This is a genomic window from Micromonospora sp. C31 (assembly GCF_018070575.1).
Classification (GTDB): Bacteria; Actinomycetota; Actinomycetes; order Mycobacteriales; family Micromonosporaceae; genus Micromonospora.
Genome location: NZ_JAGPXN010000001.1, coordinates 342,958 through 798,008, shown reverse-complemented (window position 1 = coordinate 798,008; position 455,051 = coordinate 342,958). Strand labels below are relative to the sequence as shown.

At 73.0% G+C, this 455,051-nt stretch carries 428 protein-coding genes, 6 tRNA genes, 10 pseudogenes and 1 riboswitch (2 of these 445 only partly in view); of the genes and pseudogenes, 286 read left to right on the top strand and 158 right to left on the bottom strand.

Annotated elements, in window-relative coordinates; all coding sequences use genetic code 11:
• The 6 genes from pstA to KBX06_RS03710 all read right to left on the bottom strand — a co-directional run.
• A protein-coding gene (gene pstA, locus KBX06_RS03735; RefSeq protein ID WP_210832703.1) for a phosphate ABC transporter permease PstA crosses the window boundary here: on the bottom strand, positions 1-150 show its 5' end (the start). It extends 939 nt beyond the left edge of the window; 150 of the gene's 1,089 nt are visible here — the first part of the coding sequence; its start codon is at positions 148-150; the stop codon falls past the left edge of the window.
• Positions 147-1,238: a phosphate ABC transporter permease subunit PstC gene (gene pstC, locus KBX06_RS03730; protein ID WP_210832702.1), complete on the bottom strand. Its 1,092-nt coding sequence runs from the start codon at positions 1,236-1,238 to the stop codon at positions 147-149. The genes pstA and pstC overlap by 4 nt, the downstream gene beginning before the upstream one ends.
• Positions 1,239-1,290: 52 nt before the next feature.
• Positions 1,291-2,394, bottom strand: a complete 1,104-nt coding sequence (gene pstS / locus KBX06_RS03725; RefSeq protein WP_210832701.1) for a phosphate ABC transporter substrate-binding protein PstS — start codon at positions 2,392-2,394, stop codon at positions 1,291-1,293.
• A gap of 402 nt (positions 2,395-2,796) precedes the next feature.
• Positions 2,797-3,723, bottom strand: coding sequence for a mycothiol synthase (gene mshD / locus KBX06_RS03720; RefSeq protein WP_210832700.1), 927 nt, complete (start codon positions 3,721-3,723; stop codon positions 2,797-2,799).
• A 103-nt stretch (positions 3,724-3,826) separates the two neighbouring features.
• Positions 3,827-4,780: a polysaccharide deacetylase family protein gene (locus KBX06_RS03715; protein ID WP_374225569.1), complete on the bottom strand. Its 954-nt coding sequence runs from the start codon at positions 4,778-4,780 to the stop codon at positions 3,827-3,829.
• Positions 4,781-4,886: 106 nt separating this feature from the next.
• A complete protein-coding gene (locus tag KBX06_RS03710) occupies positions 4,887-5,606 on the bottom strand; it encodes a response regulator transcription factor (RefSeq protein WP_210832699.1) in 720 nt (239 codons plus the stop codon).
• Positions 5,607-5,851: 245 nt separating this feature from the next.
• Between KBX06_RS03710 and KBX06_RS03705 the strand changes: the two genes are divergently transcribed.
• The 6 genes from KBX06_RS03705 to KBX06_RS03685 all read left to right on the top strand — a co-directional run bounded on the left by KBX06_RS03705 (position 5,852) and on the right by KBX06_RS03685 (position 10,387).
• The gene (locus KBX06_RS03705) at positions 5,852-6,904 is read left to right on the top strand and encodes a hypothetical protein (RefSeq protein ID WP_210832698.1); all 1,053 of its coding nucleotides are present in this window, start codon (positions 5,852-5,854) and stop codon (positions 6,902-6,904) included.
• A gap of 82 nt (positions 6,905-6,986) precedes the next feature.
• Positions 6,987-7,775: a DUF2993 domain-containing protein gene (locus KBX06_RS03700; RefSeq protein ID WP_210832697.1), complete on the top strand. Its 789-nt coding sequence runs from the start codon at positions 6,987-6,989 to the stop codon at positions 7,773-7,775.
• A gap of 196 nt (positions 7,776-7,971) precedes the next feature.
• Positions 7,972-8,049, top strand: a complete 78-nt coding sequence (locus KBX06_RS28645) for an Ms5788A family Cys-rich leader peptide (protein ID WP_325050676.1) — start codon at positions 7,972-7,974, stop codon at positions 8,047-8,049.
• Positions 8,050-8,255: 206 nt separating this feature from the next.
• Positions 8,256-9,104: a sulfurtransferase gene (locus KBX06_RS03695; protein ID WP_210832696.1), complete on the top strand. Its 849-nt coding sequence runs from the start codon at positions 8,256-8,258 to the stop codon at positions 9,102-9,104.
• Positions 9,105-9,107: 3 nt separating this feature from the next.
• Positions 9,108-9,431: a DUF1416 domain-containing protein gene (locus KBX06_RS03690; protein ID WP_210832695.1), complete on the top strand. Its 324-nt coding sequence runs from the start codon at positions 9,108-9,110 to the stop codon at positions 9,429-9,431.
• 98 nt (positions 9,432-9,529) lie between these two features.
• Positions 9,530-10,387, top strand: coding sequence for a hypothetical protein (locus KBX06_RS03685; RefSeq protein ID WP_374225561.1), 858 nt, complete (start codon positions 9,530-9,532; stop codon positions 10,385-10,387).
• Between the two features lie 9 nt (positions 10,388-10,396).
• Here the strand turns inward: KBX06_RS03685 and KBX06_RS03680 are convergent, their stop codons facing one another.
• The 3 genes from KBX06_RS03680 to KBX06_RS03670 are packed head-to-tail and all read right to left on the bottom strand — an operon-like array spanning position 10,397 to position 13,263.
• Positions 10,397-12,454, bottom strand: a complete 2,058-nt coding sequence (locus tag KBX06_RS03680) for a glycogen debranching N-terminal domain-containing protein (RefSeq protein ID WP_210832693.1) — start codon at positions 12,452-12,454, stop codon at positions 10,397-10,399.
• Complete coding sequence (locus KBX06_RS03675) at positions 12,451-12,834, bottom strand: SCP2 sterol-binding domain-containing protein (RefSeq protein ID WP_210832692.1); 384 nt, start codon at positions 12,832-12,834, stop codon at positions 12,451-12,453. Before KBX06_RS03675 ends, KBX06_RS03680 begins: the two co-directional genes overlap by 4 nt.
• A 54-nt stretch (positions 12,835-12,888) precedes the next feature.
• Positions 12,889-13,263: a DsrE family protein gene (locus KBX06_RS03670; protein WP_210832691.1), complete on the bottom strand. Its 375-nt coding sequence runs from the start codon at positions 13,261-13,263 to the stop codon at positions 12,889-12,891.
• Between the two features lie 12 nt (positions 13,264-13,275).
• Between KBX06_RS03670 and mtfM the strand changes: the two genes are divergently transcribed.
• Positions 13,276-13,380, top strand: a complete 105-nt coding sequence (gene mtfM, locus KBX06_RS28310) for a small membrane protein MtfM (RefSeq protein WP_266320062.1) — start codon at positions 13,276-13,278, stop codon at positions 13,378-13,380.
• A gap of 117 nt (positions 13,381-13,497) precedes the next feature.
• On the top strand, positions 13,498-14,091 hold the full coding sequence (locus KBX06_RS03665; protein WP_210832690.1) for an FABP family protein: 594 nt from the start codon (positions 13,498-13,500) through the stop codon (positions 14,089-14,091).
• Positions 14,092-14,106: 15 nt separating this feature from the next.
• Here KBX06_RS03665 and KBX06_RS03660 read toward each other — a convergent pair whose 3' ends face one another.
• On the bottom strand, positions 14,107-14,955 hold the full coding sequence (locus KBX06_RS03660; protein ID WP_210832689.1) for an aminotransferase class IV: 849 nt from the start codon (positions 14,953-14,955) through the stop codon (positions 14,107-14,109).
• Positions 14,956-15,024: 69 nt separating this feature from the next.
• Between KBX06_RS03660 and KBX06_RS03655 the strand changes: the two genes are divergently transcribed.
• From KBX06_RS03655 to KBX06_RS03640, 4 genes are all read left to right on the top strand, one after another.
• Positions 15,025-15,453, top strand: coding sequence for a Fur family transcriptional regulator (locus KBX06_RS03655; protein WP_210832688.1), 429 nt, complete (start codon positions 15,025-15,027; stop codon positions 15,451-15,453).
• Positions 15,450-16,562, top strand: coding sequence for a folate-binding protein YgfZ (locus KBX06_RS03650; RefSeq protein WP_210832687.1), 1,113 nt, complete (start codon positions 15,450-15,452; stop codon positions 16,560-16,562). Before KBX06_RS03655 ends, KBX06_RS03650 begins: the two co-directional genes overlap by 4 nt.
• Positions 16,563-16,662: 100 nt before the next feature.
• On the top strand, positions 16,663-17,505 hold the full coding sequence (locus KBX06_RS03645; protein ID WP_210832686.1) for a 3-keto-5-aminohexanoate cleavage protein: 843 nt from the start codon (positions 16,663-16,665) through the stop codon (positions 17,503-17,505).
• 96 nt (positions 17,506-17,601) lie between these two features.
• On the top strand, positions 17,602-18,561 hold the full coding sequence (locus KBX06_RS03640) for an asparaginase (protein WP_210832685.1): 960 nt from the start codon (positions 17,602-17,604) through the stop codon (positions 18,559-18,561).
• A gap of 52 nt (positions 18,562-18,613) precedes the next feature.
• Here the strand turns inward: KBX06_RS03640 and KBX06_RS03635 are convergent, their stop codons facing one another.
• Positions 18,614-19,411: an alpha/beta fold hydrolase gene (locus KBX06_RS03635; protein WP_210832684.1), complete on the bottom strand. Its 798-nt coding sequence runs from the start codon at positions 19,409-19,411 to the stop codon at positions 18,614-18,616.
• Between the two features lie 112 nt (positions 19,412-19,523).
• Here KBX06_RS03635 and KBX06_RS03630 point away from each other — a divergent pair, with 112 nt between their 5' ends.
• The 5 genes and pseudogenes from KBX06_RS03630 to KBX06_RS03610 all read left to right on the top strand — a co-directional run.
• Entirely contained in the window at positions 19,524-20,147 is a 624-nt protein-coding gene (locus KBX06_RS03630; RefSeq protein ID WP_210832683.1) for a helix-turn-helix transcriptional regulator, read from the top strand.
• The gene (locus KBX06_RS03625; protein WP_247684998.1) at positions 20,147-20,992 is read left to right on the top strand and encodes a hypothetical protein; all 846 of its coding nucleotides are present in this window, start codon (positions 20,147-20,149) and stop codon (positions 20,990-20,992) included. Before KBX06_RS03630 ends, KBX06_RS03625 begins: the two co-directional genes overlap by 1 nt.
• Positions 20,993-21,062: 70 nt before the next feature.
• A complete protein-coding gene (locus KBX06_RS03620) occupies positions 21,063-21,377 on the top strand; it encodes a DUF2516 family protein (RefSeq protein ID WP_210832681.1) in 315 nt (104 codons plus the stop codon).
• Positions 21,374-22,261, top strand: a complete 888-nt coding sequence (locus KBX06_RS03615) for an alpha/beta fold hydrolase (RefSeq protein ID WP_210832680.1) — start codon at positions 21,374-21,376, stop codon at positions 22,259-22,261. Before KBX06_RS03620 ends, KBX06_RS03615 begins: the two co-directional genes overlap by 4 nt.
• A gap of 65 nt (positions 22,262-22,326) precedes the next feature.
• A pseudogene (locus KBX06_RS03610) lies at positions 22,327-22,638 on the top strand (alanyl-tRNA editing protein); the annotation flags it as partial.
• A gap of 12 nt (positions 22,639-22,650) precedes the next feature.
• Here the strand turns inward: KBX06_RS03610 and KBX06_RS03605 are convergent.
• Positions 22,651-23,277: an ABATE domain-containing protein gene (locus KBX06_RS03605; RefSeq protein ID WP_210832679.1), complete on the bottom strand. Its 627-nt coding sequence runs from the start codon at positions 23,275-23,277 to the stop codon at positions 22,651-22,653.
• A gap of 67 nt (positions 23,278-23,344) precedes the next feature.
• Between KBX06_RS03605 and KBX06_RS03600 the strand changes: the two genes are divergently transcribed.
• Positions 23,345-23,794, top strand: a complete 450-nt coding sequence (locus KBX06_RS03600) for a VOC family protein (protein WP_210832678.1) — start codon at positions 23,345-23,347, stop codon at positions 23,792-23,794.
• Positions 23,795-23,811: 17 nt separating this feature from the next.
• Here the strand turns inward: KBX06_RS03600 and KBX06_RS03595 are convergent, their stop codons facing one another.
• Entirely contained in the window at positions 23,812-24,516 is a 705-nt protein-coding gene (locus KBX06_RS03595) for a DNA polymerase beta superfamily protein (protein ID WP_210832956.1), read from the bottom strand.
• 76 nt (positions 24,517-24,592) lie between these two features.
• Between KBX06_RS03595 and KBX06_RS03590 the strand changes: the two genes are divergently transcribed.
• Positions 24,593-25,507 carry an SDR family oxidoreductase gene (locus KBX06_RS03590; protein WP_210832677.1) on the top strand — a complete coding sequence of 305 codons (915 nt, stop codon included), beginning with the start codon at positions 24,593-24,595 and terminating at the stop codon, positions 25,505-25,507.
• Here KBX06_RS03590 and KBX06_RS03585 read toward each other — a convergent pair.
• Positions 25,498-26,484: a YafY family protein gene (locus KBX06_RS03585; RefSeq protein ID WP_210832676.1), complete on the bottom strand. Its 987-nt coding sequence runs from the start codon at positions 26,482-26,484 to the stop codon at positions 25,498-25,500. The two genes, KBX06_RS03590 and KBX06_RS03585, sit on opposite strands and share 10 nt — an antisense overlap.
• Before the next feature lie 246 nt (positions 26,485-26,730).
• Between KBX06_RS03585 and KBX06_RS03580 the strand changes: the two genes are divergently transcribed.
• Both KBX06_RS03580 and KBX06_RS28210 read left to right on the top strand, forming a co-directional pair.
• On the top strand, positions 26,731-27,522 hold the full coding sequence (locus tag KBX06_RS03580; RefSeq protein ID WP_210832675.1) for an EI24 domain-containing protein: 792 nt from the start codon (positions 26,731-26,733) through the stop codon (positions 27,520-27,522).
• Position 27,523: 1 nt separating this feature from the next.
• Positions 27,524-27,658 carry a hypothetical protein gene (locus KBX06_RS28210; protein ID WP_256442267.1) on the top strand — a complete coding sequence of 45 codons (135 nt, stop codon included), beginning with the start codon at positions 27,524-27,526 and terminating at the stop codon, positions 27,656-27,658.
• On the opposite strand, the gene KBX06_RS03575 is transcribed toward KBX06_RS28210, so the two are convergent.
• The 8 genes from KBX06_RS03575 to KBX06_RS03540 all read right to left on the bottom strand — a co-directional run bounded on the left by KBX06_RS03575 (position 27,610) and on the right by KBX06_RS03540 (position 35,703).
• The gene (locus KBX06_RS03575; protein ID WP_210832674.1) at positions 27,610-28,506 is read right to left on the bottom strand and encodes a GNAT family N-acetyltransferase; all 897 of its coding nucleotides are present in this window, start codon (positions 28,504-28,506) and stop codon (positions 27,610-27,612) included. The genes KBX06_RS28210 and KBX06_RS03575 overlap by 49 nt on opposite strands.
• Before the next feature lies 1 nt (position 28,507).
• Positions 28,508-28,915, bottom strand: a complete 408-nt coding sequence (locus tag KBX06_RS03570) for a RidA family protein (RefSeq protein WP_307854409.1) — start codon at positions 28,913-28,915, stop codon at positions 28,508-28,510.
• Between the two features lie 122 nt (positions 28,916-29,037).
• Positions 29,038-30,042, bottom strand: a complete 1,005-nt coding sequence (locus KBX06_RS03565) for a LacI family DNA-binding transcriptional regulator (protein WP_210832673.1) — start codon at positions 30,040-30,042, stop codon at positions 29,038-29,040.
• 19 nt (positions 30,043-30,061) lie between these two features.
• Positions 30,062-31,432, bottom strand: a complete 1,371-nt coding sequence (locus KBX06_RS03560; protein WP_210832672.1) for a GH1 family beta-glucosidase — start codon at positions 31,430-31,432, stop codon at positions 30,062-30,064.
• The gene (locus tag KBX06_RS03555; RefSeq protein ID WP_210832671.1) at positions 31,429-32,262 is read right to left on the bottom strand and encodes a carbohydrate ABC transporter permease; all 834 of its coding nucleotides are present in this window, start codon (positions 32,260-32,262) and stop codon (positions 31,429-31,431) included. The genes KBX06_RS03560 and KBX06_RS03555 overlap by 4 nt, the downstream gene beginning before the upstream one ends.
• On the bottom strand, positions 32,259-33,266 hold the full coding sequence (locus KBX06_RS03550; RefSeq protein ID WP_210832670.1) for a carbohydrate ABC transporter permease: 1,008 nt from the start codon (positions 33,264-33,266) through the stop codon (positions 32,259-32,261). Before KBX06_RS03550 ends, KBX06_RS03555 begins: the two co-directional genes overlap by 4 nt.
• A 73-nt stretch (positions 33,267-33,339) precedes the next feature.
• Positions 33,340-34,641 (bottom strand): ABC transporter substrate-binding protein, encoded by a 1,302-nt coding sequence (locus KBX06_RS03545; RefSeq protein ID WP_210832669.1) that lies wholly within the window; start codon positions 34,639-34,641, stop codon positions 33,340-33,342.
• Between the two features lie 300 nt (positions 34,642-34,941).
• The gene (locus tag KBX06_RS03540) at positions 34,942-35,703 is read right to left on the bottom strand and encodes a maleylpyruvate isomerase family mycothiol-dependent enzyme (RefSeq protein ID WP_210832668.1); all 762 of its coding nucleotides are present in this window, start codon (positions 35,701-35,703) and stop codon (positions 34,942-34,944) included.
• A 70-nt stretch (positions 35,704-35,773) separates the two neighbouring features.
• Between KBX06_RS03540 and KBX06_RS03535 the strand changes: the two genes are divergently transcribed.
• Entirely contained in the window at positions 35,774-36,865 is a 1,092-nt protein-coding gene (locus tag KBX06_RS03535; protein WP_210832667.1) for a UDP-N-acetylmuramate dehydrogenase, read from the top strand.
• Positions 36,866-36,908: 43 nt separating this feature from the next.
• On the opposite strand, the gene KBX06_RS03530 is transcribed toward KBX06_RS03535, so the two are convergent.
• Together KBX06_RS03530 and KBX06_RS03525 are read right to left on the bottom strand one after the other, a co-directional pair.
• Complete coding sequence (locus tag KBX06_RS03530; RefSeq protein ID WP_210832666.1) at positions 36,909-37,712, bottom strand: class I SAM-dependent methyltransferase; 804 nt, start codon at positions 37,710-37,712, stop codon at positions 36,909-36,911.
• 23 nt (positions 37,713-37,735) lie between these two features.
• Entirely contained in the window at positions 37,736-38,497 is a 762-nt protein-coding gene (locus KBX06_RS03525) for an SDR family NAD(P)-dependent oxidoreductase (RefSeq protein WP_210832665.1), read from the bottom strand.
• A 181-nt stretch (positions 38,498-38,678) separates the two neighbouring features.
• On the opposite strand from KBX06_RS03525, the gene mshA reads away from it, so the two are divergent.
• The 3 genes and pseudogenes from mshA to KBX06_RS03510 all read left to right on the top strand — a co-directional run bounded on the left by mshA (position 38,679) and on the right by KBX06_RS03510 (position 41,869).
• Positions 38,679-40,043, top strand: a complete 1,365-nt coding sequence (gene mshA, locus KBX06_RS03520) for a D-inositol-3-phosphate glycosyltransferase (protein ID WP_210832664.1) — start codon at positions 38,679-38,681, stop codon at positions 40,041-40,043.
• 138 nt (positions 40,044-40,181) lie between these two features.
• Positions 40,182-40,727, top strand: a pseudogene (locus KBX06_RS03515) (YbjN domain-containing protein); the annotation flags it as partial.
• A gap of 230 nt (positions 40,728-40,957) precedes the next feature.
• Positions 40,958-41,869, top strand: a complete 912-nt coding sequence (locus KBX06_RS03510) for a hypothetical protein (protein ID WP_210832663.1) — start codon at positions 40,958-40,960, stop codon at positions 41,867-41,869.
• Positions 41,870-42,301: 432 nt separating this feature from the next.
• Here KBX06_RS03510 and KBX06_RS03505 read toward each other — a convergent pair whose 3' ends face one another.
• Complete coding sequence (locus KBX06_RS03505) at positions 42,302-43,681, bottom strand: MFS transporter (protein ID WP_210832662.1); 1,380 nt, start codon at positions 43,679-43,681, stop codon at positions 42,302-42,304.
• Between the two features lie 131 nt (positions 43,682-43,812).
• Complete coding sequence (locus KBX06_RS03500) at positions 43,813-45,144, bottom strand: MFS transporter (protein ID WP_210832661.1); 1,332 nt, start codon at positions 45,142-45,144, stop codon at positions 43,813-43,815.
• Between the two features lie 150 nt (positions 45,145-45,294).
• Here KBX06_RS03500 and KBX06_RS03495 point away from each other — a divergent pair, with 150 nt between their 5' ends.
• On the top strand, positions 45,295-46,062 hold the full coding sequence (locus KBX06_RS03495) for a phosphoglyceromutase (protein ID WP_210832660.1): 768 nt from the start codon (positions 45,295-45,297) through the stop codon (positions 46,060-46,062).
• A gap of 71 nt (positions 46,063-46,133) precedes the next feature.
• Here the strand turns inward: KBX06_RS03495 and phoU are convergent, their stop codons facing one another.
• Positions 46,134-46,787: a phosphate signaling complex protein PhoU gene (gene phoU / locus KBX06_RS03490; RefSeq protein ID WP_210832659.1), complete on the bottom strand. Its 654-nt coding sequence runs from the start codon at positions 46,785-46,787 to the stop codon at positions 46,134-46,136.
• Between the two features lie 287 nt (positions 46,788-47,074).
• Between phoU and KBX06_RS03485 the strand changes: the two genes are divergently transcribed.
• Positions 47,075-48,274, top strand: a complete 1,200-nt coding sequence (locus tag KBX06_RS03485) for an ATP-binding protein (protein ID WP_374225568.1) — start codon at positions 47,075-47,077, stop codon at positions 48,272-48,274.
• 23 nt (positions 48,275-48,297) lie between these two features.
• Positions 48,298-48,981 carry a response regulator transcription factor gene (locus tag KBX06_RS03480; RefSeq protein ID WP_088998216.1) on the top strand — a complete coding sequence of 228 codons (684 nt, stop codon included), beginning with the start codon at positions 48,298-48,300 and terminating at the stop codon, positions 48,979-48,981.
• 56 nt (positions 48,982-49,037) lie between these two features.
• On the opposite strand, the gene KBX06_RS03475 is transcribed toward KBX06_RS03480, so the two are convergent.
• Entirely contained in the window at positions 49,038-49,847 is an 810-nt protein-coding gene (locus tag KBX06_RS03475) for a hypothetical protein (protein WP_210832657.1), read from the bottom strand.
• Between the two features lie 159 nt (positions 49,848-50,006).
• Here KBX06_RS03475 and KBX06_RS03470 point away from each other — a divergent pair, with 159 nt between their 5' ends.
• The gene (locus KBX06_RS03470) at positions 50,007-51,551 is read left to right on the top strand and encodes an NAD(P)-binding domain-containing protein (protein WP_210832656.1); all 1,545 of its coding nucleotides are present in this window, start codon (positions 50,007-50,009) and stop codon (positions 51,549-51,551) included.
• Here KBX06_RS03470 and KBX06_RS03465 read toward each other — a convergent pair.
• The 3 genes from KBX06_RS03465 to KBX06_RS03455 all read right to left on the bottom strand — a co-directional run bounded on the left by KBX06_RS03465 (position 51,535) and on the right by KBX06_RS03455 (position 54,662).
• Positions 51,535-52,173 carry a nitroreductase family protein gene (locus KBX06_RS03465; protein WP_374225567.1) on the bottom strand — a complete coding sequence of 213 codons (639 nt, stop codon included), beginning with the start codon at positions 52,171-52,173 and terminating at the stop codon, positions 51,535-51,537. The genes KBX06_RS03470 and KBX06_RS03465 overlap by 17 nt on opposite strands.
• Before the next feature lie 126 nt (positions 52,174-52,299).
• Positions 52,300-53,451, bottom strand: a complete 1,152-nt coding sequence (locus tag KBX06_RS03460) for a glutamate--cysteine ligase (RefSeq protein ID WP_210832655.1) — start codon at positions 53,449-53,451, stop codon at positions 52,300-52,302.
• A gap of 47 nt (positions 53,452-53,498) precedes the next feature.
• A complete protein-coding gene (locus KBX06_RS03455) occupies positions 53,499-54,662 on the bottom strand; it encodes a M20 family metallopeptidase (protein ID WP_210832654.1) in 1,164 nt (387 codons plus the stop codon).
• Positions 54,663-54,940: 278 nt separating this feature from the next.
• Here KBX06_RS03455 and KBX06_RS03450 point away from each other — a divergent pair, with 278 nt between their 5' ends.
• The gene (locus KBX06_RS03450) at positions 54,941-55,894 is read left to right on the top strand and encodes a Ppx/GppA phosphatase family protein (RefSeq protein WP_210832653.1); all 954 of its coding nucleotides are present in this window, start codon (positions 54,941-54,943) and stop codon (positions 55,892-55,894) included.
• A gap of 61 nt (positions 55,895-55,955) precedes the next feature.
• On the top strand, positions 55,956-56,762 hold the full coding sequence (locus tag KBX06_RS03445) for a sugar phosphate isomerase/epimerase (protein ID WP_210832652.1): 807 nt from the start codon (positions 55,956-55,958) through the stop codon (positions 56,760-56,762).
• 48 nt (positions 56,763-56,810) lie between these two features.
• On the opposite strand, the gene KBX06_RS03440 is transcribed toward KBX06_RS03445, so the two are convergent.
• From KBX06_RS03440 to KBX06_RS03430, 3 genes are read right to left on the bottom strand one after another with little or no spacing between them, the layout of a single operon-like run.
• On the bottom strand, positions 56,811-57,383 hold the full coding sequence (locus KBX06_RS03440) for a CGNR zinc finger domain-containing protein (RefSeq protein WP_210832651.1): 573 nt from the start codon (positions 57,381-57,383) through the stop codon (positions 56,811-56,813).
• 19 nt (positions 57,384-57,402) lie between these two features.
• Positions 57,403-58,569, bottom strand: a complete 1,167-nt coding sequence (locus tag KBX06_RS03435; protein WP_210832650.1) for a glutathionylspermidine synthase family protein — start codon at positions 58,567-58,569, stop codon at positions 57,403-57,405.
• 1 nt (position 58,570) lies between these two features.
• Complete coding sequence (locus KBX06_RS03430; RefSeq protein ID WP_247684996.1) at positions 58,571-58,840, bottom strand: hypothetical protein; 270 nt, start codon at positions 58,838-58,840, stop codon at positions 58,571-58,573.
• A 130-nt stretch (positions 58,841-58,970) separates the two neighbouring features.
• Between KBX06_RS03430 and KBX06_RS03425 the strand changes: the two genes are divergently transcribed.
• The 9 genes and pseudogenes from KBX06_RS03425 (at position 58,971) to KBX06_RS03390 (ending at position 65,948) form a co-directional block, all read left to right on the top strand.
• A complete protein-coding gene (locus KBX06_RS03425) occupies positions 58,971-59,891 on the top strand; it encodes a proline dehydrogenase family protein (protein ID WP_210832649.1) in 921 nt (306 codons plus the stop codon).
• A gap of 82 nt (positions 59,892-59,973) precedes the next feature.
• Positions 59,974-60,771: an alpha/beta fold hydrolase gene (locus tag KBX06_RS03420; RefSeq protein ID WP_210832648.1), complete on the top strand. Its 798-nt coding sequence runs from the start codon at positions 59,974-59,976 to the stop codon at positions 60,769-60,771.
• Positions 60,764-61,336, top strand: a complete 573-nt coding sequence (locus KBX06_RS28405; protein WP_210832647.1) for a TetR/AcrR family transcriptional regulator — start codon at positions 60,764-60,766, stop codon at positions 61,334-61,336. The genes KBX06_RS03420 and KBX06_RS28405 overlap by 8 nt, the downstream gene beginning before the upstream one ends.
• A 19-nt stretch (positions 61,337-61,355) precedes the next feature.
• Positions 61,356-62,792, top strand: a complete 1,437-nt coding sequence (locus KBX06_RS03410; RefSeq protein ID WP_307854407.1) for a hypothetical protein — start codon at positions 61,356-61,358, stop codon at positions 62,790-62,792.
• Positions 62,793-62,843: 51 nt separating this feature from the next.
• Positions 62,844-63,041 (top strand): annotated as a pseudogene (locus KBX06_RS28400) (hypothetical protein); the annotation flags it as partial.
• Between the two features lie 129 nt (positions 63,042-63,170).
• A complete protein-coding gene (locus tag KBX06_RS03405; RefSeq protein ID WP_145773774.1) occupies positions 63,171-63,380 on the top strand; it encodes a helix-turn-helix domain-containing protein in 210 nt (69 codons plus the stop codon).
• A gap of 217 nt (positions 63,381-63,597) precedes the next feature.
• Positions 63,598-63,699, top strand: a complete 102-nt coding sequence (locus KBX06_RS03400) for a 30S ribosomal protein bS22 (protein WP_007465623.1) — start codon at positions 63,598-63,600, stop codon at positions 63,697-63,699.
• Between the two features lie 120 nt (positions 63,700-63,819).
• Complete coding sequence (locus tag KBX06_RS03395; protein ID WP_210832646.1) at positions 63,820-64,893, top strand: NAD-dependent epimerase/dehydratase family protein; 1,074 nt, start codon at positions 63,820-63,822, stop codon at positions 64,891-64,893.
• 197 nt (positions 64,894-65,090) lie between these two features.
• Positions 65,091-65,948, top strand: coding sequence for a lysophospholipid acyltransferase family protein (locus KBX06_RS03390; RefSeq protein ID WP_210832951.1), 858 nt, complete (start codon positions 65,091-65,093; stop codon positions 65,946-65,948).
• A 140-nt stretch (positions 65,949-66,088) separates the two neighbouring features.
• Here the strand turns inward: KBX06_RS03390 and KBX06_RS03385 are convergent, their stop codons facing one another.
• From KBX06_RS03385 to KBX06_RS03375, 3 genes are all read right to left on the bottom strand, one after another.
• The gene (locus KBX06_RS03385) at positions 66,089-67,000 is read right to left on the bottom strand and encodes an HAD family phosphatase (protein ID WP_210832645.1); all 912 of its coding nucleotides are present in this window, start codon (positions 66,998-67,000) and stop codon (positions 66,089-66,091) included.
• A gap of 92 nt (positions 67,001-67,092) precedes the next feature.
• Positions 67,093-67,962, bottom strand: a complete 870-nt coding sequence (locus tag KBX06_RS03380; protein ID WP_210832644.1) for a DUF5667 domain-containing protein — start codon at positions 67,960-67,962, stop codon at positions 67,093-67,095.
• 285 nt (positions 67,963-68,247) lie between these two features.
• Entirely contained in the window at positions 68,248-69,204 is a 957-nt protein-coding gene (locus KBX06_RS03375; RefSeq protein WP_210832643.1) for an ECF subfamily RNA polymerase sigma factor, BldN family, read from the bottom strand.
• Between the two features lie 561 nt (positions 69,205-69,765).
• Here KBX06_RS03375 and KBX06_RS03370 point away from each other — a divergent pair.
• From KBX06_RS03370 to KBX06_RS03360, 3 genes are all read left to right on the top strand, one after another.
• Complete coding sequence (locus KBX06_RS03370) at positions 69,766-71,505, top strand: AMP-binding protein (RefSeq protein WP_210832642.1); 1,740 nt, start codon at positions 69,766-69,768, stop codon at positions 71,503-71,505.
• Complete coding sequence (locus KBX06_RS03365; RefSeq protein WP_210832641.1) at positions 71,498-71,749, top strand: glutaredoxin family protein; 252 nt, start codon at positions 71,498-71,500, stop codon at positions 71,747-71,749. The genes KBX06_RS03370 and KBX06_RS03365 overlap by 8 nt, the downstream gene beginning before the upstream one ends.
• A gap of 125 nt (positions 71,750-71,874) precedes the next feature.
• Positions 71,875-72,525: an HAD family hydrolase gene (locus KBX06_RS03360; RefSeq protein WP_088998229.1), complete on the top strand. Its 651-nt coding sequence runs from the start codon at positions 71,875-71,877 to the stop codon at positions 72,523-72,525.
• Positions 72,526-72,536: 11 nt separating this feature from the next.
• On the opposite strand, the gene KBX06_RS03355 is transcribed toward KBX06_RS03360, so the two are convergent.
• Positions 72,537-73,190 (bottom strand): response regulator transcription factor, encoded by a 654-nt coding sequence (locus KBX06_RS03355; protein WP_210832640.1) that lies wholly within the window; start codon positions 73,188-73,190, stop codon positions 72,537-72,539.
• A gap of 24 nt (positions 73,191-73,214) precedes the next feature.
• On the bottom strand, positions 73,215-74,516 hold the full coding sequence (locus tag KBX06_RS03350) for a sensor histidine kinase (RefSeq protein ID WP_210832639.1): 1,302 nt from the start codon (positions 74,514-74,516) through the stop codon (positions 73,215-73,217).
• Positions 74,517-74,917: 401 nt separating this feature from the next.
• On the opposite strand from KBX06_RS03350, the gene KBX06_RS03345 reads away from it, so the two are divergent.
• From KBX06_RS03345 to KBX06_RS03320, 6 genes are all read left to right on the top strand, one after another.
• Positions 74,918-75,688, top strand: a complete 771-nt coding sequence (locus KBX06_RS03345; protein ID WP_210832638.1) for a redox-sensing transcriptional repressor Rex — start codon at positions 74,918-74,920, stop codon at positions 75,686-75,688.
• Positions 75,685-77,133 carry a glutamyl-tRNA reductase gene (locus KBX06_RS03340; protein WP_210832637.1) on the top strand — a complete coding sequence of 483 codons (1,449 nt, stop codon included), beginning with the start codon at positions 75,685-75,687 and terminating at the stop codon, positions 77,131-77,133. Before KBX06_RS03345 ends, KBX06_RS03340 begins: the two co-directional genes overlap by 4 nt.
• Positions 77,130-78,098, top strand: coding sequence for a hydroxymethylbilane synthase (gene hemC, locus KBX06_RS03335; protein WP_210832636.1), 969 nt, complete (start codon positions 77,130-77,132; stop codon positions 78,096-78,098). Before KBX06_RS03340 ends, hemC begins: the two co-directional genes overlap by 4 nt.
• A complete protein-coding gene (locus KBX06_RS03330; RefSeq protein WP_210832635.1) occupies positions 78,095-79,675 on the top strand; it encodes a uroporphyrinogen-III synthase in 1,581 nt (526 codons plus the stop codon). The genes hemC and KBX06_RS03330 overlap by 4 nt, the downstream gene beginning before the upstream one ends.
• A 19-nt stretch (positions 79,676-79,694) precedes the next feature.
• On the top strand, positions 79,695-80,678 hold the full coding sequence (gene hemB / locus KBX06_RS03325; protein WP_210832634.1) for a porphobilinogen synthase: 984 nt from the start codon (positions 79,695-79,697) through the stop codon (positions 80,676-80,678).
• Between the two features lie 544 nt (positions 80,679-81,222).
• Entirely contained in the window at positions 81,223-81,990 is a 768-nt protein-coding gene (locus tag KBX06_RS03320; protein WP_210832633.1) for a helix-turn-helix transcriptional regulator, read from the top strand.
• A gap of 67 nt (positions 81,991-82,057) precedes the next feature.
• Here the strand turns inward: KBX06_RS03320 and KBX06_RS03315 are convergent, their stop codons facing one another.
• From KBX06_RS03315 to KBX06_RS03305, 3 genes are all read right to left on the bottom strand, one after another.
• Positions 82,058-85,363 carry a lamin tail domain-containing protein gene (locus KBX06_RS03315; protein ID WP_210832632.1) on the bottom strand — a complete coding sequence of 1,102 codons (3,306 nt, stop codon included), beginning with the start codon at positions 85,361-85,363 and terminating at the stop codon, positions 82,058-82,060.
• A 97-nt stretch (positions 85,364-85,460) separates the two neighbouring features.
• Positions 85,461-86,477, bottom strand: a complete 1,017-nt coding sequence (locus tag KBX06_RS03310) for a GNAT family N-acetyltransferase (RefSeq protein WP_210832950.1) — start codon at positions 86,475-86,477, stop codon at positions 85,461-85,463.
• A gap of 72 nt (positions 86,478-86,549) precedes the next feature.
• Positions 86,550-87,743, bottom strand: a complete 1,194-nt coding sequence (locus tag KBX06_RS03305; RefSeq protein ID WP_210832631.1) for a lytic murein transglycosylase — start codon at positions 87,741-87,743, stop codon at positions 86,550-86,552.
• 57 nt (positions 87,744-87,800) lie between these two features.
• Between KBX06_RS03305 and KBX06_RS03300 the strand changes: the two genes are divergently transcribed.
• Both KBX06_RS03300 and KBX06_RS03295 read left to right on the top strand, forming a co-directional pair.
• Positions 87,801-88,019, top strand: a complete 219-nt coding sequence (locus KBX06_RS03300) for a zinc ribbon domain-containing protein (RefSeq protein WP_210832630.1) — start codon at positions 87,801-87,803, stop codon at positions 88,017-88,019.
• Between the two features lie 189 nt (positions 88,020-88,208).
• Positions 88,209-91,043 carry an adenylate/guanylate cyclase domain-containing protein gene (locus tag KBX06_RS03295; protein WP_210832629.1) on the top strand — a complete coding sequence of 945 codons (2,835 nt, stop codon included), beginning with the start codon at positions 88,209-88,211 and terminating at the stop codon, positions 91,041-91,043.
• 85 nt (positions 91,044-91,128) lie between these two features.
• On the opposite strand, the gene KBX06_RS03290 is transcribed toward KBX06_RS03295, so the two are convergent.
• From KBX06_RS03290 to KBX06_RS03275, 4 genes and pseudogenes are all read right to left on the bottom strand, one after another.
• The gene (locus KBX06_RS03290) at positions 91,129-91,665 is read right to left on the bottom strand and encodes a phospholipase (protein WP_210832628.1); all 537 of its coding nucleotides are present in this window, start codon (positions 91,663-91,665) and stop codon (positions 91,129-91,131) included.
• Positions 91,666-91,845: 180 nt separating this feature from the next.
• Entirely contained in the window at positions 91,846-93,510 is a 1,665-nt protein-coding gene (locus KBX06_RS03285) for a glycoside hydrolase family 10 protein (protein WP_210832627.1), read from the bottom strand.
• 277 nt (positions 93,511-93,787) lie between these two features.
• A complete protein-coding gene (locus tag KBX06_RS03280; protein WP_307854420.1) occupies positions 93,788-94,636 on the bottom strand; it encodes a glycoside hydrolase family 43 protein in 849 nt (282 codons plus the stop codon).
• 23 nt (positions 94,637-94,659) lie between these two features.
• Positions 94,660-95,244, bottom strand: a pseudogene (locus KBX06_RS03275) (alpha-L-arabinofuranosidase); the annotation flags it as partial.
• A gap of 133 nt (positions 95,245-95,377) precedes the next feature.
• Between KBX06_RS03275 and KBX06_RS03270 the strand changes: the two are divergent.
• Complete coding sequence (locus KBX06_RS03270) at positions 95,378-96,385, top strand: LacI family DNA-binding transcriptional regulator (protein ID WP_210832948.1); 1,008 nt, start codon at positions 95,378-95,380, stop codon at positions 96,383-96,385.
• Positions 96,386-96,399: 14 nt separating this feature from the next.
• On the opposite strand, the gene KBX06_RS03265 is transcribed toward KBX06_RS03270, so the two are convergent.
• From KBX06_RS03265 to KBX06_RS03255, 3 genes and pseudogenes are all read right to left on the bottom strand, one after another.
• Complete coding sequence (locus KBX06_RS03265) at positions 96,400-97,125, bottom strand: methyltransferase domain-containing protein (protein ID WP_210832626.1); 726 nt, start codon at positions 97,123-97,125, stop codon at positions 96,400-96,402.
• A 148-nt stretch (positions 97,126-97,273) separates the two neighbouring features.
• Positions 97,274-97,519, bottom strand: a pseudogene (locus tag KBX06_RS03260) (hypothetical protein); the annotation flags it as partial.
• A 38-nt stretch (positions 97,520-97,557) separates the two neighbouring features.
• Positions 97,558-99,195 (bottom strand): ABC-F family ATP-binding cassette domain-containing protein, encoded by a 1,638-nt coding sequence (locus tag KBX06_RS03255; RefSeq protein ID WP_210832624.1) that lies wholly within the window; start codon positions 99,193-99,195, stop codon positions 97,558-97,560.
• 163 nt (positions 99,196-99,358) lie between these two features.
• Here KBX06_RS03255 and KBX06_RS03250 point away from each other — a divergent pair, with 163 nt between their 5' ends.
• The 5 genes from KBX06_RS03250 to KBX06_RS03230 all read left to right on the top strand — a co-directional run bounded on the left by KBX06_RS03250 (position 99,359) and on the right by KBX06_RS03230 (position 102,659).
• Positions 99,359-100,129: an ROK family protein gene (locus tag KBX06_RS03250; RefSeq protein ID WP_210832623.1), complete on the top strand. Its 771-nt coding sequence runs from the start codon at positions 99,359-99,361 to the stop codon at positions 100,127-100,129.
• 376 nt (positions 100,130-100,505) lie between these two features.
• The gene (locus KBX06_RS03245; RefSeq protein ID WP_210832622.1) at positions 100,506-100,874 is read left to right on the top strand and encodes a M48 family metallopeptidase; all 369 of its coding nucleotides are present in this window, start codon (positions 100,506-100,508) and stop codon (positions 100,872-100,874) included.
• 216 nt (positions 100,875-101,090) lie between these two features.
• On the top strand, positions 101,091-101,345 hold the full coding sequence (locus KBX06_RS03240; protein ID WP_007465523.1) for a Smr/MutS family protein: 255 nt from the start codon (positions 101,091-101,093) through the stop codon (positions 101,343-101,345).
• Between the two features lie 385 nt (positions 101,346-101,730).
• The gene (locus tag KBX06_RS03235; protein ID WP_210832621.1) at positions 101,731-102,333 is read left to right on the top strand and encodes a hypothetical protein; all 603 of its coding nucleotides are present in this window, start codon (positions 101,731-101,733) and stop codon (positions 102,331-102,333) included.
• Complete coding sequence (locus KBX06_RS03230) at positions 102,330-102,659, top strand: transcriptional regulator (protein ID WP_307854405.1); 330 nt, start codon at positions 102,330-102,332, stop codon at positions 102,657-102,659. The genes KBX06_RS03235 and KBX06_RS03230 overlap by 4 nt, the downstream gene beginning before the upstream one ends.
• Positions 102,660-102,703: 44 nt before the next feature.
• Here KBX06_RS03230 and KBX06_RS03225 read toward each other — a convergent pair whose 3' ends face one another.
• The 9 genes from KBX06_RS03225 to KBX06_RS03185 form a co-directional block, all read right to left on the bottom strand.
• The gene (locus KBX06_RS03225; RefSeq protein WP_210832620.1) at positions 102,704-103,009 is read right to left on the bottom strand and encodes a hypothetical protein; all 306 of its coding nucleotides are present in this window, start codon (positions 103,007-103,009) and stop codon (positions 102,704-102,706) included.
• 97 nt (positions 103,010-103,106) lie between these two features.
• On the bottom strand, positions 103,107-104,321 hold the full coding sequence (locus KBX06_RS03220; RefSeq protein WP_210832619.1) for an ABC transporter permease: 1,215 nt from the start codon (positions 104,319-104,321) through the stop codon (positions 103,107-103,109).
• Entirely contained in the window at positions 104,318-104,983 is a 666-nt protein-coding gene (locus tag KBX06_RS03215; RefSeq protein ID WP_210832618.1) for an ABC transporter ATP-binding protein, read from the bottom strand. The genes KBX06_RS03220 and KBX06_RS03215 overlap by 4 nt, the downstream gene beginning before the upstream one ends.
• Positions 104,980-106,332 (bottom strand): efflux RND transporter periplasmic adaptor subunit, encoded by a 1,353-nt coding sequence (locus KBX06_RS03210; protein WP_210832617.1) that lies wholly within the window; start codon positions 106,330-106,332, stop codon positions 104,980-104,982. The genes KBX06_RS03215 and KBX06_RS03210 overlap by 4 nt, the downstream gene beginning before the upstream one ends.
• Positions 106,329-107,210 (bottom strand): hypothetical protein, encoded by an 882-nt coding sequence (locus KBX06_RS03205; protein WP_210832616.1) that lies wholly within the window; start codon positions 107,208-107,210, stop codon positions 106,329-106,331. The genes KBX06_RS03210 and KBX06_RS03205 overlap by 4 nt, the downstream gene beginning before the upstream one ends.
• 83 nt (positions 107,211-107,293) lie before the next feature.
• The gene (locus KBX06_RS03200) at positions 107,294-107,692 is read right to left on the bottom strand and encodes a hypothetical protein (protein WP_210832615.1); all 399 of its coding nucleotides are present in this window, start codon (positions 107,690-107,692) and stop codon (positions 107,294-107,296) included.
• A 17-nt stretch (positions 107,693-107,709) separates the two neighbouring features.
• Positions 107,710-108,117, bottom strand: a complete 408-nt coding sequence (locus KBX06_RS03195) for a peptidase inhibitor family I36 protein (RefSeq protein WP_210832614.1) — start codon at positions 108,115-108,117, stop codon at positions 107,710-107,712.
• 123 nt (positions 108,118-108,240) lie between these two features.
• Entirely contained in the window at positions 108,241-109,068 is an 828-nt protein-coding gene (locus KBX06_RS03190; RefSeq protein WP_210832613.1) for a hypothetical protein, read from the bottom strand.
• A gap of 507 nt (positions 109,069-109,575) precedes the next feature.
• Complete coding sequence (locus KBX06_RS03185) at positions 109,576-111,951, bottom strand: M28 family peptidase (protein ID WP_210832612.1); 2,376 nt, start codon at positions 111,949-111,951, stop codon at positions 109,576-109,578.
• Positions 111,952-112,259: 308 nt separating this feature from the next.
• Here KBX06_RS03185 and KBX06_RS03180 point away from each other — a divergent pair, with 308 nt between their 5' ends.
• From KBX06_RS03180 to KBX06_RS03150, 7 genes are all read left to right on the top strand, one after another.
• On the top strand, positions 112,260-113,438 hold the full coding sequence (locus KBX06_RS03180) for a PP2C family protein-serine/threonine phosphatase (protein WP_247684993.1): 1,179 nt from the start codon (positions 112,260-112,262) through the stop codon (positions 113,436-113,438).
• A complete protein-coding gene (locus tag KBX06_RS03175) occupies positions 113,435-115,183 on the top strand; it encodes an ATP-binding protein (protein ID WP_210832610.1) in 1,749 nt (582 codons plus the stop codon). Before KBX06_RS03180 ends, KBX06_RS03175 begins: the two co-directional genes overlap by 4 nt.
• Complete coding sequence (locus KBX06_RS03170; protein WP_088998277.1) at positions 115,180-115,632, top strand: response regulator; 453 nt, start codon at positions 115,180-115,182, stop codon at positions 115,630-115,632. Before KBX06_RS03175 ends, KBX06_RS03170 begins: the two co-directional genes overlap by 4 nt.
• Positions 115,625-116,437, top strand: a complete 813-nt coding sequence (locus tag KBX06_RS03165) for an inositol monophosphatase family protein (RefSeq protein ID WP_210832609.1) — start codon at positions 115,625-115,627, stop codon at positions 116,435-116,437. The genes KBX06_RS03170 and KBX06_RS03165 overlap by 8 nt, the downstream gene beginning before the upstream one ends.
• A 192-nt stretch (positions 116,438-116,629) precedes the next feature.
• Positions 116,630-117,673 (top strand): hypothetical protein, encoded by a 1,044-nt coding sequence (locus KBX06_RS03160; protein WP_210832946.1) that lies wholly within the window; start codon positions 116,630-116,632, stop codon positions 117,671-117,673.
• Positions 117,674-117,709: 36 nt separating this feature from the next.
• Positions 117,710-119,260 carry a fused MFS/spermidine synthase gene (locus KBX06_RS03155; protein WP_210832608.1) on the top strand — a complete coding sequence of 517 codons (1,551 nt, stop codon included), beginning with the start codon at positions 117,710-117,712 and terminating at the stop codon, positions 119,258-119,260.
• A 70-nt stretch (positions 119,261-119,330) separates the two neighbouring features.
• Complete coding sequence (locus tag KBX06_RS03150; RefSeq protein ID WP_210832607.1) at positions 119,331-121,010, top strand: serine/threonine-protein kinase; 1,680 nt, start codon at positions 119,331-119,333, stop codon at positions 121,008-121,010.
• 11 nt (positions 121,011-121,021) lie between these two features.
• Here KBX06_RS03150 and KBX06_RS03145 read toward each other — a convergent pair whose 3' ends face one another.
• Complete coding sequence (locus KBX06_RS03145) at positions 121,022-121,693, bottom strand: TrkA family potassium uptake protein (RefSeq protein WP_247684992.1); 672 nt, start codon at positions 121,691-121,693, stop codon at positions 121,022-121,024.
• A complete protein-coding gene (locus tag KBX06_RS03140) occupies positions 121,683-123,017 on the bottom strand; it encodes a TrkH family potassium uptake protein (protein ID WP_210832606.1) in 1,335 nt (444 codons plus the stop codon). The genes KBX06_RS03145 and KBX06_RS03140 overlap by 11 nt, the downstream gene beginning before the upstream one ends.
• Before the next feature lie 141 nt (positions 123,018-123,158).
• On the opposite strand from KBX06_RS03140, the gene KBX06_RS03135 reads away from it, so the two are divergent.
• Positions 123,159-124,283 carry a glycerophosphodiester phosphodiesterase gene (locus KBX06_RS03135; RefSeq protein ID WP_210832605.1) on the top strand — a complete coding sequence of 375 codons (1,125 nt, stop codon included), beginning with the start codon at positions 123,159-123,161 and terminating at the stop codon, positions 124,281-124,283.
• A gap of 456 nt (positions 124,284-124,739) precedes the next feature.
• Here KBX06_RS03135 and KBX06_RS03130 read toward each other — a convergent pair whose 3' ends face one another.
• Positions 124,740-124,970 carry a GntR family transcriptional regulator gene (locus KBX06_RS03130; RefSeq protein WP_210832604.1) on the bottom strand — a complete coding sequence of 77 codons (231 nt, stop codon included), beginning with the start codon at positions 124,968-124,970 and terminating at the stop codon, positions 124,740-124,742.
• Positions 124,971-125,042: 72 nt separating this feature from the next.
• Here KBX06_RS03130 and KBX06_RS03125 point away from each other — a divergent pair, with 72 nt between their 5' ends.
• From KBX06_RS03125 to KBX06_RS03100, 6 genes are all read left to right on the top strand, one after another.
• Positions 125,043-125,441, top strand: a complete 399-nt coding sequence (locus tag KBX06_RS03125) for a DivIVA domain-containing protein (RefSeq protein WP_307854404.1) — start codon at positions 125,043-125,045, stop codon at positions 125,439-125,441.
• Between the two features lie 426 nt (positions 125,442-125,867).
• Positions 125,868-127,067 (top strand): substrate-binding domain-containing protein, encoded by a 1,200-nt coding sequence (locus tag KBX06_RS03120; RefSeq protein ID WP_210832602.1) that lies wholly within the window; start codon positions 125,868-125,870, stop codon positions 127,065-127,067.
• Positions 127,068-127,073: 6 nt separating this feature from the next.
• Entirely contained in the window at positions 127,074-127,817 is a 744-nt protein-coding gene (locus tag KBX06_RS03115; protein WP_210832601.1) for an ABC transporter ATP-binding protein, read from the top strand.
• On the top strand, positions 127,817-128,581 hold the full coding sequence (locus tag KBX06_RS03110) for an ABC transporter ATP-binding protein (RefSeq protein ID WP_210832600.1): 765 nt from the start codon (positions 127,817-127,819) through the stop codon (positions 128,579-128,581). The genes KBX06_RS03115 and KBX06_RS03110 overlap by 1 nt, the downstream gene beginning before the upstream one ends.
• Positions 128,581-129,471: a branched-chain amino acid ABC transporter permease gene (locus KBX06_RS03105; protein WP_210832599.1), complete on the top strand. Its 891-nt coding sequence runs from the start codon at positions 128,581-128,583 to the stop codon at positions 129,469-129,471. Before KBX06_RS03110 ends, KBX06_RS03105 begins: the two co-directional genes overlap by 1 nt.
• Positions 129,468-130,595: a branched-chain amino acid ABC transporter permease gene (locus tag KBX06_RS03100; RefSeq protein WP_210832598.1), complete on the top strand. Its 1,128-nt coding sequence runs from the start codon at positions 129,468-129,470 to the stop codon at positions 130,593-130,595. The genes KBX06_RS03105 and KBX06_RS03100 overlap by 4 nt, the downstream gene beginning before the upstream one ends.
• A 184-nt stretch (positions 130,596-130,779) precedes the next feature.
• Here the strand turns inward: KBX06_RS03100 and KBX06_RS03095 are convergent, their stop codons facing one another.
• The gene (locus tag KBX06_RS03095; protein WP_210832597.1) at positions 130,780-131,256 is read right to left on the bottom strand and encodes a hypothetical protein; all 477 of its coding nucleotides are present in this window, start codon (positions 131,254-131,256) and stop codon (positions 130,780-130,782) included.
• A 111-nt stretch (positions 131,257-131,367) separates the two neighbouring features.
• Between KBX06_RS03095 and KBX06_RS03090 the strand changes: the two genes are divergently transcribed.
• A complete protein-coding gene (locus tag KBX06_RS03090) occupies positions 131,368-132,531 on the top strand; it encodes a serine hydrolase domain-containing protein (protein ID WP_210832596.1) in 1,164 nt (387 codons plus the stop codon).
• 76 nt (positions 132,532-132,607) lie between these two features.
• On the opposite strand, the gene KBX06_RS03085 is transcribed toward KBX06_RS03090, so the two are convergent.
• A complete protein-coding gene (locus KBX06_RS03085) occupies positions 132,608-133,453 on the bottom strand; it encodes a hypothetical protein (protein WP_210832944.1) in 846 nt (281 codons plus the stop codon).
• A gap of 148 nt (positions 133,454-133,601) precedes the next feature.
• On the opposite strand from KBX06_RS03085, the gene KBX06_RS03080 reads away from it, so the two are divergent.
• Positions 133,602-135,737, top strand: coding sequence for a RecQ family ATP-dependent DNA helicase (locus KBX06_RS03080; protein ID WP_210832595.1), 2,136 nt, complete (start codon positions 133,602-133,604; stop codon positions 135,735-135,737).
• A gap of 216 nt (positions 135,738-135,953) precedes the next feature.
• Entirely contained in the window at positions 135,954-136,853 is a 900-nt protein-coding gene (locus tag KBX06_RS03075) for a hypothetical protein (RefSeq protein ID WP_307854403.1), read from the top strand.
• Positions 136,854-136,887: 34 nt separating this feature from the next.
• Here KBX06_RS03075 and KBX06_RS03070 read toward each other — a convergent pair whose 3' ends face one another.
• The 4 genes from KBX06_RS03070 to KBX06_RS03055 form a co-directional block, all read right to left on the bottom strand.
• Positions 136,888-137,304 (bottom strand): helix-turn-helix domain-containing protein, encoded by a 417-nt coding sequence (locus KBX06_RS03070; RefSeq protein ID WP_210832593.1) that lies wholly within the window; start codon positions 137,302-137,304, stop codon positions 136,888-136,890.
• Positions 137,305-137,470: 166 nt separating this feature from the next.
• Complete coding sequence (locus tag KBX06_RS03065; RefSeq protein ID WP_210832592.1) at positions 137,471-138,313, bottom strand: DUF4328 domain-containing protein; 843 nt, start codon at positions 138,311-138,313, stop codon at positions 137,471-137,473.
• Between the two features lie 92 nt (positions 138,314-138,405).
• A complete protein-coding gene (locus KBX06_RS03060; RefSeq protein ID WP_210832591.1) occupies positions 138,406-139,611 on the bottom strand; it encodes an SAM-dependent methyltransferase in 1,206 nt (401 codons plus the stop codon).
• Between the two features lie 214 nt (positions 139,612-139,825).
• Positions 139,826-141,496, bottom strand: coding sequence for a DEAD/DEAH box helicase (locus tag KBX06_RS03055; RefSeq protein WP_210832590.1), 1,671 nt, complete (start codon positions 141,494-141,496; stop codon positions 139,826-139,828).
• Positions 141,497-141,812: 316 nt separating this feature from the next.
• Here KBX06_RS03055 and KBX06_RS03050 point away from each other — a divergent pair, with 316 nt between their 5' ends.
• Complete coding sequence (locus tag KBX06_RS03050) at positions 141,813-142,466, top strand: ferritin-like fold-containing protein (RefSeq protein ID WP_210832589.1); 654 nt, start codon at positions 141,813-141,815, stop codon at positions 142,464-142,466.
• Between the two features lie 60 nt (positions 142,467-142,526).
• On the opposite strand, the gene KBX06_RS03045 is transcribed toward KBX06_RS03050, so the two are convergent.
• Both KBX06_RS03045 and KBX06_RS03040 read right to left on the bottom strand, forming a co-directional pair.
• On the bottom strand, positions 142,527-142,754 hold the full coding sequence (locus tag KBX06_RS03045) for a DUF3107 domain-containing protein (RefSeq protein WP_088960194.1): 228 nt from the start codon (positions 142,752-142,754) through the stop codon (positions 142,527-142,529).
• 65 nt (positions 142,755-142,819) lie between these two features.
• Positions 142,820-143,458 carry a TetR/AcrR family transcriptional regulator gene (locus KBX06_RS03040; RefSeq protein WP_088998297.1) on the bottom strand — a complete coding sequence of 213 codons (639 nt, stop codon included), beginning with the start codon at positions 143,456-143,458 and terminating at the stop codon, positions 142,820-142,822.
• A gap of 145 nt (positions 143,459-143,603) precedes the next feature.
• Here KBX06_RS03040 and KBX06_RS03035 point away from each other — a divergent pair, with 145 nt between their 5' ends.
• The 6 genes from KBX06_RS03035 to KBX06_RS03010 all read left to right on the top strand — a co-directional run bounded on the left by KBX06_RS03035 (position 143,604) and on the right by KBX06_RS03010 (position 151,790).
• On the top strand, positions 143,604-146,666 hold the full coding sequence (locus KBX06_RS03035; RefSeq protein WP_210832588.1) for a hypothetical protein: 3,063 nt from the start codon (positions 143,604-143,606) through the stop codon (positions 146,664-146,666).
• A gap of 34 nt (positions 146,667-146,700) precedes the next feature.
• Positions 146,701-147,675, top strand: coding sequence for an alpha/beta fold hydrolase (locus KBX06_RS03030; RefSeq protein ID WP_210832587.1), 975 nt, complete (start codon positions 146,701-146,703; stop codon positions 147,673-147,675).
• 110 nt (positions 147,676-147,785) lie between these two features.
• The gene (locus KBX06_RS03025; RefSeq protein WP_247685160.1) at positions 147,786-148,628 is read left to right on the top strand and encodes a DUF3152 domain-containing protein; all 843 of its coding nucleotides are present in this window, start codon (positions 147,786-147,788) and stop codon (positions 148,626-148,628) included.
• 136 nt (positions 148,629-148,764) lie between these two features.
• Positions 148,765-149,577: a DUF3152 domain-containing protein gene (locus KBX06_RS03020; protein ID WP_210832585.1), complete on the top strand. Its 813-nt coding sequence runs from the start codon at positions 148,765-148,767 to the stop codon at positions 149,575-149,577.
• A gap of 110 nt (positions 149,578-149,687) precedes the next feature.
• Positions 149,688-150,869, top strand: coding sequence for an adenylyltransferase/sulfurtransferase MoeZ (gene moeZ / locus KBX06_RS03015; RefSeq protein ID WP_210832584.1), 1,182 nt, complete (start codon positions 149,688-149,690; stop codon positions 150,867-150,869).
• Between the two features lie 99 nt (positions 150,870-150,968).
• The gene (locus tag KBX06_RS03010; protein ID WP_210832583.1) at positions 150,969-151,790 is read left to right on the top strand and encodes a prenyltransferase/squalene oxidase repeat-containing protein; all 822 of its coding nucleotides are present in this window, start codon (positions 150,969-150,971) and stop codon (positions 151,788-151,790) included.
• A 103-nt stretch (positions 151,791-151,893) separates the two neighbouring features.
• Here the strand turns inward: KBX06_RS03010 and KBX06_RS03005 are convergent, their stop codons facing one another.
• Together KBX06_RS03005 and proB are read right to left on the bottom strand one after the other, a co-directional pair.
• Positions 151,894-153,138, bottom strand: a complete 1,245-nt coding sequence (locus KBX06_RS03005; protein ID WP_210832582.1) for a glutamate-5-semialdehyde dehydrogenase — start codon at positions 153,136-153,138, stop codon at positions 151,894-151,896.
• 71 nt (positions 153,139-153,209) lie between these two features.
• Positions 153,210-154,367, bottom strand: coding sequence for a glutamate 5-kinase (gene proB, locus KBX06_RS03000; protein WP_210832581.1), 1,158 nt, complete (start codon positions 154,365-154,367; stop codon positions 153,210-153,212).
• Between the two features lie 13 nt (positions 154,368-154,380).
• On the opposite strand from proB, the gene KBX06_RS02995 reads away from it, so the two are divergent.
• From KBX06_RS02995 to KBX06_RS02975, 5 genes are all read left to right on the top strand, one after another.
• Positions 154,381-154,692 (top strand): MGMT family protein, encoded by a 312-nt coding sequence (locus KBX06_RS02995; RefSeq protein ID WP_210832580.1) that lies wholly within the window; start codon positions 154,381-154,383, stop codon positions 154,690-154,692.
• Between the two features lie 32 nt (positions 154,693-154,724).
• Positions 154,725-156,134: an MFS transporter gene (locus tag KBX06_RS02990; RefSeq protein WP_210832579.1), complete on the top strand. Its 1,410-nt coding sequence runs from the start codon at positions 154,725-154,727 to the stop codon at positions 156,132-156,134.
• 27 nt (positions 156,135-156,161) lie between these two features.
• On the top strand, positions 156,162-157,784 hold the full coding sequence (locus KBX06_RS02985; protein ID WP_210832578.1) for an aminotransferase class V-fold PLP-dependent enzyme: 1,623 nt from the start codon (positions 156,162-156,164) through the stop codon (positions 157,782-157,784).
• Between the two features lie 219 nt (positions 157,785-158,003).
• Positions 158,004-158,591, top strand: a complete 588-nt coding sequence (locus KBX06_RS02980) for an NADH-quinone oxidoreductase subunit B (protein ID WP_210832577.1) — start codon at positions 158,004-158,006, stop codon at positions 158,589-158,591.
• Positions 158,592-158,650: 59 nt separating this feature from the next.
• On the top strand, positions 158,651-159,967 hold the full coding sequence (locus KBX06_RS02975; RefSeq protein ID WP_210832576.1) for a DUF2252 domain-containing protein: 1,317 nt from the start codon (positions 158,651-158,653) through the stop codon (positions 159,965-159,967).
• Positions 159,968-159,973: 6 nt separating this feature from the next.
• Here KBX06_RS02975 and KBX06_RS02970 read toward each other — a convergent pair whose 3' ends face one another.
• The gene (locus KBX06_RS02970) at positions 159,974-161,020 is read right to left on the bottom strand and encodes a glucose 1-dehydrogenase (RefSeq protein WP_210832575.1); all 1,047 of its coding nucleotides are present in this window, start codon (positions 161,018-161,020) and stop codon (positions 159,974-159,976) included.
• A gap of 78 nt (positions 161,021-161,098) precedes the next feature.
• On the opposite strand from KBX06_RS02970, the gene KBX06_RS02965 reads away from it, so the two are divergent.
• On the top strand, positions 161,099-161,914 hold the full coding sequence (locus KBX06_RS02965) for an NADH-quinone oxidoreductase subunit C (protein ID WP_210832574.1): 816 nt from the start codon (positions 161,099-161,101) through the stop codon (positions 161,912-161,914).
• Positions 161,914-162,876 carry a complex I subunit 1 family protein gene (locus KBX06_RS02960; RefSeq protein WP_210832573.1) on the top strand — a complete coding sequence of 321 codons (963 nt, stop codon included), beginning with the start codon at positions 161,914-161,916 and terminating at the stop codon, positions 162,874-162,876. Before KBX06_RS02965 ends, KBX06_RS02960 begins: the two co-directional genes overlap by 1 nt.
• A 117-nt stretch (positions 162,877-162,993) precedes the next feature.
• Here the strand turns inward: KBX06_RS02960 and KBX06_RS02955 are convergent, their stop codons facing one another.
• Positions 162,994-164,013: a glutathione S-transferase family protein gene (locus KBX06_RS02955; protein WP_210832943.1), complete on the bottom strand. Its 1,020-nt coding sequence runs from the start codon at positions 164,011-164,013 to the stop codon at positions 162,994-162,996.
• 250 nt (positions 164,014-164,263) lie between these two features.
• Between KBX06_RS02955 and KBX06_RS02950 the strand changes: the two genes are divergently transcribed.
• Complete coding sequence (locus tag KBX06_RS02950; RefSeq protein WP_210832572.1) at positions 164,264-164,695, top strand: ester cyclase; 432 nt, start codon at positions 164,264-164,266, stop codon at positions 164,693-164,695.
• Here KBX06_RS02950 and KBX06_RS02945 read toward each other — a convergent pair.
• Positions 164,676-165,248 carry a Uma2 family endonuclease gene (locus KBX06_RS02945; RefSeq protein ID WP_210832571.1) on the bottom strand — a complete coding sequence of 191 codons (573 nt, stop codon included), beginning with the start codon at positions 165,246-165,248 and terminating at the stop codon, positions 164,676-164,678. The genes KBX06_RS02950 and KBX06_RS02945 overlap by 20 nt on opposite strands.
• A 93-nt stretch (positions 165,249-165,341) precedes the next feature.
• Here KBX06_RS02945 and KBX06_RS02940 point away from each other — a divergent pair, with 93 nt between their 5' ends.
• The 8 genes and pseudogenes from KBX06_RS02940 to KBX06_RS02905 all read left to right on the top strand — a co-directional run bounded on the left by KBX06_RS02940 (position 165,342) and on the right by KBX06_RS02905 (position 174,619).
• Positions 165,342-165,968 carry an NADH-quinone oxidoreductase subunit I gene (locus tag KBX06_RS02940; RefSeq protein ID WP_210832570.1) on the top strand — a complete coding sequence of 209 codons (627 nt, stop codon included), beginning with the start codon at positions 165,342-165,344 and terminating at the stop codon, positions 165,966-165,968.
• The gene (locus tag KBX06_RS02935; protein WP_247684989.1) at positions 165,965-166,576 is read left to right on the top strand and encodes an NADH-quinone oxidoreductase subunit J; all 612 of its coding nucleotides are present in this window, start codon (positions 165,965-165,967) and stop codon (positions 166,574-166,576) included. Before KBX06_RS02940 ends, KBX06_RS02935 begins: the two co-directional genes overlap by 4 nt.
• Positions 166,573-166,914, top strand: a pseudogene (gene nuoK, locus KBX06_RS27575) (NADH-quinone oxidoreductase subunit NuoK); the annotation flags it as partial. The gene KBX06_RS02935 and the pseudogene nuoK, both read left to right, overlap by 4 nt.
• A 116-nt stretch (positions 166,915-167,030) precedes the next feature.
• Complete coding sequence (locus tag KBX06_RS02925) at positions 167,031-168,992, top strand: NADH-quinone oxidoreductase subunit L (RefSeq protein WP_210832569.1); 1,962 nt, start codon at positions 167,031-167,033, stop codon at positions 168,990-168,992.
• Between the two features lie 52 nt (positions 168,993-169,044).
• On the top strand, positions 169,045-170,550 hold the full coding sequence (locus KBX06_RS02920) for a NuoM family protein (protein ID WP_210832568.1): 1,506 nt from the start codon (positions 169,045-169,047) through the stop codon (positions 170,548-170,550).
• A 150-nt stretch (positions 170,551-170,700) separates the two neighbouring features.
• Positions 170,701-172,173, top strand: a complete 1,473-nt coding sequence (locus tag KBX06_RS02915) for an NADH-quinone oxidoreductase subunit N (protein WP_210832567.1) — start codon at positions 170,701-170,703, stop codon at positions 172,171-172,173.
• 169 nt (positions 172,174-172,342) lie between these two features.
• Positions 172,343-173,218, top strand: a complete 876-nt coding sequence (gene htpX / locus KBX06_RS02910; RefSeq protein ID WP_210832566.1) for a zinc metalloprotease HtpX — start codon at positions 172,343-172,345, stop codon at positions 173,216-173,218.
• A 141-nt stretch (positions 173,219-173,359) separates the two neighbouring features.
• Positions 173,360-174,619, top strand: coding sequence for an MFS transporter (locus KBX06_RS02905; protein ID WP_210832565.1), 1,260 nt, complete (start codon positions 173,360-173,362; stop codon positions 174,617-174,619).
• A gap of 208 nt (positions 174,620-174,827) precedes the next feature.
• Here the strand turns inward: KBX06_RS02905 and KBX06_RS02900 are convergent, their stop codons facing one another.
• The gene (locus KBX06_RS02900) at positions 174,828-175,322 is read right to left on the bottom strand and encodes a YajQ family cyclic di-GMP-binding protein (RefSeq protein WP_210832564.1); all 495 of its coding nucleotides are present in this window, start codon (positions 175,320-175,322) and stop codon (positions 174,828-174,830) included.
• 148 nt (positions 175,323-175,470) lie between these two features.
• Here KBX06_RS02900 and KBX06_RS02895 point away from each other — a divergent pair.
• Positions 175,471-175,554 (top strand) — tRNA-Tyr (locus KBX06_RS02895).
• A gap of 376 nt (positions 175,555-175,930) precedes the next feature.
• Here KBX06_RS02895 and KBX06_RS02890 read toward each other — a convergent pair.
• Positions 175,931-176,659: a hypothetical protein gene (locus KBX06_RS02890; RefSeq protein WP_210832563.1), complete on the bottom strand. Its 729-nt coding sequence runs from the start codon at positions 176,657-176,659 to the stop codon at positions 175,931-175,933.
• A gap of 624 nt (positions 176,660-177,283) precedes the next feature.
• Here KBX06_RS02890 and KBX06_RS02885 point away from each other — a divergent pair.
• The 59 genes from KBX06_RS02885 to KBX06_RS02595 all read left to right on the top strand — a co-directional run bounded on the left by KBX06_RS02885 (position 177,284) and on the right by KBX06_RS02595 (position 223,561).
• Positions 177,284-177,793 (top strand): GNAT family N-acetyltransferase, encoded by a 510-nt coding sequence (locus KBX06_RS02885; protein WP_210832562.1) that lies wholly within the window; start codon positions 177,284-177,286, stop codon positions 177,791-177,793.
• 106 nt (positions 177,794-177,899) lie between these two features.
• Entirely contained in the window at positions 177,900-178,580 is a 681-nt protein-coding gene (locus KBX06_RS02880) for a DUF6518 family protein (protein ID WP_256442266.1), read from the top strand.
• Positions 178,581-178,856: 276 nt separating this feature from the next.
• Complete coding sequence (locus tag KBX06_RS02875; RefSeq protein WP_210832560.1) at positions 178,857-179,078, top strand: hypothetical protein; 222 nt, start codon at positions 178,857-178,859, stop codon at positions 179,076-179,078.
• Positions 179,079-180,037: 959 nt separating this feature from the next.
• On the top strand, positions 180,038-182,566 hold the full coding sequence (locus tag KBX06_RS02870; RefSeq protein ID WP_210832559.1) for a bifunctional diguanylate cyclase/phosphodiesterase: 2,529 nt from the start codon (positions 180,038-180,040) through the stop codon (positions 182,564-182,566).
• A gap of 96 nt (positions 182,567-182,662) precedes the next feature.
• Positions 182,663-182,735, top strand: a tRNA-Thr gene (locus KBX06_RS02865).
• Positions 182,736-182,760: 25 nt separating this feature from the next.
• Positions 182,761-182,833 (top strand) — tRNA-Met (locus KBX06_RS02860).
• A gap of 132 nt (positions 182,834-182,965) precedes the next feature.
• Complete coding sequence (gene rpmG, locus KBX06_RS02855) at positions 182,966-183,133, top strand: 50S ribosomal protein L33 (protein WP_013288652.1); 168 nt, start codon at positions 182,966-182,968, stop codon at positions 183,131-183,133.
• A gap of 125 nt (positions 183,134-183,258) precedes the next feature.
• Complete coding sequence (locus KBX06_RS02850) at positions 183,259-183,705, top strand: MaoC family dehydratase N-terminal domain-containing protein (RefSeq protein WP_210832558.1); 447 nt, start codon at positions 183,259-183,261, stop codon at positions 183,703-183,705.
• Between the two features lies 1 nt (position 183,706).
• The gene (locus KBX06_RS02845; RefSeq protein ID WP_210832557.1) at positions 183,707-184,099 is read left to right on the top strand and encodes a MaoC family dehydratase; all 393 of its coding nucleotides are present in this window, start codon (positions 183,707-183,709) and stop codon (positions 184,097-184,099) included.
• 128 nt (positions 184,100-184,227) lie between these two features.
• Positions 184,228-184,300 (top strand) — tRNA-Trp (locus KBX06_RS02840).
• A 214-nt stretch (positions 184,301-184,514) separates the two neighbouring features.
• On the top strand, positions 184,515-184,907 hold the full coding sequence (gene secE / locus KBX06_RS02835) for a preprotein translocase subunit SecE (RefSeq protein WP_210832556.1): 393 nt from the start codon (positions 184,515-184,517) through the stop codon (positions 184,905-184,907).
• A gap of 38 nt (positions 184,908-184,945) precedes the next feature.
• Entirely contained in the window at positions 184,946-185,668 is a 723-nt protein-coding gene (nusG, locus tag KBX06_RS02830; RefSeq protein WP_210832555.1) for a transcription termination/antitermination protein NusG, read from the top strand.
• A gap of 184 nt (positions 185,669-185,852) precedes the next feature.
• Positions 185,853-186,284 carry a 50S ribosomal protein L11 gene (rplK, locus tag KBX06_RS02825; protein WP_210832554.1) on the top strand — a complete coding sequence of 144 codons (432 nt, stop codon included), beginning with the start codon at positions 185,853-185,855 and terminating at the stop codon, positions 186,282-186,284.
• Between the two features lie 80 nt (positions 186,285-186,364).
• On the top strand, positions 186,365-187,081 hold the full coding sequence (rplA, locus tag KBX06_RS02820; protein WP_210832553.1) for a 50S ribosomal protein L1: 717 nt from the start codon (positions 186,365-186,367) through the stop codon (positions 187,079-187,081).
• Between the two features lie 209 nt (positions 187,082-187,290).
• Complete coding sequence (locus KBX06_RS27570; RefSeq protein ID WP_247684988.1) at positions 187,291-187,494, top strand: hypothetical protein; 204 nt, start codon at positions 187,291-187,293, stop codon at positions 187,492-187,494.
• Positions 187,495-187,800: 306 nt separating this feature from the next.
• Entirely contained in the window at positions 187,801-188,346 is a 546-nt protein-coding gene (gene rplJ / locus KBX06_RS02810) for a 50S ribosomal protein L10 (RefSeq protein ID WP_210832552.1), read from the top strand.
• 54 nt (positions 188,347-188,400) lie between these two features.
• Positions 188,401-188,790, top strand: coding sequence for a 50S ribosomal protein L7/L12 (gene rplL / locus KBX06_RS02805; protein ID WP_210832551.1), 390 nt, complete (start codon positions 188,401-188,403; stop codon positions 188,788-188,790).
• 567 nt (positions 188,791-189,357) lie between these two features.
• Positions 189,358-192,789, top strand: coding sequence for a DNA-directed RNA polymerase subunit beta (locus tag KBX06_RS02800; RefSeq protein WP_210832550.1), 3,432 nt, complete (start codon positions 189,358-189,360; stop codon positions 192,787-192,789).
• 80 nt (positions 192,790-192,869) lie between these two features.
• Positions 192,870-196,757, top strand: coding sequence for a DNA-directed RNA polymerase subunit beta' (locus tag KBX06_RS02795; protein ID WP_210832549.1), 3,888 nt, complete (start codon positions 192,870-192,872; stop codon positions 196,755-196,757).
• A 110-nt stretch (positions 196,758-196,867) separates the two neighbouring features.
• A complete protein-coding gene (locus KBX06_RS02790) occupies positions 196,868-197,239 on the top strand; it encodes a hypothetical protein (RefSeq protein WP_210832548.1) in 372 nt (123 codons plus the stop codon).
• Positions 197,240-197,778: 539 nt separating this feature from the next.
• Positions 197,779-198,126 (top strand): hypothetical protein, encoded by a 348-nt coding sequence (locus KBX06_RS02785; RefSeq protein ID WP_210832547.1) that lies wholly within the window; start codon positions 197,779-197,781, stop codon positions 198,124-198,126.
• Between the two features lie 491 nt (positions 198,127-198,617).
• Complete coding sequence (gene rpsL, locus KBX06_RS02780; protein WP_014440718.1) at positions 198,618-198,992, top strand: 30S ribosomal protein S12; 375 nt, start codon at positions 198,618-198,620, stop codon at positions 198,990-198,992.
• Between the two features lies 1 nt (position 198,993).
• A complete protein-coding gene (rpsG, locus tag KBX06_RS02775) occupies positions 198,994-199,464 on the top strand; it encodes a 30S ribosomal protein S7 (RefSeq protein WP_077938296.1) in 471 nt (156 codons plus the stop codon).
• Between the two features lie 75 nt (positions 199,465-199,539).
• Positions 199,540-201,636, top strand: coding sequence for an elongation factor G (fusA, locus tag KBX06_RS02770; protein ID WP_210832546.1), 2,097 nt, complete (start codon positions 199,540-199,542; stop codon positions 201,634-201,636).
• Between the two features lie 218 nt (positions 201,637-201,854).
• Positions 201,855-203,048 (top strand): elongation factor Tu, encoded by a 1,194-nt coding sequence (tuf, locus tag KBX06_RS02765; RefSeq protein ID WP_210832545.1) that lies wholly within the window; start codon positions 201,855-201,857, stop codon positions 203,046-203,048.
• A gap of 350 nt (positions 203,049-203,398) precedes the next feature.
• The gene (rpsJ, locus tag KBX06_RS02760; protein ID WP_007073037.1) at positions 203,399-203,707 is read left to right on the top strand and encodes a 30S ribosomal protein S10; all 309 of its coding nucleotides are present in this window, start codon (positions 203,399-203,401) and stop codon (positions 203,705-203,707) included.
• An 11-nt stretch (positions 203,708-203,718) separates the two neighbouring features.
• Positions 203,719-204,384 carry a 50S ribosomal protein L3 gene (gene rplC, locus KBX06_RS02755; protein WP_101412801.1) on the top strand — a complete coding sequence of 222 codons (666 nt, stop codon included), beginning with the start codon at positions 203,719-203,721 and terminating at the stop codon, positions 204,382-204,384.
• Positions 204,381-205,031, top strand: coding sequence for a 50S ribosomal protein L4 (rplD, locus tag KBX06_RS02750; protein ID WP_210832544.1), 651 nt, complete (start codon positions 204,381-204,383; stop codon positions 205,029-205,031). Before rplC ends, rplD begins: the two co-directional genes overlap by 4 nt.
• Positions 205,028-205,330 carry a 50S ribosomal protein L23 gene (rplW, locus tag KBX06_RS02745; protein ID WP_210832543.1) on the top strand — a complete coding sequence of 101 codons (303 nt, stop codon included), beginning with the start codon at positions 205,028-205,030 and terminating at the stop codon, positions 205,328-205,330. The genes rplD and rplW overlap by 4 nt, the downstream gene beginning before the upstream one ends.
• A gap of 12 nt (positions 205,331-205,342) precedes the next feature.
• Complete coding sequence (gene rplB, locus KBX06_RS02740; protein WP_210832542.1) at positions 205,343-206,182, top strand: 50S ribosomal protein L2; 840 nt, start codon at positions 205,343-205,345, stop codon at positions 206,180-206,182.
• A gap of 12 nt (positions 206,183-206,194) precedes the next feature.
• Positions 206,195-206,476, top strand: coding sequence for a 30S ribosomal protein S19 (rpsS, locus tag KBX06_RS02735; RefSeq protein WP_013735950.1), 282 nt, complete (start codon positions 206,195-206,197; stop codon positions 206,474-206,476).
• Positions 206,477-206,516: 40 nt separating this feature from the next.
• Positions 206,517-206,975, top strand: a complete 459-nt coding sequence (gene rplV / locus KBX06_RS02730; RefSeq protein ID WP_210832541.1) for a 50S ribosomal protein L22 — start codon at positions 206,517-206,519, stop codon at positions 206,973-206,975.
• Positions 206,975-207,832, top strand: a complete 858-nt coding sequence (gene rpsC, locus KBX06_RS02725; protein ID WP_088998355.1) for a 30S ribosomal protein S3 — start codon at positions 206,975-206,977, stop codon at positions 207,830-207,832. Before rplV ends, rpsC begins: the two co-directional genes overlap by 1 nt.
• A 3-nt stretch (positions 207,833-207,835) precedes the next feature.
• Positions 207,836-208,261, top strand: coding sequence for a 50S ribosomal protein L16 (gene rplP, locus KBX06_RS02720; protein ID WP_007465292.1), 426 nt, complete (start codon positions 207,836-207,838; stop codon positions 208,259-208,261).
• Entirely contained in the window at positions 208,261-208,497 is a 237-nt protein-coding gene (rpmC, locus tag KBX06_RS02715; RefSeq protein ID WP_007073028.1) for a 50S ribosomal protein L29, read from the top strand. Before rplP ends, rpmC begins: the two co-directional genes overlap by 1 nt.
• Positions 208,494-208,772, top strand: a complete 279-nt coding sequence (gene rpsQ / locus KBX06_RS02710) for a 30S ribosomal protein S17 (RefSeq protein WP_210832540.1) — start codon at positions 208,494-208,496, stop codon at positions 208,770-208,772. Before rpmC ends, rpsQ begins: the two co-directional genes overlap by 4 nt.
• A 97-nt stretch (positions 208,773-208,869) precedes the next feature.
• Positions 208,870-209,238, top strand: coding sequence for a 50S ribosomal protein L14 (gene rplN, locus KBX06_RS02705; protein WP_007465279.1), 369 nt, complete (start codon positions 208,870-208,872; stop codon positions 209,236-209,238).
• Complete coding sequence (rplX, locus tag KBX06_RS02700; RefSeq protein ID WP_172896341.1) at positions 209,235-209,555, top strand: 50S ribosomal protein L24; 321 nt, start codon at positions 209,235-209,237, stop codon at positions 209,553-209,555. The genes rplN and rplX overlap by 4 nt, the downstream gene beginning before the upstream one ends.
• Positions 209,555-210,124 carry a 50S ribosomal protein L5 gene (gene rplE, locus KBX06_RS02695; RefSeq protein ID WP_043965524.1) on the top strand — a complete coding sequence of 190 codons (570 nt, stop codon included), beginning with the start codon at positions 209,555-209,557 and terminating at the stop codon, positions 210,122-210,124. Before rplX ends, rplE begins: the two co-directional genes overlap by 1 nt.
• Before the next feature lies 1 nt (position 210,125).
• Positions 210,126-210,311, top strand: a complete 186-nt coding sequence (locus KBX06_RS02690) for a type Z 30S ribosomal protein S14 (protein WP_088998358.1) — start codon at positions 210,126-210,128, stop codon at positions 210,309-210,311.
• Between the two features lie 118 nt (positions 210,312-210,429).
• Positions 210,430-210,837 carry a 30S ribosomal protein S8 gene (gene rpsH, locus KBX06_RS02685; protein WP_018784557.1) on the top strand — a complete coding sequence of 136 codons (408 nt, stop codon included), beginning with the start codon at positions 210,430-210,432 and terminating at the stop codon, positions 210,835-210,837.
• A gap of 16 nt (positions 210,838-210,853) precedes the next feature.
• Positions 210,854-211,396, top strand: coding sequence for a 50S ribosomal protein L6 (rplF, locus tag KBX06_RS02680; protein WP_210832539.1), 543 nt, complete (start codon positions 210,854-210,856; stop codon positions 211,394-211,396).
• 8 nt (positions 211,397-211,404) lie between these two features.
• Positions 211,405-211,782: a 50S ribosomal protein L18 gene (gene rplR / locus KBX06_RS02675; RefSeq protein WP_247685147.1), complete on the top strand. Its 378-nt coding sequence runs from the start codon at positions 211,405-211,407 to the stop codon at positions 211,780-211,782.
• A 33-nt stretch (positions 211,783-211,815) separates the two neighbouring features.
• Positions 211,816-212,430 (top strand): 30S ribosomal protein S5, encoded by a 615-nt coding sequence (rpsE, locus tag KBX06_RS02670; protein ID WP_132230907.1) that lies wholly within the window; start codon positions 211,816-211,818, stop codon positions 212,428-212,430.
• Positions 212,430-212,612, top strand: coding sequence for a 50S ribosomal protein L30 (gene rpmD, locus KBX06_RS02665; protein ID WP_074314584.1), 183 nt, complete (start codon positions 212,430-212,432; stop codon positions 212,610-212,612). Before rpsE ends, rpmD begins: the two co-directional genes overlap by 1 nt.
• The gene (gene rplO, locus KBX06_RS02660) at positions 212,612-213,055 is read left to right on the top strand and encodes a 50S ribosomal protein L15 (RefSeq protein WP_210832537.1); all 444 of its coding nucleotides are present in this window, start codon (positions 212,612-212,614) and stop codon (positions 213,053-213,055) included. Before rpmD ends, rplO begins: the two co-directional genes overlap by 1 nt.
• A gap of 232 nt (positions 213,056-213,287) precedes the next feature.
• Entirely contained in the window at positions 213,288-214,616 is a 1,329-nt protein-coding gene (gene secY, locus KBX06_RS02655) for a preprotein translocase subunit SecY (RefSeq protein WP_210832536.1), read from the top strand.
• Entirely contained in the window at positions 214,617-215,270 is a 654-nt protein-coding gene (locus KBX06_RS02650; RefSeq protein ID WP_210832535.1) for an adenylate kinase, read from the top strand.
• A 95-nt stretch (positions 215,271-215,365) separates the two neighbouring features.
• Positions 215,366-216,217 carry a type I methionyl aminopeptidase gene (gene map / locus KBX06_RS02645; RefSeq protein WP_210832534.1) on the top strand — a complete coding sequence of 284 codons (852 nt, stop codon included), beginning with the start codon at positions 215,366-215,368 and terminating at the stop codon, positions 216,215-216,217.
• Between the two features lie 158 nt (positions 216,218-216,375).
• A complete protein-coding gene (locus KBX06_RS02640) occupies positions 216,376-217,071 on the top strand; it encodes a DUF1707 domain-containing protein (protein ID WP_247684987.1) in 696 nt (231 codons plus the stop codon).
• A gap of 540 nt (positions 217,072-217,611) precedes the next feature.
• The gene (gene infA, locus KBX06_RS02635; RefSeq protein WP_007073013.1) at positions 217,612-217,833 is read left to right on the top strand and encodes a translation initiation factor IF-1; all 222 of its coding nucleotides are present in this window, start codon (positions 217,612-217,614) and stop codon (positions 217,831-217,833) included.
• A gap of 93 nt (positions 217,834-217,926) precedes the next feature.
• The gene (rpmJ, locus tag KBX06_RS02630; RefSeq protein WP_012184307.1) at positions 217,927-218,040 is read left to right on the top strand and encodes a 50S ribosomal protein L36; all 114 of its coding nucleotides are present in this window, start codon (positions 217,927-217,929) and stop codon (positions 218,038-218,040) included.
• A 260-nt stretch (positions 218,041-218,300) separates the two neighbouring features.
• Entirely contained in the window at positions 218,301-218,681 is a 381-nt protein-coding gene (rpsM, locus tag KBX06_RS02625) for a 30S ribosomal protein S13 (protein ID WP_088998365.1), read from the top strand.
• A 17-nt stretch (positions 218,682-218,698) separates the two neighbouring features.
• Positions 218,699-219,106: a 30S ribosomal protein S11 gene (gene rpsK, locus KBX06_RS02620; RefSeq protein ID WP_014440747.1), complete on the top strand. Its 408-nt coding sequence runs from the start codon at positions 218,699-218,701 to the stop codon at positions 219,104-219,106.
• Between the two features lie 13 nt (positions 219,107-219,119).
• A complete protein-coding gene (rpsD, locus tag KBX06_RS02615) occupies positions 219,120-219,746 on the top strand; it encodes a 30S ribosomal protein S4 (protein WP_088998366.1) in 627 nt (208 codons plus the stop codon).
• Positions 219,747-219,844: 98 nt separating this feature from the next.
• Positions 219,845-220,867, top strand: a complete 1,023-nt coding sequence (locus KBX06_RS02610) for a DNA-directed RNA polymerase subunit alpha (RefSeq protein WP_013735931.1) — start codon at positions 219,845-219,847, stop codon at positions 220,865-220,867.
• A 34-nt stretch (positions 220,868-220,901) separates the two neighbouring features.
• A complete protein-coding gene (gene rplQ / locus KBX06_RS02605; protein ID WP_210832533.1) occupies positions 220,902-221,480 on the top strand; it encodes a 50S ribosomal protein L17 in 579 nt (192 codons plus the stop codon).
• A gap of 71 nt (positions 221,481-221,551) precedes the next feature.
• A complete protein-coding gene (gene truA, locus KBX06_RS02600) occupies positions 221,552-222,382 on the top strand; it encodes a tRNA pseudouridine(38-40) synthase TruA (protein ID WP_210832532.1) in 831 nt (276 codons plus the stop codon).
• A 126-nt stretch (positions 222,383-222,508) separates the two neighbouring features.
• Positions 222,509-223,561, top strand: coding sequence for a P1 family peptidase (locus KBX06_RS02595; RefSeq protein WP_210832531.1), 1,053 nt, complete (start codon positions 222,509-222,511; stop codon positions 223,559-223,561).
• A gap of 72 nt (positions 223,562-223,633) precedes the next feature.
• Here the strand turns inward: KBX06_RS02595 and KBX06_RS02590 are convergent, their stop codons facing one another.
• Positions 223,634-224,740: a hypothetical protein gene (locus tag KBX06_RS02590; RefSeq protein ID WP_210832530.1), complete on the bottom strand. Its 1,107-nt coding sequence runs from the start codon at positions 224,738-224,740 to the stop codon at positions 223,634-223,636.
• Positions 224,741-224,948: 208 nt separating this feature from the next.
• Here KBX06_RS02590 and KBX06_RS02585 point away from each other — a divergent pair, with 208 nt between their 5' ends.
• From KBX06_RS02585 to thiC, 10 genes are all read left to right on the top strand, one after another.
• Positions 224,949-225,554 (top strand): class I SAM-dependent methyltransferase, encoded by a 606-nt coding sequence (locus KBX06_RS02585; RefSeq protein ID WP_210832529.1) that lies wholly within the window; start codon positions 224,949-224,951, stop codon positions 225,552-225,554.
• Between the two features lie 41 nt (positions 225,555-225,595).
• The gene (locus tag KBX06_RS02580) at positions 225,596-227,275 is read left to right on the top strand and encodes an ABC-F family ATP-binding cassette domain-containing protein (protein WP_210832528.1); all 1,680 of its coding nucleotides are present in this window, start codon (positions 225,596-225,598) and stop codon (positions 227,273-227,275) included.
• A 99-nt stretch (positions 227,276-227,374) separates the two neighbouring features.
• Positions 227,375-228,319 (top strand): aldo/keto reductase, encoded by a 945-nt coding sequence (locus KBX06_RS02575; protein WP_210832941.1) that lies wholly within the window; start codon positions 227,375-227,377, stop codon positions 228,317-228,319.
• 101 nt (positions 228,320-228,420) lie between these two features.
• A riboswitch (TPP riboswitch) is annotated at positions 228,421-228,529 on the top strand.
• On the top strand, positions 228,524-229,150 hold the full coding sequence (gene thiE / locus KBX06_RS02570; protein WP_210832527.1) for a thiamine phosphate synthase: 627 nt from the start codon (positions 228,524-228,526) through the stop codon (positions 229,148-229,150). Its footprint overlaps the riboswitch before it by 6 nt.
• A complete protein-coding gene (gene thiO, locus KBX06_RS02565; protein WP_210832526.1) occupies positions 229,144-230,253 on the top strand; it encodes a glycine oxidase ThiO in 1,110 nt (369 codons plus the stop codon). Before thiE ends, thiO begins: the two co-directional genes overlap by 7 nt.
• Complete coding sequence (gene thiS, locus KBX06_RS02560) at positions 230,244-230,444, top strand: sulfur carrier protein ThiS (protein WP_088998376.1); 201 nt, start codon at positions 230,244-230,246, stop codon at positions 230,442-230,444. Before thiO ends, thiS begins: the two co-directional genes overlap by 10 nt.
• 4 nt (positions 230,445-230,448) lie before the next feature.
• The gene (locus KBX06_RS02555; RefSeq protein WP_210832525.1) at positions 230,449-231,219 is read left to right on the top strand and encodes a thiazole synthase; all 771 of its coding nucleotides are present in this window, start codon (positions 230,449-230,451) and stop codon (positions 231,217-231,219) included.
• A complete protein-coding gene (locus KBX06_RS02550; RefSeq protein ID WP_210832524.1) occupies positions 231,216-231,890 on the top strand; it encodes a thiamine phosphate synthase in 675 nt (224 codons plus the stop codon). Before KBX06_RS02555 ends, KBX06_RS02550 begins: the two co-directional genes overlap by 4 nt.
• Positions 231,887-232,675: a bifunctional hydroxymethylpyrimidine kinase/phosphomethylpyrimidine kinase gene (gene thiD / locus KBX06_RS02545; RefSeq protein WP_210832523.1), complete on the top strand. Its 789-nt coding sequence runs from the start codon at positions 231,887-231,889 to the stop codon at positions 232,673-232,675. Before KBX06_RS02550 ends, thiD begins: the two co-directional genes overlap by 4 nt.
• A 17-nt stretch (positions 232,676-232,692) precedes the next feature.
• Positions 232,693-234,285, top strand: coding sequence for a phosphomethylpyrimidine synthase ThiC (gene thiC, locus KBX06_RS02540; protein WP_210832522.1), 1,593 nt, complete (start codon positions 232,693-232,695; stop codon positions 234,283-234,285).
• A gap of 55 nt (positions 234,286-234,340) precedes the next feature.
• Here the strand turns inward: thiC and KBX06_RS02535 are convergent, their stop codons facing one another.
• The 4 genes from KBX06_RS02535 to KBX06_RS02520 form a co-directional block, all read right to left on the bottom strand.
• Positions 234,341-236,446, bottom strand: a complete 2,106-nt coding sequence (locus tag KBX06_RS02535) for a hypothetical protein (protein ID WP_210832521.1) — start codon at positions 236,444-236,446, stop codon at positions 234,341-234,343.
• Between the two features lie 75 nt (positions 236,447-236,521).
• Positions 236,522-236,824, bottom strand: a complete 303-nt coding sequence (locus KBX06_RS02530; RefSeq protein ID WP_210832520.1) for a cupin — start codon at positions 236,822-236,824, stop codon at positions 236,522-236,524.
• Positions 236,821-237,771: an LLM class F420-dependent oxidoreductase gene (locus KBX06_RS02525; protein WP_210832940.1), complete on the bottom strand. Its 951-nt coding sequence runs from the start codon at positions 237,769-237,771 to the stop codon at positions 236,821-236,823. The genes KBX06_RS02530 and KBX06_RS02525 overlap by 4 nt, the downstream gene beginning before the upstream one ends.
• Before the next feature lie 2 nt (positions 237,772-237,773).
• On the bottom strand, positions 237,774-238,559 hold the full coding sequence (locus KBX06_RS02520; protein WP_210832519.1) for an ABC transporter ATP-binding protein: 786 nt from the start codon (positions 238,557-238,559) through the stop codon (positions 237,774-237,776).
• Positions 238,560-238,822: 263 nt separating this feature from the next.
• Here KBX06_RS02520 and KBX06_RS02515 point away from each other — a divergent pair, with 263 nt between their 5' ends.
• Positions 238,823-239,854: an ABC transporter substrate-binding protein gene (locus tag KBX06_RS02515; protein WP_210832518.1), complete on the top strand. Its 1,032-nt coding sequence runs from the start codon at positions 238,823-238,825 to the stop codon at positions 239,852-239,854.
• Between the two features lie 97 nt (positions 239,855-239,951).
• Entirely contained in the window at positions 239,952-240,809 is an 858-nt protein-coding gene (locus tag KBX06_RS02510; protein ID WP_210832517.1) for an ABC transporter permease, read from the top strand.
• Between the two features lie 57 nt (positions 240,810-240,866).
• Here the strand turns inward: KBX06_RS02510 and KBX06_RS02505 are convergent, their stop codons facing one another.
• The gene (locus KBX06_RS02505) at positions 240,867-242,048 is read right to left on the bottom strand and encodes an ABC transporter substrate-binding protein (protein ID WP_210832516.1); all 1,182 of its coding nucleotides are present in this window, start codon (positions 242,046-242,048) and stop codon (positions 240,867-240,869) included.
• 445 nt (positions 242,049-242,493) lie between these two features.
• Between KBX06_RS02505 and KBX06_RS02500 the strand changes: the two genes are divergently transcribed.
• From KBX06_RS02500 to KBX06_RS02485, 4 genes are all read left to right on the top strand, one after another.
• Entirely contained in the window at positions 242,494-245,649 is a 3,156-nt protein-coding gene (locus KBX06_RS02500) for a sensor histidine kinase (RefSeq protein WP_210832515.1), read from the top strand.
• Positions 245,646-246,053, top strand: a complete 408-nt coding sequence (locus KBX06_RS02495) for a roadblock/LC7 domain-containing protein (protein ID WP_067359650.1) — start codon at positions 245,646-245,648, stop codon at positions 246,051-246,053. Before KBX06_RS02500 ends, KBX06_RS02495 begins: the two co-directional genes overlap by 4 nt.
• Positions 246,054-246,141: 88 nt before the next feature.
• On the top strand, positions 246,142-246,507 hold the full coding sequence (locus KBX06_RS02490) for a DUF742 domain-containing protein (protein WP_091627805.1): 366 nt from the start codon (positions 246,142-246,144) through the stop codon (positions 246,505-246,507).
• Positions 246,488-247,111 carry an ATP/GTP-binding protein gene (locus tag KBX06_RS02485; protein WP_088998389.1) on the top strand — a complete coding sequence of 208 codons (624 nt, stop codon included), beginning with the start codon at positions 246,488-246,490 and terminating at the stop codon, positions 247,109-247,111. The genes KBX06_RS02490 and KBX06_RS02485 overlap by 20 nt, the downstream gene beginning before the upstream one ends.
• Positions 247,112-247,139: 28 nt before the next feature.
• On the opposite strand, the gene KBX06_RS02480 is transcribed toward KBX06_RS02485, so the two are convergent.
• From KBX06_RS02480 to KBX06_RS28635, 6 genes and pseudogenes are all read right to left on the bottom strand, one after another.
• Entirely contained in the window at positions 247,140-248,228 is a 1,089-nt protein-coding gene (locus KBX06_RS02480) for a uroporphyrinogen-III synthase (RefSeq protein ID WP_210832514.1), read from the bottom strand.
• Complete coding sequence (nirD, locus tag KBX06_RS02475; RefSeq protein WP_374225553.1) at positions 248,229-248,597, bottom strand: nitrite reductase small subunit NirD; 369 nt, start codon at positions 248,595-248,597, stop codon at positions 248,229-248,231.
• A gap of 34 nt (positions 248,598-248,631) precedes the next feature.
• On the bottom strand, positions 248,632-251,157 hold the full coding sequence (gene nirB / locus KBX06_RS02470) for a nitrite reductase large subunit NirB (RefSeq protein WP_210832513.1): 2,526 nt from the start codon (positions 251,155-251,157) through the stop codon (positions 248,632-248,634).
• Entirely contained in the window at positions 251,154-252,593 is a 1,440-nt protein-coding gene (locus KBX06_RS02465) for an FAD-dependent oxidoreductase (RefSeq protein ID WP_210832512.1), read from the bottom strand. Before KBX06_RS02465 ends, nirB begins: the two co-directional genes overlap by 4 nt.
• 76 nt (positions 252,594-252,669) lie before the next feature.
• A pseudogene (locus tag KBX06_RS28640) lies at positions 252,670-253,260 on the bottom strand (molybdopterin oxidoreductase family protein); the annotation flags it as partial.
• Between the two features lie 98 nt (positions 253,261-253,358).
• Positions 253,359-254,760 (bottom strand): annotated as a pseudogene (locus tag KBX06_RS28635) (molybdopterin oxidoreductase family protein); the annotation flags it as partial.
• A gap of 574 nt (positions 254,761-255,334) precedes the next feature.
• Between KBX06_RS28635 and KBX06_RS02455 the strand changes: the two are divergent.
• From KBX06_RS02455 to glmM, 6 genes are all read left to right on the top strand, one after another.
• Positions 255,335-255,592, top strand: coding sequence for a DUF6364 family protein (locus KBX06_RS02455; protein ID WP_210832510.1), 258 nt, complete (start codon positions 255,335-255,337; stop codon positions 255,590-255,592).
• The gene (locus KBX06_RS02450; protein ID WP_210832509.1) at positions 255,570-255,875 is read left to right on the top strand and encodes a hypothetical protein; all 306 of its coding nucleotides are present in this window, start codon (positions 255,570-255,572) and stop codon (positions 255,873-255,875) included. The genes KBX06_RS02455 and KBX06_RS02450 overlap by 23 nt, the downstream gene beginning before the upstream one ends.
• Positions 255,876-255,999: 124 nt before the next feature.
• Positions 256,000-257,385, top strand: coding sequence for a nitrate/nitrite transporter (locus tag KBX06_RS02445; RefSeq protein ID WP_210832508.1), 1,386 nt, complete (start codon positions 256,000-256,002; stop codon positions 257,383-257,385).
• Positions 257,386-257,576: 191 nt separating this feature from the next.
• Complete coding sequence (rplM, locus tag KBX06_RS02440) at positions 257,577-258,020, top strand: 50S ribosomal protein L13 (protein ID WP_088998398.1); 444 nt, start codon at positions 257,577-257,579, stop codon at positions 258,018-258,020.
• A 20-nt stretch (positions 258,021-258,040) separates the two neighbouring features.
• Positions 258,041-258,508, top strand: coding sequence for a 30S ribosomal protein S9 (gene rpsI, locus KBX06_RS02435; protein WP_121399850.1), 468 nt, complete (start codon positions 258,041-258,043; stop codon positions 258,506-258,508).
• A gap of 110 nt (positions 258,509-258,618) precedes the next feature.
• Positions 258,619-259,977, top strand: coding sequence for a phosphoglucosamine mutase (gene glmM / locus KBX06_RS02430; RefSeq protein ID WP_210832507.1), 1,359 nt, complete (start codon positions 258,619-258,621; stop codon positions 259,975-259,977).
• A gap of 61 nt (positions 259,978-260,038) precedes the next feature.
• On the opposite strand, the gene KBX06_RS02425 is transcribed toward glmM, so the two are convergent.
• Complete coding sequence (locus KBX06_RS02425; protein WP_210832506.1) at positions 260,039-261,232, bottom strand: pyridoxal phosphate-dependent aminotransferase; 1,194 nt, start codon at positions 261,230-261,232, stop codon at positions 260,039-260,041.
• A 194-nt stretch (positions 261,233-261,426) separates the two neighbouring features.
• On the opposite strand from KBX06_RS02425, the gene glmS reads away from it, so the two are divergent.
• Positions 261,427-263,340, top strand: a complete 1,914-nt coding sequence (gene glmS, locus KBX06_RS02420; protein ID WP_210832505.1) for a glutamine--fructose-6-phosphate transaminase (isomerizing) — start codon at positions 261,427-261,429, stop codon at positions 263,338-263,340.
• Positions 263,341-263,403: 63 nt separating this feature from the next.
• Here the strand turns inward: glmS and KBX06_RS02415 are convergent, their stop codons facing one another.
• Both KBX06_RS02415 and KBX06_RS02410 read right to left on the bottom strand, forming a co-directional pair.
• Positions 263,404-265,158: an alpha/beta hydrolase gene (locus KBX06_RS02415; RefSeq protein WP_210832504.1), complete on the bottom strand. Its 1,755-nt coding sequence runs from the start codon at positions 265,156-265,158 to the stop codon at positions 263,404-263,406.
• Positions 265,155-265,451, bottom strand: a complete 297-nt coding sequence (locus KBX06_RS02410) for a type VII secretion target (RefSeq protein WP_210832503.1) — start codon at positions 265,449-265,451, stop codon at positions 265,155-265,157. The genes KBX06_RS02415 and KBX06_RS02410 overlap by 4 nt, the downstream gene beginning before the upstream one ends.
• A 176-nt stretch (positions 265,452-265,627) precedes the next feature.
• Between KBX06_RS02410 and KBX06_RS02405 the strand changes: the two genes are divergently transcribed.
• From KBX06_RS02405 to ung, 6 genes are all read left to right on the top strand, one after another.
• Positions 265,628-265,996, top strand: a complete 369-nt coding sequence (locus KBX06_RS02405) for a holo-ACP synthase (RefSeq protein WP_210832502.1) — start codon at positions 265,628-265,630, stop codon at positions 265,994-265,996.
• A gap of 52 nt (positions 265,997-266,048) precedes the next feature.
• Entirely contained in the window at positions 266,049-267,518 is a 1,470-nt protein-coding gene (locus tag KBX06_RS02400) for an NAD(P)H-hydrate dehydratase (RefSeq protein WP_210832501.1), read from the top strand.
• A 134-nt stretch (positions 267,519-267,652) separates the two neighbouring features.
• Positions 267,653-268,771, top strand: a complete 1,119-nt coding sequence (alr, locus tag KBX06_RS02395; RefSeq protein WP_210832500.1) for an alanine racemase — start codon at positions 267,653-267,655, stop codon at positions 268,769-268,771.
• Complete coding sequence (locus KBX06_RS02390; RefSeq protein ID WP_210832499.1) at positions 268,768-269,859, top strand: alpha/beta fold hydrolase; 1,092 nt, start codon at positions 268,768-268,770, stop codon at positions 269,857-269,859. Before alr ends, KBX06_RS02390 begins: the two co-directional genes overlap by 4 nt.
• Positions 269,856-270,338 (top strand): tRNA (adenosine(37)-N6)-threonylcarbamoyltransferase complex ATPase subunit type 1 TsaE, encoded by a 483-nt coding sequence (tsaE, locus tag KBX06_RS02385; protein WP_210832498.1) that lies wholly within the window; start codon positions 269,856-269,858, stop codon positions 270,336-270,338. The genes KBX06_RS02390 and tsaE overlap by 4 nt, the downstream gene beginning before the upstream one ends.
• Positions 270,339-270,398: 60 nt before the next feature.
• Positions 270,399-271,100, top strand: a complete 702-nt coding sequence (gene ung, locus KBX06_RS02380; RefSeq protein ID WP_210832497.1) for a uracil-DNA glycosylase — start codon at positions 270,399-270,401, stop codon at positions 271,098-271,100.
• Here ung and KBX06_RS02375 read toward each other — a convergent pair.
• Positions 271,089-271,856 (bottom strand): helix-turn-helix domain-containing protein, encoded by a 768-nt coding sequence (locus KBX06_RS02375; RefSeq protein ID WP_210832496.1) that lies wholly within the window; start codon positions 271,854-271,856, stop codon positions 271,089-271,091. The genes ung and KBX06_RS02375 overlap by 12 nt on opposite strands.
• A 221-nt stretch (positions 271,857-272,077) precedes the next feature.
• Here KBX06_RS02375 and tsaB point away from each other — a divergent pair, with 221 nt between their 5' ends.
• The 6 genes from tsaB (at position 272,078) to KBX06_RS02345 (ending at position 278,172) form a co-directional block, all read left to right on the top strand.
• Entirely contained in the window at positions 272,078-272,755 is a 678-nt protein-coding gene (tsaB, locus tag KBX06_RS02370) for a tRNA (adenosine(37)-N6)-threonylcarbamoyltransferase complex dimerization subunit type 1 TsaB (RefSeq protein ID WP_210832495.1), read from the top strand.
• A 55-nt stretch (positions 272,756-272,810) separates the two neighbouring features.
• The gene (gene rimI / locus KBX06_RS02365) at positions 272,811-273,269 is read left to right on the top strand and encodes a ribosomal protein S18-alanine N-acetyltransferase (RefSeq protein WP_210832494.1); all 459 of its coding nucleotides are present in this window, start codon (positions 272,811-272,813) and stop codon (positions 273,267-273,269) included.
• Entirely contained in the window at positions 273,266-274,312 is a 1,047-nt protein-coding gene (tsaD, locus tag KBX06_RS02360; protein ID WP_210832493.1) for a tRNA (adenosine(37)-N6)-threonylcarbamoyltransferase complex transferase subunit TsaD, read from the top strand. The genes rimI and tsaD overlap by 4 nt, the downstream gene beginning before the upstream one ends.
• A gap of 18 nt (positions 274,313-274,330) precedes the next feature.
• A complete protein-coding gene (locus tag KBX06_RS02355) occupies positions 274,331-274,585 on the top strand; it encodes a hypothetical protein (RefSeq protein WP_210832938.1) in 255 nt (84 codons plus the stop codon).
• Positions 274,586-274,690: 105 nt separating this feature from the next.
• Entirely contained in the window at positions 274,691-276,391 is a 1,701-nt protein-coding gene (locus KBX06_RS02350) for an ABC transporter ATP-binding protein (protein ID WP_210832492.1), read from the top strand.
• Positions 276,391-278,172 carry an ABC transporter ATP-binding protein gene (locus tag KBX06_RS02345; protein WP_210832491.1) on the top strand — a complete coding sequence of 594 codons (1,782 nt, stop codon included), beginning with the start codon at positions 276,391-276,393 and terminating at the stop codon, positions 278,170-278,172. Before KBX06_RS02350 ends, KBX06_RS02345 begins: the two co-directional genes overlap by 1 nt.
• Before the next feature lie 372 nt (positions 278,173-278,544).
• Here the strand turns inward: KBX06_RS02345 and KBX06_RS02340 are convergent, their stop codons facing one another.
• The 7 genes from KBX06_RS02340 to KBX06_RS02310 all read right to left on the bottom strand — a co-directional run bounded on the left by KBX06_RS02340 (position 278,545) and on the right by KBX06_RS02310 (position 285,712).
• A complete protein-coding gene (locus KBX06_RS02340; protein ID WP_210832490.1) occupies positions 278,545-279,222 on the bottom strand; it encodes a DUF4142 domain-containing protein in 678 nt (225 codons plus the stop codon).
• Positions 279,223-279,238: 16 nt separating this feature from the next.
• A complete protein-coding gene (locus tag KBX06_RS02335; RefSeq protein ID WP_210832489.1) occupies positions 279,239-280,420 on the bottom strand; it encodes an ROK family protein in 1,182 nt (393 codons plus the stop codon).
• Between the two features lie 28 nt (positions 280,421-280,448).
• The gene (locus KBX06_RS02330) at positions 280,449-281,705 is read right to left on the bottom strand and encodes a sugar ABC transporter permease (RefSeq protein ID WP_210832488.1); all 1,257 of its coding nucleotides are present in this window, start codon (positions 281,703-281,705) and stop codon (positions 280,449-280,451) included.
• Positions 281,702-282,526, bottom strand: coding sequence for an ATP-binding cassette domain-containing protein (locus KBX06_RS02325; RefSeq protein WP_210832487.1), 825 nt, complete (start codon positions 282,524-282,526; stop codon positions 281,702-281,704). Before KBX06_RS02325 ends, KBX06_RS02330 begins: the two co-directional genes overlap by 4 nt.
• Positions 282,527-282,631: 105 nt before the next feature.
• Positions 282,632-283,729, bottom strand: a complete 1,098-nt coding sequence (locus tag KBX06_RS02320) for a sugar ABC transporter substrate-binding protein (protein ID WP_210832486.1) — start codon at positions 283,727-283,729, stop codon at positions 282,632-282,634.
• Between the two features lie 194 nt (positions 283,730-283,923).
• The gene (gene ybaK, locus KBX06_RS02315) at positions 283,924-284,403 is read right to left on the bottom strand and encodes a Cys-tRNA(Pro) deacylase (RefSeq protein WP_210832485.1); all 480 of its coding nucleotides are present in this window, start codon (positions 284,401-284,403) and stop codon (positions 283,924-283,926) included.
• An 85-nt stretch (positions 284,404-284,488) separates the two neighbouring features.
• Positions 284,489-285,712, bottom strand: coding sequence for a methyltransferase domain-containing protein (locus tag KBX06_RS02310; RefSeq protein WP_210832484.1), 1,224 nt, complete (start codon positions 285,710-285,712; stop codon positions 284,489-284,491).
• A gap of 249 nt (positions 285,713-285,961) precedes the next feature.
• Between KBX06_RS02310 and groES the strand changes: the two genes are divergently transcribed.
• The 3 genes from groES (at position 285,962) to KBX06_RS02295 (ending at position 289,751) form a co-directional block, all read left to right on the top strand.
• A complete protein-coding gene (gene groES, locus KBX06_RS02305; protein ID WP_018222648.1) occupies positions 285,962-286,276 on the top strand; it encodes a co-chaperone GroES in 315 nt (104 codons plus the stop codon).
• 70 nt (positions 286,277-286,346) lie between these two features.
• The gene (groL, locus tag KBX06_RS02300; protein ID WP_210832483.1) at positions 286,347-287,993 is read left to right on the top strand and encodes a chaperonin GroEL; all 1,647 of its coding nucleotides are present in this window, start codon (positions 286,347-286,349) and stop codon (positions 287,991-287,993) included.
• Between the two features lie 111 nt (positions 287,994-288,104).
• The gene (locus tag KBX06_RS02295; RefSeq protein WP_210832482.1) at positions 288,105-289,751 is read left to right on the top strand and encodes a molybdopterin-dependent oxidoreductase; all 1,647 of its coding nucleotides are present in this window, start codon (positions 288,105-288,107) and stop codon (positions 289,749-289,751) included.
• 193 nt (positions 289,752-289,944) lie between these two features.
• On the opposite strand, the gene KBX06_RS02290 is transcribed toward KBX06_RS02295, so the two are convergent.
• Positions 289,945-290,328 (bottom strand): WhiB family transcriptional regulator, encoded by a 384-nt coding sequence (locus KBX06_RS02290; RefSeq protein WP_210832481.1) that lies wholly within the window; start codon positions 290,326-290,328, stop codon positions 289,945-289,947.
• 254 nt (positions 290,329-290,582) lie between these two features.
• On the opposite strand from KBX06_RS02290, the gene KBX06_RS02285 reads away from it, so the two are divergent.
• Positions 290,583-291,407: a response regulator transcription factor gene (locus KBX06_RS02285; protein ID WP_210832480.1), complete on the top strand. Its 825-nt coding sequence runs from the start codon at positions 290,583-290,585 to the stop codon at positions 291,405-291,407.
• Between the two features lie 104 nt (positions 291,408-291,511).
• Positions 291,512-291,769 (top strand): hypothetical protein, encoded by a 258-nt coding sequence (locus tag KBX06_RS02280; protein WP_210832479.1) that lies wholly within the window; start codon positions 291,512-291,514, stop codon positions 291,767-291,769.
• Positions 291,770-291,845: 76 nt separating this feature from the next.
• On the opposite strand, the gene KBX06_RS02275 is transcribed toward KBX06_RS02280, so the two are convergent.
• Positions 291,846-292,979, bottom strand: a complete 1,134-nt coding sequence (locus KBX06_RS02275; protein WP_210832478.1) for a hypothetical protein — start codon at positions 292,977-292,979, stop codon at positions 291,846-291,848.
• Between the two features lie 195 nt (positions 292,980-293,174).
• On the bottom strand, positions 293,175-293,579 hold the full coding sequence (locus KBX06_RS02270; RefSeq protein ID WP_210832477.1) for a DUF5319 domain-containing protein: 405 nt from the start codon (positions 293,577-293,579) through the stop codon (positions 293,175-293,177).
• Positions 293,580-293,765: 186 nt separating this feature from the next.
• Here KBX06_RS02270 and guaB point away from each other — a divergent pair, with 186 nt between their 5' ends.
• The 4 genes from guaB to KBX06_RS02250 all read left to right on the top strand — a co-directional run bounded on the left by guaB (position 293,766) and on the right by KBX06_RS02250 (position 299,582).
• Positions 293,766-295,328, top strand: a complete 1,563-nt coding sequence (gene guaB / locus KBX06_RS02265; RefSeq protein WP_210832476.1) for an IMP dehydrogenase — start codon at positions 293,766-293,768, stop codon at positions 295,326-295,328.
• Positions 295,329-295,356: 28 nt separating this feature from the next.
• Positions 295,357-296,475, top strand: a complete 1,119-nt coding sequence (locus tag KBX06_RS02260; protein WP_210832475.1) for a GuaB3 family IMP dehydrogenase-related protein — start codon at positions 295,357-295,359, stop codon at positions 296,473-296,475.
• Between the two features lie 49 nt (positions 296,476-296,524).
• Complete coding sequence (locus tag KBX06_RS02255; RefSeq protein ID WP_210832474.1) at positions 296,525-297,931, top strand: M1 family metallopeptidase; 1,407 nt, start codon at positions 296,525-296,527, stop codon at positions 297,929-297,931.
• Positions 297,932-298,118: 187 nt separating this feature from the next.
• Positions 298,119-299,582, top strand: coding sequence for a M1 family metallopeptidase (locus tag KBX06_RS02250; protein ID WP_210832473.1), 1,464 nt, complete (start codon positions 298,119-298,121; stop codon positions 299,580-299,582).
• Between the two features lie 48 nt (positions 299,583-299,630).
• Here the strand turns inward: KBX06_RS02250 and KBX06_RS02245 are convergent, their stop codons facing one another.
• Positions 299,631-300,749 carry an LCP family protein gene (locus KBX06_RS02245; protein ID WP_210832472.1) on the bottom strand — a complete coding sequence of 373 codons (1,119 nt, stop codon included), beginning with the start codon at positions 300,747-300,749 and terminating at the stop codon, positions 299,631-299,633.
• A 134-nt stretch (positions 300,750-300,883) separates the two neighbouring features.
• On the opposite strand from KBX06_RS02245, the gene KBX06_RS02240 reads away from it, so the two are divergent.
• Positions 300,884-302,581 carry an FAD-dependent oxidoreductase gene (locus KBX06_RS02240; protein ID WP_210832471.1) on the top strand — a complete coding sequence of 566 codons (1,698 nt, stop codon included), beginning with the start codon at positions 300,884-300,886 and terminating at the stop codon, positions 302,579-302,581.
• 18 nt (positions 302,582-302,599) lie between these two features.
• On the opposite strand, the gene KBX06_RS02235 is transcribed toward KBX06_RS02240, so the two are convergent.
• Together KBX06_RS02235 and KBX06_RS02230 are read right to left on the bottom strand one after the other, a co-directional pair.
• Positions 302,600-303,565 (bottom strand): Brp/Blh family beta-carotene 15,15'-dioxygenase, encoded by a 966-nt coding sequence (locus tag KBX06_RS02235; RefSeq protein ID WP_210832470.1) that lies wholly within the window; start codon positions 303,563-303,565, stop codon positions 302,600-302,602.
• A gap of 118 nt (positions 303,566-303,683) precedes the next feature.
• Positions 303,684-304,382 carry a bacteriorhodopsin gene (locus KBX06_RS02230; RefSeq protein WP_210832469.1) on the bottom strand — a complete coding sequence of 233 codons (699 nt, stop codon included), beginning with the start codon at positions 304,380-304,382 and terminating at the stop codon, positions 303,684-303,686.
• Between the two features lie 203 nt (positions 304,383-304,585).
• On the opposite strand from KBX06_RS02230, the gene KBX06_RS02225 reads away from it, so the two are divergent.
• Both KBX06_RS02225 and guaA read left to right on the top strand, forming a co-directional pair.
• A complete protein-coding gene (locus tag KBX06_RS02225) occupies positions 304,586-305,410 on the top strand; it encodes a bacteriorhodopsin (protein ID WP_210832468.1) in 825 nt (274 codons plus the stop codon).
• 46 nt (positions 305,411-305,456) lie between these two features.
• A complete protein-coding gene (guaA, locus tag KBX06_RS02220) occupies positions 305,457-307,010 on the top strand; it encodes a glutamine-hydrolyzing GMP synthase (protein ID WP_210832467.1) in 1,554 nt (517 codons plus the stop codon).
• Positions 307,011-307,017: 7 nt separating this feature from the next.
• Here the strand turns inward: guaA and KBX06_RS02215 are convergent, their stop codons facing one another.
• Positions 307,018-307,314: a PspC domain-containing protein gene (locus tag KBX06_RS02215; protein WP_210832466.1), complete on the bottom strand. Its 297-nt coding sequence runs from the start codon at positions 307,312-307,314 to the stop codon at positions 307,018-307,020.
• Between the two features lie 144 nt (positions 307,315-307,458).
• Here KBX06_RS02215 and KBX06_RS02210 point away from each other — a divergent pair, with 144 nt between their 5' ends.
• The 3 genes from KBX06_RS02210 to KBX06_RS02200 all read left to right on the top strand — a co-directional run bounded on the left by KBX06_RS02210 (position 307,459) and on the right by KBX06_RS02200 (position 310,745).
• Positions 307,459-308,406, top strand: coding sequence for an NUDIX hydrolase (locus KBX06_RS02210; RefSeq protein ID WP_210832465.1), 948 nt, complete (start codon positions 307,459-307,461; stop codon positions 308,404-308,406).
• Between the two features lie 129 nt (positions 308,407-308,535).
• Entirely contained in the window at positions 308,536-309,462 is a 927-nt protein-coding gene (locus KBX06_RS02205) for an NUDIX hydrolase (protein ID WP_210832464.1), read from the top strand.
• Between the two features lie 362 nt (positions 309,463-309,824).
• Complete coding sequence (locus KBX06_RS02200) at positions 309,825-310,745, top strand: phosphatidylcholine/phosphatidylserine synthase (RefSeq protein ID WP_210832463.1); 921 nt, start codon at positions 309,825-309,827, stop codon at positions 310,743-310,745.
• Between the two features lie 66 nt (positions 310,746-310,811).
• Here the strand turns inward: KBX06_RS02200 and KBX06_RS02195 are convergent, their stop codons facing one another.
• The 3 genes and pseudogenes from KBX06_RS02195 to KBX06_RS02185 form a co-directional block, all read right to left on the bottom strand.
• Positions 310,812-312,065, bottom strand: coding sequence for a phosphatidylserine decarboxylase (locus KBX06_RS02195; RefSeq protein WP_210832462.1), 1,254 nt, complete (start codon positions 312,063-312,065; stop codon positions 310,812-310,814).
• Between the two features lie 701 nt (positions 312,066-312,766).
• Positions 312,767-312,950: pseudogene (locus KBX06_RS28395) on the bottom strand (hypothetical protein); the annotation flags it as partial.
• Complete coding sequence (locus KBX06_RS02185) at positions 312,947-314,581, bottom strand: PspC domain-containing protein (protein WP_247684985.1); 1,635 nt, start codon at positions 314,579-314,581, stop codon at positions 312,947-312,949. The pseudogene KBX06_RS28395 and the gene KBX06_RS02185, both read right to left, overlap by 4 nt.
• A gap of 171 nt (positions 314,582-314,752) precedes the next feature.
• Here KBX06_RS02185 and KBX06_RS02180 point away from each other — a divergent pair, with 171 nt between their 5' ends.
• From KBX06_RS02180 to KBX06_RS02145, 8 genes are all read left to right on the top strand, one after another.
• Complete coding sequence (locus tag KBX06_RS02180; RefSeq protein ID WP_210832461.1) at positions 314,753-316,018, top strand: ATP-binding protein; 1,266 nt, start codon at positions 314,753-314,755, stop codon at positions 316,016-316,018.
• The gene (locus tag KBX06_RS02175; RefSeq protein ID WP_210832460.1) at positions 316,018-316,704 is read left to right on the top strand and encodes a response regulator transcription factor; all 687 of its coding nucleotides are present in this window, start codon (positions 316,018-316,020) and stop codon (positions 316,702-316,704) included. The genes KBX06_RS02180 and KBX06_RS02175 overlap by 1 nt, the downstream gene beginning before the upstream one ends.
• 190 nt (positions 316,705-316,894) lie before the next feature.
• Positions 316,895-318,055 carry a Cys-Gln thioester bond-forming surface protein gene (locus KBX06_RS02170; RefSeq protein WP_210832459.1) on the top strand — a complete coding sequence of 387 codons (1,161 nt, stop codon included), beginning with the start codon at positions 316,895-316,897 and terminating at the stop codon, positions 318,053-318,055.
• A gap of 703 nt (positions 318,056-318,758) precedes the next feature.
• Positions 318,759-320,402, top strand: a complete 1,644-nt coding sequence (locus KBX06_RS02165; RefSeq protein ID WP_210832458.1) for an ABC transporter substrate-binding protein — start codon at positions 318,759-318,761, stop codon at positions 320,400-320,402.
• Between the two features lie 147 nt (positions 320,403-320,549).
• A complete protein-coding gene (locus KBX06_RS02160) occupies positions 320,550-321,476 on the top strand; it encodes an ABC transporter permease (RefSeq protein ID WP_210832457.1) in 927 nt (308 codons plus the stop codon).
• 72 nt (positions 321,477-321,548) lie between these two features.
• The gene (locus KBX06_RS02155; RefSeq protein WP_210832456.1) at positions 321,549-322,526 is read left to right on the top strand and encodes an ABC transporter permease; all 978 of its coding nucleotides are present in this window, start codon (positions 321,549-321,551) and stop codon (positions 322,524-322,526) included.
• 26 nt (positions 322,527-322,552) lie between these two features.
• Positions 322,553-323,575 carry an ABC transporter ATP-binding protein gene (locus KBX06_RS02150; protein ID WP_210832936.1) on the top strand — a complete coding sequence of 341 codons (1,023 nt, stop codon included), beginning with the start codon at positions 322,553-322,555 and terminating at the stop codon, positions 323,573-323,575.
• Positions 323,568-324,581: an ABC transporter ATP-binding protein gene (locus KBX06_RS02145; protein WP_210832455.1), complete on the top strand. Its 1,014-nt coding sequence runs from the start codon at positions 323,568-323,570 to the stop codon at positions 324,579-324,581. The genes KBX06_RS02150 and KBX06_RS02145 overlap by 8 nt, the downstream gene beginning before the upstream one ends.
• Positions 324,582-324,878: 297 nt before the next feature.
• On the opposite strand, the gene KBX06_RS02140 is transcribed toward KBX06_RS02145, so the two are convergent.
• Both KBX06_RS02140 and KBX06_RS02135 read right to left on the bottom strand, forming a co-directional pair.
• Complete coding sequence (locus tag KBX06_RS02140; protein ID WP_210832454.1) at positions 324,879-325,271, bottom strand: chorismate mutase; 393 nt, start codon at positions 325,269-325,271, stop codon at positions 324,879-324,881.
• Between the two features lie 268 nt (positions 325,272-325,539).
• Complete coding sequence (locus tag KBX06_RS02135) at positions 325,540-327,390, bottom strand: bifunctional UDP-sugar hydrolase/5'-nucleotidase (RefSeq protein WP_210832453.1); 1,851 nt, start codon at positions 327,388-327,390, stop codon at positions 325,540-325,542.
• Between the two features lie 264 nt (positions 327,391-327,654).
• Here KBX06_RS02135 and pcrA point away from each other — a divergent pair, with 264 nt between their 5' ends.
• Positions 327,655-330,060 carry a DNA helicase PcrA gene (pcrA, locus tag KBX06_RS02130; protein WP_210832452.1) on the top strand — a complete coding sequence of 802 codons (2,406 nt, stop codon included), beginning with the start codon at positions 327,655-327,657 and terminating at the stop codon, positions 330,058-330,060.
• A 53-nt stretch (positions 330,061-330,113) separates the two neighbouring features.
• Here the strand turns inward: pcrA and KBX06_RS02125 are convergent, their stop codons facing one another.
• Both KBX06_RS02125 and KBX06_RS02120 read right to left on the bottom strand, forming a co-directional pair.
• Positions 330,114-330,902: a M23 family metallopeptidase gene (locus tag KBX06_RS02125; RefSeq protein ID WP_307854392.1), complete on the bottom strand. Its 789-nt coding sequence runs from the start codon at positions 330,900-330,902 to the stop codon at positions 330,114-330,116.
• Positions 330,903-331,175: 273 nt separating this feature from the next.
• Positions 331,176-331,892: a M23 family metallopeptidase gene (locus tag KBX06_RS02120; RefSeq protein WP_210832451.1), complete on the bottom strand. Its 717-nt coding sequence runs from the start codon at positions 331,890-331,892 to the stop codon at positions 331,176-331,178.
• Between the two features lie 449 nt (positions 331,893-332,341).
• Here KBX06_RS02120 and KBX06_RS02115 point away from each other — a divergent pair, with 449 nt between their 5' ends.
• From KBX06_RS02115 to KBX06_RS02100, 4 genes are all read left to right on the top strand, one after another.
• Positions 332,342-332,746, top strand: a complete 405-nt coding sequence (locus KBX06_RS02115) for a cobalamin B12-binding domain-containing protein (RefSeq protein ID WP_210832450.1) — start codon at positions 332,342-332,344, stop codon at positions 332,744-332,746.
• A gap of 483 nt (positions 332,747-333,229) precedes the next feature.
• Complete coding sequence (gene sucC / locus KBX06_RS02110; protein WP_210832449.1) at positions 333,230-334,408, top strand: ADP-forming succinate--CoA ligase subunit beta; 1,179 nt, start codon at positions 333,230-333,232, stop codon at positions 334,406-334,408.
• Positions 334,409-334,410: 2 nt separating this feature from the next.
• Positions 334,411-335,298, top strand: a complete 888-nt coding sequence (gene sucD, locus KBX06_RS02105; RefSeq protein WP_210832448.1) for a succinate--CoA ligase subunit alpha — start codon at positions 334,411-334,413, stop codon at positions 335,296-335,298.
• 203 nt (positions 335,299-335,501) lie between these two features.
• Positions 335,502-336,776, top strand: coding sequence for a DUF6350 family protein (locus KBX06_RS02100; RefSeq protein ID WP_210832447.1), 1,275 nt, complete (start codon positions 335,502-335,504; stop codon positions 336,774-336,776).
• A gap of 147 nt (positions 336,777-336,923) precedes the next feature.
• Here the strand turns inward: KBX06_RS02100 and KBX06_RS02095 are convergent, their stop codons facing one another.
• Together KBX06_RS02095 and KBX06_RS02090 are read right to left on the bottom strand one after the other, a co-directional pair.
• Positions 336,924-337,508: a DUF4190 domain-containing protein gene (locus KBX06_RS02095; protein WP_210832446.1), complete on the bottom strand. Its 585-nt coding sequence runs from the start codon at positions 337,506-337,508 to the stop codon at positions 336,924-336,926.
• Positions 337,509-337,528: 20 nt separating this feature from the next.
• A complete protein-coding gene (locus KBX06_RS02090; protein WP_210832445.1) occupies positions 337,529-337,828 on the bottom strand; it encodes a CD225/dispanin family protein in 300 nt (99 codons plus the stop codon).
• Between the two features lie 181 nt (positions 337,829-338,009).
• On the opposite strand from KBX06_RS02090, the gene purN reads away from it, so the two are divergent.
• Both purN and purH read left to right on the top strand, forming a co-directional pair.
• Positions 338,010-338,630 carry a phosphoribosylglycinamide formyltransferase gene (gene purN, locus KBX06_RS02085; protein WP_210832444.1) on the top strand — a complete coding sequence of 207 codons (621 nt, stop codon included), beginning with the start codon at positions 338,010-338,012 and terminating at the stop codon, positions 338,628-338,630.
• Positions 338,627-340,198, top strand: a complete 1,572-nt coding sequence (gene purH / locus KBX06_RS02080; RefSeq protein ID WP_210832443.1) for a bifunctional phosphoribosylaminoimidazolecarboxamide formyltransferase/IMP cyclohydrolase — start codon at positions 338,627-338,629, stop codon at positions 340,196-340,198. The genes purN and purH overlap by 4 nt, the downstream gene beginning before the upstream one ends.
• 142 nt (positions 340,199-340,340) lie before the next feature.
• Here purH and KBX06_RS02075 read toward each other — a convergent pair whose 3' ends face one another.
• The 5 genes from KBX06_RS02075 to KBX06_RS02055 form a co-directional block, all read right to left on the bottom strand.
• Positions 340,341-341,369 carry an ABC transporter ATP-binding protein gene (locus KBX06_RS02075; RefSeq protein ID WP_210832442.1) on the bottom strand — a complete coding sequence of 343 codons (1,029 nt, stop codon included), beginning with the start codon at positions 341,367-341,369 and terminating at the stop codon, positions 340,341-340,343.
• Positions 341,353-342,390: an ABC transporter ATP-binding protein gene (locus tag KBX06_RS02070; RefSeq protein WP_210832441.1), complete on the bottom strand. Its 1,038-nt coding sequence runs from the start codon at positions 342,388-342,390 to the stop codon at positions 341,353-341,355. The genes KBX06_RS02075 and KBX06_RS02070 overlap by 17 nt, the downstream gene beginning before the upstream one ends.
• A gap of 62 nt (positions 342,391-342,452) precedes the next feature.
• Positions 342,453-343,409: an ABC transporter permease gene (locus KBX06_RS02065; RefSeq protein WP_210832440.1), complete on the bottom strand. Its 957-nt coding sequence runs from the start codon at positions 343,407-343,409 to the stop codon at positions 342,453-342,455.
• A complete protein-coding gene (locus tag KBX06_RS02060) occupies positions 343,402-344,340 on the bottom strand; it encodes an ABC transporter permease (RefSeq protein ID WP_210832439.1) in 939 nt (312 codons plus the stop codon). Before KBX06_RS02060 ends, KBX06_RS02065 begins: the two co-directional genes overlap by 8 nt.
• A gap of 85 nt (positions 344,341-344,425) precedes the next feature.
• Positions 344,426-346,030: an ABC transporter substrate-binding protein gene (locus KBX06_RS02055; protein ID WP_210832438.1), complete on the bottom strand. Its 1,605-nt coding sequence runs from the start codon at positions 346,028-346,030 to the stop codon at positions 344,426-344,428.
• A 431-nt stretch (positions 346,031-346,461) separates the two neighbouring features.
• On the opposite strand from KBX06_RS02055, the gene KBX06_RS02050 reads away from it, so the two are divergent.
• The 4 genes from KBX06_RS02050 (at position 346,462) to KBX06_RS02035 (ending at position 350,129) form a co-directional block, all read left to right on the top strand.
• Complete coding sequence (locus KBX06_RS02050; RefSeq protein WP_210832437.1) at positions 346,462-347,322, top strand: bifunctional methylenetetrahydrofolate dehydrogenase/methenyltetrahydrofolate cyclohydrolase; 861 nt, start codon at positions 346,462-346,464, stop codon at positions 347,320-347,322.
• A gap of 177 nt (positions 347,323-347,499) precedes the next feature.
• Positions 347,500-348,450, top strand: coding sequence for a malate dehydrogenase (locus tag KBX06_RS02045; protein WP_210832436.1), 951 nt, complete (start codon positions 347,500-347,502; stop codon positions 348,448-348,450).
• Between the two features lie 48 nt (positions 348,451-348,498).
• Complete coding sequence (locus KBX06_RS02040) at positions 348,499-348,729, top strand: hypothetical protein (protein ID WP_210832435.1); 231 nt, start codon at positions 348,499-348,501, stop codon at positions 348,727-348,729.
• 182 nt (positions 348,730-348,911) lie between these two features.
• Positions 348,912-350,129, top strand: coding sequence for an NADP-dependent isocitrate dehydrogenase (locus tag KBX06_RS02035; protein ID WP_101412708.1), 1,218 nt, complete (start codon positions 348,912-348,914; stop codon positions 350,127-350,129).
• Between the two features lie 564 nt (positions 350,130-350,693).
• Here KBX06_RS02035 and galT read toward each other — a convergent pair.
• The 4 genes from galT to KBX06_RS02015 all read right to left on the bottom strand — a co-directional run bounded on the left by galT (position 350,694) and on the right by KBX06_RS02015 (position 354,881).
• Complete coding sequence (gene galT, locus KBX06_RS02030; RefSeq protein ID WP_210832434.1) at positions 350,694-351,770, bottom strand: galactose-1-phosphate uridylyltransferase; 1,077 nt, start codon at positions 351,768-351,770, stop codon at positions 350,694-350,696.
• Positions 351,767-352,591 (bottom strand): DeoR/GlpR family DNA-binding transcription regulator, encoded by an 825-nt coding sequence (locus tag KBX06_RS02025; RefSeq protein WP_210832433.1) that lies wholly within the window; start codon positions 352,589-352,591, stop codon positions 351,767-351,769. Before KBX06_RS02025 ends, galT begins: the two co-directional genes overlap by 4 nt.
• Positions 352,592-352,696: 105 nt before the next feature.
• Positions 352,697-354,226, bottom strand: coding sequence for an adenylyl-sulfate kinase (cysC, locus tag KBX06_RS02020; RefSeq protein WP_210832432.1), 1,530 nt, complete (start codon positions 354,224-354,226; stop codon positions 352,697-352,699).
• Between the two features lie 100 nt (positions 354,227-354,326).
• The gene (locus tag KBX06_RS02015) at positions 354,327-354,881 is read right to left on the bottom strand and encodes a DM13 domain-containing protein (protein WP_210832431.1); all 555 of its coding nucleotides are present in this window, start codon (positions 354,879-354,881) and stop codon (positions 354,327-354,329) included.
• Positions 354,882-355,100: 219 nt separating this feature from the next.
• On the opposite strand from KBX06_RS02015, the gene KBX06_RS02010 reads away from it, so the two are divergent.
• The 5 genes from KBX06_RS02010 (at position 355,101) to KBX06_RS01990 (ending at position 359,299) form a co-directional block, all read left to right on the top strand.
• Positions 355,101-356,015, top strand: coding sequence for an ABC transporter ATP-binding protein (locus tag KBX06_RS02010; RefSeq protein WP_210832430.1), 915 nt, complete (start codon positions 355,101-355,103; stop codon positions 356,013-356,015).
• Positions 356,008-356,886 carry an ABC transporter permease gene (locus KBX06_RS02005; protein ID WP_210832429.1) on the top strand — a complete coding sequence of 293 codons (879 nt, stop codon included), beginning with the start codon at positions 356,008-356,010 and terminating at the stop codon, positions 356,884-356,886. Before KBX06_RS02010 ends, KBX06_RS02005 begins: the two co-directional genes overlap by 8 nt.
• On the top strand, positions 356,883-357,842 hold the full coding sequence (locus tag KBX06_RS02000; RefSeq protein ID WP_210832428.1) for an ABC transporter ATP-binding protein: 960 nt from the start codon (positions 356,883-356,885) through the stop codon (positions 357,840-357,842). The genes KBX06_RS02005 and KBX06_RS02000 overlap by 4 nt, the downstream gene beginning before the upstream one ends.
• Positions 357,843-357,846: 4 nt before the next feature.
• Positions 357,847-358,557 (top strand): ABC transporter permease, encoded by a 711-nt coding sequence (locus KBX06_RS01995; RefSeq protein ID WP_210832427.1) that lies wholly within the window; start codon positions 357,847-357,849, stop codon positions 358,555-358,557.
• Positions 358,558-358,648: 91 nt separating this feature from the next.
• A complete protein-coding gene (locus tag KBX06_RS01990) occupies positions 358,649-359,299 on the top strand; it encodes a hypothetical protein (protein WP_307854388.1) in 651 nt (216 codons plus the stop codon).
• 38 nt (positions 359,300-359,337) lie between these two features.
• On the opposite strand, the gene valS is transcribed toward KBX06_RS01990, so the two are convergent.
• From valS to KBX06_RS01965, 5 genes are all read right to left on the bottom strand, one after another.
• A complete protein-coding gene (gene valS / locus KBX06_RS01985) occupies positions 359,338-361,950 on the bottom strand; it encodes a valine--tRNA ligase (protein WP_210832426.1) in 2,613 nt (870 codons plus the stop codon).
• A gap of 76 nt (positions 361,951-362,026) precedes the next feature.
• Positions 362,027-363,898: an ABC transporter ATP-binding protein gene (locus tag KBX06_RS01980; RefSeq protein WP_210832425.1), complete on the bottom strand. Its 1,872-nt coding sequence runs from the start codon at positions 363,896-363,898 to the stop codon at positions 362,027-362,029.
• Entirely contained in the window at positions 363,895-365,712 is a 1,818-nt protein-coding gene (locus KBX06_RS01975; protein WP_210832424.1) for an ABC transporter ATP-binding protein, read from the bottom strand. Before KBX06_RS01975 ends, KBX06_RS01980 begins: the two co-directional genes overlap by 4 nt.
• A 48-nt stretch (positions 365,713-365,760) precedes the next feature.
• Positions 365,761-366,261, bottom strand: coding sequence for a methylated-DNA--[protein]-cysteine S-methyltransferase (locus tag KBX06_RS01970; RefSeq protein WP_210832423.1), 501 nt, complete (start codon positions 366,259-366,261; stop codon positions 365,761-365,763).
• Complete coding sequence (locus KBX06_RS01965) at positions 366,258-367,799, bottom strand: AlkA N-terminal domain-containing protein (protein WP_210832422.1); 1,542 nt, start codon at positions 367,797-367,799, stop codon at positions 366,258-366,260. The genes KBX06_RS01970 and KBX06_RS01965 overlap by 4 nt, the downstream gene beginning before the upstream one ends.
• A 178-nt stretch (positions 367,800-367,977) precedes the next feature.
• Between KBX06_RS01965 and KBX06_RS27560 the strand changes: the two genes are divergently transcribed.
• Positions 367,978-368,460: a hypothetical protein gene (locus tag KBX06_RS27560; RefSeq protein ID WP_247684982.1), complete on the top strand. Its 483-nt coding sequence runs from the start codon at positions 367,978-367,980 to the stop codon at positions 368,458-368,460.
• 155 nt (positions 368,461-368,615) lie between these two features.
• Here the strand turns inward: KBX06_RS27560 and KBX06_RS01960 are convergent.
• Positions 368,616-369,503, bottom strand: a pseudogene (locus KBX06_RS01960) (EamA family transporter); the annotation flags it as partial.
• Here KBX06_RS01960 and KBX06_RS01955 point away from each other — a divergent pair.
• From KBX06_RS01955 to ychF, 3 genes are all read left to right on the top strand, one after another.
• The gene (locus tag KBX06_RS01955; protein WP_307854387.1) at positions 369,475-369,978 is read left to right on the top strand and encodes a MarR family transcriptional regulator; all 504 of its coding nucleotides are present in this window, start codon (positions 369,475-369,477) and stop codon (positions 369,976-369,978) included. The pseudogene KBX06_RS01960 and the gene KBX06_RS01955 overlap by 29 nt on opposite strands.
• Positions 369,979-370,095: 117 nt before the next feature.
• Positions 370,096-370,863, top strand: coding sequence for a peptidase E (locus KBX06_RS01950; protein WP_210832419.1), 768 nt, complete (start codon positions 370,096-370,098; stop codon positions 370,861-370,863).
• A gap of 139 nt (positions 370,864-371,002) precedes the next feature.
• Positions 371,003-372,088, top strand: coding sequence for a redox-regulated ATPase YchF (gene ychF, locus KBX06_RS01945; protein WP_210832418.1), 1,086 nt, complete (start codon positions 371,003-371,005; stop codon positions 372,086-372,088).
• A gap of 670 nt (positions 372,089-372,758) precedes the next feature.
• On the opposite strand, the gene KBX06_RS01940 is transcribed toward ychF, so the two are convergent.
• The 3 genes from KBX06_RS01940 to KBX06_RS01930 form a co-directional block, all read right to left on the bottom strand.
• A complete protein-coding gene (locus KBX06_RS01940) occupies positions 372,759-373,079 on the bottom strand; it encodes a hypothetical protein (protein WP_210832417.1) in 321 nt (106 codons plus the stop codon).
• Between the two features lie 704 nt (positions 373,080-373,783).
• Positions 373,784-374,179: a hypothetical protein gene (locus KBX06_RS01935; protein WP_210832416.1), complete on the bottom strand. Its 396-nt coding sequence runs from the start codon at positions 374,177-374,179 to the stop codon at positions 373,784-373,786.
• 41 nt (positions 374,180-374,220) lie between these two features.
• Positions 374,221-374,556 carry a YnfA family protein gene (locus tag KBX06_RS01930; RefSeq protein ID WP_210832415.1) on the bottom strand — a complete coding sequence of 112 codons (336 nt, stop codon included), beginning with the start codon at positions 374,554-374,556 and terminating at the stop codon, positions 374,221-374,223.
• Positions 374,557-374,670: 114 nt separating this feature from the next.
• Here KBX06_RS01930 and KBX06_RS01925 point away from each other — a divergent pair, with 114 nt between their 5' ends.
• Both KBX06_RS01925 and KBX06_RS01920 read left to right on the top strand, forming a co-directional pair.
• The gene (locus KBX06_RS01925) at positions 374,671-375,132 is read left to right on the top strand and encodes a hypothetical protein (protein WP_210832414.1); all 462 of its coding nucleotides are present in this window, start codon (positions 374,671-374,673) and stop codon (positions 375,130-375,132) included.
• A complete protein-coding gene (locus KBX06_RS01920) occupies positions 375,119-375,682 on the top strand; it encodes a DUF3995 domain-containing protein (protein ID WP_210832413.1) in 564 nt (187 codons plus the stop codon). Before KBX06_RS01925 ends, KBX06_RS01920 begins: the two co-directional genes overlap by 14 nt.
• Positions 375,683-375,700: 18 nt before the next feature.
• On the opposite strand, the gene KBX06_RS01915 is transcribed toward KBX06_RS01920, so the two are convergent.
• Positions 375,701-375,910, bottom strand: coding sequence for a hypothetical protein (locus tag KBX06_RS01915; protein WP_210832412.1), 210 nt, complete (start codon positions 375,908-375,910; stop codon positions 375,701-375,703).
• Between the two features lie 108 nt (positions 375,911-376,018).
• Here KBX06_RS01915 and KBX06_RS01910 point away from each other — a divergent pair, with 108 nt between their 5' ends.
• Complete coding sequence (locus KBX06_RS01910) at positions 376,019-376,723, top strand: suppressor of fused domain protein (RefSeq protein ID WP_210832411.1); 705 nt, start codon at positions 376,019-376,021, stop codon at positions 376,721-376,723.
• Positions 376,724-376,778: 55 nt separating this feature from the next.
• On the opposite strand, the gene KBX06_RS01905 is transcribed toward KBX06_RS01910, so the two are convergent.
• Entirely contained in the window at positions 376,779-377,192 is a 414-nt protein-coding gene (locus tag KBX06_RS01905; RefSeq protein WP_210832410.1) for a GntR family transcriptional regulator, read from the bottom strand.
• A gap of 188 nt (positions 377,193-377,380) precedes the next feature.
• Between KBX06_RS01905 and KBX06_RS01900 the strand changes: the two genes are divergently transcribed.
• The 5 genes from KBX06_RS01900 to KBX06_RS01880 all read left to right on the top strand — a co-directional run bounded on the left by KBX06_RS01900 (position 377,381) and on the right by KBX06_RS01880 (position 380,235).
• Positions 377,381-377,644: a hypothetical protein gene (locus KBX06_RS01900; protein WP_210832409.1), complete on the top strand. Its 264-nt coding sequence runs from the start codon at positions 377,381-377,383 to the stop codon at positions 377,642-377,644.
• A gap of 78 nt (positions 377,645-377,722) precedes the next feature.
• The gene (locus KBX06_RS01895; protein WP_210832408.1) at positions 377,723-378,058 is read left to right on the top strand and encodes a YciI family protein; all 336 of its coding nucleotides are present in this window, start codon (positions 377,723-377,725) and stop codon (positions 378,056-378,058) included.
• Entirely contained in the window at positions 378,051-379,289 is a 1,239-nt protein-coding gene (locus tag KBX06_RS01890; protein WP_210832407.1) for an RNA polymerase sigma factor, read from the top strand. The genes KBX06_RS01895 and KBX06_RS01890 overlap by 8 nt, the downstream gene beginning before the upstream one ends.
• 94 nt (positions 379,290-379,383) lie before the next feature.
• On the top strand, positions 379,384-379,725 hold the full coding sequence (locus tag KBX06_RS01885) for a helix-turn-helix transcriptional regulator (RefSeq protein WP_210832406.1): 342 nt from the start codon (positions 379,384-379,386) through the stop codon (positions 379,723-379,725).
• A 3-nt stretch (positions 379,726-379,728) separates the two neighbouring features.
• Positions 379,729-380,235, top strand: coding sequence for an SRPBCC family protein (locus KBX06_RS01880; RefSeq protein ID WP_210832405.1), 507 nt, complete (start codon positions 379,729-379,731; stop codon positions 380,233-380,235).
• A 43-nt stretch (positions 380,236-380,278) separates the two neighbouring features.
• Here the strand turns inward: KBX06_RS01880 and KBX06_RS01875 are convergent, their stop codons facing one another.
• Complete coding sequence (locus KBX06_RS01875; RefSeq protein ID WP_121399755.1) at positions 380,279-380,641, bottom strand: PH domain-containing protein; 363 nt, start codon at positions 380,639-380,641, stop codon at positions 380,279-380,281.
• A 181-nt stretch (positions 380,642-380,822) separates the two neighbouring features.
• Positions 380,823-381,128, bottom strand: a complete 306-nt coding sequence (locus KBX06_RS01870) for a 4a-hydroxytetrahydrobiopterin dehydratase (RefSeq protein ID WP_210832404.1) — start codon at positions 381,126-381,128, stop codon at positions 380,823-380,825.
• A 183-nt stretch (positions 381,129-381,311) separates the two neighbouring features.
• Here KBX06_RS01870 and KBX06_RS01865 point away from each other — a divergent pair, with 183 nt between their 5' ends.
• On the top strand, positions 381,312-381,749 hold the full coding sequence (locus KBX06_RS01865; RefSeq protein ID WP_210832403.1) for a (deoxy)nucleoside triphosphate pyrophosphohydrolase: 438 nt from the start codon (positions 381,312-381,314) through the stop codon (positions 381,747-381,749).
• Between the two features lie 77 nt (positions 381,750-381,826).
• Here KBX06_RS01865 and KBX06_RS01860 read toward each other — a convergent pair whose 3' ends face one another.
• From KBX06_RS01860 to KBX06_RS01845, 4 genes are all read right to left on the bottom strand, one after another.
• A complete protein-coding gene (locus KBX06_RS01860; protein ID WP_210832402.1) occupies positions 381,827-382,924 on the bottom strand; it encodes a succinate dehydrogenase/fumarate reductase iron-sulfur subunit in 1,098 nt (365 codons plus the stop codon).
• Positions 382,925-382,928: 4 nt separating this feature from the next.
• Complete coding sequence (locus tag KBX06_RS01855; RefSeq protein ID WP_210832401.1) at positions 382,929-384,857, bottom strand: fumarate reductase/succinate dehydrogenase flavoprotein subunit; 1,929 nt, start codon at positions 384,855-384,857, stop codon at positions 382,929-382,931.
• Positions 384,858-384,869: 12 nt separating this feature from the next.
• Entirely contained in the window at positions 384,870-385,676 is an 807-nt protein-coding gene (locus KBX06_RS01850; protein ID WP_210832400.1) for a hypothetical protein, read from the bottom strand.
• Positions 385,677-385,985: 309 nt separating this feature from the next.
• Positions 385,986-386,534: a Uma2 family endonuclease gene (locus tag KBX06_RS01845; protein WP_210832399.1), complete on the bottom strand. Its 549-nt coding sequence runs from the start codon at positions 386,532-386,534 to the stop codon at positions 385,986-385,988.
• A gap of 272 nt (positions 386,535-386,806) precedes the next feature.
• On the opposite strand from KBX06_RS01845, the gene KBX06_RS01840 reads away from it, so the two are divergent.
• The 5 genes from KBX06_RS01840 to KBX06_RS01820 all read left to right on the top strand — a co-directional run bounded on the left by KBX06_RS01840 (position 386,807) and on the right by KBX06_RS01820 (position 392,842).
• Positions 386,807-387,862, top strand: a complete 1,056-nt coding sequence (locus tag KBX06_RS01840) for an ABC transporter ATP-binding protein (protein WP_307854417.1) — start codon at positions 386,807-386,809, stop codon at positions 387,860-387,862.
• Between the two features lie 56 nt (positions 387,863-387,918).
• Entirely contained in the window at positions 387,919-388,992 is a 1,074-nt protein-coding gene (locus KBX06_RS01835; RefSeq protein WP_247684981.1) for an ABC transporter ATP-binding protein, read from the top strand.
• On the top strand, positions 388,989-389,990 hold the full coding sequence (locus tag KBX06_RS01830; RefSeq protein ID WP_210832397.1) for an ABC transporter permease: 1,002 nt from the start codon (positions 388,989-388,991) through the stop codon (positions 389,988-389,990). Before KBX06_RS01835 ends, KBX06_RS01830 begins: the two co-directional genes overlap by 4 nt.
• A 12-nt stretch (positions 389,991-390,002) precedes the next feature.
• Positions 390,003-390,989, top strand: coding sequence for an ABC transporter permease (locus KBX06_RS01825; protein WP_210832396.1), 987 nt, complete (start codon positions 390,003-390,005; stop codon positions 390,987-390,989).
• A 107-nt stretch (positions 390,990-391,096) separates the two neighbouring features.
• The gene (locus KBX06_RS01820) at positions 391,097-392,842 is read left to right on the top strand and encodes an ABC transporter substrate-binding protein (protein ID WP_210832395.1); all 1,746 of its coding nucleotides are present in this window, start codon (positions 391,097-391,099) and stop codon (positions 392,840-392,842) included.
• Positions 392,843-392,985: 143 nt separating this feature from the next.
• On the opposite strand, the gene KBX06_RS01815 is transcribed toward KBX06_RS01820, so the two are convergent.
• On the bottom strand, positions 392,986-395,130 hold the full coding sequence (locus KBX06_RS01815; protein WP_210832394.1) for a prolyl oligopeptidase family serine peptidase: 2,145 nt from the start codon (positions 395,128-395,130) through the stop codon (positions 392,986-392,988).
• A gap of 87 nt (positions 395,131-395,217) precedes the next feature.
• Here KBX06_RS01815 and mshB point away from each other — a divergent pair, with 87 nt between their 5' ends.
• The 3 genes from mshB to KBX06_RS01800 all read left to right on the top strand — a co-directional run bounded on the left by mshB (position 395,218) and on the right by KBX06_RS01800 (position 397,141).
• On the top strand, positions 395,218-396,144 hold the full coding sequence (gene mshB / locus KBX06_RS01810) for an N-acetyl-1-D-myo-inositol-2-amino-2-deoxy-alpha-D-glucopyranoside deacetylase (RefSeq protein WP_210832393.1): 927 nt from the start codon (positions 395,218-395,220) through the stop codon (positions 396,142-396,144).
• A gap of 17 nt (positions 396,145-396,161) precedes the next feature.
• Entirely contained in the window at positions 396,162-396,599 is a 438-nt protein-coding gene (locus tag KBX06_RS01805) for a hypothetical protein (RefSeq protein WP_210832392.1), read from the top strand.
• Positions 396,600-396,676: 77 nt separating this feature from the next.
• Positions 396,677-397,141, top strand: coding sequence for a hypothetical protein (locus KBX06_RS01800; protein ID WP_210832391.1), 465 nt, complete (start codon positions 396,677-396,679; stop codon positions 397,139-397,141).
• Between the two features lie 24 nt (positions 397,142-397,165).
• Here KBX06_RS01800 and KBX06_RS01795 read toward each other — a convergent pair whose 3' ends face one another.
• Positions 397,166-398,128, bottom strand: coding sequence for a GNAT family N-acetyltransferase (locus tag KBX06_RS01795; RefSeq protein WP_210832390.1), 963 nt, complete (start codon positions 398,126-398,128; stop codon positions 397,166-397,168).
• A gap of 79 nt (positions 398,129-398,207) precedes the next feature.
• On the opposite strand from KBX06_RS01795, the gene fdxA reads away from it, so the two are divergent.
• From fdxA to KBX06_RS01770, 5 genes are all read left to right on the top strand, one after another.
• Positions 398,208-398,534, top strand: coding sequence for a ferredoxin (fdxA, locus tag KBX06_RS01790; protein WP_091422126.1), 327 nt, complete (start codon positions 398,208-398,210; stop codon positions 398,532-398,534).
• On the top strand, positions 398,531-399,640 hold the full coding sequence (dapC, locus tag KBX06_RS01785; protein WP_305798272.1) for a succinyldiaminopimelate transaminase: 1,110 nt from the start codon (positions 398,531-398,533) through the stop codon (positions 399,638-399,640). The genes fdxA and dapC overlap by 4 nt, the downstream gene beginning before the upstream one ends.
• Before the next feature lie 17 nt (positions 399,641-399,657).
• A complete protein-coding gene (locus tag KBX06_RS01780) occupies positions 399,658-400,683 on the top strand; it encodes a prephenate dehydrogenase/arogenate dehydrogenase family protein (RefSeq protein WP_210832389.1) in 1,026 nt (341 codons plus the stop codon).
• An 87-nt stretch (positions 400,684-400,770) separates the two neighbouring features.
• Positions 400,771-401,412 (top strand): SIMPL domain-containing protein, encoded by a 642-nt coding sequence (locus tag KBX06_RS01775; protein WP_210832388.1) that lies wholly within the window; start codon positions 400,771-400,773, stop codon positions 401,410-401,412.
• Positions 401,412-402,068: a nucleoside/nucleotide kinase family protein gene (locus tag KBX06_RS01770; protein ID WP_210832387.1), complete on the top strand. Its 657-nt coding sequence runs from the start codon at positions 401,412-401,414 to the stop codon at positions 402,066-402,068. Before KBX06_RS01775 ends, KBX06_RS01770 begins: the two co-directional genes overlap by 1 nt.
• A gap of 75 nt (positions 402,069-402,143) precedes the next feature.
• Here the strand turns inward: KBX06_RS01770 and KBX06_RS01765 are convergent, their stop codons facing one another.
• Both KBX06_RS01765 and KBX06_RS01760 read right to left on the bottom strand, forming a co-directional pair.
• Positions 402,144-404,849, bottom strand: coding sequence for a hypothetical protein (locus tag KBX06_RS01765; RefSeq protein ID WP_210832386.1), 2,706 nt, complete (start codon positions 404,847-404,849; stop codon positions 402,144-402,146).
• A gap of 101 nt (positions 404,850-404,950) precedes the next feature.
• Positions 404,951-405,508 carry a sugar O-acetyltransferase gene (locus tag KBX06_RS01760; RefSeq protein ID WP_307854384.1) on the bottom strand — a complete coding sequence of 186 codons (558 nt, stop codon included), beginning with the start codon at positions 405,506-405,508 and terminating at the stop codon, positions 404,951-404,953.
• Positions 405,509-405,606: 98 nt separating this feature from the next.
• Here KBX06_RS01760 and KBX06_RS01755 point away from each other — a divergent pair, with 98 nt between their 5' ends.
• Positions 405,607-408,978, top strand: coding sequence for a S8 family serine peptidase (locus KBX06_RS01755; protein WP_210832385.1), 3,372 nt, complete (start codon positions 405,607-405,609; stop codon positions 408,976-408,978).
• Positions 408,979-409,030: 52 nt separating this feature from the next.
• Here the strand turns inward: KBX06_RS01755 and dapD are convergent, their stop codons facing one another.
• Entirely contained in the window at positions 409,031-409,987 is a 957-nt protein-coding gene (gene dapD / locus KBX06_RS01750) for a 2,3,4,5-tetrahydropyridine-2,6-dicarboxylate N-succinyltransferase (protein WP_210832384.1), read from the bottom strand.
• 118 nt (positions 409,988-410,105) lie between these two features.
• On the opposite strand from dapD, the gene dapE reads away from it, so the two are divergent.
• Entirely contained in the window at positions 410,106-411,179 is a 1,074-nt protein-coding gene (gene dapE, locus KBX06_RS01745; protein WP_210832383.1) for a succinyl-diaminopimelate desuccinylase, read from the top strand.
• A 148-nt stretch (positions 411,180-411,327) separates the two neighbouring features.
• Here the strand turns inward: dapE and KBX06_RS01740 are convergent, their stop codons facing one another.
• Positions 411,328-411,489, bottom strand: coding sequence for a hypothetical protein (locus KBX06_RS01740; protein ID WP_210832382.1), 162 nt, complete (start codon positions 411,487-411,489; stop codon positions 411,328-411,330).
• Between the two features lie 188 nt (positions 411,490-411,677).
• Between KBX06_RS01740 and KBX06_RS01735 the strand changes: the two genes are divergently transcribed.
• The 10 genes from KBX06_RS01735 to nudC all read left to right on the top strand — a co-directional run bounded on the left by KBX06_RS01735 (position 411,678) and on the right by nudC (position 426,486).
• Positions 411,678-412,538: a TIGR00730 family Rossman fold protein gene (locus KBX06_RS01735; RefSeq protein WP_210832381.1), complete on the top strand. Its 861-nt coding sequence runs from the start codon at positions 411,678-411,680 to the stop codon at positions 412,536-412,538.
• Between the two features lies 1 nt (position 412,539).
• Positions 412,540-413,085: a TIGR00730 family Rossman fold protein gene (locus tag KBX06_RS01730; protein ID WP_210832380.1), complete on the top strand. Its 546-nt coding sequence runs from the start codon at positions 412,540-412,542 to the stop codon at positions 413,083-413,085.
• A 211-nt stretch (positions 413,086-413,296) separates the two neighbouring features.
• The gene (locus KBX06_RS01725; protein ID WP_247684980.1) at positions 413,297-416,899 is read left to right on the top strand and encodes an ATP-dependent DNA helicase; all 3,603 of its coding nucleotides are present in this window, start codon (positions 413,297-413,299) and stop codon (positions 416,897-416,899) included.
• Positions 416,896-420,324 (top strand): ATP-dependent DNA helicase, encoded by a 3,429-nt coding sequence (locus tag KBX06_RS01720; protein ID WP_210832379.1) that lies wholly within the window; start codon positions 416,896-416,898, stop codon positions 420,322-420,324. Before KBX06_RS01725 ends, KBX06_RS01720 begins: the two co-directional genes overlap by 4 nt.
• A gap of 205 nt (positions 420,325-420,529) precedes the next feature.
• Positions 420,530-420,733: a cold-shock protein gene (locus KBX06_RS01715; RefSeq protein ID WP_007464836.1), complete on the top strand. Its 204-nt coding sequence runs from the start codon at positions 420,530-420,532 to the stop codon at positions 420,731-420,733.
• Between the two features lie 224 nt (positions 420,734-420,957).
• Entirely contained in the window at positions 420,958-422,289 is a 1,332-nt protein-coding gene (locus KBX06_RS01710) for a DEAD/DEAH box helicase (protein ID WP_210832378.1), read from the top strand.
• Positions 422,290-422,466: 177 nt separating this feature from the next.
• Complete coding sequence (locus KBX06_RS01705) at positions 422,467-422,655, top strand: hypothetical protein (protein ID WP_210832930.1); 189 nt, start codon at positions 422,467-422,469, stop codon at positions 422,653-422,655.
• Between the two features lie 124 nt (positions 422,656-422,779).
• A complete protein-coding gene (locus KBX06_RS01700) occupies positions 422,780-424,090 on the top strand; it encodes a pitrilysin family protein (RefSeq protein ID WP_210832377.1) in 1,311 nt (436 codons plus the stop codon).
• A 114-nt stretch (positions 424,091-424,204) separates the two neighbouring features.
• Positions 424,205-425,551, top strand: a complete 1,347-nt coding sequence (locus tag KBX06_RS01695) for a pitrilysin family protein (protein WP_210832376.1) — start codon at positions 424,205-424,207, stop codon at positions 425,549-425,551.
• Positions 425,548-426,486, top strand: a complete 939-nt coding sequence (gene nudC, locus KBX06_RS01690) for an NAD(+) diphosphatase (protein ID WP_210832375.1) — start codon at positions 425,548-425,550, stop codon at positions 426,484-426,486. Before KBX06_RS01695 ends, nudC begins: the two co-directional genes overlap by 4 nt.
• 189 nt (positions 426,487-426,675) lie before the next feature.
• Here the strand turns inward: nudC and KBX06_RS01685 are convergent, their stop codons facing one another.
• From KBX06_RS01685 to KBX06_RS01675, 3 genes are all read right to left on the bottom strand, one after another.
• Entirely contained in the window at positions 426,676-426,951 is a 276-nt protein-coding gene (locus KBX06_RS01685; RefSeq protein ID WP_210832374.1) for a hypothetical protein, read from the bottom strand.
• A 213-nt stretch (positions 426,952-427,164) separates the two neighbouring features.
• Complete coding sequence (locus tag KBX06_RS01680) at positions 427,165-427,401, bottom strand: DUF397 domain-containing protein (protein WP_210832373.1); 237 nt, start codon at positions 427,399-427,401, stop codon at positions 427,165-427,167.
• Between the two features lie 72 nt (positions 427,402-427,473).
• Positions 427,474-428,454, bottom strand: coding sequence for a helix-turn-helix transcriptional regulator (locus KBX06_RS01675; RefSeq protein WP_210832372.1), 981 nt, complete (start codon positions 428,452-428,454; stop codon positions 427,474-427,476).
• A gap of 227 nt (positions 428,455-428,681) precedes the next feature.
• Between KBX06_RS01675 and KBX06_RS01670 the strand changes: the two genes are divergently transcribed.
• Complete coding sequence (locus KBX06_RS01670) at positions 428,682-429,992, top strand: MFS transporter (RefSeq protein WP_210832371.1); 1,311 nt, start codon at positions 428,682-428,684, stop codon at positions 429,990-429,992.
• A gap of 93 nt (positions 429,993-430,085) precedes the next feature.
• Here the strand turns inward: KBX06_RS01670 and KBX06_RS01665 are convergent, their stop codons facing one another.
• Positions 430,086-430,328: a mycoredoxin gene (locus KBX06_RS01665; protein WP_210832370.1), complete on the bottom strand. Its 243-nt coding sequence runs from the start codon at positions 430,326-430,328 to the stop codon at positions 430,086-430,088.
• Between the two features lie 92 nt (positions 430,329-430,420).
• Here KBX06_RS01665 and KBX06_RS01660 point away from each other — a divergent pair, with 92 nt between their 5' ends.
• From KBX06_RS01660 to KBX06_RS01650, 3 genes are all read left to right on the top strand, one after another.
• Positions 430,421-432,583, top strand: coding sequence for an ATP-dependent DNA helicase UvrD2 (locus KBX06_RS01660; RefSeq protein WP_210832369.1), 2,163 nt, complete (start codon positions 430,421-430,423; stop codon positions 432,581-432,583).
• Between the two features lie 127 nt (positions 432,584-432,710).
• The gene (locus KBX06_RS01655) at positions 432,711-432,968 is read left to right on the top strand and encodes a hypothetical protein (RefSeq protein ID WP_210832368.1); all 258 of its coding nucleotides are present in this window, start codon (positions 432,711-432,713) and stop codon (positions 432,966-432,968) included.
• 129 nt (positions 432,969-433,097) lie between these two features.
• Positions 433,098-433,463, top strand: coding sequence for a WhiB family transcriptional regulator (locus KBX06_RS01650; protein ID WP_210832367.1), 366 nt, complete (start codon positions 433,098-433,100; stop codon positions 433,461-433,463).
• A 364-nt stretch (positions 433,464-433,827) separates the two neighbouring features.
• Here the strand turns inward: KBX06_RS01650 and KBX06_RS01645 are convergent, their stop codons facing one another.
• From KBX06_RS01645 to KBX06_RS01635, 3 genes are all read right to left on the bottom strand, one after another.
• Positions 433,828-435,195: an AarF/ABC1/UbiB kinase family protein gene (locus KBX06_RS01645; RefSeq protein ID WP_210832366.1), complete on the bottom strand. Its 1,368-nt coding sequence runs from the start codon at positions 435,193-435,195 to the stop codon at positions 433,828-433,830.
• A 79-nt stretch (positions 435,196-435,274) separates the two neighbouring features.
• The gene (locus KBX06_RS01640) at positions 435,275-436,327 is read right to left on the bottom strand and encodes a TOMM precursor leader peptide-binding protein (RefSeq protein WP_210832365.1); all 1,053 of its coding nucleotides are present in this window, start codon (positions 436,325-436,327) and stop codon (positions 435,275-435,277) included.
• A 378-nt stretch (positions 436,328-436,705) separates the two neighbouring features.
• Positions 436,706-436,873, bottom strand: coding sequence for a DUF5679 domain-containing protein (locus KBX06_RS01635; RefSeq protein WP_012014940.1), 168 nt, complete (start codon positions 436,871-436,873; stop codon positions 436,706-436,708).
• A gap of 538 nt (positions 436,874-437,411) precedes the next feature.
• Here KBX06_RS01635 and KBX06_RS01630 point away from each other — a divergent pair.
• Positions 437,412-437,942, top strand: coding sequence for a M48 family metallopeptidase (locus tag KBX06_RS01630; RefSeq protein ID WP_210832364.1), 531 nt, complete (start codon positions 437,412-437,414; stop codon positions 437,940-437,942).
• A 328-nt stretch (positions 437,943-438,270) separates the two neighbouring features.
• Complete coding sequence (locus tag KBX06_RS01625; RefSeq protein ID WP_210832363.1) at positions 438,271-438,885, top strand: hypothetical protein; 615 nt, start codon at positions 438,271-438,273, stop codon at positions 438,883-438,885.
• Between the two features lie 264 nt (positions 438,886-439,149).
• On the opposite strand, the gene KBX06_RS01620 is transcribed toward KBX06_RS01625, so the two are convergent.
• Positions 439,150-440,454 carry a zinc-dependent metalloprotease gene (locus tag KBX06_RS01620; protein ID WP_210832362.1) on the bottom strand — a complete coding sequence of 435 codons (1,305 nt, stop codon included), beginning with the start codon at positions 440,452-440,454 and terminating at the stop codon, positions 439,150-439,152.
• Between the two features lie 113 nt (positions 440,455-440,567).
• On the opposite strand from KBX06_RS01620, the gene KBX06_RS01615 reads away from it, so the two are divergent.
• The 7 genes from KBX06_RS01615 to KBX06_RS01585 all read left to right on the top strand — a co-directional run bounded on the left by KBX06_RS01615 (position 440,568) and on the right by KBX06_RS01585 (position 447,676).
• Complete coding sequence (locus tag KBX06_RS01615; RefSeq protein ID WP_210832361.1) at positions 440,568-441,581, top strand: PDZ domain-containing protein; 1,014 nt, start codon at positions 440,568-440,570, stop codon at positions 441,579-441,581.
• A 190-nt stretch (positions 441,582-441,771) separates the two neighbouring features.
• Positions 441,772-444,822, top strand: a complete 3,051-nt coding sequence (locus KBX06_RS01610) for a UPF0182 family protein (RefSeq protein ID WP_210832360.1) — start codon at positions 441,772-441,774, stop codon at positions 444,820-444,822.
• A gap of 164 nt (positions 444,823-444,986) precedes the next feature.
• Positions 444,987-445,496 (top strand): SigE family RNA polymerase sigma factor, encoded by a 510-nt coding sequence (locus KBX06_RS01605; protein WP_210832359.1) that lies wholly within the window; start codon positions 444,987-444,989, stop codon positions 445,494-445,496.
• Positions 445,486-446,421 carry a hypothetical protein gene (locus KBX06_RS01600; protein ID WP_210832358.1) on the top strand — a complete coding sequence of 312 codons (936 nt, stop codon included), beginning with the start codon at positions 445,486-445,488 and terminating at the stop codon, positions 446,419-446,421. Before KBX06_RS01605 ends, KBX06_RS01600 begins: the two co-directional genes overlap by 11 nt.
• 92 nt (positions 446,422-446,513) lie before the next feature.
• Positions 446,514-446,590, top strand: a tRNA-Met gene (locus KBX06_RS01595).
• A gap of 461 nt (positions 446,591-447,051) precedes the next feature.
• Positions 447,052-447,128 (top strand) — tRNA-Met (locus KBX06_RS01590).
• Positions 447,129-447,427: 299 nt separating this feature from the next.
• Positions 447,428-447,676, top strand: coding sequence for a hypothetical protein (locus KBX06_RS01585; RefSeq protein WP_210832357.1), 249 nt, complete (start codon positions 447,428-447,430; stop codon positions 447,674-447,676).
• 94 nt (positions 447,677-447,770) lie between these two features.
• Here the strand turns inward: KBX06_RS01585 and KBX06_RS01580 are convergent, their stop codons facing one another.
• A complete protein-coding gene (locus KBX06_RS01580; protein ID WP_210832356.1) occupies positions 447,771-449,102 on the bottom strand; it encodes an extracellular solute-binding protein in 1,332 nt (443 codons plus the stop codon).
• A gap of 164 nt (positions 449,103-449,266) precedes the next feature.
• On the opposite strand from KBX06_RS01580, the gene KBX06_RS01575 reads away from it, so the two are divergent.
• Entirely contained in the window at positions 449,267-450,100 is an 834-nt protein-coding gene (locus KBX06_RS01575) for a phosphoribosylaminoimidazolesuccinocarboxamide synthase (protein ID WP_210832355.1), read from the top strand.
• Between the two features lie 168 nt (positions 450,101-450,268).
• On the opposite strand, the gene glpK is transcribed toward KBX06_RS01575, so the two are convergent.
• On the bottom strand, positions 450,269-451,753 hold the full coding sequence (gene glpK, locus KBX06_RS01570; protein WP_210832354.1) for a glycerol kinase GlpK: 1,485 nt from the start codon (positions 451,751-451,753) through the stop codon (positions 450,269-450,271).
• A gap of 93 nt (positions 451,754-451,846) precedes the next feature.
• Between glpK and KBX06_RS01565 the strand changes: the two genes are divergently transcribed.
• Positions 451,847-452,785, top strand: coding sequence for a ribose-phosphate pyrophosphokinase (locus KBX06_RS01565; RefSeq protein ID WP_210832353.1), 939 nt, complete (start codon positions 451,847-451,849; stop codon positions 452,783-452,785).
• Positions 452,786-452,814: 29 nt separating this feature from the next.
• Here the strand turns inward: KBX06_RS01565 and KBX06_RS01560 are convergent, their stop codons facing one another.
• Positions 452,815-453,282, bottom strand: a complete 468-nt coding sequence (locus KBX06_RS01560) for an ATP-binding protein (protein WP_210832352.1) — start codon at positions 453,280-453,282, stop codon at positions 452,815-452,817.
• A gap of 120 nt (positions 453,283-453,402) precedes the next feature.
• Here KBX06_RS01560 and macS point away from each other — a divergent pair, with 120 nt between their 5' ends.
• Positions 453,403-454,593: a MacS family sensor histidine kinase gene (gene macS, locus KBX06_RS01555; protein ID WP_210832351.1), complete on the top strand. Its 1,191-nt coding sequence runs from the start codon at positions 453,403-453,405 to the stop codon at positions 454,591-454,593.
• A gap of 14 nt (positions 454,594-454,607) precedes the next feature.
• On the top strand, positions 454,608-455,051 hold the 5' portion of the coding sequence (locus KBX06_RS01550; RefSeq protein ID WP_210832929.1) for a response regulator transcription factor. Its footprint extends 216 nt past the window's final position; the window shows 444 of its 660 coding nt (coding positions 1-444); its start codon is at positions 454,608-454,610; the stop codon falls past the right edge of the window.

Genomic DNA, 455,051 nt, shown 5'->3' with positions numbered 1-455,051 from the left:
ACCGGTGCCCGTGCCGTACACGAACGCGGCGGCGAGCAGCAGGGCGGCTGCCGCGATGGCCGCCGCGGCGTACTTCGGCAGGCGCCGGGCCCGCAGCGTGGGCTGCTGGGCCGGCGGGCGGGTGCGGTGGGAGGTGGCGGTGGTGGTCATGCGGCCGACTCCGTGAACTCCCGGCGGCGGTGGATGATCGCCCGCGCCGTGATGTTGACGATCAGCGTGATGGCGAAGAGCACGAGACCCGAGGCGATCAGCGCGCCCCGCCCCGTGTCGTTCGCCTCGCCGAACGTGTTGGCGATGTTGGCGGCGATGGTGTTGCCGCCGCTCTCGATGAGGTTGAACGAGATGTTGAAGGTGATGCCGAGGGTCATCGCCAGGGCGATGGTCTCGCCGAGCGCCCGGCCCAGGCCGAGCATCACCGCAGCGACGATGCCGGGACGGCCGTACGGCAGCACCGCGGTGCGGATCATCTCCCAGCGGGTGGCGCCGAGGGCGAGGGCGGCCTCCTCGTTGGCGGTCGGGGTCTGCGTGAACACCTCGCGGGAGAGCGAGGTGATGATCGGCAGCACCATGATCGCCAGGACCAGCGCGCCCAGCATGATGGACTTCCCGAACGGGCCGTCGCCGCCGAAGATCGGGATCCAGCCGAAGTACGTGTTCAGCCAGGCGGAGAAGTCCCGTACCGGGTTGATGAAGACGTCGCGGCCCCAGAGGCCGAAGACCACGCTCGGCACCGCGGCCAGCAGGTCGATCAGGAAGCCCAGCGCGGTGCCCAGCCGGCGCGGCGCGTAGTGGGACAGGTAGAGCGCGATGCCCAGGGCCACCGGCACCGCGATGAGCAGGGCCAGCGCGGAGCTGAGCACGGTGCCGAAGGCGAGCGCCCCGATGCCGAACTTCGGCTCCGCGTCGTTCGGGAACCAGCCCTCGAAGGTCCAGAAGTTCTCGGTGTTGGCCCGCAGCGCCGGCACCGCCTTGGCGACCAGGAAGACCGCGATCGCCGCGATGATGACCAGGACGGCGGTGCCCGCGGCCAGGGTGAGGGCGCGGAAGGCCCGTTCGGCGCCGAACGCCCGGGCGCGGGGCAGTCCGCCGCCGCCGCCCAACCCGGCTCCGCCCGGCGTACGGGTGCTGACTGGTGCCTCGGCCGGACGCACCGAGGCACCGGCGGGCCGGTCGTGACCTTCGGTCACGCGCGTCCCGCCGGTGCCGGCGTGGGCCGAGCGGTGAGGGGTTTCACCCATCTGCTCGCTCGCTTCGAGTTGAGGTGGTGGTGACGGTGTCGGTGTGGACGGCTCAGGCGAGGTTCTTGACCGCGGTCTCGACCTTGGCGCGGACCGACTCGGGCAGCGGGGCGTAGCCCAGCTCGGTCAGGTCGGCCTGGCCCTCAGTGCTCGCGGCGTGGCCGAGGAAGCCCTTGACCAGCGGGAGCTTGTCGGCGGCGAGGCCCTTGGAGCAGACGATCTCGTAGGTCACCAGGACGATCGGGTAGGCCCCGGCCTCCTTGGTGTTGTAGTCGATCTTCATCTTCAGGTCGTCGCCCTGGCCGACCACCTCGGCGCCGGCGATGGTCTTGCCGGCCGACTCGGCGGTCAGCTCGGCGAACTCGCCCGCGCCGTTGCCGACCTTGGCGGTCTTCAGGCCACCGTTCTCGGCGTACGACCACTCGACGTAGCCGATGGTGCCGTCCTGGCTCTTGATCGCGCTGGCCACGCCGTCGGACTTCGACGCGCCGGTGCCGCCCGGGGCCTTCCACTCCTTGGCCTTGCCGAAGGTCCAGTCGGCCGCGGCGGTCTTGGTGAGGAAGTCGGTGAAGTTGTCGGTGGTGCCGGACGAGTCCGAGCGGTGCACCGCGTTGATGGCGGTCGACGGCAGCTTGGCGTCGGGGTTGTCGGCCTTGATCGCCGGGTCGTCCCACTTGGTCACCTTGCCGGCGAAGATCTTCGCCAGGGTGGCCGGCTTTAGCTGGAGGTTGTCCACGCCGCTGACGTTGTAGGCGATGGCGACCGGGCCGATCACCATCGGCAGGTTGACGGCCGCGCCGCCGACGCACTTGGCGTCGGCCTTCGGCTGCTCCTCCTCCTTGAGGGCGGAGTCCGAGCCGGCGAAGTCGGCGGTGCCGGCGATGAAGGCCTGGATGCCGGCGCCCGAACCGGACGACTCATAGTTGATCTTGGCGCCGGAGCACTTCTGCTGGTACGCCTTGATCCACTCGTCCATCGCATTCTTCTGTGCCGACGAACCCTGGGCGTTCAGCGTGCCGGTGGCGCAGTCGGCGGCGGCCGACCCGGAGGCGGAGGCGCTGCTCGCGGGCTCGTTGTTGTCCGAGCCGCATGCGCTGAGAGCGAGCGTCGCGGTAAGAGCGAGGCAGGCGAGAGTGCCGTGCCGCTGGAGCTTCACCTGAGGGGTTTCCCTTCACGTCTGACTTCGCACCCGGATTTGGGGCCCGGGGTGCCGGCGCTGACCGGCTGATCCAAAAGTTAGGAGCGCCAGGTAGCCGGTTCGCCGGTCGGAAGTGAACGAGGGGTGAACAGGTGCGGCAGGGCAGGTGACCGCTCGCTGAGGGTGGGTTGTCCGTTTAGTGAACGCGGATGCCGCTGTCGGAAGTATGCGGATTTTCCCGGTGGGGCGTCGTCTCGCGGACACCACGCCGTCACCCGACGGTGACCGGGCCGGGCCGGGTGTGCCGGGGCCCGGGCGGGGCGTGCCGGGGCCCGGGCCGAGCGGGGCGGGCAGCGGGGCGGGCTGCCCGGGGTCGACGCGCCGGGGCCCGGGCCGCCGCGACCCGGGCCCCGGCCGACGTCAGGCCGACTGGTAGGTGACGTGCGCCGACCAGCGCGCGAAGCCGAGCCGCTCGTAGAGCGCCACCGCTGCGGTGTTCGACTCGTCGACGTAGAGCATGACCCGGTCCAGGTCCCGCCGGTCGCGCAGGTACGCCAGGCCGGCCGCGGTCAGCGCCCGGCCCAGCCCGCCGCGGTGGGCCGACGGGTCCACGCCGAGGACGTAGACCTCGCCGATGCGGGCCGAGCCGGGTCGCTCGTGGACCTTCGTCCAGTGGAAGCCGAGCAGCCGGCCGGTGGACCCGTCGACGGCGAGCAGGAAGCCCTCCGGGTCGAACCACGGCTCGTCGAGGCGTACCCGCAGGTCGGCGGGGGACCAGCGCCCCTGTTCCGGGTGCTCGGCGAAGGCCCGCGCGTTGAGGGCCAGCCACTCCTCGTCGTCGGCGCCGGGCCGGAACGCGCGCAGCGTCACCCCGTCCGGCAGCGGATGGTCGGGGACGGGAGCGGTCAGGGGTCGGCGCAGTTGCCAGAGCACCCTGGCCCGGCGCAGGCCCAGGTCGACGGCGAGGGCGGCGGCCGAGGGGTGGTCGCCGTGCGCCCAGACCCGCAGCGGGCCGTCGGCCGCCGCCAGGACGCCCCGGGCCAGCGCCCGCCCCGTCCCGCGCCGCCGGTACGCCGGGTGCACCACCAGTTCCACCCTGATCCCGGTGGTCGGGTCGGTGTCGTCCAGGTGCGCGTACCCGGCCAGGGTGCCGTCGTCCGCCCGGGCGGTCAGGTGCACCGCGGGCGCGTCGGGGTCGCGGAGCCGGAGCAGGACGTGCTCGTCGAGCGGGTCCGCCCCGTCCGCGTCGCCGGCGGCCCGGGCCAGCGTCGTCACGTCGGCGATCTCCGTGGGGCTGAGGCGGTCGGCCCGGGTCACCCGGCCGCTGCTCGCTTCGGGGTTGCTCATGACGTCACCGTAGTCGGGTGGGCCCCCGGTGCCGCCGGGCTCGATCGGCCGCCGGGCGGTGTGTCGGCGGGCGTTCCCCGCCCGACCGCCGGTGGGGGCTGACTCATGTCACCCCGTCGGGCAGCGCCTCCACCTCGAACCTGCTGGTCAGGTCCGGCAGGATGCGGTGCAACGCGTCCACCGTGCCCTGTCGGTCGCCGCCGGCGTCGTGCAGCAGCACGACCGAGCCGGGTACCACGCCCGCGACGACCGTCGCCGCGATCCGGCCGGCACCCGGCCTCTCCCAGTCCGACGGGTCCACCGTCCAGTGCAGCGGCGTCATGCCGAGTTCCTGGGCCACCGACACCACCTGCCCCGTCCAGGCGCCGCCGGGCTGCCGGTAGTACGTGATCGGCGCGTCGGGCACCGCCGCCCGGATCGCGTCGCTGGTGCGCAGCAGGTCCGTACGGATGGCGGCGGGCGACCGCCGGCCGAGGGTGACGTCGTGGTTCCAGCTGTGGTTGCACAGGGTGTGCCCGTCGGACGCGATGGCCCGGACCAGGTCCGGGTGGCGTTGCGCGTTCTCGCCCACCACGCAGAACGTGGCCCGCACCTGGTACGCGCGGAGCAGGGCGAGCACCTGCGGCGTGAACTGCGGATCCGGTCCGTCGTCGAAGGTCAGCGCGACCAGCGAGGTGCCGCTGGTCGTCTGCGTGCCGAACGGCCCGTCGGCCGGGCCCGGCTGCGGCGCGCCGTCGGGGCCGGCCCCGCCGTCCTGCCCGGCCTCCGTCGGGGCGGTGCCCGGGTCGCTGGCCGGGGCGGTGCCCGGGTCACCCGTCGGCGTACGGCGGGGGGCGTCGTCCGCCGGGGGCTGGTCGGCGTAGTGCGGGCCGGTGGCGCTGGTGGTCACGTTGGACCGGGACGTCGGCGGTTCGGGGACCAGGCTGCGCCCGAGGGCGTACGCGGAGCCGAGTAGCGCGGCGACCGTCAGCGCGACGAGACCGATGGTGCGCGCGGCCGAGGGGTCCCGGATCAGTGGGCGCGTCCGTGCCGATCCGCTGCCGCTCCCGTGGTCGATGCGCACCCCGTCGCCCCCCTGCAATCGCAAACCCGGCAGTCAGAATAGATCCGACGAGCTGCGCAGAAGGGGCATATCCGGCACAGTCCCCGAAGGAGCCGGGAAGTCAGACCGGCAGGGGAGCGTGCTCGCTCTCCGGCAGGGACCGGGAGGGCGGTACGACGAACTTGTAGCCCACCTGCCGCACCGTGCCGATCATCGACTCGTACTCGGAGCCGAGCTTGGCCCGCAGCCGCCGGACGTGCACGTCGACCGTGCGGGTGCCGCCGAAGTAGTCGTAGCCCCACACCTCGCGCAGGAGTTGGTCGCGGGTGAACACCCGGCCCGGGTGCTGGGCAAGGAACTTCAGCAGCTCGAACTCCTTGTAGGTGAGGTCGAGCGGCCGGCCCTTGAGCTTCGCGGCATAGGTGTCCGGGTCGATCGTCAACTCGCCGGCGCGGATCGAGCCGCCCGCGCCGGAGGTGGCGTTGTCCAGCCGCCCTACGGCGAGCCGCAGCCGGGCCTCCACCTCGGCCGGGCCGGCGGCGGCGAGAATGACGTCGTCGACGCCCCAGTCGGCGTTGAGCGCGATCAGGCCGGCCTCGGTGACGACCGCGACCAGCGGCACCCCGAGGCCGGTGGCGTGCAGCATCCGGCAGGTCGCCCGGGCCTCGCTCAGCTCGGAGCGGGCGTCGACCAGCACCGCGTCCGGGCTGGGGCCGGCGACCAGGGTGCGGACGTCGCGGGGCGCGGTGCGGACCGAGTGCGGCAGCAGGTCGAGCGCCGGCAGCACTGCGGACGGTTCGCCTGCGCGCGCGGTAACCAGCAGCAGGATCTCCACGATCACCTCCGTCCCGGCGGCCGTCGGCCGCGCGCGACCAGCGCACTCCGCGGCGGGGTGTGGCGCTGATGAACTTGCGTGGGTCCCGGCGTCGCTGACGGGCGGGTAACGGCTTGAGCGTAACCGATCGCCCCGGCCGGGCCTCCGCGTCCTTTCCCGTTTGCCCGGCTTGCCCATGATCGTGCCCCAGGTTTTAACGTTGCCGAAACCGTGGTCCCCGCCCCGGCCGGCGGGTCTGGCACGATCGGGGCGTGTTTCCCTCCAGCTCGCCCGAGACCGGCCGCGACCAGTGGCCCGACGGCCCCCGCCCCGGCCCCTCCCGTGGCCAGCCGCCAGCGCCGCGCACCGGGCCGGCCCCCGACGACGACGGCGAGCGCCGGGAGCGCAGCGGACCACGCCGCGCGCGGCGGGCCGGCGAGCCGGCCCGCCGGGCCGACGACGAGCCGGACGACGAGCCGGACGAGGAGCCGACCGAGCCGGTCGAGGTGCGCCGCCCGCTCGCCCTGACCGTCGCCGGGTTCGCCGCCCTGCTCGGGGTGGGTCTGGTGCTCGGGGCGCAGACCTCCGGCCCGGGGCACCGGCTGCCCTTCGCGTTCGTCATCTTCGGCGTACAACTGCTCTTCGTGCTGGCCTGGACGATGGCCATGCGGCCGCCCGCGTTGCTGCTGGTGGCCGCGGTCAGCGTCGGCGCCGCGGTGGCGGCCGACACCGCGGCCGTGCAGACCGACGTCGCCGGTCTGGCGCCGCTGGGCTACGTCGCGGCGGGCGGCTTCGTCCTCGGGGTGCTCGGCCAGCTCGTCCGGCGGGTCGACCGGGTGCGGGTGACCGACTCGCTCGGCAGCACGCTGCTGATCGTGGTCGGCGTCGTCGCCTTCGCCACCCTGATCGTGCTCAGCCGGATCCCGGCGGGCACCCAGGCCATCACGGTGTGCCTCACCGCCAGCGCGGTCGCGCTCGTCGTCGCCCGGTTGACCGACGCGGTGGCGCCGTGGCCGCGGCTGGCCCCCCAGGTGCCCCGGGGCGCGGCCGGCGTGGTCGTCGGCGCGATGGTCGGCACCCTGGTCAGCGCCGTACTCGGCAGCTATCTCGTGACGCCCTTCACCCCGACCCGGGCCGCCATCATCGGGCTGGTGGCGGCGGTCGCCGCCGTGCTGGCCGACCTGGCCGTCGGCTACGCGGAGGCGGGCCGACTGATGGCGGGGGAGCCGCCGACCATGTGGGTGGCCCGGCACATGCAGGGGCCGCTCGGCGGGTTCGCCCTCGCCGCGCCGGCCGCGTACGCCATGTGCAAGCTCGTTCTCTGACGCGGCGGTTGAGGTTTTCCCGGTTCGGGTACCACCGGTGGGCCGCTCCGCGGCACCCTCGGCACTGACGACAGGAGGCGGCGTGGCGCACGACGACCCGTACGAGGAGCGGCCCCGGCGACGCGGGCGCAAGGTGCTGATCACCCTCGTCGTGCTGCTGCTGATCCTGGGTGGCCTGCTCGTGGTGGCCGACCGGGTCGCCGTCGGGGTGGCCGAGCGGGCCATCGCCGACCAGGTCCGCCAGGAGATCGCCAAGCAGGGCGCGCAGTCCGCACCACCGGAGGTCGAGGTCGGCGGCGTGCCGTTCCTCACCCAGGTGCTCGACGGCCGTTACGAGCGCATCTCCATCGCGCTGCGCGACGTGCAGGGCTCGGTGCGGGGCGACGCGGTCGCGCTGCCGAAGCTCGACGTGGACGCCCACAACGTGCGCGCCTCGCTCGACACCATCCGTTCCGGCCAGGGCGACGTGGTCGCCGAGACGGTCGACGGTACGGGCACCATCAGCTACGACAGCCTCGCCAAGCTGCTCGACCGGCCGGGGCTGACCCTCGGCGAGCAGAACGGCCGGCTGGCCGTCACCGCCCCGGTCGACATCCTCGGCCAGCGGCTCACCGTGACCGGCACCGCCGACATCACCGTCGGCAGGGAGGGGAAGGTGGCGCTGCGCTTCAACGACCTGAACGCCGACGGCCTGCCGAACCTGCCGCTGGCCCGGGTGCTGCTGAACAACTACGCCCGCGGCATCTCCATCGACGTACCCCTGCCCGAGCTGCCGTTCCAGCTCGCCGTTCGGGAGGTCCGGCCGCTGCCCGAGGGGCTGGCCGTCACCGCGGACGCCAGGAACGTACCGATCAACTCCGCCACCGGCTGACCCAGCGGCGGCCCGTGCCGGGCCCGGCACCGCCCCAGATGTTAGGAAGGGCCCCTTCCTATACCGATCGCGATAGGAAGGGGCCCTTCCTTACCGGCGGCGCGCGGGGTGGCGGGCTTCGGTGCGACGGCCGGGGCGTCCCGGATGCTGGTCGGCCCGGTGGTGTCCCCGGGCCCGGCTGGTAGGCTCCCTGCTCATGGGGACACTCCTCACCAAACGGCGCGCGGTCGACCTGTGCCGCGTGGCCACCTGCCTGTGTCGCCCCGCCATCTGACGGCGGGGCTGTCCTCGGCCGCCCGGCGGCCACCGGCACGCAGGAGCCTTGTTTCTTCTCCCGTGCTCTCTTTCCACGCCCGGCAGCGGCGCCGTCGCACGAACCCGTGATCCGTCCATACGGTGGATCCCGCGCGTGGTGCGATCGTCTCGACTTTCGATGCCCTCGTGCTGGTTCACCATTCATCCTCACCAGGGAGTGATCTGATGAGTCGCGACACCGCACTCGTCTCGGCCGACTGGGCCGAGAAGAACCTCGACGCCCCGGGCGTCGTCTTCGTCGAGGTCGACGAAGACACCTCGGCCTACGACACCGGCCACATCGCCGGCGCGATCAAGCTGGACTGGAAGACCGACCTCCAGGACCAGGTGCGCCGGGACTTCGTCAACAAGAGCCAGTTCGAGGCGCTGCTCTCCGAGCGGGGCATCAGCAACGACGACACCGTCGTCCTCTACGGCGGCAACAACAACTGGTTCGCCGCGTACGCGTACTGGTACTTCAAGCTCTACGGCCACCGCGACGTGAAGCTGCTCGACGGCGGCCGCAAGAAGTGGGAGCTCGACGCCCGCCCGCTGGTCCGCGACGCCGTGACCCGCCCCGCGACCCAGTACGTGGCGCAGGAGCCGGACACCTCGATCCGGGCCTTCCGCGACGAGGTCGTGGCCGCCATCGGCACCAAGAACCTGGTCGACGTGCGCAGCCCCGACGAGTTCGCCGGCCGGCTGCTGGCCCCCGCCCACCTGCCCCAGGAGCAGGCCCAGCGGGCCGGTCACATCCCCACGGCGATCAGCGTGCCGTGGTCGAAGGCCGCCAACGAGGACGGCACCTTCAAGTCCGACGACGAGCTGCGCAGGATCTACGCCGACGCCGGGCTGGACGACAGCCGCGAGACGATCGCGTACTGCCGGATCGGCGAGCGCTCCTCGCACTCCTGGTTCGTGCTCCAGGAGCTGCTCGGGCACCGCAACGTGAAGAACTACGACGGATCCTGGACCGAGTACGGCTCGCTGGTCGGCGTGCCGGTCGCGCTCGGCGACGAGCCCGGGGAGGCCTGAGCCATGACCGCACCCACCGCTGCCGGCTGCGCCGCACCCGACCAGGCCGCTCCGCTGCCCGCGAGCCTGGACCTGGAGAAGGAGACCGTGATCACCGGCGTCGTCCGGTCCGACGCGGGCGAGGCCGTTCCGGGCGCGTACGTCCGGCTGCTCGACTCGACCGGTGAGTTCACCGCCGAGGTGGTGACCTCGCCGGCCGGCCAGTTCCGGTTCTTCGCCGCGCCGGGTTCCTGGACCCTGCGGGCGCTCTCCCGGCACGGCAACGGCGACACCGCCGTGACCGCCGCCCGCGGCATCAACGAGGTCGCCGTCACGGTCGCCTCCTGACCTGCCACGCCCGGATCGGCCCGTGGCCCGCCCCTCTCGCAGGTGGCGGGCCACGGCCGTCTCCGGGTGCGGCCGGGCGGCGTGACACGATGGCCCCCGTGAACGGCGTGCAAGCGGCGGGGCAGGCCCCGTCCACCGGTCCCGACCGGCCGGCGGCCCCCCGACGGTGGCTGCCCTGGCTGCTCGCCGGCACCGTGGCCTGGGCGGTGCTGCTGGCGGCGCTGACCTGGACGTCGGTGCGCAACGACCCACCGACCGTCCGGGAGCAGCGCACCCTGGCCGAGGCCGGCCCGGTCGTCGACCGCGCGGTCGGCGCACTGGTCGCGGCCGCCGGCGACACCGCCGTGCTGACCCCGCCCGAGATCGAGCGGGGCTGCCGCGTCACCCCGTTCGCCGACGGCGCCACCCTGATCCGCGGGGTGGACGTCTTCGTCGCGGCGGGCCGGGAGCGGGCGCTGCTGGAGCAGGTCGCCGACCGGCTTCCCGAGGACTGGCGGGCCGGGGTCCGGGTCACGTCGGACGTCGGCCCCCGGCTGCGCGCCGACGCGGGCGAGTTCGTCACGGTCGCCGGCAGGGTCGCGGGGGACGGCCGCGTCCGGCTGACCGTCGACACCGGCTGTCGGCCGGTGGGCGACGGCTACGACGTACCCGCGACCGCTGCCGCCGGTGTGGAGGCGGATGCCCTCGGGGAGGCGCTGCGGGTCCTCGGGGCTCCGGGCGGACCGGCTCCCGAGCTGGTCACCGCGCCCTGCCCCGGCGGCGGCACCGCCCGCTCCGCGCGCTCCGCCGGCGTCGAGGCGACCGCGTCCCCGGCCGCCGCCCTGGCCCCCGTCACCCGGGTCCCGGTGCTGGACGTTCCGCAGGCGTACGCCTACCGGCGTGGCCCGGTCACCGTCGTCGCCGACCTCTCGGGGGACCAGGTCGTCGTCTCGGTCAACACGGCTTGCCCCGCCTGACCCGGGCGGTCAACGGCCGCGCGGGTGGTCGTGCGGGGTGCGGCTGCGGCCCAGGGCGTCGACGTGCCCCCAGCGGCCCGGGATGTCGAGCAGCTCGACGCGCCCCATCCCCTCGGGCACGGCGGGATCGATGATCAGGTGCTCGCCCTGCGGTTCCAGCCCCAGCATCACCCGCAGCAGCAGCAGCGGCGTGCCCGCCGACCAGGCCTGCGGGCTGCACGCGGTGGGGTACTCCACCGGGTAGTCGGTGACGCTGCGCTCGTAGCCGGCGAAGGCCTCCGGCAGCCGTCCGCCGAAGAACCGGGACGCCTCCAGCATCGCGCCGCAGATCTGCCCGGCCTCCTGGCGGAACCCGTACCGCCACAGCCCCCAGGCGATGATCGAGTTGTCGAACGGCCACACCGTCCCGACGTGGTAGCCGACGGGGTTGTACCGCCCCTGGTCGTCGGCGAGCGTCCGGACGCCCCAACCGGAGTAGAGCCGCGGCCCCAGCAGGTGTTCGGCGATCCGACCGGCCCGCGACTCGTCCACGATGCCGCTCCAGAGCAGGTGCCCGATGTTGGAGGTGAGGGCGTCCACCTGTCGGCCGTCGGCGTCCAGGGCGAGCGCGTAGTACCCCCGCTCCGGGATCCAGAAGTCCCGGTTGAACCGCATCTTCAGCTCGGCGGCCTCCCGCTCCAACCGGTCGGCGTACGCGGGGTCGCCCCAGAACTCGCGGGCCATCCGGGCACCGCGGATCTTCGCGTCGTACGCGTAGCCCTGTAGTTCGCAGGTGGCGCGCGGGAAGCCGGGCAACCGGCCGTCACGGTACGAGATGGCGTCCCAGGAGTCCTTCCAGCACTGGTTCGCCAAGCCGGTGTCCGGGTTGCGGGTCTGGTACCAGAGGTAGCCGGTGCCCAGCAGGTCCCCGTACGTGTCGATCCAGGCGAGGGCGTCGCGGGCCTGGGCCTCCAGGCCCCGCACCAGCTTGTCGTCGCCCGTCCACCGCTCGTACTCGTCGAGCAGGATGAGGAAGAGCGGCGTCGAGTCTGCCGAGCCGTAGTACGGCGAGTGGGGCTGTTCCTCGAAGCCCGCCGTCTCGCCGTAGCGCAGTTCGTGCAGGATCTTGCCCGGTTCCTCGTCCCGGAAGTCGTCGATCCGGTGTCCCTGGAGACCGGCCAGCATCATGATGGTCGGCGGCACCAGCTCCGGCAGGAAGGGCACCACCTGGAGCGAGGTGATGATGCTGTCCCGGCCGAACAGGGTCATGAACCACGGCAGGCCGGCCGCCATCAGGCGTACGCCGAGGGTGATCGACTCGTAGCGCAGCGCTGCGAGGTCGGTCAGGCTCTGCCGGTACGCCCCGGCCAGCGGCTGGCAGTCGCAGCCGAGCTTCGGTGCCTGGGCGATCAGGTCGTCCTGCTCCTTCCGGATGGCGTCCGGGTCGCGGCTGCCCCGGTACAGCGGCAGGTTGGCCCGGATGTCCACGCCGCGCGCGCCGTAGACGATGGTCGACACGTGCAGCCGGGTCGTCCACTCGCCGCGCGGGCCGACCCGGACCCGGTAGGTCATGCCGGAGACCTCGACGTGCGCGGGCGCGCTGGTGGTGACGACCGTCTCGCGGTGGAACCCCTCCCGGCGGTAGGCCAGTCGCAGCTCCTTCTCGCCGACGGTGGCGGTGGTGTGGCCCATCTTGCGCCGGACGTGCTTGATCTCGAACAGGTCCGCGAAGTCGGCGGCCATGTCGAGGCGTACGACGAACTCCATCTCCTTCCCCGAGTGGTTGAGCACGGTCAGCTCCTCCGCGAAGCTGCCGCCGATGGCCCGGCTCCGGATCACCGAGACCTTCGCGTCCAGGTAGTGCGTGGGCTCGCCGGGAACGAGGAAGAACCGGGTCTGGAAGGACTCCGCGGTGTCGACGGAGAGGGCGTGCAGCCGTTCGCCGTCGAGGGTCAGCAACCAGGTGGAGAGGTGACGGGTGTCGAACGAGAAGAGCCCGGTCGGGAAGTCGAGGGACGGCTCGACGTCGCCGCGGTTGTCGCTGACCAGGAAGGTGTTGCCGTCCAGGATGCTGACCAGTTGCTTCACGGCAGCCGCCCGAGCTGTGTGCGCGCGGCCTCGCGGGGGTCGTGGGTGCCGGGCGGGTCGGGGAAGAACTTCCGGAACAGCAGGAAGAGCACCACGTCGCCGCTGAAACTGCTCTCGTTGCGCAGCACCGACGAGATCGCCTGGGCCCGGCCGGTGACGAGCCGGTCGAACATCTCCTCGCTGGTGTACCAGATCGCGTCGGCCGGGCCTCGGTTGCGGCTCACCTCGATCGCCCCCGGCCGAAGGCGGACCAGCCAGTGCACCGTCCTGCTGCTGTCGCGCGAGAGGTCGATCTGCAGGGTCCCGCTGACCGGGCTGCGCAGCACCGCCGGGGCGCGCGCCGGCAGTGATGCGAAGAATCGCTCCGTCGCCTCGGTCACACCCGAATCGTAGGCATTTGCCTGACGTGTCGGGTCGGTATCGGCGGGCGTCCGTCAGTAGACCAGGGCCTGGGCCCCCTCGGCCATCGCCTCCTCGACGAAGACCGCGGCGCCGGCGATCCGGACGCCCGGCAGCACGTCGTCCGGCCCGATGTCCCGCCGGGCGGCGCACTGGGTGCAGGCGGTCACCGTGCCGGTGGTGAGGATCACGTGCAGCAGTTCGGCCAGCGGGGCCGAGTGCGGCAGTTCGAACTCCTGCGCCCGGCCGGGCACCGCGAACCAGGTGGACTCCCCGGTCAGCCAGAGCGACACGTGCACCCCCGCGGCGGCCGCGGTGGCGGCGACGGTGAATGCCTGGGCGCACCGCTCCGGGGCGTCCGCGCCGGCGGTGGCCTTGACGACGAGAGAGCGGGCCATGGGGCCCAGCATAGGATGGTCACGATGGTTACCGAGATCGGGTTCGTCAGCCTGCTGGTCGCCGGTCTGGGCGCGCTCGCCGGTGGCCTGGTCTACCTGGCCGTACGCATATCGAGAGGTAACTGGTGAGCGTGAGGAGTGAGCCGGGTTTGCGAGCCCCGCAGTCGCGAACGAAGGTGGCCTGGTGAGCGTGAGGAGTGAGCCGGGTTTGCGAGCCCCGCAGTCGCGAACGAGGAAGGTGGCCCGGTGAGCGACGAGAACCCCCTGCAGCCGCCGCCGTGGCTGAACGCGCCGCCGGCCGACCCGTACCCCTACGAGGAGAGCCACGACCTGCGTGTCGGCCCGAAGCTGCACCCCACGCTGGACGGGCTGCTGCCGTACGTCGGGGTGTGGCGCGGCCGGGGCCGGGGCGGTTTCCCCAGCATCGAGGACTTCGACTTCGCGCAGGAGATCCGGATCAGCCACGACGGCCGGCCGTTCCTGTTCTACGAGTCGCGCGCGTGGCTGCTCGACGAGCAGAGCCACCCGGTCCGCCCGGCGGGCCGCGAGGTCGGCTGGTGGCGGCCGGTGATGGACGGCGACCGCGCCACCGACGAGCTGGAAGCGCTGATGACCGTCCCCACCGGGGTGATGGAGCTGCACATCGGCAAGCGCAAGGGCACCCAGATCGAGTTCGTCACCGACGCGGTGGTCCGCACCTCGACCGCCAAGGAGGTCACGGCGGGCCACCGCCTCTTCGGCATCGTCGAGGGCGCCCTGCTCTACGCCCAGGAGATGGCGGCCGTGGGCCACCCGCTCTCCCCGCACCTCTCCGCGCGCCTCACCCGGGTGGCGGGCTGACCCTCCTGTCGAAGGTCAGGGGCCGGGGAAGGCCAGCAGCGCCTGGAGGGCGGGCGTGCGCGCGCAACGGCGCAGCCCGACACCGTCCAAGGTGCGGATCTCGGCGAGGCCGCGCACGGACGAGCTGAGCCAGACGCCGTCGGCGGTACGCAGCTCCGCCGGGGTGACCAGCCGCTCCTCGGCGCACAGGCCCAGCTCGTGGGCGTGCGCGAGGAGCCAGCCGGCGGTCACCCCGGGCAGGATGCCGGTCCCGGCGGCGGGCACCGCGCGGAGGGTGTCGCCGGTCAGCCAGACCAGGTTGGCCGTGGGCCCCTCCAGCGCGTACCCGTCGGAGGAGACCCACAGCGCGTCGTCCACGCCCGCACGGGCGGCCCAGCGGCGGGCGGCGGTGCTCACCGCGTACGAGGTGGACTTGATTCCGGCCGGCAGCCAGTCGAGTTCGGCGCGGGCCCGCGCCGCGACGCCGAGCGGCAGGGTCGCCACGGTGACGCCGTCGCGGCGGGCCGCCCGGGCCGACGCCGGCACCTCGGCCAGCGTCGCGTAGACGGTGGGCGGCCCGCCGTCCTCCGGGCCCCGGGTGCAGACCAGCCGCAGCGCCCCCTCCACCTCGGCGGGCCAGCCGGCGCGGACGGTGTCCAGCAGCTCGACCAGCACCTCGGCGGGGGGCAGCGCCAGGTCGACGGCCGCCGCCGCCCGGGCCAGCCGGGCCAGGTGCGCGTCGCGCAGCCACGGCCGCCCGCCCCGCAGGTGCATGGTCTCGAAGAGCCCGTCACCGTGCAGCACGCCCCGGTCGTCGGCGCGCAGCACCGGCTCCCCGGGTGGCACCAGCCCGCGCCCCGGCACGGCGATCCTCGACGCCACCATGACCGCCGAGCCTAGCGGCGGACGGTCGACACCGGCGGCGGGCGCGGCGGGGCGAACTATGATCGGACGGTGTCCGAATCCTCCCTTGCGGAAATGCTCCGCGCCCGTGGGCTGCGGCTGACGGCGCAACGGCAGTTGATCCTCCAGGCCGTGCTGAACCTGGGGCACGCCACCCCGGAGCAGGTGCACACAGCCGTCCGGGAGGTGGCCGCAGGGGTCAACATCACCACCATCTACCGCACGCTGGAGCTGCTGGAACGGCTCGGCCTGGTCACCCACACCCACCTCTCGCACGGCTCGCCGACCTACCACGCGGCCGGCGAGGACCAGCACGTCCACCTGGTCTGCCGGGACTGCGGCGCGATCGACGAGATCGATCCGGAGCTGCTGCGCCCGCTGACCGACGAGTTGGCGAGCCAGCGCGGGTTCCGGGTGGACATCGGCCACGTCTCGTTCTTCGGCGTCTGCGTCCGCTGCGAGAACGGGGACCGGAAATGATCGACATCGCGGGCGCGGTGAGCGTCGAGAGCATCGACGAGGCCAGCCGGGACCAGCCCGAGCCGGCGCACGCCGCGGCCGGCGTGCGGGGCGTGGCGGCGCACTACGGCGACCCGATGCGCGAGCAGCGCACCCTCGACACGGCGGTCGGCCTGGTCGACCGGTCGCACCGGGGCGTCGTCGCGGTGCCGGGCGAGGAGCGGATCGGCTGGCTGCACACCCTCACCAGCCAGCACCTGGCCCAGCTCGGCGCCGGTCAGGGCACCGAACTGCTGGTGCTCTCCCCGCACGGGCACGTCGAGCAGCACGCCATGGTCGCCGAGGACGGCGTCACCACCTGGCTCGACACCGAGCCGGGCGCCACCGGGGGGCTGCTGTCGTACCTGGAGCGGATGCGGTTCTTCAGCAAGGTCGAGCCGCGCGACGTGACCGCCGATCACGCGCTGCTGTCGCTGGTCGGGCCGGAGGCGCCGGCCGCGGCGGAGACGCTCGGCGTGACCGGGCTGGCCGCGCCCGACGTGGTCGCGGTGCCGGGCCCGAAGTTCCGTTCCGGCGAGCTGCCGCCGCGGCCGACCGCGTTGTACGACGTGCGACCGCTGCCCGTGGGCGGCTGGGCGCGCCGTGGCCCGCTCGGCGTGGACCTGCTGGTGCCCCGGGGCGCGATGGAGCAGGTGGTCACCCGGTTGCGGGGCACCGGGGTGCCGGTCGCGGGGCTGTGGGCGTACGAGGCGGTGCGGGTGGCCGCCCGGCGGGTGCGGGTCGGGGTGGACACCGACCACCGGAGCATCCCGGCCGAGGTGGATCTGGTCGCCCCGGCCGTGCACCTCGACAAGGGTTGCTACCGGGGCCAGGAGACCGTGGCCCGGGTGCACAACATGGGTCGGCCGCCGCGTCGGCTCGTACTCCTGCACCTGGACGGGGTGACCACCGACCAGCCGCCGGCCGCCGGCACGCCGGTGACCCTCGACGGCCGGGCCGTCGGCTTCGTCGGCACGGCCGTGCACCACCACGAGCTGGGCCAGGTCGCCCTGGCCGTGGTAAAGCGCAACGTCGCCGACGACGCCCGACTCCTGGTCGGGGAGTCCGCCGCCGCGATCGACCCGGTGTAAGGAAGGGCCCCTTCCTAACGCCTGCGGTATAGGAAGGGGCCCTTCCTAACGTCTGGTCGGGGGCGTCGAACGGTCTGACCGGGGCGTCTAGGATCCGGGCATGACGACAGGGACGTTGATCACGGTTGCCCCCACCGGCGCGGAGTCGGCCAAGGCCGAGGTGCCGGCGCTGCCGGTGACTCTCGACGAGCTGCTGCTCACCGCCAAGGAGTGCGAGGCGCTCGGCGCCGCCGTGATCCACGTCCACATCCGCGACGACGAGGCGAGGCCCACCCTGGACCGGGGCCGGCTGCGGGAGACGGTGGCGGCGCTGCGGGAGGGCACCGACCTGATCGTGCAGCTCTCCTCCGGCGGAGCGGTGACCGACCCGGAGGCCGACCGGCTCGCGGTGCTCGACGCCGGGCCGGACATGGCCTCGTGCACGATGGGCACGCTCAACTTCGGCGACGACGTCTTCCTCAACCGCTGGGAGTTCATCGTCGACCTGCACACCCGGATGCAGGAGCGCGGCATCGTGCCCGAGTACGAGATCTTCGACCTCGGCCACCTGACCGCCCTGCAACGGCTGCTCGGCAAGTACGGCCTGCCGGCCGGCGGGCACGTGCACGTCGACTTCGTGATGGGCGTGCCGGGTGGCATGCCGGGCACCACGGCGACGCTGGTCGCCGCCCACCAGGCGCTGCGCGACCTGCCCGGGGGCGCCACCTTCTCGGCCACCGGCATCGGCCGCAGCACGATCCCGGTCATGCTGGCCTCGCTCTCGGCCGGCGGGCACCTGCGGGTCGGCATGGAGGACACGGTGACCTACGCCAAGGGCCGTCCGGTCGAGTCCAACATGCAGCTCGTCGCCCGGGCGGTCGGCTTCGCCCAGCTCGCCCAGCGGCCGCCGCTGACCACCGCCGAGGCGCGCGGGATGCTCGGCGTGCCCGCCGCCGGGCGGTAAGCGGCGATCCGGGCCGGCACTGCTGTACACCGGGTGGTCAACGGCCTGTTCACCCGCCCGTCGGGCGCGGCCGGCGGTGCCGGTACCGTCCAGCCTGTGGGAAAGACGTACGAGGGCGGCGCGCCGCTCGCCGAGGTGGTCCGGTCGGGGTTCGTCGAGGGCGTGCACCGGGGTTCGGTGGTGGTGCTCGACGCCACCGGCGCGACGGTGGCCGGTGTCGGGGACGTGACCTCCCCGGTCTTCCCGCGCTCGTCCAACAAGCCGATGCAGACGGTCGGAATGCTCCGCGCCGGGCTGTCGTTGGCCGATTCCGCCGACGTCGCGCTGGTTTCGGCCAGCCACGCGGGGGAGGAATTCCACCTGGCCCGGGTGGGCGCGCTGCTGGCCCGCGCCGGGCTGGACGAGTCGGCCCTGCGCTGCCCGCCGGACCTGCCTGTGGGCGACGAGGCCCGGGCGGCCGTGCTGCGGGCCGGCGGCGGCCCCACCCGTACGCAGATGAACTGTTCCGGCAAGCACGGCGGGATGCTGCTGACCTGCCTGGCCGCCGGCTGGCCGCTGGAGGGCTACTGGCGTCCGGAGCACCCGTTGCAGCGGCGACTGCGGGACGCGGTGGAGGAGTTCACCGGCGAGCAGGCGGCGGCGGTCGGGGTGGACGGCTGCGGCGCCCCGGTGCTCGCCGTCTCGCTGACCGGCCTGGCCGGGGCGTACCTCCGGCTCGTCTCGGCGGAGCCCGGCTCCCCGCCGCGGACGGTGGCCGACGCGATGCGCGCGCACCCGGACCTGGTCGGCGGCACGCGGGCCGAGGACAGCCGGCTCATGCGCGGGCTTCCCGGGCTGCTCGCCAAGGTCGGTGCCGAGGGCGTGGTCGCCGTGGCGGTGCCCAACGTCGGCGCGGTCGCCCTCAAGATCGACGACGGCGCGGGCCGCGCCCGGATGCCGGTGCTGGTCTCCGCCCTGCGCCGGCTCGGGCTGGACGCCCCGGTGCTGGCCGAGTACGCCGAGCTGCCACTGTTCGGCGGCGGCCTGCCGGTCGGCGCCGTGCGCTCCCTCTGGTAGCCGCCCCGCCCCGGCCGCCGCTGCGGTGCCGTTCGGTCGGGGCGTCGGGGCGTCAGGGGAGGAAGTCGAGCAGGGCGGCGTTGACCGGGGCGGGTCGCTCCAGCGGCAGCAGGTGGCCGGCGTCCGGCACGTCGGGCATTCGGGTCGCGTGGGGCGCCTCGGCGGCGATCCGGTCGGCGAGCCGGCTGATGTCGGGCACGTCGGCGGCGCCGGCGCCGACCAGGACGGGCATCCGCAACTCGTGGAGGCGTCCGATCGCGGGCGGGTCGAGTTCGGCGACGTCGACCGCGCTGAGCGCCAGCTCGGCGGCGAGCGCCCGCTGGTCCATCTCGCGGGCGAAGGCGAGCAGCTCCGGGTCGACGTCGGCGGGCTGGCGGCCCGGGCCGACCACCCAGAACCGCACCTCACCGGCGGCGCTGGCGGCGAAGTCCTCCGGGTCGACCTCGCCGACCAGGCTGTCCCAGAGGTCGTTGGTCTCGTCGGACCACTCGTGGCCCGAGACGGCGGTGCCGAGGAGCGCGAGCGCGGCCACCCGATCCGGGTGGGCCAGCGCGGTGTCGATCGCCACGGCGCCGCCGAACGAGCAGCCGACCAGGGCGGCCCGGGGGATGTCGAGCGCGTCGAGCAGCCCGACCACGTCGTCGGGGTGGGCGAACGGGGCCGGCGGCAGCTCGGAGTCGCCGTAGCCGCGCAGGTCGAGGGCGATCACGCGGTGCCGCGCGGCCAGCGGGCCGACCTGTTCCCGCCACATCCGGCGGTCGGCGATGCCGGCGTGCAGCAGGACGACGGGCGTGCCGCTGCCGGTGTCGTCGTACGCGAGCAGGGCGCCGTTCACCTCGATCTTCGTCACGGCGGAAAAGGTACGCAGCGGGCGACCGGGGACGCAACCGTGAAGTGAGACGTCGCTAACTCTGGTTAGCACTTTGCTTGCAGGAGCTAGCAGGGCGCGTTAGCGTCGAACCATGGCCACTGGTAAGGACCTTCCCGACGTCGGCGGGTTCATTCGCGATCTGCGCCGCAACGCGAAGATCTCGCTCCGGCAGCTCGCCGAGCAGGCGGGGGTCAGCAACCCCTACCTCAGTCAGATCGAGCGCGGCCTGCGCAAGCCGAGCGCGGAGGTGCTCCAGCAGCTCGCCAGCGCGCTGCGGGTCTCCACCCCGGCGATGTACCTGCGGGCCGGGCTGCTCGACGACAAGGAGGGCCAGGGCGTGCTCGCGGCCATCTCCGTCGACCCCGACCTGACGATGGCGCAGAAGCAGTCGCTCACCCAGATCTACGAGACGTTCCGCCGGGAGAACGCGCGGCTCGCCGAGGCGACCGCGGCGGCCACCGGCGCGACGCCCGCCGACAGGTCCGACGCCACCTCCGGCGCGGGCACGCCGGACCCCGTCGAGGCGGCGCCCGACCTGGCCAACCTCGCCGCCACGGGGCCCACCACCGCGGCAGGCACCCCGACCGAGGCCGTGCTGGAGTCGGTCGCCGTCACCGAGGCCGGCCCCGCCCCCGCTCCGACCGACACCCCCGAGAAGAAGGCCGCCCGCAGTGCGGTCCGTGAGGCCGCCGACGCGGCCGAAGAGGAGAAGTGATGACCCAGCCGAAGACCAGCCGCATCCCGGCCCCGATCTACGCCGCCGCCGGCGCCGGGGAGCTCGCCCTCCAGCAGCTGCGCAAGCTGCCCGCCGTGGTGACCGACCTCGGCACCAAGGTCGTCGCCGACCTGGGTGGCAAGGCCGTCGTCACCGGCGTCGAGCTGCGCCAGAAGGCCAACGACACGCTGCGTACGGCGAACCTGACCGCCGAGGGCCTGCGCGAGAGGGCCGTACCGACCGAACTGGACCTGAGGCGCCTGCGTGAGGCCGCCGACCTGAACAAGCTGCGCGAGGTGGCCGACCTCGAGAAGCTGCGCGAGGTCGCCGACCTGGACCGGCTCCGTGCGCTGGCGACCCGCAACGCCGCCGTGGTGGTCGCCGGCGCCCAGGCCGCGCAGGAACGGGCGCAGGCCGCGTACGTCGCGCTGGTCACCCGGGGCGAGCGGGTCGTCGGGGCCGGCGTGCTGGAGGCCGCCGATACCGTGAACGCCGACATCGAGGCGACCGAGGCCGACGTCGAGCCGGCCGGGGCCGTCGCGAAGCCGACCGCCGCCCGGTCCGCCACCGTCGAGGCACCGGCCGCCACCGTCGAGGCACCGGCCGCCACCGTCGAGGCACCGGCCCCGGCCGTGACCGTCGAGGCGTCGGCCCCGGCCGTGACCGCCGACACGTCGACCGACGAGGTGCCGACCCCGGCCGACGTGGCCGAGGTGCTGGAGGCCAAGCCGGCCGCCGCGAAGAAGGCGACGACCCGCGCCACCAAGGCCGCGGCCAAGCCGGCCGCCGGCCCGTCGGCGAAGCTGCCCCGGGCGACCAAGCGCACCCGCCCCGCCGCCGAGTAGAGCGTCCCACCGGTGAGCCCGGCTGCGTCCTGTCGGACGTATCCGGGCTCACCGGCATAAGCTTGCCGGCATGGCCTACGCCGCGCCGCTCTTCGCCTTCGATGTTCGCTACGTGATCGAGCTGATCCTGCTCGTCTTCGCGTTGATCGTGCAGGGCATCGCCCTGGTGCACGCCATCACGCAGCGCTCCGACGCCTTCTCCGCCATCGGCACCCTGCCCAAGGGCGGCTGGATCGGCATCCTCGCAGTCTGCCTGGTGCTGACCCTGCTCGGCTTCGGCCCGATCAGTCTCTTCGGGCTCGTCGGCATCGCCGCGGGCCTGATCTACCTGCTCGACGTCCGGGTGGGGCTGCGCGACCTGAGCGACGGCAAAGGGTTCTGGTGAGGGGTTTCCGCTGGCCGCCGCCGCCGGACGGCGGGCCCCGCACCTGGGGTCCCGGCCCGGGCGCCCCGCGTACCGGCCGGCCGGCCCTGCCGGAGCCGGACACCGAGCTGGTCGCCACACCGCACGGCGTACGCCTGGAGCAGCTCGTCACCGGCACCGGTGACCCGGTCACGGTGTTCGCCCACGGGCTGGGCAACGGCATCGCCACCACCCGGCCCTTCGGCAGCGGGGTGACGGGCCGCAAGCTCTTCCTCCAGTTCCGCGGGCACGGCCGCTCCGACGCGCCGCCCGGCCCGTGGAGCTACCTGGACCTGGCCCGCGACCTGCGCGCCGTCGCCGACCTCGGGGGCGCCACCCGCGCCTTCGGCGCCAGCCTCGGCGCGGGGGCGCTCTGCCGGCTGCTCGCCGAGAGCCCCGAACGCTTCGAGCGGCTGGTCCTCTTCCTGCCCGCGGCGCTGGACCGGCCGCGTGGCGAGGTCGCCCGGGCCCGGCTGACCGCGCTGTTCGAGGCCGTGGAGAGCGGCGACGCCGCCGCCGTGGCCGACGTGGTCCAGGCAGAGCTGCCGCCCGCCGTACGCAACACCCCGGCCGGCTGGGCCTACCTGCGCCAGCGCCTCGACCAGCTCCTGCGCGACGGGCTCGCCCCGGGGCTGGCGAACCTGCCCGAGCAGGCGCCCCTGCACGACGCCGGTGTGCTGGCCGCGGTCACCGCGCCGGCCCTGGTGATCGGCTGCGCCGGCGACGACCTGCACCCCGTCGAGGTCGCCGAGCAGCTCGCCGCCGCGCTTCCCCGGGCCGCCCTGCACGTGTACGACCGGCCCGGCGTCCTCTGGACGGAACGCGCCGACCTGCGCAGCCGGATATCCGCCTTCCTCAACGAGTAACGTGCCCTGACACGGGCGTCACACACCACGGTCGTACGCACCGGCTGGACCTCGCCGATCCGACCGAGTTGCCGGCCGACTTCAAGAGCCGCATCGAGGAGCTGGTCAACGCCGAGGTGGCCGCCGACCGGTCGGTGGCCGCGCGGGTGCTGCCCCGGGCGGAGGCGCTCGCCCTGCCCGACATCATCCGTACCCAGTCGAACCTGATCCCGCCGGACGAGCAGGAGGTGCGGATCGTCGACATCGTCGGGCTGGACGTCCAGGCCGACGGCGGCACGCACGTCGCCTCCGCCGCGCAGATCGGCAAGGTGCGGGTGGTCAAGGTGGAGAGCAAGGGGCGGGCCAACCGCCGGGTCCGCGTACGCCTGGCGGACTGACCCCGCGCGGGGTCAGTCGGCGGCGCGGCGGGCCCGCAGCGAGCGGACCTTGTGCCGGTTGCCGCAGCGCTCCATCGCGCACCAGCGGCGCCGTCCGGGCCGTGAGGTGTCGACGAAGACCAGGTAGCAGTCGTGCGTGGCGCACTCCCGGACGCGGTCTCGGTGCGGGCCGGTGAAGAGGTCGACGGCGTCCCGGGCGATCGTGGCGAGGGCCTGCCCGCCGCGCGCCGGCAGCACCCAGCGGCGGGCCCCGTCGGCGGTGAGCTGTGGCGCCAGCGGAGCGCCGGCTGCCAGCCGGTTGAGGGTGGCGAGGTCGTGGGGGGTCGCGTCGAAGTCGGCCGGTTCGCTGGCCGGCGGCCGGGCCCCGGTGCGTACGCAGACGAGGCGCCACAGCGCGTCCCGCAGCCCCCGGGCGTCGGCCAACTCGTCGGCGTCCACCTCCAGCCGGGCCGGGTCGAGGCGTAGCCGGGACAGTGCCAGCCAGCCGGCTAGGTCGCCGGGTCGGTGCAGCGCGTCGTAGCGGGCCAGCGCGCCCGGGCCGCCGGTGGTCAGGAACTCCAGGCAGAGTGCGCCGGGGTCGAAGAGGTAGCGGGTGCCCTCCGGGGAGGTCAGGGTGAGTCCGCTTGCGGCGCCGGTCACGTAACCACTATAACTGGTTACGGCGGCGGGCCGTGCCGGCGGTCGCCGGACCCCCGAGGAGGACGCCATGGCCGTGGAATGGAAGCTCGTCGTCGACTGCGCCGACCCGAACGCGCAGGCCCGGTTCTGGGCCGCCGCCCTCGACTACGTGGTCGAGGACAACGCGGTGCTGATCGAGCGCCTGCTCGCTGGCGGCGCGATCGGACCGGAGGCGTACCTCGAGATCGACGGCCGCAAGGCGTGGCGGCAGCTCGCCGCCGTCCGCCACCCCGACGACCCGGTCGACCCGGCCAGCGGCACCGGGCTGGGCCGCAGGCTGCTGTTCCACCAGGTCCCCGAGGGCAAGCAGGTCAAGAACCGGCTCCACGTCGACCTGCACGTCGGCCCTGCCGAGCGGGCGGCGACGGTCGAGCGGCTGGAAGGGCTCGGCGCCACGGTGCTGCGCGAGGTGGCCGACTTCGGCAGCGTGCACACCACCATGGCGGACCCGGAGGGCAACGAGTTCGACGTGCAGTGACGGGCCCCGACGCCGGCTCAGCGGTCGGCCGGGTGGCCCCGCCCCGGCGGCAGGTGGGCGGCGCGCACGTCGAGCAGCCAGCGTTCCACGGTCGCCTCGTCCGGACGGTCCGGCAGCGGGGTGCGGACGCGGGCGAAGTCCCGCTCCGCCTCGGCGATCAGGGCCCGCGCCTCGTCCAGCGCGCCGCCGGCCACCCGTTCGCCGAAGGCCCGGAACCACTCGGGGTCGGCGAGCCGGATCTCCAGCACGCCGGTGGCGTGGAGCAGCCGGCCCTGGTGCACCAGTCGAGCCAGGTGCCGGGCGTGTTTGGCCGTGCGCCGTCGGGTGTCGGCCGAGAACGTGCCGTCGCCCCGGGACTCCAGCCTGCGGAACTGCTGACCGGCGTAGCCCAGGTAGGCGTCGCGGACGCGGGGCGCGCTGAGGAACGCCGAGCGGATGCCGATCAGGCGGTCGCCGAACTCCGTGCGGGTCTCGTAGCAGTCCGGCGGCAACCAGGCCAGTTCGGTGGCGGTCGGGTTGCCGCTCAGCGCCAGGCGGCACCACTTCGCCGCCTCGTGCAAAGTGGTGTCGGGGTCGGTGGTGACCACCGACTCGCGGGGCGGGCGCAGGCCGTGGAAGGCGACGGTGGGCGCGGCGAAGACGCCGATCCGATCGACGTCGGAGCCCGGCCCGGCCAGCCCGTACGCGACCGAGCCGACGATTCCGGAGAGCAGCAGGTGCATGCCGGCGAGCATGCCGGACGACACGGCTTCGCGAAACCGGACTTCGGCTGTCAGGTATCGCTGACAGGCTCGCCGCATGACGAAACCGCTGACAGGAAAGATCGCGCTCGTCGCCGGGGCGACGCGGGGCGCCGGCCGGCAGATCGCGGTGCAGCTCGGCGCCGCCGGTGCCACGGTCTACGCCACGGGCCGCAGCAGCCGGGCCGGCCGCTCCGAGATGGACCGTCCGGAGACCATCGAGGAGACCGCCGAGCTGGTCACCGCCGCCGGCGGCACCGGCATCGCGGCCCGGGTCGACCATCTCGTCGGTGAGCAGGTCCGCGACCTGGTCGCCCGCATCGACGCCGAGCAGGGCCGCCTCGACGTGCTGGTCAACGACATCTGGGGCGGTGACCCCCTGACCACCTGGGAGAAGCCGGTCTGGGAGCAGCCGCTGGAGGCCGGCTTCCGCAGCCTGCGCCTGGCGATCGAGACGCACGTCGTCACCGCCCACTTCGCGCTGCCGCTGCTGATCCGCCGCCCCGGCGGGCTGGTCGTCGAGATCGGCGACGGCACGAAGGCGTACAACGACACCCACTACCGGCTGTCGGTCTTCTACGACCTGGCGAAGACGTCGGTCAACCGGCTCGCGTACGTCTGGGGGCACGAGCTGACGCCGCACGGCGGCACCGCCGTGGCGCTGACTCCGGGCTGGATCCGGTCCGAGGCGATGCTGGAGCACTTCGGGGTCACCGAGAAGACCTGGCGGGACGGCGCCGCCAGGGACCCGCACTTCCTCATCTCGGAGACCCCGGCCTTCGTCGGGCGCGCGGTCGCCGCGCTCGCCGCCGACGAGGACCGGGCCCGCTGGAACCAGGCATCCGTCTCGGCGGGCGAACTGTCCCAGGTGTACGGGTTCACCGACGTCGACGGCAGCCGGCCGGACGCATTCCGCTACCTCACGGAGGTGGTGGAGTCGGGTGGACCGGCCGACGTGACCGGCTACCGCTGAACGCGCGCGACCCGGTAGACCGCGGCGGACCGCCTGGCGGCGTCGACCATCAGCTCCCGCAGTTCCGGCGGGTCGAGCACCTCCACCTCCGGCCCCAGGGACAGCAACTGGGCGTACGCGACGTCGACGGACTCGACGGGCAGGCGGGTCACCACCCACCCCTGCCCGTCGGGCTCGTCGGCCGCGCCGAGCGCCTCGTCGTACGCGAAGGGGGCGTCGGCGACGAAGCGGAGCCGACGCAGACCGACGGGGCTCAGCCGCACCGTGACCTCGGCCCGGAGCATGCCGCGCAGGAACCCGTCGGCCTGCTCCCGCCAGTGTCGGGCCAGGTCGAAGCCGGCGTCCCGGTCGAAGGTCGCGGTCTGGACCTCGACGTGGGTGACCCGGTCCACCCGGTACGTGCGGTACGCGCCGCCGACCCGGCCGACGAGATACCAGACCCCGTTCTTGAGGACCAGCCCGTACGGGTGCGCCTCCCGTTCGACCTCGCGGTCGCCGCGCCGGTAGCGCAGCTCGACGGTGCGGTCCCGCCACACCGCGCCGGCCAGCTCGATCAGCCACGGCGGTGGCCCGGACTCCCGGAACCAGCCCGGCACGTCCAGGTGGAAGCGCTGTCCGGTGCGCACCGGCGCGTCGCGCAGGCTCGGCGGGAGTGCGGCGAGCACCTTCAGCTCGGCCGAGGCCACCGCGTCGGCGAGCCCCATGTCGCCCGCCGGTCCGGGCAGCCCGGCCAGGAAGAGCGCCTCCGCCTCGTCCCGGGTCAGCCCGGTCAGCCGGGTCCGGTAGCCGCCGAGCAGCCGGTAGCCGCCGGTGCGGCCCCGGTCGGCGTAGACCGGCACGCCGGCGGCGGAGAGCGCCAGCACGTCCCGGTAGACGGTCCGCTCGGAGACCTCCAGTTCCCGCGCCAGCTCCGCCGCGGTCATCGTCTCCCGCGCCTGGAGCAGCAGGACCAACGAGATCAACCGGGCCGCCCGCACCCGTCCATCCTGCCCGCCACCGCAGCCCGGCGGTCGTCCGCCTCGGGTGTCGGGCAGCCACGCCCGTTGAGGGGGGTCCAACAGCGGTTGGTCGTGCAGCGGGCGAATGCCTGCCGCCGAAGGCTGATACCGGTGTGGCACGAAGTCGCCACACCGGTATCAGGGTGAGTGACAACACCGCCGGTCGTCGCCCCCAGTCCGGCGCGACCGGGCGTGGGTCCTGAACAGACCGTAGGCTCTGCGGTCGTGAACGCACCCCGCACCGCCGCGCCCCTGGCCGGCGCCGCCGCCCGGTTCTTCACCGGCGTGGGCCTGCTCCTGCGCGGCCTCGGCCTCTACGTCCGCAGCCCCGGGCTGATGCTGCTCGGCGTCATCCCGGCGTTGATCTCGGGCGCGATCTTCGTGACCGCGTTCGCCACCCTGGCGTACTTCGTCGACGAACTGGCGGCGCTGGTAACCCCGTTCGCCGACGACTGGTCGAGCACCTCGCGCAGCCTGGTCCGGGTGATCGCCGGGCTGGCCTTCCTCGGCCTCGGCGGCCTGCTCGCGGTGGTCAGCTTCACCGCCGTCACCCTGGTCATCGGCGACCCGTTCTACGAGAAGATCTCCGAACGGGTCGAGGAACGCCTCGGCGGCACCCCCGGCGCGGTCGACGTGCCGTTCTGGCCGTCGCTGCGGCGCAGCATCGCCGACTCGCTGCGGCTGGTGGGACTGTCGATCCTCTTCGGCATCCCGCTCTTCGCCGCCGGCTTCATCCCGGTGCTCGGCCAGACCGTGGTGCCGGTGATCGGGGCGGCGGTCGGCGGCTGGCTGCTCGCCGTGGAGCTGGCGGGGGCCCCCTTCTACCGGCGCGGGATGCGGCTGCCGGACCGGCGGGCACACCTCAAGGCGGACCGGCCGACCACGCTCGGCTTCGGGGTGGCGGTCTTCGTCTGTTTCCTGATTCCGCTCGGCGCGGTGATCGTCATGCCGGCCGCTGTCGCCGGGGCCGCCCTGCTGGCCCGCCGCTCCCTCGGCCAGTCCGTCACGGAGGGCTGACATGGAGATCACCCTGGTCGAGGGCGACATCACGACCCAACGGGTGGACGCGATCGTCAACGCCGCCAACTCGTCGCCGCTCGGCCGTCAGGACAGTTCGCGCAGGCAGGACCAGCTCGAACCGACCGGTCGGTAGCCGAGCCCGACGTTGACCGCCAGCATCGGCGCGTTCGCCTCGTCGTTGGAGGTGTAGGCGACGCGTACCCCTCCTGCGGCGGCGCGGTGCAGTGCCGCCGTCTTGACCAGGCGGGCGAGCCCGCGCCCCCGGTGCGTCGGCAGCGTGCCGGTGTAGTCCGACCACATCCGGTCGCCGTCGCGGTTGACGAGGCTGAACGACACGATCTCGTCGCCGATCTCGGCCGCGGTGCTGGCCGCGCGGTCCAGGCCCGGGTTGTCCCAGATCTCGGAGTACCAACTCTCGTAGCTGATCGCGTCGGCGGGCACGTCCTCCGGCTCGTCGACCGCCGCCGCCACCTCGGCCCGGTGGATCCGGCGCGGGTCGAGGTCCGTCAGCGGGAGCAGCCGTACGCCGGACGGCGGCTGCGGCATCGGCGGGGCCGGCCGCAGGTCCAGCGCCGAGTAGCGCAGCTCCCGGCTCGGCGTGAAGCCGTGCCGGCGGGCGAACGGCAGCGACTCCGGCAGCGCCCAGGTACGCACCCGGCGCGCCCCGATGCCCCGCAGGTGTCCCAGCGAGGCGGTCAGCAGGGCGGTGCCGGCACCCCGGCCCCGGTGCTCCGGGTGCACGTGCAGGGTGGAGATCTCCCCGACGTCGGGCTCGGAGGTCTGGGCGTTGCGGTAGGCCGACGCCCAGCCGACCACCGTGTCGTCCACCTCGACGACGTACGCGGTCCAGTCCTCGCCGGGCGGTGGCTGGGCGATCATCTTCCGGGTCGACTCGACGCCGCGCACCAGGTAGGGGTGCACGATCGCGCGCATCGCCACCACGGCGGGCGCGTCGTCGGGGCGGGCGGTCCGGATTCGCACGTCAGTTCTCCTCGCGTACGGCGGCGACGGCCTCGACCTCGACGAGCTGGTCGGGGTAGCCGAGCACGGTCACCCCGAGCAGGGTGCTGGGCGGGTCGTGGTCGCCGAACGCGTCCCGGACCACCTCCCACACGGCCACCAGGTCGGCCTGACGCGACGATGCCACGTACACGGTGGTCTTGACGACGTCGGTGAGCCGGGCCCCGGCCGCCGCGAGGGCGGTCTCCAGGTTGGCCATCACCTGCCGGGCCTGGCCGACGGGGTCGCCGGGCGCGACGGTCCGCCCCTCGGCGTCGAGTGGGCAGGCGCCGGCGGTGTGGACGAGCCGGGCCGGCGGCTCGACCGTGGCCGCGTACGCGTACTCGGCGACGTCGGAGAGGGCGGGTACGCGGATCAGATTCCTGGTCACCCGCGCGACGCTACCGACGCTCGTACGACGCCTCCACGGATTAACTCCGGCACCTGCCGTGAGGTGTAAGGAAGGGGCCCTTCCTATACAGAAAACGTTAACAAGGTGCCCTTCCTTACACCTCAGGCCGACTCGCGGACGATCAGCTCGGTGGGGAGCACCACGGGTTCGATGGCCTCGCCGGCGGCCAGCCGCAGCAGCAGCCGGGTCATCTGCCGGCCCAGCTGCACGATCGGCTGGCGGACGGTGGTCAGCGGCGGCTCGGTGTACGCGGCCGTCTCGATGTCGTCGAAGCCGATCACCGCCACGTCGTCGGGCACCCGCCGCCCCGCCTCGCGTAGCGTCCGCAGGGCGGCGTGCGCCATCAGGTCGGAGGCGGCGAAGACCGCGTCCAGGTCGGGGTGCTCGGCGAGGAGTTGCCGCATCGCCGTCGCCCCCGACTCGCGGGTGAAGTCGCCGGTCGCCACCAGTTCCGGCAGCCCGGCCTCGGTGACGGTGTTCCGGTAGCCCGCGAGCCGTTCGATGCCGGCCACCATGTCCTGTGGGCCGGCGATGGTGGCGATGCGGCGACGCCCGCCGTCCAGCAGGTGCCGCACCGCCGTGGCCACCCCGCCGACGTGGTCGACGTCGACGTAGGGCACGTCCGCGCCGTCGAGCGGCCGGCCGCTGCACACGACGGGGATGCCCAGCCGGGCGAGCCGGCCGGGCAACGGGTCCTCGCCGTGCAGCGAGGCGAAGAGCACCCCGTCGACGTGTCGGCCGGTCGTGTAGCGCTCGACCCGGTCGTGCCCGGCGGGGGAGCCGGCCAGCATCAGCACGAGCTGCTTGTCGGCCGCCTCCAGCTCCTGCGCCGCGCCCCGGATGATCCCGGGGAAGACCTGGTCGTCGGAGAAGACCCGGGTGGCGGCCTCCGGCAGCACCAGGGCGATCGAGTCGGTCCGCTGGGTGACCAGGCTGCGGGCGGCCAGGTTCGGCACGTACCCCAGCTCGGCCACCGCCCGGCGGACCGCCTCCCGGATCGGCTCGGCGACCGTCATGGAGCCGTTCACCACCCGGGACACGGTCGCCCGCGAGACCCCCGCCCGTCGGGCCACCGCCTCGAGTGTCGGCCGCTGCGCCGTCGTCATCCCCGTCACCACCACCTCGTCACAGCCCGTTCCGGGAGATCACCCCCTGGTACCACCGGGCGCTGGACTTCGGTGTGCGTCGCTGCGTCAGGTAGTCGACGTGGATGATTCCGAAACGTCGACGGTAGCCCTCGGCCCACTCGAAGTTGTCCAGTAGCGACCATACGAGATAGCCCCGCAGGTCCACTCCCCGGGAGATCGCCTCGTGCACGGCGCGCAGGTGCCCGTCGAGGTAGGCGATCCGATCCGCGTCCGGCACCTGCCCGGTGCCGTCCGCGTCGGCCTTGTCGGGGAACGCCGCGCCGTTCTCGGTGACCATCAGCGGCACGCCGGGGTAGTCCGTGGCGATCCGTTCCAGCAGCCGGGTCAGCCCGGCCGGCTCGATCATCCAGCCCATGTCGGTCAGTGGTCCGGCCGGCGGGAGGAACTCCACCGCGCCCTCGGTGCCCGGCCAGGCGCTGCCGCCCGCGCCGTCCGGCCGGCCGGCGACGTAGGTGGGGGCGTAGTAGTTGACGCCGAGCAGGTCGATCGGGGCGGCGATCAGCTTCTCGTCGCCGTCGCGGATGAACGTCGGTTCGACGATCCGGGCCACGTGTTCCAGCACGTCGTCGGGGTACGCCGCCCGCAGCAGGGGGTCGAGGAAGATCCGGTTGTGCAGGCCGTCGACCAGGCGGACCGCCGCCGCGTCGGCCGCGCTGTCCGGGTCGGCCGCGCGCACGTCGGCCGGGTTGACCGTGATCCCGACGGTCCTGGCGCCGGCGGCGCGCAGCGCGCGGGCCGCCAGGCCGTGCCCGAGCAGCAGATGGTGTACGGCGGCGAAGGCCGCGCCCGGGTCCTGCTCGCCGGGGGCGTGCACCCCGTTGCCGTAGCCGAGGTAGGCCGAGCACCACGGCTCGTTGAGCGTGGTCCAGGTGGGGATCCGGTCGCCGAGGCGGGTGTGCACCGCCGTGGCGTACGTGGCGAAGTGCTCGGCGGTCTCCCGGTTGGTCCAGCCGCCCCGGTCCTGGAGGGTCTGCGGCAGGTCCCAGTGGTAGAGCGTGACGATCGGGTCGATGCCCCGGGCCAGCAGCGTGTCGGTGAGCCGGTCGTAGAAGTCGAGGCCGCGCGGGTTGACCGGGCCGGTGCCGTCCGGCTGGATGCGGGGCCAGGCCACCGAGAAGCGGTACGCCTTCAGTCCCAGCTCCGCCATCAGCGCCACGTCGTCGGCGTACCGGTGGTAGTGGTCGCAGGCCACGTCGCCGGTGTGCCCGTGGTGGACCTTGCCCGGCGTGCGGCTGAAGGTGTCCCAGATCGACGGGCCGCGACCGTCGTCGGTGGCCGCGCCCTCGATCTGGTACGCGGCGGTGGCCGCACCCCAGACGAAGTTGTCGGGGAATCGCAGAGTGCTCACGCCTTGATCGCACCTTCCATGATGCCGCCGATGATCTGGCGGCCGAACAGGACGAAGACCAGCAACAGCGGGAGAGTGGCGATGGCCGTTCCCGTGAATACCTGGGACATGTCCGTGTAGTACCCGTCGGACAGGGTGCGCAGGGCCAGCTGCACGGTGGGGTTCTCCGGATCGTTGAGGACAGCGTACGGCCAGAGGAAGTCGTTCCAGGTCGTCATGAACGTGAGCAGCCCCAGCACGGCGGCGGCCGGGCGCAGCGCCGGCAGCACGACGTTCCAGTAGATCCGCACGGTGTTGCAGCCGTCCACCCGGGCCGCCTCGATCAGCTCGTTGCTGACCGCCTGGCCCGCGTACTGCCGCATCATGAACACCCCGAAGCCGGTGACCAGGGCCGGCACGATCACCGCCGGCAGCCGGTCGTTCCAGTTCAGCTTCGTCATCAGCAGGTAGAGCGGGATGACGCCGAGCTGGGTGGGCACCATCATCGTCGCGATGATCACCATGAGCAGTGCGTTGCGCCCCCGGAACCGCAGCTTGGCGAAGGCGAACCCGGCCAGGGTGGAGAAGAAGACCACCGAGACGGTGACCGTGGTCGCCACGATCGCCGAGTTGACCAGGCCGGCGACGAAGTACGCGTCGGTGTTGTTCAGCAGCCGGGACACGTTCGCGCCGAAGTTGCCGCCGGGGGTGACCGGGGGTGGCAGCTGGCCCATCGCGTCGTTGGAGCGGCTCGCCACCACGAACATCCAGTAGATCGGGAAGATCGACAGGACCCCGGCGGCGATCAGTGCCGCGTAGGTGAGCCGGCTGGCGGCCCAGAGGCGGGTCATCGCGCTCCCTCCTTCGACTTCGCGTCCTTCGGGGGCTTCGCGCCGCCGAGCCGGCGCAGGAGCAGCACGTTGATCGCCGCGACGACCGCGATCAGCGCGAAGAGCAGCCACGCCACCGCCGAGCCGTACCCGAAGTTGTAGTGGGGCGCGAAGGCGTTCTCGAACATGTACATGGTCACGGTCTGCGACTCCCGTAGGGTTCCGCCCCGGATCGGGTTGGTGCCGGAGTGGAACAGCCGGGGCTCGGTGAAGAGCTGGAGCCCGCCGATGGTGGAGATGATGACGGTGAAGATGATCGTCGGCTTGAGCAGCGGCACCGTGATCGACCAGAACTGCCGCGCCCGGCCGGCCCCGTCGATGGCGGCCGACTCGTACAGGTCGCGCGGGATGGCCTGCATCGCGGCCAGGAAGATCAGCGCGTTGTAGCCGGTCCACCGCCAGTCGACCATGGTGGAGATGGCCACCCAGGAGGCGAACCGGTTCGACTTCCACGCGATGGCGTCGATCCCGACCAGGTCGAGCAGCCAGTTGACCATGCCGAACTCGCGGCCGAAGAGCACCCCGAAGACGATCGCGACCGCGGCGGTCGAGGTGATGTTGGGGATCAGCACCGCCATCCGGAACGTCGTCCGGGCCCGCAGCTGCCGGTTGAGCAGGTTGGCCAGCCAGAGCGCGGCCAGCAGCTGCGGGATGGTGGAGATGACGAAGATGCCGAGGGTGTTGACGACGGCGTGCCAGAAGTCGGCGTCGGCCAGCAGCCGGCTGTAGTTCTCCAGCCCGACGAAGGGGTGGTTGCTGCCGAGCAGGTCCCAGTCGTGCAGGGACACCCAGAAGGTGTAGATCAGCGGGTACGCCCCGAACACCCCGAAGAGCACGAAGAACGGGGCGACGAACAGGTAGGGCGAGTACTTCGTGTCGAGGCGGCTGAAGCGCATCGCCGGTGGTCGCCGGCCGGTGCGGGGCGCCGGTGCGACCGGCGGGCGCGCGTCGAGCTGGACGGTCATGCCCGGACCACTCCTTTCCCGGGTGCGGGCGGGACCGGTGCCTCCGGCGCCCGCCCGCACTCCCTCGCTCGGGCTACTTGGCAGCGGCCTTCTTGGCGTTGTTGACCGCGTCCGTCCAGCCCTGGTCGGGCTTGCGCTGACCCAGCTCCACCGTCCGGACGGCGTTCTCGACCTCGGTGCGTACGGCCTGGTTCTTCGGCCCCATGTAGACGGGCTTCAGGGTCTTGGCGCCCTCGCCGAAGATCTGCCCGACGGGGGCGTCGGAGAAGTACGCGTTCTTGGCGTCGACGATCGCGGGGTCGGCCAGCGCCTGCGGCGAGGAGGGCAGCGGGCCCTTGGCCTTGAACGCCCCGATCTGGCCCTTGGCGCTGGTCAGGAACTTCGCCAGCTCGATCGCCTCGGCGCGGTGCTTGCTCTGGGTCGGCACGGCGAGCCACGACCCGCCCCAGTTGCCGCCGTTGCCGGGCACCCGGGCGATGTCCCACTTGCCCTTGGCCTCGGCGCCGGCGTTGCCCTCGATGACGCCGGTCATCCAGGCCGGGCAGGCGATGGTGGCGAACTTGGCCTGCTTGAAGGCCGACACCCACTCCTCGGACCACGAGCCGTACTTGCCGGAGAGGCCGGAGTCGATGATGTCCATCGTGGTGTCCCAGGCCTGCCGGACCGCCGGGTTGCTGTCCACCACGAGGTTGTCGTCGGTGTCGTAGTAGTGGTAGCCCTGCGCGTTGCCCGCCGTCTGGAGCACGATCGTGTTGAAGATGTTGGTCGCGGCGTCCAGGAACGAGGCGCCGGTGTTCTTCGCCTTGAACTGCTCGCCGACCTTGACGTACTCCTGCCAGGTGGGCCAGAGCTTCGACACGGCCTCGCGGTCGGTGGGCAGGCCGGCCTTGGCGAACAGGTCCTTGCGGTAGCACATGGCCATGCCGCCGACGTCGGTGCCCAGGCCGATCAGCTTGCCGTCCTTGGTCTTGCCGCCCTCCCACTTCCACTCCAGGAAGTTGCCCTGGAGTTCGGCGCCGCCGTGGTCGAGCAGGTTGACGAAGTTGTCGGGGTTGGCCTTGTACTCGACCATCAACCCCTCTTCGATGGCGACGACGTCACCCGCGCCCTTGCCGGCGGCGAGCCACTGGGTCAGCTTCGGCGAGTAGTCGTCGAGGTTGGTGCCCGTGCCACGCTCGACGATCTTCACGTTCGGGTGGCTGTCCATGTACTCCTTGTAGAGCTCTTCGTAGCCGAACTGACTGAACACGTCCACGGTCAGCGTGATCTTGCCGTCCTCGGCGGGTTCGTCGCCGGCGCAGCCGGCGGTGGCGAACAACGCGGTGGCGGCGACGAGGGCCACCGCCGCCAGGCGGCGGCGCGGAAAGACACCCATTTGGTCGGACCCCTCTCAGGTCGTCTGAGGTGGTGAGGCAGGTGGTGGAGCAGAGCTGAGAGAGCGCTCTCACGACAGGGTGGTGGCTGGCCCCCGCCGTGTCAAGAGAGCGCTCTCTGCCGTTACCGGAGAGAGCCGGACGCGGACCTGCCCGACACCGGATGGGTGCTGACCGCAGCCAGCCGCCTCGACGCGGGCCACCGATGCGAAGAGAGCGGCCGCCTGTGCCGGGCGGCCGCTCTCTTCGGACGTGCGGTGGGACTGCGCGGAGCCCTCGGGGCCCGGCTCCGCGGCGGTGGATCAGCCGACGCGGAGGCCCTCCAGCAGGCTGCGGTCGCCGGCCACGTCCAGCGTGTCGAGGCCGACCCGGCCCCAGAGCGCCAGCAGCAGGTCGCTCGCGGTGCCGCTGACCTGCGCCCGGGCGTGGTGGTCGTCGTGGTCGAAGATGGTGGCCGTGTCGAGCAGGGCCACGCCCTCGCCGCGCAGCCGCAGGAACCACTCCTGGCCGGCGTCGACGGCGGCGAGCTGCACCACCCCGTGCCACTGGCCCGCCGTGCGGCGCCGCCCGGCCGGCAGCCAGGTGTCCAGGATCTCGCTCACCCCGTCGGCGGCGAGCTTCGCCTCGACCGGATCGCCCGCCGCGATGGCGAGCTGGGCGTCCCAGCGGTGCACCGCGGTCTCGTGCGCCGTCCGGCGCGGCCAGAAGCCCGCCTTCTTCGGCTGCGGCGCCCAGTTCCACGCCGGGGCCTCCGGGTCCAGACCGTCGAAGAGGGTCATCAGCTGGTCGTACGCCTGCTGCCAGAGCTGGAGCGGGGCGACGCCCGGCTCCGGCTCGACCGGCTCGGGCCTCCCGGGCGACGGGGTGGTCGCGCCCGCGCCCGCGAACGAGTGCACCCAGCGGTAGAGGGAGGTCAGGTGCAGGGTCAGGTCGGCGACGTTCCAGCCGGGACAGGACAGCACCGGTGTCTCCGGCGGTGCCTCCGCCACGGCTGCGGCGAACGCCGGGCCCTCCGCCCGGAGCGCGCCCAACCAGAAGTCCTTCGTGCCATGCAGTCTGCTCATCGCCATCCTCCCGGGGGTGACCGGGCCACCAGTGGGCGCCGCGGCTACCCCTCAGCCTAGGGTGAAAGGCGTGTCAGACGTCTACGCCCAGCCGACAACCGGAACCGAACCCGCCTCGACGTGCGAACTGGCGCGATACACCACGTTACGCCTGGGCGGTCCGGCCTGCCGCGTGGTCGCCGGCACCGACGCCGACGGGATCGTCCGGGAGGTGCGGGAGGCGGCCGAACGGGACGAGCAGGTCCTGCTCCTCGCCGGGGGCAGCAACGTCGTGATCGGCGACGCGGGCTTCCCCGGCACCGTGGTCCTGGTGCGCTCGCGGGGCCTGCGGGTGGTCGCCGAGGACGCCGACACCGTCACGGTACGCGTAGAGGCCGGCGAGCCCTGGGACGAGCTGGTCGCCACCACCGTGGCCAACGGCTGGTCCGGCCTGGAGTGCCTCTCCGGCATCCCCGGCTCCACCGGCGCCACCCCCATCCAGAACGTCGGCGCGTACGGGCAGGAGGTCGCCGAGACCATCACCGGCGTGCAGGTCCACGACCGGGTCGAGGGGACCGTCGGGCGGATCGCCGCCGCCGACTGCGGCTTCGCGTACCGCTCCAGCATCTTCAAGTACAGCGACCGCTGGGTGGTGCTCTCCGTCGACTTCCGGCTCGCCCGCTCGCCGCTGTCGGGCCCGGTGCGCTACGCGGAACTGGCCCGGGCGCTCGGCGTGCAGGTCGGCCAGCGGGTGCCGCTGGCCGACGCCCGGGCCACGGTCCTGCGGCTGCGCGCGGGCAAGGGCATGGTGCTCGACGCGGCCGACCCGGACACCCGCTCGGTCGGCTCGTTCTTCACCAACCCCGTGCTCGACGTCGCCGCGTACGAACTGCTGCGCGAGCGCGCCGCCGACATCGGTGAGCCGCCCTCCTGGCCCGGTGCGGGTGACGTGGTGAAGGTCAGCGCGGCCTGGCTGATCGACAAGGCCGGCTTCGGCAAGGGGCATCCGGGGCCGGAGGGCGTCGCCATCTCCAGCAAGCACACCCTCGCCCTGACCAACCGCAGCGGCACCGCCAGCACCGCGTCCCTGGTGGAGCTGGCCCGGGAGATCCGCGACGGCGTCCACCACCGCTTCGGCGTGACCCTGCACCCCGAACCGGTCCTCATCAACTGCACCCTCTGACCGCCCGCTTCGCGGGTCGACGGCGCAGGGCGGGGCGGGGTGGTCAGCGGGGGGTGGGGGCGATGTGCGGCCAGGGGAGGGTGAGTTCGCCGTGACGCCAGCGGCGGGGGCCGTCGAGGACGGGCCAGCCCGCGTCGCGGAGGGCGGACACCGCGTGCAGCCAGCGTTGCCGGGGGCCGAAGGGGGCGTAGCCGGCGGCGGCGTGCCACGCGTCGTCGAGCGCCCGGACCAGGTCGTGGATCCGCTCGCCGGGGACGTTGCGGTGGATCAGCGCCTTGGGTAGCCGTTCGGCCAGCTCCGCCGGGGTGTGCAGGGTGGTGAGCTTCGCGGCCAGGGTGAGCGTACGGGGGCCGTCGGCGTCGAGCAGCAGCCAGCCGCCCAGCCGCCCCGACTCGTCGCAGGTGCCCTCGACCAGCAGCCCGCCCGGGGCCAGCCCCGCGGTCGTGGTGCGCCAGGCGTCCGCGACCTCGCGCTCGTCGTACTGGCGCAGGACGTTGAACGCGCGGACCAGGGCGGGACGCAGCCCGGCCAGCTCGAACCCGCCCCGGGCGAAGGTGAGCCCGGGCGGATCGGCGGACGGTTGGGCGGCGGCGACGCGTACCGGATCGATCTCCAGCCCGACGACCCGTACGTCGGGACGGACCGCGGTGGCGAGCCGGGCGCGCAGTTCGACGGCGGTCACGGGACTGGCGCCGTAGCCGAGGTCCACCACCAGCGGGTCGGCCGCCTCGCGCAGCGCCTCGCCGCAGGTCTCCACGATCCAGTTGTCCACCCGGCGGAGCCGGTTGGGGTTCGTGGTCCCCCGGGTGACCACGCCGAGGGGTCGGTGCCGCGCCGCGCCCGCCATCGTCGGTGACCGTCCTCGCCGGCTCAGCCGACCCGGTGCACCTTGTGCTGGGCGGCCTGGGCCAGCGGGCGTACGACGAGGCGGTCCACGTTGACGTGCTGCGGGCGGGTCGCGCACCAGGCGACGCAGTCGGCGACGTCGTCGGCGACCAGCGGCTCGGCGACCCCGGCGTAGACCGCCGCCGCCCGCTCGGCGTCCCCCGCGAAGCGGACCAGCCCGAACTCGTCGGTGCGGACCATGCCGGGGTCGATCTCGACAACGCGCACCGGTCGACCGCAGAGTTCCAGCCGCAGCGTGCCGGCGATCGCCGTCTGCGCGTGCTTCGCGGCGGCGTAGCCGCCCCCGCCCTCGTAGACGGTGAAGCCGGCGGTCGAGGAGACGACCACGATGGTGCCGGCTCCGGACGCCTCCAGTGCGGGCAGCAGCGCCTGGGTGACGCGCAGCGTGCCGAGCACGTTGACGTCGTACATCCACTGCCAGTCACCGATCGACCCGGACTCGACCGGGTCGAGGCCGCGGGCGCCGCCGGCGTTGTTGACCAGCAGCGTCACGGGACCCAGGGCCGCTGCCGCCCCGGCCAGGTCGGCCACCGACTCGTCGGAGGTGACGTCGCAGGCCACGGCGGTGGCCGCGCCGCCGGCCGCCTCGATCTCGGCCACCAGGGCGGCCAACCGGTCGGTACGCCGCGCGGCGGCAAGCACGTGGAAACCCTCGGCGGCGAGCCGGCGGGCGGTGGCCGCCCCGATCCCGCTGGACGCTCCGGTGACGACGGCGACAGAGGTCATCCGCCCATTCTCCACCGGATCCCCGGGGCGGGTGCCGGCGGCGCGGTGATGAGGTCCGTCACGCCCGGGGGGCGTCCCGGCGCATTAGGGGTGCCCGATGGGGAAGATGACATCGGCCGAGGACGTTGTCCGTGAAGCGCCGGGCGTGCCGACGGCATAAACCGTGACAAAGGGAGCGGACGTGGCGGAGTTGCACACCGGTGTGGGACGTCAGCGCGCTGCACGCCCGTGTCCCCGCCCCCGGCGGATCGCGACGATCTCGGTGCACACCTCACCCCTGCACCAGCCGGGCACCGGCGACGCCGGCGGCATGAACGTCTACATCCTGGAGGTCGCCCGGCGGCTGGCCGACGCGGACGTCGAGGTGGAGATCTTCACCCGGGCCACCTCCGGCGACCTGCCCCCGGTGGTCGAGACGGCGCCCGGGGTGCACGTCCGGCACGTCACCTCCGGCCCCCTCGAAGGGCTCACCAAGGAGGAGCTGCCGGGGCAGCTCTGCGCCTTCACCGCCGGCGTGCTCCGCGCGGAGGCGTCCCGCCCGCCGGGCCACTACGACCTCATCCACTCCCACTACTGGCTCTCCGGGCAGGTCGGTTGGCTGGCCAAGGAGCGCTGGGGGGTGCCACTGGTGCACACCGCGCACACGCTCGCGAAGGTCAAGAACGCCCAGCTCGCCGTCGGGGACCGCCCCGAACCGAAGGCCCGCGTCATCGGCGAGGAGCAGGTGGTCGCCGAGGCCGACCGGCTGATCGCGAACACCACGGTCGAGGCCCGTGACCTGATCGACCGGTACGACGCCGATCCGGCCCGGGTCGCGGTGGTCGAGCCCGGCGTGGACCTGGACCGGTTCCGGCCGGCCCTCGGCGACCGCGACCGCGTCGTCGCCGACGCCCGCCGCCGGCTCGGGCTGCCCGCCTCCGGGTACGTGGTGGCCTTCGTCGGCCGTATCCAGCCACTGAAGGCCCCGGACGTGCTCATCCGCGCGGTGGCCGCGCTGCGCGAGCGCGACCCGGTGCTCGCCGACGAGGTGACCGTGGTGATCTGCGGGGGCCCCAGCGGCAGCGGGCTGGACCGGCCGACCGCCCTGATGGAGCTGGCCGCCACGCTCGGCGTCGCCGACCGGATCCGTTTCCTGCCCCCACAGACCGGCGACGACCTGCCCGCCCTGTACCGGGCCGCCGACCTGGTCGCGGTGCCGTCGTACAACGAGTCCTTCGGCCTGGTCGCGCTGGAGGCGCAGGCCTGCGGTACGCCGGTGGTGGCCGCCGCCGTCGGCGGCCTGGTGACCGCCGTGCGGGACCAGGTCAGTGGCGTGCTGATCGACGGCCACGACCCGGCCGACTGGGCCCGTACGCTCGCCCGCCTGCTGCCGGACCGGCTCCGCCGTGCCGAGCTGGCCCGGGGCGCCGCCCGGCACGCCCGCAACTTCTCCTGGCACCGCACCGCCTCCGGGCTGCTCGCCGTCTACGGCGAGGCGATCGCCGCGCACCGGGACCGGCTCGCCTCCGAGCTGGCCTGCGGCCCGGCGATGTCCTGCTCCTGGTGACCCGCCGCGCGTCGGCTGCCGCCCGGTGCCGCTTCGCCGGCAGGGTCGCGCCGGGCGTGCCGCGCCGGCCTGCCGTCCGGGGTCGCGCCGGCTGTCGTCGCCCGGTGCCGGGGCGGTGGCGGCCGTAGAGTGGATCCGATGAGCGGGAAGAGCGATCTTGCGGCCCTGATCGAGTCGGTCTGCGACGAGCGGGAGCTGGCCTGGGAGTCGACCGGCCCGGGCTCGTACGCGGTCACGCTGCCGGGCACCCACAAGCTGAAGACGGTCTGCAACCTGATCGTGGGCGAGCACGCGCTGCGGATCGAGGCGTTCGTCATGCGTCAGCCGGACGAGCGCCGCGAGGAGCTGTGGGCCTGGCTGTTGCAGCGCAACGCCCGCATGTACGGCGTGTCGTTCTCCGTCGACGCGGTCGGTGACGTCTACCTGACCGGTCGCGTCAACCCCGCCGGGATCGACGCCGACGAGCTGGACCGGCTGCTGGGAGCGGTGCTGACGTACGCCGACGAGTCCTTCGACACGATGCTGGAGATCGGCTTCGGCAGCTCCATCCGACGCGAGTGGGAGTGGCGCGTCAAGCGGGGCGAGTCCACCGCCAACCTCGCGGCGTTCGCGCACCTGTTCGAGCCGTCCTCGGCCTCTGCCGCTGGTGCCGAGCCGTCCTCGGCCTCCGCCGTCGGCGGCTCCGGGCAGCAGTCCGCCGCCGGTGCCGGGCAGCCGGGTGCGGCCGGGCAGACCGGTGCGACCGGGGATTCAGGTGCCGCCGGGTCGACCGGGGGTGTCGCCGCCGGCGAGGCCTCTGACACGGGCGCCCGGCTCGGAGGTTCGGACCGTTCCTGACGGGTATGCCGCACCGCGCGGTGCGGCACCGGGTCCCCGCGCGCCGAGGACCAACTGTCGAGGAGCGTGAGCGTCCCATGGCTCAGCGGAACAGCTCAGGTCGCGGTGGGACTGCGGCCAGGACGAAACGGCAGGCGGGCAACCAGACCCCGAACACCCCGACGATCTCCGAATCCGAGATCTCCCGGATGAGGGTGGACGAGATCCGGGGACAGCTCCGTGAGCGCGGGGTCTCCGGCATCTCCGCCCTGCGCAAGCCGGAACTCGTGAAGACGCTGGTGAAGACCCTGCGGGCGGAGCGTCCCTCGGGCGGTGCCGCGCGTCGCAGCACCGGGCCGGCCGGTCGGGCGGCGGGGACGCGGGCGTCCGCCGGGCGGGCCGCCGCCGCGAAGAAGGCCGCGTCGGGCCGGGCGGGGGGCAAGGCCGCCCCGGGCCGGGCGCAGGCGGCGAACAGGACCGCCCCGGCGAAGAAGGCGGCGGCGAAGAAGGCGGCGGCGAAGGCTCCGACCAGGAAGGCCACCGCGAAGGCGGCCCCGGCGACGAAGACCACGTCGGCGGCCCGGAAGTCCGCGCCGGCCTCGTCGCGGGCGGGCACGGCACGTGATGCTGCGACGACCGGCATCCGGACCGGGCGGAGCACCTCGCGGTCGGTGCGTTCCTCGCAGCTCATCTCGTCCATGGCGGATCGGCCGGAGCGTCCCGGCCGCAGCCTGGTGACCACCAACCACGAGGTGATCCAGCGCTGGGCGCGGGAGCGCGGCGCCGAACCGGCGACGATCGCGGGCACCGAGCGGGAGGGGCGGGCCGGCGTACTCACCTTCAACATGCCCGGTTACCGGGAGAGCAGCCGGATACGCGAGATCACCTGGGACGAGTGGTTCCGCACCTTCGACGGGCGAAAGCTGAACCTGATCTACCAGGAGCAGCTCCGTGACGGCCGTCCGAGCAACTTCTTCCGTACGGAATCGCCCGATCGTGAGGACGCCTGAGAGTGTTTCGGGGAAGGGCCGACGGGTAAGCGCTGTGTGCCACGACCGAGGCCCGAAGGGGTCGCACTCCGATCCGACACCGGAGCTGTGACCGGCGAGACAGCCCCACCAGGTTGTCTTCGTAATACCGGGCGAACTAACTTTATTGCACCGCGCCACGCTTGGAACCGTTCGGGGGAGCGGTGGATCGATCAGATCCGTGCACGAGCGAGGCGCGGGGAACGGGTGGAACAACACCGTTGGGGGACGGTGGCCACCTGTTAGGACCGGCGGCGTGAGCGGTCGACGCCTACGGGGGTGGGCTTCGCCCGCCGCCGCCGGTCATACGGTGCGGACGCCCATCGCGATCACGAGTCGCGGTGGGCGTTCTGCTGTCCACCCCTCTTCCGGCGGGCCCTCGTCACGATGCCGGCGGCAGCCTCGACCCCGAGGTCACCGCACGGCGGTGGGGGCGGGGGTCGGGGACGGGAGGGGAGCGGAGAGCCGGCGGAGGGCGGCGACGCGCCGTTCGCGGGGCGGGCCCGCCAGCAGGTGGCAGCCGGCGGCCAGCAGTCCCAGCCCGCCGACGATCAGCCAGTGCCGGTCCCCGAGGTGCTGGAGGCTGACCCCGCCCAGGGTGGGCGCCACGAACGACGCCGCCGGGAACGCCAGATAGAACACCGACTGGTAGCGGGCCCGCAGCGCCAGCGGAGCGAGGTCGGCGTTGATCTGCGCGTTGGGCGGTGCCGCGAGCATCTGGCCGACGGTCCAGACCACCGCCGCCGCCAGGTAGACCACCACGTCGTCGGCGAATGCGAGGGTGGCGAAGCCGAGCGCCAGCAGCGCGGTGGAGACGGCCAGGACGCGGTCCTTGCGGTGCCGCTCGATCAGTCGCGGCACGAAGAGCTGCCCGAGCACGATCAGGATCCCACCGAGCGCCACCACCGCCCCGTACGCCGACGGGCGCAGGCCGTCCGACCGCATCGCCAGGGGCATGATCGTCGACGTCTGCATGGTCAACACGGCCAGGACGAAGGTCAGGGCGACGAAGGTCAGGAAAGTGCGGTCGGTCAGTGCGGTGTGCAGCCCCGGCCGCCGCCCCGCCCGCCCCCGCCACCATGCCTGCCGCTGCCGCTGCCGCGCGGCCGCCCCGCCGCCGATCGCCGCCGGCCGAAGATCTTGGACGCTTTCCGTCCGGTCGGAACGGGAAGTGTCCAAGATCGGCTCAGGGCCGGCGAGGCGGCGGGGCAGCGTCTCCGGGACCTTCCACGCGATGACCGCCGCCGCGAGCACGGTGGCGGTGGCGTCGACCAGGAAGAGCGCCACGAAGCTCGCCTCGGCGAGCAGGCCGGCCATCAGCGAGGCCACGGCCATGCCCAGGTTGAACGCCCAGAACTGGAGGTTGAAGGCCCGGGAGCGGTGTCGCTCGGGCACCACGTCGACGATCGCCGCCACGAAGGCGGGGCTGGGCATCGAGTGCGCCACCCCGACCAGGGCGGCGAGCGCGGCGATCATCGCCAGGTGCCGGCTGAAGGCCAGCCCGACCATCAGCCCGGCGGTGGCGAGGTGGGCGGCGAGCAGGGTGGACCGCCGCCCCCACCGGTCGGCCAGCACGCCGCCGAGCAGCACACCCACCGCCCCGCCCAGCCCGTACGCCCCGACGACCGCCCCGGTGAGCGCCTCGCTCGCGCCCCGCGCGTCGGTCAGGTAGAGCGACAGGAAGAGCATCGCGAAGGCGCCAGCCCGGTTGATCAGCAGCCCGGCCCAGAGGTACCAGAAGGTGGCGGGGAGCCCACCCGCGGTGTCGTCCAGCCAGCGGCGCAGGGCGCGCACCCGTCCTCCCGACAGTTTGGTTTCCTTACCGAACCGCCCTAGACCGTAGGAAGCCGTTGGCCGGCGCGCCAGGGTGTCGCTGGTCACCGCCCCCTGCGGTCGGCTCCGCGGCGGCTGGCGACCGTCGCCGGCTACGCCCGGGCGTCGGCCGTCGCCGGCTCGACAGGGGCCGTCGCCGCCGCCTCGGCGGCCTGCGGGGCGGGTGGCTGGGTCGCCACCACCGGTACGGCGGAACCGGTGGCCCGCAGGATCGCGGCCCGCCGCTCCCGGGCCGGGCCGGAGATCAGGTGGGCGAGTGCCATCAGTCCGCCGATGACGGCGCAGCCGAGCCAGAGCTGGGCGTCGCCGGCCTGCTCCCGCACGAGGCCGCCGAGGACCGGCGCGATCGCGGCGGCCCCCTGCCAGGAGAGCGAGAAGACACCCTGGTAGCGGCCGCGCAGCTCGGCGGGGGAGAGCTCGGCGACCAGGGTGGCGTTGGACGGCGAGTTGAGCATCTCGCCGACCGTCCAGATCAGCACGGTCAGGCCGTAGAACCAGGCGGTGTCGGCGAAGGCGGTGAGCCCGAATCCGACGCCCATCGCCACCGACGCGAGGGCGAGCACGTGCGACCGGCTCCGGCCCCTGATCAGCCGGGGTACGAAGAGTTGGCCGACCACGATCAGCACCCCGTTGAGTGCGATCACCGAGCCGTAGGTGGTGGGGCTGAGGCCGGCGTCGCCCATGGCGATCGGCAGCATCGAGATGTGCTGGAGGAAGACCAGTGCGGCGAAGAGGTTGAGCGTCACGAAGCCGAGGAAGACCCGGTCGCGCAGGATGGTGCGCAGCGCCCCGACCGGTGCCCCGGCGCCCTTGTGGCCGTTGCCGACGACGGGGCCCCGCCGTGTCTCGCCGACCTTGACGAAGATGATCAGCGCGGTGATCACGGTGGTGGTCGCGTCGACCACGAAGAGCAGCAGGAAGCCGGCCTCGGCGGCGAGGCCGGCGAGGATCGCCGCGCTGGCGAAGCCGAGGTTGACCGCCCAGTAGTTCAGCGAGAACGCCTTCAGCCGGTCCTTCTCCGGCACCACGTCGATCACCATCGCCCCGAACGCGGGCCGGGCCGCCTCGGCGAACATGCCGAGCAGCAGGGCGCCGAGCGCCACGGCCCACAGTTCCCGGGCGAAGCCGAGGGCGAGCATCATGGTGGCCGCGCCGAGATGCGCCGTGAGCAGGGTGGGCCGGCGGCCCCAGCGGTCGCTCAGCGTGCCGCCGGCGGTGGTGCCGACCGCGCCGCCGACGCCCCACAGGCCGAGCACCAGCCCCGCCTGGGCGGCGGAGAAGCCGCGTTCCTGGGTGAGGTAGATGGCCAGGAACACCAGGACGAACGAGCCGAGCCGGTTGATCAGGGTGCCGGCCCACAGATACCAGAAGGTGACCGGCAGGCCGCCGGTGGTGTCCCGGAACCAGCCCTGCATCGTCCGCACGTCGGCGCCCCCGCCCCGTAATGACCGCCCTGATTGTTGCGCCTTACAACCTAGTGCCAGTCCGGATCTCCGGGCAGCGCATTTTCCACGTGGTGGTCGTCACGACCACTGCCCGCGCGTCCTCCGGCGGCGTGCGGCAGGATGATCGGCATGACTGCTAGCGAGGGGCCCACCGTCGGGACGCTGGTCCTGCTGCGGCACGGCGAGAGCGACTGGAACGCCAAGAACCTCTTCACCGGCTGGGTCGACGTCGACCTGACCGAGAAGGGCGAGAACGAGGCACGCCGCGGCGGCGAGCTGCTGCGCGAGCACGACCTGCTGCCGGACGTGGTGCACACCAGCGTGATGCGCCGCGCGATCCGTACCGCCGAGTTGGCGCTCAACGCCGCCGACCGGCACTGGATCGCGGTGCGCCGGTCGTGGCGGCTCAACGAGCGGCACTACGGCGCCCTCCAGGGCAAGAACAAGAAGCAGACCCTGGAGGAGTACGGCGAGGAGCAGTTCATGCTCTGGCGCCGCTCGTACGACACGCCGCCGCCGCCGATCGCGGACGACGACGAGTTCTCGCAGGTCGGCGACCCGCGCTACGCGCTGCTGCCGGGCGAGCTGATGCCCCGCACCGAATGTCTCAAGGACGTCGTCGAGCGGATGCTGCCGTACTGGTACGACTCGGTGGTGCCGGACATCCTGGCCGGTCGGACGGTGCTGGTGGCCGCGCACGGCAACTCGTTGCGCGCCCTGGTCAAGCACCTGGACCAGATCTCCGACGCCGCGATCGCCAAGCTGAACATCCCGACCGGCATCCCGCTGCGCTACGACCTGGATCCGCAGCTGCGCCCGATCACCCTGGGCGGCACCTACCTGGACCCGGCCGCCGCGAAGGCGGCCGCCGCCGCGGTGGCCAACCAGGGCCGCTGACGGTCCTCAAGGGTGTAAGGAAGGGCCCCTTCCTAACGCAATGCGTTAGGAAGGGGCCCTTCCTTACACCCTCAGTTCGGGGTGGGGGTGTTCTGCCCGGTGATCAGGTAGACCACGTGTTCGCCGGCGTTCACGGCGTGGTCGGCGAAGCGCTCGTAGAAGCGGCCGAGCAGGGTGGCGTCGATGGCGGTCTCCACCCCGTACGGCCAGTCCTCGCCGAGCAGCAGCCCGAACAGGCTGCGGTGCAGGTCGTCCATGGCGTCGTCGTCACCGTCGAGTTCGGCGGCGAGGTCGGCGTCGGGCTTGGCGAGCACCGAGCCGATCTTGATGGCCATCCGGTCGGCGATGGCCGCCATGTCGGTGAAGGTCGGCCGCAGCTCCGCCGGAACGGCCGGCGAGGGGTGCCGGCGCAGGGCGGTCTTGGCGACGTGGTCGGCCAGGTCGCCCATCCGCTCCAGGTCGGCCGCGACGTGCAGCGCGGTGATCATCGCGCGCAGGTCGGAGGCGACGGGGGCCTGCCGGGCGAGCAGGTCGCAGACCCGCTCCTCGACGTGCCGGTAGAGCTCGTCGATCTCGGCGTCCCGCTCGATCACCGTCTCGGCCGCCCGGCGGTCCGCGGTGAGCAGGGCGTGGGTGGCCTGCCGCATCGCGGCCCGGACCCCCTCCGCCATGTCCACCAGCAGTTGGCTGACGATCTGCAGGTCAGCCCGGAACTCGTCGCGCATTGTCACGTCCTGTGGTCGGTGGTCGCCGGCCCCGGGGGGCGGCGGGGAGCAGGTGCGCCGCCCACGGTAGGTCGGACGGGGGGACCCCAGGTGAACCCCGGTGAACGACGCCGGACGCGGGAGTGAACTTTCCCGGAAGTGAAGGTGATTCATCCCATTTGTAGGGGTTGCCAGGTTAACAATGACCCTACGATCGCCGGGTGGAATGGGCGGTGACGGTCGCGGTGGCCGTGGGACTGGCGGTCGGGCTGACCGCCGGGGTGCTGCTGCCCCGGCTCGTCCCGGTGCTGGGCGAGCGCGCCACACGGGCGGGAGGCCGGGCCGGCTTCCCCAACACCTCCGGGAGGCTCCCGATAGCCGAGGATCCGCAGTCCGGGATCGGCCGCCGGACCATCGATTCGCTGCGGGCCGGCGTGGTCGTACTCGACCCCGACGACCTGCCCGTCCTGGTCAACCCGGCCGCCCGCGCGATGGGGCTGCTCCGCACCGGCCCCACCCAGGGCTCGATCGCCGCCCACCCCCTGATCCGTACGCTCGCCGCGCAGGTGCGGCGCACCGGCGTGCGGCGCGAGATCGAGCTCGACCTGCCAAGGGGCCGCGACAACGCCGGCGTGAACCCCCTCGGGGTGCACCTGCGGGCGATGGGGATCGGGGCGGGTTTCATCGCCGTCGAGGCGTCGGACGTGACCGAGTCGCACCGGCTGGCCCGGGTCCGCCGCGACTTCGTCGCCAACGTCAGCCACGAGCTCAAGACCCCGATCGGGGCCCTCCAACTCCTCGCCGAGGCGCTGCTCGACGCCACCGAGCCGGCCGGGGCGGACGCGCCCGACCTCTCCGAGGACCTGGTCGCCGCCCGCCGGTTCGCCGAGCGCATCCAGCACGAGTCCACCCGGCTGGGCCGCCTGGTGCAGGAGTTGCTGGAACTGACCCGGCTCCAGGGCGCCGAGCCGCAGCCACCCCCGGAGCCGGTCGCCGTCGACTGGGTGATCGCCGAGGTCATCGACCGGACCCGCACCTCCGCCGCGGCCCGCCGGATCGAGGTGGCCGTCGACGCGGAGCGGGGCCTGACCGTCCACGGCAGCGACACCCAGCTCGCCACTGCCGTGTCCAACCTGGTGGAGAACGCCGTCAACTACTCGAGCGAGGACACCACCGTCCGGATCACCGCCCGCGCCACCGACGAGCACGTGGAGATCTCCGTCGCCGACCAGGGCATCGGGATAGCCCCCACCGACGTCGACCGGATCTTCGAGCGGTTCTACCGTGCCGACCAGGCCCGGTCCCGCTCCACCGGCGGCACCGGCCTGGGGCTCGCCATCGTGAAACACATCGCCGGCAACCATGGCGGACGGGTGCAGGTGTCGAGCACTCTTGGCGGTGGATCGACGTTCACCCTCCGGCTGCCCACCCGCCCCCCGGACGAGGTCCTGGCGACACTGCCCTCCGCTGGGATCGAGGCCGCTCCGGCCGAGATTCGGCAGGCCTGACAGCACATGGAAAGGAAGCCCCGTTGAGCCGCGTTCTGGTGGTCGAGGACGAGGAGTCGTTCTCCGACGCCTTGTCGTACATGCTCCGCAAGGAGGGTTTCGAGGTCTCCGTCGCCGCGACGGGGACCTCCGCCCTCACCGAGTTCGACCGGACCGGCGCCGACATCGTGCTGCTCGACCTGATGTTGCCCGAGATGTCCGGCACCGAGGTGTGCCGGCAGCTCCGGCAGCGCTCGCACGTGCCGATCATCATGGTCACGGCCCGGGACAGTGAGATCGACAAGGTGGTCGGCCTGGAGATCGGCGCCGACGACTACGTGACCAAGCCGTACTCGCCCCGGGAGCTGGTCGCCCGGATCCGGGCGGTGCTGCGGCGGCAGAGCGCCGAGGCCGCCGAGTCGGGTGGCCCGACGCTGGCCGCCGGCCCGGTGCGGATGGACATCGAGCGGCACGTGGTGACCGTCGACGGCGCCCCCGTCCAGCTCCCGCTCAAGGAGTTCGAGCTGCTGGAGCTGCTGCTGCGCAACGCCGGCCGGGTGCTCACCCGGGGCCAGCTCATCGACCGGGTCTGGGGGGCCGACTACGTCGGCGACACCAAGACCCTCGACGTGCACGTCAAGCGGCTGCGCTCCAAGGTCGAGCCGGAGCCGTCCGCGCCGCGCTTCATCGTCACCGTGCGGGGTCTGGGGTACAAGTTCGAGCCCTGATCGGCGTACGCACGAAGGGGCCGGCGCCGCGCGCTGGCCCCTTCGCCGTCGGTCGGTCAGGCGCCGCCGGCCGGATGCGGGGCGACCATGCCCTGCCGCCTGCGCGCCCCGCAGACCTCGGCCAGCTTCGCGTACGCGGGAGCGCCGACGAGGGCGGTCAGCTCCGGCCCGTAGGAGACGTACATCGGCTCGGTGCCGACGTGCGCGTCGGTGGAGGAGGTGCACCACCAGTCCAGGTCGTGCCCGCCGGCGCCCCAGCCCCGGCGGTCGAACTCGGAGAGCGTGGACACCAGCACCTTCGTGTTGTCCGGCCGCTTCACCCACTCCTGGTCGCGGCGGATCGGCAGCTGCCAGCAGACGTCCGGCTTGTATTCCAGCGGGTGCACCCCGTCGCGCAGCGCCTGCGCGTGCAGGGCGCAACCGGCGCCGGCCGGGAAGTCGGCGTCGTTGAGGAAGACGCACGGCCCGTCCGCGCCCTGGGTGGCGGTGCGGCGGGCGGAGTCCTCGCCGTCGATGGTGTCGTTCTCGGTCCAGTTCCTGAACCCGCGCCGGAAGTGCTGCCACGTCGACGGGGTCAGCCGCCGGACCGCGGCCCGGACCCGCTGCTCGTCCTCGGCGTCGGTGAAGAACGCGCCGTGCGAACAGCAGCCGTCGGCGGCGCGACCGGCGACGATGCCGTGGCAGCCCCGGCCGAAGACACACGTCCAGCGGGAGAGCAGCCACGTCAGGTCGGCCCGGACGAGATGGTTGTCGTCCGCCGGGTCGGTGAACTCGATCCACTCCCGGGGGAAACCCAGGGGCACCTCGCGACTGCGCGGGTCGTCCGGGTCGTCCACCAGCACGCGGAGTTCGATCTCACCTGTCACCCGGCCCAGCGTACGCGCGGTGCCCCCACCGGTCCGCCGAGCCGCGCAAACCGGTTGGCCCTGGTTGTCCTCCCCGGAACGGCACGTCGAGCAGCATTGACACGCATCGCTATCCATTCCATGGTCGATGGATTCGTTTCTCCGTCGAAGGGTCGCAGGATGGTCGACAGCGAGCACAGGTACGTCATCGTCGGGGCTGGACCCGCCGGACTCCAACTGAGCTACTACCTCCAGCAGCACGGCGCTGACTACCTGACGATCGAGAGCGGCGACGAGCCCGGCGGCTTCTTCCGGCGGTTCCCACGCCATCGCCGGCTCATCTCGCTGAACAAGGTGCACACCGACAGCGCCGATCCCGAGATCCGCCTGCGGTGGGACTGGAACTCGCTGCTCAACGACTCCCCGGACCTGCTGTTCCCGAGGTTCAGCGAGGAATACCTGCCGGCGGCCGACGACCTGGTGCGCTATCTCGCCGAGTTCCAACGGGTCCACCGGCTCGACGTCCGCTACGGCACGACGGTCGAGCGGATCACGCGGACGGGCGACGGCTTCACGGTGGCTACCGACCGGGGTGACGTTAGTGCGCGCTGCCTGGTCGTCGCGACCGGCTGGGGCCAGCCGTTCGTGCCGGCCATCAAGGGCATCGAACATGCCATCGGGTACGAGGACATGGTCGTCGACCCCACGGCGTACGAGGGTCAGCGAGTTCTGATCATCGGTAAGGGCAACTCCGCCTTCGAGACCGCGTCGGCCATCCTCGGCCGGGCGTCGATGGTGCACCTCGCGAGCCGGCAACCCCTGCGACTCGCGTGGAACACCAAACACCCCGGGGACGTCCGTGGTCAGTACGGCGCGATCCTCGACAGCTACCAGTTCAAGACACTGCACTCGGTGCTCGACTGCACGATCGAAGAGATCCGGCCCGTCGACGGGCGGTTCCAGGTGTCGATCACGTACACCCACGCCGAGGGTGAGACCGCCGTGCTCGACTACCACACGGTGCTGAGGTGCACCGGCTTCCGGATGAGCACCACGGTGTTCGACGAGACGTCCCGTCCCGACATGGTGCGGGACGGCCGCATGCCCGGGTTACGTCCCGACTGGCAGTCGAGCAACATCGACGGCCTGTACTTCGCCGGCACCATCGCCCAGGCCCGGGACGTCAAGCACGCGTCGTCGCCCTTCATCGACGGCTTCCGGTACAACCTCCGTACGTTGACCCGGCTCCTGCGGGAGCGGTACGACGACGTGCCGTTGTCGTACGCGACGACGCCGGCCGACGCCGCTTCGCTGGCCAAGCTGATGCTCGATCGCGTCAACTGGAGTTCGGCGTTGTGGACCCAGTTCGAGTACCTCTGCGACGTCTTCGTACGCGACGACGCCACCGGCGAGTTCCACCACTACGAGGATCTGCCGGAGGACTACGCCGTGGAGCGCTTCGCGGCCGCCACGCAGTGGTACACGCTAGCGCTCCGGTGGGGTCGCGACGAGTACGGCGACGTCTTCGCCATCGAGCGGCACCCGACCCCCGACCGGGCCCGCGAGAGCGCCTTCATCCACCCGGTGATCCGGCGGTACCGCGGCGCGGAACTGGTTGCCGAGCAGCACCTGCTGGAGGATCTGCTGGCCGAGTGGCGGCGCCCGGACCGGCACGTGGAGCCGCTGACCGAGTTCCTGACCGAAGACCTCAGTAGCGGACCATGACCTCGTCGAGGGATTTGCGGGTCAGGTCCGGCACCCGGGCGCCCGGCGCGGGATAGCCGACCGGCATCACCACGTACGGGCGCTCCTCCGGCGGGCGCTCGCACACCTCGTTGAGAAACCGCATCGGGCTGGGCGTGTGGGTCAGCGTGACCAGGCCGGCGTGGTGCAGTGCGGTGATCAGCAGGCCGACCGCGATGCCGACGGACTCCTTCACGTAGTACGGCTTCGGGCTGTGCGGCCCCCGGTGTACCTCGAACACGACGATGACGGCCGGTGCGGTCTCCAGGAACGGCTTGCGCCAGTCGGTGCCGAGGCCGGAGATCGCACCCAGCCACTCCTGGGAGGCGCGGCGGTCGTAGAACGTCCGTTCCTCGGCCTCCGCCGCGTCGCGCAGCCGGCGCTTGCGGGCCGGGTCGGTCAGTACGACGAACCGCCACGGCTGCACGTTGGCGCCACTGGGTGCGGTCGAAGCGGCCCGGATCGCGGCCTCGATCACCCCGTCGGGCACGGGGTCGGAGGCGAAGTCACGCACGGAACGGCGTTGCGCCATCCGGTCCGCGAACCTCTCCGCCTCGCGAACCATGTCCGCCGGCGGCCTACGGTCGTGCTGGATCGGGACCATGGGTAGCAGGTCTGTGTCGGTCACCGGTGGCCTCTCCCTGATCACGTCTGCCGGTCGCCGCGGGAGGAGCCGCCTGCCGCCGACGCCCGGTTCACTCCAGCATCTCCGAGCCGGGACGGTTCGTCATTACGCAGGTGTGCGTTCCTCGCGCGTGGGCACGTCGGGCGCGGTCCGGGCGGCGATCTCGTCGACCACGTCGGTCAGGCGTCCGCGTAGCGCGGCGGCAGCCCGCTGGCGGGTCGCCCCGTCGCCGTCCGTGGCGAGCCGCGCCAGCCAGCTCTCGACCCGCTCGCGGTCGCCCGCCTCGTCCAGTGCGGGCCGGGCGAGCGCGACCAGCCGTTCGGCGAGCGCCCCGGCGGGCAGCAGCCGGCCCGTGGCGACGTCGACGCCGTGGCCGCCCATCCCGTCGCGGGCGGCCCGCCAGTACGCCAGCCGCATCAGCTCCGGGACCAGCTCCGGTCCCTCGTCGCCCCGGTCGACGGCGTCCCCGGCGACGACCACCAGAGCCCGCACCAGGGCGGCGAGTGCCACGGATTCGGCGGCGGTGACGGGCACGTCGGCCACCCGTACCTCGAGCGTGGGGTGTTTCGTCGACAGGCGGAGATCCCAGAAGATCGTGTCACGGTCGACCAGCGCGCCCGCCTCGAGCAGCGTGTCCACGTGGTCGTCGTACTGCTGCGCGGACGTCAGGAACGGCGGCGGGCCGGCCACCGGCCAGCGCCCCCACGTCACGCTGCGCCAGCTCGCGTAACCGGTGTCCCGCTCGGACCAGTAGGGCGAGTTGGCCGCACAGGCGAGAAACACCGGCAGGTGTCGACGCAGGTGGTTGCCGATCAACACGGCACGGTCCCGGTCGGGCTGCTCCACGTGGACATGGACGGCGCAGATCGCGAGCTCATCGTGCAGCCCACGGAAGGTGGCGGTGCCGCGGTCCTGGCGCGGCCCTTCGGTGATGGGCGGTGGCACGGCACGGCCAAGCACCGGCGAGCCGCTCGCGATGACCCGCAGACCTTCCGACCGGGCTGCGGCCTGAACGGCGGCGCGGCCTTCGGTGAGCTGCGCGCCGAGATCGTCCAGGCTCCGGCAGGGGTCGGTGCGGGTCTCGACCTGGAGCTTGGTGATCTCGCCGCCGACCCGCGCGCCGAGGGCCGGGCGCGCGCGGTCGACGACGATGGCCGCCTCCGGCACGACCTCGCCCCGGCCGGCGTCGACGACGAGGAACTCCTCCTCGACGCCGATCAGGGGAATCGGTGATCCCGGGCGCTGTCCCGTAGCCATGTCGACGCCGACCTCTCACCGCCGGTCGTGCGCCGGCGGTGAGCACGTTACGCGACCTTGTCCACACGTTGCGATGTCACGCGTTCCACGGTGGACAGCGCGTCGACGAGCCCGGCCAGGAGCGCTGTCCGTTCTGGCATGCGGTCGAGGCAGACGTACTCACCGGCCGAATGGGCTCCGCCGCCGACCGCGCCCAGGCCGTCGAGGGTCGGTACGCCGAGCGCGGCGGTGAAGTTGCCGTCGGACGCGCCAGCGGCGTGCGCGCCGGCGAGGCTCGGTATGCCGAGCTGGCGGGCGGTCGACTGGGCCAGTTCCAGCAGCGGCCGTGCCAGCTCCGGCGACATGGGGTGGCGGTTGATCCCGCCCTGCACGGTCAGCGTCGCCTCCGGCAGGTGGGGCACCAGCCCGCGGATGCCGTGGTCGACGCGTTCGAGTTCGTCCCTGGTCCAGGCCCGGACGTCGACGGCCAGGCTGGCGCTCTCGGGCACCGTGTTCGTCGTGGTGCCGGCGGAGAGCAGGGTCGGCGTGACGGAGGTGCCACGGCTGCCCGCCGCGCCGAGCGCGCGCAGCGCGAGGACCTGGTGGGCGACCTCGATGGTGGCGTTGACCCCGCGCTGCGGTTCGACGCCGGCGTGGGCGGCGCGACCCCGGACGGTGAGGCGGTAGACCGAGCCGCCCTTCCTGGCCACCTTCACGTGCCCCTCCGGGGTGGCCGCCTCGCAGACGAGAACGGCGGCCGAGCGCCTGGCCTCCCGTTCGATCAGGGGCCGTGACGTGACGGATCCGCTCTCCTCGTCGCAGGTGAGCAGCACGCCCACCGCCGAGGTGTCCTCGACCAGGCGCAGTGCCGTGAACATCTGCACGATGCCGGCCTTCATGTCGCACACGCCAGGTCCCGTCGCGACGTCCTCCCGCACGGTGAAGGGCCTGGACCGGATCGTGCCGGCCGGGAACACGGTGTCGAAGTGGCCGAGGAGCAGCACGCGCTGGTCGGGGGCCGGCCACAGCAGGTGTGGTAGACCGTCGATCACGACCCGACGGGCGGGTCGACCGAGCGCCTCCTCCCCCCAGCGGGCGACCAGGTCCGCACAGGACTCGAGATCAGACAGCGAGCCCGGTGCCGACTCGCACGCGACGAGCGTGCCCAGCCGGTCGACCATGTCCTCTCGGAGCTGCTTCGCGGCGTGGAGCAGACGGCGTGGGTTGTCCATCGATCCCTCCGACTGTCACGGGGGCGGCCCGCCCGTCGTCTCCGCCACCGGCAGCAGCGTGACGGGCCCGGCCAGGCGCGTCCATCGACCATCGCAGGGGGATCGTGGTTTGGGCACCCTTGGCTGTGCGGTGTCGTGGGTCTCCTCGGCCAGCTGGGTCGGAGCCCCGGCGGCGGCCCCGACGAGATCGCCGTCGGCCGCCACGCCACCGTCCACGTCGCCACGATCGACGGACGGCTCCGAACCCGGCTCGTCGAACAGGGCCTAGTGTCTTCACCATGCGACTGGGTGTCCTCGACGTCGGTTCCAACACGGTGCACCTGCTGGTGGTCGATGCCCACCACGGGGCACACCCCTGGCCGGCACACTCGGAGAAGGTCGTGCTGCGGCTGGCCGAGCAGATCGGCCCGGACGGCGCCCTCACCGAGGCCGGAGCGGACGGCCTGGTCAAGGCGGTCGGCATGGCCAAGGCGGCGGCCGTCGGGCTCGGCGCCGACGACCTGATCGCGTTCGCCACCTCCGCCGTCCGCGACGCCACCAACGCCGCCGAGGTGCTGGCCCGGGTGCGCGACGAAACCGGCGTACGCCTGGAGGTGCTGCCGGGTGCGGACGAGGCGCGGCTGACCTTCCTCGCGGTGCGGCGCTGGTTCGGCTGGTCGGCGGGCCGGCTGCTGGTGCTGGACATCGGCGGTGGCTCGCTGGAGCTGGCGGCCGGCATCGACGAGGACCCGACCGTCGCGGTCTCCCTGCCGCTCGGCGCCGGGCGGCTCACCCGCGACCGGCTCCGGGTGGACCCCGACAGTGCGGCGCCGCCGCCGGCCGAGGCCGTCGACGAGCTGCGGACGTACGTCGACGGGCTGCTGGAACCGGTCGTCGCGCAGATCACCGAGGTGGGCTGGGAACGGCCCGTGGCCACCTCGAAGACGTTCCGGACGCTGGCCCGGCTGGCCGGCGCGGCCCCCTCCGGCGCCGGCCTGTGGGCGCCCCGCCGGCTCACCCGCGCCGGACTTCGGCAGGTGCTCGCGTTCGTCCGGCACATCCCGCCGGCCCAGCTCGTCGAGCTGGAGGGGGTCAGCGCCGGCCGTTCCCACCAGTTGCTCGCCGGGGCGGTCGTCGCCGAGGCCGTACTGCGTCAACTGGACGTGGACGCGTTGGACATCTGCCCGTGGGCGCTGCGTGAGGGCGTCATCCTGCGCCGGTTGGACCAGCTCGGTCCGGGTGGTCCGGTGTGATCTGGGCGGTTTGCGGTTTCTCGTCACGAGGTGTCGAACGGCCCCGGCTACCCTCGACGGTGTGACTTCCCGCGTCCCCGTGCTCCTGTCCACGTCCTCGGTCTTCCCTGAACGGACCGCGGCGGCGTTCCAGCTGGCCGCCGCCCTCGGCTACGACGGCGTCGAGGTGATGGTCTGGACGGACGCCGTCAGCCAGGACGCCGGCGCGCTGCTCGGGCTCGCCGAGCACTACGGCGTACCGGTGCTCTCCGTCCACGCGCCCTGCCTGCTGGTCACGCAGCGGGTGTGGAGCCCCGACCCGTGGGAGCGGCTGCGCCGCTCCGCCGAGCTGGCGGCGACGCTCGGGGCGCCCACCGTGGTGGTGCACCCGCCGTTCACCTGGCAGCGGGACTACGCGCGCAACTTCGCCGACGGGCTCGCCGGGATCGCCGCCGAGTACCCGGACCTGCGCTTCCCGGTGGAGAACATGTACCCGGTCCGGATGGCGGGCCGGCAGTTCGTGCCGTACGTGCCGGGTTGGGATCCGACGGAGACGGGGTACGCCTCCTACACGCTCGACCTGTCGCACTGCGCCGCCTCGCACACCGACTCCCTGGCGATGGCCGACCGGATGGGCGCCGCCCTGGCCCACGTGCACCTCGGCGACGGCACCGGCGAGGGCCGCGACGAGCACCTGGTGCCGGGGCGCGGCACCCAGCCCTGCGGCGAACTGCTCTCCTCGCTGGCCGGGCGCGGGTTCACCGGCTCGGTCGCCGTGGAGGTCACCACCCGGGGCGCGAAGAGCCGCGCCGTGCGGGAGGCCGACCTGCGGGAGGCGCTGGCGTTCGCCCGCCAGCACCTCGGCACGCCGAGCCCGGTCGACGCCTGAGTGCCGCGCCGCCCCGGTCGACGCCCGGGGACGTACCGGGGGCGGGCGTCAGACGCTCGTGGTGAGCGACTCCTTGGTGCCAGCACCGGCCTGCTCGCCGATGGCCGCGCGCTTGCGGGCGCGGTGGGCGGCCACGTGCGAGCGGGTGGCACAGCGTTCCGAGCAGAACCGCCGGCAGCAGTTGGACGAGGTGTCCAGGTAGACGTTGCCGCAGCGCTCGTCGGCGCACACCCCGAACCGGGCGCTGCCGTACTCGCAGAGCCAGACCGACAGCCCCCAGACCGCGCCGGCCAGGTATTCCGCGCTCACCGAGGCGCCCCGGCTGGTCACGTGCATGTGCCAGTCGTTGGAGTCGTGCCCGGAGATGCGGGGCTGCACCGGGAACGCCTCCAGCATCGCGTTCAGCTCGATCACCGCCTGGGCGTCCCGCCCGGAGGTGCCGTACTCGAACACGTCGCGCAGCCGCTTCTGCGCCCGCCGGAAGGTCGTGAGGTCCCGTTCCGCCACCTCGTCGCGCATCCACGCGTTGTCGTCGGGGAAGAGGGCCCGCAGGTCGTCGAGGTCGTCCAGGCGGGCGTTGACGAGGTCAACGCCGGTCCGGGCGTACGCGTCGAAGTTCACGCCCACAACCGTAGACGACTCAGAGGGCCCGTGGCGCGTCGATGTAGTGCGGCAGGAACCGCGCGTAGCCGTCGGTGATGAGGCTCGCGCTCTCCCGTACCCCCACCCCGGCCGACTCGCCGTCGACGATCCAGCTGCCCAGCACCATCCGGTTGCCGGCGAACTCCGGCAGCGCCCGGAACTCCTGGTAGCACCAGCCCTCGTCGCCGTAGATCCCCGGGTTGGTGATCTCGGTGTCGCCGGTGACGATCCGCACCGAGCCGCCCTCCCGGCCGAGCAGCGGCTTGGCCACGTACTCCGGCATGCCGCGCGGTGAGTCGAGGTACGCCGGCAGCAGCAGCTCGTGGCCGGGGTACAGCTCCCAGAGCACGGCGAGCAGCGCCTTGTTGGACAACAGCAGCTTCCACGCCGGCTCGATCCAGGTCGTCGGGGTGCCCGGCGCCAGCGCCAGCGGCCCGTAGGGCTCGGCGAGCATCCACTCCCACGGGTAGAGCTTGAAGCAGGTGGTGACCGGCTGGTCGGCCGCGTCGACGAAGCGCCGGCCGTCCCAGCCGAGCCGCTGGATCGGCTGGAGGGTGACCTCCAGCCCGGCCTGGCGGGCGGTCTCGGCGAGGTAGCCGGCGGTCATGTGGTCCTCGCCGGACTCCTCCTCGTTCGACCAGACCACGTGTACCCGGCGGTCGTGCAGCCCGGCGCCGATCTTCGCCCAGGCGCCGACGAGGCGCTCGTGCAGGCTGTTCCACTGGTCCAGCTCCGGCCGGGTGTGCTCCAGCCAGAACCACTGGACGATGCTCGCCTCGACCAGCGCGGTGGGGGTGTCGGCGTTGTACTCCAGCAGCTTCGGCGGCCAACTGCCGTCGTAGGCGAGGTCGAAACGCCCGTAGAGGGTGGGCGGGGCCTCGCGCAGCGACCGGGCCACGGCCTCGGCCGCCCAGGCGGGGATGCCGAACTCGGCGTAGCGGTGGCGCGCGACGACGTGTTCGGCGGCGGCGACCGACATCCGGTGCAGCTCCTCGGTCGCCTCCTCCAGCCGCAGCACCTCGTCCAGCTCGAACGCGTACGCGGCGGTCTCGTCCCAGTACGACATGATGCCGCCGTCGGGCAGCTCGGTGTCGACGTACACCAGGCCCTGGGAGCGGATCGTGGCGTCCCAGTCCGGGCGGGGGGTGACCGACTCCCGGCGCACCTCAGCCGCCGCAGGCGGCGAGGTGGGTGCCGAAGCCGCCCCGGTCGGGCACCGCCGCGGCGGCCGGCTCCGGCGCGGTGCGCCCGGAGGTCACCACGGGCGCCCGCAGCGCCAGGGCCACCGTCTCGCCGCCGCCCACCGGGCCGAGGGCGCAGTCGTCATCGTCGTCGTCCGAGGTCATGTTGCAGCCGGAGAGGGTGAGCGCGAGGACGGTGAGCGCGCCGAGCTGCACGGAGGCCGACCGGAGCCGGCGGCGGGGGCGTTGTTCCACGTCATGGTTGTAGCCGATGGGGGCCACCGCCGTCCGCCCGCAGGTGGTGCCTGTGATGCGGTTGGGACCTCACGTCCGAGGCTGCGCCGCCGCCCCGCGCGGGGCCACCGGTGGGCGTTACGCTCGATCCATGCTCCGTACCGTCATCCTCGCCGCCTCCCGGTCACCCCAGGTCGAGCGGCTCGTCGCGACGGCCCCGTTCACCCGGGACCTCGTCCGCCGGTTCGTGGCCGGCGCCAAGACCGACGACGCGTTGCGCGCGACCCGCGAACTCGTCGACGACGGTCTCGCGGTCACCCTCGACAACCTCGGCGAGGACACCGTCACCCCCGAGCAGGCCACCGCCATCCGCGACGAGTACGTCGGGCTGCTGAGGCTGCTCTCCGGCGCGGGGCTCACCCCGGCCGCGGAGGTGAGCGTCAAGTTGTCGGCTCTCGGGCAGCTGTTCGACGAGCAGCTCGCCTACGACAACGCCCGGGCGATCTGCGCCGCCGCCGAGGCGGCGGGCACCACGGTCACCCTGGACATGGAGGACCACACCACCACCGACTCGACCCTGGACATCCTCGCCAAGCTGCGCAAGGACCATCCGTCGACCGGCGCGGTGCTCCAGGCCTACCTGCGGCGCACCGAGTCGGACTGCCGCGAGCTGGCCACGGCCGGTTCCCGGGTGCGGCTGTGCAAGGGCGCGTACAAGGAGCCGGAGTCGGTGGCCTACCAGTCCGCCCGCGAGGTGGACAAGTCTTACGTGCGCTGCCTGAACATCCTGATGTCGGGCGACGGCTACCCGATGCTGGCCACCCACGACCCCCGCCTGATCGCCATCGGCGAGGACCGGGCCCGCTGGTTCGACCGTGGCCCCGAGCGCTTCGAGTTCCAGATGCTCTACGGCATCCGCCCGGAGGAGCAGGCCCGGCTGGCCGGCGAGGGCCACACCGTGCGGGTCTACCTGCCCTACGGCGAGGACTGGTACGGCTACCTGATGCGCCGGCTCGCCGAGCGCCCGGCCAACCTCGCGTTCTTCGGCCGGGCCGTGCTGTCGAAGAAGTGAGCCAGCCGTTCGACCAGCCCGGCGGCTCAGCACCAGGCGGTGGCCGTTGACCACAGCGGCTAACGGCCTTAGCTTCTAGGTTATGACAGTTAGTTATCTGGAGCGGGACGGCGGACGGATCGCCTACGAGGTGCACGGGCAGGGGCCGCTCGTCGTCCTCTCGCACGGTGTGGGGGAGAACCGTCGCTCCTTCCGCCACCTGGTCCCGCTGCTCGTCGCGGCCGGGCACCGGGTGGCGTCGGTGGACGTCCGGGGGCACGGCGCGTCCAGCGCCGACCGGCCGTCGTACACCCCGGCGGAGGTCGGCGCAGACCTGCTCGCGGTGGTCGGCGCCCTGGGCGGCGGGCCGGCCACCCTGGTCGGCAGTTCGTCCAGCGCGGCGGCCGTGGTCTTCGCCGCCGCCGACGCTCCCGCCCTGGTCAACGGCATCGTCCAGGTCGCCCCGTTCGTCGAGGAGCCGAAGCTCAACCCGTTCACGCGGCTGATCCAGACCGCCGTGCTGCGCAGCCCCCGGATGTTCGGGCTGTTCCACCGCACGCTCTTCCCGTGCGGCCGGCCGGCCGACGACGCGGCGTACCGCAGGGCGATGGTCGCCAACCTGCGCGAGCCCGGCCGGATGGCGGCGATGCGCGGCGTGCTCGCGCCGGCCGAGCCGCACTGGACCGCCCGCGCCCGCGAGGTCCGGCAGCCGGTGCTGGTGCTGATGGGCACGAAGGACCCGGACTTCCCCGACCCGCGCGCCGGGGCGTGGGCGGCCCGCCGGCTCTTCGCCACCGCCGAGGCGCGGATGATCGACGAGTCCGGCCACTACCCGCACGCCGACCAGCCGGCCCGCACCGCCGCCCAGCTCACCGAGTTCCTGGCGGCCACCGGTGCCTAGGGTCGGGCTCAACCAGCGGACGGTGGTGCGCGAGGCGGCCCGGCTCGCCGACGAGGTCGGCACCGACCAGCTCACCCTCGCCGCCCTGGCCAACCGGCTCGGCGTCGCACTGCCCAGCCTCTACAAGCACGTCCGGGGCGCCGACGCGCTCGCTCGGAAGCTCTCCGCGCTGGCCACCGCCGAGCTCGCCGACGAGCTGACCGCCGCCGTCGCGGGCCGGGCCGGCGGGGACGCGCTGCGGGCCCTGGCCGCCGCCTACCGGGCGTACGCCCACCGGCACCCCGGTGGCTACCCGGCCACCCAGCGGGTGCCGGACCCGACCGACCCGGAGCACGTCGCCGCCGGGGAACGGGCCGTCGGGGCGATCCGGGCCACCCTGCGGGGCTACGGGCTCGACGGCGACGACGCCCTCGACGCGACCCGGATGCTGCGCAGCACCCTGCACGGATTCGTCTCGCTGGAGGCGGCCGGCGGGTTCGGCCTGCCCCGCGCCGTCGACGCCTCCTTCGACAACCTGGTCGCCGCGCTGGACGGTGCGTTCCGGTCCTGGCCCCGGCGGGCCTGATGGTCGTACCCTTCGGCGGGTGACTGACGGGCAGCCCGGGACGGACGGCCGAGCGGTGACGGACGACGCGCCGGTCACCGCGACGGAAGGAGCCGAGCCCGCCGCCGGTGCCGAGCCCGCTGACGGTGCCGAGCCCGCCGACAGCAACCAGTCCGGAGACGGTGCCGAGCCCGTTGCGGCGGCGACAGCCGCCGAGCCGGCGGTGCGGCGGATCCGGCCGCTCGGGGTGGCGCTGGTGGCGGTGGTCCTGCTGCTGGCCGGTGGCCTGCCCACGGCGCTGGTGTTCGGCCTGGTGCGGGCCGGTGAACCGCCGGCACCGAGGGCGTCCGCCGCCCCGGCCGAGGATCCCGCCACCGCAGCCGCCCGCCGGCTCGGGGAGCGGATGACGGCCGAACTGGCCCGGCAGTCCGCCGCCCTGCTCGGCGGGGACCGTGCCGGGTTCCTGGCGGTCGCGGAGCCGGTCGCGCACCCGGACCTGCGCCGCCGGTACGCCGCGCTGCGCGCGCTGCGGGTGACCGCCTGGGAGGCCTACGCCACCGGCCTGCCCGCCCCCGTCGAGGGCCGCCCCGGCGAGTGGCGGCTGCTGGTCGAGTTCCGCTACTGCTTCGTCACCCCGGGCTGCCGCACCAGCCGCGTGCTGACCGGCACCCGCTGGCGGGAGGGGGAACGGCCCCGTCTGCTCGCCGTGGAGCCGTCCCGCTCAGCCGGGACCGGCACCCGGCCCTGGGAGGTCAGCGAGCTGGCCGTGGCCGTCGGTCCGCGTACGCTCGTGGCCACCACTCCCGCTCTGCGCAGGGATCTGCCCGGCCTGCTCGCCCAGGCGGAGGCGGCCGCCAGGGTCGCCGACACGTACGCCGTCGACGGCCGAACGCCGGACCGGTACCGCATCTTCCAGGCCGGCCGGGGTGAGTGGCAGCGTTGGTACGGCGGCGGCCGGCCGAAGTGGACCGGTGGTTACGCGGTCACGGTCGGCGGCGGCCACCACGAGGTGGTGCTCAACGCCGAGGGCCTCGTCGCCGGCGGGGTGGACGACCTGCTCCGCCACGAGCTGACCCACGCCGCGTCCCTGCCCGAGCAGGGCTACCCGGGCAAGGACACCTGGTGGCTGGTGGAGGGGTTGGCCGAGTACGCGGGCGCCGACGGCGAGCCGGTCGACCGGTACCCCGGACTGGACGAGGTCCGGAGCCTGTTCGGTGGCGGCTGGGACGGCCGGCTCGGCAGCCTCAGCCTGGCCGACGACGCCCCGGCCGACCGGGTCGGCGGCAGCTACGGCATCTCCTACCTGGCGGTCCGGCACCTGGTCGACCGGTTCGGCCCGGAGCGGCTGCTCGCCTTCTTCGCGGCCGTGGTGCACGAGCGCACGCCCGTGGAGCGGGCGGCCGAGCGGGTCCTCGGCGAACCCTGGCCCGCCCTGCACGCCGGGTGCGTCGCCTACGTGCGGGCCGTGGTCGGTTGACGTAACCGGGCGGAGCCGCGGTTGCGGCGCACCGGTCCGGGGCGGGCCCGCGGCGTTCATGATCGACCGCTGTCGGGCGGCGCCGGGCGACCTGCCACACTGGTGCCCGCTCCCAGCGCGGAGCCCCGGTCCGCGTCCGGAAGCGGCCCGGGGCACCCGCCCGGTGGCTCCGGTGGCGCCGCCGGAGCCACCGGGCGCCTTCCGCGCGGCGACGACCCCCGGTCGAGTGTTCACGGGCGAGATTCATGATCAGTTGTACGAAGGGATCGCGCCGGTCACAGCCGTCCCGCTACCGTACTGGTAACACGCGCGTCGCCGGTCCGGGCGGGACGAACCCGTCCGGTGGCACGCGCCGGGCATGGGATTGGTCGGTGAGCCATGGCCGGGTCGCAGTCCGACGGACGGCTGTCGGAGGTCAAGTTCCTCACCGTCGCCGAGGTGGCGGCGGTGATGCGGGTGTCGAAGATGACGGTCTACCGCCTGGTGCACAGCGGCGAACTCACCGCGGTCCGGGTCGGCCGGTCGTTCCGGGTACCCGAACACGCGGTGCACGAATACCTGCGGGGCGCCTTCCAGGAAACCGCCTGAACCCGGCGCGGGACCGCCCGTGGAGGGCGACGTAACGGGCATCGACGGGGCCGCGTTGGTCCTGCTGACGCTCTCCGGCTACCCTGGAGCCCGACCGTGACCGCAGGCGCTCCCTGCTGCTTACCCCGCTGGTCCGGTCCGTTGTCCGCAAGCGGTCGCCGACGTCACACCGTGGCGTCATCCGGTCGCCCCGCACGTTGCATCGAAAGGCTTTCGTATGGGCTCGGTGGTCAAGAAGCGCCGCAAGCGCATGGCTAAGAAGAAGCACCGCAAGCTGCTGCGCAAGACCCGCGTCCAGCGTCGCCGTCTCGGCAAGTGACCGGGGCCGGGTCCCGGCCCGGCTCCCGTCGTCACTTGCCAACTGTCGACCCTCGGAGGCTCAGGTGATCACGCCGCGGATGTCCCGGCTCGATCCCGCCTGCCGGGGGAGGTGCCTGACATGACCCCCGGTGGCACCCCAGGTGCCCCGGGGGTCGTCGTCGTCACCGGGGTGAGCCGATACCTCGGCGCGCACGTCGCCGCCCGGCTCGCCGCCGACCCCCGCATCGAGCGGGTCATCGGCGTGGACCAGCCCGAGCCCGGCGCCGAGGTCAGCGACCTGCTCGACCGGGTCGAGCGCGTCCGCGTCGACCCCGGCTCGCTCGGCGGCCTCCTCGCCGACCTCGACGTCGACGCGGTGGTCCACCTCGCCCTGGTCACCTCGCCGGATCCGCAGCACGGCGGCCGCTCGGCGATGAAGGAGCAGAACGTCATCGGCACGATGCAGCTCCTCGCCGCCTGCCAGCGCGCCCCCCGGCTGCGCAAGCTCGTGGTCCGCTCCTCGACGGCGGCCTACGGCGCGTCGTTCCGCGACCCGGCCGTCTTCACCGAGGAGACCGAGCCGCGTGAGGTGCCGCGCGGGGGGTTCGGCCGCGACATCCTCGACATCGAGGGGTACGTCCGCGGCTTCCGCCGCCGCCGCCCCGACGTCACCGCGACCGTGCTGCGCTTCGCGCCGTTCATCGGCTCGACCGCCGACACCACCCTCACCCGCTACTTCTCCCGGCCGGTGGTGCCCACCGTGTTCGGGCGTGACCCCCGGTTGCAGTTCCTGCACTTCGACGACGCGCTGGAGGTGCTGCACCGGTCGATCGTCGAGGACCACCCGGGCACCTACAACGTGGCGGGCCCCGGCGTGCTCTCCCTGTCGCAGGCGATCCGCCGGGCCGGCCGGGTCGCCGTGCCGGTGCTGGAGCCCGGCCTCTCCAGCGCCGCCGCGATCGCCCGCAACCTCGGCTTCGGCCGCTACGGCCTGGACCAGGTCGACCTCTTCGTGCACGGTCGGGTCGTCGACACCAGCCGGCTGGAGCGGGAGTACGCCTTCACGCCCCGCACCACCGCCGCCGCCTTCGACGACTTCATCCGCGCCCACCACGGTGGGGTCGTGGTGCACCGGGACCAGTTGGCCGTCGCGGAGCAGCTCGTGCTGGACGGGATCCGGCAGGTCCGGTCGGCCGTACGGGAGGGCTCGTGAACGCGCCGGACGAGCGGCGCGACGGCCGCTACGACGTACCGCTGAGGGTGTCCGCGCCGGGCGCGGAGCCCGTGCGGGCGAACGGACACCACCCCGGCCCGGCCGACGAGCCCGACCCGACCGCCACGGACGAGTCGCTCGCGGCGGCGGGTGCGGGGCGCAACGGGGCGGCGCCGGCACCGGCGGGCGGGCCGGCGGTGCCGGACCGGCCCGGCGACCACTGGGACCGCAAGGTCGCCAAGGGCCTGGCGTTCCTGCGTCGCCGCCTCTCCGGCGACTACGAGGTCGACGAGTTCGGCTTCGATCCCGACATCACGGAGGCGGTCTTCCACCCGCTGCTGCGGATGCTCTACCGGGACTGGTTCCGCACCGAGGTCACCGGTCTGGAGCACGTGCCAGCCGAGGGCGCCGGCCTGGTGGTCGGCAACCACTCCGGCACCGTGGCGCTGGACGCGTTGATCCTCTCGGCCGCGCTGCACGACCAGCACCCGGCCCGCCGCTACCTGCGGCTGCTCGGCGCCGACCTGGTCTTCCGGATGCCGGTGGTCTCCGAGATCGCCCGCAAGACCGGCGGGACGGTCGCCTGCAACCCGGACGCCGAGCGGCTGCTCGGCAACGGGGAGCTGGTCGGCGTCTTCCCCGAGGGCTTCAAGGGCATCGGCAAGCTCTACTCCGACCGCTACAAGCTGCAGCGCTTCGGCCGGGGCGGGTTCGTCTCGGCGGCGCTGCGCACCGGCACCCCGATCGTGCCGGTCGCCATCGTCGGCGGCGAGGAGATCTATCCGATGCTCGCCGACATCAAGCCCCTGGCGCGGCTGCTCAAGCTGCCCTACTTTCCGGTCACGCCGACGTTTCCCCTGCTGGGGCCGCTCGGCGCGGTGCCGCTGCCGAGCAAGTGGCTGATCGAGTTCTGCCCGCCGATTCCCACCGACCACCTGACGGACTCCGCCGACGACCCACTGGTCGTGTTCAACCTCGCCGACCAGGTGCGGGAGACCATCCAGCAGACCCTGCACCAGCTGCTGGAGCGGCGTCCGGACCCGTTCGGCCCCTGAGGGGGCCCGCCCGCTGCGCCGGACCTCGACGGCCGGCCGGACAGTCTCCACGCTCGATACCACACAGGTGTGCATGTGCCGCGCAGGTGTCAGCGTTCCCGGCGGCAGTGGTTCCTCACCCTCGCGTGGCTTCCACGCCGTCAGCCGTCCCGGCGGCGACGATGCAGCGCCAGCCCCGCGGTGACCGCACCGGCGACCAGGCCGGCCGCCGCGGTGGACGGCACGGCGATCTTGACGGCGCGGCGGCCGGTGCGGAAGTCGCGGACGTCCCAGCCGCGCTGCCGGGCCACCCTGAACAGAGCGGCGTCCGGGTTGACCGCCACGCCCCGGCCCACCATGGAGAGCATCGGCAGGTCGTTGTACGAGTCGCTGTAGGCGGTGCAGCGGCGCAGGTCCAGCCCTTCGACCGCGGCGAGCTGGGTGACCGCCTCCGCCTTGGCCGGACCGTGCATCAGGTCGCCGACCAACCGGCCGGTGTACGCGCCGTCGACGATCTCGGCGACCGTGCCGACCGCGCCGGTCAGGCCCAGCCGCGCGGCGATCACCCGGCCGATCTCCACCGGCGCCGCGCTGACCAGCCAGACCCGCTCGCCTCCGTCCAGGTGACGCTGGGCGAGCTGGCGGGTGCCGGCCCAGATCCGGGGTGCCATCAGCTCGTCGAAGATCTCCTCCGCCAGGCGCTCCACGGCGTCCACCCGCCAGCCCTCGACGAAGGCGAGGGCGGCCTCCTTGGCCTGCGACATGTCGCCGGCGTGTTCGGTGGCGAGCAGCCGGAACCGCAGCTGCTGCCAGGCGAACCGGGCCAGGTCGGTGGTCGTGAAGTAGTCGCGCGCGGCAAGGCCCCGGGCGAACCAGTAGATCGACGCGCCCCGCATCATCGTGTTGTCGACGTCGAAGAAGGCCGCCGCGCTCGGATCGGGTTGCGGGGGAGCCAGCGGTGCCAGGCCGGTCTCCGCCCAGCCGGCGGTGTGACCGTGGGCGTCGGTGCTGACCGTCACCTTGCGGCTGCGGGCCACGCGGTCTCCCTCCGCTCGACGGCGCGACGTGCGCATCCCGCGAGGGTAGCCGGGCCCGGGTGACGGACGGCCGCCTCACCGGTGAACTGTGGCGTGGACGTCTCGGCCGGGGCCGGGCCGGCGGTCGGTCAGCGGTCGCCGGGGCAGCCGGCCGGGGCCGGGCCGAGGGCGTCGCTGCCGGTGGGCGCGGGCAGGCCGCAGGCGATCGCCGCGCGCAGCGCGTCGGAGCGCTTGCGGGCCGCGTCGAGCAGGGTGAGTGAGCGACGGGTCCGCTCGCGGTCGGCCCGGCTGACGTCGTCGAGGAGCCCGCCGACCGCCTGGCGCTGGCCGGTGACGAAGGAGTTGACCGCGTCCAGGGCCGCCGGGTCGGAGCGCTGCGCCGCGGCGGTGGTCAGCAGGCGTACGCCCTGGCGGGTGTCGGCGTCCATGTCGTCGAGCACCGCGCTGAAGCCGTTCTCGTCCCCGCGCAGTGTGGCCGCCTCGGCGAGCCGGGTGCGGGCGAAGTCCAGGAACAGCTGGCCCCGGCCGACGTCCGAGCTGGCGAGCGCGAGCTGGGCGCGTTCGGTGGAGCGCTTCATGCCGTACAGCGCGTCGCCGGGTACGGCGTTCTCGCTGGCGGCGGAGATGCCCGAGAGGGCGACGGCGCCGGCGGCGACGCCGACGAGGATGGCGCCGCGGGCGCGGGCCCTGCGGGCGGTCACCGCGGGCAGTAGCCGGTTGCGGCCGGCGTCGGCGGAGCGCCGCGACGACGGCTCGGCCGGGGCGCCGATGCCCTCACGCTCGGCCGTGGCCATCAGCATGGCCCGCAGTCCGGTACGGAACTCCGGGGCCACCTCTGCGGCGGGCGGGGCCACGGTCAGCCGCCGACCCACCGCGACGAGCGTGGCCAACTGGTCGTCGGCCCGGGAACGGACGTGGTGTCGCCGGCCCCCGTTGGCCTCGTCGAGAAGCTGCGCGAAACGCTCCGCGCGCCGACGGGAGAAGAGGTTGCTGTCCACCGCGGGCGCCTCCTCTCGCTGGTCGCGGCCGGTCGGCCGCTGTCATCGACAGCGACCGGTGACGGCGTGACACCACGGACGAAGCTCGTGGCCGGCCGCGCTGCCGGACCTCGGGGGCCCGGGGATGCCGGGGCTACACCGGTCGCACCCGGAGAAACGGTCCGCACCGGACATGGGTTACGGGGCCGGCGGCGGCCAAATCACGGAAAGTGATCGCCGAAGCGGGGTCACGACGGCTCTGAGCTGCGCGTACATCCATTGATGCACGGCAGTCCCCGGTAGGGACTACGGTTGGAAACCGTCCGGCAGCAGCCGGGCCAACGCTCGTACCGCGCGGTACTGGAGCGCCTTGATGGCGCCCTCGTTCTTGCCCATCGTGCGGGCCGTCTCGGCCACGGAGAAGCCCTGCAGGAAGCGGAGCACGATGCACTCCTGCTGCTCCGGGTTGAGCTGCTTGACGGCGCTGAGCAGGGCCACGTTGGTGATGTGCTCGACGACCGCCGCCTCCGGACTGCCCTCGGGGCCCCGGTCCTCGCGGTCGGCGTCGAGCACGTCCCCGGTGGTGACCTCCAGCCGGTAGCGGCCGGACTTGAAGTGGTCCGCCACCAGGTTCCGGGCGATCGTGACCAGCCAGGCGCCCAGGTCGCGCCCCTGCCAGGTGAAGCTGCCGATCCGCTTGAGGGCGCGCAGGAACGTGTCGGAGGTGAGGTCCTCGGCGAGTTGGCGGTTGCCCACCCGGAAGTAGACGAACCGGAAGACCGTGTCGACGTACCGGTCGTAGATCAGCCCGAACGCCTCGGATTCGCCGGCCTGGGCCCGCTCGACCAACCCCCACACCTCGGTGGCGGGGTCGGACGGATCCGGGCGGCTGGGAAAGCCCGTCGAGGCGTTGACCGGAGCGGCGGCCGGCACCGCCGGGAGCACCGCCGTCTCCGGGCCGGACTCGTCGGGCGCCTTGGCCGGCTCGGTGGTGCGACGGCCCTGCGCGGGCATGGCGGGCCGGGCGGGTACCGCGACCCGGCCGCCGGCCGGCTTCGCGTTGCCTCCGGGCGCCGCGGAGCGTGGCGGAGGCTCGTTCTGATGTGGCCTGCTGCGGGTCCGGCTCGACGCGCCCTCGCCCCGTACGACGAGGTTGCCCGTGTCGTCCAGCGGGCCACGGGCGGCGGGCCGCTCGTTGACGGCGCCGCGGATCACCGGGTTGGTCAGGCCGGCCGGCCGTTCCGCGTATCCGAAGGTGGTCACCGCGCCGCCTCCGTCCCGCCGGCGGGCCACGCCGGCCGGCGTGGCGCCGTCGTGGCCCGGCCGGCACGGCCGGGCAGGGCTGGCTCGGGGTGTGCCGACGGGCGGCAGATCCCCTTGAGGTGCTGGTCCAATGCGCTCACAGGCACGGGGGCCTCCTCGGGCTGAGGGGTGTCGACTCACGGCAAATGGGGTGAGCCGACCCGAGTGATGATAGGGCCAACGTCACCCAAGCGTGGCAAGTCCGTTACACAGGGCGGAAGTATTTCCCGCTGCGTCGCACAGCCGGCGGACCGCTTGTCCGTCGGGTGCGGTTGACTTTCGGATTGCGGCGTGATTGCGAATGAATTCCAGGTCAGTGCGGTTTTGGTCGCGCTGGGCGGGGCGACGGCGCGGGTCGTCGACTCGGGACCGCCGGACCTTCCCGGCACCCCCGGCGCCCCCGGAGTGTCCCGTGGGCGGGACAGGTGCCGTCCCGCCCGCGCGCCCCGGCCGTCCTGCCGGCGGGACTTGCCTGGGCCGTTCTTCCCGTCCGACGGGATGTGCCGTCGGCCTTCGCCGGGCATGGCCCACAGGCCCCGCACTGTGCCAGACTCAGCCACCGTGCAGGACGCAACCGACAGCACCGCCTCGACCCTCGTCGAGCGGCTCCACCGGGCGGCCACCGCCGACGGCGACCGACCCGCGTTGCACTGGCGCGATCGGACCGTCACCTGGTCCGAACTCGACGCCTCGGTGACGGCCACCGCCCACGCCCTGGCGGCCCTGACCGGGGCGCCGCCGGCCGGGCCCCGCCCGACGCCGGGCCCCACCGCCACCGACCGGCACCCGCCCCGGGTCGCCGTGGCGCTCGGCAACTCGCCGGACTTCGTGGTGAGCTGTCTCGCCGCGCTGCGCGCCGGGCTGGTCGCGGTGCCGGTCAACCCCGGCCTCACCGCCCCCGAGCTGAAGCACGTGCTGGCCGACTCCGGTGCCTCGGTGCTGATCGCCACCGAGCGGGTGCGCGAGCTGGTCGCCGGCGTCGCCGAGGACCTGCCCGCGCTCGTCGCCGTGCACACCGCGCCGCCGGTGGCGCCGGCCGGCCACCCGTTTTCCGACCGGGGCCGCGACGACCTGGCGCTGCTGCTCTACACGTCCGGCACCGAGGGGCGGCCGAAGGGCGCGATGCTGACGCACCGCGCGCTGGCGGCCAACCACGAACAGGTCGGCCGCATCGACCCGCCCGTCGTCGGGCCCGACGACACCGTGCTGCTTGCGCTGCCGCTGTTCCACGCGTACGGGCTGAACGCGGGGCTCGGCGCGGTCGTCCACCATGGCGCCACCGGGGTGCTCGTCGACGACCTGGGCCCCGACGCGGGGCTGGCCGAGATCGCCCGGCGCCGGGTCACGGTGCTGGTCGGCGTACCGTCGATGGTGGCCGCCTGGTCCACGGCGGACGCCGCTGCGGTCGCCGCGGCGATGGCGGCGGTCCGGGTCGTGGTCTGCGGCGCGGCGCCGCTGGAGCCGGCCGTCGCGGCGCGCTTCGCCGAGGTCGCCGGTCGCCCGGTGCACGTCGGGTACGGCCTCACCGAGACCGCGCCCGTGCTGACCTCCACCCTGGTCGGCGGGGAGCCGAAGCCCGGCGCGATCGGCCGGCCGCTGCCCGGCGTCGAGCTGCGCCTGGTCGGCGCCGACGGGGCCGACCTGTGGCGCGACGGCGTGGCCGAGCCGGACGACGACACCGACGAGCTGGATCTCTCCGACGTCACGCCCGGCACCGACCCGGGCCAGGTCGTGGTGCGGGGGGCGAACGTCTTCGCCGGCTACTGGCCGGACGGCCGGGGCGGCCCGGACGCCGACGGTTGGTGGCCCACCGGCGACGTGGCGTACGCCGACTCCGACGGCGACCTCTTCCTGGTGGACCGGATCGGCGAGCTGATCCTCGTCAACGGCTTCAACGTGTACCCGCACGAGGTCGAGCTGGTGCTCTCCGCGCACCCGGGGGTGGTCGAGTCGGCGGTACTGGGTGTGCCGCACCCGCGCACCGGCGAGACTGTCCGGGCGTACGTGGTGGCGGCGCCGGGGGCTGCGGTGACCGGTGCCGAGCTGCTCGCCCACTGCGCCCGCAACCTGGCCCGGTTCAAGTGCCCGACCGCCGTCGAGTTCGTCGACGAGTTGCCGCACTCGGTGATCGGCAAGGTGCGCAAGACCCTGCTCCGGCCGGCGTCGCCTGCGGCGGCCCCGGTGCCGTCCCCGGCGGCGTCGCCGGAGACCCGCCCGCCGGCCCCGGCCGGCACCAGCACGACGGAGGAGAGCGATGCGTGAGCCTCGACTCACCCTGATCACCCGCCCCGGATGCCACCTCTGCGACGAGGCGAAGGTGGCGCTGGACCGGGTGGTGGCGGTCACCGGGGACCGGTGGACCGAGAAGGACGTCACCGACGACATCGAGCTGGAACGCGAGTACGGCGACCGGCTTCCCGTGGTGCTGCTCGACGGCAAGGAGCACGGCTACTGGCGGGTGGAGGAGGAACGGCTGCTACGCGACCTGACCACGCCACAGCTGTAGCGCGGCGCGGCCGGCCCGGCGGGGCTGTGGTGCCGGGTGGGGCTGTGGTGCCGGGTGGGGCTGTGGTGCCGGGTTGGGCTGTGCTGCCGGGTGGGGCGTACGGCGCCGGGCGTTAGGGTGCTCGGATGACCCCTGCGCGCAACCACCTGGTGTGGGACTGGAACGGCACCCTGCTCAACGACCTGAGCCTGGTGGTCGCCTCCACCAACGTCGCCTTCGCCAGCGTCGGCGGACCCGCCGTGACGGCCGACGAGCACCGGGTGCGGTTCCGCCGGCCGATCGCGGACTACTACGCCGAGGTGCTCGGCCGGGCGGTCGACGACGACGCGTTCGGCCGCCTGGACCGGATCTTCCACGACGCGTACCGGACGGGGCTGACGACCTGTGAGCTGGCGCACGACGCAGGCGTCGCGATGGCGGCCTGGCCGGGCAGCCAGTCCCTGCTGTCCATGTGGTTCCACGAGGAGCTGGTGCCGACCGTGCACACGTACGGCCTGACCGGGCACTTCGTCCGGGTGGACGGGCTGCGGGCGAGTGTCGGCGGGGACCGCAAGGCCGAGTCCCTCCGGCGGCACCTGACCGAGCTGGGCGTGGACGGCCGGGACGTGGTGCTGATCGGGGACTCCGTCGACGACGCCGACGCCGCCGTGTCGGTGGGGGGCCGGGCCGTCCTCTACACCGGTGGTTTCACCGACCCGGCCCGGCTGCGCGCCTCCGGCCACCCGGTCGCCGACACCCTCAGCGAGGCGGTCGGCCTGGCGGCCACGCTGCCCTGACCGGCCGGCGGTCAGTTGCGCAGGTAGGCCAGCACGGCCAGGACCCGTCGGTGCTGCTCGGTGTCGGGCGGGAGCTGGAGCTTGGTGAAGATGTTGCGGACGTGCTTCTCGACAGCGCCGTCGGTGACCACCAGGGTCCTCGCGATCGCGGTGTTGGAGCGGCCCTCGGCCATCAGCGCGAGCACCTCGCGTTCGCGCGGGGTGAGTTCGCGCAGCGGATCGTCGCGCCGGCGCCGGGCGAAGAGCTGGCCGACCACCTCGGGGTCGAGCACCGTTCCGCCGGCGGCCACCCGGTCCAGCGCGTCGAGGAACTCGTCGATCGCGGCCACCCGGTCCTTGAGCAGGTAGCCGATCCCGCCTCCGCCGCCGCCGGTGGTGGCGAGCAGGTCGTCGGCGTACGACACCTCGACGTACTGGGAGAGGACCAGGATCGGGGTGCGGGGCACCAGCCGGCGGGCCTCCACCGCCGCGCGCAGCCCTTCGTCGGTGTGCGACGGGGGCATCCGGACGTCGACGATCGACACGTCCGGCCGGTGGGTCACCACCGCCGCCACCAGCGCCTCCCCGTCGGCCACGGCGGCCACCACCTCGTGCCCGCACTCGGTGAGCAGCCGTACCAGCCCCTCCCGGAGCAGCACCGCGTCGTCCGCGATCACGATCCGCATGTCCTGTTGTCTACCACGGGCGGGTCACCGCGGTAGCTCCGCGCGGATCTTGGTGGGCCCGCCGGCCGGGCTGGTCACGGAGAGCCGGCCGCCGGCGGCGCGGACCCGGTCGGCGATGCCGACGAGCCCGTGCCCCTTGGCCAGGTGGGCGCCGCCCTGCCCGTCGTCGTCGACGTCGACCTCCAGCCACCCGTCGCGCCGGGCCACGGTGATCTGGCACTCGGTCGCCCGGCTGTGCTTGGCGACGTTGGTCAGCGACTCGGACACCACGAAGTAGGCGGTGCTCTCCACCGCCGGGTCGAGCCGCCCGGCCGGGCTGCCCAGCTCCGGGTCCACCCGCAGCTCGATCGGGATCAGGCCGCGTCCGGCCAGCGCCGCCAGGGCGCTGGGCAGCCCCCGGTCGACCAGGATCGGCGGCGCGATGCCCCGGGACAGGGCGCGCAGTTCGGCGAGCGTCTCCCGGGTCTGGGTGACGGCCTCGTCCAGCGTGCGCCCGGCGGCCTCCGGGTCGGTGGCGAGTTGCTGGCGGGCCCGGCTGAGGTCCATCGCGAGCCGGACCAGGCGCTGCTGCGGGCCGTCGTGGATGTCCCGCTCCAGCCGACGCAGTGCGCTCGCCTCGGCGGAGACGGCGGCCCGCTTCTGCTCCTCCAGCACGGTGATCCGGTTGCGCATCTCGGCCACGCCGGTGAGCAGGGCCCGGCCGAAGCCGGCCTGGAGCAGCGCGCAGCCCCGGGCCACGATCGGCAGGGTGATCAGGAAGAACAGCCCGATCGCGGTGTGCAGCCCGATCCGGGCGACGGTCGAGTCGCCGAGGCCGAGGAGGTGGGGGAGGCCGACGTCGTCCGGGCCGCCGTGCGGCAGCGCCCAGTCGTATGCCCAGTAGAGGGTGCCGGCGACGGCCCCGGCCCACCACACCAGCGTGACCACGAAGGTGACGATGGCCACGATCAGCTTGAGGATCCCGTGCGCGAGGTCGAGCCAGGACTGCGCGTCCCCCATCGGCACGAAGATCCGCCGCCACGCGCTCGCCCCGGGCTCGGCGAGCCGGTACTGGGGGCGGATCCGGGACTGGTGGAGCACGGCGGGGAGGCGGAGCCGCTCGATGTCGGCGAGGCCCCGGGCGGCGTAGAGGGTGCCGCTGAGGATCGGCAGGCCGATCACCGTCACCACCAGTCCGAGCCCGGCCGCCAGGCCGACCAGCAGCACGACGAAGCTGGCCAGGGCCAGCGGGAGGCCCAGCAGCACGTAGCCGGAGTCCAGCAGGAGCTGGCGGGAGATGGTCGGCGTCGGCGCTGGCTGGTCGGCGGCGACGGGTACGGCGGTCATGTCACGAGGCTAGGCAGGCGCGGGGTCGCCCACCCATCCCGTCGGCCCGTCTCTACGGCGTAGGGCTGGCCCTACCGTGACCGGATCGTGGGCGGGCCGTGGGTCGCGTGATTGGTCAGAGAAGTCTTAATTGAGCAATAATCGGCGCGGCCAGCGCCATCGGCGCCGCTTGGAGGTCGGGCGGCGGCCGGCGGCGGCCGCTGGATCGATCTTGCGGAATGGAGGGGCTGGTGAAGCCGCGTCGCGAGCTTTCAAGATCGCGATTTGTGCACGCCTTCACAAGCGCCTACTCTGTAGTTCCGACGCGCCCTGCTAGCACAGCCGGCAATCTCGGTCGCCAGCGGGGATCCCGAAACGGCCGGCCGCTGGAGTTGGTCGAGGATCGCACCGCACGGAGTCTCATGAGTCAGCACCGTCACCCTGGCGCGCCCGGCCGCGCCGGTGCCGTACCGGCGCTCCCGGACCTGCCGGAGGCGACCGTCGCGCGGCTCCCGGAATACCTCCGTGCCCTGCACAACCTGGCCGAAACCGGCCACGAGACCGTGTCCAGCGAGGGTCTGGCCAGCGCCGCCGGCGTGAACTCCGCGAAGCTCCGCAAGGATCTCTCGCACCTCGGCTCGTACGGCACCCGTGGCGTCGGCTACGACGTGGCGCTGCTGATCGACCAGATCGAGTACGTGCTCGGGCTCACCCAGCGGCGGGCCGTCGCCCTGGTCGGCGTGGGTAATCTCGGTCACGCCCTCGCCGGCTACGACGGCTTCGTCAGCCGCGGCTTCCGGATCGCCGCGCTCTTCGACGCCGACGCCGCGCGGGTCGGCGAGGAGATCAACGGGCTGGTCGTCCGGCACATCGACGAACTGCCCCGCGTCGCGGCCGAGGAGGCCATCGCCATCGGCGTGATCGCCACCCCCGCCTCGGCCGCCCAGTCGGTGGCGGACCAGCTCGTGGCCGTCGGCGTGACGAGCATCCTCAACTTCGCCCCGTGCGTACTCTCGGTCCCGGAAGGGGTCGACCTGCGCAAGGTCGACCTCGCCATCGAGCTGCAGATCCTGTCCTTCCACGAGCACCGCAAGGCATCGCTGACCGCGCTCCCCGCCACCGGCGGGTCCGCCCTCACCGCCCTGCCCGGAGGGCTCGCCGTCACCGACCCGCAGGAGGCGATCGGCACGTGAAACTGCTCGTCGTCGGCGCGTCCTACCGCACCGCTCCCGTCGCCACGCTGGAGCAGCTCGCGGTCGGCCCCGCGGACCTCACCCGCACCCTGGACCGCCTGGTCGCCCAGCCGTACGTGACCGAGGCCGTGCTCGTCTCCACCTGCAACCGGGTGGAGATCTACGCCGCGGTGTCCGGCTTCCACGGCGGCCTCGGCGACATCTGCGCCGTGCTGGCCGAGCAGGCCGGCTGCCAGCCCGCCGCGCTCGCCAACCACCTCTACGTGCACTTCGACGCCGCCGCCGTGGACCACGTCTTCCGGGTCGCCGCCGGGCTCGACTCGATGGTGGTCGGCGAGGCGCAGATCCTCGGCCAGCTCCGGGACGCCTACCATTCCGCGACCGGGGCCGACACCGCCGGGCGGCTGCTGCACGAGCTGATGCAGCAGGCGCTGCGGGTCGGCAAGCGGGCCCACGCGGAGACCGGGATCGACCGGGCCGGCCAGAGCGTGGTGACCGCCGCGCTGGAGCTGGCCGCCGGCCATCTCGACGGCGACCTCGCCGGCCGTCCCGCGCTGGTGGTGGGTGCGGGCGCGATGGGGTCGCTGGGCGTCGCCACGCTGTCCCGGCTGGGCGCCGGGCCGCTCACCGTCACCAACCGGGGCGCCGACCGGGCCGTGCGGCTGGCCGAGGCGTACGGGGCCAAGGCGACGCCGATGGCGGAGCTGACCACCACGCTCTCCACAGTGGACATCGTAGTGGCCGCCACCGCGGCCGCTGAAGCGGTCCTCACCCGTGAGGTGGTGACCCGGGCGCTCGCCGGGCGCGACCCCGACCGGGGTCCCCTGGTCCTGCTCGACCTGGCCGTGCCGCGCGACGTGGAGGCCGGCGTCGCCGAGCTGCCCGGCGTCGAGGTCATCGACATCGACCGGATGGCGGCCCTGCTCGCCGACGGGCCCGCCGCCACCGACGCCGCCGCCGTCGAGCGGATCGTGCTCGGCGAGGTCGACGCCTTCCTCACCTGGCTGCGCGGCGCCGACGTGGCGCCCACGGTGGCGGCCCTGCGCGGCCGCGCCGACGACGTGGTCGGCACCGAGCTGCGCCGGCTCGCCCAGCGCCGTCCGGACCTCACCGACGACCAGCGCACCGAGGTGGCCCGGACGGTGCACCGGGTGGTGCAGCGGCTGCTGCACCAGCCGACCGTGCGGGTCCGCCAGCTGGCGGCCGAGCCGGGCGGGGACCAGTACGCGGCCCTGCTGCGCGAGCTGTTCGACCTCCAGGTGCCGCAGTCGTCCGTGGTCGACGACGTCCCCGACATCGGGGCCGGCGACGCCGCGCCGCCCGTCGGCCTCGCCACCGCCACGCCGCCCGTCGGCCTCGCCGACATTCCGCCGCCCGTCGGCCTCGCCGACAATCCGCCGTCGACGCGCTCCGCCGACGTCCCGCCCATCGGAGGTGAGCGATGAGCACGCCCCTGCGCCTCGGTACCCGGGGCAGCAAACTGGCGATGGCCCAGTCCGGCCACGTCGCCGAGGCCCTGACCGCGGCCACCGGCCGGCCCGTCGAGCTGGTCGAGGTGGTCACCGCCGGCGACCGCTCGTCCGCGCCGGTGCACCGGCTCGGCGTCGGCGTCTTCGTCTCCGCCCTGCGCGACGCGCTGACCGCCGGCACCATCGACTTCGCGGTGCACTCCTACAAGGACCTGCCCACCGCGGCGGCGGCCGGGCTGCACGTCGCGGCGGTGCCGACCCGGCAGGACCCGCGGGACGCGCTGGTCGCCCGGGACGGCCGGACGCTCACCGAGCTGCCCTCCGGCGCGACCGTGGGCACGGGTGCGCTGCGCCGCATCGCCCAGCTGCACGCCCTCGGGATGCAGCTGGAGGTCACCCCGGTCCGCGGCAACGTCGACAGCCGCGTCGCGCGGGTGCTCGGCCCGGAGGCCGACCTCGACGCGGTCGTCCTGGCCCGGGCCGGGCTGGCCCGGCTCGGGCGGACCGACGTGATCACCGAGACGCTCGACCCGATGCTGATGCTGCCCGCGCCCGCCCAGGGCGCGCTGGCGGTGGAGTGCCGGGCCGACGACACGGACCTGGTCGAGCTGCTCGCCGTGCTCGACCACGCACCGTCCCACGCCGCGGTCATCGCGGAACGGGCGCTGCTGGCCACCCTGGAGGCCGGATGCTCCGCTCCGGTCGCCGCCTACGCCGAACTCGCTGAGGGCGACGCCGGCGAGGAGATCTATCTGCGCGGGGCGGTGATCAGTCCGGACGGTACGAGAGACCTCCGGCTGTCCCGCACCGGAACGCCCGCCGACGCGGCGGAGATCGGCAAGGCACTCGCCGCCGAACTCCTCGACCTCGGCGCCGACTCGATCCTCGGCCAGGATGGACACGCCGGTCCGGGGACCCAGCAATTTGGGAGCACAGAATGACCCGCACCCGTAAGCCCGTAGGCCGCATCGCCTTCGTCGGGGCCGGTCCCGGCGACCCGGGCCTGCTGACCCGCCGGGCGCACGACGCCCTGGTCGACGCCGACCAGGTGGTGTACGACCGGGGAGTCCCCGAGTCGCTGCTCGACGCCGTGCGCGCCCAGGCCAGGGAGGACGCCCAGTTCACCCCGGCGGAGGGCGCGCCGGGTGACGTGGCGAAGGTGCTGATCTCGGCGGCCCGTTCCGGGCTGAACGCGGTGCACCTGGTCGCCGGCGACCCGTTCGGCCACGACTCGGTCGTCAAGGAGGTGCAGGCGGTCGCGCGGACCGCCGCGCACTTCGAGGTGGTTCCCGGCGTCGGCCAGGCCGAGGGGGTGGCGACCTACGCGGGCGTGCCGCTGCCGGGCGTACGGACGGCGGCCGACGTCGAGGACGTCGCCGCGCTGGACTTCGAGGCGCTGGCCGCGGCCGTCCGCCGGGGCTCGCTGGCCCTGGCCGTGGACGCCGGCGACCTCGCCGCGATCCGTGACGGGCTGCTCGCCGCCGGGGTGGAGGGCACCACCGGCGTCGGGGTGACGGGGGACGGCACCGGCGAGACGCAGTACACCACCACGTCGACCGTCGACTCGTTCGTCGCGGCGGCACTCGGCTTCACCGGCCGGGTGGTGCTCACCGTCGGCGAGGGCGTCGGCCAGCGCGACAAGCTGAGCTGGTGGGAGAACCGGCCGCTGTACGGCTGGAAGGTCCTCGTGCCCCGCACCAAGGAGCAGGCCGGCGTGATGAGCGCTCGGCTGCGGGCGTACGGTGCCATCCCCTGCGAGGTGCCGACCATCGCGGTCGAGCCGCCGCGCACCCCGGCCCAGATGGAGCGGGCGGTCAAGGGCCTGGTCGACGGCCGGTACGCCTGGGTGATCTTCACCTCCGTCAACGCGGTCCGCGCGGTCTGGGAGAAGTTCGCCGAGCACGGCCTGGACGCCCGGCACTTCGGCGGTGTCAAGATCGCCTGCATCGGTGAGGCGACGGCCGACGCCGTCCGCGCGTTCGGCATCCAGCCCGAGCTGGTCCCGTCGGGCGAGCAGTCCTCCGACGGGCTGCTGGCCGAGTTCTCGCCGCACGACGAGATCCTCGATCCGGTCGGTCGGGTGCTGCTGCCGCGTGCCGACATCGCCACCGAGACCCTCGCCGCAGGGCTCACCGAGCGGGGCTGGGAGGTCGACGACGTGACCGCGTACCGGACCGTCCGGGCCGCCCCGCCGCCCGCCGAGATCCGGGACGCGATCAAGTCGGGTGGCTTCGACGCGGTGCTCTTCACGTCCAGCTCCACGGTGCGCAATCTGGTGGGTATCGCGGGGAAGCCGCACGCCCGTACCGTCGTTGCAGTGATCGGGCCCAAGACGGCGGAGACCGCGACGGAGTTCGGCCTGCGGGTCGACGTCCAGCCGCCGCACGCCTCGGTCCCCGATCTGGTGGAGGCGCTCGCCGCCTACGCCGTCGAGTTGCGCGAGAAGCTCGCGGCCATGCCGGCGAAGCAGCGTCGCGGCTCGAAGGTGCAGGGCCCGACGGCGCTGAGGTTCCGGTAGTCGTAGCAGGAGGTCCGTGATGCCGTACCCCGAGATCCGGCCCCGCCGGCTGCGCCGCAACGCGGCCATCCGGCGGCTGGTCTCCGAGACCCGCGTCGACCCGGCCGAGCTGGTCGTGCCGATGTTCGTCAAGGAGGGGCTGACGGAGCCGCGGGCCATCGCGTCGCTCCCGGGGGTGCTCCAGCACTCCCGGGACTCGCTCCGCAAGGCCGCCGCCGAGGCGGTCCAGGCGGGCGTCGGCGGCATCATGCTCTTCGGGGTGCCGGAGCGACGGGACCCGGCCGGTTCCGGCGGGATCGACCCGGACGGCATCCTCAACGTCGCGATCCGCGATGTCGTCGCCGAGGTGGGCGACGCCACGGTGGTGATGAGCGACCTCTGCCTGGACGAGTTCACCTCGCACGGGCACTGCGGCCTGCTCGACCCCGACGGCGCCGTCGACAACGACGCCACGCTGGGGGCGTACGCCGAGATGGCGGTCGCCCAGGCCGCCGCCGGGGTCGGGGTGGTCGGGCCGTCCGGGATGATGGACGGCCAGATCGCCGTGGTACGCCGGGCGCTCGACGCCGCGGGCCACCAAGACGTCGCCGTGCTGGCGTACGCCGCGAAGTACGCCTCGGCCTTCTACGGCCCGTTCCGCGAGGCCGTGGAGTCGGCCCTGGAAGGCGACCGGCGCACCTACCAGCAGGACCCGGCGAACCTGCGCGAGTCGCTGCGCGAGGTGGAGCTGGACGTCGCCGAGGGCGCCGACATGGTGATGGTCAAGCCGGCCCTGCCCTACCTCGACGTGGTGGCGGCCGTCCGCGCGGCGGTGGACGTCCCGGTCGCCGCCTACCAGGTCTCCGGCGAGTACGCGATGGTCGAGGCGGCCGCCGCGAGCGGCTGGATCGACCGGGAGCGGGTGATGATGGAGACGCTCACGTCGATCCGTCGGGCCGGCGCTCAGATCATCCTCACCTACTGGGCGGTCGAGGCCGCCGGGCTTCTCCGCCAGCGCTACTGACCCGCCGCCGCCCTCCCCGACCCTGCAACCCGTCGCTGTCGGCAGCGGTGGCAGGCGGGGCCGAACCGGGCTTGGCCCGGCAGGCCGGGCCGGAAAACGCGTCGGCGGCGGCCCCCACGCGTCGGCGGCGGCAGCCTCGGTGACTTGGCGTAGTTTTCCTGCGGTCGGATCCCACTGCCCTCCAGACGCTTTGCTCTGCATCCACATACGCACCAGTCACTCAGCGTTGCTGGTGCGTATGTGGATGCAGAGCAAAGGGCGCACCGGGGGTTGGGCGCTCCTCAGGGCCATGTGCGCTGGATCTGCTGGTCAGGCCCCCGAGGGCGTCGACGTCGGCGACCCGGCCCCTTCTTGGCGCGCAAGACCCCATCACTCAGAGTGAAGGGAGGGTCGGGGCTCGGTTGTGTTACTCAGCGTCATTGCAAGTGTGGGTGCGCCGGTTGTGGTCTTAGGACTCCGTGGCGGTTTTCCACAGGACGCCGGGTTGTCCACAGGTAGCGCGGGCGGGATTGCGGGAGAGGCCCCTGACGGGGACCGTGAGGGGATGACCGACCTGCCCGCCGACCCGGAAAGTGACCGGCCTACGAAACTTGCCGTCGTACCGGACGCCGCCGCCGTCGTACCGGACGCCGCCGTGCCGGACCCCGCGGTGCTGCCAGATGGCGCCGCCGTGCCGGGATCCGCGGCCGTGCCCCACTCGGCCACGGCGTCGGGCTGCGCCGGGTTGCCGGGAACTGACGAGCCGGCGGCTCTCGGCCGCCCGGCGGACTCGCGCGAGGCACCCGTGATGTTGACCGAACCCTTCGACACCCCGTGGCCGGCCGCGGGCATCGTCCGGGCGGTCCGTCGGTACGCCAGCCTCAGTCAGCGGGAGCTGGCCCGGTGGGCCGGGGTGAACCATTCCACGGTCGGGCGGATCGAGGCGGGCCGGCTGGTGCCGAGCATCCTGCTCCTGCGCCGCATCATCGGGGTCGCCGGCTTCCGGCTGGCCGTCGTCGACGAGTTCGGGCGGGTGCTGAAGCCGATGCGGGACTGGCAGGACACCCGGGACGGAGCGGGGCGTCGCTATCCCTCGCACCTGGACACCATTCTCGATCCCGAGCCGGGCGAGTGGTGGGCGGACGTCTACGGGTTGGCCCGCCCGCCGGAGACCTACTACCGCGACCGCAGGGTCCGCGACGCCATGCGGCGGCGCAGCCAGTGGGAGGTGCGGGTGGCGAAGTACCGCAGCGTGCCTCCGCCGCCGCGCGTGCCTCCGCCGCCGCGCCCGCCCCCGCCGCCGCGCGTGGCCGACCCGCGCTTCCCGTGGTGAGCGAACGGCCCGCCACCCGGGAAACTCCTTGGGCGACGGGCCGTCGGGGACGTGCTCGGGTACGACGTCAGTCGTCGTCGGTGATGGTGCCCACGGCGAGGGGATCCGCCAGGCGCAGGCCCGGCACGCCGGCCACCACCAGGTTCACCTTCTCGTCCGCCTCCGGCTTGCGGTCACCGCGCACGGAGACCGGGAAGGCCAGCGAGGTCTGCCCGGCTGCCAGGACCTTGCAACCGACGTACGGGTCGTAGTCGGCGCCGGCCCGGGCCGTGGTGCCGTAGGTGGCGGCGCAGAGCAGCACCGGCTGGGACAGCGGGCGCGACACGGTGACCGTGAAGGTGAGCGGTCGGGTGCCCCGGTCGCCCTCGACCACCGACGCGTCGCCGACACTCAGCGAGGCCCGGGAGCGGAAGCGGGCCACCTGCGGGTCGTGGTCGCTGGAGCCCCGGCTGCCGTCGGCCGCGTGGTCGGCCGGCCAGTCGGCGTTGACGTGCGCGGCCCGCATCTGCACCAGGTCCCGGTGCAGCGCGCCGTTCACGAACAGGTGGTCCAGCGTCTGCGTCTGCCCCTCGAAGCTGTACGAGTAGGCCGACGACGGCGCGTCGGCGAGCAGGTCGTCCCAGAGGTTGCGCATGCCCGCCTCGTACAGCGGTCCGAGTTGGTCCGACGGGGCGGGCTCCGCAGCCGTGGCGCTGAGCCGCTGGTCCCCGGCTGCGGGGAACGGATCGTCGGGGCGGGGGAAGACGTTGAGGTCCCCGCCGTAGACCACCCGCGCCTGCGGGTCCGACGCCTCGATCGCGGTGACGATCGCGGCACCGTACGCGGCCTGCTCCCGGCGCTGCCCGACCCGCCTGTCCGGCCCCGACGAGTAGTGGTTGCTCGCGGCCCACATCGTGTACCGCTCGGCGGAGCCGGGCGCGGCCGAGACGGTGAACTTGCCGAGCTGCGGGGCCCGGGTGAACACGTCGTCGCCGTCCTTGCCGGTGGACGTGTCCACGTCGGCGGGAAGGACCGCGTTGAGCGCCTTCGGGTTCTGCACGTCGGCGTTGCCCGGCAGCCCCGCGCCCCGGTACCGCACCGTCGGCGCCGAGCCCAGCAGCGGGTCGTCGGCGGTGGGTGCCGCCAGCGACACCCGGTCGGTGCGGAACAGGAACGCCGAGGTGATGCCCCGGGCGTCCGCGCCGGTGCGGTCGTACGCGGCCTGGTAGGCCGGGCCCCCGGCGGCGGCGATGACCAGCGCCAGGTCCTGGAGGCTGTCCGGAGCACCGTCCGCGTCGTCCGTGCTGCCGCAGACCAGCGCGCCGCCGGAGACCGAGCAGATGTCCTGGTCCTCGGCCTCCTGCACCAGGATCAGATCCGGGGAGTGCAGATCGGTGGTGATCTGGTCGGCCAGCGCGGCGAGCTGCTCGCGGTACTCCCGCTCGCTGCCCGGGACGTAGTCGAACGGCGGGCGCACCCCGGTGCAGCCGGCGTTGCCGGCGAAGTCGCAGCCGTCGAAGGGGTCGTCGCGGTAGTCGTACAGGTTCTCGACGTTGTAGGTCGCCACCGCGACCTCCTCCGAACGGTTGGCCGGCTGCGGCGGGTTGTTCGTCGACGGGTCCGCCCCGCCGGTGAACGCGGCCGCCTCGACCTGCACGCCGTACTTCTCGAACGAGTAGTAGAGCCCGCCGACGGCGTCGGCGGTCAGCGTGTCGAACGTGCGCGTGGGAGGCAGCAGCGCGGCGCTGTCGCCCGTGCTGCTCTTGACGCCCATGCTGCCGAGCAGCACGCGCTGCCCGTTGCCGTCGTCGAAGCGGCGGCCCGGGTCGTTGTCCAGCGGGTGCGCGTCCCGGAACACCCGGCGGGCGTACGGGTCGGCACGGTCGAGCAGCGGGTCGTCCCGGTCGATCACGAAGATCTCCGCGTCGGCGGTGGAGGCGAAGACGTTGCGTCCGCTCACCGCGCCGCTGCCGGCGCGTACCCGCAGCCGGGTGCCCTCGTGCCGCTCGAAGAAGCGCTGCGCCGCCGCCACCTCGACGGGCGGCACCGCATCGGTCACCTCGACCTCGGTGTCCACGTCCACGCCGGAGGCGATCCGGCGGACCAGCGACGCCCCGGAGAGCTGGGTGAAGTTGTAGTACTCGGAGACCCGGGCGCGCAGTACCACCTCGTCGCCGACCGTCGGCACGTAGCCGCCGATCAACGAGGTGAACGAGCCCATGAAGACGAAGATGCCGTCCGAGCTGGTCGGGTCGCCGTCGGTGGCGTCGGAGCGGCTCTGTAGGAAGAAGCCGCGCTGGTCCCGGCCCGACGAGTCGCGCGCCAGGGTGAGCTGGGTGATCACGCCACGCACGTCGTACAGCGTGCTGCTGGTCCCGTTGCCGGTCGCCGGCGCGAGCGGCGACCGGTCGGCGGGGCCGGACTCGGCGTCGGTGGTCGGGCCCTGCACCTCGCCGACGGTCAGCTCCCGGGTCACCTGCACGGCCAGCGTGCAGGTGGCGGTGCCGCCGTCCGCGTCGGTCGAGGTCAACACCACGGTGTACGCCCCGGCGGCCAGGTCGGCGCTCGTGCCGACCGTGGCCCGGGCGGTGCCGCCGACCGCGTCGGCCGGGGTGACCGCCGAGCGGCTGACGGAGCCGGTGGCCGGGGTCGGGCTGACCGAGGTGACCGCCAGGTCGACGATCCGGTCGTCCGCGTCGGTGGCGGTGACCTCCCGGGTGGCCGCCGTGCCGGCCGAGGTCACCAGCGCCGGGCCGCAGGCGAGCGTGGCGGGCGCGTCGACGGGGCCGCCGCCGTCGACGGCGTGCGTGCCGAGGCCGTCGAACGTGTCGACGGGGAAGCCGGCCCACTGGGCGGCCGGGTCGAACGCGTCGGCGGGGTCGGTGTCGCCGGACGTCACGGCGGCCGACCGGCGCAGGGTGTTGTCGGCGGTGCTGGTGACGCCCGTGCCCCACTCGGTGCCCGGGTCGACGCCGACCTGGCCGATCGAGTCGAGCACGGTGTCGCCCCGCCGCAGCACGATCGCGTCGTCGCCGTTGAACAGGCTGGCGCCGGTGGTCTGGTCGGCCCGGTCGAGGATGGCCGGCGCGGCCGAGGCGGCGGCGAGGACGAAGGCGTCACCGGCCGCGACGGTGCCGGTGAGGGCCAGGTTCGTCGGCGTGGTGGAGCCGTTGAAGTGCAACTGGAGCTGGTAGCCGCCGGCGGCCAGGTCGACGGCGGCGCCCGTGCCGTTGAAGAGCTCGATCGCCTTGTTGTTCGACGAGCCTTCGACGTACTCGGAGATGAAGAGGTCGGTGGGCGCGGCGCTGGCCGCGGTTGGTGCGACGCCGACGGCCGTGACGGTCACGGCTGCGGTGGCGGTCGCGAGCGCGGCAAGAGTGCGGCGCGGGCGCATGGGGCCTCCACGATGGGTGGACGGGGAACTAACGCACGTTAAGGGGCGCCGCTGACCGTCGTCCATCCCCCACCGGACAGATTCGTGAACGATCCGGTCAGCGTCCCGCGTCGAGGCGGTGCACCAGCTCGGCCACGTCGATGCTGTATTCGCACCATTCGCGGTCCGGCCGGTAACCCAACTCGGCGTTGACCTTGAGCATGGTCTCGTTGGCCTGCGCGTTCCAGGTCTGCACCTCGGTCAGCTCCGCCTCCGCCGAGCGCAGCTCGATCAGCATCCGGGCCTTGATCGCCCGGTCGATGCCGTAGCCCCGGTGGTCCTCCACGACGATGGTGTCGTACTGGTCGGCGCGGGTCGGGTGCTGGACCGGCACGACGACCTCGGTCAGCCCGGCAACCTCCCCGGTCTGCTCGTGCAGGGCGAGCAGGATGTAGGGCTTCATGCCGCGCCGGTGCAGGCAGTCCAGACTGTCGCGTAGCCGCTGCGGGTCGTAGGAGCTGGGGCGCAGTTCGCCGTCCTCGACGTCGCGCACCTCCGCCTTGGCCCGGGCGTACGCCTCGATCAGCTCGTCCGGCGGGCCGCCGGGATGGAACTGGAGGTGGTAGCCCGTGCCGATGCCGGTGGCCATCCCGGCCAGCTCGGCCCAGTCCACCCCGGACAGGTCCAGCACGCTGCGGGTCTCGACGTACTCCTTCGAGAAGCCGAGCGACTCGTAGAAGGCGACGGCCGGCGTGTCGCCGACCACCTCCACCCCGATCGACCGGAAGCCCTCCTGGTAGACCCGCCGGGCGGCGGTCAGGACGAGGTCCCGGCCGAGGCCCGTGCGCCGCTGGGCGGGGTGCACCAGCACCTCCAGCACGCCGATGTCGCCGAGGAGCAGCACGTGCACGTGGCCCAGGATCGCCCCCGGGCCGCCGTCGGCCGTCGGCTCCGCCTGGGCGACCCAGGAGATCCGCCGTTCGCCGGGCATCACCTCGGCGAGGTATTCCCGCATGGAGCTCTCCCGCCACGGCGGATCCTGCGGCAGATCGGCCGCCAGGACCGCGTTGAGCGTGTCCAACAGCGACGCGATCTCGGCGGACGACGCGGTCCTGGGGTCCCACTCGCGCACCATCACCCGTCTAGCTTGCCGCTAACCGCTGCCCGGGGGAAGTGTCCGGTCCTCCAATGTATGCGGACGATCACTTCACGTGTGGCTCGCCTGTCCGTACCGGTTGGCGGTGTCGTAGACGTCCTGGGCGTACCGGCGGACGTCGTTGTAGGACAGGATCGCGTTCCACCAGTCGGCCGGGATGGTCAGGTTCCGGCCGCCCTTGCAGAGGTAGTTTCCGGCGGCGAGGGCGGCGTCGTCCAGGTCGTGCGGGTCCTTGACACCGTCGTTGTCGGCGTCGGCTCCGATCTCCTGCCAGGTCGTCGGGATGAACTGCATCGGCCCGACCGCCCGGTCGAGGACCGGGTCCTTGTCCATCACCCCGCGGTCGGTGTCGGGGATGCGCATCCGACCGCCCTTCCCGTCGAGCGGCAGGCCGATGATCTCGGGCAGCGCCTTGCCGTCGGGGCGGAGCCGGGCGCCGTTGGCCTGGCCGTGCCCCGACTCGACGAACCCGATGGCCGCCAGCGTGGTCCAGCTCAGCCCGCAACTGCGGTTGGTCTGGGCGAGCACCACCTCGGCGTAGCCGTACGCCTGCATGGCCACCGGCGAGATGCCGACCTTCGGCCCGACCTGGGCGGCCCAGCCGGCCAGCGCGTCCGACGGCCGACCGGTGGAGCCGCCGACGACCGGGCCGGTCGGCGTCGTGCCGAGCGGCGGCGCGGTCTGGGTGGGCAGTGGCATCCCGCCGGGCAGCGGCGCCTGCGGGTCGGTGGTCGGTGCGGCGGAGGTGGCGTCGACCGCGACCGGCCGGGGGCCCCGGGCCGTCGCGGGCACCAGCAGCGCGCCCGCCGCGGCCGTCGCCGCGACCAGGGCGAGCAGGAACACCCCGGGCAGGGCAAGTCGCCCGCTGGGTCGCCGCGACCAGTCCCGCGTGGCGCGGGCGGCGGCGATCGCGACGCGGTGCGGAGGCTGGCGTACGGCGTGCGCGAACTGCACCCGGCGGCGCCGAAGCCCGGTGGCCGGAGTCGTCGCGGCCGGGTCGTCCTTCGTCCCCGCGAGGTCGCCCGCGGCGGTGCCGGCCTCGTCGTCCGGCTTTCCGGCGTTGGCCGGCTTCACCTCGTCGGCCGGCTTCGGGTGGTCGTCGGGCTTGGATCTCAGCCAGGGACGGCGGGGACGCGGCAACCGCGTCGCGGGCTCGGGCGCGGCGCCGGAACCGGCGAGCGGCCCGTCGATCGGTGCCGCCGGCCGGAGGGGCCGAAGGGTCGTCCTGTCCTCGCCGTCCACCACAAGTTGAGTATCACCCATGTCCCCCCGTACGTCAGGACCGGTCGTACCCTGGGTGCCATGCCCCGGTACGAGTTCCGTTGCCGCGCCTGCGGTGACACCTTCGAGGTCAACCGTCCGATGGCGCGGGCCGCTGAGCCGGCGTCCTGCCCGCAGGGGCACGCCGACACGGTCAAGCTCCTCTCCACCGTCGCGGTCACCGGTCGGGGCGGCGGTGCCGCCGGTGGCGCGCCGGCGCCGGCCGGCGGGGGGTGCTGCGGCGGTGGCGGCTGCTGCTGACCGGCGGTCCAGCCCGTAGATCCGTCCGGGCCGGTCAGTCCCTCGCCGCGACGTCCGCAGCCCGTCCCCTCCGGTCAGCAGGGGCGGACAACTCCCCCCCCCGGGGCCGGCCCACCCGGCCGTTCTCACGATGCGTGATGGTCCGGTATCAGGCAGCATGAGTCCGACGTCACGGGCGGAGGTTCCACCATGTCGCCACGGATCCACCTCCCGAGCGGGTTGGTGACCTTCGTCTTCACCGACATCGAGGGCTCCACCCGGCTGGCCCAGCTGCTCGGTGCGGGCTACCGGCCGGTGCTGCGGGAGCACCGCCGCCTGCTGCGCCACACGATCGCCGCCACCGAGGGCGCGGAGCTGCTGACCGAGGGGGACTCGTTCTTCCTCGCCTTCGGCGACGCGACCGCCGCACTGACCGCCTGCCTGAGCGCGCAACGGGCGCTGGCCAGCCACGAGTGGCCCACCGCCGACGCCGTGCCCCGGGTCCGGATGGGGCTGCACACCGGCTGGGCGGAGCCGCGCGACGGCGAGTACGTCAGCCCGGAGGTACACCGCGCGGCCCGGGTCGCCGCCGCCGCCCACGGCGGCCAGGTGCTCTGCTCGGCGTCGACGGCGCGGCGCGTCACGCCGCTGCCGCCCGGCGCGTCCCTGCTCGACCTCGGCCTGCACCGACTGCGCGGCTTCGACGACCGGGAACGGCTCTTCCAGCTGGTCGCCCCCGGCCTGGAGCGGCAGTTCCCGCGGCCCCGTACCGCCGACGCGACCGCGCACAACCTGCCCACGCCGGTCACCTCGTTCGTCGGTCGGCACGCCGAGCGCGCCGAGTTGAGGCGGCTGGTGGAGGCGCACCGGCTGGTCACCGTCCTCGGCGCGGGCGGCGCGGGTAAGACGCGGCTGGCCGTGGAGCTCGCCGTCGATCTGGTCGAGTCCCATCCGGACGGGATCTGGATCGTCGACGTCGCCGCGGTCACCGACCCGGGCCTGGTGGCGTTCGAGGTCGCCGCCGTGCTCGGTCTGCGTCCCGAGCCGGGCCGCCCGATGGTGGACACGCTGGTGGAGTACGCGGCCGCGCGCCGGATGCTCGTCCTGCTGGACACCTGCGACGCCCAGCCGGCCGCCTCGGCCGACGTGATCTCGCGGCTGCTCGCCGGCGGCATGGGCGTCCGGGTGCTCGCCACCAGCCGGGAGTCGTTCGGCCTGCCGGGCGAGGTGGTCTGGCGGATTCCGTCGCTGTCGGTCGACCCGCCGACGGACGGGGCGGAGAGCGACGCCGTCGCGCTGCTGCTGGACCGGACGGCGGCGGCCCGGGGCGGCCGGCCCCCGGACCCGGCCGAGTCGGCCGACCTGCGACGGGTGGTGCGGCGGCTGGACGGGCTGCCGCTCGCCATCGAGCTGGCCGCGGCCCGGCTGCGGGTGCTCTCCGTCGGGCAGCTCGCCGAGCGCCTCGACGACGTGCTGGGCACCCTGGACGCGGGCCGGGAGACCCCGGACCGGCCCTACGCGGAGCCGGGCTCGTCGGGTGACCGGCGGGACACCGTGGACGCGGTGGCGGCCGTGGGGATTCCTCCGCCCGGCCCGGCCGTCCGGGCGGTGCAGCGCTCCGCCACCGAACGGCACCTGACCATGCAGGCCACGGTCACCTGGTCGTACCGCACGCTGGGGCCGCGGGCCGCCCGGCTGCTGCGCTGGCTGGCGGTCTTCGCCGGCCCGGTCGACCTGGCGGCGGTGGAGTGGTTGCTCGGCGACGATCCGCTCGATCCGCTCTCGGTGCTGGTCGACAAGTCGATGGTGCTGGCCGAGCCGCACGCCGCGGGCAGCACCTACCGGATGCTCGACCCGATCCGGGCGTACGCGGCGCGGCGGCTGGTGGAGGCGGGAGAGGAGAAGTCGGCCCGCAACCGGCACGTGGCCTGGTCGACGCATGCGCTCAGCCGGGCCCACCTGGGCCCGGACGGGCGGCCGGTGACCCTGTCGCTCTACGCCCTCGACCCGCTCGCCGGCGAGCTGCGCGCCGCGTTGCGCTGGTGCGCCACCGGCGGCAGCGCCCGCGCCGGTCTGCGGCTGGCCGGGGGTCTGGACCAGTGGTGGCGGGAGCGGGGCCTGGCCCGGGAGGGGCGGCTCTGGCTGTTCCGGCTGTACGGTCGGATCGCCGAGACGGGGGAGCGGATCCCGGAGGCCGAGCTGGCGGCGGCGTACCACATGCACTCGCTGCACGCCGGCGCGGACGGCGAGTTCGGCGAGGAGCTGCGCTACTCGCAGCGGGCGGAGGCGGCGGCCCGGCAGGCGGGTGACGCGGGCCTGCTCGCCCGGGTGCTGGCCGGGCGGGCGGCCCCGCTGATCGACATGGGACAGTTCGCGGAGGCCGAGCGGATCTGCCGCGAGGTGATCGACTGGGCGTCCGGCCAGGAAGTGCTCGGCGACGCGCTCCTGGGGGTGTTCAGCCTGGCCGAGCTGCTGTGGCGGCGTGGCGCCCTGGACGAGGCCGCCGAGCTGCTGGGCGCGGCCCGCCCGGTGGAGGCGGCGCGCCCGGTGGAGCGGGGGCGGCGCTCGGTCGACATGCTGCTCGGGATGGTCGCCCTGGCGCGCGGGGACCTCGTCGCCGCGCACGAGCACCTCCAGGTGGCGCTCCGGTCGCGGATGAGTCACGGCTTCCACGGTCGGGCCTGCGACACGCTGAACGCGATGGCGGTGCGGTGCGCGGCCGGCGGCGACGCGCTGACGGCGGCCCGACTGTTCGGCGCGGCGGGGGCGACCCGGGCGAGCATGCGCTGTGCCCCGGGCATCTACGGCGGGTACTGGGCGCAGCGGCAGGGGGAGCTGCGCCGGGAGCTGGGCGACACGGCCTTCGACGGCGCGTACGGCGAGGGGACCGAGCTGGGGCTGGAGGAGGCGGCGGCGCTGGCGCTCGCCGTCGAACACCCGGACCTGGCGGCCGGCTCGGCGCGGTTCGGCGCCGGCCACGCCCGCGTGGCGCCCCGCCAGACCGTCGCGCCTGACCGGCGCCGCCACCACACCGGGCACGCCTGACGACCGGCCCCGCCGGTCCGCGCGGTTCGGGGTCCGCGTCGACCCGGGCGGGCGGGGACGCGGACCCCTGGGCGGTACGGGTGGATCAGCTCAGGGCGGCGCGGTGTTCGGCGTCGGCCTTCATCCGGGCGGCGCGGTCGATGTCGGCCTGCTGCACGGCGGCGACCGAGCCGAAGGCGCTGACGGCCTGGTAGTACGTCCAGGCGAGGCTGTAGCAGGCGGGCCGCACGGCGGCGTTGTACGTGGCGCAGACCCGCTTCAGGTCGGCGTAGAACGCGCTGTCGAGGCGGGCCTTGTTCGTCGAGAACCGGCCCATCGCCTTGTAGTTGCGGTAGCCGAAGTCGTGCCGGTAGCAGGAGAGGCTGAACTTGAAGCCGAGCGGGTTGTCGGGGCTCGATGAGCAGTAGTCGGTCGACCAGTTGAACCCGTACGACGCCCAGGCGCCCTTGTTGAGCCGGCCGGAGTTCCAGGAGTTGTAGCTGGTGGCGCTGGTCTGCGTCCAGCCGGACAGGACGGACAGCTTCTGCGAGGTCGTGACGGCGGCGGCGGGGGAGGAGACCCCGAAGACGAAGAGCATCGCGAGTGCGGCCGAGGCGAGCAGGGTGGTGAGGCGTCTGGGCACGGGTACCTCCGCTGGGGGATGTGCGGTCGGGACGGGGGTTACCGGCGGGTCACCGGAGTGCCGAACAGTGTCGATCATGAATCGTCCGAGGTGATGCGGTGCCTGCCGAAAATTGGTGACAGGAGTTGAAACAGACGAATGCCCCGGGCGCCAGGGGCGCCCGGGGCATCCGGTGGGACGTCAGCGGACGAACGCCGGCGGGCTGGCCGGGCTCTCGTTCGCCAGTCGGTCGAGCGCGGTCACGTAGTAGGTGTACCGCTTGCCGGCCTCGGCCGTCGTGTCCACCCAGGACTGCGTCCGGGTGCCCGCGTCGGCGCGGACCGTGTCGACCAGGTGCGCCGCGTCGGCGAAGTCGCACCGGCCGGCCAGGCCGAGCCCGTCGAAGCGGTAGACCGCGTACGAGGTGGCGGTGCCGAGCGGGCCCACGCCGTCGGCCGGCTGGCGCCAGCTCAGGCGGACCCCGTCGTCCTGCCGCGCGGCCCTGGTGACCACCGGCATGAGCAGCGGCTTCTTCGGCAGGTGCGACATCGTCGGGACGAGTGCCGGGCGGGAGTAGTGCTCGGCGGCGTAGATGTCGGTCGCGCCGAGCCGGTTGGCCCGCACCTGCACGGCCGAGAAGTGGACGTTGCCCAGGACCTCCGGGTACTGCCGGTTGAGCGTCAGGTGGTCGGACAGCTCGCGCGGGTTCTGCCAGAACGGCCCGTAGACCGGTTCACCGCTCTTGTAGTCGGCCTGCCCGATGTAGAGCTGCACCCGGGTGCCCTTGACCACGTCCGCCCACCACGGCACGAGCCGGGCGTAGTCGGCGGCCGGGTACTGGCCGATGTACCAGTAGAGCTGCGGCACGATGTAGTCGATCCACTCCTGCTTGACCCACTTGCGGGTGTCGGCGGAGATGATGTCGTACGACTGGCTGCCGGTGGTGTCCGAGCCCAGCGGGTCGACCGACTGGTTGCGCCAGATGCCGAACGGGCTGACGCCGAACTTCACCCACGGCTTCTCGGCCTTGATCTTGGCGTTCATCTCCTGGATCAGCAGGTTGATGTTGTCCCGCCGCCAGTCGGCCTTGTCGGTGAAGCCCCGGTTGTGCGCCGCGAAGGTGGCGTCGTCGGGCACCTGGTGGGTGCCGCTCGGGTAGGGGTAGAAGTAGTCGTCGAAGTGCACGCCGTCGACGTCGTACCGCTTGACGGCGTCCATCATCGCGGTCTGCACGAACTCGCGGACCTCGGGGATGCCGGGGTTGTAGTAGAGCCGGCTGCCGGCGACCCCGGCCGGCGGGTAGGCGAAGGTCCACTCCGGGTGCTCGCGGACCGGGTGGTCGGGCGCGAGCTGGTTGATGTCGGCGCCGGCGCCGCCCGGGGCGGGCATGGAGATGCGGTACGGGTTGAACCAGGCGTGGAACTCGAGGTTGCGCTTGTGCGCCTCGTCGACCACGAACTTCAGCGGGTCCCAGCCCGGGTCCTCGCCGCGCACCCCGGTCAGGAACTCCGACCAGGGCTCGTGGGGCGACGGCCAGAACGCGTCGGCGGTCGGCCGGATCTGGACGACCACGGCGTTGTGGTTGAGCCGCTCGGCGAGGTCGAGCAGCTGGCGGTACTCGGCCTGCTGGGTGGCGACGCGGTCCGGCGAGGTCTGGGAAGCCTTGCTCGGCCAGTCGATGTTCACGACCGAGGAGATCCACATGGCCCGGAACTGCCGCTTGGGCGTGGCCGGGTCGGTGACGCAGGAGGTGGTGGAGGCGGCGGTGGTCGCCGCGTCGGGCGCCGCGCTCGCCGGGGTGGCGGCGACGAGCGCGCCGAGCAGTGCGGCGGCCAGCCCGGCGGCTCCGAGCCGAGTTGCCTTCATGCGGTGTGTCCCTTCGTTGGGGCTCCCGTGTCAGGGGTCGATCGCGGCGCAGACGGCAAGTTTCGCCGTTGGCAATCTGCCGCTGGTAGGAAATTTTCACACCTCACGGCTCTGCGCAAGAGTCTGGACGGGATCGATCCGTCCGTCCACGTCCGCCCACCCCCGCGGTCGGGGCGACGGGGCGCAGGGTGGCGGACCGGACACTCCGGGTGGTGACCGGACGGCCCCCCGGTCGGGGACCGGGGCCGGGCTGCCCGGGAACACTCCAGGCGTCGGGTCAGGGCCTCGGCTGCGGCCCCGCCGTCGGGCCCTTGACGACCGGCTTGCCGTCGGTCCAGACGACCTCGTCGAGCCAGACCTGGCGGCCCGGGTCGACGGTGCCCTCCTGGCCGGGCGGCCAGGCGTGGTAGAGCAGCCAGGTGCGCCCGTCCTTGACCACCAGCGAGGCGTGCCCCGGCCCCGAGGCCACCTCGTTGCTCGTCAGGATCGGGTTCTCCGGGGCCTTCACGCACGGCCCGGCCGGCGACTCGCAGACCGCGTAGCCCTCCGCGTACTCGGCGCGGTCGTAGGCGTTGGCGGCGAAGAACAGGAACAGCCGGCCGTCCTGGCGGTGCAGGAACGGGCCCTCGACCAGGGTGCCCTCCCACGGCTCGGTCTGCTTCAGCAGCTTCGTCGGCTCGCCGAGCAGGCGCAGCCCGTCGTCGGAGAGGCGCTGCGACCAGATCCAGGTGTCCACCCCGATGGCGTTGCCGTCGTTCTTCCACAGCAGCCAGAGGCTGCCGTCGGCGTCCCGGAACGGGCTGGCGTCGATCGCCCCGCCCAGCTCCGCCTGGCAGATCAGCGGCCCGGTCGAGTCGTCCCGGTACGGCCCCTGCGGCGCGCTCGCCACGGCCCGTCCCACGCACTGCCGCCCCGACTCGCGCCCGGCGACGGTGTAGTAGAGCGCGAACCGGCCCGGGGCCAGTTCGATCGCCTCGGGCGCCCAGGTCTTCCCGGCGTCCGCCCACGCCGGCAGCTCCGGCAGCGCGTCCCCGGCCGGCGTCCAGTCGACCAGGTCCGCCGAGGTGAGCACCGGCACGTTGCGGCCACCGGCGTTGGTGTGGAACAGGTACCAGGTGTCGCCCACCCGGATCGCCTGCGGGTCGGGCGCGTCGGTGCGTACGACCGGCCGTACTCGTCGGCGGTCTTGTGCCCCACCTGCCACGGGCCGTCCAGCTCGTTGCCCAGGCACCAGAGCCGCACCCCGTACGGATCCTCGGCGCCGTGCTTGCGGCGCAGGTCGGACAGCTGGGTCCCGCCCGGATGGTTGGTGTACTCCAGCAGGTCGCAGGCCTCCTGCACGCCCCGGGTGCCGAGGTTGACGGCCATCATCGGCTCCACGCCCGCCGCGGCGGCCCAGGCCATGAACTCGTCGAGCCCGAAGGCGTTGGTCTCGACGGTCTTCCACGCCAGGTCGAGCAGGCGGGGACGGTCACCGAGCGGGCCGACGCCGTCCTCCCAGCGGTAGCCGGAGACGAAGTTGCCGCCGGGGTAGCGGACCACGGAGACGCCCAGCTCCCGGGTCAGCTCCAGCACGTCGCCGCGCAGCCCGCGCGAGTCCGCGGCGGGGTGCCCGGGCTCGTAGACCCCGCCGTAGACGCAGCGGCCCATGTGCTCGACGAACGAGCCGAAGAGTCGCCGGTCGGCCGGTCCGACGGCGAAGGCCGGGTCGATGGTGAGCTGCGCGGTCCGCAAGGGGGTGCCACCTTTCCTCGTTGCCGATGCCGGTGACCACGGTCACCTGGCGCCCATGGTTTGTACAACGTTGTAAGCAACGTTGTAAAGAGCCCCCGGGGTAAAGTGCGCAGCCATGGGGGGAGGCGGCGTGGTGCGACACAGGCTCAAGGACGTGGCGGAGCGGGCCGGCGTGTCGGTGAAGACCGTCTCCAACGTTGTCAACGGCTACGTGCACGTCCGGCCCGACACCCGCGCCCGGGTCGAGGAGGCCATCGCCGAGCTGAACTACCGGCCCAACCTCTCCGCCCGCAACCTCCGCAAGGGGCGCACCGGGATCATCGCGTTCGCGGTCCCCGAGCTGGACATCCCCTACTTCGCCGAGCTCGCCCGGCACGTCGTCACTGCCGCGGCCGAGCTGGGCTGGACGGTGCTGATCGACCAGACCGGCGGCGGCCACGAGCAGGAGCGGGTGGTCGCGTCGGGCATCACCGAGCACCTCATCGACGGGCTGATCCTCAGCCCGCTGGCGCTCACCGCCGAGGACCTCGCCGGGCTGGCCGGCACTCCGATGGTGCTGCTCGGCGAGCGGGTCGACCACGGTCCCGCCGACCACGTCGGGATCGACAACGTCGGCGCCGCCCGGGCGATCACCGCCCACCTGGCCGGTCTCGGCCGTCGCCGGATCGCCGCCATCGGCTCGCAGCGCACGCCGGAGGGGGCCAGCGCCCGGCTCCGGCTCGCCGGCTACACCGCCGCGCTCGCCGACGCCGGCCTCCCCCACGACGAGCGGCTGGTGGCGCCCGCGACGGCCTGGCACCGCGCGGACGGCGCGGCCGCCATGCGCGCCCTGCTGACCTCGGGCGTACGCCCCGACGCCGTCTTCTGCTTCAACGACACCCTCGCCCTGGGGGCCCTGCGGGCCCTGCACGAGGCGGGCCTGCGCGTTCCCGAGGACGTGGCGGTGGCCGGCTTCGACGACATCGAGGACGGGCGCTTCTCCGTGCCCACCCTGAGCACCATCGCGCCGGACAAGGAGCGCATCGCCCGGCTGGCGGTGGAACTGCTCGCCGGCCGCATCGACGGCGACCGCACCGCCCCGCCCCGGGAACTCTCGGCCCCCTGGAGCCTGGCCCCCCGCGAGAGCACCCTGGGCCGCTGACCGCGACGGGCGGATCAGTCGAAGAAGCGGGCCAGGTGGGCGGAGGTGGGACCGTCCGCGGCCGGGGGCAGCGGGGTGAGGTCGGCGAAGATCGACGCGCCGTCGCAGCCGACGTGCAGCGGATACCAGCGCGGGGTGCCCGGCGGGCGCTGGAGGCAGATCCCCTTGACCGTCTGCACGTCGAGCAGTCGCACGTGGGTCGGATCGGCGACGGCGTTCACGTGCCGCCACCACGGGCTCATCACGTGCAGCACGCCACCCGGCCGCAGCGCCCGGTGACACTCGTCGACCAGCGGCAGGAAGTCGATCAGGTGCTCCAGGATGTGCACCGCGAAGAAGACGTCCACCGAGTCGTCGGCCAACGGCAGCGGGCCGGAGAGGTCCGCCACCGCGTCCACCCCCGGGGCCGGGAAGATGTCCAGCCCCAGGTTGCCCGGCCACTGCTTGGTGGCGCCACACCCCAGGTCGACCACCACCGGGTCGCGCCCGGCCACGCGTACGCGGCACCAGACGCCGAGCACCCCGGCGAGCCGGCCGACCCGGTCCCGGACCAGGCGCAGCTCGTCCTGCCCGGCGACCTCACCGCCGAGGTGGGCCACCCCCCGGTCGAAGCGCACCTCGACCGCGAGGTCGCGCAGCCGGTCGTCGTGCCGGGCCTGGTCGGCCCAGGCCTCGGCGAGAAATCCGTCGATCGCCCGCAGCCGCTCGGCCGAGGGCGGATGCTGTGCCAGCGCGACCATCCGGGCCACCTCCCGCCGGCCGATACCCGGATCCCCGCCGGTTATGCCCCGGGCGCTCCCGAAGCGGCCGGGCGGGTCAGCCGGTGATCGTCCGACGCGGGCGCCCAGCGCCGCGCATCCGCTGCCGGGGCGGCGGTGCTGCCGGCTTGGGCCGCTTGAGGTGGTAGCGGTGCAGCTCGTTGTTGCCGGGCAGGGACGGGTCCTCACTCATCGCGACCAGCTCCCAGCCCTGGTCGCCGGCCCGGTTCAGGTGGGCCAGCGCCGTGTCGCCGTAGGGCGTCACGTCGACCATCGAGCCGTCCGGGCCGTACCAGACGAAGACGACCTCCCAGCCGACGTCGTTCGAGGCCGCCTGGCGGCGGCGGACCAGCAACGCGTACTCCCACTTGAGCATGGGGTCATTCTCGCCCGCCACGAGCGGGTCGGCACGGATCAATCCTCGGCGATCCGTCCGGCGGCCACCCGGAGCCGTCGGTTGGTGGTCACGGCGTCCAGCATCCGTCGGTCGTGGGTGACCAGCAGCAGCGTGCCCGGGTAGCTGGCCAGCGCCGACTCGAGCTGCTCGATGGCGGGCAGGTCCAGGTGGTTGGTCGGCTCGTCCAGCACCAGCAGGTTCACCCCGCGCCCCTGCAGCAGCGCCAGCGCCGCCCGGGTCCGCTCGCCCGGCGACAGGGTCGCCGCCGGCCGCAGCACGTGCCCCGCGCGCAGGCCGAACTTGGCCAGCAGCGTCCGCGCGTCCGCCGGCGACAGCCGCGGTACGGCGGCACCGAACGCGTCGATCAGCGGCACGTCGCCGAGGAACAGCCCCCGTGCCTGGTCCACCTCGCCGACCACCACGCCCGGGCCGAGCGCGGCGTGCCCCGAGTCGAGGGGGAGCCGGCCCAGCAGGGCGGCGAGCAGGGTGGACTTGCCGGACCCGTTCGCCCCGGTCACCGCCACCTTGTCGGCCCAGTCGATCTGGAGGGTCACCGGGCCGAGGGTGAAGGCGCCCCGGCGTACGACGGCGTCGCGCAGCGAGGCCACGACGGCACCGGCGCGGGGCGCGGCGGCGATCTCCATCCGCAGCTCCCACTCCTTGCGCGGTTCCTCGACCACCTCCAGCCGCTCGATCAGCCGCTCGGTCTGCTTGGCCTTGGCCGCCTGCTTCTCGGTCGCCTCCGCGCGGAACTTGCGGCCGATCTTGTCGTTGTCGGTGGCCTTGCGGCGGGCGTTCTTCACGCCCTTCTCCATCCAGGACCGCTGGGTGCGGGCGCGCGCCTCCAGCCCGGCGCGGGTGTCGGCGTACTCCTCGTAGTCCTCGCGGGCGTGCCGGCGGGCCACCTCACGCTCCTCCAGGTAGCCCGCGTAGCCGCCGCCGTAGTGCCGGACCTGCTGCTGGTGCAGGTCCAGCTCCAGCACCCGGGTCACCGTGCGGGCGAGGAACTCCCGGTCGTGGCTGACCAGCACCGTGCCGGCGCGCAGCCCGGTGACGAACTCCTCCAGCCGCTCCAGGCCGGCCAGGTCCAGGTCGTTGGTCGGCTCGTCGAGCAGGAAGACGTCGTAGCGGCTGAGCAGCAGCGAGGCCAGCCCCGCCCGGGCCGCCTGGCCGCCGGAGAGACCGGTCATCGGGTGGTCCAGGTCGACCGTGAGGCCCAGCTCGGCGGCCACCTGCTCGGCCCGTTCCTCCAGGTCCGCGCCGCCGAGGGCGAGCCAGCGCTCCAGCGCCTCGGCGTAGGCGTCGTCGGCGCCGGGCCGGCCCTCGGTGAGCGCCGTCGTCGCCGCGTCCAGCGCGGCCTGCGAGGCCGTGACCCCGGTGCGCCGGGCCAGGAAGTCCCGCACGGCCTCGCCGGGCCGCCGCTCCGGCTCCTGGGGCAGGTGCCCGACGCTCGCCGTGGGCGGGCTGAGCGTCACGCCGCCGGCCTCCACCGGCAGCAGTCCGGCGAGGGTACGCAGCAGCGTCGACTTGCCGGCCCCGTTCGGCCCGACCAGCCCCACCACGTCCCCCGGCGCCACCACCAGGTCCAGCCCGGCGAACAGTGCCCGGTCCCCGTGCCCCGCGGCCAGCCCCTTGACGATCATCGTCGCGCTCATCAGTCCCCGACCCTATCCCCGCCCGGCCCCGCGCCCGCGCGCCCCCGCCACCGCGTGATCCCGCGCTCCCGGTCGGGACGAAAGGTGGCGAAGGCCGCGGCTACCGGGCCGGAAGTGCAGGAGCGGCGAACGGAGTCCGGTGGGCACGCGGCACACTGCTCGGGTGGTGACCACTCTGGCGATCGACTGTGGCGGCGGCGGGATCAAGGCATCGGTGCTGGACGAGGCGGGCACGATGCGCGCTCAACCGCTGCGGGTGCCCACGCCGTACCCGCTGCCGCCGGCGCTCTTCGTCAGGACGCTGCTGGACCTGGCCGGCCGGCTGCCCACGGCGGACCGGCTCACCGTGGGCCTGCCGGGCATGATCCGGCACGGGGTGGTGGTGGCCACCCCGCACTACGTGACCCGCTCCGGCCCCCGCTCGAAGGTCGACCCCGCCCTGGTCACCCAGTGGTCCGGGTACGACGCGCGCACGGCGCTCGCCGAGGCGTTCGGGGTGCCGGCGCTGGTGCTCAACGACGCCGAGGTGCACGGCGCCGGGGTGGTCGCCGGCACCGGCTGCGAGCTGGTGCTGACCCTCGGCACCGGGCTGGGCAGTGCGCTGTTCGACGGCGGGTTGCTCGCCCCGCACCTGGAGCTGTCGCACGCCCCGGTGCGCTGGAACACCACCTACGACACGTACGTCGGCGAGCCGGAGCGGCGCCGGCTCGGGGACGCGTTCTGGTCCCGCCGCATCCGCCAGGTCGTGGACGGGCTGCGCCCGGTGTTCCGCTGGGACCGGCTCTACCTGGGCGGCGGCAACTCCCGACTGATCCGCCCCGAACAGCTCGCCCGGATGGGCGACGACGTGGTGGTGGTGCCCAACACCGCCGGGATCGTCGGTGGCGTACGCGCCTGGGAGCTGACCGCCGGCCGGCACGGCGCCACCACCTGAGCCTCTGCCGTACGGCCCCGGCCGGTCGCGCGGTTTCCGGCCGCTGCCCGTGCGGCCTCCTGCCCGTGCGGCCTCCTGCCCGTGCGGCCTCCTGTCCGTGCGGCCTCCTGTCCGTGCGGCCTCCTGCCCGTGCGGCCTCCTGCCCGTGCGGCCCCCTGTCCGTGCGGCCTCCTGCCCGTGCGGCCCCCTGCCCGTGCGGCCCCCTGTCCGTGCGGCCCCCTGTCCGTGCGGCCTCCTGCCCGTGCGGCCTCCTGCCCGTGCGGCCTCCTGCCCGTGCGGCCTCCTGCCCGTGCGGCCTCCTGCGCGGGAACAGTCGCGGGAGGGTGGATGTTGTGCCAGCGTCGGGACACTGGTGCGACACGAGGGGGTGGGTCGGATGGACCTTCTGGCCGAGTACCGACGGGCGACCATGTTCTTCGAGGCCGGTGACCCGTCCGGGGCGGCCCGGCTGCTCGAACCGATCGTGGCGGCCGAGCCCGGCAACGCCTCGGTACGTCAGCTGCTGGCCCGGGCGTACTTCCAGTCGGCCCAGCTCAACCGGGCCGAGACGCAGCTGCGGGAGCTGATCGACCGGGACCCCGCCGACCACTACGCCCACCACGTGCTGGGCCGCACGCTGGAGCGGCTCAACCGGCACGCCGACGCGCTGCGGCACCTGCGCATCGCGGCGGCCATGCACAGCGGAAACGACGACTACCGCGTCGCCCTGGACCGGGTGCAGACCCGGGTCGAGGGCAACCGCTGACGAAGTGGGCACACGCGGGCGGGGCAGCTCGGCAGAGCTGCCCCGCCCGCGTCCTCAGCACGGAACGCGCAACGCCAAGCGCCGGGGTGATCAGGACGCCATGGACCATAAAGGTGCCGGGTGACGTCCATGCCGTCCTGATCACCGGCATCGCGGTGGACGCCGCGGGGCGCCTACCATCGGCGTCATGGGACGTGAGCTGCCGGCGGGTACGCGATGAAGCTGAAGCTGGACCTGCACGAGATCTTCAACAAGGGCCAGGACATCGACCGGGCCCTGCGCGGGATCATGGACGAGGCGGTGGCGAAGAAGGCCACCCTCGTCGAGATCATCCCCGGCAAGGGCTCCGGCCAGCTCAAGAAGAGGGTGCTGCGCTTCCTCGACCAGAAGGACGTCAAGCAGCTCTACCACCGGGTCGAGAAGGACTCGAAGAACTTCGGCCGCCTCTTCGTGCACTTCCGCTGGAAGTAGTGGGCAAACGGTCCGTGACCTGTATGCGTTGCCGTCTCGCCGCACTACCACGACCCGCCGGCTGAACCTCGACCCCGACAACCACCAGCAGCGCACGGAGGACCGGCCCACCACCACGCTCGCCCCGAACCACGAGCACCCACTCCGCACGGGCGCGGCCCGTGCTGGCAACGGCCTGTCGAGACATGCCGCGTCCGCGCTGGAGCCGTCGGACTCGGCGCACATCGAACTGAGACGGCCAAGAGACACCCTGGCTCCGCGGCGGACGGGAGGGGGACATGCTCGTCGGTAGCTCTCGCGACTGCGACACGGCATCCCTTGGGAGGAGGCCCTCTCTACCGTAGAGTTCTCTGCGTAAGAGATTGCCGAGCGGTTGGAGCATGCGATGAACTCGATCAGCGAAGGCCGAGCTGCTGGTGTCGACTTCCGAGTGTTGCGCGGGCGCGTCCGTGCTGACCGCCGGGGAACTTCCACCCCGCTTCTGGTGTTCGGTCTGGTCACTGCTGTCTTTGCGCTGTCCGACAACGTATGGGGCAGGTATGTGCCGGCTCCGTTCTACTGGCCGATGGCCACCCTGGTCGCCCTCATCGCCCTCGGGCTGTTGTCCTGGCGGCTGGCGCTGCGTACGGGTGTCGGTGAGGGGCGACGCTCCTATGGCAGGCTCGCCGTGCTGTACCTGGCGGGAATGCTGCTCATCGCATCGTCGTGGTGGTTCGCCGGCATGCGGCCCCTGCTGTGGCCGGTCACCGCCCTGTTCGTCATCGGCATACTGCAACGCGACCGGGCCCTGACGGTGTGGTCGGGTGTTGCCGCGGCCTTGTCCCTGCTGGCCTGGCTGTATCTGCTACTCGCGCCAGGTACCGATGTCACGCACAGCGTCATCGGCCTCGGATACGAGTGGACCGAGACGCTCATCTTCGCCGGCACCGGGGTTGTGCTGATCGTCGGAGGCGCTCTCCTGCGGCGGCGAGAAAGGCTCGTGGCGTGAGCTCCAAGCCCGCCATGCATCCCATTCTTTCGCTGGACGATGTCGTGCACCAAAAGACGCGCCTGGCCCTACTGACCGTGCTGGACGAGGCGGGCCGCGCCGATTTTCCCTATCTCAAACGTACGCTCGGGCTGACCGATGGCAATCTCGGGCGTCATCTCGACGTGCTCGCGGAACAATCACTCATCACCATAGCCAAGGGTCATGAAGGACGAAAATCCCGCACCTGGGCGGCGATCACCCCGGATGGGCGCAGGGCTCTCGCTGCCGAGATGAAGGTGCTGGCCGCGCTGGTGCAGCGTTTCCAGGAGAATCGTTCGGATTGACCGGCATGAGTGCTCATCTGCTACACGACTCTCGTCGTGAGCACTCACCCACCCGGTACCGCGTCTTCCGACAAGCGAGTCCAGATCGTCTGACCCAGCGTGGCGCCCTGGGCGGGGAAGGTGAGCTCGACCTCCTTGCGGCCGTCCTTGATCAGGGGATGCTTGATGACGGCACGGCCCGGCCCTGCCTGCCGAACGCTGAGGGTGAGCCTTCCCGTGGCGTCGGTCCGCCCGGAGGTGAGTCGCTCATCACTAGACTCCAGCAGGACCACCTCCGCATCGGGTAGGCCGAGGTCGAAGCACTCCTGGCCGGTCTTCTCACAAACGGACAGGTGAACGTCGAACCTCACCGTGCCTGGGTCGTCGTCGCCCGCGCACCCCCCGAGAACCGGTCCTAACGCGGCGAGCAACAGAGCGGCAGTTGTAGTCCGGCGTCGAATTCTCATGTCAACCCAATCTACGAAGTGCCTCGACGGGCTCAGTTGCCGCCGCCCGCCACGCGGGATAGATGCCTGCGACCAAGCCTGCTGCGGCGCCTACCAGGGGAGCTGGAAATATGATCCAGGGTGCGATGACGGCCGTCCACTGCTGTGCGAGAGAAACTATCACAACGGTGATGACGCCAAGGCTTGTGCCGACGAGTCCGCCGAGCAGTCCGAGGATCGTGGACTCCATGATGAATTGGGCTCCGATGTGCCACCTTCGTGCCCCCAACGAGCGCCGTAGACCGATCTCCGACGTTCGTTCCAGGATTCCGACCAGGGTCGTGTTCGCAATGCCGAAAGCACCGATCACCAGCGATATCGTGGCGAGCAGAACGAACAGCAGATTGACGTCTCCCAGCACACTGTCGTGCAGGCTGCGTGGGCTGACCGGGGAAATGACGCGGAAGCGCTCAGGCGCCTCCGGCCGTAGCGCTACCGCAACCTGCTCCGCCACCACCGTCGCCGCCCCCAGTCGCGTCTCGATCAGCATCTTGGCCGCCGCCTGTTCCGGCATTCCGTAGTCGGACTCGGCCGTGCTGAGGGGGATCATCACGCTGAACAGTGCCTCCGGGAGCCGATCCACCTCGGAGACGATCCCGATCACGGTATAGGGCCGCTCGTCGACGAACACCGCAGGCTGGCCGTCGAGGCGTGTGACCCCGAGTCTCGACGCAGCGACGGCACCCAGCACCGCCACGCGTTCCCCGCGCTCGGAGTGGAAGCGGTCGTAGAGGCGTCCCTGCTGGAGCTTCGGATGCGTCGCGGACAGCGCCCCGTCCTCCACGGCGAGGAACCTCAGGTCCTCCGTGCCGGTGACCACCCCGTAGGCGGCGCTGATGCTGGGCTTCTTGGCCGGGACGGGCCACCACACACCGGCGTGTACGACCCCGTTGAGCGCCTGCACCCTGGCCGACGAGTCGGGTCCGAAGGATCCCTCCGACGCGGGCATGTCAGGGGGACCGACATCCTCCACCACCACCTGGGTGGCCGCCAGAGCCGTGAACCGCTCGTCGATCTGGTTCCCGGCGGTGCCGGTGATGCCGAGCACCGCGACGAAGGCACTGACGCCCAATACTGTGCCGAGGGCGGTCAACGCCGACCGGCCCGGTCGTTGCAGCAACCCGGCCAGCGCCTCGGCACCAAGATCTCGCCAACTGATCCGGGACCGCAGCGTCATGACAGGCGGCCGTCGCGGATCGTGACTGTCCGTTGGCCGCGGGCGGCGACCTCGGACGCGTGCGTGATGACCACCAGAGTCATGCCGTCGCGGTGCAGTTCATCGAGTAGGTCGAGAACACCGTCGGCGGTAGCCGTGTCGAGATTGCCTGTCGGCTCGTCGCAGAGCAGGAGGCTCGGCCGGTGCACGATCGCGCGTGCGATGGCCACCCGTTGTCGCTCGCCTCCGGACATGGTGTTGGACAGCGAGGAGCGCCGGTGGCCCAGGCCGACACGCTCAAGGGCAATGCCGGCGTCGAGCATTCGCTGGCGGCGCCCGGCCCCGGCGTACAGCTGGGCCAGTGCCACGTTCTCGGTGGCGGTGCGAAGGGGCATCAGGTGGAACGACTGGAACACGAATCCGACCTGATGGGCGCGGATTGCGGTCCGTGACCTGTCGTTCAGCTCGCTGACGTCCGCGCCCTCGAACTCGTAGACGCCTGCCGACGGCCGATCGAGAAGGCCGAGGATGTTGAGCAACGTAGACTTGCCGGATCCGGACGGCCCCACCACCGTCAGGTAGGTGCCCGGCTCGACCGTCAGGTTCACCGGGTGCAGGGCCTGCACCGGTGGCGGGCCCGGGAAGGTGCGGCAGGCGTCGACGAGTCGTATCACGGGTGTCATGGCTGCCCACTCACCACGACGCGGTCGCCCTCCGATACCGGCGCCTTCAACGGGGTGATCGCGACGAATCCGTCCCCGGACACCCCCGCCCGCACCTCGACGCGCTGTATCTCTCCCGATGGGCCCCGAACCGAGACGGCGGCCTGTCCACCCGCCCCCGCCGAAATCGCCGACAGCGGCACCAGCAGGACGGGGGTCTCGGTCTGGGCGGCGGTGATCGTCACCCGCACATCCAGGTCCGCCCACGAGGCCGACAACGGTCGTGCCGGCCGCAATTCCACGGGGTGGTACGGAGAGCCGCCACCGGACTCCGCGGTGCTGGGAGTCAGGCGGCCCACGGAGGTGACCGTGCCGCGTGTCTCCTCGCCGAGTGTCTCGGAGATCACCTGTGCCGTCATGCCGGGTCTCAGCAAGGCGGCCTCATCGGGACGCAACTTCAGGGACACCTTCAGTTGCCCGGTCGCCAAGGTGATCAGCGGGGCGGTGACGGCGTTGCCGACGGTGGTGGGAACATCCACCACCCGCGCCGGGAGGTTGGGAATGAAGATGAACTCGGCCATCGGCACCATCGGACCGGTGCGTGCGACGAGGTCCCGATGCCGCTCGGTCGCCCGGCGCAATCCCGCTTCGAGCCGCCGCCGCTGTTGGCTCAGTGGCTCCTCCGCGGCGGCGACCTTCTGACCAGCGGCGATTCGACGCCGTACGGCGTCGAGTTCGATTCGTGAACCTTCCACCGCTTCGCTGGCAGCCAGCAGGGCTTCCTCGTCGCCGGCTCCACCTGGGCCGCCGGTGTCCGGAACGTCATATCCGATCTCGGCGTACAGGCTCCGGACGGCCGCCTTGGTCCGTGCGCCGAAGAAACCAGCGCGGTCACCGTTGTGGTAGTGGCCGAGCGACCTCATGGCGACCTGCAGTTGTCTGACGTCTTCGCCGTGGTCGCCGGGCTTCAGGTCCCGGTAGCCCGGCACCTTTCCCGGAAAGACGATGAGCGGCCGGCCGGAGACCGCGAGCAGGACGTCTCCGGCGGCAACCTTCTCTCCTGGTGTCACGTTCACCCGCGTCAGGACCTGGGCGAGTGTCCCGAGGACGACGGGCGTGACCTCGATCCGCTGAGCGGCGGTGACGGTCCCCCGTACCACCAGTGTCCGGGTCAGCACCCGCCGCTCGACCTCTGCGGTCAGCAGTGTCGCTTGGGGTGGCGCCGCGTTCGCCCGCTGCTCGGCGGGCGATTTCACGTACTTGGCGCCGAAGAAGCCCAGGGTGATCAGCAGGGCGGAAGCGGTGCTGACGGTCGTGAGGAGCAGGCGGCGGCGGCGCATCGAGGTTTCCGGTACAGCTTCGCTGGTCATCGGGCGCCGGCCGACACAGTGGCTGCGTTACGTAACTCTCGATCCATGATCGTCTTCAGTTCGCGGAGTGACTCGCTGTTCTTCTCGACCGCGCGCTCCTGATAAGCACTCTCGACCGAGATCCAGACCCCGACAAGGTTCGTGGCCCTCTTGCACTCCACGTCAGCGACGGCGACCTGGATCTCGTCGGTCGTTGCCGATGGTTTCTCCTGCCATCGGTTGTCATCGTTCGCCTTGAGCGGGTCCGTGTACTGGTAACCCCGCTGAGCCATGCAGGCCGCCCACTGCCCCAGGGCGGCTGTCACCCGGCTGTCGTTCCTCGCCTTCCTGGACGACTCCCCTGCGAGCGCGTAGGCCGGTGCCATCCGGTCCTGTTCCACTGACTTGATCTGGCGTCGGGCCTCGCCGAGGCAGCCACCTTCCGGTACCTGCGTTCCGGTGCTGGTGGAAACCTCGCCGTGCATGACCGCGTAGGCGCCGGCCGGTAACTCCGGTTCGACGGGCCTGTTCGAAATCAGAAGTGGGTCGGGGTGGTAGCCGAAGCGCTTGGCCTTGCCGATGTCGACGATTCCGTAGCGCTCGGCGTTCTTGCTCTGCAACGGTTCCGGAATCTGTGGGACCGCCACCCGGTACCCGAAGCGTTCGAGGCATGCTGTCGTGATGATCGCCCTGGCCCGGTCGAGGATTCGATGATCCTTCAGGCTGAAGATGTAGGCATCGAGCGGCAGCACGTAAGTTTGCAGGTCGACGTCAGAAGGAATGTCAACGACTGGTGGTTCCCCTTCCGCCTCGGCGGTGACCGGGTTGCCGCAGGCGGTGGCGGAAATTGCGCTCGCGGCCAGCAGGGCAGCGATCAGCAGCTTGACACGGCGCTTCATTACCGATCCTTCGGGCATGACGTTCTTCGTCGGCATCCCGTTGCCGGGAAGCCGACGAAGGTGACGATCGTCGGACTGGGCGATTACCAGATGTTGGAACTAGCCTTGTCGTTCATCTCGTAGTCGGAAAGATTCTTGATCTCGAAATTGCCTCCGATGTAGACGCACGATCCCCGACCCCAGGAGTTCTCGCAGATGCCGTATGCGGTGGACCGCTTGTTACGGGCCGAACTGGCCTGATCGTTGATCGACTGGGTGGTGCCCCACCAACGCTCGCCGCTGTCGTAGTTCATGACCGCGCCGAAGACATCCCACTGCCCACCGCCGTGACTGGTGTGCTCGGACAGGCACAGGTCCCCGGAACCGCACGTGCCGTCGTTGGCCATTGCCGGTGTAGCGGTCACGGCAAGACCGCCCAACGTGATCCCGAGCGCCAAGACGGCAGCACGCAGGCGGTTGAACGGCATGTCGATTACTGCCATTGTTGTTCTCCCGATGGTCAGTAGTTGTTGGAACTGGCCTTGTTTTCCATGCCGAAGTCGGCGAAGACGCTTACCTGTCCGCCCGGCGGTACGGGGACGTAGTCGCCTCGGTAGAACGAGTGCTCCCACACGTAGGCGGTCCAGAAGCTGTATTTGCTCTTGGCTGAACTGGCCGCGTCCTGCACCGTGCGGGTCGTGCCCCACCACTTGTGGCCGCTGGTGTAGTCGGACACGTAGCCGCTGTCGTCCCAGCGGCCACCACCGAAGAGCGTGTTCTCGTAAAGGCAAAGGTCGCCGGGTCCACAGACGCCGTCGTTGGCCGATGCGGGCCCTGCCTGGACCGCTGCCGAGCCCAGTGCCAAGCCTGCGACCAGGGCGATCGCACCAAGTGGCCGGGTGACTGATCTGCTTGTGTTCACGGTCACGTCCGATCTGTCCACGGCGCTGCTCTCGGCGATGCGCCGTGCTGCTTGAGGGACTGCTCCCGCCGGCAGGCTGCCACGACTGCCGGCGGGAACAGGTGCCCTGCTGAGCCGGTGGAGCGGCGATCAGCAGGGGTAGACCGTGTTGGACGCCTGCGCGTTCGCCTTCTCCCAGGCGTAGTTGTTGTTGCTCCAGCTGATGCCGATCGAGTCGAAGCCGACGCTGACACCGCTCAACGTCGCCCCGGTCCGGGAGTGGCCGTACTTCGAATGGGCGGTGAGTGCACCGCAGCCCGGGGAGTCGATTCCCATCACCAGTTGCCCGTGGTACATGTTGTAGTCGTCCGCGGAGCAGGTTCCGCCCTTGCAGAACCGGTCCTGCGCCTGCATCGCGAAGCCGTGATTGCTGGTGTCCCCGATGTTGCGGGCTGCTGGCGGATACACGTTGGTGGCACCCCAGCTCTGGGCCGAATAGCCGCCGGGGTCGCTCACGTCCCGAGTCAGACTGATGCCCATGACGTCGTACCCGCCGACGGCGCAGTTGCTGCAACTGTTGGCATCCTCCTTGAGCCGCGGGATGCTGTTCCAGTTCCAGTAGGCGAAGACGCTGTACTTGCCGGTGCAGGTGTCACGGTAGATTGACGGTGCCGGCACGCTGAGATTGCTGGGCTGGGTGATGAAGGGGGAAACCCCCGGCTCCGGCCTTTCACCCACCAGATCCAACCCGTAGTCCCTGCTCAGCGCCCGGTCGATCCAGGCCTGACTCCTACCCGCCTGCCGCATCCTGATCACGGCGGTGTTCAGCGCATCGGCCTGCGCATTCTCGTCGGTCGGCAGTGCGGCCGCCAGAGGAGCCCGGACGGACATCGGCAGGGCGCACATCGCCGACCCGTTCGAGTTCGTCTCCGAGTGGGGCGAGGCACTGGCTGAAGTGCCGGACAGTGCGGTTGCCATGAGACCGAAGGCCAGTGTCGCGACCGCGCCACGTAGCAGCTTTGACCGTTTACTCAATCTTGTCCCCTTTGATGTGGGGGGACGGCCCGGGGTGCGTGCCATGTTGGGCGCACCTGGGTGAGCACGACGTTTACCCTGCCAAAACACATCTGACACCATCCCCCGTGATAGTGATGGTGATGAGTCTTCACTCCAGTTCGGCTTCTGTCAATGGAAGTTCTACGATGCGTGGTGTGGCTGATGCTCGTGACATAAGCCGATCCTTCAGCGTGACCTCGTACGTTGCTGATTGGCGATGCCCGAGAACTCGGAGGCACATAGAGCTTTTCGGGGAGGAGTCGGATCGGCGGCTGGCTCGATGGGCCCGGATGCCCGACGGCTCACAGGCATAACGTCGACTTCTGGCGTGGCGGCGCGAGGAATCCCGTCTGGACGGGTGGCACCGGGCGGGGAGACGGTGCCGGCCGAAGGTCGCTTCCCACGGTGGCCCGCACCGCCGTACGCCGGTCAGAGCGGATAGGTGCGGGCCACCGCCAGCATCTCCGAACTGTGCGAGCCCACGATCCCCACGCCGGGCGGACGCGGCCGGAAGCCGGGCAGGGTGTCCAGGCCGTCGCTGGCGTCCATGGCGCGCAGCGCCACCTGCCCGGCCTTCGGCGTGACGGTCAGCGTCACCTCGATCCCCTCCGGCGGCGGGGCGTGGAAGACCAGGCCGAAGCCCCAGCGGCCCTCCGGGGCCTCCACCGGCACCGTACGGCCGGCCACCTCCGCCCGCAGCACCGTCGCCGTCGCGGCCTCCACGTGCAGCGTGGTGAGGCGGACCTGGCGCTGGGGGACGAGCCGCAGGCGCAGGGTGCGCTCCGCGCCGGCGGTGGTGTCGGCGAGCACCTCCAGCTTCGGGGCCGGCAGGTTCGCCGCCTGCGCCGGGCCGGCGCGCAGTTCGGCGTCGCCCAGGCCGGGGAAGTCGGCGACCTCGGTCACCCCGTCGACGTAGCCGTCGGTCCAGGGCTGCGGATCCTCCTCGTGACTGAGCCAGCGGGCCTGCCCGGTGCCGGCGTCGAGGGCGTACATCAGGTGGGTGGGCGCGGGGTGCGCGGCGTCGAAGCGGTCGACGGCGAACCCGACCCCGGCCAGTACCACGGCCGCCAGGGCGGTGGCGGCGGCCGGCAGCGCGCCGAACCGGCGCGCGCGCAGGGCGGACATCCCGCGCTGCCCGCCGGCCTGGGGGTGCAGCAGGTCGACCACCGGCAGCGCGGCCAGGCCGAGCAGCACCGCGACCAGCGCCGCGACTCCGCCCATCGCCATGCCGAGCGCCGGGAAGAGCAGTACGACGGTGGGCAGCAGGATCACCACGGCCACCGCGGCGGCCAGGGTCGCCGCGACCACCGGCCACGGGCCGTCGATCCGCACGCTCAGCGCGACCAGCCCGGCCAACGCGCCGGCCAGGGCCGGCAGGGTGACCAGGTACGCCCCGCCGGGCACCAGCACGGCGAGCAGTACGCCGAGCACGGCCAGCCAGCCCAGCGCGCCGATGGCGAGCGCGGCCGGCCCGACCCGGCGGCGGGTCAGCGCGTACCAGGTGAACAGGACGGCGGCGGCGAGCGCCACCACGGCCAGCCGGTACCAGGTCGGCCGGTACGGGTCGAGCAGCTCGGCGTAGCCGGGCCGCAGCGCGGTGACCGCCGCCCAGAGCAGCTGCGCGCCGAGCGGGGCGAGTACGAGCGGCAGCAGCGCCAGCCCGAACCCGGCGGCGAGCCGGCCCCCGGTGGTACGGCCCCGGCGCAGGGCGAGCCAGCCGAGGGCCGCCACGGCGGCGAGCGCCACCAGTGCCAGGGGCAGCACCAGCCAGCCGGGGTAGCGGACCAGCCCGCCCGGGACCGGGAAGTAGGTGGCGTCGTGCCCGGAGTCCAGCGCCTTGAGGTCGACCCGGCCGAACTCGCGGGCGAGGCCGAGGGCATTGTCGCCGTGGTGCTGGAGGCTGGCCCGGTCCATGGCGGCGGGGGTGTCCAGCGGGGTGTGGTAGATCGCCCCGCCGTCGATGTACGCCGAGTTGAGCCCGACGAAGTCGTTGTCGAGGAACGCGGTGAAGTCCGTGTCGTTGGGCAGCGCGCGGTAGATCTCCACGGCGAACGAGGTGCCCACGGGGTGCGGGGCGGCCCGCCCGAAGGCGTCCACCAGGGCGGCGTTGTCCCGCGACGTCTCGAACATGATCACGGGACCGGTGGAGCCGCGCGCCTCCAGGTTGAGCACCACGCCGCCGTCGGCGGCCAGCGGATGGCTGGACGCGAACGCCGCCGCCCCGCACAGGCACGCCTCCTCGGCGTCGGTGAGCACGAAGACGATGTCGTTGCGCGGCCGGGGGCCGGCGGCCAGTGCGCGGGCCACCTCCAGGATGGCCGACGTGCCGGCGGCGTCGTCGTTGCCGCCCGGGCCGGACTGCACCGAGTCGTAGTGCGCGACGAGGAAGACCTCCCCGGTCGGGTCGGTGCCGGGCAGCCGGGCCACCACGTTGCGTACCCGGGCCAGGGTGGCCCCGCCGGCCGCCCCGCTGAGCTGGCCGGCCTCGGGCGCGACGGTGTCCTGCACCCCGACCTCCAGACCGAGGCCGCGCAGCACCCCCTCGACGTGGGCGCGGACCTGGTCGTTCGCCGGGCTGCCCGCCACGTGCGTGCGCGCGGCGACGACCTGGACGTGCTCGTACGCCCGGGCGGCGCTGAACTCGCCCGGCGGCGCGTCGGCCGGGCGCGGTGCGGGGGTGCGCAGGTCGAGCAGGGTGCCGGCGCCCACGGCGGCGAGCGCGGCGAGCGCCGCCACGGCGGCGGCCAGCCGGCGACGGGGCCGGGCCAGCGCGCGGTCGGCGGGGCTGGTGGGGGGTGCGCCCACGGGGTCTCCTCGGTACGGGTCTCGGGTGGGCACCATCCTGCACCCCGGCGGCCGTCAGCGGGACTCCCCGGTGGCGGGCCTGGGCCCTCTCGTCCGCTTTGCCCCTCGCCGCGCAGTGATCCGACCCATGGCCCCGCGCATGCGGAGCCCGCCGTGTTGTGTGCGAACGTTGTCTAATACAGGATCAGCAGGGCACTCGGAAGGAGCCCGACATCACCAGCGATCTCCCGCGTCTCGCGGCGGTGACCCGGCCGTACCGGGGAACCGGCCTGGCCGGTTCCTCCGTCGTGCCGTATCCGCACGGCGGCATGGGACGTCATCCCAACCTGCCTCCCGGCGAGCGGCTGCGGGTGCTGCTGGTCGAGGACGACGAGGGCGACGCCTTCCTGGTCGGTGAGCTGCTCGCCGAGACCAACTCGATGATCGACCTGCTCGTGGCGACCAGCCTCAGCGAGGCCCGGCAGCGCGTGACGGGCGTCGACTGCGTCCTGCTCGACCTGGGCCTGCCCGACGCACAGGGCCTCGACGGGCTGCGCCAGGTGCTGGAGATGGCCAGCGGCGCCGCGGTCTGCGTGCTGACCGGCCGCTCCGACGAGCACCTCGGCATCGTCGCGGTCGCCGAGGGCGCCCAGGACTATCTGGTCAAGGGCCAGGTCGACGGGGTGCTGCTGACCCGGGCGCTGCGCTACGCGGTGGAACGCAAGCGCGCCGACGAGAACGCGCGGCGGCTGCGCGAGGTCGAGCTGCGCCAGGCCGAGTCCGCCCGCCTCGAACGGGGCCTGCTGCCCCAGCCGCTGATGACCACCGACGTGGTCGCGGTGCACACCTTCTACCGGCCGGGCCGGCACGCCGCCCTGATCGGCGGCGACTTCTACGACGTGGTGCAGACCCGGCCCGACCGGCTCGACCTGATCGTCGGCGACGTCTGCGGGCACGGCGTGGACGAGGCGGCCCTCGGCGTCGAACTCCGGGTCGCCTGGCGGGCGTTGATCCTCGCCGGCGTGCCCGACGACGAGGTGCTCCCGGCGCTGGAGCAGGTGCTGATGAGTGAGCGCCGGCTCCAGGAGATCTTCGCGACCGTCGCCACCGTGCGGCTGGACCTGGACGCCAACCGGGCCACCGTCCGGCTGGCCGGGCACCCGCCGCCACTGCTGCTCGCCGGGGGCAAGGTGGCGCCGGTTCCGGCACCCGGTGGCCTGCTGCTCGGCGTACGACCCCGCCGGCCCGTGGCCTACGACCTGGAGTTCGAAACCGATGACTGGTCCCTGTTGATGTACACCGACGGCCTGATCGAGGGCCGGATCGGCGAGGGCGACGAGCGCCTCGACGTGCCGGGCCTCAGTGGACTGCTCGCCGACCCGGCGACCCTCGCCGTGCCGCTGGCCGAGCTGCCGGCGTGGCTGGTCGGGCGTGCCGAGCAGATAAATGGCGGTCCGCTCTCCGACGACGTCGCCATGCTGCTGGTCAGTCGGGGTGGTGGCCGGTGACGGGCATCCGCGAGTGGACGCTGCGTCAGCGGGTCGTCACGCTGCTGACCGTCGTCGCCGTCTTCCTGATCGGGTTGGCGGGCGGCGCGGTGGCCGTGGCGGCGCAGAACCGGACGCACATCGACGCGATCCTGAACAGGACCGGGCCGCTGCGGGTGCAGGCGCAGGAGGTGCTGAACGCGCTGCTGGACCAGGAGACGGCGGTGCGCGGCTACGCGGTCAGCGGCAACCCGGCCGACCTGGCGCCGTACGAGGCCGGGCGGAAGCGGGAGCAGGACCTGGTCGCCTCGATGGAGCGGCTGCTCGGCGACTACCCGGACATCCGGCAGGAGCTCCGGTTGGTCGAGCAGCGGGCCGAGGAGTGGCGCCAGGCGGTGGCGGTGCCCGTGGTCACCGCGACGCAACGGAACGGCACCGACGCGGCGCAGGCGCTCATCACCGACCAGGCCCGGATGCAGTTCGAGGAGGTCCGTGGCGCGCTGGACAGCCTCCAGTTCGAGATCTTCGAGGCCCGGCAGCAGAGCGCCGAGGACGTCCGGCGGACCAGCAACCTGCTGGTCATCCTGCTGATCATCGCCGTCGCGGTGGTGGTGGTCGCCGGCAGCATGCTGTTGGTCTCCCTGGACAAGATGGTGATCCGTCCGCTGACCGGCCTCGCCGACCAGGTCCGCGAGGTGGCCGAGGGCGACTACCAGCACGGCATCGCCGGCACCGGCCCACCCGAGTTCCTCCGGCTCGCCGAGGACGTGGACGCGATGCGGCGCAAGATCGCCAAGGACCTGGCCGAGGTACGGGAGGCCCGGGAGCGCATCGAGTGGGTCAACAGCCAGCTGCAGAAGCAGGCCGAGGAACTCACCCGGTCCAACCGTGACCTGGAGCAGTTCGCGTACGTCGCCTCGCACGACCTCCAGGAGCCGCTGCGCAAGGTGGCCAGCTTCTGCCAGCTCCTGCAGCGCCGCTACGCGGGGCAGTTGGACGAGCGGGCCGACCAGTACATCGCGTTCGCGGTCGACGGCGCGCAGCGGATGCAGCGCCTGATCAACGACCTGCTCGCCTTCTCCCGGATCGGCCGGCTCACCACCGGCTTCACCGAGGTCGACATGAACGAGGTCATGGGCGACGTGGCGGGCCAGACCGAGGCGGCCCGGCAGTACGCCGACGCGGAGCTGACCTGGGGCGAGCTGCCGGTCATCCGCGGCGAGGAGCCGTTGCTGACCAACCTGCTGGCCAACCTGGTGAGCAACTCGGTGAAGTTCCGCCGCCCCGACGTGTCCCCGAAGGTGCACGTGTCGGCCCGCCTCGTGGGCGACGAGTGGGAGATCAGCTGCCAGGACAACGGCATCGGGATCGAGCCGGAGTTCGCCGACAAGATCTTCGTCATCTTCCAGCGGCTGCACGCCAAGGACGCGTACCCGGGCACCGGGATCGGGCTGGCGATCGTCAAGAAGATCGTGGAATACCACGGTGGCCGGGTCTGGGTGGACACCGGCACCGAGGAGGGCACCGCGATCCGCTTCACCCTTCCGGCGCTGCCCGAGGACGTCGAGGCGGCAACCTCCGCGGCGGACGAGGCGGCGACCGGCGAGCCCACGACCGGGGACGGCGACGAGCCCGCCGCCGAGGCCGGGACGGGCGGCACTCCGGCGCAGGCCGGCGGACGCGACGACGAGACGGAGACCACGGACGGGCCCGACGGGGGACCGGAGCGCGGTAGAACGGGTGACATGAGGGAGACGGTGGGATGACCGCGCCGGCGGACGGCAAGAGCCCGATCGAGGTCCTGCTGGTGGAGGACGATCCGGGTGACGTGTTGATGACCCAGGAGGCGTTCGAGGAGCACAAGCTCCGCAACCGGCTGACCGTCGTCTCCGACGGCGCCGAGGCGCTCGCCTACCTGCGGCGGGAGGGTCGGTACGCCGACGTCGTGCAGCCGGACCTGATCCTGCTCGACCTGAACCTGCCCCGCCGCGACGGGCGGGAGGTGCTGGAGGAGATCAAGTCCGACGAGCAGCTCTGCCGGATCCCGGTCGTGGTGCTGACGACCTCCCAGGCCGACGAGGACATCCTGCGCAGCTACCAGTTGCACGCCAACGCGTACGTGACGAAGCCGGTCGACTTCGAGCGCTTCATCTCGGTGGTCCGGCAGATCGACGAGTTCTTCGTCAGCGTGGTGAAGCTGCCGCCGCGTGGCTGACACCCTGCTCGACGACGTCGGTGGTCTGCTGCGCGAGACCGCCGACCAGGTCGTGCTTCCGCTGTTCCGCAAGCTCGACGACGCCGACATCAGCGAGAAGGCGCCGGGTGAGCTCGTCACCGTCGCCGACCGCCGCGCCGAGGAAGTGATCTCGGCGGCCCTGCGCCGGCTGCGCCCCGGCTCACTGGTGGTCGGCGAGGAGGCCGTCGCCGACGACCCGGCCCTGTTGGGTCACCTGCACGGCTCCGGCGACGTGTGGCTCGTCGACCCGGTCGACGGCACCTCGAACTTCGCCGCCGGCCGGCAGCCGTTCGCGCTGATGGTGGCACTGCTGACCGACGGCGAACCCGTCGCCGCCTGGGTGCTCGACCCGCTCGCCGGGACGCTGGCCGTCGCGCGGGCCGGCGAGGGAACCTGGCTCGGCGGCCGGCCGCTGTGGACCGGCGACCGCGCCCCCGCGCTCGACGCGGTGCGCGGCGCCGCGATGTCGCACGCCCTGCCGTCCGCGCCGCGGGCGCTGGTCGAGGCGGGTGGCGCGCGGCTCGGCGAACTGCTTCCGGGCCAGCACTGCGCCGGCCGGGAATACCTGGACGTGCTGACCGGGGACCAGGACTTCGTCCTCTTCTGGCGCACCCTGCCGTGGGACCATGCCCCGGGCGCCCTGCTGGTCCGGGCGGCGGGCGGGGTGGCCCGGCGCTTCGACGGCACCGACTACCGCCCCGGCGACGACGGTCACGGTCTCCTGGTCGCCGCGAGCGAGCAGATCTGGGCGCAGGTACGCGAGGCGTTGCTCGACGTTTCGTGACGTCGGGGCGACGCCGGGTCGATGTTCGACGGCTCGGGTGTTCGCGGGCCTGGCCGGGCGCGCTCCGTCCGGTATCCTGACCGCCGGTCTCCGCCAGCAGGCCGCCGACCGGCGCCCGGCGGGGGTCGCCGCCGCGCCATCCCGTCGTGCGGTGCCGGCGGCCGACGGAAGGATGCTGTCGTGCGCAGGACCATGCCCGCCGGGCCTGACGGCCGCCGCCCGCTGACCGCCCCGCCGGCCGGGCGACGTGCCCGCCGCCCGCTGACCGCCCTGCTCGTCGCCGTGGCGCTGCTCTTCGGCGGGGGTGCCGTGCCGGCGTACGCGGAGCCCAACGAGGGCGGCACCAAGAAGCTCCGGGACGCCCTGGAGGCCACCGCCAAGGCGCACATCGAGGCCAAGGGGAAGCTCGACAACTCCAAGGCCCGACAGAAGCGGCTGGTGGGGCAGTTCAGCGCGCTGGAGGTCCGGCTGGTGGAGCTGACCGCGCAGGTCGGCGAGGTGGCCGCCCAGTCCTACCGGCTGGGCCGGCTGACGCCCACGTCGATGCTGCTCAACAGCGCGTCACCGGAGGCGTTCCTGGAGCGGGCGGCCAGCCTGGACCTGATGGCACAGCGCGACGGCCGGCGGCTGCGTGACCTGACCGAGGCGCGCGAGCAGGCCCGGCAGGCCAAGATCGCCATCGACACCGAGGTCCGGGAGCAGCAGAAGCAGGTCGCGGTGATGGCGAAGAAGAAGAAGGAGGCCGAGGCGGCGCTCGCTGCCGTCAGCTCGGGCAGCAGCGGCGGCTTCAGCGGCGCCAGTTCCTCCTCGGCGAAGCCGGCCCCCCGCAACTCGGACGGCTCCTGGCCGTCGGAGTCCTGCTCCGTGAACGACCCGACCACCTCCGGCTGCATCACCCCGCGCACCCTCAACGCCCTCAAACAGACCCAGGCCGCCGGCTACAAGCGGCACGTCTCCTGCTACCGAAGCGGCGGCTCCGGCGAACACCCCAAGGGCCGGGCCTGCGACTTCTCGGCCGCCACGGGCGGGTTCGAGGACAGGACCGCCACCGGCGGGGACAAGTCGTACGGGGACAGCCTGGCCGCCTGGCACGTGCGCAACGCCGGCCGGCTCGGCGTGCTCTACGTGATCTGGTACCGGCAGATCTGGCACCCCGGCACGGGCTGGCGGGCGTACGGCGGCAGCGGCAGCCCCGCCGCCGACCACACGAACCACGTTCATCTCTCGATGTACTGACCCGCGGCCCCAGTCGCACTGCGTACCATCGCCCGGGTGAGCTCCGCATCCTCCGACGTCACGGTCCCGCCCACGACGCCGCCGGCGACCGCCCGGGCCCTGCCCAACGGCCTCGCCGCGTTCCTGGTCTTCTTCTCCAGCGGCGCCGTCCTGGTGCTGGAGACCGCCGCGCTGCGGCTGGTCGGGCCGTACGTCGGGGTGACCCTCCAGGTGACCAGCTCGGTCATCGGCATCGCCCTGGCCGCCATCGCCTACGGGGCGTGGACGGGCGGCTGGCTGGCCGACCGGCGCAACCCGAGGGCCCTGCTGGCCCCGGCGCTGGTGCTGGCCGGCATCGCCACCGCGGTCACCCTGCCCGTCGTCCGGTACGCCGGTGAGGTGCTGCGCGGCGGGGCGGCCTCGGCCATCCTGCTGCTCGTCGCGCTCGCCGTCTTCGTGCCGGCGGCCCTGCTCGCCGCGGTCACCCCGCTGGTGGTCAAGCTCCAGCTCGCCGACCTGCGGCGCACCGGCCAGGTGGTCGGCCGGCTCTCCAGCGTGGGCACGTTGGGCGCGGTCACGGCCACCCTGGTCACCGGTTTCGTGCTGGTGGCCGCGCTGCCCAGCACGGTCATCCTGTTCGCCCTGGCGACCTCGCTCGGGCTCACCGGGCTCGGTCTCGGGGTGTGGCTGCGCCGGCAGGACCGCGCGGAACTGCCCGGTCCCGCCCGCGCCAAGGCCGCCCTGGCGGTGCTCGGCCTCGTCGGCGCCGGGCTGACCACGGTCGCCCCGAACCCGTGCGACATCGAGACCGCCTACCACTGCGCCAGCGTGGAGACCGATCCCGGCCGGGACTCCGGTCGCACCCTGCTGCTCAACTCGGCCCAGCACTCGTACGTGGACCTCGCCGACCCCACCCACCTGGAGTACGCGTACACCCGGTGGATCGGGGCGGTGGCCGACGTGGTCGCCCCGAAGGGGCAGCGGCTCGACGCGCTGCACCTGGGCGGGGGCGGTTTCACGGTGCCCCGTTACCTGACCGCCACCCGTCCCGGCACGGACAATGTCGTGTTCGAGATCGACGGCGGGTTGGTGGAGCTGGGCGAGCGTCAGCTCGGCGTACGCCAGGGGCCGGACCTGCGGGCGGTGGTGGGTGACGCCCGGCTGCTGGTCGCCGCGGAGGCCACCGACAGCCGTGACCTCGTGGTCGGCGACGCGTTCGGGCACCTGGTGGTGCCCTGGCACCTCGCCACCCGGGAGATGGCCGCCGAGGTCCGCCGGGTGACCCGCCCCGGCGGCGTCTACGTGCAGAACGTCATCGACTATCCGCCGCTGCGCTTCATCCGCAGCGAGCTGGCCACCGTCGCCGCCGAGTTCCGGCACGTCGCGCTCATCGCCCCGGCGGCGGCGCTCGCCGGGCGGGAGGGCTCGAACTTCCTCATCGTCGCCTCCGACGCCCCGCTGCCGCTGGAGGCGGTCCGTGCCCGGCTGGCCGAGCTGCCCGAGGACGCCACCGTGCTGGCGGGCGCCGACCTCACCGCGTTCGTCGGCGAGGCGCTGGTGCTTACCGACGACTACGCGCCCGTGGACCAGCTCCTCGCCACCGCCTGATCGGATGAATCGCTGACCGATTCCGACCCTGGAGGTGTAGCGGGGGCGCTCGGGGGCAACAACGACCACCATGGGTGGAGCGAACCGGGACGGCGCACAACTGCTGGGTGAGCGGTACCGGCTGATCGAACAGCTCGGGGCGGGCGGCATGTCCGTCGTCTGGCGCGGCTACGACGAGGTGCTGGGTCGCCAGGTGGCGGTCAAGGTGCTCGCGTCGCGGCTGGCCGCCGACCGCGCGTTCCGGCACCGCATCCGCATCGAGGCGCAGGCCGCCGCCCGGCTGTGCCACCCCAACATCACCAACGTCTACGACTACGGCGAGTCCGAGCAGGTCGGCCTGACCGTGCCGTACGTCGTCATGGAGCTGGTCGACGGCGAGTCGCTGACCGGCCGGTTGCGCCGGGGCAGCCTGCCCTGGCGGGAGGCGGTGACGATCGGCGCGGAGGTCACCTCGGCGCTGGCCACCGCGCACGCCCGCGGCGTGGTGCACCGCGACGTCACCCCGGGCAACGTCATGCTGACGGCCACCGGCGTGAAGGTGGTCGACTTCGGCATCTCCGCGCTGGTGGGCGAGAAGGAGAAGGGCCCGGACGGCGCTCTGCTCGGCACGCCCGCGTACCTCGCCCCGGAGCGGCTCGACAACGGTCAGGTCTCCCCGGCCACCGACGTGTACGCGGTCGGCCTGCTGCTCTACCGGATGCTCACCGGCCGGCTGCCCTGGCAGGCGAGCACCACCACGCAGATGCTGCGCGCGCACATGTACAGCGACCCGGAGCCGATGCCGCCGGTGGCGGGGCTGCCCGACGAGGTGCGTGACCTGGTGGGTCGTTGCCTGACCAAGCGCCCCGGGGGCCGTCCCGCCACCACGGAGGTCGCCCGGACGCTCGCCGATGCCGCCGGCATGGTCGCCGCGGTGCCGGTCTCCCCGGCGGCTGGGCCCGTGGACGAGGCCGCGCTGGCCGCCGCCGGTACCACGATCCTGCCCTGGTCCGCCGCGACCGACGCGCTGCCGTTCTCCCGTACCCGCAACCGGCGCGCGGCGACCCGACGCCGGCGCATCGAGGCGGGGGTGGCCGCCGCCGGACTGGTGGCGGTGACGGCGGGGTTGTGGGGTTTCACCTCCCGTAGCCCGGCCAGCGGGGGCATCGACCAGCCGACGGAGGCGCGGATGGGCGCCCAGGCACCGACACCGCCGCCCTGCCGGGTCGCCTACACGCTGCGCACGGACTCCGGCAAGGACTTCGCCGCCGAGCTGACCCTGACCAACACGGGGACGCGGGAGCTGCGCGACTGGCGGCTGAGCTTCCTCTTCCCGGGCCAGCAGACGGTGACGAAGGCGACGCCCGTCGCGGTGCGCCAGCAGGGGCGCACGGTGGTCGTGGAGCCCGCCCCGGAGCGTGCCGCGCTGGCCCCCGGCGCTTCGGAGAAACTGACCCTGACCGGCCGTCACACCGGCGTCAACCCGCTGCCGCTGGAGTTCCGCCTCGGCGACGAGACCTGCGGGGCGCAGGTCGCCGGGGTGGCCGGCGCGGCACCCGCCGTCGCACCCAGCAAGGCACCCGCCACCAAGGCTCCGACGAAGAAGGCCGGCACGTCCGCCGGGAGTTCGGGCGGCAGTTCCGGCGGGTCGAAGGCCAAGTCCGGCAGCTCCGACAAGGGCAAGGGGTCGGGTGGTGGAAAAAAAGTAAGCCAGGAAAGGGACACGGAAAGGGACGATGACGACGATGACGACGATGACGACGACGACTGAGCCCGCCGGGGTCAGCTGAGTTCCGCGAATCGTTGCACCTGCGCGATGTCCCCCTCGACGATCAGCATGCTGCCCGGGGTGATCACGGTGGCGTCCGTGGCGTACCGGAAGCGTTCGCCGGGCAGCTTCACGCCGACCACCCGGATCCCGTAGCGCTCGGTGGGGGTCAGGTCCCCGAGCGGTCGGCCGATCATCGTCTCCGGGGTGCAGACCTTGGCGATGGCGAAGTCGTCGCCGAACTCGATGAAGTCGAGCATCCTGCTGACGATCAGGTGGGCCACCCGCTCGCCGGTCTCCGCCTCGGGGAAGATCACGTGGTGCGCGCCGACCGAGTCCAGGATCTTGGCGTGCTTCGTCGAGGTGGCCCGTGCCCAGATCTGCGGTACGCCCAGGTCGGCCAGCGCCAGCACCGTCAGCACGCTGGCCTCCACCGAGGCACCGATGGCGACCACCGCCCGGCCGAACTCCGCCACGCCGAGCTGGCGCAGCGCCCCCTCCTCGGTGGCGTCGGCCTGCACGACGCGGTCGAGCTGCGCCGACCACCGCTGCACCTGGTCCGCGTTGCGGTCGATGGCCAGCACCTCGTGCTTCAGCGCGGTCAACGCGCCGGACAGATGGCACCCGAACCGGCCCAGTCCGATCACCACGACGCTGCCCTCGTCCGTCTTGCTCCTAGCCGACAACGGGTTGCTCCTCCGGGTACCGGTACAGCCGCCGCCGGGTGTTCAGGGCGAGCGCCGACCCGAGGGTCAGTGGCCCGATCCGGCCGACGAACATGAGAACGATCAGGGCGATCTGGCCGTTCGCCGGCAGCGACGCGGCGACCCCGACGCTGAGGCCGGTGGTGGTGAGCGCCGAGGTCACCTCGAACAGCGCGGCGTAGGGGGGAACCCCCTCGGTGAGGAAGATCAGTACCACCGTGCCGCAGGCGACCAGGGCGGCGCTGAGCAGCGTGATGGTGACGGCCTGCCGCTGGCTGGCGGTGGCCACCCGGCGGTGCCCGACCGTCACGTCCGGCTCCCCCCGTAGCTCCGCCCACATGACGAAGGCGAGCAGGAAGAAGGTGGCCACCTTGATCCCGCCGGCCGTGCTGGCGCTGCCGCCGCCGATGAACATCAGCGCGATGACCAGGGGGTAGCTCTCCTCCTCCAGGCTGGCCACGTCCAGCACGTTGAAGCCGCCGGTGCGGGTGAACGCGTTCTGGGCGAACGCCACGAGGAGCTTGTCCGACCAGGGGTAGATGCCCAGGGTGCGCGGGTTGGCCCACTCGATGGCCAGCAGGCCGAGGAAGCCCACCACCAGCAGCGTCACGCTGCCCCAGACGGTCAGTTTGGTGGCGACGGCCCAGCGGGTCGGCTGCCGCCACTCCCGTACGGCCTCGAACAGCGCCGGGAAGCCGAGCCCGCCGATGATGGCGCCGATCGAGAGCGGCAAAGTGACCCAGGCGTCGGTCGAGAAGGCGATCAGGCTGTCGGTGTAGAGGGCGAATCCGCCGTTGTTGAAGGCCTGGACGGCGTGGAAGACGCTGTTCCAGAGGGCCCGGCCGAACGGGTAGTCGTAGGTGAGCCACAGCCGGGCGGTCAGGATCGCGGTGATGCCCGCCTCGCAGGCCAGCGCGAGGCCGGCGATGTGCAGCAGCAGCCGGCGTATGTCGCCGATGCCGAACTCGGCTGTCTCGGCCTGCACCAGCAGCCGGCTGCGCAGCCCCAGCCGCCGGGCCACCACGAGGATCACCAGGGTCGCCCCGGTCACGATGCCGAGGCCGCCGACCTGGGTGAGGATCGTGATCATCACGAGGCCGAACTCGTTCCAGTAGTTCGGGGTGTCCACCACCGTCATCCCGGTCACCGAGACCGCGGAGGTGGCGGTGAACAGGGCGGTCAGGAAGGGGGTGTGCCGGTGGTCGCTGGTGGCCCAGGGCAGCATCAGCAGCCCGGTGCCGACCAGGATCGTCACCAGGAAACCGACCGGCACCAGCCGGACGGGGTGACGAAGGAGCCGACGCATCAGACAATCTTCCTTTTTGGTTGCGAGTCGGGTGTGGGAACCGGCATCCCGAGGGTTCATCCGCCGGCCAGGCACCGACCAACTCGCCGTCAACCCGGGCCTGTCTGCTGAGGCGGATTCCTCGACGACAAGGAGACGGCGTTGCGACGTACCCTTTCCGCCCTCGGCCTGGCCGGCGCCCTGCTCGCGGCGGCCGTGGCCGTGCCGGCGCTGACCGCGTCGGCCGCCCCGGCGCCCGCCGCCGAGCGCGCCCGGGCGACGGACCGACCCCTCGTGATCGGTCACCGGGGGGCCAGCGGCTACCGGCCCGAGCACACCCTGGAGGCCTACCGGTTGGCGATCCGGCAGGGCGCGGACTACATCGAGCCGGACCTGGTCGCCACCCGCGACGGCGCGCTGGTCGCGCGGCACGAGAACGAGATCAGCGGTACGACCGACGTGGCCGCCCGCCCCGAGTTCGCCGCCCGCCGGGCGACGAAGACCATCGACGGCGTCGCGGTCACCGGCTGGTTCACCGAGGACTTCACCCTCGCGGAGCTGCGGACCCTGCGGGCCAAGGAGCGGCTGCCCAAGGTGCGCGTCGCCAACACCGCCTTCGACGGCCGGTTCGAGGTGCCCACCTTCCAGGAGGTCATCGACCTGGCCCGGGCCGAGGGGCGGGCACGGGGCCGGACCATCGGCGTCTATCCGGAGACCAAGCACCCCAGCTACTTCGCGTCCATCGGGCTGCCGCTGGAGGAGCCGCTGGTCGAGGTGCTGCGGCGCAACGGGCTGACCCGCCGGAACTCGCCGGTGGTCATCCAGTCGTTCGAGACGGCGAACCTCCGCAAACTGGACCGCATGATCGACGTCAGGCTCGCGCAGCTCCTCGACGCCACCGGCCGCCCGTACGACTTCACCGTCGCCGGTGACGCCCGCACCTACCAGGACCTGGCGAAGCCGGCCGGCCTGAAGTGGATCGCCTCCTACGCCGACGGCATCGGCGCGAACAAGAACCTGATCGTCCCGCGGGACGCCGCCGGCCGGCTGCTCGCCCCGACCGCCCTGGTGCGGGACGCGCACCGGCAGCGGCTGATCGTGCACGCCTGGACGTTCCGGGCGGAGAACCAGTTCCTGCCGGCTGACCTGCGCATCGGCACCGACCCGAACGCCCGTGGCGACATCCAGGCCGAGTACGAGCTGTTCTTCAACCTCGGGCTCGACGGCGTCTTCACCGACCACCCGGACACGGCCGTCGCCGCCCGGGAGGGCCTCGCCCGGCGCTGACCGATCCCGCCGCCGACCGCCGGCCCGTCACCCCTGTCCCCGGGTGACGGGCCGGCACCGTTCGGCGGGAGTGCCAGGCCGGTGCCCGACAGGTCACCCGCTGGCGTCCGGCCCGCTGGCGTTCGGCTCGCTGGCGTCCGGCGTGCTGGCGTCCGGCTCGCTGGCATGGCGGCTCGACGCTGTCGAGCTGATGTCGCAGACGATTCAGGTGCGCCGGAGCGGACGACTCAGGCGTGTCGGCGTGGCTGCGCGGACGCTGTCGAGCTGCCCCACGTGTGAGGGCGGGCCGGCAGAGCAGGGGAGGCCGCCCACCTCTGTTGATGACTTGCGGGGTGTGAGCGGCGATCGCCTGCGAGATCTTGGCAAGAAACGGCCCCTCCAGGGGCGCTTGCCTACCAAGATCTCGCAGGCGGGGTGGTGGGGCTGGCGAAGTGGTGGGATGGGTGGGTTGGACGGCTACGTGGTGGGTCGCTCGGCCACGTAGGTGCCCCGGCCGGGGTGGCCGGTGATCAGCTCGCGGTCGTGCAGGAGCGAGAGCGCTCGCGAGGCGGTGTTCATGTGGACCTGGTAGGTCGCTGCCAACTCTCGGGTTGACGGCAACTTGTCGCCTGGTTTGAGTTCACCACTCTTGATCTTTGCGGTGATGTCGTTGGCGATCTGACGATATGGGGCTTCTGCTGTGGGCATGGGAGAACTCCGGTTGGTTCGGCAAGCCTCCGGGTTCGGACCTCAAGAGGGCTCCGGGGTCGTACCGCCGATGTGGGCTGCGGTCGTGGGGCCGGCGGCCCGGTCCGCATCCCCTACCTGCGGACCGGGTCGCCTTCCAGGCCGCGCGAGCCGTGCGCGCAGAGCAACGAGGGGGAGGCGCCCGTGCGTAACGTGCTGGACTTGTTCCGGCGGGTGGACCGGCGGAGGAGTCCGAGCCGGCCGCCGAACGGAGGGTGGTACCGGTCGGACTTCGGTCGCCCGCTCACCGCCGCACAGATTCGCGACCGCCGGTTCCGATCGGTGCGACGAGGGCTCGACCCGGTCGAGGTGTACGCGTTCCTGCACCGCGTCGCCGCCGAACTGGCCGCCACCCGCCGGGACGTCGTCCTCGTCGCCGAGGAGAACGCGCGGATCAAGCGGGTGCTGCGCAGCTGGCAGTCCCGGGCGTAAGCCTTCGGGTCTTCTGCGACAGCCTGCTCGACAACGGCCGTCGCTGTGGGCGGCCGGCCGACCACGACGGCCCCTGCGTCCCGCTGGAGCGGCCGTGACGGGCGGTGTCGGAAGGAGTCGCGGCGGGGTTGGCCGGTCGGCGTGCGGGCGGCGGCCGGACGGGCAGCCCGGGGCCGGTGGGACGACGGGAGGAATACGGCATTCGGCGGTTATCGGTGGCGCAGAACGACACAGCACTACTTCCGTCGATGGCCGGGGCGCCCATGGTGGATGCGCGAGGTCACCGCCACGTCGTGATCCTTGTAACCTCCGGCCACCCCATCCTGGCTACTTGTGTGTTTCGGCCACATAGCCCGTGGGTGACGTCACTTCTAGCGTGAGCCGTCATATGAGTTCCCTACCTCCGAGTCCTCACGTGGAGTCGCAATGACGGTCCGGACGACGCGGCGGGTGTTCCTCTCCGCCGCCACGATGATGGCCGCGGCGCTCGCCGCCACGGCCTGTGGCAGCCCGCAGGACACCGCCTCCGGCGGCGGTGACGCCGCTGCCCCGGTGAAGGTTGGCCTGGTCTACTCCCAGTCGGGAGCCCTCGCCAGCTACGGCAAGCAGTACATCGAGGGATTCAGGGCCGGTCTCGACTTCGCCACCAAGGGCACCAACAAGGTGGGCGACCGGGCCGTCGAGGTCACCGAGGTCGACGACGCCGGTGACCCGGCGAAGGCGGTCTCCGCGGCCAAGGACCTGATCGGCAAGGGCAACAAGATCATCGCAGGCTCGACGGCCTCCGGCGTTGCCCTCCAGGTCGCCCCGATCGCCGCGCAGAACAAGGTCCTCTTCATCTCCGGGCCCGCCGCCACCGACGCGGTGACGGGCGCCAACAAGTACACGTTCCGCTCCGGGCGGCAGTCGTACCAGGACGTGGTCACCGCCAAGTCGTTCATCGGCGACCCCGCCGGCAAGAAGGTCGTGGTCTTCGCCCAGGACGGCGCCTTCGGCGACGCCAACGAGGCGGCCGTGAAGGCCGTCATCGGCGGTGCGGGCGCGGCCGTCAGCAGCGTCCGGGCGCCGGCCAGCGCCACCGAGTTCACCCCGTTCGCCAGCCAGATCAAGTCCGCCAAGCCGGACCTGCTCTTCGTCGCCTGGGCCGGCACCACCGCCCCCGCGATGTGGCAGACGCTCGACCAGCAGGGCGTGCTCTCCTCCACCACGGTCGTCACCGGCCTGGACATCCGGGCCTCGTGGCCGACGTTCGGCGCCGCCGGCGCCAAGATCTCCTTCCTGTCGCACTACTTCGACGGGGCCTCCGACAACGAGGCCGTGCAGGCGCTGAAGGCCAAGGTCGGCACCGTCGACCTGTTCCACCCGGACGGCTTCGCCGCCGCGCAGATGGTCGTCCGCGCCATCGAAGAGGGTGGCGACGACGTCGAGAAGATGATCAAGGCGCTGGAGGGGTGGAGCTTCGACGGGGTCAAGGGCAAGATGACCATCCGCGCCGAGGACCACGCCCTGCTCCAGCCGATGTTCCAGGCCAAGCTGACCGGCAGCGGCACCGCGTACACGGCCACCGCCCAGAAGGCGCTGACCGGGGACGAGTCCGCGCCGCCGACCGTGGCGATGAAGGGCTGACAACAGATGCTCGCCACCCGCGGTCTGACCTGGCGGATCGGTGAGGTCGCCATCGTCGACGGCGTCTACCTCGACCTGGCGCCCGGGGAGTTCCTCGGCGTCATCGGGCCCAACGGCGCCGGCAAGACCTCACTGTTCAACCTGATCACCGGCGTACGCCGGGCCACGGAAGGTCGGATCAGCCTCGACGGGCAGGACATCGGCTCCCTGCCGCCGCACAAGCGGGCCCGTCTCGGCCTCGGCCGTACCTTCCAGGCCTCCTCGGTCTTCTCCTCGCTCAGCGTGCGGGAGAACGTCCGGCTCGCCGTGCAGGCGCACCGCGGGGGCTCGATGAAGCTGTGGCGGCGGGCGGCGGCCGACCGGGAGGTCGCCGTCGCCGCCGACGCGGCGCTCGACCGGGTCGGCCTCGCCCACCGGGGTACGGCGCTGGCCGGCACCCTCGCCCACGGCGAGAAGCGGAAGCTGGAGATCGCCCTGCTGCTCGCCGGGGAGCCCCGGGTCATGCTGCTCGACGAGCCGATGGCCGGGGTCAGCGCCGAGGACGTGCCCGAGCTGGTCTCGGTGATCCGCTCGCTCACCGGCGACAGCGGCCGGTCGGTGCTGATGGTCGAGCACCACATGGACGTCATCCTGGAGCTGGCCGACCGGATCGCCGTGATGCACCACGGCGCGCTGCTGGCCTGCGACACCCCGGAGACGGTGATGGCCAACCCCACCGTGCAAGAGGCATACCTGGGGGAGGCGCTCTAGTGGAACCCATTCTCAGCGTGGAGAACCTGTCGGTCCGCATCGCCGGGCTGCACATCCTCCAAGGGGTGTCCTTCACGGTCGCCCCGACCGGCGTCACCGTCCTGCTCGGGCGCAACGGCGTCGGCAAGACGACCACCCTGCGCGCGATCGTCGGCCTCACCCCGCCCGCCGGCGAGGTGCGCGGCACCGTGCGGATGGGCGCCCAGAGCCTGCTGGCCCGCCCCACCCACCGGCTGGTCCGCGGCGGGCTGGGCTACGTGCCGGAGGACCGGTGCGTCTTCGCCGGCCTCACCGTCGCGGAGAACCTCCGGCTCGCCGAACGGCGGGGCAGCACCCCGGCGTACGACAAGGTCTTCGCGCTCTTCCCGGAGCTGGACCGGCGCGGACGGCAACGGGCCGGCTCCCTCTCCGGCGGGCAGCAGCAGATGCTCGCGATCGGCCGGGTGCTGCTCAACGACAACCGGCTGCTGCTGGTCGACGAGCCGACCAAGGGGCTCGCGCCGAAGGTGGTGACCGAGGTGGCCGAGGTGCTGGAACGGGTCGCCGAGTCCGTGCCGGTGCTGCTGGTCGAGCAGAACCTCGCCGTGGTGCGGCGGCTCGCCCGCGACGCGGTCGTGCTGGCCGCCGGCCGGGTCGCCTGGACCGGCGACGCGCAGGAGTTGCTGCTGGAGACCGCCCTGACGAAGTCGCTGCTGGGCGTCGGGTCGGCGGAGGGACACCACCCCGCCGGTACGCCGGCCGGCGCGCGGAAGGACCAGCACTGATGGACACCGTCATCCTGTTGACGCTCACCGGGCTCGGCCTGGCGGCGCTCTACTTCCTGGTCGCCAGCGGGCTCTCGCTGGTCTTCGGCCTGGCCGACGTGCTCAACTTCGCGCACGGCGTCTTCCTCGGCGTCGGCGCGTACGGGACCTGGTGGGCGGCGCACAACCTGCCCGGCGCCGGGTCGGACGGCTTCGGCTTCGTGCTCGCGGTCGTCTTCGGGGTGGCCGCCGGCACGCTGGTCGCGGTGCTCGTCGAGCTGGTGCTGATCCGGCCGCTCTACTCGCGCACCATCGAGCAGGTGCTGGTCACCGTCGGCCTCTCGCTGGCCGGCGTGGCGCTGCTCCAGGCCACCTGGGGTGCGGACGCCCGGCCGTTCCCGCGCCCCGAGTGGACCCGGCAGGTCACCGGGATCCTCGGCGCCAACGTGCCCAACGGCGGCCTGCTACTGATCATCGCCGCGGTGCTGGTGCTCGGCGCGATCCTGGCCTTCCTCCGCTGGACCCGCTACGGCCTGATCATCCGGGCCGGCGTGGAGAACCGGGAGATGGTCACCGCGCTCGGCATCGACGTGCGCAAGGCGTTCACCCTCGTGTTCGCGATCGGCGGGGCGGCGGCGGCGCTGGCCGGCGCGCTCGGCGGCGTCTACTTCGGCACCGTCTCGCCCGGCCAGGGCGGCTCACTGCTGATCTTCGCGTTCATCGTGGTGGTCATCGGCGGGATGGGCTCGGTCATCGGGTCCGCGTACGCGGCGGTCGCCGTCGGCCTGACCCAACAGTTCGTCAACTACTACGGCACCTCCGGGCTGGGCGACATCTGCGTGGTCGCGCTGCTGGCCGTGGTGCTGCTGCTGCGCCCGCAGGGCATCGCCGGAAAGGTGGCAACGGCATGACCGAGGTCAAGAGCCCCGAGGCTCCGGCGCCGCCCGCGGCGGTGCCCGACGAGCTGACGCCGGGGCGCGGGCGGTGGCACGGGCTGCGCCCGTACCTGCCGCTGGTCGCGCTGGTCGTGGCGCTGGTCCTGCCGTACTCCACGCTGCACCTGCCGGGCGTCTTCGAGGGGGCGCTGAACTCCCCGGGCACCCTGCAACTGCTCGCCGTCTGCCTGGTCTTCGGGGGCCTGGCCGCCGGGTACGACCTGCTCTTCGGGCGCACCGGGATGCTCTCCTTCGGGCACGCCCTCTACTTCGCCGCCGGCGTGTACGGCACCGACATCCTCGTCACCAAGGCGGGACTGCCGCTGTGGCAGGCCGGGCTGCTCGCCGTCACCGGCGGCACGATCCTCGCCGCGCTGCTCGGCGCGGTGGCGCTGCGTACCGTCGGCATCGCGTTCGCCATGGTGACGCTCGCCTTCGCCCAGGTCGGGGCGATCCTGGTGGCCCGCGACTTCGGCGGGCTCACCGGCGGCGAGGAGGGGCTGCCGCTGGACGTCTCCGGGCTGCCGCAGGGGCTGGTCGGGGTCACCAACACCGTCAACCTCTACTGGCTGGCGCTGGCGTACCTGGTCGTGGTGGTCTTCGTGGTGCACCGGGTCTCCGGCTCGCCGACCGGCCGGGTGCTCGCCGGCCTGCGCGACGACGAGCGGCGGATCGGGGTGCTCGGGCTCGACCCGTACCGGTTCAAGCTGGTGGCGTTCACCCTGGCGGGTGGGCTCGCGGCGGCCGGCGGCGTGGTCTACGTCCTCATCGTGGGCGGCGCCTCGCCGCACATCACCTCCTCCGAGTGGACCCTGGCCCTGCTGGTCATGGTGGTGCTCGGCGGGCCGGGCACCCGGTGGGGCCCGGTGATCGGCGGGATCCTCTACATGTACCTGGACCACCGGCTGGTCGCGTTCGGCACGTCCGACGCGGTGGAGGCCCTGCCGGCGTTCCTGAGCAACCCGCTGTCGCAGCCGCTCTTCGTGCTCGGCACGGTCTTCATCCTGGCCGTCTACTTCTTCCCCGGCGGCCTGGCCAGCCTCGCCCCGCGACTGGCCCTGCTGCGGCACTCGCTGCGCATCCCGTCCCGCCGCCCCTGACGGTCGCGGGCCCCGCCCCGCCGACGACGACGTTGCCGCCGCCTGGCGACAGCCCGTCATCGGCGGGGCTTCCGGGTGGACGGGGATCGACGGCTCGCAACGCGGTGGGCTGTCGAGGGGATCGTCGATCCTGTGCGGCGCGCGCCCGCTGTGCGCCGTGAGCGGGTCGTGCCTGCGGATCCGATCAGGCGGAGGGTTTCGGCGGTGTGAGGTTGCGGAACCGCTCGTGCGCCGACTGTCGGCTGATGCCGAGCGCGTTGCCGATCTCGGCCCAGGAGAGCCCGGCCTCCCGCGCCGCCACGACGGCACGCTCGATCAGCGGCCGTTGCCAGCGTTCCACCTCGGCGAGGATGCCGAGCGCCTGCAACGGCCAGGTGGTGGCCAGCTCGGCGACGTTGTCGCGGAGGGTGTCGGAACGGCCCAGCAGCCAACCGGGCGGTGTGGCGGCCAGGACCGGCCTGATGTGTCCGCCCCACTCGGAGGTGGCCATCCACCGGCCCTCCTCGGCGGCCGGGTAGTCGCTGGCGCCGACCCAGCCGCAACTGCACCGGGCCCGGTAGCCGACGGCCGTCGCGGGTGCTGCGGCGTCGGTACTCAGCGTCCCGTCCGGCAGTCGGAACCCGATGAGGTTCGCGTGTCCCGGCACCTCCGCCTCCGCCATCCCGCAAGCATATGCTTGTCAGGGTGTCCTGACTGATTGCGTCAGGTTATCCTGACGCGACTGCCTGAGGCTGATCGTCGTCCAGGCCCGACACTCCGAGAGGAGAAGCGCATGTCCGTGGTCAGCGGCACCGTGGCGGCGGGTTACGAGCCGGTCCGGGAGGCGTTCCTGGCGAACTTCGAGACGCGGTCCGAGATCGGCGCGGCCCTCAGCGTCTACCGGCACGGCCGGGAGGTGGCCCGTCTGTGGGGCGGGCTCGCCGATCCCGCCACCGGCCGCGCCTGGCGGGAGGAGACCCTCCAGGTGGTCTTCTCGGCCACCAAGAGCGTGCCGGCGGCCTGCGCGCACCTGCTGGCCCAGCGCGGGCAGCTCGACCTGGACGCCCCCGTCGCCGAGTACTGGCCGGAGTTCGCGGCGGCCGGCAAGGACGGCATCCCGGTCCGCTGGCTCCTGTCCCACCAGGCGGGGCTGCCGGTGCTCGACCGTTCCGTTCCACTGGCGGAGGCACTCACCTGGGAGCCGGTCGTCGCCGCGCTGGCCGCCCAGGCGCCGGCCTGGGAGCCGGGCACGGCACACGGCTACCACGGGCTCACCTACGGCTGGCTGATCGGCGAGGTGGTACGCCGGGTCTCCGGCCGAAGCCTCGGCACGTACTTCGCCGACGAGATCGCCGCACCGCTGGACCTGGACTTCTGGGTCGGCCTGCCCGCCGCCGAGGCGCACCGGGTCGCCCGGCTCGTCGAACAGCCGACCGCTCCGCACACCGCCGCCGGGGCGGCCCCGGAGGCGCTCGCGGCGTACACCGATCCGACCTCGTTGGTGGTCCGGTCGACGATGGTGACCGACCCGCCGCTCGACCTCGCCGACCCGCGTGCCTGGGCGGCCGAGATCCCCGCGGTCAACGGCATCTGCACCGCCTCGTCGCTGGCCCGCCTCTACGCGGGGCTGATCGGCGAGGTCGACGGCGTCCGGATCCTCGACGCGGCCACCCTCGACGCGGCCACCCGGGAACAGGCCGCTGGGGTCGACCGGGTGCTGCTGGTGCCGACCAGGCCGGCGCTCGGCTTCGGCCTGCCGCTGCCCGAACAGCCGTGGTGGTCGCCCACTGCCTTCGGCTTCCCCGGCCACGGCGGCTCGCTCGGCTACGCCGACCCGGCCAGCGGCATCGCCTTCGGCTACGTGACGAGCGGACTCCGCGTCACGATGGGCCCGGACCCCCGCACGACGAGCCTGGTCGAGGCGGTCCGGGCGGCGGTGTCCCGCGATCCGGCCTGACCCCTGCCGGCTCGCCCCGACCGGGGTCGCGGCCCCCTCGTGCGACCGCGACCCCGTCTTCCCGTGTCCTCGTACGTCAGCCGTTCAGCAACTCGTACGCCGACGCCGGAGCCTTCTGCGCCTGGCTGCCCGTCGGCACGGTGACCTTCGGGGCCTTGCCGAAGTCGAAGTACTTCACGACGTACTTCGTGGCCTTGTTCTTGCCGGCCGCCGGGATCTCCAGGGTGAGCGAGGTGAGGTTCCCGTCCGCCCCGACGACGGCCGTGAACGGGATCGCCTTCGCCGCCGCGCCGAGCGCGTCGACGTCCACGCTGTCCGTCATGGCCTGGCGCACGTGCTCACCGTCGGTCAGGTCCACGGTGCCGGTGTAGGTCCCGCCGCCCTGGTCCGTCACGGTGTCTTCCGCCGCCCGCAGGATCGCGCCGGTGTTGCCCGGGTCCGCGCCCTCGTAGTACGGCACGCTGGCCGGGTCGCTCAGCTTCGCGTGGTCGAGCTCCATCCACTTCTTCGGCAGCTTCAGCATGCTGCTGAGCTGGTCGGCGCCGTCGAAGCTCACCTTCATCCAGGAGCGCTGCTCGATCAGGCGGAAGGACAGCTTCATCGTGAAGTCGAGTTCCTCGTCCTTCTCGGTGACGGTGAGGTCCATGCCCTTGCCCGCCGGGTCCACCACGCCGGTGATGAAGCCGGTCGGATCGCTGCCGCTGAACCGGAAGGCCGGGTCCTCCTCGTCCGGCACCGCGGCCAGCAGCGTGCTCTTCGGGTCGGCCGACGGGGACGCCGCCGGGACCGGCGAGGCGGCCGCCGGGGCGTCCTGGGCGTCGTCGTTCCCGCACCCGGTCACCAGGGAGGTCGCGGCCAACAGGGCGGCTGCTGCCGTCGCGACCCGCCGGACCCTTCCGGCGGTGCCGGTCTGCTGCGTGATTCGCATGATTCTCTTCTCTGGCTGGACTGTTGCCGCCGCAGATCTTGGCACGCCACCCTGCCGCCGCGTGGCCCCCGAAGTGCCGCCCGGACCGGTCCGCCGTGCCCACGGAAGCGGGAACGTCCGTCGTAGCTGGTAGAAATGCCGGATGAGCCAGGATCGGACGGCGGTACGGGAGCGGGCCGAGGCGGTGCTGCGGCGGTTGGCCGGCGAGCACGCGCGGCTCCGCGAGGACCAGTGGCGGGCGATCGAGGCGCTGGTGGTCGACCGCCGTCGGGTGCTCTGCGTGCAGCGCACCGGGTGGGGCAAGTCGGCGGTCTACTTCGTGGCCACCGCCCTGCTGCGGGACCGGGAGGCGACCGGCGCAGAAGGCGTCGCCGGCCCCACCGTGATCGTCTCGCCGCTGCTGGCGCTCATGCGCAACCAGGTCGAGTCGGCGGCCCGCGCCGGCATCCGGGCCCGCACCATCAACTCCGCCAACCTCGACGAGTGGGACGAGATCACCGCCGAGATCCACGCCGGTGCGGTGGACGTGCTGCTGATCAGCCCGGAACGGCTCAACAACCCGGACTTCCGGGACACCGTGCTGCCGAAGCTGGCGGCCACCACCGGCCTGCTGGTGGTCGACGAGGCGCACTGCGTCTCCGACTGGGGGCACGACTTCCGGCCGGACTACCGCCGGCTGCGTACGTTCCTGGGCAACCTGCCCGAGCGCACTCCGGTGCTGGCCACCACTGCCACCGCCAACGCCCGGGTGACCGCCGACGTGGCGGAGCAGTTGGGCGACGCGCTCGTGTTGCGCGGCAGCCTCGACCGGGAGTCGCTGCGGCTCGGCGTGGTCGAGCTGCCGAGCCCGGCGTACCGGCTGGCGTGGCTCGCCGACCACCTGGACCGGCTGCCCGGCTCGGGCATCGTCTACACGTTGACCGTCGCCGCGGCGGGCGAGACCGCCGAGTTCCTGCGTTCCCGGGGCTACGCCGTCGCCTCCTACACCGGCCAGGCCGAGGACGCCGACCGGCGGGCCGCCGAGCAGGACCTGCTGGACAACAAGATCAAGGCGCTCGTCGCCACGAGCGCGTTGGGCATGGGCTTCGACAAGCCCGACCTCGGTTTCGTGGTGCACCTCGGCGCGCCGCCGTCCCCGATCGCGTACTACCAGCAGGTCGGCCGCGCCGGCCGGGCCGTCGCGCACGCCGAGGTGCTGCTGCTGCCCGGCACCGAGGACGCCGCGATCTGGCGCTACTTCGCCTCGCTCGCCTTCCCGCCGGAGGCGCAGGTCCGCGCCGTCCTGGCCGCCCTGCACACCGACCGCCCGCTCTCCACCCAGGCGCTCGAACCGATCGTCGACCTGCGCCGGGCCCGGCTGGAGCTGATGCTCAAGGTGCTCGACGTCGACGGCGCGGTCCGCCGGGTGCGTGGCGGCTGGCTCGCCACCGGGGAGCCCTGGGTCTACGACGAGGCCCGGTTGCGCCGCGTCGCCGAGGCGCGCACCGCCGAGCAGCAGGCCATGCGCCAGTACGCGACCACCGCCGACTGCCGGCTGCGCTACCTGCGCGAGTGCCTGGACGACACCGACGCCACGGACTGCGGTCGGTGCGACCGCTGCGCCGGCCCGCTGTTCACGGCCGACGTGTCGGACGTCGCCCTGACCGCCGGGCAGACCTTCCTCGGCCGGCCGGGCGTGGAGATCGCGCCGAAGAAGCTCTGGCCTACCGGGCTGGAGGCGGTGGGCGTACCCCTGAAGGGGCGGATCGCCCCGGCGGAGCAGGCGTTGCCGGGGCGCGCGGTGGGGCGGCTGTCCGACCTGGGGTGGGGCGGCCGGCTGCGCGACCTGGTCGGGCCGGAGGCGACCGACGTCGTCGTCCCCGACGACGTGGCCGCCGCCGTGGTCGAGGTGTTGAAGGCGTGGGCGCACGGCGACGAGCGGTGGCCGCGCCGCCCGGTCGGCGTGGTCGCGGTCGGCTCGCGCCGCCGGCCCCGGCTGGTCGGCTCGCTCGCCGAGCGGATCGCCGCCGTGGGCCGGCTGCCGCTGCTGGGCCAGGTGCCGCCGGCCGGCGGGCCCGCCGGGGGTCCGCGCGGCAACAGCGCCCAGCGGGTACGCGCCCTGCACGGGGCCTTCGCCGTGCCGGACGAGCTGGCCGACGCTCTCGCCGGGCTCGACGGGCCGGTGCTCCTCGTCGACGACCTGGTCGACTCGGGCTGGACGATGACGTTGGCCGCCCGGGAGCTGCGCCGGGCCGGTGCCCCCGACGTGCTGCCCCTCGCGCTGGCCGTGGCCGGCTGAACCGCCCGTCACCGATGCTCTCGCAGGGCGGTCGAGCTGTGCCGACGCATTACCGCAGCGGTCGGGAAAGTTCCCGGCGGCAGCGGAGTGCGACCGTCGCCACGCCGCACCACCGGCGGGCCGGGGCGGCGCCGACGGGCGGTAGCGTGGGCGGCATGACCGAGGAGCAGCCCGAACGCGAGCGGGACGGCGGCGGTGCCTGACCAGGTGTCGGCCGTGCCGGACCGGAGCACCGTCCGGCTGGCGTTGGTCGTCGGCGGGTTGGTGCTCGCCGTCCTGCTTGGCTTCGGTCTCGGTCGGCTCAACGGCGGCGGCCCGTCATCGGCGCTGGGAACGCAGAGCGCCCTCACCGGGCACAGCCACGCGCCGGGAACGGGTGCCCACGAGCACGGTGCCGACCAGGGCGCGGCGGCGCAGGCCGGCGGCCTGTCGGTCAGCTCGGCCGGCTACACCCTCGCCCCGCTGGCCGCCGCGTTCACCGCCGGCCGCCCGGGCGAGCTGCGCTTCCAGGTACGGGACGCGCAACGCCGCCCGGTGACCCGGTTCGCAGTCGTGCACGACAAGCCGATGCACCTGATCGTGGTGCGTCGCGACCTCACCGGCTACCAGCACCTGCACCCGACGATGGCGGCCGACGGCACCTGGTCGGTGCCGCTGACCCTGCCGCAGCCGGGGGTCTGGCGGGCGTACGCCGACTTCACCGCGCTCGCCGACGACGGCCGGCAGACTGCCGTGACCCTCGGGGTCGACCTGAGCGCGCCGGGCGGCTACCAGCCGAGGCCGCTGCCGGCGGCGGCGTCCTCGGCCACGGTCGACGGCTTCACCGTCAGCTGTCAGGGCACCCCGCAGACGGGCGTGACCGTGCCGCTGACCTTCCGCGTCGACTCGGCCGGCGGGCGCCCCGCGCTGGAGCGTTACCTCGGCGCGTACGGGCACCTGGTCGCCCTGCGCGAGGGGGATCTCGGCTACCTGCACGTCCATCCCGAGCCGCAACCGGTCGACGGCGCGGTGACGTTCTGGGTGACGGCGCCCGACCCGGGCCGGTACCGGCTCTACCTGGACTTCCAGGTCGCCGGCGTGGTGCGGACCGCCGAGTTCACGGTCACCGTGCCCTGACCCCGCTGGATGCCGCCCGAAGGCGGCAGACTCCTCAGCCGGCGCGGCGGATGGGGCGGCGGGCCAGGTAGCGGAGCAGGTCGCGGATGTGGTGCTTCTCCTCGGCCGGCACGGTCGGGTCGGCCAGCCGTTGCAGGATCACCCGGACGTCCGCCTCGACCGGGCCGTCGTCGACGTGGCGGCGGGGTGCGGGACCGGCGTCGGGCAGGCCGAGCGCGCGGAACGCGGCGGCGACCGGCAGGTCCAGCGCCGAGCAGAAGCCGCGCACCTTCGCCAGCTCGGGGTAGTCCTGCCAGTCCCCGGCGAGCCAACGGAACACGGTCGACCGACCGACGCCCGTGTGGGACGCCAGGTCGGTCACGGTCCAGCCGCGTTCCTCGCGGGCGTCGTCGATGGCGCGCCGCACGAAACGTGCGAAGGCCATCTGCGGCGAAACCTCCACGGAACCCATCCCTGCGGGTCTTCCCTCCCGGCCGGCACCCGGCGATGCGCTCTTGAGGGTAGTACGGAAAGGTGAAGAAGCAGTTGACCGATCGAACCGTCTCGTGAGGCGGGCCGTTCCACCGTCCAGGACGGCGCGGATCACAGCCGGGAACCGCGGTTCGGACCGACCCGTGTCACGTCCCGATCGTGCCCCCCGTCGTCGGTGACGCCGGTGCCGGTGGCGGCACGACCCCACCTGGGTGCCCGGGCCAGATCGGGGCTGCCTTGGCGATCCGTTCCTGCTGGGCGAGGGAGATCCGGCGGATCAGCACGATGAACGAGGCCCCGGCGACCACGCAGGCGACCACGGGGATCACCCGGGGGCCGAGCGCGTCCTGGTAGTAGCGGACGTACGTGGCGAACTCCGTCTCGCTGCGGGGCCACTGGGTCAACCGGCTGTAGCGCTGTTCGTCAAGGTAGGCGAGGATCCGGTCTGCGCCGTTGAACACCAGCCAGGCCGTCCACCAGAGCCCGACCAGCGCCGGTGCGCCCCGCCGCCCGAGGCTGTCGCGGGCCACGTTGGCCACCACCCGGGCCGGCATGACGATGTTGGCGAACGGGACGAGCCAGCCGGCGATGGCCCAGGCCGGGCTCAGCGTCGGCAGGGCGCCCGGGAACGCCTCCAGGTTCGTCCGTACCCGCCAGGTCCAGATGATCACCAGCACCGCGGCTGTCAGGACCGCCAGCAGGAAGACCAGGGTGAGCAGCACTTCGGCGACCGCCGCGCCCAGCAGGAGATCGCGGTCCTCACGCTCGGCGGCGGCGCGGGCGAACCGGATGCCGAACACGGGAAACAGCCCGCTCGGCAGGTAGAGCAGACTGGCCACGCCGACCGCGATCGCGGCAGCCGTGCCCAGGCCGCGGACGGGATAGGTGGGCACCCCCGGCGCGATCGCCGGCTGACCGAGTGGTGTACGGCAGCGCTGGCACTCGTTGACGGCGGGGGACGTCGCATCCCCGCAGTTCTGGCATTGCATGGTGACCGTCCTGGGAAGCGGCGGAGGTGACCGGCGCAGCCTAGACGATCATGCGGCGGACGGCGGCCCCTGCCGCCCGAGCGCTCTGGCGATCAGGGGGCCGCCGCCACATCGTCCGGCACCGGAGCGTCGGGGGCCGGCGCGGTGTGCGGCATGACCGCCGGCAGCAGCGCCTCCAGCCGTGGGGTCACCGCCCAGCGGTCGACCAGTTCCCGGTACTCCGCCCGCTGGGCGGGGGCCGGCGCGGTGCCGGTGCGTCGTGCCCGGATGAGCAGGTTGCGCGGGGTGTGCCGGGAGTCGACGAACTCCACCACCTCGGCCCGGTAGCCGTGCAGCCGGAGCAGCCCGGCCCGCAGCGCGTCGGTGAGGACGTCCGCGAAGCGCTCGCGGAGGATGCCCTGCCGGGTCAGCAGCTCGTACGGCGCCGGGGTCGGCCGGGTGCGAAGCTGGGCCGCGACGTCGTGGTGGCAGCACGGCGCGGCGAGCACCCAGCGCGCCTGCCAGCGCACCGCCCGGGCCAGCGCCTCGTCGGTGGCGGTGTCGCAGGCGTGCAGGGCCAGCACCAGGTCGGGGGCGGGTTCCACGACCGCGTCGGCGATCGTGCCGGCCACGAAGCTGACCCGGTCGGCCCAGCCCAGCCGCTCGGCCAGCTCGGTGTTGCGCCGCCGCTGGTCCTCCCGGACGTCCACGCCGACCAGCTCGACGTCGAGCCCGCGCCGGGCCAGCCACCGGTACGCGGCGAACGTCAGGTACGCGTTGCCGCAGCCCAGGTCGACCACCCGCAGCGGGCCGGTCAGGTCGTCCGGGAGGGTCGCCGCCAGCGCCCGCAGGAACGCGTCGACCTGGCGCCGCTTCGCCGCCGAGCCGCCGATCTCGGCGAAGATCGGGTCGCCGGGGTCGAGCAGGTAATCCTTCACCCGGTCGTGCCCGTCCGGCTCGACGGCCGGCCGGGTCGCGGCGGCCCGGTGCACCTGCGCCTCGCCCGACTTGGTGACCCGGAGCTGAAGCGTGGCGTCGGCCGTCTCCACGTGCCAGTTGCCGAACGGCTCGGCCAGCAGGGCGTCCACCGCCGCGTCCGCCTCCGGGCCCGGGGCCACGTTGCGGGTGTACGGGCGGGAGCCGTCGGAGGTGGAGATCTGCAACCGGGGGCCCGCCTTGAGTGCCACCGGCCGCAGTTCGGCGCGGACCACCGAGGGGCGGTGTCCACGTCGGCGTCCGGCGGCCACCGCACGGGTGAGCGCCGGGTCGAGCAGCAGCGCCCGGACCTCGGTCAGGGCGGCGTCCAGCGGTTCGGGCATTGCTCCATCTTCCTTCTCGACCGGCGCATCCCGGCACGCGGTCCGGCGGCGGTCTCCGACGCGGGTTCGCCGGTGGCTGTCGCGCACGTCCCGGCCAGTGTCCGACGCGGGCCTGCCGGTGTGCTGTCGCGCTCGTCCGGACCATCGGCCCCGACGAGGAGATCCCCCGGTACCGGGTGCACCGGTCCGGGGGATCTCGGGTGACGCTCGCCAATCAGTCGGCGGTCGCCTCGGCCGGCGTACCGGCTGCGGAGCCACCACCACGACGGCGCCGGCGGCGGCGGGGCTTGGCGGCCTCGCCCTCGGCGGCGGCGGCCGGGGCGTCGTCGGTCTCGGCGGTCACCACCGTGGTCGATTCGCCCGCGACCGTCTCGCCGGCGCGGCGACGCCGGCGGCGACGCGGGATGCGCGGGCCCTCCTCGACGGCGGCGTCGGCCGGTGCGTCGGCCTCGGGCGCGTCGGTCGCACCTGCGGCGCGGCCCGGGCGGCGGTCACCGCGACCACGGCTCTCGCCACCGCGCTCGCCGCGCCGGGAGCCCCGGCCGCCCTCGCCCCGGCGGGAGCGGCCCCCGCCGAGGTCCTCCTCGACCTCGGCCGACAGGCCGGCGCGGGTGCGCTCGGCGGTCGGCAGGGTGCCGCTGACCTCGGTGGGGATGTGCAGGTCTGTGTAGAGGTGCGGGGAGGTGTGGTAGGTCTCCGGCGGCTCCGGCATCTCCAGACCGAGGGTCTTGTCGATGATGCGCCAGCGGGGCATGTCGTCCCAGTCGACGAAGGTCACCGCGACGCCCGTCGCCCCGGCGCGACCGGTGCGGCCGATCCGGTGGGTGTAGGTGTCCTGGTCTTCCGGGCAGTCGTAGTTGATCACGTGGGTGACGCCGGTGACGTCCAGCCCGCGGGCGGCCACGTCGGTGGCGACCAGGATGTCGATCTTCCCGGCCCGGAACGCCCGCAGCGCCCGCTCGCGTGCGCCCTGCCCGAGGTCACCGTGCACGGCGGCCACCGCGAAGCCGCGGAAGTCGAGATCCTCGGCGACCCGGTCGGCGGCCCGCTTGGTCCGGGTGAAGATCATGGTCAGCCCGCGCCCCTCCGCCTGGAGGATGCGCGCCACCACCTCGACCTTGTTCATCGAGTGGGTGCGGTAGACCAACTGCTCAGTCTGCGGCGACGGCCCGGTCTCGGCGGTGTGCCCGGCGTGGATCGTCACCGGGTGGCGCAGGAAACGCCGGGAGAGGGTGACGATCGGGTCCGGCATGGTGGCCGAGAAGAGCATCGTCTGCCGGTCCTCCGGCAGCATCGCCAGGATCTTCTCGACGTCGTCGAGGAAGCCCAGGTCGAGCATCCGGTCGGCCTCGTCGAGCACCAGGGCGTGGACGCGGTCCAGCCGTAGGTGCTTCTGCTTCTGCAGGTCCATCAGCCGGCCGGGCGTGCCGACCAGGATCTCCACGCCCTTGCGCAGCGCGTCGATCTGCGGCTCGTACGCCACGCCGCCGTAGATCGGCAGTACGCGCACGCCCCGGGTCCGGCCCGCGGCGGCGAGGTCCTTGGCCACCTGGATGCCCAGCTCGCGGGTGGGTACGACCACCAGCGCCTGCGGTACGCCGTCGCTGCCCTCGCCCGGCGCGAAGACCCGCTCCAGCAGCGGTACGCCGAAGCCGAGGGTCTTGCCGGTGCCGGTGGGCGCCTGGCCGATCAGGTCGGTGCCGCGCATCGCGATGGGGAGCGCGTACTCCTGGATGGCGAAGGCGCGGGTGATGCCGGCCGCGGCCAGCGCGTCGACGGTCTCCTGACGCGCGCCCAGCTCGGCGAAGGTGGGTGCCTCCGGGCGCACCGGAGCGGTGGCGGCCAGTTCCTGGCCGTCCATGAGGTCTTGAGTCAGCTCGCTCATATGGATTTGGGGGTGCCCTCTCGTGGGTGCGCCCCGTCATGTCCTCAGGGCGCGTTCGGTGTGGCGCGGGCCACACGGTCGGCGGCAGATCGCCTTTGCCGGACCGGGCCGCACGCGCGCTGCGGGCCTCACACTTCGACCGGACCGGCTGATCGCTGGGATCAGGCTGGCCAGGTCGGCGCCCGCGGCAACTGCTCCATGCTACCTGAACCGACCCGGGGGCGTCCCGATTCCGTCCGCACGCGCCACGCCGGGGCCCGCATGCGTGAGTTGCGTCACTCCAGGTCGGTTTGCGGGCGGGCGGTAGCCTGCGGTCGTGTCCGCGACCGATCTGCCCGACCGCGCCGTCGTCGATCTGCTCGGCCTGGTGGCCCTGGGTGAGCTGCTCGCCTTCGAACGGATGGCCGTCGACGCCCGGCTCGCCCCCGATCTGCGTCGGCGCGCGGCCCTGGGCGAGATGGCCGCCGCCGAGATCGGCAACTACCGGCGGCTGGCAGACCGGCTCGCCGCGCTCGGCGTGCTGCCCGACGACGCGATGGCGCCGTACGTGGCACCGCTGCAGGCGTACCACGACTCGACGGAGCCGAGGGACTGGGCGGAGGCGGTCACGAAGGCGTACGTGGGCGACGCCATCACCGACGACTTCCTCCGGGAGATCGCCGCGGCCCTGGCCGAGCCGGACCGTCGACTCGTCCTCGACGTGCTGCACGACTCGTCGTACGCCGACTTCGCCGTCGCCGAGATCCGGGCGGCCGTCGAGGCGGACCCGAGGGTGGCCGGCCGGCTCTCGATGTGGGCGCGGCGACTGGTCGGCGAGGCCCTGTCACAGGCCGGCCGGGTGGCCACCGCCGAGCGGGGGGCGCTCACCGCGCTCGTCGTACGGAGCGGGCGGATCGACGTGCCGGGGCTGTTCCGGCGGCTGACCGCGGCACACGCCACGCGGATGGCCGCCGCCGGGCTCAACAACTGACCGCGACCGGCGGTCCGCGACGGGCGATCGTCCGTCACCCGTCGCGGCCGACCGGATCACTCAGCGGACGGTGAACCCGACCGCGCGCGGCGACGCCTCGGCGATCTCGACGTAGGCGACCTTGTTGACCGGCACGATGACCCGCCGGCCCTTCTCGTCGGTCAGGGAGAGGGTGCCCTCGTCCTTGCCGAAGGCGTCGGTCACGATCTGCTCGATCTCGGCCGGCGACTGCGCGCTCTCCAGGACCAGCTCGCGGGGCGCGTACTGCACGCCGATCTTGACCTCCACTGTGCCTCCTCATTCGGGCGAAAGAGCCGCCGATGGGAAGGCTATCCGATCTCGGGGCCGGATGTTCAGGCTGACTCGCCTTGCAGCGGGAAGCTGGCGATGCCCCGCCAGGAGAGCGCCGCGACCAGTGCCTCCGCCTCGGCCTTGGGTAGTTGCCGGCCGCGGGCCAGCCAGAACTGCGCGGCGGTCTCGGCCGCGCCGACCAGGCCGGAGGCGAGCAGTTCGGCGTGCGCCCGGCTGATTCCGGTGTCGGAGATGATGGTGTCGGTGATCGCCGCGATGCAGCCCTGCTCCACCCGCTCCACGCGCTGGCGCACCGCCGGGTCGTTGCGCAGGTCCGACTCGAAGACGAGGCGGAACGCCTCGCTCTCGTGGTCGACGAAGTCGAAGTACGCGCGCACCGACGCGCCGACGCGCTCCTTGTTGTCGTTGGTGCCGCGCATGGCGTCGTCCACCTTCGCGAGGATCGCGTCGCAGTGCGTGTCCAGCAGGGCGAGGTAGAGCTCCATCTTGCCGGGGAAGTGCTGGTAGAGCACCGGCTTGGAGACCCCCGCCCGCTCGGCGATGTCGTCCATCGCGGCCGCGTGGTAGCCCTGGGCGACGAACACCTCCTGGGCCGCGGCGAGCAACTGCTTGCGGCGCGCGGAGCGGGGCAGGCGGGTGGGCCGGCCGGCGGTCTGGGCACCGTTCCCCACAGCGGTCATGGGAACCTCCGAGTTCTTCGTACGAGCCGGCATTTCACCCGAACCGGTCAGGGCCCGGGGCCCGTCGCGGAATTGGCCCGCCGCCGTAACTTATCGCCACTGTCACCACACGGTAGCCTCAGCGGGGGCGACCAAGGAGCGCGCGGTGAGTGAAACAGGGCAACCCGGTGCCGCCACCCCGGGAGAGCACGGCGACGGGACGGGTCCGCAGGACGACCTGGCCCGTTCCGGCAGCGGGTGGGCGCCCCCGGCGGCCGGTTGGGCCCGGGGCGGGGAGATCTCCGGCACCCGTGAGCCGGCGTGGGGTCCGTCCGGGCAGACCCCCGGCTGGGCCGCCTCGTCGCCGCGACACGGCGACCTGCCGGCACCGATGCCCGGCCCGCCAGCCGGGGCCGAGCCGCCGACCCGGGTCAACGGGCACCGCGTCAACGGCCTCGACCACGCCGTCGACGACGCGCCGGTCAACCGCCAGGCCCCGGTGAGTGCCCCGCCCGGCATCCACGGCGAGCAGCGCCGCGACCCCGGCAACGACCGGCTGGTCGTGCCCGCGCAGCGCCCGGCGCCGACGGCCGAACCGCCGCCGGGTCCGCAGCGCGGGTTCGACGAAGCGGAGTCCGGTCCGGTCCGGCGTTCCTCCGACGACCCGTCGACCGGCCGCCAGGCCCACTGGGCCGAACCCGGTCCGCCGACGTCGGCGCCCCCGGGCGTCCAGGTTCCGCCCGTGGGCACCGCCGCCAGCGGCTTCGAGGTCCCGCCCGGCTTCCACGCGCCGACGGTCGACCGCGCCACCGCCGGGGAACCTCCGTCGGCCGCCGGCACGGAACGCGGTTGGAGTGACCGCTTCCCGCCGGAGTCACCGGCCCACGACCAACGCCCCCTGCCGCCGCCGACCGAGCGTCCGTCCACCGAGCACCCGGTCGACGCCGTCCCCGCCGACCGCGCGGCCGGTGGCGACCGGGTCACCGGCGTCGACCGCGCGCTGGCTGCGGATCGCCCCTTCCGTGCCGACCGGGGCCCCGAACCGGTCGCCGCGGCGACGGGCGGCGCACCGGGGGAGTACGGCGAGGGCCGCGCACCCGGCGGGCCGGGCCAGGACCGCACCCCCGGTGACCCCCGCGAAGGCCGGTCGCCGGTCAACGAGCCGGCGGCCGGTGCGGAGCACGCTCCGGGCGTCGACCGGGCACCGTCGTCCGACCCGGAACCGGGCGGCCCGCGACAGTCGGCCGCCGAGTGGCCGCCGACTACCGAGCCGGACTGGACCGGCCCGAACTGGAACCGCCCGAGCTGGGGTGCCGCGTGGGCGCCGCCCTGGTCGCGCGAGGAGCCGGAGTCGGCGGGCCGTCGCGCCCGCGAGGAGCCCGGGCCCGTCGGCCGCCGGGCCCGCGAGGAACCCGAGCCCGTCGGTCGGCGTTCCCGGGAGGAACCCGAACCGGTCGGTCGGCGTTCCCGGGAGGAACCCGAGCCCGTCGGGCGCCGGGCCCGCGAGGAACAGCAGCCGGGCTGGGCCGGTGAACCGCACCGGCCGTACGAGCCGCTGCCCGCCGAGCCTGCCCGGCCCTACGAGCCGCCCCGCGAGTCCGGCCGCCCCTACGAGGCCGCCCAGACCGCGCCGGTGTCCCGCCCGTCGTACGAGCGACCGTCCGCCCCCGCCGACCGGCCGGTCGGGCCCGGGGCCGAACCGTCCGCCCCAACCGATCGACCGGCCTGGGCGGCGGGCGGGTCCGTCCCCGCGCCGACGGGTGCGCCCCCGCTCGCGTACGCCCCGGAGGCGGCGCCGCCCCGCGCCGAGGACACCCCGGAGCGGGTGACCAGGCCGTTCCGGCTCCGGCCGGAGAGCGCGGAGCCGGCCCCCGGTTCCCCGCTCGGTCCGCAGCCCTCCGCCGCCGAGGCCGCCAGCGGCGGGTTCGGGCGGCGTGGCCGCGAGCCGTCCGCGCCCGCCCCGACGAGCGCACCCTCCTACGCGGCCCGTCGATCCGCCCCCGAGCCGGTGCCGACGGCCCCGCCGGCCGCCGCCGACCAGGCGTCGGACCCCGCGTCGGCGGTGTTGCCGCAGCGCGTCCCCGCCGAGCCGGACGTGCCCGTCGTGCCGGAGCCGCCAGCCGTGGAGCCACCCGCCGAAACCCCCGAACTCGCCCGCATCGCCACCCACCTGCGCCGCGACGACGAGCCCGCCCCGCTGCGGGAGCGCCCGGAGGGCTTCGACGTCAACGCCATCCTCGACGCCGTGCGCGGCGTGGCCGGCGTCCGCGACGCGGCGCTGCGCCGCACCCCGGCCGGCGCGCACAGCCTGCGGCTCGACCTCGCCGACGGGGCCGATCCGGCCGAGGTGAGCCGGCAGGTCGCGCGCCTGCTCCAGGACCGGATGGGGCTGGCCGCCGCGCCGCAGAACCTGCCCGGCATGCCGGCCGCGCCCGCCCCGCCGGTGCGCCGGCGGTCGGCCGAGCCGCGCGGCGCCGACCCCAGGTCACCGGGCCTGGCAGCGCGCCCCGCCGAGCCGTCCTCCGCCGGGCCGCGGGTGTCGGGCGGCAGGGTGGCCGGCAGCCCGTCGGAGACCCCGCCGGCCCGCACCGAACCGCGTCCCGAGGCGGAGCCCGAGGCCCCGCGTCGACGCCGGCAGCCCGCCGCACCGCACCGGGGCCGCGCCACCGTGGAGGAGCCGGGCTCCGTCTCGGCCGCCCCGGCCGGGGCGGCGTCCGGTGCCCCGGCGACCGCCGGCACGTCGTACTCCGGTGGGCAGGTGACGACGACGGAGACCGCGCCGTCCCGGCCGCTGGACACCGGCGGCGCGGTGGGTCCCCGGGTGGTGATCGACCACGTCCAGGTGAGCACCTTCGGGCTCGACGCCACAGTGGAGGTGCGTCTGCTCGCCGGCGGGGAGAGCGCCGCCGGCTACGCGACCGGGCCGGCCGTCGACGGTTACGTGCTGCGGCTCTGCGCGGTGGCCGCTGCGGCGGCGGTCGACGAGCTGCTGCGCGGCGGCGAGCGCGCCTCCGACGCCGGTCCCGACCGTGGGCGCTGCTTCGTCGAGCACGCCGCCGTGGTGCCCTTCGGCAACTGCGACGTGGCCACGGTGGTGGTGCTGCTGGTCTGCGACGGCTGGGTGGAGCAGCTCGTCGGCTCCGCCCTCGTCGCCGGTGACCCGCGGCAGGCGGTCGTCCGGGCCACCCTGGCCGCGGTCAACCGCCGGCTCGAGGCGCTGCTGGCCTGAGCGCCCCGGGCGCGGTCTCGGGCAGACTGGAGTCATGAAGCGCGCCACCCTTCGGCCGGACCACCTGCTTCCCGGGCACCGCGTGCCACCGCCCTGGCCGGGGCGGGAGGTACGCCTCGACGGCACGGTGACGTACGTGCGGGACACCCCGGCCAGCACGCCCGGTGCCGAGCCCGCGCTCTACGTGCACGGGCTCGGCGGCTCGTCGCAGAACTGGACCGATCTGGCGTACCTGCTCGCCGACCGTCTCGACGGGCAGGCCATCGACCTGCCCGGGTTCGGCCGCAGCGAGCCGGGTCGCCGGTACACCGTCCCGGCCTTCGCCGACCGGGTGATCCGCTGGATCGAGCACTCCGGCCGGGGGCCGGTGCACCTGTTCGGCAACTCGCTGGGCGGGGCGATCTCGGTGCAGGTGGCGGGGGTGCGGCCGGACCTGGTCCGCAGCCTGACCCTGATCTCCCCGGCGCTGCCGTTCCTGGACTTCCGGCGTTCGTTGCAGGGCCGGATGCTGCCGCTGCTGGCGATCCCCCGGGGCGAGCGCCTGGCCGCCTGGCGGCTGGCCCAGATCGCGCCCGAGGTGATGGCCCAGCAGGTGATGGAGTCGTGCGTCGCCGACCTCAGCCGGATCTGCGACCAGCGCCGGGAGGAGGCGCTGGAGGAGATCCGGGTGCGGCACGAGGTCCCGCACTACGCCGCCGCGTACGTCCGGACGTTCCGCGGGCTGGTCTCCAGCTTCCTGCGGTCGTACCTGCCGGGGTCGGGGTCGCTGTGGCGGCTCGCCGCGACGGTCGCGGCGCCCACCCTGGTCGTCGGGGGCCGGGCCGACCGGCTGGTGGACGTGCGGGTGGCCCCGCAGACGGCGCGCGTCGTGCCCGACAGTCGGCTGCTGATGCTCGACGACGTCGGCCACGTGGCCCAGCTGGAGGTGCCGCGCCTGGTGGCCCGGGCCGTGCTGGGCCTGCTCACCGAGACGGGGGACACCGCCGAGCGGTCCGACATGGCAGGCTGACCGGGATGTCCGCTGCCCGTCGCCCCACCCCTGCCCGTCGTGCCCCGGCTCCCGCCGAGGGCCGCCGTCGTACCCCGGCCGGATCACCCGCCCGGGACGGCGGCGTGGACCTGACCCGCGCTCGACACCGCCGTCCGGCGCGTCGGCGGCGGCTCGTGGAGCTGGCCGCGCTGGTGCTCGCGGTCGGCGCGGCGGTGGTGGTGATCGCCGACCGGCGCGCCGACGTCGGGGCGGAGGCGTTCACCGCCGAGGAGTTGGCCCCCGCGCCCATGCTCGCGCCGGGAGCGGCCTCGCCGCTGCCGTCGTCGCCCGCCGCGTCGCCCTCGGCCGCCGCGCCCCCGCCGGCCGTGCTCCGGCTGCCCGGGCCGGTGCCGTCGGCGGGCCGGAGCAGCTTCGACTACGACGAGCGGACGGGCCCGGTGCTGGGTGACGCGGGCACGTTGCGCCGCTACCGGGTCGCCGTGGAGTCGGGCGCCGGGGAGGACCCGGGCGAGTTCGCCGCCGCCGTCGAGCGGGCGCTCGCCGGGCCGGGGAGCTGGGTCGACGGCGGACTGCGGTTGCAGCAGGTGGGTGCCGCCTCCCGGCACGACTTCACCGTCTATCTCGCCACGCCCAGGACGGCGGGCCGGTTGTGTGCCGCCGGAGGGGTCGACATCCGGGTGGGCGGGCGGCCCTACACGTCGTGCCGGGCGCCCGACAAGGTGATCATCAACCTGGAGCGCTGGCGGCTGTCGGTGCCGCACTTCGTCAGCGCGAAGGTGCCGCTCTCGGTCTACCGGACGTACGTGGTGAACCACGAGGTCGGGCACGAGTTGGGGCACCGGCACGAGCGTTGCCCCGGCAGGGGGCGGGTGGCGCCGGTCATGATGCAGCAGACGCTCTTCCTCAACGGCTGCGTGGCCAACCCCTGGCCGTACCGCGACGGTCGCCGGTACGCGGGCCCCCGGCTCTGACCGGCGGCGGTCGTTCGACGAGTGCGGTCCGGCGAACGGGTGCGGCGCAGGAGGAACGGTCGGAGCCGCCGCGGTGGGATGAGCGGCATTCGTGTTATGCGGGCGTAATGCCCGATTCGTGTGGCACGCTCGGTTCATGACGTCGTCGTCCCCTTGCGACCCGCCTGGTCCGGCCCGCCGCCCGACCCCGTCCCGACCGTCGGCCCCGCTGCGGGACCGGCGCGTGGTGGGGCTCGGCGTACTCCTGCTGCTGGCGGCCACCGCCACCGTGACGCTGGCCCGGGCCGGCGAGCGCGCGACCGCGCCGGCCACCGCCGACGGGGGCCGCACGTCGTACGCGGCGCGGGCGGACGGGCAGCCCCGCCCCGCCACCTACCCCCGCACCGGTACGGGCGACTTCGCCACGGCGCCCGGCGAGTCCCCGGTACGGGGCACCGACGGGCCGCTCCTGCACTACCGGGTGGCCGTGGAGCAGGGCACCGGTCAGGACGTCGACTCCTTCGCCGCCACCGTCGACGAGGTGCTGGGCGATCCCCGGAGCTGGATCGCCTCGGAGGAGTTGCGGCTGCGGCGGGTGGCGCAGGCCGACGACGCGGACTTCACCGTCCACCTCGCCACCCCGGAGACCTCCGAGCGGATGTGCGCCGAGGGCGGGCTGAGCACCGGGGGCCACACCTCCTGCCGGCTCCCCGGCCAGGTGATCATCAACCTGGCGCGCTGGCTGCAGGCGGTCCCCGACTACGGGGCGCCGCTGGCGATCTACCGCGCCTACGTGGTCAACCACGAGGTGGGCCACGAGCTGGGCGAGGAGCACCAGGCCTGCCCGGGCCCCGGCGAGCCGGCGCCGGTGATGCAGCAGCAGACGTACGGGCTGGACGGCTGCGCCGCCAACGCCTGGCCGTACGTCGACGGCTCCCGCTACGACGGCGAGGTCGTCCCCGGCACCTGAGTTATTCCCCTTCCCGCAGTTCGGGCGACGTGTCGCTCCTCATGGCCGATCGAGGCCGGTGCGAGCGACAATGGCCCGGTTCGCCTTCAGCCGATCCCGGGGAGTCCACCGTGTCGTTGCCCCCGCTCGTCGAGCCCGCCGCCGAGCTGACCGTTGACGAGATCCGCCGCTACTCGCGCCACCTGATCATCCCGGACGTCGGGGTCGAGGGGCAGAAGCGGCTGAAGAACGCCCGGGTGCTCTGTGTCGGCGCCGGCGGTCTCGGCTCGCCGGCGCTGATGTACCTCGCCGCCGCCGGGGTCGGCACGCTCGGCATCATCGACTTCGACACCGTGGACGAGTCCAACCTCCAGCGCCAGATCATCCACGGCGTCTCCGACGTCGGCCGCGCCAAGGCCGAGTCGGCCGCCGCCTCGATCCGCGAGATCAACCCGCTGGTGCACGTGGAGATCCACAACACGGCGCTGGACCGGGAGAACGTGCGGGACATCTTCTCCCGCTACGACCTGATCGTCGACGGCACCGACAACTTCGCCACCCGCTACATGGTCAACGACGCGGCGGTGCTGCTCGGCAAGCCGTACGTCTGGGGGTCGATCTACCGCTTCGACGGCCAGGCGTCGGTGTTCTGGGCCGAGCACGGCCCCTGCTACCGCTGCCTCTACCCGGAGCCCCCGCCGCCCGGCATGGTTCCCTCCTGCGCCGAGGGCGGCGTGCTCGGCGTGCTCTGTGCGTCGATCGGCTCCATCCAGGTCAACGAGGCGATCAAACTGCTCGCCGGCATCGGGGAGCCGCTGGTCGGCCGGCTGATGGTCTACGACGCCCTGGAGATGAGCTACCGCAAGATCAAGGTCCGCAAGGACCCGAACTGCGCGCTCTGCGGCGAGAACCCCACGGTCACCGACCTGCTGGAGGACTACGAGGACTTCTGCGGCGCGGTGTCGGAGGAGGCCCAGGAGGCGGTGGTCGACGCGACCATCACCGCGCTGGAGCTCAAGGAGTGGCAGGACGCGGGCAAGGACATCTTCCTCGTCGACGTCCGCGAGCCCGCCGAGTACGAGATCGTCCGGATCCCCGGCGCGACCCTGATCCCCAAGGGCGAGATCATCTCGGGCGAGGCGCTGGCCAAGCTGCCGCAGGACCGGCAGATCGTGCTGCACTGCAAGTCCGGGGTCCGTTCGGCGGAGGCGCTCGCCGCGCTCAAGGCGGCCGGTTTCCGCGACGCCGTGCACGTGCAGGGCGGCGTGCTCTCCTGGATCAAGCAGATCGATCCGTCGCTGCCGGCGTACTGACCGGCACCGGCCGAGGTCGCGGCAGGCCGTCCCCGGCCCCTCGCGACCTCGGCCGATTCGCCGAGGCGCGATCACGTTCCCGCAGGTAGCGTTGCCGTCGTGGTCGACATCGATGCCGCGGTCGGGTTCGTCGTGGCGCACGGGGACGCGGTGGACCGCGCCCGGCTGTCCCGGCTGCGCACCAACGCGCCGCCCCCTGCCGAACTGCTCGACGCGGCGGAGGTCGGTCAGGCGTCCGACGGCGGCTGGCCGGCGACGCTGGACGGGGCGGTCTCCTCCGTGGACGCCACCTGCTTCCGCCTGTCCGAGCTGGACGATCTCGGCGCGCTCGGCCGTCCGGCCGCCCGCCGGGCGCTGGACTGGCTGGCCGCGCGGCAGTTGCCCGACGGTGGCTGGGAGGAGGACCCGGCGCTGGCCGACGTCGCCCCCGAGTGGGCCCGGCCGGGCGACCCCGAGGCGGCGTTCCACCTGACCGCGAACGCCGGGTTCTGGCTGACCGTAGCCGGCCTGGACGCGCGGCCGTCCGGCCCGCTCGACCACCGGGTCGGCGGCGCGTACGCGGGCGTCGTGCACGCCGCCGCGCAGTCGCTCGTCGCCCGGCTGCGCCCGGACGGTGGCTGGCCGTCCTTCCTGCCCGCCGGCTGGCTCAGCGCGGCGGTCCTGCACCGGCAGCAGATGTTCCACGAGGCGGCGCGGATCCAGGTGATCCTCGCCGAGCGGGTGCCGGCGCTGTCCCCGGGCGACGTGGCCTGGCTGGCCGCGACGCTGCGCCGCGTCGGCATCGACGCAGACGAGTGGCTGCTGGCGCGGGCGCGGCGGCGGCTGGCCGAGACCCAGCGCACCGACGGCGGCTGGGAGAGCGACGACGGGCACCAGTTCGACGTGCACACCACGCTCAGCGCGCTCCGGGCCTGCCTCTGACCGCGGCCTGCGCCCGCGGCTGACCGCGACCTGCTGACCGCCTCCTGTCTCCCGCGACCCGGGTGAGCGCGACGCTTCTGGTTCGGGCACGCAGCGGCGGTGCTCAGCGGCGCAGGTGGCCGTCTCCGGTCACCACGTACTTGGTGGAGGTCAGCTCGGGCAGGCCCATCGGCCCGCGCGCGTGCAGCTTCTGGGTGGAGATGCCGATCTCGGCGCCGAAACCGAACTCGCCGCCGTCGGTGAACCGGGTCGAGGCGTTGACCATGACGGCCGCGGCGTCCACCCGGGCCACGAACTCCCGGGCGGCGGTGGTCGAGTCGGTGACGATCGCCTCCGTGTGCCCGGTGCCGTACCGCCGGATGTGGGCGACCGCCGCGTCGAGCGAGTCGACGACGGCGACCGCGATGTCCGCGGAGAGGTACTCCGTGGCGAAGTCGGCGTCGGTGGCGGGTCGCACCGCGGTGGAGTGGGTGGCGACCCGGTCGTCGCCGTGCACCGTGACGCCGGCCTCGGCGAACGCGGCCAGCACCGGCGGCAGGAAGGCGTCGGCGACCGCCGCGTGCACGAGCAGCGACTCGGCGGTGTTGCAGGTGGAAAGCCGCTGGGTCTTCGCGTTCAGCGCGATCGCGACGGCCTTGGCCAGGTCGGCGGCGGCGTCGACGTAGACGTGGCAGTTGCCCACGCCGGTCTCGATGACCGGCACGGTGGACTCCTCGACCACCGTGCGGATCAGGGACGCGCCGCCGCGCGGGATCAGCACGTCGACCAGGCCACGGGCGCGCATCAGTTCCTTGACCGAGTCGCGGCTGGTGGCGTCGAGCAGCTGCACCGCGTCCGCCGGCAGGCCGGCGTCGCCCACCGCGTCCCGCAGCACGGCGACCAGGGCGGCGTTGGAGTGGGCCGCCGACGAGGAGCCGCGCAGCAGCGCCGCGTTGCCGGACTTCAGGCAGATGCCGGCGGCGTCGACCGTCACGTTCGGCCGGGCCTCGTAGATGATGCCCACCACGCCGAACGGCACCCGGATCTGGCGCAGCTCCAGCCCGTTGGGCAGGGTCGAGCCCCGGACCACCTCGCCCACCGGGTCCGGCAGCGCGGCCATCTGCCGCAGCGCGTCGGCGATGCCGGCCACCCGCCCCGCGTCGAGGGCGAGCCGGTCCAGCACGGCCGCGCTCAGCCCGGCCTCGCGCCCGGCCGCCAGGTCCGCGCAGTTGGCGGCCAGAATCTCCGGCGTACGCGCCACCAGCGCGTCGGCCATCGCCACCAGCGCGGCGTCCTTCGCCGTACGGGTGGCGACGGCCAGCGCCTCCGCCGCCGTACGCGCCTGCCGGGCCTGCTCGCTCACGCTCATCGCCGCACTCACTCCTCAGTGGTTAGGAAGGGCCCCTTGCTATACAGAATCCGTTAACAAGGTGCCCTTCCTTACAGCAGTACGAGGTCGTCGCGGTGGACGACCTCCCGTTCGTACGCCGGGCCGAGCGCCGCGGCGAGTTCCGTGGTGGACCGGCCGAGCAGCCCCGGCAGCTCGACCGCGTCGTAGTTGACCAGTCCCCGGGCGACCGGCGTGCCCCCGGCGTCCACCAGGTCGACCGGGTCGCCGGCGGTGAACGCCCCGTCCACGGCCGTGATGCCGGCGGGCAGCAGCGACTTGCGCCGGCCCACCACCGCCGCGACCGCGCCCGCGTCGAGGTGCAGCCGCCCCCGGGGCGAGGTGGCGTGGGCCAGCCAGAAGAGCCGGGCCGTCGGGCGCCGGCGGCTCGGGTGGAACAGGGTGCCGACGGGCTCGCCGGCCAGCGCCGGGGCGGCCAGCGGCGCGGCGGTCAGCACCACCGGGATGCCGAATCCGGTGGCGATCCGGGCCGCCTCCACCTTCGTCACCATGCCGCCGGTGCCCACGCCGGCCCGGCCGGTGCCGCCGATGGCGACCCCGGTCAGGTCCCGCTCGTCGTGCACCTCGCTGATCCGGCTGGAGCCCGGGCGGGCGGGGTCGCCGGTCCAGAGGGCGTCCACGTCGGAGAGGAGCACCAGCAGGTCGGCGTGGACCAGGGCCGCGACGAGAGCCGCCAGGCGGTCGTTGTCGCCGAACCGGATTTCCTCGGTGGCGACCGTGTCGTTCTCGTTGACGATCGGCACCGCCCGCAGGTCGAGCAGTTTGCGCAGGGTGCGGTACGCGTTGCGGTAGTGCGCCCGCCGGGTCACGTCGTCGACGGTGAGCAGGACCTGCCCGACGGTGCGCCCGTGCCGGGCGAAGGCGGCGGCGTACCGGCCGATCAGCAGGCCCTGCCCGACGCTGGCGGCGGCCTGCTGGGTGGCCAGGTCGCGCGGACGCCGGGACAGCCCCAGCGGCGCGAGGCCGGCGGCGATCGCGCCGGAGCTGACCAGGACGACCTCCCGGCCCTCGGCGGCGAGCGTGCCCAGGGTGCCGACGAGCGCGTCGACCCGCCCGTCGTCCAGCCCGCCGGCGGCGGTGGTCAACGAGGAGGATCCGATCTTGACGACGACCCGCCGGGCCGCCGTGACTACGTCGCGCACCCGCCCATTCTGCGGGGTCGGCCCCGGCGTGCCCCGGCGCGTTCTCATATCGTGGCCGGTCGTGAGACCTGACGAGTACGTCGAGGCGGTGCTGGAACTGGTCGAGCGGATCCCGCCCGGCCGGGTGATGTCGTACGGGGCGGTCGCCGACGCGCTGGCCGACCGCTCGGGGCGGGCGTCGGCCCGGCTGGTCGGCTCGATCATGGCCCGGCACGGCGGGGGTGTGCCCTGGCACCGGGTGGTGAACGCGGCCGGCCGTCTGCCACCCGGTCACGAGCGGGAGGCGCGGGAGCGGCTGCGCGCGGAGGGGACGCCGCTGCGCGGCCCCGGGGCGGACATGCGGGCGAGCTGGTCCCCCGAGGAGGGGATGTGACCGGCGCCATAACGTGAGTAACATTCGGCGGCATGGACGCGCCGTCGGGTGGAGCTGGTCCGGTCGCTGGTGTGCTGCCGCGCCGGGTGCACGCCGGTTACGCACTGGGATCGCTGGCCACCGGCGCGTTCGGCACCGTGCCCGGCCTGCTGCTGCTGCCGTACCTGACCGACACCCTCGGCATCGCGGCGGGCGCGGCGGCCCTGCTGGTGCTGCTGCCGAAGGCGTGGGACGTGCTGGTCAACCCCGTCGCCGGGCGGATCTCCGACCGCACCCGGTCGCGTTGGGGCGCCCGCCGGCCCTACCTGCTGTTCGCCGGGCTCGCCCTCGGTGTGCTCTTCGCCGCCATCTTCGCCGCGCCCTTCGGCGCCGGGCCGGCCGCCGGGGCGTACGTGGCGGTCGCCTTCCTGGCCACGGCCACCGCGTTCGCCTTCTTCCAGGTGCCGTACGTGGCGATGCCGGCGGAGCTGACCGGCGACTACGCCGAACGTACCCGGCTGATGAGCTGGCGGATCGCGGTGCTGGCGCTGGCCATCCTGGTCTCCGGCGCGGTGGCCCCGCTGGTGCGCGACGCCGGCGGCGGAGGCGTCCCCGGGCACCGCTGGATGGGCTTCTTCGTCGCCGGGCTGATCGTGCTCGGCGCGGTCGGCGCGTTCCTCGGCACCCGGTCCGCGCCCGGCGGCGCGGTGGCGGAGAGCGAGCCGACGCTGCGCGCCCAGCTCGCCGTCGCCGCCCGCAACCGGCCGTTCCGGGCGTTGCTGGTCTGCTTCGTGGTGCAGTCCGCCGGGGTCGCCACCGTCCTCGCGGGGGTCAACTACTTCGCCGACCAGATCCTGCGCGATCCCGAGGGCGGGCCGACCGTCCTGTTCGCCTGCTTCGTCGGGCCGGCGCTGCTGGTGATGCCGCTCTGGACCCGGGTGGGGGCGCGGGTCGGCAAGCTCGCCGCACTGGTCGCCGCGTCGCTGATCTTCGCGGTCGGCGCGCTGGCCCTGGTCGCCGCCCCGGTGCTGCCCGCCCTCGCGGTCTACCCGCTGGTCGCGCTGATCGGCGTCGGCTACGCCGGGCAGCAGGTGTTCGCCCTCGCGATGCTCCCGGACTGCATCGCGTACGACACGGCGCGCACCGGCCGGCGTCAGGCCGGCGTCTTCACGGGGCTCTGGACGGCCGGTGAGACCTTCGGGTTGGCCCTCGGGCCGGGCATCTTCGGCCTGGTGCTCCAGCTCAGCGGCTACGTCTCCTCCGACACCGGCACTGCGGCCACCCAGCCCGGCACCGCCCGACTGGGCATCCTGATCGGCTTCACGGTCCTCCCCGCCCTCCTGGTCGGCCTGGCGGTCCTGGCCCTGCGCCCCTACGACCTGACCCCGGCCCGCCTCGCGACCCCAACCCTCCGAACCCACCCCGCCGATCACGCAGTTGTGGTGGGGAATGAAAGCCGCTGACCACCATGGAAAGGGCACCACGACTCCATGATCGACGACGAAGCTGACCGGCGGGCGCTGCCCGGCAACGGCCTGCCCGCCGAGCGGGTGCTGGCGGAGGTGCGCGCCCTGCGCGCCGCCGACCGGCCCACGCACGGGGGACGGCTGTTCGCGTACGTCTACGACCCGGCGGTGCCCGGGCTGGACGAGCTGGCCGCCGCCGCGTACGCCGGCAGCGCCCACGTCAACGGGCTCGACCCGACCGCCTTCCCGTCGCTGCTCGCGATGGAGAACACGCTGGTCGGGGCGGCCGCCCGGCTGCTCGGCGGCGGCCCCGGCAGCACCGCACCGGACGCCGTCGGCAGCGTCACCAGCGGCGGCACCGAGTCGCTCATCCTGGCCGTGAAGGCCGCCCGGGACGCCCACCCGGAGATCACGGCACCCCGGATCGTGGTGCCGGCCAGCGCCCACGCCGCGTTCGCCAAGGCGGCGCACTACCTGCGGGTCGCCGTGGACACGGTGCCCGTGTCGGCGCCGACCCTCCGGCCGGCCGCCGCCGACGTGGCCGCGGCCATCGGCCCGCAGACCGTGCTGGTGGCCTGCTCCGCCCCCTCGTACGCGCACGGCGTCGTCGACCCCGTCGCCGAGATCGCCGAGGCCGCCGCCACGGCCGGGGTGCGCTGCCACGTGGACGCCTGCTTCGGCGGCTGGACCCTGCCGTACCTGCGCCGGCTCGGGGTGCACGTGCCGCCGTTCGACTTCGCCGTCGCGGGGGTCACCTCGATCTCGGTGGACCTGCACAAGTACGCGTACGCCCCGAAGGGCGTGTCGGTGCTGCTGCACCGCGACGCGGCGCTGCGCGCCCCGCAGTACTTCGCGTACGCCGACTGGCCCGGCTACACGATGGTGAACCCGGTCATCGCCTCCACCCGCTCCGGCGGGCCGATCGCCGCCGCGTACGTCACCCTGCGGCACCTCGGCGACGACGGGTACCTGCGGCTCGCGGCGGCCACCCGCGACGCCGTGGCCGGCCTGGCCGACGCCGTGCGCGCGGTCGACGGGCTGCGGCTGATGGCCGAGCCGGAGTCGACCGTCGTCTGCTTCACCGCCACCGATGCGGGTCTCGACCTCTTCGTGCTGGTCGACGAGCTGGCCGCCCGAGGCTGGCACACCCAGCCCCAGTTGTCGTACGCCGACCTGCCGCCGAGCGTGCACCTGACGGTGACCGCCGCGGTGGCGCCCCGGGTGGCCGACTTCGGCCCGGACCTCGCCGACGCCGTGGCTGCCACCCGGGCCGCCGGGCCGGTGGCGCTCCCCGCCGAACTGCTGGCCCTCGCGACCACGCTGACCCCCGACGCGCTCACCCCCGACCTGGTCGCCGGCCTGGCCGCCGGGCTGGGCCTGGCCGGCCCCGTACCCGCCGACGCCGGCCCCGCCGGTCCCGGAGATGCCGCCGGCCCCGCCGGTCCCGGAGATGCCGCCGGCCCCGCCGGTCCCGGAGATGCCGCCGGCCCCGCCGACTCTGCCGCCTCCGGCGACGGCGTCGGGACGGCCGTTCCGTCGCCCGGGCGGATGGCGGTGGTGAACACCCTGCTCGACGCCGCGCCGCCGGCGCTACGGGAACGGCTGCTGGTGGAGTTCGTCGGCCTGCTGCAACGCCCCACCTGGTGAGCGGCGGCGGCGTCCACCGCGCCGGGTGGACGCCGCCGCCGGACCACCCGTGCACCCGGAGGTCGGCATACGTCCGGCGGCGGTGACACTCCACCGGGCTTCGGCCGGTTGCGGCCGGCGCGGTCGTGGATCCGACGGCGGGAGCGGCCGCCGACGGGTCGACCGGTGCCGCCGCGGGCTGTGGTTGACTGGTGGCGGTGCTCGGGAAAGGGGGCGGTCGTGCAGGTGCCGGGAGTGCTCGGTGAGCCGATCCGGTTCGTGCTGAACTGGGGCCGCCGCTACTCGCTCTGGGTCTTCAACTTCGGCCTGGCCTGCTGCGCGATCGAGTTCATCGCCACCAGCATGGGTCGGCACGACTTCATGCGCCTCGGCGTGATCCCGTTCGCGCACGGGCCCCGGCAGGCCGACCTCATGGTCGTCTCCGGGACGGTCACCGACAAGATGGCCCCCGCGATCAAGCGGCTCTACGACCAGATGCCCGAGCCGAAGTACGTCATCTCGTTCGGCGCGTGCTCCAACTGCGGCGGCCCCTACTGGGACTCGTACTCGGTGACCAAGGGCGTCGACCAGCTCATTCCGGTCGACGTCTACGTGCCCGGCTGCCCGCCCCGGCCCGAGGCGCTGCTGCACGGCATCCTGCGCCTGCAGGAGAAGATCGCCGCCGAGCAGTCCGGGATCGGCGGCGTGCCCCGGCCGGACGCGCTCGCCGCGCCGGTCGACGCCGCGCCAGCCGACGGGGCCACCGGCGTGCCGCCGCGCTCGGCGGAGTCGCTGACCGCCCCGCCGGTCCGCCCGCCCGCCTCCTGAGCCGTACCGTCCGGTCGGACGAGGGCCCGGGCTGGCCGGCGGGGGCTAGCCTGCGCACCATGAACCACTCCGCCGACCAGCGTTCCGCCCACATCGTCGACGTGCTCACCGAGGAGTTCGGCGCGTCGATGGCTCTCGACCCGGCCGCCTTCCGCCGCAAGTTCCGCAAGATGGCCGCGTCGCCGTTCGCCTTCTACCGGGGCAGCGCCTCGCTCTTCTACGCCGACCAGGTCGGTGACTTCGCCGACGACCGGTTCCTCGACGACCGCACCGGCCGGGTGTGGATCCACGGCGACCTGCACGCGGAGAACTTCGGCACGTACATGAACGCGTCCGGGCAGCTCGTGTTCAACGTCAACGACTTCGACGAGGCGTACGTGGGGCCGTTCAGCTGGGACCTGAAGCGGCTCGCCGCGAGCGTGGCGCTGCTCGGCTACGCCAAGGCGCTCTCCGACCGGGCGATCAGCGACCTGGTCACCGGCTTCGCGCAGTCGTACCTGACCGAGCTGCGGGCCATCGCCGCCGGTGGCGACGACGCGATCGGCTCGATCACCCTGGACAACGCCGACGGCGTGCTGCGCCGGGTGCTCCAGCAGGCGCGGCTCAACACCCGGGTCGACCTGCTCGCCACGCAGACCACCATCGACAACTACGAGCGCAGGTTCTCGCTGGGCGACGGCGTCTTCGAGGTCGACGCCGAGACCCGGGAGCGGGTCTGCGCCGCGTTCGAGGACTACCTCGGCACGCTGCCGGCCTCCTCCGCCCAGTTCCGTCCGGTGGCCACGCACATCAAGGACGTGGTGCTGCGCAAGGGAGTGGGCATCGGCTCGGCCGGGCTGCCGTCGTACAACCTGCTGTTGGAGGGGCACACCGAGGCGCTGGAGAACGACGTCGTCATCTACATGAAGCAGGCCCAGGTGCCGGCGGTGGCCCGGCACATCGCCGACGAGTCGGTCGCGGGCTACTTCCAGCACCAGGGGCACCGCACCGCCGAGTCGCAGCGCGCACTCCAGGCGCACGCCGACCCGTGGCTGGGCTTCACCGAGCTGGACGGGGCCGGCCAGCTCGTCGCCGAGGTCTCCCCGTACGCGGCCGACCTCGACTGGGCCGACGTGAACGAGCCGGAGGAACTGGCCGGGGTGCTCGCCGACCTGGGCCGGGCGGTCGCCCGGATGCACTCGGTGGCCGACGACGAGTCCAGCCACGACCTGGTCGACTACTCCACCGAGGAGGCGATCGTGGCGGCGGTGGACACCGACGAGGCGGGCTTCGTGGCGCACCTGGTCGACTTCGCCCACGCGTACGGCGTCCGCGCCCGGCAGGACCACCAGCTCTTCGTCGACCTGTTCCGCAACGGCCGGCTGCCCGGCCTCTGAGCGGGGTCAGGAGCCGAACTCCAGCACCACCTTGATGTCGTCCGGTTCGGGGGTGTACGCCTCGGTGTACGCCTCCACCGGCACGCGGCGGGTGATCAGCGCGTCGAGCCAGGAGGGGTCGGCTCGGGCCAGCGCCGCGGCGGCGAGGTCCCAGTGCCGGCGGTTGGCGTTCACCGAGCCGAAGACCACGTTGTTCTCCAGCACCAGGGCGCGGTTGAGCGCCCCGGCGTCGAGGTCGATGGTCCGCCCGCCGCTGGAGACGCCGGTCAGGCAGACGATGCCGGTCGGCGCGACCTTGTACATCACGTCGAGGACGACGACCGGCGCCCCGGTGCACTCCAGCACCACGTCCGGCTCGAAGTCCAGATCGCAGACGGACCCGGTGTGGTAGGTCGCGCCGAGCGCCCGTACCAGACCCGGTTTCGGCCCGGTGGTGTTGCGGTCCAGCACGTGCACGGCGAGCCCGCGCTGCGTGGCCAGCAGCGCGGCCAGCAGGCCGATCGGCCCGGCCCCGGTGACCAGCACCGTCCGCGGCTGCCACTCGGCGCGGCCGCCGATCCGCTCGATGTGCTCCCACGCCTTCGCCACCACGCTGGTGGGTTCCAGCAGCATGCCGACCGGGGCGAGGGAGCGGTCCAACCCCACGGCGAACCGGGGTGGCAGCCGCCAACGGTCCCGGGCGAAGCCGGGCAGGGCCTTGATGCCGTGCTCGGTGAACCGGCCGTTGCGGCACATGTCCCACTCGCCGACCGCGCAGTTCGGGCAGGGCACCGGGTCGGGGTGCCGGACGACGCCCGCCACCAGGTCGCCGGGTTGCAGGGTGCCGGACGGGTCCTCCAGCACCCGACCCAGCGACTCGTGCCCCAGCACCAGCCGGTCCGCGCCGGGCGGCGCCTCGCCGTACCCGCCGGCGATGATCTCGTGGTCGGTGCCGCAGATCCCCACCGCCAGGGCCTCGACCAGGATCGCACCCTCCTCGGGCAGCGGCTCCGGATGGTCCTCGACCAGCCGCAGTGAGTCGGCGACCCCTGGGCAGACAGTCACAGCGCGCACGCCCCCATCCTTCCCCGCCGCCCGTCCCCTCCGCCGCCAAAGCCCCACATCTCCCACCCCACCCCTAGGATCAGCGGCATGACTCCGGAAGAGGTCGGCCAGCGGATGGTCGCGCTGCTCGCGCCCGCCGAGGTGACCCCGGCGGTCTCCGGCGGCCAGGCGCATGCCCGCGCCACCGTCGACGTGCCGCCGGTGAACTGGCCGGACGCGCTCCGCGCGGCCCGCGACGACGCCGAGCTGGCCTGCGACTACTTCGACTGGCTCTCCGCCGTCGACGAACTCGCCGGTGGCTTCGACGTGGTGGCGCACCTCTGGTCCACCACCCGCCGCCACGGGCTCCTGCTGCGCACCCGGGTGCCCCGGGAAGCCCCGGCGGTCGCCTCGGTGGTCGACGTCTACCCGGGTGCGGCGTGGCACGAGCGGGAGACGCACGAGATGTTCGGCATCGACTTTCCCGGCCACGCCGGGCTGACGCCGCTGCTGCTGCCGCCCGAGTTCGAGGGGCACCCGCTGCGCAAGGAGTTCGTGCTCGCGTCCCGGGTGGCGAAGCCGTGGCCGGGTGCCAAGGAACCGGGCGAGTCCGAGGCCGGCGGCGGGCGACGGCCGATCCGCCCGCCGGGCGTGCCCGCACCGGGGGAGTGGGGTACGACGCCGACGCCGGCCGGCGCGGGCGGGGTCGGGGAGGGGCCGCGCGGCGGCACCCCGGCCCGCCCGGCCCGGGAGCGGCCTGCCCGACCGGCTCCGGGGGCCCGTCCACCCCGTACCGCCCGGCCCACCGCCACCGCCGACGGCCCGGCGCCGCCCGGCCCGGCCGCCGCAGGTCCGGCGGACCCGCCGGCACCGCAGGGGCCAGCCGCGTCGGAGCGGTCCGGCGACGACGGAGGTACGCCCTGATGCCCCTGTGGTTGGAGCTGGTCATCCGGGTGGGCGGCGTGCTCGTCGCCTTCCTCACCCTGCCGTTGCTGGTCGGGCAGGCCGAGCACAAGGTGATGGCGCACATGCAGGGCCGGCTCGGCCCCATGTACGCGGGCGGCTTCCACGGCTGGGCCCAGCTGGTCGCCGACGGCGTGAAGTTCGTGCAGAAGGAGGACGTCACGCCCCGGGCGGCGGACCGGGCGGTGTTCCGGCTCGCCCCGGCCGTCGCCCTCGTGCCCTACCTGCTGGTCCTGCTGGTGATCCCGCTCGGCCCCGACGACCTGGTCGGGCAGCCGCTGGACATCGGCCTGTTCTTCGTGCTGGCCGTCGTGGGCGTGGGCGTCGTGGCGGTGCTGATGTCGGCGTGGGCGTCGGCCAACAAGTACAGCCTCCTCGGGGGCCTGCGCGGGGCGGCCCAGCTGCTCGGCTACGAGCTGCCGCTGGTGCTGGCCGCCGCCTCGGTGGCGATGGCGGCCGGCACCCTCAGCCTCTCCGGCATCGTCGAGGCGTGGCAGCCGTGGTGGCTGCTCTGGCAGGCCCCCGCCATGGTCGTCTTCTTCCTCGCCGGGCTCGCGGAGATCCGCCGCCCGCCGTTCGACATGCCGGTCGCCGACTCGGAGCTGGTCTTCGGCTACATGACGGAGTACACGGGCCTGCGGTTCGCGTTCTTCCTGCTCGCCGAGTACGTCGGCATCGTGGTGATCGCCGCGCTCACCACCGTGCTCTTCCTCGGCGGCTGGCAGGGCCCGTTCGCCGACGCGCAGCTCGGCTGGCTGTGGACCCTGTTGAAGGTCTTCGCCGTCTCGTTCCTGATCATCTGGATCCGGGTGTCCTACCCCCGGTTGCGCGAGGACCAGCTCCAGCGCCTCTGCTGGCTCGTCCTGGTGCCCGTCTCCCTGGGCCAGCTCGTCCTCACGGCCGCCGTCCGGATCGCACTGTAGGAACGCGTACCCCGGTAAGGAAGGGCACCTTGTTAACGCATTCTGTATAGGAAGGGGCCCTTCCTAACACCTCGGTCCGAGCCCAGCCCAGCACATCCCGGGTGCGGGGCGATCCGGTCAGGGCAGCGGGGTGTGGGCGGGGTCGACGCGTTCCGCGGGCGGGGGCGGCGGGGGCGGGGTGCCGTCGCCGAAGGGACGGCCACCGAGGGCCTCCCGGCCGTGCGGGGTCAGCCAGTTCGCCAGGTCGGGCCCGAGCGGCACGATCCCGGTCGGGTTGATGTCGCGGTGCACCTCGTAGTAGTGCCGCTTGATGTGGTCGAAGTCGATCGTGTCACCGAAGCCCGGCGTCTGGAACAGGTCGCGGGCGTACGCCCAGAGCACCGGCATCTCCGTCAGCTTGCTCCGGTTGCACTTGAAGTGGCCGTGGTAGACGGGGTCGAAGCGGACCAGCGTGGTGAACAGCCGCACGTCAGCCTCGGTGATGGTGTCCCCGACCAGGTAACGCTGCCCGGCCAGCCGCTCGCCCAGCCAGTCGAGCCGGTCGAACAGCCGGTGGTACGCCTTCTCGTACGCCGCCTGGTCGCCGGCGAAGCCGCACCGGTAGACGCCGTTGTTGACGTCCCGGAACAGCAGTGCGCTCACCTCGTCGATCTCGTCGCGCAGCCGCTCCGGGTAGAGCTCGGGCGCCCCTTCGCGGTGGTACGCCGTCCACTCGGTGGACAGGTCGAGGCTCATCCGGCCGAAGTCGTTGGTGACCACCTGCCCGGTCGGCACGTCCACGATCGCCGGCACGGTGATGCCCCGCTCGTAGCCGGGGAAGCGGGCGAAGTACGCCTCGGCCAGCCGCTCGATGCCGAGCACCGGGTCGCGCCCGCCCGGGTCGAGGTCGAACGTCCAGCTCCGCTTGTCGTGGGTCGGGCCGGCGACGGCCATCGAGATCGCGTCCTCCAGCCCGAGCAGCCGCCGGACGATGATCAGTCGGTTCGCCCAGGGGCAGGCGCGGCTGACGGCCAGCCGGTACCGGCCTGGCTCCACCGGCCAGCCGTCGCGGGCGTCGGCGGTGATCCGGGTGGCGATGTAGCGCTGGTCGCGGGTGAACTCGGCGCCCGGCTCGACGTACCTGCCGCCGGTGCGCATCAGCACCTCGTCGCTGCTGCCGGCGGTGCCTCCCGCGTCAGCCGCCGTGCCGCCTGTCGTGCCGCCCTCGGTCGTGCCGCCCATGCCCGCCCCTCCACCGTCGCTCGTTTCTGGTTCCATCATGGCGGCTGCGCCGCCTCCGGGCGCGCCGAGTGCCGACCAGCACGTCGTCGGCCACCGGCACCGGCACCCCCGCACCCGCCGGCGCTCGGCCGCCCGGCCCGGCCCGGCCGGCGGTTAGGCTGCCGCCATGATCGATGTGGAGGCGGCGGCCCGACGCTTCATCGCCGACGTGTGGAACGGCGTGCGGGAGGAGTCCGCGTACGAGCTGGTCGGGCCGGAGTGCCCGGGGCTGGGCGGGGCCGGCCCGGAGGCGACGCTGGCGTGGCACCGGGAACGCCGGGCCGCCTTCCCGGACCTGCGCTACAAGATCGTGGACGTGGTGGCCGCCGGGGAGCGGGTGGCGGTGCACTGGCGTGCGGCGGGCACCCACGCCGGGCCGTTCGGCCCGGTGCCGGCGACCGGGCAGGTGGTCAGCTATTCGGGGGCGAGCTTCCTGCGCTTCGACGACGCGGGCCGGATCGTCGACGTGTGGAGCTGCAACGAGCTGTTCCAGCTCCTCCAGCAGCTCGGCGTGGAGATGCTCCCCCCGGCGGGCGGGATCAGCGGGACCGGGGCGTGATCCTGCCGAGCGGGATGTCGATCTCCCACGGCTCCGGGACGAGGACGCCGTCGGTCATCCGGGCCTGCTCGACGTAGACGCGCTTCGCCGGGTCGAGCTTGTGGGTGTGCACGACGATCCCGGACTCGGTCTCGATCCGCCAGAAGTAGGGGATGTCGGCCTCCGCGTAGAGCGCGGGCTTGAGCACCCGGTCGATGCTCCGCGACCCCTCCGAGACGATTTCGACCACCAGCATCACCTCGTGGGGCAGGTAGTGCGAGGGGTTGCGCGAGGCCGCGTCCAGCTCCGTGACCAGCACGTCTGGGATGAACGCCCGGGTGCGGGAGAGCCGCACCTCGACGCCCTGCGTGACGTCTAGGTCGGCGGGGCAGGTCTCCTCGAGCGCGGCCATGAGGCGACCGGCGATCGACTGGTGGAGTCGCGTGGGGGAGGGCGACACGATGAGGCTTCCGTCCAGGAGTTCGTGGCGGCGGCCGTCGTCGGGCAGGCGGTCGAGGTCGTCGACCGTCCACCCGCCCGGCGGCGGACAGTCGCCCTGCAGCGCGGCGGTCATGGCGAGCCCTTTCCGGTGCGTCGTTCTCCCCGGGGTCACGCTACCCGCACCGACCCCGGGTGGTGGTCGCGCGCGCCGCGGCCACAGGGCAGGATGGTCGGCATGACCGACCGCAGCGAGCGCAGCGAGCCGGGCGGCACCGGCGGAGACCGTGGCCTGCCGGGCGCGGGACTGGTGAAGGGGCTCGCGGTCACGTTGAAGACGATGACCCGCCGCTCGACCACCCAGCAGTACCCGGACGTCGCCCCCGAGCTGCCACCCCGCTCGCGCGGGGTGATCGCGCTGCTGGAGGAGAACTGCACGGTCTGCATGCTGTGCGCCCGGGAGTGTCCGGACTGGTGCATCTACATCGACTCGCACAAGGAGGAGGTGGCGGTGCCCGGCGCCGCCCGCCCCCGCCAGCGCAACGTGCTCGACAAGTTCGACATCGACTTCTCGCTCTGCATGTACTGCGGCATCTGCGTGGAGGTCTGCCCCTTCGACGCCCTCTACTGGTCGCCGGAGTTCGAATACTCCGAGTACGACATCAAGGACCTGCTGCACGACAAGGACCACCTCGGGCAGTGGATGGGCACCGTGCCGCCGCCGCCCGCGCACGACCCGAACGGTGAGCCGGCGAAGGAGGAGACCGCCGCCGCGCGCAAGGCCGCGATTCCGGCCGCGCCCGCCGCCCGTCCCGCCGCGCCGGTCGTACGCCCCGAGCCCGAGGCCGGCGCATGACCGGTGCGGACGTGCTGCTGCTCGCCCTCGGCGCGCTGGCGGTCGGTTCGGGGGCGCTGGTGGTCGCCACCCGGCACCTGGTCCGGGCCGGCCTCTACCTGGTGCTCTGCCTCGGCGCGCTGGCCGGGATGTACCTGGTGCTCACCGCCGAGCTGGTGGCCTGGGTGCAGGTGCTGATCTATGTCGGCGCGGTGGTGGTGCTGCTGCTCTTCGCGGTGATGCTCACCCGCGCCCCGATCGGCGCCTCCGACGACCTGGACCGGCCCGGCTGGGCCGCGGCACTGATCGGCGGCGGCACCGGCCTCGGGCTGGCCGCCCTGCTGGTCGACGCGTACCGGTGGACGGCCGTGGAACTGCCCGAGGCGGGCACCGCCGAACGCCTCGGCGACCAGATCTTCCGCAGCTGGGTGCTCCCCTTCGAGGTGCTCTCGGTGCTGCTGCTGGCCGCCCTGGTCGGCGCCATCGTGATTTCCCGCCCCGACATCGGCCGGCCGAAGGCCGCGGAGCCGGGCCCCGCCGGGTCCCGCACCGCCGGGCCGGGCACGGGCCGGTCCGGCCCGGCGGTCGGCGGCCGGCGTCCGGGCGACGACGGCGGGCGGTCGCGGTGAGACCCGTCATCCCGTACGTCACCGCCGCGCTGCTGTTCGGCCTGGGCATCTACGGCGTGCTGCGCCGCCGCAACGCGGTGCTGGTGCTGATGGCTGTCGAGCTGATGCTCAACGCGGTCAACCTGATCCTGATCACCGCCGACACCACCGTGCGCGCGCACCTGCCGCACGGCGGGCAGGTCTTCGCGCTCTTCGTGATCGTGCTGGCCGCCGCCGAGATCGGGGTCGGCCTGGCGATCGTGCTCCAGCTCTACCGGCTGCGGGCCACCGTCGCCGTCGACGAGGTGCCGTTGGCCGAGCGTCCGCCGGCCGGCCGTCCGGCCGAGCCAGCCACCGCCGGAGCCACCGCGGGAGCCGCCGGAGCCAGCACCGGAGCCGGCGTCGGGGGCGAGTTCGGGAGCACCGCCGGGGCGGACGCCCGGCGCGGGTCCGCCGACCGCCCGGAGGGGGAACGGTGAGCACGACCACCCTGATCGGCGCGCTGCTGCCCGGCGTACCGCTGGTGGCGGGCCTGCTCGGCCTGCTGCTGCCGCCGGCTCCGCGCGACGCCGACGGCAGCGGGACCGGGTCGTTCCGGCCCGGCGGGGCCCGGGCACGGCAGATGGCGATCGCGCTCGGCGTGGCGGGGGCGGCCGGTGCGCTGGCGCTCGCCGTCGCCCTGCTGGTCACCCTCGACCGGCCCGCCGAGGCGTCCGCGACCTGGGTGGACCTGGGCGGGCTGACGGTGAGTCTCGGGGTGCGGCTGGACTCCGCCGCCGCGCTGGTCGCCGTCGCGGTCGCCGCGGTCGCCCTGGCCGTGCAGGTCTATTCGATCGGCTACCTGCGCCGGGGCCCGCACGACGACGTCGACACCGACCACCGCTACCCGCCGTACGCGGCGCAGATCAGCCTCTTCACCGCCGCCATGCTGCTGGTGGTGGTCGCCGGCGACCTGATCCTGCTGCTGGTCGGCTGGGAGGTGATGGGCATCTGCTCCTACCTGCTCATCGCCCACGACCGCCGGCTGCCGGAGGCGCCGGCCGCCGCCATGAAGGCGTTCCTGGTGACCCGGGTCGGCGACGTCGGCTTCCTGCTCGGCATCGCGCTGCTCGGCGTCTCGGCGGGCACCTTCCGGATCGCCGACGTGCTCGCCCACGACCACGCCGCCGGTACGCTGACCGCCGCCTGCCTGCTGCTGCTCGCCGGGGTGGCCGGCAAGAGCGCCCAGTTCCCGCTGCACACCTGGCTGCCGGACGCGATGGCCGGCCCGACGCCGATCTCGGCGCTGATCCACGCCGCCACCATGGTCGCCGCCGGCGTGTACGCCGTGACCCGGCTCTACCCGCTGTTCGAGGCGACCCCGGTGGCGCTGGCCGTGCTCGGCGTGATGGCCTCGGTCACCCTGCTGCTCGGCGCGTTCGCCGCCACCGCCCAGGACGACCTCAAGCGGGTGCTGGCCTGGTCGACGGTCTCCCAGATCGGCTACATGACGGGCGCGCTGGCGGTCGGCTCGCCGCCGGCCGCGCTGTTCCACCTGCTCACCCACGCCGCCTTCAAGGCCCTGCTGTTCCTCGCCGCCGGTGCGGTCATCCACGCCGTCGGCACCACGCTGATGTCCCGGATGGGCGGGCTGCGCCGCAGCATGCCGGTCACCTTCTGGTGCACGGTGATCGGGCTCGGGGCGCTCGCCGGGCTACCGCCGCTGTCGGGCTTCTGGAGCAAGGACGGCGTGCTCACCGTCGCCCAGGAGGCCGCCCTGCACGGCACCGGCCCCGCCCCGACCTGGGTCGGCTGGCTGGTCTGGCTGGCCGGGCTGGTCGGCGTGGCGGTCACCGCCTGGTACGCCACCCGCCTGCTGCTGCGCACCTTCCTCGGCGCGGCGCGGCTGCCGCTGGCCCACCCGCACGACCCGCCCGCCGTGATGCGCTGGCCGCTGCTGCTGCTCGCCGTACCGGCCGCCCTGCTCGGCCTCGCCGGCTTCAACTGGGCCTTCGCCCGCCGGCTGCTGCTCACGCCCACCGCCGGTGAGCCGGCCGGCGAACACCTCCTGATCCACGTCGGCCCGGAACTGCTGCTGCCGCTGGCGCTGCTGGCCGTCGGGGCGGGGCTCGCCTGGCTGCGCTGGCGGCGGGACCCGGCCGCCGACCCGGCGAGCGCGCTGGGCCCGCTGCGGCCGGTCCTCGCCGCCGCGTTCCGGCTCGACGACGTCCAGCGTGCCCTGGTCGTACGCCCGACGAAGGCGCTGGCGCGCGCGGCGCGTACGGCCGACAAGGTGGTGGTGGACGGCGCGGTCGAGGGCAGCGGCCGGGCCGCGCTCGGCCTCGGCGGCGGCCTGGCGTCGCTGCACCGCGCGGCGCTGCCGCGCGCGGCGGCCGGGGTGCTGGCCGGGGCGCTGCTGATCGGCCTGGCCGCCGTCCTGATCGGAGGGGCCGCATGAGCGCGAGTGAGCCGGTCTTGCGAGCCGCGCAGTCGCGAACTGAGGTGGCGTCATGAGGTTGGGGGAGTTCCTGCTGGTGGCGGTGCTGGCGCTGCCGGCGCTGGGCGCGCTCGCGGTGGCGGCGACGCCCCGGGACCGGGCGGCCCGGGCGGTCGGCACGGCCGTCGCCGCGCTGACCCTGGTGGCCGCCGCGCTGCTCTTCCTCGGCGACCGCACCTGGGTCACCCACGCGGCCGACGCCCCCGCCGTGCGCCCGTGGCACCGGCTCGACCTGCCCTGGGTACCCGGCCTCGACCTGCGCCTGCACCTCGGCGTCGACGGCATCTCCTGGCCGCTGGTCGTGCTGACCGCCCTGCTCACCCTGCTCTGCTGCGGCTACACCATGTGGAAGGTCCCCGACGGCGGCAGCGGGCGGGCGCTGGTGGCTCTGCTGCTGGTCGTCGAGGTCGGCATCCTCGGCACGTTCCTCGCCCTCGACCTCGTGCTCTTCTTCGTCTTCTTCGAGGTCGTCCTGCTCCCGATGTATGCGATCATCGCCGGCTGGGGCGGCGCGGACCGGCGGCGGGCGGCGGTGAAGTTCGCCCTCTACACGCTGTTCGGCTCGGTGCTGCTGCTGGTCGGCGTCTTCGTGGTGGTGTCCGCCGCCGGGACGGCCGACATCGTGGCCCTCACCGGCGGGACAGGACTGTCGCGCGGCACCCAGCTCGCGGCGTTCACGCTGCTCGCGCTGGCCTTCGCGGTGAAGAGCCCGCTGTGGCCGCTGCACTCCTGGCTGCCCGACGCGCACACCCAGGCGCCCACCGTCGGCAGCGTCGTCCTCGCCGGGGTGCTGCTCAAGATGGGCACGTACGGGCTGATCCGGATCGCGGTCGGGGTGGCCCCGGAGGGCGCCCGCTGGGCCGCCCCGGTGCTCGGCGTGCTTGCGGTGACGGCGATCCTGGTCGGCTCGCTGGTCTGCCTCGCCCAGCGCGAGCTGAAGCGGCTCATCGCGTACTCCAGCGTCGGGCACATGGGCTTCGTGCTGCTCGGGGTCGCCACGCTCACCACCACCGGCATCCAGGCGGCCCTGATCGGCAACGTCGCGCACGGGGTGATCACCGGCCTGCTCTTCTTCATCGCCGGCGCGGTCAGGGACCGTACGCACACCGGGTCACTGGACGAGCTGTCCGGGCTGCGCGAGACCGCCCCCCGGCTCGCCGGGCTGCTCGGCTTCGCCGCCGTCGCCTCGCTCGGCCTGCCCGGCCTGGCCGGCTTCTGGGGCGAGGCGTTCGCCGTGGTCGCCGCCGTCGAGGTCGGCGGGGCGCTCTGGACCACGCTGGGCGTGTTGGCGGCGGTCGGCGGGGCGCTCACCGCGGCGTACCTCCTGCGGCTGCTGCGCCGGGTGACGCACGGGCGGCCCAGCGCGGCGGTCGGGCGGCTGACCCCCGGCCTGGCGGGCGTGGAACTGGTCGCGTGGGCACCGCTGGTGCTGCTCGCCCTGGCGGTCGGCCTGGCCCCGACCCTGGTGCTCGGCGTCGCCGAGGCACCCGTCGAGGCCCTGGTGGAGGTACTGCGGTGACTGAGGCGGGCCGGCGGTACGGACGTGACGGGACATCGGCATGAGCGTGCGGAGCGAGCGAATCATGGGGCTCAGCGTGCGGAGCGAGCGAATCATGGGGCTCAGCGCTTTGGTGCCTCATGACGGCACGCAGCGGAGCGGAGTGCCGGCATGAGCGTGGTGCAGAGCGTCGACAACGTGGCGCTCCTTCCGGCGTACCTGGCGGCCGGCACGGCCGTGCTGGTGCTGCTGGCCGACCTGCTGGTGGCCCGGGGCCGGGTCACGCTGGCGACGGCCGCCGTCGGCGCGGCGGCCACGGCGCTCGGCGCGGTCCTGGTCGGCGCCGGGGGCGAGCGCCGGACGTTCTGCGTCGGCCCCGACTGCTCGTACGTCTTCGGTGGCCGGGCCGCCCTGGTGGCCGGCGTCGTCGCCCTGCTCACCCTCGGCGTGCTCGTGTTGTCCGGTCCGCTGCTGCGGGCGGGGCAGTCGCCGACGGGGGAGTACTGCTTCCTGCTCGCCTGCTCGATGACGGGCGGCGTGGTGCTCGGCGCGGCCGGCGACCTGATCACCCTGATCGTGGCGCTGGAGACGCTCACCCTTCCGCTGTACGTCCTCGTCGGGCTGCGCCGCGGCAGTCTGGCCAGCGCCGAGGCGGCCGTCACGTTCTTCGTGGTGAGCGTGGTCGCCACCACGCTGACGCTGCTCGGGGCGGCGCTGCTCTACGCGGCCACCGGCGGGCTGCACCTGGGCCGGATCGGCGCGATCCTCGCCGACCGGCCCGACCTGCTGGACCTGCCGCTCACCACCGCCGCCGTGGCGCTGGTGGTGCTGGGGCTGGCGTTCAAGGTGGCGGCGGTGCCGTTCCACGCCTGGGCGCCGGCCACCTACGACGGCGCGCCGCTGCCGGTGGCGGCGTACCTGTCCACCGCCTCCAAGCTGGGCGGCGTGGTGGCCCTGCTCGCCGTCGTCCAGTACGCGCTGCCGGCCGACGTGACCGGCCCGGTGCTCGCCCTGCTCGCGGTGCTGACGATGACCGTCGGCAACCTGGTGGCGCTGCGCCAGCGGCGTACGGTCCGGCTGCTCGCCTGGTCCTCGGTGGCCCAGGCCGGCTACATCCTCGCCCCGCTCGGCGCGCTGGCGCTGACCGCCGGTCGCGCCGCCGACGCCCGCACCGCCGCGTACGCGGCCGCCGTCACGTACGCCGTCTTCTTCGTGGTGCTGGAACTGGCGGCCTTCGCGGCCGTGGTGGCGCTGCGTCCGGCGGGCGCGGACGGCGGCACGGTCGACGACCTGCGCGGGGCGGCCCGGCGACACCCGTGGCGGGCGGCGGCGCTCGGGCTGGCGCTGGTCGGGCTCGCCGGCCTGCCGCCGGGCCTGGTCGGCCTCTTCGCGAAGGTGACCGTGGTCCGTTCGCTGCTGGACGGCGGCGCGGGCTGGCTCGCCGTGGTGGTGGCCTTGAACGCGGTGATCGGCCTCGCCTACTACCTGCGCCTCACCGCAGCCCTCTGGGCCGCGCCGGCCGGCGCCCCGGCCGTGGTCGCCGTGCGGGCCCGGACGGTCGGGGTGGTGCTGGCCGTGACGACGGCGGCGGCGCTGGTGCTGGGCTTCGCCCCGCAGCTCGTGCTGGACCTCGCCGCCCGCTGACGCGGCGGTTGCGTCGGGCGGTCTTCCCGTTGTCCGGGGCGGTAGTCCCTGGGGGCACTCCGGACATCCCAGGCAACTCACAGCCATGAGACGGATGGTTGACGGGTACCGGGGTTGTTGCACCGGTCAGCGGATCCCGCGCGTTCCGTGTTGCACCGAAGGAGTGATCGTGCACCACAACCGTCTGAAGACCGCCGCGCTGCTCGGCCTGCTCACGTCGCTGATCCTGGCGGTGGGCTACTGGTTCGGCGGCAGTGGCGGCCTGGTCATCGCCGTCGTCGTCTCACTGGTCATGAACGGTGTCACCTACTTCTACTCCGACAAGCTCGCGCTGCGCTCGATGCGGGCGCAACCGGTCAGCGAGGCACAGTTCCCCGAGCTGTACCGGATGGTCCGCGAGCTGGCCACCGAGGCCGGGCAACCGATGCCCCGCCTGTACGTGAGCCCGACGTCGCAGCCCAACGCGTTCGCCACCGGGCGCAACCCGCAGCACGCGGCCGTCTGCGTCACCCAGGGGATCACGGAGATCCTCGACTACCGTGAGCTGCGGGGCGTCATCGGGCACGAGCTGTCGCACGTCTACAACCGGGACATCCTCATCTCCAGCGTGGCGGCCGGTCTGGCCGGCATCATCACCATGCTGGCGAACATCGCCTGGTTCATCCCGCTGGGCGGTGGCGACGACGAGGACTCCCCGAACCCGGCCGTGCTGCTGCTCACCATCATCCTGGGCCCGATCGCGGCCACCGTGATCCAACTGGCGATCAGTCGCAGCCGGGAGTTCCAGGCGGACGCCTCCGGCGCCCGGCTCACGAAGGACCCGCTGGCCCTGGCCAGCGCCCTGAAGAAGATCCACATGGGCGCCCAGCGCCGGCCGCTGCCGGCCCAGCGGCAGCTCACCAGCACCGCCCACCTGATGATCGCCAACCCGTTCAGAGGCGGCGGCGTGGCGGCGCTCTTCTCCACCCACCCCAAGATGGAGGAGCGGGTCGCCCGGCTGGAGCGGATGGCCGCGAACAGCGGCCCCGTGCAGTTCCAGCGCTGAGGCGCTGATCACCTCTCCGCCCGTGTCCGGTCCGCCGGACACGGGCGGAACGCCGTGTGAGCGCGTTAACCGTTCCTCTCGCGCCGTCGACGGCGTTAGGGTCGGAAGGTTCCCCGCTCGTTACATTCCTGGAGGTCGACCGTGGCCGCACTGCGCCAGTACCTGGGCGTCTGGCGGATCCCCGGAGCGCCGATGCTGCTGCTCACCGGCATCCTCGGCAGGCTCGGGATCGGCATGACGCCGCTGGCGCTGCTGCTGGTCGTCGAGGAGGTCACCGGCCGCTACTCGCTGGCTGCCGTCGCCGGGGGCATCTACGCCCTGTCCGGTGCCGCGCTCAGCCCCGTCGCCGGCCGGATCGCCGACCGCGTCGGCCCCACGCCGGTGCTCGTCGGCACCGCCGTCGCCCACCCGTTCGCCCTGCTCGGGCTGCTCTGGTCCGCCCGCTCCGACGCCGGCAGCCTGACGCTCGTCTTCGTGGCCTCCGGGGTCGCCGGGGCCACCTACCCGCCGCTGACCGCCGCGATCCGCGGCGCCTGGAACGACCTGACCTCGCCGGCGTCCGGCCGGTGGCATCTGCGCAACACCGCCCTCGCCGCCGAGACCACCCTCTTCGAGATCGTCTTCGTGCTCGGGCCGCTGCTGGTCGCCGGCTTCATCCTGTTCGCCGACGCCGGGGCCGCCCTGATCGGCGCGGCCGTGGTGACCCTGGTCGGCACCATCGCGGTGGCCCTCGGCCGGGTGATGCGCGGCTGGCGGCCGCACCCGCGCGAGAACCAGACCAGGGGACTCGGCCCGCTGCGCGTGCCCGGCTTCCCGGCACTGCTGCTCTGCGTGGCCAGCCTCGGCATCGCCTTCGGCGCGGCCGGCGTGACCGTACCGGCGTTCGCGACCGCCTACACCTCCGACGACCCCGACAGCCTCGCCGGGGTGCTGCTGGCCGTCTGGGGCGTCGGCAGCGCCGTGGGCGGTTTCTGGTTCGGCGTCCGCAGGCCGGCCCGGAACATGACCCGGCAGTTCTCGCTGCTGCTCGGCGCGGTCGCCGCCAGCTTCGCCGTCTTCGCGGTGATGCCCACCCCGGTGGCGCTGGGCACCGCCCTGGTGATCGGGGGCGCCACGATCGCGCCCGCGCTCACCCTGGAGAACACCCTGGTCGGCCGGGTCTCCCCGACCAGCATGCTGAACGAGGCGTACACCTGGGTGGTGACCATGTCCGTCGGAGCCAGCGCCGCCGGCGGCGCGGTGGCCGGCCTGATCGTCGACCACGGCGGCGGGGTGCCCTGGGCGTTCGTCTTCGCGGGGGCCGCGGTCGCCGTCGGGGCCGGCGTCGCGGCCCTGCCCGCCGGGCCCATCGCCCGTGCGGAGGCCACGGCGGTACGCACCGAGGAGCTGCTGCCCGCCTGACAGCGCCCACGAGGTTCCCGCCGCGTTGGCGGGGTACACCCGGTCATGTTCGTCTTCTTCTCGAACCGGGTGGGCTGCCTCGGCTCCCTGCTCATCAGCGTGATCCTGACGGTGGTGCTGCTGCTCGTCTTCTCCCGCTGACCGGCTTCTCCGGCGGTCGCTGAACGCCCTGGTCGGCCCTGTCGTGGCAGGGCCGACCAGGCGCGCGTCAGCGGTAGTTGGTGAACTGGAGGGCGACGCCGAAGTCCTCGGTCTTGAGCAGCGCGATGACGGCCTGGAGGTCGTCCCTCTTCTTGCCGGTGACCCGAAGCTGGTCGCCCTGGATCTGGGCCTGCACGCCCTTCGGGCCCTCGTCGCGGATCTTCTTGCTGATCGCCTTGGCCTTGTCCGAGTCGATGCCCTGGATCACCTTGCAGTCGATCTTGAAGATCTTGCCCGACGACCTAGGATCGCCGGCGTCCAGCGACTTCAGCGAGATGTTCCGCTTGATCACCTTCTCCTTGAAGACCTCCAGCGCCGCCCGCACCCGCTCCTCGGTCTCCGCCTGGAGGCTGATGGCCTCCTCGCCCGACCAGGAGATCTCGGCGCCGGTGCCCCGGAAGTCGAACCGCGTCGCGAGCTCCTTCTCCGCCTGGCGGAGAGCGTTGTCGACCTCCTGACGGTCGACCTTGCTCACGATGTCGAACGACGGGTTCGCTGCCATGCTCATGCTCCTGCTGTCCGGCGGTCTGTGGTCCTTCGTCCCCCGCTGACCAGCGGTACGACCCCCTGACGGTACCCGGTTGCGTTGGTGCCGGGGGGAGCCGCTATCCTTGCTTCCGCTGCCGCGTTACGACGCGGTGGGGTGCCCTGGCGGGTTGCCCGAGCGGCCAATGGGAGCGGACTGTAAATCCGTCGCGAAAGCTACAGAGGTTCGAATCCTCTACCCGCCACCAGGAGCACGAACGGCCCCGTGAGCTGCGGAAACGCGCTCCGGGGCCGTTCTCGTCCAGTGCGGCGGGTCCAGCCCGATCTGGTGCTCTGCGGCTGTGCGCGGCAACAGATGATCTTGGTTCGCCGTGTCGCCCGACGCCGCCAACGGGTGGATGCCGCGCGGCGTCAGCGCGTGGCTATGGCGGACCTGTCGTCGAATGCCTTTGTGGCCGATATATTCCGTTGCCGCTGCGGGAACCGACCTTCTGAAGCCTCGCCGCTCTCGCTGGCCCGCCACTGCGCGGGTACGGGAGGAAGTCCGATGCAGCGTTGAATCTGTAGCTGAAGATCAGATCGCACACCGCTGCGACCCGAATCTCCGCCGGGAGTGTCGACTTGTCACTCCCAAACTACAAAGCTGACCTCCAGCACGCATATGTCTCCTCTGAAGCGCTCACGTTCGCCCTCATCTCTGAGGTATTTCTCGCACATGAATACTTTCGATATTTCCAGCTTGCCCTGGCGGCCTTCGCTGGTGCGTACGCACAGAGAGAAGCCCGCCTTCATCTGAGATGCCGGAACTTGCGGTGTCCAGGCGGTTCCGTCGATTTGAGAACACCTTTCAAGAGATGGCGTGCCGTTCGCCAAGGAGGCGAACACTGTTCCATTGGCTCCACCGAGGAAGTTGGCGCCAAGCACAAGATCCGTATCGTCGTGCCCGGTATGGCGCTTCTTGTTCTCGTCCATCTCCCAGTAATTGACGTTCCGCCCGTCATTGATGCCGTACTCATCCATGTTCTGAAAACGGGGACTACCGCTGCTGTGCGTTACTTCTCGCTTCGGCGCCCCCGCCGGATCGGATGACGTGTTGCTGTCGCCCGAAATTGCAGAAGGTGTGGGCGTGCTCTTGTTCGCGCTCTGTGTGGTTGGGGGGATCGGGCTGTCGGTGGAGATGATGGTCGGCTGAGATGGGGTTGCGGTTCCTTGGTCATCCCGGACCGGGAAGAGCCACGCAAGCAGGGCGACAAGAGCGCTGAGAAGCCCAACGACGGCCCCGATACCAGCCCATTCCCCGCTGCCGAGGTGCTGACGGAGGCGGCCCCGGGATGGCTTGTCACGATCGCTCACGTTCGACCTCACTCCACACGCGACAGACCACACAACTTAGCGTCGCGCGGTCCTCATCGGTGCCCTTCGCTGGACCGCAACTTGGCAGACACGCTGACAAGTCGAAGGTCGGGCGATGCCTCTGCAAGGAGGCAGGCGCTTTCGCCGCGCGGTTCGAGGACGCGTTCCCGGCGGGGTACGCCTTGCTGCCCGAGTCGGTAAGTGGGGTGGAGGACTACGACGAGCAGACCAGGTGGCGGAGGTCGAACCGTCCGTCGCCGTGCCGTCGCTGGCCTTCCTCGCCCGAGGTCGTCCTGTCCAGAGCGCCGGCCGTACCGCGTGGCCTGCACGGCGGGCCGCTCTCCGAGTCGGTCCACGACCGGTGTCGGAAGCTCGCTCGGGAGAGGGCGCTGACCGAATCGTAGGTCGCTTCGCCCCTCGTGCGTCGGCCTACGACCTGCGGCACGCGGCGGCGTCGCGCTGGCTGACTGCTGGCGTCCCGCCGGCCGAGGTCGCCCGGCGCCTGGGCCACGGCGTCGCCGTGCTCCGGGTCTATGCCAACTGCATCGACGGAGGAGACGACACCATGAACGACACGATCGGCGACGCCCTCGGGTGAGCGAGGGGCTGATGGAGGATGACGCGATGAGTACCGAGCGGGATGAGGCGCTGGCCAGGACGGAACGCCTCGTCCTGCGGGAGGTCCGGTCGCACGACCTGTCGGTGCTTGAGCGGATGTGGCAGGACCCGGTGATGCGGCGTCACCTCGGCGGCCCGGTGTCTGACGAGGTGGTGGCCGAGCGGCGGGTGGGTGACCACACGGGCGGGCTGATGGTGACAAGGAGTTCCGGGGAGTTCGTCGGCTGGTGTCACCTCGGCCGATACCGGACGGGTGATCTGGAACTGTCGTACGTCTTCCTGCCGGAGTGGTGGGGGCGCGGATACGCCCGGGAAGCGTCCGCCGCAGCCATCGGTCTGGCCTTCGACCGGTTCCCGGACGCGCCCCGGCTGATCGCTGTCGCCCAGGAGGCGAACGTCCGATCGGTTCGCCTCCTGGAAGCCCTCGGCATGGTGCGGGTCGACACGTTCGAGGAGTTCGCCGCGCGTCAGGTGATGTACGCGATCGACCGTCCGCAGGCAGCGTCCGGGGCATGAGTAGGTGGTGGGCGCGGGCACGCGTAGGCGTCGGGCGACGGCTAGCTCCCGCAGGTAGCGCGGATGAGAGCGCAAGAGTGAGCCTTGTTTGTCAAGCGGTGCCCGAATGACGGAGTTGAGGAGCCTCGGCAGACGGTCGGTGCGGCGTGAGGTGCTTCCCCCGGTTCTCGCGGGAGTCGCCCTGGGGATGGCCGCATTCACTGCCGACCTCGTGCCGGAAGCTGTGGGCAGGTTCCTCGTGCCGGCCTTCAGCTCGGGTTTCGGCTGGGCCGTGGTGGCGCTCGCCGTGGGCTACTACGCCCCGACCTGCCGATCAGCTCTTGTCACTGGGGTCGGCACCCTCGCCCTGGCGACGCTGACCTACTACGGCCTCGTTGCCTGGCTGAGCCGGCAGTGGCTCAGCGGTTCGGCGCCACCACCGGACGGGCTCGGCTCCATCATGCGCGCGTCGGCCTTCTGGCTGGTTGGTTCGTTGTTTGGCGGATTGGTGCTTGGCTACCTCGCCCACGTCTTCAGGGCGGGCACTACCCGCAACGCCGGGACTGCTCTCGGCGTAGCGCTCGGGCTGCTTGCCGGGGAGGCGGCCTACACCGTTCTCTACATCGCGTTCGTCTGGGTCGGCCCCATGGATTCCTTCGTTTGGACGAGGCTGGGGTCGGCAGCGGTGCAACTTCTCCTTGCGGCAGCAGGCACGCTCGTTGCGTTGCGCCTCTGCCGGCCACAGGTCTCCCTGCGGGCCTTCTTGATGGCCGCCGCGGTGTCGGCGGTGGCGAGCATCGCGAGTTGACATCTCATCGAGTCGGTTCGGATGACGCTGTAGTCGCGAGCGGCGTCCTGGGGCAAGGTTCCATCCGTGGCAGATGGTGGGCGGCTGGAAGACAGAAACGGCAGCTCAGTGACTGTGCCTCAGTCAAGATCAAGAATGCCCTGTGAATCCATCACGAAAGCTGCAGAGGTTCGGATCTCTACCCGCCATCAGGAGTGCAAGCGGCCTCTGACCAGCGCGAACGCCGGTCAGGGGCCGCTTCCGTGAGTCTTGCTCAGCCCCGCTACAGTCCGCTCGATGCTGGCTGTGTCACACACTGTCACCGAGATCGACGGGGGGCCGGGGGTGGGCGAGGTCTATAGGCTGCGGGCCATGATGTTCGATACCCCGCCCGAGCAACTGGTGGCAGTCCTCGTCAGCTGGGCAATCGGACTTGCGGTCCTCTATCTGGTGATCCGGCTGGCCGTGCGGCACGCTATCGCGGACGCGGACAGGCGCAGGGCCAGGACTCGTGACTGAGCGGGCGGTGCCCGGCGTGGGGCCGTGCGGCTAGCGAACGGCTGAGGGCATTGGGCTGGCGTCTCGCTGGCTACGGGAGGTAGGCCGGGGCAACCAGTCTGGGGGGCTGGACTGGCGCGGCAGCCGGCAGCCTCGATCAGGTCGACCCGTTGCTTACGTACTGCCCGCGCACGTCGCTCTCTACCTGTCGGTCGACGACGTCGAGCGCTGCACCGCCCAGGCGGCAGGGCGCGGCGCGCAGCTCGTGCTCGCCCCGTTCGGCGCTGGCGACCAGGGATGTCCTTGCGGCTGAGCAGCACCGAGGGCCTCGCCTTCCACCCGACGACCGCAGCCGGTCGACCCGACGGTGCCCCGCCGGCGACGACGACCCGCGCCGGGTGAACCGGGTCGGCCCCGAGACGTGCGGTACGAAGTTCGTCGCTCCGTCGTCAGAAGCCCTGGCGTGCTGGCGCAGAACGAGTATGGTGGTCGATGTCTGGTCGAGTTGCCCCTGAGCGCGGGGTCACCCATGGTGAAGGTGGGTACGTCTGGACTCCCGGACCTTTCCCTGTTTGCCTGGAAGGTCGCATTCCGCAATGTGCGAAGTGCACGATGCCCACTCAGCCCTGTGATCAGGGCTCGGTCGGGGCGGCCCCTGGGCCGAACGGCGGAACGTCGGCGACGCTCGGTCCGGCGGTACACGCACCGCTTTTCTGGGTACCTGCCTTGTGGCACGATCGTGGAACCTCCACCATCCCCGTGACACTTCCCCGACAGGAGCAAACATGTCTGGTCGAAGGCTGGGCCGGCTGCTTGGCTCGCTTTTCGCACTCGCCGCTCTCGCGAGCGTCGTCTGGGTCGGTGACGCCTGGGGCTCCGCAGATTCCCAGCTTGGCGACATCATCTGGAACATGCCCGCACCTCGCTGAGCAACCACCGCTCGATGACGTGAGACCGGCGGGCCGGTAAGGGGGCACGGGATGGCGGGTCGTGGCCCCACCGGCCCCCGCTCGACTGAACACGCGTGGCTGATCACCGGGCCGTTGGCCCTGATCGCCATCGTCTGCACGACGGTGGTCGGCCTGGTCGCGCCGCAGCCGTTCGGGGAGTGGTCGCTCGCGCTGCCACTCCTCGTGGCGATGGTGGCCGCCGGGCTCCCGGTGCTGAACTTCACCGTCCGGCGGCAGTCCCTCGGCGTGACCCTGACCGAGATCCCGCTGGTCCTGGCCTTCTACCTGGTCGAACCGCTCACGGTCGTCGTGATCTACACGGTCGCGTCGGCGGCGACCCACCTTCGGCACCGGTTCGGTGCGACGAAGTTCTGGTTCAACGTGGGCCGGGCGGCCGCGGGCTCGTCGCTGGCCGTCCTCGTGCTCGAGGCGATGCCGCCCGTCGAGGGCGTCGGCCCGGCCACCTGGCTCAAGCTGTCCCTCGCGGCCAGCATGGTGAACCTGTTGAGTCTCGCCTCGGTCGCCGGCGTGCACACGTTGTTGCAGGGCTGGCAGGCCGGCCGAGGCGCGCTCCGGCAGTCGCCGCCCGCGCTCCTGGCGGCGATGATCAACATCGCCAGCGGGATGATCATCCTCATTCTCATCGCGGCCACCTGGTGGTCGCTGCTGCTGCTGGGGGCCCTCCTCGTCGCGCTGGCCCTCGTCTACCGGGCCTACGCGCAGTTCTTCCGCCAGCACCGCACCCTGACCGACATGTACGAGCTGAGCCGCGCGGTGAGCGAGAGCGGCGAGTACGGCACGCTGCCCGACGCCCTCCTGGGCCGTGTGCGGGCGCTCATGCAGGCGGAGTACGCCACGCTCTGGCTGCCCGCCCAGGGCCGGCACCCCGAGGTGCTGCTGACCGCCCGCAACGACGCCCCCGGTCTGCTCGACTTCGCCAAGACCCCGGCCGCCCTGCGGGAACGGGCCCGGGACGAGGGCCGCACCGTGGCCGTCGGTCGAGGACTGACGACCGACGGCGACCTGCGCGCCCCGCTCTCGACGCACCGGGTCAAGGACGTCATCGTCCTGCCCCTGCGGTCCGGTCAGGCGGTGATCGGGACGCTTGAGGTGGCCAACCGGCTGGGGGACAGCAACCACTTCGTCCGTACCGACGTGCCTCTCTTCGAGACGGTGGCGGCGCACGCGGCGGTGGCGTTGGAGAACTCGCGGCTGGTCGACCGGCTCCGCCACGACGCCAGCCACGACACGCTGACCAGGCTGCCCAACCGGCGGCGGATCACGGGCGCGCTGGAGGAGGCCGTCAAGATCCGGGCACCGGGCGAGGTGGTGGCCCTGCTGCTGTTCGACGTCGACCGGCTGCGCCAGGTCAACGAGTCGCTCGGGCACGCCGCCGGCGACAAGGTCCTGGTGGAGGTGGCCAACCGGCTGCGTGCCTGCGTACCCTCGTCGGCGCTGGTCGGGCGGGCCGGCGGGGACGAGTTCCTCGTGACGCTGCGGTTGGAGAGTGCCGAGGCGGCGGTGGAGCTGGCGGCGCAGCTGCGCGAGCAGATCCGCGACGAAATGGTCTTCGACGCGCTCACCCTCGACGTGGACACGGCGGTCGGTGTCGCCCTGCACCCCGACCACGGCAGCGACGCCGCGTCCCTGCTGCAGCGGGTGGACCTGGCGGCGACGGCGGCCAAGTCCGTGCCGGGGAGCGTGCAGCTGTTCAGCCCGGCGCTGGAGTCGCGGTCCCTGCGGCGGCTCGGCCTCGCCGGTGACCTGCGGCGCGCGCTCGACGCCGACGAGCTGGAGGTCTACTTCCAGCCCAAGGTGACGCTGCGCGACCGCCGGCTGGTCGGCGTCGAGTGCCTGGCCCGGTGGGAGCACCCGGCGCACGGCACGGTCGCCCCGGAGGACTTCGTGGCGGTGGCCGAGCACACCGGTCAGCTCGGCCGGTTCACCGAGTTCGTGCTCCGTGAGGGGCTACGGCACAGCCGGGACTGGACGCACGCCGGCCAGCCGCTCGCCGTCGCGGTCAACCTCTCCGCCCGTACGCTGACCGACCAGCACTTCCCGGCCCGCGTCGGGGAGCTGCTCGACGAGTACGGCGTGCTGCCGCAACTGCTCACGCTGGAGATCAAGGAGGCCGGGGTGCTGGACGGCACCGACCGGCCCATCCCGACCCTGCGGCGGCTGCGGGACCTCGGCGTACGGCTGTCGGTGGACGACTTCGGCACCGGCGACTCGTCCCTGGCCCACCTGCGACGGCTGCCGGTGCACGAGGTGAAGGTCGACCGTTCCTTCGTGCAGGGCATGGCGACGGACCCGGGCGACCTGGCGATCGTCAACGCGGTGGTCACGCTCTCCCAGCAGTTCGGTCTGGCCGTGGTCGCCGAGGGCGTGGAGAGCGAGCTGACCCTGGAGTTGCTCCAGGACATCGGCTGCGAGATCGGCCAGGGCTTCCTGTTCAGCCGCCCACTGCCGTACGAGCGGCTGGAGGCCTGGTTCGGCGCCCAGGTGGACCCGGAGACGATCTCCCCGGGGGAGCTGCCCCGGCTGCGGGCCGTGCCCTGATCTGCGGAAACGCCCCGGTGGGGGATCCGATTTCATCTCCGCCGCGTGGCCGTGTAATGTATCCCCTGCGCGTCACCCCCCGGGGAGATCGCGCAGGCCCCCTTAGCTCAGTCGGCAGAGCGTCTCCATGGTAAGGAGAAGGTCTACGGTTCGATTCCGTAAGGGGGCTCAGAGGGTCCGGCTGGACCCGCCACGGCGGTGTAGCTCAGATGGCAGAGCAAGCGGCTCATAATCGCTGTGTCGCCGGTTCAAGTCCGGCCACCGCTACTCTCGTCCACCGGGCCAGCTCCCGGCGGTCGGTGGGATGGGCGCCACAGGCGCCCACTTTGCATGTCCGCGCCGTCAGCTCGTAGGCTGATGCGTCGTAGTTGTTACCCGTAGCGAGGAAGGCACTCCGCCGTGGCGAAGGCGACCGATGTCCGGCCGAAGATCACTTTGGCGTGTGTGGAGTGCAAGGAGCGCAACTACATCACGCGCAAGAACCGTCGTAACGACCCCGACCGCATCGAGCTGAAGAAGTTCTGCCCGCGGGACGGCAAGCACACGGTCCACCGCGAGACCCGCTGACCCACGGCGGCTCCGCCGGCCCGGTCCTCAGGCACTTCCCGATCGCCGGTCCGTAGGGACGGCGCGGCTCCGGCCGCCGCCGACCGTACGGATCGGCGTTCGGCGTATACGTGTAGGTTCGCGGCATGTCCCTGGACCCGTCCTTCGTCGGCCGGACGTACCCGCCGACCGCCCCCTACCAGGTGGGCAGAGAAAAGATCCGCGAGTTCGCCTCGGCGATCGGCGCCGCCGATCCGGCCCACCACGATCCGGCTGCCGCCCGCGCGCTCGGCCACCAGGACGTGGTCGCCCCGCCGACCTTTCCCATCGTGCTCACCCTGGCGGCCAGCCAGCAGATCATCGACGACCCGGACCTCGGCGTCGACTACAGCCGCGTCGTCCACGGCGACCAGCGCTTCGCCTACACCCGTCCGGTGGTGGCGGGGGACGAGTTGGTGTGCGTCAGCGTCATCGACGACGTCAGCAGCCGCGGCGGGCACGGCTTCCTGACCACCCGCACCGAGGTCGCCACCGCGGCCGGCGAGCCGGTGGTGACGGTCTGGTCGAAGCTCGTCGTACGTGGGGAGGGCTGAGATGGAGCTGCCAGCCAGGACGTTCCGGGTGACGCGGGCGGACCTGATTCGCTACGCCGGCGCCTCGGGCGACTTCAACCCGATCCACTGGAGCGACCGGACCGCCACGAAGGTGGGTCTGCCGGGCGTGATCGCCCACGGCATGTTCACGATGGCACTGGTCGGTCGCGCGGTGGCGGAGTGGGCGGGGGCGCCCGACGCGATCGTCGACTACAACGTCCGCTTCACCCGACCGGTGGTCGTCCCGGACGACGACGAGGGCACCGAGATCGAGGTGACGGCAAAGGTCCGCGAGGTCACCGAGGACGGCTTGACCAGGCTCGACGTGACCGCCGTCTGCGGGGGCGAGAAGGTGCTGTCGCAGGCTCGGGCGACCGTCCGGACGGCTCGCTGACCAGGCTCTCGACGCGCGAGGGGCAGACCGGTTGGGAAAGTCGTGCCGCTACCCGTACACTGGTCCGCCGTGGGGCAAGTAACCCCTGCACGGTTGTGCGTGACCGGGCTGGGTGAGCATTGCCGCACAGGGGTGTAGCTCAATTGGCAGAGCAGCGGTCTCCAAAACCGCAGGCTGCAGGTTCAAGTCCTGTCACCCCTGCGCCTCAGGCCTGACCGTTCCCGTGGGTCGCGCCGCCGTACGGCGGCGTCCGGCCCGTGGTGGTGGCATCGGCGGGGTGGCTCCGAGGCATTCGGGCCCTCCTGGCTGATCCGCCGGCCGCGGCCCGTCGCGGGACGGTTGGTCCGGCCGGCGTGACCAAGCGCCGCGCACGCCCGACAGCGTGCGACCCCGACATCCCGCGACGGAGGGCGAAGTGGCCGACAAGAAGCGGCGCGGCGAGGACGCCGGCGACGACCGTCTGCACGACGAGGTCGTCGACGACGTGGCCGACGACGACGCCACCGACGCCGAGGAGCCGGTCTCCCGCGGCGGCACCGCGACGCGGTCGCGGGCGAAGGCGGATTCGGCGGACAGCCGTCCGAAGACCAAGGCGGAGTCGGACCGGGTGGGGCTGTTCGGCCGCATCGCCCGATTCATCCGCGAGGTCGTGGCGGAACTGCGTAAGGTCATCTGGCCGACCCGCAAGGAACTGCTGACCTACACGGCCGTGGTGGTCGTCTTCGTCGCGGTGATGCTGACGATCGTGGCCGGCCTTGACTTCGCCTTCGCGAAGGGCGTGCTGTGGGTCTTCGGCAACCCCAGCTGACCGGCCGACTGAGCCGATAGTGACGGAAGTGAGCGAGCGTGCCTGAGTACGACGAGACCGCCGAGACCACGGACGAGCAGTCCACGGTGGCGACGGCGGCTGGTGACGAGTCGGTCGAGGCCGCCAGCGAGCCGGAGTTCCCCACCACCGAGCCCGCGCCGGACGAGGACTACGACCCGGTCGCCGAGCTGCGGCAGAAGCTGCGCTACGCGCCGGGCGACTGGTACGTGGTGCACTCGTACGCCGGCTACGAGAACAAGGTCAAGACCAACCTCGAGACCCGGATCACGAGCCTCGACATGGAGGACTACATCTACCAGGTCGAGGTGCCGACCCGGGAAGAGGTCGAGGTCAAGAACGGGAAGCGGTCGCAGATCCAGGCGAAGGTCTTCCCGGGCTACATCCTGGTCCGGATGGAGCTGACCGCCGAGTCCTACTCCTGCGTGCGCAACACGCCGGGCGTCACCGGTTTCGTGGGCGCGACGGACCGGGCCGACCGTCCGGCGCCGCTCTCCCTCGACGAGGTGCTGAAGTGGCTGGCGCCGGCGGTCGAGACCGAGCAGAAGAAGGCCAAGCCCGAGATCAGGGTCCTCGACTTCGAGGTCGGCGACTCGGTCACCGTCACCGACGGCGCCTTCGCCTCGCTGCCGGCGACGATCAGTGAGATCAACGCCGACCAGCAGAAGCTCAAGGTGCTGGTGTCGATCTTCGGCCGCGAGACGCCGGTGGAGCTGAACTTCAACCAGGTCGCCAAGATCTGACGTCCGGAGCGCCGGCGGTGGGCAGCGGCCCGCCGCCGGCGTACCCGTTCCGCCAGCTTGCCGGACCTCGGCGCAGGCGGCGGCGGGGGGCTGCGCTACTCTAGAACGTCGCCGTTGTCGCATCGCGCTGACCGTGCGCGCCCGCGGCCGGCACCTTTCCCAGTTTCAAGCCCCAGGAAGAGACATGCCTCCGAAGAAGAAGCTCGTCAAGACGTTCACGCTTCAGCTGAAGGCGGGCCAGGCCACGCCGGCGCCGCCGGTCGGCCCCGCGCTCGGTCAGCACGGCGTGAACATCATGGAGTTCTGCAAGTCCTACAACGCGCAGACCGAGACCCAGCGGGGCGACATCGTCCCCGCCGAGATCAGCGTCTACGAGGACCGCAGCTTCACCTTCGTCCTCAAGACCCCGCCCGCCGCCCGGCTGCTGCTCAAGGCCGCCGGTGTGGAGAAGGGCTCGGGCGTCCCGCAGAAGGACAAGGTCGGCTCCGTGTCGCAGGCCCAGGTGCGTGAGATCGCCGAGAAGAAGATGGTCGACCTCAACGCCAACGACATCGACCAGGCTGCGAAGATCATCGCCGGCACCGCCCGGTCGATGGGCATCGTCGTCAACGACTGACCTCGGTCACCGCCAGATCCAGTTCGTGGGAGGGCACGCGGACCCCGCGGCCCGCCATAGACCACAGGAGTACGCAGAACATGCAGCGCAGCAAGAGCTACCGCAAGGCCGCCGAGGTCATCGACCGGTCGAAGCTCTACACCCCCGCCGAGGCCGTGAAGCTGGCCAAGGACACCACCTCCGCCAAGTTCGACGCCACGGTCGAGGTCGCCATGCGCCTCGGCGTCGACCCCCGCAAGGCGGACCAGATGGTCCGTGGCGTGGTCAACCTGCCGCACGGCACCGGTAAGACCGCCCGCGTGATCGTCTTCGCCGCCGGCGCGAAGGCCGAGGAGGCCACCGCCGCCGGTGCGGACGAGGTGGGCACCGACGAGCTGGTCGCCCGCATCCAGGGCGGTTGGCTCGACTTCGACGCGGCGATCGCCACGCCGGACCAGATGGCCAAGATCGGCCGGATCGCGCGGATCCTGGGCCCGCGCGGTCTCATGCCGAACCCGAAGACCGGCACGGTGACCATGGACGTCACCAAGGCCGTCTCGGACATCAAGGGCGGTAAGATCACCTTCCGGGTGGACAAGCACTCCAACCTGCACCTGATCATCGGCAAGGCCTCGTTCTCCGAGTCCCAGCTGATCGACAACTACGCGGCGGTCCTCGACGAGGTCCTGCGGGCCAAGCCGTCCGCCGCGAAGGGCAAGTACCTCAAGAAGGTCACCCTCACCACCACCATGGGCCCGGGCGTCCCGGTGGACCCCAACGTGGTGAAGAACCTGCAGGAGGCCTCGGCCGAGGGCTGAGCCCGCGTACCCGTGACGGGGCGTCGCCACCTCGTGGCGGCGCCCCGTTCCGTGTCGGCTGCGGCATGTGCTCGACCGGTGCGTCTTGGAGAGCGGCTGGCCGGGCTGCTGGCGGCCGGCGTGGCCGGGCTCGCCACGGTGACCGTCGCACTGGTCCTGCCGTGGCTGGTCGGCGGGGCGCCGGCCCGGTTCAGCCGGGTGACCGGTCGGTGCCGGTGGGCGTCGCCATCGGGTTGTGGGCGCGCCTGCTGGCCGTACCCGCAGCGGTCGCGCTCGGGGCGCTGGCGAGCCGCGCCACGACGGGCAGCGCCGGCCACGGCGTCGCGGTGCTCGCGCTCGGCGGGGTCGGCCATGACCGGCGGTGCCGCCCGGCGCCGTCGAGGGCCGGGCGCGAGGTGCCCGGCGTGTTGTGACGCGGCGCACCGGGGGGCGATTTGGTGGTCGCGAGGGTCCTCGCGTAACCTGGGCCGCGAAGTTCCACCCAGAGACCGCTGGTCACCGTGCCCCGGCACGGTCGAAGGTCCCGCGACTACGGGCGACCCGCGCAGGGCGGTAAGCGAAAATCGGTGCTGAACATGGTCCGCCGACCGTGTCCGTGTGCCGGCCCTCGCCCCGTGCGCCCTGCGCCGGGGCTTTTCCCGTTGTCGTGGCGCCTCCGCCCCCGTCGAAAGCTTCGGCCGACGACGGTGACCGGCCTCGAGTAACGAGAGAGGAGGGACATGGCGGACAAGCCGATCCGGGCCGACAAGGCCACGGCCGTCGCTGAGCTGACCGAGAGCTTCCGCAACGCGGGTGCCACGGTGCTGACCGAGTACCGCGGTCTGACGGTTTCCCAGCTCACCCAGCTGCGGCGCTCGCTTGGCCAGGAGACCAGCTACACGGTCGCGAAGAACACGCTCGCGAAGCGTGCCGCGACCGACGCTGGGATCTCCGGCCTCGACGAGATGTTCACCGGTCCTACCGCGCTGACTTTCGTTTCGGGCGACGTCGTCGAGGCGGCGAAGGGCCTTCGCGACTTCGCGAAGGCCAACCCGAAGCTCGTCATCAAGGGCGGTGTCTTCGAGGGCAAGGCCATTACCGCGGCCGAGGTCACGAAGCTCGCCGACCTGGAGTCCCGTGAGGTGCTGCTGGCCAAGCTGGCCGGCGCGATGAAGGGCAACCTGAGCAAGGCCGCGGCCCTGTTCCAGGCCCCGCTGTCGAAGACCGCCCGCCTGGCGGCCGCCCTGCAGGACAAGCGCGAGAAGGAGGGCGCCGAGGCGGCCTGAGGCCCCCCGGCGCACCCAGTTCTTACCTAACAGATTCAGGAAAGGACGCCAGACATGGCGAAGCTCAGCACCGACGAGCTGCTCGACGCGTTCAAGGAGATGACGCTGATCGAGCTCTCCGAGTTCGTGAAGCAGTTCGAGGAGACCTTCGAGGTCACCGCCGCCGCTCCGGCCGCGATGATGGTTGCCGGCCCGGGTGGCGGCGCCGCTCCGGCCGAGGCCGAGCCGGAGAAGGACGAGTTCGACGTCATCCTCGAGGCTGACGGCGGCAAGAAGATCCAGGTCATCAAGGTCGTGCGCGAGCTGACCGGCCTGGGCCTCAAGGAGGCCAAGGACCTGGTCGAGGCCGCTCCGAAGGCCGTCCTGGAGAAGGCCAACAAGGAGACCGCCGACAAGGCCAAGGCCAAGCTCGAGGGCGAGGGCGCCAAGGTCACCCTCAAGTGACCTGACGTACCACCAGGCGCGTCCGGCTCGGGTGAGCCGGGGCACACGCGTCACGGCGGGCGGTGATCCGACACTGGATCGCCGCCCGCCGTGTTGGTGGATCCGGCGGCGACGCGGTGAGCAGGGCGTAGACGCTCCAAGCCGGTCGGTGACCGGCGCCCGGCGGTAGCTCGTGGGTGGGAAAGAAGCGGCGAGCCGGATGCCGGGCCTTGACGCGGCACCGGGCAGCCAGGCACGCTGACACAGCAAGACCTTCCGCGCTTGCAACGGCCACCACTTGGGTAATGGCAGCGGCGACACCATCGGCCGCCGCACCTGAGCGGCCCGGCAGGAACGTCGCGTTCCGAGCGGCCCGGTGAGACCCCGTTCGAGGGGCCCGAGGCACGTTCCGCGACGACCTGCGGGTTGGGCTGGACAGCGGTTAGCCTCTCGGCTACACTGCTAGTTTGCGCTGCCTTCCGACTTGACCCCTGCTCGGAAATGTCCGTTTACGGATATTTCTGGTGGGGTCATTGGAGTGCACGCGTACCAGCCGTTCTGCAGCACCGGTCCTCGGAAGGACGCATCTTGGCAGCTTCCCGCCCTGCGAAGACCAGTCGTACGTCGAGCGCATTCGCTCCCCGCCGAGTTTCATTCGGCAGGATCACCGAACACCTCGAGGTCCCCAACCTCCTCGCCATCCAGAACGAGTCCTTCGACTGGCTCGTCGGCAACGAGGGTTGGCAGGGCCGGTCGGCGGACGACCCGCACGCACGCTCGGGTCTCGCGGAGATCCTCGACGAGATCAGTCCCATTGAGGACTTCTCCGGCACCATGTCGCTCTCCTTCTCGGCTCCGCGCTTCGACGAGGTCAAGGCCTCGATCGAGGAGTGCAAGGAGAAGGACCTGACCTACTGCGCCCCGCTGTTCGTGACCGCGGAGTTCACCAACAACACCACTGGCGAAATCAAGAGCCAGACGGTGTTCATGGGCGACTTCCCGATGATGACGCCGAAGGGCACCTTCATCATCAACGGCACCGAGCGCGTCGTGGTGAGCCAGCTCGTCCGGTCCCCGGGCGTCTACTTCGACAAGCAGCCGGACAAGACCTCCGACCGCGACCTCACCAGCGTCAAGGTCATCCCCAGCCGGGGCGCCTGGCTCGAGTTCGACATCGACAAGCGCGACACGGTCGGCGTCCGCATCGACCGCAAGCGCCGGCAGGCCGTCACGGTCCTGCTCAAGGCCGTCGGTTGGTCCGCCGAGCGCATCCGCGAGCGGTTCGGCTGGTCCGAGCTGATGATGACCACGCTCGAGAAGGACCACATCGCCGGCGCGGACGAGGCGTTGCTCGACATCTACCGCAAGCTCCGCCCTGGCGAGCCGCCGACCCGCGAGAACGCCCAGACCCTGCTCGACAACCTCTTCTTCAACCCGAAGCGGTACGACGTCGCCAAGGTCGGTCGTTACAAGTTCAACAAGAAGCTCGAGCTGGAGGTGCCGATCACGACCGGCACCCTGACCGAGGACGACATCGTCGCCACCGTGGAGTACCTCTGCCGGCTGCACGCCGGTGAGGACGGCTACGAGGCCGACGACATCGACCACTTCGGCAACCGGCGCCTGCGTACCGTGGGTGAGCTGATCCAGAACCAGGTCCGGGTCGGTCTGTCCCGGATGGAGCGCGTCGTCCGCGAGCGGATGACCACCCAGGACGTCGAGGCGATCACGCCGCAGACCCTGATCAACATCCGCCCGGTGGTGGCGGCGATCAAGGAGTTCTTCGGCACCTCGCAGCTGTCCCAGTTCATGGACCAGACCAACCCGCTGGCGGGCCTGACCCACCGGCGCCGGCTGAGCGCGCTCGGCCCGGGCGGTCTGTCCCGGGAGCGGGCCGGCTTCGAGGTCCGCGACGTGCACCCGTCCCACTACGGCCGGATGTGCCCGATCGAGACGCCGGAAGGCCCGAACATCGGTCTGATCGGTGCGCTGTCCACCTTCGCCCGGGTCAACCCGTTCGGCTTCATCGAGACGCCGTACCGGAAGGTCGTCGACGGTCGGGTCACCGACCAGATCGACTACCTGACCGCGGACGAGGAGGACCGGTTCGTCAAGGCGCAGGCCAACGCGCCGCTGAAGGCCGACGGCACGTTCGCCGAGGACCGGGTCCTGTGCCGCCGTAAGGGCGGCGAGACCGAGGACGTGGTGCCGAGCGCCGTCGACTACATGGACGTGTCGCCGCGGCAGATGACCTCGGTCGCGACCGCGATGATCCCGTTCCTCGAGCACGACGACGCCAACCGGGCGCTGATGGGCGCGAACATGCAGCGCCAGGCGGTGCCGCTGGTCAAGGCCGAGTCCCCGCTCGTCGGCACCGGCATGGAGTACCGCGCCGCGGTCGACGCCGGCGACGTGGTCGTCGCCGAGATCGGCGGCGTCATCGAGGACCTCTGCGCCGACTACATCACCATCCACCAGGACGACGGCCACCGCCGCACGTACCTGCTGCACAAGTTCCGCCGCTCCAACGCCGGCTCCTGCGTCAACCAGAAGCCGGTCGTCTTCGAGGGTGACCGCGTCGAGGCCGGCCAGGTCATCGCCGACGGTCCCTGCACGGACGAGGGCGAGATGGCGCTCGGGCGCAACCTGCTCGTGGCGTTCATGTGCTGGGAGGGCCACAACTACGAGGACGCGATCATCCTGTCGCAGCGCCTCGTGCAGCAGGACGTGCTCACCTCGATCCACATCGAGGAGCACGAGGTCGACGCCCGGGACACGAAGCTCGGCCCGGAGGAGATCACCCGCGACATCCCGAACGTCAGCGAGGAGATGCTCGCCGACCTCGACGAGCGCGGCATCATCCGGATCGGCGCCGAGGTCGTGCCCGGTGACATCCTGGTCGGCAAGGTCACGCCCAAGGGTGAGACCGAGCTGACCCCGGAGGAGCGGCTGCTCCGCGCGATCTTCGGTGAGAAGGCGCGCGAGGTCCGCGACACCTCGCTGAAGGTGCCGCACGGCGAGACCGGCACGGTCATCGGGGTGCGTACCTTCTCCCGCGAGGACGGCGACGAGCTGCCGCCGGGCGTCAACGAGCTGGTCCGGGTCTACGTCGCCCAGAAGCGGAAGATCCAGGACGGTGACAAGCTCGCCGGCCGACACGGCAACAAGGGCGTCATCTCCAAGATCCTGCCGATCGAGGACATGCCGTTCCTGGAGGACGGCACGCCGGTCGACATCGTGCTGAACCCGCTGGGTGTGCCCTCCCGGATGAACATCGGCCAGGTGCTGGAGACGCACCTCGGCTGGGTGGCGAAGACGGGCTGGAGCGTCGACGGCGACGACGCCGAGTGGAAGCGCCAGCTGCGCTCCATCGAGGCGCACGAGTCGGAGCCGGACACCAACGTGGCCACGCCGGTCTTCGACGGCGCCCGCGAGGAGGAGATCTCCGGCCTGCTGTCGTCGACCCTGCCCAACCGGGACGGCAAGCAGCTGATCGGTTCCAGCGGCAAGGCGCAGCTGTTCGACGGCCGCTCCGGTGAGCCGCTGCCGGACCCGATCGCGGTCGGCTACATCTACATCCTGAAGCTCAACCACCTGGTCGACGACAAGATCCATGCCCGGTCGACCGGCCCGTACTCCATGATCACGCAGCAGCCGCTGGGTGGTAAGGCGCAGTTCGGTGGCCAGCGTTTCGGCGAGATGGAGTGCTGGGCGATGCAGGCGTACGGCGCCGCCTACGCCCTGCAGGAACTGTTGACGATCAAGTCCGACGACGTCCTCGGCCGGGTCAAGGTCTACGAGGCCATCGTCAAGGGCGAGAACATTCCGGAGCCGGGCATCCCGGAGTCGTTCAAGGTGCTGCTCAAGGAGCTGCAGTCGCTGTGCCTCAACGTCGAGGTGCTGTCCAGCGACGGCGTGGCCCTGGAGATGCGCGAGACCGACGACGAGGTGTTCCGCGCCGCGGAGGAGCTGGGCATCGACCTGTCCCGGCGCGAGCCGAGCTCGGTCGAAGAGGTCTGAGGTGAGCGGTCGGGAGCCGGCCCGCCGGCTCCCGACCCCACCCACTAGCTAGCAGTACAGACGACGACATAGGGGACATAGTGCTCGACGTCAACTTCTTCGACGAGCTGCGCATCGGCCTCGCCACCGCTGACGACATCCGTCAGTGGTCGCACGGTGAGGTCAAGAAGCCTGAGACGATCAACTACCGCACCCTGAAGCCGGAGAAGGACGGGCTCTTCTGCGAGAAGATCTTCGGTCCGCAGCGGGACTGGGAGTGCTACTGCGGTAAGTACAAGCGGGTCCGGTTCAAGGGCATCATCTGCGAGCGCTGCGGCGTCGAGGTGACCCGGTCGAAGGTTCGCCGTGAGCGGATGGGGCACATCGAGCTCGCCGCGCCGGTGACCCACATCTGGTACTTCAAGGGCGTGCCGAGCCGGCTGGGCTACCTGCTGGACCTCGCCCCCAAGGACCTCGAAAAGATCATCTACTTCGCCTCGTACGTCGTGACGAGCGTGGACGCCGAGTCGCGTCACCGTGACCTCTCGACGATCGAGAACGAGATCCTGGCCGAGAAGCGGCAGGCCGAGAACAGCCGCGACTCGGAGATCGAGAAGCGGGCCACCAAGCTCGAGGCCGACCTGGCCGAGCTGGAGGCCGAGGGTGCCAAGGCGGACGTCCGGCGCAAGGTCAAGGAGGGCGGAGAGCGCGAGATGCGCCAGATCCGCGACCGGGCCCAGCGCGAGATCGACCGCCTGGACGAGGTGCTGGACACCTTCCGCAAGCTGGAGCCGAAGCAGCTCGTCACCGACGAACTGCTCTACCGCGAGCTGCGGGACCGGTTCGGCGAGTACTTCACCGGCGGCATGGGCGCCGAGGCCATCAAGGCGCTGGTGCAGAACATGGACCTCGACGCCGAGGCCGAGAGCCTGCGCGAGACCATCCGCTCCGGCAAGGGCCAGCGGAAGATCCGGGCGCTCAAGCGGCTGAAGGTCGTCGCGGCGTTCCTGAACACCCGCAACTCGCCGCTCGGCATGGTGCTCGACTGCGTGCCGGTCATCCCGCCGGACCTGCGGCCGATGGTGCAGCTCGACGGTGGCCGTTTCGCGACCTCCGACCTGAACGACCTCTACCGCCGCGTGATCAACCGGAACAACCGCCTCAAGCGGCTGATCGACCTCGGCGCGCCCGAGATCATCGTCAACAACGAGAAGCGGATGCTCCAGGAGGCCGTCGACGCGCTGTTCGACAACGGCCGTCGCGGCCGGCCGGTCACCGGGCCGGGCAACCGTCCGCTGAAGTCGCTGTCCGACATGCTCAAGGGCAAGCAGGGCCGGTTCCGGCAGAACCTGCTGGGCAAGCGCGTCGACTACTCCGGCCGTTCGGTCATCGTCGTCGGCCCGAAGCTCAAGCTGCACCAGTGCGGCCTGCCCAAGCAGATGGCGCTGGAGCTGTTCAAGCCGTTCGTGATGAAGCGGCTGGTCGACCTGAACCACGCGCAGAACATCAAGTCCGCCAAGCGGATGGTCGAGCGGCAGCGCCCCGTCGTGTGGGACGTGCTGGAAGAGGTCATCGGCGAGCACCCGGTCCTGCTGAACCGGGCGCCGACCCTGCACCGCCTGGGCATCCAGGCCTTCGAGCCGCAGCTCGTCGAGGGCAAGGCCATCCAGATCCACCCGCTGGTCTGCACCGCGTTCAACGCCGACTTCGACGGTGACCAGATGGCGGTGCACGTGCCGCTGTCCGCCGAGGCCCAGGCCGAGGCGCGGATCCTGATGCTGTCGTCGAACAACATCCTCAAGCCGGCCGACGGCAAGCCCGTCACCATGCCCACCCAGGACATGGTCATCGGCCTCTACCACCTCACCCACCTGACCGCGGGCGAGAAGGGCGAGGGCCGGGCGTTCAGCTCGGACGCCGAGGCGCGGATGGCGTACGACAACGGCGAGCTGCACCTCCAGGCCCCGGTGAAGATCCGCCTGCGTGGCGTGGTCGGGGTCGACAACGGCGCCGGCACCGAGGCGTGGACCGCCCCGGAGGGCTGGGTCGAGGGTGAGCCGCTGACCGTGGAGACGACCCTCGGCCGGGTGCTGTTCAACGAGACGCTGCCGCAGGGCTACCGCTTCGTGAACTACGAGATCCGCAAGGGTCAGCTCTCCGCGATCGTCAACGACCTCGCCGAGCGCTTCCCCAAGGTGGCGCTGGCCGCCACCCTGGACGGGCTCAAGGAGGCCGGCTTCCACTGGGCCACCTGGTCCGGCGTGACGATCGGCATGGAGGACGTCATCGCCCCGCCGCGCAAGCGGGAGATCCTCCAGCGGTACGAGAAGGAAGCCGACCAGATCGACAAGCAGTACCAGCGCGGTCTGATGACCCCGGAGGAGCGTCGCGGCGAGCTCATCCAGATCTGGACCAAGGCGACCAACGAGGTCGCCAAGGAGATGGACACCGCCCTGCCGCAGGAGAACCCGCTGTGGAAGATGATCAACTCGGGTGCCCGCGGTAACCTCCTCCAGCTCCGTCAGATCGCGGCGATCCGTGGTCTGGTGGCCAACCCGAAGGGCGAGATCATCCCGCGGCCGATCAAGGCCAGCTACCGGGAGGGTCTGTCCGTGCTGGAGTACTTCATCTCCACGCACGGTGCCCGTAAGGGTCTCGCGGACACCGCTCTGCGTACCGCCGACTCGGGTTACCTGACCCGTCGTCTGGTGGACGTCTCGCAGGACGTCATCATCCGCGAGGAGGACTGCGGCACCGACCGCGCCATCCCGATGCAGATCGGTGAGCGGCTCGACGGCACTCTGGTCGTGCACGAGCACGCCGAGACCAGCGTGCACGCGCGGACGCTGGCCGACGACATCAAGGGGCCGGACGGCGTCGTCGTCGCCGAGCGGGGTCAGGACATCAACTCGATCCTGGTCGACAAGATCGTCGCCGCCGGGACCGAGACGGTCCGGGTGCGCAGCGTGCTCACCTGCGAGTCGAAGCTGGGCGTCTGCGGTGCGTGCTACGGCCGTTCGCTGCCGACCGGCAAGACCGTGGACGTCGGCGAGGCGGTCGGCATCATCGCCGCCCAGTCGATCGGTGAGCCGGGTACCCAGCTGACGATGCGTACCTTCCACACCGGTGGTGTCGCGGGTGAGGACATCACCCAGGGTCTGCCCCGTGTCCAGGAGATCTTCGAGGCCCGGGTCCCCAAGGGCAAGGCGCCCATCGCGGACACCCCGGGTCGGATCCGGATCGAGGACGGCGAGCGCTCGCGGAAGATCATCGTGGTGCCGGACGACGGCAGCGACGAGATCGTCTACGACAAGATCTCCAAGCGGGTCCGGCTGCGGACCCACGACGGCGGTCACGTCGCGGTCGGCGAGAAGCTCACCGAGGGCACCATCGATCCGCACGAGCTGCTGCGGATCATGGGTCCGCGGGCGGTCCAGGTCCACCTGACCAGTGAGGTCCAGGAGGTCTACCGCTCGCAGGGTGTGCTCATCCACGACAAGCACATCGAGATCATCATTCGCCAGATGCTCAAGCGGGTGACGGTCATCGACTCCGGCTCGACCGAGTTCCTGCCGGGCGTGCTGGTGGACCGGGCGCTGTTCGAGTCGGAGAACCGTCGACTCGTCTCCGAGGGCGGCGAGCCCGCCGCTGGGCGTCCGGTGCTGATGGGTATCACCAAGGCCTCGCTGGCCACCGACTCCTGGCTCTCGGCGGCCTCCTTCCAGGAGACCACCCGGGTGCTGACCGACGCGGCGATCAACTCTCGCAGCGACTCGCTCGTCGGCCTCAAGGAGAACGTGATCATCGGAAAGCTCATCCCGGCCGGTACGGGCATCAGCAAGTACCGCAACGTCCGGGTCGAGCCGACCGAGGAGGCGAAGGCCAAGGTCTACTCGATGACCGGCTACCCGGAGACCGACTACGGCTTCGGGCCGGCCAGCGGCCAGGCTGTTCCGCTGGACGACTTCGACTTCGGGTCGTACCGCTAGGCAGCACGATCGACGAGGCCCCCGGCACGCGCCGGGGGCCTCGCCGTGTTCCGCGGTCGGGCTGGCCCGTGCGAGCGTCGGGGCGCGGCGGGTCGGGGCATGATGGGGGCATGACGACCGCACCCGGGCAGGCGCCCGTCGCCCAGCCGGGGCCGCCCCGCCATCCGCTCGACCCGGACCCGGTCCGGGCCACGAAGGCGCGGGCGGTCTTCGCGCTGGGTCTGATCGGCGCGCTGACCGGTCTGTTCATCGGCGGCATCGTGCCGGCCACGGTGGCGCTCCAGCTAGCGCGTCAGGCGCGCCGGGAGGCGTACGCCTCGGGGGGGTTCCTGACCGGTGCGGCCTGGCTGGGCCGGGGCGAGCGGCTGGCCTGGGCGGGCCTGCTGCTGGCGGCCGTCAGCGTGGTGACCGCGATGGTCCTCGGATTGGTCCGGCTCGCCGACACGCCCTACGGGCAGGACTTCGCACCGAACGTGGACTGACCGATCGCCGAGGGAGCGGATCGCGCCGGGCGCGGGCCGTCGGCCGGCGGCGGTAGCCTGACCCGGGTGTCCGTCGCGCGGCGGTGGACGCCGACACGTCGACAGGAGGACCCGTGACGGAACCGGCGCGCCACCCCGGCGATCCCGTGGCGCCCCCCGCTGCGAATCCCGACGCCCCGTCGGGCGGGCAGTGGGCGCGGCCCGACACGGCCCAGAACGGCCCGTCCGCCGCGCCGGGCTACCCGCCGCCGGTGTCGCCCTGGGGCGCTGCGCCGGCAGCGGGGGAGCCGGGTCGCCCGTCCGTGTCGCCCTGGAGTTCCCCGCCGGCCGCGGGGGAGTCGGGTCCGTCGCCGGTGTCGCCCTGGGGCGCGGGGGAGCCGGGCCCGCCGTCCGTGTCGCCCGGGGGCGCCTCACCCGCGGGCGCGGGTCCGGCGCCGGCGCCGGGCTGGGGTCCGGGCCCGGCCGCCCCGCCCCCACCTCCGCGCGAGGCCGCCCGGCCACCGAAGCGGGTCGACCCGGTCGCGGGTACGCCGTTCGGCGTGGTGCACCTCGACGTGCCGCCGGTCACCTCCGGCCTGGCCGTGGGTTCGCTGGTGGCCGGGATCGTCTCGACCCTGGTCTCGCTGCTGGTGATCTGCGTCGGCGCGGTCGGCGGCGTGGGGGGTGCGTGGGCGGCCGGCGCGTTCACGCTGCTGGGTGTCCTGGCCGGCGCGGGCGCCGTCGTCGCCGGCCTGCTGGGGTTGCGGCAGATCCGGCTCCCCACGGCTCCGCCGGCGGTCCGGTTCACCGGTCGCGGCCTGGCGCTGGCCGGGGTCGGCTGTGGCGTGGCGGGGCTGCTGCTCAGCCTGCTCGGCCTGGGGTTGGCGCTGCTGCTGGGGCTGCGGTGAGGCCGGTGCCCGGCCGGGGGGCGGGAACGCTGCCGTGACGGGGTCGGCGGGCCGGCCGGCGGGGGAGCCGGTACACTCGGACCCTGGATGCCCACCACGGGCGGGTAGGCGAGACGGGCTGGATCGGGTGGGCGTGGATGCTCCGCCAGCCGCTCCGTTTTGACCTGTGCGGTTGTGGTAGGTACTCTTTCCCCTCGTGCCCGGGCAAGCCCGGGCAACTCGTGCGTGCGTTGGATCCGGTGAGCCGGAGATCGCGTGGGAGCACGACAAAGCCACAGACCCGGCACGCGGCCTGCCGTGTGCCGGTGCAAGACCCGGCCGACACGCGCAAGCGTCGGCGCCGGAACCGTGAGCTGGGCGACACGCCCGACCGCGGGTGCCGGGACCATCGCGAGGTGGACCTGGTCGGAATGTAGGAGAGTCGGCCATCAGGTCGGCTACGGCAGACGGTGCGACCGCCACCAGGCGGTCGAAGGGAGCGGAGAAACCCGGTGCCCACGATCCAGCAGCTGGTCCGAAAGGGCCGCCAGGCTAAGACGAGCAAGACCAAGACCCCGGCGCTGAAGGGTTCCCCTCAGCGGCGCGGCGTGTGCACCCGTGTGTACACCACCACCCCGAAGAAGCCGAACTCGGCGCTGCGCAAGGTCGCTCGTGTCAAGCTCAGCAGCCAGATCGAGGTGACCGCCTACATCCCGGGCGTCGGCCACAACCTGCAGGAGCACTCGATCGTGCTCGTCCGTGGCGGTCGTGTGAAGGACCTCCCCGGCGTGCGTTACAAGATCGTCCGCGGTTCGCTGGACACCCAGGGTGTCCGCAACCGCAAGCAGGCGCGCAGCCGTTACGGCGCGAAGAAGGAGAAGAGCTGACATGCCGCGCAAGGGACCCGCTCCGCGGAAGCCGCTGGTCGCTGACCCGGTGTACAACTCGCCGTTGGTCACCCAGCTGGTGAACAAGATCCTCCTGCGCGGTAAGCGTCAGCTCGCCGAGCGCATCGTCTACGCCGCCCTCGAGGGCTGCCGTGAGAAGTCCGGCACCGACCCGGTCGTCACCCTCAAGCGGGCGATGGACAACGTCAAGCCGACCCTCGAGGTGCGCAGCCGTCGCGTCGGTGGCGCCACCTACCAGGTCCCGGTCGAGGTCCGCCCCGCCCGGGCGACCACCCTGGGCCTGCGTTGGCTGGTCACCTACTCCCGCGCCCGTCGCGAGAAGACCATGATCGAGCGGCTGATGAACGAGCTGCTGGACGCGAGCAACGGCCTCGGTGCCGCCGTCAAGCGGCGCGAGGACACGCACAAGATGGCCGAGTCCAACAAGGCCTTCGCGCACTACCGCTGGTAACACCCTGGTTCCGGCGCCCTGGTGGCGCCGGAACCGCCACCAGTTGTGTCGAGACGACGATAAGTAGGGATTGAAGTGGCCGCCGCAGACGCGCTCGCCAACGTACGCAACATCGGCATCATGGCCCACATCGATGCCGGTAAGACCACCACCACCGAGCGGATCCTGTTCTACACCGGCATCACGTACAAGATCGGTGAGGTCCACGAGGGCGGTGCCGTCATGGACTGGATGGAGCAGGAGCAGGAGCGTGGTATCACCATCACCTCCGCTGCTACCAAGTGTGAGTGGAAGGGCCACACGATCCAGATCATCGACACGCCCGGCCACGTCGACTTCACGGTCGAGGTCGAGCGGTCGCTGCGGGTGCTGGACGGCGCGGTTGCGGTCTACGACGGCGTGGCCGGCGTGGAGCCGCAGACGGAGAACGTCTGGCGGCAGGCGGACAAGTACAACGTCCCCCGGATGTGCTTCGTCAACAAGCTCGACCGGACCGGTGCCGACTTCTTCCGCTGCGTGCAGATGATGATCGACCGGCTCAACGCCACCCCGCTGGTCCTCCAGATCCCGATCGGCGCCGAGTCCGACTTCATCGGCGTGGTCGACCTGGTCGAGATGCGGGCCCTCACCTGGCGCGGCGAGACGCAGAAGGGCGAGGACTACGCGATCGAGGACATCCCGGCCGACCTCGCCGACTCCGCCGCCGAGTGGCGCGAGAAGCTGATCGAGACGCTGGCCGACGTCGACGACGCGGTGATGGAGAAGTACCTGGAGGGCGAGGAGATCTCCGTCGAGGAGATCAAGGCCGCAATCCGCCGGGCCACCATCGACGGCAAGGCCAACCCGGTCCTCACCGGCACCGCCTTCAAGAACAAGGGCATCCAGCCGATGCTCGACGCGGTCGTCGCGTACCTGCCGTCGCCGCTGGACATCCCGGCGATCGAGGGTACGGCCACCGACGGCGAGACCCCGTTGCAGCGGAAGCCGTCCAAGTCGGAGCCGTTCTCCGGCCTCGCCTTCAAGATCCAGACGGACAAGCACCTCGGCAAGCTCACCTACGTCCGGATCTACTCCGGCACGCTCGAGTCCGGCTCCCAGGTGGTCAACTCCACCAAGGACCGCAAGGAGCGGATCGGCAAGATCTACCAGATGCACGCCAACAAGCGGGAAGAGCGCAGCTCGGCCCAGGCTGGCGACATCATCGCGGTGCAGGGCCTGAAGCAGACCACCACCGGTGACACGCTGTGCGACCCGGCGAACCCGGTCATCCTGGAGTCGATGACCTTCCCGGAGCCGGTCATCGAGGTCGCCATCGAGCCGAAGACCAAGGCCGACCAGGAGAAGCTCAGCACCGCCATCCAGCGGCTGGCCGAGGAGGACCCGACCTTCCGCGTCAAGCTGGACGACCAGACCGGCCAGACGGTCATCTCCGGCATGGGCGAGCTGCACCTGGACATCCTGGTCGACCGGATGCGCCGCGAGTTCAACGTCGAGGCCAACATCGGCAAGCCGCAGGTGGCCTACCGCGAGACCATCCGCCGCAAGGTGGACAAGGTCGAGTACACCCACAAGAAGCAGACCGGTGGTTCCGGCCAGTACGCCCGGGTGATCATCAGCCTGGAGCCGCTGCCGCTGGGCAACGACGCACCGACCTACGAGTTCGCCAACGCGGTGACCGGTGGCCGTATCCCCCGGGAGTTCATCCCGTCGGTGGACGCGGGCGCGCAGGACGCCATGCAGTACGGCATCCTCGCCGGCTTCCCGCTGGTGGGTGTCAAGCTCACGCTGCTGGACGGCCAGTACCACGAGGTCGACTCGTCGGAAATGGCATTCAAGATCGCCGGCTCGATGGTGATGAAGGAGGCGGCCCGCAAGGCCGACCCCGCGCTCCTCGAGCCGATGATGGCCGTTGAGGTCACCACTCCTGAGGAGAACATGGGTGACGTCATCGGCGACCTCAACTCCCGCCGCGGCATCATCCAGGCGATGGAGGAGCGCAGCGGCGCCCGCGTCGTCAAGGCTCTGGTGCCGTTGTCGGAGATGTTCGGCTACGTCGGCGACCTGCGGTCGAAGACCCAGGGCCGGGCTAGCTACAGCATGCAGTTCGACTCCTACGCCGAGGTTCCGTCCTCGGTCGCGAAGGAGATCATCGCCAAGGCGACGGGTGAGTGACCCTCACCTGACGTGATCGATGATCCGGGGCGGTCGCGGGAGGGTGCTCCCGCCCGCGACCACCTCGGTCGGGATGCGTGAGACCGGGCCTGTAGGCTTCATCGCCGCAGAACCCACCAAAGCTCTCCGGCCGTCAGGTCGGAAAGGCTGTCGACAGAGTCCTAAGCGCCGACCGGCGCGCCGGGGCGAACGAACCAAGAAGTCCACAGGAGGACCCAGTGGCGAAGGCGAAGTTCGAGCGGACTAAGCCGCACGTCAACATCGGCACCATTGGTCACATCGACCACGGTAAGACGACGCTGACGGCGGCCATCACCAAGGTCCTGCACGACCAGTACCCGGACCTGAACCCGTACACGCCGTTCGACGAGATCGACAAGGCGCCGGAGGAGAAGGCCCGCGGCATCACGATCTCCATCGCGCACGTCGAGTACCAGACCGAGGCGCGGCACTACGCGCACGTCGACTGCCCCGGTCACGCCGACTACATCAAGAACATGATCACCGGTGCCGCCCAGATGGACGGCGCGATCCTGGTGGTTGCGGCGACCGACGGCCCGATGCCGCAGACCCGCGAGCACGTGCTGCTGGCCCGCCAGGTCGGCGTGCCGTACATCGTCGTGGCGCTCAACAAGAGCGACATGGTCGACGACGAGGAGCTCCTGGAGCTCGTCGAGCTCGAGGTCCGTGAGCTGCTGTCGAACCAGGACTACCCGGGCGACGACCTGCCGGTCGTGCGGGTCTCCGCGCTGAAGGCCCTCGAGGGTGACCCCGAGTGGACCGGCAAGCTGCTGGACCTGATGACCGCGGTCGACACGGCGATCCCGCAGCCGGAGCGCGAGACCGAGAAGCCGTTCCTCATGCCCATCGAGGACGTCTTCACGATCACCGGTCGTGGCACGGTCGTCACCGGCCGGGCGGAGCGCGGCGTGCTCAAGCCGAACGAGGAGGTGGAGATCGTCGGCATCCGTGAGAAGTCGATGAAGACCACCTGCACCGGCATCGAGATGTTCCGCAAGCTGCTCGACGAGGCCCGCGCGGGCGAGAACGTCGGTCTGCTGCTGCGTGGCATCAAGCGCGAGGACGTCGAGCGCGGCATGGTCGTCATCAAGCCGGGCACCACGACCCCGCACACGGAGTTCGAGGCGACGGTCTACATCCTCTCCAAGGAGGAGGGCGGCCGGCACACCCCGTTCTTCCAGAACTACCGTCCGCAGTTCTACTTCCGCACCACGGACGTCACCGGTGTCGTCACCCTCCCCGAGGGCACCGAGATGGTCATGCCGGGTGACAACACCACCATGTCGGTGAAGCTGATCCAGCCCATCGCCATGGAGGAGAACCTCAAGTTCGCGATCCGCGAGGGTGGCCGCACCGTCGGCGCCGGGTTCGTCACCAAGATCGTCAAGTGAGCTAGGTAACCCCGATTAGGCCCGCCGCATGTCGTGCGGCATACTAGTCAGGTTGCGTAACGACAGTTCGCTGCCTGTGTTCGGCTTTCGCTGAACCTCCGGGTGGCAGGACGGTCGAGCGTAGGGTGGTTGGCGGCCCGTTCGCCAACCACCCTCGCACGGCGTTCAGGTCGCGGTAGTGCGATCGGCGCCCTGACCCACCGCGCGGTCAGAATCGCTCCGGAGTCCCGGGGCGGAGCTTGGCCCGAGGGCGCGACACGCCCGACCGCGGGGGTCGGCGAAGTGGGCCTGTGCCAGCCGGTACAGGCGCCCGCAACACAGCGGCATCGAGAGAAGGAACAGAAGCCACCATGGCGGGACAGAAGATCCGCATCCGGCTCAAGGCCTATGACCACGAGGTCGTCGACTCCTCGGCTCGGAAGATCGTCGAGACGGTGACGCGTACCGGGGCGCAGGTCGCGGGCCCGGTGCCGCTGCCCACGGAGATCAACCGTTTCTGCGTTATCCGCTCGCCGCACAAGTACAAGGACTCGCGCGAGCACTTCGAGATGCGCACGCACAAGCGGCTGATCGACATCATCGACCCGACCCCGAAGACGGTCGACTCGCTCATGCGCCTCGACCTGCCGGCTGGCGTCGACATCGAGATCAAGCTGTAGGGACCGGACAAATGGACAGGCAAGTCAAGGGGATCCTGGGCGCAAAGCTCGGCATGACCCAGGTCTGGGACAACAACCGTGTTGTCCCGGTGACCGTGGTCGAGGCCGGCCCGTGCGTCATCAGCCAGGTTCGTAGCGCCGACAAGGACGGTTACTCCGCGGTCCAGCTGGCGTACGGCACGATCGACCCGCGCAAGGTCAAGAAGCCGATCAGCGGGCACTACGCGAAGGCCGACGTCGCGCCGCGTCGCCACATCGTCGAGCTGCGTACCAGCGACGCCGCCGACTACTCGCTGGGCCAGGAGGTCACGGTCGAGGAGTTCCCGGCGGGCATGTCGATCGACGTGACCGGCAAGACCAAGGGCAAGGGTTACGCCGGCCCGATGAAGCGGCACGGCTTCCACGGTCTGCGCGCCAGCCACGGTGTCGAGCGCAAGCACCGCTCGCCGGGCTCCATCGGCGCCTGCGCCACCCCGGGTCGTGTCTTCAAGGGCACCCGGATGGCCGGCCGGATGGGTGGCGTGCGCTACACCGTCCAGAACCTGACCGTCCAGGCGGTCGACACCGAGAACAACCTCCTGCTCGTCCGTGGCGCCATTCCCGGCCCCAAGGGCGCGCTGGTCCTGGTCCGTACCGCGGCCAAGACCAAGGCGAAGAAGGGCGGTGCGGCCAAGTGACCACCGTTGACGTCCTCACCGTCGAAGGCTCCAGGAGCGGCTCCGTCGAGCTGCCCGCCGACATCTTCGACGTCCAGGCCAACGTCGCGCTGATGCACCAGGTCGTGGTGGCTCAGCTCGCGGCGGCCCGGCAGGGCACGCACAAGGTCAAGACCCGCGGCGAGGTCGCCGGTGGCGGCAAGAAGCCGTACAAGCAGAAGGGCACCGGTCGCGCCCGGCAGGGCTCGATCCGCGCGCCGCAGTTCGCCGGCGGTGGCGTCGTGCACGGCCCCGTGCCGCGCGACTACAGCCAGCGGACCCCGAAGAAGATGAAGGCCGCCGCCCTGCGTGGCGCCCTCTCCGACCGGGCCCGCGCCGGGCAGGTGCACGTCGTCGAGGCGTTCGTCTCGGGCGAGAAGCCGTCGACGAAGGCCGCCCTGGCCACGCTGACGAAGCTGACCGAGGCCCGCCGGGTCCTGGTCGTGCTGAGCAGCACCGACGAGCTGAACTGGGTGTCGCTGCGCAACGAGCCGCGGGTGCACCTGATCGAGGCCGGCCAGCTCAACACGTACGACGTGCTGGTGGCCGACGACGTGGTCTTCACCAAGGACGCCCTGGACGAGTTCCTGGGTGTTCCCGCCGAGACCACCGAGGAGGGTGGCAAGTGAGCACGATCGCCGATCCGCGCGACGTCATCGTGGCGCCGGTCGTCTCGGAGAAGAGCTACAGCGAGCTGAACCGCAACTGGTACACCTTCCTGGTGCACCCGGACGCGAACAAGACCGAGATCAAGATCGCTATCCAGCAGATCTTCGGTGTCCGCGTCCTGACGGTCAACACGCTCAACCGCCAGGGCAAGCGCAAGCGGACCAAGACCGGTTTCGGGCAGCGTAAGGCCACCAAGCGGGCGATCGTGAAGCTGGCTGACGGTGACCGTATCGAGGCCTTCGGCGGCCCGGTCAGCTGAGGGGTGTAGACAATGGCTATCCGTAAGTACAAGCCGACGACGCCGGGCCGGCGTGGCTCCAGCGTCGCCGACTTCGCTGAGATCACCCGGTCGACGCCCGAGAAGTCGCTGCTGGCTCCGCTGCCGAAGAAGGGCGGGCGTAACGCCCACGGCCGGATCACCACGCGGCACCACGGTGGCGGTCACAAGCGCCAGTACCGTCTGATCGACTTCAAGCGGGTCGACAAGGACGGCGTGCCGGCGAAGGTCGCCCACATCGAGTACGACCCGAACCGCACCGCGCGCATCGCGCTGCTGCACTACGCCGACGGCGAGAAGCGCTACATCATCGCGCCGAAGGACCTGAAGCAGGGCGACCGCGTCGAGTCCGGTCCGGGCGCCGACATCAAGCCGGGCAACAACCTGCCGCTGCGCAACATCCCGGTCGGTACCACGATCCACAACGTGGAGCTGCGTCCGGGTGGCGGCGCGAAGCTGGCCCGCTCGGCCGGCGTCGGCATCCAGCTGCTCGGCCGTGAGGACGTGTACGCGACCCTGCGTATGCCGTCCGGCGAGATCCGGCGGGTCGACGTCCGCTGCCGCGCCAGCATCGGCGAGATCGGCAACGCCGACCAGTCGAACATCAACTGGGGCAAGGCCGGCCGGATGCGGTGGAAGGGCAAGCGCCCGACCGTCCGTGGTGTCGCGATGAACCCGGTCGACCACCCGCACGGTGGTGGTGAGGGTAAGACCTCCGGTGGTCGCCACCCGGTCAACCCGCAGGGTAAGCCCGAGGGCCGCACCCGTCGTAAGGGCCAGCCGAGTGACCGGCTGATCGTCCGCCGCCGCTACGCCACGCGTAAGCGCGGCTGAGGGAGATAAGACATGCCTCGCAGCCTGAAGAAGGGCCCGTTCATCGACGACCACCTCCTCAAGAAGGTGGAGACGCAGAACGAGAAGGGCTCGAAGAACGTCATCAAGACCTGGTCGCGGCGCTCGACGATCATCCCGGAGATGCTGGGTCACACGATCGCCGTGCACGACGGACGCAAGCACGTCCCGGTGTTCGTGACTGAGGCGATGGTCGGGCACAAGCTCGGCGAGTTCGCGCTGACCCGCACGTTCAAGGGTCACGAGAAGGACGACCGGAAGAGCCGTCGGCGCTGACGCCGCGGGCATACGGATAGAGGAACAAGGGGTTACAGCGATGCCAGGAAAGGGCGACGCTCCGGTGCTTCCGGGCGCGCGGGCGGTTGCGCGGCACGTGCGCATCTCGCCGATGAAGGCGCGCCGGGTGGTCAACCTCGTCCGCGGCCTGCCCGCGAAGGAGGCGCTCACGGTGCTGCAGTTCGCGCCGCAGGCTGCGAGCGAGCAGGTGTACAAGGTGCTCGCGAGCGCCATCGCCAACGCGGAGAACAACGAGCGGCTGGACCCCGACGCGCTGCTCGTCAGCGAGGCGTACGTCGACGAGGGCCCGACCATGAAGCGGTTCCAGCCGCGGGCGCAGGGCCGGGCGTACCGGATCCGCAAGCGCACCTGCCACATCACCGTCGCGGTCGAGGCGGTGGCGCCGGCCGCGCCGAAGAAGGCGGCCGCGAAGAAGTCGGCCCCGGCGAAGCAGGCGGAGCCGGCCGAGACGCAGAGCAAGACGGAGGGCGCCGAGTAATGGGTCAGAAGGTTCACCCGCACGGGTTCCGGCTCGGCATCTCGACCGACTGGAAGTCCCGCTGGTTCGCGGACAAGCTCTACAAGGACTACATCGGCGAGGACGTCAAGATCCGCCGCATGATGTCCAAGGGCCTCGAGCGCGCCGGGATCTCCAAGGTCGACATCGAGCGCACCCGGGACCGGGTCCGGGTCGACATCCACACCGCCCGGCCGGGCATCGTCATCGGCCGTAAGGGTGCGGAGGCCGACCGGATCCGCGGCGAGCTCGAGAAGCTGACCGGCAAGCAGGTCCAGCTGAACATCATCGAGGTGAAGAACCCCGAGTCGGACGCGCAGCTCGTCGCACAGGGTGTGGCCGAGCAGCTCTCCAGCCGGGTCAGCTTCCGTCGGGCGATGCGCAAGGCCATGCAGTCCGCGATGAAGAACCCGGTCTGCAAGGGCATCCGGGTCCAGGTCTCGGGTCGTCTCGGCGGCGCCGAGATGAGCCGGACCGAGTTCTACCGCGAGGGCCGGGTCCCGCTGCACACGCTGCGGGCCAACATCGAGTACGGCTTCTTCGAGGCCCGTACGAGCTTCGGCCGGATCGGCGTGAAGGTCTGGATCTACAAGGGCGACGCGGTACCGGGTCGGGAGACCCCGGCCGAGGCGCCGTCGCGCCCGCGCCGTGACCGTGGCGACCGTCCGGAGCGGCCGCGCCGTGGTCGGTCCGGCTCGTCCGGCACGACCGCCGGCGGGACCGAGGCCGGCAGGGCCGCCGCCGCGACGACCATCGCGCAGCAGGCCGAGACGCCGAGTGGTGACGCGGTGGATCCCGCCGCCGTCGCCGCCGCGGCAGAAACGCAGCAGGAGGGCTGACAGATGCTGATGCCGCGCAAGCCCCCGAAGGGCTTCCGCAAGCCGCACCACCCGGACCGCAGTGGCGCGTCCAAGGGTGGTAACCGGGTGGTGTTCGGCGAGTTCGGGATCCAGGCTCTCGAGCCGGCGTACGTGACCAACCGCCAGATCGAGTCGGCGCGTATCGCGATGACCCGCCACATCAAGCGTGGTGGCAAGGTCTGGATCACGATCTTCCCGGACCAGGCCCTCACCAAGAAGCCGGCCGAGACCCGGATGGGTTCCGGTAAGGGTTCGCCCGAGTGGTGGGTCGCCAACGTCAAGCCGGGGCGGGTTCTCTTCGAGATGTCCTTCCCCAACGAGCAGATCGCGCGAGAGGCGATGCGTCGCGCGATCCACAAGCTCCCGATGAAGTGCCGCATTGTTACGCGCGAAGTGGGTGAATCCTGATGGCAGCGGGCGTTAAGGCCTCCGAGCTGCGTGAGCTCTCCGAGGAGGAGCTGGTCACGAAGCTGCGCGAGGCCAAGGCGGAGCTGTTCAACCTCCGCGTGCAGGCCGCGACCGGCCAGCTGGACAACAACCGGCGGTTGCAGGTCATCCGTCGGGAGATCGCCCGGATCTACACGATCATGCGTGAGCGCGAGCTGGGTCTCTCGGCCGCGCCGACTGAGGTGACTGCATCATGAGCGAGAACACCACCACCGCCGCCGCGCGGGCCCGCCGCAAGGTGCGTGAGGGCCTCGTGGTCAGCGACAAGATGGAAAAGACCGTCGTCGTCGAGGTCGAGGACCGGGTCAAGCACGCGCTGTACGGCAAGATCATGCGCCGTACCCGCAAGTTGAAGGTGCACGACGAGCAGAACACCGCCGGCATCGGCGACCGGGTCATGATCATGGAGACCCGGCCGCTGTCCGCCACGAAGCGGTGGCGGCTCGTGGAGATCCTGGAAAAGGCCAAGTAGCGAAGGCTCGAGCTCGCCCGGCGTCAGTCGGGCGCGGGTTCCGCCAGGCTCCGGCCGCCGTGCGCGGCCGGAGAACCGGCAGACATAGGAGATAGACGTGATTCAGCAGGAGTCGCGACTGCGCGTCGCCGACAACACGGGTGCCCGGGAGATCCTGTGCATCCGGGTTCTCGGTGGCTCGGGTCGGCGCTACGCGAGCATCGGCGACGTCATCGTGGCCACCGTCAAGGACGCGATCCCCGGTGCCGGTGTGAAGAAGGGCGACGTCGTCAAGGCTGTCGTCGTTCGCACCGCCAAGGAGAGGCGGCGGCCGGACGGTTCGTACATCCGCTTCGACGAGAACGCCGCCGTCATCATCAAGGACGGTGGAGACCCGCGCGGTACCCGTATCTTCGGCCCGGTGGGCCGGGAGCTGCGGGACAAGCGGTTCATGAAGATCATCTCTCTCGCGCCGGAGGTGTTGTGACCGTGAAGGTCAAGAAGGGCGACACGGTCGTCGTCATCGCCGGCAAGGACAAGGGTGCCAAGGGTAAGGTCATCGCGGCCTACCCGCGGCAGGACAAGGTCCTGGTCGAGGGCGTGAACCGGGTCAAGAAGCACACCCGCATCAGCACCACCCAGCGTGGCGCCAAGACCGGTGGCATCGTCACCCAGGAGGCCCCGATCCACGTCTCGAACGTGCAGGTCCTGGACTCCGACGGCAAGCCGACCCGCGTCGGTTACCGGATCGACGAAAACGGCCAGAAGGTCCGCATCGCGCGTAGCACCGGTAAGGACCTGTGATGACCACGGCTACCGAAACCAAGACCATGCCGCGCCTCAAGGAGCGGTACCGCAACGAGATCGTGGCGAAGCTGCAGGAGCAGCACAACTTCGGCAACCCCATGCAGGTGCCGCGGCTGGTCAAGATCGTCGTCAACATGGGTGTCGGCGAGGCCGCCCGGGACGCCAAGCTGATCGACGGCGCCGTCCGGGACCTGGCCACGATCACCGGCCAGAAGCCGCAGGTGCGGCGGGCGACCAAGTCCATCGCGCAGTTCAAGCTCCGCGAGGGCATGCCGATCGGCGCGAAGGTGACCCTCCGCGGCGACCGGATGTGGGAGTTCCTGGACCGGCTGTTGTCGATCGCGCTGCCGCGTATCCGTGACTTCCGTGGTCTGGACGGGCGCAAGCTCGACGGGCACGGCAACTACACGTTCGGTCTGACCGAGCAGTCGGTGTTCCACGAGATCGACCAGGACAAGATCGATCGGCAGCGGGGCATGGACATCACGGTGGTCACGACCGCCACGACCGACGACGAGGGCCGGGCGCTGCTCAAGCTCCTGGGCTTCCCGTTCAAGGAGAACTGAGATGGCCAAGAAGGCGCTGATCCACAAGGCGGCCGCGAAGCCGAAGTTCTCGGTTCGCGCGTACACCCGCTGCCAGCGGTGCGGGCGTCCCAAGGCGGTCTACCGCAAGTTCGGTCTCTGCCGGGTCTGCATCCGGGAGATGGCCCACCGCGGTGAGCTGCCGGGCGTTTCCAAGGCTTCCTGGTAAGGGCGACCGCGTCCCGGCCGTCGCGCCGGGACCCCTTGCACCGATCACGTATTGCTCTTCGCCGTAGGCCCGGGGCGGAAGGCCCCGGGAACCCCGGCGAGAAAGGCTGACGAAATCCATGACGATGACCGACCCGATCGCAGACATGCTCACGCGTCTGCGTAACGCCAACCAGGCGTACCACGACCGGGTGACGATGCCCTACTCGAAGATCAAGGCGAACATCGCCGAGGTCCTCAAGTCCGAGGGCTACATCGCCACCTGGTCGGTCGAGGAGCCCGAGGAGGGCGCCGTCGGCAAGCGACTGGTCGTCGAGCTGAAGTACGGCCAGAACCGGGAGCGGAGCCTGGCCGGCATCAAGCGAGTGTCCAAGCCCGGTCTGCGGGTTTACGCCAAGTCGGACGGGCTCCCGCGGGTGCTCGGCGGGCTGGGCGTGGCGATCATTTCGACGTCCCAGGGGCTGCTCACCGACCGGCAGGCCCGCAAGCGGAGCGTTGGCGGGGAAGTCCTCGCCTTCGTCTGGTAACGGGAGACAGGTAGAAATGTCGCGTATTGGACGTAAGTCGATCCCGGTGCCAGCCGGCGTCGACATCACGATCGACGGGCAGACCGTCAAGGTCAAGGGCCCCAAGGGCGAGCTCACGCACACCCTGGCCGAGCCGATCACGATCGACCGGGCCGAGGACGGGCAGCTGAACGTCAACCGCCCGAACGACGAGCGCAAGGCCAAGGAGCTGCACGGCCTCAGCCGTACCCTGGTCGCCAACATGATCGTCGGCGTCACCGAGGGCTACCGCAAGAGCCTGGAGATCGCCGGCACCGGTTACCGGGTGACCGCCAAGGGCAAGGACCTGGAGTTCGCGCTCGGGTTCTCGCACCCGGTGCACGTGGTGGCGCCGGACGGCATCACCTTCACGGTGGAGAGGCCGACGCTGTTCCACGTGGCCGGCATCGACAAGCAGCTCGTCGGTGAGGTTGCCGCCAACATCCGGAAGATCCGCCCGCCGGAGCCCTACAAGGGCAAGGGCGTGAAGTACCAGGGCGAGGTCATCCGCCGCAAGGCTGGAAAGGCAGGTAAGAAGTGAGCGCCACGCTGCTCAAGCGCCGCCGCGGCGTCGCCGCCAAGCGTGCCGTCGGGCGTGCGCGCCGGCACTTCCGGGTCCGCAAGAACATCAGCGGCACCGCCGAGCGTCCCCGCCTCGTGGTCACCCGTTCCCTGCGGCACATCGTCGCCCAGATCGTGGACGACACCAAGGGTCACACCCTGGCGTCGGCCTCGACCCTGGACGCCTCGCTGCGCGGTACGGAGGGCGACAAGAGCGCCCTGGCCGGCAAGGTCGGCGCGCTGCTCGCCGAGCGGGCCAAGGCCGCCGGCGTCGCCAAGGTCGTCTTCGACCGCGGTGGCAACCGGTACGCGGGGCGGGTCGCCGCGCTTGCCGACGCCGCCCGCGAAGCCGGGCTCGAGTTCTAGAAACCCCGTCACGAGAGAGAAGGAAGGCTGCTGATGCCAGGTCAACAGCGCCGTGGCGGCGGGTCCGGTGGCAACGAGGGTGGTCGCCGCGACAACCGCCGTGAGGGCGGCCGCGGAAACGCGCCCGTCGAGAAGACCCCGCACCTCGAGCGGGTCGTCGCGATCAACCGCGTCGCCAAGGTCGTGAAGGGTGGTCGTCGCTTCAGCTTCACCGCCCTGGTGATCGTGGGCGACGGCGACGGCACCGTCGGTGTGGGCTACGGAAAGGCCAAGGAGGTGCCCGCGGCGATCGCCAAGGGCGTCGAGGAGGCCAAGAAGCACTTCTTCAAGGTGCCGCGGATCGCCGCCTCCATCCCGCACCCGGTGACGGGTGAGGCCGCGGCCGGTGTGGTGCTGCTCAAGCCGGCTTCCGCCGGTACGGGTGTCATCGCCGGTGGTCCGGTGCGTGCCGTGCTGGAGTGCGCGGGTATCCACGACGTGCTCTCCAAGAGCCTCGGTTCGTCGAACCCGATCAACATCGTGCACGCCACCGTGGCGGCGCTGAAGGGGCTCGAGTCCCCCGAGGCCGTCGCCGCCCGTCGTGGCCTGCCGGTCGAGGACGTCGCGCCGGCCGCCATGCTGGCGTCGCGGGCGGGGGTGGCATCCTGATGGCTCGCCTGAAGGTCACCCAGGTCCGGTCCGGTATCGGGACCAAGCAGAACCAGCGTGACTCGCTGCGTTCGCTCGGTCTCAAGCGGATCAACGACGTGGTGGTCAAGGAGGACCGTCCGGAGATCCGCGGCATGATCTTCACGGTCAACCACCTCGTGAAGGTCGAGGAGGTCGAGTAATGACGATCAAGGTCCACCACCTGCGCCCGGCGCCCGGTGCCAAGACCGCGAAGACCCGCGTGGGTCGCGGTGAGGGTTCCAAGGGCAAGACCGCCGGTCGCGGTACCAAGGGCTCCAAGGCCCGCAAGAACATCTCGGCGGCGTTCGAGGGTGGGCAGATGCCCATCCACATGCGCCTGCCGAAGATGAAGGGCTTCAAGAACAGGTTCAAGGTGGTCTTCCAGGTGGTCAACCTGGACCGGCTCGCCGAACTGTTCCCGAACGGCGGCCAGGTCGGCCCGCTCGAGCTGGTCGAGGCCGGCGCGGTCCGCAAGGGCCACCCGGTCAAGGTCCTCGGCACCGGGGACCTGGGTGGGGTCGCCCTCCAGGTGTCGGCGCACGCGTTCAGCGCGTCGGCCAAGGAGAAGATCGCCGCCGCCGGTGGCTCGGTCACCGAGCTGTAAGGGCGGTACACCCGTGGCGCCCGCTCAGTTGTCGCAACTGGGCGGGCGCCATGGTCTACCTGGCATGTGTGCGCCGGGTAATATCGGATTCGGTTTATGTAGCCGGGCGCATCTGCCCGGAGAGGGATCGGGCTGTTAGAGTCCCTTCCCAGCCATGGATATCGGGCACTCGCCCGGCAACCACCCACCCGCCAGGGATGACCGGCGGCCCGCCTCGCGCAGGAGGAAGAAGTTGCTGTCCGCCTTTCTCAGTGCGTTCCGTACGCCTGACCTGCGCAACAAGCTGCTGTTCACAGTAGGCATCATCGCGGTCTACCGGCTCGGGGCGACGCTGCCCAGCCCGGGCGTCTCGTACGGCAACGTCCAGAAGTGCCTCGACGCCATCGGAACCGGCGGCTCCACCGGCGTGAACCTGCTCAACCTCTTCTCCGGCGGGGCGCTGCTGCAGCTCTCGGTCTTCGCGCTGGGCATCATGCCCTACATCACCGCGTCGATCATCCTGCAGCTGCTGACCGTGGTGATTCCCCGGCTGGAGCAGCTCCGCAAGGAGGGCCAGTCCGGCCAGGCGAAGATCACCCAGTACACCCGCTACCTGACCCTGGGCCTGGGTGTCCTCCAGGCGTCGGCGTTCGTGGCGCTGGCCCGCTCGGGGCAGCTCTTCAACAACCAGTGCGACCAGTTCCCGATCATCCCCGAGGGGACCGGGATCCCGGACTGGCTGACGCTCAGCCTCCTGGTCATGACGATGACCGCCGGCACCGGCGTGGTGATGTGGCTCGGTGAGCTGATCACCGACCGGGGCGTCGGCAACGGCATGTCCGTTCTGATCTTCACCTCGATCGCCGCCCGGCTTCCCAGCGAGGGCTGGAACATCAAGCAGAGCCAGGGCTGGGCCAAGTTCGCCCTGGTCATCGCCCTGGTCCTGGTGGTCATCACCGCGGTCACCTTCATCGAGCAGTCGCAGCGCCGGATCCCGGTGCAGTACGCCAAGCGCATGATCGGCCGGCGGATGTACGGCGGCACCTCGACCTACATCCCGCTGAAGGTCAACCAGGCGGGTGTCATCCCGGTCATCTTCGGCTCGTCGCTGCTCTACCTGCCGCAGCTGGCGCTGGACTTCTTCGACCCGAACGACCCGGGCAAGACCCAGACGTGGATCCAGAACAACCTGGTCGACCCGACCAGCCCGATCTACATCGCGGTCTACTTCCTGCTGATCATCTTCTTCACGTACTTCTACGTCTCGATCACGTTCAACCCGACCGAGGTCGCGGACAACATGAAGAAGTACGGCGGCTTCGTGCCGGGCATCCGCCCCGGCAAGCCGACCGCCGACTACCTCGACTTCATCCTGAGCCGGATCACGCTGCCGGGCGCCCTCTACCTGGCCATCATCTCGATCCTGCCGAACTTCTTCTTCATCTGGCTGGACAAGCAGCAGTACCTGAACTTCCCGTTCGGCGGCACCGCTGTGCTGATCATGGTTGGCGTCGGTCTGGAGACCACGAAGCAGATCGAGAGCCAACTCATGCAGCGGAACTACGAAGGGTTCCTGCGGTAGATGAGACTCGTTCTGGTTGGCCCGCCGGGTGCGGGCAAGGGCACGCAGGCCGAGTTCATCGCCGCGCACCTCTCGGTCCCGAAGATCTCGACCGGCGACATCTTCCGGTCGAACGTCTCGCAGGGCACCCCGCTCGGCGTCGAGGCGAAGCGCTACATGGACGCCGGCGAGCTGGTGCCCGACGAGGTCACCATCAACATGGTGCGGAGCCGGCTCGCCGAGCCGGACGCCTCCGAGGGCTTCCTGCTCGACGGCTTCCCGCGGACCACGCCGCAGGCCGCCGCGCTGGACAAGCTCCTCGCCGACCTGGGCACGGCGCTGGACCTGGTGCTGGAGCTGGTCGTCGACGACGACGAGGTGATCCGGCGGCTCTCCGGCCGGCGTACGTGCCGGGGCTGCGGCAAGATCTGGCACGTCGAGTTCGACCCCACCTCGCGTAAGGGCATCTGCGACCGGTGCGGCGCCGAGCTGTTCCAGCGCGACGACGACAAGCCGGAGACCATCGCCACCCGCCTGCGGGAGTACGCGGACAAGACCGCGCCGCTGGTCGACTACTACGGCGCCCAGGGCAAGCTGGTGGGCATCGACGCCACCGGCCCGGTGGAGGACGTCACGGTCCGCGCCATCGACGCCCTGCGCTCGTACGGCGGTTGACGTCCCGCCGGGTTGCGGCGGATAGAGTGCGAAGAGCGGGGTACGTCCGACGTGCCCCGCTCTTCGGCATCGGCAACGAAAGGTAATGGCTCTCCATGCGTCGTCCCCAGCTGGACATCCAGCTGAAGACCCCTGACCAGATCGAGAAGATGCGGGCCGCCGGGCTGGTGGTCGCCGAGGCGCTGCGTCGGATGCGGGAGGCGGTCGCCCCCGGGGTCAGCACCGCCGACCTTGACGCCATCGCCGAGTCGACCATCCGCGAGGCCGGCGCCGTCCCCTCCTTCAAGGGCTACCACGGCTTTCCCGCGTCGATCTGCTCATCCGTGAACGAGCAGGTCGTGCACGCCATCCCGTCGGCGAAGCAGGTGCTCCGCGAGGGCGACCTGGTCTCCATCGACTGCGGTGCGGTGCTCGACGGCTGGCACGGCGACGCCGCCATCACGGCCGGCGTGGGCGAGGTCGACCCGGCGTTGCTGAAGATGTCGGCGGTGGCCGAGGACGCCATGTGGGCGGGCATCGCAGCAGCCGCCCGTGGCGCGGCCAGCGGCAGGGGTCGGCTCACCGACATCTCGCACGCCGTGGAGGACGCGGTCCGCAAGGGCGGGCGGTACGGCATCGTCGACGGCTACGGCGGGCACGGCATCGGCACCGAGATGCACCAGGATCCGCACGTGCTCAACCACGGGCGGCCGGGCAAGGGCCCCCGCCTGGTGCCGGGCATGGCGCTGGCGATCGAGCCGATGATCACGATGGGCTCACCCCGGACGGTCGAACTCTCCGACGGCTGGACCGTGATCACCCGGGACCGGTCGATGGCGGTGCACGTCGAGCACACGATGGCGCTGCTCCCGGACGGCGTCTGGGTGCTGACCGCGCCGGACGGCGGGCGCGCCCGGCTGGGCGAGCTGGTCACGTCCCGCCAGCCCGCGGACTCACCGGCCCGCTGAGGCCGGCCCGTCGAGGCCGGCCCGTCGAGGCCAGCGGCCAGGTCCGCCGGGCGGCCAGGTGTCCGGCGTTCCCGGCCGCTGAGATCCGCATCACCGCCCCCGCCGAGGCCCGGACCGTGCCCGGCGGGCGGTGGTGCAGCGGTGGCATGCTTGCGGGTATGGAGGGACGCGACGGGATGCGGGCCGCCGACGCGGACCGCCAGGCGGTGGCGGAGCGGCTGCGGGTGGCCGTCGACGAGGGCCGGCTGGATCTGCACGAGTACGACGAGCGGTTGCAGCGGGCGTACGCCTCGCGCACGTACGGCGAGTTGGACGCGCTGGTGACCGACCTGCCGGCGCCGGCCGCCCCGGTTGCGTCGGAGTTGGCCACGCGGCCGGACGCCGTCCCCTCGCCGTCGGAAGGTGCACGGCCGGGCGGCGTCCCCTCGCCGTCGGCCGCTGGCCGGTCGTCGCTGACCTCGTCGGCGACGGCCCTGTGGCTGGCCGAGGTCTGGCTGCCGTACCTGCGGGTGATCGCGATCGTGGTGACCGTCTGGGCGGTGACGTCCGCGCTCTCCACGGATCTGCTCTACTTCTGGCCCGCCTGGGTGGCCGGGCCGTGGGGAGGGGTGCTCCTGGTGCGCACGGTCGCCGGGCTCGTCGGCGGGGAGCCACAGCGGCAGGCCGAGCAGCGGGAGCGACGGCGCGAGCGCCGGCGGGCGAAGCGGGCGCGTAAGCGGGAGTTGGCTGCCGCCGAGGGGAACACCCGCGACCCGGAGCAGGCCCTGCCGGCCGCCGGGGAGGACCGCCGGGTGCCGGTCGGGGAACTGCCGGCCGCCAGCGAGGAGCGTCAAGGGCCGGTGTCGGCCGCCTAGGTCTCTCTCCGGACCGTGACTGGCTGCGCAGGACGGCTGGCGGTGTGGTCTCCTCGTCTCGATACCAAACAGGTATCTTCATACCGGGCAGGTATCGGCGTTCAAGCCGCAGCGGTTCATCAGCTTCACGCGCCTTCCACAGCTTCACGCGCCTTCCACAGCTTCAGTCGCCTTCCACGTCGTCCGTCAGCCGGAACGCCGCCAGGACTGCCACCAGACCCACCACTTCTCAAGCGTGCGTAGGGCGGAGGCGCGTACCGGAAGCGGCCGTCCAGCGGAAACGCCCGCGCGGCGGCAGACGCGGAGGGGTGATTGCCCGGATCTGTCCGGTCCGACGCACCGATTCCCGGCCGGTTTGGCGGCGGCGCACAGGCGGGCGTAGACTTTCTGATCGGCGCACAGCGTCCACTCCGGCATGCCCACCCTGCGCTTCGGTGGGAGCCGGAGCCGCGGCTGGCGCGGGCAAGCTGATCTTGATCAGTGGCCCGTGTAAGACGTTGTGGGCCGTCCGGAGTAACCGACGTCAGGACAGCGGAGTACATGCCGAAAAAAGACGGAGCCATCGAGATCGAGGGTCGGGTCATCGAGCCCCTGCCGAACGCCATGTTCCGGGTGGAGCTCGCGAACGGCCACAAGGTGTTGGCTCACATCAGCGGCAAGATGCGGCAGCACTACATCCGCATCCTGCCGGAGGACCGGGTCGTCGTCGAACTCTCGCCGTACGACCTGACCCGCGGGCGCATCGTCTACCGCTACAAGTAAGCCTGACGGCGGCCGGGACGTCCCCGTGTCCGTCTTCGACGTCCGGTGTCGCGCCTCGGCGCGTCGTCGGGCCAGATGGGAAGTAAGGCAACCGTGAAGGTCAAGCCGAGCGTCAAGAGGATCTGCAACAAGTGCCGGGTCATCCGCCGGCACGGCCGGGTCATGGTGATCTGCACCGACCCGCGCCACAAGCAGCGCCAGGGCTGAACCAGTTCCGGCCGACCGGGTGACAACGGTCGGTCGAGATCGGTTCGGGCCGCGGATCCAGACAACGAATCACATGCTCGTTCCAGCCGCGAGCGGTGCGCAGCGCGTACCTCATCGTGGTTGACCCCCGGTCGGAGGCCGGGGCCCGCTCGGGCAGCGGCCGTTCGTGGTCGCCGGCACACGCCGGTGGCGCAACGGTCGGTAGCGGGATGGGACGGGTCCACACCTCCGCCAGAACATCACGAGGAGTACGCCCGCACATGGCACGTCTAGTCGGCGTCGACCTCCCCCGCGAGAAGCGGATGGAGATCGCGCTCACCTACATCTTCGGCGTGGGTCGCACCCGGGCCCTGGAGACGCTCTCTGCTACCGGCATCTCGCCGGACAAGCGCGTCCGGGACCTCACGGACGAGGAGCTGGTCCAGCTCCGTAACCACATCGAGGGCAACTACAAGGTTGAAGGCGACCTGCGCCGCGAGGTCGCCGCTGACATCCGCCGCAAGGTCGAGATCGGCTGCTACGCCGGCATCCGGCACCGCCGGGGCCTGCCCGTGCGTGGCCAGCGGACCAAGACCAACGCGCGGACCCGGAAGGGCCCGAAGCGGACCGTCGCCGGCAAGAAGAAGCCCGGCAAGAAGTAATAGGAGCGCACAGACTTATGCCACCGAAGGCTCGTGCCGGAGCCGCCGTCAAGAAGGTCCGGCGCAAGGAACGCAAGAACGTCGCCCACGGGCAGGCGCACATCAAGAGCACCTTCAACAACACCATCGTGTCCATCACGGACCCGACCGGTGCGGTCATCTCCTGGGCCTCGTCCGGGCAGGTGGGCTTCAAGGGCTCCCGCAAGTCGACTCCGTTCGCCGCGCAGCTGGCCGCCGAGGCCGCCGCTCGCCGGGCCATGGAGCACGGCATGCGCAAGGTCGACGTGTTCGTCAAGGGCCCCGGCTCCGGCCGGGAGACCGCCATCCGTTCGCTGCAGGCCGCCGGTCTCGAGGTCGGACAGATCTCCGACGTCACCCCGCAGCCGCACAACGGGTGCCGTCCGCCCAAGCGTCGTCGGGTCTGAGAGGTAGAGAGAGATGGCTCGTTACACCGGTGCTGACTGCCGCCGTTGCCGGCGGGAGAAGATGAAGCTGTTCCTCAAGGGCAGCAAGTGCGATGGCCCGAAGTGCCCGTTCGAGTCCCGGCCGTTCCCGCCCGGGCAGCACGGCCGCGGCCGCACGAAGGAGACGGAGTACCTGCTCCAGCTCCGTGAGAAGCAGAAGGCCCGTCGCGTCTACGGCGTGCTGGAGAAGCAGTTCCGCGGCTACTACGAAGAGGCCGTCGGCAAGAAGGCCAAGACCGGCGAGGTCCTGCTGCAGATCCTCGAGTCGCGGCTGGACAACGTGGTCTACCGGGCCGGCTACGCCAAGTCCCGGGACATGGCCCGCCAGCTGGTCAAGCACGGCCACTTCACCGTGAACGGCAAGAAGGTCGACATCCCGTCGTACCGCGTCAAGGAGCACGACATCATCGAGGTCCGGGGCAAGAGCAAGGAGCTCACCCCGTTCATCGTGGCGCAGGCCGAGGCCGGCTCGAAGTCGGTTCCGGCGTGGCTGGAGGCTATCCCCAGCCAGATGAAGGTGCTCGTGCACTCGCTCCCGGCCCGCCAGGTCATCGACACGCAGGTCCAGGAGCAGCTGATCGTCGAGCTCTACTCCAAGTAGTCGGAGCTCGTTGCGGTGGCCCGCCCTTCCGGGGCGGGCCACCGGAACAGTTTGTCGTGGGCGTCATATGGCGGGCGCCCCGGAAGAGAAGAGAAGACATGCTCATCAGCCAGCGACCGACTCTCTCCGAGGAGTCGATCAACGAGACCCGGTCCCGGTTCACCATCGAGCCGCTGGAGCCGGGCTTCGGCTACACCCTGGGCAACTCGCTGCGGCGCACGCTGCTGTCGTCGATCCCGGGTGCGGCGGTCACCTCGATCAAGATCGACGGCGTGCTGCACGAGTTCACCACGATCCCCGGTGTCAAGGAGGACGTGGTCGAGCTCGTCATGAACATCAAGGAGCTGTGCGTCAGCTCCGAGCACGACGAGCCGGTCAGCATGTACCTGCGCAAGCAGGGCCCGGGCGACGTGACGGCGGGCGACATCCAGCCGCCGGCCGGCGTCTCGGTGCACAACCCGGATCTGAAGCTCGCCACCCTCAACGGCAAGGGCCGGCTCGACATGGAGCTGACCGTCGAGCGGGGTCGCGGCTACGTCACGGCGGCGCAGAACAAGCAGGCCGGTGCCGAGATCGGCCGGATCCCGGTCGACTCGATCTACTCGCCGGTGCTGAAGGTGACGTACCGCGTCGAGGCGACCCGTGTCGAGCAGCGGACCGACTTCGACCGGCTGATCATCGACGTCGAGACCAAGCCGTCGATGGGCCCGCGTACCGCGCTGGCCTCCGCCGGCTCGACGTTGGTGGAGCTGTTCGGTCTGGCCCGGGAGCTGGACGAGACCGCCGAGGGCATCGACATCGGGCCGTCCCCGCAGGACGCCCAGCTCGCGGCCGACCTGGCGCTGCCGATCGAGGAGCTGGACCTGACCGTCCGCTCCTACAACTGCCTCAAGCGCGAGGGCATCAACTCCGTTGGTGAGCTCATCGGGCGTACCGAGGCCGACCTCCTCGACATCCGCAACTTCGGTCAGAAGTCGATCGACGAGGTCAAGATGAAGCTCGCCGGGATGGGTCTGGGGCTGAAGGACTCGGCCCCGAACTTCGACCCGGCGCACGTCGTGGACGCCTTCGGTGAGGCCGACTACGACACCGACGACTATCGCGAGACCGAGCAGCTCTAGTCCGCGCTGCCGCCACACCTGAGGAGCACCAAGCATGCCCACGCCCACCAAGGGCCCCCGCCTCGGCGGCAGCCCCGCGCACGAGCGGCTGATGCTGGCCAACCTGGCCACCGCGCTGTTCCAGCACGGCAAGATCAAGACCACCGAGACGAAGGCCCGGCGGCTGCGTCCGCTGGCCGAGCAGCTCATCACCAAGGCCAAGCGCGGCGACCTGGCGTCCCGCCGGCGGGTGCTGGGCGTCGTCAAGGACAAGGACGTGGTCTACGCCCTGTTCGACCAGATCGCGCCCCGGTTCGCCACCCGCAACGGCGGCTACACCCGGATCGTGAAGACCGGTCCGCGCAAGGGTGACAACGCGCCGATGGCGATCATCGAGCTGGTCGAGGAGCTTCAGGTCGCCGAGCCGAAGGCGAACAAGAAGACCGCCGCCCGCAAGGCCGCGCAGCAGGACAAGGTCGAGGCGCTCGCCCCGGCCGAGGAGGCCCCGAAGTCGGACTCGGGCGACCAGGACGCCGAGCCGCCCGTGTCGGCGTCCGGTGACACCGCCGCCGCCCGTGAGGACAGCGACGAGGCCGGCGAGAACGACAAGGCCGGCGAGAGCGACAAGGCCTGATCCAGGCCACCGTCGGGCCCGGCACCCCCCCGCGGGGGTGCCGGGCCCGACCCCGTGAGGCGGAGGTACGAGTGGACGAGCGCACCCGGCTGCGGCTGGACGTCGCGTACGACGGTTCGGGCTTCTCCGGCTGGGCCGCCCAGCCGACCCGACGCACGGTCGCCGGGGTGCTCGTGGAGGCCCTCGACCTGGTGCTCGGCGCGGGCACGGCGACGGGCCTGACCGTGGCGGGCCGCACCGACGCCGGCGTGCACGCCGCGGGGCAGGTCTGCCACGTCGACCTGCCGAGCGCCGTGTGGCGCGAGCACGAGGGGCGGCTGGTGCGGCGACTGGCCCGACTGCTCCCCACCGACGTGCGGGTACGCGCGATGGCACCCGTGCCGGCGGACTTCGACGCCCGCTTCTCGGCCACCTTCCGCCGCTACGAGTACCGGGTCACCGACGCGCCCTGGGGCGCCGAGCCGCTGCGCCGGCACGAGATCCTGGCCTGGCCGAGACCGCTGGACCTCACCGCGCTGAACGCCGCCGCGGCCGGGCTGGTGGGGGAGCACGACTTCGCCGCGTACTGCCGGCGCAAGGAGAACGCCACCACGCTGCGCGAGGTGACCCGACTGGACTGGCGGCGGGAGCAGGACGGGATCCTGGTGGCCACCGTGCAGGCCGACGCCTTCTGCCAGGCGATGGTGCGCAGCCTCGTGGGGGCCATGCTGGTCGCCGGGGACGGGCGCCGGCCGGTCGAGTGGCCGGGCAGCCTGCTGGCCCACCGGGAACGCTCCAGCGAGGTGACCGTGGCGCCGGCGCACGGGTTGACCCTGGTCGCCGTCGGCTACCCCGAGGACCCGGCCGAGTACGCCCGCCGCGCCGAGGCGACCCGCCGGCTGCGCGTACCCGTGGAGGGCTGACGTCCGGGCGGCCCCGCCTCCCGACCGCCGGACCGGCGGGCCGGGGCCGAGTGTCGGCCCGGTGGGTACGCGGGGCCCGATCTCCGGCAGCGCATCGATCGATCGACCGTCGAAGGAGTGGAAGCCGTGCAGGAACCTCGCCGCGGACGGGACCTCGGCATCGTCGTCGGGACGCTGCCGCCGGGACCCCTGAACGCCGTCACCGACGTGCCCGGCGTGAGGGTGGGACACACCACGCTGGTCGCCGGGGACAGCATCCGTAGCGGGGTGACGGCGATCGTCCCGGACCAACTGACCGACCGCCGGTCACTGCCGGCGGGGCTGTTCGTGGGCAACGGGCACGGCAAGATGGTCGGTGCCACGCAGGTGGCCGAGCTGGGCGAGATCGAGACCCCGGTGGTGCTGACCGCGACGCTGTCCACGTTCCGGGCCGCGGACGCGCTGCTCACCTACATGCTCGCGCAGCCGGGTCGGGAGACGGCCCGGTCGCTGAACCCGGTGGTGGCGGAGACCAACGACGGGTTCCTGTCCGACATCCGGGCGCGGCCGGTGCGGGCGGAGCACGTCCTCGGCGCGCTGACGGAGGCCCGCGGCGGACTGCCCGCGGAGGGCGCCGTCGGCGCCGGTACGGGCACGGCGGCGCTCGGCTTCAAGGCCGGCATCGGCACGTCCTCGCGGCTCGCCGCGACCTCCCGCGGCACGGTCACCGTCGGGGTGCTGGTGCAGGCGAACTTCTCCGGCGTGCTCCAGGTGGCCGGCGTGCCGATCCGGCCCGGGCAGGTGGGGGTGCCGACCCTGTCGCTCCCGGGCGGGCCCGAGCAACCGGGCAACTCCTGCGTCATCGTGGTCGCCACCGACGGCCGCCTCGACGCGCGGCAGCTGGGTCGCGTCGCCCGCCGGGCCGTCTTCGCGATGGCCCGGGTCGGTTCGGACTTCGCCGGCGGCAGCGGCGACTACGCGCTGGCGTTCTCCACCGCCGACACGCAGACACCGACCGCGCCGGAGTCCGACCTGGAGCCCGTCTTCGCGGCGGTGCTGGAGGCCGTCGAGGAGGCGCTGCTGAACTCGCTGTTCATGGCGCGCACCACCGTCGGCGTCAAGGGGCGGGTCAAGTACGCGGTCCCGCACGACCGGATGCTCGACCTGCTACGGACGCACCGGGTCGAACTCCGGGTGTGAGTGGCCGGTGGCCGTACGCGCGACGGGTGCGCGGCCGTGGCCCACGCACCCGTCCGTCGTCGGCGCGATCCGTCAGTCGGTTCCGTCCTGGGTGCCGGTGTCGCCCGGGCCCTCGTCGGTCGGCTGGCCGGCCGTGCCGCCGTCGGCGCGGCGCTCCAGCACGCTCCGGTTGAGGTGCAGCTCGATCATGTCGAAGAGGATCTCCCGGGCCTTGGTGTCGCCGGACCTGATCGTCTCGCCGTCGCTGCGGGCGACCACCGCGTACGCCAGGTAGTGGCCCCGCACCTGCCAGCCGACGCGGGCCGGCGCGGTGGCGATCGCCGCGCTGTCCTCGTTGGCCGCCATGCCGCGCAACCGGCCCTCCCGCTCGTCGAGCAGCAGCCGGATGCGGTCGCGGGCGCGTTCGGCGCTGGCCCGGTCGGTCAGGTTGAACAACCCGGTGGTGACGAGGTGGTCGCCGTCGGGCGTCCGCAGCGTGGCCCGGACCACCTGGGTGCAGCCGAGGCGGACCAGCAGGTCGGCGACCTCACCGGTGGCCGCCACCGCGCAGCTGGCGCTGGACTGGGTCTTCAACACCCGGTAGGCGGGCTCCCCTTCGGCGACGACGAGCTGCCTGCCGGGGAAGAGCTCCTTGGCGGTCAGCGGCGCCTGGTCGGTGTCCCGGGAGTCGAGGGCCTGAGCCGCCACCTCGGCGGACTCGGCCGCCTCCGGTCGGGCCGTGGGTGTGGCCTGCGGGGTCCTGTCCCGCTCGGCCAGCAGGGCGGCGGCGCCGAGGCCGCAGAGCGCGAGCAGCGCGAGGACGGCCGCGCCGCCGACAACGACCTGCCACAGCCGACTGCCGCCGCCGCGCTGCGTCCGCCCGGCGGGCCGGGGCGGCTCGGCCGGGAGCAGCGGCTGGGCCGGCGGGGGCGGTTCGGCCGGCTGGCCCGGCGACTGCGCCTCGACGGCTGTCCGCACGTGGGCGGGCAGCGGCGGCGACACCTGCGCGGCGGCGCGGACCGGCTCCGGCGCGGTGGAGGGCAGCACGACCCGGTTGGCGCGTGGCAGCGACGGGGTCGGGAAGCGGGACGGGGATGGGCCGGCCGGGGGAGGCGGATCGGCACCGAGCACCGACCGGTCGGACCCGGGCTCCGGGTACTCCATGAATGCGTCCTCATCGGACTCGTACCGATACACCATGCCGCCCAGAATAGGAGGCAATGTCCCTTTAGGCGGGAAAAATGGGAAATTGTGCGCGGAGACGCTTCGTGCCGTGCCGGGCCCACGCCGCCGTGCCGGGCCCACGCCGCCGTGCCGGGCCCGCGCCGCCGTCCCGTGTCCGGGCCGCCCACGGCGCCCGCGCCGGGCGCGCGCCGCCGTGCCGGGCGGCGGTGCGAGAATTGCCGGCGTGACCGGCGAACACTACTTCACCGCTGAACCCACGACCGCCGCCAGTCCGCGCGAGGTCGAGTTCTCCGTCGCCGGCCGCGACTACACCCTGGCCTCCTCCGCCGGCGTCTTCTCCGCAGCCCGCCTCGACCCCGGCACCGCGGTGCTGCTGCGCAAGGCCGAACTGCCCTCCGCCGAGGTCACCGGCGCCCTGCTCGACCTCGGCTGCGGGTTCGGGCCGATCACCTGCGTGCTCGCCAGCTCGGCGCCCTCGGCGACCGTGTGGGCCCTCGACGTCAACGAACGGGCCCGGGAACTCACCGCCGCCAACGCGGCGCGGGTCGGCGCGGCCGACCGGGTGCGCGTCGCCGCACCGGACGACGTACCCGCCGACCTGACCTTCGCCGAGATCTGGTCCAACCCGCCGATCCACGTCGGCAAGGACGAACTGCACCAGATCCTGCTGCGCTGGCTGCCCCGGCTCGCCCCGGACGGCGTCGCCTGGCTGGTGGTGGCCCGCTACCTCGGCGGGGACTCGTTGCAGCGCTGGCTGGTCGAGCAGGGCTGGCAGGTGGGGCGGCACGCCAGCCAGAAGGGCTACCGGGTGCTGCGGGTCACCCGGTAAATGGTTGGGCCGTACGGCCCCTGCTCGGGCAGGATGCCGACGTGGGATACGTGGACGTGGCAGCGGTCGGGCACATCCTTCCCGACGGTCGGGAACTCTTCTCCGACGTGTCGTTCCGGGTCGGGGAGGGCGCCAAGGTGGCCCTGGTCGGGCCCAACGGCGCCGGCAAGACGACGCTGCTGCGGATGGTCGCCGGCGACCTGCCGGTGAAGACCGGCGCCGTCGCGCGGGCCGGCGGGCTGGGCGTGATGCGCCAGTTCATCGGGATGATCGGCGACGACTCCACGCTGGCCGACCTGGCGCTGTCGCTGGCCCCGCCGGCGCTGCGCGACGCCGGCCGCCGCCTGGTCGAGACCGAGGGGGCCATGCGCGCGGCCGAGGTCCGCGGCAAGTACAGCACCGCCGCCGGCAAGGCCCAACTGGCGTACGCGGACGCGCTCGCGGCCTGGGGCGAGGTCGGCGGGTACGACGCCGAGGTGCTCTTCGACACGGTCGCCACCATCGTGCTCGGCCTGCCGTGGGACAGCGCCCGGGAGCGACCCGTCCGGACCCTCTCCGGCGGCCAGCAGAAGCGCTTCGCCCTCGAACTGCTGCTGCGCGGTCCCGACGAGGTGCTGCTCCTCGACGAGCCGGACAACTTCCTCGACGTGCCGGGCAAGCGCTGGCTGGAGGGGCGGCTGCGGGAGTCGACCAAGTCGGTGCTCTACGTCTCGCACGACCGGGAGCTGCTGGCCCACACCGCCGACCGGGTGGTCGCCGTGGAGGGCGGCAGCGCCTGGGTGCACCCGGGCGGCTTCGCGAGCTGGCACTCCGCGCGGGTGGCCCGGCACGCCCGCCTCGACGAGCTGCGCAGGCGGTGGGACGAGGAGCACCAGAAGCTGCGCGAGCTGATGCTGATGTACAAGCAGAAGGCCGCGTACAACGACGGGCTGGCCTCGCGCTACCAGGCCGCGCAGACCCGGCTGCGCAAGTTCGAGGAGGCCGGGCCGCCGCCCGTACCGCCGAAGGACCAGGACATCCGGATGCGCCTGACCGGCGGGCGGACCGGCAAGCGCGCGGTGATCTGCGAGCAACTGGAGCTCGACGGCCTGACCTTCCCGTTCGACCTGGAGATCTGGTACGGCGACCGGGTCGCGGTGCTCGGCGCCAACGGGACGGGCAAGTCGCACTTCCTGCGGCTGCTGGCCCGGGGCGGCACCGACCCCGACCCCGCCAACGGCCCGGTCGACGGCGCCGCCGCGCTCGCACCGGTGGCGCACGACGGGGTGGCCCGGCTCGGCGCGCGGGTACGCCCCGGGCACTTCTCGCAGACGCACGACCGGCCGGAACTGACGGGGAAGACCCTCGTCGAGATCCTGTGGCGGGGCGACGAGCACCGGGCCGGCATGGACCGGCACGCCGCGATGGGGGTGCTGAGCCGCTACGAGCTGGCGGGCCAGGGCGACCAGCGCTTCGACAGCCTCTCCGGCGGGCAGCAGGCGCGGTTCCTGGTGCTGCTGCTGGAGCTGTCCGGGGCGACGCTGCTGCTGCTCGACGAGCCCACCGACAACCTCGACCTGGCGTCGGCGGAGTCGCTGGAGGCCGGGCTGGCCGCGTTCGAGGGGACCGTGGTGGCGGTGACCCACGACCGCTGGTTCACCCGGTCCTTCGACCGGTTCGTGCTGTTCGGCAGCGACAACGAGGTGGTGGAGACCCCGGAGCCGGTCTGGGACGTGGCGTGATCCCCGCCGACCCGGCCGACCGCATCCGTGCGGGGTGGGTTTCGCGGTCGTCGGCGTGCGGCTCGTGCTCGGCATAGGGTTGATCTCGTGACTGAGACGATGACCTATCGCCGGCTGGGCGACTCCGGGCTCGTGGTGTCCGTGGTCGGCATCGGCTGCAACAACTTCGGCCGCAAGCTGGACCTCGACGGCACCCGGGCGGTGATCGACGCCGCGCTCGACAACGGGATCAACTTCTTCGACACCGCCGACATCTACGGCGAGCCGCAGGGCGGCTCCGAGGAACTGCTGGGCCAGGCGCTCAAGGGCCGGCGCGACGACGTGGTGGTGGCCACCAAGTTCGGCATGGACATGAACGGCATGAACGGCCCCGACTTCGGTGCCCGGGGTGCCCGTCGCTACATCGCCCGGGCGGTGGAGGCGTCGCTGCGCCGGCTCGGCACCGACCACATCGACCTGTACCAGATGCACGAGCCCGACCCGGGCACCCCGATCGACGAGACCCTCGCCGCGCTCGACGACCTGGTGCGCGCCGGCAAGGTGCGCTACCTGGGCAACTCCAACTTCGCCGGCTGGCAGATCGCCGACGCCGACTGGGTGGCGTCGTCGAACGGCCGGTCGCGGTTCATCAGCGCCCAGAACCACTACAGCCTGCTGGAACGCTCCGTCGAGACCGAGGTGGTGCCGGCCTGCGAGCGGTTCGGCCTCGGGCTGCTGCCGTTCTTCCCGCTGGCCAACGGGCTGCTCACCGGCAAGTACCGGCGCGACCAGGCCCCGCCGGCCGGCAGTCGCCTCGCCGGTGGCGGCCGGTACGCCCAGCGCCTCGCCGCCGCCGACTGGGACACCATCGAGGCCATCGAGGCATACGCGAACGAGCGAGGGCTCCCGATGCTCCAGGTGGCGATCGGCGGGCTGGCCGCCCAGCCGGCGGTGACCTCGGTGATCGCCGGCGCCACCTCGCCGGAGCAGGTGCGGGCCAACGCCGAGGCGGGCGCCTGGCAGCCCACCGACGCCGACCTCGACGCCCTGCGCGCGGTTCTCTGAGCCACGTCGGCACCGCCCCGGTTGTCGGGATCGGGCGGTCGGTGTGAAATCCGCATCGTCGCCTTGGCGGATCCGGCGATCCGTCGTACGGTGACACGCGCAAGTGACCCACGGGAGCCCGGTACACCGGGCTGAGAGGGGGGCTGTGAGCCCCCGACCGTCGAACCTGATCCGGGTAATGCCGGCGCAGGGAGGAGTGTTGCCGTGCCGTCCCTCGGGCGACTGCATCTCATCACCGACACCCGACCCGGGCGGGATCCGCTCGCCGTGCTGCGGGCCGCCCTTCCGGTGGCCCGCGCGGAACTGGTCGTCCAGGTCCGGGTGACCGACGACGCCACCGACCGGGAGGCGTACGACCTGGCCCGCCGGGCCGTCGCGCTCTGCGCCCGCTACGACGCCACCTGCCTGGTCAACGACCGGCTGCACGTGGCGCTGGCCGTGGGCGCCGCCGGTGGCCACGTCGGCGCGGACGACCTGCCGGTCGCGGCGGCCCGCCGGGTGCTCGGCGCGACCGCCGTGCTCGGCGCCACCGCCCGCGTGCCGGAAACGGCCGCCGAGGCGGTCGCCGCCGGGGCCAGCTACCTGGGCGTGGGCCCCTGCCACGCCACCAGCACCAAGACGGGGCTGCCGGCGCCGATCGGCCCGACCGGGGTACGCGCCGTCGCCGACGCCGTGGACGTGCCGGTCGTCGCGATCGGCGGGGTGACCGCCGCCGACGTTCCCGCGCTGCTCGCGGCCGGGGCGTACGGGGTGGCGGTGGTGGGGGCGCTCTCCGGGGCGGCCGATCCGGCCGGGGCGACGGCGGAGCTGCTGCGAGCGCTGGGGTGCTGAGCCGACCGGACGTCGCCGTGGTGGGGGCGGGACCGGTCGGGCTGGCGATCGCCTGGCGCTGCGCGCAGCGCGGACTGCGGGTCGCCGTGCACGATCCCGCCCCGGGCTCCGGCGCGTCGCACGTCGCCGCCGGGATGCTCGCCCCGGTCGCCGAGGCGTACTTCGGCGAGCACGAGCTGACCGGGCTGCTGACCGCCTCCGCCGCCCGCTGGCCGGCGTTCGCCGCCGAGCTGACCGCCGCCACCGGTGTGGACGTCGGCTACCGGACCGAGGGCACCCTGATGGTCGGGCTGACCGCCGACGACCTGGCCGAGGCGCGTCGGCTGTGGGCGTACCAGCAGGGGATCGGACTGCCGGTGACGCCGCTGCGCCCGTCGGCGCTGCGGGACCGCGAACCGGCGCTGGCCCCCCGGGTGCGTGGCGGCGCGCTCGCCGCCACCGACCACCAGGTCGACCCGCGCCGGCTGGTGCCCGCGCTGCGCGCGGCTGCCGAGCGGGCCGGCGCCACGCTGGTCCCCGCCGCCGTGCGCTCCCTGTCCGAGGTGGACGCGCGCGTCACGGTGGTCGCGGCCGGCTGCGGCGCGGCGGCCCTGACGGGGCTGCCGGTGCGGCCGGTGAAGGGCCAGGTGCTCCGGCTCCGCGCGCCCGGCGGCGGCGCCCCGGGCTTCCGGCACGTCATCCGGGGGTACGCCGACGGCGAGCACGTCTACCTCGTCCCCCGCTGCGACGGGGAGGTGGTGGTGGGCGCGACCGTCGAGGAGCGCTCCGACACCGACGTCTCCGCCGGGGCGGTGCTGCGCCTGCTCCGCGCCGCCGTCGACCTGCTGCCCGAGCTGGCCGAGTACGACCTGGTGGAGACCCTCGCCGGCCGGCGGCCCGGCACCCCCGACAACGCCCCGATCCTCGGTCCGCTGCCGGGCCGGCCCGGTGTGCTCGTGGCGACCGGGCACCACCGGCACGGCATCGTGCTCACCCCGCTCACCGCCGACCTGATCGGCGACCTGGTCGTCACGGGCGCGGCGGATCCGCTGCTCGCCCCCTTCACCCCGGCCCGGTTCGGTCACGACTTGTCCGCGACCCAGGAGGAGCACACGTGGAACTGACGGTGAACGGCGCCGGGCGCGACCTGCCCGGTGGCTCGACCGTGGCGGACCTGGTCCGCGCGGTCACCGACCAGCAGCGCGGCCTCGCCGTCGCGGTCAACGGCGAGGTGGTGCCGCGTACGGGCTGGCCGGCGACCGTGCTGCGCGACGGCGACCGCGTCGAGGTGCTCAGCGCCGCCCAGGGCGGGTGACGCGGTGAGCTTCGACCTGGGCGGCGTGAGCTTCACGTCCCGGCTGATCCTCGGCACCGGCGGCGCGGCCAACCTGCGCGTGCTGGAGGAAGCGATCCGTGCCTCCGGCACCGAACTGGTCACCCTGGCCCTGCGCCGGGTCGACACCGCCCCCGGCACCGCCGGCGGGCTGCTGGACCTGCTGGACCGCTGCGGCGTGAAGCTGCTGCCGAACACCGCCGGCTGCTACACGGCGGGCGAGGCGGTCAAGGTGGCGCACCTGGCCCGGGAGGCGTTCGGCACCCCATGGGTGAAGCTGGAGGTGATCGGCGACGAGCGCACACTGCTGCCCGACGGGGTGGAGTTGCTGCGCGCCGCCGAGGAACTCGTCGCCGACGGGTTCGTGGTGCTGCCGTACACCTCGGACGATCCGGTCCTGGCCCGCCGGCTGGCCGACGTCGGCTGCGCGGCGGTGATGCCGGCGGGCGCGCCGATCGGCTCCGGCCTGGGCGTGTCGAACCCGCACCACATCCGGCTGATCCGGCAGGTCGTCGACGTGCCGGTGATCCTGGACGCCGGCATCGGCACCGCCTCGGACGCCGCGCTCGCCATGGAGCTGGGCTGCGACGCGGTGCTGCTCGCCAGCGCGGTCACCCGCGCCGCCGACCCGGTGGCGATGGCCACCGCGATGCGGTACGGGGTCGAGGCGGGCCGGCTCGCGTACCGGGCGGGCCGGATCACCCGGCGCTTCCACGCGCTCGCCTCCACCCCGGACGAGGGGCGGCCGGACCTGTGACCCGGCCGGCCGGCGTCGTGCTGCTGACCGACCGGTGGCAGGCGCGGCGACCGTTGGTCCACGTCGTGTCGGGGGCGGTGGCCGGGGGAGTGCGGTGGGTGGTGCTGCGGGAGAAGGACCTGCCCCGGGCAGAGCGCGCCGCCCTCGCCGTCGACCTGCGCGCGATCCTCGCCGAGGCGGGCGGCACGCTGATCGTCGCCGGCCCCGACCCGCTCGGCGGGGACGCGGTGCACCTGCCGTCGGCGGGGCCGTACCCGCCGCCGCGCCTCGGCCTGGTGGGCCGTTCCTGCCACGACCGGGCGGAGCTGGCGCGCGTGACCACGGAGGACTACGCCACCCTCTCGCCCGTCTACCCGACCAGCACCAAGCCCGGCTACGGCCCGCCGCTGCGCCCGGACGGGCTCGGCGCGCTGATCGCGGTCAGCCCCGTGCCGGTCCTGGCGCTCGGCGGAGTGCGGAGCCCGGACCAGGTGGCCGCCTGCGTCGGGGCTGGTGCCGTGGGGGTGGCGGTGCTGGGCACCGTCATGCGCGCCGACGACCCCGAGGCGGCGGCAGCCACTCTCACGGCAGCCGCCGACACGGCGAGCCGGACCCGGCACGGCTGCCCGAGCGTCACGACCGCGCAGGCCCGGCCCGAGCTCCCGTCCGCCACCACGGAAGAGGAACGATGACCCCGACGACCGTGCTCACCATCGCCGGCTCCGACTCCGGCGCCGGTGCCGGCATCCAGGCCGACCTGAAGGTCTTCGCGGCCCTCGGCGCGTACGGCACCAGCGTGCTCACCGCGGTCACCGCGCAGAACACGAGGGGCGTCGACGCGGTGCTGCCGCTGCCGCCGCGCACGGTCACTGAGCAGCTCGACAGCGTGCTCGCCGACTTCACCGTCCGCGCCGCCAAGACGGGCATGCTCGGCACCCCGGCGGTCGCGGACGCGGTGGCCGACGCCGCGAGGGACGGGCGACTGCCGCACCTCGTCGTCGACCCGGTACTGGTCGCCACCAGCGGGCACCGGCTGGGCGTGGTCGCGGCCGTCGAGCGGCTGCTGCCGTACGCGCAGGTGGCGACGCCGAACTGCGCGGAGGCCGCAGCCATCACCGGGCACCCGGTGACCACGGTCGAGGAGATGGTGGCCGCCGCCGAGGCGCTCGCGGCCGGCGGACCTGCGCACGTGGTGGTGACCGGCGGCGACGTGGACGCCGACGGCGAGGCGGTCGACGTGCTGCACGGCGACGGCGTCACCACGCTGCTGCGCGGGCCCCGGGTCGAGACCCGGCACAACCACGGCACCGGGTGCTCGTTCTCGGCGGCGATCGCCGTGCGGCTGGCCCTCGGCGACCCGGTGCCGACGGCGGTCGCCGCCGCCAAGGAGTACGTCTTCCGCGCGCTGACCGGCGCGCGGAACTGGGAGCTGGGCGCGGGACGCGGCCCGCTGGACCACTTCGGCTGGTCCGCTTGATCACCAGGGAGGCTGTCATGCAGGCACGTCGCAAGGTGTACGTGGAGGGGGCCCGGCCGGACGTGCGGGTGCCGTTCGCCGAGGTGGAACTGAGCGGCGACAACCCGCCGCTGCGGCTCTACGACACCTCCGGACCCGGCTCCGACCCGGAGGTCGGGCTGCCGCCGCTGCGCGGGGCGTGGATCGCCGAGCGCGGCGACGTCGCCCCCGTCCGGGGTGCGGGCACCCCGCTCGCCGGCGCCGACGGGCGGCGCCCCACCCAACTCGCGTACGCGCGGGCCGGCGTGGTGACGCCGGAGATGGAGTTCGTGGCCGTCCGGGAGGGGATGGCGCCCGAGTTCGTCCGCGACGAGATCGCCGCCGGGCGGGCCGTGCTGCCGCTCAACGTCAACCACCCCGAGTGCGAGCCGGCGATCATCGGCAAGGCGTTCCTGGTGAAGGTGAACGCCAACATCGGCACCTCGGCGGTGACCTCGTCGGTCGCCGAGGAGGTGGAGAAGCTGACCTGGGCGACCCGGTGGGGCGCGGACACGGTGATGGACCTGTCGACCGGCAGGCGGATCCACGAGACGCGCGAGGCGATCGTGCGGAACTCGCCGGTGCCGATCGGCACCGTGCCGATCTACCAGGCGCTGGAGAAGGTCGGCGGCGACCCGGTGAAGTTGAGCTGGGAGGTGTTCCGGGAGACCGTGATCGAGCAGGCCGAGCAGGGCGTCGACTACATGACGGTGCACGCCGGGGTGCTGCTGCCGTACGTGCCGCTGGCGGTGGACCGGGTGACCGGCATCGTTTCGCGCGGCGGCTCGATCATGGCGGCCTGGTGCCTGGCGCACCACGAGGAGAACTTCCTCTACACGAACTTCCGTGAGCTGTGCGAGATCCTGGCCCGCTACGACGTGACGTTCTCGCTCGGCGACGGGCTGCGGCCCGGCTCGATCGCCGACGCCAACGACGCCGCCCAGTTCGCCGAGCTGCGCACCCTCGGCGAGCTGACGAAGGTCGCCTGGGAGCACGACGTCCAGGTGATGATCGAGGGGCCCGGCCACGTGCCGATGCACAAGATCAAGGAGAACGTGGACCTCCAGCAGGAGTGGTGCCACGAGGCCCCGTTCTACACCCTCGGCCCGCTGACCACGGACATCGCCCCCGCGTACGACCACATCACGTCGGCGATCGGCGCCGCGATGATCGGCATGTTCGGCACCGCCATGCTCTGCTACGTGACCCCGAAGGAGCACCTGGGGCTGCCGGACCGCGACGACGTGAAGGCGGGCGTGATCGCGTACAAGATCGCGGCGCACGCGGCCGACCTGGCCAAGGGGCACCCCGGGGCGCAGGCGTGGGACGACGCGCTGTCCAAGGCGCGGTTCGAGTTCCGCTGGTCCGATCAGTTCAACCTCTCGCTGGACCCGGAGACCGCGCGGTCGTACCACGACGCGACGCTGCCGGCGGAGCCGGCGAAGACCGCCCACTTCTGCTCGATGTGCGGCCCGAAGTTCTGCTCCATGAAGATCACCCAGGAGCTGAAGGAGTACGCGGCACGCGGCATGCAGGACAAGTCGGAGGAGTTCCTCTCCTCGGGCGGCCGGGTCTACCTGCCGCTGGCCTGAAGCGGAGACGCCCGTCCCGCTCCCGGCGTCCGGGGCGGGACGGGCGTCGTCGGGGTCAGTCGCGGTGGTGGCGGCCGGTGGAGCGCAACGACCGCCGGCCGCTGTCCTGCTCGGGCTCGTTGTCGGCGACCGGCCTGCTGAGTCCGGTGACCCAGTCCACGTACTCCTCGTCCTGCGCCGGCAGCGGCTCGGACTCCCGGTCGGTCGGGGCGTCCTCGACCCGGGACCGGTTGCGGCGGAACAGGCCCAACGGGCCCCGGCCCCGCCCGGTGGGCTGCTCGTCCCCGGCCGGCGACGTGGATCCGGGCGCTGCCTGCACCCCGGTGGCGGGGGTGCCGTTCTCCGGCGCGGCGGCCGGGACCGGACCTCCCCGCCGTGCGGTGGCGAGCGCCTCCCAGTTCGCGGCGCGGGTCAGGTCGGGCATGGGGGCGCGGTGGCGGGGCCGGAGCGTCGGCTCGGATCCGGGATCCGTGCCGGGCTGTGCCGCCTCGGCGGCACCGGCCTGGGTGCGGGGCGGGGCCGGCCACGCCGGTGCGGGCGTCGGCGTGGTGCTGTTCGCGGCGGTCGTGCCGGTTCGGGCAGCGGTCGTGCCGAAGAGATCGGTCGCAGCGACGGGCGGGTCCGGTTCGGCCTGCGGAGCCGGCGCGGTCGCCCCCGACACGGGTGTCGGGTCCGCGGCGACGGGTGTCGGGTCCGCGGCGACGGGTGTCTGGTCCGCGGTCAGGGGCGTCGGGTCCGCACCCTCGGGTGCCACCGCGGCGGCGACCTTGCGCGGCGACCGGGGCTTGCGGGTGCGGCGGGGCTTGGGCGCGCTGGGGACGGCCGGCTGCTCGTCGTCCACTTCGGCCGGCTGCCCGGCCGGTGCCGCCTCGGCAGCCGGTGACGGCTCGGCGGTGGCCGAGGTGGTCGGGGCCGTCGAGGTCTGGCCGGCGGCGCCGTCCCGCGGGCGGGCGGGCTCCGGTTCGACCGGGCGCTCGGCTGCGGACGGGGCCTCGGCCGGCGAACCGGTCGAGGACTGCCGGTCGGCGTCCGCCCGGGCGTCGGCGGGGGGAGCCGGAACGGTGCCTCCGCCGGCGGGCCAGTCCCAGTGCGCGGGGACGACCCGGGGTGCCGCACCGTCGCCGGCGGCGGTGACCGCGCCGGGGCCCGTGCCGCCGGTTGCGTCGGCGACGACCAGGGCGGCGCCGGACAGGTCGGCCGTCTCCGGCTCGTCGTCGCCGGTGGCCGCCGGGGCCTGCGGCAGGGCCGGACCGGTGGGCAGCGGACGAAGGATGTCGGTCGGCTCGATGGCGCCGGTGGGGGCGGTGCGCGCGACGAGCGGCCAGCGCAGCAGCGCGGCGGCGGCCGACCCGAGGGCGCCGGCGGCCACCGCGAGCAACGCCGCGTAGTACGGCGTGAGCTGGTAGCGGTCGGCGGTGTCGCCCGGACCGGCAGCCAGGTAGGCGAACGCGACCAGCACCGGGCCGGCCACCCCCGTCGCGCCGCTGACCAGCGGCGGGTGGCCGCGCCACCGGGCCAGCCCGCCGGTCGCCGTGCCGGCCAGCAGCGCCAGCAGCGGCAGGACGACCAGGGCCAGCCGCTGCGCGGCGCCGGTGTCGAGCGACGCCGGCTCCAGCACCCCCAGCCGTACGGTTTCCAGCGGCCCGGTCGAGACCAGCGACGGCGCGACCGAGACCAGGGCCAGCAGCCAGATCGCGCCCGCGACCGCCGCCATGTTCCATCCCACCGGCGGCTGGAGCAGTACGGCGAGGGCGGCGCCCGCTCCGGCCAACGCACCGAGGACGGCGCAGATGCCGACGGCCCAGACGGGATCCACCGAGAAGAGTTCGGCCGCCCTCGCGGGCTGCATGCAGAGCGGCGCGACGACGGTGGCGCCCAGCGCGGCGGCGCCGGCGACGGCGAGCAGGCGCCCGTTGCCGGCCAGCCCGCCGTCCCGGCGGGCCAGGCGCTCGGTGAGCACCGCGCCCACCACGGCGGCGTTCGCGGCGAACCAGCCCGCCCAGACGAGTTGGGCCGGCCACTGGTTGACGGTGGCGCCGGTGAAGGTGCCGGTGAGCCGTACGATGCCGAAGCCGAAGGCGATGCCGAGCTGACCGGCCCCGGCCAGCAGGCTCACCCCGAGCGCGGTGAGCAGGGGTCTGCCCCAGGTCCGAAAGGCCATGTCCGGCACGTTACGCACCTGTTGACCGGGCCGCCACCGGCGCGCCGCGAGCGGGGGCGACCCGCCGGCCAGCGGTTACTTCAGTTCGACCAGCCGGGCCAGGTACGTCGTGTCGCCCACGTTGGTCAGCATGTGCACGGCACCCGGATCCCGGTAGACGACCCCGCCGGTGGGCTCGTCGGCGTCGATGAGGGTGCCGTCGATCGTCTGCACGACGTTCTTCGCCCCCTGGACCGCCACCACCAGGTACGGGTGGTCGTGCCGGTGCAGCGGCTGCCGCTCGCCCGGCTCCAGGCGGATGTGCCAGACCCGGACCCGGTCGTTCTCGTAGACGATCTCCTGGCCCACCGGGCCGAGTTCGGGGTGGGTGTCGGTCATCGGGTTCCGTCCAGTCCGGGGAGCACCTCGGCGGCGATGAGCTCCAGGTGGTCGAGGTCGGCGAGGTCGATCAGCCGCAGGTGCACCCGGGTGGCGCCGACAGCGGCAAATTCGCCGATGCGGTCGACGAGCTGCGCGGGCGAGCCCACCACCGGGTCCTCCGGCGGCAGCGCGCTCTTGACGTGCAGCGGGGCGGCGCGGCGCTGTGCCTCGGCGTCGGTGCGGCCGATCGCCACCACGATCCCGGCGGAGAGGGTGAGCGGGGCGCGTCCCGACTCGGCCCGGCCGGCCCGGTCACTCGCCTCCCGCACCCGCTCGTACGCGGCGGCGGTCTCCGCGACGCTCTTGAACGGCATGTTGAACTCGTCGGCGTACCGGGCGGCGAGTTCGGGGGTGCGCTTCGGGCCGCGACCGCCGACGATGATCGGCGGGCCGGGCACCTGCACCGGCTTCGGCAGCGCGGGGGCGTCCACCAGCCGGTAGTGCTGGCCGGTGAAGCTGTACGTCTCGCCCGGCGGCGTCCGCCACAGCCCGGTGACGACCTCGAGTTGCTCGGCCAGCCGGTCGAAGCGTTCGCCGACGCCCGGGAACGGGATGCCGTAGGAGGTGTGCTCCCGCTCGTACCAGCCGGCGCCGATGCCGAGTTCGACCCGGCCGCCGCTCATCTGGTCCACCTGGGCCACCATCACGGCCAGCGGGCCGGGCAGCCGGAAGGTGGCGGAGGTGACCAGGGTGCCGAGCCGGATCCGGCTGGTCTCGCGGGCCAGCGCGGCCAGCGTCAGCCAGGCGTCGGTCGGGCCGGGCAGGGCGGGCTCGTCGCCCATCGCCTGGTAGTGGTCGGCGCGCAGGAAGCCCTCGAAGCCGCCGTCCTCGGCCAGCCGGGCGAAGCGGAGCTGGTCGTCGTAGCTGGCGCCCCGGTGCGGCTCGGTGAAGACCGTGACCCGCATGCTCATCGTCCCTCCGCGCCGGCTGTCGCCGGCAGGTCCCGCTCCATCAGGAGTTCGTGCAGGTCGGCGCTGACCCGGGCGACGTCCGCCAGGTGCGCGTTGCGGCCCAGGGTGCGTGGTCGCGGGATGTCCACGTCGACCACCTTGCGGATCCGGCCGGGGCGGGGGCTGAGCACGACCACCCGGTCGGCCAGCAGCACCGCCTCGTCGATCGAGTGGGTGACGAAGACGACGGTGGCCCCGGACGACATGTGCACGCGTTGCAGCTCGCCGGAGAGTTCCTCGCGGGTGAGCGCGTCGAGCGCGGAGAACGGCTCGTCCATCAGCATCACCCGGGGCTCGCCGATCAGCGACCGGCACAGCGACACCCGCTGCTGCATGCCGCCGGAGAGTTCGTGCGGCAGCCGCTTCTCGAAGCCGCCCAGCCCGGCGAGGTCGAGCAGCTCCCGGGCCCGGTCGCGGTGCTTGGCCCGCTTCCAGCCGAACATCTCCACCGGGAGCAGGACGTTGTCCAGGACGGTGCGCCAGGGCAGCAGGGCTGGCCGCTGGAAGAGCATCGCGATGTCCGGGCGCGGCCTGGTGATCGGCGTACCGGCCACGGTGATCCTGCCCTCGCTGACCGGGAGCAGGCCGGCGATCAGGCGCAGCAGTGTGGACTTGCCGCAACCGGAGCGGCCGAGTACGGCGACGAACTCGCCCGCCGCCACGTCGAGATCGATGCCGCGCAACGCCTCGACGCGACCGCCGCGGCCGTCGAAGGTGCGGGACACCCCGGAAAGCTCGATCATCTCCGGCGGCCCCCTGAGTCGGCGATCAGCAGTCGCGGCCCAGGGTAACCGGCCCGCGTGGACGGCCGGTCGTCCGGGGTGGAAGCCAGGATTTTTCCGTAACGAAACCCATACGCATGGCATTGTGCCGGTCGGTTTCTCGTACGCTGTGCCCGCTAAGAGTCCCCTCACGACGGTGTGCCGGCTCAACCCCTCAGCCGGTACGCCAGACAACCCCTCCGGCGGCGGCGCGCCGCTCCGGTCGGAAAGGACATGGTGCACTGATGAGAAGGCTGACCCGTACGGTCGCTGCCGCTGCGCTGGCCACCGCCCTCGCCCTGGTCTCCGGGTGCAGCGGCGACTCGGACTCCGGCGCCGACGCCAAGGGCGGCAACGGCACGGCGTTGGAAAAGGTGACATACCTCACCTCGTTCGGCAACTTCGGCCGTGACTCCTACGCCTGGGTCGCGAAGGAGAAGGGCTTCTTCAAGGAAGCCGGGTTCGACGTCGACATCAAGCCGGGCCAGGGCACCAATGCGGTGATCCAGCAGGTCGTCGGCGGCCAGGCCCAGTTCGGCCCGATCGACCTCACCGGCGGTCTGCTCCAGTTCGGCGGCGGCCAGGCCAAGGACTTCGTCGCGGTCGCGGCGATCCAGCAGCGCACCATGGCCGCCATCGCCACCGTCGAGGGCAAGGGCATCGCGTCGCCGAAGGACCTGGAGGGCAAGAAGCTCGCCGACACCCAGGGCTCCGTCGTGCGCAACCTCTTCCCGACGTACGCCCGGCTGGCCGGCGTGGACGCCAGCAAGGTGCAATGGGTGCCCGGTCAGGCACAGGACCTGATGGGCATGCTGGGCTCCGGCACGGTGGACGGCATCGGCCAGTTCGTCGTCGGTCAGCCCACCATCGAGGCGGTGACCAAGCAGAAGGCCGTCATGCTGCCCTACAGCAACGTGATGCAGGACCTCTACGGCAACGTGCTGATCACCTCCTCCAAGATCGCCAAGGAGAAGCCGGAGATGGTCAAGCGGTTCACCGCGGCCCTGATGAAGGGCCTGGAGTACGCGCTGACCAACCCGCAGGAGGCGGGTGAGCTGCTGAAGAAGAACGTCGACGCCGCGAATCCCGCCGCGGCCGCCGCCGAGCTCCAGCTCATGGCCGGCTACGTGCGCTCCAGCAACTCCGGCACCCAGCTCGGCACCCTGGACAGCGGCCGGGTCGCCAAGAGCATCGCGATCCTGCAGGGCGCCGGCGCGCTCAAGCAGAACATCACCCCCGACCAGATCATCGACTTCAGCCTCGCGCCGAAGGCCTGACGGACGCCGCATCGCGGCACGGGGGTGCGGTCCACCGGGGCGACCCGGGGCCGCACCCCCGTCGCGTGCCGGCCCGGCCGGCAGGAGAGGAGAACCCGTGACGGAGACGACCGCTGCCCGCTCCGCCCACCCCGGGCAGGAGTCCGCGGGCGCCGGCACACCCCGGCCCGCACCGCCGCGCCGGTCCGGCGTGAGCCCGGCGGCCGTCGGGCTGCCGCTGCTCGGCGCCGTGATCACGCTGGCCGCCTGGTGGCTGGTCACGACTGGCCTGGAACTGGTGCACCCGGTGTCGCTGCCGCCGCCGCAGGCGGTGTGGGAGGCGCTGGTCGCGGGGGCCGACGTGCTGATGCCGGCGCTGGGGGTGACCACCACGATGACGGTGGTCGGCTTCCTGCTGTCGGCGGTGGCCGGGGTGCTGATCGGGATGGCCCTGGCCGGGTCCCGGCGCGTCGAGCGGATGTTCGCGCCGCTGCTGGTGGCGGTCAACGCGGTGCCGAAGATCGCCCTGGGCCCGCTGCTGGTGGTCTCGGTCGGCTGGGGTACGAAGCCGATCCTGACCATGGTGTTCCTGCTCTGCTTCTTCCCGATCGTGCTCTCGACCGCGACCGGCCTCACCACCACCCCCAACGACCTGGCCGAGCTGGCCCGGTCGCTGAACGCCTCGTGGTGGCAGGCGTTCCGCAAGGTGCGCTTCCCCGCCGCGCTGCCACAGATCTTCGTCGGGCTCAAGGTGGCGATGCCGCTGGCCGCGATCGGCGCCGTGATCGGCGAGTTCTACTCGGACAAGCCGGGGCTGGGCTACCAGATCCTCCAGTACAACGGCATCGGGGACACCGCGACCGCCTGGGCGGCGATCCTGCTGATCGCGCTGATGAGCATCCTGCTGTACAGCGCACTGTCCCTGGTCGAGCGCCTCGCCCTACCCTGGGTCCGCGCCACCACGTCGGCCCGCTGACCCGCCGGAGGACTCGACGGTGTGGCCCGCCGGGACGCGGCGGGCCACACCAGCCGGTCAGCTCGCGAGGCGCCAGCGCCCGTTGCGCGCCACCAGGGTGGTGAGGGCCTGCGGCATCAGGCCGGAGTGGTTGTCCGGCGTCATCCGGATCGGCCCGGAGAGACCGTCCAGCTGCGTCGTCTCCAGCACGTCCCGGATGCCGTCGCGGTTCACCTCGCCGGGCTCGCCGCCCGAGCGCAGTTCGGCGTCGGCGAGGAGCTGCACCGCGTCGGCGGCGAACGAGGAGGAGCCGTTGTAGCCGCCGAAGCGGGCGGTGTAGTCCTGGAACCACTGCCGGCGGGCCGCCTTGGCCGGGGTGGTGGCGATCACGTCGTCGATCACCATGGTCTGGGTGAACACCAGCGTGGTGCGTTCGGTCGCCCGGGACGCGGCGCCGAGGAAGAGGTCGCCGGCCGCCGCCGCGTCGAAGAAGAGGTCACCCTCGAACTTGGCCTGCTGGGCGGCGGTGGCGGCCAGCGTCGCCTGCTCCGCCGGGGTCCAGACGACCAGGGCGTCCGGCTTCTTCGCCACCAGGTCCTTGACCTGCTGACCGACCTCGGTGTCGGTGGTGCGTACGGCCTCCTCGCGCAGCAGCTTGACGCCGGACTTCGCGAACTCGGCGCGCAGCGCGGTCAACCCCTCACGGCCGTAGGCGTCGTCGCTGTGCAGCACGCCCGCCTTGCGTACGCCCTTGCGCCGCATCTCGTTGGCGAGGGCGGCGGCGCTGTCGGCCGCGTTCGGGGAGAGCTTGAACACGTACCGCCGTTCGGCGACCGGCGAGGAGACGGCGCTGGACGAGGCGAGCGCAATGGTGGGAATTCGCTTCTCGTTGATGGTGCGTACGGCACCGACGGCGCATTCGTTGCAGCCGCCCATGATGATGGCGCTGACTTGGGAATCAGCGCTGAAGTCACCGATGTTGCGCAGCGACTCGCTCGCGTCCGACCGGTTGTCCTTCACCCGCAGCTTGACCTCGCGGCCGTTCAGCGCCCCGGAGGAGTTCAGCTGCTCGACCTTCAGTTCCAGCGCCCGCTGGTACGCCTTGCCGACGGGCGCCGCCGCGCCGGAGAGTTCGAGGTCCGCGGCGATGACGATGGGACTGGTGTCCTGCTCGTCCGCCCCGAACTGGCAGCCGGTGAGCGTGGTGGCCAGCACGGCCGATGCGAGCGCCGCGGCGGTCGCGGAGCGGATGGGGCTCAACTCAGTCCTCCAGATGCGGCCCGGGCGGTGCCCGGTCACCGCCGGGTTGTCCGTCCTCAGTGGAGGAACGGGATCGGTCTGCCGTACGGTGTGCGCGAAGCCTGCAAAACCTTGCCAACGCCGGGCCCTGCGGTCAAGCGGAGCGTCGGAAGCGTTTCGGGACGCGCATCCCACATGGTGGCGCAACGGGAAGTTTGCAAACGCTTACTAATACGACACGGATGACCACTCTGGAGTTACATGCCCTGTTCACGGGCATGGAGAAATGAAGGTATTAGTTGACCGGATCACGGGATGCGTGCCCTCCGACCGTTTCCTACCCCGCCGCGACTTCCCAAAGAGGATCACTTCTGATGAAATCGCGGCCGTGCCGCGTGTGGCGCAGTCCGCTGCACCGGGCGCGAGTCGGCGGGGCAGGCGTGGAAGAAACGACGGAGGCGATGTCGTGAGCACCGGACCGACGACCCTGCCCGCGAGTGGCGACACCGAGGAGCCGAAGCGGCGCCGGCTGCCCCGGCTGCGCGACGTGCGGATCCGCTCCAAGCTCGCGCTGATCCTGGTCGTGCCGGTCGCCGCGGTGCTCGCGCTGGCGACCGTCCGACTCGTCGCCGTCGGCGAGAACACCTTCGACGCCAACCAGGCCCGGGCACTGACCGCGCTCTCCGTCGACGTCTCCGCCCTGACGCAGGACCTGCACGCCGAGCGGATGGCCGCCGCCGCCTTCCTGGCGACGCCGCAGCAGAAGGCCGACGCCTACAACCTGCGGGTGCGCAGCACCGACGCGCGGGTCGAGGCGTACCGGGCGGAGCGCGGCCGGATCGACGACCTGCCGGCCGCCGTACGGGAGCGGCTGGCGACCATCGACGAGCACCTGGAGACGCTCGCCGCCACCCGGCAGGAGGTGCTGGACCGCCAGCAGATGGCGGTCGCCGAGGCGGCGCTGCGCTACGGCGTCATCATCACCGACCTCGTCGCGTACGGCGACGGGCTCGCCCAGCTGCCCGGTGACGAGCGGCTCGCGGATGCCCGGCGCGCGGTCGCCGCGTTCGCCCGCGCCAAGGCGGCCGTCGCCGAGGAACAGTCGGTCGCCTTCACCGCGCTCGCCGCCGGCCGGCTCGACGCCGAGCAGTTCTCCTCCTTCGTGGCCACGCTGACCAGCCAGCAGGAGGCGCTGGGTGCCTTCTCCCTGGCCGCCGACCCGACCCAGCGGGCCCTGGTCGACAGCACGGTCTCGGGCGACGCGGTCACCCTCGCCGACCGGGTGGCCGCCGACATCACCCGCTCGGTCGGGCAGACCTCGCTGGTGACCGCGCAGGACGCCACCGCCGCCATCGGCGCCGTCAACGACCTGATGCGGTGGGCCGAGATCCGGCTCCAGGACCGGCTGCTCAGCCAGGCCGACCAGGCCCGGTCGGACGTCATCCGGCAGGCCGTCATCGAGACGGCACTGGTGCTGCTCACCCTCATCATCGCGGTGACCCTCGCCGTGGTGCTGGCCCGCTCGCTCAACCACTCGCTGCGTCGGCTGCGCGAGGGCGCCCTCTCGGTGGCGAACCACGACCTGCCGGACGCGGTCAAGCGGCTGCAGAACGTCGGCAACGTCGGCGACGGCGGTGTCGAGGAGATCGTCCGGCAGGTACGGGACCCGATCAAGCTCAACAACCGCGACGAGGTGGGCCAGGTGGCGCTCGCCTTCAACGTCGTGCACCGCGAGGCGGTCCGGGTGGCGGCCGAGCAGGCCGCGCTGCGTACCAGCGTCTCGGCGATGTTCCTCAACCTCGCCCGGCGCAGTCAGACCCTGGTCGACCGCATGATCGGCGAACTCGACGCGATCGAGCGCGGCGAGGAGGACCCGAAGCGGCTCGCGCAGCTCTTCGAGCTGGACCACCTGGCCACCCGGATGCGCCGCAACGACGAGAACCTGCTCGTCCTGGCCGGCGCCGACTCCGCCGTGCCGCGCCGCGACGACGCCCTGCTGGTGGACGTGCTGCGGGCCGCGCAGTCCGAGGTGGAGCTCTACAACCGCATCGAGTTCGGCACCGTCGACACCGACATCTCGGTCGCCGCGCACGCGGTCAACGACGTGGTCCGGCTCGTCGCCGAACTGCTCGACAACGCCACCCGCTTCTCGCCGCCGACCACCACCGTGGTCGCCGACGGCCGGCGGATCCGCGACTACGTCCTGATCCAGGTCGAGGACCGGGGCCTCGGCCTGACCGACGACCAGCTCGACTCGCTCAACCGGCGGCTGGCCGCCCCGCCGAGCGTCGACGTCGCGGCGTTCCGGCTGATGGGTCTGGCCGTGGTCAGCCGGCTGGCGTCCCGCTACGGCATCCGGGTGGAGCTGAGGCGCAACGTCGAGGGCGGCACCGTCGCCCAGGTGACGCTGCCCGCCGCGACGGTCGTGCTGCCGCCCGTGCACAGCCGGGACCCGCAGATCACCCGGCCCCGGCAGCCGCTCGCGGTCGAGCAGAACCCGCTCACCCCGGCCGGCCTCGGCGAGCCGGCCGTCGGCGGCGGGCGTACCGCCTCGGCCACCCTGCCCGACCAGTGGCGCTCCGCCCCCGCGCCGTGGCAGGCCCCGGAGCAGGCGCGGGACACCACGGCCCCGGTGCAGGCCGGGGGCGCCCCGGCACCGCAGCCGACCGCCCCGCCGGCGCCCCCGGCCCGGCCGGCCTTCGCCGGCGGCGGCGCCTCGGTCGGTACGCCGACCGTCGCGTACCCCACGGTCGACGCGCTGCCCAAGCGCGTCCCCGGCGTGGACGCCCCGGCTCCGGGTGCGCCTGGTCTGCCGGTCGGCCCGATCGCCGGCTCGCCGCCCGCCACCGGGCTGGCGGGCTCGGACCTGGGCACCGGCCGCAACCTCGGGGCCAACCTGGCAGCCACGGCCCCGCCCGCCCCCGCCGCGCCGATCACCCCGCGCCCCGAGCTGCCGGCCGAGGCGCCGATCTTCCGGGAGATGGAGGCGGTGTGGTTCCGGTCGCACGGTAACGACGCCACGGCCATCTTCACCCGCCCGGACTTCAGCCAGTCGGCCGCGGCGCAGCGGGCCGCCGGGGCGCCGAGCGCCGGAGCACCGGCCGCCGCCCAGCCGGCACCCGCCCAGCCGGCCGCCGCCCAGCCGGCACCCGCGCAGCCCCGCGCGCCCCGGCTGCCCACCCGGACGCCGGGCAACACCGACACCGCCCCGCCGGCCGCGCAGCCGGCACCGCCGGCGTACACCCCGCCGGCCGCGGCGCGGCCCACCACGCCGGACACACCTCCCGCGGCGCCCCCTGCGGCGCCCCCCGCGGACCCGACCCCGGCGGCGCCCGCGAGCGACGCGGACGCCTGGCGGACGGCGGCAGACGAGGGCTGGTCCCGGGCCAGCCGGGCGGCGGCCCCCGCCACCACCGGCACCACCCGCTCGGGGCTGCCCAAGCGGCAGCCGCAGGCACAGCTCGTGCCCGGCGGGATCGAGCCCCGGGGCGGCCGCGACCGCAGCCGGCGTACCCCGGACGAAGTTCGGGGCCTGTTGTCGGCCTACCACCGCGGCGTGCAGCGCGGCCGGGCGGCCGGGACGGACCAGAACAGCACCTCGACCAAGGAGACGAGTCGATGAACAGGCCAGCGGCCATGCAGGACATGAGTTGGTTGCTCACCAACTTCGCCGACAGCGTGGCGGGAATCGCCCACGTGGTGGCGGTGTCCGCCGACGGGCTGCTGCTCGCCTCCTCGCGGGACCTGCCCGCGGACCGGGCGGACCAGCTCGCCGCGATCACCTCGGGCGTCGTCAGCCTGACCGAGGGCGCCGCCCGGATGTTCAGCGCCGGCGGCGTGCTCCAGACGGTCATCGAGATGGACAGCGGCTACCTGTTCCTCATGTCGATCAGTGACGGCTCGTCGATGGCCGTGCTGGCGGCCCGCAGCTGCGACGTCGGTCAGGTGGGCTACGAGATGGCGCTGCTGGTCGAGCGGGTCGGTGCGGCGCTGGTGCCGCTGCCCCGGGACGCGGTTCGGTCCTAGGGATCGCGACGTGCGGGCCGCGCGTCGGCAGGAACGAGAGGATCCGGTGCCCGACCAGGGGCCCGGCCGGGAGAGGAGGTGATCGTCGATGGACCAACGGCGCGTGGACCCGCGTGGTGCGCTGGTACGGCCGTACGCGGTCACCCGCGGCCGGACCGAGGCCCGGATGGACATCGCCCTGGAGGCGGTCCTGACGGCCAGCCCGACCCAGGCCGCGGAGGCTCGCTTCGCGGGACACGACAAGCACCGCATCGCCACCGTCTGCGAGGGCCGGGCGCAGTCCCTGGCCGAGATCTCCGCGTACACCCGGATGCCGCTGGGCGTCACCCGGGTGCTGGTCGCCGACATGGTGGCCGAGAGCCTGCTGACGCTACACACTGCCGCTCCCGCCGAGGGGTTCGAGGAGCGGATGGAAATCCTTGGAAGGGTGCTAAGTGGACTTCGCAGGCTATGACCCCGCCGGGGCCCGCCGAAACCGGGGAATCATCTCCGCGAAGATCGTGGTCGCGGGCGGCTTCGGCGTGGGCAAGACGACGCTGGTCGGCGCGATCTCGGAGATCACCCCGCTGAGAACCGAGGCGGTGATGACCGCGGCCGGCGTCGGCATCGACGACCCGTCCAAGGTGCCGGGGAAGCAGACCACCACGGTCGCCATGGACTTCGGCCGGATCACCATGGCCGAGGACCTGATCCTGTACCTCTTCGGCACGCCGGGCCAGACCCGGTTCTGGTTCATGTGGGACGAGATCATCAAGGGCGCGGTGGGGGCCGCCGTGCTGGTGGACACCCGCCGGATCACCGACGCCTTCGCGCCGCTGGACTACTTCGAGAACCGCCGGCTGCCGTACGTGGTGGCGTTGAACCGTTTCGACGGTGCGCCGCAGTACGAGCTGGAGGAGGTCCGCGAGGCGCTGGCCATCTCGCCGGACGTGCCGCTGGTGCTGACCGACGCCCGGCACCGGGACGCGGTCAAGCAGGTGCTGGTGACCGTCGTGGAGCACGCCATGCTCCGCCTCGAGGCCGAGCACGGCCGGGGCTACCCGGCGCCGGTCGGCTGACCGGGACGGCCACCGCCTCCGGGTCGCGTCAGTCGACCCGGAGGCGGTAGCCGCGCTTGACGACCGTCTGCACCACCCGGGGGGCACGCAGCCCGGCGCGCAGCCGGGCCACCGCCATCTCCACGGCGTGCTCGTCCGCGCCGCGCGGCAGCGTCCGCAGCAGGGCGGTCCGGGACAGCACCCGACCCGGCGAGCCGCACAGCGCCCGCAGCACCGCCATCGGCGCCGGCGCGAGGGGACGCAGCTCCCCGTCGACCACGGCGGCGTGCCCGCGCAACGCGAGCAGGTGACCGGCCACCTTCAGGGTGACCGTGCGACGCGGCAGCTCGTCGACGATGGTCCGGACCAGGGCACCCAGGCGGGCCCTGGCCGGCGCGCTGACCGGCACCCCGCGCCGCAGCAGCGGCTCCGCGGTGACCGCGCCCACGCAGCCGGCGAGCACGTCGCCCCGGAACGCGTCGAGCACCGCGTCGCAGCGGTCCCCGGCGGTGCGCAGCAGCGCCTCGGCCGCCGGGGCCGAGGTGAAGGTGACCGCGTCGACCAGCCGGCCGGCGACCAGGTCGATCAGGCGGTGCAGCGGGGCCGGGTCGGTCGGCGGCGCCCAGCGGTAGACGGGCACCTCGATCACGGTGGCCCCGGCCGCCTCCAGCGCCAGGGTGCACTCCGGCTGCCGGTCGCCGTGCAGCTGCATGGCGATCACCTTTCCGGCCACCCCGCGCCGGCACAGGTGCTCGACCACCTCCTCGCAGCTCTCCGAATCCGGGGACCACTGGTCGTGCAGGCCGGCGGCCCGGATGGCCCCGCGCGCCTTGGGCCCCCGCGCCACCACGTACGCGTCGGCGAGCACGCCGCGCAGCGGCTCGGCCAGCCCCCATCCCTCGGCCGCCTCCAGCCAGCCGCGCATTCCGATGCCGGTGTTGGCCATGAGGACGTCCGGCGGCCGGTCGAGGCAGGCCCGGGTGGCCTCACGCAGGTCGGTGTCGTCGGTCAGCGGCACGATCCGCAGGGCCGGGGCGATGACCACCCGGGCGCCCCGCCGCTGGAGCAGCGCGGCGAGTTCGTCCCGCCGACGGTCGGCGGTCACCCCGATGGTGAAACCGGCCAGTTCGTCGCGCATTCACCCCTCCCGTCGCAGCCGCACCTCGACCAGGCCGTCCCGGCAGCGCACGTCGTGCCGGGGCACTGCGACGCCGGGCAGGTCCAGGCAGTCCCCGGTGCGCAGGTCGTACACCTGCTTGTGCAGCGGCGAGGCGACCGTCGGCACCCCGCCCCGGCTGCCGACGATCCCGCGCGACAGCACGTACGCGCCGGCGACCGGGTCGCGGTTGTCGAGGGCGAACAGCCCGTCGGCGGTGCGGAAGAGGGCCACCTGCACGCCGTCGACGAGCGCGGCCACGCCCCGTTCGGCCTCCAGCCGGTCGAGCGGGCAGACCGGCGTCCAGGTGCGCGTGGCGGGCGGCGACGTCGTCGTCATCGTGATGGTCATGGCTGTGCCTCCAGCGGTCGGGCCGTCGTGGTGGTCATCGCCGCACCGCCGGCATGCCCAGCGCGACCGGCTGCCGGCCCTCGTCGGCCGTGGCCCGGCCGGCCGGGACCGGTTGGCCCCGCTCCAGCGCGAACGTGATGGACGGGTCGGGCACGCCGGGGGCGTTGACGAATGAGGCGAAGCGGCGCAGCCGTACCGGGTCCTCCAGCACGTCGCGCCACTCGTCGGAGTACGAGTCGACGTGCCGGGCCATCGCGGCGTCGAGTTCGGCGCACAGGCCGAGCGAGTCGTCCACGATCACCGCGCGGAGGTGGTCCAGCCCGCCCTCCAGCGCCTCGATCCAGGCGGCGGTGCGTTGCAGCCGGTCGGCGGTGCGGACGTAGTACATCAGGAACCTGTCGACCAGCCGGACCAGTGCCTCGGTGGACAGGTCGGTGGCGAAGAGGTCGGCGTGCCGGGGCCGGAAGCCGCCGTTGCCGCCGACGTAGAGGTTCCAGCCGGTGTCGGTGGCGATGACGCCGAAGTCCTTGCTGCGGGCCTCGGCGCACTCGCGGGCGCAGCCGGACACCGCCGACTTGATCTTGTGTGGGGCGCGCAGCCCCCGGTAGCGCAGCTCCAGGGCGATGGCCAGCCCGACCGAGTCCTGCACCCCGTACCGGCACCAGGTCTCGCCGACGCAGGACTTCACCGTGCGCAGCGCCTTGCCGTACGCGTGGCCGGACTCGAAGCCGGCGTCGACCAGCCGGCGCCAGATCTGCGGCAACTGCTCGACCCGGGCCCCGAACAGGTCGATCCGCTGGCCGCCGGTGATCTTCGTGTAGAGCCGGAAGTCCCGGGCCACCTCGCCGATCACGATGAGCTTCTCCGGGGTGATCTCCCCGCCCGGGATCCGGGGCACCACCGAGTAGCTGCCGTCGCGTTGCAGGTTGGCCAGGAAGTGGTCGTTGGTGTCCTGCAACGACGCCTGTTCCCCGTCCAGCACGTGCCCGGAGCCCAGCGAGGCGAGGATCGAGGCGACCACCGGCTTGCAGATGTCGCAGCCCCGGCCCCGGCCGTGCTCGGCGACGAGCTGCGAGAAGGTGCGGATGCCGCGCACGCGGACGATGTCGAAGAGTTCCTGCCGGCCGGCGTCGAAGTGCTCGCAGAGCGCGGTCGACTGCCGCACCCCGGCCGCGTCGAGGAGCTGCTTGAGCATCGGCACGCAGGAGCCGCAGCTGGTGCCCGCCCGGGTGCACGCCTTCAGCGCCGGCACGTCCGCGCAGCCGCCGGCGATCGCGTCGTCGACGTCGGCGCGGGTCACCGCGTTGCAGGAGCAGACCTGCGCGGCGGCGGGCAGCGCCGCCGCGCCCGCGCCGGTCGTTCCCTCGGGGGCGAGCAGCGCCAGCGGGGGAGCGGGCAGCGGGCCGCCGACGCTGGCCCGCAGCGTCGGGTACGCGCTCGCGTCGCCGACCAGCACCCCGCCGAGCAGGGTCTGCGCGTCGTCGGAGAGGACCAGCTTGGCGTAGACCCGGGTGGCCGGGTCGGTGAACGTCACGTCGAGGCAGCCCGGCGTGGCGCCGTGCGCGTCGCCGAACGAGGCCACGTCCACGCCGAGCAGCTTGAGCTTCGTGGCGGTGTCCGCGCCGGGGAAGGTGGCCACCCCGCCGACCAGCCGGTCGGCGACCACCTCGGCCATCGCGTACCCGGGGGCGACCAGGCCGTGGCAGGTGCCGTCGACGGCCGCGCACTCGCCGACCGCCCAGATCCGTTCGTCCGCGCTGCGGCAGGCGTCGTCGACCAGCACCCCGCCGCGCGGGCCCAGGGCGAGACCGGCCGCCCGGGCCAGCTCGTCGCGGGGCCGGACGCCGGCCGCGACCACCACCAGGTCGGCGTCGACCACGGTCCCGTCGGCCAGCTCCAGCCCGGCGACCGTGCCGTCGGGGCCGGACCGTACGGCGGTGGTGGCGACGCCCAGGTGGGTGGCGACGCCCAGTCCGTCGACGTACCGGCGGAGCATCGCGCCGCCGGCCGTGTCGACCTGCACCGGCATCAGCCGCGGCGCGAACTCCACCACGGCGGTGTCCAGCCCGAGCAGCCGCAGCGCGTTCGCCGCCTCCAGCCCGAGCAGCCCGCCGCCGATCACCGCCCCGGTGCGCCGGCCCCGCGCGTACTCCCGGATCGCCGTCAGGTCGTCCAGCGTCCGGTAGACGAAGACCCCGGGCAGGGTCGCGCCGTCCACCGGCGGCACGAACGCGTACGAGCCGGTGGCCAGCACCAGGGCGTCGTACGGGTGCTCGCCGGCCGCCGTGCGGACCAGCCGCCGCTCCCGGTCGACCTCCGTGGCCGGCTCGCCCAGGCGCAGCTCCACCCCGTCGTCGGGGGTGTGCAGGTTCAGCTCCTCGGCGCCGACCCCGTCGAAGAACGCCGAGAGCCGCACCCGGTCGTACGCCGGGCGGTTCTCCTCGGCGAGCACGGTGACCCGCCACCGCCCCTGCGGGTCGCGGGCGCGCAGCGCGTCGACGAAGCGCTGCCCCACCATGCCGTTGCCGACGACCACCAACCTGCTGACCCGCTCGCTCATGACCGCACCTCCACCGAATCGACTTCGGACAGCCAGCCGACGATGCCGGCGACCGCGTCCCGGCAGCCGCCGCACCCCGTGCCGGCCCGGGTCGCGGCGACCACGGCGTCGACCGTCCGGGCCCCGGAACGCCAGCAGCCCACCAGCGTTCCCTTGCTGACGTCGTTGCACTGGCAGACGGTCGCCGCGTCCGGCATCAGCGCCGGGGTCGCGGCCGGCGTGCCCGCCGCCGCGCCGAACGCCCGGCCGAGCAGCAGCGAGCGCCGGTCCGCCGGCACCGGTTGGCCCCGGTCGAAGAGCTGGATGACCGTGCCGACCGCCGGGTTGTCGCCGAGCAGGATCGCGGCGGTCAGCCGCTCGTCGCGGATGCGCAGCCGGGCGTACGTGCCCCGGGCCGGGTCGGCGAAGGTCAGCTCCTCGCCGGTGCCGCCGTCGCCCGGGTCGCCCATCGCGGCGAGGTCGATGCCGGCCGCCTTGAGCCGGGTCACCGCCGGCCGGGGCCGGTAGCGGGCCTGCGGGTCCTCGCCGGTGAGCACCTGCGCCACCACCCGGGCCTGCGCCCAGGCCGGAGCGACCAGGCCGGTCAGGGCGCCGTCGTGCTGGGCGCAGTCGCCGACCGCCGAGATCCGCGGGTCGCCGGTGCGCAGCCGGTCGTCGACCAGCACGCCCCGCTGCACGGCCAGCCCGGCCGCGCGGGCGAGGGCGGTGTCGGGACGTACCCCGCAGGAGAGGACCAGCAGATCGGCGGTGAGCGACCGGCCGTCAGCCAGGTCGAGGCGGACCCCGTCGGCGCCCGCGAGCACCTTCGTCGCCGACACGGCCAGGTGGGTCGTCACCCCGAGGCCCGCGAGGGTGTCGGCCAGCACGGCCGCGCCGGCCGGGTCGAGCTGCCGTTCCATCAGGTACGGCACCGGGTGCACCACCCCGACGTCGAGGCCCCGGGCGGCGAGCGCGCGGGCCGCCTCCAGCCCGAGCAGCCCGCCACCGAGCACCAGGGCGCTGCGCGCGTCGGCGGCCACGGCGAGGATCCGCCGGCAGTCGTCGAGGGTGCGGAACGGCACCACCCGCTCCGGCAGTCCGGGTCCGTCCAGCCCCGGCAGCGGGGGCACGACGGCCCGGCTGCCGGTGGCGAGCACCAGATGGTCGTACGCGACGCGGTCGCCGTCGTCGGTGTGGACCGTCCCGGCGGCTCGGTCGACGGCGGTGACGGTCACCCCGCTGCACAGGTCGACGCCCTGCCCGGCGGCCTCGGCCAGTTCCACGTCCGGCTCGCCGATCCGGCCCGCCAACAGGGTGGAGAGCATGATCCGGTTGTACGCCCGGTGCGGCTCCGCACCGAGCACGGTCACCTTGCGGTCCCCACCCCGGGCGTGCAGTTCGCCGGCCAGCCGCGAACCGGCCATCCCGTTGCCGACGATCACGATCCGCTCGGTCATGGCCGACCTCCGCTGCGCTCCGGCCGGCCACGACGCGTTGCCGGGCTGCACCGGACGATTCGCTCACTGGGTTCGTTCACGGTCGCTCCACCCTCTCCAGCCGGACGGCGCAGATCTTGAACTCCGGCATCCCGGAGACCGGGTCGACGGCGTCGTTGGTGACCGAGTTGGCCCGCGCGGCGCCGCCCCAGTGGAACGGCGCGAAGACGGTGTCCGGCCGGATGGCGGTGCTGAGCCGGGCCGGCGCGCGCAGCTCACCCCGGCGGGAGACCACCCGCACCTGCTCGCCGTCGTCGATGCCGAGCCGCCCGGCCAGGTCGGGGTGCAACTCGACGAAGGCGTCCGGGGCGGCCCGGCGCAGGGCGGCGACCCGGCGGGTCTGGGTGCCCGACTGGTACTGGGCGAGCACCCGGCCGGTGGTGAAGTGCAGCGGATACTCGGCGCACACCTCCTCGGCCGCCGGCCGGTGTTCGACGGCGTGGAAGCGGGCCCGCCCGTCCGGGGTGGCGAAGCGGTCGGCGAACAGCCGGGGGGTGTCCGGGCCGTCCTCGGTCGGGCAGGGCCAGAAGACGCCGTCGTGCGCGTCGATCCGCTCCCAGCTCACCCCGGCGTAGTCGGCGGTCCCGCCGGCCGAGGCCCGTCGCAGCTCCGCGAACACGCCCCGCGGGTCGGCGCCGTCCGCGTCGCCCCGCCCAGGTGCAAGGAAGGGCACCTTATTATCGGATTCTGTATAGGAAGGGGCCCTTCCTTGCACCTGGAGGCGGGCGGTGAGGTCGGCGAGGATCTCCAAGTCGGTTCGGACGCCCGGCGGCGGCGTACGCAGTGCGCGGCGGCGCAGCACCCGGCCCTCCAGGTTGGTCATCGTGCCGTCCTCCTCGGCCCACTGAGCGGTGGGCAGCACCACGTCGGCCAGCGCGGCCGTCTCGGAGAGCAGGAAGTCGGCGACCACCAGCAGGTCGAGATCGCGCAGCCGGCGCTCGATCCGGGCGGCCCGGGGCGCGGAGACCACCGGGTTGGAGCCGAAGACCAGCAGCGCCTTCGGGCCGGCGGGCGTGCCCAGCGAGTCCAGCAGTTCGTACGCCGGCACGCCCGGCCCGGGCAGATCCTCGGCCGGCACCCCCCAGACTTCGGCGACGTGTTCCCGGGCTGATGGATCGTCGATCCTGCGGTAGCCGGGAAGCTGGTCGGCCTTCTGCCCGTGCTCGCGTCCGCCCTGCCCGTTTCCCTGCCCGGTGAGGCAGCCGTAGCCGGAGCCGGGGCGGCCGGGCAGCCCGAGGGCGAGCGCCAGGTTGACGAAGGCGGTGACCGTGTCGACGCCCTTGGCGTGCTGCTCGGCGCCGCGCGCGGTCAGGATGATCACGCGTTCGGCGGTGCCGAGGGCCCGGGCGGTCGCCTCCAGGTCGGCCATAGGCACCCCGGAGAGTGCTTCGGCGCGGGCCGGCCACCAGCCGGCCACGGTGCGGCGGACGGCCTCGAAGCCGGTGGTGCGGGCGGCCACGTACTCCCGGTCGATCCAGCCCTCGGTGAGCGCGATGTGCAGCAGCGCGTTCGCCACCGCCAGGTCGGTGCCCGGCAGGGGTTGCAGGTGCAGGTCGGCCAGCCGGGCGGTGGCGGTGACCCGGGGGTCGACCACGATCAGCCGGCCGCCGCGTTCGCGCTGCTCGGTGAGCCAGCGCACCAGCGGGGGCATGGTCTCTGCCGGGTTCGCGCCGACGAGCAGCAGCGTGTCGGCCCGGCCCAGGTCGGCCAGCGGGAACGGCAGGCCCCGGTCGATGCCGAAGGCGCGTGTCCCGGCCGCCGCCGCCGAGGACATGCAGAACCGTCCGTTGTAGTCGATGTGCCTGGTGCGCAGCGTCACCCGGGCGAACTTCCCCAGCGCGTACGCCTTCTCGTTGGTGAGCCCGCCGCCGCCGAAGACGGCCACCGCGTCGCGTCCGTGTCCGGACTGGACGGCACGCAGGCCGGCGACGATCCGGTCGAGGGCGGCGTCCCAGCTCGCCGGGCGCAGTTCGCCGCCGGCCGGGTCCCGCAGCAGCGGGGTGGTCAGCCGCTCGGGGTGGTCGAGCAGTTCGGCGGCGGTCCAGCCCTTCTGGCAGAGGCCGCCCCGGTTGGTGGGGAACTGCCGGGGGAGCACCGCCACCCGGTCGGGCTCCTCGCGCAGCGTCATTCCGCACTGGAGGGCGCAGTACGGGCAGTGCGTCGCCACCTCCCGGGGCGTCCGCCCCGGTCCGGTCGCCGCGTGTGCACCGTCTGTCATGTCGGCAAAGCGTGCCGGGGGGCGATTTCCGGTCCGGGTCCCGTTTGTTTCGGTCCTGTCAAGAGCCGCTCACACCGCACGGGAGCGGCGGGCCGGCTCGCAGCGCCTACGATGCGGGAGATCGGTCCTAGTTTCTGGGAGACGCGATGGACGTGGCCGAGGTGTTTCGGGGGTCGGCAACCGTCCGACGCGAGGCAACCGTCCGACGCGAGGCAACCGTCCGACCGCCGAGGCAACCGTCCGACGCGAGGCAGCCGGCTGGCGCCGAGGCAGCCGGCTGACCGGGCAACCTGGCCGCGGTCCTGCCGGTCGCACAGCCGGGGCAGCTCGACAGCGTCCACCCGCTCTCCCCATCCGGGCAGGGGCGCGGGCGATCCTGGCTCGCCGAGGGCCGGCCGAGGGATTTGCCGTCTTCGGCGGTCGGTGCGAATGGCCCGGGGCCACGGGATGACTGTCGGTCATACCGATGGGTATTCTGCTCGGCATGACTGCCAAGGTGACCCTGTCGTTCTCGGACGAGACGATCGAGGAGGCCCGGCGGTTCGCCAAACGCGAAGGGCTCTCCCTGTCGGCGTGGATGGACCAGGCGGCCCGGGAGAAAGCGCTGCGTGAGGTCTTCACCGCGCACGCCGCCGCCGTCGGCCGGGCCGGTCTCGACCTCGAAGCCGGCGCCCTCGCCGACGCCCGCGAGGTGGGCATGGTCGACGACGTGCTCTTCGGTGGGCGCCCGCGTGCTGCGTAGGGGCGAGATCTGGCGCATCGACGGCGCCCGGGAACGGCTCGGGCTGGTGATCAGCTCCGACGTCTACAACTCCACCGACGTGCCGATCGTGATGGTGGCCGAGGTGGTCGAGGAGTCGCTGCTGCGCGACTCGCCCCTGGCGGTGCGGATGGGCGCGTACGTGGTGATGCCCGACCGGCTCTCCTCGCCGATGAAGAAGTGGTTCACCGAGTGCGTGGACGTCGCCGACACCGAGACCATGCTCCGGGTCGGCCGGGCGCTGCGCATCCTCCAGGAACTCTGACATCTCACCGGCGGTTTCCGCCCGCGGTGCGGTCTCCGTTTCCGGCCCGACCCGCGACGGGCACGGTCGGGTAACTCCCGCTTCCTAGCGTTCCTCCAGGTCGTACCGACGAGGAGGAGTCGCCGTGAGCACACTGGCCCCCACCACACCCCTGGCCGAGGCCGCCCCGCCGGCCGCCGGCCGCCGGCGCCGCATCGACGACTGGCGGCCCGAGGACCCCGACTTCTGGCGTACGAAGGGGGCGCCGATCGCCCGCCGCAACCTCTGGGTCTCGATCTTCGCCGAGCACGTCGGCTTCTCCGTGTGGAGCCTCTGGTCGGTGACGGTGCTCTTCCTCGGCCCCGAGTACGGCATCGATCCGGCGGGGAAGTTCCTGCTCACCGCCGTGCCGGCCGCCCTCGGGGCGGCGCTGCGACTGCCCTACACGCTGGCCGTGGCGCGCTTCGGCGGGCGTACCTGGACGATCGTCAGCGCGCTGCTGCTGCTCGTTCCGGCCGTGCCGATGACGGTCCTGCTGGAGCCCGGTGTCTCCTACTCCACCCTGATGGTGCTGGCCTGCCTGACCGGCGTGGGCGGGGGCAACTTCGCCTCCTCGATGGCGAACATCAACCTCTTCTACCCGTCCCGGCTCAAGGGGCGGGCGCTCGGGCTCAACGCCGGCGGCGGCAACCTCGGCGTGCCGGCGGTGCAACTGGTCGGCCTGGCGGTGCTGGCGACGGCGGGTGCCGCGTACCCCCGGCTGGTGCCGGCCGTCTACCTGCCGCTGATCGTGCTGGCCGCGCTCGCCGCCGCGCGCTGGCTGGACGACCTCCCGGGGGCGCGCAACGAGCCCGGCGCGCTGCGCGAGGCCGCCCGCGACCCGCACACCTGGGTCATGTCGCTGCTCTACGTCGGCACCTTCGGCTCCTTCATCGGCTTCGGCTTCGCCTTCGGCCAGGTGCTCCAGCTCCAGTTCGCCGAGCGCTTCCCGACCCCGGTCGACGCCGTCTGGCTGACCTTCCTCGGCCCGCTGATCGGCTCGTTGGTCCGGCCGGTCGGCGGGCACCTCGCCGACCGCCTCGGCGGGGCCCGGGTCACCTTCTGGAACTTCGTCGCGATGGCGGCCGGCGCCTCGCTGGTGCTCCACGCCGCCCGGGAGCGGTCGTTCGGGCTCTACCTGCTCGGCTTCCTGTCGCTCTTCGTCTTCTCCGGGATCGGCAACGGCTCGACGTACAAGATGATCCCGGCCATCTTCCGGGCCCGCGCCACGGCCGACGTGGCGGCCTGCCGGCGGGAGGCGGGCACGGCGCAGCGGTGGGCCGTGCGGATGACCGGCTCGCTCATCGGCGTCGCCGGGGCGGTCGGGGCCTGCGGCGGGGTGCTGGTGAACGTCGCCTTCCGGCAGTCGTTCCTGACCCGGGGCAGCGCGGACGCGGCGTACGTCGCCTTCGTCGCCGCGTACGCGGTCTGCTTCGGGGTGACCTGGCTGGTCTACCTGCGGCCGGGAGCACACCGGCCGGCCGGTGTGTGAGCCCGCCAGGTATCCTGCGGGAGCCAGGCGGGGGAGGTACCCCGTTTTGACCTGCCGACGGGGCGGCGGGTATCGTTGCCTGCTGTTGTACGACATCCAGAGGCGTGCCGCCTGAGGTACGCTTGGTCGTTCGTGCGCGCCCGGTAACCTCGGCGCGCGACCCCAGACCGACGACGAGACAAGGTATACCTGTGCGTACGTACAGCCCGAAGCCGGGTGAGATCGAGCGTCAGTGGCACGTCATCGACGCCTCTGATGTCGTGCTGGGCCGCCTGGCCACCCACGCCGCCACGCTGCTGCGCGGCAAGCACAAGCCGACTTTCGCGCCGCACGTCGACACGGGCGACTTCGTCGTCATCGTGAACGCGGGCAAGGTCGCGCTGACCGGCAACAAGCGCCACACCAAGGTCGCCTACCGCCACTCCGGCTACCCGGGTGGTCTGAAGCAGGTCGGCTACGACGAGCTGCTGACCAAGCGTCCCGAGCGGGCCATCGAGCTGGCCGTCAAGGGCATGCTCCCGCACAACAAGCTCGGCCGTCAGCTCATCAAGAAGCTGAAGGTCTACGCCGGTGCCGAGCACCCGCACGGCGCGCAGCAGCCGGTGCCGTTCGAGATCAAGCAGATCGCGCAGTGAGCGCGGGCGAAGGAAACAGCATGACCGACATCACCGAGACCGAGGTTGCCCCCGAGGAGGCCACCGAGGCGCCGGCGCCCGTCGCCCGCGCGCCGCGTGGTGACCGCCCGATCCAGACCGTGGGTCGACGCAAGGAAGCCATCGTCCGGGTGCGCATCGTCCCCGGCAGCGGCAAGATCACCTGCAACGGCCGGGACCTCGAGGCCTACTTCCCGAGCAAGGTGCACCAGCAGCTCATCAAGGACCCGCTGGTCACCGCCGAGAAGCCGGAGGCGTTCGACGTCATCGCCAACCTGCGTGGCGGCGGCACCACCGGTCAGGCCGGCGCGCTCCGGCTCGCCATCGCCCGGGCCCTGATCGTCAGCGAGCCGGACGACCGTCCGGCGCTGAAGAAGGCCGGCTTCCTCACCCGGGACGCCCGGGTCAAGGAAAGCAAGAAGTACGGCCTCAAGAAGGCCCGTAAGGCTCCCCAGTACTCGAAGCGCTGATCAACAGCTGCACGTTGTACTTCTGACGAACGGCCGGGTACGCCTCCCCTGGATGGGAGGTGGCCCGGCCGTTCGCCTTTCCTGGACCGTTTCATCGGAGGTTGGCGGGTATGGGCCGGTTGTTCGGCACGGACGGCGTACGCGGGCGGGCGAACGCGGATCTCACGCCTGAGTTGGCGCTGGCGGTGGCGGTCGCCGCCGCGCACACGCTCGCCGAGTCGGACCGGAGCCATCCCCCGCTGGCCGTGGTCGGGCGCGACACCCGGGCCAGCGGCGAGATGCTGGAGGCCGCCGTGGTCGCCGGGCTCACCAGTGCCGGCGCCAACGTCGTCCGGGTGGGCGTGCTGCCGACCCCGGCCGTGGCGTTCCTCACCGCCGAGGCCAAGGCCGACCTGGGCGTGATGCTCTCCGCCTCGCACAACCCGATGCCCGACAACGGGATCAAGCTCTTCGCCGCCGGCGGGAACAAGCTGCCCGACGAGATCGAGATGCGGATCGAGGCGGCCGTCGAGGCGAACGCCACCACCGCCTGGAAGCGGCCGGTCGGCGCCGGCGTCGGCCGGGTGCACGACCTGCTCGACGGCGCCGACCACTACGTGCAGCACCTGATCGGCACCGTGCCGCACCGCCTCGACGGGATCAAGGTCGTGGTCGACTGCGCCAACGGCGCGGCGGCCGAGGTGGCGCCGGTGGCGTACCGGGAAGCCGGGGCCGAGGTCGTCGCCATCTACGCCGAGCCGGACGGCCTCAACATCAACGACGAGTGCGGCTCCAACCACCTCGAGGCCCTGCGGGCCGCCGTGGTCGAGCACGGCGCGCACCTGGGCATCGCCCACGACGGCGACGCCGACCGCTGCCTCGCGGTGACCGCCGACGGGGACGAGGTCGACGGCGACCAGGTGATGGCCATCCTCGCGCTCGCGATGCGGGACGCCGGCACCCTCACCGACGACACCCTGGTCGCCACCGTGATGAGCAACCTCGGCCTGCGGCTGGCCATGTCCGCGCAGGGCATCCGGCTCCTCGAGACCAAGGTCGGCGACCGGTACGTGCTGGAGGAGCTGCGCGCCTCGGGCCTCGCGCTGGGCGGCGAGCAGAGCGGACACATCGTCATGCCGGCGTACGCCACCACGGGCGACGGCGTGCTGACCGGGCTGCACCTGATGGCCCGGCTCGCCGCCACCGGGAAGTCCCTCGCGGAGCTGGCCACCGTGGTCACCAAGCTGCCGCAGGTGCTGATCAACGTGCCGGTCGGCGATCGTACGGTCGGCGCCGCCGCGCCCGCCGTCCGGGCCGAGGTCGAGCGGGCCGAGACGGAGCTGGGGGAGACCGGCCGGGTGCTGCTGCGCCCCTCCGGCACCGAGCCGCTGGTCCGGGTCATGGTCGAGGCGGCCACCGAGCACACCGCCCGCAGCGTCGCCGAGCGGATCGCCGAGCAGGTCCGCACCGCCAGCCCCGCCTCCGTCTAGCTCCACGCCTGCGCCGGGGCGTGGCCTGCCCGCTCGGGCCGGCCACGCCCCGGCGGGGTAGTCAGCCGGCGGGGTGCAGTGCGCGCAGCCGGTCGACCGCCTCGGCCAGCACCTCGGGGCGCTTGCAGAAGGCGAAGCGGACCAGGTGCCGGCCCGCCTCCGCGTCGTCGTAGAAGACCTGGGTCGGCACGGCGACCACCCCGCAGCGCGCGGGCAGCGACCGGCAGAACTCCACCCCGTCCCGGCCGCCGAGCCCGGTGACGTCGGCGGTGACGAAGTAGGTGCCCTCCGGCGCGAGCACCTCGAACCCGGCGTCGGTCAGCCCGCCGACGAGCTGGTCACGGCGGGCCTGCATGCCGTCGCGCAAGCCGGTGAAGTAGTCGTCCGCCAGGGCCAGGGCCACCGCGACCGCCGGCTGGAGCGGCGCGGCGTTGACGAAGGTGAGGAACTGCTTCACCCGCAGCACCGCCGACACCAGCGGCGCCGGCCCGCTCACCCAGCCGACCTTCCAGCCCGTGCAGGAGAACGTCTTGCCGGCCGAGGAGATGCGCAGGGTGCGCTCGCGCATGCCGGGCAGGGTGGCCAGCGGCACGTGCGGGGTGGCGGCGTCGGTGAAGACCAGGTGCTCGTAGACCTCGTCGGTCACCGCGTACGCGCCGTGCTCCTGGCACAGCTCGGCGACCAGCGCCAGCTCGTCGGGGGTGAACACCTTGCCGGTCGGGTTGTGTGGCGAGTTCAGCAGCACCAGCCGGGTACGCGGACCGAAGGCGGCGCGCAACGCGGCCGGGTCGAAGGCGTACCGGCCGTCGGCGGCGGGACGCAGCGTGACCGGGCGCCGGGCCGCGCCGGCCAGGGCGATCGAGGCGGCGTACGAGTCGTAGTAGGGCTCGAAGCAGATCACCTCGTCGCCCGGCTCGCAGAGCCCGAGGATGGCGGCGGCGATCGCCTCGGTGGCGCCCGCCGTCACCACGATCTCGCCGTCCGGGTCGTACTCCAGCCCCCAGAACCGGCGCTGGTGCGCGGCCACCGCCGCGCGCAGCGCCGGGATCCCCGGACCCGGCGGGTACTGGTTCTGCCCGGTGCGCAGCGCCGCCGCCGCGGCGGCGAGCATCTCCGGCGGCCCGTCGGTGTCGGGGAAGCCCTGCCCGAGGTTGACGGCGCCGGTGCGGACGGCGAGGGCGGACATCTCGGCGAAGATGGTCGTCCCGAACGGGCGCATCCGGGCCACCAGCGGATCCACGTCGGCGATCGTCACGCCCGTCAGCCTACGGACTCCCGGCGCGGCTTCAACCCCTGCCGAGGGCGGTCGGAACCGCCTCCGCCGTACCCTTCGGTCGGCGGAGCTATGTCACGGACCGTGTCGCTTCCCCTCCGATCGCTCAAGTGGGGTGATCGTTTGACCGGCTTTCGCGCACGCGCGATGAGTGGAACTAGGTTAGGCTGCGGGACATGTGTGGAATCGTGGGTTACGCCGGCGCGCGCCCGGCGCTCGGCATCGTGCTCGACGGACTGCGGCGGCTGGAGTACCGCGGCTACGACTCGGCCGGCGTCGCCATCGTCTGCGACGGCGCGCTGCTGACCGAGAAGAAGGCCGGCAAGCTGGCCAACCTGGAGAAGGTGCTCTCCGAGCGGGCCGCCGAGGATCCCACGTCCTGCGCGGCCAGCCCGATCGGCATCGGGGACGGCACCACCGGCATCGGGCACACCCGCTGGGCCACCCACGGCGGCCCGACCGACCGCAACGCCCACCCGCACCTGGCCCCCGACGGCCGCGTCGCCGTGATCCACAACGGCATCATCGAGAACTTCGCGAAGCTGCGCGCCGAGCTGGAGGCCGACGGCGTCCAGTTCACCAGCGACACCGACACCGAGTGCGCGGCGCACCTGCTCTCCGCCGCGCTCGCCGACCTGCGCGCCGCCGGCCACCCCGACGGGCCGCAACTGCTCGCCGCCGGGATGCGGGTGGTCTGCCAGCGACTGGAGGGCGCGTTCACGCTGCTCGCCGTCGACGCCGCGGTGCCCGGCGCGGTGGTCGGCGCCCGCCGCAACTCCCCGCTCGTCGTCGGGCGCGGCGACGGGGAGAACTACCTGGCCAGCGACGTGGCCGCGTTCATCGAGCACACCCGGGAGGCGGTGGAGCTGGGCCAGGACCAGATCGTCCTGATCACCGGCGACACCATCGAGATCACCGACTTCGCCGGCCAGCCCGCCAGCGGCAAGGACTTCCACATCGACTGGGACTCCTCCGCCGCCGAGAAGGGCGGCTACGACTGGTTCATGCTCAAGGAGATCGAGGAGCAGCCGCAGGCCATCGCCGACACGCTGCTCGGCCGGCTCACCGACTCCGGCGAGATCATGCTCGACGAGGTCCGCCTCAGCGACCAGGACCTGCGCGACGTCGACAAGATCTTCATCGTGGCCTGCGGCACCGCGTACCACTCCGGGCTGGTCGCCAAGTACGCCATCGAGCACTGGACCCGGATCCCGTGCGAGGTGGAGCTGGCCAGCGAGTTCCGCTACCGCGACCCGGTCCTCGACCGGTCCACGCTGATCGTGGTGATCTCGCAGTCCGGCGAGACGATGGACACCCTGATGGCGCTGCGGCACGCCAAGGAGCAGAAGGCCCGCGTGCTGGCCATCTGCAACACCAACGGCTCCACCATCCCCCGGGAGTCCGACGCCGTCCTCTACACCCACGGCGGGCCGGAGATCGCCGTCGCGTCCACCAAGGCGTTCCTCACCCAGCTCGTCGCCTGCTATCTGATCGGCCTGCACCTGGCCCAGGTGCGCGGCATCAAGTTCGCCGACGAGGTGGCCGCCGTCGTCGCCCAGCTCCAGGAGATGCCGGACAAGCTGCGCGAGCTGCTGGAGCGCATCGAGCCCGTCCGCGAGCTGGCCCGCGACCTGAAGGCCGAGCCGACCGTGCTCTTCATCGGCCGGCACGTGGGCTACCCGGTGGCCCTGGAGGGTGCGCTCAAGCTCAAGGAGCTGGCGTACATGCACGCCGAGGGCTTCGCCGCCGGCGAACTGAAGCACGGCCCGATCGCGCTGATCGACAAGGGCACCCCCGTGATCTGCATCGTGCCCTCCCCGGTCGGCCGGGGCATGCTGCACGACAAGGTCGTCTCCAACATCCAGGAGGTACGGGCGCGCGGCGCCCGGACGATCGTCATCGCGGAGGAGGGCGACGAGGCGGTCGTCCGCTACGCCGACCACCTGATCTACGTGCCGCGTACGCCGACGCTGCTCGCGCCGCTGGTCACCACCGTGCCGTTGCAGGTCATGGCGGCCGAGATCGCCGCCGCCCGGGGGCACGACGTGGACCAGCCCCGCAACCTGGCCAAGTCGGTGACGGTCGAGTAGCCGTACCGTCCCGCCACGGGCCCCGTCCACCGTGCCGGTGGGCGGGGCCCTGGCGTGCGCGGGTCACCGGCCGAGCACCACCCGGGCCATCCCGTCGAGGGCCGGGTTGCCGGCCTCCCAGTAGCCGGTGTGCCCGTGCCGGCCGCTGGGGAAGGTACGACCGCCGAAGCCGGGGTGGGACGGGTCCTGCCCGAACCACAGTTCGCGTTCCGGTGCGCCGAGCAACGCCCCGATCGCCGGGCCGACCGGCGAGGCGCCCAGCAGTGCCCGGCGGGCCAGCTCGTCCGGCGGCCGGGCCCACCGGATCACGTCGTCCGGCGCGGTGCTCGCCCAGACCTGCCCGGTCGGCAGGCCCAGCTCGCCCGCGTGCCTGACCCCCACCCCGGGTGAGCCGACGAAGACCAGCGCGTCGGCGGCCAGCCCGTGCTCGCGGGCGGCCGTGCCGACCACCAGCGAGCCGTAGCTGTGCCCCAGCACGGTCTGCCGGCCCGGGGGGTCGTCGTGGGTCGCCCGCAGCCCCTCCTGGAACCGGTGCAGCGCCGGGCCGGCGTCGCGGGCCTGGCCCGGCCACGCCGCCTCGTGCAGGGAGTCGGGGGCGTCGTAGTCCAGCCAGAGCACCGCGGCGGCCTCCTGCCCGGGGTCGAGCGCGCCGCACCGGGAGAGCACCCGGGCCGCCCGACCCAGCTCGCCGGGCACGTCGTGGAGGCCGGCGGTCATCCCCGGCACGTAGGTCAGCACCCGGGCCGACCGGTCCGGATTGCCCAGCGCCACCACCGCCCGTCCCTCGCCGGCCGTGCCCAGCCGCAGCAGGTAGGCCCGGGGCTGTTCGTCGCCGGCCAGGCGGGCGGCCAGCGCGTCCAGCCCCGCCAGGGACTTCCCGACGCGCGACAGCCCGGCCAGCTCGACCGGCCCGCGCGGCACCCGCTCCAGCAGCCGTCGCCGCGCGGCCAGCAGCTCCTCCCGGCGCGCCCCGAGCAGCAACCGGTTGGCCTGGTCGCGGGCGGCCACCGGCACCCCGTCGAGGCGGCCGACCAGCCCCGGCTCGTGCGCGACCAGCCACCGGCGCTGCGCGGGGGTGAGCCCGGCCCACCAGGCCCGCACCGTGGCCGGGTCGGCGCCGGGCGGCGGGCGACCGGGCGGTGGCACGTCGGCCCACGCCACGCGGGCGGCGTCGGCCAGCGCGTCCAGCCGGGTCGCGGCCTCCCGGTCGGCCGCACCGGCAAGTTCCAGGGCCGCCCGGATCGCCGCCCCCGCCTCGGCCACGCCCACCCCGCTCGTCCCGGCCCCGCTCGTCCCGGCCCCGGCGCTGGCCCCGCTTCTTCCTGTCCCGGCCCCGGCGCCGCCCGCCGCGGGAGGGGCGGTGTGGGCGGGGCCGGCGGCGACCCGGCCCTGCCGGTCGACCAGCAGCCCCGCCGCGTCGGCGCGGGCCACCGCGGCGGCGAGGCGGGCCTTGGCGACGCCCAGCCGGCCGGCGAACTCCGCCAGCACCTGGTCGGCCTCGATCAGGGCGGGGGAGACGGCGGTCAGCTCGCCGCGCAGCGCCGCGAGCCGGGCGTCGGCGGCGTCGGCCGCCCCGCCCGACCAGCCGCCCCGCAGCACCGCCGCGCCGGCGGCCAGCTCGCCGGCCCGGCGTGCCACCGGCTCGGTCAGCCCCCGCCAGGCCGCCCCGGCGGCCCGCCACGCACCGGGATCGGCCGCCCACAGCCGCCGGTAGCCGACGTCCGCGACGTGCTCGGCGGGGTGCGCCGGGCGGGTGGGACGCGCCGGGTGCGCGGCCCGGGCCGCCGGAACCGCCGCCGGGGGTGCCGGGACGGTCACCGGGGCAGCGCGGTGAGCCGCCCGGCCGCCCGGTCGTCCACCGCCTCGTACGCCCCGGCGGCGGTCCGGACCGCCGAGGCCGTGCCGGCCACCCGGGCGCCGAGCCCGCCGAACCAGGCGTGCAGGGCCGACTCCAGCCCGGTCAGCGCCGTCGCGGCCGACCACTCCGGAACCCGCACCACCAGCCCGGACGCTCCGGCCAGCCCGTGGGCCAGCCGGTACGCGTCGTCGTCGAGCCCGTGCGCGGCCCGGCGCAGCACGTCGGGTCGTACGGTCAACGGCTCCTCGGTCATCCTCGGCCCCCCGCCTCGCGAGAACATCGACTTGTCGCGACGCTAGGCGTCGTCCACACCCCCGGGCGTCCCCTGTGGACGACGGCTCTCGCGGCGTACGGCCGGTCGTCCACAGGCGTTGCCCCGCGCGGAGCCGACGGCTAATGTGCGCCCGCCCGCGCCGGTAGGGTGAGCGGGTGATCGTCGCTGTCGGCATCGACGTCGTCCTCGTCGAGCGGTTCGCCAAGGCCCTGGCACGGACACCGATGCTCGCCGACCGGCTCTTCACGGAGGCCGAGCGACGCACTCGCTCGGGCAACCCGCGCTCGCCCGAGTCGCTCGCCGCCCGCTTCGCGGCCAAGGAGGCGGTCGCCAAGGCGCTCGGCGTCCCGGCCGGGCTGAGCTGGCACGACTGCGAGATCGTGCCGGACCCGGACGGCCGGCCCTGGCTGACCGTCTCCGGTACGGTCGCGGCGGCGGCCACGGAACGCGGGGTCAACCGCTGGCATGTCTCGTTGTCCCACGACGGCGGGATCGCCTCGGCGATGGTGGTCGCGGAACGGTGAGCGGGGGCGTGCCGGGCCGCGGCACGCCGGTGGTCGGATGGGACGGGGTGGCATGAGACCGGTGTGGCGGGTCGCGGACGTACGGGCGGCGGAGGCGGGCCTGATGGCCACACTCCCCGCCGGAACCCTGATGAAGCGGGCGGCCGCCGGGCTGGCCCGCCGCTGCGCGCTGCTGCTCGCCGGGCGGGGCGGCGTCTACGCCGCGCGGGTGCTGCTGCTGGTCGGCTCCGGCGACAACGGCGGCGACACGCTCTATGCCGGCGCGCACCTGGCCCGGCGGGGTGCGGCCGTGTCGGCGCTGCTGCTGGACCCGGGCCGGGCGCACGCGGAGGCGCTGGCCGCGCTGCGGGCCGCGGGTGGCCGGGTCGTCGACCGGCCGCCGGGGACCGTGGACCTGGTGCTGGACGGCATCGTCGGGATCGGCGGGCGCGGCGGGCTGCGGGACACCGCCGACCAGCTCGCCGCCAGCCTCGCGGGGCACCGCGGGCGCGACGGCGCCCCCGCCGCGGTCGTCGCCGTCGACGTGCCCAGCGGGGTCGCGGTCGACACCGGCCACGTCCCGCTGACCGTCTCGGGCCGCCCCGGCGCCGTACGGGCCGACGCGACGGTGACGTTCGGCGGGCTGAAACCCGCACTGGTGGTGGGCCCGGCCGCCGCGCTCGCCGGCGAGGTGGAGCTGGTCGACATCGGGTTGGAGCCGTGGCTGCGGGGCAGCCCGGCGCTGGGCGTGACCGAGTGGTCGGACGTCGCCGACTGGTGGCCCCGGCCCGGCGCGGCCTCGGAGAAGTACACCCGGGGCGTGGTCGGCGTCGCGACCGGCTCGGCGACCTACCCCGGCGCGGCGGTGCTCTCGGTCGCGGGCGCGCTGGCCGGCCCGACGGGCCTGGTCCGCTACGCCGGCTCGGCCCGGGCCGACGTGCTGCGCCGGCACCCGTCGGTGATCGCGACCGGGCGGGTCGCCGAGGCCGGGCGGGTGCAGGCGTGGGTCTGCGGCTCCGGCCTGGGCACCGGCGAGGAGGCGGCCGGGGAGCTGCGGGCGGTGCTCGCCGCCCCGGTGCCGGTGGTGCTCGACGCCGACGCGCTGACCCTGCTGGTCGACGGCTCGCTCGCCGACCGGTTGCGCAAGCGCGACGCCCCGATCGTGGTCACCCCGCACGACCGGGAGTTCACCCGGCTCTGCGGGGAGGAACCGGGCGCCGACCGGGTGGGCGCGACGCTGCGGTTGGCCGCCTGGATGAACGCGGTGGTGCTGCTCAAGGGCGACCGCACGGTGATCGGCACGCCGGACGGCCGGGCGTACGTCAATCCGACCGGCACCCCCGCGCTGGCCACCGGGGGCACCGGCGACGTGCTGGCCGGGCTGCTCGGCGCGCTGCTCGCGGCCGGGCTGCCCCCGGAGCGGGCCGCGGCCGCCGCCGCGTACCTGCACGGGCTGGCCGGTCGGGAGGCGGCCCGGGGCGGGCCGGTGACGGCGCCCGACGTGGCCGACGCCCTCCGCCCGGTCCTCGCCCGCCTGGGCTGACTGCCGGCCGCACCGTCGTGCCGGTGGCGTCGCGTTCCGGTGCGGGCGCGTCCGGCACCGGCTGCGCCCCGCGACCGGCCGCCGGCTTCTGCGGCCTCGGTCGGCGGGATCGGCGCGGTAAGTAGGCTGGGGTCATGTGGCAGGCCGAGGTGCGGGTGGACCTGGACGCGATCCGCGAGAACGCGAGCCGGCTGAGGTCCGGCACCGGCGCCGAGCTGATGGCCGTGGTGAAGGCCGACGGCTACGGCCACGGCATGGTCCCGGCCGCCCGTGCCGCCCTCGACGGCGGGGCCGGCTGGCTGGGGGTCTGCACCCTGGACGAGGCGCTCACGCTGCGCCGGGCCGGGATCACCGCGCCGGTGCTGGCCTGGCTCCTCGCGCCCGGGTTGCCGCTGCACGAGGGCGTCGCCGCCGGGATCGACCTCGGCGTGGCCAGCCTGTCCCAGCTCGCCGAGATGGTCGAGGCGGGCCGTGCCGCCGGCCGGCCGGCCCGGCTGCATCTCAAGATCGACACCGGGCTGGCCCGGGGCGGCGCGACCGTCGCCGACTGGCCGGCCCTGCTCGACGCCGCCGCCAAGGCGCAGGCCGACGGCCTGGTCGAGGTGGTCGGGGTGTGGAGCCACTTCGTGTACGCGGACTCGCCCGGCCATCCGACCATCGACCGCCAGCTCGCCGTCTTCCACGAGGGGATCGGCATGGCCGAGCGGGCCGGCCTGCGGCCGCGCTACCGGCACCTGGCCAACTCGGCGGCCACCCTGACCCGGCCCGACACCCACCTAGACCTGGTCCGCCCCGGCCTGGCCGTCTACGGCCTCTCCCCGGTGGCCGGCGAGCGCTACGGGCTGCGCCCGGCGATGACCGCCCGCGCCCGGGTGATGCTCACCAAGCGCGTCCCCGCCGGCTCCGGCGTCTCGTACGGGCACACCTACACCACCGAGCGGGCGGCGAACCTCGCGGTGGTGCCGCTCGGCTACGCCGACGGAGTGCCCCGGCACGCCTCGAACAGCGGCCCGGTGCAGCTCGGCGGCAAGCGCCGGACGATCTCGGGCCGCGTCTGCATGGACCAGTTCGTGCTCGACTGCGGCGACGACCCGGTATCCGCCGGCGACGAGGTCACCCTCTTCGGCGACGGCGCCGACGGCGGGCCCACCGCCGACGACTGGGCCGAGGCGGTCGGCACCATCAACTACGAGATCGTCACCCGCTTCGGCAGCACCCGGGTGCCCCGCCGCTACGACGGCGAGCGCCCGTGACGCCCCGGCCCCGCATCCCGCTGCCGCGCGCCGGGCACGCCAGGGCGGCCGTCGGCGCGCTGGCCGCCGTCGGGGTCGCCGCCGCCGGGCTCGCGGTCGGCGTCGCCACCGAACGCGCCCTCGTCCGCAAGCTCAAGGCCGACCCCGCCGACCCGTACGCGGGCGAGGTCTTCGGCGACCAGCGGTACGACGAGTCCTTCCGGCTGGAGATGCCCGACGGCACCGACATCCACGTCGAGGTGGTGGAGCCGACCCGCCCCCGGCCCGGCAACCCGACCGTGGTGCTGGTGCACGGTTTCTGCCTCGACATGGGCACCTTCCACTTCCAGCGCAAGCTGCTCGCCGAGCGGGGCGAGCACCGGGTCGTCGCGTACGACCAGCCCGGGCACGGCCGGTCCGGGCGGCTGGAGACCGGCGAGTACGACCTGACCGCGCTCGGCCGGACGCTGCGTGAGGTGATCGACCGGACCGCCCCGGAGGGGCCGCTGGTGCTCATCGGCCACTCGATGGGCGGGATGACCATCATGGCCTTCGCCGAGCTGTTCGGAGAGCTGTTCGGCGACCGGGTCGTGGGCACCGTGCTGATGGCCACCTCGGGCGGCCTGATCGCCGAGACCAAGCTGGTGGCCCCCGCCCTGCTCGGCCGGGTCGGCGCGCCAGTGCTGCACATGGTCGGCAACGTCACCCGCTACGGCGGCCCGGTGATCGACCGGGCGCGCCGGTCCACCACCAACGTGGCCTGGCTGCTCACCCGCAAGTACGGCTTCGGCACCCGCCACCCCAGCGCGGCACTGGTGTCGTACGTCGAGACGATGAACTCCCGCACGTCCGCCGACACGGTGACGCGCTACCTGCGCACGCTGGCCACGCACTCCCGGTTCCCGGCGCTCGCCGCGCTGGCGGACACCCCCGTGCTGGTGGTCGTCGGCGACAAGGACATGATCACCCCCGTGACCCACTCGGAGGAGATCGTCCGGCGGCTGCCGCACGCCGAGTTCGTGCAGATCTCCGACAGCGGGCACGTGGTGATGCTGGAGCACGCCGACGAGGTCAACGCGGCGCTGGTCCGGTTCCTGGAGGCGCTGTGAGCCACGTCGTGGAGCTGCCGACGGTCGACGACACCCACGAGTTCGGGCGGCGGCTGGCCGGGCTGCTGCGCGCCGGCGACCTGCTGCTGCTGACCGGGCCGCTCGGCGCCGGCAAGACCGCGCTGACCCGGGGCGTCGGGGCCGGGCTCGGCGTGCTCGGGGACGTCACCTCGCCCACCTTCGTGATCGCCCGGGTGCACCGGCCCGACCCGGCCCGAGGCGGCACGGTGGCGCTGGTGCACGCCGACGCGTACCGGCTGGGGGACGCCGCCGACCCGCGTGCCGAGATCGACGACCTCGACCTGGACGCCTCGGTGGACGACTCGGTGACCGTGGTGGAGTGGGGCGAGGGCCTGGTCGAGCAGCTCGTCGACGCCCACCTGCGGGTACGCCTCGACCGGCGCGACGACGACACCCGGGTGGTCGAGCTGGAGCCGGTCGGCGGCGACTGGGCGCAGCGCCTCGCCGCCCTCGGGTGAGCGCTGTCGTACCGGCTGCCTAGAGTGCGCGGGACGGACCCGACAGGCGAAAGGTTGCCGATGCCCGACGACGCCCCCACGCTGGACCTGCTGGCGCTGCTGCCGGAGGGCTGGCGTGCCGTGCTCACCCCGCACCTCGACCCGGCACGCACCGCCGCGCTGGCCGAGTTCGTCGCGGGTGAGTACGCGACCCGCACCGTCTTCCCGCCGGTCGAGGACCTCTTCTCGGCCTACCGGCTCTGCGCGCCGGCCGACTGCCGGGTGCTGATCCTCGGGCAGGATCCCTACCACAAGGCGGGGCAGGCGCACGGGCTCAGCTTCAGCGTGCGCGAGGGCGTGAGCGTGCCGCCGTCGCTGCGCAACGTCTTCAAGGAACTGGGCGAGGACCTCGGCGTGCCGAAGCCGCGCGGCGGCGACCTCAGCGGCTGGGCGGCGCAGGGCGTGCTGCTGCTCAACTCCGTCCTCACCGTCCGCGAGGCGACGCCCGGTTCGCACGCCAACCGCGGCTGGGAGGAGTTCACCGACGCCACCATCCGGGCGCTCGACGCGATGGACTCCCGGGTGGTCTTCCTGCTCTGGGGCGGCTACGCCCGCAAGAAGGCCGCCCTGGTCACCAATCCGCAGCACGTGGTGCTGGAGGCCGGGCACCCCAGCCCGATGAACCCGCGCGGCTTCCTGGGCAGCCGCCCGTTCAGCGCGGCCAACAAGGCGCTCGCCGACGCCGGCCTGCCCACGGTCGACTGGGAACGTTCAGCCGGCTGACGACGGGCCGGCACCCGGTCGGCTCCCGCCCCTCGTCGGCGGGTGCTGACCGCTCGGCGGGTGCGCACCGCCGCCCCCGCGGTAGCGGCGCAGCAGCTCGGCCGCGTCCGGATCGGCCAACTCCAGCTCGACGAGCGGCACCACCGGGTAGCCGCGCCCGCCGTGGCGTACCTCGACGGCCTCCGGTAGCTCGTCGCACATCGTCGCCCGGAGCTCGCCGTACCGGGTCTGCCACCGGTGCTCGCCGGGCTCCTCGGGCTCGAGCCGCAGCCCGCCGAACTCGCCCCAGCGCTCGTTCCACCGCTGCCCGTATGCCGCGTCCAACCAGGCGGTGAACCGGGTCGAGTCACGCCAGCGGAGCGCGATCTCCAAGGCGTCGACCGGTAGGGGCGCGCCCTGGAGCAGCGCGGCCGTGCCGCCCGTGAGCACGTACGGCAGGTCGTCGAGTTTGTCCAGGAACCGGTCCAGCCCGAGGGCGTCGACCCGGTCGGCGAGCGGCCGGGCGGCCAGATCGGCGATCCGGGCGTCCAGATGCGCGTCGAGCGGTTCCACCGCGACGGTCAGTTGGACGTCCATCGCGGCGAGCAGCCGCTCCAGCACCGGCACGCTCGGCGTGCGGTCGCCGCGTTCGATGCGCGCGACCGAGGCCTGGCTGACGCCCGCCAGCTCGGCCAGTTGTCGTTGACTGAGCTGGTTCAACTCGCGCTGACGCCGGACGGCGCGGCCCAACAGGGAGACGAGGCGGCTGGTCGACATCCCGACATGATGAACCATTGTCCTCGTGCGGGCGATACCTCTCAGGCATATTTATGACAAGGAGGTATCGCACTCGTTGGGATCGTCGTCGAGGCCCTCGAAGACGACCGTCGGTAGAGCCTTCCGCACGAGCGTGGTGACTTCCGGCGGCACCCCGACGCGCCGGGGGAGGGGAAGGGCGTGACCGGGGGTGACGAAGGGGGCGACTAGGCTGGCTCACCGTGCTCGTACTGGTGGTGGACAGCTCGACGCCCGCGGTGACGGCGGCGCTGGTGGAGGTCGCGGCGGACGGCGTCGCGATCCGCGCGTACCGCTGCACGGTCGACGCCCGGGCCCACGGCGAACTGCTCGCGCCGCAGGTCGACGCCGTGCTCGCCGAGGCCGGTGCCCGCCCCGCCGACCTGGGCGCGATCGTCGCCGGGCTCGGCCCCGGCCCGTTCACCGGGCTGCGGGTGGGACTGGTCACCGCCGCCACCATCGGCCAGGTGCTGGGCGTCCCGACGTACGGCGTGTGCTCGCTGGACGCCATCGGCCACCCGGCGGCCGCCGGCGAGCCGGTGCTGGCGGCGAGCGACGCGCGCCGACGGGAGATCTACTGGGCGGTCTACGACGGCGCGGGACAGCGGATCGTCGGGCCGGAGGTGTCCGTGCCGGCGGTCGCCGCCGAGCGCGCCCGCAGCCTGGCGGTGACCGCTGCGGTCGGCGACGGCGCGCACCGGTACGCGGACGCGCTCGGCCTGCCCGTGCGCGACGAGCCGCGTTACCCGGACGCGGGCGTGCTGGCGACCCTGGCCGCCGAGCGCATCCGCGCCGGCGCCCCCTCGGAGGCGCTCACCCCGCTCTACCTGCGCCGCCCGGACGCCGTGGCGGCGACCGCCCGAAAGCCGGTCCTGCCGTGAGCGCGAGGAGTGAGCCGGGGTTGCGAGCCCCGCAGTCGCGAGCCGAGGTGGCGCCGTGACGGTCCGGCTGGAGCGGTTCCGGTGGTGGCACGTCGACGAGGTGCTGCCGATCGAGGCGGACCTGTTCGGCGCCGAGCAGTGGTCGGCGGCGATGTTCTGGAACGAGTTGGCCAACGGGCACTTCTACCTGGTCGTCACCGGCGACGACGGCACCGTGCTCGGCTACGCCGGGCTCGCCGCGGCCCCGCCCGACGAGGCGTGGGTGCAGTACGTCGCGGTGCGCCGGGACGCCCAGCGGCGTGGCGTCGGCCGGCTCCTGCTGGAGGCGCTGCTCGCCGAGGCCGACCGGCTCGGCGCCCGCAGCGTCCTGTTGGAGGTGGCGGCGGACAACGCCCCCGCCCAGCGGCTCTATGCGACGTACGACTTCGAGCCGATCGGCGTGCGGCGCGGCTACTACCAACCGAGCAACACCGACGCGCTGGTCATGCGGCGCAGCGCAGGATGTGAGCGATGAGCGACGAACCCCTGATCCTCGGCATCGAGACCTCCTGCGACGAGACCGGGGTCGGCATCGTACGCGGGCACACGCTGCTGGCCGACGCGCTCGCCTCCAGCGTGGAGCAGCACGCCCGCTTCGGCGGCGTGGTGCCCGAGGTGGCCAGCCGGGCCCACCTGGAGGCCATCGTGCCGACCATGGACCGGGCGTTGCGGGAGGCGGGCGTGACCCTCGCCGACATCGACGCGATCGCGGTCACCTCCGGGCCGGGGCTGGCCGGCGCGCTGCTGGTCGGGGTGGCCGCGGCGAAGGGCTACGCGATCGCCGCCGAGAAGCCGGTCTACGGGGTCAACCACCTGGCCGCACACGTCGCCGTGGACACCCTGGAACACGGCCCGCTGCCCGAGCCGGCCATCGCCCTGCTGGTCTCCGGGGGGCATTCCTCGCTGCTGCTCGTCGACGACCTGGCCCGGGGCGTCACCCCGCTCGGCGCCACCATCGACGACGCGGCCGGCGAGGCGTTCGACAAGGTGGCCCGGCTGCTCGGGCTGCCGTTCCCCGGCGGCCCGTACATCGACCGGGAGGCCCGGGCGGGTGACCCGGCCGCCATCGGTTTCCCGCGTGGCCTGACCGCCGCCAAGGACCTCGCCGCCCACCGCTACGACTTCTCCTTCTCCGGGCTGAAGACGGCGGTGGCCCGGTGGGTGGAGGCGCGGCAGCGGGCCGGCGAGTCCGTGCCGGTCGCGGACGTGGCCGCGTCCTTCCAGGAGGCGGTCTGCGACGTGCTGGTACGCAAGGCGCTGGACGCCTGCCGGGCCAACGGCGTCGAGACGCTCGTGATCGGCGGGGGCGTGGCGGCCAACTCGCGGCTGCGGGCGATGGCCTGCGACCGCGCCGCCGCGCACGGCATCCGGGTGCGGGTGCCCCGGCCCGGGCTCTGCACCGACAACGGCGCGATGGTCGCCGCCCTCGGCTCGCACCTGGTCGCCGCGGGTGTCGCGCCGAGCCGGCTGGACCTGCCCGCCGACTCCGCCATGCCGCTGACGACAGTCAGCGTGTGAACCCCGAGGATGGCTGACGTGATCGTGCGGATGTGGGAGGCGCGGGCGGAGCCGTACGGCGTCACGGACCTGATCACCTGGGTCTGCGACACCGCTCTGCCGGAGTTCGAGCACGACCCGATGCACCTGGCGAGCGAGGTGTTCTCCTCCACCGACCACCGGGTGGTCGTCATCTCCAAGTGGCGCAGCAACCCGCGCCCGCTGCCGGAGCCGCCACCGACGTTGCTGGCCCGCCCCGCGCACTCGTGGGACTTCACCCAGGTCGACCGCTGAGGCCGGGCCGGCCGGGCGACGGTGGGGTTTCGGCGTGAGCCGCGGCACGCCGACGCGGTAATTGGTTGGCGGGGTGACCGGTCCGCCACCTAGCGTCGGTGGGCCATGCGCTTCACACCGGCCGGGGACCCCGGCGTACCCGACATCCGCTCGGCGACCCGCTACCTCGTGTGGCTGGCCGGGCGGCACAAGGCGCTGCTCAGCGTCGGCATCCTGCTGGGCGTCGTCTGGATGGTCGCCCAGGCGCTGGTGCCGGCGGCCGTCGGCCGGGCCGTCGACGGGCTCACCCGCCGCGACGAGGACGCCCTGCTCACCTGGGGACTGGTGCTGTTCGGGCTGGGCGTGCTCCAGGCGGTCGCGGGGATCCTGCGGCACCGCTGCGCGGTACACAACTTCCTCGCCGGGGCGTACCGGACGGTGCAGTTGACCGTGGGCGCGGCGAACCGGCTCGGCGCCGCGCTGCCCCGCCGGGTCGACGCCGGGGAGGTGGTGAGCATCGGTACGGCCGACATCAGCCAGATCGGTTCGGCCATCGACATCACCGCCAGGGGCGCCGGCGCGGTCGTGGCGATCGTGACCGTCGGGGTGATCCTGCTCGGCGCCTCGGTGCCGCTCGGGCTGGTCGTGGTGCTCGGCGTGCCGCTGCTGATGGGGGTCGTCGGGCTGCTCATCCGGCCGCTGCACCGGCAGCAGCAGGCGTACCGGGACTCGGAGGGGGCGCTGACCGCCCGGGCCGGCGACGTCGTCTCCGGGCTGCGGGTGCTGCGCGGCGTCGGCGGCGAGCCGGTGCTCTCCAACCATTACCGGGCGCGGTCGCAGGCGTTGCGCGCCGACGGCCTGCGGGTGGCCCGCATCGAGTCGCTGCTGGAGGCGGCCCAGGTGCTGCTCCCGGGGGCGTTCCTGGTGCTGGTCACCTGGCTCGGCGCCCGGTTCGCGCTGCGCGGCGAGATCAGCGCCGGCGAGCTGGTGGCGTTCTACGGCTACACGGCGTTCCTGGTCAGCCCGCTGCGGCAGCTCACCGAGGCGGTGGACAAGCTGACCCGGGGGCACGTCGCCGCCCGGCGGGTGGTGCGGCTGCTGCGGCTCACCCCGGAACTGCTCGACCCGGCGCGCCCGGCCGCCCTGCCGGCGGGTCCCGGCGAGTTGTCCGACGTGGCGTCCGGCGTGACGGTGCGGCCGGGCCGGTTCACCGCGCTCGCCGCCACCGCCCCCGAGGACGCGGCGGCGGTCGTGGACCGCCTCGGCCGGTACGTCGACTCCGACGCGACGCTGCACGGCGTACCGCTGCGGGAGGTGGCGCTGGCGACGGTGCGGGAGCGGATCCTGGTGGCCGCCAACGACGCGCACCTGTTCACCGGCCCGCTGCGCGCGGAGCTGGACCCGCACGACCGGGCCGACGACGCGACGATCGCGGCGGCGCTGGCGGCGGCGAGCGCGACCGACATCGTCGAGGCGCTCCCGGCGGGGCTGGGCAGCGTGGTCGCCGAGCGCGGCCGGGAGTTCTCCGGCGGCCAGCAGCAGCGGCTGCGGCTGGCCCGGGCGCTGGTCGCCGACCCGGAGACCCTGCTGCTGGTCGAGCCGACGAGCGCCGTGGACGCGCACACCGAGGCGCGGATCGCCGACCGGCTCGGCGCCGCCCGGGCGGGCCGGACCACCCTGGTCTGCACCACCAGCCCACTCGTGCTGCACCGCGCCGACCACGTGATCTTCGTAGAGGACGGCAAGGTGGTGGCCGAGGGGCCGCACACCGCACTGCTCGACGGCGAGCCGCGCTACCGGGCGACGGTCAGCCGGGGGGAGGACTGATGGCCACCGAGCTGCCCGTCGCCGACGCGCGCCAGGTGCGCCGCTACGCCCGTACGCTCGTCCGCCGGCATCCGAGGGCGCTCGGGGTCGCGCTCGGCCTGCACGCGCTGGCCGCCGCGGCCGGGCTCGTCGCGCCGTGGCTGCTCGGCGACCTGGTCGAGGGGATCTCGCGCGGCACGTCCGGCGTCACCGTCGACCGCATCGCCCTGCTGATCGCCGGGTTCGTGCTGGTGCAGGCGGTGCTGGTCCGCTTCGCCCACCTGGCGTCGGCCCGGCTCGGCGAGCGGGTGCTGGCCGAGCTGCGCGAGGAGTTCGTCGACCGGATCCTGGCGCTGCCGCTGGCCACCGTGGAGCGTGCCGGCACGGGTGACCTGCTCACCCGGACGTCCCGGGACGTCTCCGCGCTGTCGCGGACGGTCCGGTTCGCCGTGCCGGAGACGCTGATCGCGCTCGTCACCGGCTGCTTCATCGTCGGCGCGCTGCTCCTGGTCGACCCGCTGTTCGCGCTGCCCTGCCTGCTCGCGGTGCCGCTGCTGTGGGCCGGCACCCGCTGGTACCTGCGCCGCGCCCCGGCCGGCTACCTGCGGGAGAACGCCGCCTACTCCGACATCACCGACGGCATCAGCGAGACCGTCGAGGGTTCGCGGACCACGGAGGCGCTACGGCAGCATGCGCGCCGCCGGGCCCGCACCGACGCCGACATCCGCCGGTCGTACGCGGCCGAGCGCTACACCCTGCGGCTGCGCACGGTGTTCTTCCCGATCGCCGAGATCGGCTACGTGCTGCCGGTGGTGGCGACGCTGCTCCTGGGCGGCTGGTTCTACCTGCAGGGCTGGGTGAGCCTCGGCGAGGTCACCGCCGCCACGCTCTACGTGCAGCAGTTGATCGACCCGGTCGACCGGATGCTCTCCTGGCTGGACGAGTTGCAGGTCGGCGGCGCCTCGATGGCCCGCCTGCTCGGAGTTGCCGACGCCGACCCGCCGGCCGGCGCCCCGACCCGGCCCGTGGCGGGTTCTCCGGGTCCCGCCGATCCTCCGCCAGTGGGAGACCGGCGGCTCGCCGCCCGGGACGTCCGGTACGCGTACCGGGAGGGCCGGGACGTGCTGCACGGGGTGACCCTCCTGCCGGAGCCGGGGGAGAAGCTGGCCATGGTGGGGCCCTCGGGCGCCGGGAAGTCCACCCTCGGCCGACTGCTCGCCGGCGTGCACGCGCCCCGCACCGGCTCGGTCACGGTGGCCGGTCGGCGGCTCGACGAGCTGCCCCTGGCCGAGCTGCGGACGCACGTCGCCCTGGTCACCCAGGAGCACCACGTCTTCATCGGCACGCTGCGGGAGAACGTGGCGATGGTGCGACCGGGCGCCGACGAGGCGGCCGTCCGGGCGGCGCTGGCCGCCGTCGACGCGCTGGACTGGGCCGACGGGTTGCCGGACGGGCTGGGCACGGTGGTCGGCGCCGGCGGGCACCCGCTGTCGCCCGCGCAGGCGCAGCAACTGGCGCTGGCGCGGCTGGTGCTGGCCGACCCGCACACCCTGGTGCTGGACGAGGCCACCTCGCTGATCGACCCCCGCGCCGCCCGGCACCTCGAGCGGTCCCTCGCAGCTGTCCTCAAGGGCCGTACGGTCGTGGCCATCGCACACCGCCTCTTCTCGGCGCACGACGCGGACCGGGTGGCGGTGGTGGAGGACGGCCGGATCGCCGAGATCGGCTCGCACGACGAGCTGGTGGCGGCCGACGGCTCCTACGCGGCCCTCTGGCGCTCCTGGCACGGCACCGGCTCCTGACGCGCCGGGGTCGAGGCTGCCCTCGACACTCAGCGTGACGAGACAGGCGGATGAACGCAACCGACACGCACGGTAGTCATTGTTGCCCAGGCTGTCGAGCGCGAGCGCTGCCGATTTCAGCACATAGCCCGCTGACCAGCGGTCTTCTCTCGCGGTCGCTGGGCTCACCACGCCGCCTCGCGCGTCCTTTGCTCTGCATCCATCCACGCACCAGCTACGCAGGGTGGCTGGTGCGTGGATGGATGCAGAGCAAAGGGGCCGAGGGGTGTGACCGCTGGTGGCGGGAGTGTTTCTGTAGTGGTTACTGAGAGTCATGGCGTCGGGAGGGCCCCGAGCAACCGAACCGGGCTCGGCCGAACCATGAGCGGTCGGTCAGGTGCGGCGCGGGATGCGGTACGTGGCGATGCCTCCCGTGCCGAGGGCGGCGAGGAAGACGAGCCAGACCACCGTGCTGCTGACCCCGATCGGCGGGCCGGAGTTGGCGGCGGCGGCAGCGAGCAGGCCGTCGTCGCCGGGGGCGGGCAGGGCCGCCGGCGGCAGCTCCGGCCAGCGCACCAGCCCGGTGCTCTCCAGCATCTGCATGTGGTGCAGGACGAACCGGTTGGCGTCGTCGGCGAGTTGGCGGATCACCGGGTCGCGGGTGCTGGCGCGGACCGCCCCGATGACCGGGAAGATCTTGCCGTGGGCGACCCGGAGCCGGGTGACGAAGATCTGGTCGAAGCGGGCGCCGGAGGCGTTCTGCATCTCCGTCAGCCAGCCCTTCTGCTCGGCCGTCGGGTCGCTCGGGATGCTCGCCCCGAGCTTGTTCGCCGCGTCGACCGTCAGCCGGTCCAGTTCCTCGTGCTCGGTGGCGATGCTGGCGCCGATCTCGCGTACCTTCGGGCTCTGTCCCTTCTCGGCGGCCATCTGCCCGGCCGGCATCTCCCAGAGCCCGGCCAGCCGCACCCCGTCGAGCAGGGCGGCGTCGGTCGCGTTGAGCTGCTGGCCGCGCTCCCGGGCCCGAGCGCGGGACGGCGTCGGCCGGGCGGCCGAGCACGGGACGGCGCCCAAGCGAGGGCGGGCCCGCTCAGCCGGCGTCGAGGGGGTCGGCGAGCAGGCGTTCGAAGGCCAGCTCGGCGGCGCCGATCAGCGCCGCGTCGTCGCCGAGTTTCGGGGTACGCAGCCGGACGTGCTCCAGGCAGGCCGGCAGGGCCACCGAGTTGAGCCGGCTGCGCACCTGGGCCGCCGACGCGAGGTAGAGGTCCCGCATGCCGCCGCCGAAGATGACCATCTCCGGGTTGAATATGTTCACCAGGTTGGCCACCCCGAAGCCGAGCCAGTCGCCGGCCTGGCGTACCGCCGTCTGCGCCCGCAGGTCGCCCCGGTCGGCGGCGTCGAAGACGGCCAGCAGCGCGTCGCGGCCCCGCGCGTCGGAGCGGCCGGCCGCGCGCAGCAGCGCGTACTCCCCGATCTCGGTCTCCCAGCAGCCCCGGGAGCCGCACTCGCAGGGTGTGCCGTCCCGGACGACCACCATGTGGCCGACCTCGCCGCCGTAGCCGCCGTGCCCGGTCAGCCGGCGCCCGCCGGCGATGATGCCGGCGCCGACGCCCACGTCCCCGTACAGGTAGATGACGTTGTCGCAGCCGGCCGCCGCGCCCCGGGCGTGCTCGGCGAAGGCGGCCACGTCGGCCACGTTGCCCACCGTGACCGGCACGTCGCAGCCCAGCTCGGCGCCGAGCGCCGCGCCGATCGGCTCGTCCACCCAGCCGGTGGTCGGGCCCAGCCGCACCAGCCCGTCGTCGCGCCGGACCATGCCGCAGACGGCGACGCCAGCGCCGACGCAGACGGCGTCCGCCGCCGCGTTCTGCTGCATCTCCTTGACCGCCCCGGCCAGCAGCGGGGCGGCCTCCGCGGCGGTGAGACCGCGGGGCCGGTCCAGCTCCCGGCGGTCGAGCACCGCGCCGCCGAGACCGATCCGGGCGGCCCGCAGCCGGTCCACCTCGATGCTGTACGCGTACGCGTGCACCCGGTCCGACTCGGGCCGGACGACCAGCGACGGTCGCCCGGCCCGGCCGGTCTCCTTCGGCGTCCCCTCGCTGACCAGCCCGGCGCCGGCCAGGTCGGCGGTCAGCGCGCCGATGGTGCTGCGGTTGAGCCCCAGCGCGGTGGTGAGCTCGGCACGGGTGGTGGCCCCGTGCACGTGCACGTACCGCAGCAACGCGCCCAGGTTCTGCCGGCGGATCTCGTCCTGGCTGGGGCCTGCGCGCATCGCCCTCGTCACTTCCGGTGCCGCGCGGTCAGCGGGCGCCGGTGGCGGTGGAGCGCCGGCGGGAGAACGCGTCCACGCTTGCGGCGAGCAGCAGCACCACGCCGGTGACTACGTACTTCACCCCCGAGCTGTATTCCATCAGGCCCATCCCGTTGTCGATGACCGCGACGACCGCGCCACCGAGGACGGCGTCGAGCACCCGGCCCTTGCCGCCGAAGAGGCTGGTGCCTCCGATGACCGCCGCGCCGACCGCGTAGAGCAGTACGTTACTGCCACCCGTGTTGGGGTCCACCGAGTTGGCCCGGCTGGCGGCGACGATGCCGCCGACGGCGGCCATCGAGGAGCAGATCACGAAGACCGAGATGCGGATGCGGTCCACGTTGATGCCCGCCCGGCGGGCCGCCTCCTTGTTGCCGCCGACCGCGTAGACGTGCCGGCCGTAGGTGGTGCGCTGGAGCACGAAGGTCCAGAGAACCAGCAGCAGCGCGATGATGGGCACCACGATCGGCACGCCCTTGAGCGAGCTGATCACGACGTTGCGGCTGCGCTCCAGGTTGAGGATGAAGACCGCCGCGCCAAGGACGAGCGCCAGCCCGCCGATCCGGGCGGACACCACCGCGATCGGGTCGATCGTCAGCCCCCGGGCGGCCCGCTTACGGTGCCGGAGCAGTTGCACGGCCGCGTATCCGGCGACCGCCACGGCGGCCAGCAGCCAGCCGAGCACGGGCGGAAGGTTGCGGTTGGCGATGGCTACCAGCACGCTGTCGCGGACCGAGATGTTGGTGCCCTCCTCCATCAGCATCAGCACAGTGCCCTGGAAGGCGAGGAACCCGGCGAGGGTCACCACGAAGGACGGGATGCCGATCTTCGCGACCAGGAAGCCGAGGGTGGTGCCGATCGCCACGCCGGTGACGATCGCGGCGAGCACGGCCACGTACCACGGGTAGCCGAGCACGGTGACGACGTTGGCGAGGATGGCGGCGCAGACTCCGCTGGCGAAGCCGGCGGAGAGGTCGATCTCACCGAGCAGCAGGACGAAGACCAGCCCCATCGCGATCAGCGTGACCGCGGCGCCCTGGGTGAACAGGTTGGCGAAGTTGCCGGCCGAGAGGAACGACGGCCGCATGATCGAGAAGACCGTGCAGAGCACGACCAGGCCGAGGACGGCGGGCAGCGCGCCGATCTCGCCGCCCCGGACCCGGCTGACGTAGTTGCGGACGTGGCTGCCGAGGGTGGGCGGCGGTGTGACGGCCGCCGGGCCGTCCTTGTGCACGACGGTGGTCATCGGGCGCCTCCTGGGTTGCGGTCGGCCGGCTCCGCGCCGTGCCCGTTGCCGCCGTTGGCCGGCTCGGCGGCGATCCCGAGCCCGCCGGAGCGGCCGGCGGTGATCAGCTCGACCACCTGCGAGTGGGTGATGTCGGTGGTCTTCACCTGGGCGACCATCTGGCCGAGGTAGAGCGCGGCGATCCGGTCGGAGACGGCGAAGACGTCGTTCATGTTGTGCGAGATGAGCACCACGGCCAGGCCGTTGTCGGCGAGCCGGCGGACCAGCTCCAGCACCTGGGCGGTCTGCGCGACGCCGAGCGCGGCGGTCGGCTCGTCGAGGATGACGAGCCTGCTGTTCCAGAGCACGGCCTTGGCGATGGCCACGGTCTGGCGCTGGCCGCCGGAGAGGCTGGAGACGTGCTGCCGCAGCGACTTCACGGTCCGTACGCTCAGCCCGGCGAGCGTGTCGGCGGCCATCTGCTCCATGGTCGGCTCGTCGAGCACGAGGCCGCTGCGCTTCTCCCGGCCGAGGAACATGTTCTGCACGATGTCGAGGTTGTCGCAGAGCGCGAGGTCCTGGTAGACGATCTCGATGCCGAGCGCGGCGGCGTCGCGGGGGCTGTTGATGGTCACCGGCCGGCCGTCGAAGCGGAACTCACCGGCGTCGGTGGGGTGGATGCCGCTGATGCACTTGACGAGGGTCGACTTGCCGGCGCCGTTGTCGCCGACCAGCGCGGTCACCTCGCCCGGGTGGGCGGAGAAGGCGACGTCGCGCAGAACCTGGACGGGACCGAAGCTCTTGTCGATCCCGCGTAGCTCCAGCAGGGGGGTTGCGGACACGGGGGCTCCTTCAGGTGGAGGGGAGGTCTCGGATCCCGCCCGGCGCGAACCGCCGCCCGGCACAGGGTCCGTGCCGGGCGGCGTGCGCATGGAATCGGGTACGGGTCAGCTGATGCCGGCGTCGGCGCAGAGCTTGGCGTACGCCCCGGTGCAGACCTCGTCCTTGGTGACGAAGCCGTCGGCGATGACGTCCTTGACGTTCTCCTTGAAGATCAGCTTCGGGGTCAGCAGCACCGCCGGGACGTCCCGGCCGCCCTCCGGGTCCTTGACCGTCTGACCGGTCTCCTTCTTCTCGCCCTTGGCCACCGCGATGGCCAGGTCCGAGGCGGCCTTCGCCTCCTCCTTGATGGCCTTGTAGACGGTCATGCACTGGTCGCCGGCGAGGATGTTCTGCAGGCCCTGCGGGGTGGCGTCCTGGCCGGTCACCGGGACCTTGCCGTTGAGCTTGTTCTTCTTCAGCACGGAGATGGCCGCGTTGCCGAGGCCGTCGTTGGCGGCGAGCACGCCGTCGATCTTGCCCCGCTGCTGGGTGAGCATCTGCTCGAAGATCGTGGCCGCCTGGGTGTTGTCCCAGTCCGGCACGTTCTGGTCCGGGCCCTTGGTGTACTCCTTCGAGTCGAACTTCGGCTTGAGCACCGAGTCGTACCCGTTCTTGAACAGGGTGGCGTTGTTGTCGGTCGGCGAGCCGTTCAGGTACGCGACGACGGGGTTCTTGACGCCCTTGTCGGTGAGGCACTTGCTCAGGCCCTCGCCCTGGAGCTTGCCGACGGCCTCGTTGTCGAAGCTGACGTAGTAGGTGGCCGAGCCGCCCAGCGTGAGCCGGTCGTAGTCGATGGTCGCCACACCCTGGGACTTCGCCTTGTCGAGCACGGCCTTGCCGGTGCCGGAGTCCAGGTTGACGATCATCAGGGCGGTGACGCCGCTGGTGATCATCTGGTCGGCGATGGTCTGGAACGCCGTCTTGTCGCCCTGGGCGTTCTGGATGTCGTAGTCGACGCCGGCGGCCTCGAACGCCTCCGTGAGGAACTTGCGGTCCGCGCCCTCCCAGCGGGCGGAGGACTTGCTGTCCGGAAGGATCACGCCGATCTTCGGCTTCTTCTCGGTGGAGCCGCCGGCCTCGGAGCCGGAGTCGTCGCCGCAGGCGGCCAGGCCGCCGGTGGCCAGCAGGCCCACGGCGGCGAAGGTGAGGAAGCCCTTGCGCATCTGCAGGGTCCTTTCGGGGGTGGGGGATGGTGTTGGTTTGTTGTGTCCGGCAACGTATTCCGCGCTGCGCCGTGGGCACAAGACCACCGAGGTGGCGAATTTGTTGTCGGCAGTAACAATTCAGCAACGTGCCCGACACCTGGCCGTCGCCCATGGCGGGAGCGCTCTCTCCATGCGGACGGGGGCGGCGCAGCTCAGCGGGCGGCCAGCGGGGCCGTGGTCGCCCCGGTGAGCGCCACCAGGTCCTGCGGGGCGAGCTGGAGCTGAAGGCCGCGCCGGCCCGCCGAGACATAGACGGCCGGCTGGTCGAGCGCCGACGAGTCGAGCACCGTGGGCAGCCGCCGACGCTGGCCGAGGGGGCTGATTCCGCCGCGTACGTAGCCGGTGGCCCGCTCGGCCACCGCCCGGTCGGCCAGGGTGGCCCGCTTGCCGCCCACCGCCGCCGCGAGCGCCTTGAGGTCCAGCTCGCCGGTGACCGGCACGACCGCCACCGTCAGCGCGCCGTCGACCTCGGCGACCAGCGACTTGAACACCCGCTCCGGCGGCACCCCCAGCGCCGCCGCGACCAGCGCGCCGTAGTGGGGCGCGTCAGGGCAGACGTCGTACGGATGGGTGCTGTGCGGGACCTTCCGCTTCGTCAGCAGCGCGGTCGCCGGAGTGCCCTGTCCCGCCATGACGGTCAAGCTAACCCGGGGCCGCCCGACCCGCGACCCGAAACGGCCGGGCGGTCGAACACCGCGCCCGCCCTCCGGCCGTGCGCTACCCCACGGGGCGGCAGACGAGCACCGTCGGCGCCCCGGCGACCCGGGTCAGCACCAGGCTGGCCGGCTCGTTTCCGGCCAGTCGCAGGTCCCGCCGGAGCTTCTCCGGCTCCAGCGCGGAGCCGCGCTTGAGGATCTCCACCCGCCCGACCCGACGTTCCCGCAGCAGCGCCCGCAGCCGTTTGAGCGAGAACGGCAGCACGTCGGTGACCTCCAGGCAGCGGGCGAACGGCGTCGGCGTCGGCGCGTCCGCGTAGAGGTAGGCGATGCTCGGGTCGGCCAGCGTCGCGCCCAGCGTCTCCGCCAGCTCCGCGACCAGGTGCGCGCGGACCACCGCCGGGTCCGGGTCGTACAGGAAGCGGCGCGTCGGGCCGACGGCGGCCTCGACGTCGCCGGAGCCGGTGAGCTGATTGCAGGGGACCCTTCCTATACCGGAGGCGTTAACAGGGGGCCCTTCCTTACCCCGTAGCAGGGTGGCGCGGTGGGGGACCTCGGCGAGCCGGCCGCACCACAGGGCCGCCTCGACCAGGTCGCCGTCGACGCTCACCCACTCCGCCTCCGCGCCCGCCGGGACCAGCGCGTGGTCGATGCCGGGCGCCACCTTCACGACGGTGTGCGGCACCCGCTCGGCCAGCCCGACCACGAAGTCCCAGGGCGGGGAGTAGGCGTTCGGGTCGAAGATCCGCCGTCCGGTGCCGGCCCTGCGCCGCGCCGGGTCGCAGAACACCCCGTCGACCCGGCCCACGTCGAATGCCGTGGCGTCGCCGCACTCCACGGTGAACAGCTCGGCCAGCCCGGCGGCCTCGGCGTTCGCGGCGGCCATCGCGGCGGTCACCGGGTCGGCCTCCACGCCGTACACCCGGATGCCGGCGCGGGCCGCGGCGAGCGCGTCCGCGCCGAGGCCGCAGCCGAGGTCGGCCAGCGTGCGCACCCCGGCGGCCCGCAGCCGGTCGGCCCGCCGCGCCGCGACGACCCCCCGCGTGGCCTGTTCCAGCCCGGCCCGGGTGAGGAACATCCCCGCCGCCGCCGGCCCGAACTTGCCGACCGCCCGGCGCCGTAGTTCGGCCTGGGTGAGCGCGGCCGACGCCAGCCCGGCGGGCAGCCCGGCCGAGCGGAGCGCGGCCACCGCGGTCAGCGGGTCGCCGCCGGCCACCCGCGCGGCGGCGTCGAGCGCGGCCGACCCCTCGGGCGTACGCAGGGCGGCGAGCTGGTCGAGATCCACCCGGTCATTGTGGTCGGCGGACCCGACGCGCCGGCCGGCGGGTTGGCACTCTCCTTGACGGAGTGCTAGCCGAGGAATAACCTGCGATTAGCACTCTCACCCCGAGGGTGCCAGTTTCCGGGCCCCGTGGCCCGGGCGCTGAACGCCAGGCGGACCGGCACCCGCGACGACGGCCCCGCCCGGTGGCATGTGGCAGATTGACGCTGGCCGGCTTGCCGGTCGGTAACGAAACCAGTACCCCAGGAGGGTATGCCCGTGACTACCGCGACCAAGGTTGCGATCAAGCCGCTCGAGGACCGGATCGTGGTCCAGGCGAACGAGGCTGAGACCACCACGGCGTCGGGCATCGTGATCCCCGACACCGCCAAGGAGAAGCCGCAGGAGGGCACCGTCCTCGCTGTCGGCCCGGGCCGGATCGACGACAAGGGCAACCGCGTGCCGATCGACGTCAAGGTCGGCGACACCGTCCTTTACTCGAAGTACGGCGGCACCGAGGTCAAGTACGCCGGCGAGGAGTACCTGGTGCTCTCCGCCCGCGACGTCCTCGCGGTCATCGAGAAGTAAGCAACCGATCAGTGTCGTCGCCCCGGTCCGGCTCGCCGGGCCGGGGCGTCGTCGCTTCGAAGGGACATTCATGGCGAAGATCCTGAGCTTCTCGGACGACGCCCGGCACCTGCTCGAGCACGGTGTCAACGCCCTCGCTGACGCGGTCAAGGTCACCCTCGGCCCGCGCGGGCGCAACGTCGTCCTGGACAAGAAGTTCGGTGTGCCCACGATCACCAACGACGGCGTGACCATCGCCAAGGAGATCGAGCTCACCAACCCCTACGAGAACCTCGGTGCGCAGCTGGTCAAGGAGGTGGCGACCAAGACCAACGACGTCGCCGGCGACGGGACCACCACCGCCACCGTGCTGGCCCAGGCGATGGTCCGCGAGGGCCTGCGCAACGTCACGGCCGGCGCCAACCCGGCCGGCCTCAAGCGGGGCATCGACGCGGCGGCCGCCAAGGTCTCCGAGGCGCTGCTCGGCCGCGCGGTCGACGTCGCCGACAAGAAGTCGATCGCGCACGTCGCGACGATCTCCGCGCAGGACGCCACGATCGGCGAGCTGATCGCCGAGGCGATGGAGAAGGTCGGCCGCGACGGTGTCATCACCGTCGAGGAGGGCTCCGCCCTGCACACCGAGCTGGACGTGACCGAGGGTCTCCAGTTCGACAAGGGCTTCATCTCGCCGAACTTCGTCACCGACATGGAGTCGCAGGAGTCGGTCCTGGAGGACCCGTACATCCTGATCACGACCCAGAAGATCTCGGCGATCGAGGAGCTGCTGCCGCTGCTGGAGAAGGTCCTCCAGAACAGCAAGCCGCTGCTGATCATCGCCGAGGACGTCGACGGCCAGGCGCTGTCGACGCTGGTGGTCAACTCGATCCGCAAGACCCTCAAGGTCTGCGCGGTCAAGGCCCCCGGCTTCGGTGACCGGCGCAAGGCGATGCTCCAGGACATGGCGATCCTCACCGGCGCCGAGCTGGTCGCGCCCGAGCTGGGCTACAAGCTCGACCAGGTGGGCCTGGAGGTGCTCGGCACCGCCCGGCGCGTGGTGGTCGACAAGGAGAACACCACGGTCGTCGACGGCGGCGGCAAGTCCGGCGAGGTCGCCGACCGGGTCGCGCAGATCCGCAAGGAGATCGAGGCCTCGGACTCCGACTGGGACCGGGAGAAGCTCGCCGAGCGGCTGGCGAAGCTCTCCGGCGGCATCGCGGTCATCAAGGTCGGTGCCGCGACCGAGGTCGAGATGAAGGAGCGCAAGCACCGCATCGAGGACGCGATCGCCGCCACCAAGGCCGCGGTCGAGGAGGGCACCGTCCCCGGCGGCGGCGCCGCCCTGGTGCAGATCCTGCCGGCGCTCGACGACGACCTCGGCTTCACCGGTGACGAGAAGGTCGGCGTGTCGATCGTGCGCAAGGCGCTGGTCGAGCCGCTGCGCTGGATCGCCCAGAACGCCGGCCACGACGGCTACGTCGTGGTGCAGAAGGTCGCCGACAAGGAGTGGGGCCACGGCCTCGACGCCGCCACCGGCGAGTACGTCGACCTGGCGAAGTCCGGCATCGTCGACCCGGTGAAGGTGACCCGCAACGCGGTCACCAACGCCGCGTCGATCGCCGGCCTGCTGCTCACCACGGAGAGCCTCGTGGTGGAGAAGCCGGAGAAGGCCGAGCCGGCCGCCGCCGGTGGGCACGGCCACGGCCACGGTCACGGCCACCAGCACGGCCCGGGTTTCTGACCCTCGCCGTACGCCTCGTCGGGGCGCACCGTCCGCGTGACGGTGCGCCCCGACGCCTTTCGGCCGCCGGCGCGACTACCGGCCGGCCGTCGCGTCGGAAACACTGGCCGGATGAGCAGCACGACGCGCGGCTACGCCGCCCTGGCCGGGGTCACCGCCGCCGCGGTGGCGATCGGCTCCGCCGAACTCGTTGCGGTGCTGACCGGCCCCCGTTCGGCGCCGCTGGTCGCCGTCGGGGGGCTCGTGGTCGACACGGTGCCCGAGCCGCTCAAGCAGCTCGGCATCGCCCTCTTCGGCACGTACGACAAGATCGCTCTGCTGGTCGGGACGGGCCTGCTGCTCGCCGCCTTCGCCGCGCTGCTCGGCGTGCTGTCGCGGCGCCGGCTGGCGATCGGCCTCGCCGGCGTCGCCGCCTTCGCCGCCCTCGGCGTGGCCGCCGCCGTGACCCGGGCCGGCGCCGGGCCCACCGACGCGCTGCCCTCGCTGGCCGGCGCCGGGCTCGGGGCGGCGGTGCTCTGGGCCTTCGTCGCCGGCCCGCTCGAACTCGACCCCTGGCCCTGGTCCCCGCCCGCGCCGCCGCCCGCCGAGAGGGCTACGCCGCCGCCCGCCGACGGGCCCGCGCCGCCGCCCGCCGAGAAGCCCACACCGCCGGCCGCCACAGCGCCTCCGCAGCCGTTGGAGCCCAGCGACCCGGCGTCGCGGCGGCGGTTCCTCACCGGGGCCGGGGTGCTGGTCGGCGCGGCCGGGGTGGCCGGGCTCGGCGGTCGCTGGCTCGCGGGCCGGCGGGGGGTGTCGGCGGCCCGGGATGCCGTCGTGCTGCCCGCCCCGGCGGCGCCGGCTGCGGCGGTGCCGGCGGGGGCGGAGCTGTCACTGACCCAGCTCGCGCCGTACGTGACGCCGAACCTCGGCTTCTACCGGATCGACACCGCGCTGGTGCTGCCGCAGGTGGATCCGGAGAGCTGGCGGCTGCGCATCCACGGCCGGGTGCGCAACGAGATCGAGTTGAGCTTCGCCGACCTGCTGGCCCGCCCGCTGGTCGAGCGGTACGTCACCCTCGCCTGCGTCTCCAACGAGGTGGGCGGCGACCTGATCGGCAACGCGCGCTGGCTGGGCGTGCCGATCCGGGAGCTGCTCGACGAGGCGGAGCCGGAGGAGGGCGCGGACCAGGTCGTCGGCCGCTCGGTGGACGGGTGGACCTGCGGTACGCCGACCGCAGTGCTCCGGGACGGGCGCGACGCGCTGCTGGCGGTGGGGATGAACGGCGAGCCGCTGCCGGTGGAGCACGGTTTCCCCGTGCGGATGGTGGTGCCCGGCCTGTACGGGTACGTGTCGGCCTGCAAGTGGGTGACCGAGCTGGAGCTGACCAGCTTCGCGGACTTCGACGCGTACTGGGTGCCGCGCGGCTGGTCGGCGCAGGGGCCGGTGAAGACCCAGTCCCGGATCGACCGGCCCCGCCCCCGCAACCGGCTCACCGCCGGCGCCGTCACGGTGGCCGGGGTGGCCTGGGCGCAGCACCGCGGCATCCGCCGCGTCGAGGTACGCGTCGACGACGGGCCGTGGCGCGAGGCGGAGCTGGCCGCGGCGGTGTCGGTGGACACCTGGGTCCAGTGGTCGTGGCGGTGGGACGCCACCCCGGGGGAGCACACCCTCTCCGTCCGGGCGACCGACGCCACCGGCGAGACGCAGACCGGGCGGCGGCAGGCGGTCGCCCCGGACGGCGCCACCGGCTGGCACACCGTCTCCGTCACGGTGCGCTGAGTTTCTCCCGGGCCGGCGGGGCGGGGTCCACGTCCTCCCGGGCCGGCGGGGGGGCGGGGTCCGCACGGCGATCGGCCTGCTGCTCGCCACCGGCACCCCGCTGGCGTGCCGGCGCTGATCGGCCGGGAACGCCGCGACGCCGCGTCCCCGGGGCGGGGACGCGGCGTCGGTGTGGTCTTCGAAGGCTGCCGGCTCAGGCGATCTTGCGCTGGGCGGGGACGGTCGACCGGTGCGGCTGACCCAGGCGGGCCTCCAGCCGGGCGACGTCGACGCGGCTCTGGCGGCGGTCGGCCAGGTCCTCCCAGCCGACGGCGAGCAGCCGCAGCCGCTCCGACTCGCTGAAGCCGCCCCACACGCCGTACGGCTCCCGGACGGCGAGGGCGTGGGCCGCGCACTCGGCCCGGACGGGGCAGGCGCGGCAGACGGACTTGGCGCCGGACTCCCGGCGCAGCCGCGACGAGCCGCGCTCGCCGTCCGGGTGGAAGAACTGCGCGCTGTCCCGGCCCCGGCAGGCACCGAGCCGCTGCCAGTCCCAGAGGTCGACGATGGGTCCGGGCAGTCTGCGTACGTTCGACATCAGCACCCCTCCTCCCGCGCGGCACCGCGCAGATCCTGGTGAATCGGCGTCCGGGCGACGGTCCGCGCAGGCGCGCCGTTTCCGGCCTGGAGCCTGGAGTACCCGGGCGGTCGCCGGCTCACACACCTGTGATCGAAAACTTCCGGCAACCGGTGGCATATGCCCCACTTGTCGGAAAAGTTCGGAGGATTGCCGGAACCCCCTCCCGACCCGACCCGGTCATGGTCTGCTCTTGGGCGGAGAGGAGACCCACTGTGCGTACGGTTCTCGTGTGCGTCCGGACACCGCTCGCGGCGCAGCATCTCGCGTCCGCAGCGGCACGGCTCGGTTTGTCCGCCGTGGTGCGGACGGCCGTCTCCGATCCCGAGGTGATGTTGCGGCTGGCCGAGCGCCCGGCCGACGTGGTGCTCGCGGACACCGCCCTCACCCGGCCGGACAGCGCGGGCTTCGTCCGACGGGTGCTCGCACGCGCGCCGCAGGCCTCCGTGCTGCTGCTCGGCACGGAGGAGTCGGAGGCGGCCATGGCCACCATCAGCGCCGGCGCCCGGGGCCTCATCCAGGGCGTCGACCACGACCTGACCAGCGCGGTGGCCAAGGCCCTGCTGCTGCTCTCCGCACCCGGGCGGGCGGCCCGGCGCGCGGTCACCGACCCGGCCCGGGACACCGCCGCGGTCGGCGGTCCCGTCCGGACCGGCCCGGCCGGTCGGCCGGCCGCCGAGACCGGCCCCGCCTGGTCGGCGACGTCCCCCGACGGCCCCGGCGGTGCCCCGACGGTGGTGCCGGCGCAGCGCGGCGACGACCCCGCCGAGGGCGCCGACGAGCCGGCCGAGGCGACGCCCGCCGGACGGCGGGGCGGGCCCGGTCAGCGCGGCGGCCGGTCCCAGGTCGGGCTGACCGAACGTGAGCTCCAGGTGCTGCTGGGCATGGCGGAGGGCAAGAGCAACGCCGAGATCGGCCGCGAACTGTTCGTCTCGGAGGACACCGTGAAGACCCACGCCCGGCGGCTCTTCCGCAAGCTGGGCGCCCGCGACCGCGCGCACGCCGTGGCGGCCGGCTTCCGCGCCGGCCTGGTGGCCTGAGTCGCGGCGAGCCGACATGCCTTTCCTCAGACGGTCACCGGGGTATCATGGGCCGTCGAGAAATGCCGAGGAGGTGCTCTACCCCTTGCAGAAGCGGAGTGCGAATGACTGGCCGCAGATTTTCGGATGGTAGCGGACGTCGAAGGGCCTCGCGCACGAAGAAGATCGTCGGAGCATCGATCGCCGCCGCAGGACTGCTGATTGTCGGCATTGCCGTTTCTGGAGCCTATTCGGGCGCCGGAGGAGGGGTCAGCGTCCACAACGTGGATGATTCTCCGCAGGACATCCGCGAGGTCTGGCCGCCGGAACGTCTTGAGGACGCCGAGCTGTCGAACCCGATGCCGGGGATCACGAAGGACTAGGCCGACGGTTCCTGCGTCTGACTGCGCCACGGGGACCTGCCGGAGGGATCGGGCAGGTCCCCGCGTGTCGTCGTGGTCAGCTGTTGACGGCGTTGATGATGGAGACCGCCGTGCTGCCGTGGTTGGCAGAGAACAAGTAGTTGTCGATGTAGTTCCCGTTGCTGTTGACGTTGCGATGGCCGTTGACGCCGACGATCCGGGGGCCGCCGCTCGTTCCGACGCCGGTCGCCATGGGCCCGCCGCTCGACCCACCGCCCATGTCGCAGTTCATCCTCAGCCGGTCGTCAAGGGGATTGAGGTTCGCGGCGTCGACGATGTTCCCCTCGCAGAACATCATGTATTCGCCATCTGCGAAGTCGGAGTCGGGCCTGTTGTAACCGATCACCGGATAGCCGTACGAGCGGGCATTGGTGAAGGCGGTTCCTCCGCCGAACGTGTAGCCCCAGCCTCCCACCCGGCCCTGAAGATCCAGACCGTCCTCCGGAACGACGATCATGGCTCCCATGTCGGAATCCTTCAGGTCGCCGCCGTCGATCCAGTCGTTCGAGGCGATGATGCTGAGTCCGAAGTACCAGCCGAACGGGTCGGACCCGTTCGAGTACGCCGGGATGAAGACGTGGTTGGCGAACCATCCCGCCTCACCGCCCGATCCCTGGTGGAGGCAGTGGGCCGCCGTCCACACGGCGTTTCTCGTGGTGGAGTTGATGGAGGTCCCGCTGCAGGAGGAGAACTCCGTCTCAGCCTGGTTGGAGAAGAAGATCCGGCCGACCGCTGACTGTGGTTGGACGTAGGTGTTGGAAACGCGCTGAGAGACGCTCACCGCGAGGGGTGAGATCGTCGAGGACGAGGATCGGGGCGCCCAGTTGTCCGGTGGCACCGCATCGGCCGTGGCCGTCGGAGCCGTCTCCGCCTCTGCCCGGGGGGCTTTCCCTCCGGCCTTCGGCTCGGCGTCCGGTCGGACCACGGGAGTGTCGGCGGGGTTCCTGGCCGCCCTCTCGATGCGTTCGGGGGTCCAGAACGCACGCAGGTCCTGGGAAGTCCTCCGCTCGGCCTGCGTCCTGACGGTGACTTCGGCCCGCTCGACCCGCTCCTGTTCCGGCGCTGCTGCGGCGGGGGCGGCAACGAGTAGCGAACTGGCCATCGTGGCGGCTGCCGCCACGATGGGAAGGAACAACTGCCTCTTCGGACGTTGCGTGATTGGGTGGAGCACGAACTCTCCGATCGGGGGTCGGCGCGTCCGCAGGCGGCCACACGGGGAGGCCTCCGAGTGCCCCCTGCGGGCGCTGGTCAACTCGGCCCAATCACCTCAACACCCCGCAAAGCATCGAGCAATGGGAATGTGTAATCCGTGAAATGACTCACTCACGGCTATCCCATGATGACGTTAGGTGATATTGCTGGCCGCTCAGCGTCCGGGCTCCTCGTCGGTGCCCTCGGTCAGCGTGTCGTGCACCCCGTCGGCGTAGCCACGGGCGTAGTCCCACGTGACGTAGTGGTCCGGGTCGGGATCGTAGGCCGGCTCGTGCACCCGGGGGCGGCCCGAGCTGAGCAGGTGGCGCAGGTTGCCCCGCAGCAGGTCCCAGTCGAAGTAGTGCGGCTCGCGACAGTCCTCGCACTCGATGACCAGCCCGCGCACCCCGATCGGCGCCAGCAGCGCCTGGTAGATCTCCAGGTCGGCGAGATCCTCCAGCACGTCCTGCCGCTCGACGTCGGTCAGCGGGTCGAGCGGGGCGTCGTCGCCCGGATCGTGCAGGCCGGCGGCCGGATCGGCCGGGTCGCCGTTGAAGGGGTCGATGGGCTCGTCGTGCACCCCCTCACCGTAGACCCAACGCGGGGGCCGCGTCCGCCCCCGGCAACCGGTGACCTGGGCCGCCACCGGCCGGGGACGGCCCGGGCCGATGGGTACGATGGGACGACGCGCCCGTCACCCGGCGTGTGCCGGTGCCCGCCCGCGCCACCTCACTGAAGCCCGTACGACCAGCTCAGGGGAGCAATCGTGGAATTTTCGCCCAGCACCGATCTTCCGGCCGGCGCCGACAACGGCGAGCTGGGCGGCCACCTGCCGGAGCTGCCCGCCGGCTCCCCCCGGGTGGTTCCGCTCGGGTTGACCTTCGACGACGTGCTGCTCCAGCCGGGCGAGTCGGACGTGGTGCCCAGCCGGGTCAACACCGTGACGAAGCTGACCCGCAACATCGACCTGAGCATCCCGCTGCTCTCCAGCGCGATGGACACGGTGACCGAGGCCCGGATGGCGATCGCCATGGCCCGCCAGGGCGGCATCGGCGTGCTGCACCGCAACCTCTCCCTGGAGGACCAGGCGCTCCAGGTCGACCTGGTCAAGCGCTCCGAGTCCGGCATGATCACCAACCCGGTGACCGCCAGCCCCGACGACACCCTGCGCGACGTCGACGCCCTCTGCGGTCGCTACCGCATCTCCGGTGTGCCCGTCGTGGACGGCGAGGGCCAGCTGGTCGGCATCGTCACCAACCGCGACATGCGGTTCGTCTCCGACCCGGCCACCCCGGTCCACGGGATCATGACCCGCACCCCGCTGGTCACCGCCCCGGTCGGGGTGAGCAAGGACGACGCCCTCGACCTGCTGCGCCGGCACAAGGTCGAGAAGCTGCCGATCGTCGACGACTCGGGCCGGCTGCGCGGGCTGATCACGGTCAAGGACTTCACCAAGAGCGAGCAGTACCCGGACGCCACCAAGGACGACGCGGGACGGCTGCGGGTCGCCGCCGCGATCGGCGTCGGCGACGACGCGTACAAGCGGGCCCGGGCGCTGGTCGACGCGGGCGTCGACGTGCTCATCGTGGACACCGCGCACGGCCACCAGCGGGCCGTGCTGGACATGGTCCGCCAGCTCAAGAAGGACGTGACGATCGACGTCGTCGGCGGCAACGTGGCCACCTACGCCGGCGCCCGGGCGCTGGTCGAGGCGGGCGCCGACGGCGTGAAGGTCGGCGTCGGGCCGGGCGCGATCTGCACCACGCGGATCGTCGCCGGGGTGGGCGTACCGCAGATCACCGCCATCATGGAGGCGGCGCGGGCCGCGCGGCCGGTCGGCGTCCCGGTGATCGGCGACGGCGGCATCCAGTACTCGGGCGACATCGCCAAGGCCATGGTCGCCGGCGCGGACACCGTGATGCTCGGCAGCCTGCTGGCCGGCTGCGAGGAGAGCCCCGGCGAGCTGATCTTCGTCAACGGCAAGCAGTTCAAGGCATACCGGGGCATGGGCTCGCTCGGCGCGATGCAGTCGCGGGGCCAGGCCAAGTCGTACTCCAAGGACCGCTACTTCCAGCAGGACGTGAGCAGCGACGAGAAGCTGGTCCCGGAGGGCGTGGAGGGGCAGGTGCCCTACCGGGGCCCGCTGTCGCGGGTGGCCCACCAGCTCGTCGGCGGGTTGCGGCTGGCGATGGGGTACGCCGGTGCGGAGAACATCCCGGATCTGCACGAGCGCGGTCAGCTCATCCGGATCACGGCGGCGGGGCTCAAGGAGAGCCACCCGCACGACATCCAGATGACCGTCGAGGCGCCCAACTACCACACCCGCTGACCATCCCCCTGCGACAACTGGAGTCCCCATGCGTGACGTGGTCGAGATCGGGCTGGGCAAGACCGCGCAGCGCGGCTACCACCTGGCCGACATCGCCATCGTGCCGAGCCGCCGGACCCGGGACGTCGACGACGTCTCCACCGCCTGGCAGCTCGACGCCTACCAGTTCGGCATCCCCTGCGTCGGGCACCCGTCGGACGCGACGATGAGCCCGGCCTCCGCCGTCCGGCTCGGCGAGCTGGGCGGTCTCGGCGTGCTCAACGTCGAGGGCCTGTGGACCCGCTACGAGAACCCGACCAAGGTCCTGGAGGAGCTGTCCGGGCTCGACGAGGACGCCCGCACCACCAAGCGGCTCCAGGAGGTGTACGCGGAGCCGATCCGCCCCGACCTGATCGCCGAGCGGGTCCGCGAGCTGCGCGCCGGCGGCGGCACGGTGGCGGTGCGGGTCTCCCCGCAGCACACCCTGGCGCTGGCCCCGGTGATCCTCGACGCCGGCGTGGACATCCTGGTCATCCAGGGCACCATCGTCTCCGCCGAGCACGTCTCGACCACCGACGAGCCGCTCAACCTCAAGGAGTTCATCGCCGACCTGGACCTCCCGGTCGTCGTCGGCGGCTGCACCGACTACAAGACCGCGCTGCACCTGATGCGTACGGGCGCGGCCGGCGTCATCGTCGGCATCGGCGGCGACGAGTGGTCCACCACCGAGTCGGTGCTCGGCATCCGGGTGCCGATGGCGACCGCGATCGCCGACGCGGCGGCGGCCCGCCGGGACTACCTCGACGAGACCGGCGGCCGGTACGTGCACCTGATCGCCGACGGCGACATCCAGACCTCGGGCGACATCGCCAAGGCGCTCGGCTGCGGCGCCGACGCGGTGATGCTCGGCGAGCCGCTCTCGCTCTGCGCCGAGGCGCCGGCCGGTGGCGCCTGGTGGCACTCCGCCGCCAGCCACCCGTCGCTGCCCCGGGGCGCCTTCGAGAGCGCCGGCGATCCGGTCGGCTCGATGGAGCAGTTGCTCTTCGGCCCGGCCGACGAACCGGACGGCCAGCTCAACCTCTTCGGCGGCCTGCGTCGCGCGATGGCCAAGTGCGGCTACCGCGACCTCAAGGAGTTCCAGAAGGTCGGCCTGGTGCTCGACCGCTGACCTGCGTAACCAGCCCCACCCGCACCGGCCACGCCGATAGGCTTGGCCGGTGCGTCGTACCCGCCGTCGGATCCGTCCCGCGCTCGCCGTCGCCGTCGTCGCCGCCCTGGCGTTCGCGGCCTGCACCGACGGCGACGAGCGGGACGGTTTCCGGCCGGGAGCGGCCGACGCCGGCGACCCGTACGTCCCGGGGGCCGGCAACGGCGGCTACGACGTGGCGGGCTACCGGCTGGCCGTCCGCTACGACCCGGCGACCGACGTGCTCTCCGGGCGGGCCGCGCTCACCGCCACCACGACCACCGCGCTGTCCCGGTTCAACCTGGACCTCGCCGGGCTGGACGTGTCGCGGGTGGCCGTCGACGGCCGGTCGGCCGCAGCCGCCCGCGACGGCGACGAGCTGGTGGTCACCCCGCGCGACGGGCTGCGGCGGGGCGCCCGGTTCACCGTCGAGGTGGACTACTCCGGCGTGCCGTCCGCGAAGGCCGACGGGCAGCTCGGCAGCGGCGGCTTCCTGCACACCGACGACGGGGCGATCGCGCTCGGCCAGCCCTGGTCGGCGGCCACCTGGTTCCCGGTCAACGACCACCCGTCCGACAAGGCCACGTACGACATCGAGGTGACCGTCCCGGACGGGCTGGCCGCGCTGAGCAACGGGGTGCCGGGGGAGAGGTCCGGGGCCGACGGCTGGACCACCTGGCGCTGGGCCGAGCGGTCGCCGATGGCCAGCTACCTGAGCACGCTGGTGATCGGCGACTACCGGGTGCACAGCGGCACGCACGCCGGCAAGCCGATGGTCACGGCGGTGCCGGCGAGCCTGCCGGCGACCGGTCCGGCGGCCGACTCGCTGGCCCGTACCGGCGAGATCGCCGACTTCCTGGCCAGCCGGTTCGGGCCGTACCCGTTCGACTCCTACGGCGGCGTCGTGGTCGACGACCGCCGGGTCGGCTACGCCCTGGAGACCCAGTCCCGACCGGTCTACGGGCCGAGCTTCTTCCGCGACGGGCCCAACCCGGGCGTGGTCGCGCACGAGCTGGCCCACCAGTGGTTCGGCAACAGCGTGGCGCTGGGCCGGTGGAGCGACATGTGGCTCAACGAGGGCTTCGCCAGCTACGCGGAGTGGCTGTGGGAGGAGCACGACGGCGGTCGCACTGCGCAGCGCAACTTCGAGCTGGAGTACGCCGCCACCGACTGGTCCCGGCCGTCCGTCGACCCGGGACGGTCCCAGTTGCTCGGTGCGGCCGTCTACAAGCGCGGCGCGCTCGCCGTGCACGCGCTGCGCCGCACGGTCGGCGACGACACGTTCTTCCGCATCCTGCGGGCCTGGACCGCCGAGCGGCGCGACGGCAACGCCACCACCGACGACCTGGTCGCGTTGGCCGAGCGGGTCGCCGGGAAGCCCCTGCGCCCGCTCTTCGACGCCTGGCTCGTCGGCGTAAGCGCCCCCGCGCTGCCCTGAGCCGGGGCGGGCAGGGTCCGGGCTCCCGGCGGCGGTCGGTAGGCTGCCGCCGGACACCGGCGCCGCACCGCCCGGTCCGCGCCGGCCGCCTGCGCGCCGCCGGCCCGGGGCGAGCGGGACCCGCCGGGCGCCGGTCCGCTACGGAGCCGTCGGCAGGGCAGCCGGCGGCGCAGGGAGGAACGAGGCGATGACGCTGTCGCGGCGGACGCTGTGCGCGGGCACCGGCCTGCTGTTGGCCGGGACGCTCGGGCTGACCGGATGCGGGTCGGCCGACGAGGCGACCCCGGCCCCGACCCCGGCCGCCGCCTCGACCGGCGCGTCGCGGCAGTTCAAGCCGGGTGCGGCCGGCGCCGGCGACGACTACTTCCCGACCTACGGCAACGGCGGGTACGACGTCAGCCGCTACACCGTGAAGGTGCGCTACGACCCGGCGGAGGACCGCCTGACCGGGACCACCACCGTGCAGGCGGCGGCGACCAGCGACCTGTCCGCGTTCAACCTGGACCTGGCCGGGCTGACCGTGCGGTCCGTGACGGTGGACGGGGCCCCGGCGAAGCACGGCCGCAAGGGCGACGAACTGGTCGTCACGCCGGCCCGCGGCCTGATCGCGGGCAACGGCTTCGTCGCCGAGATCGCGTACGAGGGCGAGCCGGAGCCGCTGCGCAACGAGACCGTCGGTCTCGGTGGCTTCCTGCACACCGACCAGGGGGCGATCGCGCTCGGCCAGCCGGAGTCGGCGAGCACGTGGTTCCCGGTCAACGACCACCCCTCGGACAAGGCCACCTACGAATTCGAGATCACCGTGCCGAAGGGGCTGACGGCGGTCAGCAACGGCGTGCCGACGGGCAGGAGCACGGCCGGCGGCTGGACCACCTGGAAGTGGGCCGAGCGCAGCCCGATGGCGAGCTACCTGAGCACCGTGGTCATCGGGAGGTTCCGGCTCACCGAGGGCGAGCACAAGGGGCGCCCGGTGTTCCACGCGGTCGCCGCGGATCTGCCGAAGGGCGCGGCGGACCGGTCGATCGCCGCCACGGTCGAGGTGGCCGACTACCTGGAGAGCGTGTTCGGGCCGTACCCGTTCGGGGCGTACGGCGGCGTGGTGGTCGCCGACACCCGGATCCGGTACGCGCTGGAGACGCAGAGCCGCCCGGTCTACGCCGCGAACTTCTTCTCCGGCGGTGAGAACACCGGCATCGTCGCCCACGAGCTGGCGCACCAGTGGTTCGGCAACAGCGTCTCGCTGGCCGGGTGGCAGGACATCTGGCTCAACGAGGGCCTGGCCACGTACGCCGAGTGGCTGTGGGCCGAGCACGACGGCGGGCGCACCGCCCAGCAGGCCTTCGACTCCCGGTACGCCGGCTCGTCCGGCCAGGTCTGGCGGACGCCGCCGGGCGAGCCGGGGGCGACGAACCTGTTCAGCGAGTCGGTCTACCAGCGCGGCGCGATGACCGTGCACGCGCTGCGGGTGGCCGTCGGCGACAAGGCGTTCTTCGAGATCCTCAAGACGTGGGCGGCGCAGAAGCGTGACGCGAACGCGACCACGGCCGAGTTCGTGACGCACGCCGAGCGGGTCTCGGGTGAGCAGCTCGACGACCTCTTCGAGGCGTGGCTGTACGACACGCGGCGCCCCGCCCGCCCCGAGCGCCGGTGACTGCGCGCCGGTGACCGCGGTCCGCGCCCCGAGCGCCGGTGACGGTGCTCAGCGCGTGATGCGCAGCTTCGGGTTGGCGGCGAGGTGGGCGTCCGCCCGCCCGGCGCGCAGCTCGGTGAGGAACTTCCGCCCGGTCGAGGTGAGTTCCTCGCCCCGGTAGGCGCTGCCCCGGCCCACGCCCGCGCCGGGCAGGTCGACCAGCACGAACCTCTCCGGCGTGAGCCCGCCGAGGGCGTACGCGACGTCGACGACGCGCGGCCCGCCCGCGTAGACCAGGGTGTCGCCGAGCGCGTCGACCACCTGCTGGACGCGTTCCGGCTGCCGGGCCAGGTCCTCGCCGAGGATCTTCGTGGCCAGCGCCTTGACCAGTTGCTGCTGGTGGCGCTGCCGGGCGTAGCCGCCGCCCGTGACGTAGCGCTGCCGCGCGTAGTCCAGCGCCTGCCAGCCGGTGAGGTGCCGTTCGCCCTTCTCGTACACCATCTGCGGCCCGCGGTAGCCGCCCGGCGCGGGTTCCCGGTGCCGGCCGTCGGGGCGGCGGTGCAGCGAGGTCACCCGCTGGTCGACGTAGAGGTCCACGCCGCCGAGGCTGTCCACGAGCCGGTCGAAGCCGTTGAAGGTGAGCACCGCGCCGGCGTCGAAACGCAGCCCGGTGTAGCCGCTGACCGTGCTGCGCAGCAGCTCGTACCCCTGGGCGGTGTTCGGCTGTTTGGGCCTGCCGGGCACCCGGCTGCCGTAGCTCATCGCGTGGGTGAGCTTGGTCCTCCCGCCGCGGTAGCCGGCCTTCGGGAAGGCCGGGATGTCGACCAGCAGGTCGCGGGGCAGGGAGAAGAGGTACGCGCGGTCGAGACCCTTCGGCACGTGCAGCACCAGTACGGCGTCGCCGTGCGGCTCCCAGCCCGGCACGCTGACCCGGGTGTCCACCCCGACGAGCAGGAGGTTGAGCGGGCCGGTGATGCCGGCGCCCGGCGGCACGGTCGGGCTCGGGCTGGGCGTGGGGCTCGCCTGCGGCGTCCCGGTGGCAGCCGCCGGCCCGGCGCTGCGCTGCGGCCCGTCGTCGCGGACGAGCCGGGTCACCACCAGCGTGCCCACGGCCACCAGGATCACGGCCGCGAGGGCGGCCAGCCCCAGCAGCCAGCGCGGGCGTGGCACCCCTGTCCGCTCCGTCATGCGACACCCCCGTGTTGACAACGCCCGGACGGGGGCGCCGAGTTGCGGGCGCGCGCCTCCGGATCGCGGACCGGAGCATGATCCCGCGAAAACGGGCGCTGGCGCGATGGCTACCGGACGGTAATGATGCGGTGATGCGGTACGACGTGCTCGTCATCGGGTCCGGCTTCGGCGGCAGCGTCACCGCGCTGCGGCTGGCCGAGAAGGGCTACTCCGTCGGCGTGCTGGAGGCCGGGCGGCGCTTCGCCGACGACGAGTTCCCGCAGACCTCCTGGCGGCTGCGGCGGTTCCTGTGGGCGCCCCACCTCGGCTGCTACGGCCTCCAGCGGCTCACCCTGCTGCGCCCGGCCCACCGGAAGGCCGGCGGCGGAGTGCTGGTGCTCTCCGGCGCCGGGGTCGGCGGCGGCTCGCTGGTCTACGCCAACACTCTCTACGAGCCGCTGGACGCCTTCTACACCGACCCGCAGTGGCGGGACGTCACCGACTGGCGCGACGAGCTGGCCCGCCACTTCGACCAGGCGAAGCGGATGCTCGGCGCCACCACGTACCCGCTCGTCACCCGCGCGGACCGGGCGATGCGGGCGGTGGCCGACCGGATGGGGGTGGGGCACACCCACCACGCCACCCCGGTCGGCGTCCACATCGGCCGTCCCGGCCAGCGGGCCGCCGACCCGTACCTCGGCGGCGCCGGGCCGGAGCGCACCGGCTGCACGCACTGCGGGGGGTGCATGACCGGCTGCCGGCAGGGCGCGAAGAACACGTTGGTCAAGAACTACCTCTGGCTGGCCGAGCGGCTCGGCGCGCGGGTGCACCCGCTGACCACGGTCACCGCCGTCCGCCCGGTCGACGGCGGCGGTTACGCGGTGCACACCGTGCGTACCGGCGCCTGGCTGCGTCCGCGGCGGCAGGTGATCCACGCCGACCAGGTGGTCTTCGCCGCAGGCGCGCTCGGCACCCAGCGGCTGCTGCACGCGATGAAGGCGCAGGGGGCGCTGCCCGCGCTCTCGCCCCGCCTCGGTGAACTGACCCGGACCAACTCGGAGGCGATCCTCGGCGCCTCGGTGCCCCGCCGCCGGGCCCGCGAGCAGGGGCTGGACTTCACCGAGGGGGTGGCGATCACCAGCTCGTTCCACCCGGACCCGCAGACCCACGTCGAGCCGGTCCGCTACGGCCGGGGCTCGAACGCGATGGGCCTGCTGCAGTCGCTGCTGGTCGACGGCGGGCCGCGCCGGGTCCGTCGCTGGCTGGGGACCCTGCTGCGCCAGCCCGGCACGGCGGCCCGGCTGCTGTCGGTACGCGGCTGGTCGGAGCGGACGGTGATCGCCCTGGTCATGCAGTCGGCGGACAACTCGCTGACCATCCGCCTGCGGCGCGGCCCGCTCGGCCGGCGCCTGGTCTCCGCGCCGGGGCACGGGGCGCCCAACCCGACCTGGATCCCGGCCGGCAACCAGGCGGTCCGCCTGCTGGCCGAGGAGATCGGTGGTACGCCCGGCGGCGCGTTGACGGAGCCGTTCGACGTTCCGGTTACCGCCCACATCCTCGGCGGGGCCGTGATCGGTGCCACCGGGGCGGACGGCGTGATCGACCCGTGGCACCGGGTCTTCGGCCATCCGGGGCTGCACGTGGTCGACGGGGCGGCGGTCTCGGCGAACCTCGGGGTGAACCCGTCACTGACCATCACCGCCCAGGCGGAACGGGCGATGTCCTTCTGGCCCAACCGGGGCGAGGAGGATCCGAGGCCGCCCCTGGGCTCGCCGTACCGCCGGCTGGAGCCGGTGCCGCCGCACCACCCGGCTGTCCCGGCCGGTGCCCCCGGCGCCCTGCGGACGTGACCGGGGCCCGGTGCCCGGTCAACCGTGGCTCCGGGTCTTGCGGCGGGGGAGCAGCCCGCCACCGGACCGGCGCGGGGGCCCCGACCCACGCCGGTCCGTCCAGGCGACCAGCACCGCGTGCGGGAGGGTCAGCGCGGCCAGCACGGCAACCGTCGCGGGCAGCGGGTCCGCCCGATGGCCGGGCCAGGTGACCAGGGCGGTCAGGGCGGCGACGGCGAGCACCGTGGGAGCCGCCGCCTGCCGGGCGAAGCGACGCAGCGGCCGTCCGATGCGTCCGGCCGCCAGGTCGGCGGTGTTGCGCGGGTCGTGCCGCAGCAACCGGGCGACGTGGCGGCAGGAGTGCCAGAGCGCGAAGTACGCCCCGACGGCCAGGGCCGGTGGCACGGTGCCGAACAGTCCGGTGAGCAGCAGCGGCCCGACGGCGTCGCGGGCGCGTCCGGCGCGGACGTCCCGGATCGCGGTGACCGCTACCGCGCACAGCACGACGGCCAACGCCAGCGCCCGCACCTCGACGGTGAGCAGCGCCGGCGCCCGTGGTGCCACCGTCGCCAGCAACGGGTCGACCTGGTCCCGCCACAGCGCCAGCGGAACGACGACCGGCGGTCCTCCGTACGCGAGCGTGGCGGTCACCCCCGTCCGCACCGGCCGGCCGTCCCGCTCGGCGTGGAACGCCACGTCGGCGGTGCCGAAGTGGACGACCGACACGATGAGGAACCCGACCAGTGCCAGGTCCGGCGCGGCCCGGAAGGCCGCCAGTCCGGCACCGGCCACGGCGGTGTAGCCCACCAGGAGCGCCAGGCGGGCCGGCAGCGGTCGGGCGCGCGCCGACAGCCAGGCGGGCACGAGGTGGTCGACCGCGCCGTGCGGGAGCCCGAGCAGCAGCCCCGCGACCAGGACGGCCGGCGAGCCGCCCAGCCCGGTGGCGTCGAGCAGCGGCGACAGCGCCAGCAGCCCGCCCAGCGCGAGCTGCGAGGCGGTCCCCACGGACCGCAGCAGCCGGTCCGGTCTTCCCGGTCCCCCCGCCGCGCCGGTCGGGTGCGACGGCGGCCGTCGGGTCCGGCCGCCCGACCCGGGCACCGGAGGGTCGGCCCCGGTGACCGGGTCAGACGACGGCGAGCTGACCACGGTCGGACAGGGCGCGTAGCCGGCCGAGGTCGAGGATGCTCCAGCCCACCTTCGACAGGATGGAGAGCACGACGAGGAGCAGGCTGGTGGTGTCGGAACCGAGCAGTCCCACTCCGGACGGGCCGAGGACCCAGAACACGGGGTAGCCCGCCCAGAGCACGCTGAGCAGCAGTGCGGCCTCTGTGTAGACGGCCGCGATCCGCTCCGGCTGGCGGTGCGCGTGGGTGCGCAGCGGTCCCCAGATCAGGCCGTAGACCGCGAGGAGGGCCACCACTCCGATCGCGTACAGGGTGTAGCGGGCCGTGAGGTCCGCCATGAGGTCGGCGGCCAGGCCGCTGAGGATCATCACCACGTTCGCCCCGACGAGGGCCCCCATCAGCCGCCAGCAGCGCCCGGGCAGGGCGTGCGTCGCGGTCAGCACCAGGGCCACCAGCAGCAGGGAGGCGGTGACCACCCAGTCGGCGTAGCGCGCCCAGTAGACCGTGTGGCCGGCCACCTCGGCCCGCCCGCCGCCCAGCGCCAGCACCAGGTACCAGAGGCCGGACCAGAGCGGGATGGCGATCGCCACCCGGTACTCGCTGGGCGGCACTCCCCGGGGGTCCGCGCGCCACCGTGTGAACACCACGACCCCGCCCGCCATGGCGGCGACGTACATCCACAACCACCACTCGGTCATGCCACTCCTCGGCCCGGTTCCGGAAGGCGCCGTGCAGCCCTTTTCCGCCTACCCGGGCGGTCGACGCCGTGGTGTCCGTCGCCGGCGTCGGCTGGAGATCTCGTTCGGCAGCCCGGTGCCGGTCGGCACAGATAACCTATACGCGGCAAAAGTCTTATATCGCCGATAGCTTCGGTTTCGCTACGGAAAGCCGTGAGGGCGCCATGAACGTGGAGAACCTGTTCGTCTACAACGTCATCCAGTACACGCTGGTGTCGCACGTGCTCACGGTGGGCTTCGCGGTGATGGCTGCCGGGCTGGTCTACTTCCTCGCGACGCGGGGCTCGGGCGCACCGCGCTACCAGCTCGCCTCGGTGCTCTCCGCCGTGGTGATGGTGTCGGCCTTCTTCGAGCTGTGGGTGCTCTCGGAACGCTGGAGCCAGGCGTTCGCGTGGAACGGGACGGCCTACGTCCAGACCGACGTGCTCTTCTCCAACGGCTACCGGTACATGAACTGGTCCATCGACGTACCGGTCCTGCTGATCCAGCTGCTCATCGTGCTGGGGGTCACCGGCCGGGCGTTCCACCGCACCTGGGTGATGTTCGTGGTCGGTGGCCTCGCGATGATCTACACCGGCTACGCCGGGCAGTTCTACGAGGCGGACCGCTCGGCTCCGTACTGGGTCTGGGGCCTGGTCAGCACGGCGTTCTTCCTGTTCCTGCTCGTCCTGGTGGCCCGGGTGATCTTCGGCAGCCTGGCCCGGCTGCCGGAGTCCGCCCGGGGCGTCGCGCGGGCCGTCTGGTGGTTGGTGCTGGTCTCCTGGATGCTCTATCCGGGCGCCTACCTGATGCCGGCGATGTGGGACTCCGCCGACGGGGTGGTGGCGCGACAGATCACCTACACGGTGGCCGACATCACCTCGAAGGTCGTGTACGGCGTGCTGCTGGGCATCATCGCGCGCAAGGTCAGCGCCGCCGAGGGATACGCCCCGGCGGTGCAGGACGACGTCGCCCGACCACGCGGGGGGATCACCGCGGCGGCGCGGTGACGGACCGGCGGGGGGCGCGCGGGCGTCGTCGGTAGGATTTGCTGCCATGAGCACGCCTCGCCCTGTCCTCGTGGTGGACTTCGGAGCCCAGTACGCCCAGCTCATCGCGCGTCGGGTGCGTGAGGCCAACGTCTATTCCGAGATCGTGCCGCACTCCATGCCGGTCGCCGAGATGCTGGCGAAGGATCCGGCCGCGATCATCCTCTCGGGCGGCCCGTCGAGCGTCTACGCGCCGGGCGCCCCGCAGATCGACGCCGGCATGTTCGACGCCGGGGTGCCGGTCCTCGGCATCTGCTACGGCTTCCAGGCGATGGCCCAGGCGCTGGGCGGCACGGTGGCCCGCACCGGCAACCGCGAGTACGGCGGCACCCCGCTGCGCGCCCGCCCGGAGGCCGGGGTGCTGCTGCGCGAGCTGCCCGACGACCTGCCGGTCTGGATGAGCCACGGCGACTGCGTGACCGAGGCCCCGGCGGGCTTCACGGTGACCGCCGAGTCGGCGGGCGCGCCGGTCGCCGCGTTCGAGGACGTGGCCGGCCGCCGGGCCGGCGTGCAGTTCCACCCGGAGGTCGGGCACACCGCGCACGGCCAGGAGATGCTGCGCCGCTTCCTGCACGACATCGCCGGCATCGAGCCCGCCTGGACGCCCGAGAACATCATCGACGAGCAGGTCGCCCGGATCCGGGAGCAGGTCGGCGACAAGGAGGTCATCTGCGGCCTGAGCGGCGGGGTCGACTCGGCCGTCGCCGCCGCGCTGGTGCACCGGGCCGTCGGCGACCAGCTCACCTGCGTCTTCGTCGACCACGGCCTGTTGCGCGCCGGCGAGGCCGAGCAGGTGGAGAAGGACTACGTCGCCGCCACCGGCATCAAGCTCAAGGTGGTCGACGCGGCCGAGCGGTTCCTCGGCGCCCTCGCCGGGGTCACCGACCCGGAGCAGAAGCGCAAGATCATCGGCCGGGAGTTCATCCGGGTCTTCGAGGCCGCGGCGCGGGAGGTGGCCGCCCACGGCGACGTCGAGTTCCTCGTCCAGGGCACCCTCTACCCGGACGTGGTCGAGTCCGGCGGCGGCACCGGCACCGCCAACATCAAGAGTCACCACAACGTGGGCGGCCTGCCGGAGGATCTCCGGTTCGCGCTGGTCGAGCCGCTGCGCACCCTGTTCAAGGACGAGGTCCGGGCGCTCGGCCTCCAGCTCGGCCTGCCCGAGGCGATGGTCTGGCGGCACCCGTTCCCGGGCCCCGGCCTGGCCATCCGGATCATCGGCGCGGTCGACCGGGAGCGGCTCGACCTGCTCCGCAGGGCCGACCTGATCGCCCGGGAGGAGCTCACCGCCGCCGGCCTGGACCGGGGCGTCTGGCAGTTCCCGGTCGTGCTCCTGGCCGACGTGCGAAGCGTCGGGGTGCAGGGTGACGGCCGCAGCTACGGGCACCCCGTGGTGCTGCGGCCGGTCTCCAGCGAGGACGCCATGACCGCCGACTGGTCCCGGCTGCCCTACGAGGTGGTCGCGCGGATCTCCACCCGGATCACCAACGAGGTGGCCGAGGTCAACCGCGTCGTGCTGGACGTGACGAGCAAGCCGCCGGGCACGATCGAGTGGGAGTGATCCGGCCTCACGCCGTCGGCGGGTAGGTCGGCGGCGCCGGCTGCGCGCCGGCGGCGGGCGACGCGGGGTGCGGCCAGGCGGGCGCGCCGGCCGGCTCCTCGGGCATGAGGAACCACATGATCGGGTACGCGAGCAGCGCGAGCCCACCGGTGAGCAGGCCGGCGACCGCGAGGACCACCCGGACCAGGGTGGGGTCGACGGCGAAGTACCGGCCGAGGCCGCTGGCCACCCCGGCGATCATCCGGTCCGTGGCGGGGCGACGGAGCTGCTTGTACGGGGGCTGGGGAGGGGCGGTGTAGGTCATGTCTCCACGGTCCGCGCCGGTTGTCGGGCCGGCCTCGGTGACCGCCCGGATCCCTACCCTGACCCGTCCCTGAGGCGCGAGCTTTCAGTCAGGAATCTGACACTCTTCGATGGAGGTAACCTGGGCCGGGGAGAATTTGGCCCCGTGACCACCATGCTGGAGCCGCTCCGCAGGATCGCGGCATACGCAGTTTGTGCTGATTCAGTCGGCCGGGTCTTGCTGGTCCGCGCATCGGAGCGCTCCGGCACCCCCGGCACGTGGTCGCTGCCCGGCGGGGCGGTCGACCACGGTGAGGACCCGCACCACACCGTCGTCCGGGAGACCGCCGCCGAGACCGGCCTCTCCGTCACCGTCGCGGGCCTGCACGACGTGCTCGCCGACATGCGGGCGCTGCCGGAGCGGGGCATCACCATCCACACCGACCGCCTGATCTACCAGGTCTCGGTGCGGGGCGGGACGCTCGCCGACCGGGTCGACCGGCCGACCGACCTGGCCCGCTGGTTCACCCCGGAGGAAGCGCGCGAGCTGCCGCTGCGCTCGTTCACCGCGCGGGCCCTGGGGGTGCCCGCCTCGTCCGCCGACATCGTGCCGGACGAGGCGCCGGAGTTCCCCTCGTTCTACGCCGTGCCCGGTCCCGACGGGCTGCACCGGGCCCAGCGCTTCGCCGCGTACGCCGTGGTGACCGACCCGGAAGACCGGGTGCTGCTCACCCGCGTCTCCGACGGCTACCCGGGCGCGGGCTGCTGGCACCTGCCCGGCGGCGGCACCGACTACGGCGAGCAGCCGGGCGCCGCCCTGATCCGGGAACTGGTCGAGGAGACCGGGCAGAACGGCCGCCTCGTCGAGCTGCTCGGCGTGGCCAGCCACCGCGACGCCGCCTCGCTCGGCCCGGAGGGCTACCCGATCGACTGGCACGGCGTACGCGCCTTCTACCGGGTCGTGGTCGACAAGCCCGCCCCGCCCACCGTCGCCGACGTCGGCGGTTCCACCTGCGAGGCGCGTTGGTTCGCCCGCGACGAGCTGGGTGCCCTCCCCACCGACCGGCTGACCGAGGTGACGGCGGAGGCCGTCCAGGCCGCCCGCCTGGCCTGACTCTCCACCCCCTGCGTCCCGTTCGCCGATCATGAGGTTGACCGGGCGGCGCGCGAGCCGCGCTGCGACTAGCCTCATGATCGACGGGGTGACCCGGGAGCGGCCGGGCAGGCGGGGGAGTGCGAGCGGGTGGAGCAACGGCGGCGGGTCGGCGCGTACGGGATGTGTCGGGGCTCGGACGGGCGGGTGTTGCTGGTCCGGGGTTCGGCCCTGTGCCCGGTCCCGGGCGTCTGGCAGGTGCCCGGCGGCGGCCTCGAACACGCCGAGCACCCGGCGCGCGCGGTGGTCCGCGAGTTCGCCGAGGAGACCGGCCTCACCGTGGAGGCGACGGGGCTGCGGGCCGCGCTCGCCGACGTGACGATCTTCCGTGACGTCGGCGTCGTGGTGCACACCGACCGCCTGGTGTTCGACGTCGTCGTGCGGGGCGGGCGACCGCGACCGGAGCCGGCCGGCGGCACCGACGAGCTGGGCTGGTTCACGGCCGCCGAGGCGGCCGAGGTGCCGCTGATGCCGTTCACCGCCGAGCTGCTCGGCCTGCCCGTGTCGCCTCTGCCCGCGGGCCTTCCCCGGGCGGCGGCCACGGAGCCCGCCACCGGTCCCTCGGCCGAGCGGCGACAGCGCTTCGGGGCGTACGGCCTGGTCACGGACCCCGCCGGCCGGGTGCTGCTCACCATGATCGCCGACGGCTACCCGGGCGCGGGTCGGTGGCACCTGCCCGGCGGCGGGACCGACCACGGCGAGCAGCCGGCGTCCGCCCTGCTGCGTGAGCTGGTCGAGGAGTCCGGTCAGCTCGGTCGGGTGGTCGAGCTGGTCGGCGTCGACAACCTGCACAACCCGGCCGCGTTGGGCCCGGAGGGCTACCCGATCGACTGGCACGGCGTCCGGGTGGTCTACCGGGTGGCGGTCGACGCGCCCACCGAGCCACGGGTGACCGAACTCGCCGGCGGCTCCACCGCCCACGCGGCCTGGTTCACCCCGGAGCGACTCGCCGGGCTGCCGCTGACCGAGATCGCCGTACTGGCGCTGGACGGGGGCCCTGCCGCCGGTCGTCCGTAACCGGACATCGGGGCTCCCGACGCCCGCTCGCCGAGCCGGTGGAGACGGGGTCCGGTACATTCGGTGTGGGGTTGGTGGAGGAAACGGGCGATGGAGCCCGGGATGGGAATAGAAGAGCGGTTCGCGCGGTTGGACCAGATATAAGTACCGCCGGCAGCTATCGCCAACCCCCGTTCTCCTATGCGATGGTGTACTCCGCAAAACGGCTGCCGGGCCAGAAAGGTCCGGCACGAGACAGCCGGACACCCGCCCTCGCGGCGGTCAGCCGATCCGGTGATGGAGGAAACGTGCCGAGAGCCCCATGGCGCCGGCGTCGTACCACTGACAGTCCGCGTCCCGCAGGGCGTCGTTGGGCGGGCCCGTTGCGCCGCAGCAGCACGCTCGCCCGGCAGGTGCTGCTGGTCCGGGTGGGGCGCCGCGACGGTGACCTGCACGGAGGCAGCGACCTGTCGATGCCCGAGCACCGCTACGCCGACCGGCCGCGCCGCCGATACGGGCTGACCCGTGTCGAGCGCGCCGAGGTCGCCTCGATCGTTCCGGTCAGCCCCGCCCTCGGCCCCACCACACCGGTCGACGACGAGGCGGGGATGTCGATCCCGCTGCTTCCGGGCGAGCGGACGGTCGCCCGCCGGATGAAGTTCGCGGTGGTCAACGCCTGCACGCTCAGCAGCCTGATGCTCGGCATGCTGGCCATCTTCCTGGCCATGCAGGGCGAGGTGCGCGTCGCCGCGCTCTTCCTGATCGCCTGCGTCATCTTCGACGGCCTCGACGGCGCGCTCGCCCGTAAGTTCGGCGTGGCCAGCCCGTTCGGCGCGCAGATGGACTCGCTGGCCGACATGTGCTCGTTCGGTCTCGCCGCCCCGGTGGTGGTCTACGCCTCGCTGGCCGGCTCGGTCTCCACGCCGGCCGCCGCGGTGGCCTGTGCCCTCGTGGCGGCGTGCGCGGCGATCCGGCTCGCCCGGTTCAACGTCTCGCCGAAGGACGGCAGGTTCTTCTGCGGCGTGCCCACCACCATGGCGGCGGCCGTGCTCGCCCTGACCGTCGCCATCGGGCTGCCCGTGCCGGGCATCGTCCTGGTCGCCGGCGTGGCGCTGCTCGCCTTCGCCATGGTCTCCAGCTTCCCGTACGCCAAGCTCGCGCGGCTGGTGAAGCTTCCGCCGTGGCTGTGGCTGGCCCCGGTGATCGGCGCGCTGATCGACATCCGGCTCACCTTCGCCCTGATCGTGGTCGGCTACCTGGTCAGTGGCCCGGTGCTCTGGCTGCGGCAGCGCCGCACCGCCTGAGACACGTACGCGAGAAGGGGCGCCGCGATCCGCGGCGCCCCTTCTTCGTGTGGTCCGTCCGGGGCCTCAGCGCCAGCGGGCGATGACGCTCGAACCCCCGACGACCTTGTCCCCGGGGCCGACCAGCGGCTCCGCGGCGTCGGCCGGCAGGTAGACGTCGGTGCGCGAGCCGAACCGGATCAGGCCGAAGCGCTCACCCCGGGCCAGCAGCGCGCCGATCGGCGCCCGCTGCACGATCCGGCGGGCGATCAGGCCGGTGCGCTGCGCCACGACCACCGTGCCGTGCGCGGTGTCCAGCACCGTGTACGCGGCCACGTTGTGCTCCGCCGCCGGCTTCATCGCGTTGGCGAAGCCACCGTCGGCGACGAAGTAGTCGACCACCTTGCCGGCCACCGGGGCACGGTTGACGTGCACGTCCAGCACCGACAGGAAGACCGCGATCCGCAGCCACTCGCCCTCGCCGAAGCGCTCGTCGTGCAGCCGCTGCACCGACAGCACCCGACCGTCGGCCGAGGCGACCACCGCCGACGGGTCCTCGGGCACGTCGCGCTCCGGGTCCCGGAAGAAGGCGGCCACCGGGGCGGCGGCCAGGGCCGGGAGCAGCCAGAGCTTCGACTTCGGCCGGGTCGCCCGGGCCACCGCGGCCAGGCCCAGCGCGATGCCGGCCGCGGCCACCCCGTTGGAGTCGATGTGCATGCCGCGGGTCAGCGGGACACTCGACGGGCGGTACGCCGGGGCCAGCCCGGCCGCCGACGCGGCGTCGGCCGGGGTGTGGCGGAGCCGGTACACCCGCAGCGGCGGCGTGTTGCGCAGCACCAGGTCGACGCCGACGCCGTACAGCGCGCCCTGCCGGTCCAGTTCGGCGGCCGCGCCTGCGGTGCGCCCCGGCGTGGCGGTCGTGGCCACGCTCAGCACCGCGCCGTCGGTGAGGTACTTCGCCAGGCCCTCGACGGTGGCGCGGGTCTCGTCGGCCGTGCCGGTGAGTGGCTCCCCGGCGACGACCACCGCGGCGGGCTCGGCCTCGGCGAGGGTGTCGACCACGCGGACCCGGTCGGCCACCCAGCGACCCTGGGCGGTGACGTGCTCCCGCAGGGCCGTCGAGGAGGTCGACCCGGCGGGTACCAGGGTGAGGGTGTCGCCGGGCAACAGCGCGTCGATCGCCGCGGCCAGCACCGCGGATTCCGGCGTCGCGCCGACCAGCAGCGCGGCCTTCGGGTCGTTGATCCGGGCGAGCTCGGAGACGAGGGTACGGGCGGCTCGCTCGCCGATGCGGACCGGACCGGAGCGGCCGGAGGTGCGCACGGCGGGGGACTGCGTCATGTCGGACGGACTCCTGACGGGGTAGAGACGGGAATCGCGGCGGACCGCCACGGCGGCGCGGTCCGGCCGGCGCGGCGGCCAGGTCGGCGCGGGCCGGCCGGCCGGCGGAGGCGAGTTCTCCACGGTCAGCATAGGCCGACGCCGACGCCGGCCGCACCGCTGTGGTCAGCCGCGCGGCCGTTCCTCGCCGGCCGGCGGTCCGCCGGTCCGTCGGGCCGGGGCGCCCTCGTCGGCGGCGCGGTCCTGCACCGCCTCGTGCCGGACGTCGGTGACGGCCTCCGTCGGCCCCTCGTCGACCTCGTCCCCGGCCCGGAAGCCCTCCGTCGTCGGCCCGGCCGCCGTCGGCCCGGCCGTCGTCGGCCCGGCCGCCGTCGGCCCGGCCGTCGTCGGCCCGGCCGCCGTCGGTCCGCCGGTCGTCGGTCCGCCGGTCGTCGGTCCGCCGGTCGTCGGCGCGGAGACGTCCCAGTCGGATCGCGTGCCCCAGTCGGCCCGCTCGCCCCAGTCGGAGCGCCGGCCGCCCCATTCCGTCGGCTCGTCGGCCGGCGCGGGTCGGTCGAGCTCCCAGCGGGTCGGGTCGATCTCGGTGGCCTGTCGGTCCGGCCTCACCCGGCCCGTCGGCTCCGGCGGGGCCGAGGCGGAACCGACCGGGTCCGGGGCCGCTGAGGCATCGGCGGCGGTGTCGGGCGGGGTCGCGCGGGCGGACCGCGCGGAGCGCAGCGCGCCCAGCAGGCCCAGCAGGCCGATCAGGATCAACGCGCCGGCCAGGAACCAGCCCACCGGCGGGAGGGCGAGCCCGAGCAGCTGGGCGAGCAGCCACCACGCGGCGAAGCCGAGGAAGATCAGACCGAAGGCGAACGACACGAGGTCGGTGCGGTGTGCCTTCACCGGGTCACCTCCAGGTTGCCGGCATTGACGTGGATGTAGAGCCGCAGCGTGCCGCCGCCGGGGCCGTCCGGACCCAGATCGCTGGCCTCCCGCAACTCGCCGGCGAGCCCGCCGGAGCGTCTGCCGAAGACGTCCGCCTCGCCGGCGTTGACGTCGGCCACCGTGGTGACGTCGACGTTCGGCGGCACCACCACCGTGCACTCGCCGAAGTTGACGGAGACGGTGATCTCGGTGTTCTTCTTGTCGAAGTCGACCGCGCGCAGGTCCAGCACCGTGTCACCGAAGCTGTTCTCGTACCGCAGGGCCAGGTCGCGGTGGTCGGTGGGTGCCCAGGTGACGTTGCCGTCGACGCCCCGGATCCGGTCGTAGGACTCGGCGACGGTGGCCACCCCGAGCGCGGCGGCGGCCACCACGCCGAGCGCGATCAGCCAGCGGGCCCGCCCGAACCAGGTGCCGACCAGCAGGCCGAGCCCGATGATGGCCAGCGTGGCGGCGAAGTACGCCGAGGCCCCCACGTCGAAGACGTCCAGCAGGTCGATGACGGCGACCACGCCCAGGGCGAGGAAGATCAGCGAGAAGGTCACCGAACCGAGCGGGGAGCGCTCGCGCGGTCGCTTCGGCGGCTTCACCCGCGGCTGCGGCGGCGCGGGCGGCACGGGGGTCTGCCCGGCGTACGGGCCGTGCGGGGCGAAGGGAGGCCGGTAGCCCGCAGGGAGGGGCGGGGGTGCCGGGGGACCCGGTACCGGTGCCCCCGAGGCCGGGGCGGGCCAGCCCGGAGCGGGCGGGGCCGGCGGCCAGCCGCTGGTCGGCGTACCCGTCGAGGGGCGGGCGGGCGGAACCGGGGCGGTCGGCGGCCAGGCGGTCGGCTCGGCCGGCGGGGTGGGAACCGGAGCGCTCCAGGCGGCCTGGGCGACGGTCGCCGGCGGGGCGGGGACCGGGCCCGCGCCGGGGGGCACGGTCACGCTCGGCGGGGCCGCGTACGCGACCGGGGCGGGATGCGTGACCGGCGGCACCCGCCCGGGCGGGGCGCCGGGCGGTACGGGGCCGACCGGTGCGCCCTGGGCGCCCCGGTGGTCGCGATTGAGCAGCAGCGCGCCGCCGATCAGGATGGCGGCGCCGAGCAGTACCGCCCGGAACGCGTCGGTGACGATGTAGCCGAAGCTGATCGCGACCAGGATGCTCAGCACGATCACGGTGACCGGGGACATGCTGGACCGGCCCCGGCCCAGCATGGACTCGACGGGGGAGGCGCTGTCGCCCTCGCCCGGGATGATCAGCCAGGCGGTGACGTAGACCAGGATGCCGATGCCGCCGAAGAAGCCGAGCACCGCCAGCAGCACCCGCCAGAGGACCGGATCGGTGTTGGTGGCCCGGCCGATCGCCGCGCAGACGCCGGCCAGGTAGCGGCCGTCGCGGGGGCGCACCAGCCCGTACCGCGAGGTGAAGCCGGCGCCGCCGAACGACGGCTGCGGGCCGGGCCCGGCTGGTGGCGTCGCACCCGGGTCTCCGGCGGCGGCCGGCGCGGCCACGGGCGGTGGCGTCGCGGCGCCGCCGGGCGGCGCCGCGACGGGGCGTGTCCCATCCGGCTGTGCCGCCCCGGGGACGGCGGACTGGGCAGCTTCCTCGGTCATGCCTCGATCCTGCTGCCCCGACCCGCCGGACGGCCTCCGGACCCGACCCTGACCCCACCCTGAGATCCCGGTGGCCCGAATGTCCGGGGCGTCCCCGTGGCCGGGCGGCGGCGAGCCGTGTGACGATCGACCCGGCGCCGGCGACGCGCGGTCGCCCCCTCCGTGCCCGCCGTGACCAGGGAGGCTCCGATCAGTGCCGTGACTCAGCCACCACGCCTCTACCGCGCCCCCGAGCACCGGATGGCCGCGGGGGTGGCCGCCGGCATCGCCGACCACCTCGGCATCTCGGTGCTGCGGGTGCGGGTCGCCTTCATGGTGCTGCTCGGGCTGAGTGGGCTCGGCCTGCTGCTCTACGCGGCCTTCTGGGCGGTCGTGCCGCTGCGCCCGGGCGACACCGCCGTGCCGCCCAGAAGGGACGTCGCCCAGTTGCTGCCGTTCGTGGCGATCGGTCTCGGCGTACTGCTGGTGCAGGTGATGGTCTTCGACTCGATCGGCGCGGCGGGCACCGCCGGCTGGCTGGTCGCGATCATCGCGGTCGGCGCCGGCGTGATCTGGCACCAGTCGGCCCCGGAATGGCGGCGGCAGTGGGGTGACTCCATGCCGGTGCCCTGGCTGGGCGCGGTCGTGGAGGAGAGCGACCGGCGCGCGTTCGTGCTCCGGTTCATCGGCGGCGGGGTGCTGGTCGCGGTCGGCATCATCGGCGTCGCCGCGGTCTACTCCCCGGCGCAGAACTTCGACGCCGTGCTCAACGGCGTGATCTTCGCCCTGGTCGGGCTCGCCGGGGTCGGCGTGGTGGCCGCGCCGGTGCTGTGGCGTACGTACAACCAGCTCCGGTCGGAGCGCGAGGGGCGCATCCGCGAGCAGGAGCGGGCCGAGCTGGCCGCCATGGTGCACGACCAGGTGCTGCACACCCTGGCCCTGATCCAGCGCAACGCGAGCGACGTGAAGACGATCCAGCGGCTCGCGCGGGGACAGGAACGCTCCCTGCGCAACTGGCTCTACAAGCCCACCGGCTCGCCCACCGAGCGGCTCGCCGCCGCCCTGGAGCAGGCCGTCGCCGAGGTCGAGGACACGTTCGCGATCACGGTGGAGGCGGTGGTGGTCGGCGACCGGGAGACCGACGAACGGGTCGGGGCGCTGGTGGCGGCGGCGCGCGAGGCGCTGGTGAACGCCGCCCGGCACGCCGGGGTGCAGACCGTCTCGCTCTACGCCGAGGTCGAGCCCGAACAGGTCAGCGTCTTCGTCCGGGACCGGGGGAAGGGCTTCGACCCGGATACGGTGGAGGATCACCGGCACGGGGTGCGGGGCTCGATCATCGGGCGGATGAAGCGGCACGGCGGCCGGGCGGAGATCCGCTCCGGGCCGGGGGAAGGGACCGAGGTCCGGTTGATCCTGCCGATCACCCGGGACTCGGCAACGGCGGAAAGGGACAAGTGATGACCGAGCAGTCGATGGAACCGGTCGAGGGGGCGGCGGCCCGCACCGAGCGGCTGCGGGTCTTCCTCGTCGACGACCACGCCATGTTCCGCGCGGGGGTCCGCGCCGAGCTCGGCGCGCACGTCGAGGTGGTGGGCGAGGCGAGCACCGTCGGCGAGGCGGTCACCCGGATCGCCGCCACGCTGCCCGACGTGGTGCTGCTCGACGTGCACATGCCCGACGGCGGCGGCCGGGCGGTGCTGGAGGCGATGCGGCGTACCCACCCGCAGGTCAGGTTCCTGGCGTTGAGCGTCTCGGACGCGGCGGAGGACGTGATCGGGCTGATCCGGGCCGGCGCGCGGGGCTACGTCACCAAGACCATCTCCCCGGACGAGTTGGCCGCCGCGGTCCGCCGGGTGGCCGACGGCGACGCGGTGTTCAGCCCCCGGCTGGCGGGGTTCGTGCTGGACGCCTTCGCGGCCCGTCCCGACGCCCCGGTGGCCGACCCCGAGCTGGACCAGCTCACCAACCGCGAGCGCGAGGTGCTGCGGCTGCTCGCCCGGGGGTACGCCTACAAGGAGATCGCCAAGGAGCTCTACATCTCGATCAAGACGGTGGAGACGCACGTGTCGAACGTGCTGCGCAAGCTCCAGATGTCCAACAGGTACGAGTTGTCCCGCTGGGCGGCCGACCGCCGGCTCGTGTGATCCATTTCTTTTCCCCGTCATTTGGTGCGGAAGTGACGAATGTGGCCCGCCGGGGCTGACAAACGATCAACTGCCGTCACATAATGCCCCGTCGCGTTCTCGCGTGCGGGTGGTGCGCATCCCGCGGGAACGGCGGCTTCACGCAACCCGCCGTGCGCGGGTCACCCCTGGGGAGAGGTGCACCAATCTGATGTTCGGACAACGAGGACGGCGCTGGGCGCGGATCGCCCTGGCTACCGTCGCCGGTGGCGCGCTGGCGCTCGGCGCGGTCGCGCCGGCCGCCGCCGCCGACAAGACCGGCGTGGCCAAGTCGGTCAAGGGCAGCAACGTCACGCTCCTGCTCAACGGGAAGCCGAAGAGCACCAGTGCGTTGGCGCTCAAGATCGACGGCAAGCTCGTCCCCGCCTTCTGCATCGACTACCACACCAACGTGGCGATCGACGGCAAGTACAAGGAGGGCACCTGGGACGAGTCCCAGGTGAAGAACCTCGGCAAGGTGCAGTGGGTGCTCACCCACGGCTACCCGAACGCCGATTCCGCCAAGTTGCTGGCCGCCGCCGGCGCCACCGTGCCGGCGAAGGCCGAGGCCGACAAGCTGCTCTACTTCGGCACCCAGACCGCCATCTGGAACTTCAGCGACGGCGTCAAGCTGGGTGACTGGGTCGAGAACCCGAAGCTGCTCGCCAAGAAGCAGTACGACGTGATCAAGAAGATCCACGACTACCTGGTCGCCAACGCCACCGACCAGCCCGAGCCGAAGGCCGAGCTGAGCGTCGACCCGGCGAGCGCCAAGGCCACCGTCGGCGAGAAGGCCGGCCCCTTCACCGTCAAGGGCCCGGCGGGTGAGATCACCGTCGCGGTCGACGGCGGATCGGCGGTCGACGCCGAGGGCAAGCCGGTCACCACGACCACCAACGACGGGCAGTTCTGGCTGGTCGCCGACGGCGCCGGCGAGGTGAAGGTGACCGTTTCCGCCCAGGACTCGGTCTCCTTCGGCCGGGTGTTCCTCTTCACCGGCGAGCGCGCCGCGCAGAAGCTGATCCTCGGTGGCAGCACCGGCGCGACCGTGACCGCCAAGGCCGAGGCCGTTTTCGCCGCCGCCCCGACCGAGTCGCCGTCGCCCAGCGCACCGGCGGAGTCGCCGTCGCCGAGCACCCCGGCGGAGTCGCCGTCGCCCAGCGCCCCGGCCGACAGCCCGGCCCCGTCGACCTCGCCCGCGAGCAGCGGCGGTGACCTGCCGCTGACCGGCTCCCCGATCGCCGCCTCGATCGCCGCCGGCGTGGCGCTGCTGGCCGCCGGCGCGGTCGCCGTGCTGCTGTTCCGCCGTCGCAAGCTGCGCTTCACGGCCTGATCGACACCCGCTCCACGGCTCCGGCCCCGGCACCGCCCCGCGCGGCGCCGGGGCCGTCGCCGCTTCACCGCCTCCGACGGCACCTCGGGGCGTGGGCTCTCGTCCGACCGCCGGAGTCCCGCCGGGCGACGAGCAGGTGTACGACATCGACCGCCCTCGTCCGCCCAGGTGGCGATGGCGGCCGCACAGCCGAAGCCGGCATCGTCCGGATGGGCAGAAACGGCCATCGCCCGGAGGACGTCCGGGAGCGCCGGAGCGGACGCGGGAAAGGTCACAGCCGCTGGGCCCACGCCCGGGGCCGCACCCCTGTCGAACCGTGTCTTTCCTGCTCAGAGCGGTATGACCGGGGTGCATCATGATCTTTTTTCAAGTATCGGCAACGTGGCGACCAACTAACGGCTTGATAACGGCACCTTCACGGAACGGGCCGGTGGGTGTCACAGTGGCAGCACCTCACCCCTCGTGTGAGGCACTCCGTACGGCCTGATGACCACGGGCCCCGCCTGTCGACGGTGCTCCGTGGTGTCTGGTGTGCGCGTGCCGAGCGCGGCGGGCGAGGTGGCCCGGCGGATCGGTACATCAATGTTGTCCCGAATTCACTGCGGTGAAACCGGCTCCCGCCCCGCGGGTCGCCGGACGTGTCACCCCTTACGTGCGTGAAACCCACGACGGATCCAGGTTTAGAAAGAGGAGGCCCCTCGGAATGAGAGTCTCGAAGCGGGCAGGCAGCGCGGTCGCGCTGGGCGCGGCATTCGCGCTCGTCGCGTCCGGTTGCTCGAGCAGCGACAGCGACGGCGGGGACGCCGGCGCGAGCGCCGACGGCGCGATCACCATCGACGGCACTCAGCCGGAGGTCGGCCTGGTCCCGGCGAACACCACCGAGACCGGCGGTGGGGCGATCATCGACTGGATCTGGACCGGTCTGGTCGAGTACCCGAACGACGGCAGCGCCCCGCGCAACGCGGTCGCGGAGTCGATCGAGACGACCGACTCCAAGGTCTACACGATCAAGATCAAGAAGGACACGAAGTTCCACGACGGCACCGTCGTCAAGGCCAAGAACTTCGTTGACGCCTGGAACTGGGGCGCCTACTCGCCCAACGGCGCGCAGAACGGCAGCTTCTTCTCCGACATCCAGGGCTTCGCCGACGTCCACACCGAGGACCCGGACGGCGCCGAGGGCCCGAAGAAGGCCCCGGAGCCGAAGGCCAAGGAGATGTCCGGCCTGAAGGTCGTCGACGACTTCACCTTCGAGGTCACCCTCGAGGCGCCGACCGCCGTCTTCCCGACCAAGCTCGGCTACAGCACCTTCATGCCGCTGCCGGACGCGTTCTTCAGCCAGGGCGCGGAGGCGTTCGGCAAGAAGCCGATCGGTAACGGCCCGATCAAGTTCGTGTCGTGGGAAGACGACGTCCAGATCAAGCTGACGCGCTTCGACGAGTACTCCTTGAACGACAAGATGAAGATCAAGGACGTCACCGTCAAGATGTACCAGGACGACACGGCGGCCTACAACGACCTGCTCGCCGGCAACCTGGACTTCCAGCAGCAGGTTCCGATCTCCGCGCTCGCGGGCGACAAGTGGAAGTCCGACCTGGGCCCCCGGGCCATCCCCTCGGTCACGCCGTCGACCGGCATCATCGCCTTCCCGATCTACGACAAGCGCTTCCAGAACGCCAAGCTCCGCAAGGCGATCTCGATGTCGATCAACCGCCAGGAGATCAGCGACAAGATCTTCTTCGGTAACCGCAAGCCGGCCGACAGCTGGGCCAACCCGCTGACCCCGGGCGCCAAGGCGGGCAACTGCACCTCCTGCCAGTACAACGTCGAAGAGGCCAAGAAGCTCTACGCCGAGTCCGGCGGCTTCACCGGCGAGCTGGTCATGTACTACAACGCCGACGCCAGCCACAAGGAGTGGATGGAGGCCGTCGCGCAGCAGGTCAAGACGAACCTCGGCATCAACGCTCGCGCCGAGGGCGTGCCGACCTTCGCGGTGTTCCGCCAGAACATCAACGCCGGCAAGATGACCGGCATGTACCGCGCCGGCTGGCAGCAGGACTACCCGGACGTGGAGAACTGGGTCGGCCCGCTCTACGTGACCGGCGGTTCCTCGAACGACGGCAAGTACAGCAACCCGCAGGTCGACGCGCTGGCCAAGGAAGCCGCCGCCGCGCCGAGCCTGGAGGCCGCGCACGCCAAGTACGCCGAGGCGGTCGCCCTCATCGACCAGGACGTCCCCTCGATCCCGGTCTACTTCGGTGGCCAGCAGTCCGGCCACTCGGAGAAGATCAAGAAGATCCAGCTCTCCAACGTCGGCGAGCTTGACCTCACCTCGATCGAGCTCTGATCCGAACGGTCTGACCCCGGGTCGGGCTCACCTACCGGTGAGCCCGACCCGGGCCGTTCCGTGAGGGGTGTCACCACACTCCCTCGCCACGTCTGTCATCCCCGTGTCGGCCGTCCGACGCGCGCCCCCTGTCTGGAGGACCACCCCATGGGCCGTTATCTGTTGAGACGGCTGCTCCAACTCGTCCCGGTCTTCATCGGGACGACGTTCCTGATCTACTGGCTCGTGTGGTCGGTGCCCGGTGACCCGTTCGCGGGCAAGTGCGGCGAGCGTCCCTGTCCCGACAGCTTCGTCAACATGATGACGGAGAAGTTCAAGCTCGACGAGCCGCTGATCGTGCAGTACGGCAACTACATGCAGAACCTGCTCCAGGGCGACTTCGGGCAGAACTACGGCGGCCGGGAGATCAGCGACATCATCGCCACGTCCTACCCGAACACGCTGAAGCTGGCCCTGGTGGCGCTCACCATCGAGGCGGTCATCGGCCTCACCGCCGGCGTGCTGACGGGCCTGCGCCGCAACGGCTTCCTGGACAACCTGGTCCTGGTCTCCACCCTATTCCTGATCGCGCTGCCGATCTTCGTCATCGGCTTCGTGGCCCAGTGGCTGCTCGGCGTGCAGTGGGGCATCGTCAAGCCGACGGTCTCCAGCGAGATGCGGCTCTCCGAGCTGATCGTCCCCGGCTTCGTGCTGGGCAGCGCCTCGATGGCGTACATCGCCCGGTTGGCCCGGACGAGCATCGCGGAGAACCGCCGCGCCGACTACGTCCGCACAGCCATCGCCAAGGGCCTGCCGATGCGCCGGGTGGTCGGGGTGCACCTGCTGCGCAACTCGCTCATCCCGGTGGTCACCCTGCTCGGCACCGACCTCGGCGCCCTGATGGGCGGCGCCATCGTCACCGAGGGCATCTTCCAGGTCAACGGGATCGGCCGACAGGTCTTCCGCGCGATCGTCACCAAGGAGAGCGCTACCGTTGTCTCCATCGTGGTGGTCCTGGTGCTCGTCTACCTGCTGATGAACCTGCTGGTCGACCTGCTCTACGCCGCCCTGGACCCGAGGATCCGCTATGAGTGAGCGCAGCGAACGAATGATCATTGCAGCGTCCGCGGGCACCAGTGCCCGCGCCGAGCGGAGCGAGGTGCGGGCATGAGTGAGCCGAGTGCCGCCTCGATCGTCGGCACGCCGCCCGCGCAGGCCCCCGACGAGATCGGCGCGCCGACCAACGCGGGTCAGCCGGAGAACGCCCGCAAGGAGAAGCCGCGCGGCCTGCTCGGCGACGCGTGGCGCGACCTGCGCCGCAAGCCGCTGTTCTGGATCTCCGCGACGTTCATCCTCATCTTCCTGCTGATGACCGTGTTCCCGTCGCTGTTCACCTCCGGCGACCCCGAGAACGGCGACCTGCAGAACAGCCTCGTCGGACCGTCGTCGGAGGCCTGGTTCGGCTACGACTTCCAGGGCCGCGACGTCTTCGCCCGGGTGATCTACGGTGCCCGCGCGTCGATCGTGGTCTCGCTGCTCTCCGTGGTCGGCGTGCTGCTCTTCGGCGGCGCGATGGGAATCGTCGCGGGCTACCGGGGCGGCTGGGTCGACGCGCTGCTCTCCCGTATCGCCGACATCTTCTTCGGCCTGCCGTTCGTGCTGGGTGCCATCGTCATCCTGACCACCTTCAACGGGTCGGGCACGAGCAACAGCAAGGCGGAGATCATGGCTCTGGTGAGCATGTCGCTGGTCGTGCTCGGCTGGCCGGTCGTGATGCGGCTGATGCGCTCCTCGGTGCTGGCCACCAAGGAGGCGGACTACATCGTCGCCGCCCGCGCGCTGGGGGCCAGCACCGGTCGGATCATCCTCAAGCACCTGCTGCCGAACTGCCTCGCGCCGCTGCTGGTCTACGGGACGATCCTGGTCGGCTCCTACATCGGCGCCGAGGCGACGCTGTCCTTCCTGGGCGTCGGCCTGAAGAGCCCGGTGGTCTCCTGGGGCATCATGATCAACGAGGCGCAGAACTTCCTCCGCGTCGCGCCGTACCTGCTCTTCTTCCCCGCCGCGTTCCTCGTCGCCGCCGTACTGAGCTTCGTGATGCTCGGTGAGGCGGTCCGCGAGGCCCTCGATCCGAAACTCCGCTAGGGGAGATTCAGTTGTCCGACATTCTGGTGTCCGAGCAGTCCGCGGCCGGTGCGTCCGGCCGCCCCTCGGGCAGGTTGCTCGAGGTCGACGATCTCCGGGTGGAGTTCCGCACCCGGGACGGCGTCGCCAAGGTCATCAACGGGGTCACGTACCACGTCGACGCGGGGGAGACCCTCGCCGTGCTCGGCGAGTCCGGCTCCGGTAAGAGCGTCACCGCGCAGACCATCATGGGCATCCTCGACACGCCGCCCGGTTTCGTCACCGGCGGTCAGGTCCGCTTCCACGGCAAGGACATGCTCGCCATGCCCTTCGAGGAGCGGCGCCGCATCCGCGGCGAGGGCATCGCGATGATCTTCCAGGACGCGCTCTCGGCGCTGAACCCGGTCTTCACCGTCGGGTTCCAGATCGCCGAGCAGTTCCGGGTGCGGCGCGGGATGAGCCGCTCCGACGCCAAGAAGCGCGCGATCGAGATGCTCGACCAGGTCAAGATCCCGAACGCCAAGGGCCGGTACAGCAGCTACCCGCACCAGTTCTCGGGCGGTATGCGGCAGCGCGCGATGATCGCGATGTCGCTCGCCCTGGACCCGGAGGTGCTGATCGCGGACGAGCCGACCACCGCGCTCGACGTGACGGTGCAGGCGCAGATCATGGACCTGCTCGCCGAGCTCCAGCGGGAGCGGCAGATGGGCCTGATCCTGATCACCCACGACCTCGGCGTGGTCGCCGACGTCGCGGACCGGATCGCCGTCATGTACGCGGGTCGGATCGTCGAGGAAGCCAACGTCTACGACCTGTACGCCAAGCCGGCGCACCCGTACACGATGGGCCTGATCAACTCGATCCCGCGGCTCGACGAGAAGGGCCAGCAGCTCCGGACGATCAAGGGTCTCCCGCCGAACCTGATGAACATCCCGCCGGGCTGCCCCTTCAACCCGCGCTGCCCCATGGCGCAGCCGGTCTGCCGGGAGAAGGTCCCGCCGCTGCTGCAGGTCGGCTCCGGCCGGGCCAGCGCCTGCCACTTCGCCGAGGAGTTGGTGAACCGTGACTGAGAACATTCTCGAGGTCCGTGACCTGGTCAAGCACTATCCCGTGACCCGGGGCGTGGTGTTCAAGAAGACCATCGGTCACGTCAAGGCGGTCGACGGGGTCTCCTTCGAGCTCAGGGCCGGCGAGACCCTGGGCGTGGTCGGCGAGTCGGGCTGCGGCAAGTCGACGCTGGCCCGGGTCCTGATGAACCTGGAGAAGCCGACCGGCGGCAGCGTGCACTACAAGGGCCAGGACATCTCCAAGCTCTCCGGCCCGGCGCTGCGCCGGCTGCGCCGGCAGATCCAGTTGGTGATGCAGGACCCGTACACCTCGCTGAACCCGCGGATGACGGTCGGCGACCTGATCGGCGAGCCGTTCGAGATCCACCCGGAGGTGGCGCCGAAGGCCAGCCGCCGGGACAAGGTCAAGGAACTGCTCGACCTGGTGGGCCTCAACCCGGAGCACATCCACCGGTACCCGCACCAGTTCTCCGGCGGCCAGCGCCAGCGCATCGGCATCGCCCGGGCGCTCGCCCTGCGGCCCGAGATCATCGTCTGCGACGAGCCGGTCAGCGCCCTGGACGTGTCGATCCAGGCGCAGGTGATGAACCTGTTGGAGAAGCTCCAGGTCGAGTTCGGCCTGTCGTACGTGTTCATCGCGCACGACCTGTCCGTGGTCCGGCACCTGTCGGACCGGGTCGCGGTCATGTACCTCGGCAAGATCGCGGAGATCGGCACCGAGGACGAGATCTACGAGCGGCCGACCCACCCGTACACCCAGGCGCTGCTCTCGGCGGTGCCGGTGCCGGACCCGACCGTCCGGGAGAACAAGGCGATCATCCGTCTCTCCGGTGACGTGCCGTCGCCGGTGAGCCCGCCGTCGGGCTGCCGGTTCCGGACCCGGTGCTGGAAGGCGCAGGACGTCTGCGCCGAGCAGGTCCCGCTGCTGGAGATCCGCCCGGGCTCGGACCACCCGAGTGCCTGCCACTTCGCGGAGAGGCGCGAGATCGTGCACACGCACGAGGCGTGACCCCCACGGAACCGCCTGCTGACGTCATCGCGACGACGGCAGGCGGTTCCGTCGTTTCCGGGGCGCGGCGGCCCACCCCCGCCGGGGCGCGGCGGCCCACCCCCGCCGGGGCGCGGCGGCCCACCCGGCCGGGGGACGACGGCGGACCAGGCCATCCGGCCCGATCCGGGCGCGCGGGCCGCTGCCGGCCTTCGGCCCGGGGTGCTGCCGGCGTCCGTCCGCCGGGGGCGGTGCTGCCGGGTACGCCAGCCGGGGGTACTGCCGGCGTCCGTGGCCGGGGTGCTGCCGGCGTACGCGTCACAGGGGGCCGCGGCCGGCGCGGAGCAGCAGCAGCGCGAGCTGCGTCCCGTCGGCGCCGAGGGCGCCCCGGAAGCGCTCCAGGATCTCCCGTTCCCGGGACAGCACCAGCCGGGTGCCGCCGGAGGCCATCCGGGTGACCCCGACCTCCTGGGAGAGCCGGGCCCGCTCCTGCCACAGCTCGACCAGCGCCCGGTCGATCTCGTCGATCCGCTCCCGGATCTCGACGATCCGGGCGGCCGCGGTCGGCTCCTGGGTGCCCGTGCGCGCCTCCGGCCTGGCGCCGTCGGCACCTCCCGGGGCGTCGACGGGGGTGCCGGGGGCGCCGGGGTCGGACCCGCCCGCCTCGGGTCGCGTCAGGCTGCCGTTGGACTCCACCACGTCTGTCATCATCGGGTACCCCTCGCTGTCAGGTGCCCGGTGCCCGGATCCCGGGACGGAGAAAGCCCCGGACTCCAGGAGCCCGGGGCTTTCTCGTAGGTCTGGTTGATCAGGCGCGACCTACGGCTGCCGGACTCCCGGTGCCGTAGTAAAAGTAGAAGCGCTGACCGAACACGTCGTCGAGTATGCCGACCCCCGGCCGGCCGGCGCAAGGATTCGGCGCAACCCGTGCCCGGACGGGCGGTCCCGGTGCCGTCGTGACGCCGGGACCGCCCGCGACTCAGCCCAGCCGGGTGATGCGGTCGGCCGGTCCGGGAGCGACCGGGGCGCCCGCGCCCAGGTAGGCGATCAGTGCGTCGACGTCGAAGCCCGGGGCGGTGGTCCGCGCCGTGCCGGCCCGCAACTCGGTGAAGCCGTCCCCGCCGTTGGCCAGGAAGTCGTTCGTGGTGACCCGGTAGCTGGCGGCCGGGTCGACCGGCGCGCCGTCGAACGCCAGGGCGCTGACCCGCGAGCCGGCCGGCGCGGTGCTGTCGTAGGAGTAGGTCAGCCCGGCCGAGACCTGGAGGACGCGCTGGGTGGTCTGCCCGTTGAAGCCCACGAACTGCTGCTCCAGCACGTTGCGCAGTTGCGCGCCGGTGAGGGTCTGGGTGACCACCAGGTTGTTGAACGGCTGGACGGTGAACGCCTCGCCGTAGGTGACCTCGCCCGGCGCCTCGCCCCCGGCCGAGGCCGCGTACGGCAGGGACGCCCGGATACCGCCCGGGTTCATCAGCGCGATCTGCGCCCCGTTCGACCGGGTGTACGCGAGCTGGGCGTCGGCGATGACGTCACCCAGCGGGCTCTCCCCGCTGGGGCGGGCGTCGCGGACGATGTCGGCCGAGATCCGGCCCACCACCCGGTTGGCGATGGGCGCGACGGCCGCCCGGTACTTGTCGGCGAGGGCCTTGGCGCCCGGGTCCACCAGGTCGGGGTTGCGCACGTACGTGCCCGGGGCGCTCTGCTGCCAGGTGCCGTCCGGGTTGCGGACGCCGTTCTCGACGACGACGTTGCGGGCGGTGATCCCGGTGAAGCGGCCGGTGCGCCGGTCCAGCGAGTAGTCCACGTCGGTGATCAGCTGGCCGTTGTTGCCGGCGCTGGTGACCACGCTGCGGGCGCCCGAGGAGTTCGGCAGCGAGCAGGAGTAGAAGCGGTGGGTGTGCCCGGAGACGACCAGCCCGAACTCCGGCCGCAGGCCGCGCACGATGTCCACGATCGGCCCCGAGAAGTTGGCGCAGTCCGAGACGCCGGGGGTGGCCGGCGGCGGCGACTGGGCGCCGCCCTCGTGCACCAGCAGCACCATCGCCTTGACGCCGAAGAGCTTGAGCAGGCCGCCCCACTTGTTGGCGGTCGCCACCTCGTCGGTGAAGCGCACGGAGGCGATGCCGGCCGGGTTGACGATGCCCGCGGTGCCCTCCAGGGTCACGCCGACGAAGCCGACCGGCACGCCGCCGACGAACCGCACGTCCACCGGGGGCAGGATCGGCAGGCCGGTCTTCCGGTTGACGGTGTTGGCGGCCAGGTAGGTGAACTTCGCGCCGGCGAAACCGTCCCCGTCCTGGCAGCCGTCGACCGGGTGGCAGCCGCCCTTGTTGATCCGGATCAGCTCGTCGACGCCCTCGTCGAACTCGTGGTTGCCGACGGAGCTGACGTCCAGGCCGATCTCGTCCATCAACTCGATGGTCGGCTCGTCGTGAAAGGCGGCGCTGACGAGGGGGGTGGCGCCGATCAGGTCGCCGGCCCCGACGGTGGTGGTGGGCCGCCCCTCGGCGCGGGCCTCGGCGCGCAGCTTGCGCAGCCAGGTGGCGAGGTACTCCACGCCTCCGGCGGGAGTGCCGTTGACCGCCGCGCCGCTTCCGCCGGGCGGGTCGATGGCGCCGTGGAAGTCGTTGTAGCTCAGGAAGTTGCCCTTGACCTCGCCGCCGGTCGGGGCGGCGTAGGAGATCGAGACGGGGGTGAGGCCGGCCCCCCGGTCGTCGGCGGGGGCCGGGGCGGGCCGGGTGGCGGGGGACAGCGTGGCGACGACGGCCAACGCGAGGGTGGGCGCGGCGAGGTGGCGCAGCGTCGCCCGACCGCGCGAACGCGGCTGAGTCATGGTCGTTCTCCCAGTCGTGTACGGGGGAGGAGCCGGATTTTCACCGTCATCGTTGTGCACGGGGGACGGGGGCACCAGACACGACAGGGTGACATCTTCGTCTCGACCGGTCGGGCAGGGGACGAACCGTCCCCGGCCCGCCGGGGCGGGCACCGGGTGCACGACGCGGGCCGGGGCGGATCGGCCGGCCCGGCGGACACCTCGGGCGAGCCGGGGTACACGCGGCGGGGGAGTGTCCGCCCGGCGGCATAGACTCGCCGTGCGATGCATCCTCTCTTCGACATCCCCGCGTCCCCGCCCGCGCCGACGCCTGCCCCGACCTCGCCGCACCGGCCCAGGTCGGCGGGTGTTCAACTCGATCCGCAGGCCCTGGTCGAGGGCCTGAACGGCCCGCAGCGCGACGCCGTCACCCATGCCGGCTCGCCGCTGCTGATCGTGGCCGGTGCGGGCTCGGGCAAGACCCGGGTGCTCACCCACCGGATCGCCTACCTGCTGGCCGCCCGGGACGTGCATCCCGGCGAGATCATCGCGATCACCTTCACGAACAAGGCCGCCGGCGAGATGAAGGAGCGGGTCGCCCACCTGGTGGGTCCCCGCGCCCGCCTGATGTGGGTGTCGACGTTCCACTCCGCGTGCGTGCGCATCCTGCGCGCCGAGCACGCGCACGCCGGGCTGAAGTCGACCTTCTCGATCTACGACGCGGACGACTCCCGCCGGCTGATGCAGATGGTCGCCAGGGAGCTGGACCTCGACCCGAAGCGCTACCCGGCGCGCGGGCTGGCCGCCCAGGTCTCCAACCTGAAGAACGAGCTGGTCGACCCGGAGGAGTTCGCGGGCCGCGCCAAGGGCCCCAACGAGCGGGCGCTGGCCGAGGCCTACACGCTCTACCAGCGGCGGCTGCGCGAGGCGCACGCGCTGGACTTCGACGACCTGATCATGACGACGGTGCACCTGCTCCAGTCCCACCCGCACGTCGCGGAGAGCTACCGCCGGCGGTTCCGGCACGTCCTGGTGGACGAATACCAGGACACCAACCACGCGCAGTACGTGCTGATCAAGGAGCTGGTCTCCGGCACGGAGGGGATCGAGCCGGCGGAGCTCTGCGTGGTCGGTGACGCCGACCAGTCGATCTACGCGTTCCGGGGCGCCACGATCCGCAACATCCTGGAGTTCGAGCGCGACTTCGGCGACGCCCGCACGATCCTGCTGGAGCAGAACTACCGCTCCACCCAGACGATCCTCAACGCGGCCAACGCGGTGATCGACCGGAACACCTCGCGCAAGCCGAAGCGGCTGTGGAGCGAGGCGGGCGCCGGCGAGCCGATCGTCGGCTATGTGGCCGACACCGAGCACGCCGAGGCCGACTGGGCGGCGCGCGAGATCGACCGGTTGGTCGACGCCGACGAGACCCGCCCCGGCGACGTGGCCGTCTTCTACCGCACCAACGCCCAGTCCCGGGTCTTCGAGGAGGTGTTCATCCGGGTCGGCCTGCCCTACAAGGTGGTCGGCGGGGTGCGCTTCTACGAGCGCAAGGAGGTCCGCGACGCGCTGGCCTACCTGCGCGCGGTGGTCAACGACGACGACACGGTCAGCCTGCGCCGGGTCCTCAACACGCCGCGCCGGGGCATCGGTGACCGGGCCGAGGCGTGCGTGGAGGCGCTGTCGAGCCGGGACCGGATCTCCTTCGGGGCGGCGCTGCGGCGGGCCAAGGACGCCCCGGGCATCTCCACCCGGGCGGCCAACGGCATCGCCGACTTCGTCGCCCTGCTCGACGGCGCCCGCGAGCTGGCCGAGACGGGCACCCCGGAGGAGGTGCTGGAGGCGCTGCTGACCCGCTCCGGCTATCTCAACGAGCTGGAGGAGAGCCTCGACCCGCAGGACGCGGGACGGGTCGACAACCTCCAGGAACTGGTCAGTGTCGCCCGGGAGTACACCGAGCGGATCGAGGCCCTCGGCGAGGAGGGGGAGCGGGCGACCCTGGCCGGCTTCCTGGAGCAGGTCGCGCTGGTCGCCGACGCCGACCAGTTGCCGACGGACGACCCGGACCACCAGGGCGTGGTCACGCTCATGACGCTGCACACCGCCAAGGGGCTGGAGTTCCCGGTCGTCTTCCTGACCGGCCTGGAGGACGGCGTCTTCCCGCACCTGCGCTCGCTGGGCGACAGCCGGGAGCTGGAGGAGGAGCGCCGGCTGGCGTATGTCGGCATCACCCGGGCCCGTCAGCGTCTCTACCTCTCCCGGGCGGTCACCCGCTCGGCGTGGGGGCAGCCGGCCTACAACCCGCCGTCGCGCTTCCTGGAGGAGCTGCCGCCGGAGCTGGTGCGCTGGGAGCGCACCGAGGGGTCGTACACCTCGTGGGCCGGCGGGGGCGGCGGCGTGGGTGGCCGCGCGGACCGGATGCCCGGCGGGCGTGCGGGCTTCAACGGCGGCACGCCGAAGGCGGCGCAGCTGGCGAAGCGACTGGGGGTCGACGCCAGCCGCCTGACCACGGCGAGCGAGCTGCCGCAGGGGCCCAAGGTCGCCGTCGGCGACCGGGTCAACCACCAGCGCTACGGCCTGGGCCGGGTGCTCGCCGTAGAGGGGCACGGCCCGGGCGCCCGGGCGCAGATCGACTTCGGCGACCAGACGATGTGGCTGGTGCTCCGGCACGCCCCGATCGACAAGCTCTGAGACCGGCCCGGCCCGGCAGCGCGCCGGACCGGGCCGTTTCCGGTGGTTAAGGGTCAGCAGGCCACGTCGATGCCCCGGGCGCGCAGGAACGGCGCGGGGTCGATCTGGTTCCACATCTGGCCCTGGTGCACCTCGAAGTGCAGGTGCGGGCCGGTGGAGTCGCCGGTGGACCCCTCCAGACCGATGGTCTGTCCGGCGCTGACCTTCTCACCTACGCCCACCTTGGCGGTGCTCAGGTGGGCATAGTGGGTCAGGTAGCCGTTGCCGTGGTCGACGAAGACGGAGATGCCGTACCCGTCGCCGACGTCGCCGGCCTTGGTGACCGTGCCGCCGAAGGCGGCGCGGACCGGGGTGCCGGCGGGCAGCGCGAAGTCGATGCCGGCGTGCTGGGTGCCCCAGCGCGGGCCGTAGCAGGAGGTGATCGCCGCGCCCCTCATCGGGATCACCCAACTGGGCTTGGGCTTGCTGGTCGCCTTCGGCTTGCTGGTCACCTTCGGACTGGCGACGGTCGGCTTCGGGCTGGGCTTCGCCGACGGGCTGGCCTTGGTGGGGCTGGGCGTCGGGCTCGCCGAGGGGGTGGCCGGAGCGGTCGTCTCGCGGGCGGAGCGGTCGGCGCGGTCGGCGCGTTCGGCGCGGTCGGCGGCCTCCGCGCGGGCCTGCGGCTGCACGGCAGCGGCCGGCGCGGCGGGCTCGTCGTTCCCGGTGGTCGCGAAGGCGGCTCCGCCGAGGCCGAGGCCGGCCAGGGCCGCCGCAGCGATGATCATGCGGGTGCGGCTGCCGACCGGCCGCCGGTGCCGGACGGGGGCGTCGGGGGTGTTCTCGTTCCGAATGTCTTCCTGCACGGCGGACCTTCACCTGATCGAGGGGCACTTGACCTCGAAATACTGGTGTCGCCACGCCCCGTGACGGGTAGGGATACGGAGCTACGGCGAGTCGCGGACGGCCGTCCCCGCCCGTTGCGTCCTCGTTCGGCGGGTTCGCACGCAAAAGTGATCATGCCTAAGGGTGACGCCGGTCACATTTCCGTGTGTGACCCAGGTTACTTTGACCGACGGGGGGCAACGAAAAACCGCCCGGATCGACAGATCCGGGCGGTCGACGTGCGATGCGTAGCGTCAGGGCGCGGTCACCTCGCTGTAGTACGCCTCGACTTGTAGCTGGATGTCCACCCCGCGCTCCTTGAGCCACGGCACCGGGTCGAGCGGCTCGCCCTTGACATGCACCTCCAGGTGCAGGTGGGAGCCGTAGGAGTGGCCGGTGTTGCCCACGAGGCCGAGCTGGTCGCCCGCCTTCACCTGCTGCCCCTCCTTCACGCTCAGCGCGGAGGAGTGGCCGTAGATCGCCTCGCTGCCGTCGGCGTGCTGGACGATCACGGTGTAGCCGTAGCCGCCGAACCAGCCGGCCTTGGTGACGGTGCCGCCGTGGATGGCGACGTAGGGCGTGCCCTCGGCGGCGACCAGGTCGACGCCGGTGTGCAGCTTGCCCCAGCGCATGCCGTAGGGCGAGTTGAACTCGTAGCCCTGGAGGGGGAGCAGCCAGACCTCGGGTTCGGCGGATTCCCCGGTTCCGGCCCGGTCGCTGTCGCGACTGGCGCGGTCGGCGTTGTCGGCGCGGGCCGCGGCGTCCTGGTTGATGGTCGACGCGGCCTTGAGCTCGTCGAGGACCGACGGGTTGACGCTCTTGGCGTCGGGCAGAGCGCCCGCCCCGATCGCGACGATGCCGGCGCCGACGAACGCGGTGGTGACGACCGCCGCGTAGCGGCTCCGCGGGGGGGTGGGTACGCGGCGGCGACCGCGATATCGATCGGGCTCAGACGACAGGCGCTGGCGCACGCACACCCTCCGTTGTCGGGGATCCGAAGCGGCTTCCTCGACGCCCGTGAAACCCGGGTGAACGTCGGCTGGCCGCGTCGTCACCCGTCCGTGGACCTGATGACAACCGTGGACACGGTAGCCAACCACCAGTCCTGTCACAAGCCGAAGCGCCGAATTGCTACCGCGTTATGTCCCTTTGCGTCCGTGATTGTCATGGCTCGTGCCCTCGAACGGTGCCCCCCTAACTGCCCGTTCGTCGCGCAGGGTGACCGAACGGCGGAGTCGTCCGGCTTGACGCCGAGGGCTGTCGCGGTTCGTCGTGCCGGTGTCGACGGCACCCCGCCGCCCCCGCGCGCGTGAGTTTCGTCGCCCGGATTTCCCGGGCAGGGGCGGGCGGGTTACCGTTCGTTCAGTGCAGCCGCGGAGCCGTTCAGTGAAGCCGCGGAGCCGGTGGAAGGGATGCGCGGATGAGCTCTCGTATTCGGGTCGTCGTCGCCAAGCCGGGCCTGGACGGCCACGACCGTGGCGCAAAGGTCGTCGCGCGTGCCCTGCGGGACGCCGGCATGGAGGTCATCTACACCGGCCTGCACCAGACCCCGGAACAGATCGTGGAGACCGCGATCCAGGAGGACGCCGACGCGGTCGGGCTCTCGGTGCTGTCGGGGGCACACATGACGCTGTTCCGGCGGGTGGTGGAGCTGCTCGGTGAGCGCGACGCCCGCGACATCGTCGTGTTCGGCGGCGGCATCATCCCCGACGCCGACCTTCCGGAATTGCAGCGCATCGGGGTCGCGAAGATCTTCACGCCGGGTGCGACCACCCAGTCGATCGTCGAGTGGGTCCGACAGAACGTCGCCCAGCCGGTCGCCTGACGCGGTCGCGGGCTCGGGGCCGTCGCCCGGCGGCTGTCGCGGGCCGGGCCGTTCGCCACCGTGGTCGCGGGCTCGGGGCCGACGACGGGCAGGGGGAGGGGCCGGACGCACCCCTCACACGTCCGGCCCCTCTATGCACGATGCCCCGCCGCCACCCCTCGACCGACAGGGCATCGGCCGCTCCCGCCGTCGCGCTGCGAGCAGCGCTCCGACACCTGACTCAACGACCTCCCCAAGCAGGGGTTACGCACCCCCGCCAACATCGCCCGGACGGCTGAGATCGGGTCGAAGTCGCGAAAAGACCACGTGACGGCGCCGAATGTGCATTACCACACAACGCGCACCCGCTCGGTTGCCGGCGGTGCCCACCTCGCTAGGCTGCGCCCAATGGCCTGTTTCAACTCTTGACAGGCGTCAAACTGTTTTCCATACGCTGGTGGCGGCGCGACGGCGCGCCGCGGAGACGGGACGGGACGCGCAAACGTGGACCTGTACGAGTACCAGGGGCGGGACCTGTTCGAGCGGCACGGCTTGCCCGTGCTGGCCGGCGGCGTCGCCACGACCCCGGAGGAGGCCCGCGCGATCGCCGAACGCCTCGGCGGTCGCGTGGTCGTCAAGGCGCAGGTGAAGGTCGGTGGCCGAGGGAAGGCCGGCGGCGTGAAGCTGGCCGAGGGCGCCGAGGAGACGGTGGCCCGCGCCACCGACATCCTCGGCATGGACATCAAGGGCCACACCGTCCACAAGGTCATGATCACGGTGACCGCGGACGTGGCCGAGGAGTACTACTTCTCCTACCTGCTCGACCGGGCGAACCGCACCTTCCTCTGCATCGCCAGCGTCGCGGGCGGCATGGACATCGAGCAGGTCGCCGCCGAGACGCCGGAGAAGGTCGTCAAGGCGCCGATCGACGCCAACACCGGCGTCGACGAGGCGAAGGCGCGCGAGATCGTCACCGCCGCCAACTTCCCGGCCGACGTCGCCGACCAGGTCGTCGCGGTCGCCGTGGACCTGTGGAAGGCCTTCGTCGCCGAGGACGCCACGCTGGTCGAGGTGAACCCGCTGGCCAAGACCGGCGAGGGCAGGCTGCTGCTGCTCGACGCCAAGGTCACCCTCGACGAGAACGCCGCGTTCCGGCACCCGGACCACGAGGCGCTGGTCGACCAGGCCGCCGTGGACCCGCTGGAGCAGGCCGCCAAGGAGAAGGACCTCAACTACGTCAAGCTCGACGGTGAGGTCGGGATCATCGGCAACGGCGCCGGTCTGGTCATGTCGACCCTCGACGTGGTCGCGTACGCCGGTGAGCGGCACGGCGGCGTCAAGCCGGCCAACTTCCTCGACATCGGCGGCGGCGCGAGCGCCGCGGTGATGGCGAACGGGCTGGAGATCGTCCTGTCCGACCCGTCGGTGCGGAGCGTCTTCGTCAACGTCTTCGGCGGCATCACCGCCTGCGACGAGGTCGCCAACGGCATCGTGCAGGCGCTGGCCCTGCTCGAGCAGCGCGGCGAGCAGGTCGCCAAGCCGCTGGTCGTCCGCCTCGACGGCAACAACGCCGAGGCCGGCCGGGCGATCCTCGACGGCGCGAACAACCCGCTGGTCCAGCGGGTGGACACGATGGATGGCGCGGCCGAGCGGGCCGCCGAGCTGGCGGCTGCGGGGGTCTGACAATGGCTATCTGGCTGACCAAGGATTCGAAGGTCATCGTCCAGGGGATGACCGGTTCCGAGGGTTCCAAGCACACCCGGCGGATGCTCGCCGCGGGCACCAACGTCGTCGGCGGCGTCAACCCGCGCAAGGCGGGCCAGACGGTCGACTTCGCCGGCACCGAGCTGCCGGTCTTCGCCAGCGTCGCGGACGCGATGGCGCAGACCGGCGCGGACGTGACCGTGATCTTCGTACCGCCGCAGTTCACCAAGGGCGCGGTCGTCGAGGCGATCGACGCCGGAATCGACCTGGCCGTGGTGATCACCGAGGGCGTGCCGGTGCACGACACCGCCGCGTTCTGGGCGTACAACGTCGCCAAGGGGGAGCGGACCCGGATCATCGGCCCGAACTGCCCGGGCATCGCCTCGCCGGGCGCCTCCAACGCCGGCATCATCCCGGCCGACATCACCGGCACCGGCCGCATCGGCCTGGTCAGCAAGAGCGGCACGCTGACCTACCAGATGATGTACGAGCTGCGCGACATCGGCTTCTCGACCTGCGTCGGCATCGGCGGTGATCCGATCATCGGCACCACCCACATCGACGCGCTCGCCGCGTTCGAGGCAGACCCCGACACCGACGCGATCGTCATGATCGGTGAGATCGGCGGCGACGCCGAGGAGCGGGCCGCCGAGTTCATCAAGGCGAACGTGACCAAGCCGGTGGTCGGCTACATCGCCGGCTTCACCGCTCCGCCCGGCAAGACCATGGGTCACGCCGGCGCGATCATCTCCGGCTCGGCGGGCACCGCCGACGCCAAGAAGGACGCGCTGGAGGCCGTCGGCGTCAAGGTCGGCAAGACCCCGACCGAGACCGCCAAGCTCATGCGGGAGATCATGTCCGCGGGCTGAGCCCCGACTGACGTACGACCGGAGGGCCGACCGTTCGCGGTCGGCCCTCCGGCCGTCGTGGGACGGTTGGCCCCGGCGGTTGTCGAGCGGGTGGTCGCCGCCGGACCGGATCAGGGGTCGGAGACGGTGGATCACGGAACTCGTCACCCCTGCGGGGCGGTATCGGACTGCCACCGTAGGCCGGGCATGCCAGAGTAGACGCGATGTCCTCCGTCACCCCTGATCAGCCCAGCCGTCCCGGCGTCGACGTCGGCCCCGGCGCCCGGCCGGCCGCGCCCGTCGGGCGGGGTCGGCGGGTGCCCGCGCCGCGCGCCGGCGAGCCGCGCCGCAGCCGCGCCCCGCTCGCCGTCGCCGCCGGGGTCGCCGCCGGCTGGGCGGCGCTCACCTCGTGGCTGCCGGTCGTGCTCGTGCTCTGGCTGTTCCAGCTCAGCGAGGGTGCCGCCTCCGTGCCGGGCGCGCTCCGCGCGGGGTTGGCCGGCTGGCTGCTCGGGCACGGCGTCCCGCTGGAGTCCGCCGCCGGCCCGCTCGGGCTGGCCCCGCTGGCGCTGACCGCGTTGGTGCTCTGGCGGCTCACCCGGGCGGGCGTACACGCCAGCCGGGCCATCGGCGCGCGGGGCGGGCGCTCACCCCGGCAGGCGCTCCTCGCCGCCGGCGCGGTCGGCGTCGCGTACGCGCTGCTCGGGGTGCTCGGCGCGGTCCTGTCCGGCGCGTCACCGGTCCGTACCGGGCTGACCCTCGTGGTGCTCGGCACGCTCGCGGCCCTCGTCGGTTCGACCCGGACGACGCAGGTGGCCGGTCTGCTCGCCGCGCGCTCCCCGGAGCCGCTGCGCGACGGGATCCGCACCGGGCTCGTGGCCGCGCTGCTGCTCTTCGGCGCGGGAGCCGGCGCGGCGGGGCTCGCCGTGGCCACCGGAGGCGGCGACGCCGCCGACCTGATCGGGGCCTACCGCACCGGGGTCGCCGGCCAGGCCGGCATCACGCTGGTCAGCCTCGCCTACGCGCCCAACGCCACGATCTGGGCGGTCAGCTACCTGCTCGGCCCGGGATTCGCCGTCGGCACCGACACGGCGGTACGCACCAGCGAGGTCTCCGTCGGGGCGCTGCCGGCCGTACCGCTGCTGGCCGGACTGCCGCGTGGGCCGGTCGACGGGCTCGGGGCCGGGCTGCTCGCGGTGCCGGTGCTGGCCGGGATGGCCGCGGGTTGGCTGCTCGCCCGCCGGCTGCTCCGGCTCGCCGCCGCCGACCGGGCGCCGCTGCGTTGGCGGGCGCTGCTCGGGCCGGCGGCGCTCGCCGGTCCGGTGGCCGGTCTGCTGCTGGGCGCCGCCGCGGCTGCCTCCGCCGGGCCGCTCGGCGGCGGCCGGCTGGCCGAGGTGGGGCCCGTCGCCTGGCAGGTGGCGGCGGTGGCGACCGCGGTCGTCACCGTCGGGGCGCTGATCGGTGCCGCCGCGACCCGGGTGCTGTCCCGCACGTCCCGCTGAGCGAACGGCGTCGATCCCGGCGGCGGTGACCGCGGGCCGGGCGTCGATCCCCGGCGCAGGGGCGTCCGGACAGTCGATCCGCTCGGCGTGCCCGACAGACGCCGAAGGGGCATCCCGGACGAGCCGGGACGCCCCTTCGCACGGCGGTCAGGGCTGGTAGATGCTGAAGCCCACGAAGACGATCTGGAGCAGGCCGAGCACGATGCCGACAGCGCCGCAGATCAGGCCGGCGAGGGCCTGACTGCCGTTGTCGGCCAGCCCCTGGTCGGCCTTCTGCTTGCCCAGCCATCCCGTCACCACCGCGCCGATGCCCAGCGGGATGCCGAGGTAGCAGCAGACCAGCGGAATCGAGGCGATGCCGAGGATCATGGACACCAGGCCGAGGGTGTTCTGCTGCTGCCCCGGCCCCTTCGCGCCGAACCCGGCGTTGGGGTACATGGGCGGCGGCGGGTACGCCTGCTGGCCGTACGGATCCTGGTAAGGCGGCTGCCCGTACGGCTGGCCGGAGGTCGGCGGCTGCCCGTACGGCTGGGCCGACGTCGGCGGGGGCCCGTACGGGTCCTGCTGGCCGTACGGATCCTGCGGCGCGTACGGGTCGTTCGGCTGTCCGGAGGTGGGCTGCTGACCGTACGGAGCCGCTGGCGGCGGGGTGTACGGATCGTGGTGCGGCGCGGTCGGATCCTGGTGCGGCTGCTGGCCGTACGGATCCTGTCCGGGGTAACCGGGCTGCATGCGACTCCTCGTCCGATCTGTCAGTAGCTGCTGGTGGACGTGTCGCCGCCCATGATGCCGGCGAGCCCACCGAGCAGGCAGCAGACCAGCACGATCACGTACCAGCTGATGCCGACGATGAGGGCCCACTTGGACCACTTCTTCGACTCGGCGGCGGCGGCCTGGGCCCCGGCGTAGTCACCCTGCTGGAGCAGCGGGTTCACCTTGGAGGCGTTGATGATCGCCGGGATGGCCAGCGGCCAGAAGAGGAAGATGGCGACGATCGACATCGTCATGTTGTTGTTGATCTGCGGCTGCTGCGGCTGGTATCCGGGCTGCATCTCGGCGTACTCCTCATTCCACTCGACGCCCCGTCGGGGCGTCGGATCACTGACGGGTGCGGGCCGACGCGCGCCGGGCCCGAGCGACCGGCAGCGTACCTGGTCCGGACCATTCCCGTCGTCGGCGAATGTCGCAATGCCCAGCGGATGGACCGGCCGGCACGCCCGATAGGGTGGCCCGGTGACCGAGCCCGCGTCCGTCGCCCGCATCGTCGTCCTCGTCTCCGGCTCCGGGAGCAACCTCCAGGCACTGCTCGATGCCGGCGCCGATCCGGCGTACGGGGCCCGGGTGGTGGCCGTCGGCGCGGACCGGAACGGCATCGCGGGTCTGGACCGGGCCGCCGCGGCCGGGGTGCCGACCTTCGTCGAGCGGGTCGCCGACCATCCCACCCGCGAGGACTGGGACGCGGCGCTCACGGCCAGCGTCGCCGAGCACCGGCCCGACCTGGTCGTCTCCGCCGGCTTCCTCAAGCTGGTCGGCCCGCGCTTCCTGGCCGCCTTCGGCGACCGCTACCTGAACACGCACAACACGCTGCTGCCGGCGTTCCCCGGCATCCACGGCCCGCGCGACGCCCTCGCCTACGGCGTGAAGGTCACCGGGGCCACGCTCTTCTTCGTGGACGCCGGCATGGACACCGGCCCGATCGTCGCGCAGGTCGCCGTTGCGGTGCACGACGACGACGACGTCGAGACGCTCACCGAGCGCATCAAGGAAGCCGAGCGGCACCAGCTGGTCGAGCAGGTGGGCCGCCTGGTCCGCGAAGGTTGGACGATCACCGGAAGAAAGGTCACGGTCCCGTGAGTTCCACTCAGGACGAACGCCGCCCGATCAGGCGGGCGCTGGTCAGCGTCTACGACAAGACCGGGCTGGTCGAGCTGGCCCGGGCGCTGCACGCGGCCGGGGTGGAGATCGTCTCGACCGGCAGCACGGCTTCGGCCATCGCCGGCGCGGAGGTGCCGGTGACGCCGGTGGAGACGGTGACCGGTTTCCCGGAGATCCTCGACGGGCGGGTCAAGACGCTGCACCCGAAGGTGCACGGCGGGCTCCTCGCCGACCAGCGCAAGGACTCCCACGTCGCCCAGCTCGGCGAGCACGGCATCGCGGGGATCGACCTGCTGGTGTCCAATCTCTACCCGTTCCAGGCCACGGTCGCCTCCGGCGCCGGCGTCGAGGAGTGCGTCGAGCAGATCGACATCGGAGGTCCGGCCATGGTCCGGGCCGCCGCCAAGAACCACGCCTCGGTCGCCGTGGTGACGGATCCGGCCGCGTACCCGGCGCTGCTCGCCGCGCTCGACGAGGGCGGCTTCACGCTGGCCCAGCGGCGGGGGCTGGCCGCCCGCGCCTTCGCCGTCATCGCCGAGTACGACGTGGCGGTGGCCGAGTGGTGCGCCGCCACGCTGGCGCCCGAGGAGAACGGCTGGCCGGACTTCGCCGGGCTGTCGCTGCGCCGCACGGCGGTGCTGCGCTACGGCGAGAACCCGCACCAGCCGGCGGCCCTCTACGTCGACCCGTCCAGCCCGGCGGGGCTCGCCCAGGCCGCGCAGCTGCACGGCAAGGAGATGTCCTACAACAACTACGTCGACGCCGACGCGGCGTGGCGGGCGGCCAACGACTTCACCGACCAGCCGGCCGTGGCGATCATCAAGCACGCCAACCCGTGCGGCATCGCCGTCGGCGCCGACGTGGCCGAGGCACACCGCAAGGCGCACGCCTGCGACCCGGTCTCCGCGTACGGCGGGGTGATCGCGGTCAACCGGCCGGTCTCGGTCGAGCTGGCCCGGCAGGTCGCGGAGATCTTCACCGAGGTGCTGGTGGCACCCGGTTTCGACGAGGGCGCGGTGGAGATCCTCCAGGCCAGGAAGAACATCCGGCTGCTGCACGCGCCGGCCTTCGACCCGTTGCCGGCCGAGTGGCGGCAGGTCACCGGCGGCGTACTGGTCCAGCGGGCCGACCGGATCGACGCCGAGGGCGACGACCCGGCCAACTGGCGGCTGGCCACGGGAGAGGCCGCCGACGAGGCGACCCTGCGCGACCTGGCCTTCGCCTGGCGGGCCGTGCGCGCGGTGAAGAGCAACGCGATCCTGCTCGCCTCCGACGGCGCAACCGTCGGCGTCGGGATGGGCCAGGTCAACCGGGTCGACTCGGCGCAGCTCGCGATCAGCCGCGCCGGGGCGGACCGGGCCCGTGGCTCGGTCTGCGCCTCGGACGCCTTCTTCCCGTTCGCCGACGGCCCGAAGATCCTCATCGACGCCGGCGTCCGCGCCATCGTGCAGCCGGGCGGCTCGATCCGCGACGAGGAGGTGATCGCCGCCGCCAAGGAGGCCGGCGTCACCATGTACCTCACCTCCACCCGCCACTTCTTCCACTGACCGGCCCAACCCCCCCCCGGCCCCCGCCCCTCCGCCTTGGTCGATCATGCAGTTGTGGTGCCCCGCGTAAAGGGTGGATGCGGGCGATCCGCCCACCACAACTACTGATCGTCCGGATGGCGGGGGCGGGGTCGGGTGGCGGTCAGGGGGTGGGGCGGAGTTCGGCGAAGTGGCAGGCCGAGGGGTGCGGGTCAGCCGCCCGGGGGACCGCGTGGGGCTCCTGGTTGGCGCAGACCTCCTGGGCCTTCCAGCAGCGGGTGCGGAAGTTGCAGCCGCTGGGCGGGTCGGCGGGGCTCGGCACGTCGCCCGTCAGCCTGATCATGATGCGCTGGTCGCGGGCCTCCGGGTCCGGCACCGGCACCGCCGAGAGCAGCGCCTGGGTGTACGGGTGGGTGGCCCGCTCGTAGATCTCGTCCTCGGTGCCGATCTCCACGATCTTGCCGAGATACATGACCGCGACCCGGTCGGAGATGTGCCGGACCACCGACAGGTCGTGCGCGATGAAGATGTACGACAGGCCGAACTCGTCCTGGAGCTTCTCCAACAGGTTGATCACCTGGGCCTGGATCGACACGTCCAGGGCGCTGACCGGCTCGTCGCAGACGATGATCTCGGGCCGCAGGGCGAGCGCCCGGGCGATGCCGATGCGCTGGCGCTGGCCGCCGGAGAACTGGTGCGGATACCGGTTGATGTGCTCCGGGTTCAGGCCGACCACGTCGAGCAGCTCCCGTACCCGGGCCTGCCGGCTGCCCTTCGGCGCGGCGTCCGGGTGGATCTCGAACGGCTCGCCGATGATGTCGCCGACCGTCATCCGGGGGTTCAACGAGGTGTACGGGTCCTGCATGACCATCTGCATGTTGCGCCGCAGGCGGCGCAGCTCGGCACCGGAGGCGGAGAACAGGTCCCTGCCCTCCAGGGTGGCCCGCCCCGCGGTCGGCGTCTCCAGCCGCATCAGCAGCCGGGCCAGCGTCGACTTGCCGCAGCCCGACTCGCCGACCACCCCGAGGGTCTCGCCCCGGCGCAGCTCGAAGCTGACCCCGTCGACGGCCTGCACGGCGCCGACCTGCTTCTGGAACAGCACGCCCTGCCGGATGGGGAAGTGCTTGACCAGGTCTTCGACGGCGAGGATCGTCTCGCCGCGCACCTTGGTCGGGCTAGCGGGCGCTGTCATCACGGACCTCCTGGGCGAAGTGGCACGCGCTGGTCCGGCCGTCGCCCAGCACCAGGTCGTGCGGCACCACGTCGACGCAGACCTGCTGCGCGTACGGGCACCGGGGGTGGAACGGGCAGCCGGACGGGATCCGCATCAGGTTGGGCGGCAGCCCCTTGATGGTGGAGAGTTCCTGGCCCCGTACGTCCAGGCGCGGAATCGACTCCAGCAGCCCCTTCGTGTACGGGTGGGCCGGCGCCCGGTACAGCGAGTGGACGTCGGCGTGTTCGACGATCCGGCCGGCGTACATGACGGCGATCCGGTCCGCGACGCCGGCGACCACGCCGAGGTCGTGCGTGATCAGGATCATCGCCATGTCGAGGTCGCGGCGCAGGTCGGCCAGCAGGTCCATGATCTGGGCCTGGACGGTGACGTCCAGGGCGGTGGTCGGCTCGTCGGCGATCAGCACCTTCGGGTTCATGGCCAGCGCCATCGCGATCATGACGCGCTGCCGCATGCCGCCCGAGAACTGGTGCGGATAGTCGCCGATCCGGCTGGCGGCGCCGGGGATCCGCACCAGGTCCATCAGCTCGACGGCCCGGCTGCGCGCGTCCGCCCTGGACATGCCCTCGCGCTGGCGCAGCGTCTCGCCGATCTGCCAGCCCACGCCGAAGACCGGGTTCAGTGCGGAGAGGGCGTCCTGGAAGATCATCGCGATGTCCTTGCCGCGCACCTGCCGGCGCTGCTCCTCCGGCAGCTTCAGCAGGTCGCGCCCCCGGTAGCGGATCTCGCCGGAGCGGATCACGGCGGGGGGAGTGTCGAGAATGCCCATGATCGCCTGGGCCGTGACGGACTTGCCGGAGCCCGACTCGCCGAGCACCGCGAGCGTCTCGCCGGGATCCAGGTGGTACGACACCCCGTTGATCACCTTGGCCACACCCTCGCCGGTGCGGAACTCGACGTGCAGGTCCCGTACGTCCAGCAGGTGCCCACCCTCGGGCGTCGGGGAGGCCGGCGTGGGCCGGACGGCGGACTGACTCACGGTCTCTGCCTTTCGCTCGCGACTGCGGGGCTCGCTGCGCTCACTCCTCGCGCTCGCACGTGTCACCGGAGTTTCGGGTCGAAGGCGTCACGGATCGCGTCGCCGAGCATGATGAACGCCAGCACGGTGAGCGCGAGGAAGACCGAGGGAACCAGCAGCGGGGTGGCCGACTCCCGCATGTGCACCCGGCCGGCGTCGATGTCGATGCCCCAGGAGATGGCCGGCGCCCTGAGCCCGATGCCGAGGAAGCTCAGCGTGGCCTCGGCCGCGATGAACGAGCCGAGGGCGATGGTCAGCACCACGATCGCCGGGGCGAGCGCGTTGGGCAGGATGTGCCGCAGCATGATCCGGCCGTCGCCGGCGCCGAGCATCCGGGCCGCCGCGACGTAGTCCTGCTCCTTGGCGGTGATCACCGAGGAGCGGACGACGCGTGCGGCGGTGGTCCAGCCGAGTACCGCCAACACGAAGATCACCGCGCTGATCCGGACCGTCGAGCTGTCGCTGTTCACCCGCTTGAGCAGCACGATGGCGGCGAGCAGGAGCGGGATACCGAGGACGATGTCGATCACCCGGGAGAGCACCGCGTCGACCCAGCGGCCGAAGTAGCCGGCCAGCAGCCCCACGGCAAGCGCGATCAGGCCGGTGAGCAGCGCGGAGAGCGCGCCGACCAGCAGCGACGCGCGGGCGCCGTACACCGCCCGGGAGTACGTGTCGCAACCCTGGAAGTCGTACCCGAAGATCGCCCCGCCGGACGGCCCGGCGTGCTGGCGGGCCAGCACGCAGTCGCGCGGGTCGTTCGCCGTGAAGAGCCCGGGAACGGCGGCCATGGCGGCGACCAGCACCACCAGGGCGAGGCTGATCCAGAAGATCGGCTTGCGGCGCAGGTCGCGCCAGGCGTCGCCGGCCAGGCTGCGGGGCTTCTGCGGTACGCCCACCTGGTTCGGCGCGCCGGGCTCACCCGACGGCCCCCGCCGCGCGGCCTGGTTCTCGCTCGCGGCGACGGTTTCGAAGTCACTCATAGCGGATCCTCGGGTCGAGTACGGCGTACAGGACGTCCACCACCAGGTTGGAGACGAGGTAGACCACGACGAGCACGCTGACGATGCCCACCACCAGCGGGCCGTCCTCGGTGCGGATGCCGCGGAAGAGGTTGAAGCCGACCCCGGGGATGTTGAACACGCCCTCGGTGATGATCGCGCCGCTCATCAGGTTGCCCAGCTCGACGCCGAGGAAGGTGACCACCGGGATGAGCGAGTTGCGCAGCACGTGGACGCTGACGATCCGCCGCTTCACCAGCCCCTTCGACCGGGCGGTGCGGACGTAGTCGGCGCGCAGGTTCTCGGCCACCGACGTCCGGGTCAGCCGCAGCGCGGTGGCCAGCGAGAGCGAGCCGAGCACGATGCCCGGCAGCAGCAGCGCGTACAGGTCCGGGTCGGCGCCGGCCGTGGGCGGGAAGAGCTGCCACCTGACGCCGAGGAGGTACTGGGCGAGCGGTGCGAGCACGATCGTCGGGATGCCGAGCACCAGCAGGGTCAGCAGCAGGGTCGAGTTGTCGAAGATGCTGGCCCGCCGGATGCCGGCGAGCACGCCCGCGGTGACCCCGAAGAGGATGGTGACCGCCATGGCGATCAGCGCCAGCTTGACCGTGACCGGCCAGGCGGCGGCCAGGATGTCGCCGATCGAGCGTCCGGTGAGGGACTGCCCGAGGTCACCCTGGAGCAGGTTCCTGAGGTAGTCGAAGTAGCGGTAGAAGAAGCCGCCGACGCCGGTGCGGTCGAGGTGGAACTTCTCCGTCAGGTATGCCCGCTGCGCCGCCGTGACCGGGCGCTCGCCGGCGAGCGCCTGGATGGGATCGCCCTGGCCGGCGAACATCAGCGCGTAGACGATCAGCGTGGTCCCGAAGAACGCGAGGACCATCTGGAGCAGACGCCGCAGGATGAAGCGGAACATACTTGGCAGTCTGGCGGAAAAAGTGCGAAGAGGAAGGCGGGTCGGGCCACCGTACGCCGATGGCCCGACCCGTCCTGCCGTGGTGCTACTTGACGGCCTCGATCTCCACCAGGTCGACCCGGTCGAAGAGGTCCATCTCCACGTTCGTGACCCTGGTCGAGTGGCCGAAGTTGTTCTGGCCGTAGCGCAGCGGGATCACCGGCAGGTCCTCCGCCAGCACGTCCTCCGCCGCCTGGTACTTCCTGACCGCCTCGTCCTCGTTCGCGGCGCTGGCGCCCTCGGCGAGCAGCTTGTCGAACTCCGGGTTGTCGTAGCCGTAGTAGTTCGACGAGCCGTTGCTGCTGTACAGCGGGCCCAGGTAGTTCTCCATGGACGGGTAGTCCATGACCCAGCCCATCCGGAACAGGCCGACCGGCTGCTTGGCCTTGACCTTGGTCAGCAGGTCCGCGAACTTCGGCTCGGCGGTGCCCACGCAGTCCACGCCCAGGTTGGCCTTGAGCTGGTTGCAGGTCGCGTCGATCCAGTCCTTGTGCCCGCCGTCGCCGTTGTAGGAAAGCTCGATCCTCGCCGGGCCGCCCGCGGCCCGGTAGAGGCTCTTGGCCTTGGCCGGGTCGAACTCGCCGGCCTCGCCGATGGTGTTGTCGCGGTAGCCCGCGACGACCGGTGAGACGAACGAGCGGGCCGGCTGCTGCGAGTCCTTGAAGATCGACTTGGTGATCTCGTCCCGGTCGATCGCCATCGAGATGGCCTTGCGCACGTCCGGGTTGCTGAACTCCTTCTGGAACGTCGGGAAGGCCAGCACCTGGAGCGACGAGGCGGGACTCTGCTTGAACCGGTCGCCGAGGTCGGTGCCGGCCGTCGAGAGGTTCTCGGTCGGGATGGTCTTGATGACGTCCAGGTTGTCCGACAGGACGTCCGCGTACGCGGCGGTCGGCTGCTGGTAGATCCGGAACTCGACGCCGGCCACCTTCGGCTTCTCGCCGGGGAAGGCGTCGTACTTCTCGACCTCGACCTTGGCGTCGTGCTGCCAGGTGCCCTTCATCTTGAACGGACCCTGACCGATCGGCGCCTGCTCGTAGGCCTCGGCCAGCACGCCGGGCGCGGAGAACGCGGCCTTCGGCATGGGGTAGAAGGCGGTGTAGCCGAGCATGGTCTTGAACTCGCTGTACGGCTGGGACAGCGTGACGGTGAAGGTCAGGTCGTCGACCTTCTTCAGGCCGGTGAGCGTCTCGGCCTTCGGGTTCTCGCCCTGCATGTCCTCGTAGCCGGCGATCTTCTCGAAGAAGTAGCTGGAGTTCTGGCCGTTCGGGGCGTACGCGCCGTAGTTCCAGGCGTCGACGTAGTTGTCGGCGGTGACCTGCTCGCCGTTGTGGAAGGTGTAGCCGTCCTTCAGCTTGACCGTCCAGGTCCTGTTGTCCTCGGACGTCACCGACTCGGCCGCCACCTCGTAGGGCTTGTTGGCCTCGTCGTAGTCGACCAGCGGGCTGAACAGGGCGGCGAGCACCTGCGAGCCGCTCGTCTCGTTGGTGTTGGTCGGCACCAGGTGCTGCGGCTCGGCGATCTCGATCCGCACGGCCGCGTCGGGGTTGCTCTCGCCGGATCCGCCGTCGCCGCCCGAGCCGCAGGCCACCAGGCCCAGGGTCACCGCGAGCGGGAGGGCGGTCCAGGTAGCGAGCCTACGAACACGCATATAGCCTCCTCATCTCCTCACGCTGCGCAGTCGGGCCCGGTGTTGGGTTTACGCTGCGCAACGTCGGGCAACGGTAGGTCGCCGGTCGGCGATCGACAACGAGAGGGTTGCGAACCGATGAGGAGTCGCCATCGGGGTCTTGCCGGCACGGCCCTCGTCTGCTATCGCCGTGCGACCCCGGGGTGCCGCCTCTCGCTGCGGCGACTCTCGTCGCCACCGGCATCGCCCGCGACCGTTCGGCCCGTCTGCGCCCGACCGCGCCGGCCGTGTCCCCGTGGCCCGCGTGTCGGCCCGTCGTCCGCATCCAGGGGCGCTCCGGCCGCCGCAAGGTGACCCAGAGTGATTAACAGCACGTGACTCTTCGTGATCCCGGCGCCGGCATGGCGCGGGTCGTCGACCCACCGGCCGTGGACCGTGAGACGATCTGAGGCGTGACGGCGACGCTTCTGGACGGCAAGGCGACCGCGGCCGAGATCAAGGACGAGCTGCGGACGCGGGTCAAGGCACTGGCGGAACGCGGCATCACCCCCGGGCTCGGCACCGTCCTGGTCGGGGCGGACCCCGGCTCCCAGGCGTACGTCAACGGCAAGCACCGCGACTGCGCCGAGGTGGGCATCGCCTCGATCCGCCGGGAGCTGCCGGCCGACGCGACCCAGGAGCAGGTCGACGCCGTGCTCGCCGAGCTGAACGCCGACCCGGCGTGCCACGGCTACATCGTCCAGCTACCGCTGCCGGGTCACCTCGACACCCAGCGGGTGCTGGAGCTGATCGACCCCGACAAGGACGCCGACGGCCTGCACCCGGTCAACCTCGGCCGGCTCGTCCTGGGCTACGACGGTCCGCTGCCCTGCACCCCGCGCGGCATCGTCGAGCTGCTCCGCCGGCACGACGTGCCGCTTCGCGGCGCCAAGGTCGCCGTCGTCGGTCGCGGCAACACCGTCGGCCGCCCGCTCGGTCTGCTGCTCACCCGGCGCAGTGAGAACGCCACCGTCACCCTCTGCCACACCGGCACCCTCGACCTCGCCTCGCACACCCGGGCCGCCGACATCGTCATCGTGGCCGCCGGCGTGCCGGGCCTGCTCACCGCCGACATGGTCACGCCGGGCGCGGTGGTCGTCGACGTCGGCATCACCCGGGTGATCGGCCCGGACGGCAAGGGCCGCTACACCGGCGACGTCGCCGCCGAGGCGGCGGAGGTGGCCGGCAAGCTGGTGCCCATGCCGGGCGGCGTCGGTCCGATGACCCGCGCCATGCTGCTGACCAACGTGGTGGAGCGGGCCGAGCGCGACTGAGACGTTAGGAAGGGCACCTTCCTAACGCCTGAGGTAGAGGAAGGGTCCCTTCCTTGCACCTTGGGGACGGCGGTGACGTTCGCCCCATCCCGGCGATGCCGCCGCCCCTGGCCTGTCCGGTGCCAGGATGACTGATACGGTCCGGAAAACCGACTGGTATCAGGGAGTGGGACGACCATGGGTAAGAAGGTCACTGTCGTCGGGGCCGGCTTCTACGGCTCCACCACCGCGCAGCGCCTGGCCGAGTACGACGTCTTCGACACCGTCGTGATCACCGACATCGTGGAGGGCAAGCCCGCGGGTCTCGCCCTGGACCTCAACCAGTCGCGCGCCGTCGAGGGCTTCGAGACCAAGGTGGTGGGCGTGACCACCGGCCCGAACGGCGAGGGCTACGACGCGATCGAGGGCTCGGACGTCGTGGTGGTCACCGCCGGCCTGCCGCGCAAGCCGGGCATGAGCCGGATGGACCTGCTGGAGACCAACGCCAAGATCGTCCGCCAGGTATCCGAGAACGTCGCCAAGTACGCCCCGAACGCCGTCGTCATCGTCGTGTCCAACCCGCTGGACGAGATGACCGCGCTGGCCCAGCTCGCCACCCAGTTCCCGAAGAACCGGGTGCTCGGCCAGGCCGGCATGCTGGACACCGCCCGGTTCACCAACTTCGTGGCCGAGGCGCTGGGCGTACCGGTGAAGTCGGTCAGGACGCTGACCCTCGGCTCGCACGGCGACACGATGGTGCCGGTGCCGTCGCAGAGCACGGTCGACGGCAAGCCGCTGCGTGAGGCCATGCCGGCCGAGCAGATCGAGGAGCTGGTCGTCAAGACCCGCAACGGTGGCGCCGAGGTGGTCGCGCTGCTCAAGACCGGTTCGGCCTACTACGCGCCGTCGGCTGCCGCCGCCCGGATGGCCAAGGCCGTCGCGGAGGACTCCGGCGACGTCATGCCGGTCTGCGCCTGGGTCGACGGCGAGTACGGCATCTCCGGTGTCTACCTGGGTGTCGAGGCCGCGATCGGTGCCGAGGGCGTCAAGCGCGTCGTCGAGACCGACCTGGACGCCGACGAGCTGGCCAGCCTGAAGGAGGCCGCCGAGGCCGTCCGCGCCAAGCAGAGCGACGTCGCCTCCATGTGATCCGCCCGCCGAAGGGGGCACGCCGGTCCGCCGGGTGCCCCCTTCGGCGTGTCCGGCCGTGTGCCCCGGCGTCGGCAGCAGCCGTACGCCCGGAGCGATCCGCTCCTCGCCGTCGACCACCCGGAGCTGGCCGGCGGCGCGCAACGGCGCGACCAGGCCGGCCGACAGCCCCGGGTCGAGCTGCCCCACGGCGGCCAGCTCGGCCCGCTGGAGCAGGTGGTCGGCGTGTCCGGGAACGCCTCGGCGCGGGGCTGGAAGAACGCCCCTCGCCGTCGGTGAGCGCGGTGACCGTGATAGACCCGAGGATGCGGCTCAGCGGCATCGGGCGATCACGCCAGCGATCCCCTGCGCCGTGCACTGGCGTTTGTTCCGGCCCGACCGAGGCCGGCTGGGGACTGCCCATCAGTTTCCAGTACGCTCGTACTGCTTGAGCACGTGTCCCCCGAGAGGAGCGCCGGCCGATGGCGAAGATCAAGGTAAACAACCCGGTCGTTGAGCTCGACGGCGACGAGATGACCCGGATCATCTGGAAGCAGATCCGGGAGCAGCTGATCCTGCCCTACCTCGACGTCGACCTGCACTACTACGACCTTTCGATCCAGCACCGCGACGAGACCGACGACCAGGTCACCGTCGACGCCGCCAACGCCATCAAGGAGCACGGCGTCGGCGTCAAGTGCGCGACCATCACCCCGGACGAGGCCCGGGTCGAGGAGTTCGGCCTGAAGAAGATGTGGCGGTCGCCGAACGGCACGATCCGCAACATCCTCGGCGGCGTCGTCTTCCGTGAGCCGATCATCATGTCCAACGTGCCGCGGCTGGTCCCCGGCTGGACCAAGCCGATCATCATCGGCCGGCACGCCCACGGTGACCAGTACAAGGCCACCGACTTCGTCGTGCCGGGCCCCGGCAAGGTGACCGTCACCTACACCCCGGCCGACGGCGGCGCCCCGATGGAGATGGAGGTCGCCAACTTCCCCGGCGGCGGCATCGCCATGGGCATGTACAACTACGACGAGTCGATCCGGGACTTCGCCCGCGCCTCGTTCCGGTACGGCCTGGACCGCAACTATCCGGTCTACCTGTCCACCAAGAACACCATCCTCAAGGCGTACGACGGCCGGTTCAAGGACATCTTCGCTGAGGTGTTCGAGAACGAGTTCAAGGCCGAGTTCGACGCCGCCGGCATCACCTACGAGCACCGGCTGATCGACGACATGGTCGCCGCCGCGCTCAAGTGGGAGGGCGGCTACGTCTGGGCCTGCAAGAACTACGACGGCGACGTGCAGTCCGACACCGTCGCGCAGGGCTTCGGCTCGCTGGGCCTGATGACCTCGGTGCTGCTCTCCCCCGACGGCCGTACCGTCGAGGCCGAGGCCGCGCACGGCACGGTCACCCGGCACTACCGGCAGTGGCAGAAGGGCGAGAAGACCTCGACCAACCCGATCGCGTCGATCTACGCCTGGACCCGGGGCCTGGCCCACCGGGGCAAGCTGGACGGCACCCCGGCGGTCACCGAGTTCGCCAACACGCTGGAGCAGGTCATCGTCGACACCGTCGAGGGCGGCCAGATGACCAAGGACCTCTCGCTGCTCATCTCGCGGGACGCCCCGTGGCTGACCACCGACGAGTTCATGAACGCGCTCGACGAGAACCTGGCACGCAAGCTCTCCGCCTGATCCTCTCTGCGCCTTCGGGCGGCACCTGACGGTGCTGCCGCCGCACCACCAGGAGCCCGCCGGCACCCGCCGGCGGGCTCCCGCCGTTCCACTCGCTCCCGCCGTCTGGCGGTGGCCGCTCGCCGAGCGCCTGAGATCCTGGTGAGAAACAGCCCCTCCAAGGGCTTTTTCCTACCAAGATCGATCTGCTCGGCTTTCCGGCGCACGTGCTTGACGGCGTGTCGGGGGGCGACACGCCGTTGGCGTCACCTACTTCGGCGCGCCTCGTTGACCTGGGTGGACGAGATGCCAGTCGCGTCCAGGAAGGTTGAGCGTGGTCGCCTCGCGGCAAGCGCGCCGATCAGCCAGCCTTCCCGGCTGTCGCGCACAGCCAGCCCGTCCCTTCCCTGCGGGGGGCCCTGTCCCGGGCCCCCCGCGCCCTGTCTCCACCCCGCCACCGGCGGCCATCCGACCGCCCGCGCCCACCGGTACCGCTTCAGCCGGCAGTGCCGGTCGAAGCGAAGCGTCACGCCGGCGGCCTTCTCGCTTCTGCTGAGCCCAGTTCGGTGAGCGCGGTGCCGTGGCTCACGCGGCGCGGAGGAGTTCGGCGGCGCGCTCGGGAGCGATGTCGTTGATGAAGACGCCCATTCCGGACTCGGAGCCCGCCAGGTACTTCAGCTTGTCCCTGGCACGCCGGACGCTGAACAGTTGCAGGTGCAGGTGGCCCAGCTCGCGGTCGACGCGTACCGGCGCCTGGTGCCACGCGGCGATGTAGGGCATCGGCAGGTCGAACAGCCCGTCGAAGCGGCGCAGCAGGTCCAGGTGGAGCGGCCCGAAGGCGTCCCGCTCGGCGTCGTCGAGCGCGGGGATGTCCGGCACCGGCCGGCGCGGGGCCACGTGCACCTCGAACGGCCAGCGGGCCGCCGCCGGGACGTACGCCGTCCAGTGGTCGTTCTCGGCGACCACCCGGGTGCCGGCGGCCCGCTCGGCGGCGAGCACGTCGGCGTAGAGGTTGCGCCCACCGGTGCGTTCCGCATGCCGGCGCGCGGCGGCCAGCAGCGCCCGGGTCCGCGGGGTCACGAAGGGGTACGCGTAGATCTGGCCGTGCGGGTGGTGCAGGGTCACGCCGATCTCCACGCCCCGGTTCTCGAAGCAGAACACCTGCTCCACCCCGGGCAGCTCGCCGAGCACCGTCGTGCGGTCGGCGAGCGCGTCGAGGACGGTGCGCACCCGACGCGGCGGCAGGGAGGCGAAGGACGCGTCGTGGTCGTCGGTGAAGCAGACGACCTCGCAGCGGCCCCGACCGGGCCGGACCGGGGTGAACGGGGTGATCTCGGCGGGTTCGTCGGCCACCCGGCCGCTCAGCGAGGGGAACCGGTTCTCGAAGACGGCGACGTCGTAGCCGCGCGCCGGGATCTCGCTCTGCCGACCGTCGACGCTGGGGCAGAGCGGGCACTGCTCGGCCGGCGGGAGGAAGGTGCGCGTCTGCCGGTGCACGGCGACGGCCACCCACTCGTCGGTCAGCGGGTCCAGGCGCAGTTGCGACGCGGGCGGTGGCGGGGGCAGCTCGCGCCGGTCCGGCTGGTCCCGGACGGCGTCGTCCCGTTCGTCGAAGTAGATCAGTTCCCGGCCGTCGGCCAGCGCGATCGCGGTGCGCTTCACCTCGCCATCCCCTCATCTGTCGTCGTGGCCGCCCGTCCCGCGCCCGCCGCGGGAGGTACGACCACCAGCTCGCCCACCCGGTCGTCGAGCGCCCGTCGCGCGTCGGGAGGCAGCCGGTCGTCGGTGACCAGTACGTGGGCGGCGGAAAGCTCGACGATCGAGGAGATGCCGACCGTGCCCCACTTGGTGTGGTCGGCGAGCACGACCAGCCGGTCGGCGGCGGACACCAGGGCCCGGTCGGTCTCCGCCTCCATCAGGTTCGGGGTGGTGAATCCCGCCCGCTCGGTGATCCCGTGCACGCCGAGGAAGAGCAGGTCCAGGTGCAGCGACCGGATGGCGGCGACGGCCAGCGGCCCGACCAGCGCGTCCGACGGCGTACGGACCCCGCCGGTGAGCACCACGGTCTGGTCCGACCGCCCGCCGGCGTGCAGTATCTCGGCCACCGGCAGCGAGTTGGTGACCACGGTCAGGCCCGGCACGTCGACCAGTCGGCGGGCCAGCTCGGCGGTGGTGGTGCCGGCGGAGAGGGCCACCGCCGCCCCGGGCCGGACCAGTTCGGCGGCGCGGCCGGCGATGGCCGCCTTCTCCGCCAGTTGCCGCACCGACTTGGCCCGGAAGCCCGGTTCGTCGGTCGAGCCGGGGCCGGCCACCGTGGCGCCGCCGTGCACCTTGGCCAGCAGGCCGCGCTCGTGCAGCGCCTCCAGGTCGCGGCGGATGGTCATGTCCGAGACGCCGTACTCGGCGGCCAGTTCGGTGACCCGCACTCCTCCGGTGGCGCGGACCCGATCCAGGATGGCCGCCTGGCGCTGCTGAGCGAGCATCCGTCGCACCTCCGGACCAGCCGCGCACCCTCACGCGGTCGAACGTGTTCGAACAAAGGTGAACACTAGCGCGAAGGAGGGGACCACCGGTAGGCGGCGTGGTGATCAGATGGACTGGAGTCGGGGTTCGACCCAGCCCGTCTCGTTGAGGTGGTGCAGGACGGCCTCGACCGCCTCGTCGATCGTCATGTGGCTGGTGTCGACCACCAGGTCCGCGTCGGTCGGCTCCTCGTAGGGGTCGTCGATGCCCGTCATCCCGGTGAGCAGACCGGCCCGGGCCCGGGCGTAGAGGCCCTTGCGGTCACGCTGCTCACAGACCTCCAGCGGGGTCGCCACGTGCACCAGCACGAACCCCGCACCGGCGGCCAGCGCCATCTCCCGGGCGGTCGCGCGGGCCTGGGCGTACGGAGCGATCGGGCAGCAGATGCCGACGCCGTGGTGCCGGGCGATCTCCGCCGCCACCCAGCCGATCCGTCGGACGTTGAGGTCCCGGTCGGCCTTGCTGAAGCCCAGCCCGGCGGAGAGTTCGCGGCGCACCACGTCCCCGTCGAGCAACGTGATGCTCCGGTCGCCCTGCTCGCGCAGCACGTCGGCCAGGCCCCGGGCGATCGTCGACTTGCCGGAGCCCGAGAGCCCGGTCAGGAAGACCACCAGGCCCCGGTGCCGCCGCGGCGGCCGGGCCCGGGCCAGCTCCTTGGCCACCGCCGGCGGGGTGTGCCACTCGGGCAGCGGGAAACCCCGGTCCAGCAGGTCGTCGATCTCCGGCTGGGTCAGGGCCAGGCGCCGGTTGCGCGGCGGGATGTCCTCCCGCCAGCGCCACTGCCCGTCGCGGCTGTCGTAGGCCAGCTCACGCGGCACCAGCACCCGCAGGCCGGCACCGGAGAGCATCTCGCCGGTGGAGAGCAGGTGCGTGACGCCGTACGCCGCCGACACCCGGGCCCGCAGCAGCGCGTCGCTGATCTCGTCGCGCCGGTGGGACAGCGGCACGGCGACCAGCGTGGCCGGCGGCATCCGGTCGCGGGCGGCGAAGACGCTGCGCACCAGCGCCTCCGGGGGCAGCCCGCCGAGGCCGTCCTCACCGACCGGGATCATCACCAGCAGGTGGGCGCCGAGCGTGCGGACCGCGTGGGCGATCTGGGCGAGCTGCGGCCGGTGCAGCGGCCGGTCGGCGATCACCCCGAGCACCCGACCGGACGGCAGCAGCGGGCGTACCTCCTCCGGGGTGCGACGCAGCCGCTGGAACGGGCCGTGGCCGCCGTCGCCGAGCCGGCGGACCGTGCCCCCGACGCCGGCCACCCCGTCGCGGACCTGCCACGCGTCGGCGACCTCCAGTGCCGCGACCGGCGCGCCCTCGCCGTCGGCGAGCACCAGGGTGCGGCGTGCCTCGTCGCGCGGGTCGAGGCCCTGGGCGAGCGCCGTCGGCACCTGGAGGGTCACCGGCACCGGCCACGGCTCGCCGTCGGCGAGCCGACCCCGGCGGCTGACGGAGACCAGGTCGGCGCGGGTCATGAAGCCGGCCAGCGGGGCGTACGCCCCGGTCAGCAGCAACTCCAGGTCAGCCAGCTCGCCAGGGCGCGGCGTGTACGCCGGCGCGTCCCGGAGCACCTCGTCGGGCAGCACCCAGCTGTTGCTCATCCATCCCCCAAACGACACTGGCCGGCACACAGTTTCTCAGCCGGTCGGCGATCGGTCGAGAGCGCCACTCCACCGGCGCGCACCGGCAGGCGACGGCGGATCAGCCGGGCTGGGTCAGCGGCGCGGCCCCGAAGGAGACGGCGAACCGCTTGCACCAGATGGAGACGCTGGTCAGGCCGGCCAGGTCGACGTCGGCCGGGATGTCGTAACCCTGGTCGCCCCGGTTGCCCTTGAGCCGGCCCAGCTCGACCCACCGGCCGTCGTCGAAGACCCGCCAGCCGGCGGTGCCGCTGCGCACGGGCTGGTCGGTGAGCCAGACCCGCAGGTCGGGACCGTTGGAGGTGGACAGGCCGACCAGTTCCAACCGGTGCCGCCCGTCGGGGGCCCGGACGATCCGCGCGCTGCCGGACGTGTCGTGCTCGTGGGTCACGAAGTCGCCCCGCCCGACCAGGACCGGCCCGGTGGGGGAGGGCGCCGAGCCGGTGCCGGAACCAGTCGGCACCGGCGTGGGCGCCACGCTGGAGAGTGCCTCGTTGACCTCGGCGTCGGTGACCAGCCTCCAGGGCTGGAACCAGTAGAGGCCGAACGCCGACCCGGCGGCGAGGACGGCGACCACCACCCACGTCAGCGGCGCGCGGAACAGTCGGGTACCCATGCGGACAGTGTGTCGGTCCGGACCCGTTCCTGTCTGCCCGTGCGGAGCAACGGACGTCGATCCGTCCCGGCGGTGCCGGGCCCGCCGGCCGTCGCCGGGACGGCCCGGAACCGCCCGTCACCTGCCCGGAACCCTAGGGGACACGGGCCGCCAGGATCAGGGGACGGCCCGGGGGCGAGCCGCTGCCCACGGGGGTCGTCGCCTCATACGCTGTACGACGTGACACTGATCGCGACCGAGTCGCTGACCAAGACGTACGGGGGTGGGGTCACCGCGCTGGCCGACCTGACCGTCGCGGTCGAGCCGGGGATCATCGGGTTGGTCGGCGCGAACGGCGCCGGCAAGTCCACCCTGATCAAGATCCTGCTCGGCCTCCTCGCCCCGACCAGCGGACGGGTCCGGGTGCTCGGCCTCGACCCGACCACCGACGCCGCCCAGGTCCGGACCCGGGTCGGCTACATGCCCGAGCACGACGCCCTGCCCCCCGACCTCTCCGCCGCCGAGCTGGTCACCCACCTCGGCCGGATCAGCGGCCTGCCGCGCACGGTCGCCCGGGAACGAGCCTCGGAGGCGCTGCGGCACGTCGGGCTCTACGAGGAGCGCTACCGCCCGGTCGGCGGCTACTCGACGGGCATGAAGCAGCGGGTCAAGCTCGCCCAGGCCCTGGTGCACGACCCCGACCTGCTGCTGCTCGACGAGCCGACCAACGGCCTCGACCCCGCCGGCCGCGACGCCATGCTGGCGCTGGTGCACCGCATCGGCACCGAGTTCGGCATCTCCGTGCTGGTCTGCTCGCACCTGCTGGGCGAGGTCGAGCGGATCTGCGACACCCTGGTCGCCATCGACGGCGGGCGGCTGCTGCGCGCCGACCACATCTCCGCCATGACCTCGGCCACGGACGTGCTCGCCGTCGAGGTCAGCGAGGGCACCGACGAGCTGGCCGCCCGGCTGGCGGCGCTCGACCTGCCGGTCCGCCGGGACGGCCGGCTGCTGCTGGTCGAGCTCGTCGACGACGCCACCTACGACCTGATCCTCGGCGCGGTCGCCGAGCTGGACCTGCCGCTGCACCGGCTGGACCAGCGCCGGCACCGGGTGGCCGAACTCTTCGCCACGAGGGAGCCCAGCCATGCCTGAACCGACCGGCGTGATCCACGACATCGGCTACCAGCGCTACACCGGGCCCCGGCTGGGCCGTCGGGCCGTCTTCGGCGCGCTCTACCTGCACGGCCTGCGGACGGCGTTCGGGCTGGGCCGCAGCGCGAAGGCCAAGATCTTCCCCTGGCTGGTGGTCGCCATCGTCAGCGTGGTGGCGGCGGGGATCACCGCGGTACGCAGCCAGGTCGGCGAGACGGTGATGACGTACGCCCAGTTCGCCGACAACATGAGCTGGCTGGTCATCTTCTTCGTCGCGGTGGTCGCCCCCGAGCTGGTCTCGCGGGACCTGCGCAGCGGGGTGCTGCCGCTCTACTTCTCCCGGCCGCTGCCGCGTTCGGACTACCCGCTGGCCAAGCTGCTGGCGCTGGCCACAGCGCTCTGGCTGCTGCTCGGCGGGCCGCAACTGCTGATGTTCCTGGGCGCCGCGTTCACCCTCGGCGACGGCATGCGCGGGGTCTGGAACGAGCTGCTCGACCTGCTGCCGGGGCTGCTCTACGCCGGGCTCTGGGCGGTGGTCTTCGCCTCGGTCGGCCTGCTGGTCGCCTCCCTCACCGGCAAGCGGGCGTTCGCGGCCGGCGGGGTCGTGGCCGTGTTCCTGATGACCACCCCGGTCGTCGGCACGCTGTCGATCATGCCGTCCCGGACGGTCAACGAACTGGCCTTCCTCGCCTCGCCCTCCACGCTGGTGCAGGGCGTCGGTGACTGGGCCCTCGGCGACCTGCTGCCCGAGGGGCAGGGCGGGATCCTGATCGGCGACTTCGGCCCGGTCTACGCGGTCGCCGCCGTGCTGCTCGTGGCCGGCTGCGTCGCCCTGCTCATGCTGCGATACCGGAAGGTGGCCGCCCGATGACCACGATCAGCGCCGAACAGGTGGCGGGAACACCGACCGCCCCCGCCAGCACCCTCGACCTCGCCGGCGTCTCCCGCTGGTACGGCAACGTGGTGGCGGTCAACGACGTCAGCATGAGCCTCGGCCCGGGGGTCACCGGGCTGCTCGGCCCGAACGGCGCGGGCAAGACCACCCTGCTGCACATGATGGCGGGCTTCCTGGCCGCGTCGCGCGGGGCGGTGAGCCTGGACGGCCGGCCAACCTGGCGCAACCCCGAGGTCTACCGGCGGCTCGGCCTGGTCAGCGAGCGCGAGGCGGTGCACAGCTTCCTCACCGCGCACGAGTTCGTGCTGGCCAGCGCGAAGCTGCACCGGCTGCCGGACCCGGCGGAGGCGGCCCGTCGGGCGATCGCCCTGGTCGAGCTGGAGGACGCGCAGGACCGCCGGATCGGCACGTACTCCAAGGGCATGCGGCAGCGCGCCCGGGTGGCCGCGGCGCTGGTGCACGAGCCGCAGGTGCTGCTGCTCGACGAGCCGTTCAACGGGATGGACCCGCGGCAGCGGCTGCACATGATGGAGCTGCTGCACCGCCTCGGCGACGCCGGCCGGACCATCCTGTTCAGCTCGCACATCCTGGAGGAGGTCGAGCAGGTCTCCGGCACCGTCCAGGTGATGGTCGCCGGCCGGCTGGCCGCCTCCGGCGACTTCCGCACCATCCGCCGGCTGATGACCAACCGGCCGCACGTCTTCGCCGTGCACTCCACCGACGACCGGGCGCTCGCCGTGGCGCTGATGGCCGAGGCGTCGGTGACGGGGGTCGAGCTGGGCCGCACCGGCTTGACCGTACGGGCCGGCGACTACGGCGCGTTCACCCGCGTCCTGCCGAAGATCGCCCTGGCGGAGGGCATCCGGGTGCGGCAGTTGGTGCCCGAGGACGAATCCCTGGAGAGCGTCTTCTCCTACCTCGTGGAGGCCTGAACCCATGTCTACCGTTTCCTGGATCACCGTGCGGGGGCTGTTCGGGCGTCGCCGGTTCCTGCTGCTGCTGCCGCTGCCCGTGGTGCTGGTGCTGCTCGCCGTGCTGTCCCGCTCGCTCGGGGTGGACCCGGGCGAGTGGGGCCCGCCGGTGCTGGTGGGCCTGGGTCTGGCCGTGGTGCTCCCCGTGGTCGCCCTGATCGTCGGCACCGGCGTGCTGGGGGCAGAGATCGACGACGGCACGGTCGTGCACATCCTGACCAAACCGCTGCCGCGCTGGCAGATCGTGCTGCCCAAGCTGGCGGTGGCCGCCGGCGTCACCGCGGTCACCGTCGCCGTGCCGCTCTACGTGGCGGGCGTGCTGGCCGACTCCGTACGCCTCGGGCTGTCGCTCGCCGCCGCGTCGGCGGTCGGTGCGCTGGCGTACTCGGCGCTGTTCGTGGCGCTCAGCCTCCTCACCCGGCGGCCGGTGCTGCTCGGCCTGGTCTACGTGCTGATCTGGGAGGGGCTGCTCGGCAACTTCGTCAGCGGCACCAAGGTGCTCTCCATCCAGCAGTACGTGATCAGTCTCGCCGACCGGATGGCCCCCACCGGGCTGCTGGAGGCCGGCGTCTCGGTGCCGATGGCGGCGGTGATGGCCGCGTTGATCAGCGTGGGCTTCACGGTGCTGGCGATCGACCGGCTCCGCTCGTTCAGCGTGGCCGGCGAGACGAGCTGATCTCCGACGGCACGGCCGTCCGGGCGGCCCGACCTGCGATGGTAGGGCTGGCCGGATGGACCGGGCTGGGCGGCTGCGCGAGGCTGACGGCGTGAGCGCGGAGACGGGGCTGGTGATGTCGCGGGAGTCCTATCCGGGTGCCGGCCGGCACTGGATGGTCAGCCTGGCGGTGGCCGGTTTGGCGGCGGCGGCGACCACCACGACCGCGCAGGCCACCGGGCACTTCCACTGGTGGGCGGGGTTCGTGCTGATCCCCGGCGCGCTGGTCGCCGCCACCGGCGGGCCGCTGCTGGCCAGGGGCGGCGGGCGGGCCTTCGCCGGCTACGTGGTCGCCTGCCTCGGCGCGCTCGTCTTCGCGGTCGGGGCGCTGCTGATGTTCGGCGTGTTCGGGCGGGGCTGGCCCCTCATGGTCGTCCTGCCGTGCCTGGCGGTCGCCGGCACCTACCACTGGCGGCTGGTCCACCCGCTGGCCCGGGGGCTGCACCGGGCGGTCGCCCTGCTGGCGCTGGCCGGCGCGCTGCTGCTCGGCGGGACGCTGCAACTGACCCGGGTCGGCCTGGTCGACGTCGGGGCCGCGCCGATGTGGGGCACGTTCCTGATGCTGTCCGGGGTGATCGTGCTGGGCAACGCGGTGGAGCTGACCCGGCACCGGATGCCGTACCGCCTCCAGGCGATCACCCTGCTGGCCGGCCCCGCCGTCGTCGCCTTCCTGCTCGGCCTGCGCCTGCTGCGCGGTTGGTGAGCCCGGCCGCGCGCCGGTGGGGCGGCGGGGCCGGCCGGTCAGAACGCGCAGGCGACCACGAGTTCCGGGGTGCGGTCGGGGAGCAGGTCCAGCTTGGCGATGCGGCCGGCGGCCCGCAGGTCGTCGGCGACCAGGCCCAGCTGTTCCAGCAGGGCCGCCGGGCCGAGCGCCTCCGCCAGCGGCACCTCCGCCTTCATCGACAGCTTCCGCTCCGACTTGGCGCGGCGCACCTGGCCGAGCGCGTCGGCGGCCAGCCGCAGCAGCTCCGGTTCGCCGGCGCCCCGGATCGCCCGGTCCACCTCGTACGTGGTGGGCCAGGTCGCCCGGTGCACCGAGCCGTAGCGCCACCACGACCACACCTCCTCGGTCGCGTACGGCAGCACCGGGGCGAAGAGCCGCAACTGCACCGACAGGGCGGTGGCCAGCGCCGCCCGGGCGGAGTCGGCGCCCGGCCCGGAGCCGTAGGCGCGCTCCTTCACCAGCTCGATGTAGTCGTCGCAGAACCGCCAGAAGAAGCTCTCCGCGACCTGCAACGCGGCCGTGTGGTCGTACGCCTGGAGTGCCGACGTCGCGGCGGCGACCACGCCGGAGAGTTCGGCGAGCATGGCGCGGTCCAGCGGCTCGGTGGCCGGCGCCCGCAGCGCGTCGGCGGCGCCCAGCCCGAGGGCGAACTTCGACGCGTTGAGCAGTTTGGTGGCCAGCCGCCGGCCGACCTTGATCTGGGCCGGGTCGAAGGCGAGGTCCATGCCCGGCCTGCCGTTGGCCGCCCAGTACCGCACCGCGTCGGAGCCGTGCTGCTCCAGCAGCGCCATCGGGGTGACCACGTTCCCCTTGGACTTGGACATCTTCTTCCGGTCGGGGTCGAGGATCCAGCCGGAGAGCACCGTGTCGCGCCAGGGCAGCACCCCGTGCTCGAGGTGGGCGCGGACCACCGTGGAGAACAGCCAGGTGCGGATGATCTCCTGCCCCTGCGGGCGCAGGTCCATCGGGAAGACGCGCGCGAACAGGTCCGGGTCGGTCTCCCACCCGCCGGCGATCTGCGGCGTCAGCGACGAGGTGGCCCAGGTGTCGAGCACGTCCGGGTCGCCCACGAAGCCGCCCGGGCGGCCCCGCTGGGACTCCTCGTAGCCGGGCGGCGCGTCGGTGGACGGGTCGACCGGCAGCGTGGCCTCCGCCGGCGTGAGAGGCTGGGACCAGTCCGGCTCGCCAGCGTCGTCGAGCCGGTACCACACCGGCACCGGCACGCCGAAGAAGCGCTGCCGGCTGACCAACCAGTCACCGGTCAGGCCGCCCACCCAGTGCGTGTAGCGGTGCCGCATGTGCTCCGGCACCCAGCGCAGCTCCCCGCCCCGGGCCAGCAGCTCCGCGCGCAGGCCCGCGTCGCGTCCGCCGTTGCGCAGGTACCACTGCCGGGTCGAGACGATCTCCAGCGGCCGGTCGCCGCGTTCGTAGAACTTCACCGGGTGGGTGACGGGTCGCGGCTCGCCGACCAGGTCGCCGGCGTCGGCCAGCATCGCCACCAGCGTCCGCCGGGCGCCGTTGACGCGCTGCCCGGCCAGCGCCGCGTACGGCTGCGCCGGCACGCCGGCCGGCGACTCGGGCAGCAGCCGGCCGTCCCGGCCGACCACCACGCGGGTGTCCAGCCGTAGCTCCCGCCACCAGGTGACGTCGGTCAGGTCGCCGAAGGTGCAGACCATCGCGATGCCCGTGCCCTTGGCCGGGTCCGCCAGCGGGTGCGCCCGCACCGGCACCTGCACCCCGAAGACCGGCGTACGCGCGGTGCCGCCGACCAGCTCCGCGTAGCGCTCGTCGTCGGGGTGGCAGACCAGGGCCACGCAGGCCGGCAGCAGCTCCGGGCGGGTGGTGTCGACGAGCACCTCGCGCCCGCCCGGCCCGGCGAAGCGCAGCCGGTGGTACGCCCCGGGCCGCTCGCGGTCCTCCAGTTCGGCCTGGGCGACGGCGGTGGCGAAGCCGACGTCCCACAGGGTCGGCGCCTCCGCCTGGTAGGCCTCGCCCCGGGCCAGGTTGCGCAGGAACGCCCGCTGCGAGACCGCCCGGGCGGCCGAGCCGATCGTGGTGTACGTCAACGACCAGTCCACGGAGAGCCCGAGCCGCCGCCAGAGCGCCTCGAAGACCTGCTCGTCGGCGGCGGTCAGCCGCTCGCACAGCTCGATGAAGTTGCGTCGGGAGACCGGGGTCGGGTCCTTGCGGGCGGCCTCGCTCACCGGGGTCTCGGGGGCCTGCCAGCCCGGGTCGTACGGTAGCGACGGGTCGCAGCGCACGCCGTGGACGTTCTGCACCCGGCGCTCGGTGGGCAGGCCGTTGTCGTCCCAGCCCATCGGGTAGAAGACCGTCCGCCCGCGCATCCGCTGGAACCGGGCCACCACGTCCGTGTGGGTGTACGAGAAGACGTGCCCCATGTGCAGCTCGCCGGAGACGGTCGGCGGCGGGGTGTCGATCGCGTAGACGTCGGAGCTGCGACCGGGCCGGCGCGGCACGTCCGGCGCGCCGCGGTCCGGGACGGTCGGCTTCGACCGGTCGAACGCGTACGTGCCCTCCTCCTGCCAGCGGCGGGCCCAGGTCACCTCGATGCCGTCCAGGCTCGGACGTTCGGGGACGCCGGAGCGGGCCGTCCTCTCCGTGTCGGTCATCCGTCGATGGTAGGCAGCGGCGGAGGGCCGGACCACGTGGTTTCGCCCCGCGCCCGGCCGCCTCCGCCGGTGCGCCTCACAGCAGGGACTCGCGCCACTGCCGGTGCAGGGCGGCGTACCGGCCACCGGTGGCGGCGAGCCGGGCGGGCGGGCCGTCCTCGACGATCCGGCCGGCGTCGAGGACCAGCACCCGGTCGGCCGTCTCCACGGTGGAGAGCCGGTGCGCGATCACCAGGGCGGTGCGGTCGGCCAGGATGGTGCCGAGGGCGTGCTGCACCAGCCGCTCGGTGGGCACGTCCAGCGACGAGGTGGCCTCGTCGAGGATCAGCACCGTCGGGTCGGCCAGGAACGCCCGGGCGAACGCGACGAGTTGCCGCTGCCCGGCGGAGAGCCGGCCGCCGCGCCGCCGCACCTCGGTGTCGTAGCCCTCGGGGAGGGCGGCGATGAAGTCGTGTGCGCCGATCGCCCGCGCGGCGGCCTGCACGGCGGCGTCGTCCGCGTCGGGTCGGCCGAACCGGATGTTCTCCGCGACGGTGCCGCCGAACAGGTGGGTCTCCTGGGTCACCAGCACCACGGCACGCCGCAGCTCCGCGTCGGCGACGGCGCGCAGGTCGACCCCGTCGAGGGTGACCGCGCCCGCCGACGGGTCGTGGAACCGGGCGAGCAGCTTGGCGACGGTCGACTTGCCGGCGCCGGTCGCCCCGACCAGCGCCACGGTCTGACCGGCCGGTACGGCGAGGTCCAGCCCGACGATGATCGGCGCGTCCGGCCGGTAGCCGAAGGTGACCTCCCGGAAGGCGACCGCGCCGCGCCCCGGCCCGGTGGGCAACGGCACGGGCCGGGCCGGTTCGGCCACCGACGGCCGTTCGTCGAGGACCCCGGCGAGCTTCTCCAGCGCGGCCGTGGCCGACTGGAGCGAGTTGTAGAACTGGCTCAGCTCCTGCATCGGCTCGAAGAACCGCCGCAGGTAGAGCAGGAAGGCCGCCAGCACCCCGACCCCGGTGGCCCCGCCCAGCACCCGCCAGCCGCCGTAGCAGAGCACCACCGCCACGGTCACGTTGCCGATCACCTTGATCCCCGGCGAGTACGTCGCGATCAGCCGGAACGCGTCGCGGCTGGCCCGTCGGTAGTCGTCGCTGACCGCCCCGAATATCTCCTGGTTGCGCGGCTCCCGGCGGAACGCCTGCACCGCCCGGATGCCGCGCATCGACTCGACGAAGTGGACGATGACCAGCGCCACCGTCTCCCGGGTGCGCCGCCACGCGTCGGCCGACGCCCGCGCGAACCAGCGGCTCAGCCAGATCAGGAACGGAAACGCGAGCAGCGTCACCGCCGCCAGCGGCAGGTCCAGCCAGAGCAGGATGCCGGCGATCGACAGGATCGACAGCACGGCCAGCACCACGCCCTCGACGCCACCGCCGACCAGTTCCCCGATGGAGTCCAGGTCGCTGGTGAGCCGGGAGATCATCCGGCCGGAGGTGTACCGCTCGTGGAACGCCACCGACAGGCGCAGGAAGTGCGCGTACACCCGCTGGCGCAGGTCGAGCAGGACGGCCTGGCCGATCCGCGCCGAGAGGGTGAGGAAGCCCCGGCGGGCGACGTACTCGACGGCGGTGGCGGCGGCGAACCCGCCGGCGACGGCCAGCAGCGGGCCGGGCTCGCCGGCCCGCAGCGGCGCGATCGCCCGGTCGATGCCGAGCATCACCAGGTACGGCCCGGCCATCGCGGCGGCGTTCTGGCCGAGCAGCAGCGCGACGGCCAGCCCGAGGCGGCGCCGGTGCGGGCGCAGCAGGTCGCGCAGCAGCACCCGGCTGCGGGCCCGGAGCCGGGCCACCGCCTCCGGGGCGGTGTCCTCGGCGCGGCTGCGGTCCGCGTCCGGGTCGGTGGCGACGCCGCGCCATTGCGTCAGGTCAGCACCGCTCGCGGGGCGGACGGCGTCGCCGGTCACGAACGCACCAGGCCGCGCTCGCCGGGCGGCGTGGGGGTGGGCTCGGCGGAGAGCACCGCGCGGTACGCCGGCACGCCGGCGAGCAGCTCCGAGTGCCGCCCGACGGCGGTGATCCGGCCCTCCTCGAGCAGCGCCACCCGGTCGGCGAGGGCGATGGTGGAGGGCCGGTGCACGACCAGCAGCGCGGTGGTGGTGCGCAGCACCCGCTTCAGCGCCGTCTCGACCAGCGCCTCGGTGTGCACGTCGAGGGCGGAGAGCGGGTCGTCCAGCACGAGCAGCGCGGGGCGGCCGAGCACCGCCCGGGCCAGCGCCAGCCGCTGCCGCTGCCCGCCGGAGAGCGACAGCCCCTGCTCGCCCACCCGGGTCGCCAACCCCCACGGCAGCTCGTACGCGAAGTCGGCCTGGGCGAGGGCGAGTGCGGCCCGCACCTCGTCCGCACCGGCCTCCGGCCGGCCGAGCGTGAGGTTCTCCCAGACCGACATCGAGAACAGCGTCGGTTCCTCGAAGGCCACGCCGACCAGCCGGCGCAGGGCCGACAGCCGCAGCTCGCGCAGGTCGTGCCCGTCCAGGGTGATCCGCCCGCCGGTCACCTCGTGCAGCCGGGGCACCAGGGAGAGCAGCGTGCTCTTGCCGCTGCCGGTCGCCCCGACCAGTGCCACGGTCTCGCCCGGCTCGACGGTCAGGTCGATCTCCCGCAGCACCGGCGCGGAGGTGCCGGGGTAGCGGAACGACACCCGCTCGAAGCGGATCCGCCCGCGTACGTCGGCGCGGCGCGGGGCGAGCGCGTGCGGGGCGTCCACGATGGCCGGCGGGGTGTCCAGCACCTCCTGCACCCGGTCGGCGGCGGTGGCGGCCTCCTGGCCGTTGGCGATGATCCAGCCCAGCGACTGCACCGGCCAGATCAGCATCAGCTGGAGGCTGACGAAGGCGACCAGTTCGCCGATGGTCAGCGCCCCGCCCGCGGCGGCTGCCGCACCGGCGACCAGGACCACGCCGAGGGTCAGGTTGGGCACCAGGTCCAGCAGGGCGGAGGTGCGGGCCAGCAGCCGGCCCTTGGCCACGCCGGTGTCGTGCAGCGCCCGCGCGTCGACGGCGAAGCGGGCGGCGAGTTCCGGCCCCCGCCCGTACGCCTTCATCGTGCGCAGCCCCTGCGCGGTCTCCTCGACCAGCGTGGCCACGTCGCCCTGCTGGTCCTGCATCCGGCGCGAGGCCGCGTGGTAGCGCCGCGCGAAATGGCGGCTGATCAGGAACAGCGGCACCGCGCTACCCGCGACCAGCAGCGCCAGCGCAGGGTGCAGCCGGATCAGCAGCGCCACCACGGCCAGGTAGGTCACCAGGTTGAGGATGAGGAAGAAGAGGCCGAAGGAGAGGAACCGGCGCAGCACCGACAGGTCGCTGGTGACCCGGGAGAGCAGTTGGCCGGACTGCCAACGGTCGTGGAAGCCGGCCGGCAGCCGTTGCAGGTGGGCGTAGACGTCCTCGCGGATGGCCGCCTCGATCCGCATCGAGGACGACGCCTGCACCCAGCGCCGGATGAAGATCAGCAGCGCCTCGACCAGGCCGAGCAGCAGCGCCAACCCGGCCAGCCGGAACAGCCCGGCCGGGTCCTGCCGGGCCACCGGGCCGTCCACCACCCGCTGCGCGAGCAGCGGTATGGTGAGGCCCGCACCGGTGGCGGCGAGGCCGGCGAGCAGCAGCCAGCCGAACTCGGCCGCGTGCGGGCGCAGGTAGTGACGCAGTCGCCAGAGGTTGCGCAGCGGGTGCCGGCCGGCCCCGACCCGGGGGGCCGGGTTGCCGTCACCTTCCGCAGGCACCAGCCGACGGTATCCGCAAACGGCCGCGGCGCAGGTGTCGGCTTCCCGTCATCGCCGCTCGTGCCCGAGAAGCCACTTCTTCACGTCCAGCCCCCAGCGGTAGCCGCCGAGCGTCCCGTCGGTGCGCAGCACCCGGTGGCAGGGGACGAAGAGGGCTGCGGCGTTGCGGGCGCAGGCCGCCGCGGCGGCACGTACGGCGGCGGGACGGCCGGCCAGCCCGGCGAAGCCGGTGTACGTCACCGGTTCGCCCGGTTTCACCTCGCGCAGCACCTGCCAGGCGTACGCCATGAACACGCCCCGCGTGTGCTGCTCCACCGGCACGACGTCGATCGCGGCCAGTTCACCGTCGAGGTAGGACGCCACGGCGGCGCTGACCGGGCCGAGGTCGGACCGGTGCCGCAGTGGCGCCCGCATGCTCGGGTGCACCAGGGGGAGCAGGCTCTCCGGTTCGCCGGTGAACCCCGCCGCCCGGACCGCGCCGTCCGGGCCGGCCACGATGCTGAGCGGCCCGGCGGGGGTGGCGATGACGGTGCTGTCGTTCATGCTCATGCTGCTCTCCAGAGTCGGATCACCGCGTACGAGCGCCAGGGGCGCCAGCGGTCGGCGTACGGGTCGAGGGTCCCGGGGGCGTCGGGGAGGCCGAGGGCGGCGGCGCCCCGGCGCACGGCGAGGTCGGTGGCAAGCAGGACGTCCGGGGCGCCGAGGGCGCGCATCGCGACGTAGCCCGCCGTCCACGGGCCGATCCCGGGCAGCGCCAGCAGTCGCCGGACGGTCTCCTCGCGGTCCCCGCCCGGCGCCAGGTCCAGCGACCCGTCGGCGACGGCGTGGGCCAGCCCGCGGACCGTCTCCCCCCGCCCCGCCGGCATCCCGAACACCTCGTCCGGCGCCCCGAGCACCTCCTCGGCGCTCGGAAACCCCCGCAACCGCCCCACCCGCTCGGCCCTCCCCGCGCCCTCGGCCGGTCGATCAAGAGGTCTGGGCCCCCGAGAGCGCTCACCGGCTGCCCGAACCTCTTGATCAACGCTGGCGAAGCCGGGGGTGGGTGGGGGTGGGCGCAGGTGGGTCAGGAGGCGGGCGAGGGTGGTGCGGGCGGAGCGGACGGAGACCTGCTGGCCGACGATCGCGCGTACGGCCATCTCGAAGCCGTCGACCGAGCGGGGCAGCCGGATGCCCGGCTCGGCGGCGACCACCCCGGCCAACGCCGGGTCGGCGGCGAGGGCGCCGTCGACGGCGGTCGGGTCGGCGTCGAGGTCGAGCAGGCGGCGGCAGCGGGCCACGGCGGGGGCGAGGTCGCGCATGTCGGTCAGCCGCAGCGTCGCCGTCACGTGCCCGTCCGCCGGGGTCAGGGCCGCCTCGCCCGGGCCGTGCGGCAGCCGCAGGCCCCGCCGGTACGTCCCGTCGCGCACCTCCTCGACGCCCGGCAGCGCGCGCAGCGCGAGGAAGTCCAGCAGCGCCCGGGCGTGCAACGGTGGGCGGTACGCGAGCCGCAGCGTGATCGTGCCCGCCCCGCCCGGCGCGGTGGACCGGCCGCGCGCGGTGCGCAGCCCGGACGGGGCCGTGCCGTACACCTCCCGGACCGTGTCGTTGAACTGCCGCACGCTGCCGAATCCGGCGGCGAACGCGACCTCGGCCATGCCCAGCCCGGTCGTCTCGATCAGGGTGCGGGCGGTCTGCGCGCGTTGTGCCCGGGCCAGGGCCAGGGGACCGGCGCCCATCTCGGCCCGCAGCATCCGGTGCAGGTGCCGTTCGGTGTAGCCGAGCCGGGCGGCCAGCCCCGGGACGCCGTCGCGGTCGACCACCCCGTCGGCGATCAGTCGCATGGCCCGGCCGACCACGTCGGCCCGTACGTCCCACTGCGGCGAGCCCGGGGCGGCGTCCGGCCGGCAGCGCCGGCAGGCGCGCAGCCCGGCCGTCTGGGCGGCGGCGGCCGAGGGGAAGAACCGGACGTTCTGCCGCTTCGGCGTCGTCGCCGGGCAGGACGGCCGGCAGTAGATCCCGGTCGACGTGACGCCGGTGTAGAACCAGCCGTCGAACCGCTGGTCGCGGCTGTCGACCGCCCGGTAGCACCGCTCGAAGTCCAACTCCACGTCACCGATGATGCCCCTGCCCGCCGGCCCCGGGCGCGCGGAAATCGGACGTGGCCGTGCGCGGGCTGGTCATCTCCGTGCCGGGCGCGGCGAGACCGCGGCCGAACGGGACGCCGGAGCCGAAAGTGTCGGTTGTGGTCGGTACCGTCCGGCCACCAACTCAAGAAGGGGTGCGGCGATGGCGAGCGTGGCGGGTCGGGAGGCGGCGTCGGCACGGGACGGGCACCCGCCGCCGGACGCCGTGGTGGTGCAGCGCTTCTACGAGCGGATGCGCGCGGTCGCCCCGGCCGCCGTCGGCGCGATCGAACGGGACCGGGCCGGCGACCCGGGGCGGGCGTTCGGCGACACCGCCTGCGGCCGGCTGGTGCGCTCGCTCGACGCCGACGGCCTGCGCGCACTGGGCATGTGGGTGCACCACTGGTGCATGCGGTTCTACGACGACGACACCCGGGTGGCGCTGCGCCTGGTCCGGGAGATCGCCGGCCGCCCCGGGCTGGGCTGGACGGCCGACGAGGCACGCTGGATGCTCCGCGAGTCGTACGCGGCCGGCCCCGCCGCCGAGGCGCGCTTCACCCTGCCGCTGGCCGCCGCCGGGGAGTTGGCCCCCGGCCCCCTGCGCATCGAGGCGGTGGTCCCCCGCCAGGCCGGGCCCCGCGACTGACGCACCGGGCCCTGGCCCCGCGACTGACGCACCGGGCTTTGGCCCCGCGACCGACCCGCCGGGCCGGGCCGGCGTGACGGCAGTTGCCCGGCCACGGTGGCGCCGACCGCCACGGCGAAGCCGACGAGCTGCCAGCCGGTCAGCGCCTGCCCGAGCACGGCCCAGCCGAGTGCGACGGCCGTCAGCGGGCTGAGCGCGCCGAGCAGCGAGACCTGGGTGACCGGCAGCCGGGCCGCGCCCCGGAACCAGAGCGCGTACGCCAGCGCCGTCCCGGCGAGCGTCAGCCACGCGTAGCCGGCCAGCGCCGGCGCATCCGGCACGGGCGGCATCCCCTCGACCAGCAGGGCCGCCGGCACCACCATCAGTCCGCCGGCGGTGAGCTGCCAGCCGGTGGCGGTGAGCGTGCCGACGCCCGGTGGGCGGCCCCACCGGCGGGTCAGCACCAGGCCGGTGCCCATGGCGGCGGTGGCGGTCAGCCCGGCGGCGACGCCCGTCGGGTCGAGGCCCGCGCCGGGGCGCAGCACGACCAGGGCGACCCCGGCCAGCGCCGCGAGCGCGGCGGCCAGCGCCCGGGGGTGGGGCCGCTCGTGGAGCGCGAGCACCGTCAGCCCCGCGACCAGCAGCGGCTGGGTGGCGCCGAGCACGGCGGCGGTGCCGCCGGGCAGGTGGTAGGCGGCGAGGAAGAGCAGCGGGAAGAACGCCCCGATGTTCAGCGCGCCGAGCACGGCCGCGCGCCACCACCAGGCGCCGCGCGGGCGGCGCCGGGTCAGCGCGAGCAGCAGCAGGCCGGCGGGCAGGGCCCGGATCGCGCCGGACCAGAGGGGCCGGTCGGGCGGCAGCAGCTCGCTGGTGACCAGGTACGTCGTGCCCCACGCGGTCGGCGCGGCGGCGGTGAGCAGGATGTCCGGCCAGCGTCGGTCCACGACTCCTCCAAATCTTGATGCTAAGTATCTCAGTAGTAAGCTACTTGGCGGCGAGGTAAAGCGGGAGTGCGAGGTGCGGCACAATCCGGGGGTGACCGAGCGGGACGACGTCGACGGCATCGTCGAGCAGTGGCAGCGGGAACGGCCCGGGATGCGTCCCGAGCCGATGGCGGTCTTCGGCCGCATCTACCGGCTGGCCCGGCTCGTCGGCGACGAGCAGGAGCGCACCTACGCGCGCTGGTCGATCAGCCGGGGCGAGTTCGACGTGCTCGCCGCCCTGCGCCGCGCCGGCGCCCCCCACACGTTGGCGCCGAAGGCGCTCGCCGCCTCGCTGATGCTCACCTCCGGTGGGATGACCGGCCGGCTCGACCGCCTGGAACGCGCCGGGCTCATCCGCCGCTCACCCGACCCCGCCGACCGGCGCGGACTCCAGGTCACGCTCACCCCGACCGGCCTCGAACTCGTGGAGGAGGCCGCCGAGGCGGGGCTGGCCGTCCAACGCCGGCTGCTCGACGCGCTGCCCCCCGACGACCAGCGACGCCTCGCCGACCTGCTGCGTACGCTGCTGGGCGCGGTCACCGACGGCGGGAGCTGAGCGGCGGCGCGCGGACGCCTGGCGGCGACGGGCGGCAGCCGGCGACGCGGGCCGGCGACCGTCCCGGGCGGGCCCGGGTGGCAGGACCTGAGCGCCGGGGGATCGGCCTCCGGCAGGATGGGCAGCGCCGACCCCGACGGAAGGACGACCGTGCCCGCCAGCGAACCGACCATCCTCGCCACCAGCATGGGCATCTACGCGCCGCGCCACGAGGGCGGGTCCCGGCGGGTCAACCCCGTCTTCGACCTCGCCGCCGAGCTGGCCGGGGCGGGGCCGGAGCCGAGGATCTGCTTCCTCAACCAGGCCGAGGGGGACCAGCCGACCACCCTCGCCCGGGTCTACGAGGCGTTCGCCGGCAGCCGGTTCCGCATGACGCACCTGGCGCTGTTCCCGATGCCCAACGTCGACGACCTCCGCGCCCACCTGCTCGCCCAGGACGTGATCTGGGTGGGCGGCGGCAGCGTCGCCAACCTCTGCGCGGTCTGGCGGGCGCACGGCCTCGGCGAGATCCTGCGCGGATGCTGGGAGGCCGGCATCGTGCTCGGCGGCGTCTCCGCCGGCTCGATCTGCTGGCACGCCGGCGGGGCCACCGACAGCTTCGGCACCACGCTGCGCGGCTTCACCGACGGGCTGGGCTGGCTGCCCTACGGCAACGGCGTGCACTACGACAGCGAGGGCCAGCGCCGGCCGTTGATGCACCGGCTCGTCGGCGACGGCACGCTGCCGACCGCGCACTGCACCGACGACGGCACCGGTCTGCTCTACCGGGGCACCCGGCTCGTCGAGGCGGTCGCGGACCGCGAGGGCGTCTCGGCGTACGAGGTCAGCCGCGCCGACGACGGCACGACGCGGGAGACCCCGATCCCCCCACGCCTGCTCGGCTGACCCGACCCGAGCCCTCGCCGATCTTGGCACGGTAGCGCCCCTCCGGGGGCCGTCCCGTGCCAAGATCCGGTGTGACCCCGACTCGACGACGACGCACCGCCTGCCGGCGTGGGACGGCACCGGCGTAAGCTGGCTCGTCGTGAGTCTCACCATCGGCATCGTCGGCCTGCCCAACGTCGGCAAGAGCACCCTGTTCAACGCGCTCACCAAGAACGACGTGCTCGCGGCGAACTACCCGTTCGCCACCATCGAGCCCAACGTCGGCGTCGTCGGGCTGCCGGACGAGCGGCTGCACACGCTCGCCGAGATCTTCAGCTCGCAGAAGGTGCTGCCCGCCCCGGTGTCGTTCGTCGACATCGCAGGCCTGGTGCGCGGCGCCTCCAAGGGGCAGGGCCGGGGCAACGCGTTCCTGGCGAACATCCGCGACGCCTCGGCGATCTGCCAGGTCGTCCGTGCCTTCTCCGACCCGAACGTGGTGCACGTCGAAGGCAAGGTCTCCCCGGCCGACGACATCGAGACGATCAACACCGAGCTGATCCTCGCCGACCTCCAGACCCTGGAGAAGGCGCTGCCCCGGCTGGAGAAGGAGGCCAAGCTCCGCAAGGACCGGGCCGCCGCCGTCACCGCCGCCAAGCAGGCCGTCGAGCTGCTCGACACCGGCGTCACCCTCTACGCGGGCGCCAAGGACGCGGGCATCGAGTTGGAGCACCTGCGCGAGCTGCACCTGCTCACCACCAAGCCCTTCCTGTACGTCTTCAACGTCGACGAGGCCGAGCTGGGCAACGCCGAGTTCCTCGACGAGCTGCGCGCCCTGGTCGCGCCGGCCGAGGCCGTCTTCATGGACGCCAAGATCGAGTCCGAGCTGGTGGACCTGCCCGACGAGGAGGCCCGCGAGCTGCTGGAGTCGATCGGGCAGAACGAGCCGGGCCTGGACCAGCTCGTCCGGGTCGGCTTCCGCACGCTCGGGCTCCAGACGTACCTCACCGCCGGCCCCAAGGAGGCGCGCGCCTGGACCATCCCGGTCGGCGCGACCGCGCCGGAGGCCGCGGGCGTCATCCACTCCGACTTCCAGCGCGGCTTCATCAAGGCCGAGGTGGTCTCCTTCGCCGACCTGGTCGCGGCCGGATCGATGGCGGCGGCCAAGGCCGCCGGCAAGGTCCGGATCGAGGGCAAGGAGTACGTCATGCAGGACGGCGACGTCGTGGAGTTCCGCTTCAACGTCTGAAACTCGCCCGTCTTCGCAGGTCAGGATGGCATGCCCCCACTCTGGGGCGCATCGGTGGCACAACCCCACGCCTCATCGACCGCCCGGCGTGGTGGGGATGCGGTGCGGAGGATGCGGGGCCGCCCCTCCGAGGTCAAGGGCGCTGCGCGTCGCTGCGCGACGGCCCTGCGGGCCGCCCGTGACCTCGGAGCCTCTGCGACCCCTCGGGCCGGCATCGCCGGCAGGCGGGGGCCTGCCCGGGTCATTCGCGCCGCATCCCCACCCCGGCCTCGTCGCGCGGGTCGCTGCGTTCGTCTCGCATCGAGGATGACTTGATGCCACATCGGCGGCTGGATGTCACCGGCATCCTCTACTGGGCCGGGACTCACTGCTGTATCTGTCCGCCCTGACCGGCTCCGGCTATCAAGGAGCGAGAGTCGGCCAGGGCATCCACAGCCCTTACAAACAACGCGCCGGCGGGCGCCGCATCGCCGTCTGCAACCGCACTTTGCAACGCCGCTCTTCGATCCATGCGATGCCTCGGAGAGCGCGGCTTCGCGATCCTGACCGGCAGCTGGTGCACTCCGCGACACACCATTGCCGGTCCCGACACCTCGGCGGCATCGTCCGAGCGCGCTTCACCTCACCACTTCGGATGCCAGATGCCTACCGGATTTTCGTTGAGGTCAATTCACTGCGTCTGACGCCCGTAACTGTGGCGGAAGGGGAACGACACGTTGCACTTCGCATCGGAGTAGTTTCCGATCGACACCCAGCTGCCGTAGTGCGTCGAGAAATGGCCGTAATCGTCCCCACATTTGACCCAGACCCGGTACGTGCCCGTGCCGCCGTCGCAACGAGTCGTGGCACCGGGCCAGGTGGAATAGGGATAGTCCGAAGTGGCGAGAATGCAGTTCGTCGGCGCGGCGGAGGCCGCGACCGGAGTAAGGGTGACGGCCGCAACCGCTGCGGCCACAGAAAAAGCCAGCTTTCCCACCGTGATCTTGATCATAGCTTGGGACCGTACCACTCCACGGATGATTTGTCCACATTGGAGATTCGGTCCACTAGACCATTCCTGAGCCGTGTGTGCTGACGCCGGGGACGGCGGCTGCAGCGGATCCGGCCGGGGTATCCGTACGGTTGCCCGGCGACGCGATCGCTGATTTCCTGGCGTCATGTCACGGCACACGGAAAGCCGACGGGCGACGGGCAAGGTCGGGCTCGGTGGTCTGCTGGCCTGCTTCGTCGTGCTCTCCTCCGCCGGATGCGCCCCTTCGGGCCACGACGTCGCCCGCAAACAGGTCCTGGACAGGGCCGAGCAGGTCGCCCACGAGACCGAGGCGTGGGCGACCGACTCGCACAGCCTGCGCGGTTGGGCGAGCAACGAGTCAGTGCTCGAACGGCTCGTCGCTCTGACCGGAGGCGAGCAACTCGACTCCTCGGTCCACGATCCCGCCGATCATGGTGTGGGCCTGCTCGCCACGGTCGAGGTGGCCATGGTGGGCACCGCCTCCGAGACCTGGCTCGGGAGGAGACGCACTACAGCGTCTGCGTGCGTTTCGAGGTGCGCCGGGCAACCAGTGGGCCCCGCGAGATCGTGCCGGTGCCCGTCGACTGCCCGCACCGAATCCCGAAGACCCGGGCACCGCAGTGACACCGACGGAGCTCGGGACGGTCGGTCAGCGGAACTGGCGTGCCCGCCCGGAGGCAGCCCTACCAGTCGCGCCAGCCGTCGGTGAGTTCGTACCGCCCGATGCCGCGCCGGGAGGTCAGCGCCTCGACGTCCTGGCCCGCGCTGGTCAGGACGACGTCGATGTACTCGCACAGGTCCTCGCGTTCGCCCGTCTCGATCCTGCCGTGCTCGTCGTCGACGGCGTTGAGGGCGACGACCACCCGCTCCACCGCGGCGAAGACCTTTTCGTCCGACGGCGAGGAGAGCGAGCGTACGTCCGCTTCGTAGGCGTCGAGAGCGGTGTCGACGGCGGTGATGAACGGTTCGGGCCAGAGGTGCGGGGCGTACGCGGCGTCCTCCGTCAGGGTGCCCGCCGCGATCGCGGCCCGCTGCTCCCGAACCTGGTGGGCCCACTTCTCGGTGGGTCGTGTGATCATGGCGCGCACTCTAGCGGCGGCGTCCGACATCGCCGCGTGGTTCAGCTGCCGCGTGGGGCGTACATAATGACGGCGACCCCGACCAGGCAGATGGCCGCGCCGACGAGGTCGTAGCGGTCGGGGCGGAACTTGTCGACGACCATGCCCCAGGCGAGGGAACCGGCGACGAAGACGCCGCCGTAGGCGGCCAGGACGCGGCCGAAGTTCGGGTCGGGCTGGAAGGTGGCGACGAAGCCGTAGCAGCCGAGGGCGATGATGCCGGCCGCCACCCACAGCAGCCCCCGGTTCTCGCGCCAGCCCTGCCACACCAGCCAGGCCCCGCCGATCTCGGCGAGCGCGGCGAGCAGGAACAGCAGGATCGAGCGGGCTACCGTCATGGGGTCGAAGGTAGCGGGAGCAGCACCTGGCCAGCGGGGCTCCCCTCCACGGGGGAGGCGGTCCCCTCGCGCTCGGGAGTCGGCGCGCGGTCGGCCGGGCCTGGCGTCGGGACCATGGATGCTTCTTCCGGTGCGCGGCGATGGCCGGCCTACGCGGTGGCGGTGCTCCTCCTCGCGTACGCCGTGGGCAAGGCCGCCTTCGCGCTCGACTCCCGGCTCGGTTTCCCGGGCGGCCCGGTCGTCCCGGCTGCCGAGCACGACCGCTACGCCCGCGACGTTATGGGCGTGGCGACGGCGCAGTGGTCGGCGGTGGCGTCGGGGGTGGCGGGCGCCTGCCTCGCCCTCGCCACGGTCACGGCGCCCGGACGCCGGGTGCCGAGGCCGCTGATGCTGGCGGCGCTGGCGGGCATGTCCCTGGCCATCGGAGCCGGCGCGGCGATCATGGTGGTGGACGGGTTCGTGGGCCTCGGCGTGGGCTGGCAGTGGTACCACGGGGTCCTCGGGCTCGTCGTGATCGGGCTGCTCGTGGCGACGATCCGGTCCTACGTGGTGGCGACGAGACGTGTCGCGGGCTGACTGGGCGCGGGTTGGCGCGTACGGCGCGGCGGCGTGCGCCTCGGCCTACGGGGCGATGAAGCTGGCGCAGGCGCTGGGGGCCAACGCGCTGGCCGACAAGGATCCGCTCCCGCCGGAACTACGTGAACGGCTGCTCGCCCGTGACCCGCTGTTCGTGGCGAGCCACTGGGCGCTGGCCGCCGCCGCGGTGGTCGGTGTCGTGGTCGCGCTGGCCACCCTGCGCCCCTGGCGGGCGGCCCTGCCGCGCCGGCTGCTGCTGGCGGTCACCTGGACGCTCGGCGTCCTCATGGTCGCCCGTTCGATCGGGGCGCTGGGGCACGGCCTCGTCGGTGACGCGTTGCTGCTGACCGGCATCCGGCCGCCTCCGGTCACCCACGCCGCGTTGGCCCGCGACCTGGCCTGGTGGGACCTGTTGCTGTGGTCTCCGTTCTTCCTGCTCTGGGGATCGTGCTGGGCGGCAGCGGGATGGCGGCTGGGCAGGCGGCACCGCGCCGCCGTTCCGGACGATCCGCGCCGACGTGGATCGAGGTGGCCCACGGGTTTCCGGTGACAACCGATCCTGGCGGTGTCACCCGTTCGGTGTCTGGCCGCTCCGCCACACCTCGCCCTGAACGCCGTGCCGCTCTGCCGCGTACCGTTCCTGCACGCTGGTCGCCGCACGCGCCGCTGCCGCATCCTCCGCCGAGGTCGATCTCCGCCGGTCACGCCAGCCCACCACGACGAAGACCGCCACGGTGAGCGCTACGACTGCTCCGAGGAACACCAGTACGGTCGTCATACCCATCGACGGTACGGCGCTGGAGCCACTTTCGACGTCGTCGGCTCCGGCTGACCGGCGACCCCGGGCCGGGACCGGGCGTCGCACTCCGGGGCTACGCTGCGCCGCATGGCTTCTTCCGACGCGCCGCGCGGTTCCGGCATCCTCCGCCACGAGGCCCGGGAGCGGGGGTGGGAACCGGCTGCGGTCGGCGATCCCGACACGCACGAGGCGATCGAGCGGCACATCGAGCACCACTTCGGGCCGGTCGACCACGTGCTGCACGAGATCGCTTCCGAGCTGGTGCACCTCGACGTGCACCTGGTGCGGCCGACCGAGGAGCGGCCGTGGCTCACCCTCGTCACGTCCGGCATGAGCGACCTGCCGATGACGGTGCCGGCCGGGGCGGACGTGAGCCCGTACGCCGAGCTGACGATGTCGCTTCCGGCGGACTGGCCGCTGGGCTCCGCGCCGTTGGGCGACGACTCGACGTACTGGCCGGTCCGGCTGTTGAAGGCGGTCGCGCGCCTGCCGCACGAGTACGACACGTGGCTCGGCGAGTGGCACTCGGTGCCCAACGGTGACCCGGCCCAGCCCTACGCGCCGGACGTCCCGTTCGCCGGCGTGGTGGTCACCCAGATGCTCCACTGCCGCTCGTCGGCCCGCACGATCGTGACCGACGGTGGCAAGAAGATCTCGCTGCTCGCGCTCGTGCCGCTGCATCCGGCGGAGGTGACGCTGAAGCTGACCCGGGGCACCGACGCCCTGATCGAGGCGCTGGACCGGGCGGGGGTCAGCGAGCGTCTCGATCCGGCCCGCCCGAGCACCGTCTGACCGGGCAACCCGCGGGAGCAGGCGGGACGGGGGCGCTGCCCGGTGTCTGCGCGGGTCAGCCGGCGGCGGGGCGGGTCAGCTCGACCTGGTCGCCGGCCAGCACCTGCGTGGTGCCCTCCGGGTGGCGGACCTCCAGCACCGGTACGCCCTCGTCGAGCTGCATGCTCCGCCGCTCCTCGCCCGTAGGCATCCGCGCGATCACCGATGCGCCCGGCACGAGTTCCAAGGGTTCGCGTCGTGGGGCCTCCCGCACCCGGGTGCCACGTCGGCTCGTGCTGACCAGTCCTTCGGAACGCAGAATCCCGATCGCCATGCGGACGGCGTCGCGCCCGATGCCGTACTCCTGGGTGAGTCTCGCCTCGCTGCTCAGGATGGAGCCGCTGGGCAGTTGTCCCGACTCGATCTGGTGCCGCAGCAGGTCGGCCAGTTGGACGTAGACCGGCGTGTGCGAGCGCGGATCGATGGTCATGCCCCAAGCCTCATGCCCTCGTCCCCACGACCTGTCGTGGCTATATGGCCACATACCCTTGATGGGTGTTAGCTACTTGGGTAGTCTCGCTTTCACCGTCCGTGCACCGACGGAATCGCTTCTGGATCCGCCCATAGAGAGGCAGGCCACCGTGTGCGCCATGTTCCCGCCCGCGGGAGGTCGCTGGGATGAGAGCTGCCCGGGAGCGTTTCGTCATCCACCTGCCGGTGGCCACGCGGGACCTGCCCTCCGCCGTACGCCTGGCTCGGGTGGTGGCGCGGTGGGCGAGCGTGCTCGCGCAGACCGATCCCGGCGAGACCACGGTCTCCGCCGAGGACGCGCAGCACCTGCGGCACCGGGTCTTCTGTGACACGCTGCTGCCCGAGGGGCGGCGCTGCGTGCTGCGGGCCGACCACGACGGCCCCTGCACCCGCCGCCCGGCGAGATTCTGAGATCGCCGGCCGCGAGGTGTCCGGAAGCGGGCCGGCCGTTCGTCACCCTGGTGAGCGAACCCGACACCGAGGAGCGGCATGAAGTACCTGATGTTCGTCTGCACCGACAGCGAGCCGGACACCGACCGGGCCGACTGGCCGGACGTCGAGGCGTGGGTCGCGGAGAACGACGCCCGGGGCCGGCGGCTGACGGGCGACGCGCTCGCGGAGACGACGGCGGCCACCACGGTCCGCGTCCGCAACGGGGAGCTGCTGGTCACCGACGGCCCGTTCGCCGAGACCAAGGAGGTGATCGTGGGCTTCGACCTGCTGGAGTGCGCCGACCTGGACGAGGCGATCGAGGTGGCGCGCGCCCACCCGATGGCCCGCCAGGGGCGGCTCGAACTGCGCCCGGTCGTCGACCTGGATGGCTGACGGCCCCACCGACCCGCTCGCGGTGGCGGCTGCCGTCGCCGCCGCGAGCGCCGGGTCGTACGCCCGGATCGTCGCGACGCTGATCCGGGTGACCGGCGACTGGACCCTGGCCGAGGACTGCGCCCAGGAGGCGTCGGCGCTCGCGCTGACCCGGTGGCCGGCCGACGGCGTGCCCGCCAACCCGGGCGGCTGGCTGATGACGGTGGCCCGCAACCGCGCGATCGACGTGCTCCGGCGGGCCTCGGTCGAGCAGCGCAGGCTGCGTGAGCTGGCCGTGCTCACGTCGACCGGAGCGGAGTCCGGGAAGGCGGGGGATGGGGAGATCGTGGACGACCGGCTGCGGCTCGTCTTCACCTGCTGCCACCCCGCCCTGTCGCCGGAGGCGCGGGTCGCCCTGACGCTGCGTACGGTCTGCGGGGTGTCGACCGCCGACATCGCGCGGGCCTTCCTGGTCACCGAGTCGGCCATGACCCGGCGGCTCACGAGGGCCAAGGCGAGGATCGCCGCCGCCGGCATCCCGTACCGGGTGCCGACCGGGCCGGCGCTCGCCGAGCGGCTCCCGGGCGTCCTCGCCGTGCTGTACCTGCTCTTCACCCGGGGCTACGACGCCGACGGCGAGCCCGCCTTCGCCGACGAGGCGATCCGGCTGGCCCGGCTGCTCGACCGGCTGATGCCGGCCCAGCCTGAGGTGGCCGCCCTGCTGGCGCTCTTCCTGCTCCAGCACTCACGGCGGGACGCCCGCCGCGACCGCGACGGCAACCTGCTCACCCTCGACCGGCAGGACCGCGCCCGCTGGGACCACGAGGCGATAGTCGAGGGCGTCGGCGTGCTCGCGCGGGTCGCGGCGGACGGCCCGTACGCCCTCCAGGCCCGGATCGCCGCGTGCCACGCCACCGCCGCGTCCGCCGAGGCCACCGACTGGGTCGCGATAGCCGAGGCGTACGACCGGCTCGCCCGGCGGCAGCCGTCGCCGGTGGTGGAGCTGAACCGCGCCGTCGCGCACGGCTACGCGCACGGGCCGGCGGCGGGGCTGGCGCTGCTGGCCGCCGCCCGGGCCGGCGGGGCGCTGGACGGCTATCCGCTCGCCGTCGCCGCCGAGGCCGAGCTGACCGCCCGGCGGGGCGACCGCGAGCGGGCCGCCGCGCTGTTCCGGCGGGCCGCCGAGGCGCACTCGGGCGCCGCCCGGCGAGCCCTCCTGGACCGCGCCGCAGCCCTGCTGCCCGGCCCTTGACGGCTTTTCGTAGTCGGGCGTGGTCGTGTCGTGGCGCGACGCGGCTCGCCAGCGCCGGCTTGTCACTTTCCCATATAGGCATATGATGGCTGCCATGGCACGAGCAGCGACGACGTCGGACGCGTTCAACGCGATCGCCGAGCCGCAGCGCCGGCACATCCTGGCGCTGCTGCGCTCGGGTGAGCGGCCGGTGACCGACCTGGCCCAGGAGCTGGGGATGAGTCAGCCGCGGGCGTCCAAGCACCTGCGGGTGCTGCGGGAGGTGGGGCTGGTGCGGGTCCGCGGGGTGGGCAAGCAGCGCCTCTACGGCCTGGACGCCCGCGGGCTGCGGCCGGTCCACGAATGGGTCGGCGGGTTCGAGCGGTTCTGGAACGAGAGTTTCGACCGGCTGGACACCTACGTGCAGGAGCTCAAGCAGACACGGCAGGAGGAATGACCGATGGCAGGGGCAGGGCAGGAGACGCGGGCGGAGCCGGCGACGGCCGACCGGGAGATCGTGATCTCCCGGGTCATCGACGCACCGCGGGAGTTGGTGTTCGAGGCGTTCACCGAGGTCCGGCACCTGTCGCGGTGGTGGGGCCCGGAGGGATTCACCACCACCACGCGGTCCTTCGAGTTCCGCGAGGGCGGGGTCTGGGAGTTCGTGATGCACGGCCCCGACGGCACCGACTACTCCGAGTGGATCACCTGGACCGAGATCGTCGCACCGGAGCGGATCGTGCTGCTGCACGGTGAGTCCCGCGACGACCCGAACACCTTCGAGTCGGTCCTGACCTTCGCCTCGGAGGGTGCGGCGACGCGGATCGTGATGGGCACGGTGTTCCCGACCAGGGAACTGCGCGACGAGGCGGTCGAGAAGTACCACGCGATCGAGGGCGGCCAGCAGACCCTGGGCAACCTGGCGGCCTACGTGACCGAGACCGTCCGGAAGGGGGCGCAGGGCTGATGGCCGGAGGACCGCTTCACCCGTCAGCCTGAGTGGTTCGATCTCAGCTGATGTGGTGCAGGATCACGTTGTGCACGTGGTGGCTCTTGTCGGAGCCACGGAACTCCACCTCGTAGGTGTGCGTGCCGACGTGGATCGCGATGGCGCCGGTGGAGAAGAACGAGCCGCCCCACGACTTGTTGCTGACCACGCTGACGCTGGTGATCTTCGAGTACGGGATGCTGGTGATGGCGTACCGCTTGCCGACGAAGGAGCGGTCCTGGATGATGACGCGCCGATCGGTCAGGCCGATGAAGCCGGTGCCGGTGCCGACGGCGTCGTAGACGGCGATGATCTGTTCTCCGTGCAGCAGGCCGCTCTGGATCTGCTGGAACTGCTCCTTGCGGTCGTACGTCGCGTTCGCCATGCCCCCACGGTAGGCCGGGCACGCCAACCGAAGATCACTCGCGGCGGGCGAGGACGAGGAACTCGCCGTCACCCCGGCCCACCGGCTGCCCGCCCCAGCCGCCGTCGATCATGCCACCCCGGCGGGCGGCTGGGCCGTGCCGACCCGGTCACGACGGAGCGCCGGGCCGGGGGAGCGGAGGTCAGGACCGGGTGACCGTACGGTAGGCGTCCTCGATGCGGGCGGCCAGCAGGACCTCGCCCTCGGTCAGCGGCGCGTTGCCGTGCCCGACCCGGATCTGGGTCTGGTCGGCCCGGCGACTGATCTCCGGCCGCAGATGCAGCGCGTCGGCGACCACCTTCACCCGCTCGGTGAGGGCCGCGTGCTGGGTGTCGTCGATGGTGAGGGTGCGTCGGATCTGCTCACCCTCACGGATCCAGCCGGTGAGTAGGGTGAGGGCGTCGCTGAGATAGTCGTGCTTGGATCGACTGCTGAACAGCGCGCGCATCACCGCACCTCCCAGGCGCCGTTGCCGGCTTGTGGCCAAATCGTCGCCGTCCCGTGTCTTGTCGGTGCCTTCTAGTCTGTCCTCGCATGCCGGGTGTGTCCACGCCCACACTTCCGGGTTCTCCTGCCCTCACGGTCGGCCACGGTACCCAAACCGCCGATTGATCTGGCACGCTGGACGCCCGTGCGGACCGAACGGGCTAATGGCGGCGGGCAGGCCGAGCGACGGGACCTCAGGGTGATCGTCGGGGCGGCGATCATCAGGGACGGCCGGGTGCTCGCCTGCGCCCGTTCCGCCCCGCCCGAGGTGGCGGGCATGTGGGAGTTCCCCGGCGGCAAGGTGGAGCCGGGCGAGAGCGAGACCGCCGCGCTCGCCCGCGAGTGCGCCGAGGAGTTGGCCGTACGCGTGGAGATCGGCGACCGGGTGGGCCGCAACGTCCGGATGGCCCACGGCCGCTCGGTGCTCAAGGTGTACGCGGCCCGCCTGCTGCACGGCGACCAGCCCAAGGCCCTGGAGCACTCGGCGCTGCGCTGGCTTGCCGCCGACGAACTGGACAGCGTCACCTGGCTGCCCGCCGACGCACCCATCGTCGCCGCCCTCCGGCCGATGCTGTCAGCCTGAGCGGAAGCGGACACCCGGGCCGAAAGGGGACGGGGGCCGCCGGCGCAAGCCGCGGCCCCCGTCATCGCCAGGAGCACTCAGTGCTTGTCCTGCTCCGGGTGGGCGAAGTTCAGGTGCTCCGGAGGCAGCGGGAAGGTCACGTCGTCGCCGAACGGCGACGGCGCCGCCGCCCGGTCGAACGTGAGCTCCGTCAGCGGCAGCTTGCCGTGGTCGTCGACGGCCGGCGCGGTCGGCCTCGGCACCTCGCGGTCCCAGTTGACGCCGCGCTGCGCCTGCACCTCGGCCCGCGGGTCGTGCGAGCCGCCCGCGTGCGAGTGCACGCCCCCGTGGGCGGCGCTGCCGCGCACCGCACCGCTGACGTGTTCGCTGGTCACGCTGGTCTGAGGCACCTGACCCCTCCGGAAGATCTTGCTACCAAGCCACACGAGGGGATCGTACCTGCGGTCGACGACCCGTTCCTTCATGGGGATGATCCCGTTGTCCGTGATCTTGATGTGCTCGGGGCAGACCTCGGTGCAGCACTTGGTGATGTTGCAGAAGCCGAGGCCCTGCTCGGCCTGCGCGTACTCCTTGCGGTCGCTCTTGGCGTCGAGCGGGTGCATGTCCAGCTCGGCCGCCCGGATGAAGTACCGCGGCCCCGAGAACGCCTGCTTGTTCTCCTCGTGGTCGCGGATCACGTGGCAGACGTTCTGGCACAGGAAGCACTCGATGCACTTGCGGAACTCCTGCGAGCGTTCCACGTCGACCTGCTGCATCCGGTACTCGCCGGGCGCCAGGTCGGCCGGTGGCGCGAACGCCGGCGTCTCCCGGGCCTTCTCGTAGTTGAACGAGACGTCGGTGACCAGGTCCCGGATCACGGGGAAGGTGCGCAGCGGGGTGACCGTGACCGTCTCGTCCTCCGTGAAGGTGGACATCCGGGTCATGCAGCTCAGCCGCGGCTTGCCGTTGATCTCCACCGAGCAGGAGCCGCACTTGCCGGCCTTGCAGTTCCAGCGGCAGGCCAGGTCGGGGGCGTCGGTCGCCTGGAGCCGGTGGATGACGTCGAGGACGACCTCACCCTCGTTGACCTCGACCACGTAGTCCTGGAGGTCGCCGCCGTCCTCGTCGCCGCGCCAGATGCGGAACTGGCGCCTGGCGCCCGGCTTGCCCGGCCCCGGGGAGTTCTGGTTACCCATCTCGTCAGCGCTCCTTCTCGGTCTCGACGTCGGCGACCTGGGCGTCGAACTCGGCGAGTTCCTCGTCCGTGAGGTACTTGGCCAGCTCCGCGCGGTCGAAGAGGCCGATCAGCTCCGTGCGCATCGTCGGCAGCGGCTTGCGCGCCAGGCGCACCGTGTCGCCGTCGAGGGAGCAGACCAGGTTGACCCGGCGCCACGACGGGTCCATCGCCGGGTGGTCCTCGCGGGTGTGGCCGCCGCGCGACTCACGCCGCTCCAGCGCCGCCTTCGCGGTGCACTCCGAGACGACCAGCATGTTGCGCAGGTCGAGCGCCAGGTGCCAGCCCGGGTTGTAGCGCCGGCCGCCGGCCGCGCTGACCTTCGCCACCCGCTCCCGCAGCTCCGCCAGCCGCCCCAGCGCGTCCGCGAGCTCATTCTCGCGCCGGATGATGCCCACCAGGTCCCCCATGACCGCCTGGAGGTCCTGCTGGAGGACGTACGGGCTCTCGCCGGTGTCGCGCTGCAACGGCGCGAGGGCCGTCTCCACCGCGGCCTCCACGGCGGCGACGCCCACCTTCGGACGGGCGGGGAGGCTGTCGGCGTACGTGGCGGCGTGCCCGCCCGCGCGCTTGCCGAACACCAGCAGGTCGGACAGGGAGTTGCCGCCGAGCCGGTTGGAGCCGTGCATGCCGCCCGACACCTCACCGGCGGCGAAGAGCCCCTGCACGTGACCGAACGCGGCACCGCTGTCCGGGTCGACCTCGACGCCGCCCATCACGTAGTGACAGGTGGGCCCGACCTCCATCGGCTCCTTCGTGATGTCGACGTCCGCCAGCTCCTTGAACTGGTGGTACATCGACGGCAGGCGGCGACGGATCTCCTCCGCCGACTTCCGGGAGGCGATGTCCAGGTAGACGCCGCCCGCCGGCGTGCCCCGACCGGCCTTCACCTCGCTGTTGATCGCCCGGGCCACCTCGTCGCGCGGCAGCAGCTCCGGCGGACGCCGGTTGTTGTCCGGGTCCGTGTACCAGCGGTCCGCCTCCTCCTCGGTCTCCGCGTACTGCTTGCGGAAGACGTCGGGGACGTAGTCGAACATGAACCGCTTGCCGTCGGAGTTCTTGAGCACGCCGCCGTCGCCGCGTACCGACTCGGTGACCAGGATGCCCTTCACCGACGGCGGCCAGACCATGCCGGTCGGGTGGAACTGGAGGAACTCCATGTTGATCAGCGTCGCGCCGGCCCGCAGGGCCAGCGCATGCCCGTCGCCCGTGTACTCCCAGGAGTTCGAGGTGACCTTGTAGGAGCGACCGACGCCGCCGGTCGCCAGCACCACCGCCGGCGCCTCGAACAGGACGAACTCGCCGGACTCCCGGTAGTAGCCGAACGCGCCGGCGACCCGGTCGCCGTCGAGCAGCAGCTCGGTGATCGTGGTCTCGGAGAAGACCTTGATCCGGGCGTCGTACGAGCCGTGGTCGCGCTTGTCCTCCTGCTGGAGCGACACGATCTTCTGCTGGAGGGTGCGGATCAGCTCCAGGCCCGTCCGGTCGCCGACGTGCGCCAGGCGGGGGTACTCGTGGCCGCCGAAGTTGCGCTGCGAGATCTTCCCGTCCTTGGTGCGGTCGAAGAGCGCACCGTAAGTCTCCAACTCCCAGATCCGCTGCGGCGACTCCTTCGCGTGCAGCTCGGCCATCCGGAAGTTGTTGAGGAACTTGCCGCCGCGCATCGTGTCGCGGAAGTGCACCTGCCAGTTGTCCCGGCTGTTCACGTTCCCCATCGCGGCGGCGGCGCCGCCCTCGGCCATCACCGTGTGCGCCTTGCCGAAGAGCGACTTGGAGATGATCGCGGTCTTCTTGCCGGCGAGGCGGGCCTCGATCGCCGCGCGCAGGCCGGCGCCGCCGGCTCCGATCACGACGACGTCGTAGTGGTGTCGTTCGATTCGCGTTGTGTTCGTCATGTCAGGGGCCCTCTAGTTGATGAACCGCAGGTCGTTGAACCAGCCGGCCGCGACCGCCATGACGTAGAAGTCCGTCAGGGCCAGGGTGCCGAGGGTGATCCAGGCGAGCTGCATGTGCTTGACGTTCAGCCTGGAGACGAAGGTCCACGCCTTGTAGCGCACCGGGGCCTTCGAGAAGTGCTTGAGCCGCCCGCCGATGATGTGCCGGCACGAGTGGCACGAGATCGTGTACGCCCACAGCATCACCACGTTGACCAGCAGGACGATGTTGCCCAGCCCGAAGCCGAAGCCCCTGGGGGAGTGGAAGGCCAGGATCGCGTCCCAGGTGTTGATCAGCGAGATGATCGCGGCGGCGTAGAAGAAGTAGCGGTGCAGGTTCTGGCCGAGCAGCGGGAAGCGGGTCTCGCCGCTGTAGGACTTGTGCCCGTCCGGGACCGCGCAGGCGGGCGGCGACAGCCAGAACGACCGGTAGTACGCCTTGCGGTAGTAGTAGCAGGTGAGCCGGAACAGCAGCAGGAACGGCAGTGTCAGCGCCGCGTCCGGGATGATCCACCAGCCGGGCAGGAACTGACCGAAGTGCGAGGCCTCCGGCAGGCAGCGGTCGGTCACGCAGGGGGAGTAGAACGGGGTCAGGTAGTGGTAGTCCTCGACCCAGTACCACTTGTGCATGAAGACCCGGACCGTCGCGTACGCCACCCACGCGCTGAGCCCGATCACGGTGATCAGCGGGGCGAGCCACCAGCGGTCGGTACGCAACGTCTTCGCCGCGATGGCGGCGCGCGCCCGCGCCCCCAGCGGCTTCGTTGCCGTTGATGTCATTCGAGTCGTCTCCCTGACAGGACCCTCACGGGCGGATCAAGTTCCGGTCGGCAACGCGGACCGGCGAACCCGCACCCGCTTGCCTCGTCATGCGCACACCAACGACCGCGCCGGCGATACGGCGCAGCTAAGTGACACACGTTACGCCGATCTTCGCGAGCCGTCCGCGCAAGGCAGTGTCCCGTGTGTCCCGGCCGGTGGAAAGCCCCGCACCGTGATCGATGTGCGGATGTTAAGAACTTCACCCGACGCCTGTCCGGCGCACCGGAGGGGCTCACCACCGCCGGGCCGACCCCGCCGTGCTCACAGTCAGGCGAGCAGGTCCGCCGGCCGGATCGTGGCCCGGACCGGCTCGGTCAGCTCCAGCGTCTCGCCGGCCTTGGTCACCGACCGCTCGACGTAGTGGGCGCCCTGTCGCTGGTAGACGTGCACGGTCAGCGTCTCCTGCTCCACCAGGAGATACCACTCGATCCCGGCCGCCGCGTGGTAGTGCATCTTGAGCACCTTGTCGGTGGCCGCGTTGCCCGGCGAGATGATCTCGCAGACCAGCCTCACGTCGGCCGCGTCGATCCAGGGGTCGTCGAGGTCGATCGGGCCCGTGACGACGAGGTCGGGAATGGGGATGCGACCCGGCCGGAGCCGGACGTTCACCGCTTCCAGGACGCGGAGGCCGGCTTCCCGCGTCGGCCCTCGCAGGGCGGCCCGCAGCTCACCGGAGATGTTCTGGTGGCGGGGGGTGGGGGCTGGGGTCACGTGAAGGCTCCCGTCGAAGAGTTCGACGCGCTGCTGCGTCTCGTCGAGGGCGAGGTACTCCTCTTCGCTCCACGGGCCGTCGTGGCCGAACACCGCCGCGGTCATCGTCACCTCCACCTCGTGCCGGGGGACATCCTTGCGGGACTGCCGCGCCCATCGTCGCACCCGCTGTCCGGGCTGGGGAGGTCAACGCCGGTGAATGCGGAGGTGAGGGGGCAGGCCCGTTGCAGAGTCGTTACGCTGTGGCCCGCTGACAGCCCCGGCTATGTAGCTTATTTTCACCCTCAGTGCTTTCCTGTAAGTTCTCTTCGTCACTGAGGGAGGCGGTCGTGGGCAAACCGGAGTCGGCGTCGTCCGGGAAACCGGACCGCCCCAGCGTGCCGGAGCAGCGCTCCGGCGAGGATCCCTACCTGCGGGTGAGCGACCTGCGGGTCCGGTTCGACACCGAGGACGGCGTGGTGCGCGCCGTCGACGGGGTGTCGTTCGAGGTGGCGCGCGGGCGCACCCTCGGCATCGTCGGTGAGTCCGGCTCGGGCAAGAGCGTCACCTCGCTGGCCATCCTCGGCCTGCACAACGCCAAGCGGACCAGCATCACCGGGGAGATCTCCGTCGGTGGCCGCCAACTGGTCGGCCTGCCGGACGAGGAGGTACGCCGGCTGCGCGGCCGGGACATGTCGATGATCTTCCAGGACCCACTGTCGGCCCTGCACCCGTACTACACGGTGGGCAGGCAGATCGTCGAGGCGTACCGGGTGCACCACCCGAAGGCCGGCAAGCGTGCGGCCCGGCAACGCGCCGTCGACATGCTGGGCCGGGTCGGCATCCCGCAGCCGGCCCGCCGCTTCGACCAGTACCCCCACGAGTTCTCCGGTGGCATGCGGCAGCGGGCGATGATCGCGATGGCGCTGGTCAACGACCCCGACCTGGTGATCGCCGACGAGCCGACCACCGCCCTGGACGTGACGGTGCAGGCGCAGATCCTCGACCTGCTGGCCGACCTCCAGGCCGAGTTCAACTCCGCGATCATCCTGATCACCCACGACCTGGGCGTGGTCAGCCAGGTCGCGGACGAGGTGCTGGTCATGTACGGCGGGCGGGCCGTCGAGCACGGCAGCGTCGAGCAGGTGCTCCGCCGCCCGCAGCACCCGTACACCTGGGGTCTGCTCTCCAGCGTGCCCTCGCTGCACGGCGACGCGGACGCGGACCTGATGCCGATCCCCGGCAACCCGCCGAGCCTGATCAACCTGCCGTCCGGCTGCGCCTTCCACCCGCGCTGCCGGTACGCCGGCCGCAACGGCGACCGGTCCCGCTCGGAGGTCCCGGAGCTGCGCCCCGCCGGCGCGCCCGGCCACCTGGTCGCCTGCCACCTCTCCGCGGACGACCGGACGCTGCTGTACGCGGAGGACATCGCACACGTGGGAGTGGCCCGGTGAGCGCGAGGAATGCAGCGCCGCGGAGTCCCGCAGCGGCGAACGGAGAGCAGGCCCCGATGAGTGTGGGGACCGAGCCGCTACTGCGGGTACGCGGGCTGGCGAAGCACTTCCCGGTGCGCAACGGCCTGCGGCGCACCGGGCTGGTCCGGGCCGTGGACGGGCTGGACTTCGACGTGCGGCCCGGCGAGACGCTCGGCCTGGTGGGGGAGTCGGGCTGCGGCAAGACGACCACCGGCCGGATGCTGGTCCGCCTGCTGGAGCCCACGGCCGGCAGCATCGAGTTCGCCGGGCGGGACATCACCCACGCGGGCCGCCGCGAACTGCGGGCGCTGCGGCAGGACCTCCAGATCATCTTCCAGGACCCGTACGCGTCGCTGAACCCCCGGCACACGGTGGGTCGGATCGTGGCGATGCCGTTGCAGGTCAACGGCATCAACCCGCCGGGCGGGGTGAAGAAGCGGGTCCAGGAGCTGCTGGAACTGGTCGGGCTGAACCCCGAGCACTACAACCGCTACCCGCACGAGTTCTCGGGCGGCCAGCGGCAACGCATCGGCATCGCCCGCGCGCTCGCGTTGCAGCCGAAGCTGATCGTCGCCGACGAGCCGGTGTCCGCCCTGGACGTGTCGATCCAGGCGCAGGTGGTCAACCTGCTGCGCGACCTGCAACGCGACCTCGGCCTGGCGTTCGTCTTCATCGCCCACGACCTGGCCGTGGTGCGCCACTTCTGCCAGCGGGTCGCCGTCATGTACCTCGGCAAGGTGGTCGAGATCGGCGACCGGGACGACATCTACGAACGCCCGCAGCACCCGTACACCCGGGCCCTGCTCTCGGCGATTCCCGACGTCACGCAGCTCGGCGCGGCGGGCCGGATCCGGCTCTCCGGGGACGTTCCGACGCCGCTGGACCCGCCGTCGGGTTGCCGCTTCCGCACCCGGTGCTGGAAGGCGCAGGAGCGGTGCGCCACCGAGGAGCCGACGCTGGTGTCGCGCGGCGGCGACCAGGCCACCGCCTGCCACTTCCCGGAGACGGGGCCGGTCGGCGCCGCGCCGGGACCGGCCGGTGCGGACGCGCGGCCGGCGGGCCCCGGGACGGCCGGGGTCGGCGCGACCGTCGAGGAGGTGTCGAAGTGAGCTTGTCCCCGGTCGAGGGCACCGCGCTGGCCGAGATCGAGTCCGGCGACGACGCCGGCGAGCAGAAGACGCTGGTCGGCCGCTCGCCGGGCCAGCTCGTCCGCAGCCGGCTGCGCAGCGACCGTACGGCCCTGGTGAGCGGGCTGGTGCTGATCTTCTTCGTGCTGCTGGCGGTGGGTGCGCCCCTGGTCCAGCGGCTCTACGGGGTGTCGCCGAACGAGCAGTTCGGCGACCTGCTGGACAGCACCGGCATGCCGCTGGGCTACGTCGGCGGGATCAGCGGCGACCACTGGTTCGGTCTGGAGCCCGGCCTGGGCCGGGACATCTTCATCCGGATGGTCTACGGCATCCGCACCTCCCTGCTGATCGCCCTCGGCGCCGCCCTGATCACCACCACGATCGGCGTGGTCCTCGGGATCCTCGCCGGCTACCTCGGCGGGGTGGTGGACGCGGTGATCAGCTGGGTCACCGACGTGGCCCTGGCGATGCCGTTCCTGATCTTCGCGCTGGCCGTGGTGCCGACGTTCTCGCTGCGCTTCTACGGCCCGCGCGACGCGGTGCCGACCTGGTTCGCGGTCACCACGCTGATCGTGGTCTTCACCGCGTTCGGCTGGACCAGCACCGCCCGGTTGGTCCGCGGGCAGGTCGTGTCGCTGCGCGAACGCGAGTTCGTCGAGGCGGCCAGGGCCAGCGGCGCGGGGCTGGGGCACATGCTCTTCCGGCAGCTGCTGCCGAACATCTGGGCCCCGATCCTGGTGTCGTTCTCGCTGCTGGTGCCGTCTTACGTGACGAGCGAGGCGGCGCTGTCCTTCCTCGGCGTCGGGCTGCCCGAGTCGGTGCCCAGCTTCGGCCGGATGATCTACCGGAGCATCGACTACCTGCAGACCGACCCGGCCTACGTCTTCTTCCCCGGCATCACGATCTTCGCGCTCGTGCTGGCGTTCAACCTCTTCGGCGACGCGTTGCGGGACGCGCTCGACCCGAAGTCGTCACGGTAAGGGGTACTGCACATGGTGCGCTTCCTGCTGAAGCGGGTGATGCTGGCGATCTCGGTGCTGTTCGCGGTCAGTGTGGTCAGCTTCCTGCTGTTCTTCGCGCTGCCCGCCGACCCGGTGACCGGCATGTGCCCCAAGAACTGCAACGCCGAGCGCCTGGAGCGGGTGCGTACGGAGCTGGGCCTCAACGAGCCGAAGGTGCAGCAGTACGCCGACTACATGAAGGGCATCTTCGTCGGCCGCGACCTGGGCAGCGCGCAGGGCGGCGAGTGCGCGGCGCCCTGCCTCGGCTACTCGTACGTCAACAGCGAGGCGGTCACCGACACCTTCGCCCGGGTGCTGCCGGTGACGTTGAGCATCGTCCTGCCCGCGGCGGTGCTGTGGCTCGCCATCGGGGTCGGGCTCGGCATGATCTCGGCACTGCGGCGCGGTTCGCTGCTGGACCGCATCTCGATCGGCCTCACCCTGACCTTCGCCTCGCTCCAGCTCTACTTCGTCGGCGCGGTCCTGCTGCTGATCTTCGTCTACACCCTGAAGATCCTGCCCACGCCGCGCTACACGTCGCTGTTCGAGGATCCCGTGGAGTGGGCGCGGGGGCTGGTGCTGGCCTGGGTGACCCTGGCACTGCTCTTCTCCGCGATCTACGCCCGGCTGTCCCGGGCCCAGATGCTGGAGACGCTCTCCGAGGACTACGTGCGCACCGCCCGGGCCAAGGGCATGCCGAAGCGGCAGGTGTACGGCAAGCACGCGCTGCGCGCGGCGATCACGCCGATCGTCACCATCGCCGGTCTCGACGTGGGCACGGCGCTCGGCGGCACGGTGATCACGGAGACCACCTTCGGCATCCAGGGGCTGGGGCGTACGGCGGTGGAGGCGGTCCGCCAGGGGGACCTGCCGACCATCATGGCGACCGTGCTGATCGCCGCGCTGTTCGTGGTCGTCGCCAACATGGTCGTCGACCTGCTCTACGCGTTCATCGACCCACGGGTGCGCCTCGGCTGACCGCGGTGTGCCGGGGCCGATCGTTGTAGCCCCGTTATCTGCTCGAAATTTACCGTCATTGAAGGCTGAGCGAAGCTTTCCTTCATCGGCGATCCGGAGGAGTGAGTATGCGAGCAAGACGCGTCACCGCCCTGGGCGGTGCGATCGCACTGATGGTTTCCCTCGGTGCGTGCAGCGAGAACACCGGTGACGACACCGGCGGGGTGGACACCACCAAGCCGCGCACCGGCGCCATCGCGACCGACCCCAAGGACTCCCTCGGCCCCGCGCCGGAGGTGCCCGGCGCGGCCAAGGGTGGCACGTTCTACATCCTGCGGGAGAACAAGATCTCCCACATGGACCCGCAGCGGATCTACTCGTTCGCCGGCCTGATGGGAAGCCAGCTCTACGCCCGCTTCCTCACCACGTTCAAGGACGACGGCAAGGGCAACGTCACCCTGGTCGGCGACCTCGCCGAGACCCCCGGCACCAACGTCAACAACGACTGCAAGGTCTGGGAGTTCAAGGTCAAGCAGGGGGTGAAGTTCGAGGACGGCCGGCCGATCACCAGCAAGGAGATCGCGTACGGCATCGCCCGGTCCTTCGACCCGGACCTCACCGGCGGCCCGACCTACCTGCAGGAGTGGCTGGTCGACAGCCCGCAGTACGACACCAAGTGGGACTTCAAGGCCAACAAGACCTCGCTGCCGCCCGGGCTGACCACGCCGGACGAGAAGACGCTGCGCTTCGAGTTCAACAAGCCCCGCTGCGACCTGCCGTTCGCGGTGTCGCTGCCGGCCACCGCGCCGCTGCCGGCCGACAAGGACACCGGCGTCAACCTGGACAACCAGCCGTTCTCGTCGGGCCCGTACAAGTTCACCAAGCACACCCCGGGCGTCGAGATCGTGCTCGAGCGCAACGAGCACTGGGACCCGGCCACCGACGCCGTGCGCCACCAGTACCCGGACAGGTTCGTCTGGTCGCTGGGCGCGGACCAGGCCGCCCAGACCAACCGGGTGCTCGCCGGCACCGGCAACGACGCCGCGGCGGTCGCCACCGGCGGTGTTCCCTCGGAGCTGATCGCCAAGGTCACCGGCGACCCCAAGCTCAAGGAGCGGATGATCGTCGCGGCCACGCCGAACGCGTACCGGCTGACCATCAACACCGCCCGGGTCACCGACCTGTCGGTGCGCCAGGCGATCAACCACGCGATCGACCGCACCAGCATCACCAAGAACCTCGGCGGTCCCTACGGCGCCGTGCCGATGACCACGCTGCTGCCGCCCACCACGCTGGGCTACAAGCAGTTCGACGCGTACCCGGCCGGCGACAGCGGCAACCCGGAGAAGGCCAAGGAGCTGCTCGCCGGCAAGACGCAGAACCTGGTGCTGCTCACCTCCGACGTGACCAGCTCCCAGGAGCGGGCCACCCAGATCAAGAACGCCCTGGAGAAGGCCGGCCTCACCGTCACGATCAAGACGATCCCCGAGGACGGCTACCTCGACACGGTGAAGAAGAAGGACAACCCGTACGACCTCTGGGTCGACTCGTGGGCGGCCGACTGGCCCAGCGGCGCGTCGATCCTGCCGGTGCTCTTCGACGGCCGTGGCATCAAGGCCGAGGGCAACAGCAACACCTCCCAGCTCAACAACGAGGCGCTCAACGCGGAGTTCGACCGGATCCTCGCCCTCGACCCGGCCAAGCAGGCCGACGAGTGGAGCAAGATCGACGAGCGGCTCATGAAGGAGACGGCGCCGGCGGTGCCGCTCTACGTCGAGGTGGTCTCCCTGGCGCACGGCGAGAAGGCCGGCGGCGTCTTCATCGGCAGCATCTTCGGCTGGCCGAGCTTCGTGGACGCCTACGTCAAGCAGTGACGCCGCCCGTGCCGCGCTGACACCCCCAGCGGTGACACGCACGGACCGGCCCCCGGTCGACAACGTCGTCGGCCGGGGGCCGCCGTGTCGGTGTGTAAGGAAGGGCCCCTTGTTAACGCAATGCGTTAACAAGGGGCCCTTCCTTACACCAGGTGCCGGCGGACGAAGTCGAGTTCGAGCCTGAGCAGGCGCTCGGCGGTGCCACCGGCGGCCATGTGGGTGGCACCGGTCAGCGGGAGCACGGAGTGCGGCCGGCCGGTCGCCAGCAGCGCCGCGGACAGCCGCAGCGTGTGCGCGGCCACCACGTTGTCGTCGACCAGGCCGTGCACCAGCAGCAGCGGCCGGGCCTCCTCCGGCCGCTGCACCGGCTCGCCGGCCAGCTCCACCAGCGAGTGGTGCGCGTAGATGTCCGTGCCGTCGTCCGGCATGCCCAGGTAGCGCTCCGTGTAGGCGGTGTCGTACAGCGCCCAGTCGGTGACCGGCGCCCCGACGATGCCGCACCGGAACAGCTCCGGGTGCCGCAGCACCGCCAGGCCGGCCAGCCAGCCGCCGAACGACCAGCCCCGCACCGCCACCCGCTCCAGGTCGAGGTCGGGGTGCTTGCCGGCCAACGCGGTCAGCGCGTCCACCTGGTCGAGCAGGACGACGTCGGCCACCCGCCGGTGGATCGCCTTCTCGAAGGAGGGGGCCACGCCCGGCGTACCGCGGTTGTCGATGGTGACCACCGCGAAGCCGGCGTCGGCCCACCACTGCCGCTCCAGCCACGCCGCGCGGGCCGCCAGCACCTCCTGGTGCCCCGGCCCGCCGTAGACGTCCAGCAGCACCGGCAGCCGCCGCCCGCTGACGTGGTTGTCGGGATAGAGCACGGCCGTCGGCAGCCGCCGGTCGGTGACCCGCTCCAGCAACGGCAGCGGCGCGTACGGCGGGGTGGCGGCGAGCGAGCGCAGCACGGCCACCTCCCGCTCGCCCCGCCGCACCGTCCAGCGGGTGCCCGGATGGTCGAGCGAGGCGCTCCCCACCACCAGCACGTCCCCGCCCACGACGGCGGTGTGCCAGCCCGGGTCGGTGGTGATCCGGCGTGCGTCCACTCCGCCGCCGATGGTGGTGCGCACCCGGAACAGGTGCCGCTCGCTGGGCTCCCCGTCGCTCGCCTCCACCAGCAGGTCGGCCGGGCCGTTGCCGCCGGGCAGCCGCCCCACCACCCGCCGCACGTAGAGCGACGGCGGGGTGAGCAGGGTGCCGTCGGCGAACAGGCAGCGGGCGTCGTACCCGTCGTGGGCGAGTTCGCCGCCCACCAGCACCCGGCCGTCCGGCAGGTGGGCCGGGGTGCCGGGGATCGGCTCCACCCAGCGCGGGTCGGCCAGCTCGGCGTGCACCTGGGTCTCGCCGGTACGCGGGTCGATCGCCAGCACCAGGCCGTGCTGCTGGGAACGGCGCAGCACGGTGATCAGCGGCCCACCCTCGGCCCAGTGCACGCCGGTCAGGTACGGGTAGGTCTCCCGGTCCCAGTGCACGTCGACCCAGCCGTCGTCGAGGTCCAGCAGGTGCAGGCTGACCTCGGCGTTCGCGCTGCCCGCCCGGGGGTACGCGACCGTGGTCGGCGGGCTCGCCGGGTCGGCCGGGTCGTGCAGGTGCCAGCGTTCGACCCGGGACTCGTCCACCCGGGCGGCCAGCACCGAACGACCGTCCGGCGCCCACCAGTAGCCGCGGAAGCGGTGGAACTCCTCGGCCGCGATGTGCTCGGCCAGCCCCCAGGTCACCCCGGAGTCCTCGCCGGCCAGCAGGGTGTCCGTACCGTCGTGCTCGACCACCCGCAGCTGCCCCCGGCGGACCCCCTCGGCGGCGTCGGTGACGTACGCCAGGCGCTGCCCGGTGGGGTCGGGCCGGGGGTCGAGCACCGGCCCGACGGTGGCCACCTCGATCACGTCGCCGTGCACCAGGTCGGCCCGGAAGAGCCGCCCGGCCAGCGCGAAGACCGCCACCCGCCCGGCGCCGTCCAGCGCGTAGGAGCCGATGCCGGAGGCGCTCAGCCGCAGCCGCTCGCGCAGCGCGCGCTCGCCCGGGCTCAGCGCGTCGGGATCGGCGTCGGCCCCGAGCAGCGTCGCCGGATCGGCGACCAGCCGCTCCTCGCCGCTCGCGACGTCGAGCTGCCAGAGCGCGTCCGCCGGGTCCTCCGGGCCGGCCGAGCGCAGGAAGACCACCCGGGCGCCGTCATCGGCCACGACGACCGCCCGCGGCGCTCCGCGGCTGAACCGGCGGGTGCGGGCGGCCAGCTCCGGAAAGTCCACAGTCCAGATCGTAGAGCGGTGACCGGGGGTGATGTGGCCGACCTGCGTGGACGCGTCAGGGCCGGCGGAGGAGAACCGCCGGATAGAGTGACCGGCGTGACGACGTTGCCTGACCGCCGCCTCCTGCTGGTCCACGCGCACCCCGACGACGAGTCCATCGGCACCGGCTCCACGATGGCGCACTACGTCGCCGCCGGCGCCCACGTCACCCTGGTGACGTGCACCCTCGGCGAGGAGGGTGAGATCCACGTGCCGGCGCTGACCCAGCTGGCCGCGGCCGAGGCCGACCAGCTCGGCGGCTGGCGGATCGCCGAGCTGAACGCCGCCTGCGCCGCGCTCGGCGTCACCGACCACCGCTTCCTCGGCGGCGCCGGCCGCTACCGCGACTCCGGCATGATGGGTCTCGCCACCAACGAGCATCCCCGGGCCTTCTGGCAGGCCGACCTCGACGAGGCCGCCGGGCACCTGGTGGAGATCATGCGGGAGGTACGCCCGCAGGTCATGGTCACCTACGACGACAACGGCTTCTACGGGCACCCGGACCACATCCAGGCGCACCGGGTGGCGATGCGCGCGTACGAGCTGGCCGGCGCGGAGGGATTCGCCCCGGCGAAGGTCTACTGGACGGCGATGCCGCTCAGCGTGCTGGAGGCGGGGATGGGCCAGTTCGTCGAGTCGGCGGACAATCCCTTCGCCGGTATCGAGGACATCTCGGAACTGCCCTTCGGCACGCCCGACGCGCAGATCGCCGCCCGGATCGACGCCACCGAGCAGCACGCCGCCAAGGAGGCGGCGATGCGGGCGCACGCCACGCAGATTCCCGACGACTCCTGGCTCTACACCATCGCCGGCAGCTCCGGCGGCGAGTTCATGGGCATGGAGTACTACAGCCTCGCGGTGGGGGAGAAGGGGCCGGGCAGCGGCCCGTACGGCTGGGAGGACGACCTCTTCGCCGGGCTCGACGTCGCCGACGGCCCGGACCGGTCCCCGGTCGCGGCGGCCGGTCTTCGGTGACCCTGCCCGTCGCATCGATGTCGGCCGCCCCGGAGGAGACCGCCCCGCCGCCGTCCGGGCGGTCCCGGCGGCTGCTCGACCTCGCCCTGCGGGTGGCCGGCGGGCTGGTCGCCGTCCTCGGTGGGACGCTCACCGCGGTGCTGGAGCTGCTGCTGGCGACGCTCCGGGTCGGCGGCCAGCTGATCGGCGTCTCGGTGTTCGTCGCGATCGGCGCGAACATCGCGCTGAGCTGGTTCGCGCACGAGGCCGTCGGCCGCCGGTGGGCGGTGGCGCTGCCCGCGACGCCCTGGTTCGTGCTGATGGCGGTCGCGGCGGTCCGCACCGCCGAGGGGGACCTGCTCGTGACCGGCGACAACTGGGTTGGTCTGGCGATGATCGTGGCCGGCGCGATGACCTTCGCGGTGATGGGTTTCCGGCAGATCCTGGCGCCGCCGTCGGTCCGGTCGGAGGACTGACGCCGCACCGGTTCCGGTGGTAGAAATTCCTGCCAGGAAGCCCGCCGCCCGGCGGGCGGTACGGCGGGAGGCGTGCGATGAGTGAGCGGTGGCGCGTGACCGGGGTCCTCGCGGTCGCGCTGTTCGCGGTCAACGTGGTCGCCCGGCTGGTCACCCGGTTCGGCTTCGACGGCGACGACACGGCCGCCGACCGGGTGTCGCTGGGGATGTTCGTGGTGATCGGGCTGGTCCTGGCGGCGGTCGCCTTCGTCTGGGGCAGGCGCCGGCCCGTGGCCGCCTGGGGGGCCGACGTGGCCGCCGCGGTCGGGGTCGCGCTGCTGCTGACGGTGCTGGTGGGGCCGCTGCTGATCGGCGACAACCCGTTCGGCGGGGGCGCGGGCACCTTCTTCGCCCAGATCTGGCTCTACCTCGCGGCGGCCGGCGTGGGCGTGCTGCTCGGCTACCTGCTGCTCACGGCGCTCGGCCTGGACCACCGCTCGCAGTCGCTCAAGCGGTACGCCGAACTCCGGGCCACCAAGCCCCGCCGCGTCGTGCGCCGCTGACCCGCCCCGCCGTGGCCGGACGGGTCAGGCCGGTGGGGTGCGGGTGAGGTACGTGTGGTGGGTGGTGAAGCCCACCGTGCGGTAGAGGCCCACGGCCGGCGTGTTGCGCTGCTCGACCTGGAGGAAGGCGTGCGAGGCGCCGGTCGCGGCGCCCCAGTCGGCGAGCGCGCGGATGATCCGGCTGCCCAGTCCCTGCCGCCTCGCCTCGGGCAGCACCTCGATCAGGCTGAGCCCGAGCCAGCGTCGGCCCTGCCCGGTGACCGTGCCCCGGCCGACGGCGAGCAGCGCGCCGTCGGCGTACACGTGGGCGAAGCGGACCTGGTCCACGGCGGTGAGCACGTGCCGGGCGGCGTCCGGCAGGCCGCCCTTGCGACCGGCGGCGACGGCGAGCCAGTCGTCCGACGGCCCGGTGGCCAGCGTGACCGGCGGCGCCGCGGCGCGTTCCGGCCCGGCCGGCGGCAGCCCCGCCAGCGGCACGGTCTGCACGAGCACGGGCGGCCGGCCGCCCCAGCCGCGGGCGTCCAGTTCCGCGCCGACCGGGGCGGCGAGCGGCAGCGGGGTGTTGACCATCGGCGGCTGGCCGAGGTCGGCGTACCAGCGCTCCACCGCGTCGAGGGCGGCGGGCAGGGGCCGGTCCGGGTCGCCGACGGGCAGCGCCGAGTTGGCCCGGCCCGTCCAGCCGTCGGCGGAGCGCAGCCGCCAGTCGCCGAGCCGCCCCCGTACGGCGGCGGGCCAGGCCTCGTCGGCGGCCAGCTCCAGCTCGAGCACCGCCGCGGCGGTGGGCCGGCGGGCCGGCGGCACCCGCTTGGCCCGGTGCACCTCGGCCAACGGCACCCGGAGCCGGCCCTGCGCGGTGGCGAGCGTGAGGTCGGTCTCGCTCAGCTCGACCAGCTCGCCGAGGGCGTCCGAGAAGAGCGGCCGACCTTCGCGAATCCCCACGATCCGGCGAACCACGATCCGGTGTCCCACATCCTGCTGTCGGAGCACGATCGACCCCCTCCCCGGCGAGATACTAGGCTCTTACCGTCGCGGGTGATCGCGGCGTGTCTTGCGGAGGAGAAGACCGGTGACCTACATCATCGCCGAGCCGTGCGTGGATGTGCTCGACAAGGCCTGCATCGAGGAATGCCCGGTCGACTGCATTTACGAGGGCAACCGGATGCTCTACATCCACCCCGACGAGTGCGTCGACTGTGGTGCCTGTGAGCCGGTCTGCCCGGTCGAGGCGATCTTCTACGAGGACGACGTCCCCGAGCAGTGGAAGGACTACACCGGCGCCAACTACGAGTTCTTCGAGGAGCTGGGCTCGCCCGGCGGCGCCTCGAAGATCGGCAAGGTGGAGAAGGATGCGACCTTCGTCGCCGCGCAGCCGCCGCGCGGCGAGGGCCACTGAACCGGCCCGCGCCGGTCTCGTCGCGGCTGCCGGAGTTCACCTGGGACACCCTGGACGCCGCGGCCACGCTGGCCGCGGCGCATCCTGAGGGCCTGATCAACCTCTCCATGGGTACGCCGGTCGACCCGGTGCCCGAGGTGATCCGGCGGGCGCTGGCCGACGCGTCCGACGCCCCGGGCTATCCGCTGACCGCCGGGACGCCGGTGCTGCGCGAGACGATCGCGGCCTGGGTCGCGCGGGCCTGCGGCGCCGGCGTCGACGGCCTCGGCGTGCTGCCCACGATCGGCTCGAAGGAACTCGTCGCCTGGCTGCCCACGCTGCTCGGGATCGGTCCCGGCGACGTCGTCGTGGTGCCCTCGGTCGCCTACCCGACCTACGAGGACGGGGTCCGGCTCGCCGGCGCCACCGTCGTACGCGCCGACTCGCTGACCGCCGTCGGCCCCACCCCCCGCGTGCGCCTGGTCTGGGTCAACTCGCCGGGCAACCCGACGGGTCGGGTGCTGCCGGCGGCCCACCTGCGCAAGGTGGTCGACTGGGCCCGGGAGCGCGGCGCGGTGGTCGCCAGCGACGAGTGCTACCTGCCGCTGGGCTGGTCCGCCGAGCCCGTCTCGGTGCTCTCGCCCGAGGTCTGCGGCGGCTCGTACGACGGGGTGCTGGCCGTGCACTCGCTCTCCAAGCGGTCCAACCTGGCCGGCTACCGGGCGGGCTTCGTGGCGGGCGACCCGGCACTGGTGGCGGAGCTGCTCAAGGTCCGCAAGCACGCCGGGATGATCGTGCCGGCGCCGGTGCAGGCGGCGATGGTGGCCGCGCTGCGCGACGAGCGGCACGCCGACGAGCAGCGGGAGCGCTACCGGGTCCGGCGCGACGCCCTGCACGCCGCGTTCACCGGCGCGGGCTTCACCGTCGAGCACTCCGAGGCCGGTCTCTACCTCTGGCTGACCCGGGGCGAGGACTGCTGGGAGACGGTCGACTGGCTGGCCCGGCGGGGCATCCTCGTGGCCGCGGGCGTCTTCTACGGCCCGGCGGGACGGCAGCACGTCCGGGTGGCGCTGACCGAGTCCGACGAGCATGTGGCGGCGGTCGCCGACCGGCTCGCCCAACCCTGAGCGGCCGGGGTGGACCGATGGTGCGCGGGATCGGCGGCACGGCACGGGCCGCGGTGGTCGGCGCCGGCCTGATCGGCGGTTCGGTCCTGCTCCGGCTGCGCGACGCCGGGCTCGACGTCGCCGGATGGGATCCGGACCCGACCACCCGGCGGTACGTCCGGGAGCGCGGCCTCGCCTGCCCGGACACCGCCGAGGAGGCGGTCGCGGGCCGCGACGTCGTCTTCCTCTGCGGTCCACTGCCCAGCCTGCCCGAGATGCTGTGCCGGGTGGCCGTCGCCACCGACGAGGAGTGCGTGCTCACCGACGTGGGCAGCACGAAGGCGGAACTGGCCGCCTTCGCCGCCGCGCGGGGCGTGGGGCACCGCTTCGTTCCCGGGCATCCGATGGCCGGCGCCGAGCGGGCCGGTGTCACCTCGGCCAGCCCGACGCTGCTCGACCGGGCCGCCTGGGTGCTCTGCCCGGGGCCGACCGGGATGCCGGCGTTCCGTCGGCTCGCCCCGCTGATCATCGAGGCGTTCCGGGCCAGGTTGGTGCCGATGTCACCGGAGCAGCACGACACGGTGGTCGCGCTCTCCTCGCACGTGCCGCACCTGCTGGCTGGCGCGCTGGCGGGGGCGGCGCAGGAGGCGCCGCTGCGCGACGCAGTGCTGGGTCTGGCCGCCGGCAGCTTCCGTGACGGCAGCCGGGTCGCCGCGACCCCCGCCGAGCGCACCGCCAACATGCTGCTCGGCAACCGGGAACGCGTCATCGAGGAGTTGGCCCGGGTCACGGCGTTCCTCGACGGACTGGCCGGGGCGGTCCGGGCGGGCGACGCCGCGGCGCTCACCTCGCGGTACCGCGTGGCGGCGTCGGCACGGGCCGCGCTGTCCGGGCGCCGGTTCGTCAGCCGGGGGCGCCGCTTCCCCGTCGCCGGCGACGTCGCCGTGGAGGTCGCGTACCTGTGGGAGCTCGGGGCGGCCGGCGGACACCTGAGCGGGTGCCGGGTCGATGCCGGCACGGTCTCGTACGTCGCACACCTCCCGGCGGATCCCGAGCCGGCCTGAGCGTCGCTCCGGGGTCGGCCTTCGGGCCCCGGCGGCCCGTGGCGCGAGACAGGCGACGGCGGACGGGAGTGCCGTTAGGGTGGGGGCATGGTGGACGGGCCGGTGGTGGCGGTGCGCGGCGAGGCGTACCGGGAGGTGGCTCCGGAGATCGCCCGGTTCTCGGTGACCGCCAGCGCGCGCGACCGGGACCGGGAGGCCACCCTGACCCGGCTGGCCGAGCGGGCCGCAGCGGTCCGGGTGCTGCTCGACGAGAGCCCCGGCATCGACCGGCGGGAGACCGGTGAGCTGCGGGTGAGGCCGGAGACCCGGCGCTCCGGTGAGCGGGTGGTGGCGTACAGCGGCAGCGTGACCACCACCGTGACGGTCAGCGACTTCACCGCGCTCGGCGAGCTGATGCTGCGCCTGGCCGACCAGGACCAGATCGAGGTGGCCGGGCCGTGGTGGTCGCTGCGGCCGGGCAGCCCGGCCCACCGGGAGGCCCGGCACGCCGCGCTCGCCGACGCCCTGCTGCGGGCCCGCGAGTACGCGGAGGCCCTCGGCGCCCGGGTCACCGCCCTGATCGAGCTGGCCGACGCGGGCGCGACGGAACAGCCGATGATGAGCCGGATGGCGTACGCGGCCGGCGGTGTCGAGAGCGGCCCGCCGGAGCTGGAGCTCGATCCGCAGCCGCAGACCGTGCACGCCGCGGTGCACGCGCGGTTCGCGATCAGCGAGCCGGTCCTCGGCTGATGGCCGCCGCCCGGGTCGGCGGGACCGACGAGCTGGTGGCGCGGGCGCGCGCCCTCGCCGAGGCCGGCCCGCGGCAGCTGCTCGGCATCGCCGGGCCGCCCGGCGCCGGGAAGTCGACGCTGGCGGAGCTAGTCGTCGAGGCGGTCGGCCCGGCGGCCCGGCTGGTGCCGATGGACGGCTTCCACCTCGCCCAGGCCGAGCTACGCCGCCTGGGCCGGGCGGAGCGCAAGGGCGCCGTGGACACCTTCGACGCCAACGGCTACGTCTCGACGCTGCGCCGCCTGCGTCGGCTGGAGCCGACGGCGGTCTACGTGCCGGCGTTCCGCCGGGACCTGGAGGAGCCGGTGGCCGGCTCGATCGAGGTGCCGCCGTCGGTGCGGCTGGTGGTCACCGAGGGCAACTACCTGCTGGTGGCCGCGACGCCCTGGGACGAGGTGCGGCAGTTGCTGCACGAGGCATGGTTCCTCGACCTGGAGGCCGAGTTGCGGCTGCGCCTGCTGACCGCCCGGCACGAGGCGTACGGGCGGTCGCCGGAGCAGGCCCGGGCGTGGGCGACCGGCAGCGACGAGGCCAACGCCGCCCTGGTGGCCGGCACCGCGCACCGCGCCGACCTGGTCGTCCGCCTCGCCGAGCCGCCGCCGACGCCGACGCCCTGACGGTCGGCAGCCCGCCGCGTGCCGCTTCGAGCAGGGTGGCCAGCCGGGAGGAGAGCCGGGCCGCCGTCGTGCGGGTCAGCCCGAGCCGCGCCGGGGCGCCGGGACGCCCCGGCGTAGCAGCCACGCCACCCGCGAGCGTTCCCGGTGGAACTCGGGCGCCTCCGGGTAGCCGCTGTGGTTGCGGATCGGGGGGTCCGCCACCTCCCCGTCGCTGGGGTGCAGCGCCTCCGGGTCGCGTACGGGCAGGTCGCGTTCCCCGGCCGTGACCGGCCAGCCGAGCGGGTCGGTGTTGCGCCAGAAGTTGGTCCAGCGGATCCGGCCGCCGGGCGGGGTGAGCGCCTCGGTCAGCGCCGGCAGGCGCTCCGGGCCGAAGTAGCCGGGGAAGACCCGCCCGTAGAGCCGGGTCAGCTGGCAGCCGTACGAGAAGAACCAGATCCGCCGGCGGGTGCGGGCGGGCAGCTGGAGGATCACCGCCGCGCAGATCACCGTGCCCTGGCTGTGCCCGGAGAGGATGATCCCGTCCACACTCCGAGGGTCGTGCCCGGCGAGCGCCAGCAGGCCGGCGGTGCGGGTCTGCAACTCGGGTACGGCCCGTTCGGCATAGCTGGGCGGGGCCAGCGGGTGCGCGGTCCGGGGCCAGAAGGTGCCGACGTCCCAGACCACGCCGACCGAGCGGCGGACGAGTTCGTTGCGGTAGACCAGCAGGCCCACCGCGGCGATCAGCACCGGCAGCCAGCCGAGCAGCCACCCGCCCAGCTCGGAGATCCACGCGACCACCGCCGCGCCGCCGGTCGCCACCGGGGGGTGCGGCGGGCGGCGCGAGAGCAGGGCGGCGCAGGCGAGGGTCGCCAGCGCGAGCGACACGGTGGCGTACCAACCGACCAGTCGCACGGCGTGCTCGCCGACCAGCCGGTGCAGCGCGCGCCAAGCGCCGACGTCGCGGCTGCGCCGCAGCCCGTGCGCGGAGAGGGGGGCGCCGATGTGCGCCGCCGTCTCCGCGTACTCGCGCCGGCGCAGGCGGAGGTAGAGCAGACCGGCCCGGGCGGCGGTGGCGGCGAGCGCGAGCAGGGCGGCGGCGTAGACGAGCCCGGCCCACAGCACCGGAACCGGGGGCGCCAAGGGTGGGAGGCCGCCCGGCGCCGGGCCGCCGTGCAGCCGGCTGGTGACCCAGTAGAGCAACCCGGCGCTGTAGGAGACGCAGAGCATCCAGCCGAAGCCGGCGATGACCGCCGGCGCCCGGCCGCCCCAGGCCAGGTCGGTGTGGGGCTCCGGGGGCTGTCGCCCGGTCGGCGTCGGGACGTGCGGCAGCAGCAGCCCGGTGGCGGCCAGGGCGACGATCAGGACGACGACCATCCAGTACTCCAGCGCGGCGGGCGGGGGCGGTAGCCGGGGCAGCCACCCGGTGGACCAGGCGAACCCGAGCACGAGCAGCAGGGTGGCCGCCGCCGGCGCGGTCAGCGCCCGCCGCCCGGACCGGGCCACCGCCCCGATCGCGATGAGCAGCAGCAGTTGCCCCGTGCCCAGCCACGCGACGATCCAGTCGAGGCCGGGCAGCGACCGGTCGGCCGGGCAGGCCGGCGCGACGGCAGTGTCGGCGCAGCCGGGGGCCGCACGCAGCTCGGCCAGGGGCTTGCCGGCGGGACCGTCGGGCAGCAGCAGGATCAGCACCGTCCCGGCCAGCCCCGCGGCAGCGAGTACGGCGACGGTGACGCTCCAGCCCCCGAGCGGGGTGGCCCCCGCGCGCCGGGTCAGGCTGGGCCTCGCCAGCGCCACGACCGCGACCAGCACGACGGCGGCCAGCGCCGCGACCGTGGCCCAGGCGACAGCCGCCCGGCCGCCCCGGGGCGGGTCCAGCGCGAGGACCGTGCCCAGCGGCACGGCGGCGGCGACGACCACTCCGGTGCACAGGTGCAGCACGGCGCCCCTGCGCAACTGGCCCTCGCCGTTCCAGAAGGTGCGGTCCTGCAACGGGTTCCCGGGCGGGCCGGGGGGTGGTTCGGGCGCGGCCGGGTCCGGCTCGGGTTGCTCCGGCCCGTCCGTCGACGTGCCGGCCGGCTGCGCGGTGCCGGGCGGGGCGACCGGTTCGGCGGGCATCTGCGCCTCGTAGTGGTAGGTGCGCCAGCTCACCAGCCCGAGCAGGGCCAGCACGCCGAGCGGCAACAGCAGGCCGACGGCCATCGGCCTGACGCCCTCGCTCCACCAGCCCTGCCCCAGGAACTCCCAGGGGCCGGGGATCCGGCGCAGGCAGTCCTGGTCGACGCACTGCCAGCCGACGAGGTCGACCCCGACGGCGGTGAGGGCCAGGGCGAAGGTGCCGGTGAGGCTCAGGCAGAACAGCCGGATGAGCCAGGCCGTGATCCCCGAGGCGCTGTTCCAGCGTTCGGCGCCGGGATCGGCCGGGATGGACGGCCGGGCGTGCAGTGCGACGTTGGCCAGCGTGAACGGGAGCAGCAGCGTCCACAGCGCGCGTTCGATGTCGCGCGCGGTCCGCGCGCCGGAGGTCAACTGCCCCCAGCTGTACGCCTCGACGACGACCGGGTCACCCGGCTCGACGGCGACCGGTTCGCCCGCCTCGCCGACGACCGGGTCACCCGGCTCGACGGCGACCGGACCGACCGGCTCGGCGGCGGGGGAGCGGTAGAAGCCGGTGACCGGGCCGCCCGCGACGAGCCACGGCGGCGGGGGCGTGTCCTCCCCGGGGGCCGGGCGCAGGCCGAGGATCTGGCCCGGGGGCGTGTTGGAGACCCCGTGCACGCGCAGTTCGAGGACCCGACCGTCCATGCTCACCCCCTGGTGGCGACGTCACCACCCACAGTGCCGGGTGCGGGGTGCTAAGCGCCAGGATCGGAGGGTGTTTGTGCAGGTGGTGGGCTTGATCGTGGTCAGTCGAGCTGGCGTACGACCCGGGCCGGGTTGCCCACGGCGACGACGTTCGCCGGCAGGTCCTTCGTCACCACGGCACCCGCGCCGACGACGGTGTCCGCCCCGATGGTGACGCCGGCGAGCACGATGGCCCCGCCGCCGAGCCAGACGTTGTCGCCGATGGTGATCGGTCTGGCCGCCTCCCACTTGTCGCGGCGGGGCCCGGGCTCGACGGGGTGGGTGGGGGTGAGCAGTTGCACGTTCGGTCCGATCTGGACGTCGGCGCCGATGGTGATCGGGGCGACGTCGAGAAGGACGGCGTTGAAGTTGACGAAGCTGCGGGGTCCGATGCGGACGTGCCAGCCGTAGTCGACGTAGAGCGGTGGCCGTACGCTCGTGCCCTCGCCCACGTCGCCGAGCAGGTCGCGCAGGGCGGCGAGCCGGGCCTCGGGGTCGGCGGCCGGGCTGCCGTTGAAGCGTTCCATCAGCCGTGTGGCCCGGCTCAGGTCGGCGGCGATCTCCGGGTCGTCGGCGAGGTAGGGCTCGCCGGCCAGCATGCGTTCCTTCATGGAGCTCACCGGCAGATCATCCCCGATTGTCCGGCCCGGGCGTTGGCTGGTCCGTCATCTTCGTGTCTTCATTTTGCATACCCGGTATGCAAGTCTGATGACGGTCAATGCGTCTCTCCCTACAGGTAGTAACGCCCGACGAGGAGGATCCGTTGCAGCGAAGAAGAAGAAGACTGGTCGGTCTCGGCCTGGTGCTCGGCGTGGTGCTGGGGACCCCCGGCGCGGCCGTGGCCCAGGCACCCGCCGATCCGGCCGCCCGACCCGACCCGACCGCGTCGTCGTCGGCCCGCGCCGGCAGCCGCCCGGTCACCGTCACCCTGCTCACCGGCGACCGGGTCACCGTCACCGGCTCCCGGGCCAGCGTGCGCCCCGCCCCCGGGCGCGAGGACGTGCGCTTCCTGACCCGACGCGACCGGGGCCACCTCTCCGTGGTGCCCGAGGACGCCGTGGCGCCGATCCGCGACGGGCGGGTCGACCGGCGGCTGTTCGACGTCACCGAGCTGGTCTCCGCCGGCTACGACGACGGCCGGCGCGACGACCTGCCCCTGCTGATCACGGGCGGTGCCGGCGCGGCTCGGCGTTCGGCCGTGCCCGGCGGGGTGACCGTCACCCGCGAGCTGCCCGCCGTCGGCGGGCTCGCCGCCACGGCCAGCAAGCGGCGCACGACCGAGGTCTGGGCGGCGGTCACCGCCGCCGGTGCACGGGTCGGCGTGGCAGGGGGCGCCGACCGGATCTGGCTCGACGGCCGACGACGCCTCACGCTCGACCACAGCGTGCCGCAGATCGGCGCGCCGGAGGCCCACCGGGCCGGATACACCGGCCGGGGCGTGCGGGTCGCGGTGCTGGACACGGGGATCGACGCCACGCACCCGGACCTGGCCGGGCGGGTGGCCCAGGTGCGCAACTTCACCGAGGAGTCCGCGCCGGGCGACGTGGTCGGGCACGGCACCCACGTCGCCTCGATCGTCGCCGGCAGCGGCGCCGCCTCCGGCGGCCGGCTCCAGGGCGTGGCCCCGGACGCGACGCTGCTCGACGGCAAGGTCTGTGAGACCAACGGCTGCCCCGAGTCGGCGATCCTCGCCGGCATGCAGTGGGCCGCGGCCGAGCAGCGGGCCCACGTGGTCAACCTCAGCCTCGGCGGCTACGACACCCCGGAGGTCGACCCGCTGGAGGAGGCCGTCAACACGCTCACCGCGCAGACCGGCGCCCTCTTCGTGATCAGCGCCGGCAACTCCGGCCGGTTCGCGCCGGTCAGTTCCCCCAGCACCGCCGACGCCGCCCTCTCGGTGGGCGCCGTCGACCGCGCCGACAGCCTCGCCGACTTCTCCAGCCGCGGCCCACGCACCGGTGACGACGCGCTCAAGCCCGACATCACCGCCCCGGGCGTGGAGATCGTGGCGGCGCGCAGCCGCGACGGGGTGATCGGCGACCCGGCCGGCAACGGTTACGTCTCGCTCTCCGGCACCTCGATGGCCGCCCCGCACGTCAGCGGCGCGGCGGCGCTGCTCGCCCAGCAGCACGCCGGCTGGAAGGCGGACCGGCTCAAGGCCCTCCTGATGTCCTCGGCGAAGCCGCATCCCGAGCTGACCGCGTACGAGCAGGGGGCCGGGCGGGTCGACCTGGCCGACGCGGTCCGGCAGACGGTGACCAGCGACCCGCCCAGCGTGTCGCTCGGGCGGGCCCTCTGGCCGCACGACGACGACGCCCCGATCACCCGCACGGTGACCTGGCGCAACGACGGCACCGCCGCCGCCGGGCTGGACCTGGCCGTCGAGGTGACCGGCCCGGCCGGCAGGCCGGCCCCGGCCGGCATGTTCACTCTCGACGCGAGCCGGATCACCGTGCCGGGCGGCGGCACGGCGAGCGCCACCGTCACCGCCGACACCCGCGTCGACGGCCCGGACGGCCACTACACCGGCCGGATCGTCGCCCGCTCCGACGGCAAGATGGTGGCGGTCACCCCGCTGGCCGTGCACCGGGAGGTGGAGAGCTACACCTTCACCGCCCGGCACCTCGACCGCGCCGGCGCGGTCACCGGCGAGCACAGCACCACGCTGGTCTCCCTGAGCGAGCTGAACCCGTACGACCTGTACGACCCGGACGGCACCGCCGAGGTGCGGGTCCCCAAGGGCCGGTACGGGCTGGTCAGCTACGTGCTCGACGTGGCCGGCGAGGAGGTCACCGCGGTCACCCAGCTCGTCCAGCCGGAGCTGCTGGTCGCCGGGGACACACGGATCAACCTCGACGCCCGCCGGGGCAGGCCGGTCCGGATGAGCGTCCCGCAGCGCTCGGCCACCCCGGCGCTCGTCGTCACCGAGGCGAACTTCATCGCCGAGACGGGCGGCTACACCTTCGGCCTGCTGGACTCCGACTTCGACGGTCTCTTCACCGCCGGGCTCGGGCAACCGGTGCCCGCGGAACGGTTCGTCGCCACGGTCAGCAGCCAGTGGGCCGACCTCGAGGCCGCGAGCAGCCCCTACCTCTACGCGCTCAGCGAGGCCGTGCCGGGCCGGATGCCGACCGGCTTCGTCCGGCACTACCGGGCGAAGGACCTGGCCACGGTCACCCACCGGTTCAACGGCGGCAGCCCCGGTCTGGTCACCGAGCGGGTGGTCTTCCCACACCGGGATCCCGATTTCGGCGGCTGGGCGGTCGGCGTGCCCACCGCCACGCCGGGACAGCGGGTCGAGCGCTACAACACCCGGGGGGTGCGCTGGTCGTCCGAACTGTTCTTCGGGGCGCCGACCCCGGACGGCTGGACCGACCTCAAGGCGATCCTGTTCTCCGAGGAACGGAGCCTGCGCCCCGGGCGGCACCACCGGGAGAGCTGGAACAGCGCGCCGTACGGGCCGTCGTTCCCGGCTGCCGGGATCACCCGCCGGGGCGACCGCATCGAGGTGGGCCTGCCGCTGCACAGTGACGCCGAGGGGCACGCCGGCGGCTCGGTCGCCGACACCGCCCGCACCGCCCTCTACCGCGACGGGGTGCTGGTCGGGGAGATCCCCGAGCCGGCGTACGGCGGGTTCGACGTGCCGCCGGGCGCGGCCGACTACCGGCTGGAGGTGTCGTCGAAGCGGAGCTTCACCGACCTCGCCACCGAGGTGGCGGCCACGTGGACGTTCCGGTCCCGGCACGTCGCCGGGGACGACCCGGCCGCGCTGCCGGCGTCGGCGATCCGGTTCGCGCCCCGGCTCGACGGGGACAACGCCGCCCCGGCGGGCCGGAGCTTCACGATCCCGGTCCAGGTGCGGCGGCAGCCGGGCGCGCCCTCGGCCCGGGTCGCCGCGCTGACCGTCGACGCCTCGTACGACGGCGGGAAGACCTGGCAGCGGGCCCGGGTCCGCGGCGGCGGGGACGGCTGGACGGCCACCGTGCGGCACCCTGCCGGCATCGGACACGTCTCGCTGCGGGCCACCGCCCGGGACACCGCCGGCAACACGGTGACCCAGCGCGTGATCCAGGCGTACCGCCTGCGCTGAGGCGTACCCCCGTCGGGTCCGCGGCCGACCGCGGGCCCGACGGGGGCGACCGTCAGTCGTTGGCGTGCAGCGCGGCGTTCAGCTCGATGCCCCGGCCGCTGCGCTGCTTCGCCTCCAGCGCACCGGTGACCGAGTTGCGCCAGAACAGCAAATTGTCCACCCCGGACAGCTCGCGGGCCTTGACCACCCGCCCGTCCGGCAGAGTGATCTTGGAGGCGGCCGTGATGTAGCAGCCGGCCTCCACCATGCAGTCGTCGCCGAGCGAGATGCCCACGCCGGCGTTCGCGCCGATCAGGCTGCGCTCGCCGATGCGGACCTTGTCGGTGCCGCCACCGGAGAGGGTGCCCATGATCGATGCGCCACCGCCGATGTCGGAGCCGTCGCCGACCACCACGCCCTGCACGATCCGCCCCTCGACCATCGAGGTGCCGAGCGTGCCGGCGTTGAAGTTGCAGAAGCCCTCGTGCATGACCGTGGTGCCAGAGGCAAGGTGTGCGCCGAGCCGCACCCGGTCGGCGTCGGCGATCCGCACGCCCGACGGCACCACGTAGTCGGTCATCCGGGGGAACTTGTCCACCCCGTACACGGCCAGGTGGCGGCCGGCGGCCCGCTCGATGACCCGCAGCTCGTCGACCCGCTCCGGGGGGCACGGCCCGGCGGAGGTCCAGGCCACGTTCGCCAACTTGCCGAAGATGCCGTCGAGGTTGAGCTCGTTGGGCCGCACCAGGCGGTGGGAGAGCAGGTGCAGCCGCAGGTACGCGTCGGCGGCGTCTTTGATCGGCTCGTCCAGCGAGCCGATCACGGTGACCACCTGGACGGTACGCAGCCCGGGCAGCGCCCGGTCGCCGACCGCCCCCGGCGGCAGGTCCAGCACGTCCGCCTCGTCCTCGCCGGCGACCAGCGGCAGCTCGCCGAGGCCCAGCTTGCCGGTCGGGTACCAGGTGTCGAGCACCTGGTCGTCCGCGGTAACGGTGGCCAGGCCGATGCCCCAGGCGGATTCGGACGTCACTGATTCACCTCTCGTTCGTGCTGCGGGCCGGCGAGCCCTGCGCGCCCCGCGTCCCACGCGGGCCACCCGGGAAAGCTCACTCCTCGCGCTCGCCGGATCTGACGGTACCGTGCGAACCATGGAGAACCCGCTGACCCCCGAGGTCCTGGCCGATCCGGTGGCGCTGACCCGCGCGCTGGTCGACATGGAGTCCGTGTCCCTCAACGAGAAGGTGATCGCCGACTGCGTGGAGGAGGTGCTGCGGGGCGTACCGCACCTGACCACGTACCGGCACGGCAACACGGTGATGGCCCGGACCGACCTGGGCCGCGACCAGCGGGTGGTGCTCGCCGGTCATCTGGACACGGTGCCGCTGAACAACAACTTCCCGTCGACCATGCGCGACGACCTGATGTACGGCTGCGGCACCTCCGACATGAAGTCCGGGGTGGCGTACGCGCTGCACCTGGCCGTGCACCTGCCCGACCCGCGCTACGACGTGACGTACTTCTTCTACGAGGCGGAGGAGATCGAGTCGAAGTACAACGGCCTCTTCCTGGTCGCCGAGGCGCACCCGGAGTGGCTGGAGGCGGACTTCGCGGTGCTGCTGGAGCCGACGTACGGCATCGTCGAGGCCGGGTGCCAGGGCACCATGCGCTCGGTGGTCACCACCACCGGCGTACGCGCCCACTCGGCCCGATCCTGGCACGGCGTGAACGCGATCCACGCGGCCGGCGAGGTGCTCGACCGGCTGGCCGCCTACGAGGCCCGACGGGTCACCATCGACGGCTGCGACTACCGGGAGGGGATGAACGCCGTCCGCATCCACGGCGGCGTGGCGGGCAATGTGGTGCCCGACCGGTGCGAGGTCGAGGTCAACTACCGGTTCGCGCCGGACCGGACCCCGGCCGAGGCCGAGGCGCACCTGCGCGAGGTCTTCGCCGGCTTCGAGGTGCGGGTCACGGACTCGGCCGCCGGTGCCCCGCCCGGGCTGGCGGCGGCACCCGCCCAGGAGTTCCTGGCGGCGGTGGGCGCCGCGCCGATCGGCAAGCTCGGCTGGACGGACGTGGCACGGTTCGCCGCGATGGGCGTTCCGGCGCTGAACTTCGGCCCCGGCGATCCGAACCTTGCCCACCACCCGGACGAGCACGTCGAGATCAGCAAGATCCGGGACGGCGCCGCCACGCTGCACCGCTGGCTCGCCTCCGACTGACGACCCGGGGCGGGGCGTTCCCCCGCGTGCACGCGAGGCCCCACGCACGACGGCGGGGCGCCCAGGGCGCCACCGGCGTTCCCCTAGGTGCAGGGAAGGTCCGCGTCGGGCGACGCGGACCTTCCGTGCACGGTGCTGCCGGTGCGGGTCAGACGGTGGTGGACGCGTCGGTGGTGGGCCGGGCGTCGGTCTGGCCGCCCTGATCGGTGGACGGTTCCATCAGGCGGGCGCGGCGGCGCTCGGCCACCACGTCGCGGATGCGGCGCTGCATCTGCCGCCGGATCCGGATCATCTCGCTGTTGCTGATCACGCTGACTCCTCCCCCGAAGGCGCGTGCCGGGGCATACCCGGTATGTGAATAGTAAGACGTCGGTGCGACCGAATTAGTTGCCCAAGATCCGGAATTTCTTTTCAAGGCGTCGTCGGATCCGTCTCCACCCGGGCGCCCGGCTCGCGGTGCCCGCACCTGGCGGGTGCCGCTCCACTACGGTGGCTCCCATGGGTCAGAGCAACGGGCGGGAGGCCGGCCGCCAGTCGGGACAGGAACGGCACCGCGGGGCCGTGACGCTGCGGCGTCAGGCGATCACGAGCAGCACCGCCGATCAGCGCCTGCTCGACTCGCGGGGGCGCGGCGACTGGAAGACGAAGGACGCCTGGCGGGCGCTGCGCATACTCTCCGAGTTCGTCGAGGGGTTCGACACCCTCGCCGACCTGCCCCCGGCGGTCAGCGTGTTCGGCTCCGCCCGCAGCCGGCCCGAGAGCCCGGAGTGCCAGCTGGCCGAGGCGCTGGGCGCCGCCCTGGCCCGGGCGGGCTACGCGGTGATCACCGGCGGCGGCCCGGGCGTGATGGAGGCGGCCAACCGGGGCGCCAGCGAGGCCGGCGGACTGTCGGTCGGTCTCGGCATCGAGCTTCCCTTCGAGCAGGGCCTCAACGACTGGGTCGACCTGGCCATCGACTTCCGCTACTTCTTCGCCCGCAAGACCATGTTCGTGAAGTACGCCCAGGCGTTCGTCGTGCTGCCCGGCGGGTTCGGCACCATGGACGAACTCTTCGAGGCGCTGACCCTGGTGCAGACGGGCAAGGTCACCCGCTTTCCCGTGGTGCTGATGGGCGCGGACTACTGGAGCGGCCTGCTCGACTGGCTGCGCGGCACGATGGCAGCCGACGGCAAGATCGGTCCGGTCGACCTGGACCTGATCCGCGTGACCGACGACGTCGACGCGGCCGTCCGGCACATCGTGGAGGCCGAGGCCGCCCTCAACGTCGAGCAGGAGGCGGTCCGCGAGGAGGCCGTCGCCGTCACCGCCGCCGACCAGCAGGCCGCCGCCGAGGCGGGCAACGAGAACCGGGAGCGCTGACATGGCGGCGATCTGCGTGTTCTGCGCCTCCTCCCGTACGCTCGACCAGCGCTGGCTGGACCTCGCGGCCGAGACGGGCGCGGAGATCGCCCGGCGCGGGCACACCCTGGTCAGCGGCGGCGGGTGCGTCGGCATGATGGGCGCGCTGGCGGACGGGGCGCGGGCCGCCGGCGGCCGGACGGTCGGGGTGATCCCACAGACGCTGGTCGACCTGGAGGTCGCCGACCTGGCCTCGGACGAGTTGCTCGTCACCGACTCGATGGCCAGCCGCAAGACCGTGATGATCGACAAGTCGGACGCGTTCCTCACCCTGCCGGGCGGGCTCGGCACCCTCGACGAGCTGTTCGAGGTCTGGACGACCGCCACCCTTGCCCTGCACGCCAAGCCGATGGCGCTGGTCGACACCGACGGCTTCTACCGTCCGGTCCTCGACTGGCTGGGCGCGCTGGCCGACCAGACCTTCCTCAAGCCCGCCGGCCTGGGCCTGCTCATCGTGACCGACACGGTCCCCGCCGCCCTGGACGCCCTGGAACTCCACCTGACCTGAGCTGACCCCGCCCCGGCCGTGTCCCGGCCACCCGCCCCGGCCCCTCCGGTGCCCGCCGCGCCGCGCCTCTGCGCGTCGAGCATGAGGTTGGCGGGAACGAAAGGGGCGGTCCCCGCGGCCGACCTCATGATCGACGCCGGTTCCTCCTCCGGGGAAGGGCCGGGCGGGGTGGCGGGGTGGGGGTGTCGTACCGGCGTGGTGGGATGTGCGGATGCAGGCGTACCGGCTGGTGCGCCGGCCTGCCGAGGCGGTCCGGGGGGACCAGCGGCCCGGCGGGCCGGCCCGGGGGGACGGTCGGTCCGAGGGGCCGGCCGGGGGTGAGCGGCGCTCCGAGGAGGCGGCCGGGGGTGAGCGGCGCTCCGAGGAGGCGGCCGGGGGTGAGCGGCGCTCCGAGGAGGCGGCGGTTGGGAGTGAGCGCTCCGGGGGGTCGGCCGGCCGGGGTGTGGGGCGTGGGGCGGCGCGGCTGACCGATCCGCGCCAGGCCGAGATCGTGGCACACACCGACGGGCCGATGCTGGTGCTCGGCGGCCCGGGCACGGGCAAGACCGCCACGCTGGTCGAGGCGGTCGCCGCCCGGGTGACCGAGGGCGTCGACCCGGAACGGATCCTGGTGCTCACCTTCAGCCGCCGGGGCGCCACCGCGCTGCGCCAGCGGATCGAGGCCCGGGTCGCCGAGGGCGGGCACCGCGTGCTGCGCGAGCCGCTGGTGCGCACCCTTCCGGCGTACGCCTTCGGGCTGCTGCGCCGGGCTGCGGCCGAGCGCGGAGAGCCGTCTCCCCGGCTGCTCACCGGCCCGGAGCAGGATCTGATCATCCGCGAACTGCTCGACGTGGTCGGCGAGGAACCCGACGACGACCCGGTCGGCTGGCCGGAGGACCTGCGTCCCGCGCTGCGCACCCGGGCCTTCGCGGCGCAGCTGCGCGACCTGCTGATGCGCGCCGCCGAGCGGGGCGTGGGCCCCCTCGAACTGGCCCGGCTGGGCGAGAAGCTCGGTCGCGCCGACTGGCCCGCCGCCGCGCGCTTCCTGCGGGAATACGTGGCCGTGCTCGCCCTGCGTGACGTCAGCAACCGCGGTTCCGTCGCGTACGACCCGGCCGAGCTGGTCCGTGCCGCCACCGGGATGCTGCTCGACGACCCCGAGCTGCTCGCGGCCGAGCGCCGGCGGCTGGCGTACGTCTACGTCGACGAACTGGCCGACACCGACCCGGCCCAGCAGGACCTGCTCGCGACGGTGGCGGGGGGCGGCAAGCCACTGGTCGCGTTCGCCGACCCGGATTCCTCCACGTACGCGTTCCGGGGCGCGGACCCGGCGGGAGTGGCCACCTTCCCGCACCGCTTCCGCACCGCCTCCGGGGCACCCGCGGCGCAGGTGGTGCTCACCACCTCCTACCGGGCCGGTCCCCGGCTGCTCGCCGCGTCGGGCCGGCTGGCGCGGCGGCTGCGCGGCCCGGCGGCGCACCGCCGGCTGCACCCGCTGCCCGACGCGCCGCCCGGCGCGGTCGAGATACGCACGTTCCGCTCGGCCACCAGCGAGGCGGCCTGGCTGGCGCACGCGCTGCGCGAGGCGCACCTGCTCGGCGGCGTGCCCTGGTCGGAGATGGCCGTGCTGGTGCGCTCCACCGGGCGGCAACTGCCCTCGCTGCAACGCGCCCTGCACGCCGCCGGGGTGCCCACCGTCGTGCACGGCGAGGACCTGCCGCTGCACCTGCAACCGGCGGTCGCGCCGCTGCTGCTCCTGCTGCGCTGCGCCCTGGAGCCCGAGCGGCTCGACGAGGAGGCAGCCGTCGCCCTGCTGCACTCGCCGCTCGGCGGCGCCGATCCGCTGGCCGAGCGGCGGCTGCGGCAGGGGCTGCGGGCCCTGGCCCTGGCCGGCGGCGACCGGCGGCCCTCCGGCGAGCTGATCGTGGAGGCGCTGCGCGACCCGGCCGAGCTGGCCGGGATCGAGCGGCACTGGGCGGAGCCCGCGCAGACGGTGGCCGGCCTGCTGGCCGTCGCCCGGGAGGCCGCCGCGCGGCCCGGGGCCACGGCGGAGGACGTGCTCTGGGCGGTCTGGCAGGCCAGCGGGCTCGCCGAGCTGTGGTCCGCGGCGACCGGCCGCGGCCAGACGGTGGCCGGCGAGGGTGACGTCGCGCGGCGCCGCCGCGCCGAGGCGGCCGACCGTGACCTCGACGCCGTGATGGTGCTCTTCGACGCGGCGGCCCGGTTCACCGACCGGCTGCCCGGCGCGCGTACGGAGGTCTTTCTCGACCACGTCCTCGCCCAGGACCTGCCGGCCGACACCCTCGCCCCGACCGCCGACCGGGGGGAGGCGGTGCGGCTGCTCACCGCCCACGCCGCCAAGGGACTGGAGTGGGATCTCGTGGCGGTCGCCGGGGTGCAGGAGGGCGTCTGGCCCGACCTGCGGCTGCGCGGCAGCCTGCTCGGCTCGGAGCGGCTGGTCGACGTGCTCGCCGGCCGGACGGCCGGGGCCGGCGCGGTGGCCGCCCTGGTCGGGCAGACCTCGGCGCTGCTCGACGAGGAGCGCCGACTGTTCCACGTGGCGGTCACCCGGGCCCGGCGGCGGCTGCTGGTCAGCGCGGTCGCCTCCGCCGCGGTGGGCGGCGACGACCACGAGGAGCAGCCGAGCCGCTTCCTCTACGAGCTGGGCCCGACCGATCCGACCGCCCCGGACGACCCACCGGATCCGACCGCCCCGGAAGGCCCACCCGATCCGACCGCCCCGGGCGACGGCCCGGCACCCCCGGACGGCGGCCCTGCGTCGACTGAGGGCGGGGAGGAACCGGACCGACCGGGCGCGCTGCCGGTGAGCCGGCCGCCCCGGGCGCTGACCCTGCCGGCGCTGGTGGCGGAGCTGCGTACGGCCGTCAGCGACCCCGCTGCGCCCTACGCCCGGCGGCAGGCGGCGGCTGCCGAGCTGGCCCGGCTCGCCGCCACCGGGGTGGCCGGCGCGCACCCGGACGACTGGTGGGGGCTGCGGCAGCTCTCCGACGACCGCCCGCTGGTCGACGAGGGGGCGTCGGTCCGGGTCACCCCGTCGGCGATGGAGAGCGCGCTGCGGTGCAGCCTGCGCTGGCTGCTGGAGCGGCACGGCGGCAGCCCGCCGGCCAGCGCCGCCCAGGGCGTCGGCAACCTGGTGCACGCCGCCGCGATGCTCGCCGAGGACGCCAGCGCCGACCGGGGCGCGCTGCTGGACTACGTCGCCGCCCGGTTCGACGCGATCGAGCTGGCCGCCCGCTGGATGGTCGGGCCGGAGCGCAGCCGCGCCGAGGCGATGGTCGACAAACTGCTGCGCTGGCTGGCTGCGAACCCGCGCCGGCTGCTCGCCATCGAGCACGAGTTCGCGGTACGCCTCGACGACCCGCAGCGGCCGGTCGAGCTGGTCGGCCGGGTGGACCGGCTGGAGGTCGACGAGGACGGCCGGCTGGTGGTGATCGACCTGAAGACCGGCAAGTCCACCGCCGTCACGGCCCACGACCTCGCCGAGCACCCGCAGCTCGGCGCCTACCAGGCGGCGGTGGAGGCGGGCGCCTTCGCCGGCTTCGGCGAGGAGTCCGGCGGGGCGGCCCTGGTGCAGCTCGGCACCGGCGCGAAGGACGCGAAGGAGCAGAGCCAGCCGCCGGCCGGGGAGGGCCCCGAGGCCGGTTGGGCGACCGCGCTGGTGCGGCGTACCGCCGATACGATGGCTGCCGCCACCTTCGCCGCCGTCGCCAACTCGAAGTGCCGGGTCTGCCCGGTGCGGACGAGCTGCCCGGTGTCCGGACAGGGCCGCCAGGTGGTCGAGCCGCCGACCACCCGTCGTCCGGAGACGCCTTGACGCAGCCCGCCCTGTTCAGCAGCGCGACCCCGGCGCCCCGGGTCGCCGACGCCGGTCCCCGGTACACCCCGGTGGAGCTGGCGAAGCTGCTGCGGCTGCCCGCGCCGACCCGGGAGCAGGCGGCGATCATCGCGGCCCCCGTCGAGCCGCTGCTGGTGGTCGCGGGCGCCGGCTCGGGCAAGACCGAGACGATGGCCGCCCGGGTGGTCTGGCTGGTCGCCAACTCGTACGTGCGGCCGGAGCAGGTGCTGGGGCTCACCTTCACCCGCAAGGCCGCCGGGGAACTGGCGCACCGGGTGCGTACCCGGCTCGACCAGTTGGTGCGGCGGCTCGGGCGGCGGGGGCGCGACCCGCTCGACGACCCGCTGGCCGGGGAACCGACCGTCTCCACCTACCACTCGTACGCGGGCCGGATCGTCACCGAGCACGGGCTGCGGGCCGGCTACGAGCCGTCCACCCGGCTGCTCACCGAGGCGTCCCGCTGGCAGCTCGTCGACCTGCTGGTGCGCAACTACGACGGCGACATGTCCGAGGTGGACCGGATGCCGAGCACGGTCACCGACGCGGTGCTGGCGCTCGCCGGTGAGCTCGACGAGCACCTGGTCGACCCGGACGTGCTGGCGGCGTGGACGGGCCGCTTCTTCGCCGAGGTGCAGGCGTGTCCCGGCCGGGTCTACGCCGACGTCCGCAAGGCGCTGCGGCTCCAGCAGACCCGGCTGAAGCTGCTCCCGCTGGTGCGCGCGTACGCCCGGCGCAAGGAGGACTTCGAGGCGATGGACTTCGCCGACCAGCTCGCCCGGGCGGCCCGGGTGGCCCGGGACCACCCGGGGGTCGGCCAGATCGAGCGGGACCGCTTCCGGGTGGTGCTGCTGGACGAGTACCAGGACACCAGCCACGCCCAGGTGGTGCTGCTGAACGCGCTCTTCGGTGGCGGTCATCCGGTGACGGCGGTGGGTGACCCGTGCCAGTCGATCTACGGCTGGCGCGGGGCGAGCGCCGGCACCCTGGACCGCTTCCCCGCGGAGTTCGCCCGCGCCGACGGGGCGCCGGCCGAGGTGCTCAGCCTCACCACGAGCTGGCGCAACCGGCCGGAGATCCTCGGCGTCGCCAACGCCCTGGCCACCCCGCTGCGGGCCGCTGGCGCCCGGGTGCCGGAACTGCACGCGGCGATGAGCGTCCGGGAGCCGGTCCCGCACCGCAGCGCCCGCGGCGCCGCCGGCGGCACCGTCCACTGCGCCCTGCTGCGGACGTACGCCGACGAGGCCGACTGGATCGCCGACAGCGTGCTGCACGCCTGGCGCGGCGCGGCGGGCATGCCCGGCGTGCTGCCCGAGCACATCCCGGTGCCGCTGCGGCCCACGACCGCCGTGCTCGTGCGGCTGCGCAGCCAGATCCCGGCGATCGAGTCGGCGCTACGGGAGCGGGGCCTGCCCGTCGAGGTGGTCGGCCTGGGTGGCCTGCTGGACACTCCCGAGGTTCGTGACGTGGTGTGCACGCTGCGGGTGCTGGCCGACCCGACGGACGGGGCCGCGCTGCTGCGGCTGCTGACGGGCGCGCGCTGGCGGATCGGCCCCCGTGACCTGGTGGCCCTGCACCGCCGGGCGAAGGCCATCGCGGCGGCCCGGCGCAGGCTCGCCGACGACGGCACCCCGGAGATCAGCCCGGATCTGCTCGACGAGGCGACCCTGGTCGAGGCGCTGGCCGACCTGGGGCCGGCCCAGGCGTACTCGGCGGAGGGCTACGCGCGGCTGCGGGCGTACGCGCGGGAGCTGGGCCTGCTGCGCTACCGGCTGGACCAGTCCCTGCCGGAGCTGATCGCGGACATCGAGCGGACGATCGGCCTGGACGTGGAGGTGGCGGTGCGGGCGGGCCGGGACGGGGCCGGTGACGCCGGCCTCGCCCGGGGTCACCTCGACGCGCTCGGTGACGTCGCCGCCCGGTTCAGCGGGGAGACGCCGGGGGCCACCCTGTCGGGCTTCCTGGCCTACCTGACCGCCGCCGAGGACGAGGAGCGCGGCCTCACCCCGGGCGAGGTGGAGGTGGTCGAGGGCGCGGTGCAGATCCTCACCGCGCACGCCGCGAAGGGTCTGGAGTGGGACGTGGTGGCGGTGGCGGGGCTGAGCCGGGGCGTCTGGCCGGGACCGGTGCGCAACTCCGACCACTGGCTCGGCGGGCTGGGCGTGCTGCCGTTCCCGCTGCGCGGGGACGCCGACGGGCTGCCCGAGCTGGGCCTGGCCGAGGCCGAGGACCAGCGGGGGGTGGCCCGGGCGCTGGAGGACTTCACCGACGCCTGGCGGGCGCACGACGAGCGGGAGGAGCGCCGGCTGGCGTACGTGGCGGTGACCCGGCCCCGGCGGCTGCTGCTCTGCTCCGGCTACTGGTGGGGGGAGAGCACCAAACGGCCGCGCGGGCCGTCGGTGCTGCTGCGGGAGGTGTACGACGCCTGCCTGGACGCCGGCGCGGGGCACCTGGTCGACGAGTGGGCGCCGGCACCGCCGGGCGACGCGGTCAACCCGACGACCGAGGTGGTGCTGCGCGCCGAGTGGCCGGCCGACCCGCTGGGCGCCCGCCGGCCGGCGCTGGCCGAGGCGGCCGCCCTCGTCCGCCGTCTCCTGGCCGACGGCGACGGTGCCTCCGGTGCGGGCCCGGCCAGGGCTGTCGGTGACGGTGCCTCCGGCGGCGAGGGCCCGGCCGGGCCGGTCGACGACGTGGACGTGGCGCGGTGGCGGCGGGAGGCCGACCTGCTGCTCGCCGAGCGGGCCGAGCTGACCCGGCGGTCCGGCGCGGTCGAGGTGGCGCTGCCCGGCCAGTTGTCGGTGACCCAGTTGGTGGCGCTGCGCCGGGATCCGGCGGCGCTGGCCCGCGCGCTGCGCCGCCCGGTGCCCACCGAGCCCAACCCGTACGCCCGCCGCGGCACCGCCTTCCACACCTGGCTGGAGCAGCGGTTCGGCGCCGACCGGCTGCTCGACCTGGACGAGCTGCCCGGTGCGGCCGACGCGGACGCGGCGCCGGACGAGGCGCTGGCCGAGCTTCAGGAGCGCTTCCTGGCCAGCGAGTGGGCCGACCGGGTGCCGGTCGAGGTGGAGGTGCCCTTCGCCACGGTGATCGCTCAGGTGGTGGTCCGGGGGCGGATGGACGCCGTCTTCGCCCGGCCGGGCGGGCGGTTCGACGTGGTCGACTGGAAGACCGGCCGGCAGCCCGTCGGCACCGCCGCCGACGTGGCCGCCGTGCAGCTCGCGGTCTACCGGCTGGCCTGGGCGGAGCTGGCCGGCGTACCGGTGGAGCGGGTCGGCGCCGCGTTCCACTACGTGCGCGACGGCGTCACGGTCCGCCCCGCGGACCTGCTCGACGCCGACGGGCTGACCGCGCTGATCGCCTCCGTACCGGAAATTCCGGCAGCCGGTGGCGCCGGGCCGAATCCATGATAGGTTGGTCGCGTTGCAGTTATGGTTCCCAGAGACTCTGTGTGCGCCTGGAGGATTGTGGCCCAGGCGCTCTTTGTTGTGTCCGGAGTTCTCCGGGCGGGGCGACCAGAAGCGACAAGCGAGCCAGGCAGTTCCGCGTGGCGCGCTCCTCTTCGAGCCCGCAACAAGTGCGGGTTCGACGTTCCGTCAAGGAGACGAAACAAAAATGGCTATTGGCACCGTCAAGTGGTTCAACGCTGACAAGGGCTTCGGCTTCATCACCCCGGACGGCGGCGGCGCCGACGTCTTCGCCCACTTCTCGGCCATCCAGTCCTCCGGCTACCGGAGCCTGGACGAGAACCAGCGGGTCGAGTTCGAGGTGACCCAGGGCCAGAAGGGCCCGCAGGCGGAGAACATCCGCCCGCTGTAGATCTTCGGATCTTCCAGGTAACACCCATCGCGCCCTCCGGGTGCGGTGACGGGACCGGTCCGTCGCCCCGTCGACCTGCGTGAGCAGGCGGCGGCTGGCGGCGGGCCGGGGCCCCGTACCACTTTCGGTTCGTGCTTGTGAGTCACCCGCGGCCTGTTCCGCCGGTGACAGCGCCGCCTCCGGCGCCCTCCCTCGACACGTGCCGCGTCGAGGAAGGCTTCCGCATGACCACTGTCGTACCCTCGTTCGCCCTCACCGGGCTGGCCCCGGCGCTGCTCGCCGAGCTGACCGCCCAGGGCATCACCGAGCCGTTCCCGATCCAGTCGGCGACCCTGCCGGACTCGCTGGCCGGCCGCGACGTGCTGGGCCGGGGCCGCACCGGCTCCGGCAAGACGCTCGCCTTCGGGCTTCCCCTGCTGTCCCGCACCGCCGGCCGCCGGGCCCGTCCGGGCCGTCCGCTGGCCCTGGTGCTGGTGCCGACCCGTGAGCTGGCCCAGCAGGTCACCACCGCGCTCGACCCGTACGCCCGCGCCGTCGGGCTGCGCTGCGCCACCGTCGTCGGCGGGCTCTCGCTGCAACGCCAGGCGGACGCCCTGCGCTCGGGCGCCGAGCTGGTCGTGGCGACGCCCGGCCGGCTGCACGACCTGATCAACCGTGGTGACGCCCGGCTGGACCAGGTCGGCATCACGGTGCTCGACGAGGCCGACCAGATGGCCGACATGGGCTTCCTGCCACAGGTCACCAAGCTGCTGGAGCAGGTCGCCCCGAACGGGCAGCGGATGCTCTTCTCGGCCACCCTCGACGGCGGCGTGGACCGCCTGGTGCGCCGCTTCCTGAGCAACCCGGTCTCGCACTCGGTCGACCCGGGCACCGCCACGGTGACCGCGATGACCCACCACGTGCTGCACGTGGACGCGGCCGACAAGCCGACCGCCCTGACCTGGATCGCCGCCCGCGAGGGCCGCACCATCCTGTTCATGGGCACCAAGCACCGCGCCGACCGGCTCGCCCGCCAGTTGCTGTCCAAGGGGGTACGCGCGGCCGCCCTGCACGGTGGGAAGTCGCAGCCGCAGCGCACCCGGATCCTGGAGCAGTTCCGCACCGGGCAGGTGACGGCGCTGGTCGCCACCGACGTGGCGGCCCGGGGCATCCACGTCGACGGGCTGGACATGGTGGTCAACGTGGACCCGCCCACCGAGGCGAAGGACTACCTGCACCGTGGTGGGCGTACCGCCCGGGCGGGGGAGTCCGGCACGGTGGTCACCCTGGTCCTGCCGGAGCAGCGCCGGGACGTGTCCCGGCTGATGTCGACCGCCGGCATCCGTCCCGAGTCCGTCCAGGTGCGTTCCGGCGACGACGCCCTGGTTCGGGTGACCGGTGCCCGGGAGCCGTCCGGCGTGCCGGTGACGATCGCGCCGCCCGCGCCGCAGGCCGTCCCCTCCGGGTCCGCCAACGGTCGGTCGGCCGGCCGCGGCGGTGAGGGTGGCCGGGCTCCGCACCGCGCCTCCGGCCGGCCCCGCCGCTCGCGGCGTCCCCGCGCCCCGCACACCTCCTGACCGATCCTGTTCCTCCTGCTCCTCCCACCGGCTCCGGGCGACCCTGCCCGGAGCCGGCTGAGTCTGTAATCAGCGGATGTTGCGTCCGATCGGCGACTGTTTCCGCCGCCGCTGGTGGTGGAAGCTGATGGGCGGGGGAAGACCCGGGCGGCACCGCCCGGCATGGGAGGGATGACGATGGTGGGCGACGCCGGCACGGGCGCGGCGCGGGAACTGTCGCTGGTGCTCGCGGTGGCGCTGGCCGGGCTGCTGCTCGCGGTGGTCGCGGTGTTCACGCCGTGGCACGCCACCCCGGACGGGGCCGCGCCGGCCGCTCCGGTCGAGCTTCGCAGCCCGACGGAGCTGCCGGCCACCACCGCCGGCTGACCGGGGCCCGTGGTCGCCGCGCGCGCAGACGTACCCGGCTTCGACCCGCCTGGTCCAGCACGCCCCGGCGCCGCCGGATCGAGGTCACCCGTGGCGGGGGTGCCGACGCGCTAGGGTCGATCCCGTGGCGGCCCGGAGATCGAGAATTCCAGCGACGAAGTACCCGGTCGAGCGGTTCACCCTCGACAACGGCCTGCGGGTGGTGCTGACCCCGGATCGCAGCGCCCCGGTGATCGGGGTGGCGGTCGTCTACGACGTCGGCATCCGCTCCGAGCCCGAGGGGCGCACCGGCTTCGCCCACCTCTTCGAGCACCTCATGTTCCAGGGCTCGGAGAACCTGGAGAAGCTGGCGCACTTCCGGCACGTGCAGGGAGCGGGCGGCACCTTCAACGGTTCCACCCACCTGGACTACACCGACTACTTCGAGACCCTGCCGAGCAACGCCCTGGAACGGGCGCTGTTCCTGGAGGCCGACCGGATGCGCGGCCCCCGGCTGACCGAGGAGAACCTGCGCAACCAGGTCGACGTGGTCAAGGAGGAGATCCGGGTCAACGTGCTCAACCGCCCGTACGGCGGCTTTCCCTGGCTGACCCTGCCGCCGGTGCTGTTCGACACCTTTCCGAACGCGCACGACGGCTACGGCTCCTTCGTCGACCTGGAGTCGGCCACCGTCGCCGACGCGGCCGACTTCTTCCGCCGCTACTACGCGAGCGGCAACGCGGTGCTGGCGGTCGGCGGCGACATCGACGTCGCCGAGGCGACCACGCTGATCGAGCGGCACTTCGGCGACGTGCCGGCCCGTCCCGCCCCGCAGCGGCCCGACTTCACCGAACCCGACCTGACCGAGGAGCGGCGCACCTCGTACACCGACCAGCTGGCCCCGCTGCCGGCGGTGGCCGGCGCCTGGCGGGTGCCCGACCCGATCACCGACTTCGCCGCCTACCTGCCGTACGTCGTGCTGGCCGAGGTGCTCACCGACGGCGACGCGTCCCGGCTGGTCGAGCGGCTGGTCCAGCGCGACCGGGCGGTGACCAGCCTCGGCGGCTACGTCGGCTTCATGGGCGACCCGTTCGACGTGCGGGACCCGACGGCGCTGCTGCTCCAGGCGCACCTGCCCCCGGGCGGGGACGTGGACAAGGTGCTGCGCACCATCGACGAGGAACTCGACCGGCTGGCCACCGACGGCGTGGCCGAGGGGGAACTGGCCCGCACCCAGGCCCGGATGGCTACCCACCTGCTGCGCGACACCGACGCGGTGCTCGGCCGGGCGTTGCAGATGGCCGTGCTGGAGCAGCAGCGCGGCGATCCGGGGCTGCTCAACGACCTGCCCCGGCTCGTCGGCGAGGTCACCGACGAACAGGTCCGCGCCGCCGCGGCCACCCTGCGGCCCGAACGCCGCGCGTCCATCGAGGTCATCCCCGGAGGTAACAGGTGAGCGCGAGGAGTGAGCCGGTTTTGCGAGCCCCGCAGTCGCGAACGGAGGGTGGTCAGTGAGCGCGAGGAGTGAGCCGGTTTTGCGAGCCCCGCAGTCGCGAACGGAGGGTGGCCAGTGACGACGGCAACCGCACCGGCCGCGCCCCGGGCGCTGCCTCCGCTCGGCCCCACCCGCAGGCTCAAGCTGCCGAGGCAGGCCGAGCGCACGTTGGGCAACGGACTGACCGTGATCGCCGTACGCCGGCCGGCGGTGCCGCTGGTGGAGGTGCGGCTGTGGATGCCGTTCGGCCGCGCCCACCTCGCCCGGGGCGCCATGCTCGCGCAGACCCTGCTCTCCGGCACGCGGACCATGTCCGGCGTGCGGATCGCGGCCGAGTTGCAGAAGGTCGGCGGCGGGCTCTCCGCCGGGATCGACCCGGACCGGCTGATGCTCTCCGGCGCCGCGCTGGTCACCGGGCTGGACCGGATGCTGGAGATCCTCGCCGAGGTGCTGACCGACGCGAGCTACCCGAACGACGAGGTCGCCACCGAGCGGGACCGGCTGGTCGACCGGATCCAGGTGGCCCGCAGCCAGCCGGGGCACCTGGCCCGTACCGCCCTGCTCCGGCGGGTCTACGGCACGCATCCGTACGCGGTGCAGACCCCCGAGGCGGAGACGGTCCGGGCGGTCCGGCCCGCAGTGCTGCGGACCCTGCACGCCCAGCGGGTGCACCCCGCCGACGCGGTGCTGGTGCTGGTCGGTGACGTGCAGCCGGAGCGGGCGCTGGACGCCGCCGAGAAGGCACTGTCGGGGTGGAACGGCGCCGGGCACACCGCCGACCTGCCGCCCGCCCCGCCGCTGGAGCCCGGGCCGTTGCTGCTGGTCGACCGGCCGGGGTCGGTGCAGTCCTCGCTGCGGATGGCCCTGCCGGGGGTGCCCCGCACCCACCCCGACCACGCCGCCCTGCAACTGGCCAACCTGATCTTCGGTGGCTACTTCTCCTCCCGCTGGATCGAGAACATCCGGGAGGACAAGGGCTACACGTACGGGGGGCACTCCGTCGTCGAGCACTCGGTGGCCGGGTCCGTGCTGGTCGCCGCCGTCGACGTGGCCACCGAGGTGACCGGGCCGGCGCTGCTGGAGACGACGTACGAACTCGGGCGGCTGGCCACCGTCGCGCCCCGCGAGGACGAGTTGGAGCAGGCCCGCCAGTACGCGCTCGGCACGCTCCAGCTCGGGATGTCCACCCAGGCCGGGCTCGCCTCGCTGACCAGCGCGTACGCCGGCAGCGGGCTGCGCCTGGAGTTCCTGGCCGAGCACGCCGCACGGCTGGCGAAGGCGACCGTCGCGGACGTGGCCGAGGCGGCGGCGCGCTACCTCGCCCCGGCCGGGGCGGTCACCGTGGTGCTGGGTGACGCCGAACGGATCGGGTCGCAGTTGGCGACGCTGGCCCCGGTGACCACCGAGCCGGCCCGGCCGTGAACGGGGAGACCGCGCCGCCGTTGGCCCGGTCCACCCTGGATCGGGCGGCCCACCGGCGTACCGACCCGGGGTGGCTGGCGCGGGCGTGGAGCCAGGCGAGGGTGCTGGTGCTCGACTCCGGCGACGGTGGCCGGGCCCTGGTGCGTACCGACACGTCGCCGCCGACGCTGGTGCTGCTGGACCCGGCCGGGCTGTCCGAGCCGGCGGCACCGATGTTCCTCGGCGTCGAGCCGGACGGGGTGCCGGTCTTCGCCGTGGACGCCCCGCTGCCGGCGGTGCCGGGGGCCCGGGCGGCGCATCTGCGGGAGGTCGGGCACCTGCTCGGCGACCGCGACGCCGGGCTGTTCACCACCGCGCTGGCGCTGGTCAACTGGCACCTGCGGCACCGCTACTCGTCGGCCACCGGGCACCCGACCGAGGTGGACGAGGCCGGCTGGTCCCGGGTGGACCCGGCCGGGGAGCGGACCTGGCCGCGTACCGATCCCGCGATGATCGTGCTGGTGCACGACGGTGTCGCGGGCCTGGACGGGCGGTGCCTGCTCGGCAACAACGCGAGTTGGCCGCACACCACGGGCGAGCGGCGCTTCTCCTGCCTCGCCGGCTACGTCGAGCCGGGGGAGTCGGCCGAGGCCGCCGTGCTGCGCGAGGTCCGCGAGGAGGTCGGCGTCCCGGTCGAGGACGTCGCGTACGCGGGCAGCCAGGCCTGGCCGTTCCCCGGCTCGCTGATGCTCGGCTTCCTCGCCACCGCGGATCCGGAGCATCCGGTACAGGTGGACCCGACGGAGATCGCGTACGCCCGGTGGTTCTCCCGCCGGGAGATCGGCACGGCCCTGGCGGGACGGCCGGTGGAGGTCGGCGGGGCCCGGCTGGTGCTGCCGCCGCCGTCGTCGATCGCGCTCTTCCTGATCCACCGCTGGCTCGACGGGCACTGCTGAACCGGGTGCCGCCTGTGGTGGCCCGGACCGTCGGCAGGTCGGGTCGGTGGCCGGGAGGTCGTGCGGTCCCGGCCCGTGGCCGCCGTTGCCGCGACGGTCACGGACCGGGAACACGGGCCGTCGTGGTCGGCTGGGGCAAGGAACACGGCGGGGGAGCCGGCCCGACCACGACGGACGTCTGGGTGCGGGTCAGCTGCCGCGGTCGTCGGGTGCGGCCCGGAGCGCGCCGCCCGGCTCGTCGAGCGGGAGCACCTTGACCCGTTGCCTTCCGGAGCGGACCGCGCCGACCGTGGCGAGGGCCCGGGCCAGCAGCAGCGCGGCGTCGCGCTCCTCGGCGTGCACGATCTGGCGGCGCGGTTCGGGTGCGGTGGTCTCGTCCCGCAGGCGGCCACCGCACGCCCAGGCGGCGGCGATGTCCACGTCTGCGGCGGCGCGGATGTCGGTGCGAACGATCAGGAACCGCATGCGGGTCTCCGGATGAGTCGCGACGGTGGGGAACGGGTGGAAGTTCCACGTCACTCTGTCGTCATGTTACGCCGCGTGGTCGTTCCATCAAGTCAAACGCGACGATTGGTCCGGAGCCTCGTCCGATCAGCGGATGCCTGGTCGGCGGGGTGGGGCGGGGCAGACACGACGGGGCCGCCGGCACACTGCCGGCGGCCCCGCGATCTCGACGGATCAGTTCAGATCGAACTGTCCGTCCTTCGCGCCGGTGATGAAGCCCAGCCAGCCCGCCCGGTTGAACAGCAGCACCGGACCACCCTGGTCCTTGCTGTCGCGCAGGGCCACCGCGGCCGGTCCGGTCCTCAGTGGCGCGACCTCGACACAGTTCGAGGTCTGGCTGCGCGTGCTCTTACGCCACGGGGCGTCCGCGAGCTGGGCGAGTACGGACGTCGTGTTGCGGATCTCGTTCATCGTGCCACTCCTGAGGTGAACTGCTCCGATGGAACGAGTGGCGCCGCACGACCCGACGGTGGTCCCCCGTGCTCACCGCTCCGTCAGGCGCCCGGAGTGCCGGCGACGCTGGGTCGGCGCCATTGTCGACCCGTACGTCACCGCGGGCGCGGTCGCCGTGCCGGGCAGCCGCCCCGTCGCCTCGATGAGCCAGGAGCGGGTGTCCGACTTGGAGAGCGCCGCCGTGCATAGCCACTCGAACACCACTTTATAGCGATTTAGGGCGTTTACCTCGGTCGACATGACGTCGGTGAACCCCCCTTCGATCGCGAGCGTCTCCGGATCGAGCGGATCCGCGAACCGGTAGACCGAGAACGCGGTCGGCGGGAGGTACCAGCTGCCGATCTGGGTGTCGCGCGGCAGCACGTGCAGCGTGACGTTCGGCAGCATCGCCAGTTCGCAGAGCTGCACGAGCTGCTCGCGCAGCACCTCCGGCGGCCCGGCCCGGCCGCCGAGCGCCGCCTCCTCCAGCACCGCCGTGTAGCGGGGCGCGTCGACCGCGCGGGTCAGCAGCGACTGACGGGCCAGTCGGGCCCGCACCTCGGTGTCGATCTCGTCGCCGGCCTCCGGATCGCCGGCCTCCTCGCCGACCTGCCGGGCCGAGGCGATCCGCACCGACGCGTAGCCCGGCGTCTGGAGCAGGCCCGGCACCAGGACCGGGTTGTATTCCGAGATCTCCGCGCAGCCCGCCTCCAACTCGGCGAAGCTGCGCTGCTGCTGGGTCATCACCGGGAAGTTCCGCAGCCAGCCGCGGATGTCGCCGGCCTCCTGCGTGATGCCGAGGAGTTCCCGGCGCAGCGCCTCGTCGGCGCCGTAGAGATCGAGCAGCGCGCGGACGTCGTCCGGGTCCGGGCGGCTGCGGCCGTTCTCCAGCCGGGACAACTTGGACGCGGACGCCCAGCCGATCCGCTCGATGACCTGGTCTCCCGTGAGACCCGCGACCTCGCGCAGCCGGCGCAGTTCGGTGCCCAACCTGCGGCGGCGCAGGATGGGGCTGGGTGAGGCAGGAGGCACGACGTCCTCTTTTCCCGTGGACCGCCGCAGACGCGACGGTAACTGTATGAAATTCGCCCCCCACGGCCAGTATGGACGGCGCGCCTCCCGCCGGAGGTCCCGGTGGGGGCGTGTCTCGCAAAAAATGAGGACCGTGGAAGGGCCCGACGTCCCGTACGACGCCGTCGGCCCGCCCGCGTCACCCCCGACCGCGCCATGCCGCGCACCACCCCCGCCGGAGGGACCCCATGCGCACCGTCCTGCGCCGCCCGGATTTCCGTCTGCTCTTCGGCGGCCTGCTAGCCAGCATGGCCGCCGAGTCGATCCTGCTGCTGGCCCTCGCCATCTGGGTGAAGGACCTCACCGGATCGGACGGGCTGGCCGGCGCCACCATCTTCGCGGTCATCGCCCCGATGACCCTGGCCCCGCTGGTCGGATGGATCGTCGACCGCTATCCCCGACGCCCGTTCTTCGTGGCGGCCAACCTGGCGACGGCCGTGCTGCTCACCCCACTTCTCGTGGTGCGGGACCGGACCGACGTGTGGATCATCTACGTGGTCGCGGCCCTGTACGGCCTGTCGTACATCACCCTCAGCGCGGTGCTCAGCGGCCTGATCCGCCAACTCGTGCCGGTGGAACTGCTGGCCGAGGCGAACGGCGTGCTGCAGACCGTGCGCCAGGGGCTGCGGCTGATCGGCCCGCTGGCCGGCGCCGGGCTCTATGCCGCGGTCGGCGGCTGGATGCTGGCCGTGATCGGGATGGTCGGCTTCCTGTCGGCGGCCGTCGTGGTGGGCCTGATCCGGACGACGGAGACACCGCGAACCGGGGCCGGGCTGCGCTGGCCGGCCGAGGTGGGCGCCGGGCTGCGGCACCTGGCCGGGGAGCCCGCGCTGCGCCGGGCGCTGCTCGGCTACGGGCTGGGGTCGCTGGCGATGGGCTTCAGCGAGTCGCTGATCTTCGCGTACGTCGACCAGGGGCTCCGCCGCGACGCCGCGTTCGTCGGCGTGCTGGTCACCGTGCAGGGCGTCGGCGGCCTGGTCGGTGGGCTGCTCTCCCCGGCCGTGGTGCGCCGCGCCGGCGAGGTGGGCACGCTCGCCGCCGGGGTGGCGTTCTTCGGGCCGGCCTCGCTGGCGCTGGTGTACCCGAACCTCTGGCTCGGCTTCGTCGCGGTGCTGCTGGCCGGCGTCTCGCTGCCGCTGACGATGGTCGGGCTGCACACGCTGATCCAGCGGCGCACCCCGCCGGGGCTGCTCGGCCGGGTCGCCGCTGCCTCGGAGGCGGTGGTGAGCGGCCCACAGGCGCTCTCCATCGGCGCGGGGGCCCTGCTCGTCGGGGTGCTGGACTACCGCGTCCTGTTCGCCCTGATCGGGGTGGTCACCCTGCTCGCCGGCGGCTACCTCTGGCAGGGCCGCAAGCTCAGCCCACCGCCGCCCGTCCGGATCCCCGCCCCCCGCCGGCCCGCCGACGGCTTCACCCCCGCCCACCCGGCCGGGGGCCAGCGGACCGAGGCCGGGGGGCAGGAGGTGGTCGGCACGACCCCACCGAGCCCGGGGCGCTGAGCTGCCGGGCCTCGTCGCCGGGACCGCCCCGGTGGTACGCGACGAGCGGCCGACCCGGATGGGGCGGCCGCTCGTCGTCGGTGACGCGTAGGGTCAGGCGTCGATCGTCGCCAGGTGCTGCTTGACCTGGACGATCGAGGGGTTGGTCAGGGCGCTGCCGTCGGCGAAACGCAGCGTCGGGACGGTCTGGTTGCCGCCGTTGACGCTCATCACGAACTCCGCGGCCTTCGGGTCCTGCTCGATGTCGACCACCTCGTAGCCGATGCCCTCCCGGTCGAGCTGCGACTTCAGCCGGTGGCAGTAGCCGCACCAGGGGGTGGAATACATCGTCAGCATGGTCAGGTCCTCCAACGGTCCGCGTGGCGGCTTGCCGATCAAGCCCAGGCTAACCGCTGCAACGTTCGGTGGAGCTGAGACAATTCCTCGCTGTGGCGGTTCACTCAGCATCCGAACGCGTGCTCGCCGGGCTCGACCCGGAGCAGCGCTCGGCGGTGACCGCCCCCGCCGGCCCGGTCTGCGTCCTGGCCGGCGCCGGCACCGGCAAGACCCGCGCCGTCACCTCCCGGATCGCCCACCGGGCGCTCTCCGGAGAGATCTCCGCCCGGCACGTGCTCGCGGTGACCTTCACGGCCCGCGCCGCCGCCGAACTGCGGGCCCGGCTCACCGCGCTCGGGGTGGGTGGCGTCCAGGCCCGCACCTTCCACGCCGCGGCGCTGCGCCAGGTGCGGTACTTCGCACCCCGGCTGCTGGCGGGGCGGGCCATGCCCGAGCTGCTGGACAGCAAGGTCCGGCTGGTCACCCTCGCCGCCGCCAAGGCGGGCCTGCGCACCGACCGGGCGGCGGCGCGCGACCTCGCCGGCGAGATCGAGTGGGCGAAGTCGTCGCTGGTGGAACCGGGGGAGTACGTCGTCGCGGCGGCCAAGGCGTTGCGGGACACCCCGCACGAGCCGGCCCGGGTCGCCGAGGTCTTCGTGGCGTACGAGCGGCTCAAGCGGTCCAACGGAGTGATCGACTTCGAGGACATGCTGCGCGCCGCCGTCTGGGGCATCGAGGAGCACCGGGACGTCGCCGAGCAGGTCCGCGCCCAGTACCGGCACTTCGTCGTCGACGAGTACCAGGACGTCAACCCGCTTCAGCAGCGGCTGCTGGACGCGTGGCTGGGCGGGCGGGACGACCTCACCGTGGTCGGCGACGCCAGTCAGACGATCTACTCGTTCACCGGGGCCACCTCGTCCTACCTGGTCGACTTCCCGCGCCGGTACCGGGGCGCGACGGTGGTCCGGCTGGTGCGCGACTACCGCTCCACCCCACAGGTCGTCGGGCTGGCCAACGCGGTGATCTCCCAGGCGCGCGGCGCCGAGGCGCGGCTGCGCCTGGAACTGGTCGGCCAGCGCCCGCCCGGCCCCGAGCCGGAGCTGCGGATCTTCACGGACGAGCCGGCCGAGGCCAACGCCGTGGCCGCCCGCTGCCGCGCCCTGGTCGGCGCCGGCACCCCGGCGAAGGAGATCGCCGTGCTGTTCCGGACCAACGCGCAGTCCGAGGCGTACGAGAAGGCGCTGACCGAGGCGCAGGTGCCGTACGTGGTGCAGGGGGCGGAGCGGTTCTTCGAGCGGGCCGAGGTCCGGCAGGCGATGGTCGCCCTGCGGGCCGCCACCCGGTCGATCCCCGGGGAGACCCCGCTGCCCGCCGCCGTGGTGGAGGCGCTCACCGCGGTCGGCTGGGCCCCCGACGCCGCCCCGGCCGGCGGCGCAGCCCGCGAGCGGTGGGAGGCGCTCGCCGCGCTGGTGCAACTCGCCGAGGAGTACGCGGCCACCCCGCAGGTGCTGCCGATCGGGCCCGCCGCCTCGGTTGAGCGCCCGGTCACCCTGGCCGACTTCAACGACGAACTGGCCCGCCGGGCCGCCGCCCAGCACGTGCCGACGGTCGACGGGGTGACTCTGGCCTCGCTGCACTCCGCCAAGGGCCTGGAGTGGGACGCGGTCTTCCTGGTCGGTCTCTCCGAGGGCACCCTGCCCACCACGTACGCCAAGACCGTCGAACAGGTCGAGGAGGAGCGCCGGCTGCTCTACGTCGGCGTCACCCGGGCGCGGGAGTGGCTCTGGCTGTCGTACGCCTCGGCCCGCTCCCCGGGCGGGCGGGCCCGGCGGCCCTCGCGGTTCCTGCCGCAGCTCGACCGCTCGGGCGGGGCGGAGCGGGCCGGGGCTGCTCCGGCGGCACGCCGGTCGGAGCGCCGCCGCACCCAGATCGTCTCCTGCCGGATCTGCGGCGCCACCCTGCTCGCCGGGCCGGACCGCAAGCTCGGTCGCTGCCCCACCTGCCCCTCGGACATCGACGAGGAGTTGCACGAACGGCTGCGCGAGTGGCGCCAGCGGGTGGCCGGCGGGCAGCGGGTACCGGCCTATGTGGTCTTCACCGACGCCACCCTGGTCGCGCTCGCGGAGCGGCGCCCCGGCCGGGCGGAGGAGTTGATCGCCATCGCCGGCATCGGGCCCCGGAAACTCGGCCTCTACGGGGAGGCGGTGCTGGCGCTGGTGGCGGGCGCGGCGGTCGACGAGATCTGCCCGGAGAAAACTTTCGAAATTCCGCCGTAAATTCGTTTGCCCTCGCCCGGTGGCGAGGAATAGCCTCATGACACACCTCGCGAGCAGCGCCATTCTGGCTGCTCACGGGGGTTGGAGACCGTATCGGCACGAGTGAACGTCAGAGGAGGTGGCCCCCATGGAGATCGTCTACATCTGCGAGCGTCCGGCGGCGCTACCCGCTGTCGTCGCTCCGCTGTCGGCTGTCCGGGTGGCCCTCGCCACTGCGCGACCGTCGGTTTCCCAGGTGCACCGGGTCGAGGCTCAGGCCGAGCTGGTCCTCGCCGTCGCGCCGAACGGGATCCAGGGCACCAGTGGCTTCACGGGCAAGGGCGTCGATGCTGCCAAGCGTCACATGGACGTCCGCGGAGTTCCACCTCGAGGTAGACCGGTCTGATCCACAGACCACCGGCTCACCTCGAGGCCGCGGAACCCGCTACCGGGATCCGCGGCCTCAGTTTTTTGCCCGTCAAGTACGTCGGAAATGCGATCCACGAGATCGAAGTGAGAGAGAGGTGACCGGGCGATGAGTCTGGCGTTGGCCCCGCTCGACGTGAGCGTCGAAGTGGAGGCGAACCTGCCCTGCCGGAAGTTCGACCCCGACCTGTGGTTCTCCGACTCGCCCGCCGAGCTCGAGCTGGCCAAGTCGCTCTGCGGGGACTGCCCGCTGCGCGTCGAGTGCCTGGCCGGGGCGGTGGAGCGGGCCGAGCCCTGGGGCGTGTGGGGCGGCGAGATCTTCGAGCGTGGCGCGGTCGTCCCGCGCAAGCGGCCCCGGGGCCGTCCGCGCAAGGAGGACGTCGCCCGCGACGCGGCGCTCCGGGTCGAGGCCGAGGCGCGACTGGCGGCCAGCGGGCTGTCCGAGTCGCGCACCGCGGTCCGGCTGGCGGCCTGACATGCACCCGACCCAACCCACCCACGCCGGTGTCACGCCGGCGACGAGAGAGCTGACGACCATGCTGAACATCCTTGACGGAGTCGCCGAGATGCAACTACTCCACGAAGCGTTGTCCCGGGCCCGAATGCGCCGGCCTCAGGCCGGTCGTACCACCACGCGCACTGAGGCAACCCTTTCCGCCCGTACCGTCGCCATGAACAGCCGCAACCGAGCGGCCCGCGACCTGGGCGTTCTCTGATACCCACCGAATGCTGAGGGGCGGTGGCCGGAAGCCGGCCACCGCCCCTCAGTGCGCCCCACGCCCTGTGCCGCCGCGCCGGGCGGTCGTCCAGGCTGCTCAGCCGCCGCGTCGGAGGGCTGCTCAGCCGCCGGCGGAGGGCTGCCCAGCCGACGGGGCGAAGCCGGGCAGCCAGCGCTCCAGGATGCCCCGGTAGGGCGCCTTCGCCTCCAGTTGGCAGAGCACGCCGATCGAACCGAGCGTCACCCGGTGGATGAGCAGATACGACGGCGGCAGGTTGAGCTGGCGGCTCAACTGGTAGGCGGGAGAGCGAGGGCTGGCCAACCGGGTCGCCTCCGCGCGTAGCCAGGCCCGGGTGAACCGGAACTCGTCGGCGGCGATGGGCTCCAGCATCGGACGCAGGAAGTCGAGCACCGCCTGGGCGTCGATCTCCTCAGTGGAGGAGATGAAGCCCTCCGCGCGCAGGCCCGCCACGACCCCGTCGGCGTCGCCCCGCAGCGCCAGCCCGGCGATGCGCCCGATCGGCTCGGGCGTGCCCTCCGGCATCCGGGCCACCGCGCCGAAGTCGATCACGCCGAGGCGGCCGTCCGCCAGCAGCCGGAAGTTGCCCGGGTGCGGGTCGGCGTGCAGCAGCCCGGCCCGTTGCGGCGCGGACAGGTGCAGGATGGCCATCAGCCGGCCGGCCTCGTCGCGCTGCTCCTCCGTGCCCTCGCGGATGATCTCCGCCAGCGGGGTGCCCTCGACCCACTCGGTGACCAGGACCCGGGGCGACGCCGAGACCACCGCCGGGATGTGGATCTCCGGATCGTCCGCGTACGCGGCGGCGAAGGCGCGCTGCGACTCGGCCTCCAACTCGTAGTCGAGTTCCTCGGTGATCCGTTCGCGCAGCTCCGCCAGGAGCGGCTTGACGTCCAGGCCGGGCTGGATGGCCCGGAACATCCCGCCGAGCCGGGAGAGCTGCTTGAGGTCGGCGAGCAGGGCGTCACCGGCACCCGGATACTGGATCTTGACGGCCACCTCACGGGTGTTCGGCGCGCCCGACGCGCCGTAGCCCGGCTCCCGCCACACCGCCCGGTGCACCTGACCGATGCTGGCCGCCGCGGCGGGGGTGTCGTCGAACTCCACGAACCGGTCCCGCCAGTCCGGGCCGAGCTGCTCGGCCAGCACCTTGTGCACGGTGGCCGCCGGGAGCGGTGGCGCGGCCTCCTGGAGCTTGGTCAGAGCCTGCCGGTAGGGGGCGGCTATCTCCTCGGGCAGGGCGGCCTCGAAGACCGACAGCGCCTGGCCGAACTTCATCGCACCGCCCTTGAGCTGCCCCAACACGCTGAAGAGCTGCTCGGCGGTGCGGTGCTGGATCTCCGCCGAGATCACGTCGGAGGCGAGCCCGGTGACGCGCTTACCCATGCCGAGGACGGTCCGCCCGGCGAAGCCGAGCGGCAGAGCGGCGAGCTTGGCGGTCCGGGACACGGCCCGGCGCGGGATGTCGGTCACCCGGTCATTGTTACCGACTCCGGGGGCCCACGGCTGCTCTGCCGTCGGGCTGGGTGCCGGGCCCCGCCCTCGGGAGGCGTCACCGGTGTCGTCGGGAACATCCGCAGGAGGGGTGCGGCGGCCACGTTCGGCGGCGGAACCGTCCCGCCCCGGCGATCTCCACCGCGCAGCCCAGGGTCTCCGGCGTACCCCCGTCGAGCTGCGCCAGTGCCTCGGCCGTCGCGTACGCGGCGGCGGCCAGGAGGGTCGCGGTGGCGCATGCCTGCTCGCCGGTGTCCGTGGCGAGCTGGGCGGCCAGCGCCGGCCAGTCCGGGTCCCGGTCCGTCCGGTGCAGGTCGAGGCAGTGCAGGCAGGGCCCGGCGGGCGGGTGGACGAGGGGACCGACGACGGGCACGCCCTCCCGGAGGCCGAGCAGCAGGTGCGGCTGGCGGCGCTGGGCGTGACCGGCGGCGAGCAGGGCGGCCGGTCGGTCCGTACCGAGCTGGACGACCAGGTCGACCCGCCCCCGCCGGAGCGGGGCCGTACCCGTGCCGGGAGCGGCCCGCTCGACGGCGTCGCGTACCGCCTGGGCGAGCGGACGGCCGAGCGCGGCGGCCGGGATGCCCGTACCGACCAGGTCGGCCGGCCGCACCGGGCCGGCCAGGTCCGCGTGCACGTGCCCTACCCCGGCCTGGGCCAGCGCCAGGGCTAGGGGGGCGCCGAGGCGGCCGGTGCCGCTGACCATGACCCGGGCGGCCAGCCGCCGGCGCAGCACCTGGGCGGGCGTGCCGGGCAGCCGCGCCGAGGCCAGGGCGAGCGCCCCGGCCTCCGCGGTGAGCCGCGCCCGCGGCGGACCGGCCAGGTCCTTCGGCAGCAGGGTGTGCGCGGGTACGACCAGGCCCGCGGCCCGCAGCGCGTCGAGCAGGGTACGGGCCTCGTCGGGCGCCACGTCGGCGGCGACGGCGTGCGCCAGGACGATCCGCTCGCTGCGGGTGCCGTCGAGCAGGTCGAGCAGGCGGGCGGCCCGGGGGTCGGCGATCTCCAGCAGCACGGCGCGGCCGGGCTCGACGCCGAGTTGCAGGGTGTGGCGGTTCCGCCAGAGCCTGGTGAGGCCCGGCAGCAGGGTGGGCCGGGGGAGCGTGGCACGGGACATGACACGAATCGTGACCGTGACCGTGCTCACCGTCGATCGTTATCCACAGATGGGCCGTGCCCTGTCCAGGGCTGTCCACAGGAAAACCCGGGTTATCCACAACTCGACGGTAACCATGTCGGCGAGCCGACAGCGGCGGGCGCCCGGCATGGGACCTCGTGCGCCGATCTGGGTGGGGGCCGCGTGCGCCGGGCTGGGCGGGAACCGCGTGCGCCGGGCTGGGCGCCGGCTCGTGCGTCGGTGCGACGGGAGCTGGTGCACCGCCCGTGCGCAGGCGGGCGGTCGGGGTGAGTCCGCGGCCCGGGGCGGCGGCGGATCAGGCGTTTTCATGCCGGAGGGGACGGCCGACGGCCGCCCCCTCCGACGCATCCGTTCAGGTCAGACCTTCGCCTTGCCCAGGATGCGGTTCACTGTTGTGCCGCAGACCGGACACTTGCCCTTGGCCATGTTCATCCCGGTCTTCGACACCTCGACGCGGCCCTCGAAGTCCCGCTTCTCCTTGCACTTGACGCAGTAACCGTTGTAGGTCTGGGCCTGGTCGGCCACGGTGCCCTCCTCGTCTCGTCCGCCGGCCGATGCCGTCCCGGCGGGGTTCCCGGCGGCGGGCCACTCGGGCACCGGCGCTGGGTCGTTCTCCCACGGCCACGCTCGTGACCGCTGGTGCGCGGACCCTACCCAGGTCTGGGCGGTTCCATGTCAGCTGTGCTTCGTCACTGTGAGCAAGTCGACGTCGAGAGTGTGCATGGCGAATTACGTCTGATAAGTCAGTTTGGCGGGGACACGCCGACCGAACCCGGTCAGATGCCCCGAGCGGGGCACCCCGAGCTGCGCCCGCTACGGAGATCACCTACGGTGGGGATGCGGCCCGACCCCGGCCACCGGTGCGAGCCCGTCGTACCCGCCGACGGCCGCCACGAAGGGTGACGGCGACGATTCGGCGCGGCCCGGCAGAAGATTTTTTGGGACTCCGTCCGACCAATCACCATTTTCCGGGCGGGTGTCCGGGTGTTGACCCTTGCGGACCCCTGGTCAGTACGCATTAGCTTTCCTTCGTGACAGGAATCCGAGGCTGCGCGGCCCGCTGATGGCAGGGGCGCGGAAGCCGGTCGTCGAGGTGCGGCGCAGCCAGCGTCGGCGACGCACGGTGTCCGCGTACCGCGATGGCGAGCGGGTCGTCGTCCTCATCCCCGACCAGTTCTCCCGGGCCGAGGAGAGCGAGTGGGTCGACCGGATGCTCGCCCGGCTCGCCGCCAGGGAGGGGCGACTCGCCCGGTCCGACGCCGAGCTGCTCGCCCGGGCCACCCGCCTGATCAAGATCTACCTCACCGAGCACGGCACACAGGCCGTGCCGACGAGCGTCCGCTGGGTGACCAACCAGAACGGCCGGTGGGGGTCCTGCACCCCGGCCGACGGCACGATCCGCATCTCGCACCGCGTTCGGGACATGCCCGACTGGGTGATCGACTACGTCCTCATGCACGAGCTCGCACACCTCATCGTGCCCAGCCACAACGCCCGGTTCTGGGCGCTCGTCGCGCGCTACCCGAAGACCGAGCGGGCGCGCGGCTACCTGGAGGGTGTCGCGGCGGCCTCCGGCACCCCGCTGACGGACTGACCCCGTCGAGGCATCCCCGCCCGCCGCCCCGGCCCCCGCCGCCCCGGCCCTACTGCCCGGGCCCTACTGCCCGGCCCCTGCCGTCCCAGACCCGCCGGCGAAGATCTTGGTAGGAGACGGCCCCTCCAGGGATCCGTTCCTACCAAGATCTCGACGCCGCCTTCGACGCCGCCTTCGACGCCGCCTTCGACGCCGCCTTCGACGCCGCCTTCGACGCCGCCTTCGACGCCGCCTTCGACGCCGCCTTCGACGCCGCCTCCACCGCCCGTCGACGGCCGTCCGTTCGGGCGACGCCGTGGTTCGTGCGGGGTCCGGCTAGGGTCGTGGGGTGGCCCGACGTGTGGTGGTGGCGTTGCTCGGACCGGTGGCCTGGGCGCCGCCCGGCGTCGACCCGGTGGACTGGCGGGCCGCGCTCGCCGAGGACGTGGTCGACCTGCTCGCCACGCTCAACGAGGTGGAGACGGCCGTCGCCGTCACCCCGCCCGACCGGCGGCTGGCCGACGCGGTGGTCTGGCCGGACACGGCCGTGTACGAGGTGCCCGAGGCGACGCCGAACGCCGTCCTCACCGCCCTCGCCGGCGCCGGCTACGACCAGGCGGCCGTGATCGCGGGCGACGCGCCCGACGTGCCGGGCCTGACCATCGGCAAGCTGCTGCGCCCGCTCACCACCCGGCCCGTCGCGGTCGCCCCGGTCGAGGGTGGTGGACCGGGGCTGCTCGGCGTGGCCGTGCGGCTGCCCGTACCGGCATGGCTGCCGGCGCTGGACCTGGACACCGCGCGGCCCGCGGCCGTGCGCGCGGCGGCGCCGCGACCCGGCGACCTGGCGGTCACCCCGGCCTGGCGGCGCCTGCGCGGGCCCGGCGACCTGGCCTTCCTCGACCCGGCGGTCGAGGGTTGGGAGACCACCCGCGCCCTGCTCTCCGGCGCCGCCCCGTCCCGCTGACCCGAGCCGCCGACCGGGGAAGCTCCTCGCTGACCGGGCCGGGCCACGGGCGACCATCTGGTCCGCCTTGCGGAGGTCGACGCCGAGGGCGAGGTGCTGGACACCTTCCGCAAGCGGGGCCTGGCTGCTGGCCGAGCCGCCGACCGGGACCACCACCGCTGACCGAAACCCGGCCGGGGGCGCCGGTCGCCGAGCAGGGCCGCCTGGCCGCCGACGAGGGGCGCCGGTCCCTGGGGCGGGTCGGGCGGCCTCGTCGGCGACGGGTCAGGGTCGGGCGTCGTCGCCCTCGGTGCCGTCGTCCGGGCGCTTCTGCTCCGGCTCGCCCGGAGCCTTCTCCTCCGGGCCGCCCGGCGCGCTGAAGTCGAAGTTCTCCAACTCGTCGAGGTCGAACTCGGACATCGCGAAGGCCACCGGGTCGGCGAAGTCGTCGTCGGAGGGGAGCAGGTCGGGGTGGCCCCACAGGGCGTCCCGGCCGGCGATGCCCCGGTGCTCCGTCAGCGCCGCCCAGAGCGCCGCCGCCTCGCGCAGCCGACGCGGACGCAGCTCCAGGCCGACCAGCGCCGCGAAGGTCTGCTCAGCCGGGCCACCGGCGGCCCGGCGGCGGCGGAACGCCTCGCCGAGGCTCACCACGTTGGGCAGCCGGCCGCTCGCCGCGCTGTCGACCACGTGGCACACCCAGCCCTCGACCAGGGCCAGGGCGGTCTCCAGGCGGGCCAGGGACGCCTTCTGCGCCGGGCTGTCCTCCGGCGTGAAGATGCCCTCCAGCGCGATCGCCTGCATCGACTCCGGGTCGGTCGGATCGACCCGGCCCATCGCCTCCTCGATCGCCTCCCGGTTGACCCGGATGCCGGCGGCGTACATCTCCACGGCGTTGAGCACGTGCCCGCGCAGCCACGGCACGTGCTGGAAGAGCCGCTGGTGGGCCGCCTCGCGCAGGGCCACGTAGAGGCGCACCTCGTCCTCGGGCAGCTCCAGGCCCTCGCCGTACGCCCGGATGTTGGCCGGGATCAGCGCGGCCGTGCCGGCCGGGCCGAGCGGCAGCCCGATGTCGCCGGCGGAGAGCACCTCCGCGGCGAGCGAGCCGAGCGCCTGGCCGAGCTGGCCGCCGAAGAGCGCGCCACCGAGGGTGGCCACCATCGACTGCATCGGACCGAGCTGGGCGCGCGCCTCCGGCGGCACCAGGTCGCCCATCGCGCCGACCATCCGGCTGGCGACCGGGTCGCAGAGCTTGCGCCAGACGTCGAGCGTCTTGTAGATCCACTCGTTGCGGTTCCAGGCCGGTGACGTCTGGATGCCCGAGGGCAGGGCGGACGCCGGCTCCAGCCACAGGTCGGCGAGCCGCAACGCCTCCTCGACCGCGTTGCGCTCGTAGGGCGACACCGCCGGATCGCCCGAGGCGGCGAGCTGACTGGCGGCCACCTGCCGGGCCAGGTCCCAGTTGACCGGCCCGCTGCCCGACGCGGAGAGCAGGTGCTGCAACTGCGACATGAACTGCTGCATCTGCGCGGGATCGTTGGGGTCTGGTGGTTGCCCACCCGGGAGCGCGAAACCGAACGGAATATCAGGCACGACGTCTACGGTACGCGCGCCGCGCCCCAGGTAGCTGCCGCTGGCGTTGCGCTGAGGGCGAAGTCGCGATTCACCCACCGGCGGCCCCGATCCCGGTCGGTACGCTCTGCCGCATGAGACGTCGCGGCGTGACCGTCCTGCTCGGTGCTCTGCTCACCGCTCTGCTCAGCATCGGCGTGCTCGGCGCGCCCATCCCGTACGTGGTGCTCGGCCCGGGGCCGACCGTCGACACGCTGGGCAAGGAGAACGGCAAGGAGGTCATCCAGATCACCGGCCGGGAGACGTCCACCTCCGCCGGGCAGCTCCGGCTGACCACGGTCGGTGTGCAGCCCTCGGTCAAGCTGCGCTCGGCGATCCAGGGCTGGTTCTCCGCCGACGAGGCGGTGGTGCCGCGCGAGCTGGTGTACCCACCCGGGGAGAGCCGCGAGGAGGTCGAGGAGCGCAACGCGGAGGACTTCGAGGCCTCGCAGACCAGCGCGGAGACCGCGGCCCTGCGCGAACTGGGCTACCCGGTGCAGGTGGTGGTCAAGACGGTCGCCGCCGACGGCCCGGCGGCCAGTGCGCTCAGGCCCGGAGACGTGCTGACCTCGGTCGACGGGCAGCCGGTGCCGCTGGCCACCCGCCTCACGGAGCTGATCCGGGCGAAGCCGGCCGGGACCGCGCTGGAGATCGGCTACACCCGCGGCGGCGTCGCCACGACGGCGACGGTCACCAGCCGGGAGCAGGACGGCCGGCCCCGCATCGGCGTGGAGATCGAGCAGCAGCAGCCGCACCCCTTCACCCTCAACATCGACCTGGAGGACATCGGCGGGCCGAGCGCCGGCCTGATGTTCGCCCTCGGCATCGTGGACAAGCTGACCCCGGCGGACCTGACCGGCGGGAAGATCATCGCCGGCACCGGCACGATCGACGACTCCGGGCAGGTCGGCCCCATCGGCGGCATCGCCCAGAAGCTGGTGGGTGCGAAGGACGCGGGCGCGAGGGCCTTCCTGGTGCCGGCGGCGAACTGCGCCGAGGCCGTACGCAACCCGCAGTCCGGGCTGCCGCTGCTCAAGGTCGGCTCGCTGGACGAGGCGCTGACCGCACTGGAGACGCTGCGTGCCGGGGGCCAGCCGACCCGCTGCTGACCCCGGGCGTACGGGCGGTCCCGGCGGGCGGGGCGAGGCCCGGCGGGGTGTGCGCCGCCGCCCGTACGTCGGCGCTCCTGCCGTCCGGCGCGGCTGCGCGTGACCTTGGACCGACACGTTCAGGAACACCCCGTACTCTGGGTGCCTGGTCGGAGCCGATCACATCGAGCGTGCGGAGCCAACAGTGGTCATGAAGAGCAGCAGCCCCCTGCCGAGGATGAGCCGACGCGGACGCGTCACGATCGGTGTCCTGGTCGGGGTGTTCGTGCTCTTCACCCTGCTCGGCTGGGGTGTCCAGGCGTGGACGGACTGGCTGTGGTTCGACGAGGTCCGCTACACCAGGGTCTTCACGGAGGTGCTGACCACCCGGCTGCTGCTCTTCTTCGTCGTCGGCCTGGGCATGGCGCTGATCGTCGGCGGCAACCTCTGGCTGGCCCAGCGGCTGCGCCCCCGGATGCGCCCGCACTCGCCGGAACAGGCCACCCTGGAGCGCTACCGGATGCTGCTGAGCCCCCGGCTCGGCCTGTGGATCGCGCTGGTCGCCGCCGTGGTCGGCCTCTTCGCCGGGCTGTCGGGGCAGAGCCGGTGGAACCAGTGGCTGCTCTTCCGCAACGGCGGTGACTTCGGCGTGGACGACCCGGAGTTCGGCATCGACGTCGGCTTCTACGTCTTCCAACTGCCGTTCCTGCGCTATCTGCTCGGGGTGGGCTTCACCGCGGTGGTGCTCTCCGTGATCGGCGCGCTCGCCGTGCACTACATCTTCGGTGGCGTACGGCTCCAGGGCGTCGGCGACCGGATGACCAACGCCGCCCGGGCCCACCTGAGCACGCTCGTCGCGGTCTTCGTCCTGCTGAAGGCGCTCGCGTACGTGTTGGACCGGCGCGCGATGCTGCTGGAGTACGGCAACGGCCCCGTCTACGGCGCCGGCTACGCCGACGTAAACGCGCTGCTGCCGGCCAAGGAGATCCTGGCCTACATCTCCATCGTGGTGGCGATCGCGATCATCGTCTTCTCCAACGCCTGGATGCGGAACCTGGTCTGGCCGGGCATCTCGCTGGCCCTGCTGGGCGTCTCCGCCGTCGCCATCGGCGGCATCTACCCCTGGGCGGTGCAGACCTTCGAGGTCAAGCCCAGCGCGAAGGAGAAGGAGGCGCCCTACATCGAGCGCAGCATCACGGCCACCCGCGCGGCGTTCGGCCTGGAGGCGGCCACCACCACGCCGTACGCGGCGAACAACCTGAGGCCGCCGGCGAGCCTCGCCACCGACACCTCCGTGGTGCCGAACATCCGGCTGCTCGACCCGCAGCTGGTCTCCGAGACGTACACCCAGCGCCAGCAGGTCCGGCAGTTCTACGACTTCGGCGAGAAGCTGGACGTCGACCGGTACGGGGTCAACGGCAGGGTGCAGGACTACGTGGTGGGCCTGCGCGAGGTCAACTACCGGCAGTTGACCCCCCAGCAGAACACCTGGATCAACCGGCACACCGTCTACACCCACGGCTACGGACTGGTGGCGGCGCCCGGCAACCGGGTGGTCTGCGGCGGCCAGCCCTTCTTCGTCTCCGGCTTCCTCGGCGACCCGCAGGAGCAGCAGAAGGAGCAGGGCCAGCAGACGACCGAGCAGTGCGCCTCGCAGACCGAGCAGATCGCGGCCCAGCAGCCCCGCATCTACTACGGCGAGCGGATGGACGCCAGCGACTACGCGATCGTCGGCCAGAGCGACCCGGAGCGGAAGGCGGAGTTCGACCGCCCGGTCGGCGAGGGCGGTGAGTCCTACACCTACACCGGCGAGGGCGGCGTCGAGATCGGCTCGTTCCCCCGGCGGCTGCTCTACGCGATCAAGGAGCAGGAGTCGAACTTCCTGCTCTCCGACGCGGTCAACGACAACTCGAAGCTGCTCTACGTGCGTAACCCCCGCGACCGGGTGGAGAAGGTCGCCCCGTTCCTCACCCTCGACGGCGACCCGTACCCGGCGGTGGTGGACGGCCGGATCCAGTGGATCATCGACGGCTACACCACGGCGGCGACCTACCCGTACGCCGAGCGGGTCAACCTCCAGGAGCAGACGGCCGACGAGCTGACCGGGCGGGGCACCTTCCAGCTCGCCCGGGAGAACGTCAACTACATCCGCAACTCCGTGAAGGCCACCGTCGACGCGTACGACGGCACGGTGCGGCTCTACGAGTTCGACGAGACCGACCCGGTGCTCAAGGCGTGGAACAAGGCGTTCGGCGGTGACCTGGTGGTGCCGAAGGCGGAGACCCCGGCGGAGCTGGCCGAGCACTTCCGCTACCCGGCCGACCTGTTCAAGGTGCAGCGCAACCTGCTGACCCGCTTCCACGTGACCGACCCGGGCGCCTTCTACTCCGAGACGGACTTCTGGCAGGTGCCGAACGTGCCGGACGCTCCCGACACCGACCAGAAGCAGCCGCCCTACTACCTCCTGACGCAGTTCCCGGGCCAGGAGTCGCCGCGCTTCCAGCTCACCTCGGCGGTCACCCCGAACGGCCGGGAGAACCTCGCGGCACTGATCTCCGGCTCGTACGTGGACGGGCAGCCGAGGCTCGAGGTGCTCGACCTGCCCGACCAGACCCGGATCTCCGGCCCGGTGCAGGTGCACCAGTCGATGACCAACAACGCCAACATCCGGCAGCAGCTCAACCTGCTCCAGTCCCAGCAGGCCCAGGTGCAGTACGGCAACCTGCTCTCCCTGCCGTTCGGCGACGGCATGCTCTACATCGAGCCGGTCTACGTGAAGACCGCCGCGCAGAACGCGCCGCCGCTGTTGCAGCGGGTGCTGATGTCCTACGGCGACGGCGGCTCCTACGTGGTGCTGGCCAACAGCGTGTCGGACGGCATCAAGCAGCTCATCGAGCAGGGCAAGCAGGCCGCCTCCCCGGGCACCCCGCCGCCCGCCGGTGGCACCCCGCCGCCGCCGGCCGGTGGCACCCCGCCGGGCGGGTCCGCGCCTCCGCTGACCGGCGAGCTGGCCGAGGCCGCGAACCGCGTCCAGACCGCCATCGCCGAGGTCCGGGCCGCGCAGACCTCGGGCGACTTCGAGCGGTACGGACGCGCGTTGAAGGCGCTCGACGAGGCGCTCACCGCCTTCCAGCAGGCCCAGCAGGCCGCCACCGCCGCCCCGACCCCGGGGGCGGGCGCCCCGGCGTCCCCGTCGCCCGGTGCCAGCCCGCCGGCGTCCCCGGCGGCGGGCGGCAGCGCCGCACCGACCCCGGGCGGCTGACCCGTACGACCCTCGCGGCGCCCCCGGCCCACGGACCGAACCCGGTCCCGACGCCGGGGGCGCTGTCGTGTTCACGACGACAGGTCCGGCACCCGCAACCCGCCGCCTTCCAGCACCGTCTCACCTGCAAGGGCGGGAACGACCGGGAAGCGTGGGTCGAAGACATGAGAGACGCGACGAGCTTCGACGAGTTCTACCGGAGCACTTCCCGACGGATGCTCCGCTACGGCTACGCCGTGGCCGGTGACCACACCGAGGCGCAGGACCTGGTGCAGGAGGCGTACGCCCGGGCCTGGCGGCAGTGGGGCGGCCTGGCCGCCCACCCGGCGCCGGAGGCGTGGCTGCGGCTGGTGGTCGCCCGGCTCGCCACCGACCGGTGGCGCCGGTTGCACCGTTGGCGCGCGGCGTTGAGCCGTACCGGCCCGCCCGAGCCGGTGCCGCCGCCGAACGAGGACGCCGTGCTGCTGAGGGGCGCGCTGCGCCGGTTGCCGGCCGTTCAGCGGCAGGCGCTCGCCCTGCACTACCTCTTCGACATGTCGGTGCGGGACATCGCCCGGGAGGCGCAGGTGCCCGCCGGCACCGTCAAGTCCTGGTTGTCGCGGGGGCGGGCGCGGCTGGCCACGCTGCTGCCCGGCCTGCCCGCCGAGGAGTTGGAGGCGAACGATGTCGCGTGAACTGTCCGAGCTCTACCGGTCGCTCGCCGAGGACGCCGACGAACACACCCTGGCCGTCCCCGACGACCTGCGCAGGCGCGTCGACCGGCGGGCCCGGCTCCGGATGGCCGGTGCCGCGCTCGGGTCGGCACTGCTGGTCGGTGGGCTGGCGACCGGTACCGGGCTGGTGCTCGCCGAGGAGCGCGGGCCGCTGGCGCCGCCAGCCGCCGTCGGGCCACCGGCGACCGTGCCGGCGTCGCCGACCGTGCCCGCGCCGCCGCCCGCCACGGCCGCACCGGGCGTCCCGACCGGCGGTTCGCCGAGGGCGACGGGCAAGCCCACGGTGACGGCGGGCAGCACCGCCGCGCCGCCCCGCAGCGTCCCGGACGGGGCGTTCTTCGTCCAGGCCGCCGGGAACCGGACCGGTGTGACGCCGGTCTTCCGGGACACCCAGGCGCTGCCCGCGTTGTGCGACGCCCGCTACCGCAGCGACGCCGGCATCGTGCAGCGCCGCACCCGCATCCTGACCTACAAGCTGCCGCGGACCCCGAAGGGGTACGTCCCGGACGGCAGCTACGCGAACACCGTCACCCTCTACCGGCCCGGCCGGGCCGACGAGTTCCTCCGCGAACTGCGGGCGGCGGTGCGGGGCTGTCCGGCGCAGCCGGGGGTGGGCGGCGGCAACGCGTCGACCTCCCGACTGCGGCTGCTGGCCGACGACGGCTTCGGCGACGGGTCGGTGCTGTTCGAGATCCGGACGCCGGCCCGGGACGTCGACGGCAACCCCACGGGCGGCGAGGAGGTCCGGCTGGTCCGGGCGATCCGGGTCGACGACGCGGTGACCGTGCTCTGGGAGCAGGGTTGGGAGGGCACCTCCTCGACCCGGTCGCAGGTCGACGCCGACAGCCGGCGGGCCGTGGACGCGATCGCGGACTGGCTGCGTTGAGGCGTACGCCGCCCGGGCCACCAGGTCCGGGCGGCCGGCCGCCGGGTCGCTTTGCGGCGCCGGGGGTCGGTGGGATACGGTATACCAAGCGACGCGGGGTGGAGCAGCTCGGTAGCTCGCTGGGCTCATAACCCAGAGGTCGCAGGTTCAAATCCTGTCCCCGCTACCACGTCGGAACGGCCCCGGAGTCTACTCCGGGGCCGTTCCGCGTTCACGGGTCCACCCTGCCTCAACGATCATGGCGGGTGTCGCTGGCGGTGAGGTGCTGACGTGGGTTCCGGCTGTGGCCTGGCCGGTGTCGGCCGGCCCTGTGCGTGGCACCGATCACGCCGCCTCATCTCCGACGCGATCCACGAGGGTCGGCCCAGCCGAAGATGATCAGGACTCCATGGACCCTGAAGAGCCTGGATGACGTCCATGACGTCCTGATCACCGGACGCTCGCGCCAGAAGAGGCACCACAATCGCGCAGAAGAGGCATGCGGTCGGATGCGGCGGGAGTCGGGACTGGGGCGCTGGGCGCCTCGTGCCGGCCTCCGACGCCGCTTTGCACTGGTCAGGCAGGTGTCGCGGCGGGATCGGGGGTCCGCTGATCATCGTGGCGTCGGGTGCGCTAGAGTTAACGAGCCGACGCGGGGTGGAGCAGCTCGGTAGCTCGCTGGGCTCATAACCCAGAGGTCGCAGGTTCAAATCCTGTCCCCGCTACCACGACGGAACGGCCCCGGATTTCACTCCGGGGCCGTTCCGCATTTCCGCCCGCGCCCGTGCCGCCGGCCTGGGCCCGCCCCCGTGCCGCCCGTCCGCGCCCGTGCCGCCGGCCTGGGCCCGCCCCCGTGCCGCCCGTCCGCGCCCGTGCCGCCCGCGTGGGCCCGTGCCCGCCGCGCCCTTCGGCGTGCCGGGGCCGGCACAGGTGGCGAGGCAGGGCGATGCGAGGCAGGGCGATGCGAGGCGCCGGATTCCTCTCCGACCGACGTGCCGAGGTTGCGGTTGTCGGCGAGGATGTTGGCATGTCTTCATTCGGTAAGTGGTGGGGCCGGTTGACCACCGTCCTCGGAGCGGTCGTGCTGTCGGTGTTCGTGCCCGTCGTGGCCTGGGCGTCCACCGGCACGGGTGAGCTGGTGGTGGAGGCCGCGCGGCGGCGACGCGGTGGCGGCTTCGGCTTCATCGGGCTGCTCTGCTGCCTGGTCGTGGTCGCCGGAGTCGTCTTTCTCGTGCTGCGCATGATGCGCAACCGGCGGGGCGGTCCGCCGCGCTGAGGCGGGGCGCTGCCGTGCCGATGGTCCGCCTCGCCTGAGGCGGACCATCGGACCCTGGCATCTCCGCCTGGGGGCGGCCTCGCGGTGAGCGGCCCTACCCGGCCAGCGCCGCGTCCGCCTGGGCCAGGAAACGGGCCGCCGCCGCCCGGGGGCCGGTGCCGCCGCCGCGAATGCGCTCGGCCGCCTCCAGCAGCAGCGCCCGCACCCGGAGGTGCCCCTGCGGCGGTGGGCTGGGCGCCGGCCCGAGCCGGTCGGCCAGCGTGGCGCCGAGGGCCGCCGCGCGCCGCTGTGCCGGATCGGTGATGCTGCCCTCGACGTAGCGGCGCACGGCGAGGCTCGGGTTGAGACCGCGCTCGTGACCGAGCACCGCCCCCGCCTCGCCGTTGCCGGTCAGAAAGTTGATCACATCCGCGACCAGGGCAGGGTGCCGGGTGCCGCGGAAGGCCGCCCAGTACATCGACGCCCGGTGCCACTGCGCCTCCACCGGGCCCGGCATGGCGGCCAGGCCGAGTTCGGCGTCGGTGAGGCGTTGGAGCTCCGGCAACTGGTGCGCCCAGGCGAACGAGGCGGCCGTGGCTCCGGTGACCACGAGCTGCCGGGCCGGCTCGCCGCCCTCGGCCTGCTCCACCAGAGCCGCGCTCGGGGTGGCCCGGCCGGACCGGGCGCGCCGCCACAGCTCGAACCACTCGGTCAGCGCGTCCGCGTCGAAGCCGAGCTGGCGACCGCGGTAGAACTCGCCGCCCTGGCCACGCAGCCACAGCCAGAGCGCCCGGTGGTCGCCGGACGGGTCCATCGTGCCGGCCACGCGGCCCTCGCTGGCCCGGGTGACCCGCCGCGCCCAGGCGACGTACTCCGCCCAGGACATCCCGGTGGCCGGCGCGGGCAGCCGCAGCCGGCGCAGCAGCGTGCGGTCGTAGACCACGGCGGCGGTGGTCTGCGCGGCGGCGACGCCGACCGTACGGCCGTCGACCTGCCCGTACCGGACCAGGCCCGGAGGCAGGGTGCGCAGGTCGAGGCGGTGATCGGCGACGTAGGGGCTGAGGTCCAGGACGATGTCGCGGCGGGCGTACTCGGCGAGCATGCCGTCGTCGAGTTGGATCAGGTCGGGCACGTTGCCGCCCACGGCCTGGGTGGCCAGGCGGTCGTAGTAGCCGCCGGCGCCCTGCCAGGTGATCCGGAAGCCGACGCGGGGATTGCGGTCGGTGTAGAGCCGCAGCACCCGTTCGGTGAGCTCGGCCCGCTTCGCCCCGCCGTACCAGAACACCGACAGCTCGACCGGCCCCGTCTCCACCAGGGCCGCCCGGTCCTCGCTGCACCCGGTGAGCCCGCCCGTGGCGAGCACCGGCGCGCCCAGCAACGCGGCGAGCACCCGACGCCGCCCCGGGTCCGCTCCGGAACGGGGGAGCGGGGATCGGGCAGCGGGCACGGAGACTCCTGGCGGACCGTTGGGCGGGCGGCCGGATCATTCACGCAGGCCTGCGGGAGGGTGTCAACGTACGTCCGGCCACACCACCGCACCCCAGGCGTACGCATCGATGCCCGCGGCCACCGACGGAGGCCGTACCCGGCCCGCATGGTGTACTAGGGCGCGTGGAACTTCTGCACTCGGGCAAGGTGAGGGACGTCTACGCCGACGGCGACGACCTGATCCTGGTCGCCTCCGACCGCATCTCGATCTACGACGTGGTGCTGCCGACGCCGATCCCCGACAAGGGCAAGCTGCTCACCGCGCTCTCGCTGTGGTGGTTCGAGCAGCTGGCCGACCTGGTGCCCAACCACGTCATCTCGGCCACCGACGTGCCGACCGGGTTCGCCGGTCGGGCCATCCGCTGCCGGCGGCTGGAGATGGTGCCCGTGGAGTGCGTCGCCCGGGGCTACCTGACCGGCGGCGGCCTGACGGAGTACCAGCGCACGGGCGCGGTCTCCGGCGTCGAGCTGCCTCGCGGACTGGTGGAGGCGTCCATCCTGCCGGAGCCGATCTTCACTCCGTCGACGAAGGCGCCGGTGGGTGAGCACGACGAGCCGATCACCTTCGCCGAGGTGGTGGACAAGGTCGGCGCCGAGACCGCCGAGCGGCTGCGTCGGATCACCATCGACGTCTACTGCCGGGGCGCCGAGCTGGCCGCGGACCGGGGCATCCTGGTCGCCGACACCAAGATCGAGCTGGGCTGGGCGCCGGACGGCACGCTGACCGTCGGCGACGAGCTGCTCACCTCCGACTCGTCCCGGTTCTGGCCGGCGGAGTCGTACCAGCCGGGCCGGGCGCAGTTCTCCTACGACAAGCAGTACGTCCGGGACTGGGCGGTGGAGAGCGGCTGGAACAAGCAGGCCCCGGCGCCCGAGGTGCCGGCCGAGGTGGTCGAGGCGACCCGGGCCCGCTACGTGGACGTATACGAGAAGCTCACCGGCAACCGCTGGGACTGACCCCGGGGCCTCGGCCCGGAGGTGCGACGACGCCTGCGGTCGCGAGGGGCGGATGGGCCTGCTCGGCGTGGGCCTCCCGGCGGAACCTGCCGACCGCCTGCGCCGGCCCGGGCCGGGAGTGGCCGGGCTCGCCGAACGGCTGGCCGGCGCCCCGGGCCAGCGCGGCGGTCAGTCCGCCCAGTCGAGGGTGCGCTGGACGGCCTTGCGCCAGTTGCGCAGCTCCTGCTCCCGGTGCGCCGGCGCCATCGTCGACTCCCACTGCGCGTCGGAGCGCCACTGCGCCCGCAGCGTCGCCAGGTCCGGCCAGAAGCCGACCGCCAGGCCGGCCGCGTACGCCGCGCCGAGGCAGGTGGTCTCGGTGATCCGGGACCGGACCACCGGCACGTCGAGCACGTCGGCGAGAAACTGCATCAGCAGCCCGTTGGCGGTCATGCCGCCGTCGACCCGCAGCCGGCGCAACGCCACGTCGGAGTCGGCGTTCATCGCGTCGACCACCTCGCGGGTCTGCCAGGCGGACGCCTCCAGCGCCGCCCGGGCCAGGTGCCCCTTGGTGATGTAGCCGGTCAGGCCGGCGATCACCCCGCGCGCGTCGCTGCGCCAGTGCGGCGCGAACAGCCCGGAGAAGGCGGGCACCACGTAGCAGCCGCCGTTGTCCTCGACGGTGCGGGCCAGTTCCTCCACCTCAGGTGCGGCGGAGATCAGCCCGAGGTTGTCCCGCAGCCACTGCACCAGCGAGCCGGTGACCGCGATCGCCCCCTCCAGCGCGTACGCGGCGGGCTGGCCGTGGATGCGGTAGGCGACCGTGGTGAGCAGGCCGTGGGTGGAGGGCACCGGGCTGGCGCCGGTGTTGAGCAGCAGGAAGCTGCCGGTGCCGTAGGTGCACTTGGCCTCGCCCGGCTGGAAGCAGGTCTGCCCGAACAGGGCGGCCTGCTGGTCGCCGAGCGCGCTGGCCACGGGCACCCCGGCCAGGACGCCGGTGGCCTCCCCGTAGACCTCCGCGGAGCTGCGGATCTCCGGCAGCATCGCGGCCGGCACGCCCATCGCGTCGAGCAGCTCCGGGTCCCAGTCGAGGGTGGTGAGGTCCATCAGCAGGGTGCGGCTGGCGTTGGTCACGTCGGTGACGTGCCGGCCGGTCAGCTTCCAGATCAGCCAGCTGTCCATCGTGCCGAAGAGCACCTCGCCGGCCTCGGCGCGCCCGCGCAGGCCGTCGACGTGCTCCAGCAGCCACCGCAGCTTCGGCCCGGCGAAGTAGGTGGCCAGCGGCAGGCCGGTGCGGGCGCGGAACCGCTGCTCGCCGTACGCCTGGTCGAGCTCGCGCAGCAGCGGCCCGGTGCGGGTGTCCTGCCAGACGACGGCGTTGGCCACCGGGCGGCCGGTGGCCCGGTCCCAGACGAGGGTGGTCTCCCGCTGGTTGGTGATGCCCACGGCGGCGAGCCCGGCGGCGTCGGTGCCGGCGCCGTGCAGCGCCTCGCGGACCACCCGCTGGACGTTGTCCCAGATCTCCTCGGCGTCGTGCTCCACCCAGCCCGGCCGGGGGAAGATCTGCCGGTGCTCCCGCTGGGCGACGGAGACGATCTCCCCGGCGCGGTCGAAGACGATGCACCGCGAGGAGGTGGTGCCCTGGTCGATGGCGGCGACGTACTGGGGGGTCACGGCAGCACCGTACCCGCACCGGTCGCTCTTCGCCGGCCGGTGGCGGGCCCCGGCGGGAAACCGGCCCGTCTCGCCTCCGTACGATGTGCGGACGTGCGTGACATCGCCGTTTTCAGTGGAACCGCCCACCCCGAACTCGCCGCCGAGATCTGCGCCCACCTCGACGTGCCGCTGCACCCGGTGCGGGTGTCCCGCTTCGCCAACGACTGCCTGGAAGTGCAGCTGCAGGCCAACTGCCGCGAGCGGGACGTCTTCCTGATCCAGCCGCTGGTGCCGCCCGTACAGGAGCACCTGGTCGAGCTGCTGCTCATGATCGACGCCGCCCGGGGCGCCTCGGCCGGCCGGATCACGGTGGTGCTGCCGCACTACGCGTACGCCCGGTCGGACAAGAAGGACGCGCCGCGCATCTCGATCGGCGGGCGGCTCGTCGCCGACCTGCTCACCTCGGCCGGCGCGGACCGGGTGCTGGCGATGACCCTGCACTCACCCCAGGTGCACGGCTTCTTCAGCGTGCCGGTCGACCACCTGCACGCGCTGCGCGAGCTGGCCGACCACTTCACCCGCTACGACCTGGGCAACACGGTGGTGGTCTCGCCGGACCTCGGCAACGCCAAGGAGGCGGCGGCGTTCGCCCGGCGGCTCGGCACCCCGGTGGCCGCCGGGGCGAAGCAGCGGTTCAGCGACGACCGGGTCAAGATCAGCGCGGTGATCGGCGACGTGGCCGACCGGGACGTGATCGTGCTGGACGACGAGATCGCCAAGGGCAGCACGGTGATCGAGCTGATGGAGCACCTGCGCGGGCTGAAGGTCCGTTCGATCCGGCTGGCCTGCACGCACGGCCTCTTCTCGAGCGACGCGTTGCGGCGGCTGAGCGGGCAGGAGGGCGTGCTGGAGATCGTCTGCACGAACACGGTGCCGATCCCCGCCGACAAACGGGTGCCGAAGCTGCGGGTCCTGTCCGTGGCGCCGGCCCTGGCGGAGGCGATGCGCCGGATCCACAACGGCGAATCGGTGAGCGCCCTCTTCGCCTGAGAGCCCCTCGCGTGCGTCCGCGGGTGGGGTCAGTCGCGGCGGTGGCGGCCGGTGTGCTGGGGAGCCGCGACGGCGGCGCTGATGCGGACCGTGGTGCCGCGCGCACCCGTCTCGACGTCCATGCTGTCGCTCAACTCCCGGGCCAGCCACAGACCCCACCCGCCGGCCGTGTCGGCGGCGGGACGGCTCCGGTCGCCCAGCCGCTGCGTGCTGATCCCCTGCCCGTGGTCGGAGACCTCGCAGAACAGCTGGCCCGGCTGCCGCCACAGTCGCAGCCAGCCCCGGCCACCGCCGTGCCGGACCGCGTTGGTGATCAGCTCGTTGACCGCCAGCACGAAGTCGTCCAGGCGCTGCCCGCTCAGGCCGGCGGCATGTGCGCAGGAGGTGACCGAGTGTCGTAGCTCGGTCACCTGGGCCTGCTCGAAGGCCTCGGCGATGAGGAGGGAAGGTTCGATGGGCACAACCGTACGCTGTGCTCCGGATTCCGCATTCGTCATGGCCCCGTCCCGACAGCGGATCGCGGAAGTTTCGCGGTTTTCCCACCGTACGTCAGGGTTCTGCGGGGCGCATCCGTCGGCCCGTCGGCCGGACGGCCGGCTGTGGCTATCGTGACGGGCGTGTCGACGTCGTCCGGTGGTTTCGAGGTCCCGCTCTGGCGGGCCATCGCCGTGTTCCGGGTGGCCTCCCTGGCGTACGTCTGCGCGCTGGCGCTCCGGGACGCCGACCGGTACGCCCATCCCTTCGCCGCCGGCGGCCTGGTCCTGCTGATGGCGGCCTGGACCGGCGTGACCGCCGTCGGCTACGCCGACCCGGCCCGCCGGGGCTGGCCGCTGCTCCTGGCGGACCTGGGGGTCGTCCTCGGCATCATGCTGGCCACCCCGTGGGCGATCGGGCCGGCGGCGCTCGCCGCCGGCGTGCCCACCCTCGCGGTGGCGTGGCTGGCCGGCCCGGTGCTGGCCTGGGCGGTCTCCGGCGGTCGCCGCCGGGGCACGGTCGCAGCCCTGGTGCTCGGCGCGGCGGACCTCGCCACCCGCGAACGGATCGGCGAGTCCTCGCTCACCGGGGTGATCCTCCTGCTGCTCGCCGGGGTGGTGGTCGGGCACGTGGCCCGGCTGGCCGTGACCGTCGAGCAGCGGCTGCACCGGGCGGTCGAGCTGGAGGCCGCCACCCGGGAGCGGGAGCGGCTGGCCCGGGACATCCACGACTCCGTGCTCCAGGTGCTGGCGCTGGTGCAGCGGCGCGGCGCCCACCTGGACGGCGAGGCCGGGGAGCTGGCCCGACTCGCCGGGGAGCAGGAGGCCGCGCTGCGGGCCCTGATCGGTGGCGCCGCGTCGACCGGGAGCACCGCCGACGGCGGGCCGGTGGACCTGCGCGGGCTGCTCGGCCGGTACGCCTCGGCCACGGTCTCGCTGTCCGCGCCGGCCACCCCGGTGCCACTGCCCGGGCGGGTCGCCCACGAGTTGACGGCCGCGACCGCCGCCGCCCTGGACAACGTGGCCCGGCACACGGACGGGCGGGCCTGGGTGCTGGTCGAGGACGAGGGGCAGACGGTGACCGTGTCGATCCGCGACGAGGGGCCCGGGTTCGCCGACGGCCGCCTGGCGGAGGCCGCCGCCGAGGGCCGGCTCGGGGTGGCCCGGTCGATCCGGGGCCGCCTCGCCGACCTCGGCGGCACGGTGCGGATCACCTCCGCGCCGGGCGTCGGCACCGAGCTGGAACTGACCGTCCCGAGGGAGGGGCCGGTGAGCGTGCGGAGTGAGCCGGGTCTGCGAGCCCCGCAGTCGCGAACGGAGGGGTCAGGGCCGTGACGGGCGTACGGGTGATGGTGGTGGACGACCACCCGATGTGGCGGGAGGGGGTGGCCCGGGACCTGACCGAGGCCGGCCACGTCGTCGTCGCCACGAGCGGTGCGGGCCGGCAGGCGGTGCGTGTCGCCGCCGCGGCCCGCCCCGACGTGGTGGTCCTCGACCTGCAACTGCCGGACGTCTCGGGGGTGGAGGTGATCCGCGGGTTGCGCGCGGTGCTGCCACAGGTGCGGGTGCTGATGCTCTCGGCCAGCGGCGAGCAGCAGAGCGTGCTGGACGCGGTGAAGGCGGGCGCCACCGGCTACCTGCTGAAGTCGGCGGCCCCGGCGGAGTTCCTGGAGGCGGTGCGCCGGACGGCGGCGGGGGAGCCGGTCTTCACGCCCGGCCTGGCCGGGCTGGTCCTCGGGGAGTACCGCCGGCTGGCGGCCCACCCGGGGGGCGCCGACCCCGGTGGGCGGGCC

Bases quoted from the DNA above. Each gene is read 5' to 3' on its own strand.
- pstC (WP_210832702.1), bottom strand. From the start codon at position 1,238: ATGGGTGAAACCCCTCACCGCTCGGCCCACGCCGGCACCGGCGGGACG.
- mshD (WP_210832700.1), bottom strand. From the start codon at position 3,723: ATGAGCAACCCCGAAGCGAGCAGCGGCCGGGTGACCCGGGCCGACCGC.
- KBX06_RS28645 (WP_325050676.1), top strand. From the start codon at position 7,972: ATGGGGACACTCCTCACCAAACGGCGCGCGGTCGACCTGTGCCGCGTG.
- KBX06_RS03695 (WP_210832696.1), top strand. From the start codon at position 8,256: ATGAGTCGCGACACCGCACTCGTCTCGGCCGACTGGGCCGAGAAGAAC.
- KBX06_RS03690 (WP_210832695.1), top strand. From the start codon at position 9,108: ATGACCGCACCCACCGCTGCCGGCTGCGCCGCACCCGACCAGGCCGCT.
- KBX06_RS03670 (WP_210832691.1), bottom strand. From the start codon at position 13,263: ATGCTGGGCCCCATGGCCCGCTCTCTCGTCGTCAAGGCCACCGCCGGC.
- mtfM (WP_266320062.1), top strand. From the start codon at position 13,276: ATGGTTACCGAGATCGGGTTCGTCAGCCTGCTGGTCGCCGGTCTGGGC.
- KBX06_RS03660 (WP_210832689.1), bottom strand. From the start codon at position 14,955: ATGGTGGCGTCGAGGATCGCCGTGCCGGGGCGCGGGCTGGTGCCACCC.
- KBX06_RS03650 (WP_210832687.1), top strand. From the start codon at position 15,450: ATGATCGACATCGCGGGCGCGGTGAGCGTCGAGAGCATCGACGAGGCC.
- KBX06_RS03645 (WP_210832686.1), top strand. From the start codon at position 16,663: ATGACGACAGGGACGTTGATCACGGTTGCCCCCACCGGCGCGGAGTCG.
- KBX06_RS03630 (WP_210832683.1), top strand. From the start codon at position 19,524: ATGGCCACTGGTAAGGACCTTCCCGACGTCGGCGGGTTCATTCGCGAT.
- KBX06_RS03625 (WP_247684998.1), top strand. From the start codon at position 20,147: ATGACCCAGCCGAAGACCAGCCGCATCCCGGCCCCGATCTACGCCGCC.
- KBX06_RS03620 (WP_210832681.1), top strand. From the start codon at position 21,063: ATGGCCTACGCCGCGCCGCTCTTCGCCTTCGATGTTCGCTACGTGATC.
- KBX06_RS03600 (WP_210832678.1), top strand. From the start codon at position 23,345: ATGGCCGTGGAATGGAAGCTCGTCGTCGACTGCGCCGACCCGAACGCG.
- KBX06_RS03595 (WP_210832956.1), bottom strand. From the start codon at position 24,516: ATGCACCTGCTGCTCTCCGGAATCGTCGGCTCGGTCGCGTACGGGCTG.
- KBX06_RS03590 (WP_210832677.1), top strand. From the start codon at position 24,593: ATGACGAAACCGCTGACAGGAAAGATCGCGCTCGTCGCCGGGGCGACG.
- KBX06_RS28210 (WP_256442267.1), top strand. From the start codon at position 27,524: ATGGAGATCACCCTGGTCGAGGGCGACATCACGACCCAACGGGTGGAC.
- KBX06_RS03565 (WP_210832673.1), bottom strand. From the start codon at position 30,042: ATGACGACGGCGCAGCGGCCGACACTCGAGGCGGTGGCCCGACGGGCG.
- KBX06_RS03555 (WP_210832671.1), bottom strand. From the start codon at position 32,262: ATGACCCGCCTCTGGGCCGCCAGCCGGCTCACCTACGCGGCACTGATC.
- KBX06_RS03550 (WP_210832670.1), bottom strand. From the start codon at position 33,266: ATGACCGTCCAGCTCGACGCGCGCCCGCCGGTCGCACCGGCGCCCCGC.
- KBX06_RS03545 (WP_210832669.1), bottom strand. From the start codon at position 34,641: ATGGGTGTCTTTCCGCGCCGCCGCCTGGCGGCGGTGGCCCTCGTCGCC.
- KBX06_RS03540 (WP_210832668.1), bottom strand. From the start codon at position 35,703: ATGAGCAGACTGCATGGCACGAAGGACTTCTGGTTGGGCGCGCTCCGG.
- KBX06_RS03530 (WP_210832666.1), bottom strand. From the start codon at position 37,712: ATGGCGGGCGCGGCGCGGCACCGACCCCTCGGCGTGGTCACCCGGGGG.
- KBX06_RS03525 (WP_210832665.1), bottom strand. From the start codon at position 38,497: ATGACCTCTGTCGCCGTCGTCACCGGAGCGTCCAGCGGGATCGGGGCG.
- KBX06_RS03510 (WP_210832663.1), top strand. From the start codon at position 40,958: ATGGCTCAGCGGAACAGCTCAGGTCGCGGTGGGACTGCGGCCAGGACG.
- KBX06_RS03495 (WP_210832660.1), top strand. From the start codon at position 45,295: ATGACTGCTAGCGAGGGGCCCACCGTCGGGACGCTGGTCCTGCTGCGG.
- phoU (WP_210832659.1), bottom strand. From the start codon at position 46,787: ATGCGCGACGAGTTCCGGGCTGACCTGCAGATCGTCAGCCAACTGCTG.
- KBX06_RS03470 (WP_210832656.1), top strand. From the start codon at position 50,007: ATGGTCGACAGCGAGCACAGGTACGTCATCGTCGGGGCTGGACCCGCC.
- KBX06_RS03465 (WP_374225567.1), bottom strand. From the start codon at position 52,173: ATGGTCCCGATCCAGCACGACCGTAGGCCGCCGGCGGACATGGTTCGC.
- KBX06_RS03460 (WP_210832655.1), bottom strand. From the start codon at position 53,451: ATGGCTACGGGACAGCGCCCGGGATCACCGATTCCCCTGATCGGCGTC.
- KBX06_RS03455 (WP_210832654.1), bottom strand. From the start codon at position 54,662: ATGGACAACCCACGCCGTCTGCTCCACGCCGCGAAGCAGCTCCGAGAG.
- KBX06_RS03450 (WP_210832653.1), top strand. From the start codon at position 54,941: ATGCGACTGGGTGTCCTCGACGTCGGTTCCAACACGGTGCACCTGCTG.
- KBX06_RS03425 (WP_210832649.1), top strand. From the start codon at position 58,971: ATGCTCCGTACCGTCATCCTCGCCGCCTCCCGGTCACCCCAGGTCGAG.
- KBX06_RS03420 (WP_210832648.1), top strand. From the start codon at position 59,974: ATGACAGTTAGTTATCTGGAGCGGGACGGCGGACGGATCGCCTACGAG.
- KBX06_RS03405 (WP_145773774.1), top strand. From the start codon at position 63,171: ATGGCCGGGTCGCAGTCCGACGGACGGCTGTCGGAGGTCAAGTTCCTC.
- KBX06_RS03400 (WP_007465623.1), top strand. From the start codon at position 63,598: ATGGGCTCGGTGGTCAAGAAGCGCCGCAAGCGCATGGCTAAGAAGAAG.
- KBX06_RS03395 (WP_210832646.1), top strand. From the start codon at position 63,820: ATGACCCCCGGTGGCACCCCAGGTGCCCCGGGGGTCGTCGTCGTCACC.
- KBX06_RS03385 (WP_210832645.1), bottom strand. From the start codon at position 67,000: ATGCGCACGTCGCGCCGTCGAGCGGAGGGAGACCGCGTGGCCCGCAGC.
- KBX06_RS03370 (WP_210832642.1), top strand. From the start codon at position 69,766: ATGGCCCACAGGCCCCGCACTGTGCCAGACTCAGCCACCGTGCAGGAC.
- KBX06_RS03365 (WP_210832641.1), top strand. From the start codon at position 71,498: ATGCGTGAGCCTCGACTCACCCTGATCACCCGCCCCGGATGCCACCTC.
- KBX06_RS03360 (WP_088998229.1), top strand. From the start codon at position 71,875: ATGACCCCTGCGCGCAACCACCTGGTGTGGGACTGGAACGGCACCCTG.
- KBX06_RS03355 (WP_210832640.1), bottom strand. From the start codon at position 73,190: ATGCGGATCGTGATCGCGGACGACGCGGTGCTGCTCCGGGAGGGGCTG.
- KBX06_RS03350 (WP_210832639.1), bottom strand. From the start codon at position 74,516: ATGACCGCCGTACCCGTCGCCGCCGACCAGCCAGCGCCGACGCCGACC.
- KBX06_RS03345 (WP_210832638.1), top strand. From the start codon at position 74,918: ATGAGTCAGCACCGTCACCCTGGCGCGCCCGGCCGCGCCGGTGCCGTA.
- hemC (WP_210832636.1), top strand. From the start codon at position 77,130: ATGAGCACGCCCCTGCGCCTCGGTACCCGGGGCAGCAAACTGGCGATG.
- KBX06_RS03330 (WP_210832635.1), top strand. From the start codon at position 78,095: ATGACCCGCACCCGTAAGCCCGTAGGCCGCATCGCCTTCGTCGGGGCC.
- hemB (WP_210832634.1), top strand. From the start codon at position 79,695: ATGCCGTACCCCGAGATCCGGCCCCGCCGGCTGCGCCGCAACGCGGCC.
- KBX06_RS03320 (WP_210832633.1), top strand. From the start codon at position 81,223: ATGACCGACCTGCCCGCCGACCCGGAAAGTGACCGGCCTACGAAACTT.
- KBX06_RS03315 (WP_210832632.1), bottom strand. From the start codon at position 85,363: ATGCGCCCGCGCCGCACTCTTGCCGCGCTCGCGACCGCCACCGCAGCC.
- KBX06_RS03310 (WP_210832950.1), bottom strand. From the start codon at position 86,477: ATGGTGCGCGAGTGGGACCCCAGGACCGCGTCGTCCGCCGAGATCGCG.
- KBX06_RS03300 (WP_210832630.1), top strand. From the start codon at position 87,801: ATGCCCCGGTACGAGTTCCGTTGCCGCGCCTGCGGTGACACCTTCGAG.
- KBX06_RS03295 (WP_210832629.1), top strand. From the start codon at position 88,209: ATGTCGCCACGGATCCACCTCCCGAGCGGGTTGGTGACCTTCGTCTTC.
- KBX06_RS03285 (WP_210832627.1), bottom strand. From the start codon at position 93,510: ATGAAGGCAACTCGGCTCGGAGCCGCCGGGCTGGCCGCCGCACTGCTC.
- KBX06_RS03265 (WP_210832626.1), bottom strand. From the start codon at position 97,125: ATGGTCGCGCTGGCACAGCATCCGCCCTCGGCCGAGCGGCTGCGGGCG.
- KBX06_RS03255 (WP_210832624.1), bottom strand. From the start codon at position 99,195: ATGAGCGCGACGATGATCGTCAAGGGGCTGGCCGCGGGGCACGGGGAC.
- KBX06_RS03245 (WP_210832622.1), top strand. From the start codon at position 100,506: ATGGACCTTCTGGCCGAGTACCGACGGGCGACCATGTTCTTCGAGGCC.
- KBX06_RS03240 (WP_007465523.1), top strand. From the start codon at position 101,091: ATGAAGCTGAAGCTGGACCTGCACGAGATCTTCAACAAGGGCCAGGAC.
- KBX06_RS03235 (WP_210832621.1), top strand. From the start codon at position 101,731: ATGAACTCGATCAGCGAAGGCCGAGCTGCTGGTGTCGACTTCCGAGTG.
- KBX06_RS03220 (WP_210832619.1), bottom strand. From the start codon at position 104,321: ATGACGCTGCGGTCCCGGATCAGTTGGCGAGATCTTGGTGCCGAGGCG.
- KBX06_RS03215 (WP_210832618.1), bottom strand. From the start codon at position 104,983: ATGACACCCGTGATACGACTCGTCGACGCCTGCCGCACCTTCCCGGGC.
- KBX06_RS03210 (WP_210832617.1), bottom strand. From the start codon at position 106,332: ATGACCAGCGAAGCTGTACCGGAAACCTCGATGCGCCGCCGCCGCCTG.
- KBX06_RS03205 (WP_210832616.1), bottom strand. From the start codon at position 107,210: ATGAAGCGCCGTGTCAAGCTGCTGATCGCTGCCCTGCTGGCCGCGAGC.
- KBX06_RS03200 (WP_210832615.1), bottom strand. From the start codon at position 107,692: ATGGCAGTAATCGACATGCCGTTCAACCGCCTGCGTGCTGCCGTCTTG.
- KBX06_RS03190 (WP_210832613.1), bottom strand. From the start codon at position 109,068: ATGGCAACCGCACTGTCCGGCACTTCAGCCAGTGCCTCGCCCCACTCG.
- KBX06_RS03180 (WP_247684993.1), top strand. From the start codon at position 112,260: ATGGGACGTCATCCCAACCTGCCTCCCGGCGAGCGGCTGCGGGTGCTG.
- KBX06_RS03170 (WP_088998277.1), top strand. From the start codon at position 115,180: ATGACCGCGCCGGCGGACGGCAAGAGCCCGATCGAGGTCCTGCTGGTG.
- KBX06_RS03160 (WP_210832946.1), top strand. From the start codon at position 116,630: ATGCCCGCCGGGCCTGACGGCCGCCGCCCGCTGACCGCCCCGCCGGCC.
- KBX06_RS03150 (WP_210832607.1), top strand. From the start codon at position 119,331: ATGGGTGGAGCGAACCGGGACGGCGCACAACTGCTGGGTGAGCGGTAC.
- KBX06_RS03140 (WP_210832606.1), bottom strand. From the start codon at position 123,017: ATGCGTCGGCTCCTTCGTCACCCCGTCCGGCTGGTGCCGGTCGGTTTC.
- KBX06_RS03130 (WP_210832604.1), bottom strand. From the start codon at position 124,970: ATGCCCACAGCAGAAGCCCCATATCGTCAGATCGCCAACGACATCACC.
- KBX06_RS03120 (WP_210832602.1), top strand. From the start codon at position 125,868: ATGACGGTCCGGACGACGCGGCGGGTGTTCCTCTCCGCCGCCACGATG.
- KBX06_RS03115 (WP_210832601.1), top strand. From the start codon at position 127,074: ATGCTCGCCACCCGCGGTCTGACCTGGCGGATCGGTGAGGTCGCCATC.
- KBX06_RS03105 (WP_210832599.1), top strand. From the start codon at position 128,581: ATGGACACCGTCATCCTGTTGACGCTCACCGGGCTCGGCCTGGCGGCG.
- KBX06_RS03100 (WP_210832598.1), top strand. From the start codon at position 129,468: ATGACCGAGGTCAAGAGCCCCGAGGCTCCGGCGCCGCCCGCGGCGGTG.
- KBX06_RS03095 (WP_210832597.1), bottom strand. From the start codon at position 131,256: ATGGCGGAGGCGGAGGTGCCGGGACACGCGAACCTCATCGGGTTCCGA.
- KBX06_RS03090 (WP_210832596.1), top strand. From the start codon at position 131,368: ATGTCCGTGGTCAGCGGCACCGTGGCGGCGGGTTACGAGCCGGTCCGG.
- KBX06_RS03080 (WP_210832595.1), top strand. From the start codon at position 133,602: ATGAGCCAGGATCGGACGGCGGTACGGGAGCGGGCCGAGGCGGTGCTG.
- KBX06_RS03070 (WP_210832593.1), bottom strand. From the start codon at position 137,304: ATGGGTTCCGTGGAGGTTTCGCCGCAGATGGCCTTCGCACGTTTCGTG.
- KBX06_RS03065 (WP_210832592.1), bottom strand. From the start codon at position 138,313: ATGCAATGCCAGAACTGCGGGGATGCGACGTCCCCCGCCGTCAACGAG.
- KBX06_RS03060 (WP_210832591.1), bottom strand. From the start codon at position 139,611: ATGCCCGAACCGCTGGACGCCGCCCTGACCGAGGTCCGGGCGCTGCTG.
- KBX06_RS03055 (WP_210832590.1), bottom strand. From the start codon at position 141,496: ATGAGCGAGCTGACTCAAGACCTCATGGACGGCCAGGAACTGGCCGCC.
- KBX06_RS03040 (WP_088998297.1), bottom strand. From the start codon at position 143,458: ATGACCGCTGTGGGGAACGGTGCCCAGACCGCCGGCCGGCCCACCCGC.
- KBX06_RS03030 (WP_210832587.1), top strand. From the start codon at position 146,701: ATGAAGCGCGCCACCCTTCGGCCGGACCACCTGCTTCCCGGGCACCGC.
- KBX06_RS03020 (WP_210832585.1), top strand. From the start codon at position 148,765: ATGACGTCGTCGTCCCCTTGCGACCCGCCTGGTCCGGCCCGCCGCCCG.
- KBX06_RS03005 (WP_210832582.1), bottom strand. From the start codon at position 153,138: ATGAGCGTGAGCGAGCAGGCCCGGCAGGCGCGTACGGCGGCGGAGGCG.
- proB (WP_210832581.1), bottom strand. From the start codon at position 154,367: ATGAGAACGCGCCGGGGCACGCCGGGGCCGACCCCGCAGAATGGGCGG.
- KBX06_RS02990 (WP_210832579.1), top strand. From the start codon at position 154,725: ATGGACGCGCCGTCGGGTGGAGCTGGTCCGGTCGCTGGTGTGCTGCCG.
- KBX06_RS02985 (WP_210832578.1), top strand. From the start codon at position 156,162: ATGATCGACGACGAAGCTGACCGGCGGGCGCTGCCCGGCAACGGCCTG.
- KBX06_RS02975 (WP_210832576.1), top strand. From the start codon at position 158,651: ATGAACCACTCCGCCGACCAGCGTTCCGCCCACATCGTCGACGTGCTC.
- KBX06_RS02965 (WP_210832574.1), top strand. From the start codon at position 161,099: ATGACTCCGGAAGAGGTCGGCCAGCGGATGGTCGCGCTGCTCGCGCCC.
- KBX06_RS02960 (WP_210832573.1), top strand. From the start codon at position 161,914: ATGCCCCTGTGGTTGGAGCTGGTCATCCGGGTGGGCGGCGTGCTCGTC.
- KBX06_RS02955 (WP_210832943.1), bottom strand. From the start codon at position 164,013: ATGCGCACCGGCGGCAGGTACGTCGAGCCGGGCGCCGAGTTCACCCGC.
- KBX06_RS02950 (WP_210832572.1), top strand. From the start codon at position 164,264: ATGATCGATGTGGAGGCGGCGGCCCGACGCTTCATCGCCGACGTGTGG.
- KBX06_RS02945 (WP_210832571.1), bottom strand. From the start codon at position 165,248: ATGACCGCCGCGCTGCAGGGCGACTGTCCGCCGCCGGGCGGGTGGACG.
- KBX06_RS02940 (WP_210832570.1), top strand. From the start codon at position 165,342: ATGGTCGGCATGACCGACCGCAGCGAGCGCAGCGAGCCGGGCGGCACC.
- KBX06_RS02935 (WP_247684989.1), top strand. From the start codon at position 165,965: ATGACCGGTGCGGACGTGCTGCTGCTCGCCCTCGGCGCGCTGGCGGTC.
- KBX06_RS02920 (WP_210832568.1), top strand. From the start codon at position 169,045: ATGAGGTTGGGGGAGTTCCTGCTGGTGGCGGTGCTGGCGCTGCCGGCG.
- KBX06_RS02915 (WP_210832567.1), top strand. From the start codon at position 170,701: ATGAGCGTGGTGCAGAGCGTCGACAACGTGGCGCTCCTTCCGGCGTAC.
- KBX06_RS02900 (WP_210832564.1), bottom strand. From the start codon at position 175,322: ATGGCAGCGAACCCGTCGTTCGACATCGTGAGCAAGGTCGACCGTCAG.
- KBX06_RS02885 (WP_210832562.1), top strand. From the start codon at position 177,284: ATGAGTACCGAGCGGGATGAGGCGCTGGCCAGGACGGAACGCCTCGTC.
- KBX06_RS02880 (WP_256442266.1), top strand. From the start codon at position 177,900: ATGACGGAGTTGAGGAGCCTCGGCAGACGGTCGGTGCGGCGTGAGGTG.
- KBX06_RS02875 (WP_210832560.1), top strand. From the start codon at position 178,857: ATGCTGGCTGTGTCACACACTGTCACCGAGATCGACGGGGGGCCGGGG.
- KBX06_RS02870 (WP_210832559.1), top strand. From the start codon at position 180,038: ATGGCGGGTCGTGGCCCCACCGGCCCCCGCTCGACTGAACACGCGTGG.
- KBX06_RS02850 (WP_210832558.1), top strand. From the start codon at position 183,259: ATGTCCCTGGACCCGTCCTTCGTCGGCCGGACGTACCCGCCGACCGCC.
- KBX06_RS02845 (WP_210832557.1), top strand. From the start codon at position 183,707: ATGGAGCTGCCAGCCAGGACGTTCCGGGTGACGCGGGCGGACCTGATT.
- rplK (WP_210832554.1), top strand. From the start codon at position 185,853: ATGCCTCCGAAGAAGAAGCTCGTCAAGACGTTCACGCTTCAGCTGAAG.
- rplA (WP_210832553.1), top strand. From the start codon at position 186,365: ATGCAGCGCAGCAAGAGCTACCGCAAGGCCGCCGAGGTCATCGACCGG.
- rplJ (WP_210832552.1), top strand. From the start codon at position 187,801: ATGGCGGACAAGCCGATCCGGGCCGACAAGGCCACGGCCGTCGCTGAG.
- rplL (WP_210832551.1), top strand. From the start codon at position 188,401: ATGGCGAAGCTCAGCACCGACGAGCTGCTCGACGCGTTCAAGGAGATG.
- KBX06_RS02790 (WP_210832548.1), top strand. From the start codon at position 196,868: ATGACGACCGCACCCGGGCAGGCGCCCGTCGCCCAGCCGGGGCCGCCC.
- rpsG (WP_077938296.1), top strand. From the start codon at position 198,994: ATGCCGCGCAAGGGACCCGCTCCGCGGAAGCCGCTGGTCGCTGACCCG.
- rpsJ (WP_007073037.1), top strand. From the start codon at position 203,399: ATGGCGGGACAGAAGATCCGCATCCGGCTCAAGGCCTATGACCACGAG.
- rplC (WP_101412801.1), top strand. From the start codon at position 203,719: ATGGACAGGCAAGTCAAGGGGATCCTGGGCGCAAAGCTCGGCATGACC.
- rplB (WP_210832542.1), top strand. From the start codon at position 205,343: ATGGCTATCCGTAAGTACAAGCCGACGACGCCGGGCCGGCGTGGCTCC.
- rpsS (WP_013735950.1), top strand. From the start codon at position 206,195: ATGCCTCGCAGCCTGAAGAAGGGCCCGTTCATCGACGACCACCTCCTC.
- rplV (WP_210832541.1), top strand. From the start codon at position 206,517: ATGCCAGGAAAGGGCGACGCTCCGGTGCTTCCGGGCGCGCGGGCGGTT.
- rpsC (WP_088998355.1), top strand. From the start codon at position 206,975: ATGGGTCAGAAGGTTCACCCGCACGGGTTCCGGCTCGGCATCTCGACC.
- rplP (WP_007465292.1), top strand. From the start codon at position 207,836: ATGCTGATGCCGCGCAAGCCCCCGAAGGGCTTCCGCAAGCCGCACCAC.
- rpmC (WP_007073028.1), top strand. From the start codon at position 208,261: ATGGCAGCGGGCGTTAAGGCCTCCGAGCTGCGTGAGCTCTCCGAGGAG.
- rpsQ (WP_210832540.1), top strand. From the start codon at position 208,494: ATGAGCGAGAACACCACCACCGCCGCCGCGCGGGCCCGCCGCAAGGTG.
- rplE (WP_043965524.1), top strand. From the start codon at position 209,555: ATGACCACGGCTACCGAAACCAAGACCATGCCGCGCCTCAAGGAGCGG.
- KBX06_RS02690 (WP_088998358.1), top strand. From the start codon at position 210,126: ATGGCCAAGAAGGCGCTGATCCACAAGGCGGCCGCGAAGCCGAAGTTC.
- rpsH (WP_018784557.1), top strand. From the start codon at position 210,430: ATGACGATGACCGACCCGATCGCAGACATGCTCACGCGTCTGCGTAAC.
- rplF (WP_210832539.1), top strand. From the start codon at position 210,854: ATGTCGCGTATTGGACGTAAGTCGATCCCGGTGCCAGCCGGCGTCGAC.
- rpsE (WP_132230907.1), top strand. From the start codon at position 211,816: ATGCCAGGTCAACAGCGCCGTGGCGGCGGGTCCGGTGGCAACGAGGGT.
- rpmD (WP_074314584.1), top strand. From the start codon at position 212,430: ATGGCTCGCCTGAAGGTCACCCAGGTCCGGTCCGGTATCGGGACCAAG.
- rplO (WP_210832537.1), top strand. From the start codon at position 212,612: ATGACGATCAAGGTCCACCACCTGCGCCCGGCGCCCGGTGCCAAGACC.
- KBX06_RS02650 (WP_210832535.1), top strand. From the start codon at position 214,617: ATGAGACTCGTTCTGGTTGGCCCGCCGGGTGCGGGCAAGGGCACGCAG.
- map (WP_210832534.1), top strand. From the start codon at position 215,366: ATGCGTCGTCCCCAGCTGGACATCCAGCTGAAGACCCCTGACCAGATC.
- KBX06_RS02640 (WP_247684987.1), top strand. From the start codon at position 216,376: ATGGAGGGACGCGACGGGATGCGGGCCGCCGACGCGGACCGCCAGGCG.
- infA (WP_007073013.1), top strand. From the start codon at position 217,612: ATGCCGAAAAAAGACGGAGCCATCGAGATCGAGGGTCGGGTCATCGAG.
- rpsM (WP_088998365.1), top strand. From the start codon at position 218,301: ATGGCACGTCTAGTCGGCGTCGACCTCCCCCGCGAGAAGCGGATGGAG.
- rpsK (WP_014440747.1), top strand. From the start codon at position 218,699: ATGCCACCGAAGGCTCGTGCCGGAGCCGCCGTCAAGAAGGTCCGGCGC.
- rpsD (WP_088998366.1), top strand. From the start codon at position 219,120: ATGGCTCGTTACACCGGTGCTGACTGCCGCCGTTGCCGGCGGGAGAAG.
- KBX06_RS02610 (WP_013735931.1), top strand. From the start codon at position 219,845: ATGCTCATCAGCCAGCGACCGACTCTCTCCGAGGAGTCGATCAACGAG.
- rplQ (WP_210832533.1), top strand. From the start codon at position 220,902: ATGCCCACGCCCACCAAGGGCCCCCGCCTCGGCGGCAGCCCCGCGCAC.
- KBX06_RS02590 (WP_210832530.1), bottom strand. From the start codon at position 224,740: ATGGTGTATCGGTACGAGTCCGATGAGGACGCATTCATGGAGTACCCG.
- KBX06_RS02575 (WP_210832941.1), top strand. From the start codon at position 227,375: ATGACCTATCGCCGGCTGGGCGACTCCGGGCTCGTGGTGTCCGTGGTC.
- thiD (WP_210832523.1), top strand. From the start codon at position 231,887: ATGACCCCGACGACCGTGCTCACCATCGCCGGCTCCGACTCCGGCGCC.
- thiC (WP_210832522.1), top strand. From the start codon at position 232,693: ATGCAGGCACGTCGCAAGGTGTACGTGGAGGGGGCCCGGCCGGACGTG.
- KBX06_RS02535 (WP_210832521.1), bottom strand. From the start codon at position 236,446: ATGGCCTTTCGGACCTGGGGCAGACCCCTGCTCACCGCGCTCGGGGTG.
- KBX06_RS02530 (WP_210832520.1), bottom strand. From the start codon at position 236,824: ATGACCGACACCCACCCCGAACTCGGCCCGGTGGGCCAGGAGATCGTC.
- KBX06_RS02525 (WP_210832940.1), bottom strand. From the start codon at position 237,771: ATGCGGGTCACGGTCTTCACCGAGCCGCACCGGGGCGCCAGCTACGAC.
- KBX06_RS02520 (WP_210832519.1), bottom strand. From the start codon at position 238,559: ATGATCGAGCTTTCCGGGGTGTCCCGCACCTTCGACGGCCGCGGCGGT.
- KBX06_RS02515 (WP_210832518.1), top strand. From the start codon at position 238,823: ATGAGAAGGCTGACCCGTACGGTCGCTGCCGCTGCGCTGGCCACCGCC.
- KBX06_RS02495 (WP_067359650.1), top strand. From the start codon at position 245,646: ATGAACAGGCCAGCGGCCATGCAGGACATGAGTTGGTTGCTCACCAAC.
- KBX06_RS02490 (WP_091627805.1), top strand. From the start codon at position 246,142: ATGGACCAACGGCGCGTGGACCCGCGTGGTGCGCTGGTACGGCCGTAC.
- KBX06_RS02480 (WP_210832514.1), bottom strand. From the start codon at position 248,228: ATGCGCGACGAACTGGCCGGTTTCACCATCGGGGTGACCGCCGACCGT.
- nirD (WP_374225553.1), bottom strand. From the start codon at position 248,597: ATGACCATCACGATGACGACGACGTCGCCGCCCGCCACGCGCACCTGG.
- nirB (WP_210832513.1), bottom strand. From the start codon at position 251,157: ATGAGCGAGCGGGTCAGCAGGTTGGTGGTCGTCGGCAACGGCATGGTG.
- KBX06_RS02465 (WP_210832512.1), bottom strand. From the start codon at position 252,593: ATGACCGAGCGGATCGTGATCGTCGGCAACGGGATGGCCGGTTCGCGG.
- KBX06_RS02455 (WP_210832510.1), top strand. From the start codon at position 255,335: ATGACTGCCAAGGTGACCCTGTCGTTCTCGGACGAGACGATCGAGGAG.
- rpsI (WP_121399850.1), top strand. From the start codon at position 258,041: ATGACCGACATCACCGAGACCGAGGTTGCCCCCGAGGAGGCCACCGAG.
- glmM (WP_210832507.1), top strand. From the start codon at position 258,619: ATGGGCCGGTTGTTCGGCACGGACGGCGTACGCGGGCGGGCGAACGCG.
- glmS (WP_210832505.1), top strand. From the start codon at position 261,427: ATGTGTGGAATCGTGGGTTACGCCGGCGCGCGCCCGGCGCTCGGCATC.
- KBX06_RS02410 (WP_210832503.1), bottom strand. From the start codon at position 265,451: ATGACCGAGGAGCCGTTGACCGTACGACCCGACGTGCTGCGCCGGGCC.
- KBX06_RS02400 (WP_210832501.1), top strand. From the start codon at position 266,049: ATGAGACCGGTGTGGCGGGTCGCGGACGTACGGGCGGCGGAGGCGGGC.
- alr (WP_210832500.1), top strand. From the start codon at position 267,653: ATGTGGCAGGCCGAGGTGCGGGTGGACCTGGACGCGATCCGCGAGAAC.
- ung (WP_210832497.1), top strand. From the start codon at position 270,399: ATGCCCGACGACGCCCCCACGCTGGACCTGCTGGCGCTGCTGCCGGAG.
- KBX06_RS02375 (WP_210832496.1), bottom strand. From the start codon at position 271,856: ATGTCGACCAGCCGCCTCGTCTCCCTGTTGGGCCGCGCCGTCCGGCGT.
- tsaD (WP_210832493.1), top strand. From the start codon at position 273,266: ATGAGCGACGAACCCCTGATCCTCGGCATCGAGACCTCCTGCGACGAG.
- KBX06_RS02350 (WP_210832492.1), top strand. From the start codon at position 274,691: ATGCGCTTCACACCGGCCGGGGACCCCGGCGTACCCGACATCCGCTCG.
- KBX06_RS02345 (WP_210832491.1), top strand. From the start codon at position 276,391: ATGGCCACCGAGCTGCCCGTCGCCGACGCGCGCCAGGTGCGCCGCTAC.
- KBX06_RS02335 (WP_210832489.1), bottom strand. From the start codon at position 280,420: ATGCGCGCAGGCCCCAGCCAGGACGAGATCCGCCGGCAGAACCTGGGC.
- KBX06_RS02330 (WP_210832488.1), bottom strand. From the start codon at position 281,705: ATGACCACCGTCGTGCACAAGGACGGCCCGGCGGCCGTCACACCGCCG.
- KBX06_RS02320 (WP_210832486.1), bottom strand. From the start codon at position 283,729: ATGCGCAAGGGCTTCCTCACCTTCGCCGCCGTGGGCCTGCTGGCCACC.
- ybaK (WP_210832485.1), bottom strand. From the start codon at position 284,403: ATGGCGGGACAGGGCACTCCGGCGACCGCGCTGCTGACGAAGCGGAAG.
- groES (WP_018222648.1), top strand. From the start codon at position 285,962: ATGCCCGTGACTACCGCGACCAAGGTTGCGATCAAGCCGCTCGAGGAC.
- groL (WP_210832483.1), top strand. From the start codon at position 286,347: ATGGCGAAGATCCTGAGCTTCTCGGACGACGCCCGGCACCTGCTCGAG.
- KBX06_RS02295 (WP_210832482.1), top strand. From the start codon at position 288,105: ATGAGCAGCACGACGCGCGGCTACGCCGCCCTGGCCGGGGTCACCGCC.
- KBX06_RS02290 (WP_210832481.1), bottom strand. From the start codon at position 290,328: ATGTCGAACGTACGCAGACTGCCCGGACCCATCGTCGACCTCTGGGAC.
- KBX06_RS02280 (WP_210832479.1), top strand. From the start codon at position 291,512: ATGACTGGCCGCAGATTTTCGGATGGTAGCGGACGTCGAAGGGCCTCG.
- KBX06_RS02260 (WP_210832475.1), top strand. From the start codon at position 295,357: ATGCGTGACGTGGTCGAGATCGGGCTGGGCAAGACCGCGCAGCGCGGC.
- KBX06_RS02250 (WP_210832473.1), top strand. From the start codon at position 298,119: ATGACGCTGTCGCGGCGGACGCTGTGCGCGGGCACCGGCCTGCTGTTG.
- KBX06_RS02245 (WP_210832472.1), bottom strand. From the start codon at position 300,749: ATGACGGAGCGGACAGGGGTGCCACGCCCGCGCTGGCTGCTGGGGCTG.
- KBX06_RS02240 (WP_210832471.1), top strand. From the start codon at position 300,884: ATGCGGTACGACGTGCTCGTCATCGGGTCCGGCTTCGGCGGCAGCGTC.
- KBX06_RS02230 (WP_210832469.1), bottom strand. From the start codon at position 304,382: ATGACCGAGTGGTGGTTGTGGATGTACGTCGCCGCCATGGCGGGCGGG.
- KBX06_RS02225 (WP_210832468.1), top strand. From the start codon at position 304,586: ATGAACGTGGAGAACCTGTTCGTCTACAACGTCATCCAGTACACGCTG.
- guaA (WP_210832467.1), top strand. From the start codon at position 305,457: ATGAGCACGCCTCGCCCTGTCCTCGTGGTGGACTTCGGAGCCCAGTAC.
- KBX06_RS02215 (WP_210832466.1), bottom strand. From the start codon at position 307,314: ATGACCTACACCGCCCCTCCCCAGCCCCCGTACAAGCAGCTCCGTCGC.
- KBX06_RS02195 (WP_210832462.1), bottom strand. From the start codon at position 312,065: ATGACGCAGTCCCCCGCCGTGCGCACCTCCGGCCGCTCCGGTCCGGTC.
- KBX06_RS02185 (WP_247684985.1), bottom strand. From the start codon at position 314,581: ATGACCGAGGAAGCTGCCCAGTCCGCCGTCCCCGGGGCGGCACAGCCG.
- KBX06_RS02175 (WP_210832460.1), top strand. From the start codon at position 316,018: ATGACCGAGCAGTCGATGGAACCGGTCGAGGGGGCGGCGGCCCGCACC.
- KBX06_RS02170 (WP_210832459.1), top strand. From the start codon at position 316,895: ATGTTCGGACAACGAGGACGGCGCTGGGCGCGGATCGCCCTGGCTACC.
- KBX06_RS02165 (WP_210832458.1), top strand. From the start codon at position 318,759: ATGAGAGTCTCGAAGCGGGCAGGCAGCGCGGTCGCGCTGGGCGCGGCA.
- KBX06_RS02160 (WP_210832457.1), top strand. From the start codon at position 320,550: ATGGGCCGTTATCTGTTGAGACGGCTGCTCCAACTCGTCCCGGTCTTC.
- KBX06_RS02155 (WP_210832456.1), top strand. From the start codon at position 321,549: ATGAGTGAGCCGAGTGCCGCCTCGATCGTCGGCACGCCGCCCGCGCAG.
- KBX06_RS02140 (WP_210832454.1), bottom strand. From the start codon at position 325,271: ATGATGACAGACGTGGTGGAGTCCAACGGCAGCCTGACGCGACCCGAG.
- KBX06_RS02135 (WP_210832453.1), bottom strand. From the start codon at position 327,390: ATGACTCAGCCGCGTTCGCGCGGTCGGGCGACGCTGCGCCACCTCGCC.
- pcrA (WP_210832452.1), top strand. From the start codon at position 327,655: ATGCATCCTCTCTTCGACATCCCCGCGTCCCCGCCCGCGCCGACGCCT.
- KBX06_RS02115 (WP_210832450.1), top strand. From the start codon at position 332,342: ATGAGCTCTCGTATTCGGGTCGTCGTCGCCAAGCCGGGCCTGGACGGC.
- sucD (WP_210832448.1), top strand. From the start codon at position 334,411: ATGGCTATCTGGCTGACCAAGGATTCGAAGGTCATCGTCCAGGGGATG.
- KBX06_RS02100 (WP_210832447.1), top strand. From the start codon at position 335,502: ATGTCCTCCGTCACCCCTGATCAGCCCAGCCGTCCCGGCGTCGACGTC.
- KBX06_RS02095 (WP_210832446.1), bottom strand. From the start codon at position 337,508: ATGCAGCCCGGTTACCCCGGACAGGATCCGTACGGCCAGCAGCCGCAC.
- KBX06_RS02090 (WP_210832445.1), bottom strand. From the start codon at position 337,828: ATGCAGCCCGGATACCAGCCGCAGCAGCCGCAGATCAACAACAACATG.
- KBX06_RS02075 (WP_210832442.1), bottom strand. From the start codon at position 341,369: ATGACAGCGCCCGCTAGCCCGACCAAGGTGCGCGGCGAGACGATCCTC.
- KBX06_RS02065 (WP_210832440.1), bottom strand. From the start codon at position 343,409: ATGAGTGACTTCGAAACCGTCGCCGCGAGCGAGAACCAGGCCGCGCGG.
- KBX06_RS02060 (WP_210832439.1), bottom strand. From the start codon at position 344,340: ATGTTCCGCTTCATCCTGCGGCGTCTGCTCCAGATGGTCCTCGCGTTC.
- KBX06_RS02055 (WP_210832438.1), bottom strand. From the start codon at position 346,030: ATGCGTGTTCGTAGGCTCGCTACCTGGACCGCCCTCCCGCTCGCGGTG.
- KBX06_RS02045 (WP_210832436.1), top strand. From the start codon at position 347,500: ATGGGTAAGAAGGTCACTGTCGTCGGGGCCGGCTTCTACGGCTCCACC.
- KBX06_RS02035 (WP_101412708.1), top strand. From the start codon at position 348,912: ATGGCGAAGATCAAGGTAAACAACCCGGTCGTTGAGCTCGACGGCGAC.
- KBX06_RS02025 (WP_210832433.1), bottom strand. From the start codon at position 352,591: ATGCTCGCTCAGCAGCGCCAGGCGGCCATCCTGGATCGGGTCCGCGCC.
- cysC (WP_210832432.1), bottom strand. From the start codon at position 354,226: ATGAGCAACAGCTGGGTGCTGCCCGACGAGGTGCTCCGGGACGCGCCG.
- KBX06_RS02015 (WP_210832431.1), bottom strand. From the start codon at position 354,881: ATGGGTACCCGACTGTTCCGCGCGCCGCTGACGTGGGTGGTGGTCGCC.
- KBX06_RS02005 (WP_210832429.1), top strand. From the start codon at position 356,008: ATGCCTGAACCGACCGGCGTGATCCACGACATCGGCTACCAGCGCTAC.
- KBX06_RS02000 (WP_210832428.1), top strand. From the start codon at position 356,883: ATGACCACGATCAGCGCCGAACAGGTGGCGGGAACACCGACCGCCCCC.
- KBX06_RS01995 (WP_210832427.1), top strand. From the start codon at position 357,847: ATGTCTACCGTTTCCTGGATCACCGTGCGGGGGCTGTTCGGGCGTCGC.
- valS (WP_210832426.1), bottom strand. From the start codon at position 361,950: ATGACCGACACGGAGAGGACGGCCCGCTCCGGCGTCCCCGAACGTCCG.
- KBX06_RS01970 (WP_210832423.1), bottom strand. From the start codon at position 366,261: ATGAGCATGAACGACAGCACCGTCATCGCCACCCCCGCCGGGCCGCTC.
- KBX06_RS27560 (WP_247684982.1), top strand. From the start codon at position 367,978: ATGGCGAGCGTGGCGGGTCGGGAGGCGGCGTCGGCACGGGACGGGCAC.
- KBX06_RS01950 (WP_210832419.1), top strand. From the start codon at position 370,096: ATGGGCAGCGCCGACCCCGACGGAAGGACGACCGTGCCCGCCAGCGAA.
- KBX06_RS01940 (WP_210832417.1), bottom strand. From the start codon at position 373,079: ATGATCAAGATCACGGTGGGAAAGCTGGCTTTTTCTGTGGCCGCAGCG.
- KBX06_RS01935 (WP_210832416.1), bottom strand. From the start codon at position 374,179: ATGATCACACGACCCACCGAGAAGTGGGCCCACCAGGTTCGGGAGCAG.
- KBX06_RS01930 (WP_210832415.1), bottom strand. From the start codon at position 374,556: ATGACGGTAGCCCGCTCGATCCTGCTGTTCCTGCTCGCCGCGCTCGCC.
- KBX06_RS01925 (WP_210832414.1), top strand. From the start codon at position 374,671: ATGGATGCTTCTTCCGGTGCGCGGCGATGGCCGGCCTACGCGGTGGCG.
- KBX06_RS01915 (WP_210832412.1), bottom strand. From the start codon at position 375,910: ATGACGACCGTACTGGTGTTCCTCGGAGCAGTCGTAGCGCTCACCGTG.
- KBX06_RS01910 (WP_210832411.1), top strand. From the start codon at position 376,019: ATGGCTTCTTCCGACGCGCCGCGCGGTTCCGGCATCCTCCGCCACGAG.
- KBX06_RS01905 (WP_210832410.1), bottom strand. From the start codon at position 377,192: ATGACCATCGATCCGCGCTCGCACACGCCGGTCTACGTCCAACTGGCC.
- KBX06_RS01900 (WP_210832409.1), top strand. From the start codon at position 377,381: ATGAGAGCTGCCCGGGAGCGTTTCGTCATCCACCTGCCGGTGGCCACG.
- KBX06_RS01895 (WP_210832408.1), top strand. From the start codon at position 377,723: ATGAAGTACCTGATGTTCGTCTGCACCGACAGCGAGCCGGACACCGAC.
- KBX06_RS01890 (WP_210832407.1), top strand. From the start codon at position 378,051: ATGGCTGACGGCCCCACCGACCCGCTCGCGGTGGCGGCTGCCGTCGCC.
- KBX06_RS01885 (WP_210832406.1), top strand. From the start codon at position 379,384: ATGGCACGAGCAGCGACGACGTCGGACGCGTTCAACGCGATCGCCGAG.
- KBX06_RS01880 (WP_210832405.1), top strand. From the start codon at position 379,729: ATGGCAGGGGCAGGGCAGGAGACGCGGGCGGAGCCGGCGACGGCCGAC.
- KBX06_RS01875 (WP_121399755.1), bottom strand. From the start codon at position 380,641: ATGGCGAACGCGACGTACGACCGCAAGGAGCAGTTCCAGCAGATCCAG.
- KBX06_RS01870 (WP_210832404.1), bottom strand. From the start codon at position 381,128: ATGCGCGCGCTGTTCAGCAGTCGATCCAAGCACGACTATCTCAGCGAC.
- KBX06_RS01860 (WP_210832402.1), bottom strand. From the start codon at position 382,924: ATGGGTAACCAGAACTCCCCGGGGCCGGGCAAGCCGGGCGCCAGGCGC.
- KBX06_RS01855 (WP_210832401.1), bottom strand. From the start codon at position 384,857: ATGACGAACACAACGCGAATCGAACGACACCACTACGACGTCGTCGTG.
- KBX06_RS01850 (WP_210832400.1), bottom strand. From the start codon at position 385,676: ATGACATCAACGGCAACGAAGCCGCTGGGGGCGCGGGCGCGCGCCGCC.
- KBX06_RS01845 (WP_210832399.1), bottom strand. From the start codon at position 386,534: ATGACCGCGGCGGTGTTCGGCCACGACGGCCCGTGGAGCGAAGAGGAG.
- KBX06_RS01835 (WP_247684981.1), top strand. From the start codon at position 387,919: ATGAGTGTGGGGACCGAGCCGCTACTGCGGGTACGCGGGCTGGCGAAG.
- KBX06_RS01825 (WP_210832396.1), top strand. From the start codon at position 390,003: ATGGTGCGCTTCCTGCTGAAGCGGGTGATGCTGGCGATCTCGGTGCTG.
- KBX06_RS01820 (WP_210832395.1), top strand. From the start codon at position 391,097: ATGCGAGCAAGACGCGTCACCGCCCTGGGCGGTGCGATCGCACTGATG.
- KBX06_RS01805 (WP_210832392.1), top strand. From the start codon at position 396,162: ATGTCGGCCGCCCCGGAGGAGACCGCCCCGCCGCCGTCCGGGCGGTCC.
- KBX06_RS01800 (WP_210832391.1), top strand. From the start codon at position 396,677: ATGAGTGAGCGGTGGCGCGTGACCGGGGTCCTCGCGGTCGCGCTGTTC.
- KBX06_RS01780 (WP_210832389.1), top strand. From the start codon at position 399,658: ATGGTGCGCGGGATCGGCGGCACGGCACGGGCCGCGGTGGTCGGCGCC.
- KBX06_RS01775 (WP_210832388.1), top strand. From the start codon at position 400,771: ATGGTGGACGGGCCGGTGGTGGCGGTGCGCGGCGAGGCGTACCGGGAG.
- KBX06_RS01770 (WP_210832387.1), top strand. From the start codon at position 401,412: ATGGCCGCCGCCCGGGTCGGCGGGACCGACGAGCTGGTGGCGCGGGCG.
- KBX06_RS01765 (WP_210832386.1), bottom strand. From the start codon at position 404,849: ATGGACGGTCGGGTCCTCGAACTGCGCGTGCACGGGGTCTCCAACACG.
- KBX06_RS01755 (WP_210832385.1), top strand. From the start codon at position 405,607: ATGCGTCTCTCCCTACAGGTAGTAACGCCCGACGAGGAGGATCCGTTG.
- dapE (WP_210832383.1), top strand. From the start codon at position 410,106: ATGGAGAACCCGCTGACCCCCGAGGTCCTGGCCGATCCGGTGGCGCTG.
- KBX06_RS01735 (WP_210832381.1), top strand. From the start codon at position 411,678: ATGGGTCAGAGCAACGGGCGGGAGGCCGGCCGCCAGTCGGGACAGGAA.
- KBX06_RS01730 (WP_210832380.1), top strand. From the start codon at position 412,540: ATGGCGGCGATCTGCGTGTTCTGCGCCTCCTCCCGTACGCTCGACCAG.
- KBX06_RS01725 (WP_247684980.1), top strand. From the start codon at position 413,297: ATGCAGGCGTACCGGCTGGTGCGCCGGCCTGCCGAGGCGGTCCGGGGG.
- KBX06_RS01715 (WP_007464836.1), top strand. From the start codon at position 420,530: ATGGCTATTGGCACCGTCAAGTGGTTCAACGCTGACAAGGGCTTCGGC.
- KBX06_RS01710 (WP_210832378.1), top strand. From the start codon at position 420,958: ATGACCACTGTCGTACCCTCGTTCGCCCTCACCGGGCTGGCCCCGGCG.
- KBX06_RS01705 (WP_210832930.1), top strand. From the start codon at position 422,467: ATGGTGGGCGACGCCGGCACGGGCGCGGCGCGGGAACTGTCGCTGGTG.
- KBX06_RS01685 (WP_210832374.1), bottom strand. From the start codon at position 426,951: ATGCGGTTCCTGATCGTTCGCACCGACATCCGCGCCGCCGCAGACGTG.
- KBX06_RS01680 (WP_210832373.1), bottom strand. From the start codon at position 427,401: ATGAACGAGATCCGCAACACGACGTCCGTACTCGCCCAGCTCGCGGAC.
- KBX06_RS01670 (WP_210832371.1), top strand. From the start codon at position 428,682: ATGCGCACCGTCCTGCGCCGCCCGGATTTCCGTCTGCTCTTCGGCGGC.
- KBX06_RS01665 (WP_210832370.1), bottom strand. From the start codon at position 430,328: ATGCTGACGATGTATTCCACCCCCTGGTGCGGCTACTGCCACCGGCTG.
- KBX06_RS01655 (WP_210832368.1), top strand. From the start codon at position 432,711: ATGGAGATCGTCTACATCTGCGAGCGTCCGGCGGCGCTACCCGCTGTC.
- KBX06_RS01650 (WP_210832367.1), top strand. From the start codon at position 433,098: ATGAGTCTGGCGTTGGCCCCGCTCGACGTGAGCGTCGAAGTGGAGGCG.
- KBX06_RS01640 (WP_210832365.1), bottom strand. From the start codon at position 436,327: ATGTCCCGTGCCACGCTCCCCCGGCCCACCCTGCTGCCGGGCCTCACC.
- KBX06_RS01630 (WP_210832364.1), top strand. From the start codon at position 437,412: ATGGCAGGGGCGCGGAAGCCGGTCGTCGAGGTGCGGCGCAGCCAGCGT.
- KBX06_RS01615 (WP_210832361.1), top strand. From the start codon at position 440,568: ATGAGACGTCGCGGCGTGACCGTCCTGCTCGGTGCTCTGCTCACCGCT.
- KBX06_RS01610 (WP_210832360.1), top strand. From the start codon at position 441,772: ATGAAGAGCAGCAGCCCCCTGCCGAGGATGAGCCGACGCGGACGCGTC.
- KBX06_RS01605 (WP_210832359.1), top strand. From the start codon at position 444,987: ATGAGAGACGCGACGAGCTTCGACGAGTTCTACCGGAGCACTTCCCGA.
- KBX06_RS01600 (WP_210832358.1), top strand. From the start codon at position 445,486: ATGTCGCGTGAACTGTCCGAGCTCTACCGGTCGCTCGCCGAGGACGCC.
- KBX06_RS01585 (WP_210832357.1), top strand. From the start codon at position 447,428: ATGTCTTCATTCGGTAAGTGGTGGGGCCGGTTGACCACCGTCCTCGGA.
- KBX06_RS01560 (WP_210832352.1), bottom strand. From the start codon at position 453,282: ATGACGAATGCGGAATCCGGAGCACAGCGTACGGTTGTGCCCATCGAA.